The organism is Alteromonas sp. OM2203 (assembly GCF_048517045.1).
Taxonomy (GTDB): domain Bacteria; phylum Pseudomonadota; class Gammaproteobacteria; order Enterobacterales; family Alteromonadaceae; genus Alteromonas; species Alteromonas gracilis.
This window is the reverse complement of record NZ_CP183209.1, coordinates 574,747-1,036,119: the sequence shown is the minus strand read 5'-3', so window position 1 is coordinate 1,036,119 and position 461,373 is coordinate 574,747. Positions and strand designations below refer to the sequence as shown.

410 protein-coding genes, 1 tRNA gene, 1 other RNA gene, 2 pseudogenes and 1 riboswitch (2 of these 415 cut by a window edge) are annotated in these 461,373 nt (G+C 44.3%); of the genes and pseudogenes, 169 read left to right on the top strand and 245 right to left on the bottom strand.

Translation table 11 applies throughout. The features are described 5' to 3' along the window. From ACM0P2_RS04675 to galE, 7 genes are all read left to right on the top strand, one after another. Positions 1-235, top strand: partial view of a polysaccharide biosynthesis/export family protein gene (locus ACM0P2_RS04675; protein WP_373996011.1) — the final stretch only. It extends 1,541 nt beyond the left edge of the window; the window shows 235 of its 1,776 coding nt (coding positions 1,542-1,776); the start codon falls outside the window, past its left edge; its stop codon occupies positions 233-235. Between the two features lies 1 nt (position 236). Further along, on the top strand, positions 237-1,016 hold the full coding sequence (locus ACM0P2_RS04670; protein ID WP_105932305.1) for an ABC transporter permease: 780 nt from the start codon (positions 237-239) through the stop codon (positions 1,014-1,016). Continuing rightward, positions 1,013-1,687 (top strand): ABC transporter ATP-binding protein, encoded by a 675-nt coding sequence (locus ACM0P2_RS04665; protein WP_105932306.1) that lies wholly within the window; start codon positions 1,013-1,015, stop codon positions 1,685-1,687. The genes ACM0P2_RS04670 and ACM0P2_RS04665 overlap by 4 nt, the downstream gene beginning before the upstream one ends. A gap of 12 nt (positions 1,688-1,699) precedes the next feature. Beyond that, positions 1,700-2,818 carry a capsule biosynthesis protein gene (locus tag ACM0P2_RS04660; RefSeq protein WP_159118531.1) on the top strand — a complete coding sequence of 373 codons (1,119 nt, stop codon included), beginning with the start codon at positions 1,700-1,702 and terminating at the stop codon, positions 2,816-2,818. Positions 2,819-3,035: 217 nt separating this feature from the next. Next, positions 3,036-4,556 (top strand): peptide MFS transporter, encoded by a 1,521-nt coding sequence (locus ACM0P2_RS04655; RefSeq protein WP_120960556.1) that lies wholly within the window; start codon positions 3,036-3,038, stop codon positions 4,554-4,556. A 115-nt stretch (positions 4,557-4,671) separates the two neighbouring features. Continuing rightward, positions 4,672-4,974, top strand: a complete 303-nt coding sequence (locus ACM0P2_RS04650; RefSeq protein WP_159118530.1) for a DUF6170 family protein — start codon at positions 4,672-4,674, stop codon at positions 4,972-4,974. Further along, positions 4,971-5,993, top strand: a complete 1,023-nt coding sequence (gene galE, locus ACM0P2_RS04645; RefSeq protein ID WP_173359644.1) for a UDP-glucose 4-epimerase GalE — start codon at positions 4,971-4,973, stop codon at positions 5,991-5,993. Before ACM0P2_RS04650 ends, galE begins: the two co-directional genes overlap by 4 nt. A gap of 186 nt (positions 5,994-6,179) precedes the next feature. Here galE and ACM0P2_RS04640 read toward each other — a convergent pair whose 3' ends face one another. The 10 genes from ACM0P2_RS04640 to ccmA form a co-directional block, all read right to left on the bottom strand. Then, positions 6,180-7,136: a VacJ family lipoprotein gene (locus ACM0P2_RS04640; RefSeq protein ID WP_173359643.1), complete on the bottom strand. Its 957-nt coding sequence runs from the start codon at positions 7,134-7,136 to the stop codon at positions 6,180-6,182. Positions 7,137-7,138: 2 nt separating this feature from the next. Further along, positions 7,139-8,422 carry a c-type cytochrome biogenesis protein CcmI gene (gene ccmI / locus ACM0P2_RS04635; protein ID WP_159118527.1) on the bottom strand — a complete coding sequence of 428 codons (1,284 nt, stop codon included), beginning with the start codon at positions 8,420-8,422 and terminating at the stop codon, positions 7,139-7,141. Beyond that, the gene (locus tag ACM0P2_RS04630) at positions 8,419-8,841 is read right to left on the bottom strand and encodes a cytochrome c-type biogenesis protein (RefSeq protein WP_236547106.1); all 423 of its coding nucleotides are present in this window, start codon (positions 8,839-8,841) and stop codon (positions 8,419-8,421) included. The genes ccmI and ACM0P2_RS04630 overlap by 4 nt, the downstream gene beginning before the upstream one ends. Before the next feature lie 131 nt (positions 8,842-8,972). Then, positions 8,973-9,629: a redoxin family protein gene (locus ACM0P2_RS04625; RefSeq protein WP_159118526.1), complete on the bottom strand. Its 657-nt coding sequence runs from the start codon at positions 9,627-9,629 to the stop codon at positions 8,973-8,975. Continuing rightward, a complete protein-coding gene (locus tag ACM0P2_RS04620; protein ID WP_159118525.1) occupies positions 9,629-11,686 on the bottom strand; it encodes a heme lyase CcmF/NrfE family subunit in 2,058 nt (685 codons plus the stop codon). The genes ACM0P2_RS04625 and ACM0P2_RS04620 overlap by 1 nt, the downstream gene beginning before the upstream one ends. A 2-nt stretch (positions 11,687-11,688) precedes the next feature. Continuing rightward, positions 11,689-12,183, bottom strand: coding sequence for a cytochrome c maturation protein CcmE (ccmE, locus tag ACM0P2_RS04615; RefSeq protein WP_159118524.1), 495 nt, complete (start codon positions 12,181-12,183; stop codon positions 11,689-11,691). Between the two features lie 74 nt (positions 12,184-12,257). Next, positions 12,258-12,467 (bottom strand): heme exporter protein CcmD, encoded by a 210-nt coding sequence (ccmD, locus tag ACM0P2_RS04610; protein WP_159118523.1) that lies wholly within the window; start codon positions 12,465-12,467, stop codon positions 12,258-12,260. Position 12,468: 1 nt separating this feature from the next. Next, complete coding sequence (locus ACM0P2_RS04605; protein WP_120960568.1) at positions 12,469-13,260, bottom strand: heme ABC transporter permease; 792 nt, start codon at positions 13,258-13,260, stop codon at positions 12,469-12,471. Then, complete coding sequence (gene ccmB, locus ACM0P2_RS04600) at positions 13,260-13,925, bottom strand: heme exporter protein CcmB (RefSeq protein WP_105932318.1); 666 nt, start codon at positions 13,923-13,925, stop codon at positions 13,260-13,262. Before ccmB ends, ACM0P2_RS04605 begins: the two co-directional genes overlap by 1 nt. Beyond that, complete coding sequence (gene ccmA / locus ACM0P2_RS04595) at positions 13,925-14,548, bottom strand: cytochrome c biogenesis heme-transporting ATPase CcmA (protein ID WP_159118522.1); 624 nt, start codon at positions 14,546-14,548, stop codon at positions 13,925-13,927. Before ccmA ends, ccmB begins: the two co-directional genes overlap by 1 nt. A gap of 220 nt (positions 14,549-14,768) precedes the next feature. Between ccmA and ACM0P2_RS04590 the strand changes: the two genes are divergently transcribed. Next, positions 14,769-17,423, top strand: a complete 2,655-nt coding sequence (locus ACM0P2_RS04590; protein WP_419227376.1) for a flagellar hook-length control protein FliK — start codon at positions 14,769-14,771, stop codon at positions 17,421-17,423. Positions 17,424-17,434: 11 nt separating this feature from the next. Continuing rightward, positions 17,435-17,752, top strand: coding sequence for an EscU/YscU/HrcU family type III secretion system export apparatus switch protein (locus ACM0P2_RS04585; protein ID WP_159118521.1), 318 nt, complete (start codon positions 17,435-17,437; stop codon positions 17,750-17,752). A 150-nt stretch (positions 17,753-17,902) separates the two neighbouring features. Here ACM0P2_RS04585 and ACM0P2_RS04580 read toward each other — a convergent pair whose 3' ends face one another. From ACM0P2_RS04580 to ACM0P2_RS04565, 4 genes are all read right to left on the bottom strand, one after another. Further along, entirely contained in the window at positions 17,903-19,099 is a 1,197-nt protein-coding gene (locus tag ACM0P2_RS04580; protein ID WP_419227375.1) for an ABC transporter permease, read from the bottom strand. Then, a complete protein-coding gene (locus tag ACM0P2_RS04575) occupies positions 19,083-19,904 on the bottom strand; it encodes an ATP-binding cassette domain-containing protein (RefSeq protein WP_105932322.1) in 822 nt (273 codons plus the stop codon). Before ACM0P2_RS04575 ends, ACM0P2_RS04580 begins: the two co-directional genes overlap by 17 nt. A 256-nt stretch (positions 19,905-20,160) precedes the next feature. Further along, positions 20,161-21,207 (bottom strand): recombinase RecA, encoded by a 1,047-nt coding sequence (gene recA / locus ACM0P2_RS04570; RefSeq protein WP_159118519.1) that lies wholly within the window; start codon positions 21,205-21,207, stop codon positions 20,161-20,163. Positions 21,208-21,324: 117 nt separating this feature from the next. Continuing rightward, on the bottom strand, positions 21,325-21,864 hold the full coding sequence (locus ACM0P2_RS04565; protein ID WP_159118518.1) for a CinA family protein: 540 nt from the start codon (positions 21,862-21,864) through the stop codon (positions 21,325-21,327). Between the two features lie 143 nt (positions 21,865-22,007). Between ACM0P2_RS04565 and mutS the strand changes: the two genes are divergently transcribed. From mutS to ACM0P2_RS04520, 9 genes are all read left to right on the top strand, one after another. Continuing rightward, positions 22,008-24,611, top strand: a complete 2,604-nt coding sequence (gene mutS / locus ACM0P2_RS04560; RefSeq protein WP_159118538.1) for a DNA mismatch repair protein MutS — start codon at positions 22,008-22,010, stop codon at positions 24,609-24,611. Between the two features lie 136 nt (positions 24,612-24,747). Beyond that, positions 24,748-26,379, top strand: a complete 1,632-nt coding sequence (locus ACM0P2_RS04555; protein ID WP_419227374.1) for a CTP synthase — start codon at positions 24,748-24,750, stop codon at positions 26,377-26,379. A 59-nt stretch (positions 26,380-26,438) separates the two neighbouring features. Then, on the top strand, positions 26,439-27,731 hold the full coding sequence (eno, locus tag ACM0P2_RS04550) for a phosphopyruvate hydratase (protein WP_159118516.1): 1,293 nt from the start codon (positions 26,439-26,441) through the stop codon (positions 27,729-27,731). 145 nt (positions 27,732-27,876) lie between these two features. Next, positions 27,877-28,611, top strand: a complete 735-nt coding sequence (locus ACM0P2_RS04545; protein ID WP_159118537.1) for a hypothetical protein — start codon at positions 27,877-27,879, stop codon at positions 28,609-28,611. Between the two features lie 449 nt (positions 28,612-29,060). After that, complete coding sequence (gene leuA, locus ACM0P2_RS04540) at positions 29,061-30,620, top strand: 2-isopropylmalate synthase (protein WP_159118515.1); 1,560 nt, start codon at positions 29,061-29,063, stop codon at positions 30,618-30,620. Then, positions 30,621-31,718, top strand: a complete 1,098-nt coding sequence (gene leuB / locus ACM0P2_RS04535; RefSeq protein WP_159118514.1) for a 3-isopropylmalate dehydrogenase — start codon at positions 30,621-30,623, stop codon at positions 31,716-31,718. A gap of 9 nt (positions 31,719-31,727) precedes the next feature. Next, positions 31,728-33,128: a 3-isopropylmalate dehydratase large subunit gene (gene leuC, locus ACM0P2_RS04530; protein ID WP_159118513.1), complete on the top strand. Its 1,401-nt coding sequence runs from the start codon at positions 31,728-31,730 to the stop codon at positions 33,126-33,128. A 3-nt stretch (positions 33,129-33,131) separates the two neighbouring features. After that, positions 33,132-33,737, top strand: a complete 606-nt coding sequence (gene leuD / locus ACM0P2_RS04525) for a 3-isopropylmalate dehydratase small subunit (RefSeq protein ID WP_159118512.1) — start codon at positions 33,132-33,134, stop codon at positions 33,735-33,737. A gap of 266 nt (positions 33,738-34,003) precedes the next feature. Further along, on the top strand, positions 34,004-35,200 hold the full coding sequence (locus ACM0P2_RS04520) for an HD-GYP domain-containing protein (protein WP_419227373.1): 1,197 nt from the start codon (positions 34,004-34,006) through the stop codon (positions 35,198-35,200). 439 nt (positions 35,201-35,639) lie between these two features. Here the strand turns inward: ACM0P2_RS04520 and ACM0P2_RS04515 are convergent, their stop codons facing one another. Both ACM0P2_RS04515 and ACM0P2_RS04510 read right to left on the bottom strand, forming a co-directional pair. After that, a complete protein-coding gene (locus ACM0P2_RS04515) occupies positions 35,640-36,890 on the bottom strand; it encodes a general secretion pathway protein GspB (RefSeq protein WP_159118510.1) in 1,251 nt (416 codons plus the stop codon). Next, positions 36,883-37,794, bottom strand: coding sequence for an ExeA family protein (locus ACM0P2_RS04510; protein WP_159118509.1), 912 nt, complete (start codon positions 37,792-37,794; stop codon positions 36,883-36,885). The genes ACM0P2_RS04515 and ACM0P2_RS04510 overlap by 8 nt, the downstream gene beginning before the upstream one ends. Before the next feature lie 217 nt (positions 37,795-38,011). Here ACM0P2_RS04510 and ACM0P2_RS04505 point away from each other — a divergent pair, with 217 nt between their 5' ends. Beyond that, positions 38,012-39,190: a CCA tRNA nucleotidyltransferase gene (locus tag ACM0P2_RS04505; protein ID WP_159118508.1), complete on the top strand. Its 1,179-nt coding sequence runs from the start codon at positions 38,012-38,014 to the stop codon at positions 39,188-39,190. 97 nt (positions 39,191-39,287) lie between these two features. On the opposite strand, the gene ACM0P2_RS04500 is transcribed toward ACM0P2_RS04505, so the two are convergent. Beyond that, a complete protein-coding gene (locus ACM0P2_RS04500; protein ID WP_159118507.1) occupies positions 39,288-41,612 on the bottom strand; it encodes a methyl-accepting chemotaxis protein in 2,325 nt (774 codons plus the stop codon). A gap of 249 nt (positions 41,613-41,861) precedes the next feature. Between ACM0P2_RS04500 and srmB the strand changes: the two genes are divergently transcribed. The 3 genes from srmB to hemW all read left to right on the top strand — a co-directional run bounded on the left by srmB (position 41,862) and on the right by hemW (position 45,032). Beyond that, complete coding sequence (gene srmB / locus ACM0P2_RS04495; RefSeq protein WP_105932336.1) at positions 41,862-43,088, top strand: ATP-dependent RNA helicase SrmB; 1,227 nt, start codon at positions 41,862-41,864, stop codon at positions 43,086-43,088. 209 nt (positions 43,089-43,297) lie between these two features. Next, the gene (locus ACM0P2_RS04490; RefSeq protein WP_159118506.1) at positions 43,298-43,900 is read left to right on the top strand and encodes an XTP/dITP diphosphatase; all 603 of its coding nucleotides are present in this window, start codon (positions 43,298-43,300) and stop codon (positions 43,898-43,900) included. Then, positions 43,893-45,032 (top strand): radical SAM family heme chaperone HemW, encoded by a 1,140-nt coding sequence (hemW, locus tag ACM0P2_RS04485; protein ID WP_159118505.1) that lies wholly within the window; start codon positions 43,893-43,895, stop codon positions 45,030-45,032. Before ACM0P2_RS04490 ends, hemW begins: the two co-directional genes overlap by 8 nt. Before the next feature lie 143 nt (positions 45,033-45,175). On the opposite strand, the gene ACM0P2_RS04480 is transcribed toward hemW, so the two are convergent. The 11 genes from ACM0P2_RS04480 to ACM0P2_RS04430 all read right to left on the bottom strand — a co-directional run bounded on the left by ACM0P2_RS04480 (position 45,176) and on the right by ACM0P2_RS04430 (position 54,695). Continuing rightward, positions 45,176-45,970: a YggN family protein gene (locus ACM0P2_RS04480; protein ID WP_159118504.1), complete on the bottom strand. Its 795-nt coding sequence runs from the start codon at positions 45,968-45,970 to the stop codon at positions 45,176-45,178. 268 nt (positions 45,971-46,238) lie between these two features. Further along, positions 46,239-46,802, bottom strand: coding sequence for a DUF1566 domain-containing protein (locus ACM0P2_RS04475; RefSeq protein ID WP_159118503.1), 564 nt, complete (start codon positions 46,800-46,802; stop codon positions 46,239-46,241). Between the two features lie 2 nt (positions 46,803-46,804). Further along, on the bottom strand, positions 46,805-48,553 hold the full coding sequence (locus tag ACM0P2_RS04470) for a DUF1566 domain-containing protein (protein WP_419227372.1): 1,749 nt from the start codon (positions 48,551-48,553) through the stop codon (positions 46,805-46,807). A gap of 111 nt (positions 48,554-48,664) precedes the next feature. Beyond that, entirely contained in the window at positions 48,665-49,156 is a 492-nt protein-coding gene (locus ACM0P2_RS04465; protein WP_159118501.1) for a PAS domain-containing protein, read from the bottom strand. Continuing rightward, positions 49,156-50,151 carry a response regulator gene (locus ACM0P2_RS04460; protein WP_419227371.1) on the bottom strand — a complete coding sequence of 332 codons (996 nt, stop codon included), beginning with the start codon at positions 50,149-50,151 and terminating at the stop codon, positions 49,156-49,158. The genes ACM0P2_RS04465 and ACM0P2_RS04460 overlap by 1 nt, the downstream gene beginning before the upstream one ends. 301 nt (positions 50,152-50,452) lie before the next feature. Beyond that, a complete protein-coding gene (locus ACM0P2_RS04455) occupies positions 50,453-51,163 on the bottom strand; it encodes an LrgB family protein (protein ID WP_419227370.1) in 711 nt (236 codons plus the stop codon). Continuing rightward, positions 51,156-51,560, bottom strand: coding sequence for a CidA/LrgA family protein (locus ACM0P2_RS04450; protein WP_419227369.1), 405 nt, complete (start codon positions 51,558-51,560; stop codon positions 51,156-51,158). Before ACM0P2_RS04450 ends, ACM0P2_RS04455 begins: the two co-directional genes overlap by 8 nt. 132 nt (positions 51,561-51,692) lie before the next feature. Further along, positions 51,693-52,448 carry a LytR/AlgR family response regulator transcription factor gene (locus ACM0P2_RS04445; RefSeq protein WP_159118497.1) on the bottom strand — a complete coding sequence of 252 codons (756 nt, stop codon included), beginning with the start codon at positions 52,446-52,448 and terminating at the stop codon, positions 51,693-51,695. A 149-nt stretch (positions 52,449-52,597) separates the two neighbouring features. Then, positions 52,598-52,924: a DUF3718 domain-containing protein gene (locus ACM0P2_RS04440; RefSeq protein ID WP_120960641.1), complete on the bottom strand. Its 327-nt coding sequence runs from the start codon at positions 52,922-52,924 to the stop codon at positions 52,598-52,600. A gap of 433 nt (positions 52,925-53,357) precedes the next feature. Then, positions 53,358-53,687, bottom strand: coding sequence for a hypothetical protein (locus ACM0P2_RS04435; protein ID WP_159118496.1), 330 nt, complete (start codon positions 53,685-53,687; stop codon positions 53,358-53,360). 198 nt (positions 53,688-53,885) lie between these two features. Further along, entirely contained in the window at positions 53,886-54,695 is an 810-nt protein-coding gene (locus ACM0P2_RS04430) for an MbnP family protein (protein ID WP_159118495.1), read from the bottom strand. 475 nt (positions 54,696-55,170) lie between these two features. Here ACM0P2_RS04430 and ACM0P2_RS04425 point away from each other — a divergent pair. Then, a tRNA-Ile gene (locus ACM0P2_RS04425) sits at positions 55,171-55,247 on the top strand. 191 nt (positions 55,248-55,438) lie between these two features. Next, on the top strand, positions 55,439-56,635 hold the full coding sequence (locus ACM0P2_RS04420) for an AIPR family protein (RefSeq protein ID WP_419227368.1): 1,197 nt from the start codon (positions 55,439-55,441) through the stop codon (positions 56,633-56,635). A gap of 38 nt (positions 56,636-56,673) precedes the next feature. On the opposite strand, the gene ACM0P2_RS04415 is transcribed toward ACM0P2_RS04420, so the two are convergent. From ACM0P2_RS04415 to ACM0P2_RS04360, 12 genes are all read right to left on the bottom strand, one after another. Further along, positions 56,674-56,868 carry a hypothetical protein gene (locus ACM0P2_RS04415; RefSeq protein WP_419227367.1) on the bottom strand — a complete coding sequence of 65 codons (195 nt, stop codon included), beginning with the start codon at positions 56,866-56,868 and terminating at the stop codon, positions 56,674-56,676. Continuing rightward, positions 56,858-57,292 carry a hypothetical protein gene (locus ACM0P2_RS04410; protein WP_419227366.1) on the bottom strand — a complete coding sequence of 145 codons (435 nt, stop codon included), beginning with the start codon at positions 57,290-57,292 and terminating at the stop codon, positions 56,858-56,860. Before ACM0P2_RS04410 ends, ACM0P2_RS04415 begins: the two co-directional genes overlap by 11 nt. Continuing rightward, positions 57,285-57,683, bottom strand: coding sequence for a DUF5681 domain-containing protein (locus tag ACM0P2_RS04405; RefSeq protein ID WP_419227365.1), 399 nt, complete (start codon positions 57,681-57,683; stop codon positions 57,285-57,287). The genes ACM0P2_RS04410 and ACM0P2_RS04405 overlap by 8 nt, the downstream gene beginning before the upstream one ends. 63 nt (positions 57,684-57,746) lie before the next feature. Then, a complete protein-coding gene (locus ACM0P2_RS04400) occupies positions 57,747-58,463 on the bottom strand; it encodes a hypothetical protein (RefSeq protein ID WP_419227364.1) in 717 nt (238 codons plus the stop codon). Between the two features lie 378 nt (positions 58,464-58,841). Continuing rightward, the gene (locus tag ACM0P2_RS04395; RefSeq protein WP_419227363.1) at positions 58,842-60,950 is read right to left on the bottom strand and encodes an AAA family ATPase; all 2,109 of its coding nucleotides are present in this window, start codon (positions 60,948-60,950) and stop codon (positions 58,842-58,844) included. A gap of 156 nt (positions 60,951-61,106) precedes the next feature. Continuing rightward, positions 61,107-61,322: a helix-turn-helix domain-containing protein gene (locus ACM0P2_RS04390; protein ID WP_100973171.1), complete on the bottom strand. Its 216-nt coding sequence runs from the start codon at positions 61,320-61,322 to the stop codon at positions 61,107-61,109. A gap of 225 nt (positions 61,323-61,547) precedes the next feature. Beyond that, a complete protein-coding gene (locus ACM0P2_RS04385) occupies positions 61,548-62,852 on the bottom strand; it encodes a tyrosine-type recombinase/integrase (protein ID WP_419227362.1) in 1,305 nt (434 codons plus the stop codon). A gap of 558 nt (positions 62,853-63,410) precedes the next feature. Then, positions 63,411-63,614, bottom strand: coding sequence for a JAB domain-containing protein (locus ACM0P2_RS04380; RefSeq protein ID WP_236547103.1), 204 nt, complete (start codon positions 63,612-63,614; stop codon positions 63,411-63,413). Between the two features lie 51 nt (positions 63,615-63,665). Further along, complete coding sequence (locus ACM0P2_RS04375; protein ID WP_236547102.1) at positions 63,666-63,848, bottom strand: hypothetical protein; 183 nt, start codon at positions 63,846-63,848, stop codon at positions 63,666-63,668. A gap of 550 nt (positions 63,849-64,398) precedes the next feature. After that, on the bottom strand, positions 64,399-66,756 hold the full coding sequence (locus ACM0P2_RS04370; protein WP_419227361.1) for a TOTE conflict system archaeo-eukaryotic primase domain-containing protein: 2,358 nt from the start codon (positions 66,754-66,756) through the stop codon (positions 64,399-64,401). 5 nt (positions 66,757-66,761) lie between these two features. Beyond that, positions 66,762-67,052 (bottom strand): type II toxin-antitoxin system RelE/ParE family toxin, encoded by a 291-nt coding sequence (locus ACM0P2_RS04365; protein WP_159118493.1) that lies wholly within the window; start codon positions 67,050-67,052, stop codon positions 66,762-66,764. After that, a complete protein-coding gene (locus ACM0P2_RS04360; protein ID WP_159118492.1) occupies positions 67,039-67,296 on the bottom strand; it encodes a ribbon-helix-helix domain-containing protein in 258 nt (85 codons plus the stop codon). The genes ACM0P2_RS04365 and ACM0P2_RS04360 overlap by 14 nt, the downstream gene beginning before the upstream one ends. 426 nt (positions 67,297-67,722) lie before the next feature. On the opposite strand from ACM0P2_RS04360, the gene ACM0P2_RS04355 reads away from it, so the two are divergent. Both ACM0P2_RS04355 and ACM0P2_RS04350 read left to right on the top strand, forming a co-directional pair. Next, positions 67,723-68,898: an MFS transporter gene (locus ACM0P2_RS04355; protein ID WP_236547101.1), complete on the top strand. Its 1,176-nt coding sequence runs from the start codon at positions 67,723-67,725 to the stop codon at positions 68,896-68,898. 174 nt (positions 68,899-69,072) lie between these two features. Further along, on the top strand, positions 69,073-69,648 hold the full coding sequence (locus ACM0P2_RS04350; RefSeq protein ID WP_159118490.1) for an outer membrane beta-barrel protein: 576 nt from the start codon (positions 69,073-69,075) through the stop codon (positions 69,646-69,648). 149 nt (positions 69,649-69,797) lie between these two features. Here ACM0P2_RS04350 and ACM0P2_RS04345 read toward each other — a convergent pair whose 3' ends face one another. From ACM0P2_RS04345 to ACM0P2_RS04330, 4 genes are all read right to left on the bottom strand, one after another. Further along, complete coding sequence (locus tag ACM0P2_RS04345; RefSeq protein WP_173359633.1) at positions 69,798-70,904, bottom strand: mechanosensitive ion channel family protein; 1,107 nt, start codon at positions 70,902-70,904, stop codon at positions 69,798-69,800. A gap of 73 nt (positions 70,905-70,977) precedes the next feature. Further along, positions 70,978-71,382, bottom strand: coding sequence for a hypothetical protein (locus tag ACM0P2_RS04340; RefSeq protein ID WP_159118488.1), 405 nt, complete (start codon positions 71,380-71,382; stop codon positions 70,978-70,980). 96 nt (positions 71,383-71,478) lie between these two features. Beyond that, positions 71,479-72,408, bottom strand: a complete 930-nt coding sequence (locus ACM0P2_RS04335; RefSeq protein WP_419227360.1) for a PA2778 family cysteine peptidase — start codon at positions 72,406-72,408, stop codon at positions 71,479-71,481. Positions 72,409-72,412: 4 nt separating this feature from the next. Further along, the gene (locus tag ACM0P2_RS04330) at positions 72,413-72,793 is read right to left on the bottom strand and encodes a PA2779 family protein (RefSeq protein WP_105930603.1); all 381 of its coding nucleotides are present in this window, start codon (positions 72,791-72,793) and stop codon (positions 72,413-72,415) included. Positions 72,794-73,320: 527 nt separating this feature from the next. On the opposite strand from ACM0P2_RS04330, the gene ACM0P2_RS04325 reads away from it, so the two are divergent. Further along, positions 73,321-74,913, top strand: coding sequence for an ABC-F family ATPase (locus tag ACM0P2_RS04325; protein ID WP_105930604.1), 1,593 nt, complete (start codon positions 73,321-73,323; stop codon positions 74,911-74,913). A gap of 63 nt (positions 74,914-74,976) precedes the next feature. On the opposite strand, the gene ACM0P2_RS04320 is transcribed toward ACM0P2_RS04325, so the two are convergent. Then, on the bottom strand, positions 74,977-75,765 hold the full coding sequence (locus tag ACM0P2_RS04320; protein WP_159118485.1) for a hypothetical protein: 789 nt from the start codon (positions 75,763-75,765) through the stop codon (positions 74,977-74,979). Between the two features lie 562 nt (positions 75,766-76,327). Here ACM0P2_RS04320 and ACM0P2_RS04315 point away from each other — a divergent pair. Further along, positions 76,328-77,095: a MipA/OmpV family protein gene (locus tag ACM0P2_RS04315; protein WP_419227359.1), complete on the top strand. Its 768-nt coding sequence runs from the start codon at positions 76,328-76,330 to the stop codon at positions 77,093-77,095. A 204-nt stretch (positions 77,096-77,299) separates the two neighbouring features. Here ACM0P2_RS04315 and ACM0P2_RS04310 read toward each other — a convergent pair whose 3' ends face one another. From ACM0P2_RS04310 to ACM0P2_RS04295, 4 genes are all read right to left on the bottom strand, one after another. After that, positions 77,300-77,827 (bottom strand): CreA family protein, encoded by a 528-nt coding sequence (locus ACM0P2_RS04310; protein ID WP_159118483.1) that lies wholly within the window; start codon positions 77,825-77,827, stop codon positions 77,300-77,302. 68 nt (positions 77,828-77,895) lie between these two features. Further along, a complete protein-coding gene (gene hutH / locus ACM0P2_RS04305; RefSeq protein ID WP_419227358.1) occupies positions 77,896-79,479 on the bottom strand; it encodes a histidine ammonia-lyase in 1,584 nt (527 codons plus the stop codon). 2 nt (positions 79,480-79,481) lie between these two features. Continuing rightward, the gene (hutU, locus tag ACM0P2_RS04300) at positions 79,482-81,245 is read right to left on the bottom strand and encodes a urocanate hydratase (protein ID WP_236547100.1); all 1,764 of its coding nucleotides are present in this window, start codon (positions 81,243-81,245) and stop codon (positions 79,482-79,484) included. A 104-nt stretch (positions 81,246-81,349) separates the two neighbouring features. Next, the gene (locus ACM0P2_RS04295) at positions 81,350-82,126 is read right to left on the bottom strand and encodes a UTRA domain-containing protein (RefSeq protein WP_159118481.1); all 777 of its coding nucleotides are present in this window, start codon (positions 82,124-82,126) and stop codon (positions 81,350-81,352) included. A gap of 152 nt (positions 82,127-82,278) precedes the next feature. Here ACM0P2_RS04295 and hutI point away from each other — a divergent pair, with 152 nt between their 5' ends. Then, positions 82,279-83,538: an imidazolonepropionase gene (hutI, locus tag ACM0P2_RS04290; RefSeq protein WP_419227688.1), complete on the top strand. Its 1,260-nt coding sequence runs from the start codon at positions 82,279-82,281 to the stop codon at positions 83,536-83,538. Further along, entirely contained in the window at positions 83,531-84,499 is a 969-nt protein-coding gene (gene hutG, locus ACM0P2_RS04285) for a formimidoylglutamase (protein WP_159118479.1), read from the top strand. The genes hutI and hutG overlap by 8 nt, the downstream gene beginning before the upstream one ends. 35 nt (positions 84,500-84,534) lie before the next feature. Here hutG and sstT read toward each other — a convergent pair whose 3' ends face one another. Continuing rightward, positions 84,535-85,755 carry a serine/threonine transporter SstT gene (gene sstT, locus ACM0P2_RS04280; protein WP_159118478.1) on the bottom strand — a complete coding sequence of 407 codons (1,221 nt, stop codon included), beginning with the start codon at positions 85,753-85,755 and terminating at the stop codon, positions 84,535-84,537. Between the two features lie 919 nt (positions 85,756-86,674). Between sstT and ACM0P2_RS04275 the strand changes: the two genes are divergently transcribed. Continuing rightward, a complete protein-coding gene (locus ACM0P2_RS04275) occupies positions 86,675-88,036 on the top strand; it encodes a glycoside hydrolase family 68 protein (RefSeq protein ID WP_419227357.1) in 1,362 nt (453 codons plus the stop codon). 133 nt (positions 88,037-88,169) lie between these two features. On the opposite strand, the gene ACM0P2_RS04270 is transcribed toward ACM0P2_RS04275, so the two are convergent. From ACM0P2_RS04270 to ACM0P2_RS04260, 3 genes are all read right to left on the bottom strand, one after another. Then, positions 88,170-91,907 carry an AAA family ATPase gene (locus ACM0P2_RS04270; protein ID WP_419227356.1) on the bottom strand — a complete coding sequence of 1,246 codons (3,738 nt, stop codon included), beginning with the start codon at positions 91,905-91,907 and terminating at the stop codon, positions 88,170-88,172. Positions 91,908-91,911: 4 nt separating this feature from the next. Then, entirely contained in the window at positions 91,912-93,453 is a 1,542-nt protein-coding gene (sbcD, locus tag ACM0P2_RS04265; RefSeq protein ID WP_419227355.1) for an exonuclease subunit SbcD, read from the bottom strand. Between the two features lie 253 nt (positions 93,454-93,706). Next, complete coding sequence (locus ACM0P2_RS04260; RefSeq protein WP_159118467.1) at positions 93,707-94,999, bottom strand: TMEM143 family protein; 1,293 nt, start codon at positions 94,997-94,999, stop codon at positions 93,707-93,709. Between the two features lie 225 nt (positions 95,000-95,224). Between ACM0P2_RS04260 and ACM0P2_RS04255 the strand changes: the two genes are divergently transcribed. After that, entirely contained in the window at positions 95,225-95,827 is a 603-nt protein-coding gene (locus ACM0P2_RS04255) for a YigZ family protein (RefSeq protein ID WP_159118466.1), read from the top strand. A gap of 101 nt (positions 95,828-95,928) precedes the next feature. On the opposite strand, the gene ACM0P2_RS04250 is transcribed toward ACM0P2_RS04255, so the two are convergent. The 3 genes from ACM0P2_RS04250 to ACM0P2_RS04240 form a co-directional block, all read right to left on the bottom strand. After that, a complete protein-coding gene (locus ACM0P2_RS04250) occupies positions 95,929-96,465 on the bottom strand; it encodes a redoxin domain-containing protein (protein WP_159118465.1) in 537 nt (178 codons plus the stop codon). Positions 96,466-96,718: 253 nt separating this feature from the next. After that, positions 96,719-98,665, bottom strand: a complete 1,947-nt coding sequence (locus ACM0P2_RS04245) for a M1 family metallopeptidase (protein WP_419227354.1) — start codon at positions 98,663-98,665, stop codon at positions 96,719-96,721. A gap of 290 nt (positions 98,666-98,955) precedes the next feature. After that, a complete protein-coding gene (locus ACM0P2_RS04240; RefSeq protein WP_159118463.1) occupies positions 98,956-99,384 on the bottom strand; it encodes an organic hydroperoxide resistance protein in 429 nt (142 codons plus the stop codon). 137 nt (positions 99,385-99,521) lie between these two features. Here ACM0P2_RS04240 and ACM0P2_RS04235 point away from each other — a divergent pair, with 137 nt between their 5' ends. From ACM0P2_RS04235 to ACM0P2_RS04225, 3 genes are all read left to right on the top strand, one after another. After that, positions 99,522-99,971 (top strand): MarR family winged helix-turn-helix transcriptional regulator, encoded by a 450-nt coding sequence (locus ACM0P2_RS04235; RefSeq protein ID WP_159118462.1) that lies wholly within the window; start codon positions 99,522-99,524, stop codon positions 99,969-99,971. 212 nt (positions 99,972-100,183) lie between these two features. Then, on the top strand, positions 100,184-100,840 hold the full coding sequence (gene trhA, locus ACM0P2_RS04230) for a PAQR family membrane homeostasis protein TrhA (protein WP_105930623.1): 657 nt from the start codon (positions 100,184-100,186) through the stop codon (positions 100,838-100,840). A 24-nt stretch (positions 100,841-100,864) separates the two neighbouring features. Continuing rightward, the gene (locus tag ACM0P2_RS04225) at positions 100,865-101,380 is read left to right on the top strand and encodes a hypothetical protein (RefSeq protein WP_159118461.1); all 516 of its coding nucleotides are present in this window, start codon (positions 100,865-100,867) and stop codon (positions 101,378-101,380) included. Positions 101,381-101,533: 153 nt separating this feature from the next. Here ACM0P2_RS04225 and ACM0P2_RS04220 read toward each other — a convergent pair whose 3' ends face one another. Next, positions 101,534-102,442, bottom strand: a complete 909-nt coding sequence (locus ACM0P2_RS04220; RefSeq protein WP_105930625.1) for a hydrogen peroxide-inducible genes activator — start codon at positions 102,440-102,442, stop codon at positions 101,534-101,536. Positions 102,443-102,744: 302 nt separating this feature from the next. On the opposite strand from ACM0P2_RS04220, the gene ACM0P2_RS04215 reads away from it, so the two are divergent. Next, positions 102,745-103,722, top strand: coding sequence for a universal stress protein (locus ACM0P2_RS04215; RefSeq protein ID WP_159118460.1), 978 nt, complete (start codon positions 102,745-102,747; stop codon positions 103,720-103,722). An 84-nt stretch (positions 103,723-103,806) separates the two neighbouring features. Here ACM0P2_RS04215 and ACM0P2_RS04210 read toward each other — a convergent pair whose 3' ends face one another. The 5 genes from ACM0P2_RS04210 to ACM0P2_RS04190 form a co-directional block, all read right to left on the bottom strand. Then, positions 103,807-105,078: an inorganic phosphate transporter gene (locus tag ACM0P2_RS04210; protein WP_419227353.1), complete on the bottom strand. Its 1,272-nt coding sequence runs from the start codon at positions 105,076-105,078 to the stop codon at positions 103,807-103,809. A gap of 340 nt (positions 105,079-105,418) precedes the next feature. After that, the gene (gene phoU, locus ACM0P2_RS04205) at positions 105,419-106,135 is read right to left on the bottom strand and encodes a phosphate signaling complex protein PhoU (protein ID WP_105930627.1); all 717 of its coding nucleotides are present in this window, start codon (positions 106,133-106,135) and stop codon (positions 105,419-105,421) included. Between the two features lie 99 nt (positions 106,136-106,234). Further along, positions 106,235-107,041, bottom strand: a complete 807-nt coding sequence (pstB, locus tag ACM0P2_RS04200; protein WP_105930628.1) for a phosphate ABC transporter ATP-binding protein PstB — start codon at positions 107,039-107,041, stop codon at positions 106,235-106,237. A 17-nt stretch (positions 107,042-107,058) separates the two neighbouring features. After that, positions 107,059-108,618, bottom strand: coding sequence for a phosphate ABC transporter permease PstA (gene pstA, locus ACM0P2_RS04195; RefSeq protein ID WP_173359630.1), 1,560 nt, complete (start codon positions 108,616-108,618; stop codon positions 107,059-107,061). After that, complete coding sequence (locus tag ACM0P2_RS04190; protein ID WP_159118457.1) at positions 108,611-110,788, bottom strand: ABC transporter permease subunit; 2,178 nt, start codon at positions 110,786-110,788, stop codon at positions 108,611-108,613. The genes pstA and ACM0P2_RS04190 overlap by 8 nt, the downstream gene beginning before the upstream one ends. Before the next feature lie 210 nt (positions 110,789-110,998). Here ACM0P2_RS04190 and ACM0P2_RS04185 point away from each other — a divergent pair, with 210 nt between their 5' ends. From ACM0P2_RS04185 to ACM0P2_RS04170, 4 genes are all read left to right on the top strand, one after another. Next, positions 110,999-111,505, top strand: a complete 507-nt coding sequence (locus tag ACM0P2_RS04185) for a glycine cleavage system protein R (protein ID WP_105930631.1) — start codon at positions 110,999-111,001, stop codon at positions 111,503-111,505. Between the two features lie 181 nt (positions 111,506-111,686). Next, positions 111,687-113,759, top strand: coding sequence for a polyphosphate kinase 1 (gene ppk1 / locus ACM0P2_RS04180; RefSeq protein ID WP_159118456.1), 2,073 nt, complete (start codon positions 111,687-111,689; stop codon positions 113,757-113,759). A gap of 16 nt (positions 113,760-113,775) precedes the next feature. Further along, the gene (ppx, locus tag ACM0P2_RS04175) at positions 113,776-115,338 is read left to right on the top strand and encodes an exopolyphosphatase (protein WP_159118455.1); all 1,563 of its coding nucleotides are present in this window, start codon (positions 113,776-113,778) and stop codon (positions 115,336-115,338) included. A gap of 186 nt (positions 115,339-115,524) precedes the next feature. Next, positions 115,525-116,265, top strand: a complete 741-nt coding sequence (locus tag ACM0P2_RS04170; RefSeq protein ID WP_419227352.1) for a substrate-binding periplasmic protein — start codon at positions 115,525-115,527, stop codon at positions 116,263-116,265. Between the two features lie 30 nt (positions 116,266-116,295). Here ACM0P2_RS04170 and ACM0P2_RS04165 read toward each other — a convergent pair whose 3' ends face one another. Next, the gene (locus ACM0P2_RS04165) at positions 116,296-118,422 is read right to left on the bottom strand and encodes an alpha/beta hydrolase family protein (RefSeq protein ID WP_159118453.1); all 2,127 of its coding nucleotides are present in this window, start codon (positions 118,420-118,422) and stop codon (positions 116,296-116,298) included. A gap of 233 nt (positions 118,423-118,655) precedes the next feature. Here ACM0P2_RS04165 and ACM0P2_RS04160 point away from each other — a divergent pair, with 233 nt between their 5' ends. Further along, the gene (locus ACM0P2_RS04160) at positions 118,656-119,105 is read left to right on the top strand and encodes a hypothetical protein (protein WP_159118452.1); all 450 of its coding nucleotides are present in this window, start codon (positions 118,656-118,658) and stop codon (positions 119,103-119,105) included. Positions 119,106-119,212: 107 nt separating this feature from the next. Here ACM0P2_RS04160 and ACM0P2_RS04155 read toward each other — a convergent pair whose 3' ends face one another. The 6 genes from ACM0P2_RS04155 to ACM0P2_RS04130 all read right to left on the bottom strand — a co-directional run bounded on the left by ACM0P2_RS04155 (position 119,213) and on the right by ACM0P2_RS04130 (position 127,781). After that, complete coding sequence (locus ACM0P2_RS04155; protein WP_159118451.1) at positions 119,213-120,691, bottom strand: TolC family protein; 1,479 nt, start codon at positions 120,689-120,691, stop codon at positions 119,213-119,215. Continuing rightward, on the bottom strand, positions 120,681-123,866 hold the full coding sequence (locus ACM0P2_RS04150; RefSeq protein ID WP_159118450.1) for an efflux RND transporter permease subunit: 3,186 nt from the start codon (positions 123,864-123,866) through the stop codon (positions 120,681-120,683). Before ACM0P2_RS04150 ends, ACM0P2_RS04155 begins: the two co-directional genes overlap by 11 nt. A gap of 9 nt (positions 123,867-123,875) precedes the next feature. Beyond that, complete coding sequence (locus tag ACM0P2_RS04145) at positions 123,876-124,961, bottom strand: efflux RND transporter periplasmic adaptor subunit (RefSeq protein ID WP_159118449.1); 1,086 nt, start codon at positions 124,959-124,961, stop codon at positions 123,876-123,878. 195 nt (positions 124,962-125,156) lie between these two features. Then, a complete protein-coding gene (locus ACM0P2_RS04140; RefSeq protein WP_236547099.1) occupies positions 125,157-125,471 on the bottom strand; it encodes a hypothetical protein in 315 nt (104 codons plus the stop codon). Positions 125,472-125,668: 197 nt separating this feature from the next. Beyond that, positions 125,669-127,108 carry a sensor histidine kinase gene (locus tag ACM0P2_RS04135; protein ID WP_419227351.1) on the bottom strand — a complete coding sequence of 480 codons (1,440 nt, stop codon included), beginning with the start codon at positions 127,106-127,108 and terminating at the stop codon, positions 125,669-125,671. Then, positions 127,092-127,781: a response regulator transcription factor gene (locus tag ACM0P2_RS04130; protein WP_159118447.1), complete on the bottom strand. Its 690-nt coding sequence runs from the start codon at positions 127,779-127,781 to the stop codon at positions 127,092-127,094. The genes ACM0P2_RS04135 and ACM0P2_RS04130 overlap by 17 nt, the downstream gene beginning before the upstream one ends. A gap of 293 nt (positions 127,782-128,074) precedes the next feature. Here ACM0P2_RS04130 and ACM0P2_RS04125 point away from each other — a divergent pair, with 293 nt between their 5' ends. Then, positions 128,075-129,682, top strand: a complete 1,608-nt coding sequence (locus tag ACM0P2_RS04125; RefSeq protein WP_419227350.1) for a phosphoethanolamine transferase — start codon at positions 128,075-128,077, stop codon at positions 129,680-129,682. Beyond that, on the top strand, positions 129,670-130,089 hold the full coding sequence (locus tag ACM0P2_RS04120) for a diacylglycerol kinase (protein ID WP_159118445.1): 420 nt from the start codon (positions 129,670-129,672) through the stop codon (positions 130,087-130,089). Before ACM0P2_RS04125 ends, ACM0P2_RS04120 begins: the two co-directional genes overlap by 13 nt. Before the next feature lie 200 nt (positions 130,090-130,289). Here the strand turns inward: ACM0P2_RS04120 and ACM0P2_RS04115 are convergent, their stop codons facing one another. The 4 genes from ACM0P2_RS04115 to tkt form a co-directional block, all read right to left on the bottom strand. Continuing rightward, positions 130,290-131,189: a fructose bisphosphate aldolase gene (locus tag ACM0P2_RS04115; protein ID WP_419227349.1), complete on the bottom strand. Its 900-nt coding sequence runs from the start codon at positions 131,187-131,189 to the stop codon at positions 130,290-130,292. A gap of 302 nt (positions 131,190-131,491) precedes the next feature. Continuing rightward, on the bottom strand, positions 131,492-132,667 hold the full coding sequence (locus ACM0P2_RS04110) for a phosphoglycerate kinase (RefSeq protein ID WP_419227348.1): 1,176 nt from the start codon (positions 132,665-132,667) through the stop codon (positions 131,492-131,494). A gap of 115 nt (positions 132,668-132,782) precedes the next feature. After that, complete coding sequence (gene epd / locus ACM0P2_RS04105; protein WP_014948384.1) at positions 132,783-133,793, bottom strand: erythrose-4-phosphate dehydrogenase; 1,011 nt, start codon at positions 133,791-133,793, stop codon at positions 132,783-132,785. A gap of 18 nt (positions 133,794-133,811) precedes the next feature. Then, on the bottom strand, positions 133,812-135,803 hold the full coding sequence (gene tkt / locus ACM0P2_RS04100; RefSeq protein WP_159118442.1) for a transketolase: 1,992 nt from the start codon (positions 135,801-135,803) through the stop codon (positions 133,812-133,814). 405 nt (positions 135,804-136,208) lie between these two features. On the opposite strand from tkt, the gene metK reads away from it, so the two are divergent. Both metK and ACM0P2_RS04090 read left to right on the top strand, forming a co-directional pair. After that, positions 136,209-137,354 (top strand): methionine adenosyltransferase, encoded by a 1,146-nt coding sequence (metK, locus tag ACM0P2_RS04095; protein ID WP_105930646.1) that lies wholly within the window; start codon positions 136,209-136,211, stop codon positions 137,352-137,354. Positions 137,355-137,580: 226 nt separating this feature from the next. Beyond that, complete coding sequence (locus tag ACM0P2_RS04090) at positions 137,581-138,051, top strand: hypothetical protein (protein WP_120960734.1); 471 nt, start codon at positions 137,581-137,583, stop codon at positions 138,049-138,051. A gap of 8 nt (positions 138,052-138,059) precedes the next feature. Here ACM0P2_RS04090 and ACM0P2_RS04085 read toward each other — a convergent pair whose 3' ends face one another. Continuing rightward, a complete protein-coding gene (locus ACM0P2_RS04085; protein ID WP_120960736.1) occupies positions 138,060-138,563 on the bottom strand; it encodes an exonuclease domain-containing protein in 504 nt (167 codons plus the stop codon). A gap of 322 nt (positions 138,564-138,885) precedes the next feature. Between ACM0P2_RS04085 and ACM0P2_RS04080 the strand changes: the two genes are divergently transcribed. Both ACM0P2_RS04080 and ACM0P2_RS04075 read left to right on the top strand, forming a co-directional pair. Beyond that, positions 138,886-140,064, top strand: a complete 1,179-nt coding sequence (locus ACM0P2_RS04080) for an ABC transporter substrate-binding protein (protein ID WP_419227687.1) — start codon at positions 138,886-138,888, stop codon at positions 140,062-140,064. Then, positions 140,064-142,949: an ATP-binding protein gene (locus ACM0P2_RS04075; RefSeq protein WP_419227347.1), complete on the top strand. Its 2,886-nt coding sequence runs from the start codon at positions 140,064-140,066 to the stop codon at positions 142,947-142,949. The genes ACM0P2_RS04080 and ACM0P2_RS04075 overlap by 1 nt, the downstream gene beginning before the upstream one ends. Positions 142,950-143,050: 101 nt before the next feature. Here ACM0P2_RS04075 and ACM0P2_RS04070 read toward each other — a convergent pair whose 3' ends face one another. The 6 genes from ACM0P2_RS04070 to ACM0P2_RS04045 form a co-directional block, all read right to left on the bottom strand. Then, complete coding sequence (locus ACM0P2_RS04070) at positions 143,051-143,941, bottom strand: DMT family transporter (RefSeq protein WP_419227686.1); 891 nt, start codon at positions 143,939-143,941, stop codon at positions 143,051-143,053. A gap of 436 nt (positions 143,942-144,377) precedes the next feature. Beyond that, positions 144,378-144,728, bottom strand: an RNA gene (gene rnpB / locus ACM0P2_RS04065) — RNase P RNA component class A. 43 nt (positions 144,729-144,771) lie between these two features. After that, positions 144,772-146,229, bottom strand: coding sequence for a potassium/proton antiporter (locus ACM0P2_RS04060; protein ID WP_159118441.1), 1,458 nt, complete (start codon positions 146,227-146,229; stop codon positions 144,772-144,774). A 161-nt stretch (positions 146,230-146,390) separates the two neighbouring features. Continuing rightward, positions 146,391-148,967: a protein translocase subunit SecD gene (gene secD, locus ACM0P2_RS04055; protein ID WP_419227346.1), complete on the bottom strand. Its 2,577-nt coding sequence runs from the start codon at positions 148,965-148,967 to the stop codon at positions 146,391-146,393. Between the two features lie 85 nt (positions 148,968-149,052). Next, positions 149,053-149,367 carry a hypothetical protein gene (locus tag ACM0P2_RS04050; protein ID WP_419227345.1) on the bottom strand — a complete coding sequence of 105 codons (315 nt, stop codon included), beginning with the start codon at positions 149,365-149,367 and terminating at the stop codon, positions 149,053-149,055. 236 nt (positions 149,368-149,603) lie between these two features. After that, positions 149,604-150,260: an NAD(P)H-dependent oxidoreductase gene (locus ACM0P2_RS04045; protein WP_419227344.1), complete on the bottom strand. Its 657-nt coding sequence runs from the start codon at positions 150,258-150,260 to the stop codon at positions 149,604-149,606. A gap of 255 nt (positions 150,261-150,515) precedes the next feature. Between ACM0P2_RS04045 and ACM0P2_RS04040 the strand changes: the two genes are divergently transcribed. From ACM0P2_RS04040 to ACM0P2_RS04005, 8 genes are all read left to right on the top strand, one after another. Next, on the top strand, positions 150,516-152,414 hold the full coding sequence (locus ACM0P2_RS04040) for a putative bifunctional diguanylate cyclase/phosphodiesterase (protein WP_419227343.1): 1,899 nt from the start codon (positions 150,516-150,518) through the stop codon (positions 152,412-152,414). Positions 152,415-152,562: 148 nt separating this feature from the next. After that, on the top strand, positions 152,563-153,510 hold the full coding sequence (locus tag ACM0P2_RS04035) for a DUF3034 family protein (protein ID WP_419227342.1): 948 nt from the start codon (positions 152,563-152,565) through the stop codon (positions 153,508-153,510). Positions 153,511-153,525: 15 nt separating this feature from the next. Beyond that, positions 153,526-153,960, top strand: coding sequence for a group I truncated hemoglobin (locus ACM0P2_RS04030; RefSeq protein WP_419227341.1), 435 nt, complete (start codon positions 153,526-153,528; stop codon positions 153,958-153,960). A 95-nt stretch (positions 153,961-154,055) separates the two neighbouring features. After that, positions 154,056-154,382 (top strand): hypothetical protein, encoded by a 327-nt coding sequence (locus tag ACM0P2_RS04025; RefSeq protein ID WP_419227340.1) that lies wholly within the window; start codon positions 154,056-154,058, stop codon positions 154,380-154,382. Positions 154,383-154,392: 10 nt separating this feature from the next. Beyond that, the gene (locus ACM0P2_RS04020) at positions 154,393-154,740 is read left to right on the top strand and encodes a hypothetical protein (RefSeq protein ID WP_419227339.1); all 348 of its coding nucleotides are present in this window, start codon (positions 154,393-154,395) and stop codon (positions 154,738-154,740) included. A gap of 44 nt (positions 154,741-154,784) precedes the next feature. Beyond that, positions 154,785-155,120 carry a hypothetical protein gene (locus ACM0P2_RS04015; RefSeq protein WP_419227338.1) on the top strand — a complete coding sequence of 112 codons (336 nt, stop codon included), beginning with the start codon at positions 154,785-154,787 and terminating at the stop codon, positions 155,118-155,120. Positions 155,121-155,255: 135 nt separating this feature from the next. Beyond that, positions 155,256-155,453: a hypothetical protein gene (locus ACM0P2_RS04010; protein WP_419227337.1), complete on the top strand. Its 198-nt coding sequence runs from the start codon at positions 155,256-155,258 to the stop codon at positions 155,451-155,453. 41 nt (positions 155,454-155,494) lie between these two features. Continuing rightward, positions 155,495-155,830, top strand: coding sequence for a hypothetical protein (locus tag ACM0P2_RS04005; protein WP_419227336.1), 336 nt, complete (start codon positions 155,495-155,497; stop codon positions 155,828-155,830). Between the two features lie 310 nt (positions 155,831-156,140). Here the strand turns inward: ACM0P2_RS04005 and ACM0P2_RS04000 are convergent, their stop codons facing one another. The 3 genes from ACM0P2_RS04000 to ACM0P2_RS03990 form a co-directional block, all read right to left on the bottom strand. Then, positions 156,141-156,485: a hypothetical protein gene (locus ACM0P2_RS04000; protein ID WP_419227335.1), complete on the bottom strand. Its 345-nt coding sequence runs from the start codon at positions 156,483-156,485 to the stop codon at positions 156,141-156,143. Between the two features lie 3 nt (positions 156,486-156,488). Next, positions 156,489-156,836, bottom strand: a complete 348-nt coding sequence (locus tag ACM0P2_RS03995; protein WP_419227334.1) for a hypothetical protein — start codon at positions 156,834-156,836, stop codon at positions 156,489-156,491. A gap of 236 nt (positions 156,837-157,072) precedes the next feature. Further along, the gene (locus ACM0P2_RS03990; protein WP_419227333.1) at positions 157,073-157,387 is read right to left on the bottom strand and encodes a hypothetical protein; all 315 of its coding nucleotides are present in this window, start codon (positions 157,385-157,387) and stop codon (positions 157,073-157,075) included. Positions 157,388-157,446: 59 nt separating this feature from the next. Between ACM0P2_RS03990 and ACM0P2_RS03985 the strand changes: the two genes are divergently transcribed. The 4 genes from ACM0P2_RS03985 (at position 157,447) to ACM0P2_RS03970 (ending at position 158,987) form a co-directional block, all read left to right on the top strand. After that, entirely contained in the window at positions 157,447-157,776 is a 330-nt protein-coding gene (locus tag ACM0P2_RS03985) for a hypothetical protein (protein WP_419227332.1), read from the top strand. Between the two features lie 78 nt (positions 157,777-157,854). Continuing rightward, positions 157,855-158,190, top strand: coding sequence for a hypothetical protein (locus ACM0P2_RS03980; protein WP_419227331.1), 336 nt, complete (start codon positions 157,855-157,857; stop codon positions 158,188-158,190). Between the two features lie 114 nt (positions 158,191-158,304). Further along, on the top strand, positions 158,305-158,607 hold the full coding sequence (locus ACM0P2_RS03975; protein ID WP_419227330.1) for a hypothetical protein: 303 nt from the start codon (positions 158,305-158,307) through the stop codon (positions 158,605-158,607). A 41-nt stretch (positions 158,608-158,648) separates the two neighbouring features. After that, complete coding sequence (locus tag ACM0P2_RS03970) at positions 158,649-158,987, top strand: hypothetical protein (RefSeq protein ID WP_419227329.1); 339 nt, start codon at positions 158,649-158,651, stop codon at positions 158,985-158,987. Positions 158,988-159,012: 25 nt separating this feature from the next. Here the strand turns inward: ACM0P2_RS03970 and ACM0P2_RS03965 are convergent, their stop codons facing one another. The 7 genes from ACM0P2_RS03965 to ACM0P2_RS03935 form a co-directional block, all read right to left on the bottom strand. After that, complete coding sequence (locus ACM0P2_RS03965) at positions 159,013-160,065, bottom strand: hypothetical protein (protein WP_419227328.1); 1,053 nt, start codon at positions 160,063-160,065, stop codon at positions 159,013-159,015. 51 nt (positions 160,066-160,116) lie between these two features. Next, positions 160,117-160,488: a hypothetical protein gene (locus tag ACM0P2_RS03960; protein ID WP_419227327.1), complete on the bottom strand. Its 372-nt coding sequence runs from the start codon at positions 160,486-160,488 to the stop codon at positions 160,117-160,119. Between the two features lie 70 nt (positions 160,489-160,558). Further along, positions 160,559-160,930: a hypothetical protein gene (locus ACM0P2_RS03955; protein WP_419227326.1), complete on the bottom strand. Its 372-nt coding sequence runs from the start codon at positions 160,928-160,930 to the stop codon at positions 160,559-160,561. 73 nt (positions 160,931-161,003) lie between these two features. Next, positions 161,004-161,987, bottom strand: a complete 984-nt coding sequence (locus ACM0P2_RS03950; protein WP_419227325.1) for a transposase — start codon at positions 161,985-161,987, stop codon at positions 161,004-161,006. A 124-nt stretch (positions 161,988-162,111) separates the two neighbouring features. Then, on the bottom strand, positions 162,112-162,441 hold the full coding sequence (locus ACM0P2_RS03945) for a hypothetical protein (protein ID WP_419227324.1): 330 nt from the start codon (positions 162,439-162,441) through the stop codon (positions 162,112-162,114). Positions 162,442-162,542: 101 nt separating this feature from the next. Continuing rightward, positions 162,543-162,872, bottom strand: a complete 330-nt coding sequence (locus ACM0P2_RS03940) for a hypothetical protein (RefSeq protein WP_419227323.1) — start codon at positions 162,870-162,872, stop codon at positions 162,543-162,545. Between the two features lie 179 nt (positions 162,873-163,051). After that, positions 163,052-163,420: a hypothetical protein gene (locus ACM0P2_RS03935; protein ID WP_419227322.1), complete on the bottom strand. Its 369-nt coding sequence runs from the start codon at positions 163,418-163,420 to the stop codon at positions 163,052-163,054. 761 nt (positions 163,421-164,181) lie between these two features. On the opposite strand from ACM0P2_RS03935, the gene ACM0P2_RS03930 reads away from it, so the two are divergent. From ACM0P2_RS03930 to ACM0P2_RS03920, 3 genes are read left to right on the top strand one after another with little or no spacing between them, the layout of a single operon-like run. Further along, positions 164,182-165,147 (top strand): type IV secretory system conjugative DNA transfer family protein, encoded by a 966-nt coding sequence (locus ACM0P2_RS03930; RefSeq protein WP_419227321.1) that lies wholly within the window; start codon positions 164,182-164,184, stop codon positions 165,145-165,147. Continuing rightward, entirely contained in the window at positions 165,144-166,544 is a 1,401-nt protein-coding gene (mobF, locus tag ACM0P2_RS03925; RefSeq protein ID WP_419227320.1) for a MobF family relaxase, read from the top strand. Before ACM0P2_RS03930 ends, mobF begins: the two co-directional genes overlap by 4 nt. Continuing rightward, positions 166,439-167,701, top strand: coding sequence for an AAA family ATPase (locus ACM0P2_RS03920; protein ID WP_419227319.1), 1,263 nt, complete (start codon positions 166,439-166,441; stop codon positions 167,699-167,701). The genes mobF and ACM0P2_RS03920 overlap by 106 nt, the downstream gene beginning before the upstream one ends. Positions 167,702-167,742: 41 nt before the next feature. Here the strand turns inward: ACM0P2_RS03920 and ACM0P2_RS03915 are convergent, their stop codons facing one another. The 7 genes and pseudogenes from ACM0P2_RS03915 to ACM0P2_RS03885 form a co-directional block, all read right to left on the bottom strand. Continuing rightward, positions 167,743-168,126 (bottom strand): Imm39 family immunity protein, encoded by a 384-nt coding sequence (locus tag ACM0P2_RS03915; RefSeq protein WP_419227318.1) that lies wholly within the window; start codon positions 168,124-168,126, stop codon positions 167,743-167,745. 8 nt (positions 168,127-168,134) lie between these two features. Further along, positions 168,135-169,019 carry a hypothetical protein gene (locus ACM0P2_RS03910; protein WP_419227317.1) on the bottom strand — a complete coding sequence of 295 codons (885 nt, stop codon included), beginning with the start codon at positions 169,017-169,019 and terminating at the stop codon, positions 168,135-168,137. A gap of 399 nt (positions 169,020-169,418) precedes the next feature. Continuing rightward, the gene (locus tag ACM0P2_RS03905) at positions 169,419-169,649 is read right to left on the bottom strand and encodes a hypothetical protein (protein WP_419227316.1); all 231 of its coding nucleotides are present in this window, start codon (positions 169,647-169,649) and stop codon (positions 169,419-169,421) included. 884 nt (positions 169,650-170,533) lie between these two features. Further along, positions 170,534-170,686, bottom strand: a pseudogene (locus ACM0P2_RS03900) (RHS repeat-associated core domain-containing protein); the annotation flags it as partial. A 31-nt stretch (positions 170,687-170,717) separates the two neighbouring features. Beyond that, positions 170,718-171,836 carry a reverse transcriptase family protein gene (locus ACM0P2_RS03895; protein WP_419227315.1) on the bottom strand — a complete coding sequence of 373 codons (1,119 nt, stop codon included), beginning with the start codon at positions 171,834-171,836 and terminating at the stop codon, positions 170,718-170,720. Further along, positions 171,820-172,098 (bottom strand): helix-turn-helix domain-containing protein, encoded by a 279-nt coding sequence (locus tag ACM0P2_RS03890; protein ID WP_419227314.1) that lies wholly within the window; start codon positions 172,096-172,098, stop codon positions 171,820-171,822. Before ACM0P2_RS03890 ends, ACM0P2_RS03895 begins: the two co-directional genes overlap by 17 nt. A gap of 57 nt (positions 172,099-172,155) precedes the next feature. Beyond that, complete coding sequence (locus ACM0P2_RS03885) at positions 172,156-172,368, bottom strand: hypothetical protein (protein WP_419227313.1); 213 nt, start codon at positions 172,366-172,368, stop codon at positions 172,156-172,158. Positions 172,369-172,906: 538 nt separating this feature from the next. Between ACM0P2_RS03885 and ACM0P2_RS03880 the strand changes: the two genes are divergently transcribed. Both ACM0P2_RS03880 and ACM0P2_RS03875 read left to right on the top strand, forming a co-directional pair. Next, entirely contained in the window at positions 172,907-173,245 is a 339-nt protein-coding gene (locus tag ACM0P2_RS03880) for a helix-turn-helix transcriptional regulator (protein ID WP_198816858.1), read from the top strand. After that, on the top strand, positions 173,235-174,488 hold the full coding sequence (locus ACM0P2_RS03875) for a type II toxin-antitoxin system HipA family toxin (RefSeq protein WP_419227312.1): 1,254 nt from the start codon (positions 173,235-173,237) through the stop codon (positions 174,486-174,488). Before ACM0P2_RS03880 ends, ACM0P2_RS03875 begins: the two co-directional genes overlap by 11 nt. A 12-nt stretch (positions 174,489-174,500) precedes the next feature. Here ACM0P2_RS03875 and ACM0P2_RS03870 read toward each other — a convergent pair whose 3' ends face one another. The 6 genes from ACM0P2_RS03870 to ACM0P2_RS03845 all read right to left on the bottom strand — a co-directional run bounded on the left by ACM0P2_RS03870 (position 174,501) and on the right by ACM0P2_RS03845 (position 178,962). Further along, on the bottom strand, positions 174,501-175,442 hold the full coding sequence (locus ACM0P2_RS03870; protein WP_419227311.1) for a tyrosine-type recombinase/integrase: 942 nt from the start codon (positions 175,440-175,442) through the stop codon (positions 174,501-174,503). Next, a complete protein-coding gene (locus tag ACM0P2_RS03865) occupies positions 175,439-176,242 on the bottom strand; it encodes a toprim domain-containing protein (protein ID WP_419227310.1) in 804 nt (267 codons plus the stop codon). Before ACM0P2_RS03865 ends, ACM0P2_RS03870 begins: the two co-directional genes overlap by 4 nt. A gap of 1 nt (position 176,243) precedes the next feature. Continuing rightward, positions 176,244-176,990: an ATP-binding protein gene (locus tag ACM0P2_RS03860; RefSeq protein ID WP_419227309.1), complete on the bottom strand. Its 747-nt coding sequence runs from the start codon at positions 176,988-176,990 to the stop codon at positions 176,244-176,246. After that, positions 176,987-177,604, bottom strand: a complete 618-nt coding sequence (locus ACM0P2_RS03855; protein ID WP_419227308.1) for a Mu transposase domain-containing protein — start codon at positions 177,602-177,604, stop codon at positions 176,987-176,989. The genes ACM0P2_RS03860 and ACM0P2_RS03855 overlap by 4 nt, the downstream gene beginning before the upstream one ends. 229 nt (positions 177,605-177,833) lie before the next feature. Continuing rightward, positions 177,834-178,475, bottom strand: coding sequence for a hypothetical protein (locus tag ACM0P2_RS03850; RefSeq protein ID WP_419227307.1), 642 nt, complete (start codon positions 178,473-178,475; stop codon positions 177,834-177,836). A gap of 181 nt (positions 178,476-178,656) precedes the next feature. Next, positions 178,657-178,962: a hypothetical protein gene (locus tag ACM0P2_RS03845; protein ID WP_419227306.1), complete on the bottom strand. Its 306-nt coding sequence runs from the start codon at positions 178,960-178,962 to the stop codon at positions 178,657-178,659. 151 nt (positions 178,963-179,113) lie between these two features. On the opposite strand from ACM0P2_RS03845, the gene ACM0P2_RS03840 reads away from it, so the two are divergent. After that, positions 179,114-180,097: a hypothetical protein gene (locus ACM0P2_RS03840; RefSeq protein WP_419227305.1), complete on the top strand. Its 984-nt coding sequence runs from the start codon at positions 179,114-179,116 to the stop codon at positions 180,095-180,097. A 554-nt stretch (positions 180,098-180,651) separates the two neighbouring features. After that, positions 180,652-180,867, top strand: a complete 216-nt coding sequence (locus ACM0P2_RS03835) for a hypothetical protein (protein ID WP_419227304.1) — start codon at positions 180,652-180,654, stop codon at positions 180,865-180,867. A gap of 308 nt (positions 180,868-181,175) precedes the next feature. Here ACM0P2_RS03835 and ACM0P2_RS03830 read toward each other — a convergent pair whose 3' ends face one another. The 4 genes from ACM0P2_RS03830 to ACM0P2_RS03815 all read right to left on the bottom strand — a co-directional run bounded on the left by ACM0P2_RS03830 (position 181,176) and on the right by ACM0P2_RS03815 (position 183,875). Further along, positions 181,176-181,970, bottom strand: coding sequence for a hypothetical protein (locus ACM0P2_RS03830; RefSeq protein WP_419227303.1), 795 nt, complete (start codon positions 181,968-181,970; stop codon positions 181,176-181,178). Continuing rightward, entirely contained in the window at positions 181,957-182,406 is a 450-nt protein-coding gene (locus tag ACM0P2_RS03825) for a hypothetical protein (protein ID WP_419227302.1), read from the bottom strand. The genes ACM0P2_RS03830 and ACM0P2_RS03825 overlap by 14 nt, the downstream gene beginning before the upstream one ends. Before the next feature lie 265 nt (positions 182,407-182,671). Further along, entirely contained in the window at positions 182,672-182,908 is a 237-nt protein-coding gene (locus ACM0P2_RS03820; protein ID WP_419227301.1) for a hypothetical protein, read from the bottom strand. Next, positions 182,901-183,875 carry a glycohydrolase toxin TNT-related protein gene (locus tag ACM0P2_RS03815; RefSeq protein ID WP_419227300.1) on the bottom strand — a complete coding sequence of 325 codons (975 nt, stop codon included), beginning with the start codon at positions 183,873-183,875 and terminating at the stop codon, positions 182,901-182,903. Before ACM0P2_RS03815 ends, ACM0P2_RS03820 begins: the two co-directional genes overlap by 8 nt. 204 nt (positions 183,876-184,079) lie before the next feature. On the opposite strand from ACM0P2_RS03815, the gene ACM0P2_RS03810 reads away from it, so the two are divergent. Then, positions 184,080-184,955 (top strand): bacteriophage abortive infection AbiH family protein, encoded by an 876-nt coding sequence (locus ACM0P2_RS03810; RefSeq protein WP_419227299.1) that lies wholly within the window; start codon positions 184,080-184,082, stop codon positions 184,953-184,955. A gap of 26 nt (positions 184,956-184,981) precedes the next feature. Here ACM0P2_RS03810 and ACM0P2_RS03805 read toward each other — a convergent pair whose 3' ends face one another. From ACM0P2_RS03805 to ACM0P2_RS03780, 6 genes are all read right to left on the bottom strand, one after another. Continuing rightward, positions 184,982-185,932 carry a tyrosine-type recombinase/integrase gene (locus ACM0P2_RS03805; RefSeq protein ID WP_419227298.1) on the bottom strand — a complete coding sequence of 317 codons (951 nt, stop codon included), beginning with the start codon at positions 185,930-185,932 and terminating at the stop codon, positions 184,982-184,984. After that, a complete protein-coding gene (locus ACM0P2_RS03800; protein WP_419227297.1) occupies positions 185,908-186,759 on the bottom strand; it encodes a toprim domain-containing protein in 852 nt (283 codons plus the stop codon). Before ACM0P2_RS03800 ends, ACM0P2_RS03805 begins: the two co-directional genes overlap by 25 nt. A gap of 1 nt (position 186,760) precedes the next feature. Then, a complete protein-coding gene (locus tag ACM0P2_RS03795; RefSeq protein WP_419227296.1) occupies positions 186,761-187,504 on the bottom strand; it encodes an ATP-binding protein in 744 nt (247 codons plus the stop codon). Between the two features lie 8 nt (positions 187,505-187,512). Further along, positions 187,513-188,922: an IS21 family transposase gene (gene istA, locus ACM0P2_RS03790; protein ID WP_419227295.1), complete on the bottom strand. Its 1,410-nt coding sequence runs from the start codon at positions 188,920-188,922 to the stop codon at positions 187,513-187,515. 85 nt (positions 188,923-189,007) lie between these two features. Continuing rightward, the gene (locus ACM0P2_RS03785) at positions 189,008-189,217 is read right to left on the bottom strand and encodes a hypothetical protein (protein ID WP_419227294.1); all 210 of its coding nucleotides are present in this window, start codon (positions 189,215-189,217) and stop codon (positions 189,008-189,010) included. Between the two features lie 201 nt (positions 189,218-189,418). Next, positions 189,419-189,706 (bottom strand): hypothetical protein, encoded by a 288-nt coding sequence (locus ACM0P2_RS03780; protein WP_419227293.1) that lies wholly within the window; start codon positions 189,704-189,706, stop codon positions 189,419-189,421. Between the two features lie 169 nt (positions 189,707-189,875). Between ACM0P2_RS03780 and ACM0P2_RS03775 the strand changes: the two genes are divergently transcribed. Beyond that, a complete protein-coding gene (locus ACM0P2_RS03775; protein WP_419227292.1) occupies positions 189,876-190,808 on the top strand; it encodes a hypothetical protein in 933 nt (310 codons plus the stop codon). 44 nt (positions 190,809-190,852) lie between these two features. On the opposite strand, the gene ACM0P2_RS03770 is transcribed toward ACM0P2_RS03775, so the two are convergent. Beyond that, complete coding sequence (locus ACM0P2_RS03770) at positions 190,853-191,104, bottom strand: hypothetical protein (protein ID WP_419227291.1); 252 nt, start codon at positions 191,102-191,104, stop codon at positions 190,853-190,855. 810 nt (positions 191,105-191,914) lie between these two features. After that, on the bottom strand, positions 191,915-192,109 hold the full coding sequence (locus tag ACM0P2_RS03765) for a hypothetical protein (RefSeq protein ID WP_419227290.1): 195 nt from the start codon (positions 192,107-192,109) through the stop codon (positions 191,915-191,917). 367 nt (positions 192,110-192,476) lie between these two features. Here ACM0P2_RS03765 and ACM0P2_RS03760 point away from each other — a divergent pair, with 367 nt between their 5' ends. Next, complete coding sequence (locus ACM0P2_RS03760) at positions 192,477-192,758, top strand: hypothetical protein (protein WP_419227289.1); 282 nt, start codon at positions 192,477-192,479, stop codon at positions 192,756-192,758. Positions 192,759-192,770: 12 nt separating this feature from the next. On the opposite strand, the gene ACM0P2_RS03755 is transcribed toward ACM0P2_RS03760, so the two are convergent. The 9 genes from ACM0P2_RS03755 to tnpA (ACM0P2_RS03715) form a co-directional block, all read right to left on the bottom strand. Then, on the bottom strand, positions 192,771-193,574 hold the full coding sequence (locus ACM0P2_RS03755; protein ID WP_419227288.1) for a DUF5677 domain-containing protein: 804 nt from the start codon (positions 193,572-193,574) through the stop codon (positions 192,771-192,773). Next, positions 193,564-194,319, bottom strand: a complete 756-nt coding sequence (locus tag ACM0P2_RS03750) for a hypothetical protein (protein ID WP_419227287.1) — start codon at positions 194,317-194,319, stop codon at positions 193,564-193,566. The genes ACM0P2_RS03755 and ACM0P2_RS03750 overlap by 11 nt, the downstream gene beginning before the upstream one ends. Before the next feature lie 73 nt (positions 194,320-194,392). After that, positions 194,393-195,130, bottom strand: coding sequence for a DUF3800 domain-containing protein (locus ACM0P2_RS03745; RefSeq protein ID WP_419227286.1), 738 nt, complete (start codon positions 195,128-195,130; stop codon positions 194,393-194,395). Between the two features lie 199 nt (positions 195,131-195,329). Continuing rightward, positions 195,330-195,857: a hypothetical protein gene (locus tag ACM0P2_RS03740; RefSeq protein WP_419227285.1), complete on the bottom strand. Its 528-nt coding sequence runs from the start codon at positions 195,855-195,857 to the stop codon at positions 195,330-195,332. A 136-nt stretch (positions 195,858-195,993) separates the two neighbouring features. Beyond that, on the bottom strand, positions 195,994-196,425 hold the full coding sequence (locus tag ACM0P2_RS03735; RefSeq protein ID WP_419227284.1) for a hypothetical protein: 432 nt from the start codon (positions 196,423-196,425) through the stop codon (positions 195,994-195,996). Beyond that, on the bottom strand, positions 196,422-203,414 hold the full coding sequence (locus ACM0P2_RS03730; protein WP_419227283.1) for a SpvB/TcaC N-terminal domain-containing protein: 6,993 nt from the start codon (positions 203,412-203,414) through the stop codon (positions 196,422-196,424). Before ACM0P2_RS03730 ends, ACM0P2_RS03735 begins: the two co-directional genes overlap by 4 nt. Before the next feature lie 653 nt (positions 203,415-204,067). Beyond that, complete coding sequence (tnpC, locus tag ACM0P2_RS03725) at positions 204,068-205,570, bottom strand: IS66 family transposase (protein WP_419226713.1); 1,503 nt, start codon at positions 205,568-205,570, stop codon at positions 204,068-204,070. 86 nt (positions 205,571-205,656) lie between these two features. Next, positions 205,657-206,007: an IS66 family insertion sequence element accessory protein TnpB gene (gene tnpB / locus ACM0P2_RS03720; RefSeq protein WP_008305429.1), complete on the bottom strand. Its 351-nt coding sequence runs from the start codon at positions 206,005-206,007 to the stop codon at positions 205,657-205,659. Continuing rightward, the gene (gene tnpA / locus ACM0P2_RS03715; RefSeq protein ID WP_159120620.1) at positions 206,004-206,324 is read right to left on the bottom strand and encodes an IS66 family insertion sequence element accessory protein TnpA; all 321 of its coding nucleotides are present in this window, start codon (positions 206,322-206,324) and stop codon (positions 206,004-206,006) included. Before tnpA (ACM0P2_RS03715) ends, tnpB (ACM0P2_RS03720) begins: the two co-directional genes overlap by 4 nt. A 515-nt stretch (positions 206,325-206,839) precedes the next feature. On the opposite strand from tnpA (ACM0P2_RS03715), the gene ACM0P2_RS03710 reads away from it, so the two are divergent. The 3 genes from ACM0P2_RS03710 (at position 206,840) to ACM0P2_RS03700 (ending at position 209,561) form a co-directional block, all read left to right on the top strand. Further along, positions 206,840-208,000, top strand: a complete 1,161-nt coding sequence (locus tag ACM0P2_RS03710; protein ID WP_419227282.1) for a hypothetical protein — start codon at positions 206,840-206,842, stop codon at positions 207,998-208,000. A gap of 79 nt (positions 208,001-208,079) precedes the next feature. Next, positions 208,080-208,241 (top strand): hypothetical protein, encoded by a 162-nt coding sequence (locus tag ACM0P2_RS03705; RefSeq protein ID WP_419227281.1) that lies wholly within the window; start codon positions 208,080-208,082, stop codon positions 208,239-208,241. A gap of 81 nt (positions 208,242-208,322) precedes the next feature. Beyond that, positions 208,323-209,561 (top strand): hypothetical protein, encoded by a 1,239-nt coding sequence (locus ACM0P2_RS03700; protein WP_419227280.1) that lies wholly within the window; start codon positions 208,323-208,325, stop codon positions 209,559-209,561. A 235-nt stretch (positions 209,562-209,796) separates the two neighbouring features. Here the strand turns inward: ACM0P2_RS03700 and tnpC (ACM0P2_RS03695) are convergent, their stop codons facing one another. The 6 genes and pseudogenes from tnpC (ACM0P2_RS03695) to zapE all read right to left on the bottom strand — a co-directional run bounded on the left by tnpC (ACM0P2_RS03695) (position 209,797) and on the right by zapE (position 215,086). Further along, positions 209,797-211,299, bottom strand: a complete 1,503-nt coding sequence (gene tnpC / locus ACM0P2_RS03695; protein ID WP_419226713.1) for an IS66 family transposase — start codon at positions 211,297-211,299, stop codon at positions 209,797-209,799. A gap of 86 nt (positions 211,300-211,385) precedes the next feature. Further along, positions 211,386-211,736, bottom strand: a complete 351-nt coding sequence (gene tnpB / locus ACM0P2_RS03690; protein WP_008305429.1) for an IS66 family insertion sequence element accessory protein TnpB — start codon at positions 211,734-211,736, stop codon at positions 211,386-211,388. After that, positions 211,733-212,053 carry an IS66 family insertion sequence element accessory protein TnpA gene (tnpA, locus tag ACM0P2_RS03685; protein ID WP_159120620.1) on the bottom strand — a complete coding sequence of 107 codons (321 nt, stop codon included), beginning with the start codon at positions 212,051-212,053 and terminating at the stop codon, positions 211,733-211,735. The genes tnpB (ACM0P2_RS03690) and tnpA (ACM0P2_RS03685) overlap by 4 nt, the downstream gene beginning before the upstream one ends. Positions 212,054-212,287: 234 nt before the next feature. Beyond that, positions 212,288-212,821, bottom strand: a pseudogene (locus ACM0P2_RS03680) (IS3 family transposase); the annotation flags it as partial. A 112-nt stretch (positions 212,822-212,933) separates the two neighbouring features. Then, positions 212,934-213,656 carry a YebC/PmpR family DNA-binding transcriptional regulator gene (locus tag ACM0P2_RS03675; RefSeq protein WP_105930655.1) on the bottom strand — a complete coding sequence of 241 codons (723 nt, stop codon included), beginning with the start codon at positions 213,654-213,656 and terminating at the stop codon, positions 212,934-212,936. 332 nt (positions 213,657-213,988) lie between these two features. Next, a complete protein-coding gene (gene zapE, locus ACM0P2_RS03670; RefSeq protein ID WP_419227279.1) occupies positions 213,989-215,086 on the bottom strand; it encodes a cell division protein ZapE in 1,098 nt (365 codons plus the stop codon). 255 nt (positions 215,087-215,341) lie between these two features. On the opposite strand from zapE, the gene ACM0P2_RS03665 reads away from it, so the two are divergent. From ACM0P2_RS03665 to ACM0P2_RS03655, 3 genes are all read left to right on the top strand, one after another. Further along, positions 215,342-215,779 (top strand): ZapG family protein, encoded by a 438-nt coding sequence (locus tag ACM0P2_RS03665; protein ID WP_105930657.1) that lies wholly within the window; start codon positions 215,342-215,344, stop codon positions 215,777-215,779. Positions 215,780-215,867: 88 nt separating this feature from the next. Continuing rightward, complete coding sequence (locus ACM0P2_RS03660; protein WP_159118472.1) at positions 215,868-217,229, top strand: DegQ family serine endoprotease; 1,362 nt, start codon at positions 215,868-215,870, stop codon at positions 217,227-217,229. Positions 217,230-217,523: 294 nt separating this feature from the next. Continuing rightward, the gene (locus tag ACM0P2_RS03655) at positions 217,524-218,594 is read left to right on the top strand and encodes a trypsin-like peptidase domain-containing protein (RefSeq protein ID WP_105930658.1); all 1,071 of its coding nucleotides are present in this window, start codon (positions 217,524-217,526) and stop codon (positions 218,592-218,594) included. A gap of 78 nt (positions 218,595-218,672) precedes the next feature. Here ACM0P2_RS03655 and murA read toward each other — a convergent pair whose 3' ends face one another. The 7 genes from murA to mlaF form a co-directional block, all read right to left on the bottom strand. Continuing rightward, on the bottom strand, positions 218,673-219,935 hold the full coding sequence (murA, locus tag ACM0P2_RS03650; protein WP_159118423.1) for a UDP-N-acetylglucosamine 1-carboxyvinyltransferase: 1,263 nt from the start codon (positions 219,933-219,935) through the stop codon (positions 218,673-218,675). A gap of 12 nt (positions 219,936-219,947) precedes the next feature. Then, on the bottom strand, positions 219,948-220,205 hold the full coding sequence (locus tag ACM0P2_RS03645) for a BolA family protein (protein WP_012517351.1): 258 nt from the start codon (positions 220,203-220,205) through the stop codon (positions 219,948-219,950). Positions 220,206-220,234: 29 nt separating this feature from the next. Beyond that, the gene (locus tag ACM0P2_RS03640) at positions 220,235-220,543 is read right to left on the bottom strand and encodes an STAS domain-containing protein (protein WP_159118422.1); all 309 of its coding nucleotides are present in this window, start codon (positions 220,541-220,543) and stop codon (positions 220,235-220,237) included. After that, complete coding sequence (locus ACM0P2_RS03635; RefSeq protein WP_105930845.1) at positions 220,540-221,205, bottom strand: MlaC/ttg2D family ABC transporter substrate-binding protein; 666 nt, start codon at positions 221,203-221,205, stop codon at positions 220,540-220,542. The genes ACM0P2_RS03640 and ACM0P2_RS03635 overlap by 4 nt, the downstream gene beginning before the upstream one ends. Positions 221,206-221,325: 120 nt before the next feature. After that, positions 221,326-221,799: an outer membrane lipid asymmetry maintenance protein MlaD gene (gene mlaD / locus ACM0P2_RS03630; RefSeq protein WP_105930661.1), complete on the bottom strand. Its 474-nt coding sequence runs from the start codon at positions 221,797-221,799 to the stop codon at positions 221,326-221,328. A gap of 9 nt (positions 221,800-221,808) precedes the next feature. Further along, positions 221,809-222,585 (bottom strand): lipid asymmetry maintenance ABC transporter permease subunit MlaE, encoded by a 777-nt coding sequence (gene mlaE, locus ACM0P2_RS03625; RefSeq protein ID WP_105930662.1) that lies wholly within the window; start codon positions 222,583-222,585, stop codon positions 221,809-221,811. After that, complete coding sequence (gene mlaF, locus ACM0P2_RS03620; protein WP_105930663.1) at positions 222,582-223,382, bottom strand: phospholipid ABC transporter ATP-binding protein MlaF; 801 nt, start codon at positions 223,380-223,382, stop codon at positions 222,582-222,584. Before mlaF ends, mlaE begins: the two co-directional genes overlap by 4 nt. Before the next feature lie 607 nt (positions 223,383-223,989). Between mlaF and ACM0P2_RS03615 the strand changes: the two genes are divergently transcribed. The 12 genes from ACM0P2_RS03615 to mgtE all read left to right on the top strand — a co-directional run bounded on the left by ACM0P2_RS03615 (position 223,990) and on the right by mgtE (position 233,365). Then, positions 223,990-224,946 (top strand): calcium/sodium antiporter, encoded by a 957-nt coding sequence (locus ACM0P2_RS03615; protein WP_419227278.1) that lies wholly within the window; start codon positions 223,990-223,992, stop codon positions 224,944-224,946. Positions 224,947-224,948: 2 nt separating this feature from the next. Continuing rightward, positions 224,949-225,929: a KpsF/GutQ family sugar-phosphate isomerase gene (locus tag ACM0P2_RS03610; RefSeq protein ID WP_419227277.1), complete on the top strand. Its 981-nt coding sequence runs from the start codon at positions 224,949-224,951 to the stop codon at positions 225,927-225,929. Next, positions 225,930-226,478 (top strand): 3-deoxy-manno-octulosonate-8-phosphatase KdsC, encoded by a 549-nt coding sequence (kdsC, locus tag ACM0P2_RS03605; protein ID WP_120960760.1) that lies wholly within the window; start codon positions 225,930-225,932, stop codon positions 226,476-226,478. It begins immediately after the preceding gene. Further along, the gene (gene lptC, locus ACM0P2_RS03600) at positions 226,475-227,053 is read left to right on the top strand and encodes an LPS export ABC transporter periplasmic protein LptC (RefSeq protein WP_159118419.1); all 579 of its coding nucleotides are present in this window, start codon (positions 226,475-226,477) and stop codon (positions 227,051-227,053) included. Before kdsC ends, lptC begins: the two co-directional genes overlap by 4 nt. Then, positions 227,022-227,573 carry a lipopolysaccharide transport periplasmic protein LptA gene (lptA, locus tag ACM0P2_RS03595; RefSeq protein ID WP_159118418.1) on the top strand — a complete coding sequence of 184 codons (552 nt, stop codon included), beginning with the start codon at positions 227,022-227,024 and terminating at the stop codon, positions 227,571-227,573. The genes lptC and lptA overlap by 32 nt, the downstream gene beginning before the upstream one ends. Before the next feature lie 2 nt (positions 227,574-227,575). Continuing rightward, positions 227,576-228,301, top strand: coding sequence for an LPS export ABC transporter ATP-binding protein (gene lptB / locus ACM0P2_RS03590; RefSeq protein WP_105930669.1), 726 nt, complete (start codon positions 227,576-227,578; stop codon positions 228,299-228,301). A gap of 73 nt (positions 228,302-228,374) precedes the next feature. Further along, positions 228,375-229,856, top strand: a complete 1,482-nt coding sequence (locus ACM0P2_RS03585; protein ID WP_159118417.1) for an RNA polymerase factor sigma-54 — start codon at positions 228,375-228,377, stop codon at positions 229,854-229,856. A 30-nt stretch (positions 229,857-229,886) separates the two neighbouring features. After that, positions 229,887-230,174 carry a ribosome hibernation promoting factor gene (gene hpf / locus ACM0P2_RS03580; protein WP_012517338.1) on the top strand — a complete coding sequence of 96 codons (288 nt, stop codon included), beginning with the start codon at positions 229,887-229,889 and terminating at the stop codon, positions 230,172-230,174. A 13-nt stretch (positions 230,175-230,187) separates the two neighbouring features. Next, positions 230,188-230,631, top strand: a complete 444-nt coding sequence (gene ptsN, locus ACM0P2_RS03575) for a PTS IIA-like nitrogen regulatory protein PtsN (RefSeq protein ID WP_159118416.1) — start codon at positions 230,188-230,190, stop codon at positions 230,629-230,631. A gap of 88 nt (positions 230,632-230,719) precedes the next feature. Beyond that, positions 230,720-231,565: an RNase adapter RapZ gene (gene rapZ, locus ACM0P2_RS03570; protein WP_105930672.1), complete on the top strand. Its 846-nt coding sequence runs from the start codon at positions 230,720-230,722 to the stop codon at positions 231,563-231,565. Then, positions 231,565-231,837: an HPr family phosphocarrier protein gene (locus ACM0P2_RS03565; protein ID WP_159118415.1), complete on the top strand. Its 273-nt coding sequence runs from the start codon at positions 231,565-231,567 to the stop codon at positions 231,835-231,837. Before rapZ ends, ACM0P2_RS03565 begins: the two co-directional genes overlap by 1 nt. Before the next feature lie 169 nt (positions 231,838-232,006). Beyond that, positions 232,007-233,365 carry a magnesium transporter gene (mgtE, locus tag ACM0P2_RS03560; RefSeq protein WP_159118414.1) on the top strand — a complete coding sequence of 453 codons (1,359 nt, stop codon included), beginning with the start codon at positions 232,007-232,009 and terminating at the stop codon, positions 233,363-233,365. A gap of 54 nt (positions 233,366-233,419) precedes the next feature. Here the strand turns inward: mgtE and ACM0P2_RS03555 are convergent, their stop codons facing one another. Further along, complete coding sequence (locus ACM0P2_RS03555) at positions 233,420-234,172, bottom strand: winged helix-turn-helix transcriptional regulator (RefSeq protein WP_159118413.1); 753 nt, start codon at positions 234,170-234,172, stop codon at positions 233,420-233,422. A gap of 223 nt (positions 234,173-234,395) precedes the next feature. On the opposite strand from ACM0P2_RS03555, the gene ACM0P2_RS03550 reads away from it, so the two are divergent. Together ACM0P2_RS03550 and ACM0P2_RS03545 are read left to right on the top strand one after the other, a co-directional pair. Then, the gene (locus ACM0P2_RS03550) at positions 234,396-235,211 is read left to right on the top strand and encodes a spondin domain-containing protein (RefSeq protein WP_159118412.1); all 816 of its coding nucleotides are present in this window, start codon (positions 234,396-234,398) and stop codon (positions 235,209-235,211) included. 12 nt (positions 235,212-235,223) lie between these two features. Further along, the gene (locus ACM0P2_RS03545; RefSeq protein WP_159118411.1) at positions 235,224-236,081 is read left to right on the top strand and encodes a spondin domain-containing protein; all 858 of its coding nucleotides are present in this window, start codon (positions 235,224-235,226) and stop codon (positions 236,079-236,081) included. 197 nt (positions 236,082-236,278) lie between these two features. Here the strand turns inward: ACM0P2_RS03545 and ACM0P2_RS03540 are convergent, their stop codons facing one another. The 7 genes from ACM0P2_RS03540 to rplM form a co-directional block, all read right to left on the bottom strand. Next, the gene (locus ACM0P2_RS03540) at positions 236,279-236,752 is read right to left on the bottom strand and encodes a ClpXP protease specificity-enhancing factor (RefSeq protein ID WP_120960770.1); all 474 of its coding nucleotides are present in this window, start codon (positions 236,750-236,752) and stop codon (positions 236,279-236,281) included. Next, positions 236,749-237,381, bottom strand: a complete 633-nt coding sequence (gene sspA / locus ACM0P2_RS03535) for a stringent starvation protein SspA (RefSeq protein WP_159118410.1) — start codon at positions 237,379-237,381, stop codon at positions 236,749-236,751. Before sspA ends, ACM0P2_RS03540 begins: the two co-directional genes overlap by 4 nt. A 167-nt stretch (positions 237,382-237,548) precedes the next feature. Continuing rightward, positions 237,549-238,283, bottom strand: coding sequence for a cytochrome c1 (locus ACM0P2_RS03530; RefSeq protein WP_159118409.1), 735 nt, complete (start codon positions 238,281-238,283; stop codon positions 237,549-237,551). Next, the gene (locus ACM0P2_RS03525) at positions 238,280-239,545 is read right to left on the bottom strand and encodes a cytochrome b (protein ID WP_159118408.1); all 1,266 of its coding nucleotides are present in this window, start codon (positions 239,543-239,545) and stop codon (positions 238,280-238,282) included. The genes ACM0P2_RS03530 and ACM0P2_RS03525 overlap by 4 nt, the downstream gene beginning before the upstream one ends. Positions 239,546-239,550: 5 nt before the next feature. Continuing rightward, positions 239,551-240,180: a ubiquinol-cytochrome c reductase iron-sulfur subunit gene (gene petA, locus ACM0P2_RS03520; protein ID WP_105930682.1), complete on the bottom strand. Its 630-nt coding sequence runs from the start codon at positions 240,178-240,180 to the stop codon at positions 239,551-239,553. Between the two features lie 392 nt (positions 240,181-240,572). Then, positions 240,573-240,965, bottom strand: coding sequence for a 30S ribosomal protein S9 (rpsI, locus tag ACM0P2_RS03515; RefSeq protein ID WP_025256473.1), 393 nt, complete (start codon positions 240,963-240,965; stop codon positions 240,573-240,575). 12 nt (positions 240,966-240,977) lie between these two features. Next, on the bottom strand, positions 240,978-241,406 hold the full coding sequence (gene rplM / locus ACM0P2_RS03510) for a 50S ribosomal protein L13 (RefSeq protein ID WP_012517329.1): 429 nt from the start codon (positions 241,404-241,406) through the stop codon (positions 240,978-240,980). 273 nt (positions 241,407-241,679) lie between these two features. Between rplM and ACM0P2_RS03505 the strand changes: the two genes are divergently transcribed. The 15 genes from ACM0P2_RS03505 to ACM0P2_RS03435 all read left to right on the top strand — a co-directional run bounded on the left by ACM0P2_RS03505 (position 241,680) and on the right by ACM0P2_RS03435 (position 255,910). Then, positions 241,680-242,600: a hypothetical protein gene (locus ACM0P2_RS03505; RefSeq protein ID WP_159118407.1), complete on the top strand. Its 921-nt coding sequence runs from the start codon at positions 241,680-241,682 to the stop codon at positions 242,598-242,600. Between the two features lie 260 nt (positions 242,601-242,860). Then, positions 242,861-243,526 (top strand): response regulator, encoded by a 666-nt coding sequence (locus ACM0P2_RS03500; RefSeq protein WP_159118406.1) that lies wholly within the window; start codon positions 242,861-242,863, stop codon positions 243,524-243,526. A gap of 1 nt (position 243,527) precedes the next feature. Then, positions 243,528-244,817 (top strand): sensor histidine kinase, encoded by a 1,290-nt coding sequence (locus tag ACM0P2_RS03495; protein ID WP_159118405.1) that lies wholly within the window; start codon positions 243,528-243,530, stop codon positions 244,815-244,817. After that, entirely contained in the window at positions 244,801-245,166 is a 366-nt protein-coding gene (locus ACM0P2_RS03490) for a cupredoxin domain-containing protein (RefSeq protein ID WP_159118404.1), read from the top strand. Before ACM0P2_RS03495 ends, ACM0P2_RS03490 begins: the two co-directional genes overlap by 17 nt. Next, the gene (locus ACM0P2_RS03485; RefSeq protein ID WP_159118403.1) at positions 245,156-245,917 is read left to right on the top strand and encodes an FTR1 family iron permease; all 762 of its coding nucleotides are present in this window, start codon (positions 245,156-245,158) and stop codon (positions 245,915-245,917) included. The genes ACM0P2_RS03490 and ACM0P2_RS03485 overlap by 11 nt, the downstream gene beginning before the upstream one ends. Further along, the gene (locus ACM0P2_RS03480) at positions 245,911-246,615 is read left to right on the top strand and encodes a hypothetical protein (RefSeq protein ID WP_173359619.1); all 705 of its coding nucleotides are present in this window, start codon (positions 245,911-245,913) and stop codon (positions 246,613-246,615) included. Before ACM0P2_RS03485 ends, ACM0P2_RS03480 begins: the two co-directional genes overlap by 7 nt. 90 nt (positions 246,616-246,705) lie before the next feature. Continuing rightward, the gene (locus ACM0P2_RS03475) at positions 246,706-247,443 is read left to right on the top strand and encodes a glycosyltransferase family 2 protein (protein WP_159118402.1); all 738 of its coding nucleotides are present in this window, start codon (positions 246,706-246,708) and stop codon (positions 247,441-247,443) included. After that, complete coding sequence (locus ACM0P2_RS03470; protein ID WP_159118401.1) at positions 247,433-248,110, top strand: TVP38/TMEM64 family protein; 678 nt, start codon at positions 247,433-247,435, stop codon at positions 248,108-248,110. The genes ACM0P2_RS03475 and ACM0P2_RS03470 overlap by 11 nt, the downstream gene beginning before the upstream one ends. Continuing rightward, on the top strand, positions 248,107-249,918 hold the full coding sequence (locus tag ACM0P2_RS03465) for an ArnT family glycosyltransferase (protein ID WP_159118400.1): 1,812 nt from the start codon (positions 248,107-248,109) through the stop codon (positions 249,916-249,918). Before ACM0P2_RS03470 ends, ACM0P2_RS03465 begins: the two co-directional genes overlap by 4 nt. 109 nt (positions 249,919-250,027) lie before the next feature. Next, positions 250,028-250,771, top strand: a complete 744-nt coding sequence (locus ACM0P2_RS03460) for a thermostable hemolysin (RefSeq protein ID WP_159118399.1) — start codon at positions 250,028-250,030, stop codon at positions 250,769-250,771. Then, the gene (locus tag ACM0P2_RS03455; RefSeq protein ID WP_159118398.1) at positions 250,761-252,275 is read left to right on the top strand and encodes an AMP-binding protein; all 1,515 of its coding nucleotides are present in this window, start codon (positions 250,761-250,763) and stop codon (positions 252,273-252,275) included. The genes ACM0P2_RS03460 and ACM0P2_RS03455 overlap by 11 nt, the downstream gene beginning before the upstream one ends. A 3-nt stretch (positions 252,276-252,278) precedes the next feature. Next, positions 252,279-252,950, top strand: coding sequence for a TenA family transcriptional regulator (locus ACM0P2_RS03450; protein WP_159118397.1), 672 nt, complete (start codon positions 252,279-252,281; stop codon positions 252,948-252,950). Positions 252,951-253,015: 65 nt separating this feature from the next. Further along, positions 253,016-253,861, top strand: a complete 846-nt coding sequence (locus ACM0P2_RS03445) for an SDR family oxidoreductase (protein WP_159118396.1) — start codon at positions 253,016-253,018, stop codon at positions 253,859-253,861. Between the two features lie 15 nt (positions 253,862-253,876). After that, positions 253,877-254,578 (top strand): tetratricopeptide repeat protein, encoded by a 702-nt coding sequence (locus ACM0P2_RS03440; protein WP_159118395.1) that lies wholly within the window; start codon positions 253,877-253,879, stop codon positions 254,576-254,578. A 165-nt stretch (positions 254,579-254,743) separates the two neighbouring features. Beyond that, positions 254,744-255,910: a hydroxymethylglutaryl-CoA reductase gene (locus tag ACM0P2_RS03435; protein ID WP_159118394.1), complete on the top strand. Its 1,167-nt coding sequence runs from the start codon at positions 254,744-254,746 to the stop codon at positions 255,908-255,910. A gap of 85 nt (positions 255,911-255,995) precedes the next feature. Here ACM0P2_RS03435 and ACM0P2_RS03430 read toward each other — a convergent pair whose 3' ends face one another. The 12 genes from ACM0P2_RS03430 to djlA all read right to left on the bottom strand — a co-directional run bounded on the left by ACM0P2_RS03430 (position 255,996) and on the right by djlA (position 268,575). Beyond that, complete coding sequence (locus ACM0P2_RS03430; RefSeq protein ID WP_159118393.1) at positions 255,996-256,364, bottom strand: YbaN family protein; 369 nt, start codon at positions 256,362-256,364, stop codon at positions 255,996-255,998. A 275-nt stretch (positions 256,365-256,639) separates the two neighbouring features. Next, positions 256,640-257,527 carry a nucleoside triphosphate pyrophosphohydrolase gene (gene mazG / locus ACM0P2_RS03425; RefSeq protein WP_159118392.1) on the bottom strand — a complete coding sequence of 296 codons (888 nt, stop codon included), beginning with the start codon at positions 257,525-257,527 and terminating at the stop codon, positions 256,640-256,642. Beyond that, positions 257,505-259,688: a GTP diphosphokinase gene (gene relA / locus ACM0P2_RS03420; protein WP_159118391.1), complete on the bottom strand. Its 2,184-nt coding sequence runs from the start codon at positions 259,686-259,688 to the stop codon at positions 257,505-257,507. Before relA ends, mazG begins: the two co-directional genes overlap by 23 nt. A 12-nt stretch (positions 259,689-259,700) precedes the next feature. Beyond that, positions 259,701-261,161 (bottom strand): 23S rRNA (uracil(1939)-C(5))-methyltransferase RlmD, encoded by a 1,461-nt coding sequence (rlmD, locus tag ACM0P2_RS03415; RefSeq protein WP_159118390.1) that lies wholly within the window; start codon positions 261,159-261,161, stop codon positions 259,701-259,703. A 150-nt stretch (positions 261,162-261,311) separates the two neighbouring features. Beyond that, on the bottom strand, positions 261,312-261,692 hold the full coding sequence (gene acpS / locus ACM0P2_RS03410) for a holo-ACP synthase (protein WP_159118389.1): 381 nt from the start codon (positions 261,690-261,692) through the stop codon (positions 261,312-261,314). Positions 261,693-261,709: 17 nt separating this feature from the next. Further along, on the bottom strand, positions 261,710-262,447 hold the full coding sequence (gene pdxJ, locus ACM0P2_RS03405; RefSeq protein WP_159118388.1) for a pyridoxine 5'-phosphate synthase: 738 nt from the start codon (positions 262,445-262,447) through the stop codon (positions 261,710-261,712). Positions 262,448-262,646: 199 nt separating this feature from the next. After that, positions 262,647-263,360, bottom strand: coding sequence for a DNA repair protein RecO (gene recO, locus ACM0P2_RS03400; protein ID WP_390608784.1), 714 nt, complete (start codon positions 263,358-263,360; stop codon positions 262,647-262,649). 107 nt (positions 263,361-263,467) lie between these two features. Next, complete coding sequence (locus tag ACM0P2_RS03395; RefSeq protein ID WP_105930701.1) at positions 263,468-263,749, bottom strand: hypothetical protein; 282 nt, start codon at positions 263,747-263,749, stop codon at positions 263,468-263,470. A 43-nt stretch (positions 263,750-263,792) separates the two neighbouring features. Beyond that, positions 263,793-265,514, bottom strand: coding sequence for a single-stranded-DNA-specific exonuclease RecJ (gene recJ / locus ACM0P2_RS03390; protein WP_159118385.1), 1,722 nt, complete (start codon positions 265,512-265,514; stop codon positions 263,793-263,795). Between the two features lie 215 nt (positions 265,515-265,729). Next, complete coding sequence (gene dsbC, locus ACM0P2_RS03385) at positions 265,730-266,452, bottom strand: bifunctional protein-disulfide isomerase/oxidoreductase DsbC (protein WP_159118384.1); 723 nt, start codon at positions 266,450-266,452, stop codon at positions 265,730-265,732. Positions 266,453-266,784: 332 nt separating this feature from the next. Beyond that, positions 266,785-267,711 carry a site-specific tyrosine recombinase XerD gene (gene xerD, locus ACM0P2_RS03380; RefSeq protein WP_159118383.1) on the bottom strand — a complete coding sequence of 309 codons (927 nt, stop codon included), beginning with the start codon at positions 267,709-267,711 and terminating at the stop codon, positions 266,785-266,787. Continuing rightward, positions 267,712-268,575 carry a co-chaperone DjlA gene (gene djlA, locus ACM0P2_RS03375; RefSeq protein ID WP_159118382.1) on the bottom strand — a complete coding sequence of 288 codons (864 nt, stop codon included), beginning with the start codon at positions 268,573-268,575 and terminating at the stop codon, positions 267,712-267,714. It abuts the gene before it with no gap. Between the two features lie 499 nt (positions 268,576-269,074). On the opposite strand from djlA, the gene lptD reads away from it, so the two are divergent. The 8 genes from lptD (at position 269,075) to ACM0P2_RS03335 (ending at position 278,833) form a co-directional block, all read left to right on the top strand. Next, a complete protein-coding gene (gene lptD / locus ACM0P2_RS03370; RefSeq protein WP_159118381.1) occupies positions 269,075-271,327 on the top strand; it encodes an LPS assembly protein LptD in 2,253 nt (750 codons plus the stop codon). 59 nt (positions 271,328-271,386) lie between these two features. After that, positions 271,387-272,670, top strand: a complete 1,284-nt coding sequence (gene surA, locus ACM0P2_RS03365; protein ID WP_419227276.1) for a peptidylprolyl isomerase SurA — start codon at positions 271,387-271,389, stop codon at positions 272,668-272,670. Between the two features lie 13 nt (positions 272,671-272,683). Further along, positions 272,684-273,670 carry a 4-hydroxythreonine-4-phosphate dehydrogenase PdxA gene (gene pdxA, locus ACM0P2_RS03360; protein WP_159118379.1) on the top strand — a complete coding sequence of 329 codons (987 nt, stop codon included), beginning with the start codon at positions 272,684-272,686 and terminating at the stop codon, positions 273,668-273,670. Further along, positions 273,667-274,494, top strand: coding sequence for a 16S rRNA (adenine(1518)-N(6)/adenine(1519)-N(6))-dimethyltransferase RsmA (gene rsmA / locus ACM0P2_RS03355; protein WP_120960816.1), 828 nt, complete (start codon positions 273,667-273,669; stop codon positions 274,492-274,494). Before pdxA ends, rsmA begins: the two co-directional genes overlap by 4 nt. 8 nt (positions 274,495-274,502) lie before the next feature. Then, positions 274,503-274,877 (top strand): Co2+/Mg2+ efflux protein ApaG, encoded by a 375-nt coding sequence (gene apaG / locus ACM0P2_RS03350; protein WP_159118378.1) that lies wholly within the window; start codon positions 274,503-274,505, stop codon positions 274,875-274,877. Positions 274,878-274,884: 7 nt separating this feature from the next. Next, a complete protein-coding gene (locus tag ACM0P2_RS03345) occupies positions 274,885-275,712 on the top strand; it encodes a symmetrical bis(5'-nucleosyl)-tetraphosphatase (RefSeq protein WP_419227275.1) in 828 nt (275 codons plus the stop codon). A gap of 300 nt (positions 275,713-276,012) precedes the next feature. Next, a complete protein-coding gene (locus tag ACM0P2_RS03340; protein ID WP_159118376.1) occupies positions 276,013-278,037 on the top strand; it encodes a HAMP domain-containing methyl-accepting chemotaxis protein in 2,025 nt (674 codons plus the stop codon). Positions 278,038-278,266: 229 nt separating this feature from the next. Then, positions 278,267-278,833, top strand: coding sequence for an SOUL family heme-binding protein (locus ACM0P2_RS03335; protein ID WP_159118375.1), 567 nt, complete (start codon positions 278,267-278,269; stop codon positions 278,831-278,833). Between the two features lie 73 nt (positions 278,834-278,906). Here ACM0P2_RS03335 and lysC read toward each other — a convergent pair whose 3' ends face one another. The 7 genes from lysC to ACM0P2_RS03300 form a co-directional block, all read right to left on the bottom strand. After that, complete coding sequence (gene lysC, locus ACM0P2_RS03330) at positions 278,907-280,256, bottom strand: lysine-sensitive aspartokinase 3 (RefSeq protein WP_419227274.1); 1,350 nt, start codon at positions 280,254-280,256, stop codon at positions 278,907-278,909. Positions 280,257-280,316: 60 nt separating this feature from the next. Then, positions 280,317-280,766, bottom strand: a complete 450-nt coding sequence (locus ACM0P2_RS03325) for a DUF192 domain-containing protein (protein ID WP_419227273.1) — start codon at positions 280,764-280,766, stop codon at positions 280,317-280,319. Between the two features lie 72 nt (positions 280,767-280,838). Next, positions 280,839-283,451: a bifunctional aconitate hydratase 2/2-methylisocitrate dehydratase gene (gene acnB, locus ACM0P2_RS03320; RefSeq protein ID WP_159118372.1), complete on the bottom strand. Its 2,613-nt coding sequence runs from the start codon at positions 283,449-283,451 to the stop codon at positions 280,839-280,841. Positions 283,452-283,812: 361 nt separating this feature from the next. Next, a complete protein-coding gene (locus ACM0P2_RS03315; RefSeq protein ID WP_159118371.1) occupies positions 283,813-284,760 on the bottom strand; it encodes a DNA ligase in 948 nt (315 codons plus the stop codon). 140 nt (positions 284,761-284,900) lie between these two features. Next, complete coding sequence (locus tag ACM0P2_RS03310) at positions 284,901-285,185, bottom strand: DNA ligase (RefSeq protein ID WP_173359610.1); 285 nt, start codon at positions 285,183-285,185, stop codon at positions 284,901-284,903. Positions 285,186-285,191: 6 nt separating this feature from the next. Beyond that, the gene (locus ACM0P2_RS03305) at positions 285,192-286,373 is read right to left on the bottom strand and encodes an alpha/beta hydrolase-fold protein (RefSeq protein ID WP_419227272.1); all 1,182 of its coding nucleotides are present in this window, start codon (positions 286,371-286,373) and stop codon (positions 285,192-285,194) included. A 150-nt stretch (positions 286,374-286,523) separates the two neighbouring features. Further along, complete coding sequence (locus tag ACM0P2_RS03300; RefSeq protein ID WP_419227271.1) at positions 286,524-288,236, bottom strand: ATP-binding protein; 1,713 nt, start codon at positions 288,234-288,236, stop codon at positions 286,524-286,526. Between the two features lie 271 nt (positions 288,237-288,507). Here ACM0P2_RS03300 and ACM0P2_RS03295 point away from each other — a divergent pair, with 271 nt between their 5' ends. After that, positions 288,508-289,512 (top strand): 5'-methylthioadenosine/S-adenosylhomocysteine nucleosidase, encoded by a 1,005-nt coding sequence (locus tag ACM0P2_RS03295; RefSeq protein WP_159118367.1) that lies wholly within the window; start codon positions 288,508-288,510, stop codon positions 289,510-289,512. 39 nt (positions 289,513-289,551) lie between these two features. Here the strand turns inward: ACM0P2_RS03295 and ACM0P2_RS03290 are convergent, their stop codons facing one another. From ACM0P2_RS03290 to nhaC, 4 genes are all read right to left on the bottom strand, one after another. Next, positions 289,552-290,754: an IS4 family transposase gene (locus tag ACM0P2_RS03290; protein WP_419226736.1), complete on the bottom strand. Its 1,203-nt coding sequence runs from the start codon at positions 290,752-290,754 to the stop codon at positions 289,552-289,554. 242 nt (positions 290,755-290,996) lie between these two features. Next, positions 290,997-293,807: a bifunctional aconitate hydratase 2/2-methylisocitrate dehydratase gene (locus tag ACM0P2_RS03285; protein ID WP_159119511.1), complete on the bottom strand. Its 2,811-nt coding sequence runs from the start codon at positions 293,805-293,807 to the stop codon at positions 290,997-290,999. Between the two features lie 461 nt (positions 293,808-294,268). Continuing rightward, positions 294,269-295,372 (bottom strand): PQQ-dependent sugar dehydrogenase, encoded by a 1,104-nt coding sequence (locus tag ACM0P2_RS03280; protein ID WP_173360112.1) that lies wholly within the window; start codon positions 295,370-295,372, stop codon positions 294,269-294,271. Positions 295,373-295,517: 145 nt separating this feature from the next. Then, positions 295,518-297,005, bottom strand: coding sequence for a Na+/H+ antiporter NhaC (gene nhaC / locus ACM0P2_RS03275; RefSeq protein WP_159119513.1), 1,488 nt, complete (start codon positions 297,003-297,005; stop codon positions 295,518-295,520). A 439-nt stretch (positions 297,006-297,444) separates the two neighbouring features. Here nhaC and ACM0P2_RS03270 point away from each other — a divergent pair, with 439 nt between their 5' ends. From ACM0P2_RS03270 to ACM0P2_RS03250, 5 genes are all read left to right on the top strand, one after another. Then, on the top strand, positions 297,445-297,924 hold the full coding sequence (locus ACM0P2_RS03270; protein WP_201282658.1) for a hypothetical protein: 480 nt from the start codon (positions 297,445-297,447) through the stop codon (positions 297,922-297,924). A gap of 106 nt (positions 297,925-298,030) precedes the next feature. Further along, positions 298,031-299,599, top strand: coding sequence for an AMP-binding protein (locus ACM0P2_RS03265; protein WP_159119514.1), 1,569 nt, complete (start codon positions 298,031-298,033; stop codon positions 299,597-299,599). A 147-nt stretch (positions 299,600-299,746) separates the two neighbouring features. Further along, entirely contained in the window at positions 299,747-300,892 is a 1,146-nt protein-coding gene (locus tag ACM0P2_RS03260; protein WP_159119515.1) for an FIST signal transduction protein, read from the top strand. Continuing rightward, complete coding sequence (locus ACM0P2_RS03255) at positions 300,889-304,194, top strand: ATP-binding protein (RefSeq protein ID WP_419227270.1); 3,306 nt, start codon at positions 300,889-300,891, stop codon at positions 304,192-304,194. The genes ACM0P2_RS03260 and ACM0P2_RS03255 overlap by 4 nt, the downstream gene beginning before the upstream one ends. Then, positions 304,181-305,269: a response regulator gene (locus tag ACM0P2_RS03250; protein ID WP_159119517.1), complete on the top strand. Its 1,089-nt coding sequence runs from the start codon at positions 304,181-304,183 to the stop codon at positions 305,267-305,269. The genes ACM0P2_RS03255 and ACM0P2_RS03250 overlap by 14 nt, the downstream gene beginning before the upstream one ends. A 182-nt stretch (positions 305,270-305,451) precedes the next feature. Here the strand turns inward: ACM0P2_RS03250 and ACM0P2_RS03245 are convergent, their stop codons facing one another. From ACM0P2_RS03245 to phoB, 11 genes are all read right to left on the bottom strand, one after another. Further along, positions 305,452-306,777, bottom strand: coding sequence for a tetratricopeptide repeat protein (locus tag ACM0P2_RS03245; protein WP_159119518.1), 1,326 nt, complete (start codon positions 306,775-306,777; stop codon positions 305,452-305,454). Between the two features lie 6 nt (positions 306,778-306,783). Next, the gene (locus tag ACM0P2_RS03240) at positions 306,784-307,392 is read right to left on the bottom strand and encodes an energy transducer TonB (RefSeq protein WP_159119519.1); all 609 of its coding nucleotides are present in this window, start codon (positions 307,390-307,392) and stop codon (positions 306,784-306,786) included. 3 nt (positions 307,393-307,395) lie between these two features. Then, positions 307,396-307,803 (bottom strand): ExbD/TolR family protein, encoded by a 408-nt coding sequence (locus ACM0P2_RS03235; RefSeq protein WP_014948289.1) that lies wholly within the window; start codon positions 307,801-307,803, stop codon positions 307,396-307,398. Positions 307,804-307,835: 32 nt separating this feature from the next. Further along, positions 307,836-308,354: a MotA/TolQ/ExbB proton channel family protein gene (locus tag ACM0P2_RS03230; protein WP_120960856.1), complete on the bottom strand. Its 519-nt coding sequence runs from the start codon at positions 308,352-308,354 to the stop codon at positions 307,836-307,838. A gap of 2 nt (positions 308,355-308,356) precedes the next feature. Further along, entirely contained in the window at positions 308,357-309,721 is a 1,365-nt protein-coding gene (locus ACM0P2_RS03225; RefSeq protein ID WP_159119520.1) for a MotA/TolQ/ExbB proton channel family protein, read from the bottom strand. Positions 309,722-309,734: 13 nt separating this feature from the next. Then, positions 309,735-310,493 (bottom strand): DUF3450 domain-containing protein, encoded by a 759-nt coding sequence (locus ACM0P2_RS03220; protein ID WP_159119521.1) that lies wholly within the window; start codon positions 310,491-310,493, stop codon positions 309,735-309,737. Between the two features lie 175 nt (positions 310,494-310,668). Then, positions 310,669-313,317 carry a TonB-dependent receptor domain-containing protein gene (locus tag ACM0P2_RS03215; protein ID WP_159119522.1) on the bottom strand — a complete coding sequence of 883 codons (2,649 nt, stop codon included), beginning with the start codon at positions 313,315-313,317 and terminating at the stop codon, positions 310,669-310,671. Between the two features lie 118 nt (positions 313,318-313,435). Beyond that, the gene (locus tag ACM0P2_RS03210) at positions 313,436-316,228 is read right to left on the bottom strand and encodes a hypothetical protein (RefSeq protein WP_419227269.1); all 2,793 of its coding nucleotides are present in this window, start codon (positions 316,226-316,228) and stop codon (positions 313,436-313,438) included. Positions 316,229-316,554: 326 nt separating this feature from the next. Continuing rightward, the gene (locus tag ACM0P2_RS03205; RefSeq protein WP_159119524.1) at positions 316,555-317,559 is read right to left on the bottom strand and encodes a PstS family phosphate ABC transporter substrate-binding protein; all 1,005 of its coding nucleotides are present in this window, start codon (positions 317,557-317,559) and stop codon (positions 316,555-316,557) included. Positions 317,560-317,594: 35 nt separating this feature from the next. Next, entirely contained in the window at positions 317,595-318,896 is a 1,302-nt protein-coding gene (gene phoR, locus ACM0P2_RS03200) for a phosphate regulon sensor histidine kinase PhoR (protein WP_159119525.1), read from the bottom strand. Between the two features lie 100 nt (positions 318,897-318,996). After that, a complete protein-coding gene (gene phoB, locus ACM0P2_RS03195) occupies positions 318,997-319,686 on the bottom strand; it encodes a phosphate regulon transcriptional regulator PhoB (protein ID WP_120960870.1) in 690 nt (229 codons plus the stop codon). A gap of 262 nt (positions 319,687-319,948) precedes the next feature. Here phoB and ACM0P2_RS03190 point away from each other — a divergent pair, with 262 nt between their 5' ends. Beyond that, positions 319,949-321,673: a sensor histidine kinase gene (locus ACM0P2_RS03190; protein ID WP_173360116.1), complete on the top strand. Its 1,725-nt coding sequence runs from the start codon at positions 319,949-319,951 to the stop codon at positions 321,671-321,673. A gap of 142 nt (positions 321,674-321,815) precedes the next feature. Next, positions 321,816-322,727, top strand: coding sequence for a recombination-associated protein RdgC (gene rdgC, locus ACM0P2_RS03185; protein ID WP_105930856.1), 912 nt, complete (start codon positions 321,816-321,818; stop codon positions 322,725-322,727). Between the two features lie 154 nt (positions 322,728-322,881). Here rdgC and ACM0P2_RS03180 read toward each other — a convergent pair whose 3' ends face one another. Next, positions 322,882-323,445: a helix-turn-helix domain-containing protein gene (locus tag ACM0P2_RS03180; RefSeq protein ID WP_173360117.1), complete on the bottom strand. Its 564-nt coding sequence runs from the start codon at positions 323,443-323,445 to the stop codon at positions 322,882-322,884. Between the two features lie 202 nt (positions 323,446-323,647). On the opposite strand from ACM0P2_RS03180, the gene ACM0P2_RS03175 reads away from it, so the two are divergent. Further along, entirely contained in the window at positions 323,648-324,853 is a 1,206-nt protein-coding gene (locus ACM0P2_RS03175; RefSeq protein ID WP_173360118.1) for a benzoate/H(+) symporter BenE family transporter, read from the top strand. A 113-nt stretch (positions 324,854-324,966) separates the two neighbouring features. On the opposite strand, the gene ACM0P2_RS03170 is transcribed toward ACM0P2_RS03175, so the two are convergent. Then, positions 324,967-325,803, bottom strand: coding sequence for an HDOD domain-containing protein (locus tag ACM0P2_RS03170; protein ID WP_173360119.1), 837 nt, complete (start codon positions 325,801-325,803; stop codon positions 324,967-324,969). A gap of 408 nt (positions 325,804-326,211) precedes the next feature. Between ACM0P2_RS03170 and ACM0P2_RS03165 the strand changes: the two genes are divergently transcribed. Next, positions 326,212-327,900, top strand: coding sequence for a dipeptidyl-peptidase 3 family protein (locus tag ACM0P2_RS03165; RefSeq protein WP_419227268.1), 1,689 nt, complete (start codon positions 326,212-326,214; stop codon positions 327,898-327,900). 117 nt (positions 327,901-328,017) lie between these two features. On the opposite strand, the gene ACM0P2_RS03160 is transcribed toward ACM0P2_RS03165, so the two are convergent. The 4 genes from ACM0P2_RS03160 to folB form a co-directional block, all read right to left on the bottom strand. After that, positions 328,018-328,389 (bottom strand): histidine triad nucleotide-binding protein, encoded by a 372-nt coding sequence (locus ACM0P2_RS03160; RefSeq protein ID WP_105930736.1) that lies wholly within the window; start codon positions 328,387-328,389, stop codon positions 328,018-328,020. A gap of 143 nt (positions 328,390-328,532) precedes the next feature. Beyond that, entirely contained in the window at positions 328,533-329,333 is an 801-nt protein-coding gene (locus ACM0P2_RS03155; RefSeq protein WP_159119532.1) for an undecaprenyl-diphosphate phosphatase, read from the bottom strand. A gap of 8 nt (positions 329,334-329,341) precedes the next feature. Continuing rightward, complete coding sequence (gene folK, locus ACM0P2_RS03150) at positions 329,342-329,836, bottom strand: 2-amino-4-hydroxy-6-hydroxymethyldihydropteridine diphosphokinase (protein ID WP_159119533.1); 495 nt, start codon at positions 329,834-329,836, stop codon at positions 329,342-329,344. Continuing rightward, complete coding sequence (folB, locus tag ACM0P2_RS03145) at positions 329,836-330,189, bottom strand: dihydroneopterin aldolase (protein WP_105930739.1); 354 nt, start codon at positions 330,187-330,189, stop codon at positions 329,836-329,838. The genes folK and folB overlap by 1 nt, the downstream gene beginning before the upstream one ends. A gap of 328 nt (positions 330,190-330,517) precedes the next feature. Here folB and plsY point away from each other — a divergent pair, with 328 nt between their 5' ends. Beyond that, complete coding sequence (gene plsY / locus ACM0P2_RS03140) at positions 330,518-331,120, top strand: glycerol-3-phosphate 1-O-acyltransferase PlsY (protein WP_159119534.1); 603 nt, start codon at positions 330,518-330,520, stop codon at positions 331,118-331,120. On the opposite strand, the gene ACM0P2_RS03135 is transcribed toward plsY, so the two are convergent. Beyond that, entirely contained in the window at positions 331,110-332,297 is a 1,188-nt protein-coding gene (locus tag ACM0P2_RS03135; protein ID WP_373996020.1) for an ectonucleotide pyrophosphatase/phosphodiesterase, read from the bottom strand. The two genes, plsY and ACM0P2_RS03135, sit on opposite strands and share 11 nt — an antisense overlap. A gap of 319 nt (positions 332,298-332,616) precedes the next feature. After that, positions 332,617-333,660, bottom strand: a complete 1,044-nt coding sequence (tsaD, locus tag ACM0P2_RS03130) for a tRNA (adenosine(37)-N6)-threonylcarbamoyltransferase complex transferase subunit TsaD (protein ID WP_159119536.1) — start codon at positions 333,658-333,660, stop codon at positions 332,617-332,619. A 504-nt stretch (positions 333,661-334,164) separates the two neighbouring features. Between tsaD and rpsU the strand changes: the two genes are divergently transcribed. The 4 genes from rpsU (at position 334,165) to rpoD (ending at position 339,246) form a co-directional block, all read left to right on the top strand. Continuing rightward, positions 334,165-334,380, top strand: a complete 216-nt coding sequence (gene rpsU / locus ACM0P2_RS03125; protein ID WP_012517258.1) for a 30S ribosomal protein S21 — start codon at positions 334,165-334,167, stop codon at positions 334,378-334,380. Positions 334,381-334,580: 200 nt separating this feature from the next. Then, positions 334,581-335,027, top strand: a complete 447-nt coding sequence (locus tag ACM0P2_RS03120; RefSeq protein WP_159119537.1) for a GatB/YqeY domain-containing protein — start codon at positions 334,581-334,583, stop codon at positions 335,025-335,027. Between the two features lie 173 nt (positions 335,028-335,200). Beyond that, entirely contained in the window at positions 335,201-336,979 is a 1,779-nt protein-coding gene (dnaG, locus tag ACM0P2_RS03115) for a DNA primase (RefSeq protein ID WP_159119538.1), read from the top strand. 431 nt (positions 336,980-337,410) lie between these two features. Beyond that, a complete protein-coding gene (gene rpoD, locus ACM0P2_RS03110) occupies positions 337,411-339,246 on the top strand; it encodes an RNA polymerase sigma factor RpoD (RefSeq protein WP_159119539.1) in 1,836 nt (611 codons plus the stop codon). Between the two features lie 175 nt (positions 339,247-339,421). On the opposite strand, the gene ACM0P2_RS03105 is transcribed toward rpoD, so the two are convergent. From ACM0P2_RS03105 to ACM0P2_RS03085, 5 genes are all read right to left on the bottom strand, one after another. Beyond that, entirely contained in the window at positions 339,422-341,041 is a 1,620-nt protein-coding gene (locus tag ACM0P2_RS03105) for a methyl-accepting chemotaxis protein (RefSeq protein WP_159119540.1), read from the bottom strand. Positions 341,042-341,183: 142 nt separating this feature from the next. Next, positions 341,184-342,383, bottom strand: coding sequence for a topoisomerase IV (locus tag ACM0P2_RS03100; protein ID WP_159119541.1), 1,200 nt, complete (start codon positions 342,381-342,383; stop codon positions 341,184-341,186). A gap of 41 nt (positions 342,384-342,424) precedes the next feature. After that, positions 342,425-342,829 (bottom strand): substrate-binding domain-containing protein, encoded by a 405-nt coding sequence (locus ACM0P2_RS03095; RefSeq protein ID WP_159119542.1) that lies wholly within the window; start codon positions 342,827-342,829, stop codon positions 342,425-342,427. 489 nt (positions 342,830-343,318) lie between these two features. Next, the gene (locus ACM0P2_RS03090; RefSeq protein WP_159119543.1) at positions 343,319-346,426 is read right to left on the bottom strand and encodes an efflux RND transporter permease subunit; all 3,108 of its coding nucleotides are present in this window, start codon (positions 346,424-346,426) and stop codon (positions 343,319-343,321) included. A gap of 14 nt (positions 346,427-346,440) precedes the next feature. Beyond that, a complete protein-coding gene (locus ACM0P2_RS03085; protein ID WP_159119544.1) occupies positions 346,441-347,490 on the bottom strand; it encodes an efflux RND transporter periplasmic adaptor subunit in 1,050 nt (349 codons plus the stop codon). Positions 347,491-347,725: 235 nt separating this feature from the next. Here ACM0P2_RS03085 and ACM0P2_RS03080 point away from each other — a divergent pair, with 235 nt between their 5' ends. From ACM0P2_RS03080 to ACM0P2_RS03070, 3 genes are all read left to right on the top strand, one after another. Beyond that, positions 347,726-348,271, top strand: a complete 546-nt coding sequence (locus ACM0P2_RS03080) for an NUDIX hydrolase (protein WP_159119545.1) — start codon at positions 347,726-347,728, stop codon at positions 348,269-348,271. A gap of 65 nt (positions 348,272-348,336) precedes the next feature. After that, positions 348,337-349,104, top strand: a complete 768-nt coding sequence (locus ACM0P2_RS03075; RefSeq protein WP_159119546.1) for a class II aldolase/adducin family protein — start codon at positions 348,337-348,339, stop codon at positions 349,102-349,104. A gap of 118 nt (positions 349,105-349,222) precedes the next feature. Beyond that, the gene (locus ACM0P2_RS03070; RefSeq protein WP_120960909.1) at positions 349,223-350,407 is read left to right on the top strand and encodes a mandelate racemase/muconate lactonizing enzyme family protein; all 1,185 of its coding nucleotides are present in this window, start codon (positions 349,223-349,225) and stop codon (positions 350,405-350,407) included. 108 nt (positions 350,408-350,515) lie between these two features. Here ACM0P2_RS03070 and ACM0P2_RS03065 read toward each other — a convergent pair whose 3' ends face one another. Continuing rightward, positions 350,516-351,391, bottom strand: a complete 876-nt coding sequence (locus tag ACM0P2_RS03065; protein ID WP_159119547.1) for an amidohydrolase family protein — start codon at positions 351,389-351,391, stop codon at positions 350,516-350,518. A gap of 127 nt (positions 351,392-351,518) precedes the next feature. Beyond that, a complete protein-coding gene (locus ACM0P2_RS03060; protein ID WP_236547146.1) occupies positions 351,519-352,415 on the bottom strand; it encodes an SDR family NAD(P)-dependent oxidoreductase in 897 nt (298 codons plus the stop codon). Between the two features lie 170 nt (positions 352,416-352,585). Between ACM0P2_RS03060 and ACM0P2_RS03055 the strand changes: the two genes are divergently transcribed. Further along, positions 352,586-354,346, top strand: a complete 1,761-nt coding sequence (locus ACM0P2_RS03055) for an acyl-CoA dehydrogenase family protein (protein WP_159119548.1) — start codon at positions 352,586-352,588, stop codon at positions 354,344-354,346. A gap of 239 nt (positions 354,347-354,585) precedes the next feature. On the opposite strand, the gene ACM0P2_RS03050 is transcribed toward ACM0P2_RS03055, so the two are convergent. Together ACM0P2_RS03050 and ACM0P2_RS03045 are read right to left on the bottom strand one after the other, a co-directional pair. After that, positions 354,586-355,131: a DUF3016 domain-containing protein gene (locus tag ACM0P2_RS03050; protein ID WP_159119549.1), complete on the bottom strand. Its 546-nt coding sequence runs from the start codon at positions 355,129-355,131 to the stop codon at positions 354,586-354,588. A gap of 110 nt (positions 355,132-355,241) precedes the next feature. Beyond that, on the bottom strand, positions 355,242-355,613 hold the full coding sequence (locus ACM0P2_RS03045) for a hypothetical protein (protein ID WP_159119550.1): 372 nt from the start codon (positions 355,611-355,613) through the stop codon (positions 355,242-355,244). A 444-nt stretch (positions 355,614-356,057) separates the two neighbouring features. On the opposite strand from ACM0P2_RS03045, the gene ccoG reads away from it, so the two are divergent. The 5 genes from ccoG (at position 356,058) to ACM0P2_RS03020 (ending at position 362,919) form a co-directional block, all read left to right on the top strand. After that, positions 356,058-357,488 carry a cytochrome c oxidase accessory protein CcoG gene (gene ccoG / locus ACM0P2_RS03040; protein ID WP_159119551.1) on the top strand — a complete coding sequence of 477 codons (1,431 nt, stop codon included), beginning with the start codon at positions 356,058-356,060 and terminating at the stop codon, positions 357,486-357,488. Then, complete coding sequence (locus tag ACM0P2_RS03035) at positions 357,485-358,468, top strand: serine/threonine protein kinase (protein WP_159119552.1); 984 nt, start codon at positions 357,485-357,487, stop codon at positions 358,466-358,468. Before ccoG ends, ACM0P2_RS03035 begins: the two co-directional genes overlap by 4 nt. A 445-nt stretch (positions 358,469-358,913) precedes the next feature. Further along, positions 358,914-359,176: riboswitch (cobalamin riboswitch) on the top strand. A gap of 89 nt (positions 359,177-359,265) precedes the next feature. Further along, positions 359,266-361,188: a TonB-dependent receptor plug domain-containing protein gene (locus tag ACM0P2_RS03030; RefSeq protein ID WP_173360122.1), complete on the top strand. Its 1,923-nt coding sequence runs from the start codon at positions 359,266-359,268 to the stop codon at positions 361,186-361,188. A gap of 420 nt (positions 361,189-361,608) precedes the next feature. Then, the gene (locus ACM0P2_RS03025) at positions 361,609-362,241 is read left to right on the top strand and encodes a thiol:disulfide interchange protein DsbA/DsbL (RefSeq protein WP_105930760.1); all 633 of its coding nucleotides are present in this window, start codon (positions 361,609-361,611) and stop codon (positions 362,239-362,241) included. A gap of 87 nt (positions 362,242-362,328) precedes the next feature. After that, complete coding sequence (locus ACM0P2_RS03020) at positions 362,329-362,919, top strand: HD domain-containing protein (RefSeq protein ID WP_159119556.1); 591 nt, start codon at positions 362,329-362,331, stop codon at positions 362,917-362,919. 70 nt (positions 362,920-362,989) lie between these two features. Here ACM0P2_RS03020 and ACM0P2_RS03015 read toward each other — a convergent pair whose 3' ends face one another. The 5 genes from ACM0P2_RS03015 to ACM0P2_RS02995 all read right to left on the bottom strand — a co-directional run bounded on the left by ACM0P2_RS03015 (position 362,990) and on the right by ACM0P2_RS02995 (position 369,620). Continuing rightward, positions 362,990-364,210 (bottom strand): alginate export family protein, encoded by a 1,221-nt coding sequence (locus ACM0P2_RS03015; protein WP_159119557.1) that lies wholly within the window; start codon positions 364,208-364,210, stop codon positions 362,990-362,992. Positions 364,211-364,339: 129 nt separating this feature from the next. After that, positions 364,340-365,215: an ABC transporter ATP-binding protein gene (locus ACM0P2_RS03010; protein ID WP_159119558.1), complete on the bottom strand. Its 876-nt coding sequence runs from the start codon at positions 365,213-365,215 to the stop codon at positions 364,340-364,342. Positions 365,216-365,231: 16 nt separating this feature from the next. Then, positions 365,232-366,227: an ABC transporter permease gene (locus tag ACM0P2_RS03005; RefSeq protein ID WP_201282659.1), complete on the bottom strand. Its 996-nt coding sequence runs from the start codon at positions 366,225-366,227 to the stop codon at positions 365,232-365,234. Positions 366,228-366,314: 87 nt separating this feature from the next. Next, complete coding sequence (locus tag ACM0P2_RS03000) at positions 366,315-367,724, bottom strand: CmpA/NrtA family ABC transporter substrate-binding protein (protein ID WP_159119559.1); 1,410 nt, start codon at positions 367,722-367,724, stop codon at positions 366,315-366,317. Between the two features lie 579 nt (positions 367,725-368,303). Next, positions 368,304-369,620, bottom strand: a complete 1,317-nt coding sequence (locus ACM0P2_RS02995) for a methyl-accepting chemotaxis protein (protein WP_173360123.1) — start codon at positions 369,618-369,620, stop codon at positions 368,304-368,306. Positions 369,621-369,855: 235 nt separating this feature from the next. Between ACM0P2_RS02995 and ACM0P2_RS02990 the strand changes: the two genes are divergently transcribed. Continuing rightward, complete coding sequence (locus ACM0P2_RS02990; RefSeq protein ID WP_236547147.1) at positions 369,856-370,131, top strand: hypothetical protein; 276 nt, start codon at positions 369,856-369,858, stop codon at positions 370,129-370,131. On the opposite strand, the gene ACM0P2_RS02985 is transcribed toward ACM0P2_RS02990, so the two are convergent. The 7 genes from ACM0P2_RS02985 to ACM0P2_RS02955 all read right to left on the bottom strand — a co-directional run bounded on the left by ACM0P2_RS02985 (position 370,120) and on the right by ACM0P2_RS02955 (position 380,373). Further along, the gene (locus ACM0P2_RS02985; protein ID WP_419227267.1) at positions 370,120-370,311 is read right to left on the bottom strand and encodes a hypothetical protein; all 192 of its coding nucleotides are present in this window, start codon (positions 370,309-370,311) and stop codon (positions 370,120-370,122) included. The genes ACM0P2_RS02990 and ACM0P2_RS02985 overlap by 12 nt on opposite strands. 225 nt (positions 370,312-370,536) lie before the next feature. Continuing rightward, positions 370,537-371,523 (bottom strand): glycosyl transferase family protein, encoded by a 987-nt coding sequence (locus ACM0P2_RS02980; protein ID WP_159119561.1) that lies wholly within the window; start codon positions 371,521-371,523, stop codon positions 370,537-370,539. Further along, entirely contained in the window at positions 371,507-372,484 is a 978-nt protein-coding gene (gene cobA / locus ACM0P2_RS02975) for a uroporphyrinogen-III C-methyltransferase (protein WP_159119562.1), read from the bottom strand. Before cobA ends, ACM0P2_RS02980 begins: the two co-directional genes overlap by 17 nt. 12 nt (positions 372,485-372,496) lie before the next feature. After that, positions 372,497-375,415: a nitrate reductase gene (locus tag ACM0P2_RS02970; protein ID WP_159119563.1), complete on the bottom strand. Its 2,919-nt coding sequence runs from the start codon at positions 375,413-375,415 to the stop codon at positions 372,497-372,499. 88 nt (positions 375,416-375,503) lie between these two features. After that, the gene (gene nirD, locus ACM0P2_RS02965) at positions 375,504-375,872 is read right to left on the bottom strand and encodes a nitrite reductase small subunit NirD (protein WP_159119564.1); all 369 of its coding nucleotides are present in this window, start codon (positions 375,870-375,872) and stop codon (positions 375,504-375,506) included. A gap of 57 nt (positions 375,873-375,929) precedes the next feature. After that, a complete protein-coding gene (nirB, locus tag ACM0P2_RS02960; protein ID WP_159119565.1) occupies positions 375,930-378,479 on the bottom strand; it encodes a nitrite reductase large subunit NirB in 2,550 nt (849 codons plus the stop codon). 328 nt (positions 378,480-378,807) lie between these two features. Further along, positions 378,808-380,373 (bottom strand): SulP family inorganic anion transporter, encoded by a 1,566-nt coding sequence (locus ACM0P2_RS02955; protein WP_173360124.1) that lies wholly within the window; start codon positions 380,371-380,373, stop codon positions 378,808-378,810. Positions 380,374-380,807: 434 nt separating this feature from the next. On the opposite strand from ACM0P2_RS02955, the gene ACM0P2_RS02950 reads away from it, so the two are divergent. Beyond that, positions 380,808-381,095 (top strand): hypothetical protein, encoded by a 288-nt coding sequence (locus ACM0P2_RS02950; protein WP_014948232.1) that lies wholly within the window; start codon positions 380,808-380,810, stop codon positions 381,093-381,095. 320 nt (positions 381,096-381,415) lie between these two features. Continuing rightward, on the top strand, positions 381,416-382,780 hold the full coding sequence (locus ACM0P2_RS02945; RefSeq protein ID WP_159119577.1) for a nitrate regulatory protein: 1,365 nt from the start codon (positions 381,416-381,418) through the stop codon (positions 382,778-382,780). Between the two features lie 50 nt (positions 382,781-382,830). On the opposite strand, the gene ACM0P2_RS02940 is transcribed toward ACM0P2_RS02945, so the two are convergent. Both ACM0P2_RS02940 and ACM0P2_RS02935 read right to left on the bottom strand, forming a co-directional pair. Continuing rightward, on the bottom strand, positions 382,831-385,242 hold the full coding sequence (locus tag ACM0P2_RS02940; RefSeq protein WP_159119567.1) for a DUF2309 domain-containing protein: 2,412 nt from the start codon (positions 385,240-385,242) through the stop codon (positions 382,831-382,833). After that, complete coding sequence (locus tag ACM0P2_RS02935) at positions 385,242-386,858, bottom strand: NADH-quinone oxidoreductase subunit L (RefSeq protein WP_159119568.1); 1,617 nt, start codon at positions 386,856-386,858, stop codon at positions 385,242-385,244. The genes ACM0P2_RS02940 and ACM0P2_RS02935 overlap by 1 nt, the downstream gene beginning before the upstream one ends. Positions 386,859-387,078: 220 nt before the next feature. Here ACM0P2_RS02935 and ACM0P2_RS02930 point away from each other — a divergent pair, with 220 nt between their 5' ends. After that, entirely contained in the window at positions 387,079-388,083 is a 1,005-nt protein-coding gene (locus ACM0P2_RS02930; protein WP_159119569.1) for an L-threonylcarbamoyladenylate synthase, read from the top strand. Positions 388,084-388,095: 12 nt separating this feature from the next. Here ACM0P2_RS02930 and ACM0P2_RS02925 read toward each other — a convergent pair whose 3' ends face one another. The 5 genes from ACM0P2_RS02925 to ACM0P2_RS02905 form a co-directional block, all read right to left on the bottom strand. Next, positions 388,096-388,995, bottom strand: coding sequence for a LysR family transcriptional regulator (locus tag ACM0P2_RS02925; RefSeq protein ID WP_159119570.1), 900 nt, complete (start codon positions 388,993-388,995; stop codon positions 388,096-388,098). Positions 388,996-389,129: 134 nt separating this feature from the next. Then, on the bottom strand, positions 389,130-389,750 hold the full coding sequence (locus ACM0P2_RS02920) for a nucleotidyltransferase family protein (protein WP_173360126.1): 621 nt from the start codon (positions 389,748-389,750) through the stop codon (positions 389,130-389,132). Between the two features lie 55 nt (positions 389,751-389,805). Next, a complete protein-coding gene (locus ACM0P2_RS02915; protein WP_236547151.1) occupies positions 389,806-390,507 on the bottom strand; it encodes a phosphatase PAP2 family protein in 702 nt (233 codons plus the stop codon). A gap of 34 nt (positions 390,508-390,541) precedes the next feature. Then, positions 390,542-390,862: a BolA family protein gene (locus ACM0P2_RS02910; protein ID WP_159119572.1), complete on the bottom strand. Its 321-nt coding sequence runs from the start codon at positions 390,860-390,862 to the stop codon at positions 390,542-390,544. Between the two features lie 6 nt (positions 390,863-390,868). After that, positions 390,869-391,510 (bottom strand): alpha-ketoglutarate-dependent dioxygenase AlkB family protein, encoded by a 642-nt coding sequence (locus ACM0P2_RS02905; RefSeq protein WP_105930780.1) that lies wholly within the window; start codon positions 391,508-391,510, stop codon positions 390,869-390,871. Positions 391,511-391,807: 297 nt separating this feature from the next. On the opposite strand from ACM0P2_RS02905, the gene ACM0P2_RS02900 reads away from it, so the two are divergent. Both ACM0P2_RS02900 and ACM0P2_RS02895 read left to right on the top strand, forming a co-directional pair. Beyond that, complete coding sequence (locus tag ACM0P2_RS02900; RefSeq protein WP_159119573.1) at positions 391,808-393,040, top strand: methyltransferase; 1,233 nt, start codon at positions 391,808-391,810, stop codon at positions 393,038-393,040. Between the two features lie 49 nt (positions 393,041-393,089). Next, positions 393,090-393,698 carry a peptidylprolyl isomerase gene (locus ACM0P2_RS02895; protein ID WP_159119574.1) on the top strand — a complete coding sequence of 203 codons (609 nt, stop codon included), beginning with the start codon at positions 393,090-393,092 and terminating at the stop codon, positions 393,696-393,698. A 58-nt stretch (positions 393,699-393,756) separates the two neighbouring features. Here the strand turns inward: ACM0P2_RS02895 and ACM0P2_RS02890 are convergent, their stop codons facing one another. The 5 genes from ACM0P2_RS02890 to efp all read right to left on the bottom strand — a co-directional run bounded on the left by ACM0P2_RS02890 (position 393,757) and on the right by efp (position 399,958). Then, positions 393,757-394,275 (bottom strand): GNAT family N-acetyltransferase, encoded by a 519-nt coding sequence (locus ACM0P2_RS02890; protein ID WP_173360125.1) that lies wholly within the window; start codon positions 394,273-394,275, stop codon positions 393,757-393,759. A 40-nt stretch (positions 394,276-394,315) separates the two neighbouring features. Beyond that, positions 394,316-394,939: a gamma-glutamylcyclotransferase gene (locus ACM0P2_RS02885; protein WP_159119579.1), complete on the bottom strand. Its 624-nt coding sequence runs from the start codon at positions 394,937-394,939 to the stop codon at positions 394,316-394,318. Positions 394,940-395,379: 440 nt separating this feature from the next. Continuing rightward, on the bottom strand, positions 395,380-397,875 hold the full coding sequence (locus tag ACM0P2_RS02880; RefSeq protein ID WP_173360127.1) for a TonB-dependent receptor: 2,496 nt from the start codon (positions 397,873-397,875) through the stop codon (positions 395,380-395,382). A 181-nt stretch (positions 397,876-398,056) separates the two neighbouring features. Further along, on the bottom strand, positions 398,057-399,025 hold the full coding sequence (gene epmA, locus ACM0P2_RS02875) for an elongation factor P--(R)-beta-lysine ligase (protein WP_173360128.1): 969 nt from the start codon (positions 399,023-399,025) through the stop codon (positions 398,057-398,059). A 363-nt stretch (positions 399,026-399,388) separates the two neighbouring features. Then, positions 399,389-399,958 carry an elongation factor P gene (efp, locus tag ACM0P2_RS02870; RefSeq protein ID WP_159119582.1) on the bottom strand — a complete coding sequence of 190 codons (570 nt, stop codon included), beginning with the start codon at positions 399,956-399,958 and terminating at the stop codon, positions 399,389-399,391. Between the two features lie 36 nt (positions 399,959-399,994). Between efp and epmB the strand changes: the two genes are divergently transcribed. After that, positions 399,995-401,020: an EF-P beta-lysylation protein EpmB gene (gene epmB / locus ACM0P2_RS02865; RefSeq protein WP_159119583.1), complete on the top strand. Its 1,026-nt coding sequence runs from the start codon at positions 399,995-399,997 to the stop codon at positions 401,018-401,020. Position 401,021: 1 nt separating this feature from the next. Here the strand turns inward: epmB and ACM0P2_RS02860 are convergent, their stop codons facing one another. Further along, positions 401,022-401,213, bottom strand: coding sequence for a hypothetical protein (locus tag ACM0P2_RS02860; protein WP_105930787.1), 192 nt, complete (start codon positions 401,211-401,213; stop codon positions 401,022-401,024). Positions 401,214-401,507: 294 nt separating this feature from the next. Here ACM0P2_RS02860 and ACM0P2_RS02855 point away from each other — a divergent pair, with 294 nt between their 5' ends. Further along, on the top strand, positions 401,508-401,840 hold the full coding sequence (locus ACM0P2_RS02855) for a hypothetical protein (protein WP_159119584.1): 333 nt from the start codon (positions 401,508-401,510) through the stop codon (positions 401,838-401,840). A 91-nt stretch (positions 401,841-401,931) separates the two neighbouring features. Here the strand turns inward: ACM0P2_RS02855 and ACM0P2_RS02850 are convergent, their stop codons facing one another. Further along, positions 401,932-403,227, bottom strand: a complete 1,296-nt coding sequence (locus ACM0P2_RS02850; protein ID WP_159119585.1) for a hypothetical protein — start codon at positions 403,225-403,227, stop codon at positions 401,932-401,934. Positions 403,228-403,364: 137 nt separating this feature from the next. Continuing rightward, a complete protein-coding gene (locus ACM0P2_RS02845; RefSeq protein WP_159119586.1) occupies positions 403,365-404,066 on the bottom strand; it encodes an HAD family hydrolase in 702 nt (233 codons plus the stop codon). Positions 404,067-404,265: 199 nt separating this feature from the next. Between ACM0P2_RS02845 and ACM0P2_RS02840 the strand changes: the two genes are divergently transcribed. Further along, positions 404,266-404,931, top strand: a complete 666-nt coding sequence (locus ACM0P2_RS02840) for a hypothetical protein (RefSeq protein WP_173360129.1) — start codon at positions 404,266-404,268, stop codon at positions 404,929-404,931. Between the two features lie 80 nt (positions 404,932-405,011). Here ACM0P2_RS02840 and parE read toward each other — a convergent pair whose 3' ends face one another. From parE to nudF, 5 genes are all read right to left on the bottom strand, one after another. Next, on the bottom strand, positions 405,012-406,907 hold the full coding sequence (gene parE, locus ACM0P2_RS02835; RefSeq protein ID WP_105930792.1) for a DNA topoisomerase IV subunit B: 1,896 nt from the start codon (positions 406,905-406,907) through the stop codon (positions 405,012-405,014). A 117-nt stretch (positions 406,908-407,024) separates the two neighbouring features. Beyond that, a complete protein-coding gene (locus ACM0P2_RS02830) occupies positions 407,025-407,606 on the bottom strand; it encodes a YqiA/YcfP family alpha/beta fold hydrolase (protein ID WP_159119589.1) in 582 nt (193 codons plus the stop codon). 9 nt (positions 407,607-407,615) lie between these two features. After that, positions 407,616-408,440: a metallophosphoesterase gene (locus ACM0P2_RS02825; protein WP_173360130.1), complete on the bottom strand. Its 825-nt coding sequence runs from the start codon at positions 408,438-408,440 to the stop codon at positions 407,616-407,618. Then, on the bottom strand, positions 408,437-408,877 hold the full coding sequence (locus ACM0P2_RS02820) for a DUF1249 domain-containing protein (protein ID WP_159119591.1): 441 nt from the start codon (positions 408,875-408,877) through the stop codon (positions 408,437-408,439). Before ACM0P2_RS02820 ends, ACM0P2_RS02825 begins: the two co-directional genes overlap by 4 nt. Further along, positions 408,874-409,500 (bottom strand): ADP-ribose diphosphatase, encoded by a 627-nt coding sequence (nudF, locus tag ACM0P2_RS02815; protein ID WP_159119592.1) that lies wholly within the window; start codon positions 409,498-409,500, stop codon positions 408,874-408,876. The genes ACM0P2_RS02820 and nudF overlap by 4 nt, the downstream gene beginning before the upstream one ends. Positions 409,501-409,797: 297 nt before the next feature. Here nudF and tolC point away from each other — a divergent pair, with 297 nt between their 5' ends. Further along, entirely contained in the window at positions 409,798-411,186 is a 1,389-nt protein-coding gene (gene tolC, locus ACM0P2_RS02810) for an outer membrane channel protein TolC (protein ID WP_173360131.1), read from the top strand. Positions 411,187-411,328: 142 nt separating this feature from the next. On the opposite strand, the gene ACM0P2_RS02805 is transcribed toward tolC, so the two are convergent. Beyond that, on the bottom strand, positions 411,329-411,481 hold the full coding sequence (locus tag ACM0P2_RS02805; protein WP_167390637.1) for a hypothetical protein: 153 nt from the start codon (positions 411,479-411,481) through the stop codon (positions 411,329-411,331). 195 nt (positions 411,482-411,676) lie between these two features. On the opposite strand from ACM0P2_RS02805, the gene ACM0P2_RS02800 reads away from it, so the two are divergent. Then, positions 411,677-412,516, top strand: a complete 840-nt coding sequence (locus tag ACM0P2_RS02800) for an ion transporter (RefSeq protein ID WP_159119594.1) — start codon at positions 411,677-411,679, stop codon at positions 412,514-412,516. 175 nt (positions 412,517-412,691) lie between these two features. Here the strand turns inward: ACM0P2_RS02800 and prsT are convergent, their stop codons facing one another. Beyond that, positions 412,692-415,466, bottom strand: a complete 2,775-nt coding sequence (gene prsT / locus ACM0P2_RS02795) for an XrtA/PEP-CTERM system TPR-repeat protein PrsT (RefSeq protein WP_173360132.1) — start codon at positions 415,464-415,466, stop codon at positions 412,692-412,694. Between the two features lie 305 nt (positions 415,467-415,771). Here prsT and ACM0P2_RS02790 point away from each other — a divergent pair, with 305 nt between their 5' ends. From ACM0P2_RS02790 to ACM0P2_RS02780, 3 genes are all read left to right on the top strand, one after another. After that, entirely contained in the window at positions 415,772-417,559 is a 1,788-nt protein-coding gene (locus ACM0P2_RS02790) for a DEAD/DEAH box helicase (RefSeq protein WP_159119596.1), read from the top strand. Between the two features lie 129 nt (positions 417,560-417,688). Further along, positions 417,689-419,074 (top strand): siroheme synthase CysG, encoded by a 1,386-nt coding sequence (gene cysG, locus ACM0P2_RS02785; protein ID WP_159119597.1) that lies wholly within the window; start codon positions 417,689-417,691, stop codon positions 419,072-419,074. A 138-nt stretch (positions 419,075-419,212) separates the two neighbouring features. After that, on the top strand, positions 419,213-420,166 hold the full coding sequence (locus ACM0P2_RS02780) for a hypothetical protein (protein WP_419227266.1): 954 nt from the start codon (positions 419,213-419,215) through the stop codon (positions 420,164-420,166). Between the two features lie 127 nt (positions 420,167-420,293). On the opposite strand, the gene ACM0P2_RS02775 is transcribed toward ACM0P2_RS02780, so the two are convergent. Continuing rightward, positions 420,294-421,691: a PhoH family protein gene (locus ACM0P2_RS02775; protein ID WP_419227265.1), complete on the bottom strand. Its 1,398-nt coding sequence runs from the start codon at positions 421,689-421,691 to the stop codon at positions 420,294-420,296. Between the two features lie 518 nt (positions 421,692-422,209). On the opposite strand from ACM0P2_RS02775, the gene ACM0P2_RS02770 reads away from it, so the two are divergent. After that, positions 422,210-423,607, top strand: coding sequence for a hypothetical protein (locus tag ACM0P2_RS02770; protein ID WP_419227264.1), 1,398 nt, complete (start codon positions 422,210-422,212; stop codon positions 423,605-423,607). 1 nt (position 423,608) lies between these two features. Here the strand turns inward: ACM0P2_RS02770 and ACM0P2_RS02765 are convergent, their stop codons facing one another. Beyond that, on the bottom strand, positions 423,609-423,800 hold the full coding sequence (locus tag ACM0P2_RS02765) for a DUF4019 domain-containing protein (RefSeq protein WP_236547153.1): 192 nt from the start codon (positions 423,798-423,800) through the stop codon (positions 423,609-423,611). Positions 423,801-424,198: 398 nt separating this feature from the next. On the opposite strand from ACM0P2_RS02765, the gene rapA reads away from it, so the two are divergent. The 6 genes from rapA (at position 424,199) to ACM0P2_RS02735 (ending at position 433,065) form a co-directional block, all read left to right on the top strand. Continuing rightward, the gene (gene rapA / locus ACM0P2_RS02760; RefSeq protein WP_159119600.1) at positions 424,199-427,042 is read left to right on the top strand and encodes an RNA polymerase-associated protein RapA; all 2,844 of its coding nucleotides are present in this window, start codon (positions 424,199-424,201) and stop codon (positions 427,040-427,042) included. Between the two features lie 52 nt (positions 427,043-427,094). Beyond that, entirely contained in the window at positions 427,095-427,811 is a 717-nt protein-coding gene (gene rluA / locus ACM0P2_RS02755) for a bifunctional tRNA pseudouridine(32) synthase/23S rRNA pseudouridine(746) synthase RluA (RefSeq protein WP_159119601.1), read from the top strand. A 163-nt stretch (positions 427,812-427,974) separates the two neighbouring features. Further along, positions 427,975-428,856: a DUF3530 family protein gene (locus tag ACM0P2_RS02750; RefSeq protein WP_159119602.1), complete on the top strand. Its 882-nt coding sequence runs from the start codon at positions 427,975-427,977 to the stop codon at positions 428,854-428,856. Positions 428,857-428,998: 142 nt separating this feature from the next. Beyond that, entirely contained in the window at positions 428,999-429,322 is a 324-nt protein-coding gene (locus ACM0P2_RS02745) for a hypothetical protein (protein ID WP_159119603.1), read from the top strand. A 125-nt stretch (positions 429,323-429,447) separates the two neighbouring features. Beyond that, the gene (locus ACM0P2_RS02740) at positions 429,448-430,791 is read left to right on the top strand and encodes an AmpG family muropeptide MFS transporter (RefSeq protein WP_419227263.1); all 1,344 of its coding nucleotides are present in this window, start codon (positions 429,448-429,450) and stop codon (positions 430,789-430,791) included. A gap of 87 nt (positions 430,792-430,878) precedes the next feature. Next, positions 430,879-433,065, top strand: coding sequence for a response regulator (locus tag ACM0P2_RS02735; protein WP_159119605.1), 2,187 nt, complete (start codon positions 430,879-430,881; stop codon positions 433,063-433,065). Positions 433,066-433,081: 16 nt separating this feature from the next. Here the strand turns inward: ACM0P2_RS02735 and ACM0P2_RS02730 are convergent, their stop codons facing one another. The 7 genes from ACM0P2_RS02730 to rppH all read right to left on the bottom strand — a co-directional run bounded on the left by ACM0P2_RS02730 (position 433,082) and on the right by rppH (position 440,517). Continuing rightward, positions 433,082-434,056 carry a GGDEF domain-containing protein gene (locus ACM0P2_RS02730; RefSeq protein WP_159119606.1) on the bottom strand — a complete coding sequence of 325 codons (975 nt, stop codon included), beginning with the start codon at positions 434,054-434,056 and terminating at the stop codon, positions 433,082-433,084. After that, positions 434,053-435,120 (bottom strand): response regulator, encoded by a 1,068-nt coding sequence (locus ACM0P2_RS02725; protein WP_159119607.1) that lies wholly within the window; start codon positions 435,118-435,120, stop codon positions 434,053-434,055. The genes ACM0P2_RS02730 and ACM0P2_RS02725 overlap by 4 nt, the downstream gene beginning before the upstream one ends. A gap of 9 nt (positions 435,121-435,129) precedes the next feature. Beyond that, positions 435,130-435,963 (bottom strand): thymidylate synthase, encoded by an 834-nt coding sequence (locus ACM0P2_RS02720; protein ID WP_120960985.1) that lies wholly within the window; start codon positions 435,961-435,963, stop codon positions 435,130-435,132. Between the two features lie 18 nt (positions 435,964-435,981). After that, a complete protein-coding gene (gene lgt / locus ACM0P2_RS02715; protein WP_159119608.1) occupies positions 435,982-436,785 on the bottom strand; it encodes a prolipoprotein diacylglyceryl transferase in 804 nt (267 codons plus the stop codon). Between the two features lie 4 nt (positions 436,786-436,789). Then, positions 436,790-437,596, bottom strand: coding sequence for a sulfite exporter TauE/SafE family protein (locus ACM0P2_RS02710; RefSeq protein ID WP_159119609.1), 807 nt, complete (start codon positions 437,594-437,596; stop codon positions 436,790-436,792). A gap of 3 nt (positions 437,597-437,599) precedes the next feature. Next, on the bottom strand, positions 437,600-439,891 hold the full coding sequence (ptsP, locus tag ACM0P2_RS02705; RefSeq protein WP_159119627.1) for a phosphoenolpyruvate--protein phosphotransferase: 2,292 nt from the start codon (positions 439,889-439,891) through the stop codon (positions 437,600-437,602). Positions 439,892-439,974: 83 nt separating this feature from the next. After that, entirely contained in the window at positions 439,975-440,517 is a 543-nt protein-coding gene (gene rppH, locus ACM0P2_RS02700; RefSeq protein WP_159119628.1) for an RNA pyrophosphohydrolase, read from the bottom strand. Between the two features lie 112 nt (positions 440,518-440,629). Between rppH and mutH the strand changes: the two genes are divergently transcribed. Then, on the top strand, positions 440,630-441,307 hold the full coding sequence (gene mutH, locus ACM0P2_RS02695) for a DNA mismatch repair endonuclease MutH (RefSeq protein ID WP_159119610.1): 678 nt from the start codon (positions 440,630-440,632) through the stop codon (positions 441,305-441,307). A gap of 21 nt (positions 441,308-441,328) precedes the next feature. Here the strand turns inward: mutH and ACM0P2_RS02690 are convergent, their stop codons facing one another. Together ACM0P2_RS02690 and ACM0P2_RS02685 are read right to left on the bottom strand one after the other, a co-directional pair. Then, on the bottom strand, positions 441,329-442,408 hold the full coding sequence (locus ACM0P2_RS02690) for a DNA mismatch repair protein (RefSeq protein WP_159119611.1): 1,080 nt from the start codon (positions 442,406-442,408) through the stop codon (positions 441,329-441,331). 59 nt (positions 442,409-442,467) lie between these two features. Beyond that, positions 442,468-443,973 (bottom strand): inorganic triphosphatase, encoded by a 1,506-nt coding sequence (locus ACM0P2_RS02685; protein ID WP_159119612.1) that lies wholly within the window; start codon positions 443,971-443,973, stop codon positions 442,468-442,470. Between the two features lie 172 nt (positions 443,974-444,145). Between ACM0P2_RS02685 and ACM0P2_RS02680 the strand changes: the two genes are divergently transcribed. Continuing rightward, the gene (locus tag ACM0P2_RS02680) at positions 444,146-444,748 is read left to right on the top strand and encodes a TIGR04211 family SH3 domain-containing protein (RefSeq protein WP_236547154.1); all 603 of its coding nucleotides are present in this window, start codon (positions 444,146-444,148) and stop codon (positions 444,746-444,748) included. 95 nt (positions 444,749-444,843) lie between these two features. Here ACM0P2_RS02680 and putA read toward each other — a convergent pair whose 3' ends face one another. After that, positions 444,844-448,641 (bottom strand): bifunctional proline dehydrogenase/L-glutamate gamma-semialdehyde dehydrogenase PutA, encoded by a 3,798-nt coding sequence (gene putA / locus ACM0P2_RS02675; protein ID WP_419227262.1) that lies wholly within the window; start codon positions 448,639-448,641, stop codon positions 444,844-444,846. 444 nt (positions 448,642-449,085) lie between these two features. Between putA and ACM0P2_RS02670 the strand changes: the two genes are divergently transcribed. From ACM0P2_RS02670 to rpoS, 10 genes are all read left to right on the top strand, one after another. Next, positions 449,086-450,708, top strand: coding sequence for a methyl-accepting chemotaxis protein (locus ACM0P2_RS02670; protein ID WP_159119614.1), 1,623 nt, complete (start codon positions 449,086-449,088; stop codon positions 450,706-450,708). 422 nt (positions 450,709-451,130) lie between these two features. Further along, positions 451,131-452,846 carry a TIGR03545 family protein gene (locus tag ACM0P2_RS02665; RefSeq protein WP_419227261.1) on the top strand — a complete coding sequence of 572 codons (1,716 nt, stop codon included), beginning with the start codon at positions 451,131-451,133 and terminating at the stop codon, positions 452,844-452,846. A 98-nt stretch (positions 452,847-452,944) separates the two neighbouring features. Beyond that, the gene (ftsB, locus tag ACM0P2_RS02660; RefSeq protein ID WP_105930820.1) at positions 452,945-453,235 is read left to right on the top strand and encodes a cell division protein FtsB; all 291 of its coding nucleotides are present in this window, start codon (positions 452,945-452,947) and stop codon (positions 453,233-453,235) included. Between the two features lie 5 nt (positions 453,236-453,240). Beyond that, on the top strand, positions 453,241-453,987 hold the full coding sequence (ispD, locus tag ACM0P2_RS02655; RefSeq protein ID WP_419227260.1) for a 2-C-methyl-D-erythritol 4-phosphate cytidylyltransferase: 747 nt from the start codon (positions 453,241-453,243) through the stop codon (positions 453,985-453,987). Next, positions 453,987-454,460, top strand: a complete 474-nt coding sequence (gene ispF / locus ACM0P2_RS02650) for a 2-C-methyl-D-erythritol 2,4-cyclodiphosphate synthase (protein ID WP_105930821.1) — start codon at positions 453,987-453,989, stop codon at positions 454,458-454,460. Before ispD ends, ispF begins: the two co-directional genes overlap by 1 nt. Further along, entirely contained in the window at positions 454,457-455,542 is a 1,086-nt protein-coding gene (gene truD / locus ACM0P2_RS02645) for a tRNA pseudouridine(13) synthase TruD (protein ID WP_159119617.1), read from the top strand. Before ispF ends, truD begins: the two co-directional genes overlap by 4 nt. A gap of 77 nt (positions 455,543-455,619) precedes the next feature. Beyond that, on the top strand, positions 455,620-456,255 hold the full coding sequence (locus ACM0P2_RS02640; RefSeq protein ID WP_159119618.1) for a protein-L-isoaspartate(D-aspartate) O-methyltransferase: 636 nt from the start codon (positions 455,620-455,622) through the stop codon (positions 456,253-456,255). Beyond that, positions 456,252-456,830: a YqaA family protein gene (locus ACM0P2_RS02635; protein ID WP_390609089.1), complete on the top strand. Its 579-nt coding sequence runs from the start codon at positions 456,252-456,254 to the stop codon at positions 456,828-456,830. Before ACM0P2_RS02640 ends, ACM0P2_RS02635 begins: the two co-directional genes overlap by 4 nt. A 1-nt stretch (position 456,831) precedes the next feature. Beyond that, on the top strand, positions 456,832-457,701 hold the full coding sequence (locus tag ACM0P2_RS02630; RefSeq protein ID WP_419227685.1) for a peptidoglycan DD-metalloendopeptidase family protein: 870 nt from the start codon (positions 456,832-456,834) through the stop codon (positions 457,699-457,701). 71 nt (positions 457,702-457,772) lie between these two features. Then, positions 457,773-458,765 (top strand): RNA polymerase sigma factor RpoS, encoded by a 993-nt coding sequence (rpoS, locus tag ACM0P2_RS02625; protein WP_419227259.1) that lies wholly within the window; start codon positions 457,773-457,775, stop codon positions 458,763-458,765. Between the two features lie 220 nt (positions 458,766-458,985). Here the strand turns inward: rpoS and folA are convergent, their stop codons facing one another. From folA to rpmA, 3 genes are all read right to left on the bottom strand, one after another. Beyond that, entirely contained in the window at positions 458,986-459,474 is a 489-nt protein-coding gene (gene folA, locus ACM0P2_RS02620; protein ID WP_419227683.1) for a type 3 dihydrofolate reductase, read from the bottom strand. Between the two features lie 327 nt (positions 459,475-459,801). After that, the gene (gene cgtA / locus ACM0P2_RS02615; RefSeq protein ID WP_419227258.1) at positions 459,802-460,980 is read right to left on the bottom strand and encodes an Obg family GTPase CgtA; all 1,179 of its coding nucleotides are present in this window, start codon (positions 460,978-460,980) and stop codon (positions 459,802-459,804) included. Positions 460,981-461,237: 257 nt separating this feature from the next. Beyond that, on the bottom strand, positions 461,238-461,373 hold the 3' portion of the coding sequence (gene rpmA / locus ACM0P2_RS02610) for a 50S ribosomal protein L27 (protein ID WP_012517170.1). It continues 122 nt past the right edge of the window; the window shows 136 of its 258 coding nt (coding positions 123-258); its start codon lies off the right edge, out of view — the gene reads right to left on this strand; the stop codon is at positions 461,238-461,240.

Genomic DNA, 461,373 nt, shown 5'->3' with positions numbered 1-461,373 from the left:
TGGCGGTTTTACCGAGCGTGCTGAAGATGAACGCATACTCATTGTTCGTAAAAACGGTAATGTTACCTTTACCAGTATTAACGATTCGTTTCTATCTAGCAATGACAGCAAGCTAGAGCCTGGTGATCAAATTATTGTTCTGCCAACAATAGACACCAAACTACTTCAGGCTGTTAAAGATATAACGCAAATCGTTTACCAGATTGCAATTGCAGCTAACGTAGCCACAAACTAGCATGGTAACGTTCAAAGACCAGCTTTACGCATGGAGAGGCGTGATTTTCGCGCTTTTCCTGCGTGAGCTTCAAAGTAAATTTAACGATAAGTTTGGACTAGGATGGGCATTTCTAGAGCCTTTCGCGTTTATATTTGCGCTATCGTATTTACGTGGGCTAATAAGTGGCGATGACATTCACTCTATTCCCCTCTTTTTGTTTATGATGATCGGAATGGTGGGCCTTCAGTCCCTCACTACGTGTTTACAGTCTGTATCAACCTCTGTCCGTCGGAATAAACCTCTTTACGCATTTAGGCAAGTGCAACCTATATCTGCAATTCTTACGGCCGGCTTTTTAGAATTTTCAGTTAAAGTCGTAGTAGTCGCTTTACTAAGCCTTGCGCTTTATTTGATGGGCGAAACATTTACTGTAAATGACCCTCTATTATTGATATGTCTTTTTCTCCTATTGTGGGTGTTTTCTATATCTATAGGGATGATTTTTGCGATTGCTGCCGCTTTCGTACCGGAAGTAGATAAAATAAAATCGATGTTAACCCGCCCATTGATGTTTATTTCATGCGTATTCTTTAGCTTGCAAGATTTGCCCGAAGAATATTGGCCTTATTTGACGTGGAATCCCTTAGTGCACTTTAACGAACTTGCTAGATATGCTTGTTTTGAGTCTTATGGTACTAAAGGGGTATCGCTTAATTTTGTAGTTGAAATCACTATCGCATTCCTATTCCTCAGCCTCTCGATGTACCACATTACTTGGAAAAAGGTACTATCTCGATGATAAAAATTGAGAATTTAACCAAGAGCTACCCCAGTAAAATGGGACCTCAATACATATTCAAAAACTTGAATTTTGATTTTCCTACCGAAAATAATGTTGCTATTTTAGGTAAGAATGGCGCGGGTAAATCAACACTTTTCAGAATGCTGGCTAAAAGTGAATATCCAGATAGAGGACGCGTTTTAACAAACAAGGCGATGTCTTGGCCCGTTGCGCTACAGACCGGCGTTCATCCTCAAATGACGGGGCGTGAAAACACCCGTTTCGTAGGAAGAATTAATAACGTTAAATCGCTTCCCGAATACGAAGAAAAAGTTCAGGAATTCGCAGAGTTGGGTAAACGCTTCGATCTTCCTGTCCGCACTTATTCTTCAGGCATGCGAGCTAAATTGGTCTTTGCCTGCTGCATGAATATCAATTTTGATATCTATCTTATTGATGAAGCCACATCGGTTGGTGATCCGCTATTTAGAAAAAAGGCACGTTTATCACTTAAAGAAAAAAGTGAGGAAGCGGGCGTAATCATGGTAAGCCATGAGCTTGATCAAATTCGGGAATTTTGTACATCTGCCGTTATCATTGACGACGGCAAACTCACTTATTATCACGATCTCGAAGAAGGCATCGACGTTTATACGCAGGATGCAGACAATAAGAAATCACTTAAATAGGTTCAAAACACAGTGGAAAAATCTCTTACACAGCTCAATGCCCTTCTCAGCAAGCACAAAACACTTATCCTTGTCCTGCCTTGGGTTCTGTATGCCTTTTATCTCGTTGTATGGGCAGCACCTCAATATGAAAGTAAAAGTCAGCTAATCGTAAAATCTAGCGATGGTGGCAGTAGTTTCGATCCGTCATCCCTTCTCATGGCAGCAGGTGTTTCAGGCGGCTCAGGTGGAGCTGAAAGCCAATTAGTCGAGGCCTATATTCAATCTGCAGATATGATTAAATATCTCGATGATGCTATAGGTCTTCGCGAGCACTATATGTCTGATAAAGCGGATATATTTAGCGGCCTTTCGTCTTCCCACAAGCAGGAAGATTTTTATCAATTCTATCTTGACCACATTGAAGTCAGTGTTGACTCAGCATCTGCTGTAATTAGCCTACGCACACGGGCGTTCGATGCTGAATACGCCAAAATAATTAACCAAGCTATCGTGGATAAAGCAGAAGAGTTTATCAACAACATTAATAATGACTTAGCTAAGTCAAAACTCGCTTTCGCTAAAGGTGAACACGAAATTGTTGAACAAAAACTACAGCAAGCCAAGACAGAAATTTTAAGTTTTCAATCCAAGTACAACGTACTCGACCCCTCAGCTGAGGGTGCAGCCTTCCAGCAAATTGCTTTTTCTCTCCAGGCAACCCTTGCACAGAAAAAAGCCGAGCTGAGTACAATGTCGACCATGATGTCTGATGCCGCACCAGAAATCATCAATATAAAGCGAGACATTGCTGCACTTCAAAAGGAAGTCGAAAAGCAGAAAGAGCGTATTAGTACGGCTGAAGGTGAAAGTGAGGCTTTATCTGTTAGCGAGCTAATGGCACGATACAGCAATCTTCAGGTTCAGCTACAGCTCGCGATTCAAGCGTACTCTTCATCGCTTATTACACTGGAGAACGCGCGCGTCGAGGCATACCAAAAGCTCCAACATTTGGTAACTGTAGAATCGCCTACCCTTCCAGATGATAACGCTTATCCAACGGTTATTTACAACCTCGTATTATTCGGTATATCTCTATTGCTTATTTACGGCATCATACGCATTGTCGTTGCCACAATCCGTGAGCTTTAGTGCTCCCACCTTTCTAGCAAACCAATAGTTCAATCGACTAAGTCGTTCAAGACTTAGTCGATTGACACTGCTTTAATGAAGTTTGTCGCCCAAATCTTGTGTCTTTAAGCAAGCTCTAGTATAAGAAGCTATCCGCCTTACGGACTACAATCAAAGAGCCTATTCTATAAGTGCTCTACAATAACAACCATAAGCAATATGGAATTAAAATATAATTATGAAACCATCTAACGATACTAGCTTTTTCGGCCATCCAGGGGGCCTAAGAACGCTATTCTTTACAGAAATGTGGGAGCGCATGAGTTATTACGGTATGCGCGCGCTACTTGTTCTTTTCATGACAGCAAGCCTACAAACCCAAGGCTTGGGTTTTACTGTTGCAACCGCAGGCGCTATCTACGGTCTATACACAGGTGCAGTATATTTTCTAGGTCTACCGGGTGGTTGGTTAGCTGACCGCTTAATTGGTGGTAAAAGCGCCGTGTGGTATGGCGGTATTATTATCTTCGCAGGTCACGTCGTACTCGCTATAGACTTACAAAACCTATTTTTTGTTGGCCTTATCCTTGTTGCTTCAGGTACAGGCTTACTTAAACCCAACATCTCGGCGATGGTTGGTCAGCAGTACGGTGACGACGATGGACGTCGCGACAGTGGATACGCCCTATACTACATGGGTATTAATATAGGTTCACTCATCGCTTATCTTGTCACCGGTTACTTACAAGAGAACTGGGGCTGGCACTATGCGTTTGGTGCTGCTGCTATTGGTATGGCTATTGGCTTAATTCAATATTATTTTAGCAATCGTTCGCTATCGGCTGACTCTGTTGCACCAGCAAACCCTTATCAAGGTGCAGCTAAGCAGCGCGCGTGGATGGGCGTATGGGCAGTTGTCGCAGTTGCGGTTGTTGTTATTGTGCTTGCTCACATGGGCACCATTGTTATCGAGCCAGTTGCGCTTGCTCAACAGGTCGCCGTTGTATTTACCGTGATTTTCTTCGCTTACTTTGGCTTGATATATTTCAAAGGTCAGTTGAGTGAGAACGAGAAGAAGCGCATGTGGGCGCTATTTTTAGTGTGCGTTGCATCAGCCTGTTTCTGGTCTGGTTTCGAGCAAGCTGGTTCATCTTTGAACCTATTCGCACAGAACTATACAGACCGCGTGCTTGAAAGCGGCTCGCTAATCACCTCTCTATTCGGAATGGACGCAATTCCAACGGTGTGGTTCCAACTATCGAACTCGCTATTTATTATCATCTTGTCGCCTTTCTTCGCGGCACTTTGGATTAATCTTGCTAAACGAATGATAGACCCGTCGTACACCATCAAATGTGCTATCGGTATCGTTATTATGGCATCGGGTTTCTTGGTGATGTTTATGGCGTCGCAATATGCTGCACAAGGTCTTAAAGTTGCGCCAATGTGGCTCGTTACTACTTACTTCCTTCATACGGTTGGTGAGCTTTGTTTAAGCCCAGTCGCACTAAGTGCTGTAAGTAAACTGTCGCCCAAGCGTTTTGCAGGTCAAATGATGGGGGTATTCGTACTGACTTACTCTATTGGTAACATTATTGCTGGTCTGTTGTCAGGTAACTTCGACCCTGAAAACGTAGAGCAAATGCCAGATCTGTATCTTCAAATTGCCCTATTTAGCATTGCTATCGCTATCGTGATTGGCTTAATGAGCTTTAAATCTCGTTTCTGGGAAAAAGCAGGTATTGAAGAAAAGGCGTAATTTGTTGCTCGCATGTTTTAAGTGCTGAACAATTACCCTACAATGACCGCCGCAACGTAACGTTCCGGCGGTTTTTTTATTTAAGGTTTTCGTATTAAAGGCTGTGAGTAAACCTATGAAGTTTTATTTTTCTACAAGAAACATTCCTGCCTTACAGGGTCTTCCACTTGCAGAGCGCGTAAAGTTGCTCGACCAAGCGGCAAAACGACTCTCTGTTCCAGAAAAAACGCTGCTCAATGTTCTTAAATTACTCGTTATTGTTCCTGTGTTTGTGCTAATTCTACAAACCGCATCAAATTGGACATCGTTACTTTGGGCTTTTGTGGTATTTTTAGTTTACCCATTGGTTATAAAACCTATTCAATATTCCATATGCGCAAAGTACATCGCGCAACCGTCTAGCAAGGAGAATGCATGAAAACCATCTTAGTCACTGGTGGTGCGGGCTATATAGGTAGCCACACGGTTTTACAGTTACTTGAACAAAATTACGGCGTAGTCGTGCTGGATAACTTAGCCAATTCAAGTGCTGAATCGCTTCGTCGCGTAGAAACGTTAACAGGCAAGTCAGTTACTTTTGTTCAAGGTGATATCCGCGACACCGCTGTGCTGGATGATATTTTCAGCGAACATAACATTTTTTCCGTCATTCATTTTGCAGGGTTAAAAGCCGTAGGCGAATCTGTGCAAAAGCCTCTTTCCTACTATGAAAACAACGTGTACGGCACGCTGACTCTTTGTAAAGCTATGCAAAAGCACAATGTAAAGAACATTGTTTTTAGCTCGTCTGCTACGGTTTACGGCGACCCAGCATCACTGCCGCTACGTGAAGACATGGCGACAGGGCAGCCAACTAACCCTTACGGTATGTCTAAGCTGATGGTAGAGCATATGCTGAGCGATCTTTATGTATCGGATAGCGACTGGAACATTGTATTGCTTCGCTATTTTAACCCGGTGGGCGCACATGAGTCTGGCCAAATCGGCGAAGATCCTAATGGTATTCCAAACAACTTGATGCCTTATATCTCTCAGGTAGCTACCGGTAAGCTAGAACAACTGAGCGTATTTGGTGATGACTACGATACCGTTGATGGTACAGGTGTACGCGATTATATCCACGTTGTCGATCTAGCCAACGGTCACTTAAAGGCACTAGATCGCTTGAACCTTAACATGGGCTTAGATAAATACAATCTAGGAACAGGTCAGGGTTATTCCGTTATCGAAATGATTAAGGCATTTGAAAAAGGCTCGGGAAAAACCGTACCTTATAAGATTGCACCGCGTAGAAATGGCGATGTTGCAGCCTGCTATGCTGACCCGACTAAAGCTGCTACAGAACTCAACTGGCATGCTGAAAAAGGTTTAGAAGACATGTGTGCAGACACGTGGAACTGGCAGTCTCAAAATCCGATGGGCTATCCAAAGGATTAATTAATACCAGTCCGCATAGATATTTACCCACTCAGAAGGTGCTACTAGGCATACTTCACATGCTATAAATAAAAATGCCATGCAAACACGCATGGCATTTTTGTATCGGGTGTTGTAGATAATAAACTGACGGAGCCTCAAATAATGGGGCTGTTACGCAGCCCGCTCTATCCATCAGAGGAATGTTTATTTACCGTCTTTCCCTTCGCGGTCCTTTCCCAGACGCTTAGATTTCTCGCGTTCTTCGCCCGACTTGTCTTTTAGTTCAGTAGATTCGTCAGTAATGTCGTCCATAGCTTCTTCATTCAACTGTTCTGCTGGTTCTTCATAGCCGTCAAAATCACTGCCTTCCAACATAGCCTCAAAGTCAGCAAAGTCATCTAGCTGCTCATCATCTATCGCTTTATCACCGCTTTTTCCATCGGTAACGCGAAACTCCAAGTTTTCAAAATAAGCATTCTTTACAAAAGCGTAATCATCTACAGACTGCTCTAGCTGCGCTTCTTGGTCTAGTAGCTGCGCTCTCGCTTCAAGAAGAGAAAAACCAATACGAGCTAAGTTAACAGAACCTTCAAGCAGAGACATTGGAAACGCAAAACCGTCCACATAATCACCGGTAAAACTGCGGGGATCACTAGGGCCTAAAAATGGAAGCATTAAGAAAGGCCCTGTATCTAAGCCCCATACTGCTAACGTTTCACCAAACTGCTCACGTTTGCGCTCTATACCAATTTTCGATGCGACATCGAAAGTACCAACTAAGCCCACTGTAGTGTTAATCAGGAAGCGGGCCAGGCTGTCTAAGCCATCATCTACTTTACCTTGAAAAATATTATTCAAAAAGTTAGCTGGCTCTTGTAGGTTATCTGTAATATTCACTAACCCTGTACGTGCAGGCTGAGGCATAACCGTTACATAAGTAACGGTTATAGGGCGTAAAATATACGCATCTAATACATCCCAGTTAAAATCCCAAATTTCACGGTTGACGGGTTCAAACGGGTCACGTGGGTCGGACGTATCTACTACCGCAGCATTCGTAGTCGTCCCTTGAGCTTGCTCTTGGGTATGGTTACTCGCACACCCCCCTAGAAAACTTGCAGCAATAATCAGCCCGATAGCGAGTGACTTGGACAAATCCATACTTATAATTCCTTCTCAATAATAATGCTCAGTGAAGAGAGTTCGTTAATGGTTACACTCGCATTCACACTACCCTGCCATTCTCCTTGCGAAACGGCCACATCACCGTCTTCAGATAGCCTCGCGGTCACTATCACATCAGACAGTGTTGCTAGCGTAAATTGTGGCATCATGGCGTTATCCGTTGTCAATGCTAAAGAAATAGGAAAGCTATTTATAGGCAACTTTACAACTGCTGCAGGCATTTTGTTGCCCGAATTAGCATCTTGAGCGAATACAATTAAGAAGCCTTCTCTAGGGGCATTTTCGCGAGCTTCTTCAGACAAGTTAACGGTAACATTAAAGCCTGTCTCTTCCCCGCTGGTTTTATCTTTGCCACTGCCAGCCGACGGTTGCGCAGTATTGTGTAACCCAACCACGTCGTTGGTGTTACCTTCCAGTTCTTGAATTCGAGCGACTAAGCGCTGTGCCATATCGCTATCTTTAGGTAACTTGCCTTCTACCTGTTTGTAAAAACGCCGGGTATTGTCAAGGTCACCAAGTTGAGCAGACACCACTGCCATCATAAGGGCAAGGTTATCATTCTGTGGGTTTTCGCTAAGCAGGCTCAATAAAATCGACTGCGCTCGCTCCAAATTGTTGACATCTCCGGTAGTCATTAACGCTTGAGCGAGAGTAATACGATTAGCAGAATTAGAAGGCGCTAACTTCACCGCTCTATCGATAGCTTCAATCGCCTGTACTTCTTGGCCCATACTCAGCATTAACCTGCCAAAATACATCCAGCCAGTGTCGTCTGAGGGCTCTTCCCGCAGTCGCTGACGTATCGCAAGTGCAAGGCTTGCAATATCTTGCTGCGTTAAGCTGTTAGCGTTGCCGTTTGCCAACTGCTGGCTCAGCTCTGGTAATGTTTCAATAGCCTTGTTCGCTCTAACCACGCCTTCCATTTGATTGACCTGCGAATAAACAATCACGCCACAGGCGATGGCTAGTACGCCACCTAACGCCAGAGGTAAGATTGCGTTGCCTGTCTTGTGCGATTGAAACGCGCTTTCATCAACCAAAGCCAATTTCAGTTCATCAACTGCTTGGCGCTTATCATGCTCGCTGATAAGCCCTTCGGTTACTTCCCTATCTAGCTCTGCTAAACGCTGCTTAACAATTTGCGTATTGGTTAAACTGTCTTGCTTTGCGTGGTTTTTGTTACGTAACCAAGGAAAAGCAATAATTAAAAGAACAAGCGTGATTAAGCCTGAAACAATAATATAAAACTCAGACCAACTCATTCTTTCTCTCGCTCCAACATTTCATCTGCTTTGGCTAGCTTCGCGGCCATATCTTCTGGTGGCGCTACCGATTTGCGCCTTACGACGACTAGTAAGGCAATAAAAATAAATAATACCGGGCCTGCCCAAAGCCACAGTGTAGCTGCCGTGACTGGCGGTTGGTAATGAACAAAATTACCATAGCGAGATTTCATAAAATCAATGATTTCTTGTTCCGTTTTGCCCTGCTTTAATAGCGCGTAGACTTTTCGACGCATATCATGAGCTATCATGGCATCACTATCGGCAATATTTTGATTTTGACACATGGGGCAGCGCAGCTCAGCAGTAAGCGTTAAGAAGCTCTCGCGCTGTGCTGGTGTGTCGAATAAAAACTTATCTTCAGCCGCGTTAGCTGGAAAGCTGCTTAATATAACCATGAGGACCAAAATGTTAAGCACAACGGTTTTAAAGCGCGCTTTGTTAACAGCACTTTTCTTATTACCCTCAATAGCAGTAATGGAGTTGTGCAGCACATTCCTGCAATGCATCACATCTGTCGCAAGCATTATTACTCGCCCTCCTGCGCATTTATGTTACTGCTCATCACCGCTTCAACATCTACCTTTCGTTCTTTAACGTCATTTCCAGATGCTTCTGCCACAAGTTTTTTATAAAGCGGTCCTACCTTCGAATTCCAAACACGTTCGTTAATATCACCTATGTGATGCATGCGAATGATGCCCTCAGCGTCTATAACAAAATGCTCGGGTGCCCCGGTCACTCCAAGATCAAGCGACGTATCACGGTACACATCGAAAATATTATAGGCGTAAGGGTTACCATAGCGACTGAGCATGTCTGTTACTTCTTGTTGCACCCTGCTTAGTGTTTTTGTACCAAAGTCAGGGTCTAAGTCCTGATCGAAATACAAACCCACTATGTGAACGTTTTGCTCGTTTTTAAGCTGAGTAAGGTAAGGCATTTCAACAGCACATGTGACACACCATACCCCCCAGACGTTTAATATGGTTACCTTTCCTTTTAAATCATCAGGAGTATAAGTTACATCGGGCTGCATTAAATCTGGAAGTGAAAATGCTGGCAGAGTTTTGTCCTGAACCTGGGAGTCTAATTCACGCGGGTCTGAAAAAAGCCCTTTAAACAGAAATATAACTAATAAAGAAAACAGCACTAACGGAATGGCAACAAGTGGCGCTTTTTTCATTATGCGTTTCCTTTTACTGATGTATTTGATGTAGCCGATACTTGACCGTGAGATTGCACTGCGTCGTTTTTATCTTTACTACCAAATACCCGTTTTATTTTTTTCACTTTCGCCATACGGTAGCGCTTGTCGCTTATAGAAAAGATGCCGCCTATGGCCATAACTACTGCGCCAGCCCAAAGCCAAACAACAAAGGGCTTAATATAAATACGGATAGCCCAAGCGCCATTATCTAGAGGTTCACCCATCGCAATAAACAAGTCTCTAGCAAGGTTGGAGTGAATAGCCGCTTCTGTCATTGGCATGCGCTGCACGATATACAAACGCTTTTCAGGCTCTAGGTGCGCTATCAATGCTCCGTTTTTATAAATATCGAAAACGCCTTTGTCCGCTTCAAAGTTCGGACCTTGAACCTTGCGCACATCTCTAAAGCTAAAGTCATAGCCTCCAAGGGTCACGGTATCGCCGATATTCATGCGAATATCTCGTTCCATTTCATAATTCGACACAAGCGTAATACCGATAATGCAAATAGCAAAACCAACATGACCTAGCACCATGCCCCAATGACTTGGAGTAAGCTTACGAAGCTTCGCCATAACCGATGCTTTTTCTGTGCTACCTGGGGGCATCGCCGATAAACGCTGCATCACTTCTTGTACTGTCGTGACCAATATCCAAAACACCAACACCATGCCAAGCATACCCATATAGCTGGGTTCGTCGTAGGCAAAGTTAACAAGTACACCGGCGCTAAGCGCAATACCACCTGCAACCAGAAGTTGTTTTTGCAATTCGCTGGCCTTTTGCTGTTTCCAGCGCGTTAACGGACCCAGTCCCAACATCAATACAAACGGCACTATCAATAACGTAAACATTTGATTGAAAAAAGGTGCACCTACCGAAATACTCCCCAAGCCAAGTTCTTTGTGAACGAGCGGCAATAGCGTACCCAACAAGACAACTAACGTCGCGGCGCACAAGAAGACATTATTGCCCATCAGCAATACTTCTCGCGAGAACGCTTGGTAGCGGCCAGGGCTTTTTAGCGATGACGCGCGCATGGCGTAAAGCAACAGCCCAAAGCCACTAAGCGCAATGAGTATGCCCAAAATGAAAAGACCACGGGTCGGATCGCTTGCGAATGAATGTACCGACACAATTACGCCAGAGCGCACTAGAAAAGTACCCAACAAACTCAAACTAAATGCAGCAATAGCCAGAAGTACCGTCCACGACTTAAACGCTTTTCGCTTTTCAGTTACCGCCAATGAGTGCATTAGGGCCGTGCCAACCAGCCATGGCATAAAGGACGCGTTTTCTACTGGATCCCAAAACCACCAGCCGCCCCAGCCAAGCTCGTAGTACGCCCACCAGCTGCCAAGTGCAATCCCTACGGTTAAAAACGCCCAGGCTGAGATAACCCAAGGCCTTGACCAGCGTGCCCATGTCGAATCTAGTTGCCCTGAAATTAATGCTGATATCGCAAAAGCAAACGCTACTGCAAACCCCACATAGCCCATATAGAGCATAGGCGGATGAATGATCATTCCAAAGTCTTGTAACAACGGATTGAGATCTCGCCCGTCGACTGGGAAAAACGGTAGCATGCTGTCAAAAGGGTTTGAGGTGAGAAGCATGAAAAGGTAGAAACCAATGCCCACCATGCCAAGCACAGACAACACTCTCGCGACCATAGCAAGAGGAATACCCTTGCTGAATATCGCCACTGCTACTGTCCAAATTGAAAGCATCAGTACCCATAGCAGAAAAGAGCCCTCGTGGCCGCCCCATACTGCTGTAATTTTATAATAGATGGGAAGCCGACTATTTGAGTGCTGCGCCACATAAGCCACACTGAAGTCGTCAGTAACGAAGGCATAGGTCAAGCATACATAGGCGATGAGCGTAAACAAAAATAGCCCAATTGCCAATGGCTTTGCTGTTGCCATCAGCGTCTCATGCTGACGATGCGCCCCCCATAGAGGGTACACGGCTAATAAAATAGATAAAACTAACGCAAGGGTTAGCGCAATATTTCCAATTTCAGGGACCATGATTATTTGCCCCCAGCGCTACTTGGCGTCTCGTAGCTTGGCATATTTTCAGGTTTTACGTGTTTAATTCCTTTCATTTTTTCAGCAAGCTCTGGTGGCATATACTCTTCATCATGTTTCGCCAGCACTTCCTGCGCTTTAATCGCGCCTGCGTCTGTAAGTATGCCTGTAGCAACTATGCCCTGACCTTCTCGAAATAAATCAGGAAGAATGCCGTTATAGGTTACCGTTACTTTTGGACCTGTATCGACTAGATCAAAACTCACTGCTAAGCTTTCTTGATCCCGTCTTACACTACCAGGCACCACCATCCCACCTATCCGAAGGCGCTGGCCAACCTGGGGCTTCTGTCCATTTTTGCCTTCAATGATTTCACTAGGCGTATAAAAAAGGTCAATACTGTCGTTTAGGGCGTAAAGCATTAGTCCAATTGCGCTTACTATTAAAAAACCGATAATTCCCACTACGGCTAGTCGCTGCTTTCGTCTCGGGTTCATGCAACTCTCACTTCGAAAAAACTAATAAACAATAAAAACGCAAGTTAAGGCTATGTACACTTATCTTGTTAATACTAAGTACTGGCTTGCTGTTGTTTTCGCGCTCTTTTTATGCGCGCTTTACGCTCTTGCTCCACCACAACCTGCTTTAGGAGGTTTTGGTGTTTAATAAAACTCTGAATAGCAATAATGCCCATGGCCACAAAAGTAACGCCAAACGACAGCCATACGTAAAACGCATAGCCCCCCATATTGATAAAAGCGGCAAACGAGTCAAACTGCATACTAATTGCCCTCCGTCATATTTTGGTTGGCTGCTCTTTTTTGCTGTGTATTGGCTAGCTGCTGTTTAGCAAGCGTTTGTACCCAAGGCCTGTGCATTTCCCGTAATACTATTTCATTGCGAAGGCGCACTGTGGTCACCGCACCAATAAAAAAAGCAAAACCTAAAAGGTTAATTAACAACGGCCACAGCATCTCTGGCGCAATTGACGGGTTGTCGAATTTACTAATGGTGGCTCCTTGATGCAATGTGTTCCACCATTCCACTGAATAATGAATAATAGGGATGTTTACCACACCTACAAGTGCCATCACGCCTGCGGCTTTACCTGCTTGTTGCTTATCTTCAAATGCGCCATAAAGGGCAATAACCCCCATGTACAAAAACAATAAAATAAGCTCCGAGGTAAGACGTGCATCCCACACCCACCAAGCGCCCCACATGGGCTTACCCCAAGCTGCACCGGTAAAGAGCGCTATAAATGTCATTACTGCGCCAATTGGGGCCATGGCAATCATACTCATATAGGCAGTGCGCCACTGCCACACCATACCTACTAGGGCTGCTATCGCCATAGCAACATAGGTCCCCATCGACAAGATAGCGCTAGGCACATGAATATAGATGATTCGAAATGAATCTCCTTGTTGATAATCTTGAGGCGCGAATGCTAGCCCCCAAACGGTGCCTATGCTCAAACAAAGTAATGCACCAGCCCAAAACCAAGGCTGTAATGTTAAACAAAGCTGATATGCTCGCTCTGTTTTAGCGTAAGGGTGTAACCACTTCCACATTAGTTTTGACTCACTTTTAAAGAATACGCTATGGCAAACGGCGCTAATGCTGTGGCCAGTAAAAGCATGGCGGCGATAATAGCAAGTTGCGCGTGATAAGGTAATTGCAGTGCGGCAGAATCCACAGCCGACGTGGCAAATATCAGTAACGGAATAAAGACAGGGATGAGTAGCAACGCCAACAGTACTCCGCCTTTTTGTAATCCTACGGTTAGCCCTACAGCGATGGCGCCAATTAAGGAAAGCAATGGTGTACCCAGCAACAAAGTTAGAACAAGCGCGACATACATATCGACTGTTAAATTTAAAAACATGGCTAGCAGCGGCGACAACAGCAATAGAGGAACAAAACTAACCAGCCAATGAGCAGCGACTTTTACCGCGCTCACGGCAGGTAATGCCATACCCGAGAGTATGTATTGCTCTAGCGAACCATCCTGAAAGTCATCCCGAAATAGCCTTTCCATCGCCATGAGAGAAGACAAAATTGCAGCAATCCAAATCACTCCAGGCCCAATGCGCTGGAGGGTATCAGGAGACGGGCTCACTCCTAAAGGAAACAATGTTACCACCATGAGTAAGAACATCAGTGGCTGCACCAATTCTGCTTTTTGCTTAAACGCAATTTGCATGTCACGTTTAAAGATTCCGTGATAGAGCGACATCAGAACCGGTACTCCAAATCAAATACACGGTGTTTACCCGCGGTTTCAGATAATGGCTGATGAGAAGTAGTAACAATGAGGCCGCCCTTGGCGACATGATCTTTCATACTTGATTCAAGCATGTGGATCCCTTTTACATCTAGGGCAGTAAAAGGCTCATCGAGTATCCAAACCTTGGCAGGCTTTAACCACAATCGTGAAAGCGCTACGCGACGCTGTTGCCCTGCAGAGAGATATCGAACTGGAACATCTTCAAGTCCAACTAGACCTACTTTCTCCAACACGTCGTAAAGCGCATTAACGTCCACAGACACCTTGTGCTGCGCTAACCAAAAAGACAAATTATCTAAAGCTGAAAGGCTTCCGTTAGTGCCGCTTTTATGACCAAGATAAAAAAGCGCTTGGTAGTAGCCTGATTTATCTTTTGATATGTCTATTCCATTATATAAAACGGTACCTAGTTCAGGTTCACTTAGCGCTGTTAGAATACGAAGTAAGCTAGTCTTTCCAGCACCATTAGGGCCACGCAGATACAGTAGTTCGCCAGCATTTATCACTAGCGAAAGCCCTTCAAATAGGGTTCTGTCTCGTTTGCTGCACGTTAAGCCGCACGCCTCTAACACTGCCTAGCTACTCCCGACCAAAAAATAGGTTCTGAAAAATGGCGCTAGTCTACCACATGAACGCTTTTTCGCAGTCGCGAATTCCAATTAAATATGATTTACTTCAACAACAAAGGCGTTTTTCCTGAAGCAATTCCCACTTAAGGACGAATTCTTTCGCTGCGCTCTTTTACGAGCTTTTTTGTTGCGGAACAGCTCTCACGCGCTTTGCTATACTGAAATGAGTAAGGAAAAGCGCGAACGTGCCGATATCTCAACTATGACAACACCACTATCATCACTTTTGGCTGCAGCTTTGAGCCAGTCAAGCGGCCCTTCTGCATCTACCTCCGCGTCCTCACAGTTAAGCGGAAACGCCGGTGCCGCTAATCAAGTAGGAAGCGGAAGTACGCCTCCGGCTGCTGCAAACGCTGCACTGTCACGGGCTGTAGCAATCGATAATGGCGTAAAAGTAGTCGTGGAACGATTACCTGAACGAGTGCTATCGATAAGTACATCGTCGAACAACGCTCCATCAGTAACCGCACAAACACTGAATGTAGTGTTGCCCAAAGAGGTAGGCGCTAAACTTTCCAAGCAAGCGATGAATAACGCACAACTTGCTCTTTTGCCTCAACCTACTGCTTCTCGAGCCCCAAACAGCTCTGAAAGAGCCCCTCAAGGACAGTCGAACGCACCATCAGCTGTGCTGCTCTCTACTAGTTTATCTCAACAAAGTGTGTCGTTATCAGCACAAGATAAAGCTGAATTACTCAAAGCCGTAGCTCAGGCTCTTGCCGCGAACAACGCAGCCGTAACGCTCAAGGGCAAGCTTTTTATTTCAACAAAAAATGAAAGCTTTGGGCAACTCATGCTTGCTACATCGAAAGAACAAGCTGTGCCTCTTACCGATATAAATACGGAAAAAGCTGATAGCAGTGCCAAGGCGGCGCTTCAAAAGTTAATTGGTCAGCAGGTAGTACTGGGGCTCAGTCGAACAAGTAACGGCAGTGTCGTTTTACAAATTTCTCAAACTCATCTTGCTGCAAGCAGCAGTCTAAATACTGATAGTCGCGTTCAAGACTTTTTCACCAACAACACTGGTAGCGCAAATAAAGTCGCTGTGGCCACACATAAAAATGTAAGCACCAACTTACAACATACACTCATTGAAAAGGCACTTAGCCAAGGGGGAGTTGTAGTAGAGCACAGCGCAAAAAACTCGGCCCGTCTCAGTGCGCTACTGCAAAACTCAGGTACTGAAGCAAATGTACTAAAAGCGCTTTCTGCGCTGACGTTGTCGGACGGTAAGCTAACAACACGCACAGCTCAACAAAACGCGCTGGTGCAAATAAGCTTATCAACAAGCAGCATTTCCCCACCCTCTATTCCTGTTTTGACAAATGACCAAGTGAATAGACTGAATCTTTCACAACTTCCCAACGGAATAGGGATAGGGGCGGAAAACGGACTGGGGAGAAGTGACACCATTGTTTCGCCGTCTATCTCAAACCTCCGAAGTGAAGCTCCTACACAGCTTAAGGGTAGTGATGTTCACAATGCCATCACAACACTCTCACGGATATTGCTCAGTCAAACGGGTAACACAAATAAGGCGCTAAGCGAGTTAATCGCTATTGTGGAGAACGGAAGGTTACCGCCAAACAAGGGCGTATCCAATGCTCAACATTTTGATAAAATCCTGCAGCATTTAAAAGGCCTAGACGCACTCAATGCTAAGCCCTCTCAAATTAAGGTATCTATTCAAGATTTTGTTGGCCCCCCCAAACCATCTAATGAGCAACTGTCGTCTACACTTAAAGGCACTACCTCACAAGCGAAGGATACTATTAATGTCGATAAACTCGCCGAGCAGAGCAACTTAGTAAAAGACAACGCAGGTAAATCTTCTCTTGCAGCGCTTGCTCAGGCGTTAAGTGGCCAAGCTAAAGGCTTGTCGAGCAGCTTGCTTTCCAACATTATCCAGCAGTTAACCGCTTCACAAAATAAATCTTTAGGCGCGCCCCCCACTATTTCTGATACAAGCTCGCCTCATGCTAATCCAAACGCAATTGAAGGCCCAGCTAGTGAAACCTTAACGGCTGACGAAGAAATGAAAACGTCGTCAAGAAAAGTAGTAGCCGATATGAATGAACAAAGTTTATCACAACGATTGCAGCAGCTCATATCCACCCAAACACTTGTTACAACCCCTTTAAGTTTAACTTCACCGGTAAACTCATCTAATTTCATTCAGGGGCTTGTTGCTTTAGTTCAACTTGCGTTAGCTGGTCGCGCGATGCAGAGACAGCCAAGTTTAAAAACACAAATAGATGCGCCAGACTCCGTTGTTTCAAAAACATTGGCTAATATGGGGGTAACCTCACAGCCTAGCCGAGTTAGCCAAGACATAAATCAGTTAGACGGCCGGCAGCAGCTACTGGCACAACTTAAAACCTTACTTAGTAGTCACCAGCAAAACAAAATAGCCAACGTTGACAGCCGTATTCAAGGGCAAGACAATTTTTACTACATTTTGCCATCGCTTTCACAACATCACTCTCCGCCAGAGCTTCTAATAAAGCGCGAGCAAGGAGGGCCAAACCATAAAAGCGTACAAGCGGGACAGCGCTCTCTTTGGAATATTACGATGAAGCTAGATATTGGTGACAGCGGCCAAGTTCTGGCGAAGTCTAAAATTGATAAAAACACAATAACGTTAGACCTATATGCATCCAGCGACGAAGTATTAAAGCGAATAAGTGACACTCTGCCCTACTTAAAGCGCCGGCTAACCTCCCTCGGACTTACAGTTGACAGCACGAGCTACCAGCGGGGACACATTCCTGAAACCCTCAACTCCCGTCCCCACCAAATTTTCGAAACTCGGGTATAAGCGTGTAATTTATGACTGACTCACAAAAAACAAAACGTGCCATTGGTCTTAAATACGCAGGTGGAGACAAAAAAAATGCACCAAAAGTAGTCGCTAAAGGCTATGGGGGTTTAGCCGAAGCAATCATTGCTATGGCTGAGGAAACTGGGATACTAATTCACGAAGATCCCTATTTAAGTGAAGTGCTCGCTACACTCGACGTAGGGCAAGATATTCCTGAATCACTCTATTACGTAATTGCAGAGCTCCTTGCTTATTCTTACGTGTTGCAAGGAAAAATTCCTCCCGGGTGGGAAGGTATTATTAAACGAGTGGATTTTGAAGTGTGACATGTGAAACAAAGCCCGATGATTGATGTCGCCTCACTAGACCTTTTTGAAAATGAGATGACTATTGACTTTATTTGGTGCCATTCCTTTTTTATGTATAAGAGCTCGCTGAAGGCGAGCTCTTATACAAGTTCTTTAAATTTCTTGAAACTATCTAAAGAGTACTTTTTCTTTGTTGAACCAATGGATGCAGAAGAAAATCAGCCCTGTTGCGATTACTGCAGTTGAGGTAAAAATACCAAACAGCGCAAAATAATCCATGGTGCCTTTAAACAACTCTTTCATCGCAAGAGCAACGTTAGTTAGCGGCACCCAAACCCAACCGCCTTTAAGCTCTACGCCTGGCATCATTGCAATGATAACAGGGAAGATAACCACCATAATGAGCGAACCCATATAGCTTTGCGCTTCTTTAAAGGAGCGGGCATAAATAGATAGCGATAATAATACAGCTGCAAATACAGCCACCACAGGCACCAACATTAAGAAGATCAACAAGAAGTCTACAAGACCAATCATAGACATTATCTTTACCACAAATTCAACGGCCATGCCTTGCGATAGCACCAGCCCCCATAATGCCATGGAGGAAACCGTTATGAGCGCTGTTACAATACCTGCTGCTGCCACCGTAAAGAATTTACCTAGCACTAGTTTGTGGCGATCCATAGGTGAAATAAGCAAGGTTTCTAATGTGCCTCTTTCTTTTTCACCTGCTCCTAAGTCTGCTGCAGGGGCCATTGCTCCTTGTAAACACAGTATAAAGATGAAGTAAGGCAGCATGCCTCCAAGTCGTTCACCCCATACCTCGCGATCGTCAGCAACGTTCTGCTTTTCAATTTTAATAGGTTGCAATAGTGCTTCCTGTTGTGTCTCATCAAGATTAAGCTGAGCAAAAGCCGCCTGCTGAAATGCATCGGTATACTCATCAATAATCTCAGAAACACGCCCCATGACTTTATTTAGGCCTGCATCGTTGAGATAAAGGGCAATCTTATGCTGACCTGAATTCAAAACATCACTGTCAAAGGTTTCAGGGATAACCAATACGAAGTCTAGGGTCTCGTTCTTAATGAGCTTGGCATAGTCAGTCTCATTGCCTATTGGAACTGATTCAAACTTATCAGAGGCACTATTAAAGGACTGCACAATTGCAGGTGCATAAGCCTCACCAACGATTGCGTATTTGAGCACTTCGTTTTCCGCTTTATCTGCTGCAGAACTCATAAAGAAAAAGGCCACGCCAAAAATGGCTGGAAACAATAAAAGCGGTAGACCAATCATGAATATGATGGTTTTCTTATCGCGTAATAGCTCTTTGAATTCCTTTTTAAAGATTAACCACATTACCCATCTCCTTAGCATCCATTGAGAGTGTTTTTAGAAAGCTCTTATGCATTTGCCCGCCAGATACTTCGTCACCAGACAACGCGCTAAATGCCGCAAGCGAATCGTTAAACACGGTTTCACCTTGGTTAATAACCGTTACCTTGTCGCAAAGCGCTTGGACCTCGTCGAGATGGTGAGTTGAAAAAATCACCGGCGTACCTTTATTTTTAAGGCGCTGAATGAACTCCATTACTGTACTGGTCGCCATAATATCAAGGCCAGTAGTAGGCTCATCAAGAACCACCAGTTCCGGTTCGTGAATGACCGCACGCGCAATAGACACTTTTTGCTTCATGCCTGAGGAGAAATTTTCGGCACGTCTATCTAGAAAGGTTTGCATATCTAGCAAATCAGCTAACTCCTCGATACGGGCATTAATCACATTTTTAGAAATGCCGTGTAACTCTCCGAAGTAGCTAATATTTTCACGCCCGCTTAAACGACCGTATAGACCTGTGGAGCTGGAAAGAAAACCAATCTTCTTTCTCGCAATATTCGGGTTAGTCAATACATCTTCACCACCAATAAGCACTTTACCACTGTCTGGTTTAAGCGCCGTTGAAAGCATGCGTAATGTGGTGGTTTTACCCGCTCCGTTAGGACCAAGTAGTCCCAGAACCTGCCCTTTGTCGCAAGTAAAAGATACATCCCTTACTGATTGGAAATAACGACCTTTTAAACGTGGGTCCTTCTTCTCTTGTTCGCTAAGCTTTTTTGGGTTTTCCACCGTAAAGCGCTTTGCGAGACCTGATATTTCAATCATTCCCTTTCCTCTTTTTAGATAAACAGTTGGCTGTTCATTATTATTGTGGGCTTATTTGCACAAAAAGCAAAGTAGGCCTTATTTATTTTTATAGTCTGTACGTGCTTAACTTTATTACAGCATTCCCTCTTTTTTTTCGCAGTACAAGTTTCACGCTTATAATAAATGTTAGTAAATATGTCCCACAAATTAATACAGGCATGAGGCATAAAAAAACCCACCGTAAGGTGGGTTTCTAAAAACTAACGCGCTGTTCTTACTCGGGAAGAGCGTCGTCTTCTTGCGTAGCAACCACTTCTTCGGCTTTCACTGTTTTTGGAAGCAGTAGTTCTTGACGAATTTTCGTTTCAATCTCGTTCGCTATTTCAGGGTGTTCTTTAAGGTACTTCATTACGTTTGCTTTACCTTGACCAATACGATCACCCTTATAGCTGTACCAGGCACCGGCTTTATCAACAAGCTTTTGCTTAACACCCAGGTCGATAAGCTCTGCTTCTTTACTGATACCTTCACCGTAGCGGATCATGAATTCGGCTTGCTTAAACGGAGGCGCAACTTTGTTCTTCACTACCTTCACGCGGGTTTCGTTACCTACTACCTCGTCGCCTTCTTTAACTGCACCAATACGGCGAATGTCTAAGCGCACTGAAGAATAGAACTTAAGCGCGTTACCACCAGTAGTGGTTTCTGGGTTACCAAACATAACACCAATCTTCATACGAATCTGGTTAATGAAGATACACAGTGTATTTGAGCGCTTGATATTACCTGTAAGCTTACGCAATGCTTGTGACATTAGACGTGCCTGCAGACCAACGTGAGAGTCACCCATGTCACCTTCAATTTCCGCTTTAGGCGTAAGCGCTGCTACCGAGTCAACAATAACAACATCTACCGCACCTGAGCGTACTAGCATGTCGCAAATTTCTAGTGCTTGCTCACCAGTGTCAGGCTGAGAAACTAATAGTTCGTCAATGTTTACACCTAGCTTTTCAGCGTATACAGGGTCTAGGGCGTGCTCAGCATCTACGAACGCACAAGTTTTGCCCTTCTTCTGCGCTTCAGCAATAACTTGAAGTGTTAGCGTGGTTTTACCTGATGATTCTGGCCCGTAGATTTCAACAACACGTCCACATGGCAAACCGCCTATACCTAGAGCGATATCAATGGTAAGTGAGCCAGTAGAAATCGCTTCAATATCCATGGCTTGGTTATCGCCTAAGCGCATGATAGCGCCTTTACCAAATTGCTTTTCAATTTGGCCAACTGCGGCGGTTAAAGCTTTTGATTTGTTATCGTCCACGTAAGTATCCTCTAGGATTTGCGGTTAAATTCTGTATTGGTGTTTTCCATATCTTTGAAATTACCAAATAATGATCACATTCTATACTGTACAAGCATACAGTTTCAACCAGTGTTTTTAATTTTCACTCAACATTTTAATTAACTGAGTAATGGCAAAGCTAATAGCGTGTTGGCGAACTTCGTCGCGATCGCCGCTGAAAACCTGTTTGATTTGCACTTCGTGCTCCCCACACAAAAAGCCAAACCAAACAGTGCCCACCGGTTTTGCGTCGCTGCCACCGCCAGGGCCGGCAATGCCGCTAACCGTTACAACGAGTTGCGCTCCGCTGTTACGGCGCACGCCTTCAGCCATTTCTTTCACCGTTTGCTTCGACACCGCGCCGTACTCTTTTAACGTGTGTTCTGTTACGCCCAGAACGCTTTGCTTTGCGTCATTAGAGTACGTCACCCAGGATTGGTTAAACCAATCAGAACTGCCAGCCACACTGGTAAAAGCAAAAGCGACTCCTCCGCCCGTACACGACTCGGCGCTCGATACGGTCCAACCTTTGCTCCTGAGTGCGTCACCCAACACATGGACTTGCGCAGATAATGCGCTATCAAGTGTTAAAGGGGTGGCGTTTGCTGTCGAATCAGTTGAAAATGTTGTGCTCATTTAGATATACCTAATTACACCTGTTGTGCTTTATCAGATCTTCGCTTGATCTTAGTGGGCGTGAGTTTATCATTTATTCCCCTCAACAGGCATTAAACCCAGCAACAAATTCGCAGAGGCATTTTTTGGAATCACATACTCCTATGATGCGCCAATACCTGACTATTAAGGCGCAGCATCCTAATATTTTACTGTTTTATCGCATGGGCGACTTTTATGAGTTGTTTTACGACGATGCCAAAAAAGCTGCTGAATTACTGGATATTTCATTAACAGCCAGAGGAAAATCTGGTGGTGAACCCATTCCCATGGCAGGTGTGCCTTATCACGCCGTAGAAAGCTACCTGTCACGCTTAGTGAAAATGGGTGAATCGGTTGCTATCTGCGAACAGGTAGGCGACCCAGCCACTAGTAAAGGCCCTGTTGAGCGTGCAGTACAGCGTATCGTTACGCCTGGTACAGTTACCGACGAAGCTCTTTTGGAAGAGCGCCGTGATAATATTCTTGCCGCTGTGTGCGGTCACAGCATGCATTATGGCTTGGCAACGTTAGATGTTACTAGCGGTCGCTTTGTTATTTTCGAGAGCGATAGTGATGAAGGCCTATTAGCTGAAATACAGCGAGTAAACCCTGCGGAACTGCTTTATCCAGAAGGATTTGAAAGTTTATCACTTATAGAAAACCGCAAAGGGCTTAGACGCCGCCCGGAATGGGAATTCGACATTGAGACTGCCACAGAGCAGTTAAACGCTCAGTTCGAAACTAAAACATTAGAAGGCTTTGGTATAAAAGGCGTCACTAAAGGCTTAGGCGCCGCGGGCTGTGTTTTACAATATGTAAAGGATACCCAGCGCACCGCCCTGCCGCATATACGCCGCATTCAGACCGAACAGCAAGACAGCCGCGTGCAGTTAGATGCGGCCACTCGCCGAAATTTAGAACTTACCCATAATTTGTCGGGTGGCCAGGAAAATACCCTGTTTAGCGTGATGGACACCACCACTACAGCTATGGGTAGCCGCATGTTACAGCGCGTTATTCATTCGCCTTTGACTGATCAACATGAACTTCACAGCCGCTTAGATGCTGTTGAAACTTTCATTAACGATGACCCTGAAGATATTCGCACCGCGTTAAAGCACATTGGTGATATCGAGCGCATTATGGCGCGATTAGCGCTTCGCTCAGCCAGACCTCGCGACTTTGCGCGGTTAAAAAATGCGTTTAATGCCCTGCCAGATTTACAAGATGCACTTGGTCGATTCGATACAGGGCAAGTTAAAAGCATTAGCGAAACTATTGGCACTTACCCTGAGCTTCAAGCCCTGCTGAACGAAGCTATTATCGACAATCCTCCTGTAGTTATAAGGGACGGTGGCGTGATTGCCGAGGGCTACAACGCAGAGCTTGACGAACTGCGTAAGCTATCGCAAGGCGCAACTGACTATCTAGACGCCATGGAGCAGCGAGAGCGAGAACGCACGGGAATTTCTACATTAAAAGTAGGTTATAACCGAGTACACGGGTTCTTCATTGAAATTAGCCGAGCTAACAGTGCTCTAGCACCTGCAGAATATATCCGCAGACAAACCCTTAAAAACACGGAACGTTACATAACGCCTGAACTTAAAGAACACGAAGATAAAGTGCTCAGCAGTCAAGGCGCTGCGCTTACGCTAGAAAAGCAGCTTTATGAAGCCTTGTTCGACAACTTTGCACCTTACCTTAACAATTTAATAGAAACCGCCGCAGCACTAGCCAAGCTCGACGTGCTGTGCTGTTTTGCAGAACGTGCTGTATCCCTTGACTGGCATCGCCCACATTTAAGTCAAGAATGCGCACTTACCTATGACGCCGGTCGCCATCCTGTGGTTGAAAATGTGATGAAAAACCCTTTCATTGCGAACCCGCTTCAGCTTGACTCCGAGCGCCGCATGCTGATCATAACCGGACCGAACATGGGCGGTAAATCAACCTATATGCGCCAAACCGCGCTGATTGCCTTGTTGGCATGCATTGGCAGTTTTGTGCCTGCAGAAAATGCTCACATCGGAAAGCTTGATAGAATTTTCACCCGTATTGGTGCTTCAGACGATCTAGCCTCTGGCCGCTCTACCTTTATGGTTGAGATGACGGAAACGGCAAATATTCTTAATAATGCTACCGAAAACTCGCTGGTATTAATGGATGAAATAGGTCGTGGTACAAGTACCTATGATGGTTTGTCGCTAGCATGGGCCTGCGCGAGTTATTTGGCGAAGCAGCTTAACGCTTATACGCTTTTTGCGACGCATTACTTCGAACTTACTGAACTTCCAGAAACGCAAAGCGGCGTCGTAAACGTGCACTTAGATGCGATGGAGTTTGAAGATACCATACGCTTTATGCATACCGTCTCTGAGGGCGCTGCTAGCAAGAGTTTTGGTTTACAAGTCGCTCAGCTTGCTGGCGTGCCAAAAGCAGTGATAAAAGCGGCCCAACAAAAGCTGTCCGTATTAGAATCATCACACCTTATGATAAATGGCGAAAGTGTGTCAGAAGACGTGCAAGACAAGCCGACGGCACCAATGAGCAAGGCGAAAACCTCCGCCAGCAACGGGTCTAAAGCTAAAGGCCAAGCGGAGATGCTTTTTCCTGACAAACCGCACCCCGTGGTAGAAGCCCTTGAAAACTTATCACCCGATGAGTTGTCACCGCGCCAAGCACTTGACCTCATATACACACTCAAGCGCTTAAGCCAATCGTAAAATTGTGCATCATGTGGGCAAATTGATTGTCTGCCCACATGATTTTGCGTATACTATCGCCCCGTCCAAAGTGTAGCTGGTTTTGTTCTAAACTCAGCCTATATTTATCATACAACCCAAACGTTCTAGGTTTCGCATGACAAATTATATTTTCGTCACCGGTGGTGTAGTTTCATCGCTAGGTAAAGGTATTGCTGCAGCATCGTTAGCCGCAATTCTTGAAGCTCGCGGTCTCACCGTTACCATGTTAAAGCTCGACCCCTATATCAACGTCGACCCAGGCACAATGAGCCCTATTCAGCATGGTGAAGTATTTGTTACCGATGACGGCGCAGAGACCGACCTCGATCTTGGTCATTATGAGCGTTTTATTCGCACCCGTATGACTAAGCGCAACAACTTCACAACCGGCCGGGTATATGAAGAAGTACTGAAGCGCGAGCGTCGCGGTGATTACTTAGGCGCAACCATTCAGGTTATCCCTCATATTACCAATGAAATTAAGCGCCGCGTGATTGAAGGTGCTGAAGGTCATGATGTGGCTATTGTGGAAGTGGGCGGAACCGTAGGTGACATCGAGTCACAACCATTCTTGGAAGCTATTCGTCAGCTTGGTACCGAAGTCGGCCGTGAGCGCGCTATGTTCATGCACTTAACGTTAGTACCTTACATGCCAGCATCAGGTGAAGTAAAAACTAAGCCTACGCAACATTCAGTAAAAGAACTGCGTTCTATTGGTATTCAGCCAGATATTCTTGTTTGTCGCTCAGTGGGAGCACTGCCGGCGAGCGAGCGCTCTAAAATTGCGCTTTTCACTAATGTTGCTGACAAAGCTGTTATCTCTTTGAAAGACGTAGACAGCATTTATCGCATTCCAGCTGCACTTAAAGCACAAGGCATGGATCAGCTTGTGGTTGACCGCTTTGGCCTTGAGTGTGAAGAAGCCGACTTATCTGAGTGGGAACAAGTGCTTTACGCTGAGTCAAACCCTACCGCTGAAGTAAACATTGGTATGGTAGGCAAGTATGTAGAGCTACCTGACGCCTACAAGTCTGTTAATGAAGCGCTCAAACACGCAGGGCTCAAAAACCGCCTAACTGTGAACATCCACCATATTGATTCACAAGATGTAGAAAGCAAAGGCACCCAAATTCTAGAGCAGTTAGATGCTATCTTGGTACCTGGAGGTTTTGGTGAACGTGGCATTGAAGGTAAAATTGCCGCAGCCCGCTATGCCCGTGAAAACAAAGTTCCTTACCTTGGCATTTGTTTAGGTATGCAAGTAGCTCTCATCGAATACGCACGCAATGTTGCTGAAATGGAAAACGCGAACAGCACAGAGTTTGACCCTGAAACACCTTTCCCTGTTGTCGGTCTCATCACTGAGTGGTTAGATGCTGCGGGCACGACCGAAGTGCGAACTGAAACATCAGATTTAGGCGGTACCATGCGCTTGGGCAGCCAGCTTTGTCACCTTATTGAAGGCACAAAAGTTCATGAGATGTATGGCAACGCTGAAATTTATGAGCGCCACCGTCACCGTTACGAAGTGAACAACAACCTGCGCGACCAAATCGAAGCGGCGGGATTAAAGGTAAGTGGTTTGTCCACTGACAAGCGACTTGTAGAAGTGGTGGAAATCCCTGATCATCCTTGGTTCATTGCGGGCCAATTCCACCCTGAGTTCACGTCAACTCCTCGGGATGGACACCCATTATTCACTGGTTTCGTTGCTGCGGCAGGAAAATACCAGAAAGAAAATCACTAATTTCTAATAAAAGGGGTGCTCTCTCCCGTTGCACCCCATTCAATTGTTGAGGAAAAAACATGGCGAAAATTAGTCGCATTATCGGACGCGAAATCTTAGATTCACGCGGAAACCCTACTGTAGAAGCAGATGTATACTTAGAATCAGGCGTAATGGGCCGAGCTGCAGCACCATCTGGTGCGTCTACTGGTAGCCGCGAAGCACTAGAATTACGCGACGGCGACAAGTCTCGTTACCTAGGTAAAGGTGTAACAAAGGCAGTTGCAGCAGTTAACGATACCATCGCGCCAGCACTTATCGGTAAAGACGCACTAGCGCAAGCTGATATCGACGGCATCATGATTGACCTTGATGGCACAGAAAACAAAGAGACCCTTGGCGCAAACGCAATCCTTGCCGTTTCTCTTGCTGTAGCGAAAGCAGCTGCAGCTGAGAAAGGCGTAGCGCTTTACGAGCACATTGCAGACCTAAACGGTACATCTGGCCAATACTCTATGCCAGTACCTATGATGAACATCATCAATGGTGGCGAGCACGCTGACAACAACGTAGATATTCAAGAGTTCATGGTTCAGCCTGTTGGCGCGAAGAGCTTTAAAGAAGCACTTCGTATGGGTGCAGAAATCTTCCACGCACTTAAGAAAGTACTTTCTGCTAAAGGTTTAAACACAGCGGTTGGTGACGAAGGTGGTTTTGCGCCTAACCTTAGCTCAAACGCTGAAGCACTAGCCGTTATCGTTGAAGCTGTTGAAAATGCTGGCTACAAAATGAATGAAGACATCACGCTAGCGCTTGACTGTGCGGCGTCTGAATTCTACAAAGAAGGCAAATACGTACTTTCAGGCGAAGACAAGAGCTTCGATTCAGAAGCGTTTGGCGACTACCTTGCTGACCTTTCTTCCCAGTACCCAATTGTTTCTATTGAAGACGGCCTAGACGAGAGCGACTGGGACGGCTGGGCAAGCCTTACTAAGAAGATTGGTGACAAAGTACAGCTTGTTGGTGACGACTTGTTTGTAACTAACACTAAAATTCTTAAGCGCGGTATTGATAACGGCATTGGTAACTCAATCCTTATCAAGTTCAACCAAATCGGTTCACTAACTGAGACCCTTAACGCTATTAAAATGGCGAAAGATGCGGGCTTTACAGCGGTTATCTCTCACCGTTCTGGTGAAACTGAAGACGCCACTATTGCCGACCTAGCAGTAGGTACAGCGGCGGGCCAAATCAAAACGGGTTCACTATGCCGTTCTGACCGCGTTGCTAAGTACAACCAACTTCTTCGCATTGAAGAAGCGCTAGGTGACGCTGCAACTTACAAAGGCCTTAGCGAAATCAAAGGTCAATAATTAACGTCTTCAAAAATGATAAAAAGCCGCTTTAGATAGCGGCTTTTTTGTGTCTATTTTTCGCTCTGCTTGATGAAACCATGTAGCATCAAGCGCCGAATCTTGCTAGGGTTAGAGAACTTTAGAAAGGCATTTGAAAACCCCGATGGCTCAAGGCGACGAACTTTCCCACTCCACTCCCAATGCTCAAGTTGGCTTTTTCAGCGACGCTGGTGAGCTCGGCGGAAGCCACCCTCAATTCAATGAAATATGTACTGCTCTGTATGAAAGAGAAATCATCTCTCTCGCTCATAGTGAGATAAAAAACTTGTCATTACTTAGACGCCGAATGGGCGGGCTTCCATACCACGTAAAAGCCATTGCTCGATATATGGTAAATAACGGCAACACAATTAATCCATCTCCCCTAAAAACAGATACTCATAATGGAAGTTGGTATGCCAAGCAATCTGCGAAGTGTCCCGGCATTAATCATCTAGACGATGTAGAAAAACGTGAAGATTGGTATACAAAAAACGCTAAGTACGGCCTTGTTGTACCGGTTTTAGTTTTAAATATGGAAGGGTCTCACATTGAGCTTGATTCCATTGATATGGTAAACCAAGACAACACACAACTTCATCTGAACAAAAATGGGTGGTTCGCTAACACGGGGGAGTGTATTCACTCAACTACACAACGCGATGATTTTTCAGAGGCTACAGCGCTTTCAGTTGAAAACAAGAAACTACTGCGGCCTTCAAAGGCGATTATGACTGCAGCATCATGTGGCCATGCATGGAGTTTTAAATCAAAGCGGTCCCCACGTGCGTTATCCCTTCGCGAAATGCGTTTATCTACTCAAATCAATTGGAAGAACTTTACTCTGCTTGATAGGTGACACGGCCATATAAGCATATAAAATCAATTAAAATGCATAAAAAACCAAAAAGACCAACCACCCACAGCACTCCAATTTAGTACAAACGTCCTAATTAATAACGATCACAAGGCTAGCATCTGCATCAATAGCGAAAAACACTCTGTCCCTCCCTTCCAAAACCATCAAACTTAGGATAACCATCCTAAATAATTAAAAAACGGCTTTTATACAGGAAAAATATAGTCATTATCGTAATCAATGGTTGACCTCTTCGTGCCACATGGGTACATTGTCGCTATCAACTTGGTTAGCAAAGAAACAACAGCAAATGCGTACTCGTTTCATTCTTCTATCTCTACTCCTTATGGCAGCCAGACTGCACGGGTAGATTGCGACCAGCGATTTAAATTTACAAAGACCCGTGCAAAGCACGGGTTTTTTTTTAACTATTCAACTGAGAGAGCGTCATGACAAATCAAGTGAAAATCTTTGATACCACATTGCGAGACGGTGAGCAGGCCTTACCTGCAAGCCTAAGTGCCAAAGAGAAATTACAGATTGCGCTGGCGCTCGAGCGTTTAGGTGTAGATATCATAGAAGCAGGTTTTCCTGTTTCGTCACCGGGCGATTTTCGTTCGGTACAAATGATTGCCAAAGAAGTTAAAAACTCTATCGTTTGCGGCTTATCTCGTGCGTTACCGGGTGATATTGATGCCTGTGGCCAGGCGTTAAGTGTGGCAGAGCAATTCCGAATTCACACCTTTATCGCCACCTCAGAAATTCACGTTGGTGCCAAGCTCAGAAAGTCCCAAGACGAAATCGTAGAGATGGCGGTAAAAGCGGTAAAGCACGCCAGACAATATACTGACGATGTGGAGTTTTCCTGTGAAGATGCCGGTCGTACTCATATCGATTACTTATGCCGTATGGTTGAAGCCGCAATTAATGCAGGCGCTACAACCGTCAACATTCCAGATACCGTTGGTTACACTACACCAACTGAGTTCGGCGGTATTATCCAACAGCTGTTCAATCGCGTTCCGAACATCGACAAAGCAACAATTTCTGTACACTGCCACAACGACTTAGGCTTAGCTGTTGCGAACTCATTAGCAGCCGTCGAGCAAGGTGCCAGACAAGTTGAGTGCACTATTAACGGTATTGGTGAGCGCGCGGGTAACGCATCACTTGAAGAGATAGCCATGATCTTACAAACCCGTAAGAACATGTTGGGCTTCGACACTAATATCAACTCTACCGAAATCTCACGTACCTCAAAGTTAGTGAGCCAGCTTTGTAATATGCCGGTTCAGGCCAACAAAGCCATTGTGGGCGCAAACGCGTTTAGCCACTCATCAGGTATTCACCAAGACGGTGTCTTAAAAGCGCAAAATACCTATGAAATCATGACACCAGAAAGTGTGGGCATTAATAAGAACAATCTTAACCTAACGTCACGTTCTGGACGCCATGTTATCAAACACCGATTAACAGAGCTTGGCTACAAAGCAGAAGACTATGATTTAGAGGCGGTATACAACGCATTTTTGAAGTTAGCAGATAAAAAAGGCCAAGTGTACGACTACGACCTTGAAGCCTTGTTGTTCTTCGATAAACAGAAACACGATCAAGCATATTTCCAGCTGCTTTATCTTCAAGCTAACTCTGGCCGTGAAATCATTCCAAGCGCCACTGTTAAAATGAAAGTGGGCAGTGAAGAAATTACTCAATCAAGCATTGGTAATGGCCCTGTAGATGCTGCGTATAAAGCCATAATGTCTATACTGGGTCACGAAGATTTAGAAGTGGTGGACTTCAAATTAGATTCAAAAGGTGAAGGTGCCGACGCCCTAGCGCAGGTGAGCGTAATCGCTACCTATAAAGGCCGCCGTTTCCACGGAATAGGTCTTGCTACAGATATTGTAGAGGCTGGCGTGAAAGCCCTTATCTTCGTATTAAACAACACTTATTTAGCCGATCAAATTGATCAGCAAAAAAATCAACAAGAACGCGTTGCAGGAGTATAAATGAGCCAGTATTCAATTGCCGTATTAGCCGGAGACGGTATCGGCCCAGAAGTTATGCAGGAAGCCAATAAGGTTTTAGATGCTGTTGAAAAGAAATTTAACGTAACCCTAAACCGCACTGCATATCCTGTGGGTGGCTACGCCATTGATACTGAAGGTGAAGCCCTGCCCTCAAAAACGCTGTTGGGTTGTGAGCAAGCCGATGCGATTTTGTTTGGCAGTATCGGCGGCCCTAAGTGGGACACTCTGCCACTAGAACAACGTCCAGAACGCGCGGCATTACTAACCCTACGCAGCCATTTCGACTTGTTCAGTAACTTACGACCTGCGCGTATTTATCCTGGCCTTGAGAATTTGTCTCCCCTTCGCGAAGATATCGCAAAATCAGGCGTAGACGTTTTAGTTGTGCGCGAACTAACCAGCGGCATCTACTTTGGTCAACCAAAGGGCCGTGAAGGTGAAGGCGAAGAAGAGTTCGCGTATGACACCATGCGCTATAGCAAACGTGAAATTCGCCGTATTGCTATTGCTGCGTTTGAAGCAGCACAAAAACGTCGCGGCAAAGTGACGTCAGTAGACAAAGCCAATGTACTGGTAACCAGCCGTTTATGGCGTGAAATTGCAGAAGAAGTGTCAAAAGACTATCCAGATGTAGAGCTGGACCATATATACATCGACAACGCCACCATGCAAATCATGAAGAATCCAGCACAGTTCGATGTAATGCTATGTTCAAACTTATTCGGAGATATCGTTTCTGATGAATGCGCCATGATGACAGGCTCTATGGGCTTGTTGCCATCTGCAAGCATGAACGAAGAAGGCTTTGGCCTTTATGAGCCAGCAGGCGGTTCGGCCCCTGACATTGCTGGTCAGGGCATTGCTAACCCTATCGCACAAATTTTATCAGCCGCCATGATGCTGCGTTTTAGCATGAACTTAGGTGATGCCGCAGACGCCATCGAAAAAGCGGTCGTAGCAACACTAGAAGAAGGTGTACTTACAGGCGAGTTACTTCCTTCTGACAAACGCAGCCAAGCGGCAAGCACGTCGCAAGTCGGCGATGAAATCGTTAAACAATTAATGGCGCAGGAGTAAAAACACCTCATGGCCAAGACCTTATATGACAAAGTGTGGCAAGCCCACATTATCGACCAAATTGGTGAAGACAGCTTAATTTATATCGATCGCCATTTAATTCATGAGGTAACGTCACCTCAGGCATTTGCTGGCCTTAATGAAAAAGGCCGTAAAGTACGTCGCCCAGATCGCACTGTTGGTACAATGGATCACAGCATATCAACCCGCTCACTGGCAATCGACGCGTGTGGACCAGCTAACGCGCTTCAACTACAAACCTTAGCGACCAACTGTGAAGAACACGGTATTCAGCTATTTCCAGTGGGTCACCAGAAGCAAGGTATCGTGCACGTAATGGGCCCTGAACTGGGCTTGATTCAGCCGGGTATGACGGTGGTATGTGGTGATTCTCACACAGCTACTCACGGTGCATTTGGAGCGCTAGCCTTTGGTATAGGTACCTCACAGGTAGAGCACGTACTGGCGACACAAACGTTGAAACAAAGCCGCGCGAAAAGCATGCTTATCAACGTAAATGGCAAGCTTCCTGTCGGTATTACCGCAAAAGACATTATTCTTGCCATTATCGGCAAAATTGGCCACGCTGGCGCTACTGGCCATGTTATCGAATACGCAGGTGAAGCTATCCGCGGTTTGAGCATGGAAGAGCGCATGACGGTGTGTAACATGAGTATTGAAGCTGGCGCGAAAGCAGGCCTTGTTGCACCAGACGAGAAAACCTTTGCTTACCTTGAAGGCCGTGAATACGCACCGAAAGGCCAAGACTGGGAAGACGCCGTCGCTTACTGGAAAACCCTTTACACCGAAGAAGGCGCAACCTTTGACACTGTGGTCGAGCTTGAAGCGGCAGATATTGCTCCTCAGGTTACGTGGGGCACAAACCCTGGTCAGGTTATTGGCGTAAACACACCGGTACCTGCACCTGAAGACTTCAGCGACCCGATTGAAAAAGAAAGCGCAGTAAAAGCGCTTGAGTATATGGGTTTAAAACCCGGTGAAAAGCTAGCCGACGTTGCAGTAAACCACGTATTTATCGGCTCATGTACCAACGGACGAATTGAAGATATGCGCGCAGCGGCACAAATCGCCAAGCGAGGTAAAGTAGCCGACTCAGTGACTGCCATTGTGGTGCCAGGCTCAGGTAATGTTAAACGCCAGGCTGAAGCAGAAGGCTTAGATAAAATCTTTACTGATGCTGGCTTTGAGTGGCGCTTGCCGGGCTGCTCAATGTGCCTTGGTATGAATGACGATAAGCTAGTAGCAGGCGATAGATGTGCCTCTACCAGTAACCGTAACTTTGAAGGTCGTCAAGGCCGCGGTGCACGCACTCACTTAGTAAGCCCTGCAATGGCTGCCGCTGCTGCAATTACCGGTCGCTTTGCTGACGTTAGAGATTATCAGGAGTAAGTTATGTCTGAACAAGGTTTTACACAACACACAGGCATTGCTGCGCCACTTGATCAGGCCAATGTCGATACCGACCAAATCATTCCAAAGCAGTTTCTAACTGGCGTAACTCGTGCTGGCTACGGCAAACATTTGTTTCACGACTGGCGCTATTTGGATTTAGAAGAGAAAGAGCCAAACCCAGCGTTCGCGCTGAATAAGCCAGAACACAAAGGCGCCAGTATTTTGCTAGCTCGCGAGAACTTCGGCTGTGGCTCAAGCCGAGAACACGCCCCGTGGGCACTTGCCGACTTTGGTTTCAAAACAGTTATTGCCACCAGCTTCGCTGATATATTCTACGGTAACTGCATTAATAATCAGCTAGTGCCAGTTGCGCTATCCAGCGAGCAAATGGACGCATTGTTTGCTGCACTAAAAGCTAATCCAGCGGTTGAAATAACCGTGGACTTACCTTCACAAACCGTAAGCTTTGATGAAACTAGCTTTAGTTTTGATATAGCGGAACATCATAAAAACAACCTAATTAAAGGGTTGGACGCTATTGGGCAAACACTCGAACTAACCGAAGCAATTGAAGCTTTTGAAGATAAGCAACCAGCGTGGTTGTAAAACAGAGCTTAAACGTTTTTTAAGACGCAACGTCTAAAAAGAGCGCTATAAATGCGCTCTTTTTATATCTGCCGAACTTGCACTAGCAAGTGCTTAATGTCTTTTTTCAAAAATTACCCGTCTATTCAGCATTGAACTTACACTTACATTCATTATTATTTATGCGAAAGATGTGTAAACACCTCACTTTTTCTATTGGAATATCGTACTATTCGTTTCTATTGTAGTTGATGGTTTTGGCAGTAACATGCCCCACAGGAGAGATAATGCTAGAGCAAGTGCCTATTGATGAATTGCAGCCGGGAATGTACGTCAATCAAGTACTTGAACAGACGGGCTCACTTAAAATGCGTTCTAAAGGTATTGTTAAAACTCAAGCCATTATAGATAACCTTAAATTAAAAGGTATATTAAGCGTTGAAGTAGATTTTACGAAATCAAAGCTTCCTAAAACGCAAAAGGCGCCAGAGCCAGCAGAAGAAACACAACCAGAGGTGACGAAGCCCTCGGTTAAGCCAGTCGGTCGCGATTCAATTAGTGAAGCTAGCGACCTTTACGATAGCGCACTCTCTATACAAAGCAGTTTTTTGAAGTCGCTCAAAAATGGGGCGGTAAAAGACTTATCTCCCATGGAGTCGCTTTCTCATAGTCTAATCGAAAGTGTTTTTGACAATAAAGATGCGCTTAGCTGTCTTACCATGATCAAAGACACAGACCAATATCTTCTTGAACACAGCATCAACTGTAGCGTGCTAAGCGGTATATTTTGCGAATTTCTTGGTTACGACAGAGATATTATCGAACAAGTAAGCTTAGGTACTTTACTGATGGACATCGGTATGTCATCGCTACCAGATGAAATCCGTAACAGTAAAGGCGCGTTCTCACAAGGCGACTGGGAAGTGATGAAAACTCACGTTCAAATTGGCGTTGAGCTAGTTGAACAATGTGGAGAAATATCAGACCTATCGCTACGGATTATCGAAGAACATCACGAACGCATAGATGGCAGTGGCTACCCCAAGGGCTTAGTTGGCGACGAAATTTCTGAGTATGCGCGTATTGCCGCGATTGTTGATGCCTATGATGCTATGACGTCTAACCGCTCACATAAAGAAAGTATTACTCCAACTCAAGCCCTTAAGCGCCTGACAGCAACAGAGAATTTAGATCAAGACTTGGTCAAGCAATTCATTCAATGTATTGGTGTTCATCCCGTTGGTTCACTGGTTAGACTTAAAAGCGGCAAGCTTGGCATCGTGAGTAAGATAAACCCTAAAGATCCGGTAAGCCCCCACGTGATGACGTTTTACAGCGTTACCTCTCAACACTTCAATGAAGTTAAGCGCATTGATTTAAGCTTGTATGAGGATGAGATCGTTTCAGGTGTGCGCCCAGAAGAGTTTAGCTTGAATTTGCCTAAGTTTTTCAGAGATGTTTTCGTAAACCAAATACCGATATAAAATATCAGTATAAGGCCTAATTCAAAGCCCTGATAACGTCTCTCCTTGAGCCTAAATTCATTATTGAGCGACGAAAAAAAGCCTGATTTGAAAACTACGTCGAATCAGGCCTTATACCAATCCGCATAGATAAGTGCCCACTCAGAAGGCGCTGGCAAGTTTCCTAGCGAAGCGTGGGAATGCAGTAATGGCTGCTCCCTTTCAAATTCCCAGAATGAAGCTAGGAAGCTTGCCAGACCTTCCCGAAGGGAGAGTTTAAAATGTCCGTACTCTTTGTTGTGTCACCTTGATGTAGAACCACTATACCTGCGGTAACACGCCGCGATTACGAACATTTTAACTCTCGCTGAGTGGGTAATTATCTATGCGGATTGGTATTACGTATCTTTTAGCATTGCGCATTGAAAACCGGCTTTCGTTTTCTATCAGATGGAAACCGTTACCAATCTGTCAACGCTGCCATGGTGAAGAGTTCATCTTCAAACGAAAGTACCACACGCTGGGCTTCAATATTTACTATTTGCACCCTATCAGCAATCCAATCCCCCTCGCCGACCTGACGTCCGTTGACTCTCACCCATCTATCAGCGGGACGAGACGCATACATGTGCGCACTGAAATTCATCGATGGAAGTCTTGTTAGTAAACGAACGGGTAGCTGATCGACACGAGGAATATCGTCTCTTACGGTTACTTTACTTTCTTTTGGCTGCTCGTTATCTTGCGCTTTGGTATCAAGCGCTTCAACAGCCGCGTTGAAGCGGGCCATCAGCTCTGGAGACACAGATACATCAGACTGCGAGGTACTTTCGTTAAGCACCTTTCCTTCATAGTTCTGTGAATTGACCCCTTGTGGCTCACCGTCTTGCGGAGTTTGTTCGTAGCCCCTGTTTACGGCTGGTGCTGTGGTCTGTGCTGTGCTATTTAGATTACTTACAGCATTCTCACTGCCACGCTGGTTGTTACCTGCAAGAAAATCCTCTCTCGCTGTGTCTCGCTGATTATATGCGGTACCGTTAGCCGAATTGTTGTTTTGCCCTGGCTGGGTTTGTGCACTTGCTACATCATTAGCGTTGTTTCTCTGCCCTATATTCTGGCCGGTTGATTGCTCTTCTACCCCGGTGCTCCCCCCATCAACCGACTCGACGCTTCTATTACTACCCTGTTGCGACACAACCTGTTGAGGGGTAGCTAAAGCCGTATTGTTTTCATCCTTACTATCGCTCTTAGCATCCACACTACTAATGGATTGCGATACTAACGCCGGCCACCAGCGCTCAGTCGTCGCGGCTGAAAATCCAATACACAAACCGCCAAGAATAACGACAGCAAAAAGCCCAAATTGCTTGGTATACAGCTTCCATGCCGATGGTAAGCCTTCCACCGTTGGCAAAAACAAACTGCGATTAAACTGCTCGTTAAGCGATTTATCAAACTTAGCGGTAGTATCGTGTTCACCACGGAGCAGCGCTTGAGTTTGGGTTCTATGGTGCGTTGCAGCAGGTGCAATTTCAACGGTTTGTTCAGGGTCTATTTCAACTTCCTGTACTCCCATTTCAGATAAGCCCTGTACCATGGCATCACTGGTCACCAAGCCCGACTTTCTTATTTTTACTGGCCCGTTCTGTTGAGTAATTTGAACAATTACCATTCCAGGCTTTAAATTTTCAATGGCAACGATATTAGACATACAAACTCCCTAGCCCGTAGCCACAACACACCGCCAATACAAACGTTGCCATCAAATACCACTTGCGCTGACTCTGTACTCGCTGACTTACTACATCTTCACCTAAGATTTGCTCTGCCGCGGCCAAGAAGATTGGCTTTTGCACAACCGCATGCTGCTTGGTAAAAGACAAGGTTAACGCACGGTCGCAAAGCAAATTAATAACCCTTGGAATTCCACCTGTAATTTGATGTACCGCGCGAAGGGTAGATTTACTAAATATACTAATATCACCTTCGGCTACACTTAGGCGGTGAGCAATATAGGCGCTCACTTCTGGCGCTGTTAAAGGAAGTAAGTGATAACGAGCGGTTATGCGCTGTGCAAGCTGGCGCAATTCATTGCGTTTTAACAACTGCTGCAGTTCAGGCTGACCGATTAGCACTACCTTCAACAATTTTTCCCGATTTGTTTCTAAATTAGTTAATAAACGGAGCTGTTCAAGTACTTCTGGCATCAAATGCTGTGCTTCGTCGACCATCAAAACCGTATTAATGCCAGATTGATGATTCTCTGCCAGTTTAGACAAAATAAGATCGGTAAAATATTTTAGGCTCGCTCTTTCAGGGGTGTACGGTAATCCTAATTCATCACAAACCGTTGCCAATAACTCAAGGGCTGACAGCGTCGGATTTAGGATCATGGCTACCTGCGTATTATCTGGTAGCTGCTGTAATAACTTTCGTGAAACCGTTGTTTTTCCTGTGCCCACCTCGCCTGTGAGCATCACAAAACCGCCACTTTCCCTAAGGCCGAAGGTCAAATGAGCTAATGCTTCTTTGTGCCTTGGGCTCATATACAAATAATCGGGGTTTGGCGCAATCGAAAAAGGATTGTCATTTAACCCGAAATAGTTCAAATACATGGTTGCTGAAGCGCCTATCTGTTTTTATTTTGACAGCGATTAAACTACCAGAGGCAACCATGAAGTGAAAGCGCATAACGATGAGGCTACGAATTTTATTTGTAACATTGCTATACTGCGCCACTATAAGCTTGGTTGAATTGATTTTTGTAACACGCCAAAAATCGTTACTCTCCAAATTAAAAAGCATTACTGACTAACAAATCATTGGAATAGCATGCAGGTATATCTCGTGGGTGGCGCAGTGCGTGACGCACTATTAAACAGAAAAGTTGTTGAACGCGACTATGTAGTGGTAGGCGCTACCCCTGAAGAAATGATTAGCCAAGGTTTTACCCAAGTGGGTAAAGACTTTCCTGTATTTTTACATCCTAAAACTCAGGAAGAATATGCGCTTGCACGAACAGAGCGTAAGTCAGGAAAAGGCTATACTGGTTTTGTTTGCGATGCATCAAGTTCGGTAACATTGGAAGAAGATTTATTACGAAGAGACTTGACGGTTAACGCCATAGCGCAAGACAACTTAGGAAAACTTATCGACCCTTACGGCGGCCAAAAAGATTTAGAGAACCGCCTACTTCGCCACGTTTCTGAAGCTTTCAATGAAGATCCTTTACGCGTATTTCGTGTGGCTCGATTTGCCACCCGCTATGCCTATTTGGGCTTTACTATCGCCAATGAAACCATGGCACTTATGCAGGCCATGGCGCAAAGCGGCGAACTAAGCACGCTAAGCGCGGAGCGCGTATGGCAAGAAACAAAGCGTAGTCTTTTAGAGAAAACACCGCATGTTTTTTTCAGCGTATTAAACGAGGCCCATGGGCTAAGTGATTGGTTTGCTGAGCTTGAATGTAGTGTAGATACTGCTTTGGCAACGTTAAAAACCGCGGTAGCGCTAGAGAAGGCTGTAAACGAAAGCTCTTTTAATAAAGGTGACTCTGGAACCCAAACATCTGAAAGCAGCGCTCTAGAAATCACTCGGCTAATAACAAGATTTACAGCTCTGCTCACTCATCTTAATGAAGAGGAAGCGAAGCGTCTTTGCAGCCGACTAAAAGTGCAAAACCAAGTCAGTGAAATTGCCATTCTAAGCAGCAAATTTAAAGACGCTCTTTTAGACATACAGAATTCGCCTGCCGACTTACTCGCCTTATTCAATGGCTGTGATGCATGGCGTAGAGAGGAACGTTTCACATTATTACTCAGCGCTTTTGCGCCTTATGCACATAACAAAGGTGTAGATTGGCAACACCAACAAAAACGCATTGAAAATGCGTTGGCAGCCGCCAACCAAGTGAACGTGCAAGATATCATTGCCACGGGCGTTAAAGGCCCTGAAATAAAAGACGCGCTTAACCAAGCCAAGCTAAACGCTATTGCATCAATCACTAACTAATATTAACTGAGCGATTCATTTGCTGTAAATTTCACTTATGTAGTTTCCCTAAGTGGTTTATACGGCTTCCCTTTCAAAAAGAAAATCAATATTTAGTTTAAGCTTTGAACCTTGATACTAATTTCTTATTTTCTTCAGCAATAATAGAAAGGTCCTGCGCTGAGCGAGTGGCTACGGCCACTCCCCGCGACAATTCTTCTGACTGAACAGCTATGCTATTTACGCTCTCGCTTACACTTTCAGAGGTTACATTTTGCTCTTCTGTTGCAGCAGCGACACTGTCAGCCATCGCTTTCACTTTTGAAATTATCTGTGACAGCTCATCCATAGCAGTGGTAACAAGATCAACTAAATGAATGCCTCCATCTGCAGCGGTTGTAGCCTTATCCATTTCCTTGACAGATAAACTTGAAGCGTTATTCATTCTGTCTACAATCTGTGATATTTCAACAGTACTACTCTGTGAACGATTCGCCAAAGCTCTTACCTCATCAGCAACAACAGAAAAACCTCGCCCTGCTTCACCGGCTCTAGCAGCTTCTATTGCAGCATTAAGCGCTAAAAGATTCGTTTGATCGGCAATAGACGTAATATCGCTAAGTAAACTATTTATGTGTGAAACTTCTCTTTGCAAAGAAGAAATCACCTCTTTTGAGTCACCTAGAAGCTTTACTAATAGCTTTATGTTGTCAGCCGCTAAGTCGGCTCGTTGCATATTCTCTTTTAAGCTTAGGTTTGCGTTATCAGTAGCGTCTTTTGTATCAACAGTATTTCTGGCAACATCAGTAATTGACATCGACAGCTCTTCCACCGAGGTCGCAACCATTTGCGTCTCTTGCAGTTGTTGATTAACACTGTTGTTACTTTGTTCCATAGTAGCGCTAAGCTCTTGCGCTGATGAAAATACGCTTTCACTGTTCTCTTTTATTTTGAGGACAATATTTTGTATCTGCTCAATAAAACTGTTGAACGGAAGGATGATATTGTTTATTTCAGAAATAGAAGAGGGTTCTAATCTTATCGTGAGATCGCCATCTCCATTTGAAAGTTCTTTACAGGCTTGCCCTACTTGCAAAAGTGGCTGAACTAAAATTTTCGCTAACCATAGAGCAATTATAATCGCGACACCCAAAATGATAATCGCTTCAATTACTGTTGAAATTGTTAAATTGGAGCGTAACTCATAAGCGGGCGACAGGGCCTCTTCCACATCTATTTCAGCTAAAAGCCCGTAATTATACTCACCAATTTTTAAGGGCACATAAGAGGAGAAAACATCTACGCCACGGTAATCTTTTATTTTAAGAAAGCCCTCTTCTGCCATTAACGCCTTTCTAACAGATTCGGTATTAACCGGCTGAATACCGACAGATGTATCCGCATCTCTTGCCTGAGCAGCTATCTTTGGAAAATTCTTTTCAATGGCTTTTAAATAAGCTTGTTTATCTTCTAAAAAGAATCGGCTTTCAGTGACTAGTAACTTGTCAGGTGAGACAAGGTAAGTTTCTCCAGATTCTCCAAACCCGTTCTGCTTCCATTTAGATTGATGAGTTAGAACAGAACTAATTTTGTCTATCGGAATTTGAAATATCAGAATGCCAACCGTTAACCCATCGGCATCTGTTATTGGTTTCGACAGGAAACCCGCTAAGGCGTCATAGGAAGGTAGATATTTTTCAAGTTTACTAACCGATACACTGTCTTTATTAGAAACTTGTTTTGCTAAGGAAAAGGCTTCCCCTATCCCTGTGTTTGCGTAGGGACCGTTTATCAAACTTGTTGCGTAATCGAGCTCTTTATAAACGCTATAAATAACGTTTCCTGTAGTGGGGTCAGCGATAAAAATATCGTAGTAACCAAACTCATTTAGAAACCGTCTTATTTCCGTATGATAACGAGCGTGTACTCCTGAGTATGTTGTTGAATTGGACAAATCAGTGAGACCGTCCTTCTGCCCTATGGGTAACGTAGAATTTGCAATGAAGTCATATTGCAACGTTTTGGCAACCAGAGGCAATGGGTCAATGAGAGAATCTGCTTGCTGAAGCTTTTGAGCATTTCGCTCTTCATAACGTACTGCAAATTCTTGCAAGTAATAACCAGACAGAACATCGTTTTGAGAGTCAGTCAAAGCAGAGCGCTCTTTTATATAGCTTTTGTAAGCTGGCACGAACGCCTTGGTGGCCTCTAGTATTAGAGAAGATTCAGAAAAGTTGCGTATCTGCTTCTCATTAAAAGCCATGTAATCTTGAATAGCAGATTTAGTTTGAATTGCTTGCTGACGTAACTTGTCTTTTGCTGACGCTTGGAGTGCACTTTCAGCACTTGTCACTGATACGTATAGTGATAGACCGGACAATAGCAAGACTGCCATCGTTACCAAAGATACAATAGCAATAATTAAACGCTTTTTTAAAGTCACTAAATTTCCCTATACGCACAAGTAAAAACGGAAGATAAGACATAGCTGTCGCGAATATTGATGGTTATAGTTATAGTTTAAAAACATAACAAAACCATTTTTTTATTGAGATCTCTCCTAAAGTATTATGAGAGCAACAAATCAACTTCTTAGAAAAGAATAACTTGTTGAAGTCGGTTGAGATTTACTGCTTAAAATGGTGTATCAATGGTACAATACGCCCCATTCATTTAGAGCGTTTTTTATACTATGACTTTCGAAGAACTCGAATTAGACGAAGCACTGTGTCACGCAGTTGCCGATATGGGGTTTGAAACTCCAACTAGCATTCAAGAACTGGTGATCCCTCATGCGTTAGACGGGCGAGATATCTTGGCGTCTGCACCAACGGGAACGGGAAAAACTGCGGCATTTTTATTGTCTGCCTGTCAGTTCTTACTTGATTACCCGCGTAAACAGCCTGGGGCCACACGCATTCTAATTCTAACGCCCACCCGTGAACTAGCATTACAGGTTCACGAGCAAGCCGTTGCCATTACTAAGCACACCCAAATTGTGTGCGGCGTTATCACAGGTGGTATTAACTATGGCACCGACAAAGAAACCTTGAGCAAAAATCTCGATATTCTTGTGGCCACGCCAGGTCGTTTGCTTGAGCATATCGAAAAAGAAGCTGCAGATTGCCGTGATATCGAGTGTTTAATTCTTGATGAAGCTGACCGCATGTTGGATATGGGTTTCTCAACGGTAGTTAACCAAATTGCTGCGGAAGCGCGCTGGCGCAAGCAAAACCTATTGTTCTCTGCCACGCTGGAAGGTAAAGGTGTTAAAACCTTTGCGCACGACATTCTCAATAATCCAGAAGTGGTTGAAGCGAACCCGTCGCGTAAAGAGAAAAACAAAATTCACCAATGGTATCACCTTGCTGACGATATGAATCACAAGCAAGCTTTGCTGGTTAATATTTTAAAGCAAGAAACGACGACGTCTGCGGTTGTTTTTGTGAAAACACGCGACCGTCTTCAAATGCTAAAAGACTTTTTAGCCTCGAAGGACATCCCGGTTTGCTGGCTACAGGGCGAAATGCCACAAGATAAACGCAATGCTGCTGTGGCTCGCTTTAAAAGCGGTGAGGTGCCAATTTTATTAGCTACCGATGTCGCTGCGAGAGGTATTGATGTACCAAATGTAAGTCACGTCATTAACTTCGATATGCCTCGCAAGGCCGATGTTTACGTTCACCGTATAGGCAGAACAGGTCGTGCCGGCGCAAAAGGTACGGCTATATCTTTGGTTGAAGCTCACGACTTTGAAATGGTAACAAAAGCATCCCGTTACATGGGCGAACCGCTTAAAGCTCGCGTCATCGACGAGCTACGCCCTAAAAATAAAACGCCTAAAATTGGCCCAAAAAAGAAAAAAGTGAAGGCCAAAGACAAAGCCAAGGCAAAAGCTAAGCCTAAGAAGAAAAAGTAAAGCGTGCGAAAATAGTCAATAAGTAGCATTCAGGTGAGTTAATGCGGTGGCCAGGATGTGGGTGGAACATTGCCGACACAAACCCTCTACTGCAGGGATGCGGCAGCGGAGCGCACATGGATGTGTTTACCGCGTGTTTGTGGAGGCAATGTTTCGCCCGCAGCCGCTGCCTACCGCCTTAACTCACCGTCAGTTCAAAAGAGTACACAATGAAATTCCCAGAAAAGATTGTTTTAGCCACAGGTAACCAAGGCAAGGTGCGTGAGTTCGCCGCCTTATTTGCAGATTACGGCGTAGACGTTGTGGCCCAAAAAGAATTAGGTGTATCTGATGTACCTGAAACAGGCACAACATTCGTTGAAAATGCCATTATTAAAGCGCGCCATGCCGCAAAAGTAACAGGCCTTCCTGCTATTGCTGACGACTCAGGCTTAGTGGTTGACGCCCTTGGCGGTGCGCCCGGTATTTATTCAGCCCGCTATGCTGGCGCTGATGCAACTGATGATACCAATATCGACAAGCTATTAGCTGCCCTTGATGGCGAAACTCAGCGTAAAGCGCATTTCTTTTGTACCTTGGTGTTTATGCGTCATGCCGACGATCCGGTACCACTGGTTAGTCAAGGTAAGTGGCAAGGTGAAATTTTAACCGCTCGTTCTGGTAACGACGGTTTTGGCTACGACCCCGTATTTCACGTGCCAACTCATGGCTGTACTGCAGCAGAATTGGAGAAAGCCGAAAAGAACCGCATTAGCCATCGCGGCAACGCCCTAGCGATTTTGCTTGATAATATGAGAGCGACTTTTGCGTAATCCACCGCTTAGCCTTTATATCCACATTCCTTGGTGTGTTCAGAAGTGTCCGTACTGTGATTTTAACTCTCACGGGCTTAAATCTGATTTACCCGAGAAAGAATATGTGGCGCACCTGCTGGACGATTTAGCAATTGATGCCAAACGCATTGGAGACCGCCCTGTTGAGACAATCTTTATTGGCGGTGGCACGCCCAGTTTGTTTTCAAGCGAGGCCATGGCTGACATTTTAAACGGCGTTAAACAACGGGTTAACTTGAGCGACACTGCTGAAATCACCATGGAGGCCAACCCAGGTACCGTTGAGGCAGGTAAGTTTGCAGGCTTTTATCAGGCGGGCGTAAACCGAATTTCGGTGGGCATTCAGAGCTTTCAACCTAAGCATTTAAAGGTGCTAGGTCGCATTCATAACGAAAGCCAAGCCGAAAACGCGGTAAAACAAGCGCACAGCGCGGGGCTACCTACGTTTAACTTGGATCTCATGCACGGTCTACCTGAACAAAGCGTAGAGAATGCCATGACAGATCTGAAGCAAGGTATAGAGTTAAACCCCTATCACCTCTCGTGGTATCAGCTGACTATCGAGCCAAACACGCCTTTTTATTCCAAACCACCAGAACTACCTGACGACGATATCCTCTGGGAAATACAGGAAAAGGGACACCGTTTATTAGAGGCTGCTGGCTACCAACAGTATGAAATTTCTGGTTATGCAAAAACAGGACATCAATGCCGTCATAACCTCAATTACTGGCGCTTTGGCGATTACTTAGGTATTGGCTGTGGTGCTCACGGTAAAATTACCGACGGTTCAAATGGCACAATCCATCGCACGGTGAAGGTAAAACACCCCAGAGGCTACATGGAAATGAGCCGACCGTATTTAGATACGCAAACACTGGTTAGTGCAGACGACCTGCCGTTTGAGTTTTTTATGAATAGGTTTCGTTTAGTTGAGCCTTGCCCGATACGTGACTTCAGCGACTTTACGGGTATTGAAGTAGCTGACGATGTTAAGCGTGCGCTTTCTGATGCTCATCACCAAGGGTTACTTTCTATTTCAGATAGTCACTGGCAGGTAACTGCTAAAGGACGTAGATATCTCAACTCGTTACTGTCGTGTTTCGTTTAAACCTACTTATCCTAAGTTGAAAGCTTTTCTAAGCTTTCAACTTTACTTAAGCCTCACAAAGAACTTGGAACGAAAAAGCCTGCTCACGCAGGCTTTTCTCTTATAAACAGTTTTGAAAGACGGTGTTGCTTTCCTATCTGCGCCTAATTTTCACTTTCATCGTGGCGCGTAATGATATTGTAAGGTTTAAAGGCAGGTACGCTGGCTCGAAGGTTTTCTTCTGCAACGTCTAAACGCTTAAGTTTTTCACAAAACCACTCTGCTTTTTTACGCAAAGTGGTGGCTTTGTCACCTACATCAAGATGCTCTCCGACATTGTTGAGCTGCCGTGTAATTTCAGCCACTTTTTCCTGATTCACCTCTCCGCTTCCGGTATTAATGCCGCTTATCGCCGATAATATGCCGCCAACTGAAGTAGAAATAGCTTCCTCAAGCTGTGCTTCAATTTCGCTATCAACAAATTCATCAACGCTTTCAAGTGACCCGGGGCCGATAAAATAATGATTACTGGCGTGCCTAAATTTATCTTTCACGCGATTTTGCACGCGCTTCATAGCAGCGTTTAAACGCTCATAGCTATCGTGGTCGCTGCCAACTAAACCTAAATACACGTGTTCAATGGTATCAATAGCCAAGTCGACACCTTCGGTAGCCAAAATAATCATTTTTGGAACTACATAGTGCAAACCTGAAGAATACTCTTCTAGCCACTGCCGCTCTTGTTCATTCAGTGTCTGCCAGCGACCGCCAATGAACAATTGGTCTTGACCGTTAATTTGAACCACAGTTCGGGTTTTATCCATCACACGAAGCTGCTGGTCGTTAACAGCAATACCATAGGCAAAATCAATATTGCAGGTATATTCCGCATGTGCTGACGTGCTAAGTCCAGCGAACAAACAGAATGTAAGAAAACCTGCCTTTAGGCGCGATATCATTTTCATACTGTCATTGTGGCTAGCTTACTCGGAAATAAAAAGCCATCATGAGTCTAACGTGCTAAAAATCAGGTTGAACATGTCGAGAACATCTACCCGCAGGTATCATAACCATCGCGTGATTGACAAAACACTTTCGTGTAACAATTTGCCGGCTAACTTGAAAAGAGAAAGCACGCATTATAAAGCGTGCTTTGGTGATAAAAAGTCCCAGCCCAAGATATTAGACGAAAGGCTAAAGTTTAATAAGCTTACGTGCTCTCTATACTTAGTCGTTGGTAAAGGTTCGCACTAGACGCACGTAGATAAACCGGTCTTTTTCCTTTATGGAATGACTCGCGTTAAAAAACGCAACAACCCACGCGCGGTCAGGATCATCCGCCGATGGCGTTGATGTCCAAAAATCATCTGGTGGCGTGGCTGGGAAAAGAGAACTGTTTATCGCTGGGCGAACACAGTCACGCTCTGTAATTGTTGCTAACTCTTTAACATTCGGTAATCGCCACCCTAGCAAATCTTCGTTGCTGGCTTCGTGGGCTAGCTGCAGCGCTTGCTGCCAGGTATATTTCACCGCTTCGCCACTGCATGTCGAACCATCCCAGGTTTGGCCTTCAGCGCAACGTCTCCATACCAAGTCAGTAGTAGTATCCAACAACGTACTCGTCGTCACTGCTTCAAAGTTATCATTAGGCGTGGTTTCTAGGCCGTCTGATAAACACTCCTGAGCAATTGTTGAAATTGATACGGAAGTAAGAAACGTCGAAATAAATAGGGCTTTAATCGCCGATGATACTTTGCTTGTAAGGGTTGTTTCTTTCATTACGTTACTCATCACTATCTCCCTGCTCTTACAAGACGCACTCGGCCAGCTGTTGATTTATTAAGGAAGTTATCAACCCCTGAATCGAAGTCCAATGCCCATGCATTTTGCGCATCGTCGCTATTTACACCGTCAGCACTTGGTACGGACGTCCAATACCACAAAGGCACTGAGGAGACCTCCCCGGTGTTAGGGAAATAGTCTTCATCTATAGCAACATCAGCAGCAATACCTAAGTGCATTAATGAGAAAAGCTCATGATGAGTAGGCAAACGCCAGTCGTAAAAGCCGCACAAACCTTGCGCATTTACGGCCTGAACATAGGCTGACGTGTTACAATTTGTGAGTAAACAGGTGCCATTAGCGCCTGTTTCATCCCCTTCAAAACCGCCGTTTACTCCTTCGCTAAACCAGGAATAAGTAAAGTCTTTATCTTGAAACGTACCGTCGTCAGTCTTTACTTCCCATACTAATCCGGTGACGTTGTCGCGTACACAAGACCACGTATCAGTGTCAGCATCCTGCTCATCCCCGTTAGCGTTTAAGCGGGTAAAATCAAAACCAGCTTTTCCGCGACCGGCTTTTTCAATCAACCCATTTTGCTCAACAACATCCGCCCCTCTTTGCCCATCTTGACCTGGGAATTCATTTTGCTGCGCCTGCGTTAACGCATTATTCGTTGCCTGCTGTAAAAATCCAGTATCGTTGATAAGCGGCGTAGGCATGGGACGAACCTGAACGTTTATTGTATCTTCTACGCTATTTCCATTGGCGTCAGTTACCGTAAGCGTATACGCAACCACTGTAGAACTTGAAACAGCAGGCGCTACGGCAAAGGTTGAAAGCGCGTCGTTGTCATCAATAGGACGGCCTGCTGTCGAACCAGCCGGAACGTTGTTGCTTCTTTCCCATAGATAAGTGAGAGGCATAGCATTTGGAATGCTGGTTGTGGCCTCGCCTTCGAGTATTACTATCTCGCCGCTAAACACACCTTGAGAAACACCCGCACTTACCGTAGGAAGCGTATCCGTTTCAGACTGCACAACAATAGTAATAGCTTGAGTATCGGTCGCTCCTTCACTGTCTGTGACCACTAACTCAAAAGAAAGCGACTGCTCCTCATTTGCTATCGGCGTAACGATAGTCAGCGTTGACAGATTTGTTTCAACACCTGTAATCACATTAACACCATCAGTTTGAGACCACATATAGTCAGATACTGCTTCATCAGTAGCATCTGGATCTCGGCTTGAGGTGCCATCTAATATTAGCTCAACACCACCAGGAAACGTGTTTTGAGGCAGGTCGTCTCTTTGTGGAACAGCAATGCTCGCTTGGGGAGGAATATTGACTGGAGCAATGGTAATTACGGCAGAGTCGCTTGCTGTGTTACCGCTTTGATCGTTAACGGAAACCGTTACTGTGTATTGCGTTGCATTGTTTACCAGTGGCGCAACAAAGCTCGCTGCAGATAAACTGGTATCATCGTGAGCAATCGATAATGAAGGCGAAGCAGTCCAATTGTACGTGTATGTTCCATCGCCTCCACTAACCTGGGCACTCAAAGCATAGCTAGCACCCTCAGTCACAGTAGCGTCTGGCCCTGCATTGACAACAAGGTTTCCAGTGTTGTTCCCGCTATCGCTATCACCACCACCGCCTCCGCCACAAGCAGCCAAAAGCATTACAACTGCGATAAAAATTAGACATCGGCCTAGGACACCAGAATACCTATCTGAACCTGAAAACACGTTTAATTGCATACATACTCCCATTGCACTGTGCAATGAATTAAACACAGTGTCAGGTGAAAACTTGATGTAGATTATGTCGCTGTTTAACTATTAGTCATTAACGCATACAGCTTGTCGCGGCTATGAGAAGAGTTTTTTCGCTTCTTGCGCTTCAGACATTGTTACCTGTAATGCCTCAAGCTGCTTTTTACCTACCGCTACATCAGTCATGTCATAGATCATCATACTGATATAATCCACCTTACCCGTTGCTGAGGTCAGTGGAGAAAGCGTAAGGTTCTGATACATGAAAGATTCACTTCCTGTAATCGGCCGATAATTTGGAAACTTGAATAAATAGGGGCGCTGCTCCCATGTCATGAAAGCGCGAGTTTTCAAGTCGAAGACAGGCTTAGCTTTTTTCATAAACCAATCTTGCTTGATTGAGGGGAATAGCGAAAACAAAGATTTATCCCTGACGTCGCTAGGTAAAAGACCGCTATGACTTTCCATAAAGCCATTCCAGACTTTAACGGTGAAGTCCCTGTCTAAAACAACGATCCCTACGTCAACGGTCTGTAGCATGTCCATCATCCAATGAAACTCTAATAACTCATCTAAATGTTGGCTCATCAGTAATCCTCCAACAAGTGGGCAAGCTTAGAATTCATCATCTTCATCGACTCTTCCGTAAACAGCAGTATCAAATCACACTGCACATTGTACCCTTCTAAACCGTAACTCAATTCAATGGCAAGCGTACGCTTCCATTTTATCTGGTTCATGGCGATGATTTCAGTAATGGCGCGGTGTTGTCCTAAAACGATAGGGTGCCCTTGACTAAAATTAATGTCCATTTGATTTGCCAAACCTGTCAGGCAAGTACCAATAAGTATACTTGCGGCATCCATCAAGAGTTCTAACTGAAGTTGGTCGTCAACTTCACCTTCCACATTAAGTATTTTTGCCACATCATCAAAACTTGAGTCGCTCAAAATACACAAGGCTTCACCGCTGACTCCAGGCCCTAAAAAGCCTTGGCACACAGCAGTAACTTGTTCATGACTTTCGATATCCGATAGCATCATATGAAGCTCAGAAACTTCAATTAAGTTTACGTTGGGAATAGGTAACTCGACGAAAACGTTCATGGTACGAGCAAGGTGGTCGCCAGCCTGACCCATCGCGATATTGGTGATTTCTTGATAGCAATCCCTTATATCAGGGTCGAGGGGAGATGCCTCTAGCTGCGGTTCCTCATCATTATGAAGAATATTATATTTATCTAAGACTTCTGCTAACGTTTTAGGATCGACAGGCTTTCTAATAAAGTCCAAAGCACCTAGGGATGTCACACGCTCATGAGCCTCTGGCTGAATATCTCCGGACACTACTATTACTTTTGTTTTTAACCCTTTTTCCCTAATTGCCTCGAGCGTGCCGTACCCGTCGAGAACAGGCATGTTTAGGTCGAGCAGCAAAAGATCGCCTTTGCCTTCGGCAAGCGCCTTGAGGGCATCATCGCCATTCTTCGCAAAGTGCACAGCAACGTCCCAATCTTGAGGGAGGCATTTTGCCACTTGCTTACGCGCAACTAACGAGTCGTCACAAACGAGTACAGAAAACATTAAGTTCTTTTACCACCTAACTTTTGAAACCAGCAAACACTGATATTTTGTCGCAATCCAGACTATATCGGCAATACAGCTTTGAACTGAAGTGTCGTTTTTGCGACTGAGCGTCTTCGATTACCGCATCGCTAAATTTATACGATTTTTCTCATGCATATAGTGATACGAATCACCTCACTAAGAAATAGCACTTTTGGAGAATATTGCCAGCGTGTTTTGCATCAATTAAGGCAGGCCTGCGTGCAAGCTCAGCTTTTCCCACCTACTTTAAGCGTTAAAGAGACTAAGATTTATTCGCTTAGATGAATAAGCTAAAAACGACGGGCAAGGCTAGTGCGGTAAAAATGCCGTTCACACATAGGCCTAATGTTGCCATAGCAGCAACATCATCTCCCATTTGGATTGCCTTTGCAGTGCCTATGGCATGGGCGACAGTACCTAGCGCGATACCTTGGGCTTGACGATTTTTAACGTTAAAAAGGGAAAATATAGTAGAAGCCACTACAGCTCCCACTATACCGGTAACGATAACGAAAACAGCAGCTAACGCAGGTATCCCCCCTATTTGTGCGCTAGACTCCATCGCTAAGGGCGTGGTTATTGATTTGGCGAGCATAGTGAATTGTATAGCGCGGGGCGTATCGAATATAAAAAGTGTCAACCACGCTGAAAAAGGGGCGAGTACACCGCCCAAAATTATACTTACTACTAAACGCCAGCCATAATGCCTTAACTTTTGCCATTGGCGATAAATAGGTAGGGCGAGTGCTACCGTGATTGGCCCTAACAACCAATGCAGTAACGAAGCAGCACGTTGATATTCAAAAACTTGCGTATTGGAAAAATAAAGCCCCAAGGAAACAAATAACGCCGTGATGATAATGGGGTGAGCTGCAGGGTGGCCACTGCATTTTCTATTGGCCCAAAGCGCTATCATGTAGCTGACGATAGAAATGCTCAGCCAGAGTAAACCTTGAAAACTTAAAGTATTATGTAAAGCCTCAATCATCTACATCGCCGAAATTTTTACCGTTAGCTAGAACACCGCGCTTTTTTGAGTTCAAAAGCTGTTGCGATAGCCAAGCAGTAAAGCCCAAACTAAACGACGTCGTAACGACAATAGCAATCACAATAGCTAAAGCATAAGTTTTTAATTCCCCCCAATACATGGTCACGCCTAACACCGCTGGGATAAAAAGTAGTGACATGTGCTTGAGAGGAAACGTTACTGCGCGCGCTACATAATGTTCAAGCTTTGGAAAGCACAATAACGCTACAAGCAGCAGAAAAAGCCCGAGCAGCGGACCGGGAATGGGAAGAGATGCTGCACCTACAATTAAAAGGCCAAGATAATAAGCGATGAAAACTGCGGCCGCGCCTACCATCGTGTCTTTCACATTTTGCACGCATACTCCCTACTATGACTTATCTGCAACTCCAATCGATGTAGTGTAACGAGAAGCACATTTAACCGCTAGCAGTACCATGGTCGTATACGCACAACTCAGCGCTTTTTTATCTTTAGAGCAGCCTGCGTTTTACTGCCAAAACTGATAGTAATATTTGTCGGTAATTTTAAAGCTCTCGCCGCTTTGCATGACAACTTGCTGCTGACTGCATTTTTGCTCCAAGTGAGCAACATGCATTTCATTGACGGCGACTGAGCGATTGCATCGTTTAAAGTAGTGCGCTCCCAACCGTTTAAGTAAGTCACACAAAGTAGTGCGAACGACATAACTTTCTGACAAGGTTTGAACGCACATATAATCACCCGCAGCCTCAATCCATTTGATATCTTCAGGGTTTAGGCAACACCACCCGTTTTCAGCGCGGATCCCCACTACACAAGGCTGGGCATTTTTGAATAGTTGCAGTCTTAAGCTCGCTAGTAGCGCGGATTCTGAGACACCGTACTGTTTACATAAGCCTCTAATAAGTTGAGAAAATTGAAAATCTCGCTCGTAGCAGTGATATTTAATTTTCGCACTTTCAATTGCTCGTAAAACCTGCGCTTCTTCTAGTGGAATCTTTACAAAACCTGATGCATTGTGAGAAAAAGCTAACAAAGCTTCTTCGTCTTGACTGCCCACAGCCAGCCAATATTTTGAGGCTAGATTTCTGCTTGATGGCGCAACCGAGTAAAACCCGATAGCGTTTTGATACTTTTCAGCGAGCGCCAGGCAATGACCAGCTGAATCTGCGCTATAAATTTTACTGAACAGACCACGCTTTTCTAATATTTCACAAAGCGCCTTTTGCAGAGAAGTAGATTGTAAGAATACCAGTGCGATCATTTGCGTTCCCTTGCAGGTGCAAAGAATACTAGCACCAAGAACTTTTAATTCTAACTTTCAAAAAAGTCATGACTAAGAAAGTGAAATAAACAATTTTAAAAAAGGGCTACGTTTTATGTAGCCCAATGGTCAGGGTAAACAGAAATCGTTCAACGTTTTGCAGTTAAAACACTTGGGCTTGCATTGATACGACGAGCGATATGCTGCGCATTGACATCCGCGCCATTAGTAATAGCGAACGTAAGCATATCTTGCCCATTGCACACTAAGCCGGTGTGCAGATTTTTCATATTAAGGCCTGTGGCTTTTACAGCGCGGTGAAGCTTCAAGCGATTGTCACTTTTCACTGCTTCGCATACTGCAATTAAGTTGTTCTCTAGCTCACGTGGATACGAAGCAGCGCTGGCGGCAGTAACGGTTAGTGACAGACTCATTCCAAGTAAAGCAAGTTGGGTAACACGGCGTGACATAAACATAACAAGTTCCTCTGATAATATTTGGCAACGCGGTGACGACCTCTTTAAGCCCCCGCATCATTAAATTAGTGAAACTTTGTGATGACTACGCGATAAAAACGTTAAAACACCGCTATATGAGATGTTGCGACAAGCGCACAAAAGCAGAGGTTTAACCATCGGTCTAAACAGTTATTAGTCGAACTTAACACACACTTTGCAACATTCTTTGTAACGCGGAAAAGGAATGACGAGGGTATAGGGGAGAACATTGATGTGTTTTTAAAATGACGATCGTCAAGTTTAAACAATTACTGCTCAAAGCTGGCACTTCAATCAGTGTGAACCTACCTTGAGGATAATACCGAATCAACATGAGTTGTTATAAAAAAAACGGAGGCTATTGGCCCCCGTTTTAATACATTATGCTATAACGCTTAATGCTTGAATTCTTCTAAAAAATACTGTCTTGGTGAATTTTGATAAACATACTCGTACCGACTTTTGAGTAGTCAACTTTGTATTCTTTGCCGTTTAGTGTCTGAATAAAAACTAACGTTTTCTCGTCGCCAAAGACTTCGCTGGTGGTAACGTCTACCAATTCCATATCTAACGCTTTGGCTTCGCGTTTGTTATCTGGAATTTTACCTTCATACTGCTTAATACCTTTGTAGGTCACTAGTATCGGAGGGTTCTCGTCTCCGTTCGTCACCAATAGGTCAAGCTTTCTGATTTTATGAATGATAGTATTTCGACCACTCGTAATGAAAGGTTTTTCAGTCATTTTCGTCTCCGCGACTTTTTACCTGCTTTTTTTATTATTAACGTAACTTGTAAGTATCAAAGTCTACCACGAAGTTAATAATCAACACATAGGCATTTAATTGGTATATTTTCGGAGTATAAACTAGTCATCAAAAGCAATAAACGGCTATTTTTCGCCCTTCGTATATTTTCGTATAAACATGACGATGTCAGGTTATTACTGCCACTTTATCCAGGGTCGGTGCACCAAATTCTGAATCAGCTTGTCACATGGCGTGATTTCTGAAGATGCGAACACACAGTTTGGTGCCTCGTTTATTTGAACCTGGGCGACGATATTAGACACTGATACCTCTAAATCTAAGTCGGTATCAAGTTGCGTCATTGGCAAAATGAATTCTACGCGGTTTGTAAAAGCACAAGAACTCTCTGGGGGTGTGTTTTCAGATTCCGACTCACACCCTGCACTTCCTAGATGATAAGACCACTCGTGCGCTTCTTCTCCGCTTTTGGACACATCAAACTTAAGAAACGTGTGGCCGTTACGCTGATTTAAAAACATCGACGAATCGTTCAATGGCGACGGCTGAGTAGATGGATTAGCGTGGTTAATATCAAAAGGTAACCCCATGGTAAAACGGAGGTTAGTTGATAACTTCAAAAGTTGCTCAGACACATCCAATACTATTTTGGTGTTAGCATCATCGGGATTAACGCACTTATTGTGGAATTTTAGCAGAGCCGCATTCGGCGTTTGCCACTGAGTTTGTTTAAACTTCACTCTTTGCCATTTTCCATCAATGCGAAGCTCAGGCTTGCTAAGATAAAAGCCAAAGTAGTCTATATTCCAGCGCTGCTGGCCTATGCTCATGATCATGGGGCAAGCGCCAGTATCCACACCTACTAATTTAAAAGGAATTTCACCGGGCTCTCTTCCTTTAAAATTTATTACGTCACACCCAGCTAGCGAGAAGAACACAGCTATGAATAGAGAAGATATGACGGGCGCGCGAAAAGACTTTTTCATCTTATTATTTACTTCCTGTGATTAGCGAGCAGTTGGAAAAGGAAACCGCGTTATTTATTAATTAAGGTGAACTATGCAATATCGCTTTATGAGCTGCTTATAAGAACCGACTACGGCATTGTGCACTTCGTTCGTTACAGAATACCATTATTAGCCCCAATAAAGTGAACTCGCTGAGTAATTCAAACCACTGAGTGAACAAAAATAAAGCAAACAAATCACAAACCCCTAACCTAGGCGTGACAAGGTAGTTAAAACTGCTTATACTTGCGCTCGTTTGTTATTGCTATCCAAAACAATATTAGAACGCATCTCTAAATGGCCCTATAGCTCAGTTGGTTAGAGCATCCGACTCATAATAAGTTGCGCTGGTCATTTTAAGAGATATAAAGTATATTAAAGACAACAGCTTATAGAAAATTAAAGTTAACTGAAATTTTGATGTAAGCCTGTTGTAAGCAAAATAAAAAGTTACGGCCCCATAGCTCAGTTGGTTAGAGCATCCGACTCATAATCGGCAGGTCCCCTGTTCAAGTCAGGGTGGGGCCACCATCTTTTCTATAAAAATCAATAACTTAGATTCCCGCATTTCCCTTTATTTCTTTCTCAAGTAATGTTCTTTCAAATTTCCCTTGATCAGACTCTACTTCTGTGTAAATCTAAAAATGCACTTTACATCTTCGTGGCTCCGAGAGGGAGTTCATGTAATCCGATGAAAGGCATGAAAATTTAAAGGTAATGACATGAGTACACTTACTCTCAATAGGCAAGCTGCGCCTGAAAACAGCAAAACAGTTCTTGAGTTCCATTCACTACGCAACATCTCTTCTCCCGATGACACTGCAAACGACCGTAAAGTTCTTACAGGTCATATGCCTATACTCGAAGTTTTAAAACTAAATACTCACGCTAACGTGCGCTCGTACCTATTGGATGTAGAGGGTAAGAAGAAAAAAGTGAGAACAGCCGTTCACAGAGCCATTGAGAACACATTAGAAAATAACCCTGACAAGTTCTCAGTTTTAAACGGTGGTGTCACAATCGTAGCGGAAAACTACGATATCAACGAAAAGAAGCGGCAGTTAACTCTTAACGAAGCAAGTATTATTAATGGTGCTCAGACACAAGGCATCATCAAAGACTACTTCGAAGGTCTCAAAGACCAATCCGACTTTCCCGATGCTCATATAACATTTGAATTGATAATTACTACAGACGAAAACCTCGTAGCTGAGATATCAATTGCTAGAAACTTTCAAAATGATGTAAAGCTACTATCTATATCTGGAAAGCTCGGTATTTTCACAGAATTAGAAAAATCCATTAGCAGCGGTTTAGATGGACAAAAACTTCGCACTTCAGAAACAGACTCAACTGAAGATCATATGGATACCGAGAAGTTACTACAAGTAATGACAGCTCTTATCCCAGAAGAACTATGGCAGGGTACTGGTAGAGGTGACACCGCAAACAAAAACTATGCGTATAACCAAAAAGCGAAGTGTCTAAAAGAGTTTACCGAACTTAAGAAAAAAGTTGATTCGGGTAATGCAACTGACGAACAAAATGAACTATACCAATACTTCATTGATATTGCTCCGTCTGCTTGGAAGCTTTATGAAGAGTGGAAGGCGCACCCCAAATTTGTCGGAACAAGGATGCGCTCTATCGTTCGAGATGGTAGAGAAATTGTAGAAGTGCCAGATGGTGTTATATTCCCGATACTAGCTGCTATCTCAATGTTTATTGAAAAAATTGATGGCAAATGGCAATTAAACATCCCTGATATTTTTGAACCACAAGACTTGGTTAGTGCAGCATCATCAGCATATAAAGACGTGGCAAACCACAAACCATATGTAATGGGTCGTTCGAAGGCATCTTATTCTTCGCTCATTCAAGTCACATCAATATACAAACGTTTGATGCAGAAACGGTAAGTGATTGTGAATTAAGCCAATCAGATTAGATTGGCTTACTACGCATAAGCTACAGGCTCACCAGTCTTAACATTAGCTTTAAGGTGAGCTTGCTTAGGTACAGCAAGTAGTTCCCAATCTTCAAGTGACTTCCTAACAGGAAAAAGCGCATAAGGCTTGTTTAAGTCCTTATGCTGCTGATTCTCAAGTGCTGCAATTCGTTGCAGCACTTTTGTTTTAGCACTATGCCGCATTATCTTTACTCGGGAAGTAAATATCAGCAAGCATACATAGCATCTCAACACGCTGGTTGTGATGTGGATGGCGAACAGAAATAAAACTGGCAATCCCAAGCTCTGGTTCCATAAAACTGGCAAGCTCATTTGCAGGTACATCACAGCGAATACAAGTAGCTGGAATATTCTTATCACTGTAATCGAATAACTTTTCTATGTCCTCTGCCACTACCAACTTAAACTCACCCTGCCCTGTTTGAAGAAATAGGCAACGCACTGTCCGCAGATGCTTGTCATGCGGCCAGAACATTTGACCACAATCATCATAGAACTTAGTCAGCCGAAAGCAGTCCTCTGGCGCATATCTGTATAAGAGAGGTGCAAACTCTTTCATATGATTCGTTGGGATGATGAAGCGTTCTTCTATATTTATCTTAGGCATTAGTATTCCCCTCCAAAGCAGCTAAACGATCCTCAATATCTTCAAGGTGTCGGATTTCACCAAGCGCCCCAATTATCTGAATTATTCGCTGCGCACTGTCAGGTGACAATACCCCCTTTGAGGTTGCCGCTAACACTTGCTCCGTTTGTTCAGCAAGAGAAGCAGCGGTATCGAGCTCGAACTCAACCTTTTCGCTCTGTGCTGCTAATGTGGGTAATACCCGCGAAATAATTAATTGTGCAGCTTGCACATCACCCTGCTTTGCTTTTGCAACAACAGCTTCAACTATATCCGAAGCATCGGTTAACATGCTTTCGGTAATCTTAGCTCTTCGGTCTACTATTCCCTTTGGACGACCTTTAGGATTAGGCGACTCATTCCTTTCACCCAAGCTTTATTTCCACTTACTGCTGGCTCTGACATAATTCCCCCTATTGATAAGATCAACACTAGATCAGGCTTGGTTTTCTTCGTGGTTTTTAATAATAAGGGCGCGTCGTGTTGCACTTTCTTCGTTGCGTAACTTGGCAATTAAGTCAAAGTTAGCGCCAATAGCTTTTTCGGTTTGGAGCATCACAAGTGGGCCTCTACTCTCAATAATAGAAAGTGCCGACTTCATAACTTTTACGCGTTTAACTAGCTCGGGGTTAGTAGTCTCGTGTAGCTTGCGTTTGTAGTTCTCACGTTCTTCTGTGGTAATCCCAGACAAAAATGCTGGTGCATCAATTATTGCAGTCACTACATCGTAATTCTTTTCTGCGAATAGCTTTTGCACTAATTCAGCTCTTGCTGTTCTGTCCAAAGTTTTAATGTGCGATCTAATTTCTTGGGCAAGTGCAGGGGTAGTTTTGCTTAGTGACTCGCTCATTGCCTGCTCGACACTTTTGATACCAGATTCAAGATTAGTTCTTGTGCGATCAAATACGGGCAAAATTCTGTCCATATTCTTTTCACCAAATTCAGCAAGTTCTAGGATCTTCTTTTCTTTTGACCACGCAGAATTAGCATTAACTTTTGCTCGCGCACTATGAACCGCGCCAAGAGATTTATAAGCTAACTCTAGAGCAGCTTTAGCGCTTTCAACATAGCCTGCTGTCGTGTCGTCATACCCATCAATTGAAGTAATATTCTGAGGGTGTAATGAAGGAGTGATGTTTGAATTGATTTCCATTTTATATTCCTCGCTGTTTCGAAAAAAATAAGCAAGGAACACGTGAAAAACAGTGTGGTTACGCTTGTTAACAGTACATAACAGTTACACGTTACACTAAAACAAAAAACATCTACAAACTTTTTATTTAGGTAACAATAACCTACTTCTAAATTTAAAAATTAAAGCACACTACTACCAATAAGTAGGGCTAACTAACACCAACCTAAAAGTTGCTTTTGCATACAACCCTAAAGGGTTGTGTATGCAGCAACTATGCAACCCAAGCTCAAAAAGTTGCTAGTGAAAGTTGCGTAGCAACCCCTTTAAATTAGCTAGGTTTAGCCGCTTTTATAAAATAAGTTGCGTAGTAAAAGTTGCAATGCAACTCTTGCAACTTCAACCACGTATAAATTTATTGCCTTTTGCGGTTAAGTTATATTTTGTACCCGACTTGGCTACCAGATTTTCATTACTGAGCTTCGTCAATAATTTGCTTACTTTTGATTTGTCTGGCTCCCCCTTACCATTTATCCAACTGAGCTCTTTAGCCCAAAAAGGTTGGGTAGATTGGGGATATTTCTTCATCACTTCTAATAGCAGTGATTTATCGTCTTTCTGTTTTTTAGGACTTTCTTGAAGTTTTGCCTCTACAGGTGAAAACACAGGTGTCGATATTGTTCTTCCTTTCGAGTCAACTATGTCCGAGTGGGTCACCCCGCCTTTCAAAAACTCAATTTGAAACGGATTTCCTCTGAATTTATCCTCATCATTGCATAATGTGGTTATATTTCCCTTACTGATACAGTAGATATTCCCGTCTACTTCACTCAGAAATGAACTTCCACCTCGCGGTTTCGGCTTATCTTTCGTTGCATTACTAGGGTGACATAAATCGAGAACTGTCGGGCGAGAACCAATTGAACATAACTTTCTTAACCTTTTTGCATGCTCGATTCGTACACCATTATCGTTTTCACTGTCTTTACTACTTAATGAGATAGCTTGATCCGTGTCTACTATTACTAAGCATGGCTTTTCGTTGATTACTATCTCCTCCAAGTCTTCTAACTTTTGGTCTAATAAAAACGATTGATCAATTACGTGAATCTTTTGATTAACGCTTACAGGCCAGTCATCAATTGATAAAGATGCACGAAACCTATTCCTGACATCATCGGGATTTTCGCTAGCGATGTATAAGACAGGTTCACCTTGAGTTTCGTAACCAGCCAGCACTCTTCCTGTGGCTACATATAAAGCTATCTTCACTGCAATTCCAGTCTTTCCAGAGCCTGTATAGCCTGTTAGTGAATACAGCCAACCACGCTTCAAAACATCATCTATTATGAACTCAATTACCGTTTGTTCAGAAAGAAACACACCTAAGGACTTAACAGCCAATTTTGCAGATTCTTGTTTCTTAAAAAGGCTTACGGAAATGTCTGTCCTGCCTTTCTTTTCGTTTTCCTGCCTACCGCGTATAATTTTAAGCGTTCGGTTAAGGTACACGTCATTCTTAACAGCTTTCTCACGCTTACCTAATCCCGTCTGGCGGAACATACGCCTACACTGTTCGTTTGACTCAGTGTAAAAGGTAAACATTGACATTAGTGCAAGGTCAGCTTCCGACTGCGAAGGGAAGTTCCATTTCTTCCAGTCACCCTTACATAAGTCTATAAACTTGTCAGCATTGCTAGCAGTACGTGCACGTTCCCAAATAACATCGTCAGGTTGCTTTTGCTCAACCTCAACTAGTTCTATTTTAACGTCTTCTTTCCCGAACTCAGCAACTATGCTTTCGATAAGTGCTTGTCGCTGTGCTATGGGTTTGGGGTCTGCATGTTTCGGATGTGGTACGGTAACACCGAACAGGTTTTGGAAACTAATGTCACTAATGCTGTTACCCGTACAAATAATGAAACGTTCCTGGGAATAAACCTCAACACCTTTACCGCGTCGACCTTCCCCTAAGTCAGCTTCCACCCATACGTGAATTCCTTTGCCGCTGGTACTAAGCTCAGCGTAAGAATTTGATGCCAGCACGATACCGCGATACCAGTCTAGCTGACTCGGTGTCGTCCACATGGTTTGTGGTAATGGGTTTCCGTGCTTGTCTTTGCTGTTAGCGTCTTTTATGTCTAGGTCTACGCAAGTGTAAGGATCATTTTTGCTTAGTATGTAGCCTATGTTAGCGCTATGTTTTATTGCTAACTCGCAAGCCTTATCGAACGACAGCCATGGACCTTCGTTAACCTTGGCTCGGTAGAGTTTCCGCTCATTACCTATATATGGTGATTTATCTTCACCAGCTACACACCATTGCGCTCTTTCGCGCATTTCCTTTGGTATATTTTCCAGTTTCTCGGGCTTTACGCTGGCTGGGGCAGCGCTCTCACTTTCGTCATCCCTGTTGTACTGCTGGCTGCCGATCTCTGCATGTACAGCCTTTGTGGGATCCCACGTATTATCTTGTTTGTAATTAATTTCATCATTATTGTTTAACATGAATCACTCCAAAGCGCTTTGTCTAACCCACGATGGGCACAGCGCTTTTTTTTGAATGAGTTACAGGTGAATTACTTGTTGATGCAAGAGCATTCAAATGCGTATGAAAAACTTCTAGTTTTCTCGGTGAACGCCCATTACAACTAGTAAGTCGTTCTAATAGGATTGGTCACCAAAACGGGATGTTCTTTCTCGGCGTGTTTGTTCCATATAAGCCTCTAATTCTTGCAAGCTATATCGAACTGATTTGCCGAATTTATGAAATGCTGGGCCACGCTTAATGTGTCGCCATTGGTTCAGAGTATTAGGAGAAAGCCCAAGGAGCTCGGCTGCTTGTTGAGTATTAACTGTGGTTATAGTTTGAGTTGTCATGGGGTTGCCTATATTCACTTGCCGCAAGCCCTAAACAAAAAAGGCAATGCAGCGAATTCGATTATGAACTCCGCGACACTGCCCATGCAGATCTTTACCTCTTTGAAGCGAATCACCGAAGTGACAAAGCATCACGCTCGCTTTCAAAGAGTTGGAATGGTGTGTTACCTACATTAGGTAACTGCGTATTAACTTATACAATTTTATATTCGTTTGCAAAGAGAATTATTTCACCATTTGCACGACATTATCAGCTTTGGCAGCCGACTCAGCTATTTGCGCTAAACGAAGTACAAAGTCACCAACTTTATTCACCTCTTGAATCAACACTTTCGGATCTTTGTTATTACCGTAATGCAGAGCATGAACATCACCGGATATGTGGTTAAGCAATATTCGACGCCTATCTGAATCCACACCTGACCTTACCGCAAGCTCCTCGAAGGTTCGACGCATTGCATGAGGATGAATATGACACCCCGTAATCTCTGAAACCCTAACGAATAAAGCACGGGGATCCTTGAGGTAACCAGCTTTGCCCCGCTTAGCAGGAAAAACATAGGGGTTGTTAGACAATTTTTGAGATTCTCGTCTTAACAATACTTTCCTGAGTTCCTTGCTAATTGGGAGAGTGATCGAATTGTGGTTCTTCGTGACATCCAAATGAAAAGTTGGAACGTCGTCATGCAATTTCACTCTGTCCCAAGTGAGCTGATTTGCTTCGCTGATACGTGTACCAGTTAGGAGCATAAACATTATGAGGTCAGCACTGGTGCAAGTCGTAGCGATATTTCTCTCTGGGTCTGCATGAGCGTTTAACGCTAACCACACCTCCCCTATTTTATCTTCTGGAATCCTTGTATCTCTTTTTGTCTCTTTGTTCCATTGTGCAAGACCATTAGATTTGATTGCTTGTGACACGGGGTTTGGGTTCAATATCGTGTAACTTCCATCAGGAGCGGTATACTTCTCTTTAGCCCAATTTAACAAGGCACGTAAGTTTCTAAATGCTAGGTTCGCTTGTGTTGGGGCTTTTTTAGAGATATTCCTAAAACGTTCAATTACCGCATCTCGGGTAATATTTGCCACTGGTTTGCTTGCCCAGTCTGAAAACTCATTCTTAACACAGCTCTCAATGCCGTTAATAGAAGCTTGGCGTAGAGGCATCTCCTTTGTTCTTTTGTGTTTCACATAGTCGTCTTTGATTTCAGCCAAGGTGACGGTTTCAGCTTCACTCACATTCTGCCGCTTCTTTTTCTCTTCTAAAGGATTTACTCCTTTGCGCATAGAAGCTCTTGTAGAGCTAGCTTCTTCCCTTGCTTCTTTATAATCAAGCTCATCTAGCAACCCTAATGTGAAGCGCTTCGACTTTCCATTAACGTAACCTTGAACGATCCAACTTCTTGCGCCATTAGCTGTTACACGTAAGCCAAGACCACTTTGCTTTTCGTCCCAATAGATTGCCTGCCCTTTTTCGGGGATAGGGAAACTAGCTGCTCTAGTATCAGTGATGTTGTATTTCTTACTCATACGTAACCCCTAATTTGTGGTTAGGGGTTAGCTGCTCTGAAATAACTAAAAGATGAGTTAGAATTGCCATATCGGCGGTTCTCCTATGTCTATCGTCGATCATGCGGTCGGGACTGTTGCAGCAGTCGCCGGCCGCTTCTGTTTACTTACACCAGAGACTCATGTACGCCCCGTGTAAGCATTTTTATTATAAAGACATATTAGAACGCATTACTACATATAAAAATAAGACGCTGAATTTATTGGAATTTATAAAGACAATGAATTACATATAAGTTCAAATAACCACAACGCAACTTACTCATAATCGGCAGGTCCCCTGTTCAAGTCAGGGTGGGGCCACCATTTCCACTAAATACGTGGGCTAGATGGTGAATAACTGCTCACTATTTTCTGTTTTACCATATAAGTCGCCAATCCCGACCAAGGTCAACTAGGACCACCTCTATTTTCCCTAAATTTCATTTTAAAAAGTAGCCACGTTTGATTGAGTATCGCCCCTAGTAACGAAATTAGTGTAATTTTTTGGTAACTATGAATTTGGTTGAAACCCTGATTTTAACAGGGCTTAATCTCTGACAGCTCTATCAAACGCTCATATCCAATAACAACATGGTCAAGCACATAGATACTGAACATCTTTGCGGCTTGTTTAATTTGTTCGGTAAAATGAAAATCTTGCTGACTTGGTTTTGGATCACCTGATGGATGGTTATGAATTAGAATAATAGCTGGTGCGTTAATTAAAATGGCTGTTCTCAATACTTCAGCCGGACGAAGTGATATCTGATTTACCGTGCCAATCGCTATAACTTAATAATTGATGATTTGATGCTGGCTGTTCAAGTTCACCACGATAAAACGCTCTTTGGTTTCATGCTTCAAATGCTTAAACACTTGATAAACCTTCTCTGGACTATCAAGTGTTACATTCAAAATGTCATCATCTACTTCCCTAAAGGTATAGACACAGCTTATTTCACGTAATATAGCCACCTTAGCTTTGGCCTTGACGATTACACAACCTGGTTAGGGGAGTTGAACGTTCTAGTGCCGCATAGTTCATTGTTAGCAGCATTAGGCCTTGAAATTGCTCCCAGTAATCCTTTTATAGCTCAGGATAACTCGGGCAATGACGTTTTAGTTTTACGCAATTGGTAAAAAATATACGAAGACTCTTATGATACCGATGTCATTGAACTTGAAGGCGTTGAAGTGCTTATGCATCCAGACTTAATGAATAGGATAAAGTCAATGACCAAATGTAAAGTAATTCAGTTGACTAGAACTACCAGAGAAGAAGTTATTAATCCTGTGAAAAATAGATAAAGTTATATAGTATAAGTATGCCTTGCTTGGAAAGCCCTGTAAATCCAAAGGGTTAGTTTAGGTCATCAGATAGGTATTAGGGATTCTGTTAGCTGTTTCGAACACGTTTGCGTAATTTCAATGAAAATACTGCATATACTTGAGTATTTTTTAGTTTATAGCCAAAGCTTGAGCAATTAATTAAAAATTGAGTTGCTGGTTAAATACTCAAGTACGGTTAACGGTATGTAATTTCATAACCCAATGCTTTGTATCCCTTTTCTCGTTTTGAAAACATTCGCTTGAGTGTTGGGAAGTCATCAAGGTAATCATAAACCTGAACCGAATTTTTGTTGCTCCACTCTCGTCCAATTCGGCCAGCATATTGAGCTAATATACCCTTCCACGCTATAGGTAAGGTGATGAATAACGTATCCAAGTATGGTAAATCAAACCCTTCGCCAACATACTTACCTGTTGCAAGAATTACCTGTTTATCGTTACTTAGATCTTTGTTTTCTTCAAGCATAGCGATGCGCTCTTGCCGCTGTTTAGCTGATATTCCACCATGCAACTCTACAACCATTAGCTCTTTCTGCGTTAGTAAAGCTGACAAAAGCTCGATGTGCTCTTTTCTTTCGGTTAACACCATTACAGCACGTTTATCATCAATACAACGGAGAATATCGTCGACGATCTTTTGGTTTCTGCAATCACTGTTTACTAGGTGCTTATAAATTTGTGAAATATGAGGCTTAGTATCAGGCTCTAGCCACTCCTTAGGAAACGTTGTATCTGTTTCATGTGCTATCACTTGCCGATTAAACATTGAACCTGATTTAACGCCTTTATAAACAATATATCCAAGTTGAAACATCATTAGCTTTTCTAAGCCATCTTGCCGTTTTGGTGTTGCTGTAAACCCATGAAGGAATTTAGCATGACTGGATTTGATCAAGCTTTCATAGTTTGATGCTGATAAATGGTGGCATTCATCGACAATAATTTGCCCATATTTTTCAATGTATGGCTTTATATCCATACCGTTTCGACTGACTAAACTTTGATATGTAGCCACATCAACCTGATACGACAGCTTTTCCTTACCACCAAGTAATGAGCCAACTTCAGTATCTTTTAGAAAAACATTAATACGCCCTAACCACTGTTCAGCCAGTTGCCGGCTGTGAACTAATATTAAAGTGTTCACCTTGCGTTTAGCAATCAGTGCTAAAGCAGTAACTGTCTTACCAAAGCCTGTAGAAGCTTCGAGTATCCCAACAGATGAATCTAATAACGCATTTACTGCTTTATTCTGCTGACTTTTCAGCTTTCCTGTAAATTTAACCTTAATAAGCTTGTCACCTGAAAAACGCTTATCATCTAGATTTACTTCAATTTTTTGCTCGGTTAATTTAGCTTTTACAGACGATAAACAACCTCTCGGCAGAATTAAGAAGTGGCCTTCTATATGAGCTGCACAGATATATCTTGGAATCCCAATAGTAGATAACCGAAGGCCTTGCCGTTTATAAAACTCTGGATTAGAAAATACTGCTAACTGTTTTAGTATTGATGTTAATTTGCCGGGAAACTTCTCGATAGGAATATAAATTTGATCAGCAATAACTAAGGTTACTTCTTCCGGGCAATTGGCAATCACATCGTTATCAATAGTAGATAGTTTCTTCCAAGGCTTATCTGCCAAGTCATTATTAGCTTTTTCATCGATTAACGTTATTTCGGACAGCAACCCTTCAAGTGCTGTATTATCAACTTTTTGAATGGAAGCCAGCTTAGACCACTGGTCTTTATAAGCTATCCCTGACGAATCTATGAATACACTATTGTCTTGTTTTCTTGGCTCTAGTTGAAGAGGTAATGCTATCAAGTTACCAAAGCCACCTTCTGGCATAATATCTTGATTCGGAAACAAACGATCAAAGCAAGTAAATGAGAGCGCAGGGTACATTTCCATCGCTTTCGTTAATAGCCCATTACCCAACTTTCTAGCTTTGACTGCTTCAATAGCTTGCGAAAAGAAGATCCATACATGTCCACCATTGCCGCTTCTAGAGCGTTCGATAATGTGAGGTACTTTATAAAAATCACAGGCTTCAGAAAAAGCTTTAACGGAGTGAATCCAATCGTCTTTATCAAAATCAGCAGCAAGAATGTGGGTTGTGTTGTTCTCTAGAAGTGGGTAAATCCCAATCGTTTGATTCCCTTTTAGGTGATCAAATATCGCTTGACCATCATAATGCTTGAATTGTTGATTTGAGCATTCCGTGCAACTAATCCGTGGTTTATTACAAACTTTAGGTTTCCATTCATTCCAACACGCTGGCGAATAACCACTTCGCCCATTTTGCGATTCCCAACGAAACGGGTAAACGTCATTTCGACCTTTAAAATAAGAAATGAATAAATCGACTTTAGCTTTAGGTGAAACGTGTTGGTTAAAGTGTTTGGCTAGCTCGACTTCTTGTTGTGCAAGAATACTATTACGTTCATTTAACAATGACTCTTTTTCTTCAGCGAGCTGCTGAAGTCGATTATCAATTTCTAAGAGCCTATCTGATAACGAGCTGGACACATTAATTACTCAAAAGCAGTGTTAAGGTTTTCTGCTCTTAGTATTCGCATGACATCAACGCTGTCATTAGAAACGACATAGTAAATAGCATGTTTTCCATACACGCTTCGTCTATATCCCTTACGAATGTGATCTACAGCCTGATAATGCAACGGGTTTTCCGCAATGCTTTGAAACTGAATAATCAACCCATCAACGTATGATTTAGCCTGAGCTAACCCAAAGTTATCAATGCCATATTCAAATAGCTGCTCGAAATCCTGATCGGCAGCACTACTTAATCTATACTTCGCCATTAGTTTGTTTTCTAGCAATCACCGCATTAACAATATCTTCAGGAGAACGAGAGCTGAAACCGCTTTGCTCTGCTTTGAGCAGTTCTTGTCTAATAACTTCAACTTGGCTAGTACGCATTTGCTCTTTTCTGATTAAGTCTCGTAATAACTCACTGTCACTGGCATAATTGCCAGTAGCTAGCTGTGCTTGCATCCATTGTTCTTGTTGATCAGTTACTGTGATACTTTTCTTTACCATTGCCATAATTTACCTCCAATGAAAGAAACTTTGTAAGGATTCAATCCTACTTTATACTACCATAATAAAGTTTAGTTCAGAACTGGTAAGAATCAATTTGAGTTACACCATACAATTCATAGGTGGTAACAATATCGGTAAGTTGCTGGTCATGACCACGTTAAAAAGCGCACTTATAAAGGGATTATAAGCTTGCCAATGGGGCCTCATAATCGGCAGGTCCCCTGTTCAAGTCAGGGTGGGCCACCATTTTCTTCACGAAGCATTGTTTAAGTTCATTAGTTTTGACCAACGTTAATGATAAAGAGTCTGATATCGTTTCATCGGTAACGTCTTAGCTTCCATAGCCTTTATTAAAACTGTCATATCACAACTGTAGCATTTGCATTACTCGTTACTTAAATACTGGTTAGTCATTTAATGAAGTCGTCAATGCCTTCCAATACTTTCTATCTGCTAACTGGCACCTTCATCATACTTTCTATATTGGGCCAAGTTTCCACGAGCATTTATAGCCCTTTTTTTTACGACTTAGCGGTAATGTACAACAGTCACGTTGGCGTTATAGAAAAGAGCGTTGCTATTTTTCTTGTCGCCTTCTCTATGTCACAGCTTGTCTTTGGTATCGCCTGCGATTATGTCAACAAGCAAAAACTTCTGCTGTGCGGCATTTTGGTGTTCGGGGCAGGAACGATTATGCTCGTTTTCGCCGACACTGAAAAAACCTTTCTTATTGGGCGCATCATACAAGGCCTTGGCGGCGGTGTGGGTGTGTCTGTGTCCCGCGGTTTATCAAGGCAGATATTTTCTGAACAACAGCTAAATACCTCACTCTCGTTAACGAATATTGCATTCGCTGTTGCCCCTGCCATCGCTCCACTCGTGGGCACGTTGATTGGTGAGTCTTTCGGTACTACTGCCATCTTTTACTTTGTTCTAATGATGGGTGCTGTAGCGCTTGTACTGCTTTTATCGGTAATGTCTACCGTTTCGCAATACATTCCTTCTAACTCAAAGAATGTGCTAAGCGAGACACTGGTTCTTATCAAGGCATCAATTATAAAAATTGCCGCGGTAGGTATGGCGAGCGGGCTTCTTTATGGCATTGTGTTTAGCTTTATCACGGCCGCGCCATCTATGGTGATGGAGCAGTTCGGTTTAAGTAAAACAATGTTTTCAATCTACTCGCTATTTGCAACCCTATGCTTCGTATTAGGCAGCGTAATGAATATTCGTTTGGTAGCCACTCCTGTATTGCAGAAGTTTCGACTATCCAGCCTATTTATATTCGTGCTGTCACTTGTATTCTGGGTTCTCACTGTGCCTCTTCACGTAAATGCTTTAGCAATAGTATTGGGGTTCAGCTACATTGTTTTCTTTTTTATTGGCATAGCAATGCCGTGCAGTGTCACTATTATTCTTGGTTTTTCTGGCACCTCTGCTGGCTTTTTAGCAGCATTAACCGGCTTTTTTCACCTTACAGGAGCTGCGATTGGCGCTTACGCGGTAACCCTTTTAAATATGGAGCCTACAGCCTCTTTTGCCTACACCACATCCGCACTGAGCCTTGCCAGTATTCTTATCTGTTTATCATTGAAAAAGCATTAACTGATCATTCTTTCGACAATGTAATTTCAATCACGACTTAAAAACCGCGCTGGCTATAGTCAATAAACAAAAACTTCTTGTACTAACCTATTTGGTTTTCAAAACTCATCCCCATAATGTTGAAGCTTCCAAAAGTGGTTGGAAGTTATGATTGTTAAAAGGATATTAGAAACAATGAAACGCACTATTATCGCCAGTATTCTTGGCGCGCTCTCTTTAAATGCTTTCGCAGCTTCGCCTTCTTATGACTTCGTCAAAGCTGGATATGTACAAGCAGACATCGAAGACGCAGGCGACTTCGAGCCAACGGGCTTTCAAATTCAAGGCTTTAAATCTCTGAATGAAAGCGTATATCTTACTGGTCGTTACGGTCAGCTTGGTGAAGATGTTGCTGGGGTTGATATCGATTTAGATTATGCTTCAGCTGGTATTGGTTACCGCTATGGATTAACCGCTAATACAGACTTTTTTGGCGAAGTTACTTATGAGTATGTCAATTTAGATGTAGAACTAGACGGCATTTCTGGTGAAGACGACAACGGTTACGGCGTTTCCGCAGGTATTCGTTCAATGCTTACTGAGCAATTCGAATTGCGCGGTGCTATTCGTTATATCGACATTGAAGAAGACGACACTGCCTTTGAAATCGGTGCTGACTACTTTTTCACACCACAATTCTCGTTTGGTGCAACTTACGTTATTGCCGACGATGTAGACCTTCTAGGTGTATCAGCGCGCTATACGTTTTAATACGCTATCAATGATATAGCGAGTAAATGCCAAAGCCACGTCTTCTAACGTGGCTTTTTTGATGATTCTTCCTTCGCTTTGTTTGGAGTATGGCCCAACAAGCTACACTAAAGCATTCAACAAAGCGGTATCCTGAGGTAACCATTTTTTTAACCTTGAGGCTTTGTTTGTCCATTCCTTGTCGACAAGAAATTAGCGGCGCCTTCCTGCTCAATATTAACGGCAGTAATTGGGAATGGGATAACGATGCCCTCTTCGTCAAAACGCTTTTTCAGCAATTTGATAAACGCGCTTTTGATAAAGAATCGATTAAAGTATTCACGGGTTCTCAACATAACAGTTAAATTTATGCTTGAGTTATCAAAGGTATGAAACAACACAAACGGTTGAAAGGTATCTACCCCGTACTCATGCTCTTTTAAAATAGTATTGGCAACGTCTAGACATACCTTTTCCACGTGCTCTAAATCTGAACTGTAGTGCACGCCGACCTCGACCGGCACCGACAATTCCCGCTCAGGATAGTAATAGTTAATTAACTTAGAGTTAGATAACTTACTGTTAGGCATAATAACAATATTATTAGGCAGCATTCTGACCCACGTTGAGCGCCATCCTATTTTTTCAACAAACCCTTGCTCCCCTGAATCTAATTCTATGAAATCGCCGATGCGAATAGGCTTATCCATAACAAGTTGAATGCCTGAGAAGAAGTTTTCTAACGTGGGTTGAAGGGCTAAGGCTACCGCTAAAGAAGTGATACCCAGCGACGCCACCACGGGCGTTACTGACACACCCATAGTGCTTAAGATAATTAAAATGGCGAGTACGGCAAACACTGCCCTTACTGCACCACCAGCAATAGCGCTGGTGTTTTTTACAATGGTTGACTGGTCACGATAGCGTTTCAGTGAATAAGTAACAAATCTCTCGAAAAAGAGAACTAGCGTGATTATCAATCCAGCATCAATGGCCGTATCAAGCGCTTTTATAGGCGCTTCGCTTTCAACCCCAAAGACCGCAATGATGCTTTTAACTAACTGTGCAAAAATGATCAGTATCAGTAAGTTTAAAGGCGCGTTTAAAGACAGTACGAGCACCCGATAGATATCTGACATACTGCTTGTTTCTGAACGCGCCTTTGCCTTCAAACGCACCAATATGAGTCGCTTGATGGCGAAAAGCACAATAACAACACCAACTAGCCCCAGTATCGCAACTGTTTGCTCGTTATCGAAAATACTAATGTTGTTCACTGGTGAGGGCTCCTATCGAGGTGTTGTGCTTTTCATGAACTAATGTTTACGCAAGACCTACACCAAATGTTCTTTAGGAGTGAGAACTAGTCTGTCGTTGGTATTCTTTGGTAAGCCAATCGGAGGCCGTATTGCGGTCGGTAAAAAAGGAATATTCCAATTGCTCAAGCTCTGGAATTCGCTGAAACATCATCCCTTTGATCACTGGCCCTTTATACACATAAGCCTTGGCGACCAAACCGAATTCAGGCAGACGATTAATAATGCGTTTTACTATATCGAAAGCTTCTGGCGTAGCACCTTCTACACGACTGATGTCAGCGAGCAGCGCAAAAGGCTGATTATTTAGGCTCATAACTAATGAAAAAAGTGCTTTTTGATACTCTTCAGCGCTTTTCTGATTAAAAATGCCGTGCAGTTCCGACACAACAATGCCGTTATCATAATTAATAAAAGAAGTGCTTAAATGCTTTTGCATAGTCGAAACGAAACCTACTAACGTGGTTTAATAGTAGACCAAATTTTGTCTAATGGAACCGTACATTAGCTGTACGTGGTTCGACCTCAACAGTTGTTATGATCGCTTTAACGCTATAAGTTTTTCGTCATTGGGAAACTGCACTAATGCTTCAGTTAAAATCGTGTCGGCCTTTGAATTTGCACCGCTTTTCCTCAAAGCCAATATATAGTTGTGAACATAAGCATTTTGCGTTTTCCCCACGTCATAGCCTTTTTCAAACCAACGTACGGCTTCATCTTCATCAGCAGAAAGATAGTGATTTGCAACTAAAAAATAACTCAACCAATAATCTGGCCATTGGTTTGTCGCTGTTTCTAAGAAAGCTAATGCCTGCTCTTCATCACCAACTTTTAGCATATCGTAGGCAGCGCTTACATACGTAAATGGCGTCATCTCAGACGACGTTACTCCGGGGGGGACAGGCGCCAAATACCAATAATTCCCCCTCCCCCACGTTCTTTCAAACAATTCTAGAGACATTTCATGGTTTGGCGTTACACCAGTATGTAATGTTACTGAGCCTTTCTCACTATCGAATCCGATAACAACGGCATAATGCCATTGGGGGAGTAGCTGTATAGATAAATTCTGGAAAACGACTATCGGTATGTCGTCTTTAACAAACTGCAATAAAGAAGAAAGTGTTCCGCGTTCAGTGTATGGCAAAAGACCATACTGACGCGTAGCGCTAACCATTTCTAGTTGCAAACTTCCGTCCTTGTTTGGAATAAACAACTTAGGTGCGATTTCTTCTGGAGAAACATTTTTTCCGTAATATCCAAATACCCCAGATAACGTAGTAGGCCCACAGTAATACTGCTCCTGTGGAAAAAATGGCACTGTTTGAATAGTATGAGATTCAGGTAAGGAGGAGAGCCCCTCTTGTCGTAACTGATCAGCTTGCGGGGTAGACTGGCAACCAGTCAAAATAAGAAAAAGTGAAAAGCCTGCAAGATAGCAGGCTTTCTTAATAATGCCATTCATTCAATTAGCTGTTCACTGGGCGAATAAACGGATATACGTCGGTTACACCAACTAGATCTAAAATAGCAATCACTGCAAGAACAGTAAGTACCGCCCCAACAATACCGCCCGCAGGCGCTTGATTTATTTCATCGTTTAGCTGTGCAATCTCGCTATCTGTCATAGCATTAATTCTAGCAATGGCATCGTTGCTATCAACGCCCAAACTAACCAGTTTGCTCTGTACATCAGAGCGATTAACCATGTTAATCAGCTGGGTTTTATTATACTGAGCAACCTGAGTTTGCATAACGGCATCTGAACTAATTGCCTCAGCGTGCACGCTGCCAGACATTAAAACCGTTGCTGAAAAGCAACCAATTGCGATTTTTTTCAAGTACTTCATAGGATTTCCTTTTTAAAAATGCCCAGTTTTATTTTTCATTGTGTTAACTGCGTCATTGGTGCAGTTAACGCACGGTTCCATAAAACTTCGCACTGACTTCACAGGCGCGATTGCGTTCTGCGTTTTCATCTCAATTTAAGTTAGTAGCAAATTTTAGACCGTGCCATTAAGTACGTTCTTTTTTTATTTTCTCGCCTCAATAAAGCCTTGTAGTGCGCGGCTTGGCTATCGCGTACTCTCAAGCTCAGCCGTCATTAAAAAATCTACCGTTAGAATAAACCTAAAGCTGCTTACTTAAGTAGTGGGTAAAATTTTTACGTTTATGCATTATTTTCCTATGTGCTTATGTATCGTAATGCGCAGTGGAAATGGGGTATGCAACTTTCTATCGCCAAGGGAACTAAAAACTGTTCAAAATTCCCTCGACATGTCGCCTTCAATTCCTTATAGTGCGCGCGCTTTTAAATATTAGCGACGCTATTAATCGTTAGTATCTCTTCTCATCGTTTTACCCCTGGATACCTGTTTTGATTACCACCGCAAACATTACAATGCAGTTTGGCTCTAAGCCATTATTTGAAAATATTTCCGCAAAGTTCGGCAATGGCAACCGCTACGGCCTTATTGGCGCGAACGGTTGTGGCAAGTCAACCTTTATGAAAATTCTGAGTGGTAAGCTTACGCCCTCCTCCGGTAATGTCTCTATGTCACCTGGCACTAAGCTGGGCATTCTGAGTCAGGACCAGTTTGCGTTTGAAGAATTCAGCGTTGTCGATACTGTGATCATGGGCGACCGCGAGCTTTGGGAAGTAAAACAAGAGCGTGACGCCATTTATAGCAAAGCGGATATGAGCGAAGAAGACGGCATGCGTGTCGCCGACCTTGAAACGCAATTTGCCGAAATGGACGGTTATACCGCTGAAGCCCGCGCTGGGGATATCTTAAATTCTGCTGGCATTGACGAAAGCTACCATTTTGGTTTGATGAAAGAAGTCGCGCCAGGCAAGAAAGTGCGTGTACTTTTAGCGCAAGCCCTGTTCGCTGAACCAGACATTCTGCTTCTTGACGAACCGACCAACAACTTGGATATCTACACCATCAGTTGGTTGGCAGACGAACTTAACAAACGTAAATCGACCATGCTTATCATCTCGCACGACAGGCACTTTCTTAATTCTGTGTGCACCCACATGGCTGATATCGACTATGGTGAACTGCGTGTATATCCGGGCAACTACGATGATTACATCGAGGCGGCTATGCTAGTTCAAGAGCAGCTTCACGCTGAAAATGCGAAGAAGTCAGCTGAAATTGAAGAACTACAGAGCTTCGTAGCGCGCTTCTCTGCCAACGCTTCAAAAGCAAAGCAAGCGACCTCTCGTGCTCGTCGCTTGGAGAAAATTGAACTTGCTGAAGTGAAAGCCTCTAGCCGCCGCAAGCCATACATTGTCTTTAAGCAGCACAAAAAGCTTCACCGCCTCGCCATCACCCTTGAAAAGTTAGGCCATAGCTATCCAGACCTTCCGCTTTTTGATGATGCAAATTTGCTTCTGGAAGCCGGTCAGCGTTTGGCTATTATCGGTGAAAACGGCGCAGGAAAAACCACGCTGCTAAAATGTTTAGTAAACGACATTGAGCCCACCTCAGGTAGTTTCAAATGGGCAGAAAATGCTGCAATTGGTTATATTCCGCAGGATAACGCCAAGTACTTTGCAGAAGATATCACAATGTTTGAGTGGATGAGCCAATGGCGCAGCCCTAAACATGATGACCTTCAGATCAAAGGCATGCTAGGCCGTTTATTATTTACGTCTGACGATTTTAACAAGCGCGTACAGGTATGCTCTGGTGGTGAGAAGAACCGGTTGTTGTTCGGTAAATTAATGCTTGAAGACATTAACGTATTGGTGATGGATGAACCTACTAACCACATGGATATGGAATCGATTGAAGCGCTGAACAATGCACTCTATAAATTTGACGGCACGGTTATTTTTGTAAGCCACGACCGCGAGTTTGTTTCATCGCTAGCGACGCAAATTATCGAAATTAAGGATAAGCAGCTTAATCACTTCGACGGTAATTATGAAGAGTTCTTAGCGCATAAAGAGAACGCGTAAGTTAATTTAAAAAAGGGGCTATATTGCCCCTTTCAATGTTTACAAAGGAAGTTAATCAACTTTTCATTTGCCTGTAGACACGTCCGCTCCAATTAAGAACTGACGCGTCATTACCGCTAAATTATCAAAATACTCTACAAGCGCTGCCTTCACAGGTAAAAGCTCGTTCTCTGTAATATTTTCAAAATCTTCAGGGTCACGAAAATCTTCTAGTTGTTTGTTCTTTGCCAAGTAGCTCTGTGTTTCTTTCACACGCTCTAAACGCGTGATATCCACCGGTTTATCAATTGTCTCGATAGATATTTGAAAACTAGCAGATGCCATGTAGTTATCTAAACCCAGAAAGCTTCGTGTAAAGAGTCCATAACCTTGACTATAGTGCTCCGAACAACCGTACATGCCGCATTCCATTGCAGCTAGTGTTGGTGATTCTTTTATAATTACAACCGCTGTTATTCCCTCTGCAGTTAGCTTTTCTCTAATCGCCGCACTTGTTTCGTTAAATACCCATTCTTTATTTTCCACAGTGACAAAGCTCGGCGTGCTACCTTCAGAAAGGAAGTTCGATAAATCAACAACTTCGAATGAGGTCCCATTCTCTATTTTATTCTCGAAAGTTTTAAAGATAGTTTCTTTGAGCTGCCAGTCGTACTCATATTCTTTACTAAAGTTGTTAAAAATAGTGGTACCAACATGTGTGTGACTGGGGTACTCCTTAGCTACAACCAAAACGCCGACCTTACTTTTTTCAGGCGCTTTATAACCTGTTGTTGGAGGGACATATGTAGAGGCACACCCAGTAACTATGATAGATATTATTAGCAGCGCAAATAATTTAATTGGCAATTTCATTGTCGATCCTTCGTATTATTCTTAATTTTTAAACAATGGTTTTAATCTAAGATTAACTGTCTCAGCGCAAATTTTATAACTTAAAAAAGTAAGGTTATAAGTAACTTAAAATCGCACATCTTTTCAATAAAAACAACGTGCATTGGTATGGAATTTACCTGTGGATATTCGGACCGACTGAGAAGAAAAGCCTTCTGAGTAAACTCTGGCGTTAATGAATTAACCCAAGGTTAGCAAGTGAGGATATTCACCGTATAAATGAAATGACACCTAAACCAGGGTTTTATTTAAAACGAATGGGTAAATTTCACTGTAACAAATGCTCGCCATACTTATCGGATTGGAACGCCGATAACATGCCCGTGTGTATCGATATCCAAGTCTTTCTAATGCGTATTGGGGAATAGAATGCTCTTATCACACAGTAAGCAATTTTTATTTGTGCGTATTGCTAAAACGGAGGGAAAACGCACACAACAATGAAACATGTACTTAAATACGTGCGGCATGTTGATCGAAGCTTGAGCCTGAACTGTATTGTTTTAAAAAAGGAAATGTAACCATGAAATTCACTTCGTATTTAGGCATAGCAAGCCTGTCTTCATCATTATTGCTATCCGCGGCAGCCTTTGCTCAACAACCGCGAAACGCACAGCAGCCTCAAGGATGGATGTGGGGCTTTGGCGTGGCGGCGTCTCAAGACGTGTATACCGATTTCGACAACCGTATTGTTCCAATACCTATCATTGGCTACACGGGCGAAAAACTTCGCGTATACGGCCCCTTTGTGGGCTATCAACTTTTTCAGCAAGACGGTTTTACGCTAGACGCCCAACTGGTGCCTGTTTTTGCAGGCTATGAAGAAGACGATAGCGCCGTCTTCACCGGCATGGAAGACAGAGACTTTAGCTACGCCGCTGGGATAGGGCTTAATTACAACACCGGTGGCTGGGTTTATTCACTTTCCACCAGCGCGGATATATTAGGCAAGTTTGACGGGTATCAAGCGTCAGCCCGCATTGGTAAACGGTTTAGAATAGACCAGTATATGATAGAGCCATCCATAGGCGTAAACTACCAAGATAGTAACTATGTAGATTACTACTACGGCGTTCGCCCAGAAGAAGCCACTGCATTTCGCAGCGCTTATAATGGTGATGGGGCCTTGAATACTGAAATTCGTATTGCAGTGTCTACACGGCAGTTCTTCAAAGGCATAACGCGCTTAGAGCTAGGTGCGACATTCTTTGACGACAGTATTAGCGACAGCCCATTAACCGATGATGACACATCACTTAATGCAATGCTGGTATACACCCGCTTCTTCTAGTTTGCATTCGAGTTCTTTTCGCTTATCGCTTACTTGTCATCAGCTATCAATAGTGTCTTTTGATTGGCAATAGGCTATCCAATGTAAGCGACATTCGAAGTTTGTATACCAACATGCCTTCTAGTGAGGACATGTTGGTAGTACCTAAAACAGCAAGTAGCAGATATCGCTGGCAACACCGCATTGTCAGCGAAATTTGTCAAATCAGGCGGGCTTTTTAAACGCGAGCGTTTCCCATAGCGGTACGGTAGACAAGCTATGTTTGTAGCTGCCCGATGTTTCTTTGGTGCTGTAAGACAGATAAATCAGTGTTTTTGAATCGGCATCGTAAATTCTTCTAAGCTTCATGTTTTTGAAAAACACGCTTTTTGATTTTTTGAAGATCACTTCTCCTGAATCAGATTTATCAATAGCCTCTAGCATTTCAGCGGTAATGGGGCCAGTTTGTCTGCACGCGATAGAACTGTCTGATGGGTCTGACAAATCCAGGTTCGCTTCAATACTTGAAATATGACAGGTTACGCCAGTCACTACAGGGTCTTGAAGCGCGTCAATTTTAATATCTTTTGTAGTAAAAAGCCCTAGCGATACATCGCCCACTTCACTGTCGCTACAGCCCGCCAAAGTAAATACTGAAGCAGCGAGTAAACCTAATAGGGAGCTTTTCACAAAATTGCCATTCATAGAAGTACGAGCCTCTTGCGAATTGAACCAACGTCCATTTGTTTTCATACTTTTCCCACCGTTACCTTATTTATGATCTGCATTGTATTTACTCGAAATATCAAGCCTGGATCATTCTAACCTAACAGGTTTAACTGTGTCTTATCCATAAGGTCGCATTGCTTAATCAGTTGCTTTGCTTTTTCAATGTCCGGCGCGAAATAGCGATCTTTGTCGTAAAACGGTACTTGCTCTCTTAATAGCTGCATCAGCATCTGCAGCTTTTCGCTTGTTGCAAGCGGCTTTCTGAAATCTACTCCCTGACAGGCCGCTAGCCATTCAATGGCCAATATACCTGCTACATTATCAAAGATATCTCTTAACCTTCGCGCCGCAAACGTTGCCATGGATACATGGTCTTCTTGATTCGCCGACGTTGGCAAAGAATCGATTGATGCAGGGTGCGCCAAGGTTTTATTCTCGCTAGCGAGTGCCGCACAGGTTACTTGAGCAATCATGAACCCTGAATTTACTCCGCCATTTTCAACGAGAAACGGCGGTAGGCCGCTTAAATGGGTATCTATCATAAGCGACATTCTGCGCTCTGATAGCGCGCCAATTTCAGAAAGTGCAATTGCTAACATATCTGCCGCCATCGCCACAGTTTCTGCATGAAAATTTCCGCCAGATAAAATATCTCCCGCTGGCGTGACAGTATTGCTGCCACTTTCAACGAAGACCAGAGGGTTGTCGCTAACACCATTGGCTTCAACCTCTAAAATATCTTTGGCATAGCGCATTTGCTGTAAACAGGCGCCCATAACCTGTGGCTGACAACGCAAAGAGTAAGGGTCTTGTACCTTTTCACATCGCTGGTGAGAATTTCCAATTTCAGATGTATCAAGAAGAAATCTAAAGGCGGCAGCCACATCGCACTGACTCTTATGACCGCGAACTTCATGGATACGTGCATCGAACGGGACGCGAGAGCCAAGGGCCGCCTCCACTGTTAGCGCACCAATGCCAATAGCACTATGAAGGGCATTTTCAGTGTAAAACAACCCTTGAAGCGCAAACGCTGTCGACGCTTGCGTACCGTTTAATAACGCCAATCCTTCTTTAGGCGCAAGGGCAATAGGCTGCATACTGGCTATTTCGAGTGCTTTAGCCGCACTAATTCGCGATCCTTTGAAAAAGGCTTCCCCCTCTCCTAGCAGCACCACGCTCATATGGGCTAGCGGTGCGAGGTCTCCACTGGCCCCGACCGAACCTTTTTCAGGAATGGCGGGATAAACCTGTGCATTAAACAAAGTAATCAGCGCTTCTATTACACTTAACCGAATGCCTGAATACCCCCTGGCCAAAGAGTTTATTTTTAATAACATGAGCAAGCGGACAGTATCTTCTTGCATAAAATCGCCCGTACCGGCCGCATGCGATAACACGATACTGCGCTGTAATAACTCCAACTCATCAACATGAATACGCGTATTAGCCAACAAACCAAAGCCCGTATTAATGCCATAAACAGTTCGGTTCTCTTTAATTACATTGAGCACAACTTGCTCGGCGGCGTTTATAGCCGGTATAGCACTCTCATCCAGCGACAAGTGGATATGATGCCTATGCACTTCTCTTAATTGTTCAAGGGTCAGTGTGCCTGGTACAAGGTTTAACTGCTTAACGCCAGCGTTATCAGTGAAGAAAGACGAATGTGACATGATTACGCCTCCCCGCCTGCTCGTTTGTCAGGCCCTTTATCTGAAGCTTTAACTGCGTGTTGGTTTAGACCTGTACCACTCCCTTCCTGAGTGCTACCCGCACAATCTATCATAGGAAGGTCGAGGTTGTGCGCAGCAGCGCAGTCTTTCGCTATGTCGTAGCCTGCATCAGCATGACGCATCACGCCTGTGGCAGGATCATTATGGAGTACTCGGGCTATACGCTCAGCCGCTTCATCAGTGCCGTCACACACTATTACAACGCCCGAGTGCTGACTAAAGCCCATACCTACACCGCCTCCATGGTGAAGGCTCACCCAGGTTGCGCCACCCGCGGTGTTTAACAGGGCGTTTAGTAGCGGCCAGTCTGAAACAGCATCTGAACCATCAAGCATGGCCTCAGTTTCTCTATTTGGTGAAGCCACTGAGCCCGAATCAAGGTGATCCCGACCAATCACGACTGGCGCGCTAAGCTCACCACTTCGAACCATTTCATTAAATGCTAACCCTAGCTTTTGGCGTTCTCCTAGTCCCACCCAGCAAATACGCGCGGGAAGACCCTGGAATTGAATACGCGCTTTGGCCATATCTAACCAGTTATGTAGATGTGGATTGTTGGGTATGAGTTCTTTAACCTTGGCATCAGTTTTATAAATATCTTCTGGATCACCGGACAACGCCGCCCATCTAAAAGGTCCTATGCCCTGACAGAAAAGCGGTCGAATATAGGCAGGAACAAACCCCGGGAAATCGAAAGCATGTTCAATACCCTCTTCTAGTGCCATCTGCCTGATGTTGTTGCCGTAATCGAGGGTGGCGGCACCCGCTTGCTGAAAACCAAGCATGGCTTTAACTTGCAGTGCCATCGACTGTTTTGCTTGTTTAACAACGCACGCTTCATCTTTTTTACGTTGCGCTTCGGCTTGATCTAGGGTCCAACCCACTGGCAGATAGCCATTTAGTGGGTCGTGGGCACTCGTTTGATCAGTTACTACGTCAGGGATAATCCCCTTTGATAACATATCTGGAAATACCTCTGCAGCATTTCCAAGCAAACCTATTGATACTGGCTTACCGTCTTGCTTGGCCTCATCTAGAAAGGCTAAAGCCTCTTCTAACGAATGTGCTTTTTTGTCTAAATAACCTGTTCGAATTCTGAAATCTATACGGGTTTCATCAACCTCTACCGCCACCATAGAAAAGCCCGCCATGGTCGCGGCCAAGGGCTGTGCTCCGCCCATTCCACCCAATCCGCCAGTTAAAATCCAGCGCCCTTCAGCCCTGCCTTCAAAATGTGTTTTCGCCACGCTTACAAAGGTTTCATACGTGCCTTGAACAATGCCCTGCGAGCCAATGTAAATCCACGACCCTGCCGTCATTTGCCCGTACATCATCAAACCCGCTTTATCTAGCGCGTTAAAGTGCTCCCAGTTTGCCCAGTGAGGTACAAGGTTAGAGTTAGCTATAAGTACTCGCGGCGCATTTTCATGAGTGGGAAATACGCCAACCGGTTTGCCTGATTGAATAAGTAGAGTTTCGTCGGTATTTAAGCGCTTGAGTACTTCAACAATTTTATCGTACGACGCCCAATCACGGGCAGCTCGACCAATACCACCGTAAACTACAAGATTTTGCGGGTGCTCAGCCACTTCCGGATCCAAATTATTCATTAACATGCGAAGCGGAGCTTCGGTTTGCCAGCTCTTCGCATTGAGCTTACTGCCTCTTGGGGCACGAATATCTCTTGTAGGGTCGAGGCGTTTCATAAACTTCTCCTAGGCATATTTTTTGACTTGCCAATTTATATTTTTATTAGGAAGTATCTGTTTTAAAAAGTAGCGAGTTATTGGCGCTCGCGGCGCAGTAATACTTAGAACTCTAGATGTCCTCCCAGACGGTATCGACTACCTGGATGATAGAGAACGGCGTAGCTCACGACAGCACTTGATGTGTTTTTTGCGCGCGTCTTAGCAGATAGCGACTCGCCGCTGTCACTTAAATGGTTGTTTAATGCATTTGGCACTCGGGAGAATGTCCGTCGTGTAATTTTAAGGCATGGTTCTTTGGGTTTGATTAATAGCGCCTGCGCAATATCTTTTTCAACAACCACCGCCTCTACACTGTTATCGGCTTGTGAAAGGGGCGCGACTTGATTCAGATAAAAGTTTGCGGTTTGCGCTTTAAAATCTTTATTTAAGTAATCGTCTATCCATGCCGGGTTAACCCACCTGTCCTCATACTGAACAGGTAAGTTATTCTCGCAATGTACAATAATGCTGTGAAACACGGGAGCGCCTAAATCGACGGCCAAGCGCTGGGAAATGGTATCGCTGGCAGGCGCGGTTTCCAATACTAAAATTTCGTTGGTGTAACGGTGGCCTCGCTGCTCAATTTCATCGCGAATACTTTTAATTTCTAGCATTGAGCTCATAGGGCGACTATCCGACACAAAAGTGCCGATCCCTTGGCTACGCATCAAAATGCCTTCGTCCACCATTTCACTTAGTGCTCTTCGCGCAGTCATCCGGCTAACACTGTGTTGTTGCGCTAGCTGATTTTCCGAGGGCACCTGACTGCCTGGCTTCATGTCACCGTTTTCAATGGCATCTAAAATTGCCGCTTTAATTACCCTGTATCGAGGTTGCATATCGTGGAGTCACAACTAAATTGTTAATAGTATGCTAACAGCATACTTGTATATACAAGTATGCACAAGTACACTTACTTCAAAATTTACACTACTTTCAGTAGTGACTCTGGATAGAGTTAAACAAAGAGTGACTTAGAGTGGACCACGTTATGGGTTATCAGTACGACACGCTTATTTACAATGTTCGCATTGCGTCTATGCAAGACAACGGCTTTCCTTATGGCGAACTATCGTCACATGCTATTGCCATAACAGCCGGCAGAATTGCTGCGTTAATTCCTTGCCATGACGCACTGGGCGAGGTATTCCAGCAAGCCAATACCGTCATAGACGCCACTACTCTAATTCCGCAAGATGAAGGGGATAAAACTAAACTTCCTTGGCTATTGCCTGGTTTTATAGATTGTCATACTCATTTAGTTTACGGCGGTAACCGCGCTGAAGAATTTGAAATGCGTTTACAGGGTGCAAGCTATGTGGACATTGCACAACTAGGCGGTGGCATTAAAGGCACAGTGGAAAAAACACGACGAGCAGATGAGCCCACTTTGCTTAATACCGCGATAAAGCGAGCAAAGCGACTGTGCGAAGAAGGTGTTACCACCATTGAAGTAAAATCAGGATATGGGCTGGATTTAAACACTGAAGTGCGCATGTTACGTGTAGCTAAATCGCTTGAGCAGCACCTTCCTGTGAGTATTCAAACCACCTATTTAGGCGCTCACGCCCTACCAAACGAATACGCTGAGGACCCAGACGGGTATATCAATTTTATTTGTGAAGAGGCACTTCCTCACATTGCCTCGCAACATTTGGCTGACGCCGTTGATGTATTTTGTGAAACCATCGGTTTCTCTACTTCACAAACAGAACGTGTATTTAGCAGTGCACAGAAGCATGGCCTGCCAATTAAAGCTCATGTAGAGCAGCTTAGCGACAGCAAAGGCGCAGTTCTAGCAGCTAAGTACGGCGCACTATCGGTAGATCATATCGAATATTTAGCTGACAGCGATATTCCTTTACTTGCACAAAGTGGCACCGTTGCCGTGCTGTTACCGGGCGCATTTTATTATTTAAGCGAAGTGCAAAAGCCGCCGGTAAGTGCTCTAAGGGCGCACAATGTGCCCATGGCCTTAGCGACTGACTTTAATCCAGGTACTTCGCCGATAGCCTCTATCCTTACCGCGATAAATATGGGGTGTGTGCTGTTTCAACTCACCCCAGAAGAAGCGCTACGCGGCGCTACAATGCACGCGGCGAGTGCACTCGGGCTGCACGACCGAGGTGTTATTGAAGCAGGCAAGCTTGCTGACTTAACGCTGTGGGATATCGAAACGCCCGCTGAGCTTGCCTATTGTATTAATGGCCACCGCCCTGTGGCGGTTTATAAGGAAGGTAAACATGTTTGAATGGGAAGGCAGAGTAGACAGTGAAGACGGTGTTGAGGGCCTACGTTGGCATCAAAAAGTCAGCGAAATCGAGGCAGGCGACGAAACTGCGTTAGCCGACTCCGTTACTCTTGTTGGTTTTGAAAGTGATTTGGGTGTGGCATTTAACAAAGGCCGCGTAGGTGCAGCTGCTGGTCCAAACGCTATTCGCCATGCGCTTGCAAACTTGCCTTGGCACTGGCCAGGCACATCATTGGCGGATTTAGGGAATGTTACTGCCCAAGATAACTTAGCCCAAGCACAAACTCAATATGCCGATGCCATCAGCTATGCCCTCAAGCAAAATGACGGATTAGTCATTGGACTGGGAGGGGGACATGAAATCGCATGGGGTAGTTATCAAGGGCTTTTCAAGGCTAAATCCCCAAATATCCGCATTGGTATCATTAATTTCGACGCCCACTTCGACCTAAGAAAACCATCTCCAAACAGCAGTTCAGGTACGCCATTTAGGCAAGTGTACGAGCATTGTCAGCTTCACGACACACCGTTTCATTACACTTGCTTGGGCGTATCTAAAGCAGCCAATACACCGGCGCTATTTAACTTTGCTAATGCGTCTAACACCCGTTATTTAACCGATGTGGCGTTAAATGATGAGTCGCTGTGTATGCAGCGAATAGATGAACTGCTATCTCCGATGCTAAAAGACATTGATGCGCTTTATGTCACCATATGTTTAGATGCGTTCCAAGCAGCACAAGCACCTGGCGTTAGCGCGCCCAGTGCGTTGGGAATTTCCCCCACGCTTGTTATCAACACACTGCACTTTTTAGCACAGCAACAAAGTACTTACGGGTATCAGTGGAGACTGTGTGACGTTGCAGAAATGAACCCCAATTATGATATTGATAGCCGCACAGCAAAACTGGCTGCACGGCTAATTTTTGAAGCGGTAGATGCAATAAGTTCGCACACTTAACATGTTTAACGCTTTTACGTTTGACTCTTTTATGTTTACTGGCCGCCAGCCCTTTCACACGCAGCGGCGGTAAACAAAACGTCGGTTGAGCTATTGAGTGCGGTTTCAGCAGAGTCTTGCAATACGCCAACAATAAAGCCCACCGCGACCACCTGCATAGCCACTTCATTAGGTATATTAAACAGGCTACAGGCAAGCGGAATAAGCAGCAGCGAACCACCTGCTACGCCTGAACTTCCGCATGCCGATACTGCTGCGATAACGCTTAACAGCACAGCGGTGGGAAAGTCTACGGAAATATCTAAAGTATTAACCGCAGCTAGCGTTAACACGGTGATTGTGATCGCAGCCCCAGCCATATTGATGGTCGCGCCTAACGGGATAGATACCGAATAGGTGTCCTCATCAAGCTTTAAGCGTTTGCATAGCGCCATGTTTACCGGAATATTCGCCGCAGAACTACGGGTGAAAAATGCCGTAATGCCACTTTCTTTTAAACATTTAAACACCAAAGGGTACGGATTCTTTTTCGTTGCCAAAAATACCAACAACGGATTAGTTACAAGGGCGATAAATAGCATTGCGCCAATGAGTACCGTTAATAAATGGGAATAGCCAAGCAATACTTCAAAGCCCGTTGTGGCAATGGTATTGGCTACCAAGCCGAAAATACCGAAGGGCGCGAGTTTGATAACAAAACCCACTACGGTTGTTACACTATCTGCCATGTTTTGAAGTAGCGCTTTCGTTGCGTCACTAGCATGACGAAGACCTAAACCTAGACCTACAGCCCAAGTCAGAATGCCAATATAGTTTCCGTTTACTAGCGCATTTACCGGGTTATCTACCATGTTGTAAAGCAACGTGGAAAGGACTTCAGAGACCCCTTTCGGTGCAGATTGGCTAATGTCTGAGGTTACTAAGCTTAAACTTGTAGGAAATGCAAAACTTGCCAACACGGCGGTAAGCGCGGCCACTAGTGTGCCTATAAGGTAAAGCACAAGCACCGGTTTTATAAAAGTTTGTTCGTTTTGCTTATGGTTGGCTATAGACGCCATGACTAAAACGAAAACCAAAAGCGGCGCGATGGCTTTAAGAGCTTTTACAAATAAGTTACCCAACAGCCCTGCTGATTGGGCAGCCGATGGTGAAAAACTCGCTATCGCGATACCACATACGATACCAATGATAATTTGCAGTACCAAACTGCCATTCATATAGCGCTGAAACAGGCTTGGGCGAGACGTCGAATCCATAAATGTTGGTCCATTATTATTTTGATGACGCGCCATGATACCAGTCCACATAGATAATTACCCACTCAGCGAGAGTTAAAATGTTCGTAATCGCGGCGTGTTACCGCAGGTATAGTGGTTCTACATCAAGGTAACACAACAAAGAGTACGAACATTTTAAACTCGCCCTTCGGGAAGGTCTGGCAAGCTTCCTAGCTGCATTCTGGGATTTGAAAGGGAACAGCCATTCCTGCATTCCCACGCTTTGCTAGGAAACTTGCCAGCGCCTTCTGAGAGGGTAATTATCTATGTGGACTGGTATAGAGTATAACCCCAGACAAATGAACCTGTTTGGTCTTAGTTACTCGCAAATTACCGTATGCTTACCGTTTATAAGGGCTTACATGCCTTCGAGTATCTTTTGCGCATAAGACGTCCACTCGTAAATAGGGAGGATGACGAATCGCTTCACTTTACATGATGTTCCATATCTATTTTTGATAAAGATAAAGCATCATAACACCATAATTTTGATAGTATTTACGTGAAATGACTATAATTAAATATAATACTCTCCTAAAAAATGATGCTCAACTGCGACACTTTTCTTCTGCGATATATCTCACCAACCGTACCTACAATTGAGAGGTTGAAAAAATGCATAAAGGTCAGTCTGTTAGGAATTATTTACAACGCCCAATAAAACTTAATCGATTAAGTAAATATTGCAGTCAAGGTGAATAACTTACGTATAACTGTTGCCTTATACCTTCAAAATTAGCATCACCTCTAACTCTAAAAAATCACCAAACCCTAAATTACCTCTAATTATCATATAGATGAAAAACCAAAAACAATACTTGGCATACCACATGCTGAATGTGAGATAGATAGACCGAGGATGACTATCTTTCTTAATCGTAAATACAGGACTGTTTATATGACTTTTAAAAAAACGTTTTTGACTTGTTCAACGACCTTAGCAATTGGCATAGGTCTGCTAGGATCAGCACATGCTGCGCCATCGGAAAATCCGAGAAAACAGATGAGCTACCCAGCGTGGGGCGACTATACTGACGCTTGGACCCGAGATGATGCAGCAAAGATTGAGTTAAAAGAGGATAACACCTTACCTCTTTTAGAAGAGATGCCAGTAGATATTGTTACTGACGAAGTTTGGATTTGGGACACTTGGCCGATGACAAACTTAGACTCTAGAACCGTTAATTATAAAGGTTATAAAGTTATATTCTCGCTAACTGCTGACAGAGATTTAGATTTTCCACAGCGTCATTGGACCGCTGAGATTGGTTACTCGATTTCACGCGATGAAAAAAGCTGGGACTACCAAGGTGATGTTTTCCCCGAAGACGTTGATACGCCGGGACTAAGAGAATGGGCAGGCTCGACTATCCTTGTTGGTAACAAGGTCTACTTTTACTACACGGCCTCGGGTAGCGAAGGCGCTGGACCGAATGATGCTGAATATTTTACCCAAAAGCTCGTTGTGGCTAGTGCAACCATCTCTGCAGATTCAAACGGCATTTCTTTTAGCGACTGGAGCGAGCACGAAATAATCGCTGAGGCGGATGGCGAAATGTATCAAACGCTTGAGCAATCAAAAGCTGGCCCCATCATCTATGGCTTCAGAGACCCGTGGGTATTTAAAAACCCGCAGGACGGTCAAGTCTATATGTTGTTTGAAGGCAATAGTCCAGGTGAAGAAGTTGCTTGCGGTACAACCGATGGCGTAACTAATCCCGTTAACCCTGGTCCTTATGGCGCTAATCCAGCGGCAGCGAACGACAGTTCACTTCCAGTAAGCCCACAGGCGAAATATTATAACGGTAATATAGGTCTTGCCGTTGCTAATGAAGATAGTATGACGGAGTTTGAGCTTCTTCCGCCCATCTTGCATGCTAACTGTACTAACCAACAGCTAGAACGCCCCCACGCAACGTTCTCTGGCGGACTCGTATACCTATGGACTATCAGCCATAAATTTACCTTTTCCCCTGCGCTTCAAGATGCTGGTGTAGATGGGCTATACGGCTTTGTTGGGCCGTCAATTCGCAGTGACTATATTCCACTAAATGGAAGTGGTTTAGTGTTGGCAAATCCGCCTGAAAACAATGAACAAGCTTACTCTTGGTACATGATGCCAGGTGGCTTTGTTGAAGCCTTCTTAGACAATGTCCAGGGTGAGTTTGCTGGTACGCTAACGCCTACGGTTAAGATGGTGACAAAACAACAAACGAAAACTACTTTCGTTCACACTTTTGACGATGCCTTCATTCCATAAACAAACATTTAAGTAATTGCTTTTTTAAAGCAAATAGTGTTGAAACGGGTAAGCGCTTCGCTTACCCGTTTTTATGAGATGAACAAAGCTTTAAGCAAAAAGTAACTTCTATTGCTGGCTGTCGGCTGCGCCACTACCCCACCGCATAAGGCTTTTCTAGTGCACTTAAGCCCACACCGTTGCGTTTAATTACTCTAAGCTGAGTAGGAATACGCTCTTTCATGGCTTCAATATGACTTATCACGCCAATCATTTTTCCGCTGGCATTTAAGTTATCTAGCGCATCAAGGGCCACGTCTAAAGTTTCAGCATCCAGAGTGCCAAAGCCTTCATCCAAAAACAGCGAATCGATACTGGTTTTGTGACTAACCAGGTCTGATAAAGCTAAAGCCAGCGCAAGACTCACTAAGAAACTTTCTCCGCCAGACAAGGTTTTAGTATCTCGCACTACGTCACCTTGCCAAGTGTCTAGTACACTTAAACCTAACCCTTCGTTTTCCTTTCGAATTAGCTGATAGCGACCGTGTAATTTATCAAGCTGCTGATTAGCTAGCTGCACTAAGTTGTCCAAAGTAAGCCCTTGGGCAAAACGTCTGAATTTGTCGCCGCTTGCCGAACCAATCAGTGAGTGCAGGTAAGTAATATCGTCGTAGTAGGCTTCGAACTGGGCCATCTCGTTTACAAGCTGCTGCTGTTTTTTTCGTGCTTGGTTATTGGCGCTTAGCTGCTGTTCAATTTGCCCTAAAGAAGATAATAGCGTGTCACGCTGCTGAGCTTGCTGGGCAATTTTCGTATCGAGCCACTGTGCACCGTGTTCCTGTAAATCGCGCAGCCACTGCTCTGCATGGTCACGCGCTGTAAGCGACTGCTGTGTTGTCAGCGCGTTTTCTAATTTAAGGTCAGCCTGTTGTTTTTGCTCAGTTAATCGCTTTTGCAGCTCAAGAAGCCTAGTTCGGTTTTCTTCGTCTAAAAGGGCATGGCTGAACGCGTGTTCGTCGGTAAAGGGGCTTTCTGCCAACTTACGATTAAAGTACTCAGTTGCTTCTGTAAGTGCCTGCTCTTTTTCGCGCATTTGCTCGTCAAGTTGAGCAATTTCTGCTTCTACGCGAGACAAGATGGTCTGAGTTTGTTGCAAGCGAGATTTGCATTCACTCAGGTTTCGCTCAGCCTTTTCTTGGGCGGCGTTTGCCTTATTCCTTGTTTCAGCAATATTGCCTTCAGGGAATATGGTTAAACGCGAATCACGCAGTGCCTTTAGGCTGCTATCTAACTGCGAGAGTTCTTGGGATACGCCTTTCAGCTGGTTGTCGGCACTTTCGATATCGCGATTGAGTACAAGCAAGGTGCTATCCACTTCTTGTAGCTCGCTTTTAAGTTTGCCGTGCAGCTGATCATTTTGTTTATAAGTTTTGAGGGCTTCGACTTTTTCGGCTAACCATTTAGCAATTCCATCGATAGACATATTACGAATTTCAGCACCGTATGCCGTCATCGTCTTGCTGAGCGCCTCAATACTATCGTTAACAATGTTAGTTTTACTCTCTAACTCTGCATTGCGTTCGGTGATTTGTTTTTCCAATGTTTCACGCTGCTGCATTGTAACCGCAAGTTCTGACTGTTTGGCTTGTAGCGCGTGTTGCGCTTCATTTTTACTCTGAATTGCGGCATTAAGGGCTTGCTCGCATTCTTCTATGCGGGTTAACTGGGCGCCAATGTCATCAAGCCGTTTTTTAAACTGTTCGGTAAATTGAGCGACGCTTTGCAATGTATCAATGTCGACCTGTTGGAAGCTCGGTATATCAGCGCACATTGCATGTAAAATCTGCTGCCACGTTGCTAACAACGCCTCTCGTTGCGCAATGGCTTGATCTAGCTGCTTATTAGTCTGAGCAAGGGTAAATTCGGTGTGTGTAACGCTTTCTTTTGCTCGCGCCCCCTGTAGCTCAATATTATCTAGCTGTTGTTTTAAGCTATCTCGCTTTTGAATAGTTTCAGGTACATCAATAACCACGCTAGACGTGGTGTGCTCGTTAGCCCCACACACAGGGCATGGTTCGCCACTTTTTAGCTGAGCACGAAGATGGGCCACTTCAGCATCTAGGGCGATAAGCGCCTCAATGTCTTTTAAATCACCGCGGGTTTGTTTGTAAGCATCAACCAAGGCTTGGCGGTCAGATTGCTGCTGCTGTAACTGTTTCGCTAAGTCTTCCTTCTGTGCACTCAGCGATACCTTATCTTCACCCAGTGCTAAATATTGCTGTTGAACGTGTCCCGCTTGCACTAGGTTGTCCCAGTGGCGAAGTTTATTATCGCGCTCTTGCTGAAGACCCATTTTGCTATTAGCGCTGGCCTTACTGGGATCAGATAGCGCGTCAGCCAATAAAGCATGAAGTGCCTTTTCGCACTTGGCAACTTGCGCGTTTTTGGTATCGAAGGTCTGAGTTAAGGTGTTTAAGGTTTCATTGTTTTTTGCGATAGCTTCATCTTGGGATGAAAGCGCCTGACGATCATTCTTTACGCTTTGTGTCAGTGCATCTAATTGCTTCTGATCTTGTTCAATATAACGGGCCGTTTCACTCCAGCCGCTGATAAACTCAGCCATACCGCTCAGTGAATGGTGTTCATTTAAGTAGGCTTCCAATGCTTCGAGTTTTGTCTTGTTATCTGCCGAGGCATTTTCAATTTCTGTGCGCTTTAGTGTTAGCGCGTTTATTGAGCCCGTTAAATTCGCGACATGTTCGTTTGCCTTTTGTTGAGCGGCAGTGTTCTGCGCGATTTCGTTATCCAGCGGAACAACCTGCTCGTTTATGCGCTTCTCAAGCTCACTACTTTGCTGCTTTACTTGAAGTAGCGCTTGTTCAGCTTTACTCACTTCCGAACTGAGCTGTGCTTTTTGCGTTTTTAAATCGGGAAGCTGAGTTGTCTTTTCACCAAGCTTTTCTTTGTACCGTGTTACATCTTGCTGAAGCCCGTTTCTCTGCAAGAACGGCAGACGAAGTTTTTCAGCGGGCTCACTTTGGGTTAAAAGATCAAGTTCTTGCTTTGCCTCATTGATGGCGTTATTCGCGGCCTGCTGTGCTTCACTGGCTGCTTTAATGGCTAGCTCGTTGGCGCTAAATGCATGTTCCCACTGCTGCTGCTTTTGCAGTTCCGCAAGTGTTTGGTTAAACGCTGCGACTTGGCCTTTGGTTTCGGCTTGCTCTTCTTCAAGCTGGATAATTTGCTCGTCGCTTAGCAAAGTTACGCCTTCTAACTTTATCGCGAATTCTTTCTTCTTTTGTTTAGCATCGCTAAATTGCTGATGCACTACCTGTGATATTTGCCCGTAAATTTCGGTGCCAGTTAACTCTTCAAGCAGCTCGGCTCGGTCGGCCTCGTTAGCATTTAAAAATGCAGCAAAATCCCCTTGCGACAGCATCATAGACTTAGTAAAGCGGGCAAAATTAAGGCCGGTCAGCTTCTCTATCTCTTCACTTTTCGGTCTAACCTGGGTAGCCAGTACCTTGCCGCTTCCCACTTCAGCTAGCTCAACATCGGCACTTTGCAGGTTACCGTCTACTTTACCTCTAGCGCGGCGCATACTCCAAAACGCGCGGTAGGCTTTACCCTTAATATCAAACTCAACTTCCGCCAAACACTCCGCCGTGCCGCGGGTCATGATGTCGTTGTTAGACGTTGAAATTGGCCCCAGGCGAGGGGTTTGGTGATAAAGCGCTAAACAAATGGCATCAAGTAGCGTGGTTTTACCCGCCCCCGTTGGGCCTGTGATAGCAAACAGGCCATTGTCGATAAACGGCGACTGGGTGAAATCTATCTTCCATTCCCCTTTTAGGGCGTTTAGGTTTTTAAGGCGTAAGGTCAATATTCTCATCGTATTATTCGCCTTTTCCTTTGTGGTCTCGCTTATCTGCACTGACTTGACCTTGCTCAGACTCGCTCGCGCTTACAGATGAGACGTCGCTTTCATTTTGAGATGAGACTTTATTGCTGGTATAGCCTTCAGTCTTTGCTTTCGATGTCTCACCTGACACATCAGCATCTTCGTCATTGGTATTTACACGCTCTACCGCTTCATTGAACATCAGTCTAATCCGGTCTATGCGCGAAGTGTTTTCCTTTGAGTCAGCAACATCTGTGACATCGTCGCTTTCTACTACTCCCGGCAGTAATTCTTCGGTCTTTTCGCTGCTTGGATTCTCTTCTATGGTCTCTAATGCCAAACGCGCTTCAAACACCTCATTTACCGACAGCTCGCTTAGCTGCACGTTTTGTTTTTCTGTTAAGCTCTTTACCGTGCGCTTGCGCTTGCGTTTTAATTGCAAAATTTCAGCATTTTTCCCCTCTAATAGGCCCTGAATACGCTGCTGCAAATCAGTTAAATAGTCTTCTGTTTCAACCTCAATGCACAGCCATACGGGGGGCTGAACGGAATTATTTGCGTCATCATCGGTGAGAGACGCTACAGCAATGGCTTCGCTTTTATTGATAACTTCCTCAATCGTCTTTAAGTCGCCTTTTATCACTTCCATAGCCTGGAAGCGGGGTACTGGAAGCGTAGAAAGGGTTGGTGTTGTACTTTCAGAATCAAACGATACTAGCACCACTTGTTTTTGCGTGTTCAGTTCATCAAAACTTAGCGGTATGGGCGAGCCTGAATAGCGAATATGCTCTGTTTTCGCCACTTTTTGTGGCCTGTGAATATGCCCAAGGGCTATGTAGTCAGCGGGTGGAAAACCTTTGGCGTCGAAGCCTTCAAGAGTGCCGATGTAAATATCACGCACACTTTCTGATTGACTCACGCCCAAGGCGGTTAAGTGCCCAGTGGCAATAATAGGAATGGCTGCGCTACGTTCACTGCCTTCTTTCCTTTGTTTTTCTTCTATTGAGGTGCGCAAGGATAAGGCCTCATTGTACAGCGACGCATAGTGCTGCTTTATTGCATCGCCAAGTGCCTGGCGCTTGTCGGTGGCGCTTTGCCCTGCCTCACTTATTAGAACGTCACGAGGGCGAATAAATGGTACCGCACACAGCACCGCACTGGGCTGGCCCTTGCGGTTATTAAGTGCAATCACTTGTTCACCTAATTCGCCATAGGTACTGGCTATCACATGACTATTTAAGTATTTCAGTAACGCCTTGCTTTCATTTAACACTGACACCGAGTCGTGATTTCCCCCCAGCACCACCAAGGTGCACTGCTTACCCTGTAGCTCGCCGATAAAAGCATGGTAGAGCTCTCTGGCATAGCTAGGCGGCGTGCCCGTGTCAAATACGTCCCCCGCGACAATGATCGCATCTATGTGATGCACATCTACTTGTTGAAGAAGCCACTTAAGAAAGGCAGCATGTTCGTTTTTACGACTTTTGGTAAAAAAACTCTGACCTAAGTGCCAGTCAGATGTATGCAATATTTTCATGTAGAAGTGAACCAGGCTTGTTGCATTGGAGATAGAGGTGCGCATTCAGTGCAATGCGGCTGTTGCCATGGTGTGTAAATGACGCTCTACACACCTTAAAGCAACTATAGAGATTTTGTGGTTTTATGACAATGGTTTGTATGCATTGTGCAATACGTGCAATATGCACAATAAGCAGTATTTAAGAATAACGTGAATGTCTGCAGGCTTAAATTTCTCACCTATGCATGGCATTTGTAAGGCTAAGCGATCATCAAACAGGCTGATAAATATTGTCCCAGTAATCGTCAAGTGTCTTAACAGCATCACTAAGCCCTCGAGCAATAAAAACATCGCCGCTTCGTTCAACTAAATCCATGTCCACCAATTTATCAATGGCATCGGTAACGTCGAAGTCGAGTGCACAATCGAGTTCTTCTAAAAAGTACGCTTCTATCACGCTATCAAGCGTCGCTAATGTCATTCCACCGGCAACAACTTCATGCTCTGCTTGAGCCGAACATAATGCAGCATCGCCTTCAGCGGAGACTTTGCTGCATCTAAGTAGAAAAGTGTAAGCCAACAAGGCTTCTTTGCAGTCCTCTTCTTCTGCGGCATCAATTAACGTATGAAACACGCCTGCGTTGTTGTCTAAATTTTTAAAATACAGATTGTCAGACAACGCTTTCATAAAGCGTATTTTTCGATTTTTAAATTTTGTCCATTCCTTAAAGACAAAGCTACCGAATACCCCCATGCCAATTCCAAAAGTAATGAGACTTTGCTTGGTCAGTTCCACCTCGTCGTCCTTAAAGCCCAGCCAAAACGCGAGAAATGACGCCATAAGTAGTAGCGACGCGCCTAATTTAGTGACTAACACAACGGTGCCGCCAATTGCAGCTGATGCACTAATAATTAACTTATCAAGCGGGCGCATTTTTACTTCGCTGTTGGGAAACAGCATTTCTAGGTCAGCTTTAGGTACGTTTTGAAAAAGCTTTACGATGGTTGAACCAGGTTTAAACGTTAATGGCTTTTGCCCTTTTTGTTTAAAGTAGGCTTCATCTTTAAAGGTGATATACACGGCTACTTTATCGTAATTAGTAAACGACACCTGCTTTTTGCGTAAACCGAAAAATGTTCGTACTGTTTCAGTTTTTACTGACTCACCTCGTCGATAAAACACCACATTCTCAAAATCGTCGAAACTAACAGCAAGGCGTACTTTAAACAGAGATTCTTCTTTAAGTGCAGCTTCTAAGTCTTCATCTGTGACTTTTTCAAAATTAGCGGCGTTTAATAAGTTTGCAAAACCATTCGCAAATGCTTTCTGATTTTGTTTACGCACAGCTTCGCTTGAGACGTGCAGGTCACGAGTATCTTTATTCGGGTCGAAATGACTGTAACTGTTTTTCAATGTTTCCAGTTGCTCGTGGTACTGGTAATGAATACGATTCACTAACAAGGTCGAAAAAGTACGAAAGCAGGCGGACTCTTGCGCAAGCAAATTTTCACACAACGTAGCGACGTCGCACTTGCGAAAAGGGATAAATCGTTCTAACGGCATGAATTGTTCTTATGAGTTTTTTTGCTTCTTATAGGGCACAGATAATCACTCTTGGAAAAGGAAAAAACAACCATTCCATGCTGAATTAAGCCCAATGGATGAGCCGTGATTACATATTTTATGAACAAACCACGTAACTTCGTAACACATAAAACGTAACACGTAAAACGCTCGACTTAGCTCATTAGGCTTATAAAAAAAATCGTCTTCGCTTACAATGCGCAGATGACTTATCCCGTTCCCGCTACACAGGTTGAAACCCTGTACGAAATTAAAAAAAGCAAATTCATTGCTTGCGCTGGCTTTGCTAATTCTCGCGAAAGTGCCATGGCGCTTTTAGACAGCGTTAAACAACAATACCCCGACGCCAGACACCATTGCTGGGCTTATGTCTTTGGGAATCCCAATTCGCCAACTAGTGCAGCAATGGCCGATGATGGCGAGCCTAGCGGTACAGCCGGTAAACCCATATTAAATGTACTCCAACACAAAGATATCGGCGATATTATGGTTATCGTTACACGATATTTTGGCGGCATAAAATTAGGGGCTGGCGGCCTTGTTAGGGCTTACTCCGCAGCTGCGCAGCAAGCTATCGATGCCCTTGAAGTACGAGAAGAAGTAAAGCTGGAAACAGTGTTGGTTAACCTTGATTTCAAACACGAACAGTTTGTAAGACACTTAGTTGAAGAGGCACAAGGTAATATCGCAAGCTGCGATTACACTAACAGCGTGGATATGCAAGTTGCACTTCCATTAGCTGCAATAGATGGTTTTAAAAAACAGATGGCGCCAATTGCCTATTCAATCTCACATTCAGACGATTAGACTTTAAAAAACCTCTACTCCACTTTTGCTCATACAGAAAAATAGAAGGCCTTCGCTTACACTGATGGCCTTCTAGATTACTTAGATAGTAATAAACAGACTTACTCTTTAAACGTACCGCGAATTGGATAATTGTTGTCGGGATTACGAATAAACTCCAGACCCGACACCAGCTGCTCTAAATCTGGACGCACAAATGGCGCGTTGGCAATTTCAGCAATATGAATCTTATTATTCTCGTTCAGTACAAATAGCGCTGGCTCCGAAAAGTTGTGGTCTGTTTCTTTCTCTGAACGGGGCTCGGAAATATACAAGCCTAAGGTTTTCATATCGCTCTGCGATAGACCACAGGCAATTGGAAATGTAATTGACAGTTCGTCTAAGTGTTCATCGAGCTGCTGCTTACTGTCACCGCTTATTGCAATGAGGTCTGTGTTGATCTCTCGAAGACGACCTTTGAAATCTTCGAGCTTATTTAAATATTTTGTACATATGGGGCAATGTTTGCCGCGAAACACGACTACCATTTTCCAGTCGCAGCCCTCTTCTTTGCTTGTAAGCGACACCGACTCTCCGGTAGAAAGCGTTACGTTGATGTCTGGAAACGTCGTTGTAGGGTGCATTTTTTGCGTATACATAAACAGTCCTTAATTATTGAATTGAATCCTTCAAAGTACATCCAACAAGCTTATTTGATGCAATGTACTTCTGCTGCACAAGGACTAATTGATACGAGGAAAAATTCATTCAGATCGCCTAACTGAACACTCGTTCAAAACTTCTTGTGTATTTTGCACAATAAGCGCGAAGTTTTGAAAGAGACAAAAAAAGCAGCTCCTTCGAGCTGCTTATATTTAACTGAACTATGTTTTTGTAGCGCGATTGTGTCGCTTACTCTACGTAGCCTTCATTGGCTTTCACGGTGAGTGGGTGATAGCCCGGTTTTGCCTCTTCAAAAGCGCGCTTAGCAAATGCCTTGCCTTCTGGCGTTTTTGATAGTTCGCGGTAAAGGGGTTTAACCAGCTTGTTTCGCCCTATCGACACCAAATAGCTATACAAACGCTCAAACGCAGGCTGATAGTTATTTTCTACTGCAATCATTAGCCAGCTATGGGCAATTTCGTTGTTTTTAGTAGAGGTGAGTGAAAACGCTGAATCTAGCTCTACAAGCTGTGCTTCACTGAGTGACTCAGGCATATTGTTTAAGAAGTACAGCCACTCGTGTACCGTCCATTGTCCTGTTTCAATATCAGCAGCCTTTATTCCACCAGACAACCAAGCGCTGCGGGTCTCATCGATTTTAGAAAATGCATCAGACTCAGGATGTGGTGCGCCCTCTGGAATACCAGGCTCAAAAATCCATGTGTGAATGCGTTCAGCGTCTAGCTCATTAGGATATTGTTTCAACAAGGTTTTATCTAAATAGGCAATAAAGGTATCGGTTGTGATGCTCTTAAAGGCAAAGTCTTTGAAGTATTGCATTAAAAACGCATCAAAATTTTCGCGCCCAATTTTTTGTTCAATTTCACGTAAGAATAGCGCGCCTTTTTCATAGGGAATATTAGAAAACACGTCGTCCGGATTACGACCGCGAAGGTCAATCGCAAGGATTTCGTCATTGTCATCTAGAGCCGCAACGTCGTTCTCTAAATCTTGATAACCTAATACTGCTTCTTTTTTAAAGCGGTCATGACCATAGATCATTTCCATAATGCGGTAGGTTAAATAGGTCGTGAAACCCTCGTTTAACCACAAATCGCGCCATGTAGCGTTAGTAACCGTATTTCCAGACCAGCTGTGTGCTAGTTCATGGGCAATTAGTGAAACCAAGCTTTTATCACCCGCAATAACCGTTGGCGTAATAAACGATAGTCGAGGGTTTTCCATACCGCCGAAGGGGAACGAAGGAGGCAGGATAAGCAGATCATAGCGATCCCACTGGTAAGGACCGTAGGTCGCTTCTGTTACTTCAAGCATTGCTTCAGTATCTTCGAATTCTTTCGCAGCACTTTCCAGTAGTGCTGGCTCAGCGTAGACCCCCGTGCGCTCACCCATAGCTTTAAACTCTAAATCACCTATCGCTAATGCAATAAGATAAGAGGGGATTGGCTGTGGCATAGTAAATTCGTATTCACCGTCACGTTCCGTCGTTGGGTCGTTTGATGCACTCATTACCGCCAACAAGGCTTCTGGTGTTTTAATGGTAGCGTCATACGTTACGCGAACTTGGGGCGAGTCTTGAAGCGGAACAAAGCTTCTAGCATGAACCGCTTGCGCTTGCGTGAATAAAAACGGATGCTTTTTACCTGCGGTTTGAGCTGGTGTTAACCACTGCACGCCCGAGGCCTCTGGTGAGGTCGAATACGCAACTGTTAATGAGTTGGCAGCGCTTGGTAAAGTAATAGAAAGAGGCGTCCCCAAATCAGGATCAGTCTCTCCCATATCAAAGGGAACATCCTCACCATCGACACTCACACGTTGAATATCTAACCCACGTGTATCTAATACCAATGTGTCGTTTTCAGGTTTTGCGCGTTCAATGTCTAACGTTACGCTACCAATTAGCTGCTTAGACTCAAAGTTTGCGGTGAGATCTAAACTTAGATGAGTAACTCGAACTTCGTTTGGGTTCGCAAAAGAGTGATAGTCTATGCCTGAAGCGATGGCTTCATCGGCATGTTTTTCTACTTGAGTATTTGCTGCTTGAGCGTTTGAACCCGATTCAACCTTAACGGCTTTATCTTTATCTGCCTTCGCTGTGTCTACATTCTGATTATCACTACACGCAAATAAAACAGGTGCACAAATAAATGTAGCCAGTAGTCCGTATTTTCTCATAGAGCTTCCTAAAGGATTATTGATACGGTAATAGTGTATCAAGCCCCATTACGGCTGGCGAATCAAATGCGAAGAGCGGTGTTGCACCTGCGCTATATTTCGAAAACGCTATAGTGAAAGAGCGCGATATTGCGCAAAAAGCATTGCAAGAAGTGATGCGTTAATTCAATAAAAGCTTGCCGTAAATGTTCTTATGTAAACTCACGCTTTGTTTTTAACAAGTGAACACGGTTAATGTGGATAGTTACGCCCACTTTGGCAGGCGTAACCGCTTAACCGCTGTTAATTGATTAGGCTAAATTGATATCTACTTCTATATTACCGCGTGTTGCATTTGAGTATGGACATACTTTATGCGCAGTATCGACCAAGCTTCGCGCTTGTGCTTGCTCCATATCGCCTAAATCTACCGTCAGTTTAACCGCAATAGCAAAGCCTTGCTCAATGGGACCAATTGACACATCACCTGTAACACTAATGTCGTCAGCTAACTTTATTTTTTGCGCCGCAGCCACGTGTTTCAGTGCACCAATAAAACACGCCGAATAGCCTGCAGCAAACATCTGTTCTGGGTTTGTGCCTTCTCCACCTGCGCCGCCCAGCGCTTTCGGGGTAGATAATTTAAGATCTAGGTTCCCGTCACTTGATTTCGCCGTTCCTTCTCGACCGCCAGTTGCGGTTGCAGTTCCGGTATAAACGACTTGTTGAAGCTTATGCATAGTTGCTCTCCTTATTAGCGAGTTAATATATTTTGCATGCAAAATAAATTAACACCTAACCAACTTGCGGATCAAGTGCTTTGTATGCAAAATATTATCCTTAGTCAAAAGGCAACATCGGTAAAGGTTATAGCGTTATGTCAGAATTATTGAAGTTGGAAAATCAGCTTTGTCATCGGTTTTATACGCTATCGAACGCGTTTACTCGCGCTTACCGGCCCCTTCTTAAAGCGCTCGATATCACCTACCCGCAATATGTAACCTTAATGGCCTTGTGGGAAACTGACAACGTTACTATTGCCGAGCTTCTTGATAAGACCGCTATCGATGGTGGCGCTATGTCGCTAATACTTAAAAAGTTAGAAGACAAAGGCTTTTTAATGATTACCAAAGATAAAACCGATAAGCGAGTTAAGCGCGTACAGCTCACAAAGGCGGGAGAAGAAAAGAAAGCCCTAGCCGAAGACGTCCCCGCTCAGATGCTTTGCAAGCTGGACGGTATGACTACTGAAGAAAGCCGCACTTTACGGGATCTTCTTGATAAATTAGGTGACTGCTTTGAGAGCGCAATGCGCGAGTCGTTGTAGAGAGTGTACCTAGTTTGTCATAACTAGCACTGCCAATTTCTGTTATTATTTAAACTTCAGCGAACATGTGTGCGCTGTAAGTATCTCAGTACTATACTCTCACCTGTACGTGCTCTCCCTGTACGTGCTCTCACCTGCACATGTTACGGGGTGTTACACAAAACACTAGGTGGAGAGGTTCGCATATTTTTAAAGTAAAAAAAGGAGCTGTGATGACACAAGAAGAAACACAGATAAAAAGTATCCCAGCAAAAGCTTATTCTGTTCTGGAAGAGTGGATGAACAGCATTACTCACGGACTCGGGCTTATCGCGGCAATTATCGGTCTAGTGTTCATGGTGTATCGCGCCGACAATCCTCTTGCGTTAACAACGGCTGTTATTTACGGGTCTACACTAATTTTAATGTTTCTAAGCTCAACCCTCTATCACGCTATCTCACATGACAAAGCAAAAGGATGGCTGAAACTGTTCGACCACAGTGCAATATACTTACTGATAGCAGGTACTTACACACCTTTACTGTTGGTTTCAATTGGTGGCGTATTGGGAATAACCATGACCGCCGTTATTTGGTGCCTAGCAATTGGTGGAGTCGCATTCAAATTAGTAGCGCAACATCGCTTTCCTAAAGTGTCGGTAATGACCTATTTATTGATGGGGTGGATAGCGCTAGGTCTTATTTACCCGTTATACCTTGCTCTTCCGGGTGCGGGCCTCTGGCTACTTGTAGCAGGAGGTTTGTGTTTTAGCTTAGGCGTGTGCTTTTATGTAGCGAAAAAGGTAAAGTACACACATGCAATTTGGCACCTGTTCGTTATAGGCGGATGCAGCTGCCATTATTTTTCTATTTATTATTTTGTATTTTGATAACAGGCCCTTAGAAGCGAAGATATGCAAGCATTTGATACGAAAGATGACAGCCCCAAAACTTCACCTAAGATTGCATGGTTTTCTTTGCGTGCAGGGAAAATATGCCTGGGCAAAAAACCTGTAGAAAATGACTTTAAACAACTCAAATCACTTGGCGTTACCCATATTGCTACTGTGCAAACCAGTGAAGAAAACGCCCCTATTGTTCGCGATAATTCTGCAGCTGCGGGCATAGACTGGCTATGGGTACCCTTCATGCATCCGTCATCTGAATCTCCGACTGAAGATGTACATCTTCATCAATATCTTCACGAGCTATCTCAAATGCTAAGCGAGGGAGCAAAAATATATTTACACTGCGACGGCTCTCAACACCGCTGTAGTCTTTTGTTTTATGCGCTCTGTCATTATTGCCGTATTCCATCAAATAGTGCTTACAACGCACTGCATAGCTTCGGCGCAAGCGCAGCAAACAACCTACTAAGATCAGAGCTTACTTGGGCGGCAGAACTAGGGCATGTTGCGCCAAAAATGTAGTCTTTGGCTCTCCTTTTTGCCTCTTTAGAGTAGGTACAGCGTAACACGTCTGCATTTCAGGTAACGGCTCCCTCAGGTGAAAAACAAAAAAGCGGCTGCCATGTTTTTGGTCAACCGCTTTTAATAAGGCTAAGACGCCGTCTCAATGGCTAACTACTTCAATGTTGGAATAGGCAGTAGTGGCGAAATAATTTCACCAATGCGGCGAAACAGCTGCATTCGGGTTGTACCTGAGCGCCATACCAACCCAATCTCTCTAAAACCTTGGTCTTCTGCTGGAAAGCTTTTCAAGCCGGTATGCTCAAGAATAGACTGATTGATGGCAAGTTCTGGCAAAAAGGTATAGCCCATTTTACTGTTTGCCAACTGAACCAGTGTATGCAGACTACTTGCGGCAACACTACTTATTTGATCACTGTGCTGAAGATTACATGCACTCACAGCATGGCCTGTCATACAATGCTCTTGTTGAAGCAAAAATATACTTTTTTTAGGTAGGCCTGAAATATCAACAGGATTTGGCAGCTGCGCCGCCATGTCTTTGTGCGCTATCAAATGAAAAGGGTCATGACCCAACACCATCTGCTTACACCCCGGTGTCTCCATAGGAAGCGCTAAGATTAACAAATCGAGTCTTCCGTCAGTTAGCTGCTGAAGTAACTTCTCTGTGGTGTCTTCCTGCATCTCTAAATTGATATCGGGAAGAAAGGCAGAAAATGCTCCCATCATGCCTTCGAAAAGAAAAGGAGCAATGGTGGGAATGACACCAAGCTTAAGGGTTCCTCGCTGCCAGTTTCCTGCGTTTTGAGCGTACTCTACCAACTCTCCTGCTTCCTGCAGTAACACCTTACTGCGTTCAACAATGTCTAAACCTAAAGATGTAAACACAAAGGTCTTATGCTCACGTTCCAGTAACTGGCTTCCAAAATGCTCTTCTAAGTTTTGAATGGCCGTACTCAACGTTGATTGGCTAACATTACAACGCTGGGCTGCTCGGTGAAAATGCTGTTCCTGATAAAGCGTTACCAAATAATGTAGGTGCTTTAGATTTGGCCATTTCATCGGCTTCTCTCTATTCTTTAAAGGGATTAAAAGACAATGAATTAATCTAACATAAAGATTACAAACAGCCTAGACATCCGCAATATTTATGTGGGGTGTTTGCGCTAATGTTGTTGCAATAAAACCATATCCAGCCCCACTAATTACGAAGGTTTTAAGAAATCTTTATCTCTTCTCTGGAAAGCATGAATAAGTAGCGTTAGGATTAAAAAAGAGTAATCTTCGCAACGTATTCTTTAACAGCTGCGTAGACGCACTCTCGTCATTTTTCAGCCATAGCGCGAGTACCTATAGAGGGCAATATGAAAGGACATTATAAGAATATTTTATGTGTATTAAGCGACGCTCATCGACAGGATGATACTGTGGCACAGGCACTTCATATCGCCAAAGCACATCAGGCCTCGCTCACGATAATGCTCTCTTTAGAGGCCTTGCCGCCAAATGCCAGTATGGTAATGGAGTCGTTTTCATACATCGATTCTCAACAGTCTATGGAAACGCAAGCTAAACATTGGCTGAAAGAACAAGCTGAAAATTGGGGTGAACAATATGATGTTTCTACCGCAGTAACAGTAGGTCAGCCTTTAATTGATGTTGTGCACTATGTTATTCGTAATGATGTCGACTTAGTTATAAAAAGAGCTGAAGAAAGTTTTCTGGATAAGCTATTTGGCAGTCTCGATATGAGGCTTTTCCGTAAGTGTCCCTGCCCTGTCTGGATAATAAATCACAAGCCTCGTAGCCAATATAAAAACGTAGTAGCGGCGCTCGATTTAAACTATCACTATCCTACTCATGAGGTTTCCATCAGACGAGACCTGAATAGAGATATACTGCAACATGCCGCTCAAATAGCATTACTCGAATTTGCTCAACTGCATATTGTCCACGTGTTCGATGCTGTGCCAGAAAACATCGCAAGGGACGGATTTATTACCGTAGACAACGACAGAATGGAAACGGACCTTGCCAAAATACATTCTGAACGAGAAGAAGAGTTAGAGAGATTACTTACAGAATTATCAAACGAGCTAGATGAGAATGTTTGGGAGTATTTAAACCCTCAAAAACATATAGTACATGGCTATCCAAGAAGGGAGATCGCCGCTACCACTACGTCACTTGATACAGACATCATTGTAATGGGAACGGTAGCAAGACTGGGCGTTCCGGGGTATATCATGGGCAGTACAGCTGAAGAAACCATCCACCAGTTAAAATGTGCAGTGGTAGGTGTTAAACCGAGAGGCTTCGAGAGCCCCATATCGGCAGAGTAACGTAAACGTTGACCTGAAAAAACAAAAAGCCGCATCAATATGCGGCTTTTTTTGATACCAATTAACAGGCAGCCTACTTTGCGATTAGGCCACGCCGAAGGATGCTTTCAGAATAAAGAAGAAAATAATTGAAAGGATTGCGCCAGCAGGCAAAGTAACAATCCATGACACAACGATATTTCTTACAATCCCTAGGTTAAGTGCTGATACACCGCGAGCTAAACCCACGCCTAATACCGCTCCTACAAGCGTTTGAGTGGTTGAAATAGGCAAGCCTGTACCCGATGCAATAACTACCGTACATGCTGCTGCGAGTTCTGCGGCAAAACCACGGCTAGGTGTTAAGTGAGTGATACCTTGGCCAATCGTTTTTATAACCCGATGACCAAATAGCGCAAGACCTGCAACAATTCCCAATCCACCTAACGGCAAAATCCACCAGGCAAGCGTGGTGCTCGAGTTAATCTCACCACCGCTGGTTACTACACTTACTACAGCCGCTAGAGGGCCAATTGCATTCGCTACGTCATTCGAACCGTGGGCAAACGCCATACAACAGGCTGTAACGACCATAAGAAGCGCGAATACTTTTTCTACGTTTGCCGCCTGTAAATCTGCATCTTCAGAGCCGCTGAACTTCATACGACCAATAAACCATTTACCCAAGAAGCCTAACGCGACAGCAATGCCAATTGCTAGCAGATACCCGTTAACGGCGCTTAGCTCTAAACCAACATGTTTAAGGCCTTTTTTGATGGTGACCAACGACATGACGAAGCCCGCTAGTGCCATGTAAAAAGGTACGTAGCGTTTAGCATTGGCAAATGGAGAGGCGGTTTGGAATATGAGCTTGTGAGCACTCATAAAAATAAGGTAGGCGATAATACCTGATATAGCAGGCGTTACTACCCAACTACCTACAATGCCACCTACTTTATCCCATGATACAGCGTCCATACTTACGCCAGTTGCAGTAAAGCCGATGATTGCACCGATAATTGAGTGGGTTGTAGATACAGGCCACCCCAACCATGACGCTACTGCTAGCCAGATTCCAGCTGCAAGTAGTGACGAGATCATGCCTAATACAAGGTATTCAGGTATGTCTATAAAGTAGGTTGAGTCGATGATCCCTTTTCGAATAGTAGACGTTACTTCGCCACCTGCTAGGTAGGCGCCAGCAAACTCAAATATCATTGCAATGATAATGGCTTGTTTAATTGTTAAAGCTTTAGAACCTACTGACGTACCCATTGCGTTGGCAACGTCGTTTGCTCCAATACCCCATGCCATGACGAAACCAACGCCGGCGGCAAGGATTATAAGAATTAGGCCATAACTTTCAAAAAATTCCACGGATAATCGCTCCCGATCTAAACGCGATTTAGGCTGGACGCTACTTGAATAAGTAGCATGATCTCTTCGCCCCAAAGGCTAGAGAAAGAAGTTAAAGACAAATTGTGTTTTATCATAAGGTTCGATTAAATTTTGCACGATCTGTTCTTGGCTGCGGCGCATGATAACGTAATCATGTTAGAAGCCATAGCGAAAATCATCGAAAAACGATAAAAGTATGTGGAATTAATTGAATGCGATGATAAATCCACCAAATATTTCAGTTTTATGACAGATAAATTTCACTTAACTCGCTCTTTAAACGTAACTAAGCAAAATCGCACTGACCACTTGGACAGGTTTACGTCAAATCTTCTAACTTTTGCTGCATATTTTCTAGCGGCGTATGCCTAACATCAGTGCCACGGGTGAGATAGATAACATACTCACAAACGTTTTTACATCTATCACCAATTCGCTCTAACGAACGCATTGCCCACAAAACATCGAGCCAATCCTGCATATCCTCGGTGCTTTTTTGCATTTCAGACGTTGTGTAAGACAACAGCCTCTTATATTCACTGTCGATGCGATTGTCCTGGTCATACACTTCTAACGCCGCCGCTTCATCCTGGCGGGCAAAAGCATCGAATGTGCCTCGCATCATGGCTGCCACTCTCTCACCAATAAGTAACATACTGCTTTTGATAGTATCTGAGCTTGGCAATTTATTGCGGGTTACTAACTTGGCAATACGCTCTATTTCGTCGCCCATTCGTTCAATATCGGTAATGGCTTTAGAAATAGTCATAATTAAACGCAAGTCGCTAGCTGTGGGGTGACGTTTCGCGATAATACGTAAGCACTCTTCGTCAATTTGAATTTCCATAGAATTAATTTTCAAATCGTTTAACACCACTTTTTCGGCCAGTGCGGCATGATTGTGTTTCACTGCTTTTAGCGTGTCTACCAACTGTTGCTCTACTTCACCTCCCATGGTTAATACCGAGTTACGCAGGTTCTCTAACTCAATATTAAACGTTCCTGAGATATGGGTATTTAATGCTACTTGTCGCATGATAATCTCTCCTGACGCTATAGCACTTGATGCGCCGCAGAAAAACGAAGTTTTGTTGCGCGCTGCACAAGGTAAGTGTGGGATATATGGATGATTAGATTAACCATAGCGCCCAGTAATATAATCTTCTGTCTGCTTTTTTTCAGGCATGGTGAATAGCGTGTCACTGTCTGCATACTCTATCAATCTGCCCTGATGGAAGAAGGCCGTATAGTCGCTCACACGAGACGCTTGCTGCATGTTGTGGGTCACAATAATGATGGTGCACTGCTTTTTTAGCGAATCCATAAGTTCTTCGATAAATAGGGTAGTAAGCGGATCAAGCGCCGAAGTGGGCTCATCAAGCAGCAGAATATCAGGCTTTAGCGCTAGCGCCCGCGCAATAACCAAACGCTGCTGCTGACCACCAGATAGAACATGGGCAGATTCGAACAGGCGATCTTTAACTTCATCCCACAGCGCCGCCTGTTTCAGTGCACTTTCAACGGCATCATCTAAATGACGGCGCACTTTGACGCCTTGCAGTTTCAATCCATAGCAAACGTTTTCATAAATACTCATAGGAAACGGGTTTGGCCGCTGAAACACCATGCCTACATTGGTTCTGAGACGGGACACATTTATTTTTCGACTATTGATGTTTCTGCCATCGATTATGATTTCACCGTTGTACTTACAGCCATCATACAAGTCGTTAAGGCGGTTGAAACAGCTAATAAGCGTAGATTTACCACAGCCACTTTGACCTATTAAAGCCGTTATTTTGTTTTTGGGTATTCGCATGCTGATGTCATTCAACACATGCTTATTACCAAACCACAGATTGAGGTTTCTCACCTCTACTGCGGTTTGTTCTGCACTAATGTCGTCAACGTTTAGTGTATTGTGTTCGAACAACTTCAACATGTTATCTAAACCTGTAATTATCCTGTGATATAGCGTTTGCGCAGACGTGCTCTTAGTAACACAGCCAGTATATTTAAGATGAATACAACAATAAGTAAAAGTAGACAGGCTGCAAACATCATACTTGCACTTTTTCCATCAGTCTGGCTGTGGAAGGCGCCATCATATATAAGAACGCCAAGATGCATAAACTGTCTGTCTAGGTGTAAATAGGGAAATTCACCATCTATCGGTAAAGCAGGGGCAAATTTGACGGCACCGACTAACATCAGGGGAGCAACTTCTCCTGCAGCTCTCGCAATGGCGAGTATTACGCCAGTCATAATACCGGGCGATGCTATAGGTAAAACTGTGCGAACAATGGTCTCAAATTTCGTTGCGCCCAAAGCATAGCTTCCTGTTTTCAAACCTTCCGGCACCCGGCGTAAACCCTCTTCGGTCGCCACAATCACAACAGGCAGCGTTAAAATAGCCATTGTTAGTGCAGCCCAGAAAATACCAGGGCTCCCCATTGTGGGTGATGGCAGTGCGTCACTGAAAAGCAGTTCGTCTATACTGCCTCCTAGCGTGTAAACGAAAAAGCCTAATCCAAATACGCCGTAAACAATAGAGGGAACACCAGCCATATTGCTTACACTCACGCGTATGGTGGTCGTCAGAGCTGAATGGGGTGCATACTCACTCAAGTATATCGCAGCCAATACGCCAAAAGGAGTGACTATAATCGTCATTAGAAACACCATCAGTACGGTGCCAAATAGTGCCGGAAATACCCCGCCTGAAGTATTAGCTTGTTTGGGAGAGTCACTAAGAAATACACCAATTTCTGAAAGCACGACCTTCCATTTTTCGAACGTGCTTAGTCGACTCACAAAGTCCACGCTCTGAATATCTGACATAGGAATGACAAAAGCAGACTTATCGGCAAACGTTACCCATAATTCATATTCCGCTCGCGTTGCTTCTAACGCTTCTACGCGCTTCTGATATTCAGTAAACGAGGCTACCAGCTTTTCTCTAGCGGGAGCTTCCTCATCAACCCCTCGTTTATCAAATTGTGAAAGGGCTTCGTGAATAGGCGCTAGTTTTTGCGTGTTTAGCTCTTCTATTTGCGCAGTAATCAGGGCAACTTCATCCATTACTGCGTTTATTATTTCAAGCCCCTGAGCGGGCTTTGAGGGCACGACAATATATTCTGGAATGGCGAGCACTCGTCTTCCATCTTGAAATTTTATCTCAGCGCTTTCCGGTATTAGGTCCAGACTTTCAACCTGCTCTTCGGCAAGTTGTTTCTGCGAGCCATAAGGGGTCTGGCTATCAGAGTACTTTAGCCTAACGCCGCCCCCCGATGGATCCTCAAAAACATTGGCGAAAACGGTGAAAGCGCTGCCGTCAGATTGTTTTCCCGTCACCATATAAATCGGCTCAGGCCAAAAATAGGCCATTCCTCGCATTCCAATAAGAATGAGCACGCTTACTAGTGCAATGAGCAACAGACTAGTAAAAAAGGCGGTTAAGCTAATAACGAAAGACTGGCGCTGAACCGCGTTTAGCCCAAACGATTGGCGACTAAGCATAATATTGTCTGCTCCTAAGTCGCTGTCGTAAAAGCTCTGCAATTGTGTTCACCATGAATGTAAACAAAAACAATATGCAGGCAGTTAAGAACAAGATTTGATAGTGGGCAGAAGTGACTTCAGCCTCGGGTAGCTCAATTGCTAGATTGGCAGTAAGTGCTCGCAAACCTTCTATTAACCCCCAGCTTGATATGGGTGTATTCCCGGTGACCATTAGTACTATCATGGTCTCGCCGAAGGCGCGACCAAACCCCAACATTATTGCTGCCACAATACCAGGCAGTGCAACGTGCAACACCACGTGCAAAAGGGTTTGCAATCGAGTGGCGCCTAGTGCAAATGAGGCAAGCTTTAAGTCTTTCGGAACCCCGTTTATAGCATCTTCGGCTAGTGAATATATGCTGGGCGATATAGCGACGCCCAACGCTAGCGCGACTACAATAGTGGTTTTGCCAATGGGGCTGTTTGACTCAGAAGCGAGTAAGGTAAAACCGTCAACGCCAATTAAAGAGAACACGATTGATGGTGCAAACTCTACACTTACAAATCCCAATACGAACACGCCCCCCAAAGCAAACATAAGTTCAGCCCCATGCCGGAATCGTTTAGGAAGATAGTCCGCCACTGGCCGCTGGACAAGCGCTACCGCGATTAGCACAAAAGGTATGACAATAAGGAAGAAAGCAAAGGAAAAGAGAAATTGCTCTGCTTTTGGTGATAGCCAGATAGCGGCAATGAAGCCAATTAACACGCTGGGAATAGCTTCTAGCAGCTCAATCGCGGGCTTGACTATATTACGCATACGACTTTTGGCAAAAAATGCCGTGTAAATTGCCGCGCCGATCGCGACGGGTATAGCAATAAGTAATGCAAGAAGAGACGCTTTGATACTGCCAATAAGAAGTGGCGTTAAGCTAAATTTAGCTTCTTGATAGTCTGATGCGCTAGTGGTTTGCCATACCGTATTCTCGGTCTCATATCCTTCATAGTGCTGAGGCTCAAAAAGCGACGCCCATGTTGTTATTCCACTTAAATGCTTTCCTTCCCATACCGACACCGTGGTGTCAGAGAACCCGTACAACTTATCGCCGTACCAAATTATATTGGCGACAGGGTGATTAAAATTTTGTACCGACACGACATCACCCGAAACACGGTTGACGAGCAGTAACCTCGCTTTGCTCGTCATTACTGCCACTATGTTAATACTGGCATGCTCTGCCACGTCTAACACTTTTTCATCAACTAGAGGAATGTGGTAGGTCGGTTCGAAGGTGAGCCCCTTTTCACTTTTGCTTATTACCCACCGAGTCAGGGTTCTAGCGTTGCTATTCACTAAAAAGAAAGTGCGGTCTTTGGCAAGTGGAAAGACAATTGGCTCATCACTCGCTAAGCCAAGGTCACCTGCTATGGGCTGTAATGTAGCGTCACCATCACGTAATCTATTGAGGAACAACCCATCGTCAAACTGAAGAAGCACGCTTTCACTACCCGGCAACAGGACAGAGCGTGCAACGTTGTTAAAACGTTTATCTATAATATTGGTTGGCTGCTGCCGATTAATCCATCTTATAAAAATGCTATTTTCACGTTGAATCGATACCACCGCCCATTTAGAAGACAGTGCAAAATCCCATTCATTCCGTCTATTCCATTCTTCCTTTGGAAGGGCAAAACTCATTATCTGGGTTTGGCCTGCCAAGGCGGAATGTGCCGATGTATCTGCGCCTTCGCTGGCGCTCATAATAAACGAACGAACAGGCAACACCCTCACTTGCGCATTTGGAGAGACGTCTACAATGTAGTTTTCGCCCATCATATTTTGCGCAGACAGCACATGACTACATGGACGAATATAGTCGTGCATACCAACTAAATTCGCTTCATCAAGCTGTTTTAACCCTAAGCGACAGTCTTGCTTTTTAACCAACAGCGGCTGACTATTTATGAAGTCACCAGCAATAATAATTCGTTCGTTTTTTGGAATTTGATATGAAGCAATAAGATGTAAACTGGGACTATATGCTAAGGGTAAAGCCTGAATAATCAGGTGAGTCACTAGAATAACAAGAGTCAGTAAAACAAGACCGCCAAAGCCCGTTACTACGTAACGTGCCCGCCTATCATTGCGCAGGCGTTTTTTGTTCTTGCTGTTGCTATCGAAAGTCATGCGGTTGTTTAGTCATTCTTATTTTCGAAATTCTTCATTTTTCAGAAGAATAACCCTAAATTGCACTGGTGAGCAGTGTAAGTTTTGTTATGCTAATAGCAAGTGAAAGTTTATAGCATTACCTTCGCGCAACTTACGCGGCGCCTATGGTATTACCCTACAGAAAGACGATCAAAAGTTTTTCTCTACCAGCCCAATAAGGAGCATAAAATGCAGTCATTGGTTATAAGTATTATGGGTAAAGATAAGCCTGGTCTAGTGGATGCACTAGCTAAGTGCATATACAAACATGAAGGCAATTGGCAAGGTTCAAGCTTTGCACATATGGCGGGTATGTTTACTGGCTTCGTAGAAGTGCATGTAACGGAAGAGCACAAGCAGAATTTAATTGATGCGCTGGATGCCATAACGGATTTATCAGTACAATCGGTGGCGGTGGCTAGCGAACAAAACAATAACAATACAAAACTCACCGTCGATGTAATGGGTAACGATAAAACAGGTATCGTTCAAGAACTCACATCGGTACTTAATCAATTCAATTTGAATATTCTAACCTTTGCATCCCATTGCGAAAGTGCCCCTAATTGGGGAAGTCTCATATTTAAAGCCAAAGCAGAAATTGCAGTACCTGAAGACTTTGACGATGGTGCGTTGCAAGATGCATTAGAATCACTAGCTAACGACTTAGTTGTAGACATTTCGGCAAAGCGATAGTGCAATCAAAAATAACTGTTACTCACTTATCAGTGATTAACAAACCAAAGCGTAGAGCTTTGAAAGGTAACGGAATCACCGCAACGCGCCTTTGTTTCTTACACAAGGTGCGTTCTGTCACAGTAGTGTCACCGACTGATGGCAGTCTTTGACCATTTTTATGAACGTGAAATGAGACATTATGGATAACGACGTTTTATATTATCCCAAAGAATTAAGCTGGCTTGCATTCAATGAACGAGTACTTCAGGAAGCAGCGGATAAAAATAACCCTGCAATAGAGCGAATTCGCTTTCTAGGCATTTACTCAAACAACCTTGATGAATTCTACCGCGTTCGCGCCGCCGACGTTAAGCGACAAATCACCATCGCACAAAATGATGGAAACGAGGAAGAAGCAGAGCGACTCATCGGCTTAATGGCGCAAATTCAGAAGAAAGTAGTACACCTTTCTGAAAAATTTGACCAAATACATAAAGAAGTTGTTAAAGCGCTTGCTCGCTACAACATCCATATTCTCAGAAAAGATGACCTTGATGACTATCAGAAACAGTGGGTTCGCAATTTTTTCGTAAACAAAGCGCTTCGCCACATAGCCCCTATTCTAATTGATAAAAAAACCGACTTGCTCAGCCGACTCAACGGCACATCGGTATACCTTTACGTTGCTCTTAGAAGGAAGGACCGCAACCCAAGGTTTGCTGTGATTCAGGTGCCAACAACTGAAATGTCGCGTTTCATGTTAATACCGCCACAAAAGAGCAAAAAGAAGAAGAGCATCATTATGCTCGATGACATGATTCAGCTCTGTATCGAAGACATATTTCGCGGTTTTGTTAAGTTTGATGAAATCGAAGCCTTCTCGTTCAAAATGACACGTGACGCTGAATACTCGATTAACGAAGAGATTGACGAAAGCTTTGTTGAGAAGATGTCTGAAAGTATGAAGCAGCGTTTAATTGCTGAACCTGTGCGGGTAATTTACGATACCGACATGCCAGAGGATATGCAGTCTGACCTGCGCAAACGCTTAAAAATCACCAAGCTTGATACCATGCATGCTGCTGGGCACTACCGCAACTTTAAAGACTTTATTGGTTTTCCAAATGTGGGTCGAGAGTATCTAGAGCATGCAACACTTCCTGCGATAGACAGTAAAGCCTTTTCGAAATACAACACGGTATTTGATGCCATTACAGCACGGGATATTTTGCTTTATTACCCGTATCATCGCTTTTTGCACTTCACCGAGTTTTTACGTCAGGCAGCTTTCGACCCGAACGTCAAAACCATACGTATCAATATCTATCGTGTTGCGAGTAATTCGCGCATTGTAAACTCGTTGATTGACGCGGTGGACAACGGTAAGAAAGTAACGGTTGTAGTAGAACTTCGCGCGCGCTTTGATGAAGAGGCCAACATTGAATGGTCTAAGCGTATGACGGATGCGGGTATACGCGTAGTGCTCGGTGTACCTACCCTTAAAATTCACTCTAAACTATGTATTGTGACCCGTGAAGAACGGGGGAACTTGGTGAATTATGCGCATTTTGGTACAGGTAATTTTAACGAGAAAACCGCAAAAATTTATACCGATTACAGCTTATTTACCCGCAATCAAGAATTAGCAGATGAAGGCGTCGCGGTATTTGATCTCATTCAATACCCTTACAGACGCTATAAATTTCAGCACCTTCAAATATCGCCACTAAATGCCAGAACTAAAATTCAGTCTCTGATTCGTCAAGAAATTCAGCATTTAAATCAGGGACAGAAAGCTCAGATCACGTTCAAAATTAACAACCTTGTTGATAAAGAACTTATCGATGATTTGTACCGCGCAAGCCAGGCTGGCGTTAAAATTCGCGGTATTGTTCGCGGTATGTGCTCACTGAATCCTGGGATAAAAGGAATAAGTGAAAACATCGAAATTATCTCTATTGTTGATAGGTTCCTTGAACACCCCCGCGTGATGATATTTGAAGGCGGCGGCGAAAGAAAAGTGTACATTTCATCGGCCGATTGGATGACTCGGAATATGGATAACCGTATCGAAGTAGGTTGCCCTGTTTACGATAAAGGGCTTCAACAGCGCATTGTTGATATAATGGAGCTTCAATTTAAAGATACCCTTAAAGCACGAGTGATTGACAAGGATCAGAGCAACAAGTACGTTCGCAGGGGTAACCGTAAAAAACTTCGCTCTCAGATAGACATTTATGACTATTTGAAGAAGCTAGAAGACACTTTGTAGGATAGAAAATTAGTACATGACCCAGCACGAATCAGTTTTTAATGACGTGGAAACCCGCGAAGTCAATAAAGTCGCAGCACTAGACATTGGCTCAAATAGTTTTCACTTAGTAGTAGCACGCATTGTTGCTGGGTCTGTGCAGATTCTGCATAGAGTTAAACAAAAGGTTCGCTTGGCCGAAGGTCTTAACGACGACGATATATTGTCTGATGAAGCGATGGAGCGTGGGCTTGCTATGCTAAAAGTGGTAGCAGAGAGCCTGAAAGGTTTTGAACCTGACTCAGTGCGGATTGTGGCGACCCATACGTTGCGAAGGGCGAGAAACGCTCGCGATTTTATTAATGCAGCAAAAGACATTCTTCCCTACCCTATTGAAGTTATCTCGGGGGTAGAAGAGGCGCGACTTATATACTCAGGTGTGGCCCATACCAATCATGCAGACGGTCAGCAGTTAGTAATAGACATCGGTGGTGGTTCTACCGAGTTCGTCATTGGTGAAGGCTTCACCCCCTTACTCTGCCGTAGTCTTCAAATGGGCTGCGTTAGCTACACCAAGCGCTTCTTTTCAGATGGTGAGCTAAAGGCAAAAGCCTTTGATCGCGCCATTACCGCGGCACAACAAGAACTTGAGTTAATCGACAACAAATATCGCAGATTAGGTTGGGTTCAGTGTATCGGTACATCAGGTACCATTCGTTCACTATTTACTCTTTGTCAGCAAGACAGGCCGAATGGCCACGATATACCTGTGACGCTCAAGAGCTTGCGCAACTTGATGAAGCAGTTCATTAGTGCAGGACATATAGACAAGCTTAGCTATCCTGATTTAAGTGAAGATCGCCGCGTAGTTATCGCTGGCGGCCTCGCTATTCTTATCGCCGTATTTAAAGCGCTGGAAATTGAAGGCTTAGTCTATTCTCCAGCAGCCTTACGTGAGGGTGTTCTTTATCAAATGGAAGATGAGTTGCACCACGCAGATATTCGCGGCAGAACCGCCAGTAGTTTGGCCACCCGCTATGACGTAGATACCTCACAAGCCACCATGGTTTTGAACACAACACTTACGCTGTTTCGCGAGGTTGAAAAAGTGTGGAAGCTTAAAGGCCGTGATTTTAAAAGCATGCTCGGATGGGCAGCTTTACTTCATGAAGTCGGCATGCAAATTAACTCTCGTGGCATTCAAAAACACAGTGCTTATATACTTGGCAACACGGATATGCCTGGGTTTACACAAGAACAACAGTTATTACTAGCCACATTGGTCAGGTTTCACAGAAAGAAAATTCGCATTAACGAACTGCCTTCGTTCAACTTATTTGACGATCTTGCGGTAAAACGCTTAATCGCTTTATTGCGCTTGGGCGTGTTGTTGAATATCAAACGCCAGGAAGGCTTTGTTCCAGAACTTTTAGTGAATGTGGAAAAGAGCGAACTCACCATCACCTTCCCTGAGGGGTGGCTCGACGAAAAACCGATTATCTCTGCTGATCTATTGCGAGAAAGCCATTACTGGAAAGCCCTTGATTTGAAACTCTCTATTGTTCCTAACATTGAGCAATTACATCCCACCGTGGAATAGACAAACAGCGCCTTTCACGCCCCTGCCAAAACTCCGTTATGCACATTTTATAGGCAAATATGAGTATTATTTGTCTATAAAAATCGTATACTACGCATTAGCTTTACCTTATTAAAAAAAGTCAAATCGCATTCTTATAATAGGTTCTCAATAATCGTCATGTTTCGTAGTATCTGGATTTATCTGTTGTTAATTGTAAATTCATCTGCCTATGCAACGCCTAACCATATCTACTTTCTTAGCGAAATTACGCCACCCTATTATTGGATTGACGAAAATGGTAAGGCGCAGGGCGTTAACGTAGACCTTGCGAATGCGCTTAAACCTCTGCTCCCATTTACTAGTTCTCTTGAGCACATGCCATGGGCTCGAGCTTATCAGGAGACTCACGAAAAACCAGATTTTGTGCTCTTATCATTATTAAAAACACCAAAGCGAGAAGATCAGTTTGAGTGGCTAGGCGCAGTTAATCATATGCAGGCTGCACTCATTCGGCTAAAGCGAAAAGATAATGCACATATCACATCATTGGACGATGCTAAAAACTTTCGGATAGGATCGATTAGGGGCTATGGCTCAGCATCATTTTTGCAGCAGCAAGGTTTTGAAGAAAATAGAAACTTAGCGTTGGTCACGAAACCTGCAATATTGTGGAAGCTTCTGTACATGGAACGCATCGACTTTGCTCTTGCAAATTTCGAGACAGGTAAATACGAAATAAATGACGCTGGGTTTAACCCAAACGACGTAACGAGCGAATATGTCATCAAAGCATTAGGTGCCGATCTTTTTGTTGCCACTGGTCTAAAGACTGAGCAAGACAAAGTGATTTCGATTAAAAATGCGCTCTCAATTTTAAAAGCAAATGGCGAATACGCTCGGATATTAAAAAAATGGGGCCTTGAACCGATTGAATCGACGCAATAGCCCCACCTTTTCTTAACCCCAGCAAACTAACTATTTAGCTTCAACTTGCGTGTTTTGTGACGGTACGATGTCGTACTTTTTAAACCAAGCCAGAATGTTTTCAACCTTACCAATCATTCTTGAAGGTTTTGATGCGATACCGTGAGGCGAACCTGGTACTTTTACCAGTACACTATCCACTTTTTGAAGCTTTAAAGCCTGATAAAACTGCTCAGTCTCAGACATGGGCGTGCGTTTATCCTCCACACCGGTAATCAACATGGTTGGTGTCGTTACGTTTCCTACTAGCGACAAAGGTGAGCGCTTCCAGTAATGCTCTACGTTATCCCAAGGCTTGCCAGGAAATTGAAAAGGGATTTGATAAAGACCTGAATCGGCAGTCAGTACTTTCGATAGCCAGTTAATAACAGGTTTAGCAACCACAGCGGCTTTGAATCGATTGGTGAGGCCAATGGCATAGGCTGATGCAATCCCTCCAGCTGAACCACCCGTTATAAACAGGCGCTCTGGGTCAGCTATTCCCTTTTCTATTAACGCGTCGACGCCGGACATATGATCTGAGAAGTCATATTCCGAGCTGTACTTCCCTTGAAGTAATAGTGCAAAGCGTTCACCATAACCTGTACTGCCGCGATGGTTGTCGTAAAACACCACATAGCCCTCTGCTGCCATGCGCTGCAGCTCAGCAGTAAACACAGGGCCATAGGCGAGATTTGGCCCGCCGTGAATTTCCAAAATAAGTGGGTAGGTTTTCGTGCTGTCATAGTTTGGCGGCAGAATGTACCAACCTTGAATTTCTTCACCATCAATAGAAGACTGATAGACAATTTCTTTAACTTCACCCAACTGCTTGTGACCCAGCACGTCTTCATTAAGTGCTGTAAGCTGTCGCTCGCTTCGAGTAGTAACAAATAGATCCGCAGGACGATCGGTTCGTCCTTTGGTGTATGCCACTACATCACCTACCGCATGATAGGTACCAAACACGTAAGGACGACCGAGTGTAGTGCCACCTAAACCGCTAGCCACTGTTTTCACTTTGCCTGACAAAGACACCACATCAATTTGCGCTAAGCCGCGTACCGATTGCTGAAAATAGATATGCTTATTATTTTTCCAATGAAAGTTAGATACCGAGTTATCAATGTCTTTTGTTAAGTTTTGAGCATCTGTACCATCGCTCTTCATCACATACAAATAGCTATTTTTGTACATCACTTTTTCGTCATCGCGACGCGCGTAAGCAATATGCTTTCCGTCAGGCGATACTACGGGCGATGATTCGAGCCCTTTCTCGCTAGTTAGCTGCGCGATATTACCCATCATATCCACAGAGAAGATATCCCCCTCAACAGGTTCATATTCCCAATTGTCACTGCGGTTGGCAGAGAAATAAATTTTGTTGCCACTAGGAGAGAAGCTTAAACGCCCGTTGTGATGATAGTTACCTGAAGTGAGCTGTCGTGCGGTGCCTCCCTCGGCAGGAACAACAAAAATATGGGTATAAGCAGGCTCAAGAACACCGCGTCCATCGGCTTGATAACGGGCTTTAGTAATATATTGAAAGCTAGGAGACCACTTTGCACCGTCAGGCTTTTTGGGCATTTTGACGTCTAGCGGCTTTTCCTTGGCATCTACGCTCATGGTAAAGGCAATATGCTTACCGTCTGGCGACCATGTGATGTTGCTAGGACTTGAAGTGACATTAGTGACGAGTGCCGTTTGCCCTGTGTCCATCCAGCGTACGTATAGCTGAGGTTTACCTTCTTCATTAGAAAGGTAAGCCAAACGACTACCGTCTGGTGACCAGCGAATAGAATAGTAACTCTTTTTAGATGACAGTAGAGGGCGATGAGATTTGCCATCCACAGACGCTAGCCAGACGTTCGCGCGACTGCTGTCAGACATGATGTCGTTCGAGCGACGTACATAGGCGATATATTTACCGTTTGGCGATACTTGAACTTCGCTCACGTATTCTAAATTGAAAATATCTTCCGATTTAAAATAGCGTTCAGAGTCGGTAGTAAGAGATTCTCTCTCATTGCTTGCAAGCGCTGTGGATGGCATAGCTAGCGTGCCTACGCTAAATAGTGCAGCCCATATAGCAAACCGCTTTTTGACTGACGGGTACCTGTGATTTCTCGTAAAAGACATATCTCACCTTAATCTATTTGTTCTTATCCGTTCTTTTTATGGGGTGATCACGTTGTAGTGATGCATTTATCGTCTCCATATTACTGAATATATTCAGCCAATAAAGATTAAACGTTGAGCGACATCGCTAGGCGATTAAGCGCAGTACACAGGGGCGTTGGCTTTGGCCGAATGGTTAGTAGCGTGATAGCGATAAAATGATAACTTCTATACAAGGCGTAAAAGGAGTGCCCATGAATAATTCACACGGCGAGTTTGAATGTAGCGTAAGCGGTCAGTTGCTGCTCTTCTCAGCGCGCGGACCGTGGAATGACGAAACCATGAGAAATGGCGTAATTAAGATGTCTTCTGACATTTCAAAATTCGAAAAGGGCACTAAATGGGCACAAGTAAGCTGCCTTTACGGTGAAAGCCTGATGCCCCCTTCCACCTTTGATATTTTTGTAAAACAAACTCGTGTAAGAAAAACCCGCGGCCTGTCGTTTCTTGCCGTGGTGATATTAGATACCGACATTATGCTCACAACTAAGCATCAGATTTCTCAGTGCTACGACGCTGCCGAGGTTCCTTATGGCTTTTACGAAACGGTAGAAGATGCTTTGGAAGCGATGACGAATAATGGCTATGATTTTGATAGTGACGAAGCTGAGCGCTTTTTTTCACGCTTTAACTTTACGCGTTAACATTTAACACCGCATGCGTTCTGCTTTTGTCACACGTTGAGTCTGAAATTCACCGGCAGCTTTTGATAAAGGCAAAAAAAAGGAGAGCTAACGCTCTCCTAGTTATTTTAAGACTGCCATCCGCCTCCGAGTGCCTGATACAAATCGACCAGTGCGGCCATTTGCTGCTGACGGGTTTCTATAAACTCGCTACGCGCTTCCAGTGCCTCTCGCTGTGCAAGCAGCACCTCTAAATATTCACCATGAGCTGACGAAAAAAGCCTATTGGCAATATCAATCGACTGTTCGAGTGAAGCAATTTGATGACGCCTTGCTTCAGCACTTTTCTCCAAATTATCGAGCTTCGACAAACTGTTTGTTACTTCAGCTACCGCCGTTAAAACGGTCAGTTCATATTCGTAAGCCGCTTCAATTTGTTCGGCGCTGGCATTTTGATAAACCGCCTCAATCGCCCTGCGGTTTATTAATGGCGCAAAAACATCACCAGATAATGAATATGCCAATGACTCAGGCACATTAAACAAGTAGCGACTATCAAACGCCGATAAACCTAACCCTGCTTTTAGCTCAAAAGATGGGTAGAAGTTGGCTTTAGCCACTTCGATATTTAACTCTGCCGCCTGGAGCATGAGTGCTGCTTGTTTTATATCCGGGCGATTGTCTAATAGCGCAGAGGGTACACCTACCTGCGGGTTGATGATTTTAGCATCAAGTAACACGTTACTATCCCTTTGAATGGGCTGTGGAGTGCGTCCTAATAACAGATTGAGCGTGTTCTCTTTCTCTAGGATTTCCTGCTCAATCAAGTAACGCTCGCTCTCGTTTTTCTTCACTTCCGCGTTAAAGCGCGCAACGGGTAGCGATGACGCCCGCCCGTATTCTTTCAACGCATTAATAGTGTGAATAACATTACGCTGTAGCGAAATGGTTGAGTCGAGGTTCTCTAGCTTGTTATCTAGTGCCAGCAGTTCATAGTAAGTACGCGCAACTTCAGATACTAACTGGGTAACGAAAAAGTTCTTACTTTCAACCGACGCCAAATATTCAAGCGAGGCCACTTTAGACGCATCTCTCAGCTTATGCCAAACGTCAATTTCCCACGACGCATTAAGGCCTAGCTTTAGGTTTGCCAGCGGGTCAGGAAATTCTTTATCCTCCTTGATATTTAACTGCTCTTCTACTGCGCCTTCCCGGGTATATTCGCCAACCTTTTCGGTTTCAGCGGCTCCCCCCGCAGAGAGTCGAGGCAAATATTCCCCTTCTCGTGCATACACTTCATTCGACGCCATATTAATGCGTTGAATTAATATAGACACCTCCTGGTTGTTCTTAACCGCCGTTTCCACCAGCGAAGAAAGCGTAGGGTCGTTAAACCACTCACTCCATTGAATATTTGCTTGTGTACTCTGGTTAATCCCTTGACCAGCCTGAGTATCCACTTGCGAAACTTTCGCGTTAAACTGCTCTGGCAAATCCAGGTTAGGGTTTCGCGTTTCAATGGTAGGAATAGCACATGCCTGTACTAACAACGCACTACTAAGCGCTAACCACAGCGGCTTATAGGTAAATCGCTTTTTATTTGTCATCGCTTAGCACCTCATCGTTATAGTGGTAAGTTTCAGTAAGAGGGACATGATCTTCGTTTTTGATTAATGACTTACCTTCTTCAAGTTTGGCGAACAAGTAGTAAAGCCCAGGAATAACCAGCACACCAAAAATAGTGCCGAACAAAGTACCGCCTAAGGCAGAAGCACCGATAGTTCTATTTCCCACTGCGCCTGCCCCCGTTGCAATAACAAGCGGAATTAGCCCTGCTACAAACGAGAACGATGTCATTAGGATTGGACGAAAGCGCTGTTTGGCCGCTTCAACTGCCGCGTCGGCAATTGACAAGCCCTGCTGATTTTTTTGCACTGCGTATTCCACTATCAATACGGCGTTTTTACCAAGTAACCCAACCAGCATAACCAAACCAAGCTGAGCATAAACGTCATTGGCCAGCCCCATACCTTTTAAAAACAGGAATGAGCCAAGAATACCAGTAGGTAGCGAAAGAATAACCGCGAAAGGTAGAAGCAGACTCTCGTACTGTGATGCCAGTACGATATATACAAACAACAATACTACGGCAAAGATAACGATAGCTTCATTGCCTCGTTTAGCTTCGTCAAATGACAGGCCTTCCCAACCTATGTCATATCCTTTTGGCAAGGTGGCAGCCGCTACTTCCTCAACTGCTTTTATCGCTTGCGCCGAGGTATACCCTGCTGCAGGCTCTGCACGAATTGCTGCCGAGGTATAAAGGTTGTAGCGTGTAATTTCATTAGGGCCTTGGGTTTTGATCAGCTTCATAAAAGCAGAGTAAGGCACCATTTCACCCTCTTCGTTTTTCACGTAGTAATCCAATAAATCGCTGGGATAACGACGATATTCCGGTGCACTTTGTGTGTACACTTTGAAGAAGTTATTAAAACGCGTGAAACCTTGCTCGTAAGTACTACCAATAAGAATATTCAAATTCTCCATGGCGGCGCCAATAGATACCCCTTTCTGCATTGCAGCTTGGTTATCTATCTCAATTTTGTATTGAGGATAATCGGCAGCATAAAAAGTAAACAAACCTTTTAGCTCATCGCGTTTGCCTAGTTCTTCCATGAAGGCTTTGTTGATTTGGTCGAACTCTTGATAGTCGGTTGTGTTGGTTTTATCGAGTAAACGGAATGATAACCCCGACGACGCGCCATAACCCGGCACAACAGGTGGTTCGAAGTATTCAATTACTGCACCTAAGTGGTGTGTTTTGGCTTCTAGTTCTTCAATAATTTCACGTACCGACTGTTCGCGATTAGCCCAATCTTCAAGGTTAATCAAGCAGGTACCTGCATTTGAGCCTCGTCCTTCCGTGAGGATTTCGTAGCCAGCAAGCGAGGACACCGAGGAGACGCCTTCAACGTCCAGCGCCAAGCTTTGCAGCTCTCGCGCTACTGTATTCGTCGCTTCAAGGGTACTGCCTGGCGGTGTTTGAATAATGGCATAGATTTGCCCTTGGTCTTCACCGGGAATAAAGCCTGTAGGTAATGCCTGATTAACGCCAAAGGTACTTACCACAAAGCCCGCAAGCAGCACTATAGTAACACTGCGGCGCGTAACGATAGCTTTGACAATGCCTGTATAACGACCGGTTAACTTGTTGAAATAATAATTAAACCCGTCGATAAACTTGCTTAATGGCGTTGCCTTTCTTGTGTGTGAATGGGGGTTTTTAAGCAACATTGCACACAGCACTGGCGTTAATGAAAGCGCCACAATACACGAGATGATAATTGACGATGACATGGTAATAGAGAACTGGCGATAGAATACACCTACCGGCCCCGTCATAAAAATAAGGGGCACAAAAACCGCCGTCATCACAAGTGTAATCGCGATAATAGCTCCCCCCATTTCACCCAGTACTTGTTGGGTCGCCATATAAGGGGTTAGGCTGCTGCTTTCTTCCATTTTCGCGTGAACGGCCTCCACGATAACAATAGCGTTATCCACCACAATCCCTATCGCTAATACGAGAGCGAACAGAGTAATAAGATTTATGTTCACCCCTGTGGCCTGCATGCAGAAAAACGTCCCAACCAGTGAAACCGGCACAGCAAGAAGCGGGATAAGTGTGGAGCGCCAGTCACCCAGAAAGATGAACACCACCAAGGAAACCAAAATAAAGGCTTCAAACAAGGTATGCAGCACTTGTTCAATAGATGCATCTAGAAACTTGGAAACATCGTAGTTGATTTCGTACTTCATGCCTTCTGGAAACGTTTTTTCTAGTTCAGCCATAGTGGCTTTCACCTGAGAAATAACCTCGTTGGCACTACTTCCGTAGTTCTGCTTAAGTACTATGGCAGCGGAAGGATATCCGTCTTTGTTTGAATAGATATCGAAGAATTCACTGCTTAACTCAACATCGGCGATGTCACCTAATTTGAGCAAGCGACCGTCGGAATCGGCGCGAATAATGATATTTTTATATTCTTCAGGCTCGTCGTAACGTCCTTCGTAAATAAGCACGTATTCTTTGGACTGAGCAGTAATGCCTGAACTTCTGCCAAGTCGTCCAGGGCGTCCAATCAAGCTTTGCTCGTCTATCGATTCCATGATCTCATCTACAGAAACATTGTAAGCACGCATGCGATCGGGCTTCAGCCAAATTCGCATGGCGTACTGGCGGCTTCCCAATATTTTTGCACTGGCAATACCGTTTACCCGCTGTATCTCTGGGATAAGGTTGATATTGGAATAGTTGTACAGAAACTTTTCATCAGCCGTTTCGTCCGTGCTATAAACGTTTATGTACATCAACATGCTAGGCTGAACCCGCTCTAGTACCACCCCTTCTAACTGCACGAGCTGGGGCAGCCGGTTCATGATCTGGTCAAGCCGCGTTTTCACATTAATTAACGCCTGATTCGGATCCACATCTAAATCGAAGATAACTTGAATAGTGGCTTCACCCGCACTGGTCGCATCAGACACGATGTACTTCATGCCCGGCACACCGTTGATTGAACGCTCAATGGTAACCAGCGATGACTTCACCAATACATCAGCGCTCGAACCGGGATATGCCAGAGAAATAAGCACTCGCGGCGGAGCAATATCTGGAAACTGTGACGTGGGCAGGCTAAACACCGACAACACGCCCAAAAATATAATCATCAGCGATAGCATGATGGCCATCACTGGACGTTTAATAAAAACTCCAAACATAGCTCCCCCTTATTCTGCGTGCAGTGACAGTTCAGCTAATGTGTCGCTGGCTGAAATAAGTTCCGGCTCTATCTCATCGCCGTTCGAAACTCTTCGCAGTCCTTCAATCAAAATAGTGTCGTCCGGCGCTAGTCCGTCTGAAACCAGATAGATGTTAGGGAGTTCTGCAGCGATGTTAATGTGGCGGGTTGCTAACTTGTTCTCGCTATCCAGCACATACACAAAGCTTTGATCGAGAATTTCGAATGTGGCTTTCTGAGGAATAACTAAAGCATCCGGATAGGCAATATCCACCATGACATTACCGGTCTGCCCATGTCTTAGCAGTTGGTCAGGATTAGGGAAAGACGCACGCATTTCGATGGTACCAGTGTGATTATCAAAATCGGCTTCAATAGCATCTATCACGCCTTGATGCGCGTAAATACTGCCATCGGCAAGCTTTAATCGCACTGAAGTTTGCTCATTTGATGCGCTGTTCTGCGCGTACTTTAAATACTCTGATTCAGGCACATTGAAATACACCCACATTGTGCTGATATCAGACAATGTGGTGAGCAGTTCACCCTCATCAAGCAGACTTCCCGTTCGAGCTTCCAGTCGGTCCATTTTGCCAGTGAACGGTGCTTTAACGTCAGTAAACGCTAGATGAGTCTTTGCCAGTTCAACTTCAGCCTGAGCTTTTTGAAGCTGTGCTTCAATAACGGCGAGTTCGTTAGGAGAAACAATGTTTTGTTCAACAAGCGACTTTGTATTTTTGTACTCCATCTCGACCGCTTTAGCCTCGGCTTCAGCGCGGTGTAGTTCAGCTTCATATACGTTCGGCATTATTTTGAACATGGGCTGACCACGTTCTACCGTTTGTCCCTCATCAACAAAGGTCGATTGAAGATAGCCTTTTTCCATAGCTCTAACTTCAATATGTTGAATGGCACGTATCTGACTGACGTACTCTTTTACCAGCGTTGTGTCTTGTACGATAGGATGAGTAACGTTGAATTGAAGTTTTTCGTGATGTGCAACATGTTCTTCATGTCCACAACCACCTAAAAGTGCGGAAACAATGCTTACTGCAAGAAGTGCTTTTTTGCTCATAATGTAAATTCGTAATAAAAAGGCTAATCGTGACATGCCTTATAAAAAGACAGCATGCCACTAGCGCGCTTTCAGCAAATAGGTTCACCGCTGATAATTAAGCACGCAAAAACATCCAGCAAAGCGCTGGCGCGTTGTTAGGAATATCGAATTAACGTGTTTTTTAGGTAGCCAATAACCGCTAAACCTAAAAAACTAAGCAATAGGCGGCGCTCGGGTTAACGGCGTTGCGTAGTTAAGGGATGTTTTGAAAAGCCCACGCGGACGTGGTTTTGCGGTATCCGTGAAGGAGTCCGTAAGGTAATCCAGCACAACATTTTGTGGCGGGACGGGCTCTTCCGGCGCACTTTCCTCAGTATCAAATTCAAATGAATATTCTGAGATAGAAGCATCAAAATGATGCTTAAACGTGATCGGCTTGTAATCCTGTTTAAGTCCAGATAAGCAAGTAAACAACAACGCAATTAATGCGTATATGGTGTACTGCTTCATGTACTGATGATTATTCACCGATGATTATTCCAGAAATTCAATTATATAAGGAAAATTGCGGCGTTATGCTACACAGGCGATTACGCTTTTACAAGAAACATTCTTGCTAGTAAACGCAGGCAATAAGCGATTGCACGTATTTGTTAAAAACAAACTTAGAGCTCCAGAGCGTGGCAGTGTACGTCATATCGTTTTACAGCAAGCAATAACGCATTTTAACAGCATGTATTATTAAGAGACCTTTTGAAAATCACAGAAAAAGAGATGTGGTTATGGTCCAACTTATCTACCGATACGTCTGCCCCAATCGCACTGCACAATGCACTTACTATTGAAAGCCCTAGACCAAAGTTGTCTTCCGATGTACGTGATGCATCCTTTTGCCACAAGGGTTCGAACATATGTCTTAGATCACTTTCATCCATTTCAGTATGCGTTATATTTGTCACTTCTATTTGGCCCCGTCCTGATTGCGTTTTGCCTATATACACGCTTATCGGCTCACAATGCTTTCCATGCTCAATAGCATTGTCTAACAAGTTGCTAAATATAGACTCCACCGCAATTCGGTTAGAGTGAATAACCACGTCGCTCCTTTCTTTCGCAACCACATTAATATTATCTACCGCTTTGCTTGCAACAACTTGAGCAACGAGCTCTTCAATATTAATAAGGTCGTTTAATTGAGTCTGCTTGACACTGTGCTTTTGAATTAACATCAAACCTGAAATGATGTTTTTCATTCGCACACCAATGCGAAGAACCTGCGGTTTAAAATCTTTTTCGAGTCGCTCCTCTCCCGGAAACTTCATCGCAACTTCCGCCAGGTTGATAAGTTCAGAAACCGGCGTTTTAAGTTCGTGAGCAATGTCAGAGGTAAGTCTTTTCTCTCTAAGGTATAGGGCGTAGTTATCGTTTATAAAATGGTTCAAGCTGCTGACGATTGGCTCTAGTTCTGAAACGTTTGTAGAGAATGCTTCGTGCTTATCTGTGGCAGTAAACCTTAGAGTTCTTATATTGTTGTTTAATGCATCAAGTGGTGCCAACGCGTAAGACACCGTGTTGCGCACGACGAATCTTACCATTAACGGAATTACAATAAGCGCCACTAAAAATGCGATATCGATAAACCAAAGAGTAAAATTCAACAGTTCAGTGGAGGTTGCGTATGCGATAACCATGGCGTCGCGCTGCTCTTCGCCTCGTACATTATAGAATGCTTCGCGGCCTTCAGAGTCAATTTGAGGCACGTATTTGGTGTGAATAATACGCCCGGAACGACCATCTGGCAGCGTAATGTCGTTAATCACCGCCTCGTTTAAACTTAAGTTTTCAAACGGCAGCTCGTCAACAGTGTACAGTGCAAGGGATTCCGACTTTTCGAAAACCTGCCCTTTGTACCACAATTGAAAGTATTCTGGAGAAGAAGCACCCTCGAACTCTGGGAAATACTCGCCAGCGAACTCAAACTCAACGCCGTCTAAATTCTCATTAACTAAGCTCTGAAGCATGCCAACTTTGGCTTTTAAACCTTGATTAAACTCTCTTTGAACCCAGGTATCTACTCCGATATCTGCGGCGAGTAAAACGACAATTACTAGCAACGAAATAGTGATTGAAAGGCGTCGTGTTAAGGTTTTACGTATTGACTTCATCGCCGTCCAACACGACGTAGCCAAAGCCCCGCTTGCTTTTAATGGGGAGTGTAGCGCCACACGCCCTTACTTTTTTTCGCGCTGAAGAGAGATGCGCTTCAATTGCATTTTTTGAGATATGATCATAACTACCGGAAATAAATTCACTTAACTTTTCTGATGTGACGACCTTGCCTTTGTTGAGGAACATGCACTCTATTATTCGGTATTCATTCGGCGTTAAACCAATAATTTGGTCCCCTAATAAAAAAGACTTGGCCTGAATATCCAATATCAACCCATTAATGGTAATTTGATCGTTGATACAGTTTGTCACGCCCCGTCTCATCAAACTGAGAAGTCGCGCTGACAACTCTTCAAATGAAAAAGGCTTAGAGAGGTAATCATCGGCGCCTGCTAGTAAACCTTCTACTCTTTCTGCTGGTTCGGCTCGCGCAGACAAAATAAGTACTTTAGTCTCCATTCGTCTCTTTCTTAGCGCTTTTAAAATAGCCATTCCATCAAGCTCTGGCAGCATGCGGTCTAATACAATAATGTCGTAGCTACCAAGAAGCGCCATACTCAAACCATCGGGCCCTGTGGCAGCTAAATCAACTGAATGGCCAAGTTTTTCTAGACCTAAGCTCAGGCTATTTCTCAAAGACAATGAATCTTCTACAAGGAGTATTCTCATGTTTCATTGGTCGATTTTTATTCCTCGCTAAGGTTATGATCTCAATCTTAAGATAAACTGAAGGCGAGAATAATATTGAATTAATTAACGATAGAAAGTGACGGCTTAGGAAGCTTTTTGTGCAACTGCACGCCGTTTCTCTATGTATAACAAATAGTTGCAATGGGAAACCATCTGGAATTGTTGGTTCTAGATAAAAATTCCCATTAACGCTAATCCCAAAGTTTTGCTTAAGCTTTATTTAAGTTTTGAAAGTTACCTTGTGCTGCAAGTAGTACACAAGAGAACTGACTTTGAAATTTCCACGTTCGTTAAATTTAAATCCTTCATTAGCCAATTTTGTTTTTATAGCATCAGTCTCAATAACGCTGGTATTCAACTTCCCTTTTATTTCAAATGTCTATCATGCTGTGCTACCAACCACAGTAAGCCAGTGGATATTTCTTCTGTCCGTTCCATTGTTGCTTACCTTTTTCAATATCATCGCCCTTAGCCTATTAGGCGCCATTCTCTTGCCAAGATTGACAGTGGCAGTGACGCTGTTAGTCAGTTCACTTCTTTTATACGGTACGGTCGCTTACGGCGTGATATTTGATAAGAGTATGATTCAAAATGTGATGGAGACCAATTCTGGTGAAGCATTTGCCTATCTAAACTCAACGCTTTTACTCTTTTTCTTCTTGTTAGGATTGGTGCCCGTTGTTGCCGTCTTTAATCAGGAAATTAATGGAAAATTAGTTGCTAGAGTTAAGCACTTACTTAAGCTCAACGTATTAGCAGTGGTAGGAATAATCATTATTGCTGCCGGCCTTTATAAAGACTATGCTGCGGTGGGTAGAAATAACAAAGATTTAGCCAAATATATTATCCCGTATGCATTTTACGATTCTGGCTACAAATATCTCAGAGACACCTACCTTTATCCGCCACTTCCTTACAAGGTACTGGACAAGACACCTTCTATAATAAATAGAAATAACGCTTTGCCTTCTACGACTGTACTGGTTGTTGGAGAAACAGCAAGGGCAGACAAGTTTGCCAATAATGGCTATAGCAGAAACACCACGCCCTTTATGAACGACATAGGCGCGGTAAGTTTCAACGACGTGACCTCATGCGGGACCGCTACTGCGGTGTCAGTACCCTGTATGTTTTCTCGACTTTCAAGGCAAAGCTATGATGTTCGCATTGCGGAAAGTCAGGATAATGTGCTTGATATCATACACCGAGCTGGCGCTGACGTGACATGGATAGACAATAATAGTAGCTGCAAGGGGGTGTGCAAACGAATTGAAACTATTGCATTTGACCCGTCCCGAGACCCTAGTTTATGTGACGGTGATTTTTGCTATGACGTTTTGCTAAACGCGCTTTTGAAGGACGTTTTATCAATACCTGCGGAAAGTAATAGAGTTATTGTTCTTCATATGATTGGCTCTCATGGCCCCACTTATTTTCGGAGGTATCCCACTGAATTTGCGAAGTTTTCTCCTGACTGCCCTAGAAGTGACATTCAAAATTGTGAGTCACAAGCGCTTCTCAATACCTATGACAACACTATTGCATACACTGACTTTGTACTTGGTGAGATTGTTAGAACATTAAGAAATGTGCCAAACGCTTCTATGCTATATCTATCCGATCACGGTGAATCCTTAGGTGAAAAAGGACTCTATCTGCATGGATTTCCTTATCAAATTGCACCGCAAGAACAAACTCATATTCCTATGCTTTTTTGGGCGTCGAAATTCGAAGATTCAGACTACCGAAATTGTATTAAAAACTTAGCCAACCATCCTTACTCTCAAGACAACTTATTTGACACGTTACTTGGTTTATCAAGTGTCAAGAGTATTACATACCAACCCACTATGGATATCTTTAAACAATGCGAAGCCTAAATGAATCAAACCGTGTGGTAAGTACCACCGCGCACTTCGACCCAACCAACAAGCCAAAAGGTTTGCTTCGAGTATTTAAGGCTCTAAAGAATTCACTTCGAGCATTTAGTTGGCTTACTAAGAACGAAGCTGCATTTAAACAGGAGCTAAGCCTAACTGTTTTGGCATTCGTGGTACTTGCGTTTTGGTCAATCCCTTTACTTGAACGGGCAATTTTAATGTTTTCCATTTTTTTCATTTTATTTGCCGAAATAATCAATACGGCCATTGAAGTTACCGTCGATAGAATAGGCACAGAATTTCATGCACTATCAGGGCTGGCAAAAGACCTAGCATCGGCAGGGGTTTTTCTATCAATCGTTATTGCCTGCATGTTGTGGGCGGGCGTATTTTATAGCCACATATAGAGTTGTTACTTAAGGCACTAATCCCGTAGAGATTCGCCTTTTTTAGGAATTGCTAAGACGAGCTTATTAGGTTAAGGATAAAGGTAATGGCGAGCTATAAGGTGTAGTTACCAAGATAAAGGTGTCACCCTAAGTAAACGGAACTCATAACTAAAAGAGCGCCATTAGGCGCTCTTTACAATCAATTTAAAAAGAGAGAATTAAACTTTAGACACTTGGTAGATACCTTCAATTGCAGTATCTAGCGTTGCTTCAAACTCTTCTTGAGACTGCTGAGCAGATACGCCTTCAGTTAATGCGCGAGAGAAACTCGCAATCATGCCTTGGTTTTCTGCCAGTTTCGCGTTTGCTTCTTCGCGGCTATAGCCACCAGATAGCGCTACCACTTTAAGTACGCGAGGATGGTCAACAAGCTCTTTGTAGAAATTAGCTTCTGTTGGCAGCGTTAGCTTAAGCATGACTTCCTGACCTTCGCTAAGAAGGTTAAGCTGAGTTAAAATCTCTAACTTAAGTAGCGCTTCGGCTTCGGCTTTCTGCGGGCTGTGAATATCCACTTCTGGCTCAATGATTGGAACAAGGCCCGCTGCTAAAATTTGCTTACCCACTTCAAATTGCTGAGCGACTACGTCTTTAATACCTTGGTGATTGGCAAGCTTAACAACACTGCGCATCTTAGTGCCAAACACGTCTTGCGCTACTGCTTTAGCGAGTAATGCATCAAGACCAGGCATGGGCTTCATTACCTGCACGCCGTTACTTTCTTCTGCCAACCCTTTATCAACCTTTAAGAAAGGAATAACACGCTTTTTCTGCCATAAAAAGTGAGCAGTAGGCATGCCTTCAATTTCTCTATCAAGGGTGTTTTCAAATAAGATTGCGCCAAGAACGCGCTCGCCGCTAAAAGGGGTGCTGGTGATAATGCGCGTACGCATTTCATGAACAAGGTTGAACATCTCTTCATCTGAGCTATATTCAGATTCTTCGATGCCGTATAAGCGTAACGCTTTCGGGGTACTACCGCCGCTTTGATCTAACGCTGCAATAAAACCGGTTTGTGTTTTCAGTTTATCCAGCATTGCCTGCTGAGCTTGTGATGCCATTGCAACACTCCTTTTGTATATTACTGCCTTGATAGACAGGTGTAGGGTTTATTGTTATACCAATTCTATTAAAGATCTGTTTGTCTCAGACGCGGCATGCCTGCACCTTTAATAAACACATCTGTAATAAAATTGGTATTTATGCCAGCGGACGTCACTGTTTCGCTGGGGTAATCGTTTCCGATTATAGGGTCACGCTCAAAAATGCTGTTACTGAGCGTGACACATAATGGGGCAACATTTGCACTAGGCCTTAGCTATCGAGAGCTTGTACGCACTGCGTTTCTACGCAGCGCTTAGGCTTATTTATTTTTTTCTTCTAGTACTGCTACCGCTGGTAGTGTTTTACCTTCCAAGAATTCTAGGAACGCGCCACCACCTGTTGAAATATAAGAAACCTTATCGGCAATTCCGTATTTATCAACTGCTGCTAGTGTATCACCACCACCTGCGATTGAGAATGCGTCGCTTGCCGCAATAGCTTCGGACAGCGCTTTCGTACCGGCACTGAACTGCTCAAATTCAAATACGCCTACAGGACCATTCCATACGATAGTTCCTGCGTTTTTAATAATGTCTTCTAACGCCTTAGATGAGTCTGGGCCGATATCAAAAATCATATCGTCGTCAGCAACGTCACTCACTACTTTTAACGTAGCTTCAGTATTCTCATCAAACGCTTTACCCACTACAACATCTGTTGGCACTGGAATATTGCCGCCATTCGCCTGCGCTTCATTCATCAGCTGCGTAGCTTGCTCAGTTAAATCCATTTCTACCAGAGACTTACCGACATTATGGCCCTGTGCCGCGATAAAGGTATTGGCGATACCACCGCCAACAATCAGCTGGTCTACTTTTTCAGCCAATGTTTTTAACACGGTCAACTTGGTAGATACTTTAGAGCCACCCACAATAGCAACCATTGGACGCTTAGGGTTGTCTAGCGCTTTGCCAAGTGCGTCTAATTCTGCAGCAAGTAATGGGCCAGCACAGGCTTTTGGTGCAAATTTAGCAACGCCATGAGTAGACGCTTGTGCGCGGTGAGCAGTACCGAACGCATCCATAACAAAGATATCGCAAAGTGCTGCGTACTGTTTTGCTAACGTTTCGTCGTCTTTCTTTTCGCCGTTATTAAAACGTACGTTTTCAAGGATAACCAGTTCGCCTTCGCTAAGCTCAACACCGTCAAGGTAATCTTTTACAAGCTTAACCGGTACGTCTAGGGCGTCATTAAGATAATCAACAACAGGTTGAAGTGAGAACTCGTCTGCAGCCTCGCCTTCAGTAGGACGGCCAAGGTGAGACATCACCATCACTGCCGCACCAGCGTCTAGGGCTGCTTTAATAGTAGGAATTGATGCTTTGATACGGGCATCTGAGGTTACTTTGCCGTCTTTCACCGGCACGTTTAAATCTTGTCTAATTAATACGCGCTGACCTTTTAAAGCCATATCGCTCATGCTTGTAATTGCCATCGTCTTTCCTATGTTAATTTTAATTCAGTAGAGCGTGTCTTAAAGATAAAATACACTCAAATTAACTGTGAAAGCTGCGCGAGCTGGTGCCACCAGCCCTGGCAGCATCAATGCGTTATTTTGCGTCGAACATCACTTTTGCTGTGTCGAGCATACGGTTTGCAAAACCCCATTCGTTGTCACACCACACCAGTGTTTTAACCAGTTGTTTGTGACTGACTCTTGTTTGTGTGCCATCTACAATACACGAGTGTGGGTCGTGATTGAAATCTACCGACACCAATGGTTCTTCGGTGTAATCCAAAATGCCCTGCAAACGCCCCGCTTTTGCATTGCGAAGGGCTTGGTTCACTTGTTCAATGGTTACCTTAGACTGAAGCGTTACGCTTAAATCCATCGCAGTGACATTGATAGTAGGCACCCGAACCGCAATGGCTTCGAACTTACCCGCAAACTTAGGCAGAATGCGCTCTATACCAGCAGCAAGGCGTGTATCAACGGGGATAATCGACTGACTTGCAGCACGGGTTCTGCGCAAATCTTCGTGATAGGCGTCGATAACCTGTTGGTCATGCATAGAGGCATGAATGGTTGTGATCGTACCACTTTCAACACCAAACGCAGCGTCTAATGCTTGGATGACAGGAACAATGCAATTTGTGGTACAAGAGCCGTTAGAGACTAATTTTTGTTCACTGGTCAACGTGTCTTCGTTAGTACCAAAAATGACCGTATTGTCTAAATCTGGTGAACCGGGTGACGAGAAAAGCACTTTGCCAGCGCCTGCATCTAAATGTGCTTGCCCCGACGCTCTGTCATCAAACTTGCCTGTACACTCAAGCACAATATCAACGCCCAAGTCTTTCCAGGGTAGGTCTTTAATATCGCTTATCGCGAGCAGTGTAATATCGTCGCCTGCGACATTCAGCGTGTTGTTTTCTAAGGCCACATCAAAACGGAACCGCCCGTGGGCGGTATCGTATTTAAGTAGATGTGCAATGCCTTCAGGTTTTGCAATGTCGTTAATGGCCACCACGTTAAACTCGTTGTTGCGCCCACTTTCATACAGCGCGCGCAACACGTTGCGACCAATACGACCAAACCCATTTATGGCAATATTTACCATAGGCTTATCTATTACCTCTTACAGAGACAGTGCAGCCTCTACTACAGCGTCAGTGGTAATGTTGAAGTGCTTAAACAGGTCGCCAGCAGGTGCAGACTCACCAAAGGTATCCATGCCCACGATAGCGCCATTAAAGCCAACGTACTTGTACCAGCTGTCTTTAGACAGCGCTTCTACAGCTACGCGTTTAACAACGCTAGAAGGCAATACGCTTTCACGGTAGTCAGCAGACTGACGGTCGAATACGTCAGTAGATGGCATAGATACTACGCGAACGGCCTTACCTTGCTCGGTAAGTTTCTCTGCTGCTTCTACGGCTAGCTGAACTTCAGAACCGGTACCAATAAGAATAAGCTCTGGTGTACCCTCGCAATCTTTAAGTACGTAACCGCCTTTAGCGATATCTGCAACTTGTTGGGCCGTTCTTTCTTGCTGCGCTAAGCCTTGACGCGTGAAGATTAGCGTTGTTGGGCCGTCAGTGCGCTCAATAGCAGACTTCCACGAAACAGCAGACTCAACCTGATCACAAGGACGCCAGTTATCAAGGTTAGGCGTTGCACGTAGCGCAACCACCTGCTCTACCGGCTGGTGCGTTGGACCGTCTTCACCTAGACCGATTGAATCGTGGGTGTAAACGAAAATTGCAGGCTGCTTCATTAGTGCCGCCATGCGTACCGCATTACGTGCATATTCCATAAACATTAGGAAGGTTGCACCGTATGCCTTGAAGCCACCGTGAAGGGCAATACCATTCATCATGGCAGACATACCAAACTCACGTACACCATAATAAATGTAGTTACCTGATGCATCGTTTGCTTCAACGCCTTTGCTACCTTCCCAAATGGTAAGGTTAGAACCTGCTAGGTCGGCAGAGCCGCCTAATAGCTCAGGAAGTAACGGACCAAACGCGTTTAATGCATTTTGCGACGCTTTACGTGAAGCAATGTTTTGTGGGTTAGCTTGAAGTTCAGCGATGATAGCGTCTGCTTTGTCGCTGAAATCTGCTGGCAGTTCGCCATTTACACGGCGTTTGAATTCTTCTGCAAGCTCTGGGTAGGCGGCTTCGTATGCTGCGAAAGCGTCATTCCAGGCACTTTCCGCTTTTGAGCCTTTCTCTTTGCCATCCCAGCCCGCATAAATATCGTCTGGAATTTCGAAAGCGCCATGGCTCCAGCCAAGCTTCTCGCGAGTAGCAACAATTTCGTCCTCACCTAGTGGTGCACCGTGACAAGACTCGGTACCTTCTTTATTAGGCGAACCGAAACCAATGGTGGTTTTACAACAAATAAGCGTAGGCTGCGCCGTATTCGCTTGTGCCTTCTCAATGGCAGCTTTTACTTGCTCAGCATCGTGACCGTCAACACCATCGATCACTTCCCAGCCGTAGCTCTTAAAGCGCGCTGGTGTGTCGTCGGTGAACCAGCCTTCTACTTCACCGTCAATTGAAATGCCGTTGTCATCCCAAAATGCGATAAGCTTACCAAGGCCAAGTGTACCGGCTAGTGAACACGTCTCGTGTGAGATACCTTCCATCAAGCAGCCATCGCCTAGGAATGCGTAGGTGTGATGGTCAACAATGTTGTGGCCGTCACGGTTAAATTGTGCAGCTAGTACTTTTTCAGCAAGCGCCATACCTACAGCATTACTAATACCTTGGCCAAGTGGACCTGTGGTGGTTTCAACACCTGGTGCATAGCCATATTCTGGGTGTCCTGGTGTTTTAGAGTGTAGCTGGCGGAAGTTCTTTAGTTCTTCAATTGGCAGTTCATAGCCTGAAAGATGAAGTAGAGAATACAACAGCATCGAGCCGTGACCATTTGAAAGTACAAAGCGATCGCGGTTAGCCCAAGACGGGTTAGCAGGATTGTGAGATAAGAAATCACCCCATAGTACCTGTGCGATATCAGCCATCCCCATGGGGGCACCTGGGTGACCAGATTTAGCTTGTTGAACGGCGTCCATACTTAATGCACGGATTGCGTTGGCGAGTTCACGACGAGAGGGCATGTTGTCTCCTGGTTTATTTTGTATCTTTTGTTTCGTATCTTAGCGGGCTAGCAGAGCTAGACGAGCGTAGAGATAAGGCGTTTGCTCTACTTCTTTATACGATTGAATGTGGCGTTATTCTTACCTATGCCACCTAACAGTTCAATGAGTTTTCATTGCTAATAGCGAAAGTAATAGTAAAAAATGGTCTATACGCTCACCGATGCGTATTAGCACGGTAATGAAAACCCTCTTATCTTTGCCTAAGTCTCTTTATTCTATAGAAATAACCCTGATACTGATCGGGTTTTGTCAACATTTCGTAACAAAGAGACTTTTAGACGTCTAGAAGTAAAGACTGGTATTTATAACTTGTTTTAGTACAATATACGACTATTTTGATAATTTAACGCTTACGGAGCATTTATGGCCACGCATTTATTCACATCCGAGTCAGTGTCTGAAGGACATCCGGACAAAATTGCTGATCAGATCTCAGATGCGGTTCTTGACGCAATTTTAGAGCAAGATCCTCGCGCTCGGGTGGCCTGCGAAACGTATGTAAAAACCGGTATGGTTTTAGTAGGTGGTGAAGTCACTACTTCAGCTTGGGTAGATATTGAAGAACTTACCCGAAAAACAGTAAAAGAAATTGGCTATACGCATTCTGATATGGGTTTTGACGCCGATTCATGTGCTGTATTAAATGCTATTGGTAAACAGTCTCCTGACATCAACCAAGGCGTTGACCGCGAAAGCTTAGAAGAGCAAGGTGCAGGTGACCAAGGCCTAATGTTTGGCTATGCAAGCGATGAAACTGACGTATTAATGCCAGCGCCAATTACTTACTCTCACCGCCTTGTTCAAAAACAAGCTGAAGTACGCAAGTCTGGCAAGCTTGACTGGCTTCGCCCAGACGCGAAAAGCCAGATTACTTTCAAGTATGAAAACAATAAGCCGGTTGGCATTGATGCCGTTGTACTGTCAACTCAGCACTGTGATTCAGTAAGCACTGAAACAGTACGTGAAGCGGTAATGGAAGAAATCATCAAGCCTGTGCTTCCAAGCGAGTGGATTGACACAAATACACGCTTTCACATCAACCCAACGGGACGATTCGTAATCGGTGGTCCAATGGGCGACTGCGGCTTAACAGGTCGTAAAATCATCGTAGATACTTACGGCGGTATGGCCCGTCACGGCGGCGGCGCTTTCTCTGGTAAAGATCCGTCAAAAGTAGACCGCAGTGCAGCCTACGCGGGTCGTTACGTTGCTAAGAACATTGTTGCAGCTGGTCTTGCCAAGCGCTGTGAAATTCAAGTGTCTTACGCCATTGGTGTTGCAGAGCCAACGTCTATCAGCATCGATACTTTCGGTACAGGTGTGGTTGATGAGAAAACACTCGTTGCATTAGTGCGTGAACACTTTGATTTACGCCCGTATGGTCTTATTCAAATGCTTGACCTTGAGCGCCCTATTTACCGCCCAACCGCAGCATACGGTCACTTCGGTCGTGATGAATTCCCATGGGAAGCAACAGATAAAGCGGAAGCACTTAAAGCCTCTGTTTAAAAATAAAGGGCCTACAGCTCTGTTCAAGCGCCGCCGAATGATACTTTCAATCGGCGGCGTTTTTATATAAGTAGCCTTATCGAAGGTGCAGAATAAAAAATCACGCTTTCTGTTTTCAAGCCCCAGCATTTAGCCTATGATTAAAAAATGTTCGTTTGTTTATTGATACCACCGCTTGTCGATAACGTTCTACGCATGCGGTGACAATTTACACTTAGGTTCTTCTATGAATGTCGTTACCGGTATTTCTTCCGTTTTATGCATTGCATTAGCATTGATAACAATGCCGGTATCAGCACAAACATCTGACGCCCACTTCAATCCCATTCAATTTAAAAGTAAAAAACTTGCACGATGGCAGCTCAACAGTATGTATCGCGTTCAATCGATTACTGAAACGCATTATTATGACAGTAGTTTTACCTACCCTGCCGGATCGCAGGGAATGATTAGCGCCAGTCGACGCTTCGATACTTGGGTTCCACAAAAACTTTATGCTACTTATAAGACTAACAATACGGCTTTTCAACATTACGCTGAGTGGCTCTATCTGCCCCATGACGAGGGTACGTTTACCCGGTTGGGCTGGCTTCTTGGCGGTGGAGATGGTTTAAACATGGCTGTTGAAATCGAACACCGGCAGGTGGGTGAAGAGGAAAATATGGCGCTATCACTTGGTGTCAATTATCTCTTTTAAACCACGGATTATGTTCTAGTAAGTTCTAGGGTTTTTGCATAGGTTTGCTGAATTATCATTGCATCTGAACTCGCTCTATGTCGCTTAACATCAAACTCAGCATTTAAATTATTTTTCACTTCGTGCCACTTCTCCATTTGCGCCTCGCTTAAAATATAGTCAAGCGCTCGACATGTGAAAGACATCTCCACCTGAGCAGCAGCGAACAATTTAATAAGCCACGGGTTGTCTACTACCCAGCCATCGCTATAAACAACCGTATTCCCTAAGAAATTGTTTAATTCCATACAAACGGTTAACGGCTCTTCCCCCCTCGCTTGCAGCATCTGCTGTGATATGCCATGCAGCGATTCAGCCTCTTTGTCCCAATGTACCCAAGAGGCGAAAGGTCTGAGTAATTTGCACCACTTTGCACCATCATAGCGCACTATACCAATTTCAATGGGATAACTTGCTGCACCAAAACCGCTTGCTTCAATATCGATTATTGTTGGCAGGGTTATTTTTCGCACACGAACTCCAAACTACCGTTTATCACTGCTTGCAACACTGTCAAACACCATTTATTTATGTTGGCAAAAAATACACTGGGCGTATTATTACCACTCAACTTCTTTACGCACCTGCATTGTTAACAAAGAGATAACATAATACTAATAAGCATTAATAGTAGAATCATGCCACATTTACCCTCTTAACGTTTAAATACAGAGTCGGTGCTGTTTTATCGGTTTATCCGCCACACTAAATTTATACTAAAGAACAATACGATTCCGAAAAAAGTAAGAGCGCATTGCTATACACTTTTGAGGTAATGATTTGAGTATTATTTTTATGCGTTCAAAACTTCTTATTTCGGCATTCTTTTGCGTTTCATCTCTGTTAATTTCATGTCGCGCTTTCGGGTCAGCAGAGCCTTTAGTGATTGGTATTGATGCTGACTTATCTGCAGTTGCTGTGGAAGGAGGATTAGCTATCACGCGAGGCGTCGAACTCGCTGTTGATGAAATAAATACTGCGGGCGGCATTCTCGGTCGCAAAATAAAAATAGTAGCCAAAGACCACCGTGGAAATCCGTCTCGTGGCGTATTCAACATTCAACAATTTGCTGAGATGCCTAACCTACTTGCCGTTGTCAGTGGGGTCCACACGCCGGTTGTGCTTGCTGAAATAGATATTTTACACAGCGAAAACCTATTGATGTTAGTACCTTGGGCAGCCGGAACTCCCATTGTAGATAATGGGTATGAACCCAATAATGTTTTTCGCGTTTCCGTTCGGGACGCCGAAGCTGCCATCGTGCTCATTGATCACGCAAAGCAGAAAGGGCTATCGAAGGTAGCACTCGTCCTAGAGCGCACTGGATGGGGCCGCTCTAATCTCGAATCACTCAATCAGGCAGCAAGTGAAAACGGGGTCACAATTACCTCTGTCCATTGGATAAACTGGCAACAAAAAGACTTTTCAGAAGGCATTGCAGCCATAAAGGCGAGTGATGCCGAGGGCATTATTTTAGTTACCAATGTGCCCGAAGGGGCTGTTGTAGTTGATGAAATGGCAAAGCAAAATGTAGCTTCTCTACCTGTAATATCACATTGGGGCATAGCATCAGGGCAGTTTTTTTCGGCTTTGGCGAACCCAATTGGCGATTACGATATTTCGGTGCTCCAAACGTTCCATTTTAGTCATCAGAAAAATAGCAAAGCCAAAAAGCTTTTAGATGCTTACTACGATAAATACGGCCTTGTCGACATTTACGCTATTGATGGCGTTACCGGATTGGCTCATGCCTATGATTTAATTCATTTAATTGCCGCGGCGGCCGATAAAGCTGATAGTATAGAAACTGATAAATTGCGGCATGCTCTCGAGTCACTGGAAAATATCGAGGGCGCAGTAAAGAACTACGATGCTCCTTTTACTGCAAACAGGCATGATGCGCTATGGTCGAAGGATTATTTTATGACTAAATATAATGAGAAAGGTCAATTGGTAACGGTAGGCCAAAGATAATGCTGAATGAGCCTACGAGGTTACGCTCGCTTCTCCTTTCAAGCATGATCCCACGACTGGCATTGTTGATAACAGTGCTATCGATTGCCTTATTTGGGCTCTCTTTTCACTTTATTGTTAAACAAACCGATAAACTTCAACAGCAATCGGTAGATGGCCTTGAGCAAGACATTAACTACATCGTTAATGACACGACTCGACAACTCGCCGACTTAGCAGCGAATGATATTATCATTAATGCTCTGGTAGACTTCGAGCAGCGAGATAACTATCTACCCATGTTCTTTCGCTCTTTAAATTTAACCCAGGCTGAGAGCGTGGAGTTTGCACTTTTTGATTTTACCGGAAAAAGAATTATCGACAAAAACTGGAATGCGACACTGCCAGAGTCTTTAAGCAACGCCTGGCGACAGCAAACATTAGGCTCGTCAAACACCTTTTCCTCAGTATCGAAGTACGGCGTGTTAATCAGTGTACCTGTTTTACTGCAAGGAGTAGCTGAAGGCGCGCTGGTAATGTACGTAGATAGTTTACAGTCTCTCTTGACTCCCTACCCGCGCCTAACCAATCAGCTTGTTACCGACAAAGAAGGTAACGTCTTGTTCAGCAGCGAACCCACGTTAATTGCGCCTGGAACAAATTTTTCTGACTTCGTCGCCAAAGGTTATGCAATAAAACAAGCGAGTTGGGCAAACCTCAACCTTTACAGTGTAAAACCCACGATTACGGCTTACAGAGAGCTCGCTTGGACAGGCATTGTCTTAGTTACCATGATTGTCGGCTTTGTATTCATCATTCTGCACATGGTATCTATGACAGGAGCACTAGCGGAAAGGACACTTTCTCAACTCTACCAAGGAATTAAAAGCACGCTCAATAGCGAAGATAAGAAACCTCGTGTAGAAGAAAAACAAGTTGAGGCCAAAGAGCTCGCCGATATTCGCGATGCTTTTGATAAGCTTATCTGGGACTTAACCGAAGTATCGTTATCTAACGAGCAGTTTTCTAACGTTTTAGAATCAATGGGCGACATGCTTGTTGTTGTCGATCAAAATAATGACGTATTACTTTCTAATAAACGATTTGACGATTTTTGCGATAGTCAATATGGCGATAAAAAAAGTATTCTGAAATCGATTACTCACAAACTCGCCTCCGTTCAAAATAAAGAGCTTAGACACTTTTCGGTTAAAGAAGGAAAAGAGCTGTATATCCAATGGACCAAAACGTCACTTTGGGATGCTAACGGCAACATCCGGGGTGATATCTTTGTTGGCAGTGATGAGACAGAACAACGCTCCCTTGAAAGTCACGTCAAAGTGCTCACTCACGCCATGGATGAAGCTACCGTTTCTATTATTATTTCCGACATAAAACGAGTCGGACAGCCTGTTATATATGTCAATAACGCCTTTGAAGCCTTAACAGGGTTTACTCGCGATGAAATCATAGGAAAAAATTGTCGAGTTTTACAAAGCAATGAGACTAATTCAGAGGCCATCAACGACATTCGAAATGCCATTGCCACTCGTGAGCCTATTGAAACTACCATCCTTAACTCCAAAAAGGACGGTTCGCACTTCTACAACCGCTTAAACCTTACCCCCGTTAAAATAAACGGGGAAGTGACTCACTATATTGGTTTCCAGCAAGACGTAACACAGCAGCGACAAACCGAAAAATATCTTGAAGAAGCACGGGAAAAAGCGGAAGAGTCTGCTCGCCTTAAATCTAGCTTCCTAGCGAGTATGAGCCATGAAATTAGAACCCCTATACACGGCATTTCCGGTGTTCTTCAATTGCTAGCAGGTTCAGAGTTAAGTGAAGAGCAAAAGCACTACTTGTCCCTTGCCAAATTTAGCATTCAAGGTTTGCTTCATATCGTAAACGATATTTTGGATTTCTCTAAAATTGAAGCTGGCCAATTGCAAATAGAAAGCAGCCCCTTTGACATACTCGAGTCACTTGAAAACTTGCAAAGCCAATACGCTATTCTGTGTCAGGAAAAAGGGTTAGCGCTGCATTTCCACTTCGATCTTCAAGGGTTTCATGTAGTTCAAGGCGATGATGTTCGCTTTCGACAAATCCTGTCCAACTTACTTGGCAATGCGGTGAAATTTACCGGTGAAGGCCACATTGAGGTGACGACAAGTATTGCGCAAAATGCTGATGACACACTTAGCCTCTTGTGCAGTGTAAAAGACACTGGCATTGGTATTGCTCAAGATAAACAAAGCACAATCTTTGATGTTTTTACGCAAGAAGACTTAACTACAACCAGAAAATTCGGCGGAACCGGTCTTGGCCTCTCTATCAGCAAACAGCTTTGTGAGCTCATGGGCGGTGAAATAAAGCTCGATAGCATTAAGGGGCATGGCAGCACCTTTTCATTTACAGTAAAACTAGAAAAAGCTGACGAAGCCCTACTTAAGCCATCTTATCCCCCATCAACAGCGAAACGAACAAAAGGTAAGAAACATAAAGTACTTATTGTTGAGGACAATGACATAAACCAAGTTATCGTTAAGCAGCATCTGACCGGTCATACTACCTTAAGTGCCAAATCAGGGCTTGAAGCGCTGGAAGCACTTTCTAAAATGAAGGTGACGTTTGATGTTATTTTAATGGACTGTCAAATGCCTGAAATGGACGGTTTTGAGGCAACCAAGCGTATTCGAAGTGGCGAGGCGGGCGCGAGATACGTAGATATCCCTATTATCGCCTTAACCGCCAATGCGATGAAAGGCGACAAAGAACGCTGTGTTAGCGCTGGAATGGATGACTACTTAAGTAAACCTTTTGACGCCGAAGATCTCATTGAAAAAGTTGAATACTGGGCAAGTACTGAAAAATCGCTAACCATGTACTCTGACTTTTCATTGTAAATGGCGCTATTTTCTTCGAGTTTTAATAGGGCGTATGCTGCGGCGCGCTCTAGCCTTTACTGTTTCTCGCCTGATAGCTTTTTAAAGTAGCATCAACGAGACTATGTGGTTGCCTTGTGACGAGTCCCTTCGAAGACAGAGGGAAGCTTTATCGATTGAATGAGAAGACAGAAACACACGAGCGTCATTCCTACCCATCCCACCGGCTTGAACACTTCACCAATTAAGAAGATTGCAAAAAGTGTAGCAACTAATGGCTCAATCAGCGTGATAAGCGTGGCTTTACTGGCTTCGGTAGTACGAAGGCCGTAGCCAAATAGTAAATAACCAAGAAACATAGGTACCACTGCCATATACAGTGAAACACTAGTGTGAACAGTGTTTGCAAACAAATTTTGACCGGTAAACCAAAGGGAAGGCAGCAGAACAAGTGCTGCACAACCAAAGAGACCTGCCATCGCTGATTGGGAGTTTGCACCCGCGTCGATGTGTTGTTTCGCAGCCCATGAATACCCTGCGTAGGTTAAACCTGCGGTTAAACCTAATATAACGCCTAACACTTGGTCATGCTGCGATGCTGCTAACGTCAGCATACTTTGTGACTTACCCATTGCTAACAGCCCAATGCCCATCGCACCAAATACAAAACTAATAAACCACTTTAAAGACACGGGCTTTTTACTTAGAACATATTCCAATAGGGCAGCGAAAAGAGGCGCGCTAGCAATAGATACTACGGTACCTATGGCTACGCCAGACAGGCGCATTGAACTGTAGAAGACGAGCGGATAGATGGCAACACAAGCACTTCCAAACAAAAAAGTAAGGGGTTTTAAAAATAGAATGCGCATATCCTTCAACAAGGATTTACGAGCACTCACGCACAGCAGAACACCGCCGATACCCATCGCAAATGCGCCAATAGCCAGGGGGCTGATTTCAGGTGCAAACTGAGCGGCGGTACCAGTAGTTCCCCACAAGAAACTTGCCATCACAATCGCAAAACTACCTTTCAATGCATGGCTTATGCTCGCCGTTTTTTCCACTTTACCTTCCTTACCTTTTTCCAACCTTGATATACGACCTTGGTTTTTAAGGATATCCGTCATTAGCCTTTTTCGAAAGGTACATCGCCCTTAGAAGACACAACCCATCTTAACAGGATTATACTGAAGTTTTTCCTATCGTATTTACCCACGATTTAGCAGAGCCTTTATTCTCGTCAAACAGTACGTATTTCCAAAGCTGTGTGTGCAACCGTATTACCCAGCCTAGTGACAAAACTGCAGGCGCGGGTATTTTCACATCAGGTCTTCCGATATTTTTTCAGTAACGAAGGATAATGTATCTTTGCTTGAAGGAGTGTGCCTTCAGGTAGAGGCTTCACCTAAACGTCAAAAAAGCGCGTCATAAGGCTTGTTTAGAAAAGAGTGGAGTTGGCCGTAAGCCGGGTTCTGTCGTGGGCAACCATTCCTCTAGATCAGCAATCGCTCACTGATTCAAGCAACCTACCCGATCCCCATGCGGGCCACACGTTGAGGGATCCTATTTGGTCTTGCTCCGGGTGGAGTTTACCTTGCCACACTCTGTTACCAGAGGTGCGGTGCGCTCTTACCGCACCCTTTCACCCTTACCGGCATGTAAACATGCTTAGGCGGTCTTCTCTCTGCTGCACTTGTCGTCGGCTCGCGCCGCCCAGACGTTATCTGGCACCCTGCCCTTTGGAGCCCGGACTTTCCTCCCCTTTCTTACGAAAGCGGCGATTGCCTGGCCAACTCCGCGGCGCATTCTACATGAAGTGCCTTACAATAGCACCCTATTCCTACTCACCATAAAAACATCGCTCTACTGAATTTTTATCTAGCAGTTTCGTAATGATAAAAATCTGATCGCCCCTTTCTATTTTAGTGCTTCCTTTAGGTATAAGGGTTTCTTCTCCACGGGCAATCATTGCCACTACTGTATTCTCTGGAAGAGACAATTCACTGATAGTTTTGTTTAGTGCCGGTGATAATTTAGAAACTTCTATTTCTATAAGTTCTCGCTTACTTTTGGCAACTTTGACAATTTCCAGCGTGCTCGATTCCTTTACTTGGTCTTCTAATACTAAGCCTAACTTGCGCGCCGCGTAGGGCAAAGTTGAGCCCTGTAACAGGGCTGAGATCAGCACAATGAAGAACACCACATTGAAAATTAGCTCTGCGTAAGGCATACCGAATATCAGCGGAAAGATGGCTAAAATAATCGGTACAGAGCCTCGCAAACCCACCCATGATATGAGAAGCGATGCTTTGAACGAGAACTTCGAAAGCAACAAAATAGGCATTACCACCAGCGGGCGTGCAATAAAAATAAGCACAAACGCAATGAGTAAACCTTCCTTCCAGTTTACAAAGAGCTCGGTGGGGGTAACTAGCAAGCCGAGGATAACGAACATGGCGATTTGACCTAGCCAAGCCAGCCCATCCAGAAACACGAAAGTATTACGCTGATAAGCAAAGCGGCTATTACCCACAATCACGCCCGTAATAAAGGTAGCGAGAAAGCCGCTGCCGTTTAAATTTGCAGCCAAACCAAAAGACAACACGCCAAATAACATCACAAATACGGGGTAAAGACCAATCGCCATTAAGGAAACTCGCCTAAATAGCCAAACCGCAATTCCACCGATGACAATTCCTACAGCAGCACCTACGCCCATTTGACTGGCAAAGAGCGAAAGTAAATCTAGCGGCTTAGTGGTGCTGTCTTGAATGAGTGTGATAAGACCGATGGTAAGAAATATGGCCATGGGATCGTTCGACGCACTTTCCAGCTCTAGTGTCGATTTTATTTTAGCGGGAATGCGGATGCCGGCATTGCGCAAAACGGAAAACACCGCAGCAGCATCGGTTGACCCCACGATAGCGCCAAGCAACAAGCCTTTATAAAGCGGTAAATCGAGGATAATCATTGCCGCCACGCCGGTAAGCACAGCTGTACCCACTACGCCAAAGGTGGCGAGCAAAGCCGCTGGCTTCCATGCCTGAATGATAGACTTCTTTGACGTTTGCAGGCCACCATCAAACAAAATCAATATAAGCGCAAATGTGCCTATAGCATGTGCGGCATCGGCATTGTCGAAGAGTATTCGGCCAATACCATCTTCTCCAGCCAACATACCCACACCGAGGAATAGCACCAAAACAGGTACGCCAAAGCGCGGAGACAACTTACTGGCCAGTACGCCCAAAATGGCAAGCACTGCACTGAGTAAAATAATGTGATCAACTGCAAACATTATACGTTCCTTATTGCCCTTGATGCTCTCACGCAAATTATTCGGGTATGCGTGAGAGAATCAAAGGTTCCTGTTAATACTGCTACCTTACCGCGTTTTTGCACCAATGTATTGAGGTACAAAAGCCCGCTGAGGTATTGGGGTTAAGGAACTTGTGCCGCCTAAGGGATGTGTGACAGCGACGCCTTAATCTCTTCTGCAGTAGGCTTTAACTGCGCTTTACCTTGTTTCTCTCTTCTGCTGCCCAACAAATACAACAGCGTAGAGGTGATAAACAAGGTCGATGACGTGCCAATCACCACAGCAAAAACCATAGGGACTGCAAAACTTTCTACTGCATCACCACCAAAAATAGCCATCGGTAACAATGCCAACAGCGTGGTAACGGAAGTGAATACCGTGCGGCTTAACGTGCTGTTCACGGCATCATTAATGGTATCTGCCAATGGCTTGTTTGGGTCTAAACGCAATAACTCACGGATGCGATCAAGCACCACCACCTTATCGTTTATAGAGTAACCAATGAGTGCCAACAAAGCGGCGACAGCCGTTAAGTTAAATTCGATGCCAGTTAACGCGAAAAAGCCTATGGTTTTGGTTAAGTCGAGTATCACGGTTAGCAGCGCCGCGGTGGCAAAATGCGCCTCAAAGCGTGCCCACAGATACACCAACATGCCGCCACCTGCGATAAGCAATGCAAGAATTGATAGCTCGGCGAAGCCGCCACTGACTTTAGGCCCAACCATGTCTACTTTATCAAAGCTTACCTGTTCGTCAGCTTTCGAAATCGCACGCTTTAGTGCGTCAGTCTGCTTTGCGTTGCTATTTTCAAGCTCGCCAGTGCTATCTAGAACAGGTGCTCGCAATAAATAGTGATGTTCACTACCATATTCTTGAATTGCTATTTGATCAAAGCCATTGCTTTCAATCACATTCCTTAGCTCATCGGTAGTAAGGGTTGGTGCGGTCAACTCAATCATGGTGCCACCGGTAAAGTCGACGCCATAATGTAAGCCTGGTTTGGCAAACAAACCCATTGAAAGCACGGTTAGCACTACCGAAACAGTTAGCGCGATTTTTCGTTTTGCCAGAAAATTAATACCGCTGAGCCTATCGCTCAACCGCAAAAGCGGCGATGAGAAGCGCAAAGGTAGACGCTGCTGTACGCGATCTCGCGTATTCTTATGCTTCGACTTAACCACTCTTAGCATCAGCATTTTAGTTAAAGCAACCGCGGTAAATACCGAAGAGACAAGACCAAGGGCAATAGTAATTGCAAACCCTTTGATAGGGCCACTGCCAAACATAAACAACAAGCTTACCGCTATTAACGTAGTGAAGTTTGAATCCACAATAGTCGCAAAGGCTTTATCGAACCCCACTTCTATTGCACTGGCTGCCGGACGCCCTTTTTTGCTCTCCTCACGAATACGCTCATTTATCAATATGTTCGCGTCCACCGCCATGCCCATGGTTAGGATCAAACCTGCGATGCCTGGTAACGTCAATGTTGCGCCAAACAGAGTTAGTGCGCCAAACACTAGCGCCATATTAATACACAAAGCAAAACTTGCGATAGCACCCCATCTGCCGTAAATCGCCACCATAAATGCCAATACCAGTAATGCACCTGCCACACCGCTTTCTACTCCGGTTTGGATTGCATCGCTGCCTAAATCAGGTCCAACCGTCCGTTCTTCTATAATGGTAAGTGGAACGGGTAGCGCGCCGGTGCGAAGCATTAATGCCGTATTGCCCGCTTCAGGCAACGTAAAGTTACCGGTTATTTCACCGCGACCACCAGGGATTACGCTATTAATGACGGGTGCTGTCACCACTTTGTCGTCAAGTACAATAGCAAGTACGCGACCAATGTTGTCGCGCGTCATAGCGGCAAATTGTTTTGCGCCCGCGCTGTCTAAACGAAAGGTCACTACTGGCTGACCGGTTTCGGTGCTTAACACACCTGCCGCATCGGTAATGTGTTCACCTTCTAGCGCTACTTTTTGCTCTAAACGATAGGTATTACCCGCCGCATCTTGCTTATTCATTACCTGCTCAGACTGGCTGTTCGCGGCCCAATGAAAGGTCATTTGTGCAGTAGTGCCCAGCAGTTTTTTAACCTGGGTTGGGTCAGACATACCCGGCATCTGCACTAAAACCGCGTCTTTACCCTGTAAAGTAACGCTAGGTTCGGTAAGCCCCGTTTCATTCAAACGCTTACGAACTACTTCAACACTTCGGCTTAACGTGTCTTTAACCAATTGTTCGGTATATAGCTCGTTAAGCGTAAGAGTAACAGTGCTTTGCTTTATCGTAATATCAAGTGCGCTTGAACCGTTTGGTTGTGCGGAAACTTGAAATGCTGTGTTTTTTACGTTTCTTGCATCAGCTGAATTACGCAAAGTAAAAACAACACTACCCGAACTACTGTCACTTCCCGCTTTAGGGCTGAGTGAATGAGAGGTTTTGGTATAGCGTATATCTTGACTTCGCAACTCACTGAATAAATCACTCGAAAAACTGTTGAGTTGCTTTTCAATTAAGGCGTTGGTATCGGCGGCTAAGAGCAGGTGCGAACCGCCTTGCAAGTCTAAGCCTAAAGATAGTGTGGAAGTGGTGTACCACGTAGGTAATTGCTGTTTAACTGATTGTGGCAATATGTTGGGCGCCGCGCTCAGTAAACCGAGCATAACAATAAGCACATACACAAAGCCACGAAATGAAAATCGTGCCATTTTAAAATCCTGAATAATTACGTTTTTTAAGACGCCACAACTAGGAACAAAACAAACTTGCTCGCGTTCTGGCGCAAATAAAGCATTAACTCAGGGCCGAAGGCGGACTGCGCGGGCTTGGTCTAACCCATTTTTTAGTGTGAGTAAAAAGAAGTGCCGATGTGGCATTGGCGGATAAAAGATCGTTAAAAACGGGGGGGAATGATGATGGTATTAACCCGAAAGTGTCTACATCATCATGTTTGTCGCCTTTACCATCCGACAGTTTAGAGGAACTAAATCGAAGGGAATAGCTTTGCGTGCTGTGAACAAACTTGGCAAATGGTGACTGAGACGTAACTTCAGCATTACTCGCAACACCAAATGTCTGAAAGCCTGTACTGACAACCAGATACGACAATACCCACGCCACAAGAAAAGGCGCAAATGAAGCGGGGTAAAAGCGTTTAAAGGCGGCGTGCACGAGTAATTTAGTAATTCTTTTAGTGTAAGAGTAGGGTTTCGATCTAATAGCCAAAATGGGGGTGAAATAGCGTAATTCAATCGCCAATAAAAAAGAGCCCAGAGAAAGGGCCCTTTTTGAAGTTTTTCCAGCTCAGAAATAACTTATTTTGCGCTTTAAAAGTATAGGTACACCTATACGACAGTAATAACATCTTCTTTCGGTAAGCGTGCTTTAGGCAAACCGTAGTTCCAATCTTGCTCTGTATCAGGATACCCCATAGCTAGCGCCACCTCACAAATATGACCGTCTAGCTCATCAGCGAACAATACACTCAACATATCAGAGTCTACGCCCTCCATCGGCGTAGACGCAATCCCCAAACGAGCCAAGGTGTGCATTACATTTCCAAGTGCAAGATAAACCTGCGCTTTAGTCCACGCTGCGTTATTACCATTTTCATCGGTATTCGCCTCGGCAAATGCATAAGCACCCATAAAGTTTTCCCGCATGTCTTCAGGGAGATGTCCCGATGCAACCTCTGCATCAACACGCTTAACAAACTTTTCTTTAGTGAACGTCGGATCGTAAGCAAACAGGATTGTATGCGACGCTTCTTTGGCATGATGCTGGTTAAATTGGTGCTTGTTGGCAAAGCTATCATGTAAACGCTGTTTGGCTTCGTCGCTTTCTACAACCACAAATTTCCAAGGTTGCGAGTTGATAGAAGAAGCTGATAACCTCAATGCCTCAAGGATCGTGGCAAGGTCATCAGTGGCTATGCGTTTATTTACATTATACTTTTTGACCGTATAACGTTTGTTCAGATCTTCTATAATAGGGTTCGTCACAACTTACTCCTCAAAGATTAAGTAGATATTTGTAAAGTTGTGCGTATGGTATAGATTGGCTTTTTCAATTATAAGCCCTCTATTTCATGAATCAGTTTCAAATTATTTTTGAAGATGAATATTACTACAATCGCTAGCTAGTATGAGCGATAGAACGTTTAAGAATATCATTGGTTTCAAAAGGGTTGATCAGAATCTTAGTTAACACACGACACTCATTTTAGCTTTTTTCTTATTGCGGAAACGGGAAACACTTTGACAGCAACCAATCAGCCTCGCCAAACCACTGCTGGTCAGCAAGAAATGATTGCAGTCCGCAAAAGCAGGCGCCACACGTTATGCTACGTACTTACCATTATTGGCGTTATTTTCCTGTGTGCGTTGGGTAGCTACAGTTTGTACGATGGGTCAATATTTCTAGGCAGCGTACTGCTTATAAACGCAGTCGTTGGTTTAATAAACCTGTATGTGTTGAAGCGCTCTAATAATGTAGAGCGAGCCGCTATTATCTTAAGCGCGATTTTGTTTGTCTTAACAATAAGCCTCCTTGTCACAGGTGGTAAAGACAACACAGGAATGCTGTGGATATATCCCATTGCCGCAATCAATCTTTTCATCAATCGCTTTTGGCCTGCGGTAGCAGTATTCAGCATTTTCAGTGTGACCAGTACTTTGCTGTTATTTACCCCCTTGTCAGCTATTTTAATGACTAGCTACACCCTTGTTGAGTCTCTCCGCTTCTTACTTACCACACTAGCACTTAATGCTATATGTCTTGCCGCATTGCGATCTGAAGAACGCTCATATGAAACCATCATGCAGCTTCACGACGATGATATTCGTCAGATGGCTTATTATGACACGTTGACAGGCCTACCAAATCGATGGAGCTTTAAAACAAACCTAAATCGAATGTTAAGCAGAGCAGAAAAAGACAATCAGCGTATCGGTTTGCTCTATATTGACCTAGATAACTTTAAGCAAGTGAACGACCAGTATGGGCATGAAGCAGGAGATCGTTTGTTGCTTAAATTTAGCGAACGTCTCTGGGAAGCTATTCGTCCAACGGATCAGTTATTTAAAAATAGCACCGAGAGTTTAGCCAGACTTGCCGGGGATGAGTTTGTTGTATTGCTACCGAATATTAAAGAGCCATTAAATGCCGCAACAGTCGCTTCACGCATTTTAGACGTATTCAACGGCGGCTTTGAAGTCGACGGTATTAAGCATATGACCTATGCAAGCATAGGTATCGCAGTATATCCAGATGATGCAACTGAACCTTCAGAGTTGATAAACCACGCAGATGCAGCAATGTATAACGCCAAACGCAGTGGTAAGAACTGCTTTAGGTTTTTTACGCAAGATATTGCAGACAGCCTTAAAGAGCGTCAACAAATAGAAAAAGGCCTTAAGCTCGCATTAAGTGAAGAGCACTTTTCTTTGGTATATATGCCGATATTTGACTGTCGAGATAGCACCATAGTTGCTGTTGAAGCTTTACTTCGGTGTCACTCGCCGGACCTAAAGGGAATAGGTCCTGATCGTTTCATTCCCGTCGCAGAAGCCACCGGGCTGATAAAAGATATCGACCTTTGGGTTATCAATAATGCGTTGAAGGCACTGATTAACCTTCAGTCAGAACATGGCTTTGAAGGAAAAATCTGCATAAATATTTCTGGCGTAGAGTTACACAATGAACTCTTCCCCGCTCAAGTAAAAGCGTTACTAGAAACCTATAAAGTGTCGCCTGAATATATAGAACTTGAAGTGACAGAAACTGCTTTTGTCGCTGGTGATACGACATGTATGGCAACTTTGGAAGCGTTAGAAGCGCTGGGCGTATCACTAGCCTTAGATGATTTTGGTACGGGCTATACCGCATTTAGCCAGCTTATAAATTACCCTGCTGACTGCTTAAAAATAGACCGTTCCTTTGTAAACGATTTATTTTCTGAAAGAGAAGCCAGAAAAAAAATGGTTATGGTGATTCAAAATTTAGCCAAATTATATGGCCTACGCGTTATTGCCGAGGGTGTTGAAACTCAAGAGCAACTTGACTATTTAAAACAAAGCGGCTGTGACTGGGCACAAGGTTACTACTTATCTAAACCACTTATTTGGAACGATTTTATTAAAAAATTACATGCTTAGGTAAACGTTTGCACTAATGAATGAGCAAACTAAATAATGTACTACGCGATACGATTAGCCTACGCTGGGCAACCTTGATACTATTATGTAGCCAATATGCTGTTCAAAGAAATATGGAATAGCTGCAACATAAAATAGGATCTTCCTTATGAAAAAGGTTTTGCTGTTATCCTCTTTGCTCATTTCATTTACAGCATTCGCTGACAGTGGTTCTCGTTTAGTAGCCTCAGGCGGGGTTACAGGTTTTGAAGGCGCCGCTGGTGGCGGCATAACCCCTTGGGCATTTATCGGTGGATACACGAGTAAAGAAGAAGTTAGTTACTCTGCCAATATTCAATATTTAAGCCTAAACGATTATAGGCTCACTACGGCTGGTGCGGGTTTTAGCCTATTTGACCGCGTCGAAGTTAGCTTGCAGCGCCAGCGCTTAGATATTTCATCTGGGCTAACCAGCAATGTGTTTGCATTACTTACCGAAGGTGCAATATCTAACGCTAACAGCGCGACAGTTGAACAGGATATTGTAGGCGCGAAAGTTAAAGTATTTGGAGATGGCGTCTTCGCACAAGATTCTTGGCTTCCTCAAATAGCGATAGGCGCCCAGTACAAGAAAAACAGAGATTTTGATAGCTCACTCTCTCTTCCTGACGGCTCTGTACCACTTCCTGAAACTGGCGTTCCGCTTCTATTAGGGGCAAAAGACGACAGCGGCACTGACGTGTACCTCTCAGCGACCAAATTATGGTTAGGCACACCGTCTGGCTATAACTTACTCACCAATTTAACCGCCAGGTACACAAAAGCAAATGTGTTTGGTTTACTAGGGTTTGGGGCCGAAGGTGATAAAAGTGCAAAACTTGAATGGGAAGGTTCATTGGCGCTTCTAATCAGCCCAACTACAGCCATTGGCACAGAATTTAGAACACAAACCAATCGATTAGGCGGTCTAGCCGAAGAAGACACAGTTGTTGATGCCTTTATTGCCTATTTTCCCAATAAGTCACTCTCAATTACCGCTGCCTATGTCGATTTGGGCAACTTGCCGCTACAAGAAAGTTCTTCAGGCTTTTATTTAACAGTAAATGGTCACTTTTAAAAAGGCTATAGTTATATGATTAAAACAGCCCGGGTTCGCGCATTAACCATCATATTTTTAGCCTGTGTATTAAGCGGGTGCACAAGCATCTCTAAGCAAAGTCTTTATGAAGAAATTGGCGGCCATAAAACTCTGAACACCATATACGGCGTTGCCATTACCCGTATTTATACCGACCCTGTCATTGGCCATTATTTTAAAGGTGTTCCCAAAAAGCATCTAAGAGACCAGCTCGTATTACAAACCTGTGAGCTTATTGGCGGGCCTTGCGAGTACGATGGTAAAACGATGTTGGAATCGCACACCGGGCTTAATATTAAAGAACGTGAATTCTATATTTTGGTTGAATATGTGCAGGGCGCAATGCGTGATGTGGGCCTTACTTATCAGCAGGAAAATAGAATTCTGAATAAGCTTGCACCTATTAAGTATCAAACCGTGAATTTGTAGAAGCTACCTGAACATTCATGCTATTTAAATCGACGCTATCACTTCACTGCTAATAAAGATATACTCGGGAAAACAAGGATGTTATAGAGATGAAAATGCGTTATTTATTGTTTGTTTGCCTACTTTTTTCTTTTTCAGCTAATGCAGATTACGACAACAATTTCAAAGGAAAGGTTGTTGACGTTTTAACCTATACCACTTCACCACTTATACTTTTCAAAGTAGAAAACCAGCCTACATCACCCCCTTTGTGCACAAAGTTCGACTACATTGCTATCGCTCCAGAAACCACACCTGAACTAAGACAAATTGTGTTTTCCCGTTTGCTTGCTGCTTACGCAGCTGGCGAAGTAGTAAACATAGGTTACGACAGCAAAGACGAATGTGTAGGACCACGTATTAAAGTTTATCGTATAGGTTGAAGGTAAAAAAATGAGAAAGATTGAAATTCTAACAAAATGTTCATTAATTGCTCTTGCAACTCTAAGTTTTACGGCTTACTCCGGAAGCCAAAAAGGAAAGATAAGTACGCTTTATGCTCGTGCATCTGACAATCTTCATCTAGTAACCTTGTCGGGAAGTGCTAAAGTAGATTCCCCAAAATGCGCCACTAATAACTATTGGTTGATTAAAGATGAAAACTCTACTGCTGGAAAATCTCAGTTCAGTCAGCTTCTTGCAGCAAAATTAGCAAATAAAGAAGTTGTGATTACTGGATTAAATACGTGTACTAGATGGGGCGATGGCGAAGACATTAATATAATAGTAATCAATGATTAACCTCCACAGTCCCAATAAAACTTTTTAACAACCAAAAGACTAAAATGAAACTACTCTCCTTCTTTTCAATGCTATTTTTCTCTGTAAATGCAAATGCCGCTTTTTCCTGTGAAGTAGACGTTAAGCGAGTGCTCGTTTACGGCAACGGTACAGTGAATATTCTTCATTCAGGTCGAAACGATTATACGATTATTTGTAACACTAAAGGCACATGGAAAAACATCGACACGGTTACTTGCTCACTATGGGTTGGCTTATTACAAAACATACAAAACAATAACGGTAAAGCTGTATTCTATTTTGCTGAAAATGGAAACTGTGCAACGTTACCTACCTATGGGAATAGTTATGCACCGCAATATATAGGGTCGGTAGGTTAGTTTTATGGGATACAATATGAAACAATTTTAGCGTTTATTTGTACCACACTATTGTCCTTTACAGCATCCGCTGGTATTGGTCATCAATCTGGGTATATCAAGAATATTACTTCATCACAAAAAGGATTAATGATCATGCTAGATTCAGGTGTTCCGGATAATTGTGCTGGTGTATCTAATGGTTGGATGCTTATAAAACAACAAGATGTAGCTATAACCTCTCTGGTTTTAGCCGTTTGGACCTCTGAGAAAAAAGTAGTAACAGTATATACCCATGCTAGGGAGAACAATATGGGAGACTGTGTAATTTCACAATTTGACCCAGCAGGTTAACTATTGAAAGCCAATAAAAACTAAAATACAAAGAGGAAGTAATGTTTAAGCTAGTCCGTAAAACCGTTTTGTTGTGTAGCCTTATATTTGTTATTCCAAGTTCGTTTGCAGCTAATACTTGGCATACGTCTACAATTAAGTCTATTTATCCCGTCTCAAATGGTGATTTCATCATCATCTTTAATAACTCTTCTATCTGCAGTGATAAAAACCAATATCACCGAGTTACAGTTGGAAGCAATAGCGTGAAAATAGAGGGTGCAGAGAAAATGTATTCCGCAGCACTAGCGGCCGCGGCGATGGGAAAAACAATATCAATCAACTTTGACAGCAGCACCAGTCACTGTTTTATCAATCGTTTGAAAGTGAACTATTAAAAACGTTCGCGGGTGCGATGTTATCGCATTATTGTTTCATCCTTAATGCGGTAATATCCATCCTGTGGCCCAACTTTCTACAACTCCATAAATATCACAAACGCCGGTTCCTGATGCATGAATCTTTTTACCCGTTGCATGCGCAGCTAGAACAACGCTAAGAATGCTAACTCCTCCGGCTATATTGGTATCAAATGCCAAGTGGCTACCATGAATACCATTAATACAACTCGCCGGTGAGCCTCCCAAGGGCTCTTTAAATTTTACGTAACCTCTTCCTGATTTATCTACTCTCGAGCTACATTTAGCATTATTGCAGAGTTTTTATCGCGACAATAACCGGGCGACTACTACCACACCCACCGCTGTATATAGTAAATTGAACCTTCTTACCTGCCATGTGTGCACTTAATAGCATAGTTCTAAATACGTCTTTAATATTACTGGACGTAACGTAGTTACCTGTATAACTGCAGTTAGCTGGGTTTGTTTTGGTTTGCTGATCGGTATAAACGAATAAGCCATCTCCGCCCGACCAGTTTTCTACAGCGGTAACGATAACTGGCCCCGTGTTCTGGTTCGCAAACACTAATGTTGGGCACAACAGAAGCATAAGCAAAGCACATAAACTTCTAAATTTTGATTTGTAAATCATTCTCTATTCTCCCCTTACAACCAAATACAACGCGTTTTCGATACCACCCCACGACTCACATGCACCAGAACCTCTCGCACGTAGTAGCCTACGAGTAGACTGCGCTGTTAGAGCTGCAGACAACATCCCGCTATCAGCAATAGTGGTTAAATTAAAAGCCATATTTCTTCTGGAATCTGCACTACAAGCAGGTGGATTTGAGCTTATATTCCGATCAAAAGTAAGAAGTACTTTACCGTTTCTTTCTACTCGCACATCAGTCACGTAACCCTCTACTATACCGTGCGCATGGCTAAATACAGCATTCATTAAAAAAGTAACAAATACCAAGCACTGCATAATCTTAAACATATCTTTTCCACAATTTTGAATAGCAAATTTAGTATCAAACATTTCAATGAAGTTTAATATTCTGAGAATTGCCGAAAGGCAAATACATGAATTCAAATAAAGCGGATTAAATACGAATGCGTAAATGAGAGTGGCAAACTATCATCCTTGATATTTGAAGCACGACAACAAAATACAGAACAACCTTGTATTAAGCAAATTCAACGTCATGCCGTGCAGGTTTATCTCTTAACTAACTACCTTACCCAGAACGATTCAAAATCCCAAGAAAGAGCATTTACCGAACACGAGTCATGGTAACCAATTTGAACTGTTGCGTCAGTTGCCTTTGCGGCTAAAGCAGAAGAAACTACCGCTGAAAAAACTGGGTCGTTTTTGTCTATGGCAACTCTTGGCTGCCCTGTATTACATGCCCGCGGTACAGAAGTAACGTAAATAACAACAACATCGCTGAACATTTTAATACTTTTTACTTTTCCATCTATATATACTTGTGCTGCGTTGCTACCAAATGAAAACATCAGTAACACAGTACATAAGAGCATTTTCATCAATTAAATCCCTCTTTATTGGTTAGATATCTTGTTTTTATTTTCACAACGGAAGTTTTATGAAAACTCGAATAATAGCAACTCTTCTCGCATTCGGTTTGCTTACTCATGCAAAAGTAACAGAAAGCATATTATCAATAGATTCAGTTGGAGTGAGTAGGAATACTAACTCTATTTTTATAGAAACCAAAGAATCTATTCCTCAGACGAACTGCAGCGTTAAAAAATTACTAAGGGTTAACTTATCAGACCCCGCAGCCTCACACATTCTCTCGATTGCCATTGCTGCGCAGTCGCAAGAAAAACAGATTACTGTTATATATGAAAATAATGAATGCATGGCTTCTGGCACGGCAATACGAGCGCTTAAGGTATTTTCGGATAAATAGTATGTAATAAGGATTTGTAATACCTTTTATAAGCAAGATAATTTTTAGAAAGATGAATTAAAAATAAAGGAAATTGTAATGAAGAAAGAGAATATTGTTTTAATGCTTGCTTTAACTTTACCTGCATACAGCTATGCCGGTGTAGTGAGCTGTAACGATATGACAGTAAAAAATGTAACTGTAGAAGGAAAAAGGGATGACGGCTTTTACTTTGAAAATAAATTAATTGTTGAGTATAACCAGCCATGTGCTGGTAAAAAATATACGCATACAAACCTTAGCAACCCTGCTTTTAATGGGTTTCTATCAATCGCACTGGCAGCAAAATCGACTGACAGTAAAGTAGAGATAGCAATAAATTCAAGTAATACAACACCGCAATCAAATCAGCTTGCGTACATTTCAATAAAATAAAAACTTCTTGCTTGGCTTAGTTATACTGCATCTAATACTGGTATTTATATACAATTAGCTCTTTATTAGCTGGGTAAAATAACTAAAACTCTAACAAAAAGGATTTTGGTGATAATGATAAGAACAATTTTATTTTCAATAGCCATTCTGTTTTCTAGCTTTGCAAACGCTTGGACACCAAGCGGTGCCACGTTAACAGTGAAAGGAATTATAGAATGGGAAGGTAATCAGGCAGTGGTGGTTTGGTTATCAAATGATATCAAGTGCCACATTCCGTCCAATGAAACAAACTTAATCAGTTTTATATATACCCTGTATGTAAAACAAAAATCTGCTTCTTGGCATTGCCACGACGCAGAAACAAATGTGGGTGGTTATAAAACACATCGTTTACATCGCGTAGTAGCGCTTCAATAATCTTATCCTTCTCAGCAAAAGGTTTCTAAATGAAATGTTTTATGACAACTGTCATTCTTTTATTCATCACATTCCCTGTTGCTTTTGCGCATGACGGCAACGACGGCTGGGTAACTATCGAAAGCTTTAAACTGTGGTCAAACACATATCAAACGAACACTATAAGGGTTGTAGTTGACGATAGCGTATATAACCCTGCCAAAACCTGTTCGGATATCGATAGCTACATGGTTGCCAGCGAGCTGTCTGAAGAGTCGAAAAATAGACTCTACAGCATGTTACTTGCAGCTAACCTAGCGGGTAAACCAGTAAAAGTATTTGTTGATAAATCATCTTGTGAGAGGAATCGCCCGAAAATAATGAACGCGGTTTTGGGCTGATAAAGTCATTGTTAATTTATCAGCTTTATTTTGTGGTATTTGCCCCCTCCTTGGTTTTAGGCATGGAATACCACTGAATTACGTAGTGGCTTGGAATAACTGCTTCTTTACCGTCAATTTTTACAAAGTACTCGGTTCCCAATCGAAAAAGAATCTCCACATTTTCAAGTACGCAAGACTTTTCAGTCTTTTTAGACGTGTCTATAGTCGAAAAAACATTACATACGTCTTTTTTTAAATGTAGTGTCGCGCTTTCAATATTGCCAAGTTTATATAGCGCCATTGTCTTTCTGGGTATTTCTGCAAGCATACCCGTACCAATAGCAACCAAAACAACGCCGCCTATAGCAATTACAACAGCTTTCTTCAAAGAGTCTTTGTCTGTGGTAGATCCAATCACTACTACATTAATAAATACTACCAAAAGTAAGTAAACATAGGTAAAGGTGTCTTTGTACACAGGCGCTGTATCAGCAAATTTGTCATTAATGAGTAAAGTAGGAAATAAGAATGCAAATGCAGTAAACGCGCCCGAAAGGTTAAATTTACACCAGTTTTTAAAAAAGGCGCATTCTTTACCGTTTAAAAGAAACACAACAAACAGCAATGCAGACAGTACTGCGAATGGAAGAAAAACTACATTTTTTGACGCAAACCAAAATATAACGCAAAACCATGTTATTGAAGGAATAACAAAAAACGGCGCTATGCTTCTCGTTCGACTGAAAAAATCAGGAATAGCCATAATAGTTTTTAAATGTTCAGATTCTCCGGTAATAATTCGCCAGTAAACACCAGGCAACAAGAGAACTAGCACAAATAAAAATGTAAGGGACAATGCTGCGAATGCTACAGAAACCAAGACAGTAGTAAGCGTGCTTAAATCAAAGGTTGGCATATACCCTATTTGCATGCAGTACACGAGTATTACCAGAAAACCTATTGCAGCAAAGGTTGGGGGTAAGTACTTTATTGTTCGCTTAATTAATTGCCTGACAAAAGCACTAGAAATGGCTTTTGGCACATTGTTCTTATCATTATTGAACTGTTCTGTATTGCAGTTATAAGGTTTGGTCACTAGCCTTCCTTTGCAGCTTAAATAAATGATTAAGTATGAATGTCTTGTTCGCTATTCTTCCGAAAAGCCAACTTGCGTCATAACAGCTATAGTGCTGGGGTTGCAGCCACTTTTTTCGTCGGTACTGGGTACGCTACTTGCTGTATACCATACGTCCACTTTTTTATCTGCCATGTAGGCTGCAATTAACATCGACAGCATGTTCTTGCCGCCCTCGGTTGTAGCATCGAATATAAAGTCACGCCCGTGATAATCGCATGTATCTGAAGGTGGTATATTTACACCAAAGAAAATTTTGCTATTACCGAACATCTTTTTAACTTCTAAATTTCCCGCCCATCCAGCGTTTGAAGAAAAGCTAATTGGCAGCAGAAGCATTACAAAAATTGTAAAATGTAGTGATTTTGAAAAGTTTTTTATCATCCTTGAAGTCCTTAAAAAGTGTTGTTAGGAGAAAACGCGGACGCGCGTTAATTTGAAGTTATCGCTTTTTTTAATTAGGTTTAACTAACCTAAAATGACCAACGTTAGCGAATGATGTATTTGCCCACACTGTTGTGCAGCTGTTTACAATATATAAATTTACTGGAGCCCCAGTTGTATAAGCCGTTAATGCCATTGAAAACCAAGCTGGGTGTGTTTGCGAATTTATGATTACATCGCCACTGCTATTAACTTGACAATTACCTGGATTAGGGAAGCTAGAAAGAGACAACAAAACTTTTTCTTTGTCTAATGAATAAATCGAAGTAACAGTCGCTTTGCCAGTCCAGCCAGCGGCAGCATGTGATACGGCGGGCATTAAAAGCATGGCAATGCAGAAAAAGATATTTCTCAACCTAACATTCCTTGTATTGATACGCATAAAAATCTCGTTTGTTAGTAACGAAATTGCGTGTGTGTAAATTTCCCAAATAGCATACTACAAATTCCCTACATTAGCCTAGCAAACGTAGGGAAGCGTGTTTGCAATGAACTCGGATTATATTTTTGTTTTTGCTGTACCTTTCCAAATATTCCAGTCTGCCAGCTGCGCCATTAAAGCATTGCTCGAACCTTGTGGTTAGCTCTAACCAATGCTCATTCTGAATACCTAAACGCGTTAAAATATCCGGAATGCCATTATCGACAGCTCCACGCTTATCTTGTCTTACGTGCTTTCCCGTTTCATCTACTAACCTCAAATAGTCTGGCAGTGAATAAGGTAATGCTTTGAGTGAGCTATCGCTTACTCCTCCCGAAAACGGCATTAGGTATTTTGGCGACTTTTGCTTTTTCATCGCATTAACTCTGTACTGAAAGCTGGTGAAGCTAGATGATTCAGGTGTTTTTGCCATTTTCGCTCTAACTGGGTTCAAGTCAACGTAAGCCATACATGCAAGTAAGGCTGCTTCGTCTAATAATGCTTGTGACTTAAAACGTCCCTCCCAAAAGCGCCCCGTGCAGTTATCTTCCTTGTTTGCTTGCCTTGCTATGTATTCGTTTAAACAACGCATAAACCAACTAATGTCACGAAGCCTTTTACGCCAAACCTTTACCGTGTCATGAACAGCGCGTATCTGAGCATCTGTCATATTCATTTTTTTGACGTTATCAATATACCTTCGGGTTAACAAGGTGCCGCTGAACAACTTGTGCCAGCGGATAATAACTTCCTCAACGCTCCAATCTTCGACCTGCGATGAGTCAATATGTAAAACAACGTGCGTATGGTTGCTCATTACTGCATAGGCACAAACATCAATAGCAAAGACTGACGCTAGAAAATGGATGCGTTTTTCTACCCACTCTCTTCTGTGCTCGTAGCTTTTATTCGAGTATTTGTCGATTCCACATAAGAATGCTCGTCTTACACAGCGTGTAACACAATGGTAATAAGGTGTGTCTTGCAGGCTTATCTGAACATTTCGTGGCTTTGGCATTTATGGCTACCGATCTTACTTTTGATGGCCTCTATTTTTGATTATTTTGTTTCTGTAAGTAATTGCACTCTGGACCAGTTGTTGAAGTTAGATTGAATTTAACTGAAGTGAAAAGCTTCGCCTTTTACTCACTTGCAGGTTCAAGATATACATTATTGATTTTTAACCAGCTTCCATCGCAGCCACTAATTAAAAGTCTAACGTTTGATTTTGAAACGTAAGCACTTAACAATAACGATTTTAAAAAAGGGTCTGCATTTTTATTGCCCGCAAAGCCATTAGTGCCAGGGCATTCTGAATTTATAACTTCCTGAGGAAACCCCTCGTTTAGTTTTAATGCTACTTCCCCATTTGTAGAACCAAATAGTGTTTTTATGGTGCCATTTACAAACACAGCATTCGCGGGAAAAGCTTTGAGTAACAAAGCCGTTAACAAGAGAGTTTTTAATTTCATTATAATCCTTTGAAAGTAAATGTTTTTAAGCTAGCCATTGTCTAATGCTATGAAGTTTTCTCACGTTGTGCTCGAATTTGTTTTTATAGAAAACTAAAGTCTTAGTTTAACTGAACATAGTAAACTGGATCATCTGGACTAACCCAATGCCCAATTTCTTGGCACAAACCATTACCTTGGTCACCGCTTGCTGATGAAGAACTTCTATAATAAACAGTTACGGTTTTATCCGACATTTTTGCTGCCATCAAAGCAGACATCCAAGCATTGCACTTTGGCTCGTTGAAATTACATATTAGGTGAACACCGAACCCGTTGCTCATGTGCAAACTATCAGACATCCCCAAGTGCTGAACTTTGCCGTGGCAGTAATAGTTTGCGAAGCAAACCGACGGTAATATTGAGAAAATAATAACGATTAATTGTTTCATAGAATTCCTTTTCATAATTGAGCTACTTTTAGCTGGAAGCGTCACAGAATAGCGTTTATTCATACCATGACGCTAATTCCAATTACTCTGTTATCGTTTCAATGTCGGGGTAATTGCCCGTATGACAACACTTAATATGTTTACGCTGAAAGTCATTTTCACTAACTGTGCGTCTTTTGTTAGTTTTTAGCCGATAGCCTTACGTTATTCAGCTTGCAGGAACCATTATATTTTGTGTGGCTCTCATCATATTGAACACACACATTCAATCCGGTCGAAATGGCGGTGAGGAAAATGCTTTGAACAGATTGTTTGTTGTTACTATTTTGCGGTATCCAGAAACCATCACAGTTAGCAGGATTTTCCTTTAAATAAAACCTTGTACCATATTGGTCACCGGCATTAGGCCAAGCCACCACACTAGAAGCAGCGGAGCATTTGCTCGACCATCCTGCATATGATGAAGACGGAAATAAAAGAGATAGGAAAACAACGGTATAAGCCAACGGCTTTTTACTAGTGTTGTCAAATACGGATTTGCTAATCAAAGTACTGTCCTTAGTTTTAATAAATTAAAGCCCCCCGATTATATCTACACAATGATGAAAATAATATCGTTCTTCTCGGATAATTCCATCGAGTTGCTGATTCCAATCAAAAGTAACTCAACCAACGAAGAGTTTGGTTTCAAGTTACGGTAAGTAAATTAGTAGTTCAAAACTATAACTACTTATCTAAAAACGAGAGCACCTTGGCTTCGTTACATAACAAAGAGTGACTTAATGGTACACCTTCCCCAGCCTGTAGAGCCCTCATTAATCTCGTACAACACTCGTACTTTTCTTCCTCCCATCAGTGCAGATAAAACTGTTGAATAAGCTCTATCTACATCGCTGCCGGACAAATATCCTCCAGAATTATTGTAGCAGCCAGGCATTGCGTTGCTTCCAAGTTACGGTGGGTGTCCTTATTTAACCTGTGTCAATGAAGAGATTCGATAATTCAGCTGCATCAAGGTTTGGGCGAATAAATACTCGGAAGACTGGCAGCGAGATGAGTGCGAACGTAGTCATCTCTCAGTTTGCGAACAGCGATATGTATAACACTTGTGTGGAATAATGGTGGGTGTCCTGATTTACTCATGAGTAAAGAAATTACGATGGGTGTCCTTATAGTTGCTCTTTAAAACTATTGCAGCCTCTAAATGATTCTGCCCTTTTGATTCTTGCTCATTTTATTGAATATAAACCCTGCCGAAGCGGGATTTAGTATCAAATTGCGGTGGGTGTCCTAATAATAACTGACCGGGATGATAGAAATACTCAATCAAACACAGCCACACTGGGGGTGGTGTGAGCTGGCCAGCATACTGTCATTGGATGACGCCGCCCTGCAAACGCTGTTGCAAAAGCATTACCCGCGTGCAGCCCGGTTTATTATGGAGGGCAGTAAAACTACACAGTCATTTTTTGCGCAGCTAGTCGGCTCGTTAGGCTGGATGTATACACTGGCTGAAGCATGGCCCAAAGCGTATGAAAACGGATTTTGTGTTCGCGACTGGGTCAATAACGAACAAACCGATAAACCGGTGGTGATTGTACAAGCGGATAAGCGCTACAAAGATATCGGTGCGCCGTTATGCAATACCTTAATTGCCCTGATGACCAGCCACACATTGGCGCAAACCAATAGTCCCGCCAGAGAGTTATGGTTATTTGTGGACGAGTTGGGCAACTTATCGAAAAATCCGGCTTTACCTGAATGGATGAGTTTGGGGCGTTCAAAAGGGTGCCGGATTGTCGCCGGCACCCAGTCCATTGCCCAAATTCGCCGAGACTATGAAGAGCAGGAAGCGCGGGCGCTGTTAAATATGTTTACGATGTTTATCTGCATGCGCATGGGCGCAGCAGGCGAAACCGATGAAGAAGCCGCCAAGGTCTTTGGCGAGCGTGTGGTGGAACGCCCCACCTCCAGTGCGGGTCAAGGTACCGGTACCACCCAAAATTGGCACCGGGAAAGCCTGCCGCTGGTAACCAAATCAAATCTGACTGATTTACCCCAACCGGATAAAAGAGGCGTGGAAGGCTACATGCTACTGCCCGGTTACAAAGCGGTGTATCACCTTCGCTGGCCCTATGCCACGCTTTACCCTATCAGTGACGAACATTGTCCTGCTGATTGGCTGACAGCCAAACCCGCACCAACTGACACAGCAGAGCCAACGGACAAACCCAGCCGCCGTGAAGCCATTAAAAAACGGAGGCAGGCCGCATGAATTCGTTAAACGCCATTAACAGCATTGCGTATTATGAAGAGCTGGCAAAAGAAGATTATTACCAAGGTGGCGGTGAGCCACCGGGTAAGTGGACAGGCTCAGGCGCACGAACGCTGGGCCTGACCAGCCAGATAGACACCACCTCTTACCGGCGCGTGTTTAACGGTTTCAGCCCGGAAGGTGAGCCATTGTGTGAAAATGCCGGGGACAATCACCGGGCAGGCTGGGACTTAACCTTCTCCGCACCCAAGAGCGTATCCATGCTGTGGGCACGCGCCGATGAAGTAACCCGGAAAGCTATCCAACACGCCCAGCAAAAAGCAGTGGAAGAAGCGTTTGCTTTTGTTGAGCAGCACGCCAGCTTTACCCGTAGGGGCAAAGGTGGGCATATTCAGGAGCGCGTGACAGGATTGATTGGCGCGACGTTTGAGCACAGTACCTCCCGAGCACAAGATCCCCAATTGCATACCCACTGTTTGATTGCCAATCTTGCGCCCAGAGCCGACGGCACATGGGGCGCACTGGAATCAAAGCACTTCTTTCTATGGCAGATGGCCTCCGGGGCGATTTACCGCAGTGCACTGGCCAATGGTTTGCGTGAACTGGGCTTTGAAGTGGAAGCGGTAGACGGTCACAAGCACTTTGAGGTCAAAGGCGTTGACCAAGGTATTTGCCAGTTTTTCTCAAAGCGAGCTGAGGCTATCCGCGCCCAGATGGAAGCCATGGGCGTGAGCAAAGCGGCATCCAAAGTTGGGGATACCATTACGCTTAATTCCCGTGATTACAAGCAAACGGTGGACAGGCCAAAGCTGTTTGCCTCATGGCAAGCGGACATGGACAGGTTAGGCTTTACTCAAGCCGAGATGGACAAGATACGTCATCCAAACCTCGCACATTTACCTGAGCCATTACCCCTGCAACATATCTTGGACAAGTTAATCGAGTCGCAAGCGGTGTTCCGCTTGCAGGATATCTATGCGGCGGTTGGCGTGGAAGCCCAGTTTAATCATGTCTCGCGTTTAGACATTGAAGATACGGTGCGGGAGCTGTTGGCTGATAGCGATATGGTGAGCCTTGGCAAAGACCTCAGCAATAACCAGATTTATACCACCAAAGCCATGCTGGCCATTGAGCAGGACTTGCTCAATTACGCCGATAGGATGCACGCGAGTAACCATTACAAGCTGGATGAACGCACCATTCAACACGCGATTCACCAACAAGGTAGCAGCAAGGCTTTGCCCTGTCTGACGAGCAAGTTGAGGCGGTGTTTTCGGTGTGTCAGTCGAGTTTGGATATTATTCAAGGCCGTGCCGGAGCAGGTAAGTCCACCTCGATGCAGGCCATGCGCTTGGCCTATCAATCACAAGGGTTTACCGTGCGCGGGGCTACTGTAGCACGACAAGCCGCCCAGCAACTGGAAAATGACACCGGGATTGAAAGTACGACGTTGGCGAGCCTGTTAAATGAGCTTAGCAAAGGTAACAGCCAAGCCAAATTCAAAGACACGGTGATTTTGCTGGATGAAGCTGGTCAGCTTGCAACGCCGGATTTACTGCAATTGATGCAGGCCGCGCACGCCGCTGGAGCCAAGCTAGTATTGGTCGGTGAGCAGCAGCAAATGGATGCGATCACTCATGGCGGCAGCTTGCGCTACTTAAGCCAGCGCCAAGGCTGTGCACGAATTGATACCATTCGCAGGCAACGTGAAGCGTGGGCGCGAGCGGCGGTCAATGACTTGAGAAGTGGCAATGCCAAAGCAGCACTGGACAGTTTTCAGGGCAAAGGCTTACTGCATATCGAGCAGGACAGTCAAAGCGCCCGTGAGCAGTTAGTGAAACACTGGCAGGCTTATACCGAGGCCAATCCCGATAAGGAAACCATGATAATGGCGCAGCGCTGGAAGGACGTAAAGCCGCTCAATGACTTGGTGCGCAAGGTATACCAAGACCAAGGCAAACTAGGGACAGAGAACATTTTAACCGAGTGTGTGGTGTCCAACCAGAGTCTGTATTTTGCGTTCTCAAAGGGTGAGCGTGTGCGCTTTACTAAGAACGATTACAAACGCGATTTCACCAACGGTGAGCAAGGCTCCATTACACAGGTGCTGCAACAAGGTGATGATATTCGTTTTACGGTCAAGCTCGATTCAGGCCGCACGGTGAGCTTTTACCAGTCGGATTACAGTGATGAACAAGGCCGATTACAACTGGTGCAAGCCTATGCCTGTACCGTCTACAGTAGCCAAGGCGCGACCGTGGATGGCGATACCTTTGTGTTGTATACAACGGCCATGGACAGAGCCGCATCCTACGTGGCTGGCTCACGCCATAAAGACCAGTGCCATTGGTTTGTGAACGCTCAAGAGCTGGATGCCCAAAGCGGTCAGGCCGACAAAGGTCAAACGCCTGACATGGCCACACGGCTGAAAACTCTCGCCCGCTGCATGAGCATCAACAAACACAAGGCCATGGCCAATGAGTACATTGCTGAGCAACAGACAGAGCAAGAAGCCACACAGCAGATCGCTAACGATAACGAGCTGGCTGCTTAGCCTAGATACAACAAAGCCCGCTGATGCGGGCTTTGCTATATTCAAGACTTAATCATCTCAAATGGTTCTGACGGCAGGTCGTATTTTTTTGCAATGTCGAGCAGCACATCAATTGTCGCTTTTACAAAAGCACTCTTCACAACGTCTTTACTCGCAACTCTAAACTCAGCCAATTCCATTTCAACTGCAACAGGTAGTTCATTGTATCGTTTATTGATTGCTTCATATTCCGGCGTTAAATCAGTCTTTTCTCCAAACCTAATGATCATACTAACTGTTTTAAACGGAGCGCTATCCACAAAACCGATGTCTTGCAATAGCGGCTCTAATTCATCACAGATCTCTTTCATAACGGGACCGGCTTCCTTTACTCTTCCTTTAATTAAGGATACGCCCCCAATTAACAAAATTCTTTTTTCAGACATTTCTACCTTTACCTATTTGTCTTATTTCCCGGCAGAGTATCTTGACCATACATTCTGCGGTAGCGTTCAATGAGTCTTGTTTCATAATTTCGAGCTGCATTTTTATTTGGGAATATATTTCTAATTTCCGAAGTGTGACCGGGGCCGACTTCACGATTAAGCCTTCTTACTTGTTGCTCGGCTCTTTTAGAAGCTCCATCTCTAATGCGAACACCTTGGGCACTTTCACCTATCTTGTTAACGCTTCCGTCAGGACTTCGAATGGCATATACGTGTGTCTCACCTTCATAAGATCGAGAGTTCTTATGCACGCTGGTTGGAACATCATCAGCTAATGCCTTAGCTCCTTTGGTGAAGAATGACTTAACTATTGATGGAAGTGAGAATGCCCCGGCAGCCATCGACATATACGAGTTTAGCTCTTCTAAACCTTGATCAATGGCGCTTATTGAACGGGCATCAATATTAGTAGGTACTCCCGTTCTACATGACCCACCGTGACACCAATTACTACTAAAAGTAATATTTGCTCCTGCGTCTCCAGAACCTTTTGCAATATTACCTTGTGATTGGAGATCTGCGGTTGCACCAACCATATCACCAGTATTGAAATTGCCTTTCGAGGCACTTACTTGTGATACCGCTCCATTATCATAAGAGACACTCGACGTTTGGAAATTACCATTATTCATCACGGTAGATGAAGTGATATTTACAGTATCTCCGTTTTGATTTGTGGTCGTTGTAGTTGTGGTACTTCCTGTTTTTGTCTTAATTCGCGAACCAGTTTTAGTCTCATAGTGGTTCTTTGTCGTGGTGGTTTCGGTACAAGTGTCGCCTTCAGCACAACCAATGTATCCCGTTGGATCGGTTCCCGCTAAGGGGTTATTCATAATATAGCTATACGGGTTGATACTTTGGCTATTGCTAGGACTTTGTATGAAGGGGTCTACAGAGAGGAATCAACCAAGGTTATAGTCGTACACCCGCCCGTTCATATGAATGAGCGAACCTGATGTGCGTCCACCTGTTGGAAGCGTTTCAGCCTAAAGAAGCAGCGATATTAAAGAACGACTTTTGGTTACCGAGAGTGACTGTCCAAATCTGTTTTTTAAACTTTTTTCCATTAAAAGTAAGCATCCATACTCCAACAATTTTTACTTAAAACTTCGTGGCCAGCTTTGGCGACAAAAGCCCCGCTGGGTGGGCGGGGGATGCCAAAATTAAATTAGGGCTGAGTGTCCATAAGGATGCTTCTATTAACAGAAGCTGAACCACTAAATATTTCTCTGTCAATTAAGCTTAACAACTAAGTTCCGATTACCATCGTAGATGGTTTCAATTAAAAATGAACTACCGATATCCACAGAATCTAATACCTTTTTGGATATCGGCGTTTCAATTCCTAATTTATCATATATATCTTTCGTCATTACAAAGCATTCTATTCCATCACTTTGCTTTAACTTTAAGACCCAATCCTTATCGGAATAAAAATTAATGTCTATAACTTTAGCTCTCATTACTGTTCACCATTCACCCTTTTTAGGTTGTTAAGTTCAGGTATGAAGTGTTGCCTTTTTCCTCCAAGCCACGGCATTTGTGGTCCAGCGCGTCCAGAAAAAACTCTAACACCTGCCGGGATCTCCCAATATGCTTGTCTTGTCATATTGTTCCACTCTGGCCTCAATGCTAATCCCATTCGATTTATGAATTGCGAACCAGATAGAGAGGACATTTCTGTCATAAACCTTCCTTTAGCAAATGCATTTGTATTGTCATAATATCTCGTTAGGATCATTGGTTGTGTTAAGACTCGATCCGTATAAATTCCGAATAAAAATGTGTTTGCTGTATCAACATTCAGCCGACCACTTATGCCATATCCCCTCATCACAGGAATAAATGCACCTGCTACAGCGGCTAACTGACCGAAGTCTCCTGCGACAAGCTGCGCAACCTCATTACGAGGTTCATGCCACTGATTCATTCGACCTAAACTACCTTTATCTAAATGTAAAAATTCTTCGGACCATTGAGTCATCCCGTTGATTGTATTGGGAATTAAATTCTTAGCAAAAGTAGCTGCGCCGTCTCCGATAGTATTCGCTAACTCGAAATACATATCCGAATATTTACCCAGACCAGTGCGGCTACCAAATTCATAAGCCGCAGTCGATGTACCGTTTTGTTCGTTAACTCCATAAATTAATCGACCGCCATGCTTTTCAAGTTCGGAACCAACATCCATGATGTCCTGTTGGGGCCCTTGTACTACTAATACTTCGGCACCATTGTTTTTACCACCTCTTTGCTGCGGATTTCTGCTAGACGTATTGTCTTCATAAGTAGTCTTACATCCCATGTCAGACATATCCTTACCTTTGATATTGGTGCCTGTACTACAATATCCAGTTGGGTCAGTTCCAGACAAAGGATTGTTCATTATGTATGAATATGGATTTATACTTTGAGAGTTAACTGGATCTTGGATCAGCGGATCAACCGACATAAACCTACCAAGGTTATAATCGTACACCCGCCCGTTCATATGAATTTGAACGGTATAAGAAAAATGTTAAAGAGCGATGTTAGCTGTTTTTAAGACGATTTTTTGCTGTGTTTAATTCCGCTTTTATCACAGCAGATAATCTAGCATCTATTTTCTTGAGGGGACTTATGAGGGCCGCGAAATTACCCAGCTCTTTTCGTGTTTTTACCTTCCTAGCACGGCGAGTGAATCGTTTTGCACTAACTTTGTTTATGTTATGTAGCTCTCCGATGAGCTCTCTCTGCATTTTATGATATTTTGGAGAGCCTTGAGCTTTCAACGTTTGAATTTTTCCGGCAAGGGATCTGTATTCTTCTAGGATGTTTTTCACTGAACCATCTGCACTAACGAGCAAAGTGAATTGATGTAACTGTGCTCTCGTTGCTGACACTCGCTTCTTTGCAGGTGAGGTCTTTTTCGAGTTAACGGTAACATCGTGAATATCGATACGGTTGTTTCCGTACATTACTCGGCTTTTTTGATTGCTTCTGTGAGGTTCAACACCTTTCTTACCAAACATTCCATATAGCCTTCTCCTAATTTCCGTCAAATCAAGAGTATAGTTTTCATGCAGCGGACTTATATGTATATCGTCGTAATATCTGGTGTAGCGCAAACCTACACTTTCGAGCCAACCAACTAGCTCAGGCTCACAATCGTAGAAAATCAAATTTGCTATATCACCACTTATTGGGCTGCCTTGAACTAAATAGCCGTCTTTAGTGCATAAATGGCTTAGCGCGTTAGAAACCTCTGGTGAAAACTTGAAAAAGTATTGGAAAAGATTATTGATATGACTTTGCCTGATTGAAGGGAAGAATTGCTTTATATCATCCGCTACGACCACCTCTGTATTTAAATGATGACTCGCGTTTTGAACATAATCTCTACCCTTTCTACCTGCGGTGATGTATTTAGGGATCTCCACCTTATCTAGAATTCGAGATTTGATCATCTTAAGCACGTAGCTTAATTGCTCTGACGCTTTGAAGACTTCTCGAACAGTGCCGTCTTTCTTTATTTTTCTGAGGGCAAGCTTGTAATGGCTATCTGAATTTAAAATGAGCTTTCTAAGCGCTGTTTCTTTCAGGCCTACACTAGTAGCGAGCGTGGATAACGACGCAATTGGGTTTTGTTTATATTCAAACCAATGCGTCACTTGAGATAGCTTCCCTTGCTATATTTTTTAGCTGCATCGTGAGTTCTGACTCAGTATCTTCCTCTGCCAGTAGAACAAATATACTAATTGGTATCCCTAAACACTCACAAAGATTGTTAAGTGTAGTTATTGACGGATCACGCTTACCATTTTCAATTTTAGATAAGTATGACTTACTCAACCCACTTTTAGATGCAAGTTGCCCCAAAGAAACACTTTTAATTTCTCTACATTCCTTCAGTGTATTGCTTACATCAATCAAAATATTCACCTAGTAATAAATGGATTTATATGGCTGGTTGCACAATCAAGATTCAAGCTATTCACCTTGTCCGAATTCACCAGCCAGCATCCTCAACAAGAACATTGCCTTTGTTGCGATACTGAGCCACTTTATCCGAGACTTCGGCTTAATGCCTTGCTCTTCTAGAGACCGGATTACAGCATCCAGCTCCTGTATTGTGCTTTTGTCTACGGTGTTTGCGCACTTCTCTCTAGCTTTTTTAAGGCTAGCAATTACATCATCATTCATGATTAAAACCTCTTCAGTGAAAATCGGGTCGGATTTGACCCCGCCGCCAAGTCACATTTGCGAACCGATTTGAAACACCGAAGACAAACCAAGCCAACACCACAGAGAGTTTTCTCTGGAAACTCTCCCGCCGCACCAACAGTAATCACCGTCGTTCTTGATGTTATATCTTTCCATTGCCTCTCGGATTGAGGGTCTAGAATTACATCTTTGCAGGAAAAGTAGTTCATTTTGCATACACAAATGAACGGCCCAAAAGCCTTTTGCAGTTCACAATTATTAGAGGTTTTAAAGAGCACAACAGACGAATCGTCTGCACAAGTCAAATATTAGACAGAGGTGTCCTATTTGTCAACACTGTTTTTTTAACCACTTGGTTACACGGAATAAACCAAACCATGAATGCATCACATATGGAACATAAAGAGCTTATTTGCTTCATATATAGAACAATGAAGACATCATAAAATTTGACCAATACATTTCCATGCGCTATATATAGAACATAAAGCCATATAAAGTTTCATGTGTGACGCAAATGCCAAAATCCACAGTCAGAAGTTACTCCAGTTACACCGAAGAAGCGCTAACATTGTTGGCGAAGCTCATTCGTGCCTCAAGGCTGGAGAAAAAGATGAGTGCGCAGGAGGTTGCTGACCGCGCAGGTATTTCCAGAGGCATGCTTTCCCGCATAGAAAAGGCAGATCCTAAATGCGAAATAGGAGCAACTTTTGAGGTAGCCAGAATCGTCGGTGTAACATTGTTTGAAGCAGAGCCTAGCCGACTTACCATGCAGGTCAGGCAAATTGAAGAAAAGCTGTCACTGCTGCCTAAAAGTGCCCGAAAAACGAAGAAGGAAGTGATAGATGACTTCTAAACAGGATTATAAAGAAGCATTCGTCTGGATTTGGTTGCCCGAAGAAACCAAGCCTGTCGTGGCAGGTCGTCTCGCTCCTGATGGAGATAACTTGATCTTCAACTATGGTAAAAGTTACTTAGAGAGAGTGAAAGATGCAGTGCCTATCTATGAGCCTGAACTCCCCCTGCGTCCCGGTGCACTTCCGTTATTAGACGGGCTCAGTGTGCCCGGCTGTATCCGTGACAGTGCGCCAGATGCATGGGGCAGACGCGTTATTATCAACCGACGCCTCGGGTATAAAGGTGATGATATCGATACGGCTCAGCTAGACGAGTTGACCTATCTGCTGGAGTCGGGGTCTGACCGCATTGGTGCATTAGATTTTCAGCTTTCTCCTACCGAATACGTGCCGCGCTCTGCGAAGAATGTCACCATGGAGGAATTAGTAGAATCGGCAGAACGCGTTGAAAAAGGCGTACCGTTAACACCCGAGCTAGATCAAGCCCTGTTTCATGGAAGTTCAATTGGTGGCGCACGCCCAAAAGCCCTGATTGAAGAGGACGGAACAAAATACATCGCAAAATTTTCCGCCAGTAATGATATCTACAGTGTCGTTAAGGCTGAATACATCGCCATGCGATTAGCCAAACTGGCTGGCCTTGATGTAGCGCCGGTCAAACTAACCAAAGCCGCGAATAAAGATGTACTGCTGGTAGAACGGTTTGATCGTGTAGCTTCAGAGGAAGGCTGGGAAAGAAAGTCTATTGTGTCAGCACTTACCCTGTTTGCACTGGATGACATGATGGCGCGGTATGCCAGCTATGAGAGACTGGCAGAAATCATTCGACACAGATTTACTAAACCGAAAGAGACACTTCGGGAACTATTTTGCCGCCTGACATTTAATGTTCTTTGCGGCAATACAGACGATCATGCCCGCAACCATGCAGCGTTCTGGACTGGCCACACACTAACGTTAACACCGGCCTATGATATATGCCCTCAAGGGCGTACCGGAAACGAAGCGTCTCAGGCCATGCTGATTGCAGGTAGCAATAAAATGAGCCAACTCACAACCTGCCTTCTAACCGCGCATAACTTTCTGCTATCGCAGGAGGAAGCTAAGGCTATTTTTGAACATCAAATTCAGATTATTAAAGCTAACTTTGATGCCGTCTGTGCCGAAGCTGAACTGTCTGAAATCGATAAGCGGTTGTTTTGGCAGCGGCAGTTTTTAAACCCTTACTCGATAACACAATAGCACCCGGCGGCGCTATTTCCCGTTAAGCGCTGCGGGGTGGGTGCGCTGATAGGTCTCTACCAGCTGTTTATTAGTGACATGAGTGTAGACTTGCGTGGTTGAGATATCAGCATGCCCTAACTGTTCCTGAATAATGCGAATGTCTGCGCCATTCTCCAACATCTGGGTGGCGGCGGTATGCCTGTATAAATTGCATGCTCCCTTTCTGCGCACGCCAGCGTAAGTCACATATTTTCGAACCAAGGAAGATAATTGCTGCGGTGTAAACGGCGTGCTTCGGTCATTTAAAAATAATGTGTCACCCGAGGCGATACTGGAAAGCTTCGGGCGAATGGTATTCAAATAACACGTCACCATTTCACTTGTGCGTTTAGCGATTGGTACGATGCGATCCTTTCGTCCTTTACCGTTTCTTATTCGAACCAAATCCTTGACAGTATCTACATCAAATACGGCCAGACCGGCCAGCTCTGCCCGCCTCATACCTGACGCATAATACATCTCAAGTACAACTTTATCGCGCACACCTTTGGGGCCGTAAAGTTCAGTTTGTTGAAAAATCGCTTCGAGCTCTTCGGGCGACAAAATCCCTTCAGGCAAGCGCCTTGGCCTTTTAGGCACAAGAAACTTATCTGCTGGGTTGTTTTCAAGATATTCCAGCTCATATAGTCGCCTGAAAAACACTCTTACATGAGTAAGCTTATTACGACGCGTTGAAATATCCAACATTTCACCATTTGGCTTAACTTGCTTTATGAGGAAGCGCCGGTATCCCTCTAGCTGTGATAACGTTATAAGCGAAATATCAGAGATGCCATTTGAATCACAGTAGCGTACAAACTGATTCAATGTACTGCTCTTGCCCTCGATAGTTCTAAAGGACTGCTCCCTCGCCAAACAGTCCTCTAAATACAAAGCTACGGCATTAGTAACCTTTAAATACTGGCTATTCATACGCTTTTCGCCTTCACTGCATGGCTCACAAGCTCACGGATTGCGGACGAAGTTGTTAGCATATTATTGATATCACCATTAGCTTCGGGAAAGTATGATTGAGCTGCGATACCTAATTCCGTCAACTGTTTACACACCAGATTCGAGTAACGTTGTCCAGCTGCATGTGCAGCAAATATAACCGTAACTTGATGTACCATGCTTTTAGCAAGCTGAGTGAGCATCATTTCGCTTAAAGTGTTGAGACCAAGCAGCCCGACAGTATTAGTCACACCCAATTGAATTAAGCTTAATGCTTCCAAAGGAGAAGACACGAGTACTATCTTCGTTTCACTGTTTAGTACTTGGGCATTAAAAAACGAACACCGCTCTTTGAAGAGTGTCATGCGGTGAGCACTCCCGCGACGCTGATATTTGGCGATTTTTCTGCCATAGACATCAATCAGTTGACCGTCGGGTCCTCTCACAGGAAATGTGATACAGCCTCGAAGCGCTTCCCTGCCATTAGGCTTAATAATACCTTGTCGCTGTAGTGCCCCTCTGGCCATAGCACCTTCGATACTCTCTCCCTCGGGCAACAGTCGGCCAAAACTTCTGTCGCAAAAACCGACGTTAAACTCGCTGATAATCGACGCCGACAGCCCCCTTTCGTGGATTAGATAATCTGAAGCTCGCTTAGAAGCAGTCAGCGCAGACTGGTAGTGTAGAAGCGCCATCTCGACGTACTCTCGCTCCATTTGCGCTGAAATAAGGCAGGATGGGCAGCTAAGCGCCCAATCCTGTTGAAAGTGAGTGTCCATCTTACGCACTCCCCGGATGACCGATAGGCCCAGCTGAGGATGGCGGGTAAAGAGTTAAATGATGACTGCGGTTCGCAAATTTCTCGAGCACGGCTGTATGCTTTTTTTTAATCGACAAACTTTGGATCCACTCTTGCTGAGGCACCACGGACGCTAAAATCAGACTAGTACTTCCAAGTAGGTTATCCAGTGTTGCCACCATCATGTCGGCAATAAGTGGCGTGACTATGCGATAACACCAGTCATCAATCACAACCACATCGGGCTTATAAAGTTTGTCATGAAGCTTTGCTTCCGGATGGCCAATGCTGGCGAGATTAAGCTCTTCTAAAAAACTATCAAAGTCCCAAAAATATACTGTTTGATTCGCCATCAACGCCGATACTGCTAAAGCGCTGGCAATGTAGGTTTTGCCACACCGCTGGGAACCTTCCAAGACAATATTGTTTTGGTTTTTAAACCAGTGACCTCTAAATAGCCCCTGCAAAGCAGACTTATTCAGTTCTCGGTAGCCGCTGTACAGCACATTGTCTGGATGAGCCAGCTTGTACTGCACATTCGCTTTCTTAATTTGGTTAGTACGCTTGGTTTCGTCTCGCCCTACCTTTTCGCAATCTAGTAAAAAGTCCACCGCTTCAAGCGTTGCCTCATCAAGATTGTTCGGCTGCTTGAGCATCACTTCAAGATTATCAGCCATATTGCCTAAACGTAGCGCTCGCATTTTGTGTAGAATTGTCGACGTATTCATAGTTGCTCCCCTCTACTTGAGCCAGCTTCACTTTTGATGATTGCTGACACCAGACGCAATGATGGTGAGCTGCGACGCATCGCCACGCTTGCTGCATTCTCAAAGGCGATATTCCCCCACTTTTCAGCCAGTTTCTTGAACTTGGCACAGCGGCTTTTCACATTTGGCGCTGTTTCAGATAACCCATCGTACTGGGCATCAATCAGTGACGTAGTGGCAGGTCCTACGGAAACTGCCCAATCGTGCAACTCGCGCTTGTTAAGCGACGCATAGGCACGATGCGTGCTAGGCATATGGGTCGGTGTGGTGGAGAAAGCATTTTGAGTATTACTTAATAGATGCTCAGCCACCGTTTCATTGTCGTAGCTAAAACGGATAGCAACGTCAGACACAAGCTGAAGCACCGTTTTACCAATCAGCTGGTGAGGCACTGAGTAATAATGACCTTCGTAAAGTATGTGGTATGTCTTGTCGACTTTACGTGGTTTACGCACACTCCAGACGACAAACTCCTCATCTGGCAACGCACTTAGCACCTCGCGCTCATTTTCCTCAAACCAAGAGCGCCGACTCCCTTCGAATTTTGCGAAAGCTTTATTATTAAACTCATCCATCAGCGGTTTGATTGCATCGTTAAGTTCATCTATTGAGAAAAATGCCTGCCCGGTGAGCCTGCTTAAAATGTAGCGGTAGCCCTGACGGACCGCGTTTTCGACTCTTGCTTTATCTTGTGGATGATAGGTACGCGCCGGTATGATGCCCGTTGCATAGTGAAGACCAAACTCTTCATACAGAGGGTTAAGCTTTGGCTCTTTACCTGATTTGATGACTGCCGCTTTAAGATTATCTGGTACGATGTACTCCGGTACGCCGCCAAAAATAGTCTAGCATCGATTTATTCACCGCTATCCAGTCTTGCTGGTTCTGCGTGTGGCAGGCACAGAAATATGTGAGCCCCGAGTAGCCAAGGATACCAACGAATAACTCAGCCTTCTTTTTAGTTCCAGTTTTGGCATCAGTAATAACCGGGCGCTTCCCGGCAAAATCGACAAAGACGACTTGGCCGGGATGATAATGAAGTAGCATGGTTGACGATGTTTGCGCCTGATACCGGTTAACCTCGTCATAGACATGAGAGAGACTGTAAACAGGCCCTTTTGCATTTCGTACGAAAACACCATAGGCCGACTTCACATCCAGCCCATGCTTTTTCATGAGTGAAAGTAGAAACGGGACATCGGGCTTCTCTTTTACAACGATAGGATTGCTGGCTGTTTTTAACCGGCTGATTAACTCCGAGTCACGTAAAGCATGTATATTTTCGAATTGTTCCGGACATTGAGAAACTCTCTCAGCAATTCGTTTTATTGTTGGCCGTGAAAGGCCAGAGAGCCGGGCTAAAGAGCGCTGCGACATAAGCTCGTTGTTATTTATCGCTTTTAAACACTGCTGCGCGACAATACGTTTTTTTTGAATGGTATCCATCATATGCCTCGTTAAGTAATTAGGCACAGCAACACGCAGACAATAAAGAGAAAGCCTGTCTTGCGTAATTAGCAAACACGGTCTACATTCGTAATGAGAGTTATTTAAATGCAGTTCCAAAAGCCGCTGAACGCCAATTCAGTGGCTTTTTGTTTGCGCTGTGCAAAAAGTCGATATTGGTTTAAGACTTATTTTCCTTATTGCCCTCCTCAATTAACGTGAATTGCTGCACTCGCTGATCCGACAGCCATATTGCCAAGTCATCTGTGAGAGCAAAGCTACCTCGCTTGTTCTCCAATTCGAAAACCTGCACAGGCAGTACCCCTCGCGACTTAGCTTTGCGAAACGCACTACTGGTAGGGAATCCCAATTGATGCGTTAGGTTTTTACCGCCCAACAGCACCCCATGCTCTTTCAGTAGTTCATTCCTAATGCTGTCTGCGAATAGGAACCGGATAATATCTTCGTCTACGACTCGCTTCGTCACACTTATTCCCCTTTTATGAAAGTGGAAGTTGAGCGTAGTGTGCTGAATTAGAAATGCGCCAGAGGGATTAAATAATTAATTTAATTTTTTTCAGTGCGACAGCGAGTGACTGAGCTAGACTTGTAAGGTAATTTTCAAGCTGGACAAGCACATGGGGCGAAACTCACTACTCATTCTGCGCATAGCGACTAAAGAGCTCACTGTCCGACTTTGCGAGGCGCTAAACATACCCGTGAATGGTGATGCGCTAGAACGAAAGCTCAATATGTATAAACCGGCTCGATTCAGAGATGCGAAAGACAGAAATGGAAAAGCTAAAAAGCATATTCTGGGGCTGTCACAAATGCACAGAAAGTCGGAGAGCAAATATCTTGAAGCTGCCGCCCTACACGATGTCACCATTGAACCACCTCTGGATGGGGAATTTTATCAACTGCTAGCAGCGCTTGAGAAAGAGGTGACAGTGACAGAAGCATTGACGACACTACCTACACCAACGAAGTCGATAATCATGGAACTCTTAATGGCTTTTTCGGGAAATGGCGCAAATTCGGCAACCATCATCGTTAAACATCTAAAGGGGGGTCGTACGGATAAGCCCCTAGCACTTTATCTGGCGGCAATGTGGCTGTCACAAGAGTTTCGCACTTCTCTTGAAGAGGATGCAGCCTACAAACTCGATGTTCTGCTTTGGCATGCAATTCGACATGGAGAATTGAAGTATGTGGAGGACGACATAATTAAGTACGTTACCAAGCAACTCCCCATGAATGTTGTCGCTTCAGATTTTTTCCCTGATACTGAGCACTGGAAAAATAGCTCGTGGGTCGCTCAGACAAGTCAACTCGAATGGACAATGAAAGCAGTTCTATACAACACGCATGGCCCCACATTAGCAAACAAGCAAGCTAGCGTCAGGCAAGAATTCTTTATCAGGTTGATGCTTTCAGATCTCGATATATTACTGGATGAAATCAGCGTGAAAGAGGGCTCGAAGGAGGGGAAATGGCACGACAACGAGAGGGGCTTTGACTTCGTTTTCACTGAATTGAACCTCCCCTTTTTCCCAGTTTCAGATGTTAGAAAGGGAATTTCTCGTCCAGCTATTTCACCAGAATTTCACTGGTTATCTTAATTGAGTGGAATACCAAACCTTTCCTTAAACGCTATAATATATGGCAAGATTTAACTGACATATTAACCACTAATGGCAATATCTTTTAAAATGACTGGTACTGCCATTTTGGAATAGGTGGCAGTTTTCATTGGACTGTACAATTGTAAATCCCAGTCATCCTTTACCACCGTTCCAAACGAGGTTGCCACCTTAAAATAATTAAAGATAGTGGCAGGATTGTTATCTTGAGTATTGGGCTGGGGTTATTATCGAGACTACAGGTAAATAGTAAGTCATATATTCTCTATGCAGAGGGCGCATGAAGTTGAAAAAATGCGTCGACTTTTAAAAGGGTACAAGGTAAACACAATTTGCTTACCGCTGGTAAACAAAAAGCGTCAACCGCAGATTGATTACTGCCGGTAATCAGATAGTGTTTACTATCCTATAGATCTAGAACAGCTGACATTATCGGTTTAGGATTGCTATTGAGAAGCAGTCTCGGTAATTAATCATTCCTGATTTCTTTCTGCTAAACTTGGAATACGTAAAGCGAGTATCGGGGGACAGTAATGGACCAACACAGCAGCAAATCTGAAGTGACTCTTGAAGAGTTAGAGGCAGAACTAGTTACCGTTATTGATGACCCCGAACTCAGAGACGAATGGGTGAATAGCCCCATACCTATTTTGGAGTTAAGGACGCCAAAAAGCTTTTTCAATACTGCCGAAGACAGGGCAAGACTGATGCAGGTCCTGTTGGAGATGAAATTCGGCGAAATGGCTTGAGGTCGTTACTACCCAATCCTCTGAAATCCCATGTCGCACGATTTGGAAACCCTCACTCGTTGAAAGCAAGCTGAGTGAAAAAGGGTATATTACCGATATAATCGTCAAAACCGAGACCGTCGAGTTGAAAGTTCCTCACGCCCCTTGGCTAGTCCGGCATGGTAGCGGGTAAACGTCTTCTACTATGTCTGCATCGGAAGAGCATCCCGAGGCTGTATCCACCTGATCAAGTTTCAATTGATTGCAGACCCCGCCGAACCGGGATTTGGTATCAATGAGTAGACTCAGTCCATATTTGGCGATTGAAATCAAGGAAAGCTCAAGAAGTCATGAATTGGTTTCGCTAAGGTTAGTGCTTCTCTATCACCAGAAACATCTAACCGATTGAGCTTTTTATGGGGACCATACAAATCCCAGTTTCCTTGATGCATACCCACCACAATGTTCAAAGGGTGTACTTTTTGAATCGCAGCAATCATTTTCAAATGCATAGCTTGTGCGCTACCACCTACAAACATTGTTGGGGCTAAGTGCAAACCAGTATCATCTAATGATACACCACAAGTTTCATCTGTGTGCCAAGAGTGGGCGGTAACAAACATTCCAATAAAAGAAACCATCAACTCCGGGAATGGAGGGAGCGACTTGCACTCATGTGCGGCTATCACGTCTTTGCTTGAAACCCTGAAGAACGAACGTTTTCCCTTCGCATAGTCATCATCTCTCACTTCTTCAATGCGAGTGTTTCTTTTCACAACAGATAGGTCAGGCGCAAAAGAAATGTATTCATCTAGCTCGGAATAAATCTTTAGCTGCTGCCTAATTTCATAGGCTCTTTCTCCAAGCGATGCGACAACATAAGAGAAGTTATCAGGATTACCACTTGGTGATGTTAGATAGCGAAATTCATCGCCAGTAGTAAGATTTTCGACTGAAATATCAAACTGCATTTGCTCATAATAATCGAGTAATGCATGAAAACACCCAATTTCAAATGATGCAGAAAGTTCTCGTTGCTTTTTGCTATATACCAACGAATAGTCATCAACAAATTGCGTGACCATCTTTTCAACGTCAGATAACCACGCACTACTCGTTTTCATACGAGTCCTTTGCAAGATTGAAAACGATGTCGTTAACTGAATTCAGCCCCATCACGAATCTATTTATTTCTAATTTCGCAATGATGTTATAAAAGCTTTCAACCGTCTTATTGATTTTGCGACTTCTAGAGGCGTTGAATTTGATACTTTTACCATAACTTATTGGTATATCTGAGCCCAGACCACAATTTGTTGAGCTTCGAGCCGAGCTGTCTAATGGACCAAGTACAAGCTGATAAAATGAGTTGAGCACGAACACGACCTTAAGCATTTCATCGTTCCAGTTATTTGAATAGAGCTTGATAAGGTGCGGGTTATCCTTTGTTTTAACGTATTCTAGCTGTCGCTTAAAGGCGGAAACTCGTTTATCAATAAGCTGCCTTAGGTCGTATTCAAGGTATTCCGATAGCTGTTTTTGAACTTTTTCGTGCGCCACTCAATTGCTTCCTGCTCAGTTCATTGGATCCAACCCCCGCCGAAGTGGGATTTGGATTCAAGTTAAGACCACTCCATATATAGCTTGCCTACCACTTTGTCGACAAAAGCCCCGCTGGGTAGGCGGGGGTATGCGAGATTAAGTCGAAGAGTGACTGCCCTATTTATACTTCGGCAGATTCCCATTTTATTTTTCTAAACGAAAACCCACCGAAGAGAATTTAAGAGAAGTGACTATGGAATCACAGAGTGCTTTCAGGTTTTATTTACTTTTTTGCCACGGCATCACTTGAAATACGATTATAAAAAGACAAACATGCATCCTCCTCATTTTTGAAGAGATCTTCATCATATGTTGTTCCTCTCTCAAAATAGTATACACGCCATGTCCCATAAGAGTAGTCTAGGCAATACCCTTCAAAGCTACAATCACCGTCAAGCGAGTAGATCGTTTTATTGAAGCCTTCACTTTCAAGTCGCTTTCTAAGTTCTTCTCTATTCATTTATTGGCCTAATATAATTTAATTCCCGAAGAGTTTTAACTCTCATGGGAAGTATATGCTGTGTCCCTAATCCGGGTTGTCCGAATGCAGGTGCAATGAATCCACTTCTTACTGGAATTGGCCTTAATACTTCGTACATAGTATAGGGAGAATTTTGAAACCCTTGCGGCAAAGCTCTTTGCCCGAACGGTGTGCCCGCAGGTGAAACAAAAAAACCATTTTCAGTGCCATATCTGTCAATTCTGGTTCCCGGCCTTAAGGTGCCATTGGTAGAACCACCTACAAACCCCATATTTGTTGGCCAGTAAAGTTGAAGTTGAGTACTTCCCCTCATCTGGGCTAACTGGGATTCTAAAAACTGAATGTCTTGCCTAGTTAATGGCCCCTGAGGTCTTGCAACATTGAAGTTAGGGTTTATCTCTTTTATTTGCCTGAAGAGCCTACCATATTGCGCATTAATAAATGGCTGTAAACCATTCGAGCTAGCTGTTCTTCTTCTTGCACCTCTAGACGCAGTTAGCTCTCCTTCACCTGCAATTACTGAAGCGCTAAACTCACCTTCAAACTCTTCATCTACCACACCATCAACAATTCTATTTACTGTGTCTCTTGTGTGCCGATTGTGACTTGCAGACTGCGCTATAGATTTTTGAGAATTAATGTCTGACTGCTTCCCGACACTGGCAACCGTACTCGCTACAGCAGCTTGCCCTCTATCCGAGCCATTGCTTGTCATGTGTAGGTTACCTTGACTATCTTTGCCAACGTATCCCACAGTATCACCATCAGAATTCGTTATTGCCTGTGTTGTACCTGCTTCTAGTCCATCAGCACACCCCTGAAGAGTATCATCAGTTGAGCAATAGCCGGTTGGATCAATCCCTGACATAGGATTATTCATAATATAGCTGTATGGATTGAGGCTTTGGCTATTGGTGGGCGCCTGAATCAGCGGGTCCACCGACATAAATCGCCCAAGGTTATAATCGTACACCCGCCCGTTCATATGAATGGCGCACGACTATGATTACATCCTTAAAGAGAAGGCAAGCTGTTAAAGAGCAAAGGCTTTTTTATCGTAAATACCCTACCACTGAGACTAAATCAAAACAAAGCGATTTATTGGTGATAGGCTGTTGCGCTGGACTAATAACTATAAAAGACGCTGCTGATGTCGATTTTATACATCATCGGAAACGGTTTTGACTTATTTCACGGACTCAAAACTTCGTACTCTGACTTCCACGAATACTTGAATGTAAACGGAGTAAACTTCGGTGATACTGCCGAGTTTTTTAATTTCACTGTCAATGAAGATGGACTTTGGAAGGATTTTGAAAATGATTTGGGTAGTTTTGATTCTGACAGCTATTTTGATTACTACAATGAAATTGACGTAACTCACGAAAATTTTCGACCAAGTGAGGTATACGGACTAGAAGATGAATTGACTAATCAATCGGAATTACTCGTGTCCAGCATTCAAGAGGCTTTCACAGAATGGGTAGAGCTAATAGAAATTGACGCAGAACGCAGAATCAATACGTTCACATCCTCTGATTTTTTTCTGTCCTTCAACTACACATCAACGCTTCAAACAGTGTATTCAATTGATAATGCACAAGTCTGCCATATCCATGGTGCTACATCTGAACACTCAGAGTTAGTTTTCGGGCATGGTGTTGAGATAGCGGAAGTGCCTGAGTTAGATGAAAACGGCGATTCGTTACGTACCATGTTTAGCGATGCCGAAGGTAACGCGGGCATACCGCTAGCCATTTTGCAAAAACCGGTTCATGAAACGATATCTCAGCATGAAGAATTTTTTCATAGACTCAAGGGGATTCAACGCATCTTCGTTTTAGGGCACTCATTCAGTGATGTCGATTTGCCTTATTTCGAATTGATCCACAAAAATAGTCCCGATGCACCATGGCGCGTCAGTTTTTACGACGCCGACGAACAAGATAGACTGCGCGAACAGCTAGCAAAAGCGGGAGTATCAGTTGAACAAATTGAATTCATCAGCATTGAAGATTTGTGCTAATGAAGAAATTCGATGTTTTAGCTACATCAAGGTTCGGGGGAATAAATACTCGGCAGGGTGGCAGCGGGATGAGTGCGAACGTAGTCATCCCTCAGTTTTCCAACAGCGATATGGGTATACACTTGTGTGGTGCTAACATCTTCATGACCAAGCATCTTCTGGACGGTTAACAAATCAGCGCCACTATCCAACATAACGGTCGCAGTAGTGTGGCGGTAGAGGTTACTCGCACCACGCTTTGAAATGCCAGCCCGCTGCTTGTATTTTGATATAAGAGAACTGACCTGACCGCCGTTAAATTGCATTCCTCGGTTATCTAAAAACAAATAATCACCGGAATGGTAATTGACGAGCTGAGGGCGAATGTCTTCTTTGTATCGCTTGATAAGCTCTAATGCTCCTTCAGCAATCGGAATAATACGATCCTTATTTCCCTTACCTTTGCGAACAAATAGAAGCTTTGCGTCATAGTTAATACTTTTAAGTGTCAGAGTGGTGATTTCATTACGTCGAATGCCACAGGAGAAAAACACTGCCAGTATGGCGCAATCACGAACACCGTTCTCACCTGTCACAATTGTTTGCTTGGCAATAGCGGCCACCTCTTCAGGCTGGAGTATGTCTTGCGTAATTAATCTCTCTGCCTTAGGCGTCTTTACCTTCTCAGAAAGGTTGATTGCGAGATGATCGCTCTGAAATAAATACCGGCAAAAAATTCTGACCGCCGTAATTTTGTTGCGTCGTGTTGCTCGGCAAATAAGCCGTTTTGTTTGTGGGTCTCGGTATTCATGCAAATACCGCATGAAATCGAGAATGCCGTCTTTGTTTAAATCGCAAACATTGAATCCGTGTTTGGAGATATACCAACGCACGAACAATTGAAGGTTATGTCGCTTGCCTTCAATTGTCCGCAGGCTTTGCTCTTCAAGTCTGCAATGGTCAAGATAAGACGCTAATGCTTGAATAAGTGAGGGCATAGATGCTCGTTAGTATGCGTTTGTGTTGCCTGACTAGCGTCGATTTGACCCAACACTCTGCCCATCATTTTTGATTTTGACCACACACTGCTGATGCTCTCACCAATGACGCCTTCAAGCTTATCAACGCGAATATCAACGCCTTCAAGCAAACGTCGAACGTGTGCATAATATCGGTTACCCGAAGGTGTACGAGAAAACGCAATAGTTACCGATTCAACGTCATGCTCCAACAGGTTTGATAAGTGTTCGTCGTCAAAATAGGACATATCAAGCATCGCTATCGCATTGTAAACACCTGCTGCATGCAAACATATAACATCAAAAGGCGACTCACACAGAAGGATATGCTTGAACGTTTTCATCGCTTCATGCTGGAAAAATAAACCCGTTACATCTGGCCTGACCGTGTAGTCTGTCTCAGCCCTTTTTATCAGAGGGAAACTGGCAATGCGTTGCCCAAATGCGCCAGCAAGGTCGCCATTACCATCAAAGATTGGGACAAATATCATCCCTCTAAATCGCTCTCTGCCATTAGGCTTGAACAACCCGAACCGTTGATAGACACCACGAATTGCCTCCTCTTCTGAAGTGCCCATAAAGGCCTTTGATAATGACCGATCAGAAAAGCCCAACCTAAAAGTTTCCAATACTTCGCTGTTATTTAGCTCAAGAACCCTACTCAGATAATGTTGAGCGGCAGGATCAGATTGCAACGACGATGCATAGTGTGACACCAGCATCTCGGTAAACTGGAACTCCGTCTCTTGCGAGAGCAACGATGAAGGGCTGTATACCTGCCATTGGTTATATAGTTGCGACTCCATATTAACAATCCTCCATATTTATGAACTCTGCGTCTTCATAGGCAGGCGGCATCAGCTCTATGGGGTAACTGTTGTTACAGAAAGTCTGGATAATTTTCGCCGCGCCGTCGGATGTGGGTAACTTAGCTTGCCATTCATTGGGTGACATAGTGCTTGTCAGAATGACACTTTTCTCACTTGCCCATTTACAGAGAAAATCTATAACAAAATTTCCTACCAAATCTGTGATGGACTTTTCAAGCCAATCATCAATTACAATCACAGAAAACTGATCGTAAACGCGATAGAGCTCATGCATTTTCCCTTCTACACTCGCAACGGCAATGTCTTCGATAAACTTATCGAACGTGACAAAGTACGTTTTTTTCTTGTTTCGAATAGCCATCACCGCTAAGGCAGAAGATACCCACGTTTTCCCGCTCTTCTCAACGCCCTGTAACAAAATGTTGTGGCTATCATTAATCCAAAAAGGTCTGAATATCGCATTTAATGCCTGTGATTTTATTTTCCGAGGCCCAGTTAGCATCAATGTTTCTTGAGACGCATTAAAATAAGGTACATGGGCATCGCGAATGGCTTTTGTAATGCGTGTGTCCTCGCGCTTGTTAAGCTCATAATCGAGTATAAAGTGCAAGGCTTCTTCAGTTTCTTTGCTTAGAACATTAGGTGGGCGATTCAGTGATTCAAATCCTTCTGCGCCCCCGCTGCATTTAAGCCGTTTAAGTTTGGTAGATATGGATTCCATAGTCATTCCTAATGAAGTCTGTTGTTGGTCTGTGATTGGTTAAGCATCAATGTGACGAACCGCAGTGACGGTGATGAGTGATTCAGGGCATTTTCAGACGCTTTCTCAAACGCTTCATAACCATGTTTTTCTGCTAGCGATTTAAAATCTCCACAACGTTTTTTAATACTGGGTGCCCCATCGGGTTTGTTTTCAAATTGCGCATTGATAAGTGCAATGGTATTTGGCCCAACTTGGCTAGCCCATTTCAGAAGTTTAGGTTTGCTGAGATTTGCGTAAGCGGCGTGTTTAGGATCTCGATGTGATTCCTCTGTCGTCATCCCACCAATTTCTGTAGACAACTTATGCTCTGCAATTGGACAACTCTCATAATAGAAATAAACGTGTGTCTGAGAAGTGCGATAAGACACCCGTTCTCCTATTAATTCATAGGAGACTGAATACCAGTGATTTTTTACCAAAATGTGGTAATTACTATTCACCTTGCAATAGCTCAAAGCGCTGAGTTTAATTAAAGGAAGTTTGGGTAAAGGCGACAACGCTGGTTTTTCACTTTCCTCGAACCATTGTTTTCGACTGCCTTGGAGCCGCTGGAATGGTTTAGCATTGAATTCAACAACTAGAGGCCTAAGCGCAGCGTTAAGTTCTTCTATTGAGAAGAACGTTTGCGCTACTAATTTTCGTAGAAGGAATTGATAGGCGTGTCGTACAGCTGCCTCCGCGCGCGCTTTGTCTTTTGGCTTATAACTGCGAGCTGGCTCTATATGCGTCGCATAATGCAACGCCATATCTTGGTACAGGCGGTTTAGTACAAATGATTTCCCCGGTTTTGACACGGCTGATTTTAAATTATCAGGCGTAACATATTCAGGCACCCCTCCCATCTCTTCAAACAGTTTTTCATGGCAAGTTACCCAGTCATCGACACACTGTGTTGCACATGCATAGGCAAACACCCAATTAGAATGTCCTAATGTGGCGATGAATAATTCAACTTTTGTTTTTTCACCCGTCGATGGGTCAGTTATCGAAGGACGTTTACCTGCAAAATCAACAAAGACGACCTCACCGGCTTTGTATCGAAACATCATCGAAGATGTTTTCTTGTCCTCAAATTGAGCGAACCCATCATAGAACCCAGACTGACAGACGGGCTTAACACTTTTTTCTTTGCACTGCTCGCAATAAACCAGATAGGCCTCTTTCTTTAACAGGCTGTGTTTGTGAATAAAGGACAGCAAGGACGCATAATCAGGTTTTGGTTTATCCGCAACGGCTGGACGTTTAAGTAACGCCAGCAGCTTAGAATCCGGTATCGAGTTTACTTCCTCAAATTGTTCTGGCGCTTCGCGAACTTTTTCCACGACGGATGTCACTGTAGGTCTGGTTAACTTCACCTTTTTTGTTTCTGCGCGCAAAGAAAACTCTTTCCCTTCCAAAATGGCAGGCAAAACCGAATTTATAACTCTGCGCTTTTCCGCAAGTATTTGTGATTGCTTTCGACTAATCATTGAGCCTCCTATGAGTAGGAGTTAGCTCGATGTAAGGCGCACTCACTACTTGGATACGTATCGGATTGTCCTTGTTAACGATTATCAGCTTCGATGCCGATGCTGGAAGTCGCTCGCCATCAGACCTATCTAAGGGGCCTGTAGCTTGCAATGCTGCCAAAACGGCATCTGCAATTACGCGTTGTTCTTCAGAAGGTTTCATCTTCATCCTCACTTATCTGGTATATGAATTTTCAAAACACACAGCCACGCTCAATCAAAAAACTTTGACCGAACCTTGCGAAAATACTGATGAGTAACTACAGTTGAAGTTGTCGAGGACTGCAACCGCAGACCACATCAGAGCCGATAAGTTGAGACTTATCGGCTTTTTTGTTGAAGGTAAAAAATTGACTGTCACTCGTTACATATTTGTTTCCCCCCTTTCATCTTTTACCGATAACCTTTGCTCTGCCAACCACAGCGCTACATCTTCTGTTAGCGCATAGCTTCCACGTTTGTTTTCAAAATTCATTAATGGCACCGGAATATGCCCTTTGAGCTTTGCCTGCCGAAACGCATTGCCGGTCTCAAACCCGAGCGCCCTGTAAAGCGCATTCCCATGAAGAAGCACACCATGTAATTCCATCAGGTCTTGCTTAATTTTTGTTGCGAGCTGTTCGACTGTGTCGTTATCAGTGGGCTTACTCACGCTCAGAGGTCCTTAAAATTTGCTGGAGCTGTAAACATAGAGCGATGTTTCAATAATTATTAAGGTGATTTTTCAATTTTCTAAAATCCCCTTCGATGTAAGCGTTATTCAATGCCTCTATGTGTTTTTGGGCTATATTTGTAATTGCCCTTAACCGAGCGCTACGAAAATGAAAAAAAGAAAAAGCGATGCCTTAATTCTTGCTGCGATGCAATATGCAACAGAATTTTGTATTTCATGCGGGATCAATGTGACAGGATATGCAATAGAGAAGGCAGTGATTTCTGAGAGTAAGCGCAACAAACATGGCGTAACGCATAAAAACGGAAAATTTGATAATCACCTAAAAGGCAGAGCTAAAATGAACACCAAAACGGTCGCGCAGTTGTCCAAGGCTGCTAGACAAAAAGGTGTAAGGTTGATCGCTTCAGATTCGACTGAGCTCATCCGTGTTCTAGAAGGTATTGAGAAAGGTATTTCTTATCGCCAGCAGCATACCTATTTATCTGACGTTGGCGATCATGCAGCCAAAAAGCTCTCTATCGATTTGCAATTCAACTCTTCCGACTGTCTTAACGACATCATCCACTTTGCTCACGTTATTCCGTCAGACGAACTGTTAGCGGTTTTGCTCGTAAGCCTGCAATCACTTCCGAATTATCAAGACAATGATGTTACAGATAAAGAAGACCTTGTCTTTGGCGCTGTTTCTTTTGCGATATTAATGACAAGCGTTGATTTGATTCGAAGTCACTTACATCAATTTTTGGTAAATTACGTTTTTTACAACGATGCATTATTGCCTGTACCATTGTATGGCAATGTGAAGCGACAAATTGATAGCACGATGCTTGAGCAGCACTACTTCATTCTTTCTAAATTATTCGAGACGATGGAATGGCTATTGAATGGCGAGCCACTGGCTGCACAACGAGAGTTCTGTTGCCGTCTCGCTCATGCTGATTTTGATGAGATTTTGGTAGATATAGAATACCAGATGGGCGTACCAGATAGTGAACCTAAAGAGAGTGTGAGAGGATTATGTTTTGTCTTTTTGCCGCTCTCTAAACCATTTGCACTGAAGCACTTACCTCGGCGCTGATCTATTTCTGTATTAGCAAGCTAAACCCATAATTGAAGAAAGAATCAATCATTGTCGTTGGCAAAAGCATTTGCATCAATCCAATCTGTATCATTAATGCTAAGAAAACGTTCCGCCACTAAACGCTTTTTCAATCTTTCTACTGCCTCTACCTTGTTGGCATATTGAGTTCTCTTAAGTGTACTTTCTGCTGTTACATTCATTGAACCATAATGGACCCTAACACCAACAGACGCACCAACTTGTGGGTCATGGGGGGATGGAATGACTTCAAACTTTAATTCTGGCTTATCCATAATGAAACTGACGCATCGAAGAGTGATGTTAATTATCGTACAGCAAATGATAACCAACACGGAAATGTGCACAGTGCCTTTACCCTTTACTTAAGCAAAAAGCAAAAAGCAAAATTTCCCCAGTTGCTACAGAACGATCAATGAACGCTGTTCAAAAATTTTGGTCTGTTTAAATTGAAAATATCAAACCTAAATATTAACGGCTTTTTATATAAAAAGTTTTGATCACACAGAATCGTTTTTAGTCTATCTTTTAAGGGAAGAAATAATTTTCTGCTAAACACATAGTTGTTTATCGAATTCATTGGTGGCAAGCCTTTTTGGAATGCATGGCATACTGCTTTTGGAAAGAGTGGAAAGAATACTTGGACTATGCATGTGCATATTCCGATAATTCTAGACCATTAGTCCAAACAACTTGCCACCCTAAAAACCAAATAAGATAAAGCTGCAACTTACGGCATTTTGCGTTTCTGACATGTGATTTGGATTCAGTCGTTCTCGACGTGTGAATTTTTCAGTTCATTTCTAACGTTGAAAGATATTCGTTTTTGTTAAAAACGAACTGGCTTTTTATAAGAAAACCATGAGTATCCGCCGACGAAAGAATCTAAGTTGTATTCTCTTTTTCAACTCGAATTTTTTCGATAATTAGTATTTTTTCGAACGCGTTTTTGACTAAGCGTCGAGCGAAGAACTCGTTTCTATTGTCACAGAGTTGAACGGATTGAATGACGAAAGTGCTGTTGCATAAATACGCTATTTTAAGAACGTTCGTTGAATAGAGTATTTAGATGTGTGAATTCTGATTTAGGAATTATCGATGTCCAAGTCAGCTTGAGGCTGAAGTGTTGGCCACCTGTCAATATTATCATTGCCTAGCAAATCAACCTCCGAAACTTCATCGACTTCGACTTCAACTAGCGAATTAAGCAACGCGTAATCTAGTCCGTCAATTCGTTTTGCTTCATGGTCATCTGCTTTGGAAGATTCATCGCTCATCATTTCTAATCTCGTAAAGCTGTCTTATCAATCCGAGGGAAATTCCGGATCACCTAGTTAACATGCGTCTTGCGCAAACACCACCGTACTTTGGGTAAGACCGAAGTCCTACAAAAAGCCTTACTAGATAGCGGGCGGAGGGGAATTTTCAATCCGACTGGTCCCTCTCTTACCTGTCTCTAGTATAGCGACTCTGGCGTGTAAGGCAATTGGCTGGCTCTGCCACTGTCGGTGCAATATTGCTCAGTATTTCTTGGCTAAGGGCGAGGCAACATATACAGCACTACTGACACAAGCTCTCCGCTAAGACTTATCACATGCTTTTAGCTATACTCAATGCACACATTTCATAACGCTGCGAGAAAAGACGATGCCACATTGTCAACACGCACTAAAAGTACAAAGACCGGATGAGGCGAACAAAATCATTGCCCAGATTGCAGTCGAATACTTCCGTGCTCAAGATGCCTACCCATTGACGGATGGCATGTGGAACATTGATGGCGGCGAGAATAATGTTCGTGCTATCCACCGAGACAACAACGGTATCATCAAGTTCTTCTGCCGCTACGAAGGAGACCTACCACGCACCGAAGCAAAGATTGCTGATTTTGCCAGCAAGCATGACGGTGAATGTAGCCTAATAGACTAGTTTTCTCCTACTCTAAGTATCGTTTGAGTCACTCTTTTCACTTTGCTCAACGGAAACCGACTCCCAAAAACTACCCCACCAATCAAGTGGCATTTGTTTTATTGATGCCCCAAAGTGTTTTTCAAATAACTTATAAGTCTTGTCTACGTATTTGCAAGCTCTATACAAGTAGTCGGGATCGAGCGGCACTTCCAGTAATGCAGGAATTAAGTGGTGCTTATGCAGTGGATTTTTACAACGCGTCGTATTGTAAACTGAAACATGCGGCCACATACTGTGAGCCACTTGGCTGAATGGCGTATAAGCAAAGTTATAAAGTTCTTCGCAGTCTGCCTCTTGAGCCATTTTTCGACAATTTAAGTTCGACCATGTACCTACATCAACTTCGACAAAAAAGTCTCTGCGCTGTGAATTTATCCAATGCTCTCTGAAGTCTATCATTTGTTGAAGCTCTTCCTTGTCTTCTTGATATTCCTCCTTTTCTAACAAGAGTTTGTAGTGTTCGATAAGCAGTTTTGCCTCACCAAGACCGTGCATAACGTATTTTTGAGGACGTTCGTCTAAGTCATCCATCATCCACGCAAGAGTGATATACAAATCGGTCATAGAGCGAAGAAACAGGGGTGCAGAGTGACCATTCCAAGTCGAGGGAGCCTGAGCTAGCTCAATGGAAAGGGTAACTTGACGAGATAAAAGGCCACCAATGGCAGAAAATGCCTCCAACTTATCAGCGGGAATTTTAACTTGCGTCCAGACTTCATCGAAACTGTCCACAAGATAACCAACGTAGCCGCTCACTAACTCTTCAATATCCATTTTCACACCCATCTAAATCAAAAGCCTCATCCCAAAAAGTCTTTGGCCACTGGTTTTCAGGAATCCCTATTTCTTTCAGGAAAGAAGCTGCTGCAAATCCATTGATATGAGCGCGAGCAAAACCTGCAACACGCTTCGCATCTTCAGACTCTGGCGCTTTGAAAATTGCATTGAAGTCAGGCAAGTCGATATGAGCTGAAATTTTCATTCGTCCTGATGTCATCTCTGCATAAACCGCAGTAACCTGAACCTTGGTTGCCTCTGATGACATTCGGTCTAAAAGTGACTCTACATCCTCTTTTAGCATTTCGATAGCGTCTTCACGGTCTACGCCATATTGGTGCTCAGAAAAAAGAAATGCAAAAGGGTAGCTTTTTAGCAAATGATACTGGTGTTCGAGATTACTTAGAAGGTCGTTGAAATATGGTTTAGTTTTCAATGTCCCATACAATTCATTCTTTATTGAATCGGGCAAACTTGTGTAACTGCCCATATATTGAAGCGGAGCAACCTTCTCACCCTCGCTACATTTATATGCAGTTTCAATAAAATCTACAATAAACTCTGTTGCCTTCCTATCACCAATGCGACGATACAATGCCGACATCCAGATTAAACATGGAAGCCTGTCGTTGACAAACGAGGTCTCTCTCATCATATCCATTTGCATCAAAGGGGGTATGAATTTTTTCCCCACTTTTTTGTGGTCTTTAAGTACCTTTCCTTGATGATTGCTTTTTTTCATTCTTTTTTTGACTTCATTTGAGTGACTTTGTTGGGAGCGGATATTTTAGCTCTACATTTTTTGTGTGGATTTCTCACCTCTCACGTCTGACATCATGAAAATACCAAATATTAAATTTACGCTCATGGTTCCAAGTATCATGTTGTAGAGAATCCCAGCCTAAGTATGATGCAATATGATTAGCCATATCCCGTTTTCTATCAGAGGTGACTTTTCCTTGAAACGCGCTCATAACAGCCCCCAAAAGAAAGTCGGCCAGTTGTATTTGCTGAGAGTCTTTTGAGTCTTTAGTCACAACGGTTTGTATCAGTGCATCACCGCCTAATTCTTGCTTGAGGATATTGTTAGCTATCGTATGAAATGCTTCGCCTGCTTTATCATATCTTGACGGCAATGGGTCAACTTCAACTCGAAATTCTGATTGCTGGTCGGGATGTGCTTTTTTAACCGCTTTTATTTTTGACGAAATGAGAGTGGTGAAGTGTTTACGCATTGCGAGGTCGTAGTCACCATCATGAAATGATTTGTCTACCAACCCTTTTCTGATGACTATGCAATGAAATGCCAACCATGCATGTTTAAAGAAAACATCGGCTAACTCTTTGTAAAAGGCGATGTTATTTTTCTGGTGCGCACGCTGCCATTTGATTTCGTTTTCATAACGATGCTTTTCCCTGAGATTCCTGATGATGCGGGCAAAGTCTCCGCGACGTTGATACTTCATCCATAAAGAGCCAAATCCGTAATATACCTGCCCATCGATACCCGATTCATCGCAGGCGATATGCCAAATCAGTTTTCCTTTTGCCATCTGCACTCCTCCTTAAGCATAGATACATTAAACAAGGCAACATATGGTATTAGCAAGTTTAATTTTTAGTCATTCATTTTTTGACAGGGCAAAGTGAAAAGGCAGTAAGTGTTGATAAACGAAAGAATTCTGTTTGCCTTAAAATACAAACACCGCCGAAGCGGGATTTGGATTTAAATTAAGATGGGGTTTCTAATGGCTATTTAGCTACGTAAATAGAAAAGAGCAAGCCTGCAATGCCAATCATGATTCCCAACCACATTACCATCCTCTCTCTCTTTTTGGCTATCTGATTCTTCGAGTACAAAGAGCTAAGCGACGTTGCCAATTGATGAATCGTCTCCTCTGCTTCTGGGCTAGAAGCTTGCAACTCTCTAAGCTTTAATCGAACATTTTCCGGCAATTCGGAGAATAATTGATTCATTTCATGTTCTTTTTTTAGATTTCGAAGTAAATCCGAATGCTCAGATAGTCCTTTGTCTTCATTAGATACAGCACCCGCAAGCATTAATTCAAGAGTGAATGTTAAGTCAGACTCTTTTTGCCACCAACGACGTGAGATTACTTTCAGGTCATCATAAGAGAGGGAACCTGTTAGTATCCCTCCTCTGATTTGCTCTCTTGAGCGGTTCATGAACCTAGTCTTTGCTCTATCAACAAAATAAAGCACCAGAAAAATCGTAATAGCCGAAGCTATGAAAAACCAGTATGTTTTTAAAATTTCCATTGTTTAAGAGTCATTCCAATTTAAGTTTCGTTGAAACACTATCGATACCAAACAAGCTCAAACCCCGCCGGAGCGGGATTTGGTTTCGAATTACGGTGAGTAATCTAACTAACCTTTATTTTTACTAGCTCAGACTTTATTTAATTGCGTTGCTGTCGATAAACTCTAAGAGTTCTTTCGGCGATATATAGTCAGACAGCATGCTGTGTTGCTGGTTAATTTCTCTTATAAGTAGATGTTGAGTTGCATTCTCTGCCCTAGCCAAAATCGTTTGGTATGCCTCTGGTGAAAGCAAACAGTCAAACATTAAATAGCCATTATATTCTTTGTCACCAAAAAGTGGATTTTTCTCGACCTTTTTCTCCTTATAAAAAGGTGGAGATGCTTTGCTAAATGATTCAAATCCTTCTACCTGCTCTTGAATAATAAGTTTTATATAAATGCATTCACATGCAGCGATCGAAGATTCAGACTTAGCTGCAACCTCCAGACGCTGAGTCATTTCTTTTAATGTCCCTAATTGACCGTGTATTTTTTCATCTGTTTCATAAGTAAATACAAGCTTCATCGTCTAATCCTATTTCCCGGAGGCAAAGAGCCTTCGACTGCCAAATGAGTATAAATTTTCACTTTTTCAGAAAGTAAAATTTCTCTTTGTGTACCTCTGTATTGGGTAACTTGCTCAAGTCTTCTCCCGGCGAGAGATCCACCTAATTGTGAGGAAGTATATCTTGAAGCGGGGTTAATTGTTTGACCATATTTCCAAACGTCACCCGTCGACAAGTATTGAACCCCGGATTCACAGGTGTAACAAACATAATCTCCACTCTCCGAAGCAACTAAAGCATACTGAATTCCATTTGGACCTGATTGTTTTCCTCTAATACGTGCTAAATCATTTTGCAATCTCGCATAGTCGCTTTCGGATAAATCACTTTCTAAGTTCAACCCTTCATGCATTAATTGATTGGCTGCAATTGCTGGTTGGGCCAACTCTTCCATTTGTTCGTCTGTCGCTGTTGGTATCGGGGTCAGAGCAAGTCCAATCCCCCCTCCTTTTTTCAAGCTATTTACCGCAGCGTTTCCAACGCCTTTTAGAGTATCTGAAACGGAGGTTCCCCCAGTAGTAGTTTTGTTTTTCCCAGCCTCACTATTAATATCGGTAGATGAGCCAAGAGTTGTCTGATTGGCTGCACTCTGTGAGGGTGCGCCACTTGATATCGCTGATGTTATGGCGCCTGCTACAGCAGTCTGCGCAGCAGCACTTCCGCCGTTCAAATCAATCGTTGCAGTTCCACCTGAAACACTTACGGTTGCGGTAACGGTTTCCGTTCGACCAATTCTACTTCCTGTGGTCGGTTTATGACGAACCTTTATTTCAACTTCTTCAGGCTTATATCCAGTTGGGTCAGTTCCTGCTAGCGGGTTGTTAAAGATATAGCTGTAAGGATTAATTCCTTGGCTACCAGCCTCCATGTGGAGCAACGGGTCGACCGAGAGGAAACGCCCAAGGTTATAATCGTACACCCGCCCGTTCATATGAATTATTTCAACTTCATCAAGGTGTTCATGGTCAGTGAAACCTCTGCGCGTTGCCATATCCACATCAAGCAAGTTATTCGATAGTCTTGCCGACTTACCAAAACTTTGCATAAGGCTACCATCACCCATTCTAGGCTTACCAAACGGGTCGAAGAAACGATATGCCATAACGTTGTTGTTATGATCTATTAACGTTGTAGCACTACCTAAACGGTCTCTGTGAGAAAAACGAATTTTCTTCTGATGCGTACCTTCAACTACTATCGCCACATCGCTTATGTATGCCGTGTTAGTCGTTTTACTTCCTTCTCTCTCAACTTCGTAAAGCTTGTCTACGTAGTGAGTAGTAATGGTTTTTCCATCTACTGTACGTACTTGTTTATACCTTGCCCAATCAGCATCGTAAGCCAACGACACCTGAGAACCTTTACGGTTAATAGCCGTCGGCTTGTTCATTACGTTATATGTAAATTCAGTTACATTATTTCGCTTTGTTAAGTTGCCTTTGTTGTCGTAACCAAAGGTATCTGTGCCACCGTTTTTGAGCTGAACAGACTTCACTTTGTTTGAGCCAGAGAAATATGCGTAAGCACTATTGCTGTTTACCGAGTAGTCCGTTTTCTTCTTCAAATTACCAACGGCGTCGTAACCGTAGTCAATTGTTGTCGTTGCGCTACCTACTCGAATTGAAGAACGCGTTAACCTATGAAGCGAGTCGTAGGTGTACGTGTCGGTTTGAGGTGAACTAATAGCACGATTTACTTGGCTTCGTAGGTTGCCGTAGCTGTCGTAGTTATTGTAATCAAGGTAGTGAACCGTTCCACCATCGGCGGTTACTCGGCTCATTAGCATTTGGCCACTGCGCATGCTGTATAGGTATTCACCTTGTTGCCTACCATCAGCTATGCTGGCTTTTTTGATGTTGCCAAAGCTGTCTTGCTCGGTAACGGTGCGATAAACATAACCACTAGCGGCGTTTCGTTCAGTAGTTAAATAGCCTCGGCTGTTGTAGTCCATAGCCACTTGCATGCCGTTTGGATACGTTAACGACTTAACGTAACCGTGGTTAAGGTTATAAGCCGTGCGGGTAGAATACACTGCGCCGTCGATAACCGTTTTTACTTCAGTAGGTCGGGCTAGGCTGTCGTAGAAAAACTCTTTTGAGGCACCTGAAACATAAGATTTGGTCAACAAACCCTTCTTCCTAGTATCCCAAATGTACGACGCATTACCGTTGCTTGAAAATCTAGTTACTACACGCCCTAGTAAGTCGTAGTCGTAACGTTGGTACTTTCCATTTGCATCTGATTCAGATTCAAGCTCGCCAAACGTGTTGTAAACGAAGGTAGTCTTTCCTTGGTTGGGGTCATCTACCCACAGCTTTCTACCCCAGTTGTCGTAATGTGCAACAATTTCGTTATTTGCGGCATCTTTTATAACTACAGGGTTGCCTTGCGCATCGTAACCATACTCAGTAACACCCGACTGCGCGTCGGTGGTTTGCATTAGTAACCCAGCGCTGTCATGCACCCGCGACATAACAAGATTGTGACCATCGCTGGCGTACGTTCTAATTTCGGTAGTAAAGCCATTGTAAGTATAGTTCGTTGTGAAATCTTCACTGCTATTAACCGCAGGCGTTACTTTACTTCTTAAACGGCCTAACACGTCATATTGGGTGTATCGAGTATAAACAGGGCTTCCAGTATGTGGCAGCGACTCATGCGTAACTTGACCTAACGCGTTGTAACGCTTGTCGGTAAAATACCACTGACCGCTAGTAAACCCTTCAGTTGCTGTTCTTAAAGTTCTTCCTAACCTATCAATGTACTGCTTGGTGCGTGGGGCACCCGCTTGTTTAGTAGAAACCATAAACAAGGTATGGCTAGACCCTCTTGCACTGTCGGCCGACGCATAGCTTATTGATTGCGTAGAAACACCTGGTGCCTTGACTTCTATTGGCCTGAACAAACTGTCGTATTTGGTGGTTGATGTTATACCATTGGCATCAATCAATTTTACTGGCGCGCCAGAATACGGGCTAGTATGTGTGGTAACAACAGTGTCGTAGTTGCCATTTTCAGCAGTTACGCTGTAAGGGAAATATCCTGCACTACTCGCTGAAGTGCCATTGTCACTATAGGTAGTGGTAACTTTGCGTATTTGAACATTACGTACATTAGTAGAATTACCGCTAGCTACCTTACCTTTCGTCTGAAAAGTAGTAGGCAAGCCGTACGTATTGTATGTGGTTGTTACTAGGCTACACGCTGATGAGTTTGCTGAGTCAAAACAACTACTTTCGCTTAGTCTATCACGTGCATTATTAGTAATTACTTTCTTAGGTTTTCTATGTGTGTTGTCCCACTGTTCAATATAGGTTGAATGAACCTTGGTAAACGTATTCGATTTACCCCACAACACAGAAGGTGAGCGAGGTGCTAAGCGTTTTTCAACCGTACTACCAGTAAGCTTATTTGGCCAAGCGTCGGTTGCAGAGTAGCTTGCCGTATTGATTACGGTTGTTTCGCTAAAATCATCTTCTTTTACTGTGGTACTTTTTCTTACGTTACCGTATTTATCTACATCTTGCTGATTTACGGTAACAATAGTAGAGGACAGCTCTTGTGGCAGTGCGTTTACATCGTAGGTTCGTACTTCTTGTCTTTCATTGTGAACCTTGAAAGTAGATGAATTGGTGTGAGCCGATGTTATAACCCACTTGTTGTCGGTAGTAGTGAACGGCTCTCTATCACCTAGTTGCGTAACACTTGCCGACTCCACTAACCCCACTTTAGGGAACATCTGTTCAAAAACAGAGCTAGACAAAGTGCTTGCGGCTTGGTTTTCATGAATAATTTCTCTGAAGCCCATAAAGCCGCGACCTTGCGTGTTGAATACCGCGCCTTTGTAACGATAAAGGTGTTTATTCTGGCCGCCAATACCGTTATCGATATTGAATTCTGCAACCGTGTACATACTAGATGCGAAGTGAAGGTATTCGCCTTCACCACCTTCCAGCTGTTCTGTATAGTCGAAGTCTGTTTCGTAATAAGGTGCACCATTTACACCCGATTTATCATATTCATCACTACTAAGCGGGCGATACTTCCAACTAGCAGATATTCCTTTAGGTGCAGATACAGATTCCATTAGGTCATGTGGTAGATACTTTTCACTACCTCTTGCTGCGCCCTTGTTGCGGCTGTAATAAGCACCGTAGTTGCCAAAGTAAGACGACATCTCTGTACCAGAGCCGTTTCCACTAAATGAATTATCTGAGAACGATTTGACATGCAGTGAAACAAGATCAGGCAAGCCTTTTCCATGACTATCTACAAACGCAGATTGATAGGCGTGACCAATGTAATCAGTCTCTCTTTTCGTTAACGATATATTTCCATTGCTGTCTTCGTTGAAATAGAAAGCATTCCATCTGTAAATACTGTCATCAACGGCACTTGAATTAATCTCAGTTACTGATTCGCTTCCCGTACGATATGCACCATAAAGACTATCACCACAACGCGTAGTAATGCGGCCGTTATGGTCGTACACTTTTGTGCAGCCCGTAACTAAGCGGGCACCTGGCTCAAGAATTTCAGATATTCCGTCGCCATTAATGTCAGCCACCTTTAGTGCATTACCGAACATCGCTGATTTTTTGGTTATATCCCCTCCGCTTGGGAAAAAGATAAACGAAGTCTTAACTCTGAAGTTATCACCGCCAACTAAAATCTCGTTACCGAAGTTTTTATTGCCTTTATTGATTTTCGCAACAAGCAGCGCTTCAGTGTCACTGTTAGGGTTTTCCTTCCACCCAAGCCAGTCTTGTAGTCCGTCGCCGTTAATATCTACGAAATAAGTGAAGTGTGTAACATCGCCCCAATTTGAACTGTCACCAACATAAGAAAAAGGCACTGAAGTGTAAGAGTATCCATTGCCATTGTTGTATAAGAAGGCTTGAGGACTAGGCTGAGAATGGTTAACACTGTATTTTGCATCTGAACTTATTGATGCAACCATAATGTCAGGCGTACTATCGCCGTCCATATCTCCCATAAACTGCACTGTTGTGCTAGGCCTATAGTTTGAGACATCAGTCTTTTTACCAACTGCCTTGAATGTATAAACAAGCCTTGGCGTTACCGAGTACGGGTTATTAGTATTGCCAGAGTGGGCATATAGCCAAAGCTTCGCATTTTCATAGTCTTCAAATCTATATACCATTAAATCTGGCCAGCTATCGCCGTTGTAGTCAGCGATATGCATGATGTGATCATCTTCGAAATTTTTATAATAAGTATGTTTATTAAGCTTTATTCCGGTAGAAAACCAATAACTATTACTGTTAAGGGAAGAATATTTAATTTGCAACGTGCCGTTGTAGTTACGCCAGTCATCAGTTAAGCCATCTTTGTTGAAATCGCCCTCGGCGCACACCACCACCCTGTTATATATATTAAGGTGACAAGGATGGATGGTTTTATTGGTTGTCCCAGTACGCTCACCTTCAGCATTAACAAAGAAGCCTTTCCAGTCTCTAACACCGTCACCATTAATATCGCCACGTGGAATTACATGTTCTATTTTCTTCTCGGTAGTGAAAAGTGGTTGGCTATCATAACTAAACGGCTCGAATTCGATATTCGGCGTATCGTCACTCCAGTTAAACGATGTACTTTCTTTGCAATGTGTTCCGTTGGTATAACCGCACTCTTTAACACTTGTTAGAAGGTCTCTGCCCGACGTTTGGCTTGCTGTATAAGAAAGGTCATATCGTTTAACGCGCGTGCTACCGTAAAACGTATCGATATAGTTCAAACGCTTGGTTGATTCAGAATACGTTCCCCACATATACGATTTACGCGGCTTTCGCTTATTTTCATAGTGGAAAGACACTTTACGGTTACCGTCTGTAGAACCATTACCGGTATACAGTATACTTGTCAGCAAGCGTTCACCTGCGCCGAAACCAGTATACTTGTACGACATGTGGTTTTTACCGCTAACATCGTAGGTAGACGTTAGCAGCCATGACATTGTTGAGTTGGTACCACTAGGTGAAACACGAGACCCACTATCTTTGCCGTAGTATGATGTACTACCGTCTGCTTTTTTAACTTCAAAATAGGTTGAGCTTGAATCGGTATTTCCTATACGCTGAAAAACACGTGTATTGTTGTCTAGCTCAAGTCTGTATTCAGAATTAGCATGACCATAAGAGCCTTGCACAACCATAAGCCTTTGCCCATTTAAACAAAGCTTGTCGGTGGTATATTTAAACTTCACTGCACCAATGTAGTTGTCTTGCGCAAGAGTTGCAGCACAACGAGAAATGGCGCCGCTAGCACTCACCGACCAACCAACGCCAGCAATACCTACACCTGAACGGCTGCTATATTGCAAGCTAACCGAAGGTTGAACCCCAGCACGACCTGGAACCACATCTATAGGGATATTGTAAACTGCTGCACCGCCACTAACACTTGGTGCACCGCTGGTTTGCCCGTAAAAATTAGTTGACGCAATAGAAGACGCAGAGAATGATTGATTACCTACACTACCACCTTTAGCAAGCCAGTCTGTATTGGTAATGGTAGAAATTGTGGATGCCGCGTATTCACCCGATGCCGAGGCTAACAGCTGAAGTTGAAGCTCTTCTCCAGGTAAGTTAATTACGAAGTCTTGTTCACCATCACCATTTACATCTGTATATTGATATGACGAACTGCTTAAAGCAGCAGGGTTAACCGCGTTGAACTGAGACAATGTAATGGGGGTAGTAACCCACGTATTACCCGAACGCACTATCTTTACTATGTCACCGTCTTTATAAGTTGGGATAATAACGAAAACAGCACCGCCTATAGGCACCCATGTAGGGGCTGATTTTACGTAGTAAGTCCCGTTTTTCTGATATAGCGATGCCGTGTCGTTGTTAGCTTGAACTGGGGCACCCCAAAGCGACAAAAACACTACAAAACAAAAAGCTAGTGTGCGGCTAGTATGCATTACCGTATTCCCTTACAATTCGACTCGACAGATGGCTATCGAGCTTCTTCTTATAATCAAATGGTGTGCTAAAGTTTTAGCAAAGGTGAACAAACGGCTTACAAATACATGCCCACTAACTACAGTTAATGTTCAAATATCTGCTATAAAAAACAGGAAATACGAGGTTGAGGCCATATTTTTTTCGAGATCCTGATTTTAGTAATTTATTCCGTAACGTATAAACCCTTTTGTAAAAAGAGTACATGAGGCAGGATTACCTATCAACTGTTAAGTGAAGCTATAAACTCAGCAAATAAAAACCCCTCGAGTTATCGAGGGTTTTACATAACACTTTTTGCATTAGCATTTTTAATGTTTACAGTAAATAAGTTGTTTAATACTGCCCAGTAAAATCAATAAGTGGGTGGTACCTTATGTTTAATAAAGACGTTGAACAGAAATCAATCTTGTAGTCGAAATTTTGTCAGTAATTGCCTTCCCCAAGCTAGTACTTAAGCGAAAGCATGAGCGTGAAGCGAACAGTCTTTCATAGCATAACAGGACTCCGTTTCAGGCAAGCTCTGGTCTTATGACGTAGACTTTATCTATTGTAATCAAAGGATGGACTTCATCCTTGTTCAATTTTGAGTGTATCCGTCCGGCAATACCACCTAGCGCTTAGCAAACTGCCATGGTAGCAGTTGCTCAATATCGACGTTGGGGAAGCTGAGTTCGTCAAGGCAAGTCATCATATATTCGAACACATTGAGGTCGTTGGCTTTAGCAGTTTCGATCATGCTGTAGAGCACTGCGCTGGCGTTTGCGCCTGTGGCAGTTTGGCTAAACAGCCAGTTTTTCCGGCCGATGACGAACGGTTTAATTGCGCGCTCAGCACGATTATTATCAATACTGAGTAGCCCATCGAGTGTATAACGTACAAGCTTTTCCCATTGGTTCAAGCAGTATTGTATCGCTTCACCTAATTTGGTTTTCGGTAACACCTGTTGCACTGACTTTGTGAGCCATGTATGGAACTGATTGAGTAGTGGCAGACTTTTTTCTTGTCTGATGAGATAGCGCTCTTCCACTGTTTTATCTTTTAACTGTGTTTCGATGCGGTAGAGCTTTTGGATGTGATTGAGTGCCCAGTCTGCTTTGCCACTGCCTTTTTTACCTGCGCCTTTTTTGGCTTCCATGAACTTACGACGTGCATGTGCCCAACAGCCAATGAGTGTCGCTTGCGTTTGCTCATAGCCTTGATAGCCATCCACTTGTAAGTAGCCGTTATAGCCTTTCAAGAAGTTTACCGCGCATTGCCCTGCGCGACTATTGTGATAGTCGTACAGCACGATATTGGGTGTCTCTGTACCAGGTATATTTCCGCCAGGTGAGTCAGCACCACAGGCGTACAGCCACATATAGCTAGTCGCTTTATCAGATTCAACCACCTTCAGCGTGGTTTCATCCGCCGCGATAACAGCTTGCTTTAACAGGTGTTGACGAAGCTGCTCGTAAAGCGGTTTAAACAACGCAGCACAGCGGATTATCCAGTCCGCCATCGTCTTACGATTTAATTCGATACCATGCTGTTTGAACATCGCTTCTTGTCGATACAGCGGTAAGCCATACTGATATTTGCTGGTAATGATTTGACTTAATAAGCTTGGCGTCGCATAACCTTTTGGGATAACGCTGTGAGGTACGGGCGCTTGTTTAATCGTGTTGCTGATACCGCCCTTTTCACAGGTACGGCACGCATATTTAGGGCGAACATGCTCAATCACTTTTACCTGAGCAGGGATAAACTGAAGCGTCTCTGCCTTATCTTCACCAATGCGGTGTAATTCGCCCGAACAGCAGTCACAGGTTTTTTCTTCGTCGCTAATATCGTGAACGATAACTTCACGAGGCAGGTCTTTAGGTAGCGATTTACGTGTGGGCTTTTTACGAGTGTAGCTAATCGCTTCTTCAGCTGTTTCAGTTTCAGCCTCAACAACTAATTCTTCCGCTTCATTGAACAACTCACCTTGCCCAGGGTGACCTTCGGTGCTTTTTCCGAACTGCTTGTGCTGGGCAACACGGAACTGTTCTTCTAAATAGGCAATCCGCGCGCGCTTCTCTTCAAGAAGCGCTTCAAGTTCAGCGATGCGGGATTGGTATTCTTTCTCGTTCATACCGCTATTATCCCGTATTAAGCTGCTGATTACCTTACATTATTAAGACTATTTCGTGATCGTTAATCGCTACTTATGATCACAGGTTATAAGCCGGATGCGTTGTAGTGCAACGGCTGATGCCCTATGACATCGTAGCCCGATAACAGCCACTGTAGTTGCTGTTCACTCATATGCATCTGTTTTAAGTTCGCATCGACAGGCCATTTAAAGCGATGTTTTTCGAGGCGTTTATACCAGAGTGCGAAGCCCGTTTTATCCCAATAGAGTATTTTGACCTTATCGCGCTTTTTGTTGCAGAAGACGAACAGCGCATCGCGAAACGGATTCAGTTTCATATCCTGCTCAACCACGACAATTAAGCCATTAATCGATTTGCGGAAGTCGACGATATCCATGTACAGGTAAATGTCGGCAGGCTCTACGAACATCTTCATTCGGCCAATGCCTTCATCACAGTAGCAACCCAGTGAGGGTTAATATTGGTTGGCACGGTAAGTTGGGCATTTCCAAGTTGCAAGAGAAGTTCGCCACCCATTGCTTCGGTGTAGGATTCAACCTTCGTGACTTCACGGTTCACCTGAACAAACTTGCTACTTGTTCGTTGAAGCCGAATATCGCGACGTCGGGTATAATAAGTTTGAACGTTAATCTGCTGCTGACGACAAAACTCCACTGCGGTGAGTCCGCTTTGTTTTTGTTGCTCAAATAAATTGAGCCAATCTTGCACTTCTCTTCGTTGATATTGCTGCATGGTCATTCTCCTTTGCAAAGCGAACACCATGCCGTAGCTAATTTATGAATTGAATGTGGGGATTACCGGACGGACACTTTTGAGTTAATCAGAGGTCATTTTCAATGGATTGTCGCCACTCATTGATACTTACATTAGTGTAACTTTATTAGATTTGAACAACCGTTTTTCAGTTTTTGGCTTAAAATTGAACCGAACACGCTAAGTCAATACTAAATAACCTAAATCACTTTTGCGAGGTCGCACCCAGCGAACTTGGCTCATGATTAATAGTAAAGCTCTCATATGAAAAGGACATGGAAACAATAACCTTAAAAAATAAGTGGCGCGAGATTTACTAAAAACTAAATTAAATGCGGCAAGTGCTAGTCAATTGAGGTAAAAATGTAACCTATTCTTAATTTACCTATTGTGGATTTAGTATACTCCATAAATGTTCCCAATTTTATTATATTTCTTGAATTATAATTTTTAGTGTGAAATATTGAGGTGAGTTGTAAACAAAGAGTAAACAAATGACGGAAAAGGATTTCTATTATCTTAATTATCTTATGCTGTTCGGAAACACAGATGGCTTTTCTGTGAGCAACCTTGCCAAACGAGCGCTGAAGATGAAAGAAGCCCAGCAAAAATCGTTTGACGATAGAGTCAAACACTATTTCGCAAAACTAAATACTGAAACAGACTCACAAGAACTTCAACGACTTTTCCAACAAAAACACATTGAAGTGTGGCCCTCAAACCTCATATGTCAGCTCCACGAAAAATACGGAAGCGTGCTTCTTGGCTTATTTCATTTTGGCCCTCACCGACATATATTTCTAGACCTAGCAGCACAAAGACTACCCACAATCGCTCCAATTGCCGGTAAAGCTTATTGGGATTTCTACAATCTCAGGCATTCTGCACCAGCTGACTTCGCCGATAGTATTCAATTATTAGAAGTTGAAAAAAGAAAAGTCGGCAGCAGCGTATTTCGAGAAATAAAAAAAGGGCGTATTGGCGCTATCTATGTTGATGGAAATATGGGACCTAGCTCATCTAAAGATGACGAAAGCCATGTCGAAGTAGAATTTTTTGGTAAAAGAATCAACGTTAAATATGGGATTTCTCGACTTCAAAAACTACTAAAACTTCCTATTTTGCCAATTTTGTCTTGTGAGGTTGGCTCTGAACTTAATGGTACTTCGAACAAGCATATTAAATTTGCCGAACCTATTCTTCCAATGATGGAAGGCGAGGATAAGCAAGAAAAAATTAAAGATATTTATAGCCACCAAAAAACTATGCAGACGCTTTATAACTTTCTAAGTGAGGAAGTAAAAAAAACTCCTGAGCATTGGGAGTTTGCGCTCTGTTTCCACCGTTGGCTTGCTAAAGAAACCGAAACAGACTTATTGAAAAGCGAAAATTTCAAAGATGTTATTTCAGGGAAAAAGCGCATCGAACTTAACAAAAACAAAGTTGTAGCAATTGGAACTTTAGAAAATATGGTTTGGATTGATTTCACAAATGGTGAAGGTTACAAACCCCCTAAATGTAATCCGCTTTTATTTCATAAAATATCTAAGGCCAATAAATATGCGTTGAGTAATATATATGACGCTACTAATACTGAAGTGTTGCAGAGCTTTATAGAGCAACTTTGGAAGAAGAATCTGATTACGATAGTCTAGACTATCGTACAGATATCCAGCCTTAAGCTGGGAGAGAGTGCAGGTTGCACGATTTATAAACTTACATGGATATAACGTAATGAAAAATGATAATACAGAAGTATCGTTGTTAGAAACATTTGATATACAAGAACTAGAAGACAGAGTTGAATTTGGCATTTGCGGTGGTGGCGGTGGCGGTGGCGGTGGCGGCCCAGGTGGAGAATGTGCACCGCTCGAAGTTGACTGTGAAGCAAGATAAGTAGTACATAGAAAGTGGACAGGGACGTCGCTTTTTAACTAGTAATTATTTGGCAAATCAGCCTTAAAGGAGTAACAAGCAATGCTTTTGTTCAACCCAAATGCTCAATTGCGAGAGTTCGATGCAGAGGGCAAAAAGAGCTTTCTGATTGCTCTAGACTGTGGCAAAGGCGTCAAAAATTACAGGCTACCAATTTGGTTGCGAGAGCTGCTTTTTCTTTTTGACGGCAAGAGCGACCTAAATGCTATTAGAAAATCGTACGAAGCAATAAGCGGAAAACCGGAGTGGAAAAAATTCGAAAAACTAATCTTTGAGTTCTTCATTCCAAAAGGTTTGATCATAGACACATCGAAGCGCTCGTCAGCGGGAGGCATAGCAACTAAGAAATCAGCTATGCTTTTGTCTTTCCGACTTGTAAGCAAAACAGGTGTTAATTTAGTTTCAAAATATTTAAGCTTTTTCTTCAATCCCGTTATTTGCTCTTTGCTACTAGCTAGCGCGATTGCGTCTCAGAGTTATTATTTAATTTCGTTAGAATCATCTGCGTTTACTATCGAATTTCTTTCTTCTAACGATTTAATTTTATCAATAGCATTGGTAGCAGCTGGCCTATTTTTTCATGAATTTGGTCACAGCAGTGCTGCTTACAAATATCAATGTCGAAATATGGAAATTGGCGTGGGCTGGTATGTTTGTTTTTTAGTCTTCTACGCAGACCTTTCAGAGTCTTGGAAGCTTGAGAGAAACAAAAGACTTATAGTTGATGTCGGAGGGATGTATTTTCAACTGATTTACACTTCTGCCCTTATATGGTTATGTTTTTTATACAACAATAGCGCTTTATTTTACTCAATTAGCCTTTTGAACATCGCGTTTTTATGGAATTTGAACCCTTTTTTTAGAATGGACGGATACTGGATTGCTTCGGATTACATTGGTGTAGCAAATCTCCGTGATGTTTCTAAACAGATGGCCCTAAACTGGTTGCGCAATAGAAAATTAGACTTTAAAACACCAGAACTTTCTCGCAAGACGGCGCTGGTTGTGCTTCTTTATTCTTTGTCGAGTACCGCTTTCGTTTTCCTATTTACTTATATGATAGTAGAACGCCTTTTCGAAGATGTTTACCCGATACTTCATGAAAACTTTTTTATGTTGAAAGCAGGAAATTGGATGATAAGCGATATAATTGTATATACATTCAGTTCCTTGTGGCAGCTCATATTCGTAATCTTTGCTTGCTGGTTTTTATTTTCGGTGTGTAAAAAAACCTATTCTTTAAAGAAGCTTTTTTTAAAAAAAGACACAACAAAAGTCTAAGTGATAGTTAGTTTTAAGCGATAAAGTCAGGCACGACATAAAAAGTATAAGCCGGATAAACACTCCTGCACAAATTACACGCTGAACGATCATGCTGCCATAATCTTCAGTTTAAAAAAAAGAATTGAATTGCCAGTATCGAGGTAGCTTCGAGTTTCAAGCGACAAAGTCAAAATCACGTTGGATGATATAGTCGCTGTATTCTACACTAAAGGTATCCGTCCGGCAATACCACCTAGCGCTTAGCAAACTGCCATGGTAGCAGTTGCTCAATATCGACGTTGGGGAAGCTGAGTTCGTCAAGGCAAGTCATCATATATTCGAACACATTGAGGTCGTTGGCTTTAGCAGTTTCGATCATGCTGTAGAGCACTGCGCTGGCGTTTGCGCCTGTGGCAGTTTGGCTAAACAGCCAGTTTTTCCGGCCGATGACGAACGGTTTAATTGCGCGCTCAGCACGATTATTATCAATACTGAGTAGCCCATCGAGTGTATAACGTACAAGCTTTTCCCATTGGTTCAAGCAGTATTGTATCGCTTCACCTAATTTGGTTTTCGGTAACACCTGTTGCACTGACTTTGTGAGCCATGTATGGAACTGATTGAGTAGTGGCAGACTTTTTTCTTGTCTGATGAGATAGCGCTCTTCCACTGTTTTATCTTTTAACTGTGTTTCGATGCGGTAGAGCTTTTGGATGTGATTGAGTGCCCAGTCTGCTTTGCCACTGCCTTTTTTACCTGCGCCTTTTTTGGCTTCCATGAACTTACGACGTGCATGTGCCCAACAGCCAATGAGTGTCGCTTGCGTTTGCTCATAGCCTTGATAGCCATCCACTTGTAAGTAGCCGTTATAGCCTTTCAAGAAGTTTACCGCGCATTGCCCTGCGCGACTATTGTGATAGTCGTACAGCACGATATTGGGTGTCTCTGTACCAGGTATATTTCCGCCAGGTGAGTCAGCACCACAGGCGTACAGCCACATATAGCTAGTCGCTTTATCAGATTCAACCACCTTCAGCGTGGTTTCATCCGCCGCGATAACAGCTTGCTTTAACAGGTGTTGACGAAGCTGCTCGTAAAGCGGTTTAAACAACGCAGCACAGCGGATTATCCAGTCCGCCATCGTCTTACGATTTAATTCGATACCATGCTGTTTGAACATCGCTTCTTGTCGATACAGCGGTAAGCCATACTGATATTTGCTGGTAATGATTTGACTTAATAAGCTTGGCGTCGCATAACCTTTTGGGATAACGCTGTGAGGTACGGGCGCTTGTTTAATCGTGTTGCTGATACCGCCCTTTTCACAGGTACGGCACGCATATTTAGGGCGAACATGCTCAATCACTTTTACCTGAGCAGGGATAAACTGAAGCGTCTCTGCCTTATCTTCACCAATGCGGTGTAATTCGCCCGAACAGCAGTCACAGGTTTTTTCTTCGTCGCTAATATCGTGAACGATAACTTCACGAGGCAGGTCTTTAGGTAGCGATTTACGTGTGGGCTTTTTACGAGTGTAGCTAATCGCTTCTTCAGCTGTTTCAGTTTCAGCCTCAACAACTAATTCTTCCGCTTCATTGAACAACTCACCTTGCCCAGGGTGACCTTCGGTGCTTTTTCCGAACTGCTTGTGCTGGGCAACACGGAACTGTTCTTCTAAATAGGCAATCCGCGCGCGCTTCTCTTCAAGAAGCGCTTCAAGTTCAGCGATGCGGGATTGGTATTCTTTCTCGTTCATACCGCTATTATCCCGTATTAAGCTGCTGATTACCTTACATTATTAAGACTATTTCGTGATCGTTAATCGCTACTTATGATCACAGGTTATAAGCCGGATGCGTTGTAGTGCAACGGCTGATGCCCTATGACATCGTAGCCCGATAACAGCCACTGTAGTTGCTGTTCACTCATATGCATCTGTTTTAAGTTCGCATCGACAGGCCATTTAAAGCGATGTTTTTCGAGGCGTTTATACCAGAGTGCGAAGCCCGTTTTATCCCAATAGAGTATTTTGACCTTATCGCGCTTTTTGTTGCAGAAGACGAACAGCGCATCGCGAAACGGATTCAGTTTCATATCCTGCTCAACCACGACAATTAAGCCATTAATCGATTTGCGGAAGTCGACGATATCCATGTACAGGTAAATGTCGGCAGGCTCTACGAACATCTTCATTCGGCCAATGCCTTCATCACAGTAGCAACCCAGTGAGGGTTAATATTGGTTGGCACGGTAAGTTGGGCATTTCCAAGTTGCAAGAGAAGTTCGCCACCCATTGCTTCGGTGTAGGATTCAACCTTCGTGACTTCACGGTTCACCTGAACAAACTTGCTACTTGTTCGTTGAAGCCGAATATCGCGACGTCGGGTATAATAAGTTTGAACGTTAATCTGCTGCTGACGACAAAACTCCACTGCGGTGAGTCCGCTTTGTTTTTGTTGCTCAAATAAATTGAGCCAATCTTGCACTTCTCTTCGTTGATATTGCTGCATGGTCATTCTCCTTTGCAAAGCGAACACCATGCCGTAGCTAATTTATGAATTGAATGTGGGGATTACCGGACGGACACCACTAAAGTGAGGAGCAGTAAGAGTTTCTGAGAAGCGGTTATTGGTGACGCTATTTTTTTCGCGTCGCAAATTTTTTAGCACGGTTCATACTGCAACACAGGTTATAAATTTCACTTTAAGTTTAGAGAAAGCTTGTTATGAATCGACCAGACTTTACTAGACAGATTTTCGTTTGGATTCTTCTAGCTTTTCATAAACCAGTGGAGGCATATTATTCGCTTCACCATGTTTGCGCCTAGATTTATAAAACATTTCGATGTAATCGAATATGTCGGCTCTTGCATGTTCACGCGTTGTATAAATTTTTCTCTTTATTCGCTCTCGCTTAAGTAGTTGGAAGAAGCTCTCTGGTACCGCATTATCGTGGCAGTTTCCTCTGCGACTCATGCTGGCCTTGAGATCATGCTCTGTTAAGAAGTGACTCCACTCATAACCTGTAAATTGACTTCCTTGATCTGAATGTAAAAGTACCTGCTTTTTGGGCTTTCGTCGCCATACCGCAGCTAGCAGCGCCTGAGTAACAAGCTCAGATTCCATGTGAGAACTCATCGACCAACCAACGACAGCGCGAGAGTATAAGTCTAAAACGACGGCAAGCTAGAGCCAGCCTTCGTAAGTGCGGATGTAGGTAATGTCAGTGACCCAGTATCTGTTGGGTGTAGCTACTGTAAATTGCCTATCAAGCACGTTATCGTAAAATAAAAAAGCCCACTTTAAAGTGGGCTTTAGCTATCTATTAAACGCTTTATTTACTGTAAACGACTTATTTAATCCCAGTAAACGTTTTATTTACTCAAATCAATTAATTAGGCGTAATCGCGTTGTGGTAAACGTCTTGTACGTCGTCACAATCGTTAAGCATGTCCATGAATTTTTCAAACATCGGCATGTCTTCTTCACTAATCTCAGTTTCAGTCTGAGGCATCCAGCTCATTTCTTCTGCAATGAAAGTAATGTCTGGGTAGGCTTCCGTTAGCGCTGTTTTTACTTGGTAAAACTCGGTGTGCGGCGCATATACGGTTACTTTACCGTCTTCAACTTCAACCTCAGTTACGTCTACGTCTGCTTCCATTAGCACTTCTAAGATGGCGTCTTCGTCGTCACCCTCAAATTGGAAAACAGCCTGGTGATCGAACATGTGCGATACCGCACCCTGTGCACCTAGCTTGGCATTAGTTTTAGTGAAGCAGTTGCGCACTTCAGTAATGGTACGGTTTGCGTTGTCAGACAAGCAATCAACAATAACCATACAGTTACCCGGGCCAAAGCCTTCGTAACGCATAGGCTGGAAGTCTTCGCCTGCGCCGCCAGCGGCTTTATCTATCGCTTTTTCAATAACGTGGCTTGGTACTTGGTCTTTCTTTGCTTTTTCCATTAGGCGGCGAAGTGAAAGGTTAGTGTCTGGGTCGGCACCACCATTTTTCGCACATACGTAAATTTCTTTACCGTATTTAGAATAAACTTTAGTTTTTTGGCCGGCAGTTTTTGCCATGGCGTTTTTACGTACTTCGAATGCTCTTCCCATCTTAAAATTCTCTTTCTCGCAATTTGAAATGCTGCGTTGGGTTTTATCGGGCTACTATTTGCCTGACCATTAAACCAGGCTGCGTCGCTCTGCCTGACTTGGTAACATTGCCGAACGCGACGTTTCTTAAATGGCGCAGCGCGACAGTGCTTAAAATTACCAAGCGAAACATTGCCCAAAATAACGGCAGGCTAAGCAACACAAAAATTTGGGCGAAATTCTACCTTAATTTTCATGTAATACCAATGTGAACGCCCCTAGAAAGGCTACAGGTAAATAGAATTCACATTTTCAATGAGTTCAAAATGTACTCTGACCCCACACACTTGTGTTTACGGCAAGTGTTCGGTTGCTAGGTAGTCGTGTGACTGCATTTCCTTTAAGCGGCTGAGACAGCGCCTGAACTCAAAGTTAAGTAGTCCTTCGGTATACAGGCTTTCCAACGCAACTTCTGACGAAATGATTAGCTTCACGTTTCGCTCGTAGAACTCATCTACCATGGCAATAAAACGGCGCGCCACATCGTCATTATGTTGACCCATTTCCATAACATTGGCTAATAGCACAGAATGATAACAACGGCTTAACTCGATATAATCACTTTGGCTGCGAGGACCTCCACACAGGGCTTTAAAATCTATCATCAATACCCCGTCAGCATTTCTAAGCGTTGGTATTTTGCGATTGTTCACCTCAATGTCTTCGCCTTGAGAGCCCTCTTCTGGCGCTAGCTGAGAAAAGTAGCTATGCAAGTTCTCGGTGGCTTCTTCATCAAGTGGGTAGTGATAAATTTCGGCTTGCTCTAACGTTCTAAGACGATAATCAATACCGCTATCAACATTTACCACACGGGTATTCTGATTTAGTAAGTCGATGGCTGGTAAAAACCGCGCACGTTGCAATCCGTTTTTATATAAATCGTCAGGTACTATGTTCGAAGTCGCCACCAGCACAATACCGTGCCCAAACAGCTCTTCCATCAACGTGCCTAAAATCATGGCATCGGTTATATCAGACACGAAAAACTCGTCAAAGCATATTACCCGCGCTTCTTTTGCTAGCTTGGCGGCCACTAACTTTAGCGGGTCTTGGGCGCTTTTGAGCTGCTTTAATTCGTCGTGTACACGATACATAAAACGGTGAAAGTGAACACGCATCTTCTTTTCAAATGGGAGACAATCGTAGAAAGTATCAACAAGGTAGGTTTTGCCTCGCCCTACTCCTCCGTAGAAGTAGATACCTTGAATACCTGGTTTGGCGTGGCCTTTACCAAATGCTGCTTTTAACTTCACCCGCCACGTTGTTTTCTTTTCAGGCTGAGTCAGTTCGTCGAACAAACGTTGAAGTTCTTTTACTGCATTTTCTTGTGCTGCGTCGTAATGAAAATCAGACGACTGAAGATCTAGCTGATATTTTTCCCATGGCGTCATCGCCGAATTCACTCCGTACAAAAGTCAATAGTGGCACTTGCTGCACCGACCTGCTTGAATTTCTCAATTATGACCTTAATTTTAATGGAAATCACGGTAGAATCTCACATTGAAATTCGACATACACTGAATAAATGTGACTATGTATGCGCTTTTCGGGTTTGACCTTGCTATATTCAGCTTATGGTCGAAAGCAGCTTTTAGATCGTACAACAAAATGTCGGCTGCGCGATGTAGATTTATTCGGAGAATATAATGGAATTGTTAGTATCTCTTGCTTTATTAGTTGTTGGTTTAATTATTGGCTTTTTTGTAGGTCGCTTTTTTCAGCAAAAGCAGGGCGCAGGCAGTGCTGCACAAACTGAGAAGCAAGTTAAAGAGATCCTTGCACAGCAAGCACAGCATCACATTCATCAAACTCGTCAGAGTTTAGAGAGCATTGAAAGTCAGTGCGAAACATTAAAGCAACAGATTGATGAGTACGAAACACTGCTCGAGCAAGGCGGTGAAGAAGAAGGCAGCAAAGTCCCGTTCTACGGGGAGCAAGCCACAACCTATTTACGTAATAATCTAAAAGGTTCAGATAAGTCTAAAGTTAACCGTGTTTCTGACACACAGCCAAAGGACTTTGCAAACTCAGGTTCTGGGTTGTTCGTCGGTGGTTCTGAGCAGAATAACGCAGAAAAACAGTAACATCGGGAACTTTATCACGACCTCGGACTCTTTTAGTGAAACCATGCTATGTCGCATATAACATGAAGGAGTGTAAGCGAACATGAAAATGTCTTTCCGCCATTGTCTATTGGCGTCTGCCGTTGTTGTAAGTTCACTGGGCTTTACTGCTAACACACAGGCGGCGTTACCGTTCTTTTCAGATAAAAAAGATGAAGTTCCCTCTCTAGCACCCATGCTGGAAGAGGCGACGCCTGCCGTAGTAAGTATTGCTGTAGAAGGCACGCAAACTTCTACACAGCGTGTACCAGAAATGTTTCGCTACTTCTTTGGTGCACCGCAAGAGCAAGTTCAGGAACGTCCTTTCCGAGGTCTAGGTTCTGGGGTCATAATTGATGCGGACAAAGGTTACGTAGTAACCAATAACCACGTAGTTGATAACGCGGATGAAATCACCGTCAAATTAACGGATGGTCGTGAGTTCAAAGCGAAGAAGCTGGGTTCAGATGAACAAAGCGATATCGCGCTACTGAAAATTGATCCGGACGATTTGAAAGCACTGCCATTAGCCGACTCAGATGCCCTGCGTGTGGGCGACTTTGTGGTAGCAATTGGTAACCCATTTGGTCTATCGCAAACAGTCACCTCAGGTATTGTTAGCGCATTAGGTCGTTCAGGTTTAAACATTGGCGGGTACGAAGATTTCATTCAAACTGACGCCGCAATCAACCGAGGTAACTCGGGCGGTGCACTGGTTAACCTACGTGGCGAACTCGTTGGAATTAACACCGCAATTTTTGGTCCCAACGGCGGAAACGTTGGTATCGGCTTTGCCATTCCAGCAAACATGATGAAGAGTTTAGTTGATCAGATTGCTGAGTTTGGTGAAGTAAGACGCGGCCTGTTAGGTATTCTTGGTAGTGACATCGATGCGGGTCTGGCTGAAGCCATGAATGCTGAGGTTAACATTGGTGCATTCGTTAGTGAGGTGCAGCCTGATTCAGCAGCAGAAAAAGGTGGAATTCAAGCGGGTGATATTATTACCGCTATAAATGGACGTAAACTTAACAGCTTCCAAGAGTTGCGAGCTAAGATTGCAAGCATGGGGGCCGGCGCTGAAGTTGAGCTTACTGTTATGCGCAAAGGTAAGAAAATGAAGGTAGATGTGGTGCTAGATGATGCGGCAGATACCACTGTTACTGCGGCTCAAATACACCCAGCGCTTGAGGGTGCAACGCTCGCAAACGGTACTGATGACGCGGGTAATGCCGGTGTTGTAGTGTCTGACATTGAACGTGGTGCACCAGCGGCGCGCATTGGTTTACAGTCTGAAGACGTGATCATAGGTGTTAACCGAGTTCGCACATCTACCGTGGCTGAGTTCAGAAATGCACTAGATGAAGCGAAAGGTGTTATTGCGCTTAACGTGAAACGCGGTAATTCAACATTGTACTTGGTTATCAGACAATAGCTTTAGGCTAGATTGAAAGTTTGACTAATAGAAAACGGCGCTTCTTTAAAGCGCCGTTTTTATTTGAATACTAGAATATGGCAAACGTGAACAGTTTGTCTGACACCATTGAAGGGAAATGATAATTCAAATTCGATTGCACTAAATTTGCTTTTCATTACGGTAGTTTATTCAATTAAGTGATATCCTTTATGTTAAGAATGATAATTTAAAAACGTCGCGCTTTTTTATGATGTCGCACCACAAAAATAGTGCGTTTAGAGTAAGTGCGACAGAAAACGATAAGTGTGACTTGTGACTGGCCGCTCAATAATAAATTTCTTATTAAAATCTGTTCTCCTCGGCGTTGCCGTTGCAGCGTTGCTTTTGATTTTTGTTCCAGAACTTCGACAAGGTAAAGGGCTGGCTCAAGGCTTTTTCACTGATGTATCAGTAAGTGCTAATCGTGAAAGCTATTTCACTGCGCTCAGCCGCTCTGCACCAGCCGTCGTCAATATTTATAGCGTAAGCATTGAGAATGGTTCCGGGCTTTTTAGAAATCAATCGCGCGGTCGAACTAACTTGGGCTCTGGCGTGATCATGACTGAAAACGGCTACCTACTTACGTGTCACCACGTAGTTGCAAACGCCGACAGCATTTACGTAGCAGTTCAAGATGGCCGTATTCTTGAAGCACAAATTATCGGTACAGATCCGCTTACAGACCTAGCGGTTCTAAAAGTTACTGCAGATAACCTTCATATTATTCCTCAAGTCCCAGAACCAGATACTCATGTAGGTGATGTGGTAATGGCTATCGGTAACCCATTCGACTTAGGTCAGACAATTACGCAGGGGATCGTAAGCAGAGCAGGACGAAACGGACTTTCCAACTATGTGGATTTTATTCAGACTGATGCGGTACTCAACCAAGGTAACTCCGGCGGAGCATTAGTAGATAGCAACGGCATATTGTTGGGTATTACTAATGCTAACTTCCAAGTTCTCGATTCAAATAACCGCGTCCGCAATGTAGACGGAATTAACTTTGCGGTACCTTATGAACTTGCTAAACGGGTAATGGATGAAATTATCAGTAATGGCCGTGTAATACGCGGTCAGCTCGGCTTCGTAGGTGGTGAAAATCGCAACCGTCCTGGCATCGATGTGTCGGCGGTAGCAAAGGGTAGCCCAGCAGACATCGCTGGCATTCGTCCCGGCGACATCATAGTAGCAATTGACGGAGTAAGACTGGAAAGTGCGTCTAAAACCTTAGATATGATTGCTGAAACAGAGCCGGGCACAGAGCTTGAGATTGAACTTAGCCGAGACGGTACCTCTTTAACCTTAACAGCTACGGTTGGAGAACTTCGCGCGAGTCAGTAGAAGTCTGTTGTTTCACTTTATCGATAAAAGAAAAGCGCCAAAAGGCGCTTTTCTTTTATCTGAATAACGACTTCTCGCTTATTCTTTCACTCGCTCGATATTTGCACCTAAACCTCTGAGCTTTTCTTCAATAGCTTCATAACCACGGTCAAGGTGATAAATACGATTCACATGAGTTTCCCCATCTGCGATGAGACCGGCTATAACCAAGCTTGCTGATGCGCGAAGGTCAGTTGCCATAACGGGCGCACCTTTTAAGCGTGAGCTTCCTTTCGAAACAGCAGAGTTAGCCTCTAGCGCTATCTCAGCACCCATGCGCTGTAATTCAGGCACATGCATAAAACGGTTTTCGAAAATGGTCTCGGTAATAACACCTGTGCCTTCTGCAACACAGTTTAAAGTAACAAACTGGGCCTGCATATCGGTAGGAAAAGCTGGATGAGGGGCGGTTTTTACCCTCACTGCCTGTGGCTTTCGCCCTTCCATATCGAGTTCAATCCAGTCATCACCAGTCGTAATTTTAGCGCCAGCTTGCTCTAGCTTGTCTAGCACGGCATCTAACGTATCAGGCGCGGCATGGGTACAGCGAACCTTTCCGCCAGTAACAGCAGCAGCAACAAGGAAGGTCCCCGTCTCAATACGATCAGGTAGCACGGCATAGTCACAGCCGTTTAGCGTTTCCACTCCTTCAACAGTAATTTTGTCACTTCCAGCGCCACTAATTTTTGCGCCCATTTGAATAAGGCAATTTGCTAAATCTACAATTTCAGGCTCGCGTGCAGCGTTTTCTAGCACCGTCGTACCGTCTGCCAACGCCGCAGCCATAAGCAAGTTTTCTGTGGCGCCAACACTTACCATATCCATAAAGATGCGCGCGCCTTTTAAGCGTCCGTCAACTTCTGCACGAATATAGCCTTCATCAACTTCTATTTTAGCGCCCATTTTTTCAAGGCCAGTTAAATGAAGATTGACCGGGCGAGCACCAATAGCACAGCCACCGGGTAAAGACACGTTTGCCTTACCCTGTTTCGCAAGTAGAGGGCCTAGAACTAAAATAGACGCTCGCATAGTACGCACTAAATCATACGATGCAGTCACGCTCTCCAGCGTACTCGAATCAATAACGATGTCGTTAGGTGCAGGTTGAGCAATTTCGACGCCCAGCTCGCGTAATAGCGCAGTGGTGGTATTGATATCGCGAAGACGAGGAACATTAGTATATCGACAAGGAGAGTCAGTAAGCAGGCTTGTCATCAACAATGGAAGAGCCGCATTTTTAGCACCAGAAATACGAACCGTGCCGTTTAGCGCTGGGCCCTTTTTTATTACAAGTTTATCCACAAGCTGCGCCTATTATTGAGGGATATTGAACTGGCGCTCGCGCTCCCAGTCCTTAACCGAAAACGTCTTGATTGTGATTGCGTGCATGCTGCCATCTGCAATCTTATCAGCTAAGGGCGCATAAACAGCTTGCTGACGCTTTACGCGGCTCATTTCATTAAACGCATCGCTTACAGCAATAATATTAAAATGCGATCCCTCTCCTTTCACATGTACTTCGTGAAGGTCTAAGGCATCTTTCAAGATTTTTTCAATTTCAGACAATTCCATAACTTACTTCTTAATTCGCTAACTGGTGTTTATTCTACAGGTAAAAAGCTATCTGCATTGCTGATTTTTGCAAGCTTTTGAAGCTTTTCCGGTATTTTGCTGAGTGTTATGCTAACACCATTTTGTTCTGCATCCCTAACGGCATTGATAAGCCACGCCAAACCGGCACTGTCTGCACGTTCGACATCGTTCAAATCCAGAGTGCAACGTTTGTTTTGCTGCAGGGTGCCTCGCTCGTTACTGCTCAGGCTTTCCCAGAAATTCTTTGACAAAGTGTCACGGTCAAGTTGACCGTGAACAATCACGTTACCTTTGTCGTTTATCTCAAAGAGGCTCACTCAGCCTCTCCCTCGATTTCAATCGGCTCACCTTGTTTTAATTCAACCGGCTTACCAATTTTATCGCGCATTAAAGCAATCACAGAATCTATGCCTTCTTGACGAAGAATTGATTCGAACTCGCTACGCTTACTATTCAACATGCTAATGCCTTCGGCAACCATGTCGTACGCTTTCCACTCATTCGTTTTACTGTCTTTACGCACTTTAAACGCAATTTTAATTTCTGGACGGCTGGGGTCTTGTACTACGGCACGCACCGTTACTGATTTTTTATCATCAAAAGATGACTCTGGCTCGAATATCACCTCTTGATTATCGTAATACCCCATCGCAACTGCATAAGAAGTAATTAAATATTGTCGAAACACACTGATGTATTCGCCCATTTTCTCTTGAGGCACCGATTTAAAGTGTTTACCCAACACCATAAATGCCGCAAATTTATAATCGATATGCGGCACTAGTTCCTCTTCCATGATCGTACGAAGCATTTCTGGATCGGCTTTGATAGCCTCCTGATTAGCCTTAATACGTTCAAACGTACGATTTGCTACATCCTGCACCAATTCATACGGGTTTTGCTCATTCACTTCTTGCGCATTCACTACGCTCGTTATCGACATCATAAAGATGCCAATGGCTGCTATGATCTTTTTCAAAATTTTATCTCCTACCTTCAAACTCTGTTTAGCAGACCTGATTACCGTCAAATTAGTTTCATCAAGTTGCTGTAATTCATTGGTAACTGTATGCTGTGCAAGCAATATAATGGGCAACGATTAGTTTTCGTCACTACCGCGGTTAAACAAGAACTGACCAATCAAATCTTCAAGAACCAACGCTGACTTAGTATCTTGCAGGTAATCGCCATCTTGTAAGTTTGCCACACCGTCAAACGAGAACCCTGGCTGAAAACCAACGTACTGCTCGCCTAATAAGCCTGAAGTCAAAATAGATACTGAACTGGTTTCAGGAAAGCCGTTGTATTCGTTGAGGATAGATAGCTCTACCACAGGAGTGAAATCTTCCTGGTCCAAAGAAATTGACGACACACGACCAACCGTAACACCACCTACTTTCACTGCAGATCTTGGTTTCAGCCCGCCAATATTGTCGAACTTTGCATATAACGTGTAGGTGTCACCTTCGGTCGCTACCGTTTGATTTGCCACTTTAAGTGCTAATAGTAACAATGCACCTATTGTAAGCATGACAAACATACCAACCATCACTTCCGTTTTATACTTACTCATTCCTAACCCCTACTCGATACCAAACATAAGGGCGGTAAGCACGAAGTCCAGCCCTAATACTGCTAATGATGAATAGACCACTGTTTCAGTAGTCGCTTTGCTGATCCCTTCCGATGTCGGAATAGAATCGTAACCTTTAAATATGGCAATCCACGTCACAACTAAGGCAAACACGAGGCTTTTTATTACGCCGTTTATGACATCTTGGTTCCAATCTACTGTTGATTGCATAATTGACCAATAGCTGCCCGCATCAACGCCCAACCAATCCACGCCGACCAAATGCCCGCCTAGGATACCAATGGCGCTAAAAATAATCGCCAGCATTGGCATGGCAATCATTCCAGCCCAAAAGCGAGGAGCCACAATACGCCTAAGCGGATCTACCGCCATCATTTCTAAGCTGCTTAATTGCTCTGTGGCTTTCATTAAGCCTATTTCAGCTGTCAACGCTGAGCCAGCACGACCAGCAAACAACAATGCAGTCACAACCGGGCCCAGTTCCCGCAGTAGCGACAAAGCCACCATAGGACCTAAGCTCCCTTCAGCGCCATAATCAACCAAAATTGTATAGCCTTGGAGCGCCATCACCATGCCAATGAACAAACCAGATACCATGATAATTAGGAGCGACTGCACGCCTACAACATAAAGCTGCTTGATCACTAACGGAATATTTTTAACGCGAGGAACTGCCACTAGCGCACCGAACAGCATTAATGTGGCACGTCCAATTGAAGTTATTTTAGCGATCGTTTTTGCACCGACTGACTGGAAGTACTTCATTTATCGCCCCCCAAAAAACTCGTTTTCAAATCAGGTGCAGGGTAGTGAAATGGCACTGGACCATCTGCTTTACCTTTTAAGAACTGTTGTACCAGCTCAGAATCACTTTCTTTGATTTCTTGAGCCGTACCCTCACCTATTACGCGCTTATCAGCCAGTATATAAATATAATCTGCAATAGTGAGTACTTCGGTTACGTCATGAGTAACAACGATACTTGTTAGGCTAAGCGCATCGTTAAGCTCACGAATAAGCTTTACTAAGACCCCCATGGAAATAGGGTCTTGGCCTGCAAATGGCTCGTCATACATGATTAAATCAGGATCAAGCGCTATCGCTCTTGCAAGTGCAGCCCTGCGCGCCATACCACCAGATAATTCGCTTGGCATAAGTTGAGCAGCACCGCGCAATCCCACAGCCTGTAGCTTTAAAGCGACAATGGTCGCGATAATATCTTCAGATAACTTGGTATGCTCGCGAAGCGGAAACGCAACATTGTCGAACACGCTCATGTCGGTGAAAAGTGCGCCGCTCTGAAACAGCATACTCATTCTTCGGCGCGTGTTGTAAAGGGACTTTCTCGACATAGAAACAATCGAGTCACCATCGAATCTCACGTCGCCTTCATCTGGCGTTAACTGCCCGCCAATAAGGCGCAGCAACGTTGTTTTACCTATACCACTAGGCCCCATTACCGCAGTAATTTTACCTTTGGGTACTTTGAGCGAAATGCCGTCATATATAACGCGGTCAGCACGCTTGAAAGTTAGGTTATCTACTTCAACTAAATGATCCATAAGTACTTAAATGTCGACCCCTGACGAAAGAAAGTGGCTGTAAAAATTTCACCCACACTGCACTTTTAAAAGAGTAATTGAATAGGTTGCCTAGCGTATTCAATTTCTATGCCTTAAACATTTTACTGTAAATGTATACTCTTGAGTTTACTTTAAGAACACATAATACCAATAAAGTTTACTCGGCAGTGTAGTTTATCAACACGATTGGTAAAAAGTCGTGGCTGGGCGATGTGATTTAGTGTCATTGTACGCTTTTTCAAGCCCCTCGCAAAAGTCAAAAAGTTACAAGTTATGTTCGATTAAGACGAATGTAAGGTCACGCGCGCTCAAGCGCACTTCTTATATAAGACAACAAGTCGAAAGTGAGTGAGCACGTCTATCGTATTTGATAGTTTGTTAATGGAAACTGAACACCAACATGCAGTGTTGCTGCTATCGCTGCCAATCAAAGGCAACGAACGAGGACTAATTTGTCGATTTACTCTTCATTTAACACAGGTTTTTACCATTTCGCAGCATTTGATAAAAATAAAGTAATGCGAGCATAGGCAAATGGCACTCTTTTTGCGACAATCTAGCGAAATACTTTTTATTACAGGTTGTTGTGCTTTTAAACATCGTCATTTTTCTTATTGGGCTGATTGTACTTAGTTGGAGCGCTGACCGTTTTGTTTATGGTGCTTCAGCGCTAGCAAAGAACATCGGTATTTCACCTATGATGATCGGTTTAACGATTGTCGCTATGGGGTCTTCTGCGCCTGAAATCGTGGTATCCGCCATTGCCTCTGTAAATGGTAATATGAATACCGCTGTAGGAAACGCGCTGGGCTCGAACATTACCAACGTCGCTCTTGTCCTTGGCATAACAGCATTGGTTAAGCCGCTGATTGTTTCATCAACAACGTTAAAGCGAGAGCTTCCGGCTCTTCTTATTATTTCCCTTATTGCTATCGGCTTTTTGTTCGATGGCGAACTTAAGTCTTACGAGGGCATTATTCTACTTGCTCTGTTTATTTTTGTATTAGCCATGATGGCCTGGCTGTCGCTACAAGTAGACAAAGAAGACCCGTTGATAGCTGAAACAGCTGACGAAATACCTAAAGGCGTTTCAAATACATCTGCGCTTATATGGATTGGTGTGGGTCTGGTCATTTTGCCCCTGAGTGCACATTTTTTGGTGAACTCCGCTGTAGAAATTGCAAGGTATATGGGGATATCTGACTTGGTGATTGGTTTAACTATCATTGCTTTTGGCACCAGCCTTCCAGAACTTGCTGCAAGCATTGCCGGCGTACTCAAAGGTGAGGATGATTTAGCCCTTGGTAATATTATTGGTTCTAATATCTTCAACCTGCTCGCCGTACTTGGAATGCCGGGGTTAATAGCGCCAGGCTTGTTGGATCCAGATGTCTATAATCGAGATATGTACGTAATGCTTGGACTAACGCTACTGCTATTCTTGTTCAGCTTTGATTTAATCGGTAAGCGTACAATATCAAGAACGAATGGATTTATACTTCTTGCTTGCTTCATTGGCTACCAATTCTGGCTGTTCGGATAATCATGAATACACAAACTCAGATGAACTATATCGACTCAGCAAAACGCGTTATCGACATTGAAACGCACGCTATAGCGAACCTTGCAGAACGTTTAAACGACAATTTTATTGCAGCATGCGATATTCTATACCACTGCAAGGGAAAAGTTGTTGTTAGCGGAATGGGGAAATCTGGGCATATAGGAAACAAAATCGCTGCCACGCTGGCAAGTACAGGCACACCCGCTTTTTTCATGCACCCTGGTGAAGCCAATCATGGTGACTTGGGAATGTTGAGTAAGGGTGATGTTTTATTAGCTATTTCTAATTCTGGTGAAACAAACGAATTAGTTAACTTGCTGCCAGTCGTTAAAAGACTGGGAATTCAAGTGGTAGCGATGACAAACAGCGCGTCAAGTTCATTAGGCCAACACGCTGATGTAGTGCTCGATATCAGTGTGGATAAAGAAGCCTGCTCATTAGGCCTAGCCCCTACATCAAGCACCACGGCCACCTTAGTTATGGGCGATGCGCTTGCTGTGGCTCTTCTCGATCAGAAAGGGTTCACGTCTGACGATTTCGCATTGTCACACCCGGGGGGGAGTCTAGGAAGAAAGCTGTTGCTTAAAGTGCATGACATCATGCTTACTGGTAGCGATATTCCGCTTGTTAGTTTGAATGCTTCAGTGGCTGACGCACTTCTTGAAATTTCCAAAAAAGGCCTTGGGATGACGGGCGTTATTGCCTCTGATGGTACACTTACTGGTGTATTCACTGACGGTGATTTACGCCGAATTCTAGACGCTCGTATTGACGTTCACGGTGCCTCGGTTGAAAGTGTAATGACAAAAGGCGGTAAAACAACCACTTCTGAGCAACTCGCTGTAGAGGCGCTTAACTTGATGGAAGCCCATAAAATCAGTGCGCTTATGGTAACAGATTCTCAGCGCAAACCCGTGGGAGCCTTTAATATGCATATGCTACTCAAAGCGGGAGTGCTATAAATGCCAGCAACCTTATACACAGAAATGAATGACACACTTTTCACTCAACTATCGAAGATTAAATTATTGGTATGTGATGTGGATGGTGTGTTTTCAGATGGCCGAATTTATTTAGGCAATGCGGGCGAAGAACTAAAGGCCTTTCATACGCGAGATGGCTACGGCGTCAAAGCCTTGGTAAGCCATAATGTTAATGTCGCTGTCATCACGGGTCGTCGTTCAGCCATTGTTGAAAACAGAATGAAAGCATTGAATGTGGCGCACATTATTCAAGGTGAGGAAAACAAGGCCGAGGCTTTGAGCGCACTAATGGAAAATCTCGAACTAAATGCCGATGACGTGGCAGCAGTTGGCGATGATATGCCTGACACAGGTATGTTTAAGCATGTAGCAGTCAAGATTGCGGTTGCCGATGCGCATCCTTTTGTCGCTAAACAAGCCAACTGGATTACCACACTCCCGGGGGGGTTTGGTGCGGTTCGTGAAATATCGGACACCATTTTACAAGCCAAGGGTGTGGCGAATGAAATATTCGGAGCAAGTGTATGAGCCAATTTGGCTTTAATCGCTTAGGACTCAGTATATCTTCGCTTTTTATTCTAGCGATGTTGATGTATGTACCAACATGGATGGAAGAGGAGCCAGAAGCGCAGAGCAGTGGTGAAAATGACGCATTAAAGCCCACTTATAAAGCGAAAAATTTAACCACGACCCTCTACAATCAAGAGGGGGAGCTGAACCATAAGGTTTTTGCTGAATCAATGGAGCATTACGACCAACTAGGTTTTGTCTTGTTTCAACAACCTAGATATACCCTTTATACCGAAAATGCAACGTCTCCTTGGGTTGTTACGGCTAAAGAAGGCACACTCTACAACAACGAGCTTATTCAGCTGGAAAATCGCGTTGTTATTGAGAACCAAACGAGCGATGATTTTGTCCAAAGCTTATCAACCGAATATATTCAAATAAATTTGGACACCAAACAAATGACTTCTGACCAGCCCGTTGAAATACAAGGTACTCAGTACGTTATTTTGAGCAATGGGTTTAACGCGAATTTACGCACACAAGAATACGAGCTATTAGATCATGTACAAACCACTTATTCCCCTAGCAACTAGCCTTTTTCTTGCCATCGCTAGCGGTGCGGTGATCGCGAGCGAAGACGACTTTTCGCAGCCCATAAAAATAGGTTCAAACACCCAGTTTATTGATGGGAAAAACAAGACTGCACTTTATAAAGAAGACGTTCTCATCACACAGGGTTCACTACTGATTGAAGCGGACGAAGTTGAAGTTATCGCCAGTGAAGGTAGCGGTCGTGAAATTTTCATCGCTAGAGGCAAACCGGCGAGCTACTCTCAAACTTTAGAAGACGGCACGCCTGTTTCGGCAAAAGCCAATGAAATTCGTTACGAGGTTATTAACCGCACCATTTCTCTCGCTGGCAATGCCGAACTTCAGCAAGACACGAGTAAAGTGCAAGGTGACAACATTACATTTGATATGATTACCGAGCAATTGCTTGCTACTGGCGGCAGCGGAGAAGATGGTGAAGGTCGCGTTACGACGGTATTTACGCCTGACACCATTCGTAAAACATCGAAAAAGCAAGACAAAGATAGTGAGGACAACAAATAGCCATGGCCACTCTTAGCGCAACTAACCTTGCTAAGGCTTATAAATCTCGTCAAGTGGTGAGAGACGTTAGCCTTTCTGTTTCTACAGGGCAAATTGTTGGTCTTCTTGGTCCAAACGGCGCTGGTAAGACCACCACGTTTTATATGATTGTAGGTCTGGTACCCCTGGACAAAGGCAAGATTGAAATTGACGAAAACGAGCTCACTCATCAACCCATGCATGAGCGCGCACGCCGCGGAATTGGCTACCTTCCACAAGAGGCATCAATATTTAGAAAGTTGACCGTTCACGAAAATATCATGGCAATTTTGCAAACTCGTAAAGATTTAAATTCACACCAGCAAGAAGAAGAAGCTGACGCACTACTTGATGAATTTAATATCAACCATATACGTAATAGTGCGGGTATGAGTTTGTCGGGTGGTGAGCGACGCCGGGTGGAGATAGCACGAGCGTTAGCGGCAAATCCACAATTTATTTTATTAGACGAACCATTCGCTGGTGTTGATCCAATATCAGTTAATGATATAAAGAAGATAATACAACATCTTCGTGATAGAGGAATTGGTATCCTTATCACTGACCATAACGTACGAGAAACATTGGATGTTTGCGAAAAAGCGTACATTGTGAGTCATGGCGAGCTTATTGCGCAAGGAACAGCGGAACAGGTTTTAAGTAATCAAAAAGTAAGGGATGTATACCTAGGCGAACAATTCAGGCTATAGTTAATGTAACCGAATTGTCATTTTTCAATTTCGCTCTGGTATATTCAATTTAGAGCATTTAAATAAGACGTAGATGAAACCATCTTTACAGCTAAAATTTAGCCAACAACTTACCATGACACCTCAGCTTCAGCAGGCTATTAAATTGCTGCAGCTGTCTACTCTTGATCTTCAACAGGAGATTCAAGAGGCGCTTGACTCTAACCCACTGTTAGAAGTTGAGGAAGGTAATGACGAGCCTCAATCAGAAAAGAACAATCTCGATAATGATGATGGAGCATCAGAAGCGTCTGCTACTGCATCAAGCGACACCCTGGAAGCCGGAGATGCGTTAGAAAAAAACGATCTCCCTGACGAGTTGCCTATCGACAGTACGTGGGATGAGTATTATTCCGCATCTTCAGCGCCAGCGCCAGGTCCATCAAGTGATGATGAACAGATTTTCCAAGGCGAAACTACTGACGATATTCAAGAACACCTTTCTTGGCAGATGCGCCTGACCCATTTCTCGGAAACTGACCGGGCAATTGCAACGGCGATTATTGACTCGATTGATGAATCTGGCTATCTAACCGTCTCTCTTGAAGAAATTCTTGATGCGGTAAACGATGATGACTTAGAAGAGCCTATAGAGATGGACGAAGTAGAGTGCGTATTAAAGCGTATTCAAATGTTCGACCCCATTGGTTCTGGTTCACGGACACCTCAAGAGTGTTTAATGGTTCAGCTTCGCCAATTTTCAGACGATACGCCGTGGCTCGCTGAAGCGAAGCAGTTAATCGAAGAGTACTCTGACCTTCTTAGTAGCAAAGACTATCGCACGTTAATGCGTAAGAGTCGCCTGAAGGAAGATCAGCTGCGTGAGGCTATGCGTTTGTTACAAACCTTGAATCCTCGCCCAGGTAGTGCTTTAGTTACTAAAGAGCCTGAATATGTTATTCCTGATGTTTCAGTCGCCAAAAAGAATGGTCGTTGGGTGGTAGAATTAAACCCCGACAGCCTGCCTAAATTAAGCGTGAATCAACAGTACGCTGCGATGAGTCGTCGTGCAAAGAACAGTAGCGACTCTCAATTCATCCGCTCACACATGCAAGAAGCCAAGTGGTTCATAAAGAGCCTAGAGTCACGCAATGAAACCCTGATGAAGGTTGCGAATTGCATTGTGCAGCAGCAGATGGGTTTTTTCGAGCACGGCCCGGAAATGATGAAACCAATGGTGTTAAATGATGTCGCAGAAATGGTAGATATGCACGAATCGACTATTTCTCGTGTGACGACGCAAAAATACATGCACACACCACGTGGTATTTTTGAACTGAAGTACTTCTTTTCAAGTCACGTTGCGACAGAGTCTGGTGGTGAGTGTTCATCCACCGCTATTCGAGCATTGATCAAGAAGCTGGTGGCCGCTGAAAATGTTAGCAAGCCGCTAAGTGATAGCAAGATTGCTTCATTGTTGGCCGAGCAAGGCATAAAAGTCGCTCGGCGGACAATAGCAAAATACCGGGAATCGTTATCGATCCCGCCGTCGAACCAACGCAAAAGCCTTATTTAAACGGGCTCTATAATATAAGGAAGACGAAATATGCAAATCAACCTTACTGGTCATCATGTCGAAATCACCGACTCTTTGCGTAATTATGTCGATACGAAGTTCAGCAAACTTGAACGTCACTTTGATCACATTTCTAATGTGCATGTCATCCTGAACGTTGAAAAATTAAATCAAAAAGCCGAAGCGACTGTTCATTTAAGTGGCGCAGAAGTATTCGCATCCTCAGAAAACACCGACATGTATGCGGCGATTGACAGCATGGTTGATAAACTCGACCGGCAAGTAATCAAGCATAAGGAAAAACTGAAAAAACATTAGTAGTTAATTAAGCATGGACATACAAGCCATCGTAAGTCTGGACCGCACTGAATGTGCGGTTCAGTGTAATAGTAAAAAACGAATTCTTGAGATAATCGCAGATATTGCCGCCAAAAATAATGAGAACATCGACTCGGCGACGGTACTCAACAGTCTAATGTCTCGAGAGCGTATGGGAAGCACGGGTATCGGTAACGGTATTGCCTTGCCTCACGGACGTTTAGCGGGTCTCGATAAAGTAATTGCAATTGTCGTAACCTGTACACCGGCTATAGATTTTGACGCCTTAGATGAAAAGCCGGTAGATATATTTTTTGCTTTACTGGTTCCTGAAGAGCAAACCGAAGGGCATTTACAAACCTTGGCAACAGTTGCCGGTAAACTGAGCGACAAAGAGACGATTAAGGCAATACGCCGCGCTACAAAGAGCGATGAGATCCTCTCTGCATTATGTTAATTTCTAATGCCCGTTTGTATTTGGGCAATTGAGCCGTTTCAATCGATAACGCAAACAAGATAAAACCAGTCTATTAGGGAGAAATGAGGTGAAGCTGATTATAATCAGTGGTCGTTCGGGTTCTGGTAAATCTGTGGCGCTACGAGCACTAGAAGATTTAGGCTATTACTGTGTTGACAACATTCCGGTAAATCTACTCCCTACCCTCACTCACACGGTTGTTGATGAATACGATCAAGTCGCGGTGAGTATTGATGTCAGAAATTTACCTAAGAACCCTGATGACCTAGTCGAGATACTTGATTATCTACCCTCATCTTGGTCGATGACGATTGTTTATATCGACGCAAGCGACGATGTACTCGTCAAACGCTTTAGCGAAACCCGTCGTCTTCATCCTCTCGCCAAACTTAACAAATCACTTTTTGAGGCAATAAAAGCCGAATCTGCACTACTTGCGCCTATTGTAGAAAGAGCAGACCTGTATTTAGATACTGATAAGCTAACAATACATCAACTCGCGGAGTTAATTCGAGAGCGCATTCTTGGTAAAAAAAGCTCTCGTCTTGTATTGGTATTTGAATCATTTGGCTTCAAACACGGTATACCAAAAGACGCCGACTATGTTTTTGACGCACGCTTTCTACCAAACCCTCATTGGGAGCCCGACCTTAAGCACCTTACTGGCCTTGATGCACCGGTAGAAGTCTTCTTAGGCTCACAACCAGTGGTAACCAAGTTCATTTGGCAAATTCAAAACCTGATAACCACATGGCTACCTCATTTAGAGCGCAACAACCGAAGCTATGTCACCGTCGCAATAGGGTGTACCGGCGGGCAGCACCGCTCGGTATATATCGCTCAGACTTTATCTAAAACCTTCGGCGAAATTCATCCAGATGTTCAAATTCGCCATAGGGAGTTAAACCAATAATGACGATTCAAAAAACGCTCACTATTGTAAACAAGCTCGGCCTGCATGCTAGAGCAGCTACACAGCTTGTTAAACTTGCAAATCAATTTGACGCCAAGATCATTCTGAAAAAAGGCGACAAGGAAGCCGACGCCAGTAGTGTTCTTGGCTTAATGATGCTGGAAAGTCATCAGGGTGAGCAAGTCGATGTTATTGTTGACGGTGTTGATGCCACAGACGCGCTTGCTGCTATCGAGCAGTTAATAGAAGGCAGGTTTAATGAAGACGAGTAGTCACACGTCTAATTGATTACTTAATATACTTTCAGTCTGGTATTTATCAAATCTTGCGCAAAAGCTATGCAATTGTCATGACAGGATCATTATAATTGCGATACTCTACGGCCACTTAGGCGTTAACGCCTGCACCGTTTATTTTTTCACCCTATAGGAATAACGCCTTATGGCAGAAGCGCTTGTTTCTAAATACGTACAAACACAGCTACGCACACTCAATGCTGCGTTAGTAAACGGGCAATTTGTATCTGTACGTAAGCTTCTGCTCGAATTGCCCCCATCTGATGTTGCCCACATACTTGAGTCGAGCCCCAGCCGGACTCGTGATGAGCTTTGGGAGCTGATTGATAGCGACTTTCACGGTGATATTTTAGAAGAACTATCTGATGATGTTCGAAACGGTATTATCACAAAGATGCTCCCCGCCAATGTGGTTGATGCACTTGAAGAAATGGATACCGATGACTTGGCAGAAACGCTGAGTAGCCTTCCTGAACCCGTGTTGGCAGACATTCTTGATTCAATGGATGCACAAGACCGCGTACGTGCAGAGCAAGCGCTATCTTACGGTGAAGAAACCGCTGGTTTCATCATGAACACCGATACCATTACCTTGCGTCCAGATGTAACCATTGATGTAGTTCTTCGCTACATTCGCTTAAAAGGAGAGTTACCGGAAAATACAGACACCTTCTATGTGGTTAATAGAACGGATAATTTAGTTGGTATTATTCCCGTGGCCCGTTTGCTCACTGCTGACACTGACGACAAAGTATCAGACGTTATGGACGAAGAGTCGGAAGCCATTCCGGTAAACATGCCAGATGATGAAGTGGCAAGCCTGTTTGAGCGTTATAATTGGCTTTCAGCGCCGGTAGTTGATGAAAATCATCGCTTAGTGGGGCGAATTACCATTGATGACGTAGTTGATATCATTCGTGAAGACGCTGAACACTCAATGATGAGTATGGCGGGTCTTGATGATGATGAAGATACCTTTGCGCCTGTTATGCAAAGTACTAAACGCCGTTCCGTTTGGCTGGCAGTTAATTTAGTGACTGCGCTAATGGCTGCAATGGTAAGTGACTTATTTGAAGCCACGCTAAGCCAGCTCGCCGTATTAGCTATATTAAATACTATCGTACCGAGCATGGGCGGCGTGGCTGGTAACCAGACACTAACTCTTGTTATTCGGGGTATGGCGCTCGGTCATGTAAATGCCAGTAACTCGCGTTGGCTTATCAGTAAGGAAATCTCTATCGGCTTTTTAAATGGGGCAATTTGGGCTGTGCTTATTGCCTCTGTTATCGCACTCTGGAAGCAAGATTACATGCTGGGCGTTATTATCGCCTTTGCGATGATGGTAAACATGATTGCGGCAGCGCTTGCCGGCGCAACCTTACCCATGATCATGAAGCGCCTTAAAATAGACCCAGCGCTTGCTGGAAGCGTTATTTTAACTACGATAACCGATGTGGTTGGTATCTTTGCCTTTTTAGGTACGGCAACGCTGTTTTTAATTTAAGCCTAAAAAACAATCATCCTTAATTAGGATCTAGCAATTTTTGATATTATGCGCTTAGGCAATTAACGAATTGGCTGTATACCCATTAATATTCAGTTTGTATCCGACACCCCATACGGTTTGTACTAGCTGTCCGCCATTTTCAATGCTGTTAACCTTATCAAGTTTAGTGCGTAGACGATTAATATGGGTGTTTACCGTATGTTCGTACCCTTCGTGATTATAGCCCCACACCTCGCTAAGTAGTTGGTTGCGAGAAAAAACCTGATTGGGATGACGACAGAAATAATTCAACAAGGTGAATTCTCGTGCTGTTAGTGTCAGCAATTGCCCATTAATCGTCACGCTGTGATAACGCAAGTCGACGCTAAGCGGGCCTATCTCGATACGCTCGTCACTACCACCGGAAGCTCTCGTGTTTTCGTGGTTAGGCATACTTCTACGCATATGAGAGCGAATACGTGCTGAAAACATACGTTCGTCAAACGCACCAGTAAAGTAGTCATCAACACCCGCTTCATAATAATTTGCCTCATCTACCTCTGTGTAGACCTTATCTGCTAGAGACATATCACTTTCAACAGCCACTACCCAGCTTTCGGTATTAGCGTCTACAAGAGTTTTAATACGCTGCAGGCACATAGTATTACTGTGCGATTCAACAATAATAAGTGAATACTGCTGCGCCTTAAGCAACGACTCTGCGGATTGAAAATTAGAGACTGCGTCGTAAAGAAAACTATGCTTACTTAAGCATTGCGATATATTTTGTTGAAACTTATTTCCAGTGTAGATGATAAGGATCATAACTCGCTCCTAATTCGCCAATAAAAAACAAGACCCGACCCTTCGTGTTTTTATTTCACATTAATAACAATTTTTTGATTGATAAATAAGCACCAAAAATTTTTAACAATATCGTCATTTAGCGATACAAAACTGTGTTTTTTTTGTGATAGTTCTGTGATGAATTAAAAATTTTACTGCCCTAAATTCTTATGCGATTTAAGCCATAAACAAGGACAATAAAATGAAATTCACTAAACTTGCTAGCGCTACCCTACTGTCGCTTGCAACAATTTCCGTAAGCCAAGCCGTTATATTAGATGTTGAAATTACTAACTTAACCCAGGCGCAAAGCTTTACGCCGCGCTTAGTCATAGCTCACGATGACACAGTTGACGCTTTTGAGGTCGGACAGCCAGCTTCATCGGCGTTAGCGTGGCTTGCTGAAGCGGGGGTTATTGATGATGAGCAAAACGCTGATTCAAGCGGCGCTAACTTTGAGGCGTTATTGGGCCCTGTCGATACAGACAATGGCTCAAACACATGGCATCGTTTTGGCGGCCTTCTAGCCCCGAAAGCAACATTAAGTTATCCGTTCGACACAATGGACAAGCCTTATCTTTCACTGCTGTCTATGCTGATACCGACTAATGATGCCTTTGTAGGTATGGACAGTATTGAAATCCCTACTGAGCCTGGCACCTATACGTATTATCTTAATGCGTACGATGCTGGCACTGAGTTAAACGATGAGCTAAATAGTGCTCGTACTGACGTCGTTGAAGCTGGTACAGGAAATGCGCTGGGTGGATATGGTGTTCCTGGTGTCGCTGGCGGCGGTGCGCCTACTCGTATCGTCGACTTAGGTACGGGCGGCACAGGTGTGGCGGCACAGGTAGTTAACGGTGAAATAGAAGATGGTGAAGATGGCCCAGTACACATCCACCGCAATGCGCTTGGCGATACTGATAGCGCCGCTGGTGCCAGTGATCTGGACTCTACCGTACACCGTTGGTTAAACCCCGTTGCACGTGTTGTTATAACTGTTCCTGCATCTTAAGGAGCCATTAAAATGACTAATAAAATAGTAAAACTCAGTACGTTATTGATGCTATCGGCTCTTTTAGCGGCGTGCGGCGATGATGGTGATACAGGACCTCAAGGGCCAGCTGGTCCTCAAGGTGAAGCTGGAGTCGACGGTCAAGATGGTGCCGATGGCGCAGACGGCCAAGACGGTTCGAACGGGCAAGACGGTAGCAACGGTAATTCAGCGGTTTACACAGTTCAAATTACCAACTTAACTTACTCTCAGCCCTTTGCACCTGCCGCCGTCATTTTACACGAGTCAGGCTTCCATTCATTTAGTGAGGGCGAGCCAGCCAGCATGGGCATTGAAATTATGGCTGAGGGCGGTGACCCGTCTATGGTCATTACTGAAGCCATGGACTCCACGGACTTTTTGGATGCGCAAAACTCTGGAGGAATATTGGGCCCTCGCTCAATGGGCACAGAACTAACCCTTGTGGTTCCGGAACTCGATGCTGACGACTTACGCCTTACGGTAACCACCATGCTGGTCAACACTAACGACGCGTTCACCGGCTTAAACGCTGCTAATGTAAGTAACATGGCGGTTGGTGATACAAAAACGTTCATGACAGTGACCTGGGACGCTGGTACCGAAGCAAACACAGAAACCGCTACCACTATGCCTGGCCCTGCTGCTAGTGCAGCTGGTGGTGGCGGAGAGGCAGCGGGTTATGATGTAGTTAGGGACGACCTTGCCGATGCAGTAAGGCTCCATCAAGGTGTGGTAACCAGTGCAAACGCAAATGACCCAAGCCGTGAAGGTTTGTCAACGTCCGTACTAACCGAAGCCCATCGCTTTGATTTTCCGACAAGTCGTGTTGTGATAACGCGAACCCGTTAACTGGTAAACGGCAATGCCACGTTAAAGCGCCCTATTACGCAGGTAATGGGGTGTTTTTACTTTTGTGCGAAAGGGAGAACCGGAGATGAAACTTAAGGGAATAAGAAAGATAAGCGCTGGCTTTGCTGAGTAGATAAACTTCACAAAACCAGGCTAATACATTATTTGACAAGCTATTTAATGAGCTAATTAATAAGCTATTTAATAACCTTGAGAGTAGGTTTACCCTTTTTAGGTGGAACAGGCGCGTCTTTGACGTCGCTTGCATCAGCGTCTTCAAGCGACGTTGGGCCGCTAGGCTGAGATGCATTTTCAGATGTGTCCGCACTGTCTTGCTGTGCTCGTGCCACATCTTCCTCTGTTGCAAACACGGTACCCGCACCGTTTTCCCTTGCATAAATCGCTATAATTGCTTCACATGGCATGCTTAGTCTTCTTGGTTGCCCAGAAAAACGCGCTTGAAACGATAAGCCATCTAAATCAAGGGAGAAATTAACACACGCACTTGGTGATACATTCAAGACGATTTGACCATCTTTAACGAACTCTTGCGGTACTTCTACCAGTTCGTTGGTTGCATCGACCACAATATACGGCGTTAAGTCATTATCAACAATCCACTCATAGAACGCCCTAAGCAAATAGGGCTGGTTTGACGTCATAGATGTCATAACGGGTTGTGAATCTCGCGCTCTTGGTCAGTCAAAGACGCTTTAAACGAACTGCGAGAGAAAATGCGATTCATATAAGCATTAATTTCTTTGCTGCCTGCACCGTTAAGCTCGATACCAAGTGCTGGTAAACGCCATAGTAGCGGAGCAAGGTAGCAGTCGACCAAACTAAACTCTTCGCTCATGAAGTAAGGCATTTCACCAAACACAGGTGCTAGTGATAACAATGCTTCACGCAGTTCATTTCGTGCTGCCTCTACATCACCCTCACCACGGAAAATGCGCGCAGCCAGTGAGTACCAATCTTGCTCAATGCGGTGCATCATCAGACGGCTTTGACCACGTGATACAGGATAAACAGGCATTAATGGTGGATGTGGAAAACGCTCATCAAGGTATTCCATGATGATGTGAGACTTATAAAGTACAAGTTCACGGTCAACTAGGGTTGGAACAGTACCGTAAGGGTTTAGCTCCAACAGATCTTCAGACAGGTTGCTAGGATCTGTGAAGCTGATTTCAACACCCACACCTTTTTCTGCCAACACAATACGTGCCTGGTGGCTGTAAATATCAATTGTGTCAGAGAACAACGTCATAATAGAACGTTTATTCGCGGCTACGGCCATTCAATTTCCTCCGTCGAGAAACAAGTTTATGCTTACAAACGGTAAGCTTATTACGTTAATTCGTGCTACCTGAAAGCGCTTGTCTTAGACGCTTTCAGGTAGCACGAATAAATACCAAAAAAGGGGGCGAGACGCCCCCTTTTCATATTATACATAAATCTGTGCGATTAGTGCACTTCTCGCCAGTATTCTTTCTTCAGTAAGTAAACAAATACAAACAATACTGCGATAAAGATAAGTACCCACTTACCAATTTTGTGAGATTCAAGTTTTGAAGGCTCACCCGTGTACTCAAGGAAGTTCACGATATCGGCAACGGCTTGGTCGTATTCGTCAGGAGACATGGCGCCAGTGCCATCTGACTTGATGCCTACAAAACGCTTAACCATTTCACCATCAACCATTTGCTCTTCGTAAGTACGAGTAGGCGTACCTTGAAGTGGTTGAAGTACGTGTGGCATGCCCACTTCTGGGAATACAGTGTTGTTCACACCAAACGGGCGGCTCTCATCTACATAAAAAGAGCGCAGATAGGTGTAAATCCAATCTTCACCACGAACGCGAGCAACTAGCGTAAGATCTGGTGGCGCAGCACCAAACCAACCTGCAGCTGCCTCTTCAGGCATGGCACGAGTGATATAGTCAGCCACCTTTTCACCCGTAAACTGGAGATACTCTTGACCAAGTTCATCAGGAATACCCAAGTCTTGGAATGAACGCTGATAGCGCTGATACTTCATAGAGTGACAGCCCAAGCAGTAGTTCATAAACAATTGAGCACCGCGCTGTAAAGATGCCTTATCGGTTAAATCGATAGGCGCCTTGTCTAAGTGCACGTTACCACCTGCCGCAAGCGCTACGCCAGGTAGGAAGAAGGCTAAAAAGCACATCATTTTTTTCATTTAGGAATCCTCTCTGGCACAGGTTTAGTGTTTTCGTTTTTGCTGTACAAGAACAGTGCAATGAAGAAACCGAAGTACATGATGGTCGCAACCTGCGACGCTACAATTTTCCAGTTTTCTTGTGGCGTACCACCTAGATAACCCAGGAAGATAAACACAATTGCAAACACGATTAGGTTCACTTTGTGCAAGCCACAGCGATAGCGCCATGATTTAACGCGACCACGGTCAACCCAAGGTAGAGCAAATAGCGCAGCAATCGCACCAAACATTGCTAGTACACCGAACAACTTGTCAGGTACCGCTTTCAAAATCGCATAGAACGGCGTGAAGTACCACACTGGGAAGATGTGCTCAGGTGTCTTCAGCGGGTTAGCAATTTCAAAGTTAGGATGTTCCAAGAACTTACCGCCCATTTCTGGCGCGAAGAACAGTACATAAGTAAATAGTGCTAGGAACACACAGAACGCCACAAGGTCTTTAAGCACGATGTGTGGGAAGAACGGTAACACGTCATCAGCGATGTCGTATTTGCTTGTGTAGTACTCGTGGATTTCATATTTAGTCTTTTCAGACTCAGGTAGTGAACCTTTCTTGTGTTTAATCGCAACACCGTCGGGGTTGTTAGAACCCACTTCGTGAAGTGCGATAATGTGAAGGAACACAAGGATAACAATAACCAAAGGCAGTGCAATTACGTGAAGTGCAAAGAAACGGTTAAGTGTAGCGCCAGAGATAACATAGTCACCCTGTAACCAAACAACAAGGTCAGGGCCTACAACAGGGATTGCGCCGAATAGCGAAACGATTACCTGAGCACCCCAATAAGACATTTGTCCCCATGGTAGTACATAGCCCATGAATGCTTCCGCCATAAGCGCTAGGTAGATAAACATACCGAACACCCATAGAAGTTCACGAGGCTTCTGATAAGAACCGTAAATCATGCCACGGAACATATGCATGTATACAACGATAAAGAACGCCGATGCGCCAGTACTGTGCATATAGCGGATAATCCAACCGTAGTCGATTTCACGCATGATGTATTCAACAGAAGCGAAAGCGCCTTCTGAAGAAGGAACGAAATTCATGGTTAACCAAATACCAGTAACAATTTGGTTTACCAAAACGATAGTAGCTAGGAATCCGAACACATACCAAAAGTTCATGTTCTTTGGCGCTGGGTATTGAATAGCGTGCATGTTTGCAACGCGCATCAATGGGATGCGGTCTTCAATCCAACCTAGAAAAGCGTTCATAATAATTAAGCCTCCGCTTCTGAACCAATGATGATATTTGTATCATCAACGAACTGATAAGGCGGCACTACTAGGTTTAAAGGTGCCGGTACGTTTTGGAATACACGTCCCGCCATATCAAACTTAGAACCGTGGCATGGGCAGAAGAAACCATCAGGTACACCTTCAACGTATTCTTCAAACGCGCCATCTTTGAGGTGCTGTGGAGAGCAACCTAAGTGCGTACAAATACCAACAAGAATCAGGTATTCTTCTTTCATTGAACGGAAACGATTTTGAGCAAAAGTTGGCTGCTGCTCAGCTTCAGAGTTAGGATCTTTCAGCTTATCTTCGTGTGCGCCTAATTCTTCAAGAATTTCTGGCGTGCGACGAACAATCCATACTGGCTTGCTTCGCCACATTACACGTACTAACTGTCCAGGTTCAATCCCGCTGATATCTACTTCAACGTCAGCACCAGCGGCTTTCGCTTTGGCGCTTGGATTCCAGGACGCAATAAAAGGCACAGCAGCACCAACGACACCTACACCACCAACTACCGACGTGGCAACGGTCAAGAACCGACGACGAGTGTTGTTTTCTGGCTGGTTTTCATTGTGTGCAGACTCTGTTGCATCTACAGATACATTGCTCATCCACATTTCTCCAGGTTTGGATAATTATGATGTGTAACCCAAGCTTATACTGGTTTTGTCACGCTTGAGTCATGCATCATATGGCTTGTCATGATAGCGACGCTACAGCAAAATTTTGCTAGTTCACGAAGTCACGAAAGTTTTCAAAATTTTCGACCGCAAATGATAAAAGAAAAGCCCTTATAAACACAAGGTTTTACTGCTATTTAAGCGATAATTTAATTCAAAAGGTATGATAAGGTTTAGCGAGGTAAACCTCTAAAATCAAGGTTTTGAGGTATATTTGATGGGATAAGGCGTAGAAATTAAACCTTTGTTATAAAATCACTTGTGAAAGCAAAAATAAAAAACCCGGCATAAGCCGGGTTTTTGCAATACAAAAAGCGTAAAAATTAACGCTTTGAGAATTGAGGACGCTTACGCGCTTTGTGAAGACCAACTTTCTTACGTTCAACGCGACGTGCGTCACGAGTAACGAAGCCAGCTTTACGAAGGGCTGGACGTAGCGCTTCATCATACTCCATAAGAGCACGAGTAAGACCGTGACGGATTGCGCCCGCTTGACCGTTAGAACCACCACCTTTTACAGTGACGTAAACGTCAAACTTTTCAGTCATTTCAACAAGTTCAAGTGGCTGACGAACAACCATGCACTCTGTTTCACGACCAAAGTACTCGTCAAGAGCGCGTTGGTTTACTTTAATGCTACCTGTGCCTGGACGTAGGAACACACGAGCAGTAGAACTTTTGCGGCGGCCTGTGCCGTAGTATTGAGTATCTGCCATGTTAATAGCTCCTTAAATGTCCAAAACTTGTGGTTGCTGTGCTGCGTGAGAGTGTTCTGCACCAGCGTAAACTTTCATTTTACGGAACATTGCGCGACCTAGAGGGCCTTTTGGCAACATGCCTTTAACTGCTTTTTCAAGAACCATTTCTGGCTTGTGAGCAATTAGTTTTTCAAAGTTTGTCTCTTTAAGACCACCTGGGTAACCAGAGTGCGCATAGTACATTTTGTCTTGCGCTTTACGGCCTGTTACCGCAACCTTTTCAGCATTGATTACGATGATGTAATCACCAGTGTCCACGTGAGGTGTGTACTCTGGCTTGTGCTTGCCACGAAGGCGTAGTGCGATTTCAGAAGCCAAACGGCCTAGAGTTTTGTCTGTGGCGTCTACCACATACCAGTCACGTTGTACCGTTTCTGGCTTAGCAACAAAAGTTTTCATTTTCAAATTCACCCGAATAATATCGTCGTTACTGATTTCTGAACACCAGAAATCACCTTAAAATCAACACAAAGACCCCTTCGAGCCGGCTGATTCTTCCACCTTCCCAAAGGTGGGCGTAACTGGGCAGGGCGCGAATTATACAGGAATTGACATAAATGCGAACCCCTAATGCAAAATAAATGAATAATATTTAGCCATAAAACAAATGACAATGCGCTTAATATGCGATATTTTTTATTTGTTATATTTTTGATCACAAAATTAAAACAAATGAAATTCTCATCAGCGGCATGTCTTAGTGCATTTGCGTTATTTTTTCTTTGCTACGATGTAGTGGCCAAAGAAGAAAATCACCAGAGTATTGTTTTCACACGCGCGTTTGCAGACAACGATTACGGCAACTATCACGTCGCAGTTTTGCAAGCCGCACTTAATGCAACCCCAGATCTGGGAACCACAACCTTAGTTCCACATCCCCAACCCATGAGTCAAAGCCGTCAGCTGGTGTCACTTATCAATGGCGAAGCTGACGTCATGTGGAGCGCAACCAGTCAAGTTCGAGAAAAACAACTTATCCCTATCAGACTTCCATTACTCAAGGGTTTTGCTGGCTTCCGCGTGTTCGTCATAAACCCAGATAAACAAGATAGTTTTAACTATTCCATTGATAGTTCAACACTGAAAACTCGGACCCTAGTACAGGGTTCGGATTGGCCTGATTTAACTGTACTGAGCTCGAATGGTTACAACGTTGAAGGTGAGGATTGGAGCTTGTGGTTTAATTCTATGTATTCACTCGTGGAGAAAAATCTTGTTGACGCCTTTCCCCGCAACATCATTGAAGTACATCGCGAGCTGTCCCGCCATTCTGATAAGCATGTTTCCTTAGAGCAATATCACCTACTCAATTATCCCAACTATGAATATTTTTTTGTAAGCCCAAATAACCAGGCGCTTGCCAACAGGTTGAAGATAGGTCTTATTCGAATATTGGAAAACGGTGAACTTAATAACATTTTTAATTACTTTGACTACCACGAAGAGGCAGGAAAGCTCGTCGATAGTGGCACACGTAGAATTCACTATCTTGATAATCCCAACATTCCTTATCGAATAAACTACGCCCGCTGGGACAAACACCCACAGCTAGCGATTGAGGCACTAAGAAAAGAACTTATTGAATTGCGATAATAAACACCAAGGTCGTTTTTAAGATTTTATTTGATGACTTTACAACGCTGCGACTGTTTTTCGATGTCCATTGCTCATACGGGCACCACATGGTTAGTCTTTGGCGTTCGCAAAACGCGAAGCAAGAAAGGTAGCTAGTAAGTAAGCCTTCGCAATCTTCATGAAAACAGTAACTTGACTGCCCTCACAGTATAGTTCTTAAGGTTTTCTTAAGCTTTCTGGTATACACTTTTACTGATTACATATCGTCGAGTATCTGAATGCGAATATTATTGGTTGAGGATGATAGGCCTTTGTCTGATGCGCTAGCCTTGTCTCTTAAAAATGCAAACTATGCTGTTGACTGCGTTTATACAGGTGCAGACGCAATGACAACCCTTAGTATCGGACAAACCGACATCGTTGTTCTTGATTTAGGCTTACCCGATACAGATGGTTTGAATGTACTTCAATCGATACGCAAAAAGAATGCGACACTCCCGGTATTAATTCTAACTGCACGAGATAAAGTATCCGACAAAATCTCTGGGTTAGACGCAGGTGCTGATGATTATTTACCAAAACCATTTGAAATTGATGAATTACTCGCCAGATTACGCGTACTTGAACGCCGCCTAGGTACGGCTTCCCAAACAATCATTACGATTAAAAATGTGAGTCTTGATACCGCACACCACACGCTGACAATCGACAATGAGACCATACACTTACCAAGACGTGAGCTTATGGTACTTAAAGCGCTCATAGAAAATGCCGGGCGCGTATTGAGCAAAAATCAGCTTGAAAACAAACTTTATGAATGGGGCGAAGAAGTAGCAAGTAACACGATAGAGGTTCATGTGAGTCATTTGCGAAAAAAAATGCCTGATAATTTTATCAAAACCATTCGCGGCGTGGGCTACTGTATTTCTAAATCGGGGGAATGAGTTGTCGTCTATTCGCCGTTTTCTAATTCTTACATTGATCAGTGCCCTCGTGCTGGTGATTTTTAGCGCAGCCCTTCATGGTTATCGCGCGACTCTAGATATCTCTAGTGCACTTTTAGACGACGAATTGATTGAGCTCTCCCGCGCCATTGCTTATTTTGATAGTAATAGTGAGGAAGAGGAACATGCACTGTTGTTTCAGATCTGGAAGAGAGGCGAACTAATAAGCACCTCTTCGGCTGAACTCACTACCCCCATAGCCGCCTTCACACCCGGTTTTTCTGAAGTCAACGCGTTGGGTACTCGTTGGCGTGTGTTTGCTAAGTACCAGGAACAACCTGCCACTTGGTATATGGTCGCTCAGCCGGTAAGCAACCGATTTATGCTTACCGACTCGCTCACCGTAGCGGCCATCACTCCTTTTATATTGAGTGTACCTTTGCTCGCTCTTATTTTGTTTTTTGGCATAACATGGGGCTTGTCACCTTTAAAACATTTATCTAGATTGCTAGCAAAGCGAAAAGGCAACGATTTTTCTCTCATTGCACTGCAAAGAGAACCAAGTGAACTTACACCTGTGGTTTCTACATTGAATACTATGTTCAATCGCCTTAACGCTGCATTTGAGCGTGAACAACAGTTCGCTTCTAATGCGGCGCACGAACTTAGAACGCCTTTAAGTGTTATGAAAATCAATATTCACAACATCGCAAATGAATTGGGCGAAAAGGGTGAAGTACTTAAAACACTTAAGGCTGATACTGACAGAATGATCCATGCAGTAAACCAATTTCTCTTGTTAACTAGAACAAGCCCAGAGACCTTTGTTGAGCAACGAGAGCCTATTAATGTGCACCATGTTGCTCAAGAGGTCATTAGTGACCTTTATGGAAAAATAGAAAATAAAGCACAGGAAATTGCGCTGGAAGGGGATGAGGTTTGGCTTCAAAGCTCGCAGTTTATGCTGTATACGCTGCTTCAGAATTTGGTAAGTAATGCGAGTAACTATTCGCCTAAAAAGGCGCAAATTTTAATTAAAGTAGAATGTCATCACAGTGGTGTCTCATTAAGTGTATGCGATTCGGGCCCGGGCATTCCTGCTGATCAACGACCTGAGGTTATAAAACGGTTTCAAAGGGGGTCTACGAGTAAACCCACTTCGGGGAGTGGACTAGGTCTCGCAATTGTTGCGCAAGTTGTTGCTTTACATAATGCAGAACTCACACTGCACGAAAGTTCGCTGGGCGGTTTAGAAGTAAGGGTAAATTTTTCAAATGACTACGTACTTTAAGTCATCCCTTGCCTTTGTCTTTGGCTTTTTTGCCTGCCACATACCAAGTGCCTGGGCGCTACCTGAGGTTGTAGTTGAAATTAAATCACATTTATTTTACCCCCAAGAAGTCACTGTTCCAGCTGGGCAAAAGGTAAAACTTACTTTTATCAACTTTGATAATACACCAGAGGAAATCGATAGCTTCTCCTTAAACAGAGAGAAGGTGATATTTGCAAATAGCAGAGGCACCATATTTATCGGACCGCTCACACCAGGAGAATACCCATTCTTCGGAGAATTTCATCCAAACACCGCGGTCGGTAAGGTAGTAGTGAAAAGCGCAGAGGACAATCAATATGCTCATTAATACTGTTGTGCTTTTTCTGCGTGATACGCTACCTATTTTCTTACTTATCAGCGTGCTGCTAGCCCTACCTCGCGTTTCCTCGGTCAATATCTTATGGCGTTTGTTTGCGCTTATATTTATCGCATTATTGACCTATCCAAAGCTGGGCTTGGTGTCAGAATTTTATGAAGGCGCAGGATTTGAACTTCTTAAGACGTTATTATTTTTTGTTGCTTGGATTGGCATGTGCTTTCTCGCGTCATATGGCACATCGAATTCATCATTGCTTAGCATTGGAGTCTCGCTGCTAGTATTGGGTATTGGACTACCAAATTCGCTGCACTTTTTAGTTTACTTCATCTCTGAACTGACGAGAAACAGCGATAGCACCTTGCTATTACTGGGCACCACTATTGGGCTTGGTATAAGCATCAGCATTGCCATCTTGCTTAATATTTTTCTCACTCATTTTGTTAATTTAAAAGTAACGCAGTGCTTTATTTCTGTTTTTGTTGCAGCGCAGGCAGCCAATATCGCTTTATTATTGGAACAAACCGATACGTTCCCCTCGCCAAACCAACTTTGGGATAGCAGCGACATTGTGAGCGATAACAGCGAGTACGGGCACTTACTTAACGCGCTTGTTGGCTATGAAGCCACGCCCTCTATAAATTATATCCTTGTCTTTTTAATTGCTTTGATTGTCCCTAATCTCATCACTTTTTTGTGTACAAGACAAAGGTCTACCCCTCTCAAGGAGGCCGCATGTTAAAACGTGCTATTTTCTCCTTAATCACGTTTTTGTTACTGTTTGCCGGTCAGGTACGCGCAGATAACTTTACCGTCGATAAGGTATATCATCCTTACGTTCTGCCGTTTGAGCGAGAATTCGAATGGCGCCTGACATCCAGACAAAACGACGATGGAAATGTGCTAATGCAACGATTTTCATTCGGCCACGCACTTTCTGAATTTTTAATTTTAGAGGCCTATGTAGTAGGGGCGCGTGATGAGAATGAAGATTTTGGCGTAGAGGGTTACGAATTAGAATTACGTTGGATGATGACCGAACAGGGACAGTATTGGGCTGACTGGGGCACATTGTTTGAGCTTGAAAAACAACATAATACTGATGACTGGGAAGTAAAGGCAGGCTTGCTTACTGAAAAAGAGTTTGGCCAATTTAGCCTTACTACCAACATTAGCGTCGTTTATGAATGGGGCGAAACGGTTGCTAACGAATGGGAAAGCGAATTTAAAGCCAAGTTTAGATACCGCTGGCTTCCTGAAATACAGCCCGGCGTTGAAGTTTATGTTGCTGAGGATTTTATTGGCGTAGGCCCAGCCTTTATGGGTATAAAGCGTTATGACAGACAGAAGCAGTTAAAATGGGAACTGGGCTTTATAGCTGGACTAAACGGTGACAGTAAAGATCACACACTTCGCATGTCGTTGGAATACGAATTCTAATGTAAGTTTGTACTTTAGCGCCCAACTTAAGCTTCCCTTAAGGTTCGACTTATAAAGTGCACGTCATTCGATGATTTACCAAATATTCTTATGCGCCAGTTTGACGTCAGTGTTGTTTTACCTGCTAAAAATGAAGCCAAAAACCTTTCTGCTTTGTTGCTAGAAATTTCAGAGGTGGTCCCCAATGCAACAACAGAAATTATTGTTGTAGATGATGGTAGCAGCGACGAATCTCTATCCTTACTGCGTAACCTTTCAAGCACCTTGCCGGTAAGTTGTCGGGTCATCGTCCACCCTATGAGCTGCGGTCAAAGCACGTCCGTTTTTCACGGTGTTTTGCAGGCAAAAGGAAAGTGGATCATCACCCTTGATGCTGATGGGCAAAACGATCCTGCTGATATACCGCGACTTATTCGCGCAGCTAAAGAAACTAACGCAGCGCACTTCTGCGTTATCGGACATCGTAAAAAGCGAAAAGATACCCCGTGGAAGCGATTTCAGTCTAAAGTTGCCAATCGTGTTCGCCAGTGGATCCTACAAGACGACACACCAGACACGGGCTGTGGCTTGAAGCTACTCCCAAGAAGCACCTTTTTACTGTTACCCTACTTCGACCATATGCACCGATATATTCCCGCTTTAACTAAAAGGCTTGGGGGAAAGGTGGTATGTGTATCGGTCAATCATCGCGCGCGTTTAGAAGGTAAATCAAATTACACAGCATGGAATCGTGGCTGGGCAGGGATCATCGATACGCTTGGCGTCAGATGGCTAATGTACAGAAACAAGCTTAATCACATTGCCAGCGGAATGGGTCATGAAGACTAATGTTCGCCGCCTCAAAAGCGTCATGCGGTTTTTAATTGGTGCAGCTAGTATCGCGCTTATCTGCTATTTGTCGCTTGAGGTCACAGGTGAAGTATGGAAACACGGTGATGATACAGATTGGTTGAATGCCTATATTTCAAATTTAAATTGGCAGTCGCTGAGTGTGATTTTAAGTGGCTGTGTTGTGCTTTTAACTATGGGTTTTCCCCGTCAGGCAGTCAGCTTTTTTTGCGGAGTGAGCTTTGGCGCATGGCAGGGAGGATTAATTGCTTTGTTGCTAACGGTATTGTCTGCATGTATCGCCTACGCATTAGCAAATGGCCCTTTGCGCTCACTCGCTGTCCGTCTTTTAGGTTCAAAGTTAAAACCAGTTGAAAACAAACTGGCCAAGCGAAGTTTTCGCAATGTGTTAATTGTTCGTTTATTCCCTGTAGGCTCTAACTTAATCACAAACGCTGTCGCAGGTGTGCTAAGCGTTCCGTTCGTCCCGTTTATTCTTGCAAGTGCAATCGGTTTTGCGCCTCAAACTTTTTTGTTTACTTTACTTGGAAGCGGTTCTCGCTTTGTCAGTTCCCTTGAACAGCCTTTACAAATAGGTGGCTTGATCATAAGCCTTCTTCTACTTCTATCCTTATCAGGCATTTCTCGTAGGAGTGAGCCGTCGTGAGGCTTGTGCTTAACTTAAATAGCCATGCATCAACTCTGTTCTTTTTCGCCTGTGCTCTGATATTGATAGGTTTAGGCTTCAGAGATGCTTGGCCACCCGATGAGCCTCGATTTGCCTTAGTCGCAAAAGAGATGGTGAACAGCGGACAGTGGCTTGTGCCCATGCGCGGTGGCGAAATTTATCCGGACAAGCCTCCTGTGTTTATGTGGTGTATTGCCTTCTTTTACCTTATAACGGGTAGCCTGAAGGTGGCTATGCTCCTGCCTAACGCAATCGCAAGCCTTGTCACTTTGGGGCTAACCTACAACCTATCGCTACGACTTGCCAGCGAAAAAGCGGCAATGTTGAGTATGCTCGTACTTCTACTTAGCCCCCAGTTTCTTATTCAAGCCAAATTTGCTCAAATCGATGCCCTTGTCGCCTGTTTTATTTGGATTGGCGTCTACGGGTTCATTCAGCACTTTTACGTGCGTGTTAGTTGGCGATGGTACTTTACAGCATGGTTCTTTATGGGGCTTGGCATCATAACGAAAGGCGTTGGCTTTTTACCTATTCTTTTGTTTATTCCCATTGCGTTTTTCGCATTTATTAGCGGCTTACATCGCGGCCAGTGGTCACTACGTATGTTGTTTGGTCCCTTAATTATGCTATCGGTTGTGGCGATGTGGCTTGCACCTCTGCTTTATCTTGGCTTGATAAAACAAGAGCCTCAAATTCAACAATATTTGTCGAACATTTTATTTAAACAAACAGCTGAGCGTTATGCCAATGCGTGGCATCACATAGAGCCTTGGTATTACTATATTGTTGAAGTTATTCCCGTATTTTGGATCACGCCAGTTGCCATACTGCTATCAAAAGCTAAATGGTTAAGAAATGTGCTTACTCAAAATCCCGCTTACTCATCATTGTTGATATGGGTAATATTAGTCGTCATTTTCTTCAGTATCAGCCCAGGTAAACGTGGTGTTTATGTTCTACCGGCACTGCCAGCGTTGAGCATGATTGCAGGTCTAGTACTTGCAAATTCAACTGTATCAAGAGGGTTAGCGCTGTTTTCGCGTGCAGTAACTTCGTTAATCTCTGGCGCTTTATTGATTGCTGGCTTAGCACTGCTGTTTCAAGAGCCCATCGCCAGCAAGTTGATTACGCGCTTTGACAGCGACAGCGAAACCCTTGTTCGTTTAAGTATGTTATTACTCGTACTCGGTTTCGCTGGGCTTTGTACTCATATTGTCTATTATCTTTACAATAAAAATCGCAATGCAGTGGAGGGGAAATCACTTGCCTACCAATTACTTTCATGGCTTTTCATTTTAACTGTAATCCCTTCCACATTCGGAGCATGGCTGCTCAATGACTACCGTACTCCCCGTATAGTCCTTCAAAATGCAGAAAGCCAAATAGATAATATGTTGACGAAGGATTCAACTGCCTTCGAGGTAGGGATAGTCAGCTTTAAAGAACAGTATTTGCTTTTTTCACCCTTTGAAATGTCTCATTTTGGTTACCATACCCTTAAAGAGCTAGAAAACGGTACAGCGTGGGCTTGGCTAACTGATACTTCCGGGCCTTCGCGCGGGCTAACAAAAGCTTCAGGCCAGCGGATTAGCTCCCCAATACGTCAACGCTTTTTGTTAGTTCCAAGTGACTACAAGTTTCAATGTGTAGACTTATCACAAGCAACTTCACTGGGCATAGCCCACCGTGACGAATGGTTATTGCTTCCTGCCAGTGCTGCAAACGCTACCTGTGATTTACCGACTAACGGCCCAGTTTTTAACAGCTATAAAGGCTCAAGCAATTAAATGGCTTGGGCGTTCTTAACATTAACCTTTATAAAAATTTTTCACACTTAAGGTTCTCTTAAGGTCTCGCGTTAATACTCATAACATCGCAAAACCAATGAGCATGTTTATGAGTTACGTTTTAGCTTCTGTTCCAACCCAGGTTGCTGGTAAGCAATCTGCGATTGTTTCAAAGGAAAAGCCCGCTATAACCTTTATCGCGGCAAAACATGGACATAATGCCCGTCGCCGCATTGAAGCGTTTATAGCAAGTGGTTTTAAAGCTCGCTATAACGCACGAGTGACTTCTTTTATGCCTATGCTGTTTGCTCTTGAAGCTAATGGAGTTAAAGCCGCCGCAGGCGCAAGATTTGCCGCATATGATGGTGAGTATAATTCTCTTTTTATAGAGCAATACCTCAACACTTCGGTAGAAACTGCCCTCACCTTACAAGGGATAACCGTAAACAGAGCGCATATTGCTGAAGTTGGTAACCTTTTTAGCAGTGCATCGCGCTATACCCTCCCCTTATTATTTGCCCTGTTCTTCGTTTTAAAACGATGTGGTAGCAAATACCTGGTTTTCAGTGCGACTTCACAACTCACCGCTTTACTCTTGGGCGCGGGTATTCAGCTCCTCCCCCTTGTTAGAGCTGATGTATCAAAACTTAAAGGAAATAGTGATGACTGGGGTACCTACTATGATACCGCTCCTCAGGTTACTGCCCTGTCGCTAAATCACGTAACCCAACACATCATTGGATGCCCTGAACTTAATGCTCATTACCAAAGAGCAATTGAGCTTATTTCCGCAAATGTGGATGCGTTAACGCAAAGTATGTGCACCAAAAAGGAAACGGCGTATGTTGCTTAATCAGTATATAAATGGGCACGATGATGATATTGCGCTGAAGTGCAATGACAGTTCAATGACTTACCGCGCCCTTTTCAGCGCCGTCGAGAACCTCGCAAGCTGGATAACAAACCACAATGCCGAGAGGATAGGCATTGCCTTTGACAATAGTTTTGCATGGGTGATTGCTGATTTAGCCTGCCAACAGGTTGATGTCTGCTGTGTTCCCGTTCCACTATTTTTTAGCGCTTCCCAACAAGAACATGTATTGGATGAGAGCCAGTGTCACTTTTTGTTGACCAATAGCGGTGGCGAACTAAGTGAATGGAGTGAGTCTCCGACAGTTATTGATAGCGAAAACGACATTGTCGCTCATCCGCTCAAACATGACGCTCGGGTATATATGCCTTTAGGTACTAACAAAATAACCTTTACTTCAGGCTCTACGGGTTCACCGAAAGGCGTATGCCTGTCAACTGAATCACAATGGAAAGTTGCCTATTCTATTGAGCGTGCAGTTCAACCGGAAATAGTTAACCACCTATGTTTGCTGCCATTGTCTACCCTACTTGAGAATATTGCCGGCGTTTACGCTCCTCTATACCACGGCGGCACGGTTTATTTAGCCACAGCATCTGAGCGCGGATTTCAAGGGAGCAAACTCGTCAACCCAAATGCACTGCTTTCACTGATAGACCGCGTTCAACCAACGTCTGTCATCTTGGTTCCCGACTTACTCATGGTGCTAGTACAGGCATGTAATCAGGGCTGGGCACCGCCTTCATCACTAATGTTCATTGCTGTTGGTGGTGCGCATGTATCGCCCGCTTTGCTGGCGCAAGCTCAAGCGAAGGGACTACCAGTATTTGAAGGTTATGGCTTATCTGAAGCGGTATCAGTATCAACATTGAACACGCCCAATTGCAATACGATGGGCAGTGCCGGAAAAACGCTAGGTCATAATCAACTGCACATCGAAGAGGGTGAAATTGTAGTTACAGGTAACCACTTTCTGGGCTATCTGAATCAACCTTCCTCATTTTATCCGACCCAGGTCAGAACCGGCGATTTAGGCTTTTTTTCTGACAACACACTCACGCTTAGTGGGCGTATAAAGAACATAATGGTGAACAGCTTTGGTAGAAATGTATCGCCGGAGTGGATTGAATCATTGTTACTGGGAACAGGACTGTTTAGACAGGCTTTGGTGTATTGTGAAGCTAGACCCTACTGTGTTGCGCTCCTCGTACCCGCTTCCAATACTATTTCCAATACACAAATTCAAAGCGCCGTTGCACTTATCAATAAGCAGTTACCTGACTATGCGCAAGTTGTTAATTTCACCTCCATCGGTCTTTGCACGCCAGAAAACCAACTGCTTACCCCAACGGGAAAGCTGAAACGTGACGCAATAATCGCTAGCTACGCGACTGATTTAGACTTGCTCTACCAGAGCCTAGACCAACACCTGTACAGCGCTCAAAGCACAATACCATCTTCTTCTCAATTTGTTATCAAGGAATAATCTATGGATTTCTATCAGCAACTTCAAAGCAACACCGAGCATGCCAGACAGACATTCTTACAGGCGCCGATTATACAACGCTGCTTTAACGGTGATTTTAACCTAAACGACTATATTGCCTTTCTTCAACAGGCCTATCATCACGTTAAGTTTACTGTTCCCCTGCTTATGGCTACAGGTGCCAAACTCAACGAAGATAAGGAATGGCTAAGAGAAGCAATTGGTGAATACATTGAAGAAGAAATGGGTCACCAGGAGTGGATCCTTAACGACCTTGGAGCCTGTGGCGTTGATAAAGAAAAGGCGAGGAATAGTCAGCCTGCACCCGCTACCGAATTAATGGTTGCCTATGCTTTTGATGCAATCGCACGCAAAAGTCCACTGTATTTCTTCGGCATGGTATTCGTTTTAGAGGGCACAAGTATCGCGCTTGCCGACGCCGCTGCAAAACAAATCAAAGACAAGTTATCACTGCCTAAATCAGCGTTTAAATACCTTACCTCTCACGGTGCGCTAGACCAAGAGCACATTGTTTTCTTTGAAGGGCTTATGAACAAAATTACCGACCCCAAAGAGCAACAAATGATCATTCACAGCGCGAACATGTTTTATCGCTTATACGGAGATATCTTTCGCGAATTAACACCCGAACACGGCTTGGAACAGGTTGCTTAAATTCAAGGGTGTACCTCTGGTACTTATCTCCTGAGGTAAACGGCTAACACGTTAAGGTAAATACAATGAATATTGAGTGGCGTAATCAAGTGGTGCTTCTTACAGGTGCTACTGGCGGTATTGGTAAAGCAATAGCCAAGGCGCTTGATGAAAAAGGCGCGCACATTATCCTAACTGGCAGAAGTAAGGCGAAGCTCGAACAGCTGCAACAAAATTTAACCCTTCATCATACCGCCGTTGTGGCTGACATTACGTCAGATGAAGGCAGAGATAGAGTAGTAAGTGCCTGCCAACGACTTCCTTTAAGTATTCTGGTTAACAATGCCGGCATTACCTATGTTGGCGAGTTTGAGGGCACCCCTATCGAGTCGATTGTGTCGACAAATATGCTGGCACCCATGCTACTAACCCAACGCCTGCTGCCGTTACTAGAACGTAGACCGTCTGCGCACATTGTGAATGTAGGCTCTGCTTTTGGAGGTATCGGTTTTGCTGCGCACGGAACCTACTGCGCAACTAAATTCGCGTTGAAAGGCTGGACGGAAGCCATGCACAGAGAATTCAACGATAGCAAAATCAAATTTCATTATCTAGCACCACGTGCAACGCGCACCGACATAAACGACCAACGCGCTATTGCGCTAAACGACGCATTAGGCAACCAGACAGACGAGCCTGATGCAGTAGCACAAGCATTTATTAAACAGCTGGAAAACAATTTGCCAAGAGTGGCGCTAGGACGTGCTGAACGCTTTTTTGCCAAACTTAACGCGCTAGTTCCCAGTGTTGTTGACAACGCGTTGGCAAAAAAACTTCCAATGATTAAACGCTATGCCTTTCAAAAATCGCAATCACAAGACAAACAAACCAGCGCTCAAAACGATACCCGCCTGGGTAATAAGCTGATTTAACACGAGGACATTACTATGAAGAAATTAACCACGCTTAGCACCACGGTAATTCTAGGACTCGGTCTGGCATTAAGTCATACGGCTATGGCTCAAGCTAACGAGGCCACAGAAAGTACAGCGCCGACATCAGCCTCAAGTGAAACAGCAACCACCCCGTTAAAGACACTTCAGCATCAGTGGGCACATATTAACTATGAACTTGATGATGCAGAAAGGGAAAAAGCATTCGTCGCCCTTATTAATACCGCTAAATCTTTCGTTAAGGCAGAACCCAACAACCCTGAACTATTGATTTGGCAAGGCATAATTCAATCCAGTACAGCCGGTGCCAAGGGCGGCCTTGGTGCTCTGGACTACGCAAAGGATGCTCGTAAGAGTTTTGAACAAGCAATGCGATTGGACGAAAACGCACTCTCTGGCTCTGCAATGACCAGTCTAGGCGTGCTGTACCATAAGCTTCCGGGCTGGCCTATTAGTTTCGGTAGCGACAAAAAAGCTGAAAAATTGCTAAAGCATGCGCTTGAAATAAACCCTGACGGAATAGATCCTAACTATTTTTACGCGGAGTATTTATTCGATAACGGTAAATATGACGAAGCCCTTAAATTCGCCAAAAAGGCACAGGTCGCTCCAAGTCGTTCAGATCGCCCTATTGCAGACTTAGGTCGCAAAAAAGAAATCGCTTTATTGGAGGCGAAAATAGCGAGAAAAAGTTAGTTGGCAGAGCCTAACTTTTCCAGATATTAGTGATAGAAAGGTGTATTAGACGCCTTTCTTCACTTAATTCATTTACATAGACTGCATTTATCTTAATGTATAAATTGTAAACAGTGTTCATCTGATACCAGCGCTCCTATTATGAAATAAAAAAGGAGTGGCCTAATGCCTAAAATCCCACGTTCTTCAGACAACGACTATACCCATGACATGAGCCAGACCCGCCGCGAGTTTATCGCCCGCGAGACAGGCACTCAGTTAAACCACTTAGGATACTATTCAATCCCGCCTGAAACCTTATCGGGCAACATAGAAAACTTTGCCGGCGTTGCACAGGTACCTATTGGCTTTGCAGGCCCAATGTTGGTAAATGGAGAGCATGCTAAGGGCGAATTTTACGTTCCCATGGCTACAACAGAGGGGACGCTAACAGCCAGCTACAGTAGAGGTATGCGTCTAACAAGGGAAGCAGGCGGTATTACTACGACGGTTATTGACGATGCTATGCAGCGAGCACCTTTGTTTGCGTTTAGCAATGCCAGAGAGGCTTTAGCCTTTGGTAAGTGGGTAGAGCAAAATTTCAGTGCAATTAAACAAGCCTGTGATAACACCACCAGCGTGGGAAGATTAAGAGATATTGAGCAGTATGCGGCCTCTAAGCTACGCTGGCTTAGATTCAACTTTACCTGCGGCGATGCTGCTGGTCAGAACATGGTAAGTAAAGCCACAAAAGCGGGTTGCGAGTGGATACAAGCAAACTATCCAAACGCTATCGACCATTTCGTACTGGCCGCAAACCTTGATACCGATAAAAAGCACTCGCACTTAAACTCGCTGCATACCCGCGGAAAGCGCGTTGTAGCAGAAATCACCCTGCCAAAACAACTTATGACGGAGATTATGCATTGCCCGCCAGAGGCTTTGTTTAAACAGCGCCAATATTCAAATATGGGCGCATTGATGGCAGGTAGCGTTAACAATGGTGCGCATTTCGCTAACGGTATTACCGCCATGTTCATCGCTTGCGGGCAAGATGTCGCTAATGTGGCTGAGTCGTCGGCGGGGTTTACCTACGCTGAAATAACGCCAAACGGCGACTATTACTTTTCGGTCACTATTCCGTCGTTAATCGTTGCCACGTATGGCGGTGGTACGGGCCTGGCAACCCAAAACGAATGTTTAAGTGTGCTTGGCTGCACCGAAAGAGGCAGCGTAAATAAGTTTGCTGAAATTGTTGCTGCGACCGTATTGTGCGGCGATTTATCTTTGGGTTCTGCTGTGGTGGCCGATGAATGGGTAAGTAGTCACGAACGACTTGGTAGAAATCGCTAGACGTTTTGAGTGTATCAAAAAGCATATGCCTTCGAATAAGGCAAAGACTTCTCAAAATAAGCGTGACTTAATGCGTTTGAAGAAACTAAATAGCAGGAAGACTGGGGCGTGTAACCACAAAGTACGCGCCGACTCCCATAAACACACCAATGCCTATGTAGGCAGGAATGGGAATAGATGCAAACAGGCAAACAAAAATAAAGCTTAAAAGCATGCTACAGCAGGCAATGCATTTTACCTTTTTCGATATTGCACCATGCTTTCGCCATGCAACAAGACCTGGGCCGTATTTGGGATGCTGAATCAACCAGCTTTCAAGGCGCGGTGAGGATTTCGTAAAACAAAAAAGCGCAGCTATCAAAAATACCGTGGTTGGCATTACCGGTAAGAATGCTCCAACAATGCCTAAGAGCGTTAAGAACAACCCCAGCGTTGAATACAGTATTTTTTTCATAAAACAATTACGCCCAATCCAAACCAACTCCTTGGCCAGTGCTTTTGAAGAACACTGGTTAAACACCCTTCCAATGTGCCATTTTTATACACAGATTTTAGACAAAACGGATCTACGTGGCCTTGTCGTAAATCAAACCTACATTATAAACATAAGCCAAAATGGGAAAGTTTCCATCTACATTGGTCTAATTCATAGGCCATTCGTTTTCTGATAGGCGAATATGGTAGAAAGTTAATTAACGAGGCGTGTTTGGAGACTCCATAACGAGCTCTTCACTTAGAACGAGAGGACTTTTTAACTTGCTGCCACAGCGCTTCCATTTCATCAAGCGTCAATGCGTCGAGCTTCTCGCCCTGCTCTGCCGCCAAGTGCTCTACTCCTTTAAAACGGTTAGCAAACTTATTACTGGCGTTTCGAAGTGCGGTATCAGCATCTACCTTGCAATGCCTTGCCAAGTTAACCATGGCAAAAAGTGCATCGCCAATTTCTTCTTCAATAGCTTGTTGGTTATCGGGCACGCCACTGTTTAAAGGTGCAACGCCAGCATTCAGTGCCCCTTGTGCTCGCTGTTTGAAATCCAGTTCTTGCTGAATCTCTTCCACTTCCTCACGTACTTTATCTATTACGGGTGCGGCATCAGGCCAATCAAAGCCAACCTTGGCACATGCTTTTTGCAACTTTTGTGCGTACATCAGTGCTGGCATTCCTGACGGAACACTATCTAAAATACTGTGATTACCAGTTTGTTTAGCGCGTCTTTCTTCAGCCTTGATTGATTCCCATTGTTCGTTCAGCGCGGTCTCATTTAAACCGTTATTGCTATTGGCACTATCAGCAAAAACATGAGGGTGACGACGCACCAGCTTGTCGCTGATACTCTGCGCCACATCGTCAAAAGAAAACGCTTTAGATTCACTGGCTATCTGCGCGTAGAACACCACTTGAAACAGCAAGTCACCCAACTCATCCTTAATATCGCGCATATCACCAGTGGCAATAGCATCAGCCACTTCGTAGGCTTCTTCTATGGTGTAGCGAGTTAGACTTTCCATGGTCTGTTTCACATCCCACGGGCACCCAGATTGGGGGTCGCGCAGCTGTTCCATTATTTCAAGCAGCCGCTGCATTTCAGTAAGCTTAGCTTTGTTTGCGTTTTGCATCAGTCACGCCTTTAAGCTGTCGCAGTCGAGTTAGCACTTTTGATACGGTGTCGAGATCATGAACTTCTATCGAAATAGTGATTAGCGCCGTTTGTCTGTTTTTGTCACTTAAGCTGTTTACACCTAATAACGGCACGTTTTCGTTAGCCAACACCGTAGTGATGTCGCGCAACAGCCCTGTTCTATCATGACAAAATATATCAATGCCCGTCTCAAAACCCACTTTAAGCTCTTGTGACCAATTCACTTCTATTTGGCGTTCAGGGTGCTGTGACAACAAGTGCTGCAGCTGGTCGCAATTTTCTTTATGAACGCTTACACCGCGACCTTGGGTGATATAACCCAATATAGCTTCGCCGGGCACCGGCTTACAGCAGTTCGCCAGCTGGCTCATTAGGTGACCCACGCCCTGCACTACCACCGCATCTTTCTTACCTGTGCCGGCTGCGGTTTTTCTGGTTTTAACCTTCGGGCTTATCTCGGGCTCTGGGGCTGGCGGCTCCTGCAAATGGTGAATAAAGTTAATCACCTGCATAACGCGCACATCGCCAGCGCCTACCGCAGTATACAAATCATCAAGGCTTTGTAAGTTAAACTTCTCAAATGCCTCATTAGGTACTTTAGCTGACAAGTGGGCGCGCTGAAGCTCACGCTCTAACAGCTCTTTGCCAGCGGCAAGGTTTTTATCCCTGTCCTGTTTCTTAAAATACGAATGAATGGTGGCACGGGCCCGTGAGGAGTGCACATAACCAAGGCCAGGGTGCATCCAGTCGCGACTTGGGTTTGGTTCTTTGCCGGTGAGTACTTCTATCTGATCCCCACTTTGCAGCAAGTAAGTAAACGGTACGATACGCCCATTCACTTTTGCGCCAATGCAGCGATGACCTACATTACTGTGAATGTAATACGCAAAATCAAGCGGCGTAGCACCTTGGGGAAGGTCAATAACGTCGCCTTTCGGTGTGAACACGTACACTCTATCGTCAAACACCTGGCTACGAAGCTCTTCAACCAAATCACCCGATTCGGCCACTTCTTCTTGCCATGCAAGTATACGACGAAGCCAATTTATGCGCTCGTCATAGCCTGACTGCTTGCCCGTGCTACCTTCTTTGTACTTCCAGTGCGCAGCCACACCAAGCTCTGCATCCTGATGCATTTTCTGTGTGCGAATTTGAATCTCGACCGACTTCCCTTCAGGCCCCACAATAACCGTATGAATAGATTGATAGCCATTGGGCTTTGGTGTTGCAATATAATCGTCAAACTCGTTGGGTAAATGCTTGTAACTAGCGTGAACGGTGCCTAGCGCTGCGTAACAGTCTTGCAAACGCTCGGCAATAATACGCACTGCACGAATGTCGAAAAGCTGCTCAAACGTAAGGCGCTTTTTCTGCATTTTTTTCCAAATGCTGAAAATATGCTTAGGGCGACCATAAACCTCGGCGCGGATCTCTTCGCTGTCAAGCAAACCTTGCAGATCGTCTACAATAGTATCTATATATTCGGCGCGTTCTCTGCGCTTGCCGTCAAGCTGCTGCGCAATTTGTTTATAGGTAATCGGATGCAAATAACGAAAAGCGAGATCTTCAAGCTCCCACTTTAGCTGACCTATGCCCAAACGATTTGCTAGTGGCGCATAAATACTAGCGCACTCCCGTGCCACCATGACGCGAGTTTCTTCGTCGGCTTTTTTAACCTGTTGTAGTGCGCAAATACGCTCGGCCATTTTTATTACAACGGCGCGTACGTCTTCTACCATCGCAAGCAGCATGCGACGAATGCTGTCTATGTGCTGTTCATCTGATTTCTGAGCAAAGCCAGAGCCACTTACTTTACGAGCGTGTAACGACTTTATGGCATCCATGCGGCGAACACCAACAATGAGGTCGCGAATCTCGCCGCCAAACTCTTCATATATGTCGTCTTCACTCAACGCATGCTGTTCGCAATAAGGAAAAACCAGCGCGGCCTGCAGCGTCGCATCATCCATATTAAGTTGGCACAAAATCTCAACCATTTCCTGACCAACCAATAGTCGCTCAGGCATGGAGGACACCGCACTTAGCTTTTCTTTTGTTTCTGCACTTAGCTCTAGGCTGTCTAACCACGCTTCAAAGGGCGGCCGATCGGCTTCGTGGACCTTTCTTGTAGATACCATATCCTTTACTCGTTACTGCTGCTTACGCGTAAACAAGGCCATCATTTCCATGTGATGGGTGAAGGGGAACATTTCTGCTACGCCCGCTTTTTCCATTTCATAACCTCCGTCTATCAACACCTTTGCATCTCTTGTAAACGTACTTGGATTGCAAGAAACATACACTATCGTTTTTGGTAGTGCTTTTACAAGCGCGTGACAAACAGTCAACGCCCCTTCTCGTGAGGGGTCTAGCAATACCTTATCAACGCCTTGTTGCAATGAAGCCTCGACGTTGGTCTTATCGGCTAAATCTAAATGCAGCCACTCAACATTTTCAATGCCCTGCTGCTGTGCATTGTCTTTAGCTCGGCGCACCATCTCGGCCACACCCTCTATCGCTTGAACCTTTGCACCTCGCTTAGCAATGGGCAAAGTAAAATTACCCAGCCCGCTAAACCAATCAGCTACACGCTCGTCGGGCTGAGGACTTAGCCAGTCTATTGCTTGGTTAATCATTTTTTCATTAACCACTTTATTTATTTGAATAAAGTCGTTAGCACTGGGGGAAATTGAGCAACCATTTACCGTATTCATAACAATATCAGTATGCTTACCTACACTGCGAATTTGCCCTTGCTTATTCTCAAGTTTGAATTCGATATCATGGTCGCTAACAGAGAAATTTTCGCTCACCAATGCGCTCACCGCATCAATCAGCTCAGCCTCAAGGGCTTTGGTGTGTTTAATAACAAGGTGTGAGGTATTATCACCTGCAACAAGGCTAACATGCCCAATATGACGAGCAGACTCAAACCCTGTCAACGCGTCTCGCAACGGACCAATAATTGTAGATAGCGGGTCAACCAATATAGGGCATGTTTCTACATTGATAACATTATTGCTATTCGCTTCGCGGAAGCCCAACTTAATTAGATTAGGGTTACGGGCATCTATGGCCAGCCTTGCTTTCCTGCGATATTGAGGGCGAGGCCCCTCTAGAGATGCTTGCCAAACGTGTGGCTTCATTGCAAGGTGACGCTCCATCATCACTTTAAGGGCAAGGTCACGTTGCGCAAGGGCAGCGTCGGGTTTTATGTGCTGTAGCTGGCACCCGCCGCATGCATCAAACACAGGGCAAAAAGGTACTTGTCTTACTTCACTTGGCGCGTGGATTTTTTTCGCTTTGGCGTTTATGACTTTCTTTTTACTAGATAACGCCTCTATATCGCAGGTTTCTCCTACAAGGGCGCCTTCCACAAACACCATGGGATTACCGCGCGCCACGCCATTACCCATCCAATCTAAATCATCAATGGTTACCGTATCTATTGCTTGGCTTGCGCTGATATTTGTTGTTTTTTTATCCTTCCCAAACCGCAGACCAGCGACCTGCGCATTTGCACTAACACTTCCTCTTTTTGAAGCACTGCTTTGAGTACGAGACGCTTTATCTTTTTGCTTACTGCGCGACTGTTTGAAAAGGTTTGCCAAGTGAGACTCCGGTTCCCTGTTTGTATAAATGGTTTTTGCTAGGCCTTTCAACCTTCATAAGAATCTGCCGTCGATGCTTTCTAAAAAATATTAATAAGAAAAGTAAGCACTGTTGGCTAACGTGTTGCTTCCCTCAAAGGAAGCCCATGGTTACGCTGTCTCTAGTATAACGGTGGCAACGGCGTAATGCTGCTCATCTGAGATACTAATTACACTTCGTGTTATGCCTCGCGCTTCACATATTGATGCAAATTCACCAGAAAAATGTAATTCTGGCGCACCTAGGTCGTTATTGCGCACTTCAATATGTTGCCAGCTGACACCATTGCCAATACCAGTGCCTAGCGCTTTAACCGCCGCTTCTTTTGCAGCAAAACGTTTGGCTAAAAAGCGCACCGGCGTGCTGTGCTCACTGAACTGCTGCAGTTCAGCAGCCGTAAGCACACGCTTGGCCAAGCGTTCATTGACACCATCGCCTTTTCCAAGGCGTGCAATTTCTACTATATCCGTACCCAATCCAGCGATAGCCACTGTTTGTTTTACCTTTATTAAATACCTGCTCGAGCTTCAAGCATGAGTTTACGCATATCGGCAACGGCAGTGTGAAGGCCATCAAACGCCGCGCGCGCAATAATGGCGTGACCAATGTTTAGCTCGATTAGCTGAGGAATAGCCGCGATAGGTTTAACATTATGATAGTGCAAGCCATGACCCGCATTCACTTTCAGCCCTAAACTGTCGGCGTACTCAATTCCCTCTACTAAACGAGCGAGTTCTTTGTGCTGCTCTTCTTCGCTGATGGCTTCTGCGTATTGCCCTGTATGAATTTCGATATAAGGCGCTTTACATGCTGCTGCCGCGTCAATTTGCGCTTTATCTGCATCAATAAATAACGACACCAGAATGTTTGCATTAGCGAGTCTTTCACAGGCGGCTTTGATATTGTGAAAATTGCCCGCTACATCAAGGCCACCTTCAGTGGTTAATTCTTCTCGCTTTTCAGGTACTAAGCAGCAAAAAACGGGTTTCACTTCCTCTGCAATAGCAAGCATTTCATCGGTGACCGCCATTTCTAAATTCAGTCGCGTATTGATGGTCTGCGCCAAAATACGTACGTCGCGGTCTTTTATATGGCGGCGATCTTCACGTAAATGAACCGTTATGCCATCTGCGCCCGCACGCTCAGCTATATCAGCAGCGTGCACTGGATCTGGATAATGTGTACCACGCGCATTGCGAAGCGTTGCGATATGGTCGATGTTAACGCCTAATAAAATCGTGCTCATTTCACCACCTAGCGTAAAAGAACGAAGAAGCACTCTTCGTATCTATCAAGTTGATTTAACGGCGTAATACGCCTTTGTAAGGTTTGAAGATTGTAACAAAGTTTTTGATTTTAGGTGCTGTTTACGCGCTTGAGTTAAGAGAAAATAATTTTTACTAAGATGAACAAGCCGTTATCTTGTCCACCCTTTACGCGAATGCTCAACGGGGCTTTGACATAAAGAGTTCCCGACTTTTCAGCGGCTTGTCACCAATAAGTGGTTTAAGTAAATCGCGGCAAAGTACTTTTGCCACCTTTTTACTAAGGGGGGTAAATTCGCCCTGCGACAAACTGAGTAAGGCTTGGCCAGGTAACCCCCGCATTCCTCTTGCGCCTGCCGCATCCTCTGGCAATCTAATAAATCCAGCATCCATCTGAAAATGGTAGCTTCCGCTTTCCACTATCGGCATCTCGTATTCCACGTCCGTTGTGAAATCGGGCAACAGACCCATTTCATCAAGCAATGCAAACTCAAACTGCCTCAAGGTAACTTCTATATCGTTTTCATCACGCAGTGATAACAGTGCATTTTCATACGCATTGTGCACGCCATCGCTGGCAAGACCTGCGGGCATTATGCGGTTAGTTAATTCATTGACATACATGGCACAAAATAAGGCGGTACCCGCAAGGTTGATGGAGGGAGAAACGCTTTCAACGTGCCGCAAGTTCTTTAACTCTGATTTACCACTAAGCTGCAAACGAAGGTGTTGAAAAGGTTGGAGCAGACTTTTTTTATCTGACTTACTGTTTTTTACGCCTTTCGCAACCGCACTTATCCGTCCTTCTTCCAACGTGAAAAAATCAACAATATAGCTGGTTTCCCTGTAGGGGCGTCTATGTAACACATAGGCATTTAACCATTCATTATTCATTGTTTCTCACTGTGTTTTATCGGCATACGATGTTGCTACCCGTAGCAGCGATCCCGTTTCAATTTTTATTCATTAGACGGCAATGGAGCATTCTACGAGCCACGCGCCTAACTGCGTTTGATTCGAACCACTTTCATAGTTTCAAATTCAATACCGGCCACATCTTCAACATGTCGATAGTAAGTCACATTAACCCGAGCACCTTTCAAGCTCTGGTACTGCTGCTTACGTCGGTAGATAAAGGGCACATCGATGCCTTCCAGCATAATGGTGTGGCGGATCCAATCACTGTCTTTCTCTTCACGCTGCACATGCGACATCACTTTAACATTGTCGGTTTGATTTAGCTGACGATGCTTTTCAACCAATTTCTGTCTTTCGCTTTTCACCCTTTTGTACCCTTTGATTTTCCCTGAAGCCACGTCCACTATGCTATATCGCTTCTATTTGCTCCACAATAAGTTGCACCGTTTCTTGCCCTCTAAATACATTGATATCGAGTCGATAAGCAATTCGAATACGCTTGATCATAGCATTTGGCCATGAGTTGATATCAACATTAAATGCTATAGCGTCGACCTCGTTGATACCGTCAGACTTTAGCACCATTTTAAGATGTTTTTGCCCCACTAAACGCTGATCGAGAAGGGTAAATTCACCATCAAATAGTGGAGACTCGAAGCCTTGTCCAAATGGGCCAGCTTGTCGCAGCAGGTGTGCAAAAGGCAGACAGAGTTCTTCTGATGATAAATCACCGTCCGAGAGCAGCGCGTGACTACCGTCGAGTTTTTCCATATGCCTAGCCGCGATTTCAATAAACCCCTTCTCAAAGTCTTGCAACTTTTCAACAGGCAAGCTTAGGCCTGCTGCCATGGCGTGCCCACCAAACTTTTCAATAACACCCGGATAGCGGGTATTCACTTCATCAAGCACATCACGAATGTGTACGCCCGGAATAGAGCGTGCGGAGCCCTTAATGATTGCGTCGTCTTGATGGGCAAAAGCGATAACGGGTTTAAGATACTTTTCTTTTAAACGCCCTGCGACTATCCCAATAACGCCCTGATGGAAGTCTTCACGATAAACCACCAGTGCACTTGGCATATCCCCCTCATCTAGCGCCATTTGCTCAAGCACAGCTTCAGCTTGCGCTTTCATACCGGTTTCAATTTCACGGCGCTCTTTATTAAGCGCGTCAAGTTCAGCCGCTATCATTCGCGCTTGAATCACTTCTTCTTCTAACAGGCAGGCAATGCCTTGCGACATGTCATCGAGGCGTCCTGCCGCATTGAGCCTAGGCCCAACAACAAAGCCTAAGTCAGTTGACGTCAAATGAGCGCAATCGCGATTGGCCACTTCCACCAGCGCCTTAATACCTGGCCGGCATTTGCCAGCCCGAATGCGCTGAAGCCCCTGGTGAACCAAAATTCGATTATTCTTATCCAGTACCACCACGTCTGCCACAGTACCGACGGCAACGATATCAAGCAGTGAAGCTAAATTTGGCGGCGCGATGCCTACCTTTTCAAAATACCCTCGCTGCTGCAACTCAGCCTTTAGCGCAAGCATAATATAAAAGGCAACGCCGACACCTGCTAAGTTTTTAGAGGGAAACGTACAACCGGGTTGGTTAGGATTTACTATCGCGTCAGCTGGCGGTAAGACTTCACCAGGTAAATGGTGGTCGGTAACAACAACCTGCATTCCTAGTGCTTTAGCATGGGTTACACCATCAATACAGGATATGCCGTTATCCACCGTAACAATTACCTCTGCCCCTTGTTTAGCAGCTTCGTCTACGATGGGCACGCTAAGTCCGTATCCAAAATCGAATCGATTAGGCACTAGGAAATCGACATTGTGATAGCCCATGGCGCGAAGCGCCAAAATGCACACTGAGGTACTGGTGGCACCATCGGCATCAAAATCGCCAACAATAATTATGCGCTTATTTTGTTCTATCGCATCAGCGAGGATTTGCGCTGCTTCTGGCATCCCTTTCAGGGCGTTGAAGTGGGTCAATCCTTTGAGACCGTTTTCCAAATCATCCATATTCGCAACATTGCGGCCACGATAAATTCTGTCGATAACTGGGTGTAAGTCTGAGCTTAGCGAGGTGCCCGAAACCTCGCGGCGAACAATAGGCAAAATCATGAGATACCACTAACCAATATTGTCGTTACAATTGATGATGTACAGTGTCGACATACTCTTTACAGTAACAACCTACTCTTTCAGTATCGCAATGTCTCACTGTACAAAAATGTGATGAAAAACTTTTTGGAAAAGAATTTAAGAGATAATACCCCAGAAAAAGAAAAAACGCACAAGTGCGTTTTTTCTATAATCTTTTGGAGTTCTACAAAGCGTTATTCTGTCGCTTCTAGCGCCTTTGTCAACAAAGCAGCAGGCTGATATCCAGGTATCAGTGAACCGTCAGGCAAGATAATATTTGGGGTGCCATTTACCCCTAACTTTTGCCCCAGCATATACTGTTCCGCTACCTTATTTTTGCAGCTTGCGCTGGCTACATCGCTACCCGCTTTTGCTCTAGTAAGTGCTTTTTGAGGGTCTTTGGCACACCATACTGACACCATATCTTCGTAATTCTGACTATTTAGGCCCGAACGAGGAAATGCAAGGTAATGAACAGTGATGCCAGCATCATTCAACGCATCAATTTCGTTGTGGAATTTACGGCAGTAGCCACAGGTAATGTCGGTGAAAACACTGATTTCGTGCTTTTCATCTTTCGCTTTAAACGTTATTGAAGACGACTCCATTTTTTTTACGCCGTCTTTACGCAGACCAGAAAGCGCAATTTCTGTCTCGTTGCGCATTTCTTCGTCGATATTAAATACACGGGCCTGCAGTAAGTATTGACCATTTTCACTAACGTAAAACAAGCCGCGGTTTGTAGATACCTGCACCAAACCTGACACTGGAGAGTCTGCAATCGTTTCCACGTCTAAACCTAACATCGACGTTAACTTGTCACGAATAGCGGCTTCATCAGCGGCGTGTGCGCTAAGCCCGAGTAATGAACTTGCTGCGACAACGCCAGCTAACAATATTTTCTGTACTACTTTCACTAAACATTTCTCCATTGTGCCTTTTGGGCAACTGCGCTGGTGCTCTCATTAACCATAAAGCAACCGCTTACAATCTAACGTTACTTCTCATCAGACCGTATTAGTTACCCAAAAATTGCATTTCACATGCTAACTTTCAGGGAATATTCACGCCAAAAAGATGGCCGAGAGCTCTTATTCTAATTAATGCTCACATTACGATCACAACAACTTTCACTCGACTAGAATATCCTACCATACACAATTCAACTTAATACACGCTGAATATGAACCTTATCTTATGCAGTACACCACTTATAGTATTTGTGATTTAAAGTTCAGTTCTTTTAACACTAGCCTCTTGGGTGATGACTGTGAATAAGCGTTTGAAGTCGCTCTGTTGCCACATGGGTATAAATTTGAGTAGTAGAGAGGTCACTGTGTCCTAACAGCATTTGCACAACACGCAAATCAGCGCCGTGATTAAGCAAATGTGTTGCGAAGGCATGCCTTAGGGTGTGTGGTGACAAATGCTGTTCAATTCCGGCTTTCACAGCATAATATTTAATACGGTGCCAAAACGTCTGACGAGTCATTTTCTGGCCCCGTTTGCTAAGGAACACAAAGTCAGAGGGCTTAGTTGCCAGGATGGGACGCGCCGTTTTGATATAGGTAAGCAGCCATTCAATTGCTTCTTCCCCTAATGGAACTAAACGCTCTTTGTTACCTTTACCTACTACTCGCACTACACCTTGTTGAATACTTATCTGATCCATCGTCAACCCGATAAGTTCACTCACTCGAAGACCGGTAGCGTAGAGCACTTCGAGCATGCTTTTATCTCTACATTCAATAGGGTCGTCCGTAAGCGGTGAATTAAGCAAGTCTTCTACCTGCTGTTCGCTTAAAGATGAGGGCAACGCTTTGGGTGTTTTAGGGTTAGATAGCGCTGAAACTGGGCTATCAACGCGAACTTGCTTGCTAATAAGATAAACGAAAAACGCTCGAATTGCGCTCAGCGCTCTTTGAGTACTGCGTGTCGATAATCCTTTATCGTGGCGAAATGCTAAATAGTCCTGAAGCTGCTCGGTAGTTAACACTGCGATATCTTTAACGCCTACGTTATTGCTGAAAATAGCAAGCTTGGTAAGGTCTGTGCGATAGCTTTGCTGCGTATGTTCTGACAACCCTTTTTCAAGCCACAGCATTTCGATAAATCCATCGATATGCGCTTGGCTGGCCGCCGGCACATAGGTTAGCTCGCGTTCAGTTCTCGCCATTTAAAAGCCACGCTTTTGTTTGATTAATTCATAGGCTGACTGAATATCTTGTGCTTTTTTCTTAGCAATTTCCATGGCCTGCTCTGGCAACCCTTTAGAGACAAGCTTATCCGGGTGATGTTCAGCCATGCGTTTTCTGTAAGCACGTTTAATGGTTTTCTCATCGTCGGAAGACGACACGCCTAATATTTTATAAGCGTCATCAATACTTTGCTGTTCTGAATATGCAGATTGATGCCCGGCAGAGTGTTGACGTTGCCCCGCTCCCGAGTGACCACGCTGACCGCCTCGTTGTCTAAAGCGAATTTCCGCCTCGTACATAGAAATTAAGTAGTCTAAATCCCGGCGTCTAAAGCCTAACGGTTTCGCTACTTTCTCAAGTACATGATATTCCTCTTGAGAGAGTTGACCGTCGGCAAATGCAGCTTGGATAAGTATTTCCAGAAATACTTGGAGTATATCTCTTCTTCCATGACTTGCTTCATAGAACCCTTTTAAGGTGTCGACCAAAGGAAAATCCCGTGCTTTTCCTTCTCTAAACGCATCTTGTGCTTCACGTCGAGCATCACCTGTTAGGCGCATTTCATCCATTAGTGATGTAGCGATCTGGATTTCACGGTCTGTTACTTTACCGTCTGACTTGGCTAAATGCCCTAATGCACTAAACAAGCTATGAAAGAAAATAGCCTGTTGCTTTAGGTTATCCTGATCGGTAAAAAAACGGCCAAATCCACCTAACTGATTGAAATCTTGACGGTAGGCTTTATCGAAAAAATGACCAACTAATAGGCCTAAAATTGCCCCAGGTATTTTAAGAAACATAAAGCCGAATAAGGCGCCGAGGATTTTTCCCCAAATTGACATCGCGTCATACTCCATTAGTGCACGAATCAAAAAGGTAATGCTTTCTTTGCCTGCGCACGCCGTGCACAGCGTGACATGTCCTGCATCATATCAAATACATAAGCTAGTTAACTAGCGCTTGTAGCGCTTTGCTTGACGTTTTTCCCTAGTATCTGTCCCAACAGTACTAATGCGCTATTTATTGGGCAACCACGATTCTCTCTTCTGGTCTTGAAGGCTTAAAATCAAGCATTGAGCAGATAATCGCCTTACTCGTTGCGATGATAAACCTATAAAAGTGCATTTTTTTACCTGAATGGTTGGTAATTGCGCCAGAAGTGCTTAGAATTGAGCCCCTAAATAAAAAGTAATCGCAAGTGATAAACTGATTCACCTCAAGCTTTGGTTGGAACTGGTACTATCACTGGTTTTTTAAACGTTATGTCGAACTAACCAAGACGCACACCGTCTCACTTGGGTTTAAAAGCAACATACAACAAAACAGGCCACCCATTAACGCATGAAAAACACCTGCGCCATGCTTGTTTCCGCGACTCTTTTGCCTACGGTCGCGTTTGCACAGGAAACGACAACTTTAGACTCTATCTCCCTAACAGATGCAGCTCCATTGGCGTTTTGTTCGGTGGAACCTGTTACTTTTAGCAGCCAGGCACTAATGCCTAAAGGCCACGTAAAAGTGGAAGCAAACCGCACTGAAATTATCCAAGATACCGTAGCCCTGTTTTCAGGCAATGTCGATATTACCTCGGATACCGCAATAATCAGTGCATCACAGGCCCAAATCAATGGCGGTGGTCGCGACCTTATTGCGAAAGGTGATGTGACCTACCAAGATGCGCAGTTAAAAGTAGAAAGCGATGCTGTAACTCTTCGTTCAGAAGAAGAGCGTCTAGAAATGCAAAACACCCGATATCAACTTACCGGTTTTGTCGGCCAAGGCGCTGCCAAAGATATAGTACTCGATACCGCCTCAGGTATTGTGCTTAAAGACGTAAGCTTTACTACCTGCCCTGAAGGTGAAGAAGACTGGTCGATACGGGCCAGTGAAATAAGTTTGGAAAAAGGGACAGTATGGGGGCAAGCCAAACATACTCGGTTTTATATTGCCGACGTGCCGGTGTTCTACTTACCCTATTTTGCTTTTCCAGTAAGCAATGAAAGACAAACAGGTCTGCTGTTTCCTGAACTAACCAGCTCGAGCAGAACTGGGGTCGATTACACTCAACCTTTTTATTGGAATATTGCGCCTAATTACGACATGACGATATCGCCGCGAGTGATGTCACTTCGCGGCCTGCAGCTTAATACTGAGTTTCGTTATTTAACTGAGCGCAGTGAAGGTAAAGCCTACGTAGAATACTTACCAAGCGATTCGGATATTGAAGGTAACCCTGACCGTTATTTTTATCGGTTAGAACACCAAGGCCTGATTGCTGATAATTGGTTGCTCAACATAGACTTTAACGGGTTGAGTGATAATAACTACCTTGTAGATTTAGGCTCTGACTATTACAGCCGTGCAGATACTCACCTTTATCGCAGCGTTGGGTTAAGTTACTACTCAGAAAATTTATCTGTAAATATGCAGATAAAAGATTTCGAGGTACTTGGTGACACCGCAGATAGCTACCGCGCCGTACCTGAAATAAAGGTGAATTACAGCAAATCTTTAGGCGACTATTTTGAATTTAACTTGGATTCAGAAGTCGCGCATTTTGACAATACGCTAGATACAGCGCCAACCGCCACCCGTTTTCACATTGCGCCAACACTGGCGATGCCGCTACGCGCCGCATGGGGTGAACTTGTCGCTGAAACTACGGTATTTCAAACGGTTTATCAGCAAGATAACGTTGAGGGCACTAACTTAAAAGAGGACGTGGAGCGCACTCTTGGTCAAGCGCGTCTTTACGGCGCATTGTATTTTGAGCGAGATACATCATGGTTTAGTGACGACATGTCCATGACACTAGAGCCGAAAGTACAGTACCTCTACACCTCTTATGAAGACCAAACTGCCATCGGATTTTACGATTCCACGCCTCTTCTTACCGACGTGGAAGGGCTATTTAGGGGCCAGGAATTTACTGGACTTGATCGCATTAGTGACAACAATCAGATAACCCTTGGCGCTACCACACGCATGCTTGATAAAAACAATCGGGAACAATTTGTTCTTAGTGTGGGTCAGATATTCTACCTTGAAGATAACAAAGTCGTTGCGGCAACTAAAAATCAAGATCGTTCTGCACTTGCGGCCGAAATTGACTGGCGCTTTAACAACAATTGGTTCTTCCATTCTGATGTGCAGGTAACCACTGATACTGATAAAGTTGATTTGAGTAGCGTAGGTATTGAATACCGCAAAGATGACGCGCGCTTTATTCAATTAAGTCATCGCTATGTTCGCGATCTCAGCGGCGAGACGATAGATCAAATCGGTATTTCTGCAAGCTGGCCTATTTCTGAAAACTGGCAATGGGTTGGCCGTACGTATCGAGATTTAGAGCGCAACAGAAGTGTAGAAACTTATGCAGGTATACAATATGAATCTTGCTGCTGGGCAGTGCGCCTTGTTGCACAGCGCAGCTTAAATAACCGTTATAATGACGTTGGCCAGCAAACAACCGACGACTTTGATTCTGGTATATCGCTGCAGTTTATCTTTAAAGGTATTGGTTCGTCGGGAACCCGAAGAAGCATGCTACAAGACGGTATGTTTGGCTATCGTCAGCCTTATAGTTTAAATTAACCCGCAGTTGAGCGTTTTTAATCGCTTAAATGCAATTAACCAATAATAAAAGAGTGTGTATGAAGTTCATTATCCGTGCATTGATGTTAGGTGCCCTACTCTCGTTTAACAGTGTTGCGCAAGAAGTTATGCTCGACCGTGTTGCTGTCATTGTTGACCAAGGCGTGGTACTTGAAAGCGAAATTGATGCCCTTGTACAAGAAGTAAAGCGCAACGCAGAAGCGAATAATCAACAGCTGCCTTCAGACAGAGCGCTGCGCACACAGGCTATTGAGCGTTTGATCACCAAAAACCTACAGCTTCAAATGGCTGAACGTATGGGTATACGCATCAGCGACCCACAGTTAGAACAGACCATTAGCAATATTGCGTCTAACCAAAATGCAACCGTTGAACAACTTCGTGCTCAATTGGCAGCTGAGGGTATCGCCTACGATGATTACCGCGAAGATATTCGTGAAGAAATTATCATGGGTGAAGTTCGCCGTGCTAACGTGCGCCGTCGTGTTTACATTACGCCACAAGAAATTGATACGCTGATTGACTTAATTGAGCAACAGGGCGCGACCCAGGCAGAATACCGTTTAGGCCACATTCTTATTGGTTTTCCGCCGGAACCAACGGATGAAGATATTCAAGCTGCTCGTGAGCGTGCAGATAAAGTCATTTCACTCTTAGAGTCAGGTTCTGATTTTGCTAAAATCGCCATTGCATCATCGTCAGGCAATGAGGCACTAGAAGGCGGTGATATGGGCTGGCTGAACATTAATGCTATGCCTACACTGTTTGCTGAAGCTGTTCAAGACAAGGATAAAGATGCGCTTGTTGGGCCTATTCGAAGTGGTGCTGGTTTTCACATTTTGAAAGTGTTAGACACACGCGGAATTGAAAAAGTCACTGTTGAAGAAGTAAATTCTCGTCACATTCTTGTGAAGCCGTCTATCATTCTTAGTGAAGAGAAGGCCAAAGCAATGCTCTCTCGCTTCAAAGAAGAAGTGAAAAGCGGTGAATCAGAATTTGCTGATTTAGCGAAAGAATATTCAGAAGATCCGGGATCGGCCCTTCGTGGTGGCGAGCTTGGCTGGTCAGACCCGAGCAATTATGTTCCTGAATTCAAAGACGCATTATCTCAACTTGAGCCGGGTGAATTCAGTGAACCAGTTCGCACCGTTCATGGCTGGCACCTAATTCAGCTTATCGATCGTCGCATGGATGACGCAACAGATAAGCGTAAAGAAGACAAAGCATACCAGCTTATCTTCAACCGTAAATTTGCAGAGGAAACCGAGAACTGGTTACGTGAGATGCGCGATGCAGCTTACGTCGAAGTTGTCGAGTCGTAACAATAAGTTATTCATGACTACACCAATAAAAATAGCAATAACCCCGGGAGAGCCGGCAGGTATCGGGCCAGATTTGATAATTAAACTGGCCCAAGAAGCATGGCAAGCGCAGCTTGTCGTATTTGCCGATGGCGAGATGCTTAAAGCACGAGCAAGCGCCTTAGGTCTTCCCCTCACACTTATCGATTACGATGCCAATAACCCGCAGATTCAAGCTGCGGGTTCACTGTTTATAAAACAAATTGATACGTCGGTCGAAGTTTTACCGGGCACCCTTGATAGCGAAAACGGTTTATACGTGGTAGAAACTCTGCGTCAAGCGTGTCAGGCAAATATGGAAGGCGATTTTGATGCGGTTGTTACAGGCCCTGTTCACAAAGGTATTATTAACAAAGCGGGCGTATCGTTTAGTGGCCATACCGAATTTTTTGCGTATCAATCAAATACCATAGACGTTGTGATGCTACTTGCCACTGAAGGGCTAAACGTTGCGCTTGCTACAACCCATATTCCGTTAGAATATGTAGCAAAAGCAATAACTCGAGACCGTCTGTACAAAGTTATTCATATCATCAATACCGATTTAAAACTTAAATTTGGTATTAAAGAGCCCCACATATATGTATGCGGTTTGAACCCGCATGCCGGAGAAGATGGGCATATTGGCACTGAAGAAATTCATACAATTATTCCTGCGCTCGATGAGCTTAGGGAAGAAGGGCTAAAGATAACTGGACCTTTACCGGCCGATACCATCTTTCAACCTAAATACTTAGAACATGCTGACGTAGTGCTTGCTATGTATCATGACCAGGGCCTTCCCGTGTTAAAATACAAAGGTTTTGGGGCATCTGTGAACATTACCTTAGGATTACCCTTTATTCGCACTTCGGTCGATCACGGTACTGCGCTAGATTTAGCGGGTACGGGAGAAGCCGACGCCGGCAGTTTTAGAAAAGCATTGGAAAAAGCCATTGAGCTTGCATATCACCAACAATGAGTAAAACACATTTAGGCCATACGGCCAGAAAGCGATTTGGACAAAATTTCTTACATGATGAATATGTTATAGGAAAAATTGTCGCCGCAATCGCGCCTAAAAACGAACAAAACTTGGTAGAGATTGGACCTGGTTTAGGTGCGTTGACAGACCCCGTTTGTGAAGAAGTAGACGCACTAACGGTTATAGAATTAGACCGCGACTTAGCAAAGCGCTTACGCCATCATCCGTTCAATGGTGATAAACTCACCGTTATTGAACAAGACGCGATGACCATGGATTTTGGCTCACTGGCCAAAGAGATGCCGGTAAAAGACAAAAAGCTTCGCGTGTTTGGTAACTTGCCTTACAACATCTCAACGCCGTTGATGTTCCACCTTTTCGACCATGCTCACTGCATTGAAGACATGCACTTCATGCTACAAAAAGAAGTGGTTAATCGTTTGGCTGCAGGGCCTGGGTCGAAAAATTACGGCAGGCTTTCCGTCATGGCACAATATTATTGCCATGTTATCCCGGTACTGAATGTGCCGCCTGGTGCGTTTAAGCCACCACCAAAAGTCGATTCTGCGGTAGTGAAGCTTGTGCCACACCAGGCACCGCCTGTTGACGTTGAGTCTGTGAATACACTCGAACGTGTTTGTGCTCAAGCCTTTAATCAGCGCCGTAAAACCATACGCAACTCACTTAAAGATTGTTTAAGTGAAGATGAAATTCGTGAACTGGGTCTCGACCCTACTTGTCGCGCTGAAGTTTTATCACTCAACGATTTTGCCACACTGGCTAATGCAGTAACGGCAAAAGAGAGTCAACAAGAGCAATAGCCATATTCATGGATGTACTTGATATTAAGGTGCGGGTAAAAACCCGCCACCTCCCAGAACACCTTCCGTCAGATTCAAAGCAGTTTGCCTTTGCGTACCACATCACAATTGAGAACAATAGTGATAAAACCGTACAGCTTATTAATCGCTATTGGAAAATAACTGACGCAGATGGCAAGACGTCGGAAGTACAAGGCGCAGGTGTGGTGGGTAAACAACCCATATTGAAAGCTGGCGAGCAATTTGAATATACGAGTGGCGCAGTCATTGACACCCCAGTGGGTAATATGGAAGGCTATTACGAGATGGAGTTAGAAGACGGCGAGCGTTTTCGACTTCCAATCGATATATTTCGTCTAGCTATCCCTAGTATTCTCCATTAAGGATTTTATGTCTCACGGAAACACTTACGTCGTTGGCGATATTCAAGGCTGCTATGATGGTCTTCGTCGCCTTCTTGATAAAGTTAAATTCGATGACACAAACGATACGCTTCTTGCTGTAGGCGACTTAGTTGCCCGGGGAGAAGACTCCCTAAATACGCTACGCTTTTTAAAATCCCTCGGTAAAAATTTTCATAGCGTGTTGGGCAATCATGATTTACATCTGCTCTCGGTAGTTAATGGCATACGAAAGTCAAAAAAGTCAGATAAATTAGAGCCACTGCTTAAGGCATCAGACTTACCTGAACTTGTTGACTGGCTACGACGCTTTCCGTTGGCAATGAAAATTGACGATCGCTCGGTAATGATACATGCGGGGCTTTATCCTAAATGGTCTATCGAACAAAGCATATCTCTTAGCGACGAAGTCAGCGAAATTTTGATGGCTGATAACTATGCTGACTTTCTGGAAAGCATGTACGGGAATACCCCCGATAATTGGTCTGAGAACTTAGAAGGCGCAGAGCGACTTCGCTTTATCGTAAATGCGTGTACTCGTATGCGATTTGTTTACGATAATGGCACACTCGATTTTAATAACAAGTCCCACCCTAGCGCCGTGTCTCATAGCACGAGCAACACAATCATGCCTTGGTTCGAGCGTAAAAACACTCAGCTTTCATCTGAACAACGGGTTGTTTTTGGTCATTGGGCAGCGCTTTCTGGCCAAACTAACAGCCATCAATTTATAGGGCTAGATACGGGATATGTTTGGGGACAGAGCATGACCTTACTGAATTTAGACAACTCATTACAAGTTGCAATCGACGCTTAAAAAACACAAAAGACAACTTTAATACCAGTCCGCATAGATAATTCCCCCCTTACCGACGCTACTTTTAAAAAATAACTGGTATTACCAGCTAAATTTTGCAAATTATTTTTATACTAAGTGACTAAATAAAATAAACATTAAGTTATTGTAGCCGATACAATTACGTCAGTTAGTAACGATGATGTTTAATTATCTTCTCTGCTTAAGAACAATACTGCAGCTTTTAAGCGCTATATTTTGTTGGCTGAGACGGGTAATATCGTTAGAGATAAAAATAAAAACACTCATCCAGGAGTTCCGATGAAAATAACGGTAGCCACACGCGTAATCGGGGGATTTGTCGCGATTAGCGCACTTCTAATCGTCATTAGTGTTGTTTCACTTTATAACCTCAACTCAATAGGTTCAGCCACTGAAGAAGTTAACGATGTTGCGCTTCCAACAGTAGCGGGCAGTAACGCGCTTAAAGCAAGCTTTCTTAACATGGGTCGCCTGACCTTTGAAAGCTACATTGAAGAGAATTTAAGTGAGTTGAAAGACAAAAGAACGGCTTTCAATTCGGCAAAAGATACCTTCGAAAGTGAATATAAAAAGCTAGCACTGGCAGTTAACAACGAGCCTGAACTAAAAAATACGCTTAGCTCAGTACGCGAGTCTTACGAGAGTTATATCACTAACGTTGAGGCTATGTATAAAAACCACCAAATGTACCTTGATTTGCGCAACACGATTCAAGACAGACTCGGTGACGCTGAAGATAATGCTGACGACGCATCAACGTATCTACTAGACTTTTCAGATTTAGACAGTGTTCAGCGCGACGCAAACCTTCGTAGGGCAGCCGAGGTTGGCGGTCAGCTAGAAACTTCATTGCTTTCTTTGCTAACTGTATCTTATGAGTACATTAAAACTCAGACAATAGTACGTTCACAAACCTTGGGGAACGAAGTTGATCTTGTGGTTGAGAAAGTGGTAACTCAGCTGAGCGACATGATGCAGACCGCGGGCGGACGCGACGATTCGGGCACGCTTGATGACATTAACGATCTGGTTAATAACGCAATTAACGCGATCAAAGCAAACGACGGGGTAATGCAGCTTCACGTTGATAGATTAGAGCGCAGAAACGACGCTGAAAAAGGGTTAAACGCGTCAGATGACAATATTGCACAAGGTGTTGTAGCTCTAGAAAACCTACTTACGCTTGCAGATAAAAAAGCATCGCATGTGGAAAGTCAGGTAAACGGTGCTATCACAACGGGTAACACCGTTGTAATTGTGGTGGTATTAATTTCTATCGCCGTGGCGGCAATTATCGGTTTCGCAACAGTGCGCGCTATCACACGCCCCCTTTATCGCGTAAACGAGCTACTTACTGTTGCTTCATCAGGCGACCTCACACATCGTTTAGATGACTCTGCACAGGACGAATTTGGTCTTCTAGCGCGAAACTGTAATACGCTAATTGGTAACCTAAAAGAGCTTATCACTGCGATTAACGTGCGAGCGGAGCAGTTAGCTGCGGCGTCAGAACAAACGTCAGCGGTTACGGCACAAACTACCCATTCTATTCAAGATCAAAAATCACAAATTGGCCAAGTGGCCACGGCGACGACAGAAATGCACTCAACGTCGCAACTGGTCGTTCAGAATGCTGAAGATACACTAAGCCAAATTCGCCATGCAGATGCAGAAGCGGAAAACGTTCGTAAGATTTCTCTTGAAAATAAAAACACGATTGAGATCTTATCTCGCGACGTACAGGAAGCTGCTGACGTTATCAATAAGCTTCATCAAGACAGTGCGAGCATTGGCGGGATCCTTGACGTTATCCGCGGTGTTGCAGACCAAACCAATTTGCTAGCGTTGAACGCGGCTATTGAAGCTGCACGTGCAGGTGAGCAAGGCCGAGGCTTCGCGGTAGTTGCCGATGAAGTAAGAACCCTTGCCAGCCGTACGCAGGAGTCAACCCAAGAAATCAATGCCATGATTGAAGTACTACAAGCTGGGGCTGAGAAAGCTGTAGCGGTAATGGATCAAGGTAAAGAACAAACCGCGGCCTGCGTTGCGCAAACTGAAAAAGCAACCCAAGCACTGGATATCATCACCGATGCGGTGCACAAAGCACATGACGTAAGCTCTCAAATTGAGCAGTCAGCGCGTGAACAGAACACAGTGTCGCAAGAAATCAGTGAAAAGCTCGAAACCATTGTTGGCATCGCTGAAGAGACTACAGCAGGTGCACAACAAACGTCTGAGTCTAGCCATGAAGTGGCTCGCCTTGCTGACGAGTTACAGCAGTCTATTAGGCAGTTTAAAGTGTAATCTTGCTCAACAGACTATTTTAAAAGGGGCGCGCGCCCCTTTTTTTGTTTTTAGCTTGCCGAAATCAATCCATCCATCTTCTACCGCTGCGCTTCACTGTAAATATAAATGAGCATAAAAAGCTGGAAACACGTAATAAGAATATGAGTTTCTAACTTTTTTAAATAATATGTTTTTACGTCGAATTAGCCTTATTTCTGCATTAACCGTTTTTTGGATACCGCTTTCCATGAGTCATGCCGAGCCTTCGTATTACAAAGACACAGAAACACTTTCTTACGCCGTCATCGAAACACTTTCTGACGATACGGAGATTAGACACTATGAAGCGTCTATGGCCGTAGAATCGTCTGGTAATCAAGACACCGGGGCTTTCAGGCTCTTGTTTAATTACATTTCAGGTGAAAACAAAACGAACACTGATGTGTCAATGACGTCACCTGTAGAGGTTGGCAATAATGCCACAAAGATTTCAATGACCTCCCCTGTAGAGATGTCATCGTCAGAGAAAATGATGTTTTTCTTACCGAGTAAATACAGTGCTGAGAACGCCCCTTTGCCAACCCATAAAGATGTATCTTTAGTCACCGTGCCAGAAAGAACGGTGGCTGCAATTCGGTACTCTGGGCTAAACGGTGATGATAAAAAAGAGGAGTTTAAAAATAAACTGCTTAAAACGTTGAGCGATAACAATATCAAGGCGGTCGGAGCGCCCAGTTACATGGGGTATGATTCCCCTTTTACGCTTCCTTGGAATAAACGCCACGAGATCATCGTTCCTGTAGAAATTAAATAAACCAGTCTAGCCTTAAAAAAAACGGCCGCTTTCATAAGCGGCCGTTTTAATTTAATACATGCAATCACAGGTGTTATTCAAATAACGTTGTGTGAAGTTTTCGAACAATCACATCGCTGTCTGTTTCATTCACTAAAAACGACAAGTTGTGCGGGTTAGCACCAAAGCAAATCATACGCAGGTTAAAGTCTGATACCGCAGATAGAATTTTGCTTGAAACGCCTACAGCTGTCTGCATGTTGTTACCAACAACGGTAACAAGATCATAGCCTTTTTCCACTTTCACATCACAGATGGTCTCAAGTTCGGCAATGGTTTCTTTGTTCAGTCGCTGAGCCACAGAATTTGCTGGGTTATCAAGGGTAAAAGATACCGAGATTTCCGAGGTCGTAACCAAATCAACACTTAGCTTGTGCTTAGCGATGATGGCAAATACCTGCTGTAGGAAGCCTTGCGCATACATCATCTTCGGTGTTTTCACTGTCACCATTACCTGCTCTTTACGGCGAGTAATAGCACGATACGGTGGTTCGTGCTCACAGTCACGCACAATCCATGTACCGCCCTTTTCAGGCTCTTTGCTTGACCCTACAAACACTTTAATGTCTTTTCGAAGCGCTGGTTCCATAGTTGCCGGGTGAAGAACTTTGGCTCCGAAGGTGGCCATTTCCGCCGCTTCTTCAAAACTAAGCTCTGGCAAAGGGTGAGCCGCAGATGTAATGCGCGGGTCAGTTGTGTATACACCAGTTACATCGGTCCAAATTTCACACGATTCGGCATCAAGTGCTTCTGCAAGCAGGGCAGCTGTAAAGTCAGAACCGCCACGACCTAGCGTTGTGGTTCGGCCTTGTTCATCTGCACCGACGAAGCCTTGTGTAACAACGATAGCGTTCTCAATTTCAGGTGCCAATAATTGTTTGGACAGCTTTTCTATTTCTTCAATTTGAGGCGCGCCTTCACCAAACTCACTGTCCGTACGCAGCACCTTACGTACGTCAAAGTTCATGGTTTTCACGCCCTCTTCTGCAAGCACTGAGGCGAACATCAGTGATGACATTCGCTCACCCATAGAAAGCAGCTGATCTTTCAAGTCGTCTCGATGAAGTATTTCTTCGTGAAACGCTAAGCTACGCATTTCTTCTAACAAGTCATTGAGTTTCGGCTCTACCGCATCTTTGTCTTTTAACTTGTTAAGAATGGCAAGTTCAATGTTGATAATAGCCTGACAGGTCTCTTCAATTTGCTGCTGCGTCATGGGTGTATGCGCTAAACTTACTAGATGATTGGTTACACCTGCTGCAGCGCTTACTACCACAATGCGCGTTTTGTCATTACCGGCAACAATTCGGGCGCAGTTTTGCATTACTTCGTAATTCGCAACGCTAGTTCCACCGAACTTAGCTATCGATAAGGCATTTGTCACTATATTTAACTCCAGAATAAAACTAGCTTTTTGCTAGCAGTAACCGCGCGGTCTGCGCAGTTAATCAATCGTAATTTGGTCGCCTACTTTTATATTATTCTCGGCAAACCACCCTTGGTTCATTTCCAACGCGTAAAGTACCTCTTTCGATGATCCGACCGACTCCAAACTGTGGGGAGTGAGAGGTTTTATATCCGTTATTACGCCATTTCTGTCGATAAATGCCACGTCTAGGGGAACAAAAGTATTTTTCATCCACATGCCCGCAAATTTGGGGCTAGAAAATTTGAAAAACATACCGCAATCTACGCATAAGGCTTTACGAAACATTAGACCCTGGGCGCGCTGTTCGAAGGTTTTGGCATACTCTACTTCATAGTGCTTGCCGCCTATCTCCAGTGTGATAGATTCGAAGTCCACTGAATTCGGCGACGATACAGGGTCGACCTGCGCTTTTGCACACCCTAAGGTTAATACAAGTGCTGCAACAATAAAGAAAGATTTTCCCATTAGACATTCCTTTTCACCATAAAAAAAGCCGGTCACCTTAACGGTCACCGGCTTTGTAGTTTATACACTATTTTAGGCAACATTCAATGTTGGAATAATGCGCGCTTTCGCTTCTTCTTCAGCCTTCTTAAAGCTAGGCATTTTATCGAAGTTTAAGTAGCGGAAAACTTCACCAGACATCGCGTTAATTTTGCTGGCATATTCCATGTATTCGTCGGCTGTTGGGATACGTCCTACAATAGCGCCCACAGCAGCAAGCTCTGCTGAGGTCAAATATACATTGGCCCCATCGCCCAACCGGTTAGGGAAGTTACGAGTAGACGTTGAAAGGACCGTTGTACCAGCATCAACCCTTGCTTGGTTCCCCATACATAGTGAGCATCCTGGCATTTCTGTGCGCACACCCACACGACCATAAATATTATAATAGCCCTCTTCCATCAACTGGGCTTTATCCATTTTAGTCGGTGGTGACATCCATAAACGAGTTGGCAATGTTTTGTTGTACTGCTCAAGTAGCTTACCGGCTGCGCGGAAGTGACCAATGTTTGTCATACACGAGCCAATAAAGACTTCATCTACTTTATCGCCAGCAACTTCAGATAAGGTTTTTGCATCATCTGGATCGTTCGGGCAGCACACTATGGGCTCTTTGATCTCGTTGAGATCAATCTCTATAACCTCTGCGTACTCGGCATCTGCATCGGCACGCATTAATTCTGGGTTAGCTAGCCACTCTTCCATTTTCTGCGCTCGACGCTCTAACGTACGTGGGTCGCCATAACCTTCGTTAATCATCCAGCGAAGCATAGTAATGTTTGAACGCAGATATTCAGCGATTGACGCTTCAGAAAGGTTGATAGTACACCCTGCGGCTGACCGTTCTGCTGATGCATCTGAAAGCTCAAACGCCTGCTCTACCGTGAGGTTTTCTAGGCCTTCGATTTCAAGAATACGACCAGAGAAGGCGTTGATCTTGCCTTTTTTCTCTACCGTCAACAGCCCTTGTTTAATGGCGTACAGCGGAATGGCGTGTACTAGGTCGCGTAACGTAATACCCGGTTGCATATCGCCTTTAAATCGCACCAGTACCGATTCTGGCATATCAAGGGGCATAACGCCGGTTGCCGCAGCAAACGCCACTAAGCCAGAACCCGCGGGGAATGAAATACCTAGTGGGAAACGGGTATGGGAATCACCGCCAGTACCAACCGTATCCGGCAGCAACATACGGTTTAACCAGCTGTGAATAATACCGTCCCCCGGGCGAAGCGATACACCGCCACGGTTCATAATAAAGTCAGGCAATGTGTGCTGGGTTTCGATATCCACCGGCTTTGGATAAGCCGCGGTATGACAGAATGACTGCATGGTTAAATCGGCGGTGAACCCTAAACAAGCTAAGTCTTTGAGCTCATCGCGAGTCATAGGGCCTGTGGTATCTTGCGAGCCCACGGTTGTCATTTTAGGCTCACAGTAGGTGCCAGGGCGAATACCTTCAACACCGCAGGCTTTACCTACCATTTTCTGTGCTAGCGAGAAACCCGCTGCGCTTTCTTTGGGTTGTTCCGGCGTGCGGAAAAGATCGGTTGGGCCGAGACCAAGTGTCTCGCGCGCTTTCTCGGTGAGGCCGCGACCGATAATCAGATTAATACGTCCGCCTGCACGCACCTCATCTAAAATTACTTTCGACTTATAGCTGTATTCTGAGAGAAGCTCACCGGTTTCGTGATTAGTGATCTTGCCTTCAAACGGATAGATATCTATCACATCCCCCATGTTCATTTTGTCCACATCAGCTTCAAACACTAACGCGCCGGCGTCTTCCATTGTGTTAAAGAAGATAGGTGCGACTTTTGAACCAATGCACACACCGCCACCGCGCTTATTTGGCACGCCCGGCAGGTCTTCGCCAAAGAACCACAACACAGAGTTAGTGGCCGATTTACGCGACGAACCTGTACCGACTACATCACCGACAAAAGCGACAGGGTATCCCTTACTCTTAACTTCTTCTATCTGTGCCATTGGGCCTTTAACGCCTGGCTCCTCCGGAACAAGTCCTTCCCGCGGCATTTTATAAGCTGCAAGGGCGTGCAGAGGAATATCTGGGCGAGACCATGCGTCAGGGGCAGGAGACAAATCATCAGTATTGGTTTCACCGGTTACCTTAAAAACGGTGTAGGTAATTTTGTCGTCCATTAGCTTGCGCGACGTAAACCACTCACCCTCAGCCCACGATTTAATGATGTCAGTGGCGTACTCGTTACCTGCTTTGTGCTTTTCTTCCACATCGTGATAGGCATCAAACATTAAAAGCGTATGTTTTAGCTCTTTCGCTGCCAGCGGCGCTAATGCTTCATCGTCGAGTAGCGCTACTAATGTGGCGATATTGTAGCCACCGTGCATATTACCAAGCAGTTCAACGGCTTTTTCTTTAGAAATAAGCTCACAGCTGTCCTCGCCTTTTGCGATGGCACTTAGAAATCCGGCTTTAACGTAAGCCGCCTCATCAACCCCTGGCGGCACTCGCTCAGAAAGCAGTTCTAATAAAAAATCCCCTTCACCTTCCGGGGGATTTTTTAATAAATCAACCAGGCCAGCCACCTGTTCAGCATTGAGAGGTTTAGGTGGAATATTTTGAGCGGCACGTTCTTCAACGTGATTGCGGTAATCTTGTAACACAGTGTCTTCCTCTACGTTAGCTTGCGCGCTGGGAGTAAACGGTCTTGTGAACACTTGACGCAAGGTGTGTTTAATAAATCATCAACAGTATAACTTCACAGGCTAGTTTTTTAAATTTTGCGCCCTTTTTATTTACTTATAATCGCTATTCATACCATTACTTTTAAACGATAAAAGCGATTAAATAGAAGTAAATAAAGTCTTTCGAGTAATTAGCATATAGATAAGTTATAAGGGTTTATGACTTAAAGACAAGAAGTTAACTGTACGTGATGTTTCCTTGAATAAAGAAAACCGTAAACGATTAACAACAGCAAGTGAGAGGCGGTTCATGGAGTGTGCACAGTCATTTTGAAAAGTGCTAATTGGGTAAGTCTGACTGAGGTCTAGTGCGAAGGTAGCTTGCAAACTTTGGCTTCCCATTTTTCGTTACACCGTAAAACTTAAAGGTCACCCAACTGCCGATGGCTGGCGGCGACTGGCGGTCTATTTTCGAAAAGCCCGTTCCTAATTTAAATTGAATGCCTTCTCGCGTTTCTATAAGAAGCGACCCCATCATCCCTTTAAAACGACCTTTCCCTGGAAGTTGTGCCAATACTTTCCCTTCTGCATCTTCAAATTTTTTTACTTTGAGTAGCTTGTTGCTTCGCCCTGAGATGTATAGCGCTTTTTCATGATGTAGCATCAAGCCCTCCCCGCCTTCTTGTGTTACCTGATTTAGCTTTTCTACAAGTGCATCAATAGATGTAAGCTTAAATTGAGGGATAACGGCAAACGTTGGGTTAGGGGTAATCTCACTTAGCCTGTTAAGCATGTTAAGCCGGGTTTGAAAAAGCTCACCTGTCATAGGCATGTCAAAGGCCATAAACCTAATTTTAGTCCAGCGTTGCCTTGATACGGAACCTGTTGCTGCAGTAGCGTCAGTTATAGATTTAGTGCTCAATAAAGCGTTGGTAACAGAGTGCAGCTCAACGCTCGTTAACGTTGAAAGCACTATAGAAGCCGTCCGCTCAAACTCTCCTCTTTCTATCCAAAGTTCACCGTCAATAGTGGCTTTTGGCCACTTAGCAGTGAACCACGCGGGCGCAAAAATCTTGTTACCGTTGCGGGTGCGCAGTTCAGACCCGTCCCATCTTGCGCGAATGCCGTCTAACTTTTCGCTCACCCAATAATCGGCTATGTTAATTTCAGTGTCATTGAAATCGTACTGCTTGGCAAGTTGTACCCCATCGACAAATTCTAACTTGTCGTTGGCACTGACAAGACCCGTAACAAAAAACAACCAAAATAAAGTTAAAAAGTATCGCACTAGATTCACCTTTATGCATTAAACGTTACCCACTTCAGCGCTTTCAAAAACAGAGCAAAAACAAAGAAGGCAGAGTAAATTACTCTGCCTTCTCATCTTTTTTAACTGTACGTTGGATAGTTTTTCGTTTAACCCAGGCTTTAATCAGTAATTATATCAATGACAGAGATCAGCACCTCTTCAGCTAAAGCTTCACCAAAGGTTCTTTCTTCATTCCGTCGCATTTGATAAGTCTCTAAACAGGCATTTAACTGCTCATCGGCGGTGCTTACTCCATGAACATCTGCGTTATTAGCTTGCTCAATGCAGTAATCAGTTTGACCTGTCGTAACGGTACTGCAACCGTTTATGCTTGCTATGATAGCAACCATAACAAGTGCGGTGGCCAGAAGTTTTAACTGTCGATTTGTATTTGGATGATTCACAGTAACTTATTCCTTAAGCAAAGATTGCAGACGTTTTTGTCGGCTTAAATACACCTGATGACCGTCGTGCTCTGGCGTCGAAAGGGCCAAAGCCTTATTCACACTCTCCAGCGATTTTTCATATTCACCCATGCGCTCGTAACCATACGCTAGGCCATTATACGCATCTGGAGTCTGCGGATATTTGGCGATGGCGTGTTTAAACAAGTCAATAGCCTTGTCATAGTTCTGTAAACCTACGTAGTGATAACCTAACTCACGAATGACCCATTCCGGTGCTTCCAGTTTTTCGCCTCGCTGTCTTGAAACGCGGGCATAATACTCGCTGATACTATTCACATCGCCAGTGTACTGCTGCGGCATCAAATAGGCTGATAAAAACAGGTGGTGGTAAGCGCTAAAAGTAGACGCGGCAGTAACCAGATTATGCGGGACATCGGCATAGGCTTCATTTTCCCACCTTAAGCCAGCGGGTTGGTTAGCTCGTATTCCAGAAATCATGTCGTTGTAATAAGAACGCATGGGGGCACCTTCATTCCCAATAGACGTATAAATATAATGGTCTAATTGGTTGGCAGATTTTAAGAACGCAACCATCCGCTTTGCAGATGCGCCATAATTCCACCAAACTGCAGCACTGTAAGTAAGCGCGGCGTTAAAAAGCTCAGGTTTTTGGGAAAGCGCGTATAACGCAAATACACCACCTGCTGATGCGCCCTCTATCACTCGAAAGTCATGCACACGATATTTACTCTCTACCATGGGCATAAGTTCGGTGGTTATAAAAGAAAGAAACTTTGCTCCGCCACCACCATAGCCTACTGGCCCGTTTGGATCTTCATTTGCCGTTGGGTAAAGATCTCGAAGACGGTCGGTATTTTCAATCGCTACTATAATCACTTCTGGCGCAGCATTTTGAGATTGGAGCGACTCCAGTACCGCATTCATTACAGGAAGATTGCCCCCACCATCAAGTCGATAAACAACGGGATATTTCTTATCAGGATTTCCCGCATAGCTTTTAGGAAGCTGAACCACCACATCTCGTTGCTCGTTTAACACATGGGATTGGAGTTTCTCTACTTTCAGTTCATAACGCTGACTGTTTGTGTCAGGCTCACTGCTAACCGTAAAACTCGGCAAAGCAAAAAATAATAGGGCAATAATGGTGTGTATATATGACTTCAAATTTAAATCCTTTTATACAGCCCCCCATTTTCTGCAAGCACTATCTTTTAGTGAAGAATTTGAATATCGGCTCGATTGGGGCACGAGCGTCTTGTTTAACTTATGTTTTTAAAGCAGTTTATTAGAACTATCTTTACTCATACGGCTAAATTACTCCGTGTCCTCCACTTTGGCAATACGGGAATTTTTGGCAGACATATCCCCGCCCAAATATTTGGTCAGCGTCGCGTATAACTCCGACCTATTGACTGGTTTCGTAAGGTATCCATCCATTCCTGACGCTAACGCTTTATCTATTTCTTCTACAACTACCGCAGCAGTGAATGCGATAATAGGAATGGTGATATTTGCCTGTCGCAATGCGAATGCAGCTTCAGAGCCGTTCATTTCAGGCATATGCAAATCCATTAAGATAAGGTCGAAATCCTGATTATGCGCGAGCTCTACGGCTTGCTTTCCGTTATTAGCAAGTACTACTTTAAGCCCTAAATCTTCTAATAATGATTTGGCCACGACCTGATTAATGTCATTGTCCTCGGCCACTAGCACGCTAAGATTCGAGAACGACGGTGCATTCACTTGTTCTAAAACGTCAATTGGGCTCTCTGCAATTTCAAACGGCAGCTCGAAATAAAATTCACTTCCTTCACCCTGAGCACTTAGTAGATAAACCGTACCGCCCATTGCTTCAACTAAGCTTTTTACTATCTGTAAACCAAGTCCTGTACCACCATGCATTCGATTTATGCTGCTGTTAGCTTGGGTGAAAGCATCGAATACGCGATCTTGTTCAGAGGCATTAATCCCCTCTCCTGTATCCTTGACAGAAAACCTGACAAATTGATGGGTGTTTGACGATTCTCCTTTAGCCAGACATAACGTGACGCTTCCGTGATGAGTAAACTTTATCGCGTTACTCACTAAATTGTTTAATATTTGAGAAAGGCGCGTTGCATCACCCACTACACTGGTATTCAATTTTTTATCGACACTTATTCGCAGTGAAATGGCTTTGTTCTCTGCTAATTGTGCATAGAAAGCCACACAATCTTTGGCAGTACGTTTTAAGTCGAAGGGAATAGATTCCAATGCGAGTTTTCCCGCATTCAATTTAGAGAGGTCTAAAACGTCGTTCAAAATGCGGTTAAGTGAGAGCCCTGAACGCTGGATCTTTTCCAAATTTGGCCGCACTTTTTCTGTAATTTCATTGGATAACACAACATCAGTCAAGCCCAGAATACCGTTTAACGGCGTGCGGATTTCATGTGACATAGTTGCAAGAAACCGCGATTGTGCAGCCGAAGCTTGTTTTTCACTCTCAAGTGCTCTGTTTAGCTCAAGGGACTTCTTTTTACTCTCCAGCAAGGCTTTCTCCAACTGACTTGCCAAGACATAGATGATTAGGGAAACCACCACATTTGTTAAGCATAACCTTAACCAAAGGGCTTCATCGTAAGGTTTGTCATAGAAAGGGACGAGAAACGTGCAGCTTGCAAGTACCACCATGGCAACAACTCGCCAACTATTAGAGAGCAACAAAATAGGAAATATGGTGGCAATTGGCGCCAAGGTTGCGGGCATAAGTCCATTGCTTATTACCAAATAAGGGGCGACTGGAATTGTGAGTATGGCCCACAATTTTGCCAATAGTTCCTGGTATTTAGGAAAGGTGAGACCTGCTGCTGATATAGAACACCAAGAAAGGCCGAAAAATGATGCCACATAAACGTTATCGGGTTGTTTAATAGCAATAACCGCTAGGATCAATAAAGAAAAACCCAGCAAAATCTTGAAGCCCGCGCTTCGCACGCTCGCAGTGACTTCGCCAAATGATTCAGGTTTTGTGGTGTACTGCTTCGACATTAGGTGTTCTAAAGATGAGTAAATAGCTGATAACACAGTATAAGTACTAAACAGAGTCTCTGCATAAAAATATTGGGGTCAGCGTACTTTTCCCCAGCAATGAACTCCGTCCCGCTCACTCATTCTTGGCCTAAACCTTGCTGCCGAACCTTACTAATATATTGAATAGTAGTGTCTTAAGCCTTGCCTACAGCACTCAAAGGCTTTTAGACTCCCTCTTGTTCCATAGTCTGCACCTGTTTGGTGCGCAAATAAATTAAATAAGGTCACTATGCGCTTAAGTAGTTTTGTTTTATTCGTATGTATATCACTGTCGTCTTTCGCTAACGACGACACCAGCCAATATGGCCCGAAAGATTTTTCAAATGTATCTAACAAATGGACGGCTGTTGTTGCCGCCTACGAGCCCGAAATTGAAGCCATAGATGCTGCATTTGCGGATATAGATGACGCTCAAATTACGCAAACCATCTATATAAAAGGAGTTAAATACCAACTTGGCACCTACAAAGGCGAACCCATCGTTGTATTTAGTACCGGCGTCAGCATCACTAATGCAGCGATGACAGTACAAATGGCGCTGGATTACTTTCCTATTGATAAGTTGGTGATGATGGGGATTGCTGGCGCCATCAACCCTAAATACACCCCTGGTGATATTGCTGTGCCTGAACGCTGGTACTTCCACGATGAATCTGTCTATATTAACCCTAAAAAAGATGACGCTAGCGCCTATGAGTTACCTGACTATTACGCTAAACAACTCGAGTATTACAAAGCGCGCCGGGACACAGATGAGCATGCCCCTAACTATAAAAACATAGGATTTATTCACCCTACTGAAGTCGCCGTTGTGAAAGAAGGATGGGATGCTCGCAAGAGAATGCCATACTTTACTGCCGATAAAGCGTTGTTAGAAATGGCAAAACGTGCGCTCAAAAAGATCCCGCCTATCACTATGCCATCAGGTAAAGAAATACTGGTAGATATAGGTGGTAACGGGGTAACCGGCTCTGTGTTCGTAGACAACGCCAAATATCGCGAATGGCTACGGGACGTCTATACCGCAGATGTAGCTGAAATGGAATCGGCAACAGTTGCACAGGTGAGTTTTGTAAACGATGTGGACTGGCTAATTATCCGCTCAATCAGCGACCTAGCTGGCGGGCAGCACGGTAAAAATGTAGAGAATGTTTTTGACGCAATAGCCTCTGGCACCGGCACCAAACTGCTACTTGGTATACTCGATGAACTCGTAGCAACCGACCCACAATAGATAATAAATGGGGTCAGAGTCTGAGGGATCCCCACGAATTTAATTCCATGTGCCTGCGGCCCAGGCCCGGTCGACTATGGAGCTGTACCATTTGAGTGCAGCTTTCCACTGTCGCATAGTGAATCGTATTCGGCAAGCAACAGCTCTCAGGCCGAGATAGTGGAATGACAGCACGCTTCTGGTGTCGGTATTTGCTTGGAAGCGCCGATGTTTATTCGAAGAGACGACCACCATACCCAGTAGTATTGCCACCAGTGACGCTAACGTAGTCAGCAATACCAGTATTGTTAGACGCTGCTTTTTCACGCTTTTATTCTGTTCATAGCCAAGCCCGAACTTCGTGCTTTTCATGTCTCTAAAGCCTTCTTCAATTTGCATTCGTTGCCTGTAAATGGCCACTACTTGCTTTGATAAGCTTCGATGAGGTGCCAGTGATGTCGCTAATAGCCATGGGTCTTTCGCCCCTTGCGCATGCACTTTTGAGCGTTTTGAGGCTTTACGTGTACCATCTGGATTTGAAGCATGACGCCCTTTAGATTTCTGTTTAAAAAGAACTAGCGTACAGTCAAAGGGATTACTTCTTACTATTTGGCTGTTATCAAAACGCTTCGGACGACAGGTTGCTTGAGTATAGAGATAGCGAATACACTGCCACGTATCTCCTCTATCAAGTGAATAAAGATGTGGCTTACGGATACGTCCAATAATGTCCCATCCAAGTGCCCTAACTGCCCTGAACCAAGGCGATTTATACCCTGCATCGGTAACGATAATGGGTCGGCAATTTGAAGGTAACATGGCGTGTAATGCCTTTAAGAATGCTTTGTGGGTGGCTGGTTTCTCTTTGGTCTTGTTGCAATGCACTTCTTGATAAAGTGTGACGGGCCGACCTTTTAAAGATATTGCCGCGCGTAAAAGAAAATGCGCTTTACGGTCATCTAAATCTGACCAGTCGATTGAGATAACAGGGCGTGTTGTGTTGCCGCAAAATAGTTGGCATATAGATGCATAGATGAGCGGTGTTTCACTTACTAAATGCGGGTTTGAGAGCAAGCGGTCAGCACGTTTAATCCGATGTTTTTCAAAGGCTTTAGTATTGATTCCTCGACCTATGCTGGTTACGGTCGCAGCGCTTCCATTAAGCAGACTTTTGACGCACGCCGTGACCGCACTTAGACGAGTTTTATGCATATTGTAGCTGACAAGCGATACGACATTGTTCACAATAGATAGGGCATTCATGGCTGTTTGGCCTCAGTGATTTTTGGCGATTGATCTGATCACCAAACGTCATGAATGTTCCTATCTTTTTTATCTCGCTGATATCGTTATATTATTTGTGGGGATACCTCAGGGTCAGAGTACATTTTTCGGCAATTAAGCAGAGTAGGTTTTAAAGAAATGTACTCTGACCCCATAATTTTAGGTACAAAAAAGCCCCAAACTATGTTGGGGCTTTTTAAGATTTACTTAGCGTTAAAAGCTTATACGCGCTTAACCGCTACATCAGCTTCGAACTTAGGCTTAACTGCCAAGTCTTCAGAAGGCGGAGCAAACTTGGTTAGGTCAATGCCTGCAACCGCTTGCTTGTACTCTTCCGTTGTTGGGAAGCGACCAAGTACGGTTGAAAGTACTACTAGCGGCGTAGAGCCAAGTAGCGACTCACCTTTCTTCTCTTCAGAGTCAGCTACAACACGACCTTGGAACAAACGAGTAGACGTTGCAATTACTGTATCGCCCGGCTCAGCTTTTTCTTGGTTACCCATACATAGGTTACATCCAGGACGTTCTAGGTAAAGAATGTTGTCGTACTTAGTACGCGCCGCTTCTTTAGGCTTAGCATCGTCGAACTCGAAGCCTGCGTATTTCGCAAGTACTTCCCAATCACCTTCTGCTTTTAGCTCATCAACAATGTTATATGTTGGTGGCGCAACAACAAGTGGTGCTTTGAATTCTACAGAGCCGTTAAGCTTCTCTAGGTTACGTAGCATTTGTGCGATGATTTGCATGTCGCCTTTGTGTACCATACAAGAACCCACGAAGCCTAGGTCTACTGGCTTACCATCGTAGTAAGAAACCGGGCGGATAACATCGTGAGTATAACGCTTAGATACGTCGTCGTTGTTTACGTCTGGGTCAGCAATCATTGGCTCGTCGATTTGGTCCAAATCAACAACCACTTCTGCGTAGTACTTAGCATTGTCATCTGGTGCAAGCGCTGGCTCTTCACCAGACTTAATTTCAGCGATACGCTTATCGGCAAGGTCAATTAGCCCCTGAAGCATATTAGCTTCATTGTCCATACCCTTATCGATCATGATTTGAATACGCGTCTTGGCAAGCTCAAGAGACGCAATCATAGTTTCGTTGTCAGAAATACAGATTGACGCTTTCGCTTTCATTTCTGCAGTCCAGTCGGTGAAAGTAAACGCTTGGTCAGCCAGTAAAGTACCGATTTGTACTTCAATTACACGGCCTTGGAATACGTTCTCACCAGCGAATTGCTTCAGCATTTGCGCTTGTGTCGCGTGAACCACGTCACGGAAGTCCATGTGCTCTTTCATGCTGCCTTTAAAGGTCACTTTCACAGACTCTGGAATTGGCATTGCCGCTTCGCCTGTTGCAAGTGCTAATGCAACCGTGCCTGAGTCGGCACCGAATGCTACACCTTTTGACATACGGGTGTGTGAGTCACCACCAATGATGATAGCGCGGTCGTCTACCGTGATGTCGTTAAGCACTTTGTGAATAACGTCAGTCATTGAGTGATACACACCTTTAGGGTCACGTGCTGTGATTACACCAAAGTTGTTCATGAATGACATAAGCTTAGGAATGTTAGCCTGCGCTTTCTTATCCCAAACCGACGCTGTGTGACAGCCAGACTGATATGCACCGTCAACAAGTGGAGAGATTGTTGACGCAGCCATTGACTCTAGCTCTTGGCAAGTCATTGGGCCCGTGGTGTCCTGAGAACCGACGATATTTACTCTAACGCGCACATCAGAACCAGCGTGCAGTGGTGCATCAGAGTTTACGCCAACCGCATTGCGATTAAAGATTTTCTCAACAGCAGTTAGGCCTTGCCCTTCGTGCGATACTTCTTTAGAAGGTGCGTATACCGCTGGCGCCTCAATACCTAACGTGCGTGCTGCAAAAGACTGTAGCTGCTTACCGAATACTACCGCGTAAGAACCACCCGCCTTCATGAACTCCATTTTTTGAGGAGTAAACGACGCAGACACGTCAGCTAATTCTTCTGAACCGTTGTAAAGCTTCTTCGCTTTGGTATCGATAGTTAACACCGTACCTGTTGCTACCGAGTACGCTTCTTCTAGCACTGGGTCGCCGTTAGCATCGCGAACAATTTCACCGTTTTCGTCTGTTTTCTTAACCCAGTTTTTAAGGTCAAGACCAATACCACCGGTTACATCTACGGTAGTTAGAAAGATTGGGGCGATACCATTAGTACCAGCAACAATTGGCGCTTTGTTTACGAACGGGATGTAAGGACTTGTTGGTTCACCGGCCCATAGTGCAACGTTGTTCACACCAGACATACGTGATGAACCTACGCCCATGGTGCCTTTTTCAGCAATTAGCATTACTTTGGCGTTAGGGTGCTTTTTGCCTAACTCAACGATTTCTTGCTGTGCTTCAGGGGTGATCATGCACTTACCGTGAAGTTCACGGTCTGCACGAGAGTGCGCTTGGTTACCTGGAGAAAGAAGGTCAGTTGAGATATCACCTTCTGCGGCAATATAAGTTACCACTTCAATTTTTTCTGGAACGTCAGGCAGCTTGGTAAAGAACTCAGCTTTTGCATAGCTTTCTAGTACGTCTTTAGCAATCGCGTTACCCGCTTTAAATGCTGTCTCTAAACGCTCAGTATCCGCTTCGTACAGATAAACCTGAGTTTTCAATACTTCAGCTGCTGGTTTAGCAACTGCTTCATTATCAGAAAGCGCTAGGTCTAAAAGTGCTTCTACAGATGGACCACCTTTCATGTGTGAAAGAAGTTCAAGTGCAAACTCAGGCGTAATTTCTTCTACTTGTTCTTCGCCAAGTACAATTTCCTTTAGAAACTGTGCTTTAACAACAGCTGCAGGAGTGGTACCCGGCAACGTGTTATAGATAAAGAATTTTAGAGAGTCTTCGCGGTGCTCGTTTGTTGTATCTTTGATTTGAGCAATAATTTCAGACAGCAGATCTGCACTGTCAATAGGCTTAGGGTTAAGACCTAATTCCGTTTTACGGTTTTCGATCTCTGCCAGATATTCTGAATACAAACTCATATAGTTCTCTCGGTCTTAGTTTTACTTGGGCGTAGTGTTAAGTCGGTCTTAGCTATACGCATATAAAAATGAAGGGTATTTTAACCGATTTTCACGGCTTACGTAATGTTTGCATAAAAAGAGATGGGGTATGTGCGAACCGATATTTTACCTATACATACGCCCTTGAACCTTGTCTCTGTTAGCGTATAAAAAGGACAGAAATGCGAAAAATTGAAATTTTATGCTTTATTTTCATTGCGTTAAAAATTCACTCTGAAATTCACTCTATTGTTTTTGTTTATTATTGAATGACGAACCAAATAAATAACCGTGTTGTATTTATGCCAGACATTTACAATATTTATGGTACTACCAGTACAAATTACATACAAGTTTATCTCTGCACGACCTCTATTGGTCTGACCTTTAATCCTCTGTATTGGTAGTGCTTCACACTAAATCAAAGCGTCGTCCATCACTTACGATGGAGAAATTTTGAAAATTTTTGCATTTTCGCCGTCTGTCAAAACCCAAATATTACCACTTGCATCGACCTTTACGTCTCGAAGTCGTGTCTCTAGTTGGTCGATTATGGGCACGGCTTTCCAACCATTGGCGGCCTCATAAACGGCGAATAAATGCTGTGCTTTGAGTGAACTAACCAGTAACGTATTTTCTAACGACGCGAACGCGGTATGCGCATAAACCGCCATGGAAGAGGGAGCAATAGAAGGCGTCCAATCAACCAATGGGTTTTCCATCCCCTTGTATTGAATGAAAGGAGAAATTCGGGCACCCGAGTAATCGAGTCCTTTAGTAATTACCGGCCAGCCATAATTATTACCTTTTACAATAAGATTTAATTCATCGCCACCATCCGGACCGTGCTCGTGCTGATAGATGTCTCCGTTAAAGTTCACCAGTCCTTGCGGATTACGATGGCCCAAGCTGTAAACGTATGGCGCTTCTTCAAACGCGGGGGATGGCAACGGTTGGCCATCTAGTGTAAAACCTATGATTTTACCTAAATGGGAACTAATAACCTGCGCTTGTTCTCGGTAATCAAAGCCGTCTCCTGTTGTTACGAGATAGCCGCCTTCAGGTAATTTGAGCAATTTACCGCCGTAGTGCACAGGCGTATATTTCCCGTCGTTCACTTCAAAAACAGGCTTGAGGTTTGTAATCCCTTCACTGAAAGAAAATGTCGCTGACACAATCGCCAGCCGATTGTCCTCTGCGGTTCCCTTTGAGTACGATATTAAAAGTTCGCCCGACGTCATGTGGTGAGATTCGCTAAACCCACTAATAACCAGCAAATCAAGTACACCGCCCTGCCCCTCACTGTAAAGCTCGGGCAAAGACAATGAAAATTCCTTTTGCGTTTTTTCACTGGTGACTCGGGTAATCACTCCGTGCTTATGTGAAATTAACAGTGAATTATCAGGCAGCAAAGTCATCGACTTAGGAAAAGCCAGCCCGCCTGCGTGCTCGCGAATAACATAGTCATCTACGCGCGCAAGACAACATTTCACGCTTAGAACAAGCAATATTAAGAGCGCTACAGCGTTTTTTATATTATTCATAACGGACTACTCAAAAGAGTTGGACAACACAGACACAATTGAAAACGAGACTTTTTATCGGATCTCAAAAAAGTCTCGTTCAAAAACCGTGTTAATGAATCTACGTTAAGCCTTATGCGCTTTGCAAGTTATTAGTCGGAGCTGTTCAATCGGTGACTGGCGTTCCGTCGTCGTTAAACTTCGCAATTTTTGCCCCCGTCGACTTCCACTCTTCACGCTCTTTCTCGGTGGCTTTAGGTGAAAACCAACCAACATAGGCATAGAAGATGCCAATGAGAGGCGCGGTCCAGCAGGCAAATGCCAGCGGAATATATAGCAAGTTTTCTAGGTTGCCACCCGACACGCCCAAACCAAGTGCGGATATAACAAATGCTCCGCCTGCATTCCAAGGAATGAGAGGTGACATTAACGTTCCTCCCTCTTCAATACCTCGCGAAAGATTAAGAGTAGAGTAGCCCATTCCGCGGTAAACCGGAGAATACATCCGTCCTGGCAGCGCTACCGACAAATAGGGGTCGCCCGCTACTAAGTTAGTTGAGAACGCCGTACCAACCGCCGCAACCTGCGTACTAGCAAACGTCTTCGCTTTGCTTTTTATCGCATTAATAATACTTCTCAAGCAGCCTGTCGTCTCGAGCGCCCCTCCAAATGCTAGAGCGATAAGCACTAACGAGATTGTCCACATCATTGATTGAACACCACCTCGATTCAGCAATGTATCAATCTCGACGATATTAGTTTGAATAGCATATCCGTTATTCGCATAGTCAAATACAGCCTGAAGGCTTTGCCCTTGCATCACCATCGCAAAAGCGCCGCCCACAACAACACCTGCAAATAAAGAAGGAAGTGGGGAGAATTTCTTTAATGCCAATGCCATAACAACAAGAGCCGGCACCAGTGCCCAACCGGAAATGGTAAAATTAGACTCTAAGGATGTAGTGATCGCCTCAATTTTCACAAAAGAGACACTTTGTGAATCGATTACGAAGTAACCGACGCCGAGATAGATTAGAAACGCAATCAACATCGCTGGGATGGTAGTGGCCATCATATTCTTGATATGTGAAAAAACGTCAGTTCCTGTAACAGCAGGCGCAAGATTTGTCGTATCAGATAAAGGGGAAACCTTGTCTCCGAAGAATGCCCCCGACACCACAGCACCCGCAGTCCAGTACATGGGTATATCAAAACCTTCACCAATTCCCATTAGTGCGAGCCCGACTGTCCCCACACTTCCCCAGCTTGTACCTAGCGATACTGATACAACCGCACAAATAACCATGCCAGCCGCAAGAAAAATTTGAGGAGACAAGGTTTTAAGGCCGTAATAAATAATAGTAGGCACAGTCCCGCTGGCAATCCATATACCGATAATCATCCCTACAACAATAAGAACGCTTACGGACGGTAGCGCTACCAAGATGACTTTAAATATTCCTGCGCGAATATCTAACCATGTGAGGCCAAGATAAATACCGACAAGACTTGTGAGCGCCACGCCAATAGCAAGCGGAATGTGGGGTTCGAACACGCCAAAGTAAAATATCTGCGTGCCTAATATCATCAATGTAAGTACAACTGGCGTTAACGCGAGCAGTAGCTTTGGGGTAGTGTGTTGTTCATCTGACATGCTAGTGCCTTCTAGGTCATAGCTGGGAAACTGAACTTGCCTCTAATTTTGACAGAAGACGAAAGTTAACTTTTCTCCCAGCTAATATATTTCCATAAATATTCGTTAATCTTTACGGACATCTGTGAAGAACAGATCGGTTAAATGTTAAACCAACTTTCCCTCTAACCTTCCCGTTTCGTCGGTATAGCATTGGGTTAAAAAGCCTTTTGCAAAGACTCGATTTGTCGGATGGGCAGCACATTTTAACAAATAAATACCAGTTAGCCTGGCGAGCTGCGCTTTAATAACCTGTGGCGTTGACGAATAAATCAACTGATTGTTGTATGTGGATAAACGTACTATGTTATGTCGTGCACTTTCGATAAAAAATAGCAGCTTGATAGGTCAAACCTACATTTTATCTATAACAAGGACCGGAAGCTTTTTGGCTAAAACAATGAAAAAATTCTTACGACATACATTTTTTGTTTTCATACTCGCATGGGCCGCAGGCTTTATATTAGCGAGTATTTTTCACACAACGGCGGTATTGACGGAGCTTACAAAGATTGACGTTTCTATTGGGTTTAGCGACTGGCTTTTCATGATAAGGCAAGATTTACTGGGGCTCCTTCCAACCTATGGCGTTATTATCGCGGTGACACTCGCCCTTGCCTTTTTCATTACGCAGTACCTTATCGATCGTATTTATAGCAGGCGAACTGAAAGTGCACCATTCCCTACCCGCTTAGCATTGTTTTCATTAGCTGGAGCCGTGTCTTTTGGAATAATGCTCATGGCAATGCAGCCTATTCTTAACGTTACGCTTATCGCTGGCGCTCGTTCTTTAGCTGGTTTACTAGCGCAGTGTTTAGCAGGGCTTATTGCGGGGTGTGTCTTTGCCTACTTAGGTAATAAATTTAAAGCAAAAACATAAATAATATTGATAGTGCCGAATAAATTAACACAGATGTAAATAAAAGGTTAAGTTTGGTACTGTATAACGAATGCCTAATTACCATGCCCTACTAGGAACAAGCATTATGATAACTTATCCTGATAACGTGACCTGTCTAGCCGACTACATTGAACATGTAATGCACCAGTTTGCCGATAGGCCCGCTTACACGGCACTTGGACAAACCCTCACGTTTGCTGAAATAGATAGCAAATCGTCTGCACTAGCGCGATATTTTGTTCACGAAGCTAAACTTGCCCCGGGCACTAAAGTAGCCATTCAACTTCCTAACTTAATTCAAAATCCCATTGCCGTATATGCAGCATTACGAGCGGGTTTAGTGGTAGTCAACACCAACCCCCTTTATACAGAAAGGGAAATGAAACATCAGTTTACTGACAGTGGTGCAAAAGCCTTGGTCATTCTTGGCGATTTACTTCCAAAGTTCAACAGCATACAGACTGAAACAGACATCAGTACAGTCATCACTACATCTGCAACTGAACTTTTAGACCCTAACACAGCACCCTCGCTTGACGGTACGATATCACTAAGTAAAGCAATCGAAATAGGAAGTGAGTTACCTCAATTCGAACGCCCTTCTATAAATCTAGATGAGCTTGCTATGTTGCAATATACAGGGGGAACCACAGGTGTATCTAAGGGAGCGGCTTTAAGTAACAAGAACGTGCTAGCTAACTGCATTCAAATGCTAGAGCGCATCGGAGAAGGCTTTAAAGACGGTGAAGAAGTGCTTGTATGCCCGCTACCTCTTTATCACATTTATGCATTCACGGTAGGTATGATGGCGCTATTTGCTAAGGGTACGCAAATCATCCTTATTCCAAATCCACGAGATATTGACGGCTTTATTCAAACACTCAAGCCACACAAGATTTCTGCTTTCATGGGTATTAATACCTTATTTGTTGGCTTAGGGCGCCATCCTGAGTTCTCGAAATTAGATTTCTCTAAGCTTCACCTTACTATGTCAGGGGGCACCGCCCTTACTCAGGCTGCCGTTTCCATATGGCAAGATGTTACCGGCAACACCATTACCGAAGGTTATGGTCTTTCTGAAACGGCGCCTGTGGTTTCATTCAACATCCCCGGAAAAGAAGAAATTGGCACGGTAGGTCATGAATTAGAAGATACCGAAGTGTCACTATTAGACAGTTCAGATAAACCTGTGGCCGAGGGCGAGTCTGGGCAGATAGCAGTGCGCGGCCCCCAAGTTATGATGGGTTATTGGAACCGGGATGACGAGACCGCTAAAGTAATGACCGAAGACGGTTTCTTTAAAACCGGGGACATTGGTATACGCACCGAGTCAGGCGCTATAAAAATCGTAGACCGCTTAAAAGACATGATTATTGTTTCTGGCTTTAACGTTTACCCCAATGAAATTGAAGACGTTTTAACCACGCACCCTAGCGTAATGGAAGCAGCCGTCGTGGGCAAACCTGATGACAAAACGGGTGAAAAGGTTTGTGCCTTCATTACTGTATCTGCCGACGTATCTACCGACGACGTTATCGAACACTGCAGAAAGCAATTAACTAATTATAAGATCCCAAAATCTATTACTATTCTTGACGAGCTACCTAAATCTACCGTTGGTAAAATTTTGCGAAGAGAACTTCGCTCCGCATGATAAAAAAAACAGCCGTTTAAGTATTTTCTTAAACGGCTGTTTTTCTCTAAAAATCAGTTTATTACTACGAAAGAATAACCTCCAAAAATTGTAAATTTGCTCAGTTGTTACTATAAAGTACCAATGAGTAATCCATAATCCATATCAATGCTTTCAAAGACGCTGTTTTTTACCAGCTTAGAAAAGCTACAGTCTGAGAGTGAGGCGTTGAGAGCGTTTTCACCATCGTTTGTTATCGCCTTCGCTTCGCCGACATTTTTTCTTATTCCCTCATTTCGTAAAACGCTGACTGAAATCTGTCACAATTGCATTGGATGTAGTACTGCAGGTGAAATTTCTGGCAACAGAGTTTTTGAAAATGGTATCACTCTCGTCGCAGTACGTTTCAGTAGCAGTGCACAAGTTAAAATCTACCATACACGTTTACAAGACATGGGGAGCTCATTTAAAACCGGGCAATCATTGGCAGGTGATATAGACAATGAAGGGCTAAGAGGTGTTTATCTCCTCGCGCCCGGTGTTGATGTAAACGGCTCAGCCTTGTTAGAAGGCTTGACGAGCAAGTTACCCGAAAATGTAGGAATAAGCGGAGGACTAGCCGGAGACTATGGCGCGTTTGAACAAACTTATGTGTTGCACCCTGAAGGCGTCGACAGCAGAAGCGTTGCCGCTATCGCTTTTTATGGTGATAGTTTGTCGTTTGATTATAGTGCTCATGGCGGCTGGCGTTCGTTTGGCCCGGCGAGAGCAGTAACATCAGCTACTGCGAATCAGCTCTTTGAATTAGACGGTAGACCTGCGCTTGATATCTATAAAGAGTACCTGGGCGAATACGCAAACGACCTTCCTGCAAGTGGGCTCTTGTTTCCCTTCGAAGTTTTAAACGAGGAAGGTCAACCTACACAGGTCATTAGAACGATACTCGGCATAGATGAATCATCGAAAAGCTTAATCTTGGCAGGCGAAGTTCAACAAAGTCACTACCTACGTTTAATGCACGCGTCGACGGATGATCTTATCGATGGCGCTCATAGGGCTATAGACGGTATTACCAATTCAACCCCTAACTATCATGCTGATTGTCTTGCCCTTGTTACTAGCTGTGTTGGACGCAAACTGGTTATGGGTGACCGGGTTGAAGAAGAAATTGAGGAAATAGACCGTCAACTTACTGGTCAAGTATGTATTGCTGGCTTTTATTCCTATGGTGAAATTAGCCCCTTACTTAATAAGGCCCAATGTGAGTTACACAACCAGACGTTGACTATTATGTTATTAAGGGAAGCAACTTGACCCCACTATTAGAGCGCCAGTTGCGCCGAGCATTCAACCTCGACGATACAGTGACACTCGAGCGCTGGCTCAATGAGCTCAAATCTAAAAGCGATGACGATCAAATTGAGGGAACGGCTGATTTCAAACAAGGGCTAGCATCGCTTATTTCACGAGTCGATGAGTCTTACGCTTTCTTTGAAAGAGATATAACGCTAAGAGATAGAAGTTTGCGCATCAGTTCAGAGGAACTGATGACGGTAAACGAAAAAGTTCGCCAAGAGTACAGCGAACAGAAAGCCGTCATTGAAACCCTTAGACGTGCAGTAAATCAATTGCTTGAAGAGCGAAACAAGCCGCTCATAGATGAAAATTTTACCAATCTTTCCGATCTCAGTGCGCTGACCTATGAACTGATCAACGAACAGAAAAACGCGAATAATGAGCTATTGCTCCAGCGCAAAGCCATGGATAAACACGGTATCGTGGCAACTATAGATCTCAATGGCATTTTGCTGTCGGCGAATGATAAATGCTGTCAGCTTTCCGGATTTTCTCGCGACGAATTAATCGGAAAGAGTACCGCCATTTTCCGCATCCAAAACATTCCAATTGCAGAGCAAAACAGAATATTAGGAACGCTGATTAAAGGTGAAATTTGGCAAGGAGAACTGCACAGTTTTACTAAGACGAATGAGCCATGGACAGTATTTGCCACGGTCGTACCGATTGTGGAATACAACACGCGAGTCAATCGGCTTGTCGTTATCTGCACAGACATGTCGGAACAAATGCGCCTTGCCCGCAAACTAAAAGAGGATCGCGCCTTTTACCAAAGTATTACCAATAGCATCGGCGAAGGGGTATATGCGGTCAATAGCGAGGGAAAAGCTCAGTTTCTCAACCCAGCGGCTTCTCGACTTTTAGGCTGGACCGTCGAGGAACTTGAAGGCCGACGGTTTCACGATACCGTTCATTATCAAAAAGGGGATGGTACACTTCTACCTAGGGAAGAATGTCCAGTCAATTTGACCATAAGAGCGGGCAAATCTTACGCTTCTTACGAAGATTACTTTACGGATAAACGGGGGCGTTTGTTTCCTATCTCTATCGTTGCCGTTCCGCTGCTTGACGAAGACGGCAGGCCAGATGGACATGTTGGAGTCTTTAGCGACATAAGCAGTCGAAAAGCTATCGAGCATAAATTACAGAAAGCTTACGACACCGCTCAAGGCGCGAATAAGGCGAAAAGTGACTTTCTCGCCACCATGAGTCACGAAATTAGAACGCCTATGAATGCTATTATTGGGCTTACTCACCTAGCCTTGGAAACGCAGGACGAAGACCAACGCCAGCAATACCTTGAAAAGGTCCAGCGAAGCTCTAATGCCTTGCTAGAACTAATGAATAGTATTTTAGATTTTTCTAAAGTTGAAGCTAATAAGGTGGATATATTAAACGAACCTTTCACCCTAACTAAAACCATTGAGAAGCTTGCGCAAGTTTTTCAAGTTAAGGCGCAGCAGAAAGGTTTACAGCTACTTTTCGATATACGCTACAACACGAATTCACCATGCCGTGGTGACAGCGAAAAAATTTATCAGGTTCTACTCAACCTTTTAAGCAATGCAATCAAGTTCACAGACAATGGTTATGTAGTGCTTAAAGTTATTAAGCGAGAAGACAAACTCTTTTTCAATGTAAGCGATACCGGTATGGGTATTAGCGATGCAGGGAAGTCAAAGCTCTTTAACGCGTTTGTACAAGCAGATGCCTCCATCTCGAGGAAGTTTGGTGGTACCGGGCTGGGTTTGGCTATTTGCAAACGTCTTGTAGAACTGATGGGCGGGGAGCTTACCCTTAAAAGTAAGATTCACGAAGGTAGCAGTTTCGCTTTTTCGCTTCCAGTCTGCGTCGATGAAGGCCCCGTTATAAAGCCATTCCTGCCAGTATCTTTGCCCTCCGATGTACTTTGTATTCAAACGCACGACAGCGTAGCGCGAGGATGTCAAATTCTCGCTCAAACGCTGAAGAGGCTTAGCATCAATTGCGAAATTGTTGATGAGCACGAAGCACGCTTTGCTTCAACCGGGCAGCAAACCATCGCATTTTTGAGTGATAAGGAGGCGAGCTGGAAAACTTTTTTAGACCGGTTGAATAATAACGACGATTTTCAGCTATGTTGCAATATTCTAGTAAGCCCACTCAGTAGAGCGGACGTACAAAAACGCTTAGGAAAAAAGCGTTACAATGAATTCAGAGTTGTGGAATTACCGTTCTCTGATAGAGAGTTAATCTCGGCACTATCTCCACTTCAATTGCCATTTGGCGAAGCCGCAAAAGAGAGACTTGAAAGTAAAAAATGGCGGGCCAAACGGTTGTCAAACAAGCGTATCTTAGTGGTAGATGACGACCTAATAAGCCTTGAAATAAGCCAGCAAATCTTAGTCGATTTAGGTATGACGGTCGTGACAGCTGCCACAGGAGAGCACGCGCTGACCCTTTGCGAATCGAACACCTTTGACGCAATTTTGCTGGATTGCCACTTACCTGGAATTTCAGGCTATGATGTTGCAGATAAGCTCGTAAACAGAGAGGGATGGCTGACTCCTATAATCGCGCTAAGTGCAGATGAGACTAATGAAGCCTCAGAAAAAGCATTAACGGCAGGTATGTGCTATCACTTAGTGAAGCCAGCAACGGCCGATGAAATAGTCCACACTATCGACTCTCACATTCACGCAGGTTACATCGACATTGATGTGCCCGAACGTTCAGACGAATTTACCATATCGCTGTTGGCGTTCTACACCGCATACAGTCAACGCAGCGTAATGACAGACTTACTTAACATCATACAGTCGCCTTTACATACAAGCGACCTGCTAAACGCGCTACTCGTTGATGCGCGTAAAATAGGGGCTACTACGCTAGAACGCTGCCTTGAGGTTTTACTTGAGTCGCTACAACGACCTGATACCGCTATCGCAAAACATGTTTCAGACTTGTCTTATGCATTGGATGCCACACTGCGACTGATCGCTCATACCATTGATAAAAATGATGAAATTGAAAAAAACCATGACGATCCTACTGTTGACAACGGCGCTTTACTTGCTTCTTTAAGGCAGACAAAAGACGCGCTTGAAACCTATGATGCAAAAGCGCTAGAGCATATATCTTTGCTCGCCACACAATATAGTGAATCAAGCCACTCACACACCATCGCTCATTTAAAGCAACTGACTTCTGTTTATGATTTTGAAAGCGCTTTAACTGTTATAGAAACTCTTATTAATGACGTTATCCATGAAAGTACCTAACAACGCCGAACACGTATTTAATATTCTTGTCGTTGACGACGAGCCGGCGAATATTGATATATTACTGGGCATACTCAGCCCTTTTTACAGTGTTAAAGTCGCCCCCTCAGGGCCTATAGCCCTTAAAATTGCCAAGCAACATACGCCTGACCTTATCTTACTCGATATCATGATGCCGGATATGGATGGGTTTGAGGTATGTGAGCGACTTAAATCAGATGCAGTACTTAGCCAGATTCCTGTGATTTTCGTGACAGCTCTTACCCAAGGCGAAAGTGAAGAAAAAGGGTTTAAGCTTGGTGCAGTAGATTACATTACGAAACCTGTCTCACCTAGCATAGCGCTGATGCGAGTAAAAACCCATCTCAGTCTCGCACATCAAATGCGCACTACAGAAAAGTTAGTGGCTAAACGCACTGAGGAACTTAGCAAAAGTCAGCAAAGTGCTATTACCATGCTAGCGGCTGCAGGCCATTACAATGATACGGACACGGGGCATCATATTTGGCGCATGGCTGCTTATAGCAAATGCTTAGCCATGGCCTCGGGCTGGTCTTATGATGATGCATGCTTACTCGCGCAAGCCGCCCCCATGCACGATACAGGAAAAATAGGAATACCTGACTCAATTTTAAAAGCGCCGCGCAGGCTTACAAACAGTGAAATGGAAGTTATGCAATCTCACGCGCAAATAGGACATAAAATTCTCTCCCGTTGTGATACTCCACTGTTTAATCTTGCTGCTGAGATTGCCCTATGTCACCACGAAAAATGGAATGGTGCTGGCTATCCGCATGGATTGGCAGGAGAGAGCATCCCAGAAAGCGCCCGTATTGTAGCCATTGCAGATGTTTTTGATGCCCTTACAATGAAGCGCCCTTACAAAAAAGCATGGGATGATGGAGAGGCATTCGACTATTTACTTCAAGGTGCAGGTAAGCATTTTGACCCTAGATTAGTTGACTGCTTTTTATCAATAAAAAACGAAATTATCGAAACCAAGCACTATTGGAACCAATTAGAAGCGGAAGGAAAGGTTGTGTCAGTGAGTGATTTACTTCCTAAAAACCTTTAATACCAGTCCGCATAGATAATTACGAGATGTCGTCACAACTTTTAATAGCACAAACAGCCGCATATTTGGAATAAAGGCGCAGTTAGAGTAAACCTATCAAATATTAAATTAAAAACTAGCACGCACAAAAAAGGGTCGATTACTCGACCCTTTGAATTTTTAAGCTTCGAACTTCGCTGCTACTAACTTGCACCTAACTCAGCTGCAATGGCGTCTGCCTGACGTTTTTCGCCCTGCACAAACTGCTTCCACTGCTGCGCCATAGCACGGCTTTTCTGATGCTTTTCTGCTTCAGCTAGCTGATTAAGCGCAAGGGCATATTGCTTCTTATTGTAAAGTGCCATGCCTTTGATCAAGTAAACCAAACCCGGGTTTCTCAAATCACCTTTTTCAACCGCACGGTCTGCCGCAGAGATGGCATCGTCAAAACGCTCTTCATTAAGAAGAATTTGCGCTAACTGTGCATCTAATTCACCATCGTCAGAAAGCTCAGCGGCTTGCATCATAACGGGAATGGCTTTGTCTTGCTCTTTAGCAAGTGACCAGCTTTGGCCTAAGAACTTAAGGTTGCGCAAGTTTTTCTCTAACACACCGTCGTTCATTGCTTGTTCCATCAATTTAGCACCTTTATACGGTACACGGTGATAGTAATAAAGCTGTGCCATGTTAAACACATCAGCTGACGTATTAACAAAACCACGCTGATAAGCCGTTTCCATAATAGCAAGCTGCTTGCGTTCTTCACCTAGCTCACCGTACATACCAGCTAGCTGGATCCAATATTTAGGCTCGTCAAACAACTTCACCATTTTAGTAAGAACGTCTTTAACCTTTTGAGGCTGCTTGAGTTCATAAAAAATAGCACGCTGAAGTATTAACCAGCCTTCGTCAGGGATCATGCCTTCAGCTTCGTGATCGGCAACCGCTTCAGAAATCCACATTGCCGCTTCGTCGTACTTCTTATTCTGATAGTACGCTTGGGCTTTGATGACTTTGTTTTTAACCGGTACAGGGCCTGTATTTAGGCTTTCCCAACGTTCTAAATAAGTGATGGTGTCGTCGTAATTCCCCTGCATTAGGTTAAGCTGAGCCAAGCTGAAAAGCGTTGTCATTTCGAACTTTTCAGGAATAGGCTGCTGCTCTACCACTCTAGCAAACGATTCCAACGCTTTTGTATAGTCTTCGTTGTTGTAATAAATGAAGCCGAAAAAGTTGTACATCATGGCTTTTTCGTAGGCATTCATTGAGTCAGACTTATCTTCTACTTCTTTCAAAATAGCGATAGCTTCTTCAACGTTACCGGCTTCATCCGCCGCCGTTTGTGCGCGGGCTAACTGCTCGTAAACCTTACCGCGTAGCGTGGGTACACGGCGAGTTTTCTTCTCGCTCGCTTTTTGCTCTTGCGCAACAGCATCATTGGCAACCAACATGCTGGGTACAGATACCGTGGCCGATGCAAATGCAAACGCCAGTGCACTAAGCAATGTATTCGTCTGTTTTCTCATCATGATCTGTTACCCGTCAATTTGGAACGAAATACGGTTTTGTACACCAGACACTTCTGTTGCTTCACCGTTAACCACGCGAGGCTTATATTTAAACTTCATGGCAGCATCGATAGCCGCTTGTTCAAATATACCTTCTGGGTTTGCTTCTACAACAATTGGGTCGCGCACCGCACCTTGCTTAGTCACCGTAAATTCAACAATAACAAAGCCTTCAATGCCCCGTTGAAGTGCACGTCGCGGATATACCGGCGCAACTTTAACAATTGGAAGGTATTCACCGTCGCCTGACTCAAGGGCTAGGCCTCCGTCTAAAGAGATGTCGTCTCCCACTTCAGCACCGAAGTCCATTGACGTACCTTCGGCGTCAGGAGAAGGTGAGTCCATCTGAGGCTGCTCCATTTGCGGGGGCGGCTCTTCTGGCTTGGGTGGCTTCTTCGGCTTACGATCTTTTTTCTCAACCTGTTCATCCTGCTTGACCCTAACAAAGTCAAGCACGCTTCCCTTAGGCGGCTCAGTTAGTGCGCTGCCACCCATCTTGATAAGCGATTGCATCAAGAAGAACAGGCCTAACGTGATCGCAAGGGATAGTACAAATGCGATTAAATATCGTGGCATGATTTATTGCTCTTGGGCTGCAATCGAAACATCGTAAACGCCAGCGGCTCGCGACGCGTCCATAACCTTAATCAGGGTTTCTGTTGTAGCCTTTTTATCAGCTTGTATAACAACAGAACCCTGTGGGTTTTCTGCGCGAAGACGCTCAATGTTCGCTTGTACTGCGCGAACGTCGATACGACGTTTGTTAATCCAAATTTCGCCTTTATCTGAAATTGCGATAAGGATATTAGCGCGGTCCTTTTTCACAGCAGTTGCTGCTTCTGGACGGTTAACATCAATACCGGCTTCTTTCACAAATGACGCAGTCACAATGAAGAAGATCAACATGATAAATACAACGTCCAGCATGGGCGTCATGTCGATGGCTGCTTCTTCTTCATCGACTAAGTTTTGAAAGTGCTGCTTCATAATAAATACCTTACCTTAACGCTTAACTAGCATTAACGTTGAATAATCAATGCATCCTCAAGATGCGTGCGTTCTGATTTCACCGTACGGGTTAACCAAGTAGCGGCGAATACGCCTGAAAGCGCGCCAACCATACCCGCCATTGTGGGGATAGTGGCTTTTGATACACCTGATGCCATTGAACGAGCATTACCTGAGCCCGCAATCGCCATTACATCAAACACTTCAATCATACCGGTTACCGTTCCCATCAAGCCTAGCAGCGGACAAAGCGCGACCAGTGCTTGAATAATAGGAATGCTACCGTTAAGACGCATAGTTAACTGTGAAATCGTTTTCTGACGAACTTGCTCAGCGAACCAAGATGAGCGGTCGGTACGTGCTGTCCACATCGCAACCGCTTCTTTCTTAGCTTGCTTGTGCCAAACCATCAGATACATCGCACGCTCGAGGATCAAAAGCCACATAACGAATATCAGCAGACCGATGACCAGGAGAACCTGACCACCTGTTTCTGTGAAATCGCGAATTGCTTCTAGAAACTCGATCATGATTAGCCTCGCTCAGCGCGCTCTGCAATTACGCCAGACGCCTGTTCTTGTAGGATGTACACAATGTTCTTAGAACGCGTGTTAAGCATTGCATAAAGCAGTGTCATTGGAATCGCTACAACTAACCCTAGTACTGTTGTTACAAGTGCAGTTGAAATACCACCTGCCATTAGTTTCGGGTCACCGGTACCAAACAAGGTAATTGCCTGGAAGGTATTAATCATACCCGTTACCGTACCTAGTAGACCCATAAGCGGTGCAACTACTGAGATAATCTTGATGATAGTTAGGTTGCGGCCTAGCTTAGGCACTTCGCCTAAAATCGCTTCTGTAAGGTGAAGTTCAAGCGCTTCAACATCAGCATTTGGATGCTCGTCACGTACCTTAAGTACACGGCCAAGTGGGTTGTTAGTGTTTACTTCTTTGCTCTTAAGCTGTTTGTTCACTTTCATGCGAATAAGCGACAGCGTTACAAGACGTTCTAGAGCAAGTAGTAAACCGAATGCACCTACGATAAGAATGATGTAACCTACTACACCGCCCTGCTCTACACGCTCTTGAAGGTTAGGCGCTTGAACAAGAAGACCTAAGATTGAACCACCCGTTGGGTCGATACCGAACTGAACTAATTCACCGCTTGATGCTTGTAGTTCAGCAGCAGAGTCCATGTAACGATCTGCTGGCTGACGTACAAGTTCAGATACTGTACCTGTTACACCGTTGTACTCTAGGTATTTACCATCAGCAACAAGTGCAAAAGGACCTACGCGAACAACAGACTTATTCACTTTTTCACCGCCCGCTTCAACAACGTCTGTCTTGAACGTAGTTACTTTGCCAGCTTCAGTCATTTCGCGCTGCATTTCAAACCAAACGCGCTCAATTTCTTCAATTGATGCTAGTTTTGAACTTGACCCCATGTCTTGTGCCATCTTATCAAGAAAGTCAGCACGGCCAGGGATTTGTGCAGAGACCACTGAGTTATAGAATTTGTTTTTGGTGTCGCCAGCAATTTGCTGTAACACACCGAACAGTTCTTTCAATGAACCAAGACGTGTGTCTAGTGCACCGTTTAAGTCAGCAAGCTTAAATTCGTTTTCTTCGAACTGAGTTTCAAGCTGCTCTGATTGTGCAAGCATTTGGTCGCGCTTTTCACGAGTTTCGCGAAGAATGCGATCTTGCTCTGCACGTTGCGCTTGGAAATCACGTTCGCGCTGTTTGTTTTGCTGTGACTGTGCGAACTGACCTTCTTCTAGCTGTTTAAGAAGTGCGTCCAAGTCCATAGCACGGTCGCTTTGTGCGAAAGCACCAACGCTGATGCTAAGGGCTGCTAGACCAACAGCGATACGTTTTACTGAATTAAACATTCTCATCAACCTCTTAGTCTGTAATTGCCACTGGCAGCATTAGCAAGTCTGGTGCAAGTTGCTTCTTCGCCATGCGCAGACCTTTTGTAATTTGTGTACGGTAGCTGCTATCAAGCTCTTCCCACTGACGAGTTTGCTTGTTCCAAACACCTTGCATGCTTGCATCACGTGTTTGATAAATTAGCGCTGTGCGACCAAGGCGTAGAAATTCAACGTCACGCTCTTGACCGTTAATTGAATGAATACCGCTGTATGCTTCCATAGTACGGCCGTAGTCCATCTCTACTTGATACGCTTCCATTACGCGGCGGAACTTCTCAGACGCAGCCACATCGGCACGGTCCATCATAGCGCGAAGGTCAGCAACGCGATTTGCGCGCTCTTCTGGAAGGAATGGTACGTCTAGCGCAACGAACTGCTCTAGGCCGTCAATCATGCGCATCATTAGTGGCGTGATTTGACGCTCAACAACTGACACTTCGTCAATAGCCGAGTTTAGGTCTGCCATTTCTTGTTCTTGGTTACTGATTTGCTTACGAAGCTGAGTGTTATAAACCTCAAGGCCTTCGATTTCTTTCATCAAAGTTTTGAACTGTTGAAGTTTGCTGTCGATTTGATCGGTAATACCGTTGATCTTTTCTTGCGATTTCGCCGCTGACTCGTTTATTTTCGCTGCCTCATCGACAACGGGTTTTAAGACTTCATCGTCTTGTGCCAGTACGGGTGTCGCTGTCAGCGCACCTGCAACTAGCAAAGCATTGATAAGCTTCATACATTCAAACCTTTAAAGTTAAAAGAAATCGGTTGTATCCGACTATAAATTTCTGCGCGTAGGATAGGAGTTTTCTGTGACAGTTTTATTACGGAACTGTCATAAATAGACCAAACTGTCATCTATTAAACATAAAAAAGGCCGCTGATTAGCGGCCTCTGTAATAAGTTAGGGTTTAGAAGTCATACTTAAATGACAATCTAATACCCGTACCTCTTGTCTCTGACCTAAGCAGCGTATCGTTGAATTCAATTTCACGATCTTCACCTAGGATATTCTGAACACGTAATGTGACAGTGCTATTAAAGTCTGGGTAATACTTATACACCATATCCAGTGAATGGAATGGTTGTTCGAAGTTATCGTCGAAGCCATCAATACCCGGAATTAGAATACGCTCACCGAATACGTTGTATACTAATGACGCAGAGTGTTCACCATTATCTGAGTCATAACCCAACTGCATGTTAAGTACATACTGAGAGTGGCCGGTCATTCGGCGCTCAACATTAGTAATTGCCGCAGAAACACCAGTTTGCTCAACGATATTCTGACGATCTAATACGATTTCAGAATCACTGACAGTGATGTTACCTGTAGTAAACAAGTTGTCCCAAATACCGTCGCCAATGAAGGCTAAGTCTTGTAGGAATTCAACTTCAACCCCGTACACCTCGCCAGATTCAGCGTTAGCAATACGAATTAGCGGTGGACCATCCTGAGCCGGAGACTGAACCGATTCGATAGGCGCCTCCATGTCTTTGTAGAAAAGACCTACAGACACGTTGTTACCCGCTTCCCGGTACCACTCCCAACGTAAATCATAGTTAATGATATCTGTAGTGCTTACACCAGGTGTACCCGCAATAGGGAAGTTAGTTAACGGGTCTAAGTAAGTTGCTGATGACACTTCACGAAGATCGGGACGTACAACCGTTTGACCGATACTTGCACGCAGCTGCATATCGTCTTCTAAGAAGTAAGTCACTGCCAGCGCTGGATAGAAACCGTCTTCTTGGAACGCAAGCTGTGAACGATCTGCTTCGTCACTCAAGTCAAACTGGTTTGTGCGCGGGTCTAGCGGCGCCACTACCTGACGGAAGTCTTCATAACGAGCACCACCAGTGAAACGCCACTTGTTGTCATAGAAGAAATCAGCTTCTAGATAGTACGCATCAATTTTCTGACCCGCTACATAGTCATCACCAGCAATAGTCGTATCACGAATGATAGGTCGGCTAGACAAAGACAGGCTGTCTAAAACGCTGTCGCTGAAGATTTCGCTAAAGTCGTTACCATCTAATATTGAACGGTCTTCAACACCTAACGTATTGATATCGAAACGGCGGTTTTCTGCAGTACGAGTTTTGGTTACAAAGCTTGCACCCACTTTGTACTCAGTTTCCCACTTACCCATTGTCATCGGGTAAGTCACGTTATAACCAAAGTTCTCCAAGCGGTCATGAAGGTCTTGAAACGTATATCGAGCCGCAGTTTGTGCATCTGACAAGAAGATTTCGTTTTCATCATCAAAGATGCCGTCTTGGTTCACGTCTTCCATTACGAAACGCGCATTGAAGTTACCCGGCGCATGACGTACAGAGCGACCCAATGAGTAAGTCCAATCAATACCCATGAAGTTAAGTTCTGGGATGGTGTGTTGACCTTTAATCTGATTGGTATATAGCGAGCGCTCTTCGTATTGAACGTCGATATCGCGAATACGCAAGCCTTCTGCTTGGTTCAAGTTTTCCGTGTTACCAAACATTTCGCGAATTTCATCGCGCGTATCGTTTAGTACAATAAGGCTGTAATCAATACGATGTTGACGGTTGTAGTCTACACCTAGTGTTAATAGTGAAGACCAAGTCACCGTTTGCTCAGTACCTTGAATATCGTCAAAGAAGCGTACATTGATAATGTCATCGCCTACTAAGTCAGGATCTTGTAGCTCGTATTCTTCAGAAGAGCGGGTTTGGGCTGAGTAACGTGAAGTTACCAAAAAGCCAAAACGCCAGTCGTCGTCGTAATCGTAACTGTCTCCGTAAGTTACGTTAAAACGCATATCAGGATCGGCAGACTCTCTTTCTAGCCCGTATTCTCTGTTAACACCCTTGAACAGTTCTAATGCTTCTTCTGGCTCTAGGTCGTCCAGGAAATTCTTTGAATCCCAACGTTCTTGAATAGCAGCAGAAACACCACGAGTACCGTCGTCTTCACCTGTCCAGTCGCGACCGCCACCAGCATAATCTAACACGTCACCCGAGTTTTCTGTATCAATACCAACCGCAGCTGATATGTTGAAAACACGCTGTGTAGGAATAGATTTTAAACGAATATTTACGTTACCACCGCCGAAAGCAGCGGGCATAGATGGTGAATACGATTTCTGAACCGCAAGGCTTTCGATAATGCTCGACGGGAATAAGTCGAGGGGGATTACGTTACGCGTTGGATCCGGGCTTGGCACGATCGCGCCATTTAGTTGTGTTGATGAGTAACGCTCACCAAGACCACGAACGTAGATAAAACGACCATCTACCAGTGTTAGACCAGTTACCCGGCGAAGTGCACCCGCAGCATCACTGTCACCAGTACGAGCAATCTGCTCAGCACCCATAATATCAGCAACGAAGGCTTGATTTTTACGTTCTTCCATTACTGCTGTCGCGGTACCCTTTAGGCGTGTACCAGTTGCGACAACTTCCTCAATCACTTCTTCTTCATTTGATTGAGCGTTGGCTATAGTCGCTGGAAACAAGATACTTGCTGCAACGGCTAAGCTAATGGGCTTTAGAAGAAACCTGTTAGCAGGTCTGTTCATGATGAACCTCTTTAGAAAGGAATACTTTCACGAAAATTATTCGTGTCTTACAAACTTAAAAGCAAGTGCGCCACTTTTTGCAACGCACTTGCTTGTTTTTAGCTATGCGAACTGGGCCTTATTCAAGGCCTACAGTCCATCCTGCAGTCCAGTCGTTATCAGCGTCTTTAACTGCGCCGATAAAGTCTACTGACGAGAAGAAGCTGTCTAGCGTCGATACGTCAGTCGCTACTGTTGCATCCACTGTGTAGATACCGTTAAGTACTGTTGCAGTGTTATCAAGTAGGCTGTTACCTGTTTGCGCAGTGAACCAATCTTCTTGGCTAAAGTCGCCAGAGTCTTTGATATTTTCCGCACACGCTAGTACAGATGTTTCAAAAGTAAGTTGTGGGTCGTTAGTGCCGTCCATGTTAGCAAGTAGCGTAGTGTCGCCATCGCTAAGGTCAGCTTCGAAACATTCACCCATACCCGCTGGGCCAGTGACTACGAAGTTGTATAACTGCGCGTTAGTTTGGTCACGAAGTAGAACACCTTCTGAGTCAGCGTCAGCAGTGTCGAACTCGTTACCAATGATAGTCATGTTAGCAATCATTGGGTTAGAGAACGCTAGACCGTCACCGCCGTCACCGTCACCTTCAATTGCGCGGTTAGCATCAGAGTTGTCTTCAGCGTGCTTAACTAGTACGAACTGAAGCTTACCTACGTAGCCGTTATCCCAGTCTACAGAGTCATCTTGAATGCCTGTTAGCGTAAGGTACTTAACGTTTACTGCACCACCAAAGAACTCAACACCATCATCCGCGTTTTTGTGTACTTGTACATACTCAACAGTAGTACCAGAACCTACACCGCCAAACGTGATACCGTTTAGTTCGTTATCTGGGGCGATTTCGAAACCACCGTGCATTACGCGAACGTAGCGAAGCGTACCAGAACTATCAGTGTTATCTGTACCACCGAACACTGCACCTTCTTGTGCACCTTCAACTTGAAGTGAACAATCAGTACCGTCCTGAGGACACTTAGTAGATTCACCGTTACCTAGAACGATCATGCCGCCCCATTGGCCAGCTTCACCCGCCTCAAGGCCGCCAACAACGTGGTCACGTGAAGTAAACGTGATTGGGTTTTCAGCAGTACCGTTTGCATTAATCTCTGAGTCACGGCTAATTACTAGGTAGTCGTTACCAGATGCGCCATAAACAGTTACGCCAGGCTCGACAGTAAGGGTTGCGCTGTTTTCTTTGTCGCCACCTACGAATACTGCACCTGAAAGCGCGTAGAAGTTACCTTCTGTAAGGGTAAGGTCAGACGTGATAGTGCCAGACACTTCGCACGTAGTGGTTGAACCGTCTACTGGCGTAATTGACGTTGTACCTGACGGGCAACCAGAAGCAGATTGTGCTAGTTCGATGTTACCGCCACCGAAACCGAATGCCCAACCTTGACGCCAGTCGTCTTCACCAACAGCACCAACGAATGTGTTTGCTTCAAAGAAAGTATCAAGCAATGTAGATGCGTCGCCACCAGCAGTAAGAAGTGCGCTTTCTGCTGTAAGTGTACCGTCCGGGTTAAGACCAAGATTTGCACGGTCTTCAAACGCGATTAGCTGGTTACCTTCTTGGCCTGTGAACCATGCTTCTAGGTCAACTGCACCCTCTGGCGTATTGAACGGCTCAGAACAAGCAATCGCTGAGTAAGTCATGGTTAGGTCACCGTCAGAAAGGTTAGCTTGAACCGTTTCGTCAGTGTCCATTTCTAAACACTCGCCCATTGCTTCTGGACCAGTGATAAGGAAGTTCATTAGGTTTGCGCCAGTTTGGTCGCGAAGTAGTAGACCTTCAGAGTCAGCGTCAGCTGTATCGAAAGTGTTACCGATCACTGTCATGTTAGCGATCATTGGCTTAGAGAATTCTAGACCGTCACCACCGTCGCCGTCACCTTCAATACCGCGGTTCGCGTCAGAGTTGTCAGCGGCATGCTGAACATAAACGTACTGAAGCTTACCTTTATAACCGTTGTCCCAGTCTACTGAGTCATCTTGGTTAGCCGTTAAAACTAGGTGTTTCGCGTTTACCGCACCGCCGAAGAATTCTACACCGTCATCTGCGTTGCTGTGTACTTGTACATAGTCAACTTCTGTACCTGAACCAACACCACCGAAAGTGATACCGTTAAGTTCGTTGTCTGGCGCAATTTCAAAACCAGCGTACTTAACTACTACGTATTTAAGGATACCAGAGCTGTCTGTATCGTCTGTACCACCAAATACTGCACCTTCTTCTGCACCTTCAACCTGAAGCGCGCAGTCAGAACCATCTTGTGGGCACTTAGTTGATGTACCGTTACCAAGGATAACAACACCACCCCATTGACCAGCACCAACTTCGTCGCCAACAACATCGTTGAATGAAGTCATGATGATTGGAGAAGATGCTGTACCTTCTGCTTCAATTTTTGAGTCACGGCTAACTACAAGGTAATCAGCACCAGTACGACCAAAGATTACAGTGCCTTCTTCAATAGCAAGCGTTACGCTGTCAGCTTTGTCATTACCAACGAAAACTGGACCTTCAAGCGCCCATACTTTGTCGTTTGTTAGTGTAACAACGCCTTGTGCATCTGCATCGTCTGCAGTCAAACGACCAGAAAGAACACGTACTTCAACCGTTTGGCCGAATGCTTCAGAAACTTCGCCACTTAGAAAAGAGCTTACTTCACCTGGAGCAGTGTCAGTTGAACCTGTATCACCGCCAGTGTTGCCGCCGTCAGTGTCACTGCCATTGTTATTAGTAGTATTAGTAACGCTGTTATCAATATCGCCTTCGCTGATATTGATGTCGCCGCCACAGCCAGCTAGCACAAGCGCAGTAGCAATCGCTGAAGCTTTGAAAAGTTGCTTAAGTTCCATGTGTTTCTCCAGGTACGGTATAATTATGGATTTAGAAAACGCGGAAACTTTAACTGAGGTAAATGACACATTTGTTACATTAAGGCGCTGTAACAAAAGTTTCATATAAAAAGTTCAAATTTTTGCTAACTGAAAGAGGGCGAGGCTAAAAAAAATCGAGCTTCAAAAATTATTTTTTTATTTTTCTTATACTTATGACTAGTGTAATTGCGGCGACTAATTTCATCAAAAGCGCGCCCTAGAGTGAACGAGCTCTAGAATCAATCACCTAGAATAAAGTTAGGGAACGCAGAAAAGCAATTTATGACGCAATTATGACAAATTGCTTACTCTGTAAGTAAACGCCGTTGACGCACAAGGACATCTTCCCTTATAGGGAAGTATCCGTCTCTTAATACCTGCTGCTGCCCTTCCTTTGACAAAATGTAGCGAAGAAATTCTCTTTCTAATGTAGGTAATGGTTCATTTGGCTTCTTATTAATAACGAGATAAAGAAAACGAGCAAAGGGGTAGGTCTCGTTACGAACGGTGTCGATAGATAAAGGTATTAAATCATCAAGTGTATCCCCTAGCGGCAACGCACGAACGCCTGCTGTTTTGTAGCCGTAGGCGGCGTAGCCAATAGCACCTGTACCACTGGCCACAGACAATACCACAGAGGCCGAGCCTGGCTGTTCATTCACCGTATTTTTAAAGTCACCATCGCACAATGCCATCACTTTAAACAAGCCGTAAGTACCTGAAACGGAGTTTCTTCCATAAAGACGGATGGGAGAACGATAAGCGATATTATCAACACCAAGCTGCGACCAATTTGTTATTTCATTGTCGCTCCCGCAAAACTGTGTTTCCGAAAACACGGCATCTACTTGCTCTAACGTCATACCTGGAAGTGGGTTTCGTCTGTCTACAAAGATAGCGATGGCATCCATCGCAACTTTTAAGACAGTGGGGGGGTAGCCGTGTATTCGCGTGAAGTCTCGGATTTCACTGGGCTTTAACTCTCGGCTCATTGGGCCTATTGTTGCCGTGCCCTCAATAAGAGCAGGTGGTGCTGTCGATGAACCTGATGCTTGGATCTGAAACCCCACTTGGGGATAGAACGTTTTGAATTCCTGTGACCAAAATGTCATTAAATTAGCGAGCGTATCGGAGCCGACAGACGATATTTTTCCCGCTACGCCAGGCGCTCGCTCGTAAGTTGGAACGTCGTAAGCATGAGAAGCTGTTTGAGTAGGCGTATCTTTTGAAGAACTTGCAAACGCGTTGGCAGACAAAAATAGTACAACGAGTAAAAGTACGTTTGAAATAAAACAGAACCGCTTTATCATCTTTCCTCGCCTTTCAAACACGTAACCTCCCCAATTTAAAGCTTTTCTGTAATGAGTTCGTTGTCCAGAACAAACGAGAAGGTGCTTCCCTCTCCCAACGTACTTGAAATTTCCAAGCGCGAATTATGATGGCTCAGCACGTGTTTTACAATGGATAGGCCCAAACCAGACCCCCCGGTTTTTCTTGATCGCGCTTTATCCACGCGGTAAAAGCGCTCGGTTAAGCGATTGAGATGATTTTGTTCGATACCATCGCCGTTATCTACCACTGAAAACTGTGCACCATTGACCTCACGCTGCCAATATACGTTAATTTCACCGCCAGCGGGGGTGTAGTGTACGGCGTTGAACACAAGATTCGAACACGCACTTCGAAGCTCAGTTTCTACACCAAATACGTAAAGATCTTCATCCACGTGAAATGTAATTGTATGATTTTTCTCTTTGTTCAGTGATTGCGCTTCTCGTTCAACTTGCGCGAGCATGACAGGGACATTAACCACATTCTCATAGATTCGCTCTGAGCTTGCTTCAATGCGCGACAATACCAATAAGTCTTCAATCAAACTTTGCATACGTTGCGTTTGCGATGTCATTTCTTTCATCGCCTTTTGCATGAATGGATCAGAGTCTTCATCAATAGGAAGAATTTCAAGATATCCGTTAATAACCGTTAGCGGCGTGCGAAGCTCATGAGATACATTCGCCACAAAATCTTTTCGCATTTCCTCGAGCTGTGAAACACGGGTAATATCACGGGCAATAAGTAAAAGATGCTCGTCACCATAAGGCATGATGCGATATTCGAAGGTTTTGTTTGGATTGGTGGGCGATGGCACTTCAATGGGATACTTGTAGTTGCCCGCATGGAAATACTGAATAAACTCAGGGTGACGGATCAAATTATCTATGCGGCGACCTGAGTCTTGAGGCCATTTCAGCCCTAAATCTAAGCGTGCCAGGCGGTTACACCACATAATGCACGCCTTTGCGTCTACTACAACCGCCGCATCAGGTAAGGCTTCAGAACCTTCCCGAAAGCGCTTAACTAATTCGCCTAGTTCTTTGCGTTTGTTTCGATTGCGGCGCTGAAGGTAATAAATACCTTCATAAATATGCTCCCACACGCCACGTACCGTGGGAGGAGACATCTTACGGCTGTGCCATAGCCAGCGATTCAGCTTATAAAGATGCCAATAATTAAACAGCAGCAGAAGCGTTGCGCCAATAGCAACAGCAAGTAGCATGTCATCTAAATACCACCCGACCAGCGCAAATATCACAAGGAATAATATTAAGCGCAGTGTACTTCTCAGCCAAGAGAACGGGTAATACATGAGATAGCTCGCGTTGTTAAGAGTAAAAAGAAGCGCACATCAGTTAGGGCGAAAAAACTAAAGGGAGCAACTATGTGTTTCTCCCTTCATTTTATTTGCTTTATAGCTTAGTAGAAAAACGATAGCCTGCGCCGCGCACTGTTTGAATCATTGCATCGTGACCGTGACGAGATATGGCCTTACGCAGACGTCGAATATGCACATCGACTGTTCTGTCTTCAACATATACGTTGGTTCCCCAGACATTATCAAGCAATAACTCTCGACTGTATACACGTTCTGGGTGCGTCATGAAAAAGTGAAGAAGCTTAAATTCTGTTGGGCCCATATCTAGCGGGTCGTCATTCGCCATAACGCGATGAGATACCGGCTCTAGCTTAAGACCATTAAATTCTATCGGCTCTTCGCTAGAGGTTGGTGTAACCCGGCGCATTACTGCCTTGATCCGCGCAACTAACTCTTTTGGCGAGAAAGGCTTTGTCACATAGTCATCAGCGCCAGCATCTAGACCGCGAATTTTATCTTCTTCTTCTCCGCGCGCTGTAAGCATAATGACAGGAATATCACGTGTGAACTCGTGCTGCTTCAAGCTTTTTGCCAACTGCACACCGCTACCACCGGGTAGCATCCAGTCTAACAATATTAAGTCTGGATACGGCTCACAAATTTTTTCTTGCGCGACATCGAAGTCTTCTGCTTCAATAATGTTAAATCCTGATTGTTCTAATACAAACTTTAACATTTCACGAATGGGCGCTTCGTCCTCAACCACCAACACTGTACGAGACATCGTTATATTCCTGCTCATTTTAATCGCCGCTATTATTAATGTGGTCTGTGACAGTTTTATTAAAACGATTACATTAATGTGTCAAGCTTAAGACACTTATAAATAGGTTCCGTCCAAAGTTTAATCACTCAATCTTGTTTATTGACACGTTTACGCATATTCTTGAATTGTCAAAATTACCAACACCTTATCAGCAAACAAGTATTTAAGTCGCAAAGGTGTCGTAAATCATAGATCTGATGTAACAGGGGTATGTTTATAAATGGCCGCGGTCAAGACAGGGTTATCAAGGAAGCTCTTAACCAGAGTATTGTCAGTATATTTCTCACTGACGCTGCTTGTTACGGTAGGTCAGATTTTTACAGAGTACCTCAGCACCAAAAACCATGTGGAAAGCGAACTACAGACGTTGAAAAATACGTTTTCGTCTAGCCTTACTCGTGCTTTGTGGGAACTAAATCATGACCAAGTCCGTGCCATCTCAGAAGGTTTGATGTCTTTGCCTATTGTTGAAGGCCTGCAAGTCCGCGGCGAAAATGGCAATTACATTGCCGAGTACGGTCTTCGTGCTAAGCGCTCACCTGCTCCTGTGGACCGCGAAATTATTGAGGACCACTCTGGCGGTGTTTTTAGTTTCAGTTTTCCTCTGGTATTTAAATTTTCAGGGCGAGAGTCAACTGTAGGCGACGTAACCCTGTATTCAAGCTTCGACACAATTTTTAGTCGTATCGAAGTTGGGGTCTTTTTTCTTATCGGCAACGCAATTGTGAAGACCACCTTCCTAGTTTTTCTATTCATGACCGCGTTTCGCACCATGCTTTCAGAGCCTCTGCAAACTATTACTGAGCAGATGGAAAACTTTGATCCCCAACACCCTGAAGAGAGCAAACTCAATATAAAACTAGAAGATGACAATGAGTTACTTCAGCTTAAACAGTCTTACAATGGCGTCATTGACGACCTTATCGCTTCGAATAATAAATTAAACGAAGCGCAAAATGAGTTAACCCTTGCGAACAAAAAGTTGGATGACCAAAACCTCATTTTGGAACAAGAAGTCGCGAAAAAGACCGCGTCTTTATCGCAAATTATGCTCGATCTCGAACAACAAAAGGACGAGCTGATAGCTCATCAGCGAGAGCTTCGGCAAGAAAACGAAAACCGCCAATACATTGAAGCAGAGCTAAGACAACGCAATAAGGAGTTAGCTGGCTCAATGGATACGCTAAAACATGCACAAGAGCAGCTGCTAGAGTCTGAGCGCATGGCATCACTTGGTGGTTTGGTAGCTGGTATTGCACATGATGTAAATACGCCGCTTGGGGTCGGTGTCACCGCCGCTAGTTTTCTTCAAGAGAGACTTAATAATTTAAAAACGGACTTTGAAGACAAAAGCCTCACCAGTAAAAATATGGCGAGTTTTATCGATGAGGCAGAACAAACAGCGCTATTATTACTGAATAATCTCGAGCGTGCCTCTGACCTCATTGCTAGCTTTAAGCAGGTTGCGGTAGACCAGACAAGCGAGACTGAACGAGAAATTAATTTAAATGACTATATCAACGAAATCATTCAATCGCTGAAACCAAGCTTTAAACATACCGAATACCAAATCAATGTCTCTTGTCCACAAAACCTGGTGGTTACGTGCGCGCCGGGCGCTATTGCCCAAATCGTTACGAATATGGTTATGAACTCCATTACCCATGGTTTTGAAGGGCGGGCTAAGGGCTCCATTACCCTAGAGGTAAAAGAAGAGAATAATACGGTAAGTCTTTATTACAGCGACGACGGTAAAGGACTCAGTGAAGAAGAGTTGAGCAAACTCTTTGACGCTTTCTATACCACCAAACGAGGCAAAGGTGGCAGTGGTTTGGGCACGCACATCATGTATAACTTGGTAACACAGTCACTGAATGGGCAGATAGAAGCACAAAGCTCTATCGATAAAGGCTTAGAGTACTTCATTCGTTTTCCTAAAAACTAATATCCCCCCCTGAAAAGTTTTGTCTCAACATAAGCGCGTAGCATACGCGCTTTTATTCTTGTAAGCGTCTTTTATTCAATTGCACAGCTCCGTCTACATTGGTACGCTTGCGCCCTATTTCTATCAAGAGAATGCTTACACTATGTGGTTTAAAAACGTAAAAGCCTATCAAATTACTCAGCCGCTATCGCTAGACGAGGGCGATTTAGAGCGCGCCCTTAACGAGCATGCTTTCAGACCGTGCGGCAGCCAAGATTTGGCAACCATGGGGTTTGCTTCCCCGTTCTCTCAAGCTGGAAAGCAAGGCACTATGTTTCATGTTGTTCAACAGCGTTTTTGGATAACATTAAAGAAACAAGAAAAAATTCTTCCTTCGGCTGTAGTAAATGCTGAACTTGATGAAATGACAGCTAAGATCGAAATGGAAACCGGCTCGCCGGTTGGCAAAAAAGCCAAAGCCGACCTTAAGCAAGAAATTCAGACCCGCTTGCTGCCCCAGGCCTTTACGAAAAATACCTACACTCACGGCTTTATATCACTTGCCGACAATTTAGTAGTGGTTGATGCGTCTTCTGATGGGAAAGCCGAAGCCTTTTTGGCAATGGTAAGAAAGGCTATAGGTTCACTACCGGTTGTGCCGTTCACGCGTAGAAGCCTTCAAAGCGAACTTACCCACTGGGTTACTGAGTCAACGCCAGAAGGCGTAGGCCTACTTGAAGAAGCTGAACTTAAATCAACCGATGACACAGGCAGCGTTATACGTTGTAAGAATCAGCCGCTAGACAGTGAAGAAATCAGTATTCATCTAGATGCAGGTAAACTGGTTCAAAAAGTCGCATTTGAATATGCAGAAACGCTAACCGCTATTATTTGTGAAGACGGTGCTATTAAGCGCATTAAGTTCACAGACCGCATTAAAGAAGAGACTGACGACGTACCTAAAGATCAGGTTGAGGCCCGCCTTGACGCAGAGTTCGCGCTAATGTCAGCGGAAATTTGTACGCTGCTCAACTTTCTTCGTGGCGCACTTAATCTTAACGACGACAGTTTGTAAAACTGTTCGGATAGTCGTGGGGTAACGTCAACGATACCCCATCGCTATAATAGCGCCTGATTATTATTACAAGGATAATCAGGCCATTCGGCGGTATTATCTACACCACGTTTTTATTAATGTGTGGTGCATTGGCGAATACTATAACGTCGTTTCAATGTGGATAGTGAATTACCACAATAAAACGGGTTTCCCCTTCCTCGTCTCGATAACCGTGAGGCTGATCTGCTCGCAATATACATTGCTCTTGTGCCTTATATTCCTGCCACTGACCACCTTGCAACACACCTAACTTTCCTTGTAAAACGTGAATATGTTCGGTGACGCCTATTTGGTGAGCCGAAGAATGCTGTTCATGAAAGTTCTTTAAACAAAGCTCGAACATCTCAAACTGTGTCGCAGCGCTAAATGGAAATAAGGTTTTTATGGTTACGTTTATATCATTAGCGAACTTATGCTCGGCATGTTGAGAGGAAAGTTCAACGTCGTCATCAGATAAGAAAGAAGAAAACGAACATTCAAGGCCTGTGGCTATCTTCCACAGCGTTGCAATGGTAGGACTCGACTCACCTCTCTCTATTTGCCCTAGCATAGCTTTAGATACCCCCGTCAACTGCGCTGTTTTATCAAGGGAAAGCCCCCGTGCTTTGCGAACCGATTGCAGGTGTTGGGAAATACTTTTCGAAATAGCAGAAGGCGGCGTATTCGATTTTGTCATCTGATCAGAGCCTTTTATTTTTTCGCAGGTGCTACCAAAGTGCTTGTGCGCTATAACGCACAAATGTTATGTTACAATATGTGCGCTATAGCGCACAGTTAGATAGGATAGCACACTTTAACGATAAAAATTCGATAAACATAGTGAGTCTGTTTTTATCGCTCAATCAATCTAGGGTCGACGTTCTAGCACGGGTATTTTTATGAGTAAATGGAAGTTAAGCCATATCAGCGCAGGGCTTACCGCCGTTACGGTAGGTTATAGCAGTTCTGTTGTTATCATCATCGATGTAGCGCGCAAAGCCGGCGCCAGTGACGATATGGTAGTAAGCTGGTTACTCGCACTTGGTCTAGGTATGGGCATTACCTGCATTCTGTTTTCATGGCTCTCCAAACTGCCCGTTGTTACCGCATGGTCTACACCTGGTGCGGCTTTTCTATTAACGAGTATTGGTGACTACCGATTAAGTGAAGCCATTGGGGCATTTGTTATATGCGCTTTACTTTCTCTTGTGACCGCGCAAAGCCGTAGTCTGCTGAAACAGATAAGTCGAATTCCTCCTGCAATTTCATCTGCACTTTTGGCTGGTATTCTCTTACCTATATGTTTAGCGATATTCAGTGATGTAAATGAAGCGCCGTATTTAGTCGCGTTATTTATTGCGGCCTATCTCGTTGGGAGCCGTTTATTTCCCCGCTATCTAATGCTGATATTACTGGTTATGTCGGTGGGTATTAGTGTATTTATGGGCAGTTCACACGGCGTTATATCTTTACCGGGCGACGCATCGATGTTTTCACCAGAAATGGCATCGAATTTTACACTACCGGCTCCTATTTGGGTTACACCTAGCTTCTCTTTAAGTGCGGCTATTGGGTTAGCCTTTCCTCTTTTTCTCATCACTACACTTTCCCAAAACTTACCAGGCATTGCTATTCATCACGCTCATGGATACACGCCCGACCACAAGCCAATTTTATCAGGCATTGCCATTGTGCAAGCACTATTGGCGCCTTTCGGTGGGTTTACTTTTAACCTGGCAGCCATTACCGCAGCGCTGTGTATGGGCGAGCAAGCTGATAGCGAAAAGTCGCAACGCTACAGAGCTGCAATAGCAGCCGGCGTGGCGTATTTATTTATGGGGCTGTTAGCGTCTGTGGTCGTGGCGTTATTTGTCAGTATGCCCAGTATTATCATTCACCTTCTTGCCGGACTCGCATTGTTGGCCACACTCCAAAGCGCCGTGGCGCGCGCTATGGAAGTTGAACATCACAGAGCACCTGCAATGCTTACCATGCTTTGTACGGCGTCAGGCTTCAGTTTATTTTCCATGACCTCTGCGGTTTGGGGGCTAGGTTTAGGTTTACTACTTCTTTATATTCAGAAGCCGCCAGAACACCCACGTTAACTGAGATGGACAAAAAAAGCCGAGAACTCAACGCTATCGGCTTTCTCATATTGACCACTAATGCTCGTTTACATAGGATAACGGGCTTAGTCCCTTCTTCTAAACAACCTACATTAGAGGAAGATTTGCTTGGCAGCGCTACTTAGCTCTTCAAACTCATCTGAGTGAAGCTCACCCATATCTTCTACCACACCACGCTGAATGGCTAGATTTAAAATCGCGTCTTTTTGATTACCAGCAGCACCTGATACAGCAGCGCCCACACGAACAAAGTCGATATAACTTAACTCGTCAGGAATATAGCTCAAGTCTTTCCAATTTTTTGCAACATTGACAAAGCTTTCACCGAAGCCCCACTTCTCCATAATATTGGCGCCGATCCGGCCCGCTAGTTTGTCAATTGCCACCTCAAGAAATGAAGGGTTTGCGAATACCTCTGGATGACGCTCTGCTTCTGTTAAGATAGGAAGGACACCAATGTTGTGCACAAGCGCGGCTAGCGTCATCGTATCCATGCTCATTTCACGCTTTTTAGTTCGAGCAATATAAAGCTGCAGTACCGCCATAGAACTAGCAACAATATTCACCGTATTTGCCCATTCTTTTTGTAAATAGCGCGCAACCACGTCATTTTTAGACACAAACAACTGTTCCATTGCTAACGCCGTGGAAATATTCTTTATCTGACGCAGCCCAATGCGCGTCACCGCTTGACTAACGGAGTTAACTTTGACACTACGCCCCATATAAGCGCTGTTCGCGATCTTAATCATTCTTGCACTAAGTGATGGATCTTGACCAATAACATCACCCATCGCATTAAGGTTAATATCAGGATCATCTGCCGCTTTACGAATTTTCAGCGCGATGGCGGGAAGTGTAGGAAGTACAAGCGTATCATTATTAATTTTTTCAACCAAAATGGTTGAGAGCGCGTTCTGTGTAGACATATTTCTACCCTTAGGAAGTTCCAAATAGCCCTTAAAAGGCAATAAGTTACATTACTGATTAATCGATGACTGCGACAAGTCACGGCGTTACAGATTAATTGTTGAACGTTGCATTCCCTGCGTCTACTCGTGTAAACCCAAATGTGACACGTGAAAATACAAACTGTTTATTGTTTTTCTTTGATGTTTCTAACACCATACTATAGTAGCTCTTCGGTTTCGACCATCTAAAAATAGAAAACGTGACAGCGAAATTTTCGCTAATACCTAGGGCTTATTCAAAGTATAGACAACAAGCGGCAGAGCACTATCAAATTCACGCAATTTTTTTTCATACTTTTGTATTAAATCAAAAGCATAGCTATAGTGTGCTACCTACCCAACGACAGATTAAACGGTAATTATAATATGAAAAAAGTACTTTCACGCTACTCCCCTATTGCAGCCGCAGTAGCTGGACTATTCATACTTTCAGCTTGCAGCAAGAGCGCCGACACAACGCAAGCTAGCTCACCTGATACTGATAAACAGCAAATATTGTTAGTTGATGAGTCACGCCTGTCTATTTATCACGGTGTAGATTTGACGAGTGATTTATCTCACCTAAGCGATAATCAACGTGAAATGCTCTCTCTGTTAATCGATGCATCGAAAATCATGGATGATTTATTTTGGAAGCAAGCTTTCTTCGAAGATAAAGATGCCTTTCTCTCTTCAATAAGCGACGAAAAAGTTCGTCATTTTGCCGCCATAAACTATGGCCCATGGGACCGGTTAAACGGCGATACGCCTTTTATTAGCGGCTATGAAGATAAAGCACTTGGCGCCGAATTTTACCCTCTCGACATGGATAAAGCCGAGTTTGCTACGGCGAACTTTAAAGACAAACAGGGTCTTTACTCCATGATTAAACGTGACGAAGCAGGCAACCTTTATTCAGTGCCTTACTCTGAAGCATTTAAAAGCGAATTGATGAAGGCTTCTGATCTTCTCAAAAAAGCGTCCACACTCGCTGAAGACGAGAGCTTTAAGCAATACTTACAACTGCGTTCAGAGGCCTTACTATCAAACGACTACCTCGCCTCTGATATGGCATGGATGGATATGAAAACCAATCCGGTTGAATTGGTTATCGGCCCTATCGAAAGCTATGAAGATCAGTTGTTTGGTTATCGCGCTGCCTTTGAAGCGTACGTGCTAATTAAAGACCTCGCTTGGAGTGAAAAGCTCGCTAAATATGCAGCCTTCTTACCTGAGTTACAGCAAGGGCTTCCGGTTGCTGAGGCGTATAAAGCTGAAATGCCGGGTTCTGATGCCGACCTTAATGCTTATGACGTTATTTATTATGCAGGGCATTCTAATGCGGGCAGCAAAACCATCGCAATCAATTTGCCAAATGATGAACGTGTTCAGCTAGAAAAAGGCACCCGTCGTCTTCAGCTTAAAAACGCTATGCGCGCAAAATTCGACACTATTCTTGTACCTATTGCAGACACGTTAATCGTACCCGAGCAGCGAAAACATATTACCTTCGACGCCTTTTTTGCAAATACCATGTTCCACGAGGTAGCACATGGTCTTGGTATTAAGAATACATTGGATGGTGCGAGTACCGTGCGCGGCGCATTAAAAGAGCATGCTTCAGCCCTTGAAGAAGGCAAAGCCGATATTTTAGGTTTGTACATGGTACAAAGTCTTCTTGAAAAAGGTGAAATTACCGAAGGTACACTGGAAGATTATTACGTCACCTTTATGGCCGGAATTTTCCGCTCAGTACGTTTCGGCGCAAGCTCTGCTCATGGTAAAGCGAACATGATCCGCTTCAACTTCTTTGCCCAACAAGGCGCGTTTGAAAAAACAGAAGACGGTCTATATCGCGTGAATATGGAAAAGATGGGTGCCGCTGTTGAAGCATTATCTGAACTTATTCTTACACTGCAGGGTGACGGCGATTACGATGGCGTAGCGAAACTGGTTGAAACCATGGGCGTTATCAAACCCGACCTTGCATCTGATTTAGCACGTTTAGAAGCGGCAAGTATTCCTGTTGATATTCACTTCAACCAAGGTAAGAAAATACTGGGCCTTGCTGATTAATCTCGGGGAAAGGTCAAAGGTTAAGCAAATAACCTCATTTTCAGCAACAGATATAACAAAAAGGCCGCCCTTAAACGCAAGTGCGGCCTTTACTATATATTTCCTATGGAACCTTGATTACTCTACGTGACGCTTCATATTCTCTGAGTATGGAGGCCAGCCAAGTGGTTTACCCGCTAGCACATGTAGGTGAATATGATACACAGTTTGTCCGCCATACTCATTGCAGTTCATAACCGTGCGATAACCCTGATCGGCAAAGCCCTGCTCTTTCGCGATTTTAGCGGCAACGAAAGATAAATGGCCCACAACAACGCGGTCTTCCTCTGCAATATCGTTCACCGTCGCAATCTGCTTTTTCGGTATAACGAGAAAATGAGTCGGAGCTTGAGGGTTAATATCTTTAAACGCCAGAGCAAGTTCGTCTTCGTACAAAATATCAGCTGGAATTTCTTTGTTGATAATCTTATCAAAAATAGTTTCTGCCATATCTCACTTCCTTATTCCATATTAATTATGGCGCGTTTCATTCACGCCTGTAATTTTTCAATATTGTCTAAACAGTGACGCTCGATGCACATCGAATTAATACTCATTAACCCCGCCCCTACCGCTTTGCTAATGGCTCGTTGCTACGCGAACACAAACCATAGCAATACAGCGCCTAATGCCAAACGATAAATAACGAAAGGCAGCATGCCAATGCGGGATATCCAGCTTAGAAACAAATAAATACACAGGTAGGCGCTTACAAAAGAAAACGCTGCGCCGTATAGCAGCGCATACCAGTCAACCGCCTCGTTTGCATTAAGTAAGTCGAGGGTAGCTAAAAGTCCCGCACCTAAAATAACTGGAATTGATAATAAGAAAGAAAAACGAGCGCAGGCTTCTCGCTTTAACCCTAACATCAAGCCTGCGGTCATGGTAATACCTGAACGAGATGTCCCCGGAATTAACGCCAAGACTTGTGCTAAACCAATATAGACAGCTTGTTTTAATGTTAAACCTTCAAGCTCTTTTTCTCGTTTAGCAGTGGCATCCGCATACCAAAGTAATAAGCCAAAGAAAATGGTAGTGCCAGCTATCACCAAAGCCGTACGTGCATTATCTTCAATCCAGCCTTTCATTAAGAAGCCAATGATCACAGCGGGAATGGTCGCAACAATGACGTACCATGCTAACTTGCTGTCTGTAGATTGCTGCTTGCTAAAACCCTGCGTTACCCAAGCCACCGTCATTTGCCCTATCTCTTGGCGAAAATAAATCATGACAGCAAGTAGACTTCCTACGTGCACAGCAACATCGAAGGCCAAGCCTTGGCTTACCCATCCGAAGAGTTCCGCGGGTAAAAGTAAATGCCCAGAGCTACTAATAGGAAGAAACTCAGTCACGCCCTGAATAATTGCTAAAATTATAATTTCGAAAAGTGTCATTCCTTTGCTTAACTCCAAGTAAAGTCAATTGGCCATAGTTGCTGTTTTTGTTTATCAAAGTTTTGCCACATTTGGGCATAGGTTTCTTGCGTTTCAGGGTGAATGTCGTTGGGAACAAGTTCAGCTAACGGCCAAAGCACAAACGCGTTGTAGCAAATTTCTTCGCGAGGCAAAACCACAGGGGTTGTGGTTATCTCACTATCATAGGTAAGCAAATCAAGATCAAGGGTTCTGGCACAAAACTTTTTGTCTGTGTGCACTCTGCCATTCTCTCTCTCGATAGATTTAAGCGTGGCGCACACCTCTTCAATGCTTTTCGATGTTGTTGCCCGCGCTGCTGCGTTGTAAAAAGGGTTACCGTTAAACCCAACCGCTTCACTTTCGTAAACGGAAGACACGGTGACATCACTGAACACGTGTTTTAACGCCGCTAAAGACCGCCGCGTATAATGTTCCCGCTCTATATTGGAACCGATACTAATCAATATGGTGTGTGAAGACATTAAACCCGCTCTTTGCTCATTTCAACAGCAACCGTTCGCGCGTTGGGAAGGATATTTGGCTTTACGATTTTAAGTGTAATTCCGTTAGCTGGAAAGCTTTCAAGAACGGAATTCATTACTTTGCTACCAAAAGCTTCAAGTAGTTCAAACGTGCTTTCTTTACCCACTTGTACGATACATTCGGCGACTTTTGCATAGTCGACGGTGTCGGCCACGTCATCGCTTTGCATAGCCGCTTGCAAGTCAACATCAAGTGTCACGTCAAGAAGTAATTGGGTTGTGCGCTCGCGTTCCCAATCATAAACACCAATCAGGGTGTCAACCTCAAGACCTGTAATATATATTTTACCCATGGAATTTTTCATCTTGTACTGTTATCAAACCAATCTATCGCCGTGTTATCGGCGTGATTACTGGTCTTACTACTGCGCTTTCACCCATATATTGAGGCTAAACGGTGGTATATCACGTTTGGATGGAGTAGCTTTACGCTTATGTGTCGTAACTATACCGCTGTATGACAACTGGGAGCAACCAAGGTTTTATAATTTTAATTAGGCGGCTTGGTGCAATGTGCATCATGGCGCACTTTGTAAGAAAGCCCATATCTGTCTAATAAAAAGGCCCCTTTACTTAGATAGCACATGCTTAAAAAATACTTTTAAAAACTAGAATGCATAAATGATTTCGCTAACCCTTTTAATGATTGCTGTCGCCTACCTCTTTGGCTCACTTTCAAGTGCCGTCGTAATAAGTCGACTGTTTGGATTACCTGACCCCAGAACCGCCGGTTCTAAAAACCCAGGCGCAACTAATGTTTACCGACTAGGTGGGCGTGTTCCCGCATTACTTGTTCTTGTTATGGACATTTTAAAAGGCACTATTCCCGTATATGGCAGCTATTTTTTAGGTATAGAGCCTATCACTCTGGGTTTAATAGCCATATTCGCATGCCTAGGCCATATTTTCCCGCTCTACTTTGGTTTTCAAGGTGGAAAAGCGGTAGCTACCGCATTTGGCGCTATGCTGCCTATTGGGCTTGATTTAGCGGGCCTGCTCATTCTAAGTTGGGTGATTATAGTTTTTCTTACCGGCTACTCTTCACTCGGCGCGCTTATCGCCGTATCGCTAGCGCCTCTGTTTACGTTTTTAATAAAGCCGTTGTACACCGTTCCCGTTGCAATGCTTTCTTTGCTTATTATAGTGCGACATAAAGACAACATTACCCGCCTGCTAGCGGGTAATGAAAGTAAGGTGTGGGATAAAGGAAAAGTTAAAGAATAAGCCCCTTTCTTAACACATCAAGCTCTCCATCTATAGGTGTAATCGGTGCAACACCAAGAATTTTTGCCAGCGCTGGATATACCTCCAGATTACTAAATGGAGGAAGGGTTGTACCTGATGCAAACGCGGGTCCTACAGCGACAAACGTCGCTCCCATGTCAGGCAGCGTATTGAGGTAACCGTGTCCTCCTTTACTGACATGCATACTGTTGGGATTCTTGAAACGCGCGGGTGGCGCAATTTCAATAATAATATCGCCCGTTCTGTTGCCTGCCTCCATGTGACGCGCCGCACGCTGCTTTTTATTCAACACAATGAAGCGATTTTCGGCTATTTTCTCTAAGCGGGACATTTCATTGCTGATTGCTTCGTTAGACAGGTCATTTTTAGCATACAAATGCACCTGGGCCCCTGCATTTTCGATAATAAAGCTTTCTGGAATTGACAGTGACGCTATGTCCAGAAGTTGCTCCTCGTCTATCGGAGTCATACCGTGGTCGGAAACAACAACTAAGTTTACCTTTAGATCTAGTTGATTTATGCGCTGGTAAAGTTGGCCAATCAGCGCATCAACTTTTTGAACCGCATCGTAAGTTTTGTCTGCGAAAGGCCCCTCGTCGTGACCTACTGAATCAGTCAATGAAAAATAACCAGCTATAAAGCGAGGACGAGATATTTCAGGCAATTTGAGCCAGTTGACTATCTGATCAACCCGCTCTTGGTAATCGGAATATTTGGAATAATGATAGTGGTAAGTGGGTAATGCGCCAGATATACGCGCGTCAGACTCTGGCCAGAAAAAAGTAGCCGCCTTCATACCGTGATATTCAACAAGATTCCAAAGTGGTGTTGCTTTTATCCATGTGCTGTCTGCGCCACCATCGCCAAGTTCATATCGTGCGAAGCTATCCTTGTTCGGCCGCGATTTGTCGTAAAACCGGTTGTTTACAATGCCATGATTTTTGGGAAGTAATCCGGTAACTAAAGATATGTGGTTGGGAAAGGTGTTGGAAGGGTATACAGGGGTCATCGACACAGCCCTTACCCCTTGCTTCGCAATGGCGTTTAAATGCTTAGCTTTGTGCAGCTCTATGTAGTCGTGACGAAAGCCGTCTAAAGATATCATCACTACGTATTGCTTATTTGTTTCAGCGTCCCCCTTTGAGTCGTGCGCCATTGGCGTTCCAGTTGGCAGTACCTGACCCGTAGCGAATACATTGAACGATATTAGCGTTGCTAGAGTGAGTGACGTTACAAAAAAACCAAGCGAGTATTTCACCATGCCTGAGAACCGTGTTGTCCAGTTTTCTAACCTCATACTGCCTTTCCCTTGCTTATTTGCTCATCTGATTAACAGTAAAGGCAGTGAAGCATGTTTTCATTGCCTTTTTGTGTATTTCCATCGCGAAACGTTATTGGCTACGCCAAACGTTCGTCGTAAACAGCTCAATGAAAACCATCAACGAGCACGTTTTGCGACGAACAATCGACGTATATTAAATAGCCGTCAAGGTATCCAGCGGCCAGCGCGGCTTAGCTTGAGAAGACAAAGCTAAGGTCTCTCCTGCTTTCAAACGCTGCATACCGGCATAGGCAATCATCGCACCATTATCGGTACAATACGCCAAGCTTGGATAAAACACCTCTCCCTTAAGGTCTTGCATAAGGGCTTTCATCTCTGCGCGTAGCATTGTGTTAGCACTCACGCCCCCCGCTATAACTAAACGTTTCATACCTGTTTGCTTTAACGCACGTTTACATTTAATGATAAGCGTATCGACAACCGCCTCTTGAAATGCATAGGCAATATTTGCTTTCGTTTGCTCTACCTGCTGTGCGGTCAAGTCAGTATTGTCTGTTAAGTCAGCATCGCGAATGGTGTTCGCTGCAAACGTTTTTAAACCACTAAAGCTGAAATCAAGGCCCGGTCTGTCTGTCATTGGACGTGGAAACTTGTAGTGACCTGCTTCGCCTTTTTCAGCTAACTTCGCCAACAAAGGCCCTCCAGGGTAATCAAGCCCTAGTAACTTAGCCGTTTTATCAAACGCCTCGCCTGCGGCATCATCAATAGACTCACCAAGTACTTCGTATTGACCGATGCCTTCGACTTTAACCAGCATTGAGTGGCCACCAGACACCAAAAGAGCAACGAAAGGAAATGCCGGCGCGTCATCTTCAAGCATGGGCGCTAACAAATGCCCTTCCATGTGGTGAACGCCCACCGCAGGTACATTCCATGCGTAGGCCAGCGAACGGCCTACTGAAGATCCTACAAGCAGTGCCCCAACCAAGCCTGGTCCTTGAGTAAAAGCAACGCCGTCGATTTCTGATGGCTTTGTGTTGGCATCTTCCATAGCTTTTTCAATGAGAGGAATGATTTTTCTAACGTGGTCACGGGAGGCAAGTTCGGGGACCACACCGCCATAATCTGCATGGAGTTTAACTTGACTATAAAGCTCATGTGACAACAAACCTTTTTCATAATCGTAAACCGCGATGCCTGTCTCGTCACAAGATGTTTCAATTCCTAAAATACGCATGGGGAGTAAGCCTTTTTACTACTAACGATAATGCTCTGCGTTTGGACGCGCTTACACGTTCACAACTTTAATGAACCGTACTTGTCGAATAATACCAAAAACAAAGTAAATAATACTGGCGATCTGTGGCGATCATCTTTATGATCCGGCCGCGATCATAATACTACCCTTATCAGAAACATCCGGTTTTACGTTTTTGACCGATTACCGTTCAAAAAAAGAAAAATCATGAAGGACATCGTCTGAAAAGGGCGCTTAATTGTGCCGAGTTAAGGAACACGGTGCTTAACGAGCGCAGAGTTTACCTTTAATCCTACATTCATGGAATGCCAGTTATCAGGTAAATGAACGGTAAATGCACAATATTGGCTATTTTTTAGCAATTCATCCTTTACTTTCTCTGTAGATATGATTAGAATTTCGCACCATTTTTAACCCGGGTGGCCTTTTTAGCGCACAATTTTACCCGGATTTACACAGTAAAAGTTTTGAGGTGAGTGTTTAATGCCTATCGTTAAAGTTAGAGAAAACGAGCCGTTTGATGTGGCGCTGCGTCGTTTTAAGCGTTCTTGTGAAAAAGCAGGTGTTCTTTCTGAAGTTCGTCGTCGTGAATTCTTCGAAAAGCCAACTTGGGAACGCAAGCGCAAGAAAGCTGCCGCTAAAAAGCGTCATCTTAAGAAGCTAGCTCGTGAAAACGCACGTCGCGTAAAACTCTACTAATATAGGGTTAGCCAACGAGTCTGAAAGGTGTTGCAATTGCAGCACCTTTCGCGTTTCTGGGCCTTTATTTTTTATCCTTTGCAGTCCTACTAAATGATTACACTCGGTTTTTAACGTAGGATTGAAGGTATAGTAATCTTTGCTGTAAGTTTTTGCAGCGCCTGATAAGCTTAATTTATTAATAAAAAACAGGAAGCATCATGGCACTAATTGATGATTTAAAAGCAGCGCAGAAAGATGCGATGCGTGCAAAAGAAAAATTACGTCTTGGTACTATTCGTATGGCTATGGCTGCCATCAAACAAAAAGAAATTGATGAGCAAATAACGCTTGATGATAGCCAGATTCTGGCTGTACTTACCAAGATGGTTAAACAGCGCCAAGACGCAGCAGCTCAGTACGATGCAGCTAATCGTGACGATCTAGCAAGTAAAGAGAGAGAAGAAATTACCTATATTGAAGATTTTCTTCCTCAGCCTTTAAGTGACGACGAGCTAAACGCCCTTATCGATGAAACCATGGCCGCTACAGGCGCTTCAGGTATGCAGGATATGGGTAAAGTAATGGGCGCTTTAAAGCCTAAAGTTCAAGGCCGTACGGACATGGGTGCGCTAAGTGCAAAAATTAAGGCACGCCTGAACGCGTAAGCGTAAATTATAGCTTGAACCAACTAGTGCGAGGGTGTGGGTAACCACGCCTTCGTTGTTCTCATTTTTAAACTTCCCTGTTAAAGTAACCCACTGTCTTAATCATGTTGCTATAGGCCTTCTAAGGCGTCGTTGCATCATATGCATTAATGGTCCTTTTTAAAAATACCCTCATGGCTGGAAAAATACCGCGCGATTTCATAGATGATCTTTTATCACGTACTGATGTGGTAGAAGTGGTCGATAGCCGAGTAAAACTTAAAAAAGCAGGCAAAAACTATCAGGCGTGCTGTCCTTTCCACAACGAAAAATCTCCATCTTTTACAGTTAGTCAAGACAAGCAGTTTTATCATTGTTTTGGCTGTGGAGCGCATGGCAACGCTATCTCCTTTATCATGGAGTTTGATCGCCTTGAGTTTGTAGAGGCTATTGAGGAACTTGCTCGCTACCACGGTCTTGAGGTACCCCGAGAAAAGGGCAGCCGACCGGCGATGAGCGAAGAGAAAAAGCAACAACAACAAGACGACTATGCAGTGATGGAACAAGTTGCGCGCTTTTTTCAGCATCAGCTACGCCAAAACGGCAATAGCAAAAAGGCCATCGACTATCTAAAAAATCGTGGGCTCAGCGGCGATATCGTTAAGCAATGGGAAATCGGCTATGCGCCAGATAGTTGGGATGCCCTGCTTAATACATTTGGTAAAGACCCACAGCGCATTAAACAACTCATCGATTTAAAACTTGTTAATCGCAATGACCAAGGTCGTACGTATGACTTCTTTCGCGATCGAATTATGTTTCCAATTCGAGACAAGCGCGGCCGCGTCGTTGGGTTTGGTGGGCGTGTCCTCGATGATGGCGGCCCCAAATACTTAAACTCTCCCGAAACTCGCATATTCCATAAAGGCAGCGAGCTATTTGGTTTTTATTCTGCTCGTCAAAATAATCGTAACCTAGATACCGTGGTTATCGTTGAAGGCTATATGGATGTAGTTGCACTCAGTCAATTTGACATTAATATCGCCACTGCTGCATTGGGTACTGCGACGACCCCTGAGCATATTCAAATGCTGGTTCGCGCAACGTCGCACATAGTATGCTGCTACGATGGCGACAGAGCTGGCAGAGAAGCTGCTTGGCGCGCATTGGAAAATGCGCTACCTGCGTTAAAAGATGGCGTACGTTTGTCGTTTTTATTCTTACCCGATGGTGAAGATCCAGACACTATGGTACGCCAAATAGGTAAAGAAGCATTTATGGGTATGCTTGATGAAGCCATGCCCCTGTCACGTTTCTTTTTCGAAAATTTGTTAAAAACCCACAACGTAGGCTCGCCTGAAGGCAAAATAGCGCTCAAAAAAGCGGCATTACCGCTTATCGAAAGTACGCTAGGGGAAGACCAGAAACAAATGCTGTTGGAAGAGTTGGCGAAACATACTGGCGAGTTCGACCGCTTTAAGCTCCAACAAGATATTACGAGGGCAAATCAAGGCTCTAAGCAAGCGTATTCCCCAAGTCGAAATCAAGTGAATAAGCCTAAGCTATCGCCTCTTCGGATGCTTATCCGTTTGCTCATAGATAAACCAGCACTCGCGTCGATATGCGAAGATGTTCAGATAGACATTTTTGCTGGTAGTACTGCCGCGGGTATGGATTTGTTACGCGATGTTCATCGCTACTGTTTAGCAAATCCAAAAGCAAAAACCGCACAGCTTGTTGAAAATTTCCGCGACCATCCCCATTCTTCTACTATCGCGAAATTATTGTTACAAGAACACTTAGTAAAAGACGAGGATGCTGAACGTGTATACAACGACAGTTTCGCTCGCTTACTCGATGGGCATTTTGATAGCCGAATTGAAACCTTAATTTCACGCTCGCGGGTTCAGCCGCTTACCCAAGCGGAGAAACAGGAATTGAACCTGCTCATGAGGGAAAGACAGAAAAGTTAGCCACGTATGTCATCAATTTGATTTTTGACCTGCTGGTTAGCCTGCTCTAACGTAGTAAGTACTTTTAACTCCGGCTGGTTTGACAGTTGGCTGCAAGAAAATTACTGGCTAAAAAATCGGCCATCAATCTGGTAAAACCACCGCATATTCTGCTATACTGGCTAATTCGCTGCAAGCTTCTTTATTTAGGCTTAACGCTAAAGAAGTGAACAAATATGCAGCAATACTAGTAGCAAAGATATAGCCGAACATAAACGGGCAGAACCAAACCCGAGCAGATGTGCATCGCAAAAGTAACGGTTTACACCGGCGTGGCATCGAGCATTAACGGCCTTGATACAAATGCAGTACTACAGCAGATCAGGGAACATACCTAGACGTATGTTGTCTTTTCTATTGCAAACTAATTGAATGTGAGAAGTGTAGGTTATATGGCGCAAAGCAAGCAGTCTCAGATTAAACTCCTGATTGCAAAAGGTAAAGAGCAAGGTTACTTAACCTTTGCAGAAGTTAACGACCACCTGCCGCAAGATATTGTCGATTCTGATCAAATCGAAGACATAATCCGCATGATTAATGACATGGGAATTCAAGTATCTGAATCAGCTCCTGATGCAGACGAACTTCTCATGCAAGAAGCAAATGCCGATGAAGATGCTGCAGAAGCAGCAGCACAGGCACTTGCTACTGTAGAAAGTGAAATTGGCCGTACGACTGACCCGGTTCGCATGTACATGCGTGAAATGGGTACTGTTGAACTTCTTACTCGTGAAGGCGAAATTGAAATCGCTAAGCGAATCGAAGATGGTATCAATCAGGTTCAGTGTTCAGTTGCCGAATATCCAGAAGCAATTACATACTTATTGGATCAGTGGGACCTTTACGAAGCAGAAGAGATTCGTCTAAGCGATATTATTTCTGGCTTTGTTGACCCTAATGATGATCAAGATCTTGCTCCAACAGCAACGCACGTTGGTTCTGAATTGTCTGAAGAAGAATTAGATGATGAAGATGGCGATGATGACGAAGACGAAGACGAAGAAGAAGACGACAGCGGTGTTGACCCTGAGTTAGCACGTGAGCGCTTTACAGAGCTTCGTGAGCAGTACATCAAGACCCGTGAAGTCATTGAGAAGAAAGGGCGCTCTCACGCGGATGCGCGTACTCAAATTAACGCTTTGAGCGACGTATTCAAAGAGTTCCGCTTGGTTCCTAAGCAGTTCGACCGCATGGTTAAAAACATGCGCGAAATGATGGATAAAGTGCGCATTCAAGAACGCCTTGTTATGAAGTTTTGCGTCGTTAACGCTAAAATGCCTAAGAAAGATTTTATCAAAGCATTTGCTGGCAACGAAACGTCGACAGCTTGGTTGCACGAAACAATTAAGTCTGGTGCACCTTATGCCTCAGATCTTGCAGTTAACCAAGAAGAAATTGAGCGCTGTATCAGCAAGATGAACCAAGTTGAGCAAGAAACTGGCTTGGTCATTGCTGATATCAAAGACATCAACCGTCGCATGTCTATCGGTGAAGCCAAAGCACGCCGCGCGAAGAAAGAGATGGTTGAAGCTAACTTGCGTCTTGTTATTTCAATCGCTAAGAAGTACACCAACCGCGGCCTTCAATTCCTTGACCTTATCCAAGAAGGTAATATTGGCCTAATGAAGGCAGTAGATAAATTTGAATACCGTCGTGGTTACAAGTTTTCTACCTATGCAACGTGGTGGATTCGTCAGGCTATTACTCGTTCAATCGCAGACCAGGCGCGTACTATCCGTATTCCTGTTCATATGATTGAAACGATTAATAAGCTAAATCGTATCTCTCGTCAGATGCTTCAAGAAATGGGTCGCGAGCCTACACCTGAAGAATTATCTGAGCGCATGTTGATGCCTGAGGATAAGATCCGCAAAGTACTTAAAATCGCTAAAGAGCCTATTTCGATGGAAACCCCCATCGGTGATGATGAAGATTCACATCTTGGTGACTTTATCGAGGACAGCACAATTATCCAGCCCCTCGATTCAGCAACAGGCGGAAGCTTGAAAGGCGCAACTCAGGAAGTACTGGCGGGTTTAACAGCAAGAGAAGCTAAAGTACTTCGTATGCGTTTTGGTATCGATATGAACACCGACCATACGCTTGAAGAAGTGGGTAAGCAGTTTGATGTAACGCGTGAGCGTATTCGTCAAATCGAAGCGAAAGCACTTCGCAAGCTTCGTCATCCTAGCCGTTCTGAGCAGCTTCGTAGTTTCTTAGACGAGTAGTTCTAGCGGTAATCGCATTAATAAAAATCCCCAGCTTGCTGGGGATTTTTTTATGCGTCGTAAAGGCAATCAATTAATTGCGTTAGGGGAATATCTGCAAAAAAGCCCCCTAATGGGGTCTTTACTAAAGTTGCTCATCACAGCATTAACTAGCTGCTTATAATAGCTTTTGTTACTACACCCTAAACTGCTTAGCAATAGACTCAAGGTGCTGTGCTAGGTCTGCAAGTTCATTACACATTGTGCCTAACTCTCCCGAGCGGCTAGCAGTCTGCTCTGTACGATGATGAATTTCGTCAACATGACGAACTATGTCTACCGCCACAGTGCGCTGGTCTTCTGTGTTATGTGCAATCTGCTCATTCATCTGGTTAATACGACCAATGGTGCTTGTGATTGTTTCCAAGCTACTTCCTGCCTTATTCGCAGTTTCTACGCTACTAGACGCTTGTTCAGTACCGCGAGCCATGACTTCTACCGCAGAGTGCGCTGCGCTTTGTAATTGTTCAATGGTACTTTGAATCTCTTCTGTCGATTGTTGGGTACGCGATGCCAACGTACGTACTTCATCCGCAACTACAGCGAAGCCTCGGCCTTGCTCACCTGCTCGTGCCGCTTCAATGGCGGCGTTAAGCGCAAGTAAGTTAGTTTGCTCGGCTATTCCTTTAATAACGTCAAGTACAGAACCCACCTTGTTTGAATCGGATTCAAGTCGCGCTATCACGTCAGCGGTTTCACGCACGTTGTCTGCTAACTGCTGAATGCTGGTTACAGTCTGCTGTACTATTTGACGACCTTCACTTGCAGCACTGGTCGCCTCGTTGGCATCGCTCGCGGCCTGTGCAGCACTGTGTGCAACGCCATCAACCGAGCCGCTCATTGTATCTACAGCCTGTTTCGCGTTAGTGGCCGAACGCTGCTGAACATCTATCGTACGCTGAGTCTCTTCGGTAACGCCACGTAAGTTTTGGGCAAGGTTAGAAAGGGGCAAGCTGGCTTCCACTACATCTCGCACAACGCCCTGTAATTTATCCATGAACTGATTAAACCAGTAAACCAGATCACCAATCTCGTCTTCACTTTTTGTTTCGATGCGTACCGTCAAGTCGCCATTTTCTTGTGCGATATCCTTAAGTGAACGGACCACATCGTCGATGCTTTGCTTAATGCCCCTAACGATAGGTACGGCAGTAGCAAACAGTAAAATGGTAACAACGATGGCTAAAATTACCCCGGTACTGATTAACGAGGTATTTGCACTGTCTGTATTTTCAAATGCATCCTCGAACGCTGCTTGTTGTTCGTCTCTGAACTTGGACATGGACGCGATAACACCGTCATAAGACTTGTTCATCTTTGAGGAAAGCTCACCAAGGCGGCTAAAATCAGCGGTTCCATTGACCATGGACTGAGAAACGTCGAAAGCGACTTTAAAATAATCATCGAACCCTGATGAAATTCGAGAAATATCATTGCGAAAATCAGGGCTAATAGACGCTATCTGATAAAGACCGGCTTTTGCCTCATCAGCAAGTTCCTGCGCCATGACAAGGGTATCTTGGTCGCCAGTAGTAACCGCACTTGAAAGGGTATCACGAACTTTTTGCATTTCAACAAGGGTGGAAGCAGATAATTGTAGCGCAGGGAACTGAACTTTTTGAACACGCTCAAGGGTCGCACCGTTATTTAAGGCGGTGTAGACAGTAATAAGCAAGTAAATAATAAAACTTAGCGCTGCGATACCCGGAATGAGGAAAATCTTAGTCGCAATTGGCATTTTTTTTAAAAAGTTCATTCGCTGTTCCACTGTTATTATATTTGCTCAATAGTTTTCTAAGTATGAGTGAAAAACTATCTTGTTCTACTTTATCTACTTAATAGCGAAAATCTTTAATTTAATTATGGCCTCGCATTGATATACGAGGCCAAGCAGAGTATTAGAACGTGTAGTTTACACCCACTTTTAGAAGTGTAGCATCGTTCAAATCGTTTAGGTCATCTGAGTACCAGGTTACGTCAGTTTTAAGCGCGAAACCCGGTTCAACATCGTAACGCAAACCAACGGTGACTGCAGATACATCAAGATTTTGCTGCGCAGCAATACCCGCAGCTGTTTGGTAGATGCCAGCCGTACCAGCAGCGCCATTCCATGTTGCATCAACAACTGCGTCTCCTGTGGCGATTGTTGCAGGCAAAGCTGCTATTAGACCTAACTGGGCGCCATTATCAGCTTCTTCAACTTCATAGGTGATATGCGGAGTGAACTTGCCAAAACGCATGCCAGCAGTTACATACCATGCCTTGTTATCAGCAATAACAGAACCGTCAACTTCTGTTTGTGTAAATTCTGCACCTACGAACCAATCGTATTTATCGATATCAATGGCAACCTCAAAGAAGGTTCCCGTGTCTTCGTTAACACTAAAACCTTCAGCCGCGGTTGAAGCGGTAGGTATGAAAGCGCCATACTGCGCCAAACCACCGACAAAGGTGTCGAAATCTGGATTAGCGGCGCTCGTTTTACCGCGCGCTAACAATGTACGCGCACTGAACCAATCGCGCGTCGCTTCAAAAGAAACAGCAACAACATCTTCTAGCTCTAGCGCTGCAGGTGTGCCAGAAATAGTAGTGTCAGCTTCAACGCGACCAACTGTAAACTGTGCACCGTATTCCCAGTCCCCCGAATAGTTCATGTAATCCACACGAACACCGTCGATATTGTTAAAGTCGATACCGTAAACCGCATCTGGTGGTGTAAGCCAGTGGTAAGAGTAACCGATATCAAGTGACGCTGAGTATTTGAAGAGCGGCATACGTAGGCGACCTGCACTGATGTTGACATTGTTATTCAACACATAAGTCATATAAGCCCATTCGAAGTCTGCGTCGTAGTCATCTCTACCGCGACCAACTAACTGAGCCGTCGCCGATAGTTTATCGCTCACTTCTCCACGAACTTGGAGACCAAATACACTGGCTGGATCAAAGCTAAAGTCACTGTCGTAGTCGTAAACTGATTCATCGTCATCTAACGTCATGCCGGCAATCAAGTTTGCGAAACCATTAATCTGAATGTCTGCCATTGTTGGAGCAGCTAAAAGGCCAGCCACAGATAAGATAGCAAGTTTGGTTTTCATGCGTATTCCTTAATTCTTTAATTCTTTAATTACACAGTAGGTTAGAAGGTTGCAACAACGCGCACGCTGTCGTTCACAGCGCTAGCATCGACATAGCCGATGGCGCCAGGATTACCCGCTACTGCAGAAACAACCTCTGCATCACTACCTAATGCTGTTGGTGGTTGACCTTTACCGGTAAACACAAGCTTTGACCAAAACGCTGTAAGCTGGGCTGCAGTTTTGTTCAACACTTTGCCATTAAATTCGTCAGTCGCCGCTTGCCCTTCCGCAAGCGCTACAGGCTCTGCTTGCGTGCCGCCAGGAAATGCTTTTGCCTTATTCAAGAAGATTCGGCTTATACTGTCTTTATCCAATGAGTCACCATTGCTGGGATGCACGATAACAGCGACGTCGGCAACCGCAACGTTACAACAAAGGGCTGCTGCTAGTATCCATTTCTTCATGATGTGTCCTCTAAAGTATGTTGATATACGCGCTCACCGCCATCTACTCTTTAAACACTATTATTTGAATCTTAGTTCGAGTGTGTTGTCGCGGCTGGCAAATATGGGCATGCTCGCTCATATAATTACGACGTGGTAAGTATTAGTCACAAACGCCATAATCGCCAATTTGAGCATAAAAAATTAATGTCTATAAATGAGTGACTTATATAGACACCTGTAATTGCTGCGCAGTGTAGTGGAAGAAAAAAGTTAAGCAACTATACCTACGTCTAATGGGTACAATTAATACTTATGACGCTGAATAAGATAGAAAAATTTGACGCTTTAAAATTAGAAAAGAACAAATATATCAACAAGATAGATTTCAACAAAACTTTAACAAAGTGATGACGAGACATGCTAACGTATTAAGAAAAATACGTTATTAATTTATGGTTTATCAGACCAAGAGGTTAACAATGCAGGGCAAATGCCCTGCATATAGAATTATGATTCACCTTTTTTGTAAGGAATTTCTTCTTCAAGTCGCTCAATTTCTTTGGTTCGTTTAAGTGGTGAACCGGTATTACGAGCTAGCCAGCTATAGGCTGTCGGCACGACGTATAGTGTCATAAACGCTGAAACTAAGACGCCGGAGAAAATAACCATCCCTATCACCATTCGGCTCTCAGCGCCGGGCCCTGAAGCAAGTACTAGGGGAAGAGAGCTAAATACAGTAGTAAAACCAGTCATAACGATGGGGCGCAAACGCTGGGCTGCAGCGCGTTTCAATGCATATTCAAATTCCATGCCCGCGTCCCTCAACTGATTGGCAAACTCCACAATGAGTATGCCGTTTTTAGCTGCGAGTCCAATAAGCATAACCAGGCCAATTTGGCTATAAATGTTAATTGTCATTCCACTGAAAAACAAACCGATATAGGCACCAACTAGTGCCAATGGCACTGTGAGCATTATCACCAGTGGATGTACCCAGCTTTCAAACTGAGCAGCTAAAATAAGATATGTGATGGCGAGAGCGAGAATGAATACATACACAAAAGAGTTGCCGGCTTCTTGATAAAGCTGAGACTCACCTTTGTAATCTATCGATACGTTATCAGGTAGCTCCGTTGCAACAATGTTTTCAAGATAGTTGAGCGCTTCTCCCAATGTGTAACCGTCTGCCAGGTTTGCAGAAATCGTTACTGCTCGCATCCTGTTGTAACGATTTAACTGGGCTGATGTTGCCTGCTCTTCAAACGTCAGCAAATTATCCATGGGGATAAGCTCTCCGGTTCTCGCAGAGCGTACGTAAAGGTTTTCTATGCTGTTGGGACTTCTAAAATCTTCTTCGATCCCTTCCATAATTACGTCGTATTCCTCACCTCTATCAAGGAAAGTGGATACGCGTCGCTGCCCTAACATCACTTCTAATGTGCCACCTATATCGCTAATAGACACACCAAGATCTGCGGCCCTGTCACGATTAATATTTACCAAGAGCTGAGGAGACGTTTCTTTATAGTCTGAGTCAAGGCGAATAAGACCTGGATTTTTAGTGGCTTTTTCAAGCACGATGTCACGCCATGCAACTAGATTTTCATAGGTATCACCTTGTAGCACAAACTGCACCGGCCGACCTAAACCGCCTCCCGAGATCCCGCTTCGCATTATGGCGAAAGCACGCACATCTGGAACAGAATTCAGTTTTCCGCTAATTTCATCCATAAGAGAAAAAGTACTAAAATCACGCTCATCCCAATCGGCTGAACCTACAATCGCGATACCCGCATTACCGCCAAACCCTGGGGTTCGTACAAGTAAGCGATTTATTTTTCCATTTTCTCTGTAGGGCATTAAGATGCTTTCAATTTTCTCTAGGTTTTTCGCATTACTTTCAAAGCTTGCCCCTTCCTGTGCATTCATCAGAATAAAGAAATTTCCCCTGTCCTCTTTGGGAACAAACTCACTTGGTACTTTCTCTGACAACTGAACAAGCGCAATGACCGCAACAACGAGCATTAATAACATCAGAATAGGCTGATGCAGTGTTTTGCCCAGCGTATTGAAATACCCGTTTTCAAGTTGTGAAAAACGCTTATCCATCCAACTCCCAAAACCCGATGAGCGAGTGCGTTTTTTGAGAATTTTTGACGCCATCATTGGTGAAAGGGTAAGCGCAGTAAAGCTTGAGAACGCAACGGCGGCGGCAATCGCCAGTGCAAATTCAGTGAATAACCTTCCTATATTTCCTTCTAGAAATACCAGAGGTACAAACACAGAAATAAGCACAAGAGTTGTAGCTATTACGGCAAAACCTACTTCTTTTGCACCGCGATAAGCCGCTAATATTGGAGGCTCTCCCATCTCGATACGACGGTAAATGTTTTCAAGTACAACAATAGCGTCATCAACCACCAAGCCAATGGCAAGTACCATTGCTAGTAAGGTAAGCAGGTTGATAGAGAAACCCAATGCATACATCACAATAAAAGCAGCAATTATCGAAACAGGCACGGTAACCGCTGGAATTAATGTGGCGCGAATATTACCTAGAAAAAGGTAAATCACGATAACAACCATCAACATCGCAATGCCAAGCGTTTCATAGACCTCATCGATTGACGCCTCAATAAAAACAGATGAGTCGTAACTTGGGACAATGAAAATATTGTCGGGAAGCGTTGCCTCTATTTTTTTTATTTGCGCTTTTGCTGCTCGTGCAACGTCAAGAGTATTTGCTTTGGACTGTTTTATAATACCCAGCCCTATCATATTTACCCCATCGCCACGAAACTCGGTTTCGTCGTCTTCTGCGGTGAGTTCAACATGAGCAATTTCACCTAAGCGAACGAGATAGCCGTTGTCACCTACGGCAACAGTTAGCGCAGCAAAGTCATCGGGAGATAGAAAGGTTCTTGCCACCCGCACTTCAAAATTTCTGTCGGTACTTTCCACCTCACCTGCTGGTAGTTCAACATTTTCGGCACGAATAACTTGCTCGACATCGCTTACGGTTATCCCTCGGGCGGCCATTGCGTTGCGATCTAAAAACACTTTCATGGCATAGCGTTTACCACCACCTAGCTGCACTCGCGCCACGCCATCTACAATAGATAACCTATCTACCAGTACACGTTCAGCGTAATCCGTTAGCTCCATCGTATTTAGATTGGTACTTCGCAAGTTATACCAAACAACAGCGCTTTCATCTGAATTAGCTTTTGATACTTCCGGGGGATCCGCCTGATCAGGCAAGTTATTTAACGCCCGGCTTACTCGCTCACGTACGTCATTCGCGGCGGCATCAATATCCCGCGATAATTTAAACTCGATGGTAATGTCAGACCGACCGTTGCGAGACGTAGAGGTAACATTTTTGATACCTTCAATCCCCGAAATTCTATCTTCCAAAAGTTGGGTGATACGGGTTTCAACAATATTTGCCGATGCACCTGTATACGTTGTGCTAACCGAGACGATTGGGGGGTCAATATCTGGGTATTCCCGCAAGCTCAACATAGTGAACGCAACAATACCAAAGATAATCAATAGCAAATTGATAACGGTAGCAAATACCGGGCGCTTTACGGAAACGTCTGATAACAACATAGCAGTGAGCTCCCTTAGCGGTTAAGAACGTTAACCGGAGACTGGTCTCGCACGCGAAGCGTCCCCTCGGTTATGACTTCATCCCCTTCGCTGAGACCGCTGACTATTTGAACCAAGCCAGGACGGCGCTCACCTATTTCTACTTCCGTTTGATGGGCAACATTATCTTTAATGACGTATACAAACTGTTTATCTTGTACGGGTACTAAGGCTTTTTCAGGAAGCACTAGTGTATTTAAAACGCGCTTTTCAACCACGACGGTTAATAACATACCCGGTCGTAGACGCTTGTCTTGGTTATCGATTGTTGCTCTTACTCGAATAGAGCGGCTAATGGGGTCAAGGCGTGTATCTATATTCGAAATATTGCCTTTAAAAGTCTCACCGGGATAAGCCACGGAAGACGCGGTCAGCGTTTGCCCTTTTGCAACACTTGCCAAGTGATTTTCAGCAATATTGAAATCAACTTTAATCACGCTGATATCATCTAACGAAGTAATGGTATCGCCCGGCTGTACCAATGAACCAATACTGATTTCTCGGTTACCTAAAAGCCCGCTAAATGGCGCGCGAATTTGCAAATCATCAAGCTGGGCTAACGCTATGTCCAGCTGAGCCTCAAGCGCTTTTACTCGAGCTTGTTGCTCATCAAGCAGCTGTTCAGATGTGGCATTCGACTGTCGCAGATCAGCAATACGCGTATATTGACGCTTTGCTTCCTCAATATTTGCTCTTAGCTCTTCGACTCGTGCTCGCTCTTCTGTATCGTTCAGCTGCACAAGCACCTCGCCTTTTTTCGCCTCATCACCATCTTCAAAGTTAATTACTTTCACCGTGTCTGTAACTTGGGCGGTTATGTTGACTGACTCGTTGGCAATTGCAGTGCCCAAAGATTCAATAGTAATAGGAAAAGCTTGTGAGGAAACAAACGCTGTGTTGACGGGGGTAGCCCTTGGTCCGCTCTGGTTTGCGCTTTGTTCTTCAGGGATATTTAAGTACACCACAACACCAGTAAGCAACACCACGCCAATGAGTAATGGCGATAAAGAAAATCGTGAAGACATAACCTTTCCTATAGGTAAAAGCGTCCCATCGAACATGAGTTTTTATCGTCAATATCAGTCAATGGGTACTCAAGTACATAAAAATCGCTTATTTGTTAGGTAAGCGTCGTTAAACGTTAATTCATGTACTGCGTTATTGTTGTTTTATTTTATTTTTTGCGTAGAGTCTGTGGCTTTCTTTTCGTTAATATTTTAATAACCTTAAACAGACACAACTTGTATTTTACTCAAATCGATGCGCAACTTATTTCACTTATCAGCTTTATTCGCTGTTTTAACGCTTTTCTCCTGTACGGGAGGCGCACCTAGCGAACCTCTGTGTCGTATTTCGGATGAGCTATCAGCTAGGTTGGACACGCTAAAAATAGATAACCCATCAGTGGCTACTGCTGCAGCGTGCTTAATCAAAGTTGACAAAAAGGTGCTGCTAATACGACACCGCTTATCAAATAAACTTGATTTCCCTGGGGGTGGGCTTGCAAATAGTGAATCGCCAGCATGCACTGCTCATAGAGAGACATGGGAAGAAACCGGTTTTAATGTAGAGGTTTCACAATATTTAGCGACGACAAAAAATGGCCTAGCCCTTTTCGGCTGCGCATTAGATGCCGGTGTAGAAACGCTTCCAGATGCCTTTGATGCTCCACCATGGGCTAAACTAGAGGTAAAAGGGCTGGTAAAGGTCGACCCATTCTCTATTGATGAGAAATCAATGCGATTTGCAGACGACCTTATTCCCTTGCGCGATGGCTATACCCAAATCGTTATAAACCAGCACTGACAAATCGTTGTTCATCTATATCTGTATTGGTAAATTGTCTACACGTTTTAAAAAGGAGAACTGGCTTGTTTTCACTGCCGACCCTAAGCCTTAAAGGCAAAGTATCTGAACAAGAGTGGAATACACGTGTCGATTTGGCCGCTTGCTACCGCTTAGTTGCAGACATGCGATGGGGAGACCTTATCTACACGCATATCTCAGCTAAGGTACCGGGCACTGATCATTACTTGGTTAACGCCTTTGGCCTTGGGTTTGATGAAGTCACGGCCTCAAATTTAGTGAAAGTTGATTTGGAAGGCAATATTCTAGACGACACGCCTTACGGCATAAACCCTGCGGGCTTTACAATTCATAGTGCGATCCACGAAGTGCGACACGACGCACAGTGTGTCATCCATCTTCATACGCTGGCTACAATATCGGTAGCGTCAGTAAAAGGTGGGCTCAAGCCGTGGAGCCAATATTCTATGTTCTCTTTGCCGTCGCTGTCTTATCACAGTTATGAAGGATTAGCGGTGGATGAAAGCGAGAAAAAGCGCCTTCAGGATGACTTGGGCGATACTAACCACATGCTTTTACCTAATCATGGTGGACTCACTATTGGTCCAACCGTCGGCGACGCCTTTATGCGCTTCTACGACTTACAACGGGCCTGCGAAATTCAACTAGCTTTGATGCAATCGAATGAGGAAATCATTGAAATACCGCAAACTATTATCGACGGTATTTATGCTCAGGCAAACGTTGTCCACAGCGGCGAAACCGGTGGACAAAAAGCATGGCCTGCAATGCTTAGAAAAGCGTACAAGTTAGATCCAAGCTTTTGCGAATAACGATAGGTTATTCAGACTCTTTTGCGATGATGGGCTGCTTTTCTAGCGAAAGTAAGACGGTCAAACAGCGTCTACTCGTCATGCGCTCACTTACTCAAACAGGAATTGTTGTAACACTATGAAAGTAACCAAAGTAGAAATTTTCGATATTGAATGCCCTAAACGCCCTCAGTGGAACCCTGTTTTTGTGCGTGTATACACAGATGAAGGGATAACTGGGGTAGGTGAAGCTGGCCTTGCTTACGACTGGGGTCATAGCGCAGCAGCCCATATGATTAAAGAAATTGCTGAAGCTATGCTTATTGGTTTCAACCCTTTCCATACAGAGCTTCTCTGGTCGAGAATGCTGCGTGAGGGCTTTTGGGGTCTTGGCGGCGGGCCAGTTATTTATGCGGCAATGAGTGCCATCGATACAGCACTATGGGATATTAAGGGTAAAGCACTTGGCCTACCGGTTTATGAATTGCTAGGTGGAAAGACTAACGGCAAGTTACGCAGCTATGCTAGCCAGCTACAGTTTGACTGGGATAAAGAAGTCACCAAGCTCAATGACCCTGCTGATTATGCCCGAGCAACAGAGAAAGCCCTTAAAGACGGTTATGATGCGGTTAAAGTAGACCCTATTGTTTACGATAAAGACGGCAACACCCACTTCGACAGAACAAAGCTCTTCACTAAACCTGAGCTTAAGCTATTCAAAGCACGACTTCAGGCCATTCGAGATACTATGGGTGAAGATGGCGACATCATCTTTGAATGTCACAGCTTGTTAGGCGCATCTACTGCTATACAGCTAGGCGATATTGTAGAAGAAATTGGCTGCTTATATTATGAAGAGCCAGTGAACTACCTGAATTCAAAATTACATGACAAAGTGGCTAAAAACGTTAACGTGCCTATAGCGGGCGGCGAGCGTTTGTATCACCGTTGGGATGTTCGCCCTTATCTTGAAGATCAATCTATTGATGTTCTACAACCAGATGTAGGCCTGTGTGGTGGTTTTACAGAAGCCAAAAAAGTGTGTGATTACGCAGATATCTACGACGTGCGAATTCAAGCCCACGTTTGCGGTGGTCCAGTTGCCACAGCAGCTAGCCTGCATTTGGAAACCGCTATTCCTAATTTCTTAATTCACGAGCACCACACTTACGCGATAAAAGACTGGAACCGTGAGTTGTGCATTCAGGACCCTCAGCCGGTAAATGGTTTTATAGAAGCTCCAGACACGCCGGGAATTGGCATTGATTTAAACGACGAGGTTGTCTATCGCTCACCGCATATGACGGTAACTGAACTAAAATAATCCGCGTAAGCTACGGGCAAAAATCTTAGTTTAATTACAAACCGTACAGCTGGCCTATTGTTCTTCAATAGGCCGTTCGTTAGCAAACTTTTTAAGAATCTATACCCGTTAAACGATGTCGTACCAGTGCTTAGCGTTGAGTGAGAATAACGCCGCTTTTTGTTCGTCAGATAGCGGCGCTGTTATATCTAAATAGCCTTGCCATAACGTTTCATAAGGCATACGCCACTGACAAAGCGGATAATTGCTGGCAAACATTAGCTGGCTTATTTCTACCGTTTCTAACAGCGTGTTTAACACGACTGACGCCCGCGGCCATTGCCAGTTGCGCTCCTGCATTTCTAAACCCGAAAATTTAAACGCCACCTGCCCTGTTTCAGCTAAATAGCGTAAATTATTACGCCACATTTTAAATGCCAAGTGCGCAGTAGAAAGCGGTGCTACAGCACAATGATTTACCACAATTCGCAAAGTCGGCTCTTGTTCAAGCATATAGAGTAACGAGCGAACTGCATGAGAATCGGCTAAATCAAACTGGGCGTCGAAACTTAACCCTCGGGCAGCCATATGCCTTAGCCCCCACTGAACGTCTGGCCTTCGCAAAAGAGAGCTAGCATCATCATCTAGAATATGGCGCAAGCCTCGCACCGATGAGTAAGTTTTCAATTTATCTATATGGCTACCGACATCATTGCTCGTTAAATCTATGCAGGCAACCGACCGAAAAGGCAGTGTGCAGTGACGTTCTAAAAAGGTAATTTCTCGCCATGGCCGTTGATTATCGAAACCGGCCTCGATATGAACAAACCCTGCAAGCTGCCCTCGCGCTGCACGCAAAAGGTCGTTCTCAGTGGTATTCTTAGCAATCGCGCTTTTATCGGGCCAAAAAGGCGTATTAGACGGCTTTAACCAGTGATACTGCCCCTCGCTCAAGGCAAATAAATGAATATGCGGATCTATCCACAAAGGCAAATGCTGACTCACTTTATGTTACCTTGGTTATAATGCTTAGCTGTGATACTTGGGCTCATGCATATGCCTAACGTTAAAATTGAAGTACGGTAAAGGTTTGCTCTTCAACGCACTAGCTGCTTTCAAACACACCGCTTGACTATTGTGCGGTGTAGCCGCCATCAATAGCGTATAAGCTTCCCGTAATAAAGGAGGCTTTGCTGCTGCACAAAAAGTAAGTCAATTCAGCGACGTCGTCTGGCTGGCCTAATCGGCCAATAGGCTGTGCGGCGGCTTCTTCGGCTACCACGTCATCCTTATTTGCCCCTGAGCGAGCTACATAATTGTCGATAGCGTTATGAAAAAGTGGCGTTTCAATAGTTCCAGGGCACACTGCGTTTACGCGAATATTGTACGTCGCGTAATCAAGCGCTGTCGTTTTAGCCATAGACGCTAGCGCTCCTTTGCTTACACCGTAAGCAAAGGAGTTTCGCTTGCCCACAAAGGACTGGTCAGAGCCCATTACAACGATGGCACCGCTACCTTGTGCTTTCATTGTGGGCAAACAGGATTTTATCGCGCCATAGGCCCCTTTGATGTTTAGGTTTATGACTTTATCAAGCAAGGCTTCATCCGTATCCTCGATGGTTGCTGATACATGTATACCCGCGCTACACACCAGCGCATCTATGCGGTTATAGGCAGCAATAACCTCGCTTATTGATGATTCGATGTTTCTGACTACGCTCACATCGCAGGGCTTCCAAAGGCAATTAGATAACGGCTGCTCGAAGTCTCTGATATCAAGATTAATAACACTATAACCGTTTTGACTGAACAACTTACAAACTGCATAACCAATCCCAAGACTCCCACCAGTTACAATGCAAACCGGGCGATGATGACGTTCGTCTTTATTTAAAGCACTGTTGATTGTCGCGTTTGTACTATCCGAATTACCTGATGCCATATTATTGTGAACCACGTTTTGTCTAACTTTTATTTCTATGGCGTAAGCATGCCAGTGAGAAAGATAAAAGCAAGTAAACTTAGCCATGTTGCTTTGTTGATGGGAATGGCTTGCTCAAACCGAAACCACCAATGAGCTTACAAACATATTTATCATTCACATTTATTATTAACTTTCCTTTAACGGGCTATTACGGCTAGGCTTTTTGTGACTATAATAGGCAAAATTAAAACACCTGTTTGAAAAAGGAGTCATCCATGCCTCTATACCATGCCCCTACAACTGACTTTCAGTTTTTATTAAAAGACTGGCTTGGACTTGATGCTCATTACGAAAAGTTGGGCATAAGCGACTTTGACTGCGAGTTAGCCAATGAGATTATTGCTCAGGGTGCTAAATTTGCGTTAGATGTTGTAGCCCCACTTAATCGAGAAGGCGACGAAGAAGGTTGCAAACTAGAAAACGGCAAAGTAACCACCCCTAAAGGTTTCGCAGATGCCTACCAAGAATATGTCGCTAATGGATGGAATGCGATGCTAGGCTCTGCCGAATATGACGGTCAAGATTTGCCTTACACCATGGCTGTTCCGGTTCACGAAATGCTCAACGCCGCCAACCTTAGCTGGCGTTTAACGACCATGCTTACAGAAAGTGCAACCCTTGCGGTAACAAAGCACGCCAGTAAGGAACTCAAAGATATCTATCTTGCTAAGCTTATTAGCGGTGAGTGGACAGGCACTATGAATCTGACTGAGCCACATGCAGGAACGGATTTAAGCTTACTTAGCACGAAAGCCGAACCACAAGGCGACGGTAGCTACAAAGTGACCGGCAACAAAATATTTATTACCGCTGGCGATCACGACTGGAGCGCTAACGTTATCCACCTTGTATTAGCACGCCTACCTGATGCGCCTAAAGGCGTAAAAGGGATAAGTCTGTTCTTAGTGCCCAAGTTTTTACCAGACGCGAACAACGAACCAGGTGAAGCTAATAGCCTGTCTGTGGGAAGTATAGAGCATAAGATGGGTATCAAGGCGAGCCCAACATGTGTGATGAACTTCGATGGTGCTACAGGTTACCTTGTCGGTGAAGAGAACCAAGGCTTAGTCTGTATGTTTACTATGATGAACGACGCCCGTTTCCAAGTAGGCTTACAGGGCATAGGTGCTGCTGAAGCGTCTTATCAAGGTGCGCTGACGTATGCCCGTGAACGTGTTCAGTCTCGCGCGCCACAAGGCATTCAGAATCCAGATGGTAAAGCAGATCCTATCGTATTTCAGCCCGATGTAGCGCGCATGCTGCTCACTCAGAAATCACTGATTGAAGGCTGTCGTGCCTTATCACTTTTCTATGCCAAGTTTATGGACGTTGAGAAACACGCTGAAGGCCAGGAAAAAGAAGATGCTGAGAAGATACTTCAGTTTTTAACGCCAATTTGTAAAGCGTTTATGACTGACATGGGGCTTGAAACCACCAGTTTAGGCGTTCAGGTATTCGGTGGACATGGCTTTATTCGCGAGTGGGGCATGGAGCAGCTAATGCGAGATGTGCGCATCGCGATGCTATATGAAGGCACTAATGGTATTCAGGCGCTAGACCTCATCGGCCGTAAATTAACCCGTGACGGCGGCCAGATGATGGAAGCGACCTACAATGCATTCAGTGCACTCGTTAATGACATCCAAGACAGTGAGGCAAAGAATTTGGCTCAAGGTATTCTGGACGACTGGCGCGCCTCGTCAGCTGATTGCCTCGGCATGGATGCAACTACCGCCGCATCGGCTGCCTGTGACTATCTCGCCTACAGTGCTTATTCACTTATCGGCGTACTATGGTACAGCATGGCTGATAAAGCACAGCACTCAGAAAACGCCGTACTTGCTGCATCGAAAATGAAAACTCGGAATTTCTATATGGAACGTATACTTGTACGTCGCGACGCACATAAAGCTGCATATAAAGCAGGCCCAGACAGCACGCTTGCTATTTCAGGTAACGAATTTGACTATCTGTGATAACTAAATAGTCAATCGTAAGTTGCTAGAGGCCCAAAATAGTTGGGCCACGCATATAGTAAAGGTCACGTTTATGTGACCTTTTTAATAGTTACAGCGGGATGAAAACAATTCGCTATTGCTAACATTTCAATTAGTACTTTATAAGTGTACCTTTGAAATGAGTGTACCCTTGAAATAAAAGTACACTTGAAAAGTTACGATATCTCTCGTTAAGCGCAACCTTAGCTCAAGAAAACTTAATTTGTTGCTGCAACTTGGGTTGCAAACGTATCTGAAAACCAATCGTTGAGCATTGCTTTTTCATAAGACAAAGATTCTGTGCGATTGCGACGAATATTCGACTCCATGAAGTCCATATCTTTAAGTTTAATTTCTTCGCCGCTCACAATGATCTGCCCATCGTCGTTTGCGAGGGTATAGCTAAACGTCATACGCGGTATATCAATACGCTTTATGATGCGAACATCACTACCCGCCCCGTTACCAAAGCCAACAAACTGACTTGGCCACACTTGCCCGGCCAAATCGACGTTGGTCACCGTCATAGACAACACTTGCGATTCAGGTAAATCCTTTGCTAGTTCAACGATGTGCGATTCAAGTTCTTCAAGTGTGCGCTCCCGAAAGCGTTTGCGTGACTCATTCGTGGGCCTGATGTCACTGTAAGACTCTGGTTCTTCCCACGTGATTTTAACCTCTGCCGCTTGTGTGGGAGCAAAAACAGCAAGTAATCCGACTGCGGCTGCGCAGCCCAAACAAGAAAAGGTACGTATTTTATTCACTTTCATGCTCCTAAATTCAGTCATTTAAACCGTAAGTTAGCAAGCAATGTGAAATCGTTTATTCAATTCACTACTCGCATCTAAAGAAAAGGCTTATGAACTTGCATAGTCTAATCTCGCTTTGCGACCTGCATAACTGGCGACTGTTTAATGATTAGGCAAAGTTGAGCGCGTTTAGTTCCCGAAAAATTAGGGTTTATGTCATCATTTTCACAGTAGGTGTGATAAAACCGCTTTACGCTCGCTGAGTCCGCAGTAATTTGTTGAATGTAACTTTGCTGATAAGGTTTTAAAGGACTGAGCTTTCCACTAATGTCTTCCTGCAAATTAGTCAGACTTTCGCGCTCGGCAGCGGTAGCAATAGATACAAGCCAATCAGACACGGTATTTTGAATATCTTCAAAAAGATACTGAACAAAAGGAGAGCGCAAAACTAAGATTAATACGATGATCTCAGCGGCGATGATAAAAAACCTTAACATGACTTCTCAGCTAATTTCGATAGGCGTTTACGACAAATAGCGCCAACTTTTCTACAATTTGCGAAGCGGTGTTTATGCAAGACCAACTTCGGATTTTATGAACCTCACTGTACACGATGCAGTCAGTCATTGACCATATTAATGTTAAAGATATTAGGGTGATACCTAGTTAATTGTAAATACTGAGAACTATACTCATGTATGCTAATCGGCAATGAGCATCTTGAGTTACTCACCGTATTGCTAAGTTGACACTGACAACACAAATTAGGAAATAAAGCCCTACTTTAAGCCAAATTTCGGAACTTTCAGTATTGACTGAAAGTTCAAAAAGATTCACCATACGCCGCATTATTGATCTATGTTAAAGATGATGGTGTGAACCACGTTATACTGCGCAGGCAGTTCGCTACATCATATAAGGTTAAGATATAAGGTTAAGCTATGAATGAACAAATACCGGTAAAGACCGTTACACCGGTAAAGGTACATAAGCCTAAAGGAGCCACTGAGGGCAAACGCCACGACTCTCGTAGCCGTATCTATGTCCGTGCAGTTCAAGGCCCACTTGAAACGTTCAGACGATTCTTTGGGCTCTTTTTTCTGGCCCTTTTCGCCGTAATTCCGTGGATTCAGTACAACGGTCATCAGGCGGTGCTTCTTGATATTGGCGAGCAACGTTTTACGATTTTTTCGCTTACCCTATGGCCCCAAGACCTTACGCTGCTGGCCTACATATTTATTGTTTCTGCCTTCGCCCTCTTTTTTGTTACTACGTTTGCTGGTCGAGTCTGGTGTGGGTTTATGTGCCCACAAACAACGTGGGTCTATATTTATACATGGTTCGAGGAGAAGTTCGAAGGGCCACGAAATAAACGCATCGCGCTTGATGCCCGCAAAATGGATGCCGATAAATTTCTACGCAAAACCGCCAAGCATACCGCATGGGTGTTAGTGGCGCTTTTAACGGCATTAACCTTTGTTGGCTACTTTACGCCAATTGATGCATTATTTATTGACTTTGTAACCTTCAACACCGGTTTTTGGGCAGGTTTTTCCGTTATATTTTTCGCAGTTTGTACTTATGGTAATGCGGGTTACATGCGAGAAATCATGTGTACACACATTTGCCCTTACGCGCGTTTTCAGTCGGCCATGTTCGACAAAGACACCTTCACTGTTTCATACGACGCAAAACGAGGTGAGCAGCGCGGTCCTCGACCTCGTAAACTTAGTCACGAGCAGGTTCAAGAAAAAGGGTTGGGCGACTGCATCGATTGTAACTTGTGTGTGCAAGTGTGCCCAACCGGTATCGATATACGCAATGGCCTTCAGTACGAGTGCATTAATTGTGGCGCGTGTGTAGATGCTTGTAACGGTGTTATGGATAAAATGGGCTACCCCAAAGGGCTTATTAGTTTCACATCCGAAGAAGAATTGGCTGGAGGCAAGACTCACATTATTCGCCCCAAATTAGTGGGTTATTTTGTCGTGCTTCTTGTTATGACAGGTTTATTGGTTGCCAATATCTGGACGCGCAGCCCAACAGAAGTAGACATTATTCGCGACAGAAATTCATTGTACCGCGAGACAAACGAGGGTCTTATTGAAAATGTTTATACCATCAAGGTACTCAACAAAACTCAGCAAACACAGACCTACTCTATTGCTGTAAAAGGCCTGCCGGATTATCAATATATTGGTGAGCAGCAGATGACAGTTGCCGGAGGCGCGGTTTACAGTACACCGATTTCAGTTGCAACTAATGCCTATAATCTGGAAGATACGGTTACCGATATTTTTATCAGTGTAACCACCACAATTGATGGGGAAACGGTTACGGTTGATGAACCAACGAAGTTCCTTTATCGATGACAGACTTTTCTTTCTCTGGGCTTAGTCCAGATACCATATTAGATGCCCTGGAAAGCCAGGGCATTTTTCTTCAAAGCGGCTTGTTAGCGCTTAACAGTTATGAGAATCGTGTTTACCAATTTCTTGCCGAAGATGGTATGCGTTATGTAGCCAAGTTCTATAGACCGGGTCGCTGGAGCGACACTCAAATTAACGAAGAGCATGAGTTTGCTCAAGAACTTATAGAGAATGAAATTCCTTTAGCCGCGCCTATTGCCATTAATGGCAGTACACTGCACCATCACAGAGTCGGTGAGACCGACTACCGCTTTGCACTGTTTCCCTCTGTTGGCGGAAGACAATTTGAAAACGACAATCTTGATCAACTCGAGTGGATGGGCCGTTTTATAGGCCGAATTCATCGTGTCGCTCATTCCAAAACATTCACTTCTCGCCCTTCCATTGATATTGAAAGCTACGTCAACGAGCCAAGAGACGTGCTCGAGCAAAGTACTTTGCTACCAGATCATTTAAAAACCGCATTTTTTGCCATCTTGAACCCCGTTATTTCGGCCACTAAGGAAGCATATAAGCCTACGTCTTCTATTCGTTTGCATGGCGATTGTCACCCAGGGAACATTTTATGGCGAGACGGCCCTACGTTTGTTGACCTTGATGACTGCCGTATGGGGCCTGCTATACAAGATCTGTGGATGATGCTGAGTGGAGATCGTCAGCAGCAGCTTTTACAATTAGATACGTTGGTCGAAGCCTACGAAGAGTTTCACTCTTTCGATTCCAAGCAGCTTGTGCTTATCGAACCCCTTCGCGCGATGCGTATGGTGCATTATATGGCGTGGCTGTCTAGACGCTGGAAAGACCCTGCCTTTCCTCGCGCATTTCCCTGGTTTGCAGAAGACAAATACTGGGAAGGTCAAATTCTTGCCCTAAAAGAACAAATGTCGGCCCTTCAAGAGCCTGCGTTGAAGCTTGGCTATTAAATGATTCAGGTGCGGCATTTTGTTTCACCTGCATCATTATACCAATCCGCATAGAAAAGTGCCCACTCAGAAGGCGCTGGCAAGTTTCCTAGCGAAGCGTGGGAATGCAGGAATGGCTGCTCCCTTTCAAATTCCCAGAATGAAGCTAGGAAGCTTGCCAGACCTTCCCGAAGGGCGAGTTTAAAATGTCCGTACTCTTTGTTGTGTCACCTTGATGTAGAGCCACTATACCTGCGGTAACACGCCGCGATTACGAACATTTTAACTCTCGCTGAGTGGGTAATTATCTATGCGGATTGGTATTATCCCTCTGATGCGGACCGTAGGTTAGTTCGACGCGGTTACTATTTAAACGCTTAGTTACGCCTTGTTATTACAGTTCACTGCAAGTAATAACAAGGTGAAGGCGTGATAAATCATATTCGCTATCACATTGCACTTTCTCTATAATCAGCATCGCTTAGGTGCCCTTTTCCCTCGGATTAGCGACGGCGACAAGGGTTAAACGGGAAATCAGTGAAACGCTGATGCTGCCCCCGCAACGGTAAACTCAACGCTATGTCGTTTTCTTTTCAAACGCCACTGTCTTTGTAAGTGCTAGCGCAATACTGCGTTAGTAAACATTAATTGATGGGAAGGCAAAAGAACTATCACTTATAAAGTGCTGGTGAGTAAGTCCGGATACCGGCCTGTGCTTCATGGTGTTGTTTACTTATTGTGACTTAATAATCAGTAAACAAAGCACTTCCCTTAAACATGTGCTCGGGCGGAGTACATCAAAGATATTATAAATAATCATGCGTACACATTTTAATCACGCAGCGCTTAGTGCTGCGGTTCTCTCGTGCTTTAGCACACCTGCTTTTTCTCAAACCCTAGATCAAAGTATTGAAACACTTACGGTAACGGGTACCCGGTTACCAATTCCGATAGCAACGCTTCCCAGCTCTGTTTCTGTACTAACCGAAAGCGACATTAAAGCGTCAGGTGCACTGCAGCTGACTGACCTCATCCGCGGTCTGCCGGGTGTAAGCTTAGCCCAGTCAGGCAGTCCGGGCGGCCTGACTGAAGTGCGCGTCCGCGGTGGCGAAACTAATCATCTACTTATTTTAATTGATGGTGTTGTTTCTAACGATGTAGGTCAAGGTAGTCTTGTTGACCTGGCACACCTTACCAGCGCGAATGTGGTGCGCATTGAACTGCTGCGTGGCCCTCAAAGTGCACGCTGGGGTAGTGGTGCTATTGGTGGCGTACTGAGTATCACCACCAAGTCTGGCCAATTTGCTGCGAACACGTCTCACGTGGATTTCTCTGCGGCAGCGGGCACGCAAGGAACACTACAAGGCAGTATGAATGCTCGTTCTCAAAGTGAAAATGTTGGAATATCCGCTTATGCCAGCTATATCAAAACTGATGGAGACAATGTGTCTCGCGTTGGCAATGAAGATGACGGCTATGACAATATGACCGCTGGCATTAACCTCAACTATGCCGCCACGTCTGAACATACTATCATCGCAAATGTGCGTACCGTAGACTATGAAAACGACTACGACGGCACTGACTTTGCTACCACTGGACTCCCCACTGACACCGACAATGTGACTGATGGGTCACAACTTAGCGCCAAACTGCGCTGGGAGTTTACTCCTGAGCATTCGCCATACCGCTCTGCATTAAGTGCCCATTACCGCAAAGACGAGAACGACAATACTGAGTTAGGCGCTGAAGCAGGGGGCACAACTGGCGAGCGCATTGAGTTGAATTGGACAAGCTTTTACACCATTAAAAACTGGGACTTTGCTGGGGGCATTGAATATCTTCAACGACTCTTCGACCAGCGCGGTCCCATCAATTTTGGCGATCCTAATCAAAAGCAGCACGATAATACATATAGTCTTTTTGCTGAATCGAACGGTCAATTAACTCAGTATTTAACCGCTACGCTAAGCGCTCGATACGACAACAACAGTGAATTCGATAATGCGGTCAGCTATCGCGGTGGATTGAGCTGGCAATTAAATAACCATTACACTCTGTTTACCAGCTATGGAAGTGCGGTTAAAACGCCCACTTTCACAGAGCGCTTTGGCTTCTTTCCTGCCAGTTTTATTGGAAATCCGAACCTAGAGCCCGAAACTAGCGAAGAATGGGAAGTAGGTGTTAAAGCAAACTGGAAAACAATAACCGGGCAAGTTAGCGTTTACACGGCTGATTTAGAAGATGAAATTAACGGTTTCGTTTTCGTTCCAGAAGCAGGCGCATTCAGTGCTGACAACATAGACGGAGGCAGTACCCGAGAAGGTGTAGACTTGGAAATTAACTGGAACAGTGGCTACGGACACATCACGGCGGCATACAGCTACTTAGATGCAGAGCAAACTGATAATGGTATTACCACGAGGGAACTTCGCCGGGCGAAGCACCAAGGCTCACTTACTTACAATACAGATTTTGGCACCGAAAAATTCAGCTTCTATACTAAGTTCGCGTATACAGGTACTCATTACGATACCTTCTTTCCGCCGTTTCCAGAACCATCACAGACGTTAGCGCTGTCAGCCTATACTCTCGCTACCGTCAATCTTGGCTACCAAATTGATGACAAATGGCAGGTTTCGCTCAAATTCGATAATGTTTTTGATACCGACTATGAAGATATTGTGGGCTATGCAGGACAAGAACGCCGAGCATTAATATCGGTTAACTACAGCATGTAACAAACTGAGAGATTAGTTAAAAAGGCTATATCTAAAGGTATAGCCTTTTTACACAGGCTTCTTTACAGCGTTCACTATTTAAAAACGTGTGCACCGTACAACACTAAGCCCAAGTATCCGCCCCCTTCCCTCCTATAACGGGGTGCACACCTGATTCATGTTTCATTCACATTGATACTTTTACACTTATTTAAGTAAACGCACAGCTTATCGTCTTGAACCGGCCCTTAATTAAGCATTTTGGCGATGGTTACTTAAGACTTTATACTTCGTCGCTTTGGTCACTCTAGAGTTTTGAATCCCATTTTTTGGTGAGCTTATCGCGTATAAGGGGTTGAAGAACAACAGAACCTAGTTAAGCGAACAATGCTGTGATAATCTCATCGCAGAATAATAGTTTTAAATATAGGATCTTATTCCATGAAAAAGTTTGCAGTAATGTTTGTCATGGCAATGCTTTTGCCATTAACGGCCTGTGCCCAAGAAACCGCGTCTAAATGGAAAGAAGGCACGCATTATAAAGTGCTTGATAAAGAAGCCACAGATAAGCCAGTTATTACTGAGTACTTCTCTTTTTGGTGTCCACATTGCTTCCAATTTGAACCTATCGTTGCGCAAATTAAAGAAAAGAAAAGCGACGGCACCAAGTTCAATAAAGTGCACGTGAACTTCATGCGCTTCACCGGGCCAGAAGTTCAAGACGATGCCACAAAAGCTATGCTTATTGCTCGCGCTATGAAGCAAGAAGACGCGATGAACGGTGCTATTTTTAACTATATTCACAAACAGCGCGCCTCTGTAACCGGCCTTAAAGACCTTCGTAACATCTTCGTAGTAAACGGCGTGGATGGTGAAGAATTCGATAAAATGGCGAAAAGTTTTGGTGTGAATAGCATGTTGCGTAAGAATCAGCAGCAAATCGATGAGTATCGTGAGCACCTAACCGGTGTACCAAGCTTCATTATTAACGGTAAATATCAGCCAACTTTTACCTCTGATATGACCTTCGATGATATCGCTGATCTAATTGTGTGGTTATCTGAACAGAAGTAGTTGCCCTAAAGCAATCATCTCCACGTTACACCTCTACATTACAAAATGGGCGCTCAGGCGCCCATTTTCACGCCTAGGAGCTCCCGAATGTATGCAGTAAGCGACCTTGCTGATTTCATCTGTGAACTTGACCAATTAAAAGCGGTAAAGCGCCAGATCACCCTTCCCTGCGATAATTATCGTCAAGAAAACTCAGCAGAACACACCTGGCATGTTGCGTTGATGGCAAGTATGCTGAGCGAATATGCCGCCAAGACTATTGATGTTACCCGTGTTATTCGCATGATTCTTATTCACGACATCGTAGAAATTGATGCTGGCGACATGTTCGCTTTTAACCACCAGAGCGACCATGACGCACAAGCTGAAAAAGAATTGGCAGCGGCTAAACGGATATTTGGCTTACTTCCAAGTCCACTGGATAATGAAATGCTTCAGTTATGGCTTGAGTTTGAAGCAGCCGAAACCGCCGATGCAGAGTTTGCTAAAGCAATGGACCGGGTGCTACCTGTTTTTCAAAACATGAAAGACAATGGGGGAAGCTGGAAACGCCATTCAATTGCAAGAGAGAAGATTGAAAAGCGTAATGCCCATTTAAAATCTTGCGCACCAGCGCTGTGGGACTACGTATTGCAGCAGCTAGATACTGCCGTTGAAAAAGGTTGGCTAAGTCAATAATGACTAAGCCAACCTAAATTTGATGTAGCTATTTCGCTATGTGGTATCTAAAAATAGATTCACCCTGCGATTAAAAGCGGGTACCAACCCACATCCAAAAGCGATTTGCGTCTACTTTTATCTCGCCCGCGTCGTAGGTGCCGTACTTGATACCGAAATTGTACTTACCCGCAAATTTCTTGGTGTATTGAACATTGAATTCGCTACCCAAATCGTCAACGCCATTGCTGCTATCGTCTGCAGAAAAGTCATGATAAGCCAATAGCCATTTCCCCCCCGCTAAGCCTCCAGAAAGTGAAAACTTAAGGTCTTTCAACCCTTGGGCAGGCGTACCCAAAAACTGATCGGTCCATCCGTTAAATTTGTGCAGAGTAGCAAGGGGCGTTGCAAATCCGTACATGCCATCGTCTGAGCCTAAAATTTCGTAATCCACTTTAGCCGTTATGCCAGAGAATGTGGCAGCTAAATATGCATTAAGATAAGACGCATCAAAGTCGGTGGCAGTTTCACCCGCACCGGCTTCGCTCGACTGAGTTGCAAATTCCCCCCCGTAAGCCCAACTAACGTTATCGCCTTTCATTTTACCATCGTAGCTTACACCATAAGTATCTAGTGCGTTGTCAGTATCATTATCAACTTCTAACAAATAAGCATAGGCCACAAATTTACCTATCTTAGATGTATAGGTTGCGTGAAGGATGTGGTCTTTTGAATCAAGGTCAGCAGCCTCTGCAAAGATACGATTGCGCTTGTACAAATAGCTGTAGAAAAGCGCTAGATTGTCGGTTGCCGCATATTTAGCACTTACGGCGTCGAAGGTCTGACGGTCTTGTCTCCAGCCAACGTGGCCAACAAATCTGTGGTCATCTAGCGTAATCACTTGGCGACCTACTTTGGCAGTGAACTTATCCGTTTTATATTGAATAAAAGCCTGGTCAACCTCCGTTGTTTCAGGGTCGGCAATCACCGAGTATTCACCTACATTAAATCCCGTAGGCCCGACGGTAAACTCATCCTGCCCCAGTACAATGCGGCTATCTTCAACCTCGGCGGTAAATGAGAAACCATTAACACTTCCTGAGCTAAAGCCTAAACGGGTACGTAAGGTCAGCGCGCTTGCATCTTCTAGCGCATTGTCTTGATCTACGGCCTCATAACGCAAATTAAGGTCAGCCCATGCCTTTGAGTCGCTCAGAGCGGCGTGGATATCAGCAGCCATGGCGCTGCCGCCTAATACTGTCATAACAGATGCTGCTAGCACGTTAATGCTTAATTTTTGTAACGTGTTCATGTGTATTCCCTATCGGTTTTGTTTTTTATTAGTCAACACTTGCCCAGCCAGCATAAAAATGCCGGTTGAAAAGTGAAATTCATGGGTTGTGGGCGTTGAAGCTACCGCCCTTATCAGATGCCGATATTGCTAGGCAGCATCTGATTTTTTAGTGTCTTTTTTTTCAGATGTCACCCCGCTGGGTTTTGATGTTCCGTTGTTAGTACGTGAAGTAACGGTTTCAACCTTTTTCTGCTTGTCGTAAAGGAAGGTTAAGACCTCATGTCGGTAGTGGTTATATTGTTTGTTGTCTGCAAGCGCTAATCGGTCACGGGGGCGAGCCAACTCAATATCTAGAATTTCACCAATGGTGGCGGCGGGCCCATTGTTCATCATTACGATGCGATCAGATAGCAACACGGCCTCATCCACGTCATGGGTAATCATGATGACGGTATTACCCAAATCAGCATGAATTTCCATTAAAGAGTCTTGAAGGTGAGCGCGCGTTAATGCGTCTAGCGCGCCGAACGGTTCATCCATCAATAACACTTTAGGCTCCATAGCCAGCGCACGGGCAATGCCCACTCGCTGTTTCATCCCCCCAGAGATTTCACTGGGCAATTTGTCGAGGGCGTGGGTCATGTGCACAAGTTCTAAGTTATGCATGATCCAGTCACGCATCTCGTTTTTACTCTTGCCTCGCATGGTCGATTTAACCGCCAGCTCAACATTCTTGTATACCGTAAGCCAAGGTAATAAAGAGTGATTTTGAAATACTACGGCGCGCTCTGGTCCAGGCTGCTTTACTTCAGCACCGTCTAAAATTACGCCACCAGAAGTCGCTTGGTGTAAACCCGCGATAATATTCAGCACAGTCGATTTTCCGCAGCCAGAGTGACCAATTAGTGATACGAATTCACCTTTACTGATTTTAAGATTTACATCTTGAAGCGCAGTAAAGGGGCCCTTTGGAGTTGGGAAGTCGATACCTACCTGCTCTAACTCTAGGTGTTTAGTGTGCATAAATTTCTCCTCAAAATTAGCGTAATACGCTCGACTTATCCCAGCTTACCGCACGCTGAATTGATAACATTAAACGGTCCAGTACAAAGCCGATGGCACCAATAGTTAATACTGCCACCATTATTCGGGCTAAAGATTCAGAACTACCGTTTTGAAACTCATCCCAGACAAACTTTCCTAACCCTGGGTTTTGGGCAAGCATTTCCGCTGCTATGAGTACCATCCAACCAATACCAAGCGATAGTCGAAGCCCAGTGAAAATCATTGGGATTGAAGATGGCAATACTATTTTCGTAAGGTGAGAGAAAGGCGTTAGACGCAGCACTTTGCTCACGTTGATAAGATCTTTTTCAATATTTGAAACCCCTACGGCAGTGTTAATAAGGGTTGGCCATAGACAACAAAGCGAGACCGTAAAAGCAGAAGTAACAAATGACTTTGAAAACGCTGGGTCATCACTGACATAAAGCGCACTTACTACCATAGTGACTAGTGGTAACCATGCTAGTGGCGAAACGGGTTTGAATAACTGAATAAGCGGGTTTATTGCCGTGTAGGCTGATTTACTTAAACCACACAAAATTCCCAATGGGACTGCGACTACTGATGCAATAAAAAATCCAACCATAACGGTGTAGAGGCTGGTCCAAATTTGATCGAAGAAAGTGGGTGCACCGGTAAAGTCTCGTACCTTCGGCTCATAAGTAGGGTCTTGCGCCACACGAGCTGCATTTCGTTCCTCTTGGCGTTGATAGAACGCGCCTGCCTTTTCACGCTGGGCGACATGCTCGTCGACTAGTGTCCCCGCTTGCTCAAACACTTGTGAAGGGCCCGGGAATTGGCCTAACGACGTATCGATACTTTTTGCAACCCCATTCCAAATGACCAGAAACATCAGCAAGCCGATTACAGGCAGCAACAACGCAGGCGTGGATTGATATAAGCGACTCAATAGAGAGTTCGCGTTTGACGGCGATGATGGAAGGCGAAGAATAGTTGTCATCTTGCTCATTGCTTGCTCCTGATATTTAATGTGCGCTATTGCGCTTTGGATGCCCCGCCTTAACCATTGGATGGACGGGGCTACATTACGAAACACTTACAGAACAGTGTCGCCTTTAAGACCAATATCAAATTGCTCTAAGTAAGCGTTAGGCTTGCTTCCATCAAACGTTACGCCATCAATAAACTCGCTCTGAGGCGGCTTATAACCCGTTTCCGTTTTAAACTCAGGGAAATCAGAAGCCTTTGCCTTACCCTCAGCGATAAGTGCTTTAGCAGCTTGGGCATAAACTTCTGGCTTGTAGACTTTTTTGGCCGTTTCTTTGTACCAGTCGTCAGACTTAGCTTCTGAAATTTGTCCCCAGCGGCGCATTTGTGTGAGATACCAAATTGCATCACTGTAGTAGGGGTAAGTGGCGTTGTAGCGGAAGAATACATTGAAGTCTGGCACGTCACGCTTGTCGCCTTTTTCGTATTCGAAGGTGCCCGTCATGCTGTTAGCCAGTACGTCTTCGTCTGCGCCAACGTAGTTGCTTTTAGCAAGAATTTTTACTGCTTCAGGACGGTTAGCGTTGTCGTTTTCATCCAACCACATTGCTGCACGAATTAAGGCTTTTACCACACGTATGTGAGTATTTGGATACTTGTCAGCCCAACCTTGGCTTACACCAAACACTTTTTCAGGGTTGTTTTTCCAGATTTCATAATCAGTAATTACAGGTACACCAATGCCTTTAAATACCGCTTGCTGGTTCCATGGCTCACCCACGCAGTATCCATAAATAGTACCCGCCTCCATTGTCGCTGGCATCTGTGGTGGTGGTGTGACAGACAATAGCGCTTGTGCATCGATTTGGCCTGCGGTATCACCTTTGTGAGGGGCGTAGTAACCTGGGTGAATGCCACCTGCTGCTAGCCAATAACGTAGCTCGTAGTTGTGGGTAGAAACAGGAAATACCATGCCCATATTGAAAGGTTTACCGGCATTGCGGTATTCATCAACGACCGGTTTAAGATAATCAGCTTTTATTGGGTGTACAGGCTTACCATCTTCCTGTGGAATGTGCGCCTTCATTTTCTCCCAAATCTCGTTTGATACAGTAATGCCATTGCCGTTTAGGTCCATGCTAAACGCAGTAACTACATGAGATTCCGTACCGAATCCAATAGTCGCGCCAATTGGTTGACCGGCAAGCATGTGAGCGCCATCTAGCTGGCCATCAATAACCCGATCTAGCAGCACTTTCCAGTTAGCTTGCGCTTCTAATGTGACGTAAAGCCCTTCATCTTCGAAAAAGCCTTTTTCATACGCCACAGCAAGCGGTGCCATATCTGTCAGTTTAATAAAACCGAATTTCAGCTCTTCTTTCTCTGGCCATCCTACTGCGGGCGCTTGTGCTGAAACAGATGTTGAAAATGTTGCTACAGAAACGACAAGTGCAGCACAAACGTTTGCGCCCACCGCTCTAAAGCGTTTTAGTAATGATGTTGTCTTTAACCCAGTCATACGTGTTCCTCGTAGCCAAAAAAAAACCCACCAGCTATAGACATTTACATGTCTAGCACGGTGGGCTTCGTTGCCGTGTTAGTAACATCGGAGTAATTACTAACGCATCAAGTTGTTATTGGTAAGTCAGGAATTCCCGCTCACACACCTCATCTTAAAGGGAGGTTATATAAAAGCTTTAGCTTAATAAAACCGTCTTTTTTATTGTTATTATCATTTGCCATAAATGTAGGAGAAGTTGGAGCTTCCCTACTACTCTCCACTGATTCCCAATAATTTTTCTTATTCACACTATGGAAAATGTTTTGCATTCACGATGCCTAAGCAGCCGTGTCGCATTCGCTGCCTTATACGGCACCGTTATTTTGCACGTTTAGGTTTGCAGTCAACGTGCCAAAATTTTAAAGCTTTGATAATTATATAAATAGTTTAAAATAAGCGCGCGTAGTTACAATACAATGAGAGGTTTGGTGCACCAAAACGGGGGAGGTGTTCAACCGTGGTGCGATTAAATAAGCACCACAATTGAATAAATCTGAATGGATAGATGAGCTCAATACGAGAGGTAGGCGCTCTGTTCTACAGACGTTTAGTAAATTGTCCGATGGCGTTAACCACCTCATTGGCCCCGCCTTGGATCTCTTCCATTGCCTGGCCGGATTGCGTTGAGTATTCAAGTGCTTCACGAGCTTTTTCTTGCCCAGCCTCAATTAACTGAACCGCATTCTCCGTGAGCTTTCTGTTCTCAACCACCACGTTTACTATTTCTTCAGTTGCACTACTTGTCCGTGAAGCCAATTGTCTAACCTCGTCGGCAACGACGGCAAACCCTCTACCTTGATCACCCGCACGTGCAGCCTCAATAGCCGCGTTCAGCGCAAGTAAATTGGTTTGGTCAGCAATCCCGCTAATACTTTTGACCAAATCAGCCACTTTCTGAGATTGCTCATCGAGGTCTTTAATGCCTTCGCTAGCATTACCCATCTGCGTCGTAAGTTCATTCATTGCTTTCACTGTAGCATTAAGTACTTCGTTACCTTTGCGCGCCTGCTCTCCCGTCTCTTGGGATATATTAAACGCCACGTTTGCCACTTCAGAAATGGCGAATTCTCTCTGCATTTGTTCGGTAATGACAGTAGCAAACTTAACCACTTTATAAAGGTTTCCGTCTTCATTTCTGATAGGGTTATACGACGCTTCTAACCAAACTTCGTTTCCCCTACTATCAATTCGTTTAAACCTTCCGGACTCTAATTTCCCTGCGGCTAGATCGCGCCAGAAATGTTTATACTCTTCGGAATTAGCTTCTTCTTCTGTACAAAAAATCCTATGATGCTTACCTTCTATCTGCTCTATCGAGTAGCCCATACCTCTAAGAAAGTTTTCGTTCGCTGTTATTATCGTTCCATCTAAATTAAACTCAATAACTGCGGATGAGCGGTGAAGTGCAGCAATCATATCGCGCAATTCGTTGCTTTGAGTGATGTTTCGCGTTTGCTCTGCCATGTAGAAAGCAATATATTTTACATTTCCATACGCATCATCAACGGGCTGCACAATACCTCGCACCCACATTTCTTGCCCTTTTGCATCTTGAAAGCTGACCGCAACGTGCCAATGGCGATGCGTTTTTATAGCACCAAGCATATCCTGTGCAGCGGGCTTTTTGAGCGCATTTTGACTCATTATACTTTCAAGAGACTTTCCCTCTAATTCTGCGACTGAGTAGCCAGTAGCCTGAACACATAAATCGTTAATTGCGCTAACTCTACCGTCAGGTTTTAACTCGACATAAAGCATTTCTTCGCGAAGTTCTTCCTGAACAGTGTGGTATGTCTCAATTTCCTTCTGCAAACGTGAGTTCTCTGCTAGCAACTCTTTATTTTTGAAAAACATTCTGTGCTCCTGATAAACTAAGCTTCTCTCACTGCTCAGCCCTCAAACCCTTTGCGCTCCCCAAATTAAAGTAAGATATGGTATTACACAATTAGTGATGATTAGTGCCTGAAGCGATAAGCTATTTTTGTTTTTGATTAAAGATAGCAGAGGAAAGAAAAATTTTTAGAAACTAACGAAAATAAAATAAAGTAAAAGCGTTGAAGCATTTTTTTGTAATAAAAGCCTCTTTTCTTTGAAATCAGAGGCGGTAAGTTTCAAGCTTGCAATGGTCTTCGACTACGGAGGCGATGTATATACGCAGCAGTTCCGTCCACTCGATTTGGCGTCGTACAAGGCTTTATTAGCAGCATTCAGAATTGCTGTGAGCGCTCAACTATCGTTTTTAGCAAATTCAACCGTTGCAACGCCTAAACTGACAGTAATTACGGATGAAACCGGGACTGCTTTAGACGCGCTTCGTATTCAACGAGTTGCTCGTTTAACTCTGCGTCAGCCTCTATTCTTCTAACGGCTGTTCCGTATACGACGTTGCTAACCACCCAGCATTTTTCATGAAACCAGCTACGACAGCGGTGCCCTGCTGTGTAAGTACCATACTATTAGGATGACGCGTAGTTTCGAGCATATTTTTCTCGTCCAAGCGACTGTCTGTTATAAAAGCGACATCAATGATGCGTTTGTTTAACATGGTATTTATATTCGCATAACACCGTTTTAGGAAACCTTGTTCATACTATTAACACGTATAGCAACGATTAAGTCAATGCGACGATTGACTATCTTTCCTCGATCAAGAGGGTTTTACGCCCCCCGCGGTTAAGCTTCTATTTAGTAGGCAGCTAACACAGACTATCTGACCAATACTCGGGACGTGTGATCTTTGATGGAGTTAAACGGATATTGTACCGAACGGTTAAAACGGCGTTGAACTTTTATCGCGCTGTGCCCAAAGCTGCCTTGCCTGCGACAAGGCATCTGCGACATCACACTTTTGTAGCAGTACTAGATAGCTGGCAAGTGTACTCAAAACGGCTTGTTCACCGTAAAGGCTACTCGCGTTCCCCGTCCACACATCAAGCATGTCGTTAACGTTCATGTCTTTGTCTTTAAGTGCCCATTTGTCGGCAATCACCGGCATTATTACTTCATCAGTCCTGCCATTTCGAGTAATGAACAGTTCGGTTTCTCGCTCGCCGTTGACTTCAGGGTCTCCGCCATCGCCACGAAAGCAAAGCGCGTCGTTAGATGGGTAATTTTCGTTAACGCGACAGTGTTTGTGGTCAAGGTGCATATGATAAACGCCCTGTACGCAAAATTGTGCAGCGGTGGGATTCAACAACCTTGCAAGGGTGTTAGCGCAAGAACGCAGGCCAAACACCTCACGAAGCTTAATAATTGTGTCGAGCGCAGGCAGCAAATAAGACAAATCAAGGTAGGTAACGCCTATTTCTGCTAACTGCTGTTTGGCGTCACTAATACTGCTAACTTCAGGCAGGCCCAATTGAGGTAACGCTATACTTGCATAAAGGCGCCCTGACCCCGGCTCATGAGCACCGTGAAGCATAACCGAGTAACCATTGTTGGCTAGAACCGCTACGGCCAATAAGTACCAAGGTAACTGACGGCGTTTTCCGGCATAACACCCAATATCTAACGTGGGGGTGAGGGTTTTAACTTCTGGCTCTATCAGCTCTCTGCATGCATCGACAAAGCCAATAACTTCTTCTGGTGTTTCTTCACGGGTACGCAGCAACATAAGAAATGCGCCGCGTTGATCGCCTGTCACTTCATTGGCCAATACCATTTTCATGGCATGATAAGCTTCATCACGGGTAAGACTGCGCCCCCCTTTTTGACCCTTACCAATAATCTTTATGTACTCGCTAAATGGTTGTTGCATGCTCAGATGAATGTAGTAGAAGTGTATTTACCTGTTGACGAGATTCTACCACCTTTCCAAATATAAGTAACGTGGGCCCCGTTAAATGTGCTGCTTCTACCTTGCTATGAATATCTGCAAGCACGCCAGTAATCACGCGCTGTTGAGGCGAAGTGGCATTTTCAATTGCGGCTACTGGCCATGTGGTTGGCACCTTGTGATGGACCAAGCCTTTGCACAGACCTTCAAGTCGGCTTAACCCCATATAAACTACCATGGTTTGCTTTAACACATTTTGCGCCATGGGAGCCATTTCAGGCCATTGATCTGCATCTTTAAAATGTGCAGTCATAAAACTTACTGACTGAGCACAGCGCCTATCGGTTAAAGGGATACCCGTATAGGCCGACACACCCGATGCCGCTGTAATACCTGGCACAATAGCAAAGGGAATATTGGCATTTGTGAGTGCATCGGTTTCTTCGCAGGTTCTTGCAAATAGGGCTGGGTCACCGCCTTTTAACCGCACGACAATGTGACCGTTGCTTGCCAATTCAACCACGCGCTTACAAATAGCATTTTGGGTAAAGCTATGCTTTTTGCAGCGCTTCCCTACGTACTCTTTCACCACTTTAGAGGGAATTAGCGCGAGAATATCTTCGCTGACTAAGGCATCGAACAGCACGACATCGGCTTGTTGTAACAGACGAAGCGCTTTCAGGGTAAGTAACTCGGCATCGCCAGGGCCAGCACCAACTATGAACACCTGCCCTTGTTTATGACCTTCATTTTGCCTGCTTGCTAACTTCAACCACCTGCCTAAGTACGAATGCTTAGCGGAAGTTTTCGAATTGTCGAAGCACTGGCGTGTCGTCGATGTCGTGGTAGAAATAGCATCGTGATAAAAAAGATTAAACAAAGGTTTCTGCTGTTTGAATAAGGTGCGCAAAAACGGTAACGACCAACTGGATGCAATTGACATGATTTAACGCTCCTAAATAGATTGAATTTCTATGACTAAATGCTTGTCGATAAGCTGAGACAAGGCGGGCTTGCAAGAACCACAGTTGGTGCCGCACTTTAATGCTTCACCAAGCTCTGCCACCGAACTACAGCCTTCTTCAACGGCATTTGTAATGGTCTTTTCTCGTACTTCAAAGCAGCTACAAACTACATCGCCATTTAGAAACGCTTCATCCACCTGGCCTCGCAATAAATTGCGCTGTATGTCTGTGGAAATAGATGTATTGAGAAGACTGGCTAGCCATTCGTTAGGTACTGACCATGTGCTTGTTGAATGTGGCGCTGCCGCCGCTGTTGTATGTGCGTCTGCTGGAGCCCTTGCAGTCTTTTCTGGCTCATTGCCTAAAAACGCCGCGAAACAGAGTACGTCATCGACAAGTGCTAAGCATACTGAGTATGCATGGTGATGAAACTGCAATAGCACCGCGTTTTGCGGCAGCAGAGGTATCAACCCTTGTGTAAAATCTCGACGACCTTTGTTCGAAGCTACGTTTAATACTGATAGCGCTTCTTCAGTACTACTTTCTTTTGATGTAGCGCTTTCGGCCTCAAGCGGAGTTTTGTTCCAGTAATCACACATTTCCTTTAGCGTATCATGATTATCAATGTTTGGATTATCAATGCTTGTTTTTAAGCTGTGTGACGATTGTATTTTTGATGAAAAAAAGAGTTTCCCATAGGTAGCGTAATGTACAGGCGCAATGGCCACAGCAGCGTGTTTTAATTCAGGCTGCCCTGAAATAGGGTCTACCGCGCTGGCGTAAAGTGCACCTAGCTTACTGTGAGACCCCCATTGTGCCGACCAATGAATGGGAATGAATACTTCCCCTTTGCGCATATCCGTATCCATTTTTACAGGGTAGATAACTGGGGCGTCTTTACATACTGCACTTGAAAGAGAAACAAGATCTCCGCTTTCAACGCCCAATTCAGCTGCATCTTTAGGGTTGATATGCACGTATGCGCTGGGCATATGGGCAAGTAACTTTGCGGCTTTACCTGTGCGCGTCATAGTATGCCATTGATCTCGCGCTCGACCGCTGTTAACTACAAAAGGGTAAGCATCTGATGTCACCTGCAATGGCGCTTTATAGGTTACTGGGATGAGCTTAGCTTTACCGCTAGGCGTCGAAAACTGCTTATCTTCAAAGGGGCGCTTGCTAATAAGATTAGGCTTATTGTTTGCTTCGAGCTTAGCGCCAGGTGAAGACGTATTTAAAGCTGCGTTATAAAAAGGCCACTGAACAGGTGATAGACCATTGTACTGAGCTTCACTAAGCCCTTGCAAAGGTGATAGGTCTAACTGGCGTTTACCATTATTGTGATAGCCAGTTAAGCCAGCGTATTCGCAGAATATTTGTGACGGATGGGTAAAGTTGAATGCCTCGCCAAAACCCATTTTAGCCGCCACGTTACACATGGTTTGCCAATCGTGTTTTGCACTTCCAGGTGGGGGCAATATACCGCGCTGACGTGAAATACGGCGCTCTGAGTTCGTCACTGTGCCGTCTTTTTCCGACCACCCCGTGGCAGGAAGGGCAATGTGAGCGTAGTTAAGCGTATCATTCGATTCAACAATATCAGACACTACGACCATCTCGCACTTTGAAAGTGCGCGCTCAACTTGCCCGCGATTGGGCATACTGACAACAGGGTTAGTACCCATTATCCAAACGAATTTAACCTTGCCACTTTCTATTGCGTTAAAGAGGTCTACAGCTTTGAGCCCCTGCCCTTTGGGCATAACAGGTGCGTCCCAGTAGGTTTTTACTGCTTCGATATGCTCAGGGTTTTCTAAATCCATGTGGGCAGCTAGCATGTTAGCTAAACCACCGACTTCACGCCCCCCCATGGCATTGGGCTGACCTGTGATGGAAAACGGCCCACACCCGTCTTTGGCAATCAAGTCTGTAGCTAGGTGGCAGTTAATAATGGCTTGGGCTTTATCTACGCCAGCAGAAGACTGGTTCACGCCCATAGAATAAAAAGTAATGGCACTAGATGCTTCACAGAATGCGCCGAAAAAAGCCTTAACCTTGCTTTTTTCTATACCGCATACGCTAGCCACGTCATCCAGCGTTAAGCTACTCGCACTTTCAAGCGCTTTATCAAGCCCCTCGGCATAGGTCTCTACGGTGGTCCTATCTATTCTACCTTGTGCGTTTGCATAGCTTAGCAAGCCGTTAAACAGCGCTACGTCGCTACCTGGTTTTATAGGAAGGTGTAAGTCGGCTATCGTACAGGTTTCGGTTTTGCGCGGGTCGACGACAATGACTTTCATATTTGGGTTCTTCAGCTTTGCTCGCTGAATGCGCTGAAAAAGCACGGGGTGCGCCCACGCCGTATTGCTGCCGGTGATGACTAATAAATCTGTACACTCTAAGTCGGTGTAATCACAAGGCACCACGTCTTCACCAAAGGCGCGCTTATAAGCGGCTACGGCTGATGACATGCAAAGACGAGAGTTGGTATCTATATTGGCACTGCCGATATAACCTTTCATAAGTTTATTGGCAATGTAATAGTCTTCGGTGAGAAGCTGGCCTGATACATAAAAAGCAACGGCATCCGCGCCATACTGCGCAATGGTAGATGTGATCTTATCCGCAATAACATCGGTGGCCGTGTCCCAATCCACCGGTTGACCTGCTATGGTTGGGTGTAGCAAACGTCCATTTAGGTCATTTGTTTCAAGCAGGTTGGTTCCTTTAACACACAATCTTCCATAATTGGCGGGATGCTCTGGCGTGCCTTTAACAGTGTCCAGGGTTATGGCACGCGTGCTTACGTTGCAACTGATATCTACACCACACCCTACGCCGCAGTAAGGGCATGTTGTTTGTCTTAATTGTTCAGACATCATGTCGGGTTGTCGTGTAGCCATATTCATGTCATTACCTTTTTCGATTTCGCAGTAATTGAATGCGTTTTTGCAAGAAGGTTTTATTCATATGGGCATTCAAATAAGGGCTGTTCGCTTAAATGCCTACAAATACCTTCTCGCCCTCTACCTTTACAGGGTAAGCCGTGACGAATACATCATCGTGCTCTTTACACAGCCCCGTTTCTAAAAAGTAATGCTCTTTGTACAGCGGCGAAGCGACAACTGGTGCGCCGCCTATCGACCCCAAAAGCCCACGATAAAGCACGTTTGCTTTACCAATAGGATCGTAGTTACTAATGGCAAAAACCTGAGTTTCGCCCTTTATTTTCAAGCAAAAAAGCGCTACTTGCTGTGAGTCAACAAGGGCGCAAACGCCACTGTTTGTCACTAGGTCCTTCGTCTCACAAACAAGGTGCCATTGCACTGCCTGTTCCGACGCTATTATGTTTTGCGCAGCTGTCATAATTTGTATCTCCTAACAAGGTTGATAAGCCAGTGGCTACACCATTAAGTCTATGGGCTACACCATAGAGACGGGAATAAATTGCTCCTTCCCTGCTACTTTTTCAGCTTCCGTGGCTGGGCGAACCTGTCCGCGCTCTGAAACAAACTGAATATTGGTGTCGCTGGCACTACTGTTTACAAATTGACGGAAACGCTTACGAGATTCAGGATCTTCAATAGTGGTTTTCCATTCGCACTGATAAGCATCAACCACAGCATCCATCTGTGCTTCAAGCTCACCATTAATGCCAAGAGCATCGTTTATCACAACGTCTTGCAAGTAAGCTAAACCGCCTTCTAAGTTATCCATCCACACCGATGTGCGCTGTAAGCGGTCGGCCGTTTTCACATAAAACATCAGCACGCGGTCGATGTACTTAATAAGGGTTTCGGTATCTAGGTCGGTGGCAAACAGGTCTGCATGTCGAGGCTTCATGCCGCCATTCCCGCACACATACAGGTTCCAACCTTGCTCGGTAGCAATAACGCCAATGTCTTTGCTTTGGGCTTCTGCGCACTCACGGGTACACCCCGAGACGGCAAATTTAATTTTGTGCGGCGCACGTAAGCCTTTATAACGATTCTCTAAGTCAATGGCAGTGCCAACAGAATCCTGTACACCGTAGCGGCACCATGTGCTGCCCACACACGATTTCACTGTACGCAGTGCCTTCGCGTAAGCATGGCCGGTTTCAAAACCACCAGCGACCAGTTTTTCCCAGATATCCGGTAAGTGCTCTACGCGCGCACCAAATAAATCAATGCGCTGACCACCCGTGATCTTGGTGTACAGGTTGTATTCTTTTGCCACTTCGCCGAGCAGAATCAACTTCTCAGGCGTTATTTCGCCACCAGGTACACGCGGTACAACCGAGTAAGTTCCATCTTTTTGCATGTTGCCAAGGTAGATATCGTTGGTGTCTTGCAGAGGAAGATGTGAAGCCTTAAGAATGTAGTCGTTATACACCGAGGCTAAAATTGAGCCGACAGCAGGTTTACAAATTTCACAACCTAAACCTTCACCATGCTGTTCAAGTAGTTCGTCGAAGGTGCGAATGCCGTTAACTTTAACAATGTGAAACAGCTCTTGTCGGGTGTGGTTGAAGTGCTCACAAATGGCTTTTGATACTTCCACACCGCGCTTTTCAAGCTCGCAATCCACTACATTTTTAAGCAGGGCGGCACAACCACCACACCCTGTGCTGGCTTTGGTTTCGCCTTTTACATCGCCAACGCTGCAGCAGCCACCTTCTATAGCTGAGACAATGTCGCCCTTTGTCACGTTTAGACACGAACAAATAGAGGCGGTGTCCGGCAGTGCATCGGCACCTAATGCTGGTGCGGCATCGGATGATGGAAGAATGAGGCTCTCTGGATGTTCAGGCAGTTCGATGCCGTTAAGCGCATATTGTAATAGCGTATCGTAGTCGCTGGTATCACCAACGAGTACAGCACCAAGCACGAGCTTTTGTTCGCTATCTATTACCAGCTTTTTATACACGCCATCAGGCTGATTCAAATAGGTGTAGCTTAGAGCACCTTCTGTACGTTCGTGTGCATCGCCAATGGAGCCCACTTCCACACCCATTAGTTTGAGTTTGGTACTCATGTCTGCGCCAGCGAACTCGGCATCGCCGCCGGTGATATGACTTACTGCGGTTCGCGCCATGGTGTAGCCAGGTGCAACCAGGCCAAAAATTTTGTTATCCCACAGTGCACATTCGCCCACCGCGTAAATATTAGGGTCAGACGTCAAGCAGTGGCTATCAATGACAATACCGCCGCGCTCACCCAGTGTTAGCGCTGACTTTCTGCCGAGCTGATCAGAAGGTCGAATACCGGCAGAGAATAAAATCATATCAGTTTCTAGTGCAGTGCCGTCTGCAAACACCATTTTATAGCGGCAAGTATCACCGGCCTCGATAGTTTGGGTTGCTTTTTGGGTATGAACGGTTACGCCTAAATCTTCAATTTTGTCTTTAAGCACGGTCCCACCGGCTTGGTCTAGCTGCACTGCCATAAGCTGTGGCGCAAATTCGACCACGTGAGTATCTAGCCCAGCTTGCTTTAAGGCATTCGCTGCCTCTAAACCTAGAAGACCGCCACCTACGACAACACCTACTTTGCTCACCGCTGCTGACGCTTCAATAGCGAGCAGGTCGTCTATGGTGCGATAGACCAAGCAATGCTCTTGGTCGTTCCCGGGAATGGGAGGCACGAAAGGATAAGAACCGGTGGCAAGAACCAGCTTGTCGTAGTTGAACACCTGCCCTTCTGAAGTCGTAACTTTATTATGGTCACGGTCAATATCGGTCACTAAGGCATTGGTGACTACGTTTACGCCCCATTCGGCGTACTGAGCGGGTGTAGTAAGCGCTAAGTCATCAGCACTCGCGCCGCTAAAAAAAGATGACAGATAAACGCGGTCGTACGCGAGGCGTGACTCGCCGCATAAAACGGTTATTTCTACATTGGCATCGCTTTGGTGAAGCTGCTCAACAAAATGATGCCCCACCATGCCGTTGCCTACGACGACAATTTGCGTTTTTGAGTCCAATGAAGTCATGGTATTCCCCTTTTTTCGGGACAAAAAAAAGCCCGCTTCAACTTTCGTTGATGCGGGCTTCGTTGCCTATTTTGCTAATACTGACACTTAAGATCAGCATACTCTAGCTAACACATTTTACGGAGTGTTATAAATCACACAATTTTCAGCGATTGACACAAATCACCAAAACACACTTTACGTTTATAGCTATCCAAGTTCAGTGCCAAAAACGTAATTCATTGGTTTTATTAAATTTACCGTAAAACAAGCATTATACAGACTTCACAACTGCACCAAACAAACGCAAAACTGTGTTTACTTGGTGCATTAAGCGCTATCAAATAACTTAGGCGAGTTTATCCGTCGCTACGCGGTAGCGAGGGTCTTCAACTACGTTAATTTCAACAAATTTGTCGGCCTTGCGAAGCAGTGAACGACACTCATCGCTGATGTGACGAATGTGAAGCTTTTTACCCTGCTCTTCGTATTTATCTGCAAGGGTATCTAGTGCATCGATACCTGATGAATCCCAAATACGTGAGTCTTTAAAGTCAATAACTACATCGTTAGGGTCGTTAGCGATATCAAACAAGTCTTTGAAATGCGATACCGAGCCAAAGAAAAGTGGGCCATCTAGTTCATAGACTTTCCAGCCGTCGTTATCAATGTGCGACTTCGCTTCGATATGGCGAGCGTGTTTCCATGCAAATACTAGGGCTGAAACGATAACACCCACAACCACCGCAATGGCAAGGTCGGCAATAACCGTAACGCCTGTCACTAGAAATAGCACAAAGGCATCTTCTTTGTTTACGCCGCGAATAATTCTGAATGACGCCCATTCGAAGGTAGCGATAACTACGACGAACATCACGCCAACAAGAGCAGCAAGCGGGATCATTTCAATAAGCGGTGCAGCAAATAGAATGAAGCCCAATAGTACAAGTGCAGCAGTAATACCGGATAAGCGACCACGGCCGCCAGAGTTTATATTGATCATGCTTTGACCAATCATGGCACAACCGCCCATACCGCCAAAGAAACCGTTAACGGTATTTGCAACACCTTGGCCAACACACTCTTTATTGCCTCGACCGCGGGTGTCCGTCATTTCATCAATTAATGAAAGGGTAAGAAGCGATTCAATAAGACCGACCAAGCAAAGAATCACTGAGGTTGGTAGTACTATCATAAAAGTTTCCCAGGTGAACGGAACCATAGGAATAGCAAAGCTAGGCAGTTCACCGGCTAGCGTTGCACTATCGCGCTGATCAGCAGGTAACAAGTCACGAACAAAGTCGATTACCGTGCGTGCTTCTAAGTCGAGACCGTGTACTAACAACGTCACCGTAACAATCGCTACAAGCGACGCAGGTACGGCTTTAGTTAGCTTAGGCAACAAATAGATTATGGCCATGGTTAACGCCACAAGACCTAGCATCCAATAAAGTAATGTACCTTCCATCCACTGTAACTCACCAGTAGCGTTAGTGACTTTGAACTGGCCTAATTGCGCCAAGAAAATTACGATCGCCAAACCATTTACGAAGCCTAGCATTACCGGATATGGCACCAGGCGGATGAACTTTCCGAGCTTGAATATACCGCACATAATTTGCAGTAAGCCGGCTAAAATAACCGCGGCGAATAGATATTGCACGCCGTGTTGGGCAACCAGTGCCACCATTACAACGGCCATGGCGCCGGTAGCACCAGAAATCATTCCTGGTCGCCCACCAATAGCGGAAGTGATTAAGCCCATCATGAAAGCCGCATAAAGACCAATCATTGGTTCTACGCCTGCTACAAATGCAAATGCTACGGCTTCAGGGACCAAGGCAAGCGCCACGGTAATACCTGATAGCACGTCGTTTTTAACGTTGCTGTCTTTACTGGTAATTAAATCGAACATGTTCTCTCAGAAGCTAAGATGTTAAACACAACAACCCACCATGGCGTACACCGCGCTATAGCAGAACACCAAGTAGGTAGGAGATTTTTTCGGCGATTCTATCATCATTGTCGCTTAAAATCTTTTAATAGATTGTTACTAGGGCCTGTTGAACGTTGATGTACAGCAAAGATCAACAGGCCCCAGCCCGAACTACTCGGCATTTACGTGATAAGCGCAGGGCTCTTTGCCCCCTTCCTTATGCTGTGAGCTTGTCAATATTTCATGTACGGTTTCAGGGCTTAATTTAATAGCGAATGCTGACAAATTGCATCGTACATGGCATCGTATAATGGTTTTTATCAACCGCGTCGTTCAATACGCTTCGATTTCTAATACGGGGCTACGATAAGACGTCGCAATAAGGCACATGTCTTATTCAACGAGGAGTTAAAGTGGTACCTTATATTCTGACTATTTTGTGCGTGCTAGTGGCAGGCGCTATTCATTGGATGTCGCCGAAGGCTTATTGGAAAGCCACTATCATGTCGACCGCCGTAATTTTACTATTTTCTGTAGCGGCATTGTTTATTTTTAAAGCATCAGGAATGCTGGTTAGCGAGCACACTGGCGAGAATGCTGATTTTTCTGGGCAAATGTTAACCATCACCACAATGATTGCCTTCTTCGGTTTTTTGATTTCGCTGTTTGTGGGCTGGTTTCTTCGCGTAGTCAGAAACTAATCTGGAAGTAAAACCACATAATTTGCAAGGCTGCACCATTTTGGCGCAGCCTCTTTCTTCCCGACGTCTTTCACCTTCCCGCCCCCTTATAAAGTTACCTTAAGTAAAAGTTTCAGCCACACCGGATGCCGCTAGATATCAGCATTCAGAGCGTTTTTGTTCACTCTGGCATTTATCTTCATTAATTCTAATAAACAGGGCATAAGTGTTGCTTGTTGCTTAAATTGAAGAACGAAGAGTTTCAAACATGGTTTCCGCATAAAAACGCATCTATCGAGATAAATGCGAAACGTATTTGCCAACAAGCAGCAGGCCTTAATATGCTTCATGAACCTGAACCGACCATTGCACTTTGTAGCGACGCGACTAAGCGTTTTTTGTTAGCGGCTAAGGTCGCTGAAATCACCGTGCTTGAGCAGCTTTCTAGCAACTGTCGTATTGTCATTGCGGTTCGTGAACTCATTCATGAATTACAAAAAGAGCGCGGGGCCAGCAATATCTTTCTTGCTTCAAAAGGCGAGCGCTATGGCAGAGAGCGAATGCAATATGTTACTGCCAGCGAACAAGCGGAATCCATGCTGAAAAGCCAATTAAAAGCCTTGTATCTGACTGATGAGATCATCACAGGTAACCCGCGTTTGCTGAGCAGCATTACACTCGCTATGCAGGCTACAGACTATTTGCCTCGCTTGAGAGAGCAAGTGAGCAAACAGCAGCTAACACCGCTTGAATCTACGCGCGCTTACAGCCGTCTGGTGGCTAGTTTACTTACTGTTATTTTTGAAGCTGCGGATATCGCGAGCGACCCGACAATTACACGCTTACTGGTTGCCTTATTTAATTTTATGCAGGCTAAAGAGTATGCAGGGCAAGAACGCGCGTGGGGCGCAATAGGTTTTGCGGAAACCCATTTTGATGCGCGCCTGTGCGAAAAGCTTACAGCACTTCAACAGGCCCAAGACCAACACTTCAGTATTTTTAGTGAGTTCAGTTGTGAACCGCACAAAGACGCACTCGATGCGTTAAACAAGAGCCCTGCAACAATTAATATCACGCAGCTTAGAAATATGATTGCACAACTTAGTGACGGCAGCCCCATTGCCGGTGAAATATCAGAAGTTTGGTTTGATGTGGCAACACGTCGTATTGATGCAATGCAGACTATCGAGGTTGCGCTCACCGAAGCCCTGACACAGCAGGCCAACAATAAAGTAGCCGAGGCAAAACATGAAATGGCGAACCACCAACAACTCCTTACGCGCTTCAATGATGAGCATGCTACTGATGGCTCACCACTTACCTTATTGTTCGACCCAAGCATGCCGGGCTTAGCGGAAGACACGAAAGAAGACGAAAACAAAACGCTTTCACTCAGCGAGCAGACAAAAACGTTATCTGCACACCGCTCTTTTTATGATTTACTGCGTTCACAAGCCCAACACATAGAAGACATGGGACGAGAACTCGAAGAAGCTAAGCGAGCAATCCAAGATCAGAAGCTGATAAGCCGAGCAAAGCTGGTCGTGATGGAGCAATTTGAGCTAAGCGAAAACACTGCGTATCGCCGACTGCAAAAACAAGCCATGAGCGAAAATACAACCATCGCGGCCATTGCCGCTAAGATAGTAAATATTGCCGCCAAAAGCGCACAACGCCCCTCAGCAAATGGGCCTCGAAAAAGGTAGATAATAGGATAAAAGACATCCTTGTCACTACTCCTACACACAATACTTTTTTACATACTCAAGCCGTGCGACTTGTACCATTTCCCTTTATATAAGCGCTCTATGACAGCAGGGTGTTCCCAACTGAACAAATATAGATAGTCGTTATTGACAAGGTCCTGCAGCATTTTGTGCTTTTGAACAATGTCATAAATTTTCGTATTCGGGGCCACAATGTAAACGCTTAGACGTTCAGGCTGATGAACCCATCGTTGACCGTTGTAAAGCGATTGTTTTGACAAACCAATACGCAAGTCACCGGAGTTACCTTCGAAAACCCCAATATTATTGTGAAGTGCGTTATGCAGGACCTTATTGCCGCTGCCTAGCTTGTTGTTGTCTGCTACAGACGCGTTGTATTGGCTATTAATCCAATTCGTCACAATCATGGGCGCCGTCATTAAAGTTTCCAATATCGATGAGTCTCGATCTGTTTGCCACGCATAGTCATGCAGGAAGGTCTTCCCTTCAAGATCAACGCCACGGGTCCTGCCTCTTGGCCCAATAATAAACGAGGAATTCCCAGCAAGCCCCCATTCGGGCTGAACCTGTGACCAATCACTCGCTCTGTGTTGAAAGCGTTGATTACGCTTTTTATCGGATTCAAACGGCAGATTTTTACTGTAGTGTTTCGCGCGTTCCTTTTGCGCTTGGTGCTTTGCATCAATAAGCAAGTTTTTAAGTTTCTCTGGAACAGGGCTATCGAAACACTCGATATCGTCGGTTGTGGTATTGTGTAAAGCGGGAATAAATCGTGTATTGCCAGCAATTTTATAGCCCATTGCTATAAGCGATTTACGCACGTCGCTGTCGTTGAGCAACTGAGCAAGTACCCTAACATTTACTTCGCCGGATTGACCTCCGCACGCGCCACAGTCAAGGCCAGCCGCATGCAAATTATTTCTTGATTTACTCCCATGACCAACCAGTAAAACCGTTGGTGCGAATATGGATATTCCCATCATTTTTAGCGCACCGGCCGCTAGAGCAACTTTATCCTCAAGGCCAATAGGGCCTTCTTTATTACTAATTTCCCATTCGCAATGGTGACTTAGGGCGTTAATTGGATTTTCTTTGCTTGATGGAAGCAAGGTGTTCTTCAGCAATTTGAAGGCGTACCACCAGCCTGCTGACTCAACCATTGAGAAACTGCCAAGAGGCGATTTACTCCATTTATGCCACATCGCTCGATGTTGCGTCATCTCAGCTCTATGGGCAACCACATTCTTCTCATTCACTCTAAGCTGCGGTGAGAGAAGCCCGGGTAACTGGGGTCTTTCGGCATCAGTGTGCTTTGGCGCATAAGAAATGGGCATTCCGAAAAAGCCTGCAAAGCCCATAGTTTTTATTGTGGGGCTTTTTAATTCTAGCGTTCGACGTATTACCTCTGAGCGTACATCGATACAAAATATTGCTTGCGTGTCGGGAGCAAGCTGCTTTGCTGGTGACGCAGAAGTTAGCTTAGATTGAAGACGCTGTTGTTGCTCATATTCATAGGCATACATCATCACCCAAAGCCCCCGCTCGGCCTCTTTTTGCCGCGCTATGCGTGAAGCTAACTGTCTAATGAGAAAGCCAAAACGTACATGAACCTGCTGTGCTTTATCCTTATCAAATTCACGATAATAGCGATAAACAATGAGCTCCCACGCCAAACGGATAGCTAATAAACCTTGCAGTTCATTGCACTCCTTAAGCCACGTTCTATATGCGATATAAGAGGACCAACCGTTTAGGTTCATAATCAGCGCATAAAAATAATCTTTAGCGTGTTGTGAAGAAATGTTTAGCTCATCTACTGCTTCTTTTAACAGCGTATCAACGTCACTCGGCAAAGAACTAAATATTTTTTTCAGGCTCTTCGTATTCATTAAAACGCTAATACCACTATCGTGTTTAAGACCGTTCAACCAGCTTTTATAAAGGGTATTTGCAGGAGTATTTCCCTCAATTTGCACTAACGGTGATTCGTGCTGAAAATAGGCAGCACAAAACTGACTTATCTGAAATATACATTCTTCTTCCCATGTCATTTCATTATTGCTGCGATAAGCGTCGAAGTGTTTCGTAAGCAAAGGTAAGGTCACAGCAGAGCGTTCATTTTCCATTGACGCAATAAATATATCTTTATTTACGCCAACATCATATTGCGCCAAACTATGCTCTATGGCTTTATCTGAAATAGCGCCTTCTTTATAAAGGTCAAGCCAGTAAGATGCGGGCATCAATGCAGTAATACCCGTGAGTGCATGAACCCTTGCCGATACATCTTGAAAAGGCTTGTCGATAAGCTTCCAAAAGGGGTTTACCGCAATTAGCTTATCGAGAGGAAAATTAGGCGCGACACTGCCACAGGCTTCTGCTGCCGCTCGCTGGATACGCTTTTCATCAAGACTCGACGTATTGAGAGATACGATTGCCATTATTTGCTCCCTATCTGTGTAATTGACGCTGATTTCTGACGCTTTCCTGTGTTTTGCCTAAGTGTAACTGGGGCAATTTTAAGTGTGATCTTGGTAAACCATTCATCAAGGTAAAGCCCACCGAAAAGCAATTGCTTAAACTGTTGCACTGTTTTTTTGTGCCCGTAGGAAAGCATGACTAAATGAATAATAAAAAGTGCTGCAATAATGCTCACCACCCATGTATCAACGGGTGAGAACATGTCAGCTGGCTGCGGGTAGCGATAAAGAATCGTTTCAGCAACAAAGGCTTTAACGTAGCTGTAGAGAGTAACCAAGCCAATTGAAACACCCACTAGGATATAGAGCTGAGTCTGATCCGACGTTGCGGTTCGCATGGCAATGTAAGCAGTAAACGCTAAGGTAACGAGAACCCAAGGGCTTGCAGGGCCTTGATACTCGGTGAGTGAGAAACTTGCTAGTACTATCAGCGAGGTAACGAACAGCGCGTTTAACCAATCCGCAAATGTAGGTGTTCGCTGTGCACTGATATCATGCTCAAGTGCTTCATAAACCGCTGAACCTGAGTTTAAAAACGCGTATGCCTTATAAAACGAGTGGGCAACGAGGTGAATTAACGCGAGCGCATAAAGCCCAAGGGCACATTCTATAAGCATTAGTCCCATTTGTGACGACGTTGACCACGCAAGGCGAACCTTAACCGTGACACGGGTGGTCATTGCTAATGCGCTGAAAAATACGCTTAGGCCTGCTCCAATACCCAATATCCACTGGGCTTCAGAATAAAGTGAAATTAGCGGTGCGAAGGCTAATAAGAGGTATCCCCCTAAATTAATAACGCCTGCGTGAAGTAATGCGCTGACAGGTGTTGGTGCTTCAACAATATTAATTAGCCACCCATGTGCAGGTAATTGGGCACACTTAATTAGTGCGGCAAACGAAATAAGGCATGCTGCAAATAGTGAGTAAGAGGATTGCTGCGCACTGAGAGTTAAAGCGACAACGCCGTTTGCTTCACCGGCAGAGGCATTACTTATAAGTGTAAAAATGTCGTTGATATATAGCGTGTCAAAAGCGCTATATAAAAGAATAAACGCGCCAGCCATCAGCAACTCGGATGCTCTGGCTAGTATGAACTTCTTGTGAGCCGCCACAACTGCTCGCGACCTTTCCGGATAAAGAAGTAACAACCTGTGCAGAGAAAGACTAACCGAGAGCCAACCTAACCAAAAGATCACAAAGTGATTAGCTAGTATTGTTACCACAACTGATGCCAAGGTTAGCTGCATCCATTTTAAGAATCGAGGATAACATGCTTCGCCCACAAAATAGTTTCTTGAGAATCGCATTAAAATCACACCAATGATAACTACTGTTAAGATAACTGCGGATTTCACTGGCGAGAGTGTCACTATCATACTATCGAGGCTGGGTGAGGCTGGTGAAAATAGCCCCACCAGAAGAGAGAGCGAAAATAGTGCTATGGTGCCCCAAATCGCCACTCGCTCAACGTATAGCTTTGAAAATACTGTGTTCTTCGAGCCGCTGAACCATGACATGGCAGTCAAAAATAGCGGTAGTAAAATTAGTAAAAATGAACTTGTTTGAGACGACATGCAATCCTCCTTTTCCTGCCTTGAAGTAGAGCACGCCCAAGTAATTATAAAAAATATATAATTATAACAAATTCATTCTATTTAATTTAATTGTTAAAATTAACTCACGGATAAAATCATTTATATTCAGAAAATTAGGGGAATTTGTTAATTTTATAGTTCTAAAATATATATCATTTTCATTTAAATAATCCATTTTGATTAATTTTAAAGACATTGCATGATGCACTTAGAAAAAACTGCTGAGAACTTCATGAATTACAAAACTTCTGTACTGCGCTTTCCAAAAGACGTTGCTACTGCTGCGGAGCTTATAAGGCAAGGTGAATGCGTTGCTTTAAAAACCGAAACTGTCTACGGGCTAGCAGCCGACGCAACGAACGAAGATGCAATTGGAAGAGTATTTGAAGCAAAAGGTAGACCTGCTGATAACCCGTTGATAGTGCATATTGAAAGCGTTGATGACATGTCACATTGGGCCAAAGACATACCGGATATTGCGTACAAGTTAGCAGACGTTTTTTGGCCTGGCCCCTTGTCTTTGTTGTTGAAAAAGCAGCATTGGGTATCAGATAAAGTGACGGGCGGCCACGACACTATTGTGCTTCGAGCTCCTGCAAGTGAAAACTTTATGTCGCTAATCCGGGCTACGAAAAAAGGCTTGGCAGCCCCCTCTGCTAACAAATATAAATTCATTAGCCCCACCTGTGCAGAGCATGTTTTGAGATCACTAGACGGACGTATTGCTGCCGTTGTAGATGGTGGCCAATCAGGTGTTGGTATCGAATCGACTATTTTAGATATTACGACACCCATTCCCACTATTGTTCGCCCCGGACCTATCGATGATTTGATGATAGAGCAAGCGCTGAGCGAGCCTGTTAAGTATGCCGACAACTTAGGTGTGACCGTACCCGGTAGCGCCAAACAACACTACCAGCCGAACACCCCTGTGCAATTACTTTCAACAGAGGCGTTGTCCAAAATGCAGCTTCGTGCTGATGAAGGGGTGATTTCCCACACGGCTGATTCAGTAAATGTGAAAAGTAAAAACTGCAATGTATTGCGACTACCTAGAGATCCCGCTAAGTACAGTGCGCATTTCTACTCGTCTCTTTATCAACTCGATATGCAGAGTTTACGCTGTATATATTTAGAGGAAACGCCTAGCGATAACTCGTGGTTAGCGATAAACAATCGAATAGGCCGAGTCGTGGCTAGATAGCGGTTCTATCTATTACGTCATAACCGTGATGTCGCTTTTGGCGTTATCAATGAGCTTTTGAACTTGGGGTGTTATTTTCTTTTTAGCGAGTGTTACAGCATAAAAATGCTCGTATGCATCTGGTAAACTCTGCTGAACATAAAGAAGACCATTGGCAACTTCGTCTCGAACAACAACAGACGGCATTACAGAATAAGCGCCACTATCTCTCGCGAGAAGCCTCAGCATTGCCATATCGTTAGTTTCAGCTTTTACGTTGGGCGTATATTGTGCTCGAGCACAAGCAATACTAAAGGCCGAGCGTATTTCACTGTTTTGCGAAGGAAGGACCCACGAGGCATCAGCATAGCTCTGAGGAAATTTTCTTGCTTTTCGGGGTTTTGCCGGTCCAATTATTTCAATAGCTTGTCGAGAGACTAATTCACTGTGCCAAATGCCTTTTTGTTGACCTAGCTCTATATTGTGGTTCGTAAGAATAATATCGAAGCGAAAGCTAGATAGACCGTCAAGAAGATTACTTAAGCCAGCCGTCTGCAACGAGAAAGTGGTAAATTTGTCGTTTATTAATGGCAAAGTAAAGCTTTCTACAAAGTTTCTCGATAAGTTAGAAAGAACACCAATAGCCACATGGCTGGACTGAGAGGGAATACCTTTATTTATCAGGTTTTCTAGCTCTTCTCCCTTTGAAAATATTTCATCCGCATACTCTAAAACCTGCTTCCCTTGAGAGGTAAGTATTAACTTTCGCCCCTCTCTTTTCAGTAAGGTTACACCTAAATTCTCTTGGAATTGTTTAAGTTGCGCTGAAATTGCAGACTGAGACAAGTGAATCTCGTTTGCCACCTGAGTGAGGTTCCCGGTATTTGCTACACGCCAGAAATAGTAAAGGTGGTGATAGTTCATTCTAGCCATGTACAAAACCCTAATAACTTAAGCAAAATAACCACGTTAAACAAAACGTTTACTGACGCTCATAATATACAATAAATCAAAAGGCTGCAGCCTTTCTAATATAAAGATTATAAAGGAAAAGCCGTGGCTTTCGCTCATTCATTTCGCTGAAGTAGACCTTTACAATTTCGCATGTGTTTTTTAACTACCTTCAACAAAGGCCAAGTCTTAAGCCAATTTTTAGACCTTACTCGCTGTTCAAAAACATCAGACCTTGGATATTTGGGATTAATACTTATCGTTCCAGCAAAGTTTGCTTCTAAGCCAAAGGGGCAGATTATGTCTACATCATCATTCGCTAAGAGGCGAACCGCTACGCAGGTTTCCTTCTCTATCCAATATGAAATGGCGTCATGACAACTTCGATAAGCAGAGTGATTATGTGCCAGATGCATACGCGCTTGGTTTTTAACCTGCCAGTTAGCGTGTGGTACGAGGCGGGAGAGTTCATGTTGAAACAATTGCTCCTGCGACTTAATTGCATATAGCGCTTCATGGTAAAAATCTAATTGGGAAAGTGATTCTTTTGTGCTTTTATATTCAGCGCTACTGTTGGGTATAGTAACTTTATCGCAAAAGTAAACGACATCGATATCATTTAGTGGGGTAGGCGAAACCTTTTGATGTAGTTCATCCCAAATGGCATTTCGAACAAACCCTGCGCCAATATACCCTTGTGGTAATGCAAGGGTACGTAAGGCACGAAGGCACCGCATTTTAAAGGGATCGCGCTTGATTATCTCACCGAGTCGTTTACACAACTCATCTTGTTTAGGCTTCACGTTTGATACGCAGTTTGCGTTTCCACTTAATAACATAAAAGCAAAACGCCGCCATGCTTCCACCGGCAAACCATCCTGCGATAATATCACTCGGCCAATGCACACCGAGTAAAACGCGGCTCAGCCCAATACAAAACACCAGGAAGGCGGTGGCAACATAAATCCATATTCGCACTTTCGTACTTTGCGATAATTGCGTGAGTAAATTCGCCAGATAGAAGTATACCAGGGTAGATAGCGTAGCGTGCGCCGATGGAAAGCTTTGCGTGTACACATCAACATGCTGCATGGTAAGCGATGGACGCGGCCTATCGATACCTGCTTTTAGTAAAAATGTCATCGCAATTCCCGCTGCTACAGCACTAACAAACGTTAACGCCTTTTTCTTCTCTCCCGCCATGCCCAAGGCTCCAGCGACTGATACCACCACGAAAATAAGCACCGTATTGCTGCCTAGCGCTGTGGTATCTCTAAGCACATCGCCCCGCCAGCCTTCCACACTACCAAGGGTACTAAGCGCTTCAAATACGCTGTTGTCAAAAGACGTTAGCACGCCCATATAAACAAAGAGCATCACAAGTAAAAAACCAGTTCCCAAGAATAATACTTGAATGGCTGGGGTCTTAATAAAATCGACGTACGGGGCAAACGTACCGCTATTTTTCATATCGCTGCTTTCCATTTCACTCATTCTGTTCCACTTCCAATCGTTACGATAAAAAGCGTTATTTTTTGTACTTGCTCCCACCGAGGCAATCAGGAGAAGTTAGAGGCTGTCCGCCACGCGCTTCCCACTCGGAGGGTGTATATGTATGAAGTGCTAACGCATGTACCGGCCCTTGTAGCGCCTCAGCAGCAAGGCCGTTGATTTCTCTATGCCTGGCAATCAGTCGTTTTCCTTCGAAGGCATCACTCACCACTGTCACTTTAAAGTGGCTTTGCGCCCCATCGGGCACATTATGCATAAAACTTTCATCAACCACTTCTAAATAACTCGGGCTAAGTGCTGTTTCAATAGTTGACTCAAGAAACGTTTTTACTTGCATTTTGGCTTACCTTGCTCTTTGAATAAGATGTCGAAATGTAAGGTTAATTCTACCACCGATAGGCTTAGCCGTCTTCGCAATACCATGTACATAATGGCTTTGTGTTGCTCCTGCCATAATCAATACGCTGCCGTGCTCAAGTACTTGCGTATACTTTTCTTTTGTTTCTTTATGTTTAAAGACAAACGGTCTTGCTTCACCTAACGTCACTGAAGCAATAACAGGGTTCATGCCTAACTCAGGCTCGTCATCAGAATGAAAGCTCATGCTGTCTTTACCATCTCGATACCAGTTAGCAAGAACACTGTTAAACCGTGTGCCGTAACTTTGTGCACACAGAGCCTCGCACTTTGCTTTTATTGACGAAAGACTCTTCGTCCATGGGTTTGGCGCCATGGTTAAATTAGAGTAGGTATAGGTGCACTCTGGGTCGCCATGCCAGCTTTGTAAGCGCGGTATTTTTACCGACTTTCCAAATAACTTAATCGTGTCCTGTTGCCAAGGAAGTTCATTTTTTAACAAGGCAAAGAAGCTATCTGCGTCATCTTGCGACAATGCACTGGGAAAGTACCTAACATCAGCCTCGGATAATGGCAGTTTATAAGGCGACGCTTCGTTTCGGGGTGCCTCAAATAGAGAGTATTGCATACGTACGTTTTTCGCTTCCCTTGGTGCTTAGTCTTAGCTTAATAATGAAAGTCAGTGTTATCTATGCTTAACTTTATGCTGCTAAATACGCAAGCACCGTGTAAGTGGATTGATTTTTTGACCTCCCATCCTTTCGCTGATTCAGGAAATGTCTTTCATTCCGGCATGCTTCAGTAAAACAGCAGCAGTTATTGGCTAGAGTGCTACCGAGGGTATGATAAGATACACACTTATAATTCATCAAATGCACATTCGCTTTAGTGAATGTCGTGAGCCTTTCCTAAAATACAGACGCTAATGAATACAGAATTTATTTTTGCCGACCGACAATTCTCACTTATTCGCTACCCTGAAAAGCATCAACATATAAGCCTTCAGGCTTGGGATAGTGCCGACGAACTCATTATTGAGCACATTGAATCGTTATTGAGTGAAGGAGCTTTTCCAATCGGTACCGGTGAAAGTGATGGCTCAATGATGATCTTTAACGATGATTTTGGTGCGTTAGGCTGCTGGTTCTCGCATTTAGCGCCTTACTGGGTATCTGACTCTTACATATCATTGCGTTCTTTACACGAGAACCTAAAAGCTAACCAATTATTAGATACATCAGATAATGATAAATCAGAGGCGCTAAAAACGGCTCCTGTGCAAACACTTACCAGTGTTGAAAGTTCAACGTTTTCTCCAGCAGAAGCTCCCCAAATTATTGTAGTAAAAGTCCCACGTGCACTTGCGCTGCTAGAACAGCAGCTTATTGACTTACAGAAATATATTACACCTGACACTCAGATCATCGCGACGGGCAAAGTAAAAGCCATCACAAAATCTGTGCTCAACCTTTTTGAGCGATATATTGGCCCCACAACCACTTCTCTTGCAAAAAAGAAATCGCGGCTAATTTTCGCTTCGCCTCGACCATCTTTAAAGCAGGCTGACTCGCCTTACCCTACCCGCTGGCAGTGTAAAAGCACAACAGGTATAACGCTAAACATAGATAACCTAGCCAACACATTTGCACGTCAGTCATTAGATATTGGTGCGCGCATTATGTTAGAGCACATGACGATAAGTGCTAATGACGTGGTGGTAGATTTAGGTTGCGGTAATGGCGTATTGGGCGTCAATGCATTGTCTCTTGCGCCGGATGCCAAGGTTATATTTGTGGATGAGTCTTATATGGCGTTAGAGAGCGCAAGACTAAACGTGCTCAATAACTTTCCAGATAAGATCGATCAGTGTGAATTTGTGGCAAGTAACTGTTTAGAAACCCTTCTGCAGCGTGAATACAAACCCGCTGTTACCAAAATATTGTGTAACCCACCGTTTCATCAACAAAACGCCATTACCGATCATATTGCATGGCAGATGTTCACCGATTCACGAGAATTGCTTATAAAAAGTGGGCATCTTGTTGTGGTGGGTAACCGGCACCTGGACTATCACATTAAACTTAAAAAATTGTTCGGTGGTGCCAAGGTACTTGCGAGCGATAAAAAGTTCGTTATCTTAGGCACTGCGAAACGCTAGGTGCGAAAAAGAAATACGCGAATTAAGGATTAAATTTAAAGGCATTTTTATGAGAAAAATACTTTTACCACTGCTAACGGTCGTTATGTTGATAGGCAGCAGTTCAGCAGCTATGGCAAAGAAAGACGATGGCTCTCAGGTTCAGCCAGATAACTATTATCCACGGGTAAAGATTGAAACTACCATGGGTGATATCGTGGTAGAACTGGACAGAAGACGTGCGCCCATTACGGTAAATAACTTCCTTCGCTATGTAGATAAGCGTGCTTATGAAGACACCATTTTTCATCGCATTGTGCCGGGCTTTGTGGTGCAAGGTGGCGGTTATACGACCGACTTCAATGGCAAATCAAATTTCCCCGATATCTTTAACGAGTCTGGTAACGGTTTGACCAACGACCTACACACCATAGCAATGGCGAGACAGGGTGACCCGCATACGGCAAATCGTCAGTTTTTCTTTAACGTAAATGACAACAGTAGCTTAAACCCGGGCAGAGATTGGGGCTACGCAGTGTTTGGCGTGATTGTGGACGGTGAAGATATTGTTGATGCCATGTCGGAAGTAGAAACCGAATACTCAATCCGCTTAAACGCGAATAACGTTCCGATTGAACCAATCATTATTAAAAAAATGACCGTGCTACCGCCGTTGTAACGCTAGGGCAAAATTACGGTAAGAACTTTTGAAAAAAACAGCCATAGAGGACGTTCCTTTATGGCTGTAAATCCAGCCTAAACAAATGCTGCTTTGGGAAGGTTTTATCGAAGTAAAATCCCAGCTTTTTGAATCCTAAACGTTGTAAAAGCCTTTGCGATGCCATATTTTCTGGGTGGGTCATCGCGGTTAAAAAGCGATATCCTTCGGAAGCAGACCAGGCTATAACGCACTGACATGCCGCATAACATATGCCACGACCTCTTGCCTCTGGCAGCATAGCAAAGCCTAAATCAGGACACTCAAACGCAAAACGATTAAATAGCCCACAAACGCCCAAAGGCTGTTTCGTGTCTGTCGCCTCAACGGCAAGCAGGCCATATCCCCACTCTTCTCTTTGCGCATTTGTTCTGCCGATATAATCGCACGCATTGTCTAGTGTATTGACATTTTTACTTCCAATATATTTAAGCCATAACGGGTCCTGCTGAAGCGCAAGTACCCACTGCTTATCGTCGAAAGTAAGGGGCCGCAATGTAATATCATTCCTTGTAAAAATAGAGCTATTTGTATTCACAATGAACCTTTCGCATGAGCGCTTTCGTTATTTATAAACACTAGCCCTTTGCTAAAATATTGTCTATGCGCTTGATAGCTTCATTATTCACTTTTGCCGCCCGCGGATAATTCGGTTTTGCCCTGTCATTTACCCTTGGATGCTCCCACAGCGAGGTATGAGTTACAAAACGCTCAACTTCTTTAATGCCACCGTGTTCTAAACAGCCGGCCAAGCAGGTGTCAACGTACGTCTGGTGAACGGGAAATTCTTCACTTGCTGGTTCGCACGCTAGGGTTTCACAAATCCAGAAGGTGAATTGAGACAGCACATTGTCTATCAACGAAGACTCATCGGGTTCATGAAGGTGAAAATTAAGCGCGCTGGGACTTACCTCAACAAACCGATAATCTTTTTCTCGCTCCTGTAAGGCAGGGTTAATAAGGGTAGGTATGAGCTGGGCATTTAATTTGCTGTGCGAGTTGGCCAATGCGCCAACGTAAGTCTGTTTTTCTTGAAGACTACGCGTTACCCACGCCCGTTCAAAGCCTGAAACCGTTACAGGGATCCCTTTTGTGAAAATGTTCGAGTAGCGCTCTCGACTCTCTTTACTTAGCAAGCTTCCATAACCTAACACCATGTGTTTTTCACTTTGAGTATTTAGCCAACTCGCCAATTCAATCATTGTCACCTCTATTCCGTAGCCAGTTTCAGATGTTCATAATACCAATCCGCATAGATAAGTGCCCACTCAGAAGGCGCTGGCGAGTTTCCTAGCGAAGCGTGGGAATGCCGGAATGGCTGTTCCCTTTCAAATTCCCAGAATGAAGCTAGGAAGCTTGCCAGACCTTCCCGAAGGGCGAGTTTAAAATGTCCGTACTCTTTGTTGTGTCACCTTGATGTAGAGCCACTATACCTGCGGTAACACGCCGCGATTACGAACATTTTAACTCTCGCTGAGTGGGTAATTATCTATGCGGATTGGTATGCTACGCTTTTATCAAGGTTTAGTTTTACAGGAAAAATAAACAATCAGTGCATTTTTTCTTGGTCTAAAACGAGAAAGGCGATGCACTGAGTCTCCTCAATGCATCGCCTTTATTTTTTCGCAAGGGACTTGTTTGGTTAAAACAACGCTCTTACACCCATAGTGAAGTTTCTACCTGGAAGCGGCGCTTGGTCTTTCAAGAAAGATGTATGCACGCGTGCCTCTTCGTCAGTAAGGTTTTCACCACGGGCAAATACAACCCAATCGATACCTTGAGCACCAAACTCATACTGCACACTGGCATTGACCAAGGTGTAACCGTCTGTAGCTGTCTCGAATGACGCCACTTCAGTTTGATCGTCATACCACGTAAAGCCCACATCGGCGCTAAAGCCATCATTTACATAGCTCAGTTCACTACCAAAGCGTAGCGGTGGCGTGCGTGGAAGATTGTCATCTTCTACTTCCGCGCGAATATAGTCACCAAACACGGTTAAGCGCAGCGTGTCAGTCAGGTCTACGTAAGTTTCTGCTTCGAAGCCCCATATGTCTGCGTCAGCCTGCTGAAAGTAATAGATTGGCAAGCCTTCTTCATCGCCGTGCTCGTCATGTCCGTGCCCTTCAAGCTCGCCTTCTAGCTCTTCGTCCTCATGCTCGCCGTGTTCTTCGTGCTCACTAAGTGCAATCAGCCCCGTACTTGTTTGGAAAATATAGTCATCAGCCTGATTGTAGAAGAAAGACGCACTGTAGCCCCAGCTTCCGGTAAATTTACGAAAAGTAATGTCTAGGTTGGTGCTTACTTCTTCTTTTACCCCTTTGAGGCCCTCTTCAATATGCCCCTCTTCGTCCATATCAAACACCAAGCCTACTTCGTAGCTTTGGGTTGCTAAGTGCTGACCCGCTGAGAACAGTTCCTGCTGACTAGGTGCTCGCTCGCTGCGTGACAATGTAACGGCAATTGAGTGACCTTCCTGGTATTCCCAGTTTGCGCCAGCTGAAAGCGACAGGCTGGTAAAGTCATAGTCTGGGAAGTTGAAAGCAACAGCGTGCTCTTCATGCTCTTCATCGTGTTCTTCACCCTCGTGTTCCTCGCCTTCATGCTCTTCATGCAATACGTCAAGTTCCACTTCACTGGCTTCAGCGTCCAACGTGGTGCGCTCCAGTCGACCACCAAGCTCAAAAGTAACGTCACCTACTTTCTTCTGCTCAACGATGTAAAGCGCGTAACTAGACGTCGTATTGGCTGGCGTAAAGGCTTCTTCACCCACTGCATTGTAATCGCTATGGTTAAACTGTAGCCCGAACACCCCGTGCCAACCATTCACTTCTTCGTGATAAGCAGATAGGCGGATATCGCTCGATTCGTTTGTAAATACGGTACCAGGCTCGCCGTCTTCAATTTCCGCATGTTCATAGTCAGTGTAGGCAGCAGCAAATTTGAGGTTTGTTAGGCCACGTACAGGAGAGTGCCACTCGCCTGCAGCTTGATAACGAGTCATATCCACATCAAGCAACACACCTTCTTCACTATGCTCTTCATGATCATGCCCTTCATGATCGTGATCTTCACCTTCAAGATCTTCATCGTGCTCGTCGTGTTCTTCCTCACCGTGGGCATGGCTATGACCAGGCACACCATATTCATTGTCTAACTGCTCAACCGCGAAACCGAAGTACCCCTCGTCAGCCACATAAGATAAACCAGCAACAATGTTGCTTGTTTTCATGGCGCTGCTCTCTAATACACCGTTTGGCTCATCTTCATCCGGGTCAATAGACGCAAAACCTGGAATATCTGCATTATCTGTATCGCGATAAAAACCATCTACATGCCAAACAATATTACCACTGCCACCCGTCACATCGGCGCGGGTGTAAGAACCATTGTTTACTGTGCTGTAGCTAGTTTCAGCCTCGCCTTCAACGCCTTCAAGCTGATACTGAGGAATACGCTTATCAACCACGTTGACTACACCGCCAATGGCCCCACTGCCATATTGGAGCGTCGCTGGGCCGCGCAAAATTTCCACCTGAGTGGCGCTTGACAGTGTGGTGGCTACGTTATGGTCGGGCCCAACACGAGATACGTCAGAAACATCCAAGCCATTTTGAACAATTTTTACACGTGGGCCATCGTTACCGCGAATAACAGGACTGCTAGATACAGGGCCAAAATAGGTACTGTGAACCCCCGGGGCATTTTTAAGCGTTTCACCTAGCGTTGGCGCTTCAATTTTACGTAATTTTTCAGCACCGATGACTGTAACTGGCGTAACCGATTCCAGTACCGACGATTGAAGTGCGTTAGCGGTAACCACAATATTTTCGACCGATGAAGGTTTTAAAACGAAGTCGACGTTTTGATCGGCAGTTACGTCACCTAAGTCGTTGTCACCGTGGATATAGTTGGAAGAGTAAACATGTAGATGAATATGTGGCTGTTTTACGTCGTCAAAGCGGTAAACACCGTTTTCGTCAGTGTATGCTACACGGCGACTACCTTCTATTTTAACTTCGGCCCCTGCGACTGGCTGACCTGCCGTGTCTGTGACCTTTCCTGTTACCGTGGTGGCATACACAGGCGCACTTAACAGCCCTGCTATGGACAAACTTAGCAGCGAACGCATTTTCATGGGTATTCCTCTGAGGATGTTATAACATTATTTAGTGATGTTATAACATTTTTCAGCATTGCTTGACGCATGTCAACCGCAGAATAACGTAACTTCACCTTTATCTAGCGCAATTTAATGTTTCTTAACAGTGTGAGCGCCAAAGTCCTGTTTTTCGCTCTCCTGTTCATCCAAAAAGGCCCTATGCTCTGCTTACCGTAAAGTTAATTACCTCTTGAATGTGCTTTGCATTCGTTTTGAGCATAAGTAATCTGTCGATACCCAGTGCCACACCCGCACAAGGCGGTAACCCCGCGTCTAACGCGCTTAGAAAGTGCTCATCGATAGGTTTTACGGGAAGACCAGCCGCCTTACGCTTCTCGTTGTCCGTTTCAAAGCGCTGACGTTGCTCGCGCGCAGCGCTCAATTCATTAAAACCATTGGCGAGTTCAGCGCCTCGGTAATACACCTCAAAGCGTTCGGCAACCCGTTCATCTGTAGCGCTTAACTTGGCAAGTGCCGCTTGAGAAGCCGGAAAATTATAAATAAAACATGGCTTATCGATACCTATTTTAGGCTCGATAGCATAACTGAATAACAGCTGAAATTTACTGTCATCGCTGAGGCTTTGCGGTGCATGAATATCTATATTCTGCTGTTCCATTGCCTTTAGCAACACGTTGTCATCAGCACTTAGAGGGTCAATATTCAAATAGGTTTGAAACGCTTGCTGATAAGTCATCTTATCGGCTGGAGCTGTCCCTAGCGTTTCTTGCAATAAGGCATCAACCTCGTCCATTAATGCAAAATGATCGAAGCCTAAGCGGTACCACTCCAACATAGTGAACTCTGGATTGTGCCAGCGGCCCTCGCCTTCGTGACGAAATGCTTTACATATTTGGTAGATAGAGCCGCTATCAGCGCAAAGTAGTCGTTTCATGGCATATTCAGGCGAAGTTTGAAGATATAACCGAGTGGGCTTGCCCGAGTGGGCAAAGTTAAACTCGGTATCAAATGCATCAAGATGCTCATCGGTAACCGTGCCGTTTGAAAGTAAAGGCGTGTCTACCTCTAACACGTTTCTTGCGTAAAAAAAATCACGGATAGTTCTAAGTAATTCGGCACGCGCAACACGCGCTTCATGAGTGGTAGTAGGCTGCCAAGATTGCATGTGTTTAAACCTAAATAGAAAAAGCTAAAACAAAAAGCCGGTACACAAAGGCACCGGCTTTACACGTAAAAAGAATGCGCGATATGCGCTTAATACCAATCCGCATAGATCATTGCCCACTCAGAAGGCGCTGGCAAGCTTCATAGCGAAGCGTGGGAATGCAGGAATGGTTGTTCCCTTTCAAATTCCCAGAATGAAGCTAGGAAGCTTGCCAGACCTTCCCGAAGGGCGAGTTTAAAATGTCCGTACTCTTTGTTGTGTCACCTTGATGTAGAACCACTATACCTGCGGCAACACGCCGCGATTACGAACATTTTAACTCTCGCTGAGTGGGTAATTATCTATGCGGACTGGTATAAGATATTATTTTTGTGCGCGAGACACGTATTCGCCAGAGCGCGTATCTACACGGATAACTTCACCTGTTTGAACAAACAGAGGAACACGTACCACCGCACCGGTAGTAAGCGTTGCTGGCTTACCGCCTGTGCCCGCTGTATCACCTTTTAGGCCAGGATCGGTTTCTGTGATTTCTAGCTCAACAAAGTTTGGCGGCGTTACTGTGATAGGTGACCCATTCCACAGCGTGATAGTACAAACGTCGTTTTCTACTAGCCACTTCTTATTCTCACCTACCGCTTTTTCATCCGCTGCGATTTGTTCGAATGTATCGTTGTTCATAAAGTGGTAGAATTCGCCGTCGGTGTAAAGGTAGGCAAGCTCCGTATCCATTACGTCAGCGCCTTCTACCGATTCACCTGAGCGGAAAGTTTTTTCTAAAACTTTACCTGAAATAAGCTTGCGGATTTTAACGCGGTTAAACGCTTGGCCCTTACCCGGCTTTACGTATTCGTTTTCTAAAATGTTGCAAGGTTCGCCGTCCAGCATGATTTTCAGGCCGCCTTTGAACTCGTTAGTGCTGTAATAAGCCATAATTCCTCTGTCTAAACATAAGGTACAAAAAGTTTCGTGGAACAAATAATACCTAAAAAAGCGATTTCTGTAGAGCATAACTGGCAAAAAGAATTAGCCCTTAGCTTTACCGACCCAGTAAAGCTATTACAACACTTAGGTTTAGACCCAGAAAAATATGCCCAGCACATCAAAGCTCGTCGACTTTTTCCTATGCGTGTTCCGCGTCACTTCGCTGATTTAATGGAAAAAGGAAACCCTAGCGACCCTTTGTTTTTGCAAGTGATGCCGCTAAACGACGAGTTCTTGACCTCGCCAGGCTACAGCGAAGATCCGCTAGAAGAGCATGACACTGCGGGTAAGGGTATTTTGCACAAATATGATTCTCGCGTGTTGTTAATGGTTCGAACTGGATGCGCTGTGAACTGCCGTTACTGTTTCCGCCGCCACTTCCCTTACGCCGACAATGCAGTAAGTAAGCACCAATGGGTTGAGGTTCTCGATTACCTTCGCAGCAACAGTAATATCAACGAAGTAATCTTTTCTGGTGGCGATCCGCTTATGGCAAAAGATGAGCACTTGGCATGGCTAGCCAACGAAATAGCGACAATCAACCACATAAAACGCTTGCGTATTCACAGCCGTTTACCTGTAGTGCTACCAGAAAGAATTAGCGAGGAATTCATTAAATGGTTTACCGCGCTACCACTGCAAAAAGTGTTAGTGCTGCATGCAAACCATGCCAATGAAATGTCAGATTCACTCAAAAAGGGCTTGAATACACTGCGGAAAAACGGGGTAACGTTACTTAATCAATCTGTATTATTGAAAGGGGTCAACGACTCTGGCGACGCGATTAGTGATTTAAGCGAAGCGCTTTTTGATGCAGGCGTGTTGCCATACTACCTTCACGTGCTCGACAAGGTGCAAGGCGCGAGTCACTTCTATGTAAGCGATGACGATGGCCGCAATATTATGGAAGAAGCGATAAAGCGTCTGCCGGGTTTCTTAGTGCCAAAACTGGTAAGAGAAATTGGCGGTCAACCCGGCAAAACGCCTATCGACTTACATTTGCATCCGTAACTTACGCGTAGGTATCGATGTTGGCGCCTAACGCGGGGTTTGAAGATGACGCTTTTGGTACGTCAGCGGCTGATTCCAGCAGCTGAAGCGACGCTTTACCCTCTTGCTCTTGCTGGCTTTTTGCCAACTTAAGAGAGGCCAACTCAAGTGACGCACCGGACGCTCCAGAGGCACTAGTACCTTGTAGATCCATACCATTTTCCTTTGTTGCTTGTAGCAAAGTAAAAAAATGGGCAAAATTGCCCACCCTTACGACATGTTGGGTATTTAGCAATCAGTGGCGTTAGTAAACCTTAACTGGCTTTATTAACTACCGCTGCAAATACAACAACACTTTTTAGGTTATCGACCTTAAAAGATTAAACTTTAACCATTATTTACCGTAAGGCATTATCATGGCTTTAACTAAGGTCATGGGTAGCGTTCAGCTACAGCGAACGTACTTCAAGATGTACACTTACGACACAAAGAAACAAAAGGCGTAACCATGCAACAAAGCCAAGAGATGCAGGCTGTCCATCAACAACTTCAGGAAACACTTCAAACGCTGCACCGCAAAGCCGTTGATGCCGACCAAATTTTAGATAATTTGCAGCGCGATCAAAAAGGCAAATTTGCAGCTGTGTTTGCGGATGACAGCGGGTTTACCACGTCAGCTAAACGCTTCGGTCCTTATGTACAAGAAATCGCGAATGACTGGCAATCGATCAAAGAACTCAATGACGATGAAGCTAAACAGGCATTAGCGCCACTCGTGAAAAAAATAGAGCTAGCTCTGGTGACTATCGCTCAATTTCAACAGTCGCTTTCAAAGAACTAAACATAGCACATCAAAAAAAAGAAAGCCCGCTTTAACAGCGGGCTTTTTTTCAAATATTCATCATTTTATACCATTAATCCGCATAGATAATTTATCGTTGATAAAGGGGCAGCAAATTAATTCTGCGCTTTATTTCTTCTACCTCTTTAAGATAAGCAATGCTGTCTACCCTTTCATACTGTTCTATGAAAGCTTGCTTACTCAACCCTTCTGGAAACCCCTCAATAGCAGGAATTATTTCTAATTCGCTTTGAATCCGCGCCATCGCATTTTGCACATCGACAGCGGTGCTAATCTCGGTTGCCACCTGCGCAAACTCATTACCTGACATATCTGCTGCCAAATCAACAAAACTATAACCTGACCCGCCATTGCCGCGGTCCATAAGCTCTTTGAACTCCCCAATAGCTAACGACATACCTTCTTCAGACAGAAGTTCTAACGCCGCTGAAATAATAAAGTGTCGGGCTAAGTCATTACGGTTGTGAAGTACTGCGCCTCTGCGCGGCTTTAACGCTTTTTCAGCGTTGGGCTGTATATCTCCCACCAAGGTTCCAACGCGATGATGCCCTACGTAAACAGCAAGCGCTAAAATAACCGCTTTGTTGTGTAGTACCGCATCTTGAGGTGTTTCACTTTGCTCTCGCGCTCTCGCCATTCCCTCACGTAAATATTCAATAAGAGAGACAGGTTCGGTTGAGAGCGCGATTTCTCTTCCAGAAAGATAGCGCAAATAGTAGGCGGACAAGCGCTGAAGTTCGCTTTCCTCGTCAACTGACATATTCGATGCCACTACGTTTAACTCGGTCAACAGAGCATCTAATCGCCCCACATCTAGGGTAAGCTCACCGCTTTTCATAGTAACCCTTTCAACACGCGATAACGCGATTGTAGCGATTTCCGAATCGGTATAAGAATTAACGGTACGTTCAAGGAAGCGAAGTAGATAGCGACCCGGTATTGTCAAATCGCCGATTTTTACCTGTTCAATACGCAAACTGTTGCCCGGCAGTACGAGCGCCGAGGCATTCACAAAATAGCCCGTATCCTGAATGGCGTAGGTTAGGTTAATAGTCCCTCCGATAGGGCTAATATTTACCACACCTTTAAAGTCAGGCAACGCACGCTGTAGAACGCCGACTAGACTCTCGACCTGAGTTTCAGTTAGCGTTACCTGATGGCCTTCCTCGCGCCGCGAAAACGCCCGCTGAAGCTGACCTAATAATTCGTTCACACTGTCAGCGCCATCAAGTTGCGTCGTCGCAGTTGATGCCACCAGCGGCGCCTTTTGAACCGCCATAATGGCAACCGCTGTTGCACCCGCGAGAAGCAGGAGGAGAATAACGGCAATGATAATAAAAAGCCATTTTACGCTACGCAAAATCATGATACTGCTGCTTTACCCGTGAAATTATTTAGATAAGCCCTAGTCAAGGCACTGTTTATACTATGTTATCTATTCGCCCGCCACTACGACGTGAGCTTAAGTGGCCTGACAAGTCATAGAGCTTGGTTAGCAATGCGTTAGCGGCCAAATTCCCTTTTTACCCATTCATTTAAGCTAGTGTATTTAACGGTAGCGCTTGTAAAGTCGTGGTGCTTTGATAAAGCAGTTGGGACTACCACACAAGCTAAGCCCGCAGAGACTGCCGCATTCATCCCCGTCTGCGTATCTTCAATAGCAACGCACTCGCTTGGCGACTTGTTTAATTTAGCCATAGCGAGTTCATAGCAGTCAGGAGCAGGTTTGCTATTTTCTACATCTTCCACAGCGACCACACAAGATACATAGCCGCCTAACTCATATTGCGACAGCGTCTTTTCGACAGACTTCTTGCTTCCTCCTGTTACGATGCCGATGGTATAGCCATTTTTGAAGCACGTACTAAGGGTTTCTTTAGCAAAAGGCATGAGGGGAAATGCTTGCCTATCTAAGTAGTCGCTAATACTCTTGTGCTTTTTATCAGCTAACACGGCAGGCGCAACGTCGAGTTGAAAGTGCTCCACCAAATCAACTGCGTTTTGCTTAACAGGGATACCTGCCATTACTTCGCAATAAAAATCTTCACTAAGTTCCACTCTATACTCATGCAAAATGTCCTTCCACAGGTCGTAATGTACGGTCTCCGAATCAATAAGTGTACCGTCGTGATCAAAAAGAAGCGTTGTGGTTTCGTTACCAACTGCCCGATGTAGTGATGATGAAGTAACTGGGTACAATGTCAAAATAATCCTCCTTGCTAATGAATTTGCGCTATTTTCGAAACCTTATTTGAGGGGAAGCAGGTACTGGGCCAATTGGAAATTTGATGGCTTCAAGCTACCCTGAATTCATAGTGCGTTTTCTTCTCGTCTCGCCATCGTTTCGCTGTGATACACTATTCACACTTCAATATTATCAATATCTTAAAGTGGAGCTATCAAAGTGCTTTACCACATCTTGGGTTTTGCGAGTGCTGCGCTATTTTTACTTACGTGGTTAGGGCTGTGGTCACAAATAAAAGCCATTGCACGAAGCCAAATTGTGGTCGATAATGACGCTAATCACAGTCTTTCCCTTAACCAATTTGGTTCTAGCTACTTCGCGTTTTTTTCAATTTTCTTGTTTGGTATCTCTGTTGAGCCTTTCAACCACTATCTCGTGTGGACGCGTTTTGGTGCGCTTATCCTTACACTCATCATTATTTGGAAAATTTGGGAGCACAGGCGTACACGCATTTGTGCCGCTGTTACCGCGCTTGCATTGTTTGCACTTATTGGCGGTACACTATCAATCGCATTTCGCCCCTTTCCGGCGTTGGCACAATTAGGAGCGAATACCCTGATGCTTGCGGTCACCGTTGTTCTGTTTCAAGGCTCACTGCATCAATGGTTGGTTTTACAACGACGACAAAAAGTAGGCTCGCTGTCATTCTCGCTTTTCAAGAATATTCTTATTAAAGACGTTAGCACTTTGTTGTTTGGTCTAACAATGCCACTGAGCCAAAGCTGGCCGCTACTTATCTTAAATGGAACAAGTGTTATTATGCGCGGAAGTATCTTATTGAAGATGTACAAATTAAAACGCCAAGCACTCCCTTTATCAGGATAGTGTCTTGGCGTTTCACTTTTGCTTTATTGCTAGCTAGGCTTTATCTGCAAGTTACGGAAGGCATATGCTAGAGCGGCTTATTACAGCACCACTTCTGCCATATTTCCTTTGCTTTCCAGCCAAATTTTTCTGTCACCAGAACGCTTCTTGGCAAGCAGCATATCCATCAACTCCATCATTTCTTCTGCATCTTCAATGGTAAGCTGAACGAGACGGCGCGTGTTAGGATCCATTGTCGTTTCACGAAGCTGTAACGGGTTCATCTCGCCCAAGCCTTTAAAACGCTGCACGTTCACTTTACCGCGCTTTTTCTCAGCTTCAATACGATCCAAGATGCCCTGTTTTTCACCTTCATCTAGCGCGTAGTAAACGTCTTTGCCCACGTCTATTCTAAATAGTGGCGGCATTGCAACATACACGTGCCCTGCATCAACCAAAGTTCTAAAATGACGTACAAAAAGCGCACAAAGCAAGGTCGCAATGTGTAGCCCATCGGAGTCAGCATCCGCTAGTATACAAATTTTACCGTAGCGTAAACCCGACAAATCGGTTGAGTCAGGGTCAATGCCCAATGCCACTGAAATGTCGTGAATTTCTTGTGAAGCAAGTACCTGAGAAGAATCGACTTCCCAGCTGTTCAATATTTTTCCGCGCAGCGGCATAATTGCCTGAAACTCTCTGTCACGAGCCTGTTTGGCCGAGCCACCCGCCGAGTCCCCTTCCACTAAGAAAAGTTCAGAGTAAGAGATGTCTTGCGAAGAGCAATCGGTAAGCTTTCCGGGTAAAGCTGGGCCTTGCGTTACTTTTTTGCGGGCTACTTTTTTGGTTTGACGCAGACGTCGTTGTGCATTGTTGATACACATATCAGCAAGCGCTTCAGCAATTTCTGTGTGCTGGTTCAGCCAAAGGCTGAAGGCGTCTTTCACCACACCCGATACAAACGCGCTGGCTTGGCGCGAAGATAGGCGTTCTTTGGTTTGCCCGGCAAACTGTGGGTCCTGCATTTTGGTTGATAGAATGTAGGCGCAGCGATCCCAGATGTCGTCGGGAGATAACTTAACACCACGGGGCATGAGGTTTCTGAATTCACAAAACTCCCGCATTGATTCTAATAATCCCTGTCGAAGACCATTAACGTGCGTACCGCCTTGCGCAGTGGGGATAAGGTTCACGTAGCTTTCTGTCACCAAATCGCCGCCCTCGGGCAACCACATTACCGCCCAATCTGCCGCTTCTGTGTTACCGCTAAACGTGCCGACAAAAGGTGCATCAGACGGCAGTGTCTCAAACTCTTCTACCGCTTGGTATAAATAGTCTTTTAACCCGTCTTCGTAATACCACTCTTGGCTTTCTTTCGAAATTTTATTGTCAAAACGAATACGAAGACCAGGGCTAAGAACCGCTTTTGCACGCAAATTATGAATTAAGCGGCTAACAGAGAACTTGGCTGAGTCGAAATATTGGGGATCGGGCCAAAAGTGAACCCGGGTTCCCGTATTTCGCTTGCCACAGGTATCAATAACCTGCAAATCTTCTACTTTATCGCCGTTTTCAAACGCAATTTGATATACATTACTATCGCGTCTGATGGTCACTTCAACGCGTGTTGAAAGCGCATTTACAACCGAGATACCCACCCCGTGCAAACCACCAGAAAACGCATAGTTTTTATTTGAAAACTTACCACCTGCATGAAGCTTACAGAGAATAAGTTCTACGCCCGATATTCCCTCTTCAGGGTGGATATCTACAGGCATACCGCGACCGTCATCAATCACTTCTAACGATTGGTCTTCATGCAAAATAACTTTAATGTTAGACGCATGTCCGGCTAACGCTTCATCCACACTGTTATCGATGACTTCCTGACCTAAATGATTCGGTCGGGTGGTGTCGGTATACATACCAGGGCGGCGCTTTACGGGGTCAAGGCCGTTTAAAACCTCGATAGCATCTGAATTGTATTGATTTGACATAGTTATGGTTATTATTTAAGCCAGCGACGAAAAGGAAGTAAACAGCACTGGTATTAATCACAGTACTGCACTGTGTTTGTTTGATGTTAGCAGGGCTCGATGAGCCTGGCAATGCGCTTAGTTTAGCAAAAATTGAGCGATAGCAGGTAAGTGATTTTCGTAGCCTACAAAGCTGTGGTCACCGCCTTGCTCAATGACAAGCTGGCTTTGCGCATACTTTTCTTCAGCAAGACGATAATCAAGAGTTTCATCCTCTGTTTGAAGCAATACTTTGTAGCGCTCTGGCGCGCTCAGTGACGAGGCTTCCAACGCTTTTATCACGTCCATATCACTCGCGACGATTTCAAATTTTTCTTTACTGTATGGGTTTTCATGTTCGCCAATAAAGCTTTGCAGTAATTCATAAGGACGAACAGCCGGGTTTATCAATACCGCTTTGCCACCAAACTTCTCTAACAAAAATGTAGAGAGGTAACCGCCCATGGAACTGCCTATCAGTTTAAGCCCATCTTCTAAGAGGGCGGGAGTACTTTCAATAAGCGCAAGAAGTTGGCTTTCAACCTTGCTTGGAAAGTTAGATAGCTCTGGAATATGCAATGTGACATCAGAATGATGCTTTTCGAAATAAGCTTTCGTGGCCTGCGCTTTAATTGATTTTGGGGAACTCAAAAAGCCGTGAAGGTATAAAATATGCTGCATTGTTGTCTCTTATTTTTCAACCCGTTTAACCGTAACATTCACTGCACCATCATCGCAAAGCTCTATCACCTGATAACCCGGTGCCTCGTCGCTTACACCAAATTCTACCTGCATCTTCCACTGCCAACATGTAGAGGGACTGCCGTAAGAAGGGATATTGTCTGAACCTATTGTTTGGCGTAACGGCGAATGTACATGGCCATGAATTAACGCTTTAATTTGTGAATATTGCTCAGATAGTGCCACAACTTTAGACGCATTATCCAAATAGTGCTTATCCATCCAACTATTTGACGGAAGCACATGGTGATGCAATACAACAAGATGGTTATTCCTAGGGGCACTCACTAACGCTTGTTCAAGCGCACAAACGTCCTCACTTTTTAATTCTCCTGCCGCTGTATAAATATCACTTGATGAGCGAGTATCCAGGCCGTGAATATGCCAGCGCTGGCAAACTATCGGTTTATCGCTTTTAAGCGTCCGCTCACTCAACACCGCTTCAAAATGTGGATTGTTGTCGTGATTACCCGCCAGTACATACCATTCTATATCTGCATCCGCTAAGTAGTGGTCCATTAGCGCAGTAAAGTGCCGATAGCTTTCTAAAGAGTTGTCACCGCTAATGTCGCCAGTAACGAGCATGATTACTTTATGCTCGTTATCTCGTAGAGGCTGACTGACATTCCCATCATCCATACTTCGTTTGATATAAGGACTTACCGCATTTTGAAGCACACGCGCTAGCGAGTGGTATGGGGCAATGCCTGCATAACCTGCTTTTTCTTTATCTTTAAGTAAGTGGCAATCACTTAACTGTAGAAGGGTAATCACGCTTCAGAAGTAACGTTTGATGCATGCTGCAAACAAAAATTTAGCCACTCTGCCAAGAAGATATTAACCATGTGCTTTTCGTTGCGCTGACGCATTTTTAAATTTGGATAATCATAAGATGGCTCGAGTGCACCTGTATTTTGGCTGTTTATAACCTCGGCCATACGCGCATCGTGATATAAGCGCACCGTCATGCTGGGCGTTAGGTATGACGGCATATCTTTGGTGGTCTGCTTAATGCTTATCGTACTGGTGTAACGAGCAGAATCGACAATGCGAATTTCATAAGACAGACCAACCCCTACCGAAAATTCGTAGCTCAAATCTTCCGTATCGCAGTCAGGCAGAATCCTCAGAACATACGAGTAATTCAGTTCGCAAAGCGCCTGCATAGAAGGAAGATTAGGTACATACTTTCGTTGATTACGTTGAGTCACGATGTCTGCCATTGCTCCAGTAGTTGAGTTTTGTGCATGAAAAACCATTGTAGCGCAATTATTGCCGCCGCGTTGTCAATATGGCCATTTTCCAACCATTCAAGGGCGGTATTCTCTTTAACCCGATGCACCTTAATATCTTCAGACTCGGTATCCAAGCCATGGATACCGTGCGCTTTCGCCGCGTTCGTTTTCGCTATAAAAATATGTAATCTTTCTGTCGTGCCACCAGGACTGGATAAATAGCTGAGCGCTTTAGTGAGGTTATCAAGCTCAATGCCTGCTTCTTCCATTGACTCTCTGTGGCACACGTTTTCGGGTGTTTCCCCTTCATCTATCATGCCTGCGATAATTTCTATCAGCCAAGGACTTGAAGATGTGGCCAACGCCCCAATTCTTACCTGCTCGATCAGTACGAACTCTTGGAGAATGGGATCGTAAGGTAGTACCCCCACTGCATGACCGCGCTCAAAAATTTCGCGGGTAACGGTGTCGCTCCATTCTCCATTGAAGCACTTGTGTTTAAATTGATATTGATTCATCGTAAAGAAACCACGATACACTGGCTTAATATCGGTGATTTCTACATCATTTGAGGTAAATGAAAGGAATTCCTTGCTCATTTGCTGACACTTATGGTTCAAATAGATTTATCATACATAGTACATTTACACACCAACCATGTATATGCGTTGTAAATGCAATATTTAGGTGTGATCGAATAGCAGAAAAGTCATATTACAAGTCGTCTATTACTATAATAATTGCGTGGGTAGATCACATATTCTGTTACAGTTAAATGAATACTGTTACGAGTTTGTACTTTCGGTTTGTGGTTGAATTTTCATACACTTGGTTTTAATTAGTCGTCTTAACGAAAACACGACGACGCAACTTGAACACAACAGGAAGACGTAAGCATGAAACGAACACTTCTGTCGCTGGTTATCGGAGTATCGATGACAACTAGTGCCTTGGCCGATGACCTAATGCGGGTATATCAACAAGCACTGGCGAACGATCCATTGGTAAACCAAGCGAAAGCGCAACGTGATGCTGCGTTTGAAGGAATTAGTCTTAGCCGTGCAAGCCTGCTCCCCCAAATTTCAGGCTCGGTGGGTTATACCCATGCCGAATCTGAGCGTTTTCAACAGCTAGGTCCAGATACAATTTTCACTACCGACACCACGGTAGACACTAAGGACTATGGCATTTCGCTATCTATGTCACTATACGACCATGCAAACTGGCTAAACTTAGACCGTGCTGAGAAGGTTGCGGAGCAAAGTGACGCTCAGCTTGCCGCAAGCATGCAGGACGTTATTGTAAGAACAGTAACGGCATATTTTGACGTGCTTCGCGCTCGCGATAACGTAGAGTTTGTTGGCTCTGAGAAACGTGCTATCGAGCGTCAATTAGAACAAACTCGTCAGCGCTTTGAAGTTGGTTTGACTGCAATTACTGACGTGCACGAAGCACAGGCTAATTTTGATAGAACTGTGGCACAGGAAATACAGGCTAAAAACGAGCTTGAATTTGCCCTTGAGGCACTGCGGGTTATTACTGGTAAGTACCACGATAACTTATATGGCCTTAATAAAGAGAATTTCTCAGCAACCATGCCGGTGCCTGAAACCGTAGAAAGCTGGTTAGAAACCGCTGAAGATAAAAATTTAGCGTTACTTGTTGACCGTTTAGCCATGGACATTGCGAAAGAAGACATTGCGATTGCGCGTTCAGGGCACTTACCGACACTGTCTTTATCGGGTAGATACGGTCGCTCAAAAGACGAAGTTGAAGGGGAATTTATTAACGATGCGGGTCAGAGCGCGCCTGTCGCATATGACACGCCTTATCTAGACAGCCAGTCGATACGTGTTACGCTGAGCGTGCCAATTTATCAAGGCGGCAGCGTAAGTGCTCAAACGCAGCGGGCCAAATATAATTACGTTGCGCAAAGCCAAGCTACCGAGCAAACCTATCGTCAAACAGTACAATCTGTTCGCAGCTCGTTTAATAATGTGAAAGCGTCTATCTCAACTATTCGCGCTTTAGAACAATCTGTGGTTTCCGCTGATAGTGCACTTAAAGCCACAGAAGCAGGCTTTGATGTAGGCACACGCACTATTGTTGACGTATTGGACAGCACCCGTAACTTGTTTGACGCACGCCGTAACCTTGCGGGCGCTCGCTACGACTTTATTCAGTCAGTGATTACGCTTAAGCAAGCGGCAGGTACATTGACAGGTGAAGATGTGGCGATGGTTAACCGCGGTCTTAAACCGGTACAAACCGATAGCAATGGATAAAAAATTAGGGTACTAACAAAGCCTTAATGACGATGTAAAGGGTAGCGATGGGCTGCCCTTTTTTATGCGCGTTAATTTCTTAGTCAAATTAGGCTCTTGGTCAAATTAGTCTCTGAGTCAAATTGACTCTTAAACAAAAGCGTTATTTTAGCGATGTGAACTTTTGTAGAGCACCCAACAGCTCGCGGTATTCATGGCAAAGTGCCTGAGCGTTTTGTTTGCTTAAAATGGGTGTAGATAAACGGGTAGACACAGCGCGTAATTTTGCTTGCAATAAACGTAATTCATCATCCATGATTGTGCCCCTTATTTTCACCTACGTTTTTAATGACTATTTTTTATTACATGCACAGGTAACGGTTTTAAAATGCGCGTGTTGCCCCAACATTTATGTCGCATTAAATGTGCAAACTGCAACTTTAGTATAACGCCAAACGGGCTTACAGCAAGCCCGTTGGTTTAGTGATTTTTCCTTGAGTGATAAATAAAAATGCAAGCCTCTGAACTTCAAAATAAATTTGAACGGATCCGCGCCAATAAATGGTTCGAAGCCTTTGTTATAAGCGTTATTGTAATTTCCGCCCTGCTTGTAGGTGCAAAAACCTATGAACTTCCCTCGGCAATGGCTTCGGTAACCTTGTTTCTAGATTGGTTTATCAGCGCTTTCTTTTTAACTGAACTCACCATTCGCTTTTTAGCCGAAAAGCGTAAGCGCTACTTTTTCAAAAGCTTTTGGAACTGGTTTGATACGCTAATCGTTATTATAAGTTTGATACCCGCAGATGATACGGAGCTTGCGTTGATAGCACGCTTAGTGCGTGTCTTCCGTGTGCTGCGTATGATTTCAATCATCCCAGAGCTACGGATTTTATTGGTTTCACTGGTTAAAGCATTGCCTCAGCTAGGCTATGTGATGCTGTTAATGTTTATTATCTTCTACATATACGCCGCAGTGGGCAGCACGCTATTTGAGAACATTAACCCAGTGCTGTGGGGAGACATTACCATCTCGATGCTTACACTCTTTAGGATCATGACCTTCGAAGATTGGACAGATGTTATGTATGAAACCCAAGAAGTATATTCGCTGAGTTGGATTTTCTATCTCACGTTTATCTTCTTCACGGCGTTCGCCTTTCTAAACATGGTGATTGGCATTGTGGTAAACGTAATGGAAAGAGAAAATGAAAAAGCGCGGGCAGAAAAAGAAGCGGCATTGCTAGAAGAGCAAATTGCCCAAGGGCATGTAGAGCCAACACTGCACGATGTAATGAAAGAGCTGCGCGAGCTTAAAATGCAATTGTCGGCGCAGCATTCAAAGCGCGATTAGTTAAGGGCTCTGCGAAAACGGGCGCACTGTAGCATGTCAATCTATACTGCCTTAGCCTTCCTTAAAGAGACAAGCAACACGTGACATCACATTTAACAAAGGCCACGAATGTGGCCTTTGTTTTTTTACGAGTAATGTGAAGAGGAAACCAACCGCTTCGCTCTTCTAAAAGCTTTTAAAGCCCGTGTTGCTGTTTAATATTCTCCGCTCTTTGCTTTGCTGCTTCGGATGAAAATTCTCTGCTTGCTAGACGACGCTTCGCTAATGCCTTTTTATCGAGCGCAAGTAACAAGTCTACATGGTTCAAATAAACCTCATCGCTTGCGATAGGACCTGCGGAAACTTGCTCATAAAGCGCTAACGCTGCCTCTTTATCACCTTTAGCAATATAGATTTGCGCCAATGTATCTACAGCATCTGCGTTTTCACGCTGTAATGACACGGCTTTTTTCGCGAGCTCCTCAGCCCGTTTTAATTCGCCATCTTCAAAAGCTAAATACGCTAAGTTATTCAATACCACAAAGTTGTCCGGTGTTTTGGACAACACCTGTTCATAGGTATCTATGGCCGCCTTTCGGTCTGAGCGAATTTGACGCTCAGCCAGCAGCATGGCGCTTTGCACATCATTATTGTGAGCACCAACATGTTTCTCTAAAAAGCTAAACGCCTGCTCTTTCTTACCAGACATTTCCAGTGCAGCCACTAAAAGCAGCGCATTGTCTGAATTTGCCGTTGCGTCATAGGCCGCTTTAGCGTGTTCTACTGCTTGCTCTGGCGCTTTCTCGATAAGATGCAAACGCGCAATAATGCCTCTCACAAATGGCAATGCTTTTACATCATCGGTCGTGCTATTGATAATATCCCAAGCTGGTTTTGCCTGACCTAGACGACTATGGAAATACGCTTTCAACAGCGTTAATTGTGCATCGGGTCGCTTCGCAAGCACTTTATCGGTAAGGGCTAGGCCTTGCTTAAATTGCTTCTGTGAATCAACAATTAATAGTTTACCTAGAACCGCGTTTTTGTCTTGTGGGTAAAAGGACAGCCAGCGGTCAAAAAAGGCCGTTGCCTCTTTTACATTATTCGTCGCTATAAGCGTTTGGCCTTTTAAGTTCCAAAAAACCTGAGGTGACGATTCGTCACCCTCTACATCCGCTAACAGTGACACTGTGTTATCAAGCTGACCGTTTATCGAGTACATTCTTGCCAGTAGCAGCCTTAACTTAAGATTGCTCTTGTTCTTGCTAAATTGTGTTTGCGTGTGGGCGATAACCGCTTTGCCATCCCCCACTTCCGCTGCCAATGCAAACCATAACGCCAATGCCTGAACATCTGCGGGGTTCTTATCAATAAAAGCGCGAATAAACGCAATAGCATTTTCTTTTTTCCCCTCGGCTACAAGAAGATTAGCGCGTGAGTACGTCACCTCGTTACCCGCGTCGCTTAAACCACTTGCTTTATCGAGGTACTGGGCAGCCTCTTGATAAGCGCCCTCTGCAGTAGCAATGTTACCGAGATAGATAAGCGGGGCCGCCGTCTCTGGCGACTGCTCATGCCATTCTTTTGCGGCAACCTTTGCTTTATCTAGCTGATTCGTTGCAATATAAGCCCGCAGCAAGGTCGCTTGTGATGTCACTGACTCTGGTGCTTTCTCTACAGCCTCTTCAAGGTTCACCAAGCCGTCAATATCGTTCAGTGATAATTGAAGCACGCCAAGACGAGATAAATCTTCAGCAGTAGCGCTGACTGCTTCAGACTTTTCTACCATTTGTTTAGCGCCCACCACATTACCGTCTTTCAGCAACTGGTAGCTGGCTTTTGAGAACAATGCAGCGTCAATACCCTGCTCACCTTCTACCCGAGCCAAAACTTCTAGCGCTTCGTCATTCTCACCAAGCTGAAGCATACTATCTGCCAGCATGCGAAGGCCGGGGTGGTTATCTGGTAAACTTGATGCAACCATGGTCAAGTGTCGCTGAGCAGCCTCGAAGTCTTGAATTTGATAAGCACTAAAACCGGCCACTAGGCGAACAACTTGATCGCTTCTACCGTTTTGTACAGCAATCTCTAAATGTTCTAATGCTTTAGCATAATTTTCATTAGCCGACTCGATAATGCCTTTAAAAGTGTTAAGCAATGGGTGGTTTTCGTTAAGGGTCAGCAAGTCATTTACAATAGGCGCTGCTTTTTCTAAATCTCTAATCTCTATTAACAACGCGGCATAGGCGAACTTGCTGGTCACGTCATCTGGAAACTGACTAACATAAACACCGTAAACTTCGGCTGCTTTTTCAGGCTCACCGTTTTGAAGATATATCTTGGCGAGCTGCTGAAGCACATCTTTATTTGTTGGCGCTTGTTCGCGCAAGGCCTCAGTGGCAGCTAAGGCGCCTTCCATATCGTTATCTAAAACGAAGACGTAGCTATCAATAAGCCCTTTGTATACTGAGCTGGTATCCAAGGTAGACAAATCGGCAAGGAGTGTCTGCGCTTCCTCTGTTTTACCTAGCTGCATTAGCGCCTGAAGCTTATAAAACCCCACTTCCGCTGACTCCACCGCTGTCATGCCTTCTGCTCGGTAGTCCACCTCAGAAAGGGCGTTCTCTGCCCCCGACTGTTGATACGCGACAGAAAGAAGCGGAATGACCTGACTCACTGGGTGCCCCAGGTCCATTGCCTTGTTAAGCTCTTTCTCTGCCGCAGCAAAATTATTTTGCTGCAAATACAGCTTACCTAGTTCGAAGCGCGGCTCGGCAGCATTAGGCACTTTTTGAATGGCGTTTTTGTATTCAACGACCGCCGCGTCAAGTTGCTGTTGAGAGGCGTAATTTCTTGCGTCAGCCAGATGGCTCTCCATAGACTTTTCACTACAGCCTGACAAAAGTGCACTGGATAGCATTACTGCTAACGTTGTGCGTTTAATTAATTTATTTGTTTTATACTTTGTCATTGTAATTCCTTGCCCTTCCTCAAATTTTTATTGTCACACCGCTGCACTATTGTAAAAAAGGTCCATCACACTGCTTATTATTTCATCTAATTTGTGCAATTTCGTGGCAACCTGTCCATTATTCGAATATAATACGGGTTTTTGCAACACTGCTGGCAAGCATATCGCGAAATACGCTAAAAATACGCTTCTTAAACTCGCCTGAATGGCCAGTTCATCGCTGTATAGCGTCTTGCGATAATAAACCGCTAAATTTGGTTTAGTCGTATGCCGCACCCTCCTTACTTAATGCACCAGGACCCTTAATGACAACAACTGTCGACATGACATTTAAAGACCTCAATTTACCAGAACCTATCTTACAAGCCCTCGAAAAAGTTGGCTATGAGAAACCGTCACCTATTCAAGCAGAGAGTATACCTCTTCTTCTTAAAGGTCACGATTTACTCGGTCAGGCACAGACAGGGACAGGAAAAACCGCTGCGTTTGCCCTGCCCATGTTGGCAAATATCGATCCTGAGCAAAGTAAGCCGCAATTACTGGTATTGGCCCCAACTCGTGAACTAGCTATTCAGGTTGCAGAGGCGTTTCAGGTTTATGCGAGCTTTAGTCAAAAAATTAGAGTACTTCCAGTATACGGCGGCCAGTCGTACGATAATCAAATTCGTCAGCTAAAACGTGGCGTACAAGTGGTTGTTGGTACACCGGGACGTATTATTGACCATATTAAGCGCAAAACATTAGACTTAAGCGAGCTTAAGTATCTTGTGCTTGACGAAGCTGACGAAATGCTTCGCATGGGTTTTATTGATGACGTAGAGCTTATTCTTAGCCATGCGCCAGAAGAACGCCAAACCGCGTTGTTCTCTGCAACCATGCCTGGCCCAATCAAGAAAATTACCCAGCGTTACTTGAAAGATCCTAAGCACGTAAAAATTGCGTCTAAGGTAAGTACTGCAAGCACTATTCGCCAGCGCTACTGTCAAATCGCGCCACATCACAAACTTGAAGCGTTGACTCGCATCATGGAAGTGGAAGTGTTTGACGGTATGATTATTTTCGTGCGTACGAAAACCGCTACAGTTGAACTGGCAGATAAACTGTCAGCCCGTGGTTACGATGTAGAGCCGCTAAACGGTGATATTCCTCAGGCTGCTCGCGAGCGCACGGTTGAAAAGCTTAAGCAGGGTAATATCGATATTCTTGTTGCTACTGACGTAGTAGCTCGTGGTCTTGACGTTGAGCGTGTGAGCCACGTTATTAACTATGATATCCCGTATGATAGTGAGTCTTACGTTCACCGCATCGGTCGTACTGGTCGTGCTGGACGTCAAGGTGACGCCATCTTATTTATCTCTCATCGCGAAAAGCGCCTGTTGTTCTCTATTGAGAAAACCACTAAGCAGCCTATTGAAGCAATGCCAATTCCTTCAATTAGCGAAATCAACGAAACACGCTTAAGTCGCTTCAAGCAATCGGTTACCGAAGCAACACAAGACGATAGCATTGAATCGTTAATGCCTATCGTTGAGATGATTAAAGCAGAAAACGAAGCGTCTCCTGAAGTGTTAATGGCTGCTTTGCTTAAAATTGCGCAAGGCGACGAACCGTTAATTCTTAAAGAAACTGATCGCCCAGACATCAACAGCAAGCCTCCTCGCGATAGCCGCGAAAGAGGCAGCCGTGATGGTCGTGATGGTCGCGAGAGAAAGCCGAAAGTACCACGCGGAAACCGCAAGCCAGAAGAAGGTATGCAGCGCTTCCGCATCGAAGTAGGCCATGTTCACGGTGCTAAGCCAGGTAACATTGTTGGCGCGATTGCGAATGAAGCGAATATCAACTCTAAGCACATTGGTGCTATCGAGATTTATGATAATTTCAGTACTGTAGACCTTCCAGACGGTATGCCTAAAGAAACACGCGATACCCTTTCGGGCACGCGAGTGGCAGGTCAGCGTCTAAATATCCGCGAATGGTCTGACACGCCTCCACCTAAACGTGAAGGACGTGGCGAACGCCCAAGTCGTGCAGATAAAGCACCTCGTGGTAATCGTGAAGATCGCGGCAGCCGTGAGCGCAAGCGTAAGAACTAAATAGCAAAACTATAAGCCTTTATATAACCATTAGTAATATAAAGGCTGTTTTCGTTGTTTTCTAAATAAAAAGAATTGGCGCAAAATAGTGTCAGTTCTTTTTTTGTATTTGAAGCTTATAAAACCTTTATGGATTATTTTCCGTTATTTCTAGACGCTAGAAAGCTCAATGTGCTTATTGTTGGGGCAGGCGAAGTCGCGGCCCGCAAGCTTGAGCTGATCATGAAGACCCCTGCCACTGTTACTGTGATTGCACCTTGGGTATGCGACACCGTTAAACTGATCGCCCAAAACGAGAAAGTAACCCTTATTGAGCGTGAATTTGAAGATAATGACCTTACTAGCAAGGACATGATTTTCATAGCAACCGATAAACCTGAAGTAAATCAGCACATTCACGACCTTGCTCGTGCGAACAAAGTTTTAGTAAATGTGGTAGATAATACGCCACTCTGCCAGTTTATTACGCCTTCCATTGTTGACCGCTCTCCCATTGTAATTGCGATGAGCAGTGGCGGTGTGGCACCTGTGCTATTGCGCTATTTGCGCCAGAAGCTTGAGACCGTTTTACCAGCAAACTTAAGTAGACTCGGCTCTTTCTCAGAGAAGTTTCGCGACAAAGTAAAACAAGCGCTTAACGGTGTGACTGCGCGCCGCTATTTCTGGGAGGATGTTCTCGACGGTGACATCGCCGAAATGATAGAAAAAGGGCAAGATAAAAAAGCAGATGAAGCCTTCGAGTTAGCATTGCAGGCAGCAGCTGAAGACAAGAAAGTAGAAGGTCAGGTATATCTGGTAGGTGCAGGCCCGGGTGACCCCGACCTCCTGACATTTCGCGCATTGCGACTTATGCAAAAGGCTGATGTTGTCGTGTACGACCGTTTAGTATCACCGCAGATTCTTGAACTTGTGCGTCGTGATGCGGAAAAAATCTATGTGGGTAAAGCCAAAAGTAATCACACCCTCCCGCAAGACGACATTAACCAGTTGATGGTTGATGAGGCCAAAAAAGGCAACCGCGTCGTTCGTTTAAAGGGCGGCGACCCGTTCATATTTGGTCGTGGTGGCGAAGAAATTCAAACCCTTATTAAACATGGCATTGAGTTTCAAGTTGTGCCAGGGATTACCGCCGCAAGCGGCGCATCGAGCTATGCGGGTATTCCGCTTACCCATAGAGACCATGCACAATCTGTGGTGTTCGCCACTGGCCACTTAAGAAATGGCACCATTGATCTTAACTGGCCTGCCCTTGCGCAAAAAAACCAAACGGCGGTGTTTTACATGGGCCTGACCGGGCTTCCCATCATCTGCGAAAAAATGATAGAGCACGGTCTAGATGCCACAACACCAATTGCGCTGGTACAGTCAGCAACCACTGAAAAGCAGCAAGTGCTGACGGGTACTCTGCAAAACATTGTCGCCAAGCAAGAAGAAGCGCAGCTTCAACCACCTACACTCATCATAGTGGGCAGCGTTGTAAGCCTACACAACGAACTCAACTGGTTTCAAGAATAAGCAGGTTGGCGCGTTACCTATACGGTTCCCTTGTTTTTTGCGCTCAGCAACGCATACTCAGTAGTACGAAAGTAATATCGAGTAGGCGTACGCACTGTGGTTTACAAAAACACGCAATCTGGTTCATGCAGCGCTAGAGTGAGTTTAAAAATAAAGTCCTGTTTGCTGATAGCTGGGCTTTTGATTTCTCCTTTGTCACAGAGCAAACAACTTAAATTCGTTAAAAAGCAAACCGAGACGGGCGTCGCGTTAAGTTATGAGTGGCTAGATGGAGACAATACTCTTCAATCTATCGCTTTCGAGATACCGTCTGAGGCGTTAAACGAAGCGCCTACTCAACAACCCAACTACAAGCCAAAGATAGCCCAGCGCTACGTCACAGTTGCCCTTATGGAAGAGGCGAAAAAAATAAACCCTAAAGAGGCTCGCGTAAAAATTTTGCCAAAGCGTGAGTCAATTAATATCGAAGTAAGAGGCGCTAATGAAGAGCTGGTCGAGAAAATACTGAGCGATTTAAAAGCTGTTCAGCAACGAGAATATAACGAATACCTACACGCCCATTATTTTACACGATTTACTACCCTTTTTAATCAACAAGCCATCAAGCCAGACCATGCGAGGTATGCAGTTGAGTCGGTCAAACCTTTGGTAGCTGCGTCTCAGGCCTTCTATGAAAAACTCGAATCTCAGTCAGACTCCAGAGCATATTTTTCACTGCTTCTTGGATGGATACAGAGCATTCCCTATGACACCTTAGAAGATAGGGTTGTCAGCAATGGTTCTGGTTATGCGCCGCCAGTTAGCGTACTTATGCAAAACCTGGGGGACTGCGACAGCAAAGCGGTGCTTACCTCGGCTATGGTTAGAGCGTTTTTGCCCTCTACAAAAATGATAATGGTTTTTCTACCTAATCATGCGTTGCTTGGTATTGCAATAACCCCAATGGTTGACGATAGAACTATTGAGTACGACGGCGACACTTATGTTTTGTATGACCCCACTGGACCTGCTCTCATTCCTTTTGGCCAAGTGTCTGAAGATACTGAACGCCATATTGTTACAGGCCGCTATAAAGTGGAAATTATGGAGTAAGCTGGCTAATTATCTCTCTTGCATTCAAGCAAACCGTAAATGAATCAGTTTATTCTCAGATAAAAAAGCGCCTATAAATACAGGCGCTTTCCTTTTTAAAAACCGAAAGAGCAAAGTGAAAATAAGCTTACAAATTCTCTTCGGCAAAACTCGCAAGTCGACTTCTTACCACTCCGTCTAGATTAATGGTGGCACTGCCTGAGAAGTCTTTAAACTTCTCAACTAAGTAGGTTAAGCCCGAGGTCACCGCACTTAAATAGTTACTGTCTATTTGTGCCAGGTTACCGCCTACAATGAGCTTAGTTCCTTCACCACAACGCGTAATAATAGTTTTGAGCTGTGATGCGGTTAAGTTTTGCGACTCATCCAAAATCACAATAGCATTTTGGATGCTTCGACCACGCATAAAGTTGACCGATTTGTACTGAATGTTGGCTTTTTCCATGATGTAGTTCATAGAGCCTTTGGTATTTTCATCGTGCTTGTGTAGCACCTCTAAAGAATCAGTAATCGCTGCCAGCCAAGGCAACATTTTTTCTTCTTCCGTACCCGGTAAGAAGCCGATGGACTCGGCAATTTCCGGCGTACTTCGCGTCACAATGATTTTGTCATACATGTTGCGCTCAACAACCATTTCAAGGGCTGCCGCTAACGCAAGTAGCGTTTTACCACTACCGGCAGGGCCTGTGAGAATAACCATATCAATGTGTGGGTCTAGCAGTGCATGGAGTGCCATGGCCTGCCCGATATTTTTGGGTGTAATGCCCCAAGCATGACGCCCCATTAAACGCTCATAGCCTAAATCGAGTACTTCTAAATGGTCGTTGGTGATCTCTTCTACAAGCCCCGTAAATTGCTTAGTTTCATCAAGCAAAAACTCGTTGATATACGCTTCTGGCAACATAGACTTGGGGATAGTATGAATGGTGTCGCGACCTTCAGTGCGGCTGTCTACACTTTTCACACTTTCCCAGAAATTACCTTCAAAAGTATGGAAGCCACGGGATAGATACTTGATATCGGTTATAAGTTGGTCCGTGCGATAATCTTCAACATGAGCAAGGCCCGCCCCTTTCGCCTTAAGGCGCATGTTTAAGTCTTTAGTCACCAATACCACTTTTTGCGGCGCGAATGTCTTTTGCAGGTGCAGCGCTACGTTAATAATGCGGTTGTCGTTCTCATTGCTAGTGAAGACCTGCTGGGCCTCAACCATATTGAGATCGGCAAATATAGATAGGCTACCTGTAGGTGCCGTTTGACCCGCTCCCAACCCTTCCATCGAAACACCGGCAAGCATATCTTCTGGTGTTGCGTCATGGAGTAAATCCTCCATTGCTCGAATAGATACCCGTGCATCACGCGCCACGTCTTTTTTACTGTCTTTGATATAGTCGAGCTCTTCCAATACAGTCATTGGAATAACAACATCATGTTCTTTAAAAGAGAGAAAAGCGTGAGGTTCGTGCAGCAGGATATTGGTATCGAGGACGTAAATCTTAGTATCGGTAGAATTTTTTCTTGGCATCCTTTACTCCGGTAAATAAAGCCAGGTTAGGCGTATTGTTCATTTGTGAACGCACTAACAAGCTACAGTTACGGTTGTAGGAGAATGCCGCTCGAAACAGGACTTCTTCCCCTACTCGCGTCGACTGAGAAGCAGTACTTCACTTTCTGCCTCAAAGGTTCGTTTGTTAAACTCGCGAACCCTTAATTCCACCATAATCCAGTTTTTAAGATTTAGCACTGTTTTTTCTTTTTTATTTTTCGTTAGAGCAAGTGAGATGCGAAGAACAGTCCCATCACGTTATATGAGATAGCACAGCGCTCCAGTTCTGAATGAAAGATGAAACTGGCATACTTGGTTCGTAACAAATGCTCACACTTTAACTACAGTTAGCGCAGTTTTAGCTGTGTTTTTAATACCCAAATAGGCTAAGGTGTATTTGATGAAGCGGTGAATTAAGCACGGGTGCTAACCCAATGCCACAACACCTCAATAAAGTGGATGCGTTTAAATTAATAACACTCAGGGAAAGGTCAGCTATGAATTGGCTTAACATCACAAAAATAAAAACGGCCATAAGCATATCGTTAGCACTACTGGCGTGCTTTAACGTTGAAATAGCATGGGCGAATAGCCAAGGACACAATGATTCTTCCTCTTCTAACATTCTAATCAACGTTGAGAAAAGCACGGCTGACACGTCTGAAAAATGGGTAGTTACTTACACATTGACTACGCCAGCCAAAACGCTGGCTTTTGTTAGAAACCCGGATACATCAAGAACAACACGTTGGTTCGCGCAAGATAGCGACATAGAAATCGTCTTTGATGACGCCAAACACCAAGAACTTGTGCGCTCTAAGTCAGGCAAGTCCCTCTCTACCGTGTCATTTTTAATGACGCCCACCTATAAACATTTGGGTAAAGATTACGCACCATTTTCTCCATTTTCTGATGGTGGAAATGCCTTTCACTCTGGGCGATTGTTTGCATGTGCTAATGCCTGTTCTGAAGAAGATAATAAATGGCATCTGACACTCAATGTTCCCAGTGATGAGCACATAGTGTTGAATGGCAAAGTAGTGAAAAGCAGCGTGTCGTGGACAGATAACAATGACGGAAGAGTTGTGTATGTGGGTAGGCAACAGCCAATTATTACCGATGATGTGGTTGCCCTAATTGACCCCGGGCTTCCTAAAAGTATTAAAGTTTCGCTAGAAGAAGACATACCCAACATGATGGCGTTTTTCTCCCATTCTCTTAATCCGCTTAAGGGCGAAAAGCCTATGTTACTTGCCTCTTACGCAAACATAGATGCTCACTCCACACAAGGCGGCACACTACCTAACCAGATATTTATGCATTGGAACAGACAAGACTTAAATGAGCAGGCCAATAACAGCAGCTTTGTTAACCAAACACTTTGGTTCTTTGCTCACGAAGTCGCACATTTTTATCAGCCTGGCAGTACCGAAGGTGTATCAGAAAACAAGGAGCAGTCTTGGCTGCACGAGGGTAGCGCCGACTACTTTGCGGCAATCGCCATGAACTTCCTCTACGAAGACGCCAATAGCTATGTTGAAAGCCGAATGACCCGCGCTTTCGAGAGCTGTACTGAAGGGCTGGCGCAGACTACGCTGGCTCATGCTTATAAAAACGGACAGTTCAATCTCTATTATTCTTGCGGAATGATAATGCACCGCGCCATTGATAGCGTGGTGCAGCAAAAGACGCTAGGTGAGGAGTCGCTTTTCACCGTATGGAAACGACTGCAAAAAGCGGTGCATAGTGGCATGCCGCCTGGCACAGCGACGTTCTTAACCCTGCTAGAACCGTACAATGCACCTGAACTTATAAAAGCCATCAACAATGCAACGAGCGATGATGCTTTAAAAGCCATTCAAGGGATTGAAACTTTGTACCAATTTCCTGAGTAGGCTACTTAATGAAGTAGCCTATTGCTTTATATTCGCCATCAACTTCCACCATAGAAAGGGTCTCTACTTTCATAGTGGTTTTTGAATCAAAGTCAGTGGTGAAAGACAAAATCAGATAGTTTCCTTTAGGCAATCCCGGCAGTGAAGTTGGCGCTTGTGCTAACGCAATTTCCCTCGATTTGGCTGCTTCCAAAGGCTCCCTGACTCCGTGCCTTAGCATTGCGAAGTTGTATAAGCTTTTGACTGTCTACTTTCATATCCATCTCGCGCTTCCTCCTGTTAGCTGCGCTTCACATAAGTTAAAAACGTAACGCGATTGACAGTAAGAAATATCCATGGTCAGTAATACGACAGTTTTACGCCAACCCTGTGACAAAGCAAGCCTGATGCGCACGTTAACGTTCTTTTTCTACCAGCATTTTCGTTGTGAAGTAATGAAGACCCTCTAGTGCTAATCGTCTTGTTTATGCAGAGGCATCGGTACCCAATTACGCCTCCCACCTGCAACTGTAAATCAAATGAGCTAGTATTAATGACTTATCACAACGCAATGCGTACAATACCGCCCCCCGAAATATAGGTTGGTAATTTATGAGTTCAGATAGTCAATTTTCAGTTGGTCAACGCTGGTTAAGTAATACAGAAATAGAACTGGGGTTAGGAGTCGTGATTGGTAGCGATTTCCGTTCGGTTGAAGTGCTATATCCAGCAACGGGCGAAGCGCGAAAATACACCAAGCAAGATGCGCCGCTAACACGACTGATATTTGAAATTGGCGAAACGGTAAAAAGCCAGGACGGCTGGGAAATGACCATTACCGAAAAAGAAGAAAGTCAGGGGTTATTCGTTTATCACGGGCTTCGCGAAGACACGAAAGCGCAAGCACGTTTACCTGAGACGATGTTAGACAGCCACATTCGCTTAAACCAACCTGAAAAGCGTTTGTTCAGTCAGCAACTAGACAATCCAAAATGGTTTGACTTGCGTGAGCGCGCGCTTGATCACCAATATGATTACCTTCGCTCTAGCACTATCGGCCTTGCCGGTGCACGTATCTCCTTAATTCCCCACCAGCTTCACATCGCCGCAGAAGTAGGCGGTAGGCACGCGCCTCGTGTATTGCTTGCCGATGAAGTAGGCCTAGGTAAAACCATTGAAGCCGCACTGATCATTCATCAGCAACTTAAGACCGGCCGTGCAAGTCGAGTACTTATATTGGTTCCTGACTCACTAGTGCATCAATGGTTAGTGGAAATGCTCCGTCGCGTAAATCTTCCTTTCGCTATTTATGATGAAGATCGCTGTGAAGCAATTGAGGAAAGTGAAGCTTCTGATGATGGCGAGGTAAATCCTTTTGAAAACGACCAGCTTGTGCTTTGTAGTATCGACTTCTTAAGCAAAAATAAAAAGCGTCAGCAGCAAATTCAAGCTGCAACGTGGGATTTAATGGTGGTTGATGAAGCCCACCACCTTGCTTGGTCTAGCGAAGCGCCATCTGAAGAGTATCAGTGTGTAGAAGCGCTTGCTAACCAGACACCTGGTGTGCTGTTACTGACCGCGACGCCTGATCAGCTTGGCCACGAAAGCCACTTTGCTCGCTTGCGCTTATTAGACCCAGCGCGTTTTCACAGCTACGACGCTTTCTTAGAAGAAGAGTCAAAATACAGCCAATTAGCCGACGCAGTAGCGCCTTTACTCTCTGACGCCGAACCCAATGATAAACAACGCAGTAAACTCAATGAATTCGCACCAGATGTAATGGCGCATGCTGGCGATCTAAGCACATCAGAAAGCCGTCATGCGTTACTACATCAACTGATCGATTGCCATGGTACAGGGCGGATGCTGTTTAGAAACCGCCGAGCCAATATTGAAGGGTTTCCGATACGTAAATTAAACGCCTATGAGCTTGCTTTACCCGACGTTTATTCAGACGCGGTTAGTGGCGGTGACCTAACCTATTCACTATACCCAGAACGCATGGCAAGCGTAGTGAACAGCTGGACTAAACTCGACCCTCGCGTTGAATGGCTGCTTGATTTCATGCAAAGCGTTAAGCCAGAAAAAATTCTGCTTATTTGCGCCAGCGCTCGCACTGCACAAGAGCTTGGCGAGGTAATTCGCACCCAAACCGGTATTCGCCATAGCGTATTTCACGAAGGCATGAGCATTGTTGAGCGCGATAAAGCAGCGCATTACTTCGCGGATGAAGAAGACGGTGCACAAATTTTATTATGTAGCGAGATTGGCAGTGAAGGCCGTAATTTCCAGTTTGCTCATCACTTGGTGTTATTTGATTTACCAATAACGCCAGATTTACTTGAACAGCGAATTGGTCGTCTTGATCGCATTGGCCAAACACAAACGGTACAAATCCACGTGCCGTATTTAGCAAAAACCGCACAGCACGTATTACTAGACTGGTATCACGAAGGGCTTAATGCCTTTGAGAAGACCTGCCCTACCGGTTCTGGCGTATTTGATGATGTTAAACCTCTGCTAATTGGCGCGTGTTTACATCCTGACGATATGAGTGCGCGAGATGAGCTGGTGAGCATGAGTATTACGCTAAATAGTCAACTCGTCGCCCAGCTTGAAGCCGGACGGGACCGTCTTCTAGAGCTAAATGCCTCTGGCGAGGGACGTGTAGAGCAACTGCTTGAGGACATTATTGCATTAGATACAGAGCAAGATCTCTCCCGTTTTATGGGCCGTGTATTTGATGCTATTGGCGTACAGCAAGACGAAAAAGGTAACGACTGTTTTATTCTTATGCCAACGGAGTCTATGGTAAGCCAGCTCCCAGGCTTAGATCCAGAAGGCATGACAGTCACCTACAAACGCCGCATTGCCACCACCCTAGAAAACGTTCAGTTTTTAAGCTGGGACCACCCGCTTGTTCATACTGCCATAGATGTCGTACTTACTGATGTACATGGAAAAAGCAGTATGGGCTTTATTGCAGAGCCGTCTCTGCCTAAAGGCGCCTATTGGATAGAAGCGTTATTCGTACTTCAGGCACAAGCCCCCAAAGCATTGCAGCTTGGTCGTTTCTTGCCACAAACGCCAGTGCGCGTATGTTTAGATGCGCAAGGAAATCCTTCAGATCTAAGCTTTGATGTTAAGCGTAAAATTGGTCGCAAAATCTCGGCGCAGCTTTTAAAAGCACTGCAACAGCCCCTAGAATTAGCTATTGAGAAAGCGCGAAAGCTTGCACATCAGCAGGCAAATCAAAAGCAACATGATGCGCTTAACAACATGCACAACACACTAAACGAAGAAATACAGCGATTGCGCGACCTTCAAAAACGTAATCCTGCTGTTCGTGACAGTGAAATTGAATTTATTGAAACGCAAATGAATGCGCTGGATAAAGTTATTCAAGAAGCAGATGTTGAGCTAGACGCGCTGCGCATAGTCGTTAATAACCCATAATATAACGCGTCGCGCTAAACGCCTTAGTGACGCGTCAAGTAATGAGAAAATAATGGCAAACCCGAGCTTTGTTTATAACCCACCTATGACGCCTTATCTTGATATTTTGTATCAGGATGAGGATATGGTGGTAATGCATAAACCGAGTGGACTTTTGAGCGTGCCGGGTAAAGCGTTAGAGCATCGCGATTCGCTTATTAGTCGAGTAAACCGTGTATACCCTACCGCAACTGTGGTCCACAGGCTGGACATGGCGACCTCGGGTATACTGGTATTGGCGCTTACTAAAGAGAGCCATCGTCACATTTCAAAGCAGTTCGAATTAAGGCAAACCAAAAAGCGCTATTTTGCTCGTGTCCACGGCCATATTGAAGCCGATACAGGTGACGTTGATCTGCCGCTTATTTGCGATTGGCCTAATAGGCCAAAGCAAATGGTCGACTTTGAGCGCGGCAAAAAAGCGATGACCCGTTTTGAGGCGGTAGAGCGAACTGTGGATGAAAATGGCTGCCCTTACTCTTTGGTGGCGCTTTATCCTATCACAGGGCGCTCACATCAATTACGAGTACATATGCTTGCCTTAGGGCATCCAATTTTGGGAGACAGGCTTTATGCTCACGACGAGGCACTTGCTATGGCGCCTCGTTTGCAGCTTCATGCGGAAAGCTTAAGTTTCTGTCACCCTACACAGGGCCAATGGCTTCATTTTCAAACACCAATTCCCTTTAGTCAGCATCGTCCCAGTTCGCTTTCAGTTGAAACACAATAGGCTCGTTGTTTGTGAAACACCAAACCGACAACCTAGTTCATTATATTCGGCCCCCTATAGTTTTCATTTTATTTGCCGATAAACTATAGAATTGTAATATCTCGTTGTTTCACAGTATCGAAGATATCATCGTTGAGAGAATGAAAAGGCATAGCACGCTTATATGAACAGGAAATCCATCACCTTATATTTTTTTGTCATGGTGTCTATGTTCCCTGTGATAGCTTACGGCGACTTTTTCAATGATGTGAGCAATGCTTATCTTCCAGGGGAAGTTAAATCAATAATGGTCGGTGAGGCAGAGGCCCCCGTTATTGAGGTAGAGGCAAAAACCCCTTTATCTCTTGGTACTGCGATTATCTTTACCGAGCCTTTTCCCTCAAGCCTTACACTCGCAGAGGGCAACAGCCTTGCCGACTTGCTCGCTGAAAAAGGATGGCACGTAGTAATTAGCCCCGTAAACTTGCCTCTAGCCCCTACGCCTTCAGCAGATGAGGCAGCCGCTAGCACACCAGAAGATGATGCAGCACAAAACAATCAAGCTGACGAAGCAATACATCCAAGAAGTAATCAACTTACTCAATACCTTAATTTCGAAACAGCTACGTCTGCACTAACCTTGCAGGTCAACGCATTGAATAATTATTTACAGAACCGCTCTGGCTATCGCATGGTGATTGCGCAAGGCATGCTTGCCGCGACCTATTTCTCGGCGGCAGAGCTACAACCTAATTTACATCCTGACACCTTCATCGCAATCTCACCATTTTGGCCTGAAGATACGACGAATAACCTGCTTATTAATACCATGGCAAAAGCGGAATATCCGGTTTTAGATTTATCACTTAGCGCGTTTAACGATTGGGAAGCAAGTACAACATTGAAAAGGAAAATAAGAGCAAAAAATGAACTTAAAATACACTACAGACAAATAACGATCCCCAGCAGTTTTTTAGCCTTTAGTATAAAGGAAACTCAAAAAAACCCGCAAATTCAGATAATTGCAAATAACACCATTGGTTGGACACGTCATTTGGGCTGGTAATTCTCTCGTCTTCAGCCTAGTCTAAATATTCACCCAAAACAGACACCTAGGTTAATAAGGCAAATTATCAATTAGCTTAGCGAGTGAAAATTGCGAATTGGACTATACTTTAATTTAGTAAACAAAGGCGGTTGAGTTACTTGTGAGTGTTCAGGAATTTGTAGATAACAAAGCGAAACAGCTATGTTTCTATTTGAGAGCATTTTGGCAAGATGAGCTTCCTATTGAGGAGTTGGAGCTATTTTTTTGGGATAGCATGGAGGAATGGGGTCAAATTGAATTTACGTTAACCCAGCCCTACACTCAAAAGGAACGCGTTTTTTGGCATTTACTGCATCAAGTACATTATTGGAATGAAGATAAGCTTAGACAAGATCGTTTTCTTGTTGACGAGCTTACAAACTGCGTCAATTTCTTGGAAGGTTTAGGGCACTGTCCACTTGACTGTGTGGGTGTTCGTCCTTAACACCGTTCCCGTTGTGGTTTTTCTCAAACCCACAAGATACGTTGCTCTCTACTCATATACCGCTCCCTTTAGCCTGTTATCGCTACGTGTTATTAGGCAAGTATTGTTGCTAAACAATGTGGTTCATGGCTCAATACGCTTTTGAGTTACTTCCCAGGGCTGAAGTTTTGCTAACCGCTTTAAAGACTTTCAATGACAAGCGCTATCTGAATATTTTTCTGTTTGGTATTTCCAGTGGCTTTCCATGGATAATGATTAGCTCAGTACTTTCAGCCTGGTTAAAAGATGAGGGGCTCTCTCGTTCCACCATAGGACTCTTTGGAATTATTTTTGCCACTTACTCTTTTAATTTCTTATGGTCTCCCCTAGTCGACAAGGTTAAGCCGCCTCTTTTAGGTCAACGCAAAGGCTGGATTTTCGCGATGCAGTTATGCATTGTGCTTTTGTGCCTAGGTATGTCTCAACTAACTGCAACTTACGATTTGTACTATGTCGCGTTTGTAGGCTTACTGATCGCTATTGCGTCTGCTACGCAGGACATCGCCATTGACGGCTTCCGTATCGATTGCATAGATAAAGACGACAAGGATGGGTTGTCTGCAGCGTCTTCGATGGCAACGGCTGGGTGGTGGACTGGCTATGGCGGGCTTGGCGCAATTCCATTTTTTCTTGCCGATTTAACCGCCTGGTCTTGGCCTGATATCTACCTGCTGTTAGCGGCAATTATGGCGTTATTAATGTGCGCAACCCTAATAGCCAATGAACCTCTCATTGACAGGGAAGCCTTGCTTCAAAAAATCACTCACAAGACGAATAGCTCTCCCGTTGTTTACTGGGTTAGAACTACACTTGTCACCCCATTTTCGGAATTTTTTACTCGTAATGGCGTTAAGCTCGCAGCATCTTTTTTACTTTTTATTTTTCTATTCAAAATCGGCGAGGCCTTTCTTGGTCGAATGAGTATCGTTTTTTATAAAGAAATTGGCTTCTCTAACAGCGATATCGCGACATATTCAAAACTCCTCAACTGGTGGGTAACGATTATTTTTTCTCTATTAGGTGGCCTTGTTAATATTCGCTATGGCATATACCGAGGGCTCATGACTGCCGGTGTGGCAATGGCGGCGTCAAACCTTCTCTTTGCGCTTATTGCGCAAACAGGTCCCTCTACTTCTCTACTAGCGGTAACTGTAATCGTTGACGGCTTTACGGGCGCGTGGAGCACGGTTGCGATGGTCGCTTTTATATCGCTGTTATGTAACCGGGCTTTTAGCGCTACACAATATGCACTAATGGCATCGCTGAGCGTTGCAGGGCGAACGTTGGTTGCCTCTAGCAGTGGTGTAGTCGTAGACAGTTTGCACGGTGACTGGAGCTTATTTTTTGTTCTAACTGCCGCAATGGTAGTCCCAAGCCTCTGCTTTTTGTACGCTATTCGTCACCATATCAACCGGGTTGAAAGAGGATAATTTAATCTTATTGCCTTGCAAGTTCACGAGTGTTATCTACATTTAAAATAAAGGTGTAGTTTTAAAACTAGCTACCAAGGAAGAATATTGAGTGCAGCCAAGGTTGACCATGTAAAGAGCAAACCATTAGTGAAAGTCCTGAAGTTTACTTTACTAAAAGTAAACTTCATCGCAGGGCTTATTGCGCTGATAACCGTTATCTTTTTGATAAGTCTCGTTAACCAAGAGGAGCGCATCGTAGCGAGCCTAACAAAAGGGCACGCTATTGAAGCTGACATTCTTGCTGCTGAGCAGCACATCAACCGCTACAATCTCCGTCACTTCGCTGACTCCCCTACTGCAACGGCATCGTTTAATAATCTTAAACTACCGATAAGCGTAGCCCATCAGAACTTACGTCTTTTCTTTGAGACCGAACTGGGTATCTCCGAAGCAGGCCGTATCTTGGATGAGGATACCTTTTCAACAATATCCCGTAATTTAGGTAATGAACCAAGCGAGCAAAAGGCTGTCGATGTACTCAATCTGGTACACACTCTCGTGAAGAGCCCGCCGAATATAGCAGCACGTTACGACACAAGTGAATTGACCCTACTTCCTCTGATGACGCTCATCCAAGACCGCGAAAGCGCTAACTTCAATGAATTACAAGGCCTTTACAGTCGCTTCTATCTTACCCTCATCGTCGGCGTTCTAGCGCTGTCATTATGGTACTTTGTGGCTTGGTTAATCTACAAAAGACATACACGTAGTGGTAGCCATAAGTTTAGTAAGTCAAAGTTAAGGGTGACCCCAATAAACGATGATTCCGAGATGCAAAATAAAGCATTTTTGCAGCTTATTAGCCATGAGTTTCGCGCACCGATAAGCGCAATAATAAGTGCACTTGAGCTTATTCCGAACATGGAGTCTAAGCGTTCGCATTTAATTCAGCAGGCAGAGCAGTCCAGCTATCGACTACTTAACCTTACGAATAATCTAACTGAGGTTCTTGCGACTAAAGCCGACGATAACCTTCAATTAACCAAAATTGACTTAATAAGCCTGCTTGATGAATGTATTTCACCTTTTTCAGTCCAAGTAAAAGACAAGAAAATCGAATTTAATATGCACTGCAGTCACAGTGTGCCCCAGTATGTAAATACGGATCCTATTGCTATTTCTAAGGTGATAACCAACATACTTGATAACGCAGTGAAGTTTACGACCAATGGGCTAATTGATGTTGCCATTACAACCCAAGTGAAAAAACGAGAAATATTCCTAGTCGTCGTTATAAGCGATACGGGAATAGGCATTGATGATGTCATTCAGAAACGCATGTTTGAGAGGTTCTATCGCGGCGAACATGCCAACGTTCGGCGTTATCCTGGCGCAGGTATTGGGCTATCTATTGCAAGCAAATGCATCGCTAAACTTGGTGGGGATATAGAAGTTTCAAGCACAGTAGGCGTAGGTTCCGAGTTTAAGATTTTTATCCCCCTTAACCCTGTCGAAATTAAACAGCCAGCAGTGGAAAACACGTCTAACGCCAAGTTTGCGGTAGTTGATGATCTCGAAATCTCACGGCTACATTTACAATCTATTATTACCTCTGAGGGTTTTACGGCACGTACTTTTTCATCGGGTGCAAACCTTTTAAACCTTCACGATGAAATATTGCAGTTCTCCGGAATTATTGTCGACCTTTATATGCCTGGGATGAATGGCCTTGAACTGGTAAGAACGTTACGGGCGATATATAGAGAAAGGGTTCCGCCCATAATCGTATTATCAGCCACACCGGATATTGCAAATATCATCGCTACTAGCGAACTCCCAGTCTACCAAGGCTTTGTAAAACCAATCGACCGAAACAGGTTTGTCGATGCGCTTCGTCATCTAACCACAAATAGCAAAAATGCAGTGCCCGATGATAAAAAGGCTCGAATATTAGTTGTTGAAGATGAGCCTATAAATGCTGAATTGGTCGAATACATGCTTCAATGTATGGGGCACGAAGTGACTGTAAGTTACACGGGCGATGATGCTATTAGCAGAGCCAATGAGTCCGCCTTTGACTGTGTTTTACTCGATATTAACCTGCCAGACATTAGCGGTTTGGAGGTTGCGAAAATACTGAAGGAAGGCCGTCCTGACCTTCCTGTCATCGCATTAACAGCAAATGCACATCGCGACGATAAAGAAGCCTCTTTACGTTCGGGTATTCGTTACCATCTTGTAAAACCCATAACCTTTCAAGAGCTTAAAAATACGCTTCGCTTGGCACTTTAACAAAGCTGAGCCGGTTTTACTCGTAAATACAGTATTGGTTTCGGCCGCTTTCTTTTGCTTTATAAAGCGCTTGGTCTGAACATTCTAACCAGGCCATCGCACTTTTAAAGTCTGCAGAGAATTGAGCAAGGCCAAGACTAACAGTGAAACTTATCGACTCTCCTTCGTGCTCAACCGTTAAACGCTGTGCCAGTTGGCGAATTCGCTCTGCAACAGCTCTTGCATCTTCTACAGTGGAATCATTCAATATGATTGCAAACTCTTCCCCGCCATATCGTCCTGCTAAATCGGTTTCCCTTACACAACGCTTTATTAGCGCTGCAAGCATTTGAATGACTTTATCACCGGCTTGATGACCGTAAGTATCGTTAATGCGCTTAAAGTGATCGATATCCAACATAAGCGCTGTACTTGGTTTACCTCTACGAACACACAGCTTATACATCTCGTCAAAGCGTTCTTGCCAATAGCGACGGTTAAAAAGCCCGGTGAGGCCATCGACGCGACTCGCTGTTTTCATCTCTTCGTTAAGGTGCTCCATACCCAACTTGCCTAACGCTTGCTCAGTTACATCGTATACAAGCATACAAAAGCGTTCAACTCGGCCATTATTTTCTACAATAGGAAAAATGGTTACGTTTTGGTACATAAACTCAGCGGCGCATGTAACGGGGCGATTACAGGTAAACTTGAATAAGAAAGGGCGCTGCTCCCATATGATGAAGACAGGGCTTTTCAAATTGAAGACCGGGTCGATTTTCGTTCTCAGCCATGCCTCATCTATCTCAGAAAAATGAGAAAAAATGCTGCCGCCAATGACTGTCTGTGCTTTTTTAGCGCTGTGGTTTTCTAAAAACTTGTTCCACACTTGTACTGTAAAATTACGGTCAAGTACCGCAATTCCGACCTCTATGGAATCAAGTAATTCCAGGGGCACCTGAGAAGCCGTACCTTCCGTGTTCTGGGTCAACGTTCTTGTTGAAGCATTCATAGACTCTCCTTACCACCGTTAGTGTCCATTTCATCACTTAATAAGCGTTCGTAAACGTGATTCATGGCATCTCCGGGAAATAGCAGCAGTAAATCAAACGAGATATCTCTTGCTTTAATAGCATAGCCAATCTCTATGGCCATTAGCTTACCCCACCGATGCACATTATCACTCAACAACGCTGACAAACCTTGATGTTGACCAAGCAACACTGGGTGAGTGTGACTGAATGCTACGCTTAATTGTTCAGACAGGCCGTTCAAGCAGGCACCTATAAGGATATTAGACACGTCCATAAGCGCTTCTAACGCTAACTTGTCAGACGACGCTGACGGCGGGTATTTTAGTAGGTCAACGATATTTTGAGAGTTGGTGTCATTGAAGATCACCAGTGCTTCACCACTTATGCCCTCGCTGATAAATCCCTTAGAAACCGCTGACACGCTTTCGTTTCGATTTATCTCAGCCACCGCCATAGAGAGTTCGTTACTCTCTATGAGGTTTACATTCGGGATAGGTAAATCAATGAATTCCCCCAGTAGCTCAGCGAGGTTTTCCCCTGCTCGCCCCATAGCGATGTTCACCATTTCCCGACATGCGTCTAATTTATCTTCGTTGCTTGTCGGTTCATCTCGTGTATGAGGCGCATCATTTTTTTGCACTGTGTTTAAACGAGCACCTGACGAATGACCTTCACCACTGTAGATACCGTAAGACGATAATATTTGGCTCAGCTTTTCGTTGTCGATGGGCTTTCTGATAAAATCTAATGCACCAAGCGCCAGCATTTTTTCTCGTGCTTGTGCCTGCACATCACCCGACACAACGATTACCAAACACGGTAAGTCGAACTTACGGATAGCTTCCATTGTTTGATAGCCATCCATAACCGGCATATTGAGATCTAAAAAAACTACATCTCCTTTGCCTTCTCGAATAAGCGTTAGCGCCTGTTCGCCATTTTCAGCAAAAGAAACATCTACATCCCAATTATCAGGCAAACTACGCGCCATTTGACGCCTTGCGAAACCCGAGTCGTCGCAAATCAATATTGGAGTACTCATGGTAACTCCTTAAACTGCGACGGGGGCTTTGATGTGTGGATGTGACTGGTAGTTTTTAAGCGTGAAGTCGTCAAAAGAAAACCCAAAGATGTCTTTAACTTCCGGGTTTATTTCCATTGTGGGACGCGCAAACGGCTCGCGGCTAAGCTGCAGCTCCACCTGTTCAAGGTGATTTGAGTACAAGTGCGCATCACCCAGTGTATGTATGAAATCACCCGGCTCCAGATCGCAAACTTGGGCAATCATCATGGTGAGAAGTGCATAACTTGCAATATTAAATGGCACGCCCAAGAAAATGTCGCCGCTGCGTTGATACAGCTGGCAGCTTAGCTTTCCGTCAAGCACGTAGAACTGGAACAGCGTGTGACAAGGGGGCAAAGCCTGTTTACCCATTGCCGCATTTTCTTTTGGAGAATAATTGGTGTCTGGCAAAACCGCTGGATTCCACCCGCTCACGATAAGACGTCGAGAGTCAGGGTTGGTTTTGATTTGCTCTACCACTTCTGCGATTTGATCTACCGATGTGCCATCGCCCCGATCCCAACTGCGCCACTGGTGGCCATAAATAGGGCCAAGTTCACCCTCATCAGTTGCCCACTCATCCCATATTTTCACGCCGTGTTCTTTTAAATAGGCGATATTAGTCTCGCCTTTTAGAAACCAAAGCAGCTCATGAATAATTGATTTAAGGTGGCACTTCTTCGTGGTCACCAACGGAAAACCTTCTTGGAGGTTAAATCGCATCTGATAGCCAAATACACTTAACGTACCCGTACCAGTTCGATCTTCCTTTTTCACACCCGTATCACGTACATGGCGCATTAATGCGAGATATTCTTTCATCGTTATTCTTATACTTATTTACTGTTCAACACGGCCTTTTCCACGCGTATATGCGCGTACTAATAATCCTATTCCTAAAGCAATCATAGGTAAACAAAGAAGTTGTCCTTGGCTTAGGCCCATTTGATATAAGCCAATATGAGCGTCGGGTTCTCTGAAAAACTCAACGATAAAACGGAAACTTCCGTAGCCTAATAAGAATAAACCACTGACTGCCCCTACTGGGCGCTTTTTAGCAGAATAAAGCCATAGAATAATAAAGAGTAAAACCCCCTCTAGCGCAAACTCGTAGAGCTGAGAGGGATGGCGAGGCACATTACCCGCATTCGGAAATATAACCGCCCATGGCACATCGGTACTGCGCCCCCAAAGCTCTGCGTTAAGGAAGTTTCCAATTCGCCCTGCACCTAACCCAATCGGTACAAGTGGCGCAACAAAGTCCCCTAATCTCAGGAAAGTCGTGTTCATACACTTCGCTCGCCAAAACAGCGCCGCCAATACTCCAAGTAATCCACCGTGGAATGACATACCGCCAGCCCAAATCTTAAAAAGATACAGCGGGTCGTCGAGGAACATGCCAAACTGATAAAAGAATACGTAACCGATACGGCCACCTAAAATAACGCCGACAAAGCTCCAGAAAAGTAAATCGCTTAGCTGCTCGCGACTCCAATTCGTTTGTGACAGGCGCTTTTGTGCCAATAGATAGGCGGCGATAAACCCCACAAGGTACATTAGACCGTACCAACGAACACTTAACGGGCCCATACTGAAGATAACGGGGTCGATACTGGGGAATACCAGATAACTGCTCTGTTCCATTACTTTATTCAATTCCTAAAATCATTCTAATACTTACGAGAACCAGCAAGCATGCCAACATCGCTTTCAATATGCGAACGTTCACGCGCTGTCCAAGCTTCGCGCCAATATTTGCGGTGAACATCGAGGTAGCAACAATACCAGCTGTGGCAGGTAAATAAACATAACCCAAACTGTGTTCTGGTACATCTATCGCATTCCACCCTGCAATAACAAAACTAGTGGTTCCAAAAACTGCAATAACTAAGCCGCAAAAAGCGGCGCAGCCGATAGCTGCGCGTACATTAACACGAAACCATACTAGAGCAGGCACCAGCAATGCACCACCACCTATGCCCATCAACGCACTTAGTAAACCAGCGCCACCACCCACGAAGGATAAGGTGCCGTTAGACGCTTCGTTTTCGGACGCTTTTTGTTTCCCGAATATCATTTGCAGTGCAATTAAAATAACTAGTACGGCAAAAATATCCTTTAGGAGCTCACCGGATATATGACTTGCCACCTGTGCGCCTATAATAGCGCCAACGGCAATGCCCAAGCCCGTGTAAAGCACCACTCTACGTTGAATATTACCGAGTTTGTAATGAGCGCGCGCCGAGGACATGCCTGTAAAAATAATGGTTGAAAGCGAAGTAGCAATAGCAACAGGCATGACGGTTTCAGTGGTCATTCCCATAAAGTGAATAAGCAAATACGACAGCGCAGGCACGATAATAAGACCACCGCCAATGCCGAGCATTCCCGCGAGAATGCCAACAACGGAACCTAGAATCAGACAACTGACTATGATAACAACGAGTGGGTCCATTCCTTACGCACCTGCTCGGATAAGGCCTCCAAGGCCCTTTGTTTCAAGATATTTATTCAAGTGCACAAAGACTTCTTCTTGATTCACAGAGGTAAGTGCCAGCGAAAGTAACTGCTTACACTCATCTAACGTGACTTTTCGAATAAGCCAGTTGATCTTCCTCAAGTTAAAACCATTCATACTCAATCGGCGGTATCCCATCCCCATTAACAGTAGTGCGCCAGCAGGCTCACCAGCAATTTCGCCACAAATAGTCACTGGCACCTGATTCTGATTAGCTTTTTGCACCACATCGTAAAGCGCACCTAATACCGCAGGATGATAACTGTTATAGAGACCTGCTACTCGCGTATTGTTTCTATCTACCGCTAGTAAATACTGGGTTAAGTCATTGCTGCCTACCGAGAAAAAGTCGACGTGCTTAGCCAATTGAGGTAATTGATAAAGTACAGAAGGTACTTCAAGCATGATACCTAACTTAGGTTTGTTCAGGGTCTCTCCTGACTCGGCTATTTCATCAGATATCTCGTAAAATGCCTGATTAATAAGTCGCTTTGCCTCTTGCACTTCAGACACGGTGGAAATCATTGGCAACATTATTTGTAGGTTACTTAGCCCAACGCTTGCTCGAAGCATAGCGCGTACTTGAACCAAGAAAATTTCAGGATGATCCAACGTTAGACGAATACCCCGCCACCCCAGAAATGGATTTTCCTCGCTAATTGGAAAATAAGGTAATGGCTTATCACCTCCCACGTCTAAGGTACGCATAGTGATGGGTAATGTGGGCGCAGCCTCTAACACTTGGCGATACAATTCGACCTGCTCTTGTTCTGAGGGGAACCGCTCTCGAAGCATAAAAGGGATTTCAGTTCTATAAAGCCCTACACCAGCACCAATTTGCTCAGCGTTTAATTCAACTTCAGCAGATAGGCCAGCATTAATATAGAGCGACATTCTGCAGCCATCTACGCTTTCACACGGTTTATCAGCCTCTGCATCAATCTTTTCGGCGATCGCCGACTCTTCTTCAATGAGCTGAATAAACTCTGTTTTTATGTTGCGCTCAGGGGAAATAATGACTTCACCAGAGTAGCCATCAAGCAGAATTTCTTTGTCTTCCAAAAGCGCAGGCGTTACATTTTGACAGCCCATCACGGCGGGCACGCCCATAGCTCTTGCTAAAATTGCAGCGTGAGAGTTGTTAGAACCACGAATAGAAATAATGCCGTTGAGCTTGTCTCTTGGAAACTCGGCAAGCATTGGCGCTGAAACCTCATCAGCCACCAAGATACTGGCTTTTGTGATGACCTTCTCTGTGACTTTTTGACCGTTAGCTTCATACAAAATGTTGGCTAATATACGGTCTGACAAGTCAACAATATCAATGGCACGCTCTTGCATGTAAGGGTCGTCCATCGCACGAAAACGAGCAGCATAGCTTTCTATGACCATTTTCAGTGATGATGCCGCATCCCAACCTTCGCGAATTTTTTCCTCAACCTCTCTTCCCAAACTATTTGCATCGAGCAGGTGATGATAGAGCTGAAATATAGACTTAACGTCATCGGGAATGGCTTCATCAAGTCCATTAGACAATGCGTCCACATGGCCTCGCGTTACCTCAACCCCTTTGCGGTATAATTGAATTTGCTCTAACGGAGAATCGGTCCGTTTTACCACCCAGTTTTTCAGGTTAATTGACTTGTCTAGCGACACCCCTTTACCAATCGCTAACCCTGGGGAGCCTGCAATGCCCCGCACATTTTTTTGTCGGGCAGTGTTGTCATTTGAATTTGAGAGTGTCAGCGCACCGCGAATATCGGCATTAGTGATTTCCAACGCTAGCTGCGCGGCCAAAGTAACCAAGAACGCCTCTTCATCTTCGCTGAAGCGTCGCATTTCAGCTTGCTGGAGCGTAATAACGCCAAGCACACGCCTTTGATTGATGATAGGTGTGCCCAAAAAAGCGTTGTACTTTTCTTCTTTTACTTCGGGATAGTGCTTAAACCTGGGGTGGCTAGGTGCATTAACAATATTGAGAGGTTCTTCTCGTTGTCCTACAAGACCAATGAGGCCTTCTGAGAAACCAATGCGAACTTGCTCTACGGCGTCTGGGTGAAGACCGTCGGTAGCTTTTAGTATGAACTCTTGCGCCTCGTAGTCAGCGAGATAGATGGAACAAGAGTCCACATTTAGCGTTTGCTTAACACGCGAGGCAAGCCGAAACAACGCCGTATCGAGAGCAGAAATTTGACTAATTTCCTGCACGATACGTTTTAATGTAGTTAGCATTGCGCCTTGCTGGCTTTGAGGGCTCACCGGTTACTCCTTGTTTACTCGCTGCTTACACCCGCGCATAGCAATCTTCCGCATGTTTAGCCGCGCCTGCGCTTTTTACCACGTTTGTGTGGCACTACGTTTTGGCGTTGTGGTGGACGATGCTGCGCAGACATGACCACAGGCGAGAACTCTTTCATTACTCGTCTGTAAACGTCTCGCTTAAACGATACAACGTTTCTTATCGGATACCAGTAACTTACCCACCTCCAGTCATCAAACTCTGGATGACCCGTTTTGAGTACATTGACATCTCGCTCGTTGCAATCAAGCTGCAACAAGAACCATTTTTGTTTTTGCCCTATACAAACAGGGTTGCTGCCCTGACGAATTAATCGCTTAGGCAATTTATATCTCAGCCAGTTGCGGGTAACACTTAAAATAGTGACATCTTTCGGTGTCAGCCCTACTTCTTCGTGAAGCTCGCGGTACATAGCTTGTTCGGCAGTTTCCCCTTCATCAATTCCGCCTTGAGGGAACTGCCATGAATGTTGACCATAACGTCTTGCCCAAAATATTTGACCCATTTTGTTGCAAATCACTATGCCCACATTCGCACGGAATCCATCGGCATCTATCACATAGACTCCCGGGCACACTATACTGTTATATGTTTTCATTCTTCCATAAACTATGCTCCAATCATAGCTTTAATGTTCGCCATCGCCGCTCAAATAGGAAATAACGACATTTATGCAACCCCCATCATCTCCGCCAACGTCACCAGAAAGCCTTCTACAGCGATGTCATGCTATTGCAGGTTTGTCATTGGGAGAGTTAGCCGAGATGGCAAATATCGCTATTCCAGCTAATCTTCAGCGTCACAAAGGCTGGCCAGGCATGCTCATAGAAAAATGGTTAGGGGCGAGTGCAGGCTCAAAACCTCAGCAAGACTTCCCTGAGCTGGGTATTGAATTGAAAACTATACCCATTGACGCTAATTTTTCGCCATTAGAAACAACATATGTATGTTTTGCACCGCTGCTCATGCCCCCTGGCATTACATGGGAAACTTCAAATGTGCGCAATAAATTACAGCAAGTTTTGTGGTTGCCTATTGAAGGAGATAGAGCCATTCCGCTTGGGCAGAGAAGAGTCGCTACCGGTTTTTATTGGCGACCCAATGTACATGAAGATGCGCTGTTACGAAGCGACTGGGAAGAATTAGTTGAGCAAATTTCTACAGGACAGGTTGAGACGATCACCTCTCGCCAGGGCGTAGCACTGCATATCCGGCCGAAAGCTGCGAACGGCAAAGTACTCACAGATGCGTTAGGACAAGAAGGCCAGCGCATAAAAACACGCCCGCGAGGGTTTTATTTGCGTAAGACATTCACCCACCAGATATTGTCAAACGCCTTTGGCGGTTAGCGGTGGCAGCGGTCGTGCCACCTATTTTAGCGTTGTCGTATCGAGGTGCTTCACCAAATAGTCGCTCAGAAACTTTTCTGAATTCACCCCAATCCGCTTTGCAACCGCTTCAAGCTTGGCGTCACTGCGCAGCAACACGTTTTTTGCGTATTCGAGGCGATAGTGGAAAATAAACCGCCTGAAGTTTTTACGCTCTGTCAGCTGTAAGGCCAATGCTAGCGATGTGGGGTCAATGTCAGCCCCCTTACAAAATTCATCTAGCGTTAAAAATCGCTTTTTGTACGCTTTTGAACCTATGGTGTAGCGCTCGGCCTTAGAGATAACACTACTATTCTCATAAGGTGACGCTTTACCTTCGTCTAACCGTTCATAGTCTAAAGGAGACGGCGACGTGCGTCGTATGAACGTTAGCGAAAACAGCACGACCAATAATGCCGTACCTATCATTAAATGATGAAAGCTTTCCCAAAACGGTACAGGGAAAAAGCCAAACGTAGCGGCGGTAACAAGCAAAATACTCATAAATGCCACTCCCACTAAACTTCCCATCACGCCAGCCAACTTGGGCATTTTTAGGTTTTTAATATCCACAGCCTGCTCTGGAAGATGCCTGTGATACATCTGAATATGCTCAGTAATTAAGATACCTATCAGCAATACACTAAACCCAGTTAACAGCGACGCGATATAGGCAGGCCATAGCAGTAATGGCTGCCCCGTGGGAGAAGCTGCTAGCCACTGCTGTTTGTCTTCAATGGGGATTAAAAGCACGGTGCTCTGAAATACAGCGGTAATAATCACTGGCCACCACAATCGCTTTCTTGATGAGGGGTAAGCCAATAACATGGGCTTAATTGCTCGATAGCAACAGGTGATAGCTATAACTGCAAACACGTCTGATAAGCCATAAACAAAAGCAAATTCGGTAGCTGAAGCTAGGCGCAACCATTCATCTAACATGAAAAGAGGCCAGCAAATAAAAGCAGCGCTCAGCCAGCGCTTATTGCGTAATCCCTCTTTTCGCAAAATTAAACGTGCTAGCCCGAATACATAAATGCCTATCGACGCGTAGAGAATGTAACTAAAAATAGCTGAGGTCATCAGCGCCCTCCGTCCATGAGAATTACACTGCCATCTGGAAACTTACCCATTTAGCCCGGCTACCAGTAAATGTCGCGCTGCATCGCAACAGAACGCGTTCGTTCCATAATGCGAATAAGCGTAGACAGTTTTTCCGCTGTCCATTTACGCACTTCATTGTGAGAATCAACCTCGGCATCATCTATCGACTGCTTCAGCATTAAGAGTGCGTTGAGCTCATCAATACCGGTAAGCAGATCTAACCAGGGAGCACGAAAATTTCCGCGCTCCTCTACAAACAAGTCGCCTAAAAGAAACCCACTCCATAGAGTCTGCCTAAGCACAATTTCCACCGCGCTATAGTTAACAGGTCCCATGGTTTTGCTAAGCGGCATGCTTTGTTGAACTGTCTGCCACCCCTGCGACAACCACCCTTTTGCGTGCTCAAGCACAGGATGGTCGAAGCCTGTCGCCTCACTTTGCCAAGGTTTGTTTTGTATCAGGCTGATGGCCAAGAGTTTGATATCGGTCGCTTCGTTGTCAAAAAACAACTTTTCGGGCTCATGAGCATGCATCAACCCTGCCTGACGCCCTTGAAGATAACTAACCACAGCGGGATGCTTGCTCAATGTTTTACTAAACATGCTTTTCTTAGAGAGAAGATAGCGAAGGCTCTGCAGATCATCTTGCCATCCCCACTTTTCTGCATGAGCCACTAGCTTTTGATGCAGGGTTAATAATTCTGGACATTGCAACACCGGGAGATAAAGCGATACGCTTTGTAGCAGCAGTCGAACGCTTTTCGCAACTTCCCCAAGCATTTTAATGGACCCGCTTTCACAAAACACATGTTCATGATGCTGCCAATGGGCCAATGCGGTTTGTACAGCATGACAAAACGCATCTTCTGTTGTGGTACTTTCTTCTAGTGAGAGAAAGTCCGGTAAATGACGTATTTTTGCATTGAAGCCGTGGAGCAGTTGATACCCTTGTGCTGCTTTAGAGACATCGCTAAGCCTAACTGGCATATTGTTATTTATTAGCGCGGCCAGCGAAAACAGACTGTTTATATCGCCAGACATTAACTCAAGCTCTATCTCGTTAATCGATGAACTGGCCTTTTCTGTTGTCGCCTCGCCACAATCCAGCACGATTTCAACAACGCTATCGCCGATAGTGACCACGTACGCATTTCGCGTGAAATGGGTACTAAATTGCTTTGATAAGCTGGCATTTTTTGCAGCTATATCCCACCCCTGCGGCCACACGTTATTATCGAACAAGGCCAAATCAGGACGTGAGTTTTCCAAGGCAACGTTATATTCCATACGTTTGTGTAAGCCGCCGCTTACTACACCGTTGGTCTTCAAGGTTTGCTCGTACTCACCGTTATTTCCACGAACTCTAAACCCCATTTTATTATTTTGAAAGTCGAGTTTATCCGTGTCGTAGTAGTCATTTTCCAATCGCATTTCGCGATGTGAATTGACGTTTATACTGTGGTTTTCAAAAAGAGGGAGGACCCGTTGAGTAAACGCTTGGTGAGCATCGTCACCTGTTACAAATTTTAATTCTATTTCTGACATGGTTGCGCAAGGCACAGCTTATGATGCTGACACCATACCTCTGTCACATACTTTTCGCAATGCTACAGCGTTTTTCTGGTCTTCTAAATTTAGACAAAAGTGGAACAAACTTGCCTTTATGGCGGTCAACCAATACCATCTTCACGTTTTAAATTCTTAAATTGGACTTCATATGATTCGAAAGTGGTTAGCAGCAGCCCTTATTGCATGCTCTTTTCAAGCATTTTCGCTACAAGATACCGCTGATTTAGAAGCGTCTTCATCACACTATATAAGAGATGATTTGTTTATCTTTATGCATACCGGACCTGGTCGCAATTATCGCATTCTAGGTTCAATTGAAGCCGGGACGCCTATTACTGTTCTAGCAAGAGACAATGACGCTGAGTTTACGCAGGTTACTGATCCTGAGGGTCGTAAAGGCTGGGTAGAAAGTAAATTTGTGTCTAACACAATGTCACAGGCAGAACAGCTACCCATCATTAGCGAAAAGCTTGCTCAAAGCCAAAGTGGTCTGCAGTCGGCACAGTCGGAAAATGCAAAGCTTCGTCAGCAGCTTAACGACGCTCGTCAGCAGGTGTCTAAGCTTACTACTACCAATGACGAACAGGCATCTCAAATTATTCGACTTACCGCACAAGTTGAAAGTGCAAGCAAGGATGAATTGGTGACATGGTTTACCCGTGGTGGCATGGTAGCCGGTATCGGTATTCTACTTGGCGTGTTGATAACCTACCTTCCAAAGCGCAAACGTCGAAATAGCGAATGGATGTAACCTGAACGCATTTTGGCGTCGCCAGGAACAAGATAGCAAAAAAATGGCCAGCATACTGCTGGCCATTTTTATTCGTGAAGCATTATTCCCTTTATTTATTCATCATCTTCAACAAGGGTCATCAGTGAGGTGTTACCACCCGATGCTGTTGTATCGATGCTGATCGTTTTTTCAGTCATCAAACGCTGAATAAGGTTATCGTTATATTCTGCTGTGATAACAGGCAGTATTGCGCCTTTGCGAGATGACAACATAGCCGAGATTCGAGCTGTACGTTCAGTGCTTGAATCTACTACAACACCTGCTAAATCTTCATCCATCAATAACGTATCTAAGTGAGCTAGACGGGCCACTTGGAACAAACCTTTAGGTGCACCCGTCGATTCAAACTTGTTCTGAATTTCTACCGCTTCTTCATAGAAAATCTCAGATACCACTGACACTACTGGGTTGCCGGTTGAAAGTGCTGTTACTACAGACAACAACCAGTATTCAAACGTTACTTCTTTATCGGCAAAACAGACCAGAATACCGCGCGGCTCTAGGTAAAGCTTGTTCGACTCACCTGTTGGCCCTGGCAGAACTTGTGGTTTAGCGAGTTTGCGCTCAACGCTTATTAGCTGCTGACGGGCTGTCGCCAACGTGCGGTTTAAATCATCTGCAAGCTCATCAACGATGTCGACTTTCGCGATTTTCGCCAGAAGCTGACGCACCATCGAAATACGGTCATTCAACGGCGTATGACGCCACTGAACTTCTACTGCTTTGGCTTTATCCATTATCACATGCGCGCGCTCAGCAATCTCTTCATCACCTACTAGCGCTGTATCTGTGCCATCTACATCATCGATATGTGAAGGCTTAGGTGTCGCGCGCTCCATCATCAAACGAGATAAGTAGTTTGGACCACCTGCTTTTGGACCCGTTCCAGATAAACCACGACCACCGAATGGCTGAACGCCAACAATAGCCCCAATAATATCGCGGTTAATATAAACGTTACCTGCACGGCTCTTTGCGGCCAGTTCATTAGCGCGTTCTTCAATGCGCGAATGAATACCCATCGTTAGGCCGTAACCTGTGCCGTTAATTTGCTCTAGCACGTTATCAAGTTCTTTCGACTTGAAGCGCACAATGTGAACCACTGGACCAAATACTTCTTTTTCTAGCACATCGATGTTCTTAATTTCATACAACGTTGGTGGGAAGAAGGTTCCTTTTTTAAACGTCGCAGGCATTTCCGAGCGATAAAGTAATTTCGCCTTATCTTCCATCGCTTGTTGATGGTCGGTCAAACTCTTCAACGCTTTTTCGTCAATAACAGGGCCAACATCGGTAGCAAGCTGTGTTGGGTCACCTACCGTCAGCTCTTTCATCGCGCCAATAAGCATTTCGATAAGATCGTCAGCAATTTCTTCCTGAACGTAAAGCACACGAAGTGCAGAACAGCGCTGGCCGGCGCTCTGGAACCCAGAGCGAATGACATCATCAACCACCTGCTCTGGCAGTGCAGTTGAATCGACAATCATACAGTTTTGACCGCCCGTTTCTGCAATAAGTGGTACCTGTTCGCCGCCGCGCTCTGCCAGCACCTGAGAAATAAGCGTTCCCGTTTGCGTTGAACCTGTGAACATTACCGCTTTAATGCGCTCATCTGGCAGTAAGGTTTCACCCACTTCTTTACCTGGCGATACAATAAGTTTTAATGCATCTTCCGGTAAACCTACCGAGTGCATAATGTCTACTGCGCGCTGGGCGATGATGCTGGTTTGTTCAGCAGGTTTAGCAATAACCGTATTACCCGTTGCTAACGCCGCGGTAACTTGCCCTAGGAATATGGCTAATGGAAAGTTCCATGGACTGATACACAAAACCACGCCGCGAGGTAGCAAACGCTGATCTTCCGCTAGTTCTTCAGCCCGTACTGCGTAATAACGGCAGAAGTCTACCGCTTCACGTACTTCATCTATACTGTCTTGCGCAACTTTACCCGCTTCGCGCATACAAATAGCAATAAGCTCGGCCATATGACGCTCAAGCGCATCCGCCGTGCGATTTAGAATTTCAGCGCGTTCGCTCACATCACGCTTAGACCAAGCTTCAAAACCTGCATCAACGTCATCTAACGCCTTACGCATATCGTCTGGCGTCGCGTAATGGTGATAACCAACAATGTCGCTGTGATCCATAGGGTTTAATACGGGCGTAGCGCCTTCCGGTATTTCGCCATTGGCTTTGTAGTAGTCCTGCCAACGCTCTAGTTCATGTTTCAAAGCAGTAACAGCATTCGTGTCGGTAAGGTCTAAACCACGCGAGTTATCGCGCTCAGGCGCATACAGCCCACGTGGAGTTTTTATTAACTTGTTATAACGCACCTTCAAGCGCTGCGTTTTTTCTACTGGATCTTCGAGCAAAGACTCAACCGGTTTTTCGTCGTCAACGATGGCGTTTACAAACGACGAGTTCGCGCCGTTTTCAAGAAGACGACGTACTAGGTAGGCCAATAGATCTTCGTGTTCACCCACAGGCGCGTAAACGCGACATTGAATCTTATCCTGTGTTACCACCTGATCGTAAAGGGTATCGCCCATACCGTGTAGACACTGGAACTCAAAACCTTCTTTGTCATCACCAGCAAGCTCAACAATCACCGATGCGGTGTAAGCATTGTGTGTCGCAAACTGCGGGTAAATAGTATCGCGGTATTCAAGTAAGCGGTTTGCGCAGGCGTGGTATGACACGTCGGTTGATGACTTACGAGTAAATACAGGAAACTCTTCGAGACCTGCTTGCTGGGTAAGCTTAATTTCCGTATCCCAGTATGCTCCCTTAACCAGACGCACCATCAATGGGCGACCTACCTCAAGGGTAAGTTCACGTAAGTGCTCTATAACGTGGATTGCGCGTTTTTGGTAGGCCTGTACGGCCAAGCCAAAGCCTGTCCAACCGTTCAGGTCTTCATCGCGAAATACGGCTTCGATGATATCTAAAGAAAGTTCAAGACGATCCGCTTCTTCAGCGTCTACCGTTAAACCAATATCGTATTCTTTCGCCATCATACACAGCGCTTTTAAACGCGGAGGAATTTCTTCCATTGCGCGTTCGCGGTGTGAAAATTCAAAACGTGGATGAATAGCAGAAAGCTTTACTGAAATGCCCGGCGAACGCTTTGGTCCGCGTCCGTTAGCCGCTTTACCAATAACCTTTATCGCCTTCACGTATGCATCGTAGTAACGCTCAGCGTCGCGCATAGTTCGTGCGCCTTCACCAAGCATGTCGTACGAGTACACGTACCCTTTGGTTTCTTTCTCTTTAGCGCGGTCGACTGCATCCTCAATGGTTTCGCCCATAACAAATTGACGACCCATAACGCGCATGGCAATGTTCATTGCACGGCGAATAACAGGTTCACCCAAGCGTCCAAGTGTTTGCTTCAGCAGGCCAAACTGTTCTTTCTTACGCTTGTCGGCATAGTTCACCATATTGCCGGTGAACAACAAGCCCCACGCAGATGCGTTTACAAACAACGACTCTGAATTGCCAAGGTGCGGCGTCCACTGTCCTTGGGAGAGTTTGTCGCGAATAAGTTCATCTTGGGTAGCCTTGTCTGGCACGCGTAGCAAAGCTTCGGCCAAGCACATCAATACCACGCCTTCGGCAGTAGACAACGAGTACTCGTTCAAGAGTGCGTCTACGCCACCGTGCCCTTCTTGTTCGCGGCGAATTTGTAGCACCATCTTTCGCGCTCTCTCCCACGCGCGACTGCGCGCACGAGGATTAACTTCGGCAATAGGAAGAATTTGATCTACAGCCACTGACTCACTAATGCGATAGTAGTCTCTTATGCGCTGGCGTAGGGGTGAAGTTGTATGAAGTGTGTCGTTAATGAGCATCGCAACCCTTTCATAGAAATAGCTGTAATAAAAAGCGTTCCCGCCGTGTATGACTACTCACGGTTACATGGAAGCGTGGAAAAAACAAGCAAAGTCGAAACCCTGCTTTGACGTATCGTTAATCTTTAAACTTTATACTTTTGGATGAAGATCACGACGGCGCCAAATTTGCGCGGATGGTAGCACAGAAAAAAGCCCTGCCAAGCCCCTGTCAACAAAGTTTTTTCAAACCCGTGTCAAGCTGCATAGCCAGTGGGTTAGATGACATTTAATAACATGTCGCAGACACATTTTTTTATCGTTTTTCTTACTGCTTCACGAAGCCTTTAAATTGTAAAAAACATATGATTTTAGACACGTATTTTTAAGCTGTTAGAAAAAAGCATTTAATAAAAAAACGTCTACACTTAGGTAAAACTAGAATTAATAGTTAGGTTTTGCCTTATGTGGTTAAGAAAATTTAGTTTGATACAGCGCCTAGGTATCATCGCAGCGCTCATCACGCTGTTATTTGTTTTACTTACAGCGCTGGTTTTAAACAGGCACTACGAAGCTCTAAAACAAAAGTCATATGATGAAAATCAGCACCTCGTCGAAGTCGTTCACACTATGCTCGCCAGCTTTGCTGAGCAAGAGGGTGTAGCTGAAGACACGGCTAAAAGTCAGGCACTCGCCGCCGTCAAAGCCCTCAGATACGACGGCAGCAACTACTTTTGGATCCAAGATCAAACCCCCTCCATGGTTATGCATCCAATCAAGCCAGCGCTCGACGGGCAGGATCTACGCACTTTCAAAGACGGCAACGGAAAGCCATTTTTTGTTGAAATGGCACAAAGGGTAAAGGCGCAAGGCGACGGTTTCGTTGATTACGTATGGCCACTCCCAGGTGAAGAAGTCCCAACAGATAAAATCTCTTACGTGAAAGAATTTAAACCGTGGGGTTGGACGGTAGGTTCAGGGATTTATCTGACAAATCTTGAAAAAGAATACGCCCATTTGCGTAACGTCATTATTGTATTCTGTGTGGTGAGTATTATTTTAGTGGTTCTGCTTATTTTTGTTATTGGCGGCAGTATTGTAAAACCGGTTCAAGAAGTTACAGAACGGATGAAGGATATCTCGCAAGGTGAAGGTGACCTAACCCGTTCTCTGCCAGAATCAGGGCAAGACGAAATTACGCGATTAGCACGCTACTTTAATGAATATACTGAAAAAATGCGTCAATCCTTATTGGGTATTCGTGAAAACATTAATTCGCTCACTCAGCAGGCAGAGTTAGTAGAGTCGTCCAGTCAAAACAGTAACGCGCAGGCCCAAACACAGAACGAAAATATGCTTCAAGTTGCTGCGGCAATGGAAGAGATGACAACGCAGATAAATGACGTGAGTAGCAATGCCGATTCAGCCGAGAAGAGTACTAGCAGCGCAAGAACAAATGTGCAACAGGGTGCAGCGGTAGTAGATAGCACTGTAGAAGACATTCGCTCATTAACCTCTGATATTGAAAGTGTTAGCCGTGTGGTAACTGAGCTGGCTGCACAAACAGAAAGTATTGGGGCGGTGCTTGATGTAATTCGGGGTATAGCTGAACAAACCAACCTACTGGCTTTAAATGCTGCTATAGAAGCGGCCCGGGCTGGTGAACAAGGTAGAGGTTTTGCTGTCGTCGCCGATGAAGTTCGTACACTAGCCAGTCGCACAGGTCAAAGTACCGATGAAATACAGGCTATGATTGAAAAATTACAAAGCAACGCGAAAAGCGCAGTAGACGCTGTGAAAGTCAGTCAAACAGCCTCTACCAAAACCGTTGATAATGCCATTCAAGCAAATATAAACTTGCAAGAAGCCGACCGCTTAATGACAGAGATTGCTGATATGAGTAGCGAGATAGCAAGAGCCACTGAGCAACAGGCAGAGGCCGCTACCGAGGCCAACATGCGTATTAACGCGCTATCGGGTGCTGCTGATATTAGCCTGCGCACTGCAGACGAATTAGCGGCCGCCAGTCAGGCATTACGCAGCAGTTGTTTATCGATCATGGATATTGCAAACCGCTTTAAATTATAAATCGTGTGATATTAGCGTTCGCTATGGAAGAACGCTTGACCGATGCAGAGTAGATATATTTTTAATAATAAAAGTCTAAAAAGTGGCTGGCCTTTACTTTCGATAAGTAAAGGCTGCCTCACACACCGCTTCCTATGTTAAATAGGCTACCTCAGCGCCAAGTTGTAGGGCAACTTCAAGCATTTCAAATTTGAAAAACGATATGTCGTAATCAAGCTCTACAGTGTTGACTGCAAAATAACCGCTCAATTAAACATTCTGTATGCTCGCTACGTATGGAAGATTGCTGCTGTCTGCATTACACTGATTGGAACCAATGTTAGCGGTCTTTCGCACGCTTTCTGACGATTTCAAGAGCAAGCGCAAAAAATGAAGTGCAAAAGCAAAAGTTGCCAAGTGCTTTAATATCAAGGAGTTGAAATATGAGTAGTGGTTCAAAGGGTAAGCCTATTTTACTGTGGGTTGTTGGTTTTTTTGTGTTGTTGTTCCTTGTGTACTTTTTGTTTGCCAACATCATTATTAAGTCGATTCTTGAGTCGAAATTGGGCGAGTCCTATGGCGCTGAAGTTAATATCGATGAATTCGACCACTCCCTTTTTCCCACAACGGTTACACTTAAGGGTATTGCGTTAACTAACCCTACCAAGCCTTCTCACAATCAAGTGTTCGTAGGCGAGGCTAATGCCGATGTAGAATTAAAGCCTCTGCTTGATGATCAAGTTATCGTAAACAATCTCAACCTGCTAGAGGTACAATTCGATACCGAGCGTCCTTCACAAGGCGAGGTTTATCGAGTCCCACAGCGCTCATTGTCGTTTAACGAAATTAAAGCAAAAGCGAAAGAGGCTGTCCCCACGGTAGATGAGCTACTTGCTAGAAATCCATTAAAAACAACAGCGGCGATTGAAAACGCCAAAGCTGCTTACGCTACTTATGGTGAAGGCCTTAAAGCTGACTACGAATCACTTCCTGATAAAAAACGCATTGAATACTATAAAACTCAGGTTGCACAACTGAAAGAGACCAACTACAAAGACCCGCAAGCATTGGTACAAGCCAAGTCGGCATTCGACAAGTTGAAAGAAGAAATGCAGGCCGATCGCGCGCTTATAAGTGACTTTACTGAAAAAGCGAGCGACGCCAAGAAAGCATTAAGCGAGAGTGTTGAGGCACTTAAAAAAGCCCCGCAAGAAGATTACGCCCTGCTTCAAGGTGTTATAGCTGGCGATCAAGCTGCCCTTTCGCAGGTTACCTATTTCGTATTTGGTGACAAAGCCGCCGAATACACAGAATACTTGATGTCTGCAATGCAAATTGTGATGCCGCTTATTCAAGGGGAAGAAAAAAGCGAAGCACCAACCGAAGTGCCCTCAATTCTTGTAAAAGAAGCGAACGTGTCAGTGCTATGGCAAAACGAATCTATTACCAGTAAGTGGAATAACATTACTAACGTTCACGAAGTCTTTGGCACCCCTACTACTTTTACTATTGAGGCAGCGGGTGACTTATTAAAATCATTTACCTCTAGCGGTGAATTCTGGATTGACGGCAACGGTGTTGATGCCAGCCAAGTGTGGCAATTAGCCGGTGTAAATATGTCTGACATTCCATTCAGCGGCAATGAAACGCTAAATGCTGTGCTGAAGTCTGCCTTGATGAAAACCAATGGCTCGATGAAAGTAACTGATAACATGCTTACTGGTACAGGCGAAGTTGACCTTGAGCAGCTTGTTATGGAAGCAACAGGTACAAGCGACGTTACCAGCGCTATCGCGCAAGCGCTTCAAACTCTCACGAGTTTAAATATGACCATGTTGCTTGATGGCACCCTTTCAGACCCCGACTTTAATATAAAGTCTGACCTTGACAACAAGTTGGCTAAGGCGGCGCTTTCACAACTAACCGGCAGCCAAAAAGATAAGCTCGATGAACTTAACAACAAACTCAACAGCATGATTAGCAGCGAGCAATCGCTTTTATCTGGTGAACTCGTTGATGTAAACAGTATGCTGAGCGCAGCCCAAGGCGACAGCGCCGCGCTTCAAGAGCTTCTTCAAGCGCAGCTTAGCAATGTTGTAGATCAGCAAAAAAACAAATTACTGGATAAATTAAAAGGGAAATTGGGGCAAGGTGAGTAAAGCACCTTTGACTCAACGCCGCTTCGCGGCATAATAAGACACAGCAGAGGCATCGCGCCTCTGTTTTTTTCCGCTCAACCATATAGTCAGGTGAATCTGTGTTACAAGGTAAATGGCTTCCTATTGTATTGTTAGTACTGTTAGGTTTACTGCAATACAGACTGTGGTTTGGAAAAAACAGTATTCCCGATTATTTCAACCGAAAACAAGAAGTTCAATCGCAAGCGCTTCAAAACGCGAACCTTGCGCAACGCAATGCCTTACTCAAAGCCGATATCAATGATTTAAAGATAGGGTTAGAGGCTATTGAAGAAAGGGCGCGAAACGAACTAGGGCTGATTAAAAAGGGAGAAACCTTTTACCGTATTTTGCCCGCAGATTCTAAGTGAAAAAAATGACATCTCCCCGCGTTGTTGCGGTCATCCCCGCAGCAGGAGTTGGCAGCCGAATGCAAGCTGACCGCCCCAAACAGTATCTCACGTTAAATGGCAAAACGATCCTTGAACACACGATTGACGCATTATTGGCGCATCCGCAGATTGACGACGTTGTAGTTGCAATAAGTCCAGGCGACGCCTACTTCGATAGTTATAAATTACGCGATAAGCCTATTCGCGTTGTTGAGGGCGGAAAAGAACGTGCAGATAGTGTGCTTAACGGCATCATGATGCTAAGTGAGAACGACTGGGCTTTGGTACACGATGCCGCAAGACCCTGTGTGGAAGATACCGACATTACTTCTCTTATCGCATTAATGGACAGCAAAGACGTTGCTGGCGGTATTTTAGCTACACCAGTTAGAGACACCATGAAACGTGTTGCCTCTTCAGGCAATGTGATTTCTCATACTGAAGATAGGGATGGCTTGTGGCATGCTCTCACACCGCAGTTTTTTCCTGCAAAATGGCTAAAGGCTGCTCTTTTAGATGGATTAGCGCGCGGCGCTAATATTACTGACGAAGCATCAGCGATGGAGCTTGCGGGTTACAAGGTGGCATTGGTAAACGCGAGCCCGGCGAATATCAAAATTACGCACCCGGCAGATCTCCCTTTGGCAGAATTTTATCTTAAGCAAAAATTTAGCGCACACAGCTTTACAGAAAAAAGTGATAGCGCGAGAAATCAAAAGGCACAATCATAATGCGAATTGGACACGGTTTTGATGTACACAAATTTGGTGGCGATGGCCCCATCACAATTGGTGGAGTGAGCATTGATTATGAACAGGGACTCGTTGCGCACTCTGATGGTGACGTACTTCTACATGCGCTTTGCGACGCCATGTTAGGTGCCGCAGCACTAGGAGATATTGGCAAGCACTTCCCGGATACTGACGAAGCATACGCTGGTGCAGATAGTCGCGTTCTGCTCCGTCATGTCGTTAATGTAGTCAGTGAAAAGGGCTACAGACTCAGCAATGCAGATATGACAATTGTCGCCCAAGCGCCTAAAATGGCGCCACATATAAGCCATATGCGTGAAATTATCGCAAAGGACTGTAACGTAAACCTTGACGATATCAATGTTAAAGCCACCACTACTGAGAAGCTAGGCTACACTGGGCGCAAAGAAGGCATAGCCGCCCATGCTGTAGTACTACTGGAAAAACTATGAAGCCGCTACACACTGACCACTGGCAGTATTATTACGCAAAACCTGTATCAACGGGCATTTTCAAATTTCAAGCTGACGACTTTCAAGTTGTAGAAGACCTTGGCTATATGCCGTGCGGTGAAGGCGAACATCAATTCGTATTTGTTGAAAAAACGAATACCAATACCGCTTTTGTTGCTGAGCAACTGGCTCGCTTCGTAAATCTTCCTTTGCGCCAAATAACCTACGCTGGTCGCAAAGACAAATATGCGGTTACTCAGCAGTGGTTCGGTATTCACGCACCGGGCAAACCGGATTTTGACTTTAGCAACTTTGAGTTAGAAGGCGTTAAAGTACTAAAACAAATACGCCACAATAAAAAACTACGTACAGGTCAATTAAAAGGTAACCACTTTACCATTACGTTACGTCAGGTGCTGCATCCTGAAGCGATTGAGGAGCGCCTGCGAGAAATTGAAAAGCACGGCGTCCCCAATTACTATGGTGAACAGCGTTTCGGCGTTATGCGTTTAAATGATATGGGTGAGGTTCAACGAGGTGGTAATCTTGTCATGGCCGAACGCATGGTAAATGGCGAAACCATCAGGCACCGCAATAAACGCTCTATGGCACTTTCTGCGCTGCGTAGTTGGTTATTCAACGAGATGTTGTCTGCCCGTTTAGAACAAGGTCTGTTTGACAGCGTGCTCCAAGGTGATGCTTTAGTTCTTAGCGGTTCAAATAGCTTTTTTATAAATAATGGGCCGACAGGCTCGCAAGAGCAACAAGACGCGCAGGCTCGTTTTGACGCGAAAGACGTGTGCCCCTCTGCACCGCTTTGGGGTAAAGGTGCGCTCGTTAGTCAAACAGACGCATTAACCCTTGAGCACTCGGTAGCTGAACAAAATAGTGAAGTTATCGACTTTTTGAGCCAATGCGGCGTTGAGCAAGAACGTCGAGCAATAAAAATTTGGCCTTCACAGCTTGAATGGCAGAGTAAGGGTGATACATTTACTATCTCCTTTGCGCTTCCTAGCGGCTGTTTTGCAACGTCAGTCCTTAGGGAATGTGTGGAAACCTTATCCCCCATTAATAGGGTTTAGATAACGAGTAAGCGTGGCGCGCAACCATTCATATCTCGCGTAGCTGTTAATAAGAATAAAGGAAAGTACGCAACATCATGAGAGCTTCTAGAAAAGGAGACGCGTTAGCACAACTGCTTTATAACGAGGGAATACGTTCGCAGGCAGTGCTAAACGCCATTGCTGGCACGCCGCGGGAGAGCTTTCTTCCCGATGCGCTTAAACACAAGGCCTATCAAAATACCGCGTTACCGATAGGCCAAGGACAAACTATTTCGCAGCCTTATATTGTTGCGAAAATGACCGAGCTACTGCTTGATAGCCCCAACAAACCTGAAAAAGTGCTAGAAATAGGTACGGGGTCGGGATATCAAACGGCTATCCTTGCGCAGCTTTTTGCTAAAGTGTTTAGCGTTGAACGTATAAAGTCTCTTCAGTTTCATGCGAAACGTCGAATGAATCAACTCGACCTTCACAATATTGCAATGAAACATGGCGATGGTTGGAAGGGTTGGGAATCGAAAGGGCCTTATGATGCCATTATTGTAACTGCAGCAGCAGCTAGTCTTCCGCAAGATTTGTGTGATCAGCTAAAAGAAGGTGGGCGATTAATTATACCCGTAGGTAACGAACAGCAATCGTTACTGTGTATTGACAGGATTGAGGGTGAACTAAAAACATCGACCATAGAATCGGTTCGATTTGTTCCTCTTATAGCAGGAGAGCTAATGTGAAGCTTTTTGAGCCATGTTATGACATGGCGTTACGCTGGGCGCGACATCGTCACGCAACCAAGTTTTTAGGTGGGTTAAGCTTCTCGGAATCCGTATTTTTTCCTATTCCACCGGATGTAATGCTTGCCCCAATGGCGCTTTCTCAGCCAAATAAGGCTTGGCAATTTGCCTTTATTACTACCATTGCATCTATCTTGGGTGGCATTGCTGGTTATTGGCTAGGCTATTTCGCGTTTGACGCATGGCTTTCGCCGCTAATTGAGAACTGGGGTTACACGCACAAAATCGATACCGCCATGCAGTGGTTTAAAGATTATGGCGTTTGGGTCGTCTTTCTTGCCGGCTTCTCCCCTATTCCTTATAAAATTTTTACAGTAAGTGCAGGCTTTTTGCAAATGGCGTTCTTGCCCTTTGTCATTGCTTCAGCCGTGGGGCGAGGAGCCCGTTTTTTCCTTGTTGCAGCGCTGATGCGATGGGGTGGCGCTGCCATGGAACAAAAGCTACGACAATATGTTGAGGTGCTTGGCTGGATTGTCGTTGCGCTTGCCATCACCGCTTATCTACTACTGCGATGACATGCACAGGCAACTGCTATATTTAGGGTTGGCATTATTCGTTAGCACATGGGTAGCTGGCTGTGCAGGGCGCACAGCACCTGCCCCTGTGGTTCTTTTAAATAGTCAAGTTCCCGATGGCAGCGAAGAGTACATCAAACCCACCTATAAAGTTAAACGGGGAGACACCCTATTTGCCGTTGCTTGGTACACGGGTAATGACTACCGCGACATTGCAAAATACAACGACTTATCAGCCCCTTACACTATTTTCCCGGGCCAAACATTAAGGTTATCGCCCAGACTAGATACCGCTAGATCGCCCTCGCCAACCGCACACAAGACCAATCAGTCAACACCTCCGACCACAAGAAAAGTAGACAAAAGTTTGGTTGACCGCCCTGCTCCACAGGCGTATGTTGAAAGTGAAAAAAATGTTAAACCACAAAACGTTAAGACTGTCAAGAAGCCGACAGGTGGTGTCAAAAAACAAGCACCAGCAGGTTTTCCAGACAAAGTCAAAAGGTGGGTATGGCCCGCAAAAGGTAAACTTGTCGGTACCTTTAGTAAGTCGGAGTCAGGTAACAAAGGAATTGATATTGCTGGTGCTAAAGGAAGTAAGGTATTAGCGGCAGCAGATGGAAAAGTTGTTTACTCAGGAAGTGCACTTCGCGGCTACGGTAATCTGGTAATAATAAAACATACAGATACCTTCTTAAGTGCTTACGCTTATAACGACACTATTTTAGTAAAAGAACGAGAATGGGTGTCTGCGGGGCAGCAAATTGCAACGATGGGTAACAGCGGAACAGATTCGGTAAAACTTCATTTTGAAGTTAGGTATAGAGGGAAATCATTAGACCCTATGAAATACCTGCCAACATTAAAATAATAAAAATAAATAATAACAATAAAGACAAAGGAGATACGTCATAAGGTAAACCTTGTAGCAGGAGATTCACCATGGGTAAGTCAAACAAAGCCTTGGAATCAAAACCTCAAGATGACTTAGAAGTCATCGATATGCCAGCTGATGTAAAAGCTGACGAAACCTTAATAAACGACGCTGACCTAGAAAATGATGAAGCCATTTTTAGTCAGGATGACCAACCTAAAAACCTAGATGCCACACAGCTTTATCTGGGCGAGATTGGTTTTTCACCATTGCTAACCGCAGAAGAAGAAGTTTATTTTGCGCGCCGCTCACTGAAAGGCTGTGAAGCCTCTCGTAAACGAATGATTGTAAGTAATCTTCGCCTTGTTGTTAAGATTGCTCGCCGTTATAACAACCGTGGATTAGCACTTCTCGATTTAATCGAAGAAGGTAACTTAGGGCTAATTCGTGCTGTAGAAAAGTTCGATCCTGAACGTGGATTCCGCTTTTCAACATATGCCACATGGTGGATTCGCCAAACCATCGAACGCGCAATCATGAATCAAACACGTACTATTCGTTTGCCTATTCATGTAGTGAAGGAACTAAACGTTTATTTACGTGCATCCCGTGAACTCTCTCAAAAGCTTGATCATGAGCCAACTGCAGAAGAAATTGCAGCAGCCCTTGATAAACCCGTTGAAGACGTTACGAAGATGCTTCGTTTGAATGAACGTATCACATCGGTCGACACGCCAATTGGCGGAGAAAACGACAAAGCGCTACTAGATATCATTGCTGATGAAAAAGAGTTCAGCCCTGAAGAAAGCTTACAAGACTCTGATATTAAAAGTAATATTGTGAATTGGCTTGAAGAGCTAAACCCTAAACAACGAGAAGTATTAGCTCGACGTTTTGGCCTGATGGGATACGAGCCCTCAACATTAGAAGATGTAGGTGCGGAAATTGGCCTAACACGCGAGCGTGTGCGTCAAATTCAAGTGGAAGCACTTCGTCGTCTTCGCGACATGCTGGGTCACCAAGGCCTTTCATTAGAGAACTTGTTCGACCAAATGAATTAGCAACTGCGCACTACATAAAATGCCAGTGTTGTAAGGTTTGTGAGAGTCCTACGACACTGGCATTTTTTCATCAAACGTGAACAAACTTGCCTAACGCACACCAATACGTATTTCACTCTACGTCACTACTATTGCGCGAAACGTCAATCTATTGCTTTGACCTGTGTGTGGGCTAACGCCCCTGATTATATAAAAGCGCGACGCTCTTATATCTTCTCGTTTAAGCTCTTGTTAGCGTTACGAATGTGTAGTCATGTGGGTTTTTTTCATCAGCGCTATGGTGTTCTTTTGATAGTTCATTCCAATTTGCTGATGCTTCGTAGTCTGGAAACTGAGTATCTCCCGCAACCTCAAGCTCAATATGAGTTAAATACAAGGTGTCGGCTTTATCTAAGAAAGCCTGGTAGATGGTGCCACCACCAATGACCATTATTTCTTCAACGCCATTGCTGAGTGCTTTGGCTACCTCGAAGGCTGACTCGGGTGAATCAACAACGGTTGCGTCGGATAGGCTATAGTCTTTGTTGCTCGTGATAACAATATTTGGCCTGCCGGGCAGTGCTTTACCAATAGACTCATAAGTTTTGCGCCCCATGATCACCGCTTTACCAAGCGTGATGGCTTTAAAGTGTTTTAAATCAGCCGGTAAATGCCACGGCATATCATTATCTGCACCAATAATTCTGTTTTGAGCCATTGCAGCAATCATTGCTATTTTCATTTTTCTACCTTCACGCTAAGTTCAAGTTAAAGCGTTGGCAGTATAATACCAATCCGTATAGATAAGTACCCACTCAGCGAGATTTAAAATGTTCGCAATCGCGGCGTGTTACCGTAGGTATAGTGGTTCTACATCGAGGTGACGCAGCAAAGAGAATTTCCCATATATATAAAAAAAGCCCGCATTTGCAAGAGCAAATATGCGAGCTTTATCGGTGTTGCATTTTTTGAATTAAATGCAATGCCTGTACCTAGCGAATGTAAGTGCAGTTTGAAAACGATTCCTTAACGATGTTTCGTTTTCAGCGACTGTATCTTAGCGACGATACTCTACTTCAACATCGTAGTCGTCTTCATCCCAGTCGTCGTCATCGAGATCGTCACCTAAGCCATCTTCAAACTCGTCATGAGCCTCAAGCGTATTCTTGTGGTATGTATCCCACTTAAATTCTACTTCTTTCTTCTCTTCTTCTACTTCCATCTCAACAGGAAGCGTTTCGATGAAGTTCATCACGTCGTTACAAAGCGGATCGAGGTTTATTTTTTGAAACGCGGAGATCTGATAGACCGGACCTTTCCACTCTAGCGCGTCTATAACGTGCTGACAGCGCTCTTCTGCTTCTTCTTCTAGTAGCAAATCTACCTTGTTAAATACCAACCAGCGCGGCTTTTCAGCCAGTTTAGGGCTGTATTTCAGTAGCTCTTCGATAATAGCTTTTGCATTTTCCGCAGGATCTGTTTCGTCAACAGGGAAAATATCGACAATGTGAAGCAATATACGACAGCGCTCAAGGTGCTTCAAAAAGCGAATACCTAACCCAGCACCGTCTGCCGCACCTTCAATAAGCCCAGGGATGTCGGCTATCACGAAGCTGCGCTGTGAATCTTGACGAACCACGCCTAGGTTAGGCACTAGCGTAGTAAACGGATAGTCAGCCACTTTCGGCTTAGCTGCCGATACAGAGCGGATGAAGGTTGATTTACCCGCGTTAGGCATACCAAGTAAACCTACATCTGCTAGAAGCATTAGTTCTAGCTTAAGGTTGCGAATTTCACCCGGCGTACCGTTAGTCTTTTGACGTGGAGCACGGTTAGTACTGCTTTTGAAACGAGCATTACCTAAACCATGAAAACCGCCTTGCGCCACTTTAAGCTTTTGACCATGACGAGTTAAGTCGCCTAATACCTCGCCAGTGTCACTGTCAGTAGCACGCGTACCTACAGGCACCATAACGGTAAGGTCTTTACCTTTTTTACCAATACAGTTTCCACCTTGGCCGTTTTGCCCGCGCTCTGCACGGTGAAAACGCTCGAAGCGATAATCGATCAATGTATTTAGGTTTTCATCGGCTTGTAAGAATACACTGCCGCCGTCACCACCGTCGCCACCATCCGGGCCACCTTTAGGTACGTATTTTTCCCTTCTAAAGCCAATTGTACCGTTGCCGCCGTCACCGGCTTCAACGCGAATTTCAGCTTCATCTACAAATTTCATTTATCACTCCGGGCTTTAATGCCGTGGGTTATTAACTTAATAATGCGAACACTAAGTTTACACCAAAATGCTCAATGACGCTTTCGTGTATGCTCAGTATTCTTAAAATCGAAAACTAAAACCTTGTATAGCGTGAATTCATCATTGAATTTAAACGCTATTAAATAAGAACAGAAAAAGAAAGAAAGGTTTCACAAAACAAAAAACCCCGCAAGCGCGGGGTTTTTCTAAGCCTGTTCGGCGAGAAGCTTTCGCGCTTACTCAGCTACGATGCTTACAAACTTACGGTTTTTCGGTCCTTTAACGTCGAACTGAACTTTACCGTCTTTTAGTGCAAACAACGTGTGGTCTTTACCGATACCCATGTTGTCACCAGCGTGGAAACGAGTACCA

What these genes read in the sequence shown, in the direction of transcription:
- ACM0P2_RS04670 (WP_105932305.1), top strand. Translation starts at nt 237, where the DNA reads ATGGTAACGTTCAAAGACCAGCTTTACGCATGGAGAGGCGTGATTTTC.
- ACM0P2_RS04665 (WP_105932306.1), top strand. Translation starts at nt 1,013, where the DNA reads ATGATAAAAATTGAGAATTTAACCAAGAGCTACCCCAGTAAAATGGGA.
- ACM0P2_RS04655 (WP_120960556.1), top strand. Translation starts at nt 3,036, where the DNA reads ATGAAACCATCTAACGATACTAGCTTTTTCGGCCATCCAGGGGGCCTA.
- ACM0P2_RS04650 (WP_159118530.1), top strand. Translation starts at nt 4,672, where the DNA reads ATGAAGTTTTATTTTTCTACAAGAAACATTCCTGCCTTACAGGGTCTT.
- galE (WP_173359644.1), top strand. Translation starts at nt 4,971, where the DNA reads ATGAAAACCATCTTAGTCACTGGTGGTGCGGGCTATATAGGTAGCCAC.
- ACM0P2_RS04640 (WP_173359643.1), bottom strand. Translation starts at nt 7,136, where the DNA reads ATGGATTTGTCCAAGTCACTCGCTATCGGGCTGATTATTGCTGCAAGT.
- ccmI (WP_159118527.1), bottom strand. Translation starts at nt 8,422, where the DNA reads ATGAGTTGGTCTGAGTTTTATATTATTGTTTCAGGCTTAATCACGCTT.
- ACM0P2_RS04630 (WP_236547106.1), bottom strand. Translation starts at nt 8,841, where the DNA reads ATGGTTATATTAAGCAGCTTTCCAGCTAACGCGGCTGAAGATAAGTTT.
- ACM0P2_RS04625 (WP_159118526.1), bottom strand. Translation starts at nt 9,629, where the DNA reads ATGAAAAAAGCGCCACTTGTTGCCATTCCGTTAGTGCTGTTTTCTTTA.
- ACM0P2_RS04620 (WP_159118525.1), bottom strand. Translation starts at nt 11,686, where the DNA reads ATGGTCCCTGAAATTGGAAATATTGCGCTAACCCTTGCGTTAGTTTTA.
- ccmE (WP_159118524.1), bottom strand. Translation starts at nt 12,183, where the DNA reads ATGAACCCGAGACGAAAGCAGCGACTAGCCGTAGTGGGAATTATCGGT.
- ccmD (WP_159118523.1), bottom strand. Translation starts at nt 12,467, where the DNA reads ATGCAGTTTGACTCGTTTGCCGCTTTTATCAATATGGGGGGCTATGCG.
- ACM0P2_RS04605 (WP_120960568.1), bottom strand. Translation starts at nt 13,260, where the DNA reads ATGTGGAAGTGGTTACACCCTTACGCTAAAACAGAGCGAGCATATCAG.
- ccmB (WP_105932318.1), bottom strand. Translation starts at nt 13,925, where the DNA reads ATGTCGCTCTATCACGGAATCTTTAAACGTGACATGCAAATTGCGTTT.
- ACM0P2_RS04590 (WP_419227376.1), top strand. Translation starts at nt 14,769, where the DNA reads ATGAGTAAGGAAAAGCGCGAACGTGCCGATATCTCAACTATGACAACA.
- ACM0P2_RS04585 (WP_159118521.1), top strand. Translation starts at nt 17,435, where the DNA reads ATGACTGACTCACAAAAAACAAAACGTGCCATTGGTCTTAAATACGCA.
- ACM0P2_RS04580 (WP_419227375.1), bottom strand. Translation starts at nt 19,099, where the DNA reads ATGTGGTTAATCTTTAAAAAGGAATTCAAAGAGCTATTACGCGATAAG.
- ACM0P2_RS04575 (WP_105932322.1), bottom strand. Translation starts at nt 19,904, where the DNA reads ATGATTGAAATATCAGGTCTCGCAAAGCGCTTTACGGTGGAAAACCCA.
- ACM0P2_RS04565 (WP_159118518.1), bottom strand. Translation starts at nt 21,864, where the DNA reads ATGAGCACAACATTTTCAACTGATTCGACAGCAAACGCCACCCCTTTA.
- mutS (WP_159118538.1), top strand. Translation starts at nt 22,008, where the DNA reads ATGATGCGCCAATACCTGACTATTAAGGCGCAGCATCCTAATATTTTA.
- ACM0P2_RS04555 (WP_419227374.1), top strand. Translation starts at nt 24,748, where the DNA reads ATGACAAATTATATTTTCGTCACCGGTGGTGTAGTTTCATCGCTAGGT.
- eno (WP_159118516.1), top strand. Translation starts at nt 26,439, where the DNA reads ATGGCGAAAATTAGTCGCATTATCGGACGCGAAATCTTAGATTCACGC.
- ACM0P2_RS04545 (WP_159118537.1), top strand. Translation starts at nt 27,877, where the DNA reads ATGGCTCAAGGCGACGAACTTTCCCACTCCACTCCCAATGCTCAAGTT.
- leuA (WP_159118515.1), top strand. Translation starts at nt 29,061, where the DNA reads ATGACAAATCAAGTGAAAATCTTTGATACCACATTGCGAGACGGTGAG.
- leuB (WP_159118514.1), top strand. Translation starts at nt 30,621, where the DNA reads ATGAGCCAGTATTCAATTGCCGTATTAGCCGGAGACGGTATCGGCCCA.
- leuC (WP_159118513.1), top strand. Translation starts at nt 31,728, where the DNA reads ATGGCCAAGACCTTATATGACAAAGTGTGGCAAGCCCACATTATCGAC.
- leuD (WP_159118512.1), top strand. Translation starts at nt 33,132, where the DNA reads ATGTCTGAACAAGGTTTTACACAACACACAGGCATTGCTGCGCCACTT.
- ACM0P2_RS04520 (WP_419227373.1), top strand. Translation starts at nt 34,004, where the DNA reads ATGCTAGAGCAAGTGCCTATTGATGAATTGCAGCCGGGAATGTACGTC.
- ACM0P2_RS04515 (WP_159118510.1), bottom strand. Translation starts at nt 36,890, where the DNA reads ATGTCTAATATCGTTGCCATTGAAAATTTAAAGCCTGGAATGGTAATT.
- ACM0P2_RS04510 (WP_159118509.1), bottom strand. Translation starts at nt 37,794, where the DNA reads ATGTATTTGAACTATTTCGGGTTAAATGACAATCCTTTTTCGATTGCG.
- ACM0P2_RS04505 (WP_159118508.1), top strand. Translation starts at nt 38,012, where the DNA reads ATGCAGGTATATCTCGTGGGTGGCGCAGTGCGTGACGCACTATTAAAC.
- srmB (WP_105932336.1), top strand. Translation starts at nt 41,862, where the DNA reads ATGACTTTCGAAGAACTCGAATTAGACGAAGCACTGTGTCACGCAGTT.
- ACM0P2_RS04490 (WP_159118506.1), top strand. Translation starts at nt 43,298, where the DNA reads ATGAAATTCCCAGAAAAGATTGTTTTAGCCACAGGTAACCAAGGCAAG.
- ACM0P2_RS04480 (WP_159118504.1), bottom strand. Translation starts at nt 45,970, where the DNA reads ATGATATCGCGCCTAAAGGCAGGTTTTCTTACATTCTGTTTGTTCGCT.
- ACM0P2_RS04475 (WP_159118503.1), bottom strand. Translation starts at nt 46,802, where the DNA reads ATGAGTAACGTAATGAAAGAAACAACCCTTACAAGCAAAGTATCATCG.
- ACM0P2_RS04470 (WP_419227372.1), bottom strand. Translation starts at nt 48,553, where the DNA reads ATGCAATTAAACGTGTTTTCAGGTTCAGATAGGTATTCTGGTGTCCTA.
- ACM0P2_RS04465 (WP_159118501.1), bottom strand. Translation starts at nt 49,156, where the DNA reads ATGAGCCAACATTTAGATGAGTTATTAGAGTTTCATTGGATGATGGAC.
- ACM0P2_RS04460 (WP_419227371.1), bottom strand. Translation starts at nt 50,151, where the DNA reads ATGTTTTCTGTACTCGTTTGTGACGACTCGTTAGTTGCGCGTAAGCAA.
- ACM0P2_RS04455 (WP_419227370.1), bottom strand. Translation starts at nt 51,163, where the DNA reads ATGATTGAGGCTTTACATAATACTTTAAGTTTTCAAGGTTTACTCTGG.
- ACM0P2_RS04445 (WP_159118497.1), bottom strand. Translation starts at nt 52,448, where the DNA reads ATGATCGCACTGGTATTCTTACAATCTACTTCTCTGCAAAAGGCGCTT.
- ACM0P2_RS04440 (WP_120960641.1), bottom strand. Translation starts at nt 52,924, where the DNA reads ATGTTTATGTCACGCCGTGTTACCCAACTTGCTTTACTTGGAATGAGT.
- ACM0P2_RS04435 (WP_159118496.1), bottom strand. Translation starts at nt 53,687, where the DNA reads ATGACTGAAAAACCTTTCATTACGAGTGGTCGAAATACTATCATTCAT.
- ACM0P2_RS04430 (WP_159118495.1), bottom strand. Translation starts at nt 54,695, where the DNA reads ATGAAAAAGTCTTTTCGCGCGCCCGTCATATCTTCTCTATTCATAGCT.
- ACM0P2_RS04420 (WP_419227368.1), top strand. Translation starts at nt 55,439, where the DNA reads ATGAGTACACTTACTCTCAATAGGCAAGCTGCGCCTGAAAACAGCAAA.
- ACM0P2_RS04415 (WP_419227367.1), bottom strand. Translation starts at nt 56,868, where the DNA reads ATGCGGCATAGTGCTAAAACAAAAGTGCTGCAACGAATTGCAGCACTT.
- ACM0P2_RS04410 (WP_419227366.1), bottom strand. Translation starts at nt 57,292, where the DNA reads ATGCCTAAGATAAATATAGAAGAACGCTTCATCATCCCAACGAATCAT.
- ACM0P2_RS04400 (WP_419227364.1), bottom strand. Translation starts at nt 58,463, where the DNA reads ATGGAAATCAATTCAAACATCACTCCTTCATTACACCCTCAGAATATT.
- ACM0P2_RS04395 (WP_419227363.1), bottom strand. Translation starts at nt 60,950, where the DNA reads ATGTTAAACAATAATGATGAAATTAATTACAAACAAGATAATACGTGG.
- ACM0P2_RS04390 (WP_100973171.1), bottom strand. Translation starts at nt 61,322, where the DNA reads ATGACAACTCAAACTATAACCACAGTTAATACTCAACAAGCAGCCGAG.
- ACM0P2_RS04385 (WP_419227362.1), bottom strand. Translation starts at nt 62,852, where the DNA reads ATGAGTAAGAAATACAACATCACTGATACTAGAGCAGCTAGTTTCCCT.
- ACM0P2_RS04365 (WP_159118493.1), bottom strand. Translation starts at nt 67,052, where the DNA reads ATGGCGAAGTATAGATTAAGTAGTGCTGCCGATCAGGATTTCGAGCAG.
- ACM0P2_RS04360 (WP_159118492.1), bottom strand. Translation starts at nt 67,296, where the DNA reads ATGGCAATGGTAAAGAAAAGTATCACAGTAACTGATCAACAAGAACAA.
- ACM0P2_RS04355 (WP_236547101.1), top strand. Translation starts at nt 67,723, where the DNA reads ATGCCTTCCAATACTTTCTATCTGCTAACTGGCACCTTCATCATACTT.
- ACM0P2_RS04350 (WP_159118490.1), top strand. Translation starts at nt 69,073, where the DNA reads ATGAAACGCACTATTATCGCCAGTATTCTTGGCGCGCTCTCTTTAAAT.
- ACM0P2_RS04340 (WP_159118488.1), bottom strand. Translation starts at nt 71,382, where the DNA reads ATGCAAAAGCATTTAAGCACTTCTTTTATTAATTATGATAACGGCATT.
- ACM0P2_RS04335 (WP_419227360.1), bottom strand. Translation starts at nt 72,408, where the DNA reads ATGAATGGCATTATTAAGAAAGCCTGCTATCTTGCAGGCTTTTCACTT.
- ACM0P2_RS04330 (WP_105930603.1), bottom strand. Translation starts at nt 72,793, where the DNA reads ATGAAGTACTTGAAAAAAATCGCAATTGGTTGCTTTTCAGCAACGGTT.
- ACM0P2_RS04320 (WP_159118485.1), bottom strand. Translation starts at nt 75,765, where the DNA reads ATGAAATTGCCAATTAAATTATTTGCGCTGCTAATAATATCTATCATA.
- ACM0P2_RS04315 (WP_419227359.1), top strand. Translation starts at nt 76,328, where the DNA reads ATGAAATTCACTTCGTATTTAGGCATAGCAAGCCTGTCTTCATCATTA.
- ACM0P2_RS04310 (WP_159118483.1), bottom strand. Translation starts at nt 77,827, where the DNA reads ATGAAAACAAATGGACGTTGGTTCAATTCGCAAGAGGCTCGTACTTCT.
- hutH (WP_419227358.1), bottom strand. Translation starts at nt 79,479, where the DNA reads ATGTCACATTCGTCTTTCTTCACTGATAACGCTGGCGTTAAGCAGTTA.
- hutU (WP_236547100.1), bottom strand. Translation starts at nt 81,245, where the DNA reads ATGAAACGCCTCGACCCTACAAGAGATATTCGTGCCCCAAGAGGCAGT.
- ACM0P2_RS04295 (WP_159118481.1), bottom strand. Translation starts at nt 82,126, where the DNA reads ATGCAACCTCGATACAGGGTAATTAAAGCGGCAATTTTAGATGCCATT.
- hutI (WP_419227688.1), top strand. Translation starts at nt 82,279, where the DNA reads ATGGGTTATCAGTACGACACGCTTATTTACAATGTTCGCATTGCGTCT.
- hutG (WP_159118479.1), top strand. Translation starts at nt 83,531, where the DNA reads ATGTTTGAATGGGAAGGCAGAGTAGACAGTGAAGACGGTGTTGAGGGC.
- sstT (WP_159118478.1), bottom strand. Translation starts at nt 85,755, where the DNA reads ATGGATTCGACGTCTCGCCCAAGCCTGTTTCAGCGCTATATGAATGGC.
- ACM0P2_RS04275 (WP_419227357.1), top strand. Translation starts at nt 86,675, where the DNA reads ATGACTTTTAAAAAAACGTTTTTGACTTGTTCAACGACCTTAGCAATT.
- ACM0P2_RS04270 (WP_419227356.1), bottom strand. Translation starts at nt 91,907, where the DNA reads ATGAGAATATTGACCTTACGCCTTAAAAACCTAAACGCCCTAAAAGGG.
- sbcD (WP_419227355.1), bottom strand. Translation starts at nt 93,453, where the DNA reads ATGAAAATATTGCATACATCTGACTGGCACTTAGGTCAGAGTTTTTTT.
- ACM0P2_RS04260 (WP_159118467.1), bottom strand. Translation starts at nt 94,999, where the DNA reads ATGCCGTTAGAACGATTTATCCCTTTTCGCAAGTGCGACGTCGCTACG.
- ACM0P2_RS04255 (WP_159118466.1), top strand. Translation starts at nt 95,225, where the DNA reads ATGACTTATCCCGTTCCCGCTACACAGGTTGAAACCCTGTACGAAATT.
- ACM0P2_RS04250 (WP_159118465.1), bottom strand. Translation starts at nt 96,465, where the DNA reads ATGTATACGCAAAAAATGCACCCTACAACGACGTTTCCAGACATCAAC.
- ACM0P2_RS04245 (WP_419227354.1), bottom strand. Translation starts at nt 98,665, where the DNA reads ATGAGAAAATACGGACTACTGGCTACATTTATTTGTGCACCTGTTTTA.
- ACM0P2_RS04240 (WP_159118463.1), bottom strand. Translation starts at nt 99,384, where the DNA reads ATGCATAAGCTTCAACAAGTCGTTTATACCGGAACTGCAACCGCAACT.
- ACM0P2_RS04235 (WP_159118462.1), top strand. Translation starts at nt 99,522, where the DNA reads ATGTCAGAATTATTGAAGTTGGAAAATCAGCTTTGTCATCGGTTTTAT.
- trhA (WP_105930623.1), top strand. Translation starts at nt 100,184, where the DNA reads ATGACACAAGAAGAAACACAGATAAAAAGTATCCCAGCAAAAGCTTAT.
- ACM0P2_RS04225 (WP_159118461.1), top strand. Translation starts at nt 100,865, where the DNA reads ATGCAAGCATTTGATACGAAAGATGACAGCCCCAAAACTTCACCTAAG.
- ACM0P2_RS04220 (WP_105930625.1), bottom strand. Translation starts at nt 102,442, where the DNA reads ATGAAATGGCCAAATCTAAAGCACCTACATTATTTGGTAACGCTTTAT.
- ACM0P2_RS04215 (WP_159118460.1), top strand. Translation starts at nt 102,745, where the DNA reads ATGAAAGGACATTATAAGAATATTTTATGTGTATTAAGCGACGCTCAT.
- phoU (WP_105930627.1), bottom strand. Translation starts at nt 106,135, where the DNA reads ATGCGACAAGTAGCATTAAATACCCATATCTCAGGAACGTTTAATATT.
- pstB (WP_105930628.1), bottom strand. Translation starts at nt 107,041, where the DNA reads ATGTTGAAGTTGTTCGAACACAATACACTAAACGTTGACGACATTAGT.
- pstA (WP_173359630.1), bottom strand. Translation starts at nt 108,618, where the DNA reads ATGCTTAGTCGCCAATCGTTTGGGCTAAACGCGGTTCAGCGCCAGTCT.
- ACM0P2_RS04190 (WP_159118457.1), bottom strand. Translation starts at nt 110,788, where the DNA reads ATGACTTTCGATAGCAACAGCAAGAACAAAAAACGCCTGCGCAATGAT.
- ACM0P2_RS04185 (WP_105930631.1), top strand. Translation starts at nt 110,999, where the DNA reads ATGCAGTCATTGGTTATAAGTATTATGGGTAAAGATAAGCCTGGTCTA.
- ppk1 (WP_159118456.1), top strand. Translation starts at nt 111,687, where the DNA reads ATGGATAACGACGTTTTATATTATCCCAAAGAATTAAGCTGGCTTGCA.
- ppx (WP_159118455.1), top strand. Translation starts at nt 113,776, where the DNA reads ATGACCCAGCACGAATCAGTTTTTAATGACGTGGAAACCCGCGAAGTC.
- ACM0P2_RS04165 (WP_159118453.1), bottom strand. Translation starts at nt 118,422, where the DNA reads ATGTCTTTTACGAGAAATCACAGGTACCCGTCAGTCAAAAAGCGGTTT.
- ACM0P2_RS04160 (WP_159118452.1), top strand. Translation starts at nt 118,656, where the DNA reads ATGAATAATTCACACGGCGAGTTTGAATGTAGCGTAAGCGGTCAGTTG.
- ACM0P2_RS04155 (WP_159118451.1), bottom strand. Translation starts at nt 120,691, where the DNA reads ATGACAAATAAAAAGCGATTTACCTATAAGCCGCTGTGGTTAGCGCTT.
- ACM0P2_RS04150 (WP_159118450.1), bottom strand. Translation starts at nt 123,866, where the DNA reads ATGTTTGGAGTTTTTATTAAACGTCCAGTGATGGCCATCATGCTATCG.
- ACM0P2_RS04145 (WP_159118449.1), bottom strand. Translation starts at nt 124,961, where the DNA reads ATGAGCAAAAAAGCACTTCTTGCAGTAAGCATTGTTTCCGCACTTTTA.
- ACM0P2_RS04135 (WP_419227351.1), bottom strand. Translation starts at nt 127,108, where the DNA reads ATGAAGTCAATACGTAAAACCTTAACACGACGCCTTTCAATCACTATT.
- ACM0P2_RS04130 (WP_159118447.1), bottom strand. Translation starts at nt 127,781, where the DNA reads ATGAGAATACTCCTTGTAGAAGATTCATTGTCTTTGAGAAATAGCCTG.
- ACM0P2_RS04120 (WP_159118445.1), top strand. Translation starts at nt 129,670, where the DNA reads ATGCGAAGCCTAAATGAATCAAACCGTGTGGTAAGTACCACCGCGCAC.
- ACM0P2_RS04115 (WP_419227349.1), bottom strand. Translation starts at nt 131,189, where the DNA reads ATGGCATCACAAGCTCAGCAGGCAATGCTGGATAAACTGAAAACACAA.
- ACM0P2_RS04110 (WP_419227348.1), bottom strand. Translation starts at nt 132,667, where the DNA reads ATGGCAATTACAAGCATGAGCGATATGGCTTTAAAAGGTCAGCGCGTA.
- epd (WP_014948384.1), bottom strand. Translation starts at nt 133,793, where the DNA reads ATGGTAAATATTGCCATAAATGGGTTTGGTCGTATTGGTCGCAACGTG.
- tkt (WP_159118442.1), bottom strand. Translation starts at nt 135,803, where the DNA reads ATGCCCTCTCGTCGTGAACTCGCCAACGCAATCCGTGCATTAAGTATG.
- metK (WP_105930646.1), top strand. Translation starts at nt 136,209, where the DNA reads ATGGCCACGCATTTATTCACATCCGAGTCAGTGTCTGAAGGACATCCG.
- ACM0P2_RS04090 (WP_120960734.1), top strand. Translation starts at nt 137,581, where the DNA reads ATGAATGTCGTTACCGGTATTTCTTCCGTTTTATGCATTGCATTAGCA.
- ACM0P2_RS04080 (WP_419227687.1), top strand. Translation starts at nt 138,886, where the DNA reads ATGCGTTCAAAACTTCTTATTTCGGCATTCTTTTGCGTTTCATCTCTG.
- ACM0P2_RS04075 (WP_419227347.1), top strand. Translation starts at nt 140,064, where the DNA reads ATGCTGAATGAGCCTACGAGGTTACGCTCGCTTCTCCTTTCAAGCATG.
- ACM0P2_RS04070 (WP_419227686.1), bottom strand. Translation starts at nt 143,941, where the DNA reads ATGGCAAGTTTCTTGTGGGGAACTACTGGTACCGCCGCTCAGTTTGCA.
- ACM0P2_RS04060 (WP_159118441.1), bottom strand. Translation starts at nt 146,229, where the DNA reads ATGTTTGCAGTTGATCACATTATTTTACTCAGTGCAGTGCTTGCCATT.
- secD (WP_419227346.1), bottom strand. Translation starts at nt 148,967, where the DNA reads ATGGCACGATTTTCATTTCGTGGCTTTGTGTATGTGCTTATTGTTATG.
- ACM0P2_RS04035 (WP_419227342.1), top strand. Translation starts at nt 152,563, where the DNA reads ATGAAAAAGGTTTTGCTGTTATCCTCTTTGCTCATTTCATTTACAGCA.
- ACM0P2_RS04030 (WP_419227341.1), top strand. Translation starts at nt 153,526, where the DNA reads ATGATTAAAACAGCCCGGGTTCGCGCATTAACCATCATATTTTTAGCC.
- ACM0P2_RS04025 (WP_419227340.1), top strand. Translation starts at nt 154,056, where the DNA reads ATGCGTTATTTATTGTTTGTTTGCCTACTTTTTTCTTTTTCAGCTAAT.
- ACM0P2_RS04020 (WP_419227339.1), top strand. Translation starts at nt 154,393, where the DNA reads ATGAGAAAGATTGAAATTCTAACAAAATGTTCATTAATTGCTCTTGCA.
- ACM0P2_RS04015 (WP_419227338.1), top strand. Translation starts at nt 154,785, where the DNA reads ATGAAACTACTCTCCTTCTTTTCAATGCTATTTTTCTCTGTAAATGCA.
- ACM0P2_RS04010 (WP_419227337.1), top strand. Translation starts at nt 155,256, where the DNA reads ATGCTAGATTCAGGTGTTCCGGATAATTGTGCTGGTGTATCTAATGGT.
- ACM0P2_RS04005 (WP_419227336.1), top strand. Translation starts at nt 155,495, where the DNA reads ATGTTTAAGCTAGTCCGTAAAACCGTTTTGTTGTGTAGCCTTATATTT.
- ACM0P2_RS04000 (WP_419227335.1), bottom strand. Translation starts at nt 156,485, where the DNA reads ATGATTTACAAATCAAAATTTAGAAGTTTATGTGCTTTGCTTATGCTT.
- ACM0P2_RS03995 (WP_419227334.1), bottom strand. Translation starts at nt 156,836, where the DNA reads ATGTTTAAGATTATGCAGTGCTTGGTATTTGTTACTTTTTTAATGAAT.
- ACM0P2_RS03990 (WP_419227333.1), bottom strand. Translation starts at nt 157,387, where the DNA reads ATGAAAATGCTCTTATGTACTGTGTTACTGATGTTTTCATTTGGTAGC.
- ACM0P2_RS03985 (WP_419227332.1), top strand. Translation starts at nt 157,447, where the DNA reads ATGAAAACTCGAATAATAGCAACTCTTCTCGCATTCGGTTTGCTTACT.
- ACM0P2_RS03980 (WP_419227331.1), top strand. Translation starts at nt 157,855, where the DNA reads ATGAAGAAAGAGAATATTGTTTTAATGCTTGCTTTAACTTTACCTGCA.
- ACM0P2_RS03975 (WP_419227330.1), top strand. Translation starts at nt 158,305, where the DNA reads ATGATAAGAACAATTTTATTTTCAATAGCCATTCTGTTTTCTAGCTTT.
- ACM0P2_RS03970 (WP_419227329.1), top strand. Translation starts at nt 158,649, where the DNA reads ATGACAACTGTCATTCTTTTATTCATCACATTCCCTGTTGCTTTTGCG.
- ACM0P2_RS03960 (WP_419227327.1), bottom strand. Translation starts at nt 160,488, where the DNA reads ATGATAAAAAACTTTTCAAAATCACTACATTTTACAATTTTTGTAATG.
- ACM0P2_RS03955 (WP_419227326.1), bottom strand. Translation starts at nt 160,930, where the DNA reads ATGCGTATCAATACAAGGAATGTTAGGTTGAGAAATATCTTTTTCTGC.
- ACM0P2_RS03950 (WP_419227325.1), bottom strand. Translation starts at nt 161,987, where the DNA reads ATGCCAAAGCCACGAAATGTTCAGATAAGCCTGCAAGACACACCTTAT.
- ACM0P2_RS03945 (WP_419227324.1), bottom strand. Translation starts at nt 162,441, where the DNA reads ATGAAATTAAAAACTCTCTTGTTAACGGCTTTGTTACTCAAAGCTTTT.
- ACM0P2_RS03940 (WP_419227323.1), bottom strand. Translation starts at nt 162,872, where the DNA reads ATGAAACAATTAATCGTTATTATTTTCTCAATATTACCGTCGGTTTGC.
- ACM0P2_RS03930 (WP_419227321.1), top strand. Translation starts at nt 164,182, where the DNA reads ATGATAGAAATACTCAATCAAACACAGCCACACTGGGGGTGGTGTGAG.
- mobF (WP_419227320.1), top strand. Translation starts at nt 165,144, where the DNA reads ATGAATTCGTTAAACGCCATTAACAGCATTGCGTATTATGAAGAGCTG.
- ACM0P2_RS03915 (WP_419227318.1), bottom strand. Translation starts at nt 168,126, where the DNA reads ATGTCTGAAAAAAGAATTTTGTTAATTGGGGGCGTATCCTTAATTAAA.
- ACM0P2_RS03910 (WP_419227317.1), bottom strand. Translation starts at nt 169,019, where the DNA reads ATGAATAACCCCTTAGCGGGAACCGATCCAACGGGATACATTGGTTGT.
- ACM0P2_RS03905 (WP_419227316.1), bottom strand. Translation starts at nt 169,649, where the DNA reads ATGAGAGCTAAAGTTATAGACATTAATTTTTATTCCGATAAGGATTGG.
- ACM0P2_RS03885 (WP_419227313.1), bottom strand. Translation starts at nt 172,368, where the DNA reads ATGAATGATGATGTAATTGCTAGCCTTAAAAAAGCTAGAGAGAAGTGC.
- ACM0P2_RS03880 (WP_198816858.1), top strand. Translation starts at nt 172,907, where the DNA reads ATGCCAAAATCCACAGTCAGAAGTTACTCCAGTTACACCGAAGAAGCG.
- ACM0P2_RS03875 (WP_419227312.1), top strand. Translation starts at nt 173,235, where the DNA reads ATGACTTCTAAACAGGATTATAAAGAAGCATTCGTCTGGATTTGGTTG.
- ACM0P2_RS03870 (WP_419227311.1), bottom strand. Translation starts at nt 175,442, where the DNA reads ATGAATAGCCAGTATTTAAAGGTTACTAATGCCGTAGCTTTGTATTTA.
- ACM0P2_RS03865 (WP_419227310.1), bottom strand. Translation starts at nt 176,242, where the DNA reads ATGGACACTCACTTTCAACAGGATTGGGCGCTTAGCTGCCCATCCTGC.
- ACM0P2_RS03860 (WP_419227309.1), bottom strand. Translation starts at nt 176,990, where the DNA reads ATGAATACGTCGACAATTCTACACAAAATGCGAGCGCTACGTTTAGGC.
- ACM0P2_RS03855 (WP_419227308.1), bottom strand. Translation starts at nt 177,604, where the DNA reads ATGGATGAGTTTAATAATAAAGCTTTCGCAAAATTCGAAGGGAGTCGG.
- ACM0P2_RS03850 (WP_419227307.1), bottom strand. Translation starts at nt 178,475, where the DNA reads ATGGATACCATTCAAAAAAAACGTATTGTCGCGCAGCAGTGTTTAAAA.
- ACM0P2_RS03840 (WP_419227305.1), top strand. Translation starts at nt 179,114, where the DNA reads ATGGGGCGAAACTCACTACTCATTCTGCGCATAGCGACTAAAGAGCTC.
- ACM0P2_RS03835 (WP_419227304.1), top strand. Translation starts at nt 180,652, where the DNA reads ATGGACCAACACAGCAGCAAATCTGAAGTGACTCTTGAAGAGTTAGAG.
- ACM0P2_RS03830 (WP_419227303.1), bottom strand. Translation starts at nt 181,970, where the DNA reads ATGAAAACGAGTAGTGCGTGGTTATCTGACGTTGAAAAGATGGTCACG.
- ACM0P2_RS03820 (WP_419227301.1), bottom strand. Translation starts at nt 182,908, where the DNA reads ATGAATAGAGAAGAACTTAGAAAGCGACTTGAAAGTGAAGGCTTCAAT.
- ACM0P2_RS03815 (WP_419227300.1), bottom strand. Translation starts at nt 183,875, where the DNA reads ATGTCGGTGGACCCGCTGATTCAGGCGCCCACCAATAGCCAAAGCCTC.
- ACM0P2_RS03810 (WP_419227299.1), top strand. Translation starts at nt 184,080, where the DNA reads ATGTCGATTTTATACATCATCGGAAACGGTTTTGACTTATTTCACGGA.
- ACM0P2_RS03805 (WP_419227298.1), bottom strand. Translation starts at nt 185,932, where the DNA reads ATGCCCTCACTTATTCAAGCATTAGCGTCTTATCTTGACCATTGCAGA.
- ACM0P2_RS03800 (WP_419227297.1), bottom strand. Translation starts at nt 186,759, where the DNA reads ATGGAGTCGCAACTATATAACCAATGGCAGGTATACAGCCCTTCATCG.
- ACM0P2_RS03795 (WP_419227296.1), bottom strand. Translation starts at nt 187,504, where the DNA reads ATGGAATCCATATCTACCAAACTTAAACGGCTTAAATGCAGCGGGGGC.
- ACM0P2_RS03785 (WP_419227294.1), bottom strand. Translation starts at nt 189,217, where the DNA reads ATGAAACCTTCTGAAGAACAACGCGTAATTGCAGATGCCGTTTTGGCA.
- ACM0P2_RS03775 (WP_419227292.1), top strand. Translation starts at nt 189,876, where the DNA reads ATGAAAAAAAGAAAAAGCGATGCCTTAATTCTTGCTGCGATGCAATAT.
- ACM0P2_RS03770 (WP_419227291.1), bottom strand. Translation starts at nt 191,104, where the DNA reads ATGGATAAGCCAGAATTAAAGTTTGAAGTCATTCCATCCCCCCATGAC.
- ACM0P2_RS03765 (WP_419227290.1), bottom strand. Translation starts at nt 192,109, where the DNA reads ATGATGAGCGATGAATCTTCCAAAGCAGATGACCATGAAGCAAAACGA.
- ACM0P2_RS03760 (WP_419227289.1), top strand. Translation starts at nt 192,477, where the DNA reads ATGCCACATTGTCAACACGCACTAAAAGTACAAAGACCGGATGAGGCG.
- ACM0P2_RS03755 (WP_419227288.1), bottom strand. Translation starts at nt 193,574, where the DNA reads ATGGATATTGAAGAGTTAGTGAGCGGCTACGTTGGTTATCTTGTGGAC.
- ACM0P2_RS03750 (WP_419227287.1), bottom strand. Translation starts at nt 194,319, where the DNA reads ATGAAAAAAAGCAATCATCAAGGAAAGGTACTTAAAGACCACAAAAAA.
- ACM0P2_RS03745 (WP_419227286.1), bottom strand. Translation starts at nt 195,130, where the DNA reads ATGGCAAAAGGAAAACTGATTTGGCATATCGCCTGCGATGAATCGGGT.
- ACM0P2_RS03740 (WP_419227285.1), bottom strand. Translation starts at nt 195,857, where the DNA reads ATGGAAATTTTAAAAACATACTGGTTTTTCATAGCTTCGGCTATTACG.
- ACM0P2_RS03735 (WP_419227284.1), bottom strand. Translation starts at nt 196,425, where the DNA reads ATGAAGCTTGTATTTACTTATGAAACAGATGAAAAAATACACGGTCAA.
- ACM0P2_RS03730 (WP_419227283.1), bottom strand. Translation starts at nt 203,414, where the DNA reads ATGCATACTAGCCGCACACTAGCTTTTTGTTTTGTAGTGTTTTTGTCG.
- tnpC (WP_419226713.1), bottom strand. Translation starts at nt 205,570, where the DNA reads ATGAACGAGAAAGAATACCAATCCCGCATCGCTGAACTTGAAGCGCTT.
- tnpB (WP_008305429.1), bottom strand. Translation starts at nt 206,007, where the DNA reads ATGAAGATGTTCGTAGAGCCTGCCGACATTTACCTGTACATGGATATC.
- tnpA (WP_159120620.1), bottom strand. Translation starts at nt 206,324, where the DNA reads ATGCAGCAATATCAACGAAGAGAAGTGCAAGATTGGCTCAATTTATTT.
- ACM0P2_RS03710 (WP_419227282.1), top strand. Translation starts at nt 206,840, where the DNA reads ATGACGGAAAAGGATTTCTATTATCTTAATTATCTTATGCTGTTCGGA.
- ACM0P2_RS03705 (WP_419227281.1), top strand. Translation starts at nt 208,080, where the DNA reads ATGAAAAATGATAATACAGAAGTATCGTTGTTAGAAACATTTGATATA.
- ACM0P2_RS03700 (WP_419227280.1), top strand. Translation starts at nt 208,323, where the DNA reads ATGCTTTTGTTCAACCCAAATGCTCAATTGCGAGAGTTCGATGCAGAG.
- tnpC (WP_419226713.1), bottom strand. Translation starts at nt 211,299, where the DNA reads ATGAACGAGAAAGAATACCAATCCCGCATCGCTGAACTTGAAGCGCTT.
- tnpB (WP_008305429.1), bottom strand. Translation starts at nt 211,736, where the DNA reads ATGAAGATGTTCGTAGAGCCTGCCGACATTTACCTGTACATGGATATC.
- tnpA (WP_159120620.1), bottom strand. Translation starts at nt 212,053, where the DNA reads ATGCAGCAATATCAACGAAGAGAAGTGCAAGATTGGCTCAATTTATTT.
- ACM0P2_RS03675 (WP_105930655.1), bottom strand. Translation starts at nt 213,656, where the DNA reads ATGGGAAGAGCATTCGAAGTACGTAAAAACGCCATGGCAAAAACTGCC.
- zapE (WP_419227279.1), bottom strand. Translation starts at nt 215,086, where the DNA reads ATGACGCCATGGGAAAAATATCAGCTAGATCTTCAGTCGTCTGATTTT.
- ACM0P2_RS03665 (WP_105930657.1), top strand. Translation starts at nt 215,342, where the DNA reads ATGGAATTGTTAGTATCTCTTGCTTTATTAGTTGTTGGTTTAATTATT.
- ACM0P2_RS03660 (WP_159118472.1), top strand. Translation starts at nt 215,868, where the DNA reads ATGTCTTTCCGCCATTGTCTATTGGCGTCTGCCGTTGTTGTAAGTTCA.
- ACM0P2_RS03645 (WP_012517351.1), bottom strand. Translation starts at nt 220,205, where the DNA reads ATGGAATTGTCTGAAATTGAAAAAATCTTGAAAGATGCCTTAGACCTT.
- mlaD (WP_105930661.1), bottom strand. Translation starts at nt 221,799, where the DNA reads ATGAGTAAGTATAAAACGGAAGTGATGGTTGGTATGTTTGTCATGCTT.
- mlaE (WP_105930662.1), bottom strand. Translation starts at nt 222,585, where the DNA reads ATGAAGTACTTCCAGTCAGTCGGTGCAAAAACGATCGCTAAAATAACT.
- mlaF (WP_105930663.1), bottom strand. Translation starts at nt 223,382, where the DNA reads ATGGATCATTTAGTTGAAGTAGATAACCTAACTTTCAAGCGTGCTGAC.
- ACM0P2_RS03610 (WP_419227277.1), top strand. Translation starts at nt 224,949, where the DNA reads ATGAATACACAAACTCAGATGAACTATATCGACTCAGCAAAACGCGTT.
- kdsC (WP_120960760.1), top strand. Translation starts at nt 225,930, where the DNA reads ATGCCAGCAACCTTATACACAGAAATGAATGACACACTTTTCACTCAA.
- lptC (WP_159118419.1), top strand. Translation starts at nt 226,475, where the DNA reads ATGAGCCAATTTGGCTTTAATCGCTTAGGACTCAGTATATCTTCGCTT.
- lptA (WP_159118418.1), top strand. Translation starts at nt 227,022, where the DNA reads ATGTACAAACCACTTATTCCCCTAGCAACTAGCCTTTTTCTTGCCATC.
- lptB (WP_105930669.1), top strand. Translation starts at nt 227,576, where the DNA reads ATGGCCACTCTTAGCGCAACTAACCTTGCTAAGGCTTATAAATCTCGT.
- ACM0P2_RS03585 (WP_159118417.1), top strand. Translation starts at nt 228,375, where the DNA reads ATGAAACCATCTTTACAGCTAAAATTTAGCCAACAACTTACCATGACA.
- hpf (WP_012517338.1), top strand. Translation starts at nt 229,887, where the DNA reads ATGCAAATCAACCTTACTGGTCATCATGTCGAAATCACCGACTCTTTG.
- ptsN (WP_159118416.1), top strand. Translation starts at nt 230,188, where the DNA reads ATGGACATACAAGCCATCGTAAGTCTGGACCGCACTGAATGTGCGGTT.
- ACM0P2_RS03565 (WP_159118415.1), top strand. Translation starts at nt 231,565, where the DNA reads ATGACGATTCAAAAAACGCTCACTATTGTAAACAAGCTCGGCCTGCAT.
- mgtE (WP_159118414.1), top strand. Translation starts at nt 232,007, where the DNA reads ATGGCAGAAGCGCTTGTTTCTAAATACGTACAAACACAGCTACGCACA.
- ACM0P2_RS03555 (WP_159118413.1), bottom strand. Translation starts at nt 234,172, where the DNA reads ATGATCCTTATCATCTACACTGGAAATAAGTTTCAACAAAATATATCG.
- ACM0P2_RS03550 (WP_159118412.1), top strand. Translation starts at nt 234,396, where the DNA reads ATGAAATTCACTAAACTTGCTAGCGCTACCCTACTGTCGCTTGCAACA.
- ACM0P2_RS03545 (WP_159118411.1), top strand. Translation starts at nt 235,224, where the DNA reads ATGACTAATAAAATAGTAAAACTCAGTACGTTATTGATGCTATCGGCT.
- ACM0P2_RS03540 (WP_120960770.1), bottom strand. Translation starts at nt 236,752, where the DNA reads ATGACATCTATGACGTCAAACCAGCCCTATTTGCTTAGGGCGTTCTAT.
- sspA (WP_159118410.1), bottom strand. Translation starts at nt 237,381, where the DNA reads ATGGCCGTAGCCGCGAATAAACGTTCTATTATGACGTTGTTCTCTGAC.
- ACM0P2_RS03530 (WP_159118409.1), bottom strand. Translation starts at nt 238,283, where the DNA reads ATGAAAAAAATGATGTGCTTTTTAGCCTTCTTCCTACCTGGCGTAGCG.
- ACM0P2_RS03525 (WP_159118408.1), bottom strand. Translation starts at nt 239,545, where the DNA reads ATGAACGCTTTTCTAGGTTGGATTGAAGACCGCATCCCATTGATGCGC.
- petA (WP_105930682.1), bottom strand. Translation starts at nt 240,180, where the DNA reads ATGAGCAATGTATCTGTAGATGCAACAGAGTCTGCACACAATGAAAAC.
- rpsI (WP_025256473.1), bottom strand. Translation starts at nt 240,965, where the DNA reads ATGGCAGATACTCAATACTACGGCACAGGCCGCCGCAAAAGTTCTACT.
- rplM (WP_012517329.1), bottom strand. Translation starts at nt 241,406, where the DNA reads ATGAAAACTTTTGTTGCTAAGCCAGAAACGGTACAACGTGACTGGTAT.
- ACM0P2_RS03505 (WP_159118407.1), top strand. Translation starts at nt 241,680, where the DNA reads ATGAAATTCTCATCAGCGGCATGTCTTAGTGCATTTGCGTTATTTTTT.
- ACM0P2_RS03500 (WP_159118406.1), top strand. Translation starts at nt 242,861, where the DNA reads ATGCGAATATTATTGGTTGAGGATGATAGGCCTTTGTCTGATGCGCTA.
- ACM0P2_RS03490 (WP_159118404.1), top strand. Translation starts at nt 244,801, where the DNA reads ATGACTACGTACTTTAAGTCATCCCTTGCCTTTGTCTTTGGCTTTTTT.
- ACM0P2_RS03485 (WP_159118403.1), top strand. Translation starts at nt 245,156, where the DNA reads ATGCTCATTAATACTGTTGTGCTTTTTCTGCGTGATACGCTACCTATT.
- ACM0P2_RS03480 (WP_173359619.1), top strand. Translation starts at nt 245,911, where the DNA reads ATGTTAAAACGTGCTATTTTCTCCTTAATCACGTTTTTGTTACTGTTT.
- ACM0P2_RS03475 (WP_159118402.1), top strand. Translation starts at nt 246,706, where the DNA reads ATGCGCCAGTTTGACGTCAGTGTTGTTTTACCTGCTAAAAATGAAGCC.
- ACM0P2_RS03470 (WP_159118401.1), top strand. Translation starts at nt 247,433, where the DNA reads ATGAAGACTAATGTTCGCCGCCTCAAAAGCGTCATGCGGTTTTTAATT.
- ACM0P2_RS03460 (WP_159118399.1), top strand. Translation starts at nt 250,028, where the DNA reads ATGAGTTACGTTTTAGCTTCTGTTCCAACCCAGGTTGCTGGTAAGCAA.
- ACM0P2_RS03455 (WP_159118398.1), top strand. Translation starts at nt 250,761, where the DNA reads ATGTTGCTTAATCAGTATATAAATGGGCACGATGATGATATTGCGCTG.
- ACM0P2_RS03450 (WP_159118397.1), top strand. Translation starts at nt 252,279, where the DNA reads ATGGATTTCTATCAGCAACTTCAAAGCAACACCGAGCATGCCAGACAG.
- ACM0P2_RS03445 (WP_159118396.1), top strand. Translation starts at nt 253,016, where the DNA reads ATGAATATTGAGTGGCGTAATCAAGTGGTGCTTCTTACAGGTGCTACT.
- ACM0P2_RS03440 (WP_159118395.1), top strand. Translation starts at nt 253,877, where the DNA reads ATGAAGAAATTAACCACGCTTAGCACCACGGTAATTCTAGGACTCGGT.
- ACM0P2_RS03435 (WP_159118394.1), top strand. Translation starts at nt 254,744, where the DNA reads ATGCCTAAAATCCCACGTTCTTCAGACAACGACTATACCCATGACATG.
- ACM0P2_RS03430 (WP_159118393.1), bottom strand. Translation starts at nt 256,364, where the DNA reads ATGAAAAAAATACTGTATTCAACGCTGGGGTTGTTCTTAACGCTCTTA.
- mazG (WP_159118392.1), bottom strand. Translation starts at nt 257,527, where the DNA reads ATGCAAAACGCAAACAAAGCTAAGCTTACTGAAATGCAGCGGCTGCTT.
- relA (WP_159118391.1), bottom strand. Translation starts at nt 259,688, where the DNA reads ATGGTATCTACAAGAAAGGTCCACGAAGCCGATCGGCCGCCCTTTGAA.
- pdxJ (WP_159118388.1), bottom strand. Translation starts at nt 262,447, where the DNA reads ATGAGCACGATTTTATTAGGCGTTAACATCGACCATATCGCAACGCTT.
- recO (WP_390608784.1), bottom strand. Translation starts at nt 263,360, where the DNA reads ATGAATAATGAATGGTTAAATGCCTATGTGTTACATAGACGCCCCTAC.
- recJ (WP_159118385.1), bottom strand. Translation starts at nt 265,514, where the DNA reads ATGATTTTGCCTATTGTTCGCCGCGAGGTTTCGGGCACCTCGCTAAGC.
- xerD (WP_159118383.1), bottom strand. Translation starts at nt 267,711, where the DNA reads ATGGCGAGAACTGAACGCGAGCTAACCTATGTGCCGGCGGCCAGCCAA.
- djlA (WP_159118382.1), bottom strand. Translation starts at nt 268,575, where the DNA reads ATGTCAATTTGGGGAAAAATCCTCGGCGCCTTATTCGGCTTTATGTTT.
- lptD (WP_159118381.1), top strand. Translation starts at nt 269,075, where the DNA reads ATGAAAAACACCTGCGCCATGCTTGTTTCCGCGACTCTTTTGCCTACG.
- surA (WP_419227276.1), top strand. Translation starts at nt 271,387, where the DNA reads ATGAAGTTCATTATCCGTGCATTGATGTTAGGTGCCCTACTCTCGTTT.
- pdxA (WP_159118379.1), top strand. Translation starts at nt 272,684, where the DNA reads ATGACTACACCAATAAAAATAGCAATAACCCCGGGAGAGCCGGCAGGT.
- rsmA (WP_120960816.1), top strand. Translation starts at nt 273,667, where the DNA reads ATGAGTAAAACACATTTAGGCCATACGGCCAGAAAGCGATTTGGACAA.
- apaG (WP_159118378.1), top strand. Translation starts at nt 274,503, where the DNA reads ATGGATGTACTTGATATTAAGGTGCGGGTAAAAACCCGCCACCTCCCA.
- ACM0P2_RS03345 (WP_419227275.1), top strand. Translation starts at nt 274,885, where the DNA reads ATGTCTCACGGAAACACTTACGTCGTTGGCGATATTCAAGGCTGCTAT.
- ACM0P2_RS03340 (WP_159118376.1), top strand. Translation starts at nt 276,013, where the DNA reads ATGAAAATAACGGTAGCCACACGCGTAATCGGGGGATTTGTCGCGATT.
- ACM0P2_RS03335 (WP_159118375.1), top strand. Translation starts at nt 278,267, where the DNA reads ATGAGTCATGCCGAGCCTTCGTATTACAAAGACACAGAAACACTTTCT.
- ACM0P2_RS03325 (WP_419227273.1), bottom strand. Translation starts at nt 280,766, where the DNA reads ATGGGAAAATCTTTCTTTATTGTTGCAGCACTTGTATTAACCTTAGGG.
- ACM0P2_RS03300 (WP_419227271.1), bottom strand. Translation starts at nt 288,236, where the DNA reads ATGTCGAAGCAGTACACCACAAAACCTGAATCATTTGGCGAAGTCACT.
- ACM0P2_RS03295 (WP_159118367.1), top strand. Translation starts at nt 288,508, where the DNA reads ATGCGCTTAAGTAGTTTTGTTTTATTCGTATGTATATCACTGTCGTCT.
- ACM0P2_RS03290 (WP_419226736.1), bottom strand. Translation starts at nt 290,754, where the DNA reads ATGAATGCCCTATCTATTGTGAACAATGTCGTATCGCTTGTCAGCTAC.
- ACM0P2_RS03285 (WP_159119511.1), bottom strand. Translation starts at nt 293,807, where the DNA reads ATGAGTTTGTATTCAGAATATCTGGCAGAGATCGAAAACCGTAAAACG.
- ACM0P2_RS03280 (WP_173360112.1), bottom strand. Translation starts at nt 295,372, where the DNA reads ATGAATAATATAAAAAACGCTGTAGCGCTCTTAATATTGCTTGTTCTA.
- nhaC (WP_159119513.1), bottom strand. Translation starts at nt 297,005, where the DNA reads ATGTCAGATGAACAACACACTACCCCAAAGCTACTGCTCGCGTTAACG.
- ACM0P2_RS03270 (WP_201282658.1), top strand. Translation starts at nt 297,445, where the DNA reads ATGAAAAAATTCTTACGACATACATTTTTTGTTTTCATACTCGCATGG.
- ACM0P2_RS03265 (WP_159119514.1), top strand. Translation starts at nt 298,031, where the DNA reads ATGATAACTTATCCTGATAACGTGACCTGTCTAGCCGACTACATTGAA.
- ACM0P2_RS03260 (WP_159119515.1), top strand. Translation starts at nt 299,747, where the DNA reads ATGCTTTCAAAGACGCTGTTTTTTACCAGCTTAGAAAAGCTACAGTCT.
- ACM0P2_RS03250 (WP_159119517.1), top strand. Translation starts at nt 304,181, where the DNA reads ATGAAAGTACCTAACAACGCCGAACACGTATTTAATATTCTTGTCGTT.
- ACM0P2_RS03245 (WP_159119518.1), bottom strand. Translation starts at nt 306,777, where the DNA reads ATGATGAGAAAACAGACGAATACATTGCTTAGTGCACTGGCGTTTGCA.
- ACM0P2_RS03240 (WP_159119519.1), bottom strand. Translation starts at nt 307,392, where the DNA reads ATGCCACGATATTTAATCGCATTTGTACTATCCCTTGCGATCACGTTA.
- ACM0P2_RS03235 (WP_014948289.1), bottom strand. Translation starts at nt 307,803, where the DNA reads ATGAAGCAGCACTTTCAAAACTTAGTCGATGAAGAAGAAGCAGCCATC.
- ACM0P2_RS03230 (WP_120960856.1), bottom strand. Translation starts at nt 308,354, where the DNA reads ATGATCGAGTTTCTAGAAGCAATTCGCGATTTCACAGAAACAGGTGGT.
- ACM0P2_RS03225 (WP_159119520.1), bottom strand. Translation starts at nt 309,721, where the DNA reads ATGTTTAATTCAGTAAAACGTATCGCTGTTGGTCTAGCAGCCCTTAGC.
- ACM0P2_RS03220 (WP_159119521.1), bottom strand. Translation starts at nt 310,493, where the DNA reads ATGAAGCTTATCAATGCTTTGCTAGTTGCAGGTGCGCTGACAGCGACA.
- ACM0P2_RS03215 (WP_159119522.1), bottom strand. Translation starts at nt 313,317, where the DNA reads ATGAACAGACCTGCTAACAGGTTTCTTCTAAAGCCCATTAGCTTAGCC.
- ACM0P2_RS03210 (WP_419227269.1), bottom strand. Translation starts at nt 316,228, where the DNA reads ATGGAACTTAAGCAACTTTTCAAAGCTTCAGCGATTGCTACTGCGCTT.
- ACM0P2_RS03205 (WP_159119524.1), bottom strand. Translation starts at nt 317,559, where the DNA reads ATGATAAAGCGGTTCTGTTTTATTTCAAACGTACTTTTACTCGTTGTA.
- phoR (WP_159119525.1), bottom strand. Translation starts at nt 318,896, where the DNA reads ATGTATTACCCGTTCTCTTGGCTGAGAAGTACACTGCGCTTAATATTA.
- phoB (WP_120960870.1), bottom strand. Translation starts at nt 319,686, where the DNA reads ATGTCTCGTACAGTGTTGGTGGTTGAGGACGAAGCGCCCATTCGTGAA.
- ACM0P2_RS03190 (WP_173360116.1), top strand. Translation starts at nt 319,949, where the DNA reads ATGGCCGCGGTCAAGACAGGGTTATCAAGGAAGCTCTTAACCAGAGTA.
- rdgC (WP_105930856.1), top strand. Translation starts at nt 321,816, where the DNA reads ATGTGGTTTAAAAACGTAAAAGCCTATCAAATTACTCAGCCGCTATCG.
- ACM0P2_RS03180 (WP_173360117.1), bottom strand. Translation starts at nt 323,445, where the DNA reads ATGACAAAATCGAATACGCCGCCTTCTGCTATTTCGAAAAGTATTTCC.
- ACM0P2_RS03175 (WP_173360118.1), top strand. Translation starts at nt 323,648, where the DNA reads ATGAGTAAATGGAAGTTAAGCCATATCAGCGCAGGGCTTACCGCCGTT.
- ACM0P2_RS03170 (WP_173360119.1), bottom strand. Translation starts at nt 325,803, where the DNA reads ATGTCTACACAGAACGCGCTCTCAACCATTTTGGTTGAAAAAATTAAT.
- ACM0P2_RS03165 (WP_419227268.1), top strand. Translation starts at nt 326,212, where the DNA reads ATGAAAAAAGTACTTTCACGCTACTCCCCTATTGCAGCCGCAGTAGCT.
- ACM0P2_RS03160 (WP_105930736.1), bottom strand. Translation starts at nt 328,389, where the DNA reads ATGGCAGAAACTATTTTTGATAAGATTATCAACAAAGAAATTCCAGCT.
- ACM0P2_RS03155 (WP_159119532.1), bottom strand. Translation starts at nt 329,333, where the DNA reads ATGACACTTTTCGAAATTATAATTTTAGCAATTATTCAGGGCGTGACT.
- folK (WP_159119533.1), bottom strand. Translation starts at nt 329,836, where the DNA reads ATGTCTTCACACACCATATTGATTAGTATCGGTTCCAATATAGAGCGG.
- folB (WP_105930739.1), bottom strand. Translation starts at nt 330,189, where the DNA reads ATGGGTAAAATATATATTACAGGTCTTGAGGTTGACACCCTGATTGGT.
- plsY (WP_159119534.1), top strand. Translation starts at nt 330,518, where the DNA reads ATGATTTCGCTAACCCTTTTAATGATTGCTGTCGCCTACCTCTTTGGC.
- ACM0P2_RS03135 (WP_373996020.1), bottom strand. Translation starts at nt 332,297, where the DNA reads ATGGCGCACGACTCAAAGGGGGACGCTGAAACAAATAAGCAATACGTA.
- tsaD (WP_159119536.1), bottom strand. Translation starts at nt 333,660, where the DNA reads ATGCGTATTTTAGGAATTGAAACATCTTGTGACGAGACAGGCATCGCG.
- rpsU (WP_012517258.1), top strand. Translation starts at nt 334,165, where the DNA reads ATGCCTATCGTTAAAGTTAGAGAAAACGAGCCGTTTGATGTGGCGCTG.
- ACM0P2_RS03120 (WP_159119537.1), top strand. Translation starts at nt 334,581, where the DNA reads ATGGCACTAATTGATGATTTAAAAGCAGCGCAGAAAGATGCGATGCGT.
- dnaG (WP_159119538.1), top strand. Translation starts at nt 335,201, where the DNA reads ATGGCTGGAAAAATACCGCGCGATTTCATAGATGATCTTTTATCACGT.
- rpoD (WP_159119539.1), top strand. Translation starts at nt 337,411, where the DNA reads ATGGCGCAAAGCAAGCAGTCTCAGATTAAACTCCTGATTGCAAAAGGT.
- ACM0P2_RS03105 (WP_159119540.1), bottom strand. Translation starts at nt 341,041, where the DNA reads ATGAACTTTTTAAAAAAAATGCCAATTGCGACTAAGATTTTCCTCATT.
- ACM0P2_RS03100 (WP_159119541.1), bottom strand. Translation starts at nt 342,383, where the DNA reads ATGAAAACCAAACTTGCTATCTTATCTGTGGCTGGCCTTTTAGCTGCT.
- ACM0P2_RS03095 (WP_159119542.1), bottom strand. Translation starts at nt 342,829, where the DNA reads ATGAAGAAATGGATACTAGCAGCAGCCCTTTGTTGTAACGTTGCGGTT.
- ACM0P2_RS03090 (WP_159119543.1), bottom strand. Translation starts at nt 346,426, where the DNA reads ATGTTGTTATCAGACGTTTCCGTAAAGCGCCCGGTATTTGCTACCGTT.
- ACM0P2_RS03085 (WP_159119544.1), bottom strand. Translation starts at nt 347,490, where the DNA reads ATGTCTTCACGATTTTCTTTATCGCCATTACTCATTGGCGTGGTGTTG.
- ACM0P2_RS03080 (WP_159119545.1), top strand. Translation starts at nt 347,726, where the DNA reads ATGCGCAACTTATTTCACTTATCAGCTTTATTCGCTGTTTTAACGCTT.
- ACM0P2_RS03070 (WP_120960909.1), top strand. Translation starts at nt 349,223, where the DNA reads ATGAAAGTAACCAAAGTAGAAATTTTCGATATTGAATGCCCTAAACGC.
- ACM0P2_RS03060 (WP_236547146.1), bottom strand. Translation starts at nt 352,415, where the DNA reads ATGGCTAAGTTTACTTGCTTTTATCTTTCTCACTGGCATGCTTACGCC.
- ACM0P2_RS03055 (WP_159119548.1), top strand. Translation starts at nt 352,586, where the DNA reads ATGCCTCTATACCATGCCCCTACAACTGACTTTCAGTTTTTATTAAAA.
- ACM0P2_RS03045 (WP_159119550.1), bottom strand. Translation starts at nt 355,613, where the DNA reads ATGTTAAGGTTTTTTATCATCGCCGCTGAGATCATCGTATTAATCTTA.
- ccoG (WP_159119551.1), top strand. Translation starts at nt 356,058, where the DNA reads ATGAATGAACAAATACCGGTAAAGACCGTTACACCGGTAAAGGTACAT.
- ACM0P2_RS03035 (WP_159119552.1), top strand. Translation starts at nt 357,485, where the DNA reads ATGACAGACTTTTCTTTCTCTGGGCTTAGTCCAGATACCATATTAGAT.
- ACM0P2_RS03030 (WP_173360122.1), top strand. Translation starts at nt 359,266, where the DNA reads ATGCGTACACATTTTAATCACGCAGCGCTTAGTGCTGCGGTTCTCTCG.
- ACM0P2_RS03025 (WP_105930760.1), top strand. Translation starts at nt 361,609, where the DNA reads ATGAAAAAGTTTGCAGTAATGTTTGTCATGGCAATGCTTTTGCCATTA.
- ACM0P2_RS03020 (WP_159119556.1), top strand. Translation starts at nt 362,329, where the DNA reads ATGTATGCAGTAAGCGACCTTGCTGATTTCATCTGTGAACTTGACCAA.
- ACM0P2_RS03015 (WP_159119557.1), bottom strand. Translation starts at nt 364,210, where the DNA reads ATGAACACGTTACAAAAATTAAGCATTAACGTGCTAGCAGCATCTGTT.
- ACM0P2_RS03010 (WP_159119558.1), bottom strand. Translation starts at nt 365,215, where the DNA reads ATGCACACTAAACACCTAGAGTTAGAGCAGGTAGGTATCGACTTCCCA.
- ACM0P2_RS03005 (WP_201282659.1), bottom strand. Translation starts at nt 366,227, where the DNA reads ATGAGCAAGATGACAACTATTCTTCGCCTTCCATCATCGCCGTCAAAC.
- ACM0P2_RS03000 (WP_159119559.1), bottom strand. Translation starts at nt 367,724, where the DNA reads ATGACTGGGTTAAAGACAACATCATTACTAAAACGCTTTAGAGCGGTG.
- ACM0P2_RS02995 (WP_173360123.1), bottom strand. Translation starts at nt 369,620, where the DNA reads ATGTTTTTCAAAAATAAAGAGTTGCTAGCAGAGAACTCACGTTTGCAG.
- ACM0P2_RS02985 (WP_419227267.1), bottom strand. Translation starts at nt 370,311, where the DNA reads ATGTTAAACAAACGCATCATTGATGTCGCTTTTATAACAGACAGTCGC.
- ACM0P2_RS02980 (WP_159119561.1), bottom strand. Translation starts at nt 371,523, where the DNA reads ATGCAACAACCATTTAGCGAGTACATAAAGATTATTGGTAAGGGTCAA.
- cobA (WP_159119562.1), bottom strand. Translation starts at nt 372,484, where the DNA reads ATGTCAATTGCATCCAGTTGGTCGTTACCGTTTTTGCGCACCTTATTC.
- ACM0P2_RS02970 (WP_159119563.1), bottom strand. Translation starts at nt 375,415, where the DNA reads ATGAATATGGCTACACGACAACCCGACATGATGTCTGAACAATTAAGA.
- nirD (WP_159119564.1), bottom strand. Translation starts at nt 375,872, where the DNA reads ATGACAGCTGCGCAAAACATAATAGCGTCGGAACAGGCAGTGCAATGG.
- nirB (WP_159119565.1), bottom strand. Translation starts at nt 378,479, where the DNA reads ATGACTTCATTGGACTCAAAAACGCAAATTGTCGTCGTAGGCAACGGC.
- ACM0P2_RS02955 (WP_173360124.1), bottom strand. Translation starts at nt 380,373, where the DNA reads ATGTTCGATTTAATTACCAGTAAAGACAGCAACGTTAAAAACGACGTG.
- ACM0P2_RS02945 (WP_159119577.1), top strand. Translation starts at nt 381,416, where the DNA reads ATGCTTCATGAACCTGAACCGACCATTGCACTTTGTAGCGACGCGACT.
- ACM0P2_RS02940 (WP_159119567.1), bottom strand. Translation starts at nt 385,242, where the DNA reads ATGGCAATCGTATCTCTCAATACGTCGAGTCTTGATGAAAAGCGTATC.
- ACM0P2_RS02935 (WP_159119568.1), bottom strand. Translation starts at nt 386,858, where the DNA reads ATGTCGTCTCAAACAAGTTCATTTTTACTAATTTTACTACCGCTATTT.
- ACM0P2_RS02930 (WP_159119569.1), top strand. Translation starts at nt 387,079, where the DNA reads ATGATGCACTTAGAAAAAACTGCTGAGAACTTCATGAATTACAAAACT.
- ACM0P2_RS02925 (WP_159119570.1), bottom strand. Translation starts at nt 388,995, where the DNA reads ATGGCTAGAATGAACTATCACCACCTTTACTATTTCTGGCGTGTAGCA.
- ACM0P2_RS02920 (WP_173360126.1), bottom strand. Translation starts at nt 389,750, where the DNA reads ATGCGGTGCCTTCGTGCCTTACGTACCCTTGCATTACCACAAGGGTAT.
- ACM0P2_RS02915 (WP_236547151.1), bottom strand. Translation starts at nt 390,507, where the DNA reads ATGAGTGAAATGGAAAGCAGCGATATGAAAAATAGCGGTACGTTTGCC.
- ACM0P2_RS02910 (WP_159119572.1), bottom strand. Translation starts at nt 390,862, where the DNA reads ATGCAAGTAAAAACGTTTCTTGAGTCAACTATTGAAACAGCACTTAGC.
- ACM0P2_RS02905 (WP_105930780.1), bottom strand. Translation starts at nt 391,510, where the DNA reads ATGCAATACTCTCTATTTGAGGCACCCCGAAACGAAGCGTCGCCTTAT.
- ACM0P2_RS02900 (WP_159119573.1), top strand. Translation starts at nt 391,808, where the DNA reads ATGAATACAGAATTTATTTTTGCCGACCGACAATTCTCACTTATTCGC.
- ACM0P2_RS02895 (WP_159119574.1), top strand. Translation starts at nt 393,090, where the DNA reads ATGAGAAAAATACTTTTACCACTGCTAACGGTCGTTATGTTGATAGGC.
- ACM0P2_RS02885 (WP_159119579.1), bottom strand. Translation starts at nt 394,939, where the DNA reads ATGATTGAATTGGCGAGTTGGCTAAATACTCAAAGTGAAAAACACATG.
- ACM0P2_RS02880 (WP_173360127.1), bottom strand. Translation starts at nt 397,875, where the DNA reads ATGAAAATGCGTTCGCTGCTAAGTTTGTCCATAGCAGGGCTGTTAAGT.
- epmA (WP_173360128.1), bottom strand. Translation starts at nt 399,025, where the DNA reads ATGCAATCTTGGCAGCCTACTACCACTCATGAAGCGCGTGTTGCGCGT.
- efp (WP_159119582.1), bottom strand. Translation starts at nt 399,958, where the DNA reads ATGGCTTATTACAGCACTAACGAGTTCAAAGGCGGCCTGAAAATCATG.
- ACM0P2_RS02860 (WP_105930787.1), bottom strand. Translation starts at nt 401,213, where the DNA reads ATGGATCTACAAGGTACTAGTGCCTCTGGAGCGTCCGGTGCGTCACTT.
- ACM0P2_RS02855 (WP_159119584.1), top strand. Translation starts at nt 401,508, where the DNA reads ATGCAACAAAGCCAAGAGATGCAGGCTGTCCATCAACAACTTCAGGAA.
- ACM0P2_RS02850 (WP_159119585.1), bottom strand. Translation starts at nt 403,227, where the DNA reads ATGATTTTGCGTAGCGTAAAATGGCTTTTTATTATCATTGCCGTTATT.
- parE (WP_105930792.1), bottom strand. Translation starts at nt 406,907, where the DNA reads ATGTCAAATCAATACAATTCAGATGCTATCGAGGTTTTAAACGGCCTT.
- ACM0P2_RS02830 (WP_159119589.1), bottom strand. Translation starts at nt 407,606, where the DNA reads ATGCAGCATATTTTATACCTTCACGGCTTTTTGAGTTCCCCAAAATCA.
- nudF (WP_159119592.1), bottom strand. Translation starts at nt 409,500, where the DNA reads ATGAGCAAGGAATTCCTTTCATTTACCTCAAATGATGTAGAAATCACC.
- tolC (WP_173360131.1), top strand. Translation starts at nt 409,798, where the DNA reads ATGAAACGAACACTTCTGTCGCTGGTTATCGGAGTATCGATGACAACT.
- ACM0P2_RS02805 (WP_167390637.1), bottom strand. Translation starts at nt 411,481, where the DNA reads ATGGATGATGAATTACGTTTATTGCAAGCAAAATTACGCGCTGTGTCT.
- ACM0P2_RS02800 (WP_159119594.1), top strand. Translation starts at nt 411,677, where the DNA reads ATGCAAGCCTCTGAACTTCAAAATAAATTTGAACGGATCCGCGCCAAT.
- prsT (WP_173360132.1), bottom strand. Translation starts at nt 415,466, where the DNA reads ATGACAAAGTATAAAACAAATAAATTAATTAAACGCACAACGTTAGCA.
- ACM0P2_RS02790 (WP_159119596.1), top strand. Translation starts at nt 415,772, where the DNA reads ATGACAACAACTGTCGACATGACATTTAAAGACCTCAATTTACCAGAA.
- cysG (WP_159119597.1), top strand. Translation starts at nt 417,689, where the DNA reads ATGGATTATTTTCCGTTATTTCTAGACGCTAGAAAGCTCAATGTGCTT.
- ACM0P2_RS02775 (WP_419227265.1), bottom strand. Translation starts at nt 421,691, where the DNA reads ATGCCAAGAAAAAATTCTACCGATACTAAGATTTACGTCCTCGATACC.
- ACM0P2_RS02770 (WP_419227264.1), top strand. Translation starts at nt 422,210, where the DNA reads ATGAATTGGCTTAACATCACAAAAATAAAAACGGCCATAAGCATATCG.
- rapA (WP_159119600.1), top strand. Translation starts at nt 424,199, where the DNA reads ATGAGTTCAGATAGTCAATTTTCAGTTGGTCAACGCTGGTTAAGTAAT.
- rluA (WP_159119601.1), top strand. Translation starts at nt 427,095, where the DNA reads ATGGCAAACCCGAGCTTTGTTTATAACCCACCTATGACGCCTTATCTT.
- ACM0P2_RS02750 (WP_159119602.1), top strand. Translation starts at nt 427,975, where the DNA reads ATGAACAGGAAATCCATCACCTTATATTTTTTTGTCATGGTGTCTATG.
- ACM0P2_RS02740 (WP_419227263.1), top strand. Translation starts at nt 429,448, where the DNA reads ATGGCTCAATACGCTTTTGAGTTACTTCCCAGGGCTGAAGTTTTGCTA.
- ACM0P2_RS02730 (WP_159119606.1), bottom strand. Translation starts at nt 434,056, where the DNA reads ATGAATGCTTCAACAAGAACGTTGACCCAGAACACGGAAGGTACGGCT.
- ACM0P2_RS02725 (WP_159119607.1), bottom strand. Translation starts at nt 435,120, where the DNA reads ATGAGTACTCCAATATTGATTTGCGACGACTCGGGTTTCGCAAGGCGT.
- ACM0P2_RS02720 (WP_120960985.1), bottom strand. Translation starts at nt 435,963, where the DNA reads ATGAAAGAATATCTCGCATTAATGCGCCATGTACGTGATACGGGTGTG.
- lgt (WP_159119608.1), bottom strand. Translation starts at nt 436,785, where the DNA reads ATGGAACAGAGCAGTTATCTGGTATTCCCCAGTATCGACCCCGTTATC.
- ACM0P2_RS02710 (WP_159119609.1), bottom strand. Translation starts at nt 437,596, where the DNA reads ATGGACCCACTCGTTGTTATCATAGTCAGTTGTCTGATTCTAGGTTCC.
- ptsP (WP_159119627.1), bottom strand. Translation starts at nt 439,891, where the DNA reads ATGCTAACTACATTAAAACGTATCGTGCAGGAAATTAGTCAAATTTCT.
- mutH (WP_159119610.1), top strand. Translation starts at nt 440,630, where the DNA reads ATGCAACCCCCATCATCTCCGCCAACGTCACCAGAAAGCCTTCTACAG.
- ACM0P2_RS02690 (WP_159119611.1), bottom strand. Translation starts at nt 442,408, where the DNA reads ATGACCTCAGCTATTTTTAGTTACATTCTCTACGCGTCGATAGGCATT.
- ACM0P2_RS02685 (WP_159119612.1), bottom strand. Translation starts at nt 443,973, where the DNA reads ATGTCAGAAATAGAATTAAAATTTGTAACAGGTGACGATGCTCACCAA.
- ACM0P2_RS02680 (WP_236547154.1), top strand. Translation starts at nt 444,146, where the DNA reads ATGATTCGAAAGTGGTTAGCAGCAGCCCTTATTGCATGCTCTTTTCAA.
- putA (WP_419227262.1), bottom strand. Translation starts at nt 448,641, where the DNA reads ATGCTCATTAACGACACACTTCATACAACTTCACCCCTACGCCAGCGC.
- ACM0P2_RS02670 (WP_159119614.1), top strand. Translation starts at nt 449,086, where the DNA reads ATGTGGTTAAGAAAATTTAGTTTGATACAGCGCCTAGGTATCATCGCA.
- ACM0P2_RS02665 (WP_419227261.1), top strand. Translation starts at nt 451,131, where the DNA reads ATGAGTAGTGGTTCAAAGGGTAAGCCTATTTTACTGTGGGTTGTTGGT.
- ispD (WP_419227260.1), top strand. Translation starts at nt 453,241, where the DNA reads ATGACATCTCCCCGCGTTGTTGCGGTCATCCCCGCAGCAGGAGTTGGC.
- ispF (WP_105930821.1), top strand. Translation starts at nt 453,987, where the DNA reads ATGCGAATTGGACACGGTTTTGATGTACACAAATTTGGTGGCGATGGC.
- truD (WP_159119617.1), top strand. Translation starts at nt 454,457, where the DNA reads ATGAAGCCGCTACACACTGACCACTGGCAGTATTATTACGCAAAACCT.
- ACM0P2_RS02640 (WP_159119618.1), top strand. Translation starts at nt 455,620, where the DNA reads ATGAGAGCTTCTAGAAAAGGAGACGCGTTAGCACAACTGCTTTATAAC.
- ACM0P2_RS02630 (WP_419227685.1), top strand. Translation starts at nt 456,832, where the DNA reads ATGCACAGGCAACTGCTATATTTAGGGTTGGCATTATTCGTTAGCACA.
- rpoS (WP_419227259.1), top strand. Translation starts at nt 457,773, where the DNA reads ATGGGTAAGTCAAACAAAGCCTTGGAATCAAAACCTCAAGATGACTTA.
- folA (WP_419227683.1), bottom strand. Translation starts at nt 459,474, where the DNA reads ATGATTGCTGCAATGGCTCAAAACAGAATTATTGGTGCAGATAATGAT.
- cgtA (WP_419227258.1), bottom strand. Translation starts at nt 460,980, where the DNA reads ATGAAATTTGTAGATGAAGCTGAAATTCGCGTTGAAGCCGGTGACGGC.